The 446,745-nt window shown below is 66.7% G+C and carries 442 protein-coding genes, 4 tRNA genes and 1 pseudogene (1 of these 447 cut by a window edge); 208 read left to right on the top strand and 239 right to left on the bottom strand.

What is annotated here, in order from left to right; genetic code table 11:
- The first annotated feature begins 90 nt into the window (after positions 1-90).
- Positions 91-483 (top strand): VOC family protein, encoded by a 393-nt coding sequence (locus PS060_RS07430; RefSeq protein WP_273986566.1) that lies wholly within the window; start codon positions 91-93, stop codon positions 481-483.
- Positions 484-485: 2 nt separating this feature from the next.
- Here the strand turns inward: PS060_RS07430 and metW are convergent, their stop codons facing one another.
- Both metW and metX read right to left on the bottom strand, forming a co-directional pair.
- Positions 486-1,088: a methionine biosynthesis protein MetW gene (gene metW, locus PS060_RS07425; protein ID WP_273986565.1), complete on the bottom strand. Its 603-nt coding sequence runs from the start codon at positions 1,086-1,088 to the stop codon at positions 486-488.
- Positions 1,085-2,185 carry a homoserine O-acetyltransferase MetX gene (gene metX, locus PS060_RS07420; RefSeq protein WP_273986564.1) on the bottom strand — a complete coding sequence of 367 codons (1,101 nt, stop codon included), beginning with the start codon at positions 2,183-2,185 and terminating at the stop codon, positions 1,085-1,087. The genes metW and metX overlap by 4 nt, the downstream gene beginning before the upstream one ends.
- 120 nt (positions 2,186-2,305) lie before the next feature.
- Between metX and PS060_RS07415 the strand changes: the two genes are divergently transcribed.
- Both PS060_RS07415 and PS060_RS07410 read left to right on the top strand, forming a co-directional pair.
- Positions 2,306-3,403: a pyridoxal phosphate-dependent aminotransferase gene (locus PS060_RS07415; RefSeq protein WP_273986563.1), complete on the top strand. Its 1,098-nt coding sequence runs from the start codon at positions 2,306-2,308 to the stop codon at positions 3,401-3,403.
- A complete protein-coding gene (locus tag PS060_RS07410; protein WP_273986562.1) occupies positions 3,400-4,308 on the top strand; it encodes a prephenate/arogenate dehydrogenase family protein in 909 nt (302 codons plus the stop codon). Before PS060_RS07415 ends, PS060_RS07410 begins: the two co-directional genes overlap by 4 nt.
- Positions 4,309-4,364: 56 nt before the next feature.
- Here PS060_RS07410 and PS060_RS07405 read toward each other — a convergent pair whose 3' ends face one another.
- From PS060_RS07405 to ftsE, 4 genes are read right to left on the bottom strand one after another with little or no spacing between them, the layout of a single operon-like run.
- Entirely contained in the window at positions 4,365-5,036 is a 672-nt protein-coding gene (locus tag PS060_RS07405) for a lysophospholipid acyltransferase family protein (protein ID WP_273986561.1), read from the bottom strand.
- Between the two features lie 17 nt (positions 5,037-5,053).
- Positions 5,054-5,587, bottom strand: coding sequence for a YdcF family protein (locus PS060_RS07400; RefSeq protein WP_273986560.1), 534 nt, complete (start codon positions 5,585-5,587; stop codon positions 5,054-5,056).
- Positions 5,588-5,599: 12 nt separating this feature from the next.
- Complete coding sequence (locus PS060_RS07395) at positions 5,600-6,559, bottom strand: cell division protein FtsX (protein ID WP_273986559.1); 960 nt, start codon at positions 6,557-6,559, stop codon at positions 5,600-5,602.
- Entirely contained in the window at positions 6,556-7,296 is a 741-nt protein-coding gene (ftsE, locus tag PS060_RS07390) for a cell division ATP-binding protein FtsE (protein ID WP_273986558.1), read from the bottom strand. Before ftsE ends, PS060_RS07395 begins: the two co-directional genes overlap by 4 nt.
- Positions 7,297-7,463: 167 nt before the next feature.
- Here ftsE and PS060_RS07385 point away from each other — a divergent pair, with 167 nt between their 5' ends.
- Both PS060_RS07385 and PS060_RS07380 read left to right on the top strand, forming a co-directional pair.
- Positions 7,464-8,453, top strand: coding sequence for an MJ0042-type zinc finger domain-containing protein (locus PS060_RS07385; RefSeq protein ID WP_273986555.1), 990 nt, complete (start codon positions 7,464-7,466; stop codon positions 8,451-8,453).
- 109 nt (positions 8,454-8,562) lie between these two features.
- Positions 8,563-8,649, top strand: a tRNA-Leu gene (locus PS060_RS07380).
- Positions 8,650-8,703: 54 nt separating this feature from the next.
- Here PS060_RS07380 and PS060_RS07375 read toward each other — a convergent pair.
- A complete protein-coding gene (locus PS060_RS07375) occupies positions 8,704-9,702 on the bottom strand; it encodes a formylglycine-generating enzyme family protein (RefSeq protein ID WP_273986553.1) in 999 nt (332 codons plus the stop codon).
- 293 nt (positions 9,703-9,995) lie between these two features.
- Between PS060_RS07375 and PS060_RS07370 the strand changes: the two genes are divergently transcribed.
- From PS060_RS07370 to PS060_RS07355, 4 genes are all read left to right on the top strand, one after another.
- A complete protein-coding gene (locus PS060_RS07370) occupies positions 9,996-11,333 on the top strand; it encodes an MFS transporter (protein ID WP_273986552.1) in 1,338 nt (445 codons plus the stop codon).
- An 11-nt stretch (positions 11,334-11,344) separates the two neighbouring features.
- On the top strand, positions 11,345-12,163 hold the full coding sequence (locus PS060_RS07365; protein WP_273986551.1) for a class I mannose-6-phosphate isomerase: 819 nt from the start codon (positions 11,345-11,347) through the stop codon (positions 12,161-12,163).
- Between the two features lie 50 nt (positions 12,164-12,213).
- Positions 12,214-13,824, top strand: coding sequence for a sulfatase family protein (locus PS060_RS07360; protein ID WP_273986549.1), 1,611 nt, complete (start codon positions 12,214-12,216; stop codon positions 13,822-13,824).
- Between the two features lie 114 nt (positions 13,825-13,938).
- Complete coding sequence (locus tag PS060_RS07355) at positions 13,939-15,171, top strand: ROK family transcriptional regulator (protein WP_273986546.1); 1,233 nt, start codon at positions 13,939-13,941, stop codon at positions 15,169-15,171.
- A gap of 14 nt (positions 15,172-15,185) precedes the next feature.
- On the opposite strand, the gene PS060_RS07350 is transcribed toward PS060_RS07355, so the two are convergent.
- The 3 genes from PS060_RS07350 to PS060_RS07340 form a co-directional block, all read right to left on the bottom strand.
- The gene (locus PS060_RS07350; protein WP_273986544.1) at positions 15,186-16,112 is read right to left on the bottom strand and encodes an ROK family protein; all 927 of its coding nucleotides are present in this window, start codon (positions 16,110-16,112) and stop codon (positions 15,186-15,188) included.
- A gap of 25 nt (positions 16,113-16,137) precedes the next feature.
- Positions 16,138-19,569 carry a glycoside hydrolase family 2 protein gene (locus tag PS060_RS07345; RefSeq protein WP_273986542.1) on the bottom strand — a complete coding sequence of 1,144 codons (3,432 nt, stop codon included), beginning with the start codon at positions 19,567-19,569 and terminating at the stop codon, positions 16,138-16,140.
- Positions 19,570-19,641: 72 nt separating this feature from the next.
- Positions 19,642-19,812: a hypothetical protein gene (locus tag PS060_RS07340; protein WP_273986540.1), complete on the bottom strand. Its 171-nt coding sequence runs from the start codon at positions 19,810-19,812 to the stop codon at positions 19,642-19,644.
- A gap of 142 nt (positions 19,813-19,954) precedes the next feature.
- Here PS060_RS07340 and PS060_RS07335 point away from each other — a divergent pair, with 142 nt between their 5' ends.
- Both PS060_RS07335 and PS060_RS07330 read left to right on the top strand, forming a co-directional pair.
- Positions 19,955-23,086: a TonB-dependent receptor gene (locus tag PS060_RS07335; RefSeq protein WP_273986538.1), complete on the top strand. Its 3,132-nt coding sequence runs from the start codon at positions 19,955-19,957 to the stop codon at positions 23,084-23,086.
- Positions 23,086-24,381, top strand: coding sequence for a hypothetical protein (locus tag PS060_RS07330; protein WP_273986537.1), 1,296 nt, complete (start codon positions 23,086-23,088; stop codon positions 24,379-24,381). Before PS060_RS07335 ends, PS060_RS07330 begins: the two co-directional genes overlap by 1 nt.
- A 17-nt stretch (positions 24,382-24,398) precedes the next feature.
- Here PS060_RS07330 and PS060_RS07325 read toward each other — a convergent pair whose 3' ends face one another.
- The gene (locus PS060_RS07325) at positions 24,399-25,277 is read right to left on the bottom strand and encodes an alpha/beta hydrolase (protein ID WP_273986535.1); all 879 of its coding nucleotides are present in this window, start codon (positions 25,275-25,277) and stop codon (positions 24,399-24,401) included.
- 100 nt (positions 25,278-25,377) lie between these two features.
- Here PS060_RS07325 and PS060_RS07320 point away from each other — a divergent pair, with 100 nt between their 5' ends.
- The 7 genes from PS060_RS07320 (at position 25,378) to PS060_RS07290 (ending at position 35,430) form a co-directional block, all read left to right on the top strand.
- On the top strand, positions 25,378-26,946 hold the full coding sequence (locus tag PS060_RS07320; protein WP_273986533.1) for a sulfatase family protein: 1,569 nt from the start codon (positions 25,378-25,380) through the stop codon (positions 26,944-26,946).
- 82 nt (positions 26,947-27,028) lie between these two features.
- Complete coding sequence (locus tag PS060_RS07315; RefSeq protein ID WP_273986532.1) at positions 27,029-28,894, top strand: ABC-F family ATP-binding cassette domain-containing protein; 1,866 nt, start codon at positions 27,029-27,031, stop codon at positions 28,892-28,894.
- 96 nt (positions 28,895-28,990) lie between these two features.
- A complete protein-coding gene (locus tag PS060_RS07310; RefSeq protein ID WP_273986531.1) occupies positions 28,991-30,058 on the top strand; it encodes an MBL fold metallo-hydrolase in 1,068 nt (355 codons plus the stop codon).
- Positions 30,059-30,141: 83 nt separating this feature from the next.
- Positions 30,142-30,537, top strand: coding sequence for a hypothetical protein (locus PS060_RS07305; RefSeq protein ID WP_273986529.1), 396 nt, complete (start codon positions 30,142-30,144; stop codon positions 30,535-30,537).
- 3 nt (positions 30,538-30,540) lie between these two features.
- Positions 30,541-32,319 carry an arylsulfatase gene (locus tag PS060_RS07300; protein ID WP_273986527.1) on the top strand — a complete coding sequence of 593 codons (1,779 nt, stop codon included), beginning with the start codon at positions 30,541-30,543 and terminating at the stop codon, positions 32,317-32,319.
- Entirely contained in the window at positions 32,319-33,005 is a 687-nt protein-coding gene (locus PS060_RS07295; RefSeq protein WP_273986525.1) for a DsbA family protein, read from the top strand. Before PS060_RS07300 ends, PS060_RS07295 begins: the two co-directional genes overlap by 1 nt.
- A 229-nt stretch (positions 33,006-33,234) precedes the next feature.
- Positions 33,235-35,430, top strand: coding sequence for a TonB-dependent receptor (locus tag PS060_RS07290; protein WP_273986524.1), 2,196 nt, complete (start codon positions 33,235-33,237; stop codon positions 35,428-35,430).
- A gap of 68 nt (positions 35,431-35,498) precedes the next feature.
- Here the strand turns inward: PS060_RS07290 and PS060_RS07285 are convergent, their stop codons facing one another.
- On the bottom strand, positions 35,499-36,674 hold the full coding sequence (locus PS060_RS07285; protein ID WP_273986522.1) for a saccharopine dehydrogenase family protein: 1,176 nt from the start codon (positions 36,672-36,674) through the stop codon (positions 35,499-35,501).
- 261 nt (positions 36,675-36,935) lie between these two features.
- A complete protein-coding gene (gene dcd, locus PS060_RS07280) occupies positions 36,936-37,490 on the bottom strand; it encodes a dCTP deaminase (RefSeq protein WP_273986521.1) in 555 nt (184 codons plus the stop codon).
- Between the two features lie 323 nt (positions 37,491-37,813).
- Here dcd and PS060_RS07275 point away from each other — a divergent pair, with 323 nt between their 5' ends.
- Together PS060_RS07275 and PS060_RS07270 are read left to right on the top strand one after the other, a co-directional pair.
- Positions 37,814-38,296: an SRPBCC domain-containing protein gene (locus PS060_RS07275; RefSeq protein ID WP_273986520.1), complete on the top strand. Its 483-nt coding sequence runs from the start codon at positions 37,814-37,816 to the stop codon at positions 38,294-38,296.
- Positions 38,253-38,657, top strand: coding sequence for an ArsR/SmtB family transcription factor (locus PS060_RS07270; RefSeq protein ID WP_337960237.1), 405 nt, complete (start codon positions 38,253-38,255; stop codon positions 38,655-38,657). Before PS060_RS07275 ends, PS060_RS07270 begins: the two co-directional genes overlap by 44 nt.
- A gap of 122 nt (positions 38,658-38,779) precedes the next feature.
- Here the strand turns inward: PS060_RS07270 and PS060_RS07265 are convergent, their stop codons facing one another.
- Both PS060_RS07265 and putA read right to left on the bottom strand, forming a co-directional pair.
- Positions 38,780-39,157, bottom strand: coding sequence for a hypothetical protein (locus PS060_RS07265; protein WP_273986519.1), 378 nt, complete (start codon positions 39,155-39,157; stop codon positions 38,780-38,782).
- Positions 39,158-39,213: 56 nt separating this feature from the next.
- Complete coding sequence (gene putA / locus PS060_RS07260; RefSeq protein WP_273986517.1) at positions 39,214-42,348, bottom strand: bifunctional proline dehydrogenase/L-glutamate gamma-semialdehyde dehydrogenase PutA; 3,135 nt, start codon at positions 42,346-42,348, stop codon at positions 39,214-39,216.
- A gap of 159 nt (positions 42,349-42,507) precedes the next feature.
- Here putA and PS060_RS07255 point away from each other — a divergent pair, with 159 nt between their 5' ends.
- Positions 42,508-42,789 carry a YciI family protein gene (locus PS060_RS07255; protein WP_086739785.1) on the top strand — a complete coding sequence of 94 codons (282 nt, stop codon included), beginning with the start codon at positions 42,508-42,510 and terminating at the stop codon, positions 42,787-42,789.
- 12 nt (positions 42,790-42,801) lie between these two features.
- Here PS060_RS07255 and PS060_RS07250 read toward each other — a convergent pair whose 3' ends face one another.
- The 18 genes from PS060_RS07250 to argB all read right to left on the bottom strand — a co-directional run bounded on the left by PS060_RS07250 (position 42,802) and on the right by argB (position 57,772).
- Positions 42,802-43,275 carry a hypothetical protein gene (locus PS060_RS07250; RefSeq protein ID WP_273986515.1) on the bottom strand — a complete coding sequence of 158 codons (474 nt, stop codon included), beginning with the start codon at positions 43,273-43,275 and terminating at the stop codon, positions 42,802-42,804.
- 59 nt (positions 43,276-43,334) lie between these two features.
- Positions 43,335-44,285: a toxic anion resistance protein gene (locus PS060_RS07245; RefSeq protein WP_273986514.1), complete on the bottom strand. Its 951-nt coding sequence runs from the start codon at positions 44,283-44,285 to the stop codon at positions 43,335-43,337.
- 14 nt (positions 44,286-44,299) lie between these two features.
- Positions 44,300-45,214 carry an HpcH/HpaI aldolase/citrate lyase family protein gene (locus PS060_RS07240; protein WP_273986513.1) on the bottom strand — a complete coding sequence of 305 codons (915 nt, stop codon included), beginning with the start codon at positions 45,212-45,214 and terminating at the stop codon, positions 44,300-44,302.
- Between the two features lie 2 nt (positions 45,215-45,216).
- Positions 45,217-46,290, bottom strand: coding sequence for a cysteine protease StiP domain-containing protein (locus PS060_RS07235; RefSeq protein ID WP_273986512.1), 1,074 nt, complete (start codon positions 46,288-46,290; stop codon positions 45,217-45,219).
- A 4-nt stretch (positions 46,291-46,294) separates the two neighbouring features.
- Complete coding sequence (locus tag PS060_RS07230; protein WP_273986510.1) at positions 46,295-47,050, bottom strand: sucrose-6-phosphate hydrolase; 756 nt, start codon at positions 47,048-47,050, stop codon at positions 46,295-46,297.
- A complete protein-coding gene (locus PS060_RS07225) occupies positions 47,047-48,207 on the bottom strand; it encodes a phosphoribosyltransferase domain-containing protein (protein WP_273986509.1) in 1,161 nt (386 codons plus the stop codon). The genes PS060_RS07230 and PS060_RS07225 overlap by 4 nt, the downstream gene beginning before the upstream one ends.
- Positions 48,200-49,351 carry a S1C family serine protease gene (locus tag PS060_RS07220; protein ID WP_273986508.1) on the bottom strand — a complete coding sequence of 384 codons (1,152 nt, stop codon included), beginning with the start codon at positions 49,349-49,351 and terminating at the stop codon, positions 48,200-48,202. The genes PS060_RS07225 and PS060_RS07220 overlap by 8 nt, the downstream gene beginning before the upstream one ends.
- Positions 49,352-49,363: 12 nt before the next feature.
- Positions 49,364-49,945, bottom strand: a complete 582-nt coding sequence (locus PS060_RS07215) for a TerD family protein (RefSeq protein WP_273986506.1) — start codon at positions 49,943-49,945, stop codon at positions 49,364-49,366.
- Positions 49,946-50,012: 67 nt separating this feature from the next.
- The gene (locus PS060_RS07210) at positions 50,013-50,591 is read right to left on the bottom strand and encodes a TerD family protein (protein ID WP_273986504.1); all 579 of its coding nucleotides are present in this window, start codon (positions 50,589-50,591) and stop codon (positions 50,013-50,015) included.
- Between the two features lie 56 nt (positions 50,592-50,647).
- Positions 50,648-51,700 (bottom strand): DUF475 domain-containing protein, encoded by a 1,053-nt coding sequence (locus tag PS060_RS07205; protein ID WP_273986502.1) that lies wholly within the window; start codon positions 51,698-51,700, stop codon positions 50,648-50,650.
- A gap of 43 nt (positions 51,701-51,743) precedes the next feature.
- Entirely contained in the window at positions 51,744-52,931 is a 1,188-nt protein-coding gene (locus tag PS060_RS07200) for a TerD family protein (protein ID WP_273986500.1), read from the bottom strand.
- A 64-nt stretch (positions 52,932-52,995) separates the two neighbouring features.
- Positions 52,996-53,577, bottom strand: a complete 582-nt coding sequence (locus PS060_RS07195) for a TerD family protein (protein ID WP_273986499.1) — start codon at positions 53,575-53,577, stop codon at positions 52,996-52,998.
- A 146-nt stretch (positions 53,578-53,723) separates the two neighbouring features.
- Positions 53,724-53,918: a hypothetical protein gene (locus tag PS060_RS07190; protein WP_273986498.1), complete on the bottom strand. Its 195-nt coding sequence runs from the start codon at positions 53,916-53,918 to the stop codon at positions 53,724-53,726.
- A 71-nt stretch (positions 53,919-53,989) separates the two neighbouring features.
- The gene (locus tag PS060_RS07185; RefSeq protein ID WP_273986877.1) at positions 53,990-54,613 is read right to left on the bottom strand and encodes a MarC family protein; all 624 of its coding nucleotides are present in this window, start codon (positions 54,611-54,613) and stop codon (positions 53,990-53,992) included.
- Positions 54,614-54,655: 42 nt separating this feature from the next.
- Positions 54,656-55,393 (bottom strand): hypothetical protein, encoded by a 738-nt coding sequence (locus PS060_RS07180; protein WP_273986496.1) that lies wholly within the window; start codon positions 55,391-55,393, stop codon positions 54,656-54,658.
- Positions 55,394-55,560: 167 nt separating this feature from the next.
- Positions 55,561-56,457, bottom strand: a complete 897-nt coding sequence (gene folD, locus PS060_RS07175; protein ID WP_273986495.1) for a bifunctional methylenetetrahydrofolate dehydrogenase/methenyltetrahydrofolate cyclohydrolase FolD — start codon at positions 56,455-56,457, stop codon at positions 55,561-55,563.
- Positions 56,457-56,738: a YggT family protein gene (locus PS060_RS07170; protein WP_273986493.1), complete on the bottom strand. Its 282-nt coding sequence runs from the start codon at positions 56,736-56,738 to the stop codon at positions 56,457-56,459. Before PS060_RS07170 ends, folD begins: the two co-directional genes overlap by 1 nt.
- A gap of 122 nt (positions 56,739-56,860) precedes the next feature.
- On the bottom strand, positions 56,861-57,772 hold the full coding sequence (gene argB / locus PS060_RS07165) for an acetylglutamate kinase (protein WP_273986491.1): 912 nt from the start codon (positions 57,770-57,772) through the stop codon (positions 56,861-56,863).
- A gap of 212 nt (positions 57,773-57,984) precedes the next feature.
- Here argB and PS060_RS07160 point away from each other — a divergent pair, with 212 nt between their 5' ends.
- Positions 57,985-58,167, top strand: a complete 183-nt coding sequence (locus tag PS060_RS07160; protein ID WP_273986489.1) for a hypothetical protein — start codon at positions 57,985-57,987, stop codon at positions 58,165-58,167.
- A 74-nt stretch (positions 58,168-58,241) separates the two neighbouring features.
- Here the strand turns inward: PS060_RS07160 and PS060_RS07155 are convergent, their stop codons facing one another.
- Complete coding sequence (locus PS060_RS07155; protein ID WP_273986488.1) at positions 58,242-58,493, bottom strand: YdcH family protein; 252 nt, start codon at positions 58,491-58,493, stop codon at positions 58,242-58,244.
- Positions 58,494-58,648: 155 nt separating this feature from the next.
- On the opposite strand from PS060_RS07155, the gene PS060_RS07150 reads away from it, so the two are divergent.
- Complete coding sequence (locus PS060_RS07150) at positions 58,649-59,101, top strand: thermonuclease family protein (RefSeq protein WP_273986486.1); 453 nt, start codon at positions 58,649-58,651, stop codon at positions 59,099-59,101.
- Between the two features lie 235 nt (positions 59,102-59,336).
- Here PS060_RS07150 and PS060_RS07145 read toward each other — a convergent pair whose 3' ends face one another.
- A complete protein-coding gene (locus PS060_RS07145) occupies positions 59,337-59,669 on the bottom strand; it encodes a DUF1294 domain-containing protein (RefSeq protein ID WP_443112408.1) in 333 nt (110 codons plus the stop codon).
- An 89-nt stretch (positions 59,670-59,758) separates the two neighbouring features.
- On the opposite strand from PS060_RS07145, the gene PS060_RS07140 reads away from it, so the two are divergent.
- On the top strand, positions 59,759-60,118 hold the full coding sequence (locus tag PS060_RS07140; protein ID WP_273986484.1) for an endonuclease domain-containing protein: 360 nt from the start codon (positions 59,759-59,761) through the stop codon (positions 60,116-60,118).
- Positions 60,119-60,448: 330 nt separating this feature from the next.
- Here PS060_RS07140 and PS060_RS07135 read toward each other — a convergent pair whose 3' ends face one another.
- The 5 genes from PS060_RS07135 to PS060_RS07115 form a co-directional block, all read right to left on the bottom strand.
- Positions 60,449-61,330, bottom strand: a complete 882-nt coding sequence (locus tag PS060_RS07135) for a hypothetical protein (protein ID WP_273986483.1) — start codon at positions 61,328-61,330, stop codon at positions 60,449-60,451.
- Positions 61,314-62,135 carry a HipA family kinase gene (locus PS060_RS07130; protein WP_273986481.1) on the bottom strand — a complete coding sequence of 274 codons (822 nt, stop codon included), beginning with the start codon at positions 62,133-62,135 and terminating at the stop codon, positions 61,314-61,316. The genes PS060_RS07135 and PS060_RS07130 overlap by 17 nt, the downstream gene beginning before the upstream one ends.
- Positions 62,136-62,138: 3 nt before the next feature.
- Positions 62,139-63,188, bottom strand: coding sequence for a ribonucleotide-diphosphate reductase subunit beta (locus PS060_RS07125; protein ID WP_273986478.1), 1,050 nt, complete (start codon positions 63,186-63,188; stop codon positions 62,139-62,141).
- Between the two features lie 72 nt (positions 63,189-63,260).
- Positions 63,261-63,449, bottom strand: coding sequence for a hypothetical protein (locus tag PS060_RS07120; RefSeq protein WP_273986476.1), 189 nt, complete (start codon positions 63,447-63,449; stop codon positions 63,261-63,263).
- 73 nt (positions 63,450-63,522) lie between these two features.
- The gene (locus tag PS060_RS07115) at positions 63,523-65,556 is read right to left on the bottom strand and encodes a ribonucleoside-diphosphate reductase subunit alpha (protein ID WP_273986474.1); all 2,034 of its coding nucleotides are present in this window, start codon (positions 65,554-65,556) and stop codon (positions 63,523-63,525) included.
- Between the two features lie 636 nt (positions 65,557-66,192).
- On the opposite strand from PS060_RS07115, the gene PS060_RS07110 reads away from it, so the two are divergent.
- From PS060_RS07110 to PS060_RS07095, 4 genes are read left to right on the top strand one after another with little or no spacing between them, the layout of a single operon-like run.
- Positions 66,193-66,534 (top strand): ArsR/SmtB family transcription factor, encoded by a 342-nt coding sequence (locus PS060_RS07110; protein ID WP_273986472.1) that lies wholly within the window; start codon positions 66,193-66,195, stop codon positions 66,532-66,534.
- Positions 66,531-67,022, top strand: a complete 492-nt coding sequence (locus PS060_RS07105; RefSeq protein ID WP_273986470.1) for an ArsI/CadI family heavy metal resistance metalloenzyme — start codon at positions 66,531-66,533, stop codon at positions 67,020-67,022. Before PS060_RS07110 ends, PS060_RS07105 begins: the two co-directional genes overlap by 4 nt.
- A 21-nt stretch (positions 67,023-67,043) precedes the next feature.
- Complete coding sequence (locus tag PS060_RS07100) at positions 67,044-67,535, top strand: arsenate reductase ArsC (protein ID WP_273986469.1); 492 nt, start codon at positions 67,044-67,046, stop codon at positions 67,533-67,535.
- Positions 67,532-68,200, top strand: a complete 669-nt coding sequence (locus PS060_RS07095; RefSeq protein ID WP_273986467.1) for an aquaporin — start codon at positions 67,532-67,534, stop codon at positions 68,198-68,200. Before PS060_RS07100 ends, PS060_RS07095 begins: the two co-directional genes overlap by 4 nt.
- A 4-nt stretch (positions 68,201-68,204) precedes the next feature.
- On the opposite strand, the gene PS060_RS07090 is transcribed toward PS060_RS07095, so the two are convergent.
- Both PS060_RS07090 and PS060_RS07085 read right to left on the bottom strand, forming a co-directional pair.
- Positions 68,205-68,699: an MGMT family protein gene (locus tag PS060_RS07090; protein WP_273986465.1), complete on the bottom strand. Its 495-nt coding sequence runs from the start codon at positions 68,697-68,699 to the stop codon at positions 68,205-68,207.
- Positions 68,700-68,777: 78 nt separating this feature from the next.
- Positions 68,778-70,391 carry an AMP-binding protein gene (locus PS060_RS07085; RefSeq protein WP_273986464.1) on the bottom strand — a complete coding sequence of 538 codons (1,614 nt, stop codon included), beginning with the start codon at positions 70,389-70,391 and terminating at the stop codon, positions 68,778-68,780.
- A 142-nt stretch (positions 70,392-70,533) separates the two neighbouring features.
- Here PS060_RS07085 and PS060_RS07080 point away from each other — a divergent pair, with 142 nt between their 5' ends.
- Positions 70,534-71,343, top strand: a complete 810-nt coding sequence (locus PS060_RS07080) for a helix-turn-helix transcriptional regulator (protein ID WP_273986463.1) — start codon at positions 70,534-70,536, stop codon at positions 71,341-71,343.
- A 290-nt stretch (positions 71,344-71,633) separates the two neighbouring features.
- Here the strand turns inward: PS060_RS07080 and PS060_RS07075 are convergent, their stop codons facing one another.
- Positions 71,634-72,173, bottom strand: coding sequence for a VOC family protein (locus PS060_RS07075; RefSeq protein WP_337960236.1), 540 nt, complete (start codon positions 72,171-72,173; stop codon positions 71,634-71,636).
- Between the two features lie 126 nt (positions 72,174-72,299).
- Between PS060_RS07075 and PS060_RS07070 the strand changes: the two genes are divergently transcribed.
- From PS060_RS07070 to PS060_RS07060, 3 genes are all read left to right on the top strand, one after another.
- Positions 72,300-73,724 (top strand): aromatic ring-hydroxylating oxygenase subunit alpha, encoded by a 1,425-nt coding sequence (locus PS060_RS07070; RefSeq protein ID WP_273986462.1) that lies wholly within the window; start codon positions 72,300-72,302, stop codon positions 73,722-73,724.
- 125 nt (positions 73,725-73,849) lie between these two features.
- Positions 73,850-74,605 (top strand): SDR family NAD(P)-dependent oxidoreductase, encoded by a 756-nt coding sequence (locus tag PS060_RS07065; protein ID WP_273986461.1) that lies wholly within the window; start codon positions 73,850-73,852, stop codon positions 74,603-74,605.
- Positions 74,602-75,399 (top strand): sugar phosphate isomerase/epimerase family protein, encoded by a 798-nt coding sequence (locus PS060_RS07060; protein ID WP_273986459.1) that lies wholly within the window; start codon positions 74,602-74,604, stop codon positions 75,397-75,399. Before PS060_RS07065 ends, PS060_RS07060 begins: the two co-directional genes overlap by 4 nt.
- 21 nt (positions 75,400-75,420) lie before the next feature.
- Here the strand turns inward: PS060_RS07060 and PS060_RS07055 are convergent, their stop codons facing one another.
- The 6 genes from PS060_RS07055 to nadB all read right to left on the bottom strand — a co-directional run bounded on the left by PS060_RS07055 (position 75,421) and on the right by nadB (position 80,247).
- Positions 75,421-75,888, bottom strand: a complete 468-nt coding sequence (locus PS060_RS07055; RefSeq protein WP_273986457.1) for an SRPBCC family protein — start codon at positions 75,886-75,888, stop codon at positions 75,421-75,423.
- A gap of 4 nt (positions 75,889-75,892) precedes the next feature.
- Positions 75,893-76,216 carry an ArsR/SmtB family transcription factor gene (locus PS060_RS07050; RefSeq protein ID WP_273986456.1) on the bottom strand — a complete coding sequence of 108 codons (324 nt, stop codon included), beginning with the start codon at positions 76,214-76,216 and terminating at the stop codon, positions 75,893-75,895.
- 82 nt (positions 76,217-76,298) lie between these two features.
- Positions 76,299-77,198, bottom strand: a complete 900-nt coding sequence (locus tag PS060_RS07045; RefSeq protein WP_273986455.1) for an alpha/beta fold hydrolase — start codon at positions 77,196-77,198, stop codon at positions 76,299-76,301.
- 30 nt (positions 77,199-77,228) lie between these two features.
- Complete coding sequence (locus tag PS060_RS07040) at positions 77,229-78,035, bottom strand: TraB/GumN family protein (protein ID WP_273986872.1); 807 nt, start codon at positions 78,033-78,035, stop codon at positions 77,229-77,231.
- Between the two features lie 185 nt (positions 78,036-78,220).
- Positions 78,221-78,670: a GFA family protein gene (locus tag PS060_RS07035; protein ID WP_273986454.1), complete on the bottom strand. Its 450-nt coding sequence runs from the start codon at positions 78,668-78,670 to the stop codon at positions 78,221-78,223.
- A complete protein-coding gene (gene nadB / locus PS060_RS07030) occupies positions 78,667-80,247 on the bottom strand; it encodes an L-aspartate oxidase (RefSeq protein ID WP_273986871.1) in 1,581 nt (526 codons plus the stop codon). The genes PS060_RS07035 and nadB overlap by 4 nt, the downstream gene beginning before the upstream one ends.
- Positions 80,248-80,514: 267 nt before the next feature.
- On the opposite strand from nadB, the gene PS060_RS07025 reads away from it, so the two are divergent.
- On the top strand, positions 80,515-80,715 hold the full coding sequence (locus PS060_RS07025; protein ID WP_273986452.1) for a hypothetical protein: 201 nt from the start codon (positions 80,515-80,517) through the stop codon (positions 80,713-80,715).
- 16 nt (positions 80,716-80,731) lie between these two features.
- On the opposite strand, the gene PS060_RS07020 is transcribed toward PS060_RS07025, so the two are convergent.
- Positions 80,732-81,676, bottom strand: a complete 945-nt coding sequence (locus PS060_RS07020) for an ABC transporter ATP-binding protein (RefSeq protein ID WP_273986449.1) — start codon at positions 81,674-81,676, stop codon at positions 80,732-80,734.
- Positions 81,677-81,747: 71 nt separating this feature from the next.
- Between PS060_RS07020 and PS060_RS07015 the strand changes: the two genes are divergently transcribed.
- The 3 genes from PS060_RS07015 (at position 81,748) to PS060_RS07005 (ending at position 83,101) form a co-directional block, all read left to right on the top strand.
- Positions 81,748-82,008 carry a zinc-finger domain-containing protein gene (locus PS060_RS07015; protein WP_273986448.1) on the top strand — a complete coding sequence of 87 codons (261 nt, stop codon included), beginning with the start codon at positions 81,748-81,750 and terminating at the stop codon, positions 82,006-82,008.
- Positions 81,992-82,561, top strand: coding sequence for a hypothetical protein (locus PS060_RS07010; RefSeq protein ID WP_273986446.1), 570 nt, complete (start codon positions 81,992-81,994; stop codon positions 82,559-82,561). Before PS060_RS07015 ends, PS060_RS07010 begins: the two co-directional genes overlap by 17 nt.
- Positions 82,562-82,636: 75 nt before the next feature.
- A complete protein-coding gene (locus tag PS060_RS07005) occupies positions 82,637-83,101 on the top strand; it encodes a hypothetical protein (protein WP_273986445.1) in 465 nt (154 codons plus the stop codon).
- Here the strand turns inward: PS060_RS07005 and PS060_RS07000 are convergent.
- The 5 genes from PS060_RS07000 to guaA all read right to left on the bottom strand — a co-directional run bounded on the left by PS060_RS07000 (position 83,062) and on the right by guaA (position 87,883).
- Positions 83,062-83,577, bottom strand: a complete 516-nt coding sequence (locus PS060_RS07000; protein WP_273986444.1) for a hypothetical protein — start codon at positions 83,575-83,577, stop codon at positions 83,062-83,064. The genes PS060_RS07005 and PS060_RS07000 overlap by 40 nt on opposite strands.
- A 217-nt stretch (positions 83,578-83,794) precedes the next feature.
- Positions 83,795-84,769: an NAD(P)H-dependent flavin oxidoreductase gene (locus PS060_RS06995; RefSeq protein WP_273986443.1), complete on the bottom strand. Its 975-nt coding sequence runs from the start codon at positions 84,767-84,769 to the stop codon at positions 83,795-83,797.
- A gap of 251 nt (positions 84,770-85,020) precedes the next feature.
- Complete coding sequence (locus tag PS060_RS06990; protein WP_273986442.1) at positions 85,021-85,668, bottom strand: YceI family protein; 648 nt, start codon at positions 85,666-85,668, stop codon at positions 85,021-85,023.
- Between the two features lie 51 nt (positions 85,669-85,719).
- A complete protein-coding gene (locus tag PS060_RS06985; protein ID WP_273986441.1) occupies positions 85,720-86,253 on the bottom strand; it encodes a metal-dependent hydrolase in 534 nt (177 codons plus the stop codon).
- A gap of 28 nt (positions 86,254-86,281) precedes the next feature.
- Positions 86,282-87,883: a glutamine-hydrolyzing GMP synthase gene (guaA, locus tag PS060_RS06980; RefSeq protein ID WP_273986440.1), complete on the bottom strand. Its 1,602-nt coding sequence runs from the start codon at positions 87,881-87,883 to the stop codon at positions 86,282-86,284.
- Between the two features lie 271 nt (positions 87,884-88,154).
- On the opposite strand from guaA, the gene PS060_RS06975 reads away from it, so the two are divergent.
- Complete coding sequence (locus PS060_RS06975) at positions 88,155-88,478, top strand: UrcA family protein (protein WP_273986439.1); 324 nt, start codon at positions 88,155-88,157, stop codon at positions 88,476-88,478.
- Between the two features lie 740 nt (positions 88,479-89,218).
- Here the strand turns inward: PS060_RS06975 and PS060_RS06970 are convergent.
- On the bottom strand, positions 89,219-90,769 hold the full coding sequence (locus tag PS060_RS06970; protein WP_273986438.1) for a class I adenylate-forming enzyme family protein: 1,551 nt from the start codon (positions 90,767-90,769) through the stop codon (positions 89,219-89,221).
- 93 nt (positions 90,770-90,862) lie between these two features.
- On the opposite strand from PS060_RS06970, the gene PS060_RS06965 reads away from it, so the two are divergent.
- The 5 genes from PS060_RS06965 (at position 90,863) to PS060_RS06945 (ending at position 96,799) form a co-directional block, all read left to right on the top strand.
- On the top strand, positions 90,863-91,621 hold the full coding sequence (locus PS060_RS06965; protein WP_273986435.1) for a PIG-L deacetylase family protein: 759 nt from the start codon (positions 90,863-90,865) through the stop codon (positions 91,619-91,621).
- A 96-nt stretch (positions 91,622-91,717) separates the two neighbouring features.
- Complete coding sequence (gyrB, locus tag PS060_RS06960; protein WP_273986433.1) at positions 91,718-94,294, top strand: DNA topoisomerase (ATP-hydrolyzing) subunit B; 2,577 nt, start codon at positions 91,718-91,720, stop codon at positions 94,292-94,294.
- A 16-nt stretch (positions 94,295-94,310) separates the two neighbouring features.
- Complete coding sequence (locus tag PS060_RS06955; RefSeq protein WP_273986432.1) at positions 94,311-95,453, top strand: AI-2E family transporter; 1,143 nt, start codon at positions 94,311-94,313, stop codon at positions 95,451-95,453.
- Between the two features lie 3 nt (positions 95,454-95,456).
- The gene (locus PS060_RS06950) at positions 95,457-96,242 is read left to right on the top strand and encodes a M50 family metallopeptidase (RefSeq protein ID WP_273986431.1); all 786 of its coding nucleotides are present in this window, start codon (positions 95,457-95,459) and stop codon (positions 96,240-96,242) included.
- Positions 96,243-96,295: 53 nt separating this feature from the next.
- On the top strand, positions 96,296-96,799 hold the full coding sequence (locus PS060_RS06945) for a nuclear transport factor 2 family protein (protein WP_273986430.1): 504 nt from the start codon (positions 96,296-96,298) through the stop codon (positions 96,797-96,799).
- On the opposite strand, the gene PS060_RS06940 is transcribed toward PS060_RS06945, so the two are convergent.
- The 8 genes from PS060_RS06940 to PS060_RS06905 all read right to left on the bottom strand — a co-directional run bounded on the left by PS060_RS06940 (position 96,796) and on the right by PS060_RS06905 (position 102,924).
- A complete protein-coding gene (locus PS060_RS06940) occupies positions 96,796-97,434 on the bottom strand; it encodes a hypothetical protein (protein ID WP_273986429.1) in 639 nt (212 codons plus the stop codon). The two genes, PS060_RS06945 and PS060_RS06940, sit on opposite strands and share 4 nt — an antisense overlap.
- Positions 97,435-97,549: 115 nt before the next feature.
- Entirely contained in the window at positions 97,550-98,347 is a 798-nt protein-coding gene (locus PS060_RS06935) for a DUF1295 domain-containing protein (protein ID WP_273986428.1), read from the bottom strand.
- Positions 98,340-98,969 carry a 1-acyl-sn-glycerol-3-phosphate acyltransferase gene (locus tag PS060_RS06930; RefSeq protein ID WP_273986427.1) on the bottom strand — a complete coding sequence of 210 codons (630 nt, stop codon included), beginning with the start codon at positions 98,967-98,969 and terminating at the stop codon, positions 98,340-98,342. The genes PS060_RS06935 and PS060_RS06930 overlap by 8 nt, the downstream gene beginning before the upstream one ends.
- Before the next feature lie 75 nt (positions 98,970-99,044).
- On the bottom strand, positions 99,045-99,398 hold the full coding sequence (locus tag PS060_RS06925; protein ID WP_273986425.1) for a hypothetical protein: 354 nt from the start codon (positions 99,396-99,398) through the stop codon (positions 99,045-99,047).
- 2 nt (positions 99,399-99,400) lie between these two features.
- Positions 99,401-101,008, bottom strand: coding sequence for a carboxyl transferase domain-containing protein (locus PS060_RS06920; protein ID WP_273986424.1), 1,608 nt, complete (start codon positions 101,006-101,008; stop codon positions 99,401-99,403).
- A 10-nt stretch (positions 101,009-101,018) separates the two neighbouring features.
- Positions 101,019-101,327: an alkylphosphonate utilization protein gene (locus PS060_RS06915; protein WP_273986423.1), complete on the bottom strand. Its 309-nt coding sequence runs from the start codon at positions 101,325-101,327 to the stop codon at positions 101,019-101,021.
- On the bottom strand, positions 101,324-101,734 hold the full coding sequence (locus PS060_RS06910) for an ester cyclase (RefSeq protein ID WP_273986421.1): 411 nt from the start codon (positions 101,732-101,734) through the stop codon (positions 101,324-101,326). Before PS060_RS06910 ends, PS060_RS06915 begins: the two co-directional genes overlap by 4 nt.
- 23 nt (positions 101,735-101,757) lie before the next feature.
- The gene (locus PS060_RS06905) at positions 101,758-102,924 is read right to left on the bottom strand and encodes an isovaleryl-CoA dehydrogenase (protein WP_273986420.1); all 1,167 of its coding nucleotides are present in this window, start codon (positions 102,922-102,924) and stop codon (positions 101,758-101,760) included.
- 114 nt (positions 102,925-103,038) lie between these two features.
- On the opposite strand from PS060_RS06905, the gene PS060_RS06900 reads away from it, so the two are divergent.
- From PS060_RS06900 to PS060_RS06890, 3 genes are read left to right on the top strand one after another with little or no spacing between them, the layout of a single operon-like run.
- A complete protein-coding gene (locus PS060_RS06900; protein WP_273986418.1) occupies positions 103,039-103,821 on the top strand; it encodes an ATP-binding cassette domain-containing protein in 783 nt (260 codons plus the stop codon).
- Positions 103,821-105,395, top strand: a complete 1,575-nt coding sequence (locus PS060_RS06895; RefSeq protein ID WP_273986417.1) for an ABC transporter permease/substrate-binding protein — start codon at positions 103,821-103,823, stop codon at positions 105,393-105,395. The genes PS060_RS06900 and PS060_RS06895 overlap by 1 nt, the downstream gene beginning before the upstream one ends.
- Before the next feature lie 2 nt (positions 105,396-105,397).
- Positions 105,398-105,697, top strand: a complete 300-nt coding sequence (locus PS060_RS06890; protein WP_273986416.1) for a GIY-YIG nuclease family protein — start codon at positions 105,398-105,400, stop codon at positions 105,695-105,697.
- 10 nt (positions 105,698-105,707) lie between these two features.
- Here PS060_RS06890 and PS060_RS06885 read toward each other — a convergent pair whose 3' ends face one another.
- Genes PS060_RS06885 through lgt form a run of 3 tightly spaced genes read right to left on the bottom strand, consistent with a single transcriptional unit; the run spans position 105,708 to position 109,035 of the window.
- The gene (locus PS060_RS06885; RefSeq protein ID WP_273986414.1) at positions 105,708-106,127 is read right to left on the bottom strand and encodes a DUF2147 domain-containing protein; all 420 of its coding nucleotides are present in this window, start codon (positions 106,125-106,127) and stop codon (positions 105,708-105,710) included.
- Positions 106,127-108,250 carry a class I SAM-dependent methyltransferase gene (locus tag PS060_RS17010; protein ID WP_337960235.1) on the bottom strand — a complete coding sequence of 708 codons (2,124 nt, stop codon included), beginning with the start codon at positions 108,248-108,250 and terminating at the stop codon, positions 106,127-106,129. Before PS060_RS17010 ends, PS060_RS06885 begins: the two co-directional genes overlap by 1 nt.
- Positions 108,154-109,035 carry a prolipoprotein diacylglyceryl transferase gene (gene lgt / locus PS060_RS06875; protein WP_273986413.1) on the bottom strand — a complete coding sequence of 294 codons (882 nt, stop codon included), beginning with the start codon at positions 109,033-109,035 and terminating at the stop codon, positions 108,154-108,156. Before lgt ends, PS060_RS17010 begins: the two co-directional genes overlap by 97 nt.
- Positions 109,036-109,234: 199 nt before the next feature.
- Here lgt and PS060_RS06870 point away from each other — a divergent pair, with 199 nt between their 5' ends.
- From PS060_RS06870 to PS060_RS06860, 3 genes are all read left to right on the top strand, one after another.
- The gene (locus tag PS060_RS06870; protein WP_273986408.1) at positions 109,235-110,944 is read left to right on the top strand and encodes a class I adenylate-forming enzyme family protein; all 1,710 of its coding nucleotides are present in this window, start codon (positions 109,235-109,237) and stop codon (positions 110,942-110,944) included.
- A gap of 20 nt (positions 110,945-110,964) precedes the next feature.
- A complete protein-coding gene (locus tag PS060_RS06865) occupies positions 110,965-113,724 on the top strand; it encodes a [protein-PII] uridylyltransferase (protein WP_273986406.1) in 2,760 nt (919 codons plus the stop codon).
- 103 nt (positions 113,725-113,827) lie between these two features.
- Positions 113,828-116,191 carry a TonB-dependent receptor gene (locus tag PS060_RS06860; protein ID WP_273986405.1) on the top strand — a complete coding sequence of 788 codons (2,364 nt, stop codon included), beginning with the start codon at positions 113,828-113,830 and terminating at the stop codon, positions 116,189-116,191.
- A gap of 109 nt (positions 116,192-116,300) precedes the next feature.
- Here the strand turns inward: PS060_RS06860 and PS060_RS06855 are convergent, their stop codons facing one another.
- A complete protein-coding gene (locus tag PS060_RS06855) occupies positions 116,301-116,966 on the bottom strand; it encodes a YggS family pyridoxal phosphate-dependent enzyme (RefSeq protein WP_273986404.1) in 666 nt (221 codons plus the stop codon).
- On the opposite strand from PS060_RS06855, the gene PS060_RS06850 reads away from it, so the two are divergent.
- From PS060_RS06850 to PS060_RS06840, 3 genes are all read left to right on the top strand, one after another.
- Positions 116,965-117,528: a thiamine phosphate synthase gene (locus PS060_RS06850; protein ID WP_273986402.1), complete on the top strand. Its 564-nt coding sequence runs from the start codon at positions 116,965-116,967 to the stop codon at positions 117,526-117,528. The two genes, PS060_RS06855 and PS060_RS06850, sit on opposite strands and share 2 nt — an antisense overlap.
- Positions 117,529-117,620: 92 nt before the next feature.
- Complete coding sequence (locus PS060_RS06845; RefSeq protein ID WP_273986400.1) at positions 117,621-120,044, top strand: FtsK/SpoIIIE family DNA translocase; 2,424 nt, start codon at positions 117,621-117,623, stop codon at positions 120,042-120,044.
- A 268-nt stretch (positions 120,045-120,312) separates the two neighbouring features.
- The gene (locus PS060_RS06840; protein WP_273986399.1) at positions 120,313-122,676 is read left to right on the top strand and encodes a TonB-dependent receptor; all 2,364 of its coding nucleotides are present in this window, start codon (positions 120,313-120,315) and stop codon (positions 122,674-122,676) included.
- 7 nt (positions 122,677-122,683) lie between these two features.
- Here PS060_RS06840 and PS060_RS06835 read toward each other — a convergent pair whose 3' ends face one another.
- Genes PS060_RS06835 through PS060_RS06825 form a run of 3 tightly spaced genes read right to left on the bottom strand, consistent with a single transcriptional unit; the run spans position 122,684 to position 125,494 of the window.
- Positions 122,684-123,247: a GDYXXLXY domain-containing protein gene (locus PS060_RS06835; protein ID WP_273986398.1), complete on the bottom strand. Its 564-nt coding sequence runs from the start codon at positions 123,245-123,247 to the stop codon at positions 122,684-122,686.
- Complete coding sequence (locus tag PS060_RS06830; protein ID WP_273986397.1) at positions 123,244-124,392, bottom strand: DUF2157 domain-containing protein; 1,149 nt, start codon at positions 124,390-124,392, stop codon at positions 123,244-123,246. Before PS060_RS06830 ends, PS060_RS06835 begins: the two co-directional genes overlap by 4 nt.
- 40 nt (positions 124,393-124,432) lie before the next feature.
- Positions 124,433-125,494, bottom strand: a complete 1,062-nt coding sequence (locus PS060_RS06825) for a substrate-binding domain-containing protein (protein WP_273986396.1) — start codon at positions 125,492-125,494, stop codon at positions 124,433-124,435.
- A gap of 225 nt (positions 125,495-125,719) precedes the next feature.
- On the opposite strand from PS060_RS06825, the gene PS060_RS06820 reads away from it, so the two are divergent.
- Positions 125,720-127,462 (top strand): GGDEF domain-containing protein, encoded by a 1,743-nt coding sequence (locus tag PS060_RS06820; protein WP_273986395.1) that lies wholly within the window; start codon positions 125,720-125,722, stop codon positions 127,460-127,462.
- 48 nt (positions 127,463-127,510) lie between these two features.
- Here the strand turns inward: PS060_RS06820 and PS060_RS06815 are convergent, their stop codons facing one another.
- The gene (locus tag PS060_RS06815) at positions 127,511-127,903 is read right to left on the bottom strand and encodes an acyl-CoA thioesterase (RefSeq protein WP_273986394.1); all 393 of its coding nucleotides are present in this window, start codon (positions 127,901-127,903) and stop codon (positions 127,511-127,513) included.
- Between the two features lie 101 nt (positions 127,904-128,004).
- Between PS060_RS06815 and PS060_RS06810 the strand changes: the two genes are divergently transcribed.
- Positions 128,005-128,667, top strand: coding sequence for a hypothetical protein (locus tag PS060_RS06810; RefSeq protein ID WP_273986393.1), 663 nt, complete (start codon positions 128,005-128,007; stop codon positions 128,665-128,667).
- 9 nt (positions 128,668-128,676) lie between these two features.
- On the opposite strand, the gene PS060_RS06805 is transcribed toward PS060_RS06810, so the two are convergent.
- Together PS060_RS06805 and PS060_RS06800 are read right to left on the bottom strand one after the other, a co-directional pair.
- Complete coding sequence (locus PS060_RS06805; RefSeq protein ID WP_273986392.1) at positions 128,677-128,808, bottom strand: hypothetical protein; 132 nt, start codon at positions 128,806-128,808, stop codon at positions 128,677-128,679.
- Entirely contained in the window at positions 128,805-131,030 is a 2,226-nt protein-coding gene (locus PS060_RS06800; protein WP_273986391.1) for a S9 family peptidase, read from the bottom strand. Before PS060_RS06800 ends, PS060_RS06805 begins: the two co-directional genes overlap by 4 nt.
- A gap of 137 nt (positions 131,031-131,167) precedes the next feature.
- Between PS060_RS06800 and PS060_RS06795 the strand changes: the two genes are divergently transcribed.
- The 3 genes from PS060_RS06795 to PS060_RS06785 all read left to right on the top strand — a co-directional run bounded on the left by PS060_RS06795 (position 131,168) and on the right by PS060_RS06785 (position 134,000).
- Positions 131,168-132,976 (top strand): aminopeptidase P family protein, encoded by a 1,809-nt coding sequence (locus PS060_RS06795; protein ID WP_273986389.1) that lies wholly within the window; start codon positions 131,168-131,170, stop codon positions 132,974-132,976.
- A gap of 251 nt (positions 132,977-133,227) precedes the next feature.
- Positions 133,228-133,608: a VOC family protein gene (locus PS060_RS06790; RefSeq protein WP_273986387.1), complete on the top strand. Its 381-nt coding sequence runs from the start codon at positions 133,228-133,230 to the stop codon at positions 133,606-133,608.
- Entirely contained in the window at positions 133,605-134,000 is a 396-nt protein-coding gene (locus tag PS060_RS06785) for a cupin (RefSeq protein WP_273986385.1), read from the top strand. The genes PS060_RS06790 and PS060_RS06785 overlap by 4 nt, the downstream gene beginning before the upstream one ends.
- Before the next feature lie 107 nt (positions 134,001-134,107).
- On the opposite strand, the gene PS060_RS06780 is transcribed toward PS060_RS06785, so the two are convergent.
- Positions 134,108-135,694 carry a helicase HerA-like domain-containing protein gene (locus tag PS060_RS06780; protein WP_273986384.1) on the bottom strand — a complete coding sequence of 529 codons (1,587 nt, stop codon included), beginning with the start codon at positions 135,692-135,694 and terminating at the stop codon, positions 134,108-134,110.
- Positions 135,695-135,797: 103 nt separating this feature from the next.
- Here PS060_RS06780 and pabB point away from each other — a divergent pair, with 103 nt between their 5' ends.
- The 5 genes from pabB to PS060_RS06755 all read left to right on the top strand — a co-directional run bounded on the left by pabB (position 135,798) and on the right by PS060_RS06755 (position 139,814).
- Positions 135,798-137,612, top strand: coding sequence for an aminodeoxychorismate synthase component I (gene pabB / locus PS060_RS06775; protein WP_273986382.1), 1,815 nt, complete (start codon positions 135,798-135,800; stop codon positions 137,610-137,612).
- 38 nt (positions 137,613-137,650) lie between these two features.
- Positions 137,651-138,313 (top strand): RluA family pseudouridine synthase, encoded by a 663-nt coding sequence (locus tag PS060_RS06770; protein ID WP_273986380.1) that lies wholly within the window; start codon positions 137,651-137,653, stop codon positions 138,311-138,313.
- Positions 138,306-138,731: an alternative ribosome rescue aminoacyl-tRNA hydrolase ArfB gene (arfB, locus tag PS060_RS06765; protein ID WP_273986379.1), complete on the top strand. Its 426-nt coding sequence runs from the start codon at positions 138,306-138,308 to the stop codon at positions 138,729-138,731. Before PS060_RS06770 ends, arfB begins: the two co-directional genes overlap by 8 nt.
- Before the next feature lie 155 nt (positions 138,732-138,886).
- A complete protein-coding gene (gene rpmG / locus PS060_RS06760) occupies positions 138,887-139,054 on the top strand; it encodes a 50S ribosomal protein L33 (RefSeq protein ID WP_273986378.1) in 168 nt (55 codons plus the stop codon).
- 79 nt (positions 139,055-139,133) lie between these two features.
- Positions 139,134-139,814 carry a LolA family protein gene (locus PS060_RS06755; RefSeq protein ID WP_273986376.1) on the top strand — a complete coding sequence of 227 codons (681 nt, stop codon included), beginning with the start codon at positions 139,134-139,136 and terminating at the stop codon, positions 139,812-139,814.
- A 355-nt stretch (positions 139,815-140,169) separates the two neighbouring features.
- On the opposite strand, the gene PS060_RS06750 is transcribed toward PS060_RS06755, so the two are convergent.
- Positions 140,170-141,579 carry an alkaline phosphatase gene (locus PS060_RS06750; RefSeq protein WP_273986373.1) on the bottom strand — a complete coding sequence of 470 codons (1,410 nt, stop codon included), beginning with the start codon at positions 141,577-141,579 and terminating at the stop codon, positions 140,170-140,172.
- A 98-nt stretch (positions 141,580-141,677) separates the two neighbouring features.
- On the opposite strand from PS060_RS06750, the gene PS060_RS06745 reads away from it, so the two are divergent.
- Genes PS060_RS06745 through PS060_RS06735 form a run of 3 tightly spaced genes read left to right on the top strand, consistent with a single transcriptional unit; the run spans position 141,678 to position 144,036 of the window.
- The gene (locus PS060_RS06745; RefSeq protein ID WP_273986372.1) at positions 141,678-142,466 is read left to right on the top strand and encodes an exodeoxyribonuclease III; all 789 of its coding nucleotides are present in this window, start codon (positions 141,678-141,680) and stop codon (positions 142,464-142,466) included.
- Positions 142,463-143,533 carry a GTP cyclohydrolase II gene (gene ribA, locus PS060_RS06740; protein WP_273986869.1) on the top strand — a complete coding sequence of 357 codons (1,071 nt, stop codon included), beginning with the start codon at positions 142,463-142,465 and terminating at the stop codon, positions 143,531-143,533. The genes PS060_RS06745 and ribA overlap by 4 nt, the downstream gene beginning before the upstream one ends.
- Positions 143,530-144,036, top strand: coding sequence for a GNAT family N-acetyltransferase (locus PS060_RS06735; protein ID WP_273986371.1), 507 nt, complete (start codon positions 143,530-143,532; stop codon positions 144,034-144,036). Before ribA ends, PS060_RS06735 begins: the two co-directional genes overlap by 4 nt.
- Here PS060_RS06735 and PS060_RS06730 read toward each other — a convergent pair.
- Both PS060_RS06730 and PS060_RS06725 read right to left on the bottom strand, forming a co-directional pair.
- Positions 144,033-145,301 (bottom strand): hypothetical protein, encoded by a 1,269-nt coding sequence (locus PS060_RS06730; RefSeq protein WP_273986370.1) that lies wholly within the window; start codon positions 145,299-145,301, stop codon positions 144,033-144,035. The two genes, PS060_RS06735 and PS060_RS06730, sit on opposite strands and share 4 nt — an antisense overlap.
- Positions 145,302-145,338: 37 nt before the next feature.
- Positions 145,339-146,292, bottom strand: a complete 954-nt coding sequence (locus PS060_RS06725) for a right-handed parallel beta-helix repeat-containing protein (RefSeq protein ID WP_273986369.1) — start codon at positions 146,290-146,292, stop codon at positions 145,339-145,341.
- A 109-nt stretch (positions 146,293-146,401) separates the two neighbouring features.
- Here PS060_RS06725 and PS060_RS06720 point away from each other — a divergent pair, with 109 nt between their 5' ends.
- From PS060_RS06720 to PS060_RS06695, 6 genes are all read left to right on the top strand, one after another.
- Positions 146,402-146,698, top strand: a complete 297-nt coding sequence (locus PS060_RS06720) for a hypothetical protein (RefSeq protein WP_273986368.1) — start codon at positions 146,402-146,404, stop codon at positions 146,696-146,698.
- 11 nt (positions 146,699-146,709) lie between these two features.
- On the top strand, positions 146,710-146,943 hold the full coding sequence (locus PS060_RS06715; RefSeq protein WP_273986366.1) for a hypothetical protein: 234 nt from the start codon (positions 146,710-146,712) through the stop codon (positions 146,941-146,943).
- A 39-nt stretch (positions 146,944-146,982) separates the two neighbouring features.
- Positions 146,983-148,185, top strand: a complete 1,203-nt coding sequence (locus PS060_RS06710) for an acyl-CoA dehydrogenase family protein (protein WP_273986365.1) — start codon at positions 146,983-146,985, stop codon at positions 148,183-148,185.
- On the top strand, positions 148,178-149,407 hold the full coding sequence (locus PS060_RS06705; protein WP_273986363.1) for a CoA transferase: 1,230 nt from the start codon (positions 148,178-148,180) through the stop codon (positions 149,405-149,407). The genes PS060_RS06710 and PS060_RS06705 overlap by 8 nt, the downstream gene beginning before the upstream one ends.
- A 110-nt stretch (positions 149,408-149,517) precedes the next feature.
- On the top strand, positions 149,518-150,744 hold the full coding sequence (locus tag PS060_RS06700) for an acetyl-CoA C-acetyltransferase (protein WP_273986362.1): 1,227 nt from the start codon (positions 149,518-149,520) through the stop codon (positions 150,742-150,744).
- Positions 150,741-151,589, top strand: coding sequence for an FAS1-like dehydratase domain-containing protein (locus tag PS060_RS06695; protein ID WP_273986361.1), 849 nt, complete (start codon positions 150,741-150,743; stop codon positions 151,587-151,589). Before PS060_RS06700 ends, PS060_RS06695 begins: the two co-directional genes overlap by 4 nt.
- 102 nt (positions 151,590-151,691) lie before the next feature.
- Here the strand turns inward: PS060_RS06695 and ppk2 are convergent, their stop codons facing one another.
- Positions 151,692-152,465: a polyphosphate kinase 2 gene (gene ppk2, locus PS060_RS06690; protein WP_273986359.1), complete on the bottom strand. Its 774-nt coding sequence runs from the start codon at positions 152,463-152,465 to the stop codon at positions 151,692-151,694.
- Positions 152,466-152,520: 55 nt separating this feature from the next.
- On the opposite strand from ppk2, the gene phhA reads away from it, so the two are divergent.
- Positions 152,521-153,459, top strand: coding sequence for a phenylalanine 4-monooxygenase (phhA, locus tag PS060_RS06685; protein ID WP_273986357.1), 939 nt, complete (start codon positions 152,521-152,523; stop codon positions 153,457-153,459).
- Between the two features lie 8 nt (positions 153,460-153,467).
- Here the strand turns inward: phhA and PS060_RS06680 are convergent, their stop codons facing one another.
- From PS060_RS06680 to PS060_RS06665, 4 genes are all read right to left on the bottom strand, one after another.
- On the bottom strand, positions 153,468-153,725 hold the full coding sequence (locus PS060_RS06680) for a hypothetical protein (RefSeq protein WP_273986356.1): 258 nt from the start codon (positions 153,723-153,725) through the stop codon (positions 153,468-153,470).
- Positions 153,726-153,984: 259 nt separating this feature from the next.
- Positions 153,985-154,788 (bottom strand): undecaprenyl-diphosphate phosphatase, encoded by an 804-nt coding sequence (locus tag PS060_RS06675; protein ID WP_273986355.1) that lies wholly within the window; start codon positions 154,786-154,788, stop codon positions 153,985-153,987.
- Between the two features lie 80 nt (positions 154,789-154,868).
- Positions 154,869-157,052 (bottom strand): M13 family metallopeptidase, encoded by a 2,184-nt coding sequence (locus PS060_RS06670; protein WP_273986354.1) that lies wholly within the window; start codon positions 157,050-157,052, stop codon positions 154,869-154,871.
- 119 nt (positions 157,053-157,171) lie between these two features.
- The gene (locus tag PS060_RS06665; RefSeq protein ID WP_273986353.1) at positions 157,172-159,034 is read right to left on the bottom strand and encodes an ABC transporter transmembrane domain-containing protein; all 1,863 of its coding nucleotides are present in this window, start codon (positions 159,032-159,034) and stop codon (positions 157,172-157,174) included.
- A gap of 180 nt (positions 159,035-159,214) precedes the next feature.
- Between PS060_RS06665 and PS060_RS06660 the strand changes: the two genes are divergently transcribed.
- On the top strand, positions 159,215-160,453 hold the full coding sequence (locus PS060_RS06660) for a polyhydroxyalkanoate depolymerase (protein ID WP_273986351.1): 1,239 nt from the start codon (positions 159,215-159,217) through the stop codon (positions 160,451-160,453).
- 20 nt (positions 160,454-160,473) lie between these two features.
- Here PS060_RS06660 and PS060_RS06655 read toward each other — a convergent pair whose 3' ends face one another.
- Both PS060_RS06655 and ung read right to left on the bottom strand, forming a co-directional pair.
- Positions 160,474-161,271, bottom strand: a complete 798-nt coding sequence (locus PS060_RS06655) for an enoyl-CoA hydratase (RefSeq protein WP_273986349.1) — start codon at positions 161,269-161,271, stop codon at positions 160,474-160,476.
- Positions 161,271-161,954, bottom strand: a complete 684-nt coding sequence (gene ung, locus PS060_RS06650) for a uracil-DNA glycosylase (protein ID WP_273986348.1) — start codon at positions 161,952-161,954, stop codon at positions 161,271-161,273. Before ung ends, PS060_RS06655 begins: the two co-directional genes overlap by 1 nt.
- An 81-nt stretch (positions 161,955-162,035) precedes the next feature.
- Here ung and PS060_RS06645 point away from each other — a divergent pair, with 81 nt between their 5' ends.
- The 3 genes from PS060_RS06645 to PS060_RS06635 are packed head-to-tail and all read left to right on the top strand — an operon-like array spanning position 162,036 to position 163,920.
- Positions 162,036-162,656, top strand: a complete 621-nt coding sequence (locus tag PS060_RS06645) for a ribonuclease D (RefSeq protein WP_273986347.1) — start codon at positions 162,036-162,038, stop codon at positions 162,654-162,656.
- A gap of 26 nt (positions 162,657-162,682) precedes the next feature.
- Complete coding sequence (lptC, locus tag PS060_RS06640; RefSeq protein WP_273986345.1) at positions 162,683-163,351, top strand: LPS export ABC transporter periplasmic protein LptC; 669 nt, start codon at positions 162,683-162,685, stop codon at positions 163,349-163,351.
- Positions 163,348-163,920 carry an LptA/OstA family protein gene (locus PS060_RS06635; protein ID WP_273986344.1) on the top strand — a complete coding sequence of 191 codons (573 nt, stop codon included), beginning with the start codon at positions 163,348-163,350 and terminating at the stop codon, positions 163,918-163,920. The genes lptC and PS060_RS06635 overlap by 4 nt, the downstream gene beginning before the upstream one ends.
- Before the next feature lie 32 nt (positions 163,921-163,952).
- Here PS060_RS06635 and PS060_RS06630 read toward each other — a convergent pair whose 3' ends face one another.
- From PS060_RS06630 to PS060_RS06610, 5 genes are all read right to left on the bottom strand, one after another.
- A complete protein-coding gene (locus PS060_RS06630; RefSeq protein WP_273986343.1) occupies positions 163,953-165,356 on the bottom strand; it encodes a sugar transferase in 1,404 nt (467 codons plus the stop codon).
- Between the two features lie 104 nt (positions 165,357-165,460).
- Entirely contained in the window at positions 165,461-166,525 is a 1,065-nt protein-coding gene (holA, locus tag PS060_RS06625; RefSeq protein ID WP_273986342.1) for a DNA polymerase III subunit delta, read from the bottom strand.
- Entirely contained in the window at positions 166,522-167,025 is a 504-nt protein-coding gene (gene lptE, locus PS060_RS06620) for an LPS assembly lipoprotein LptE (RefSeq protein WP_273986341.1), read from the bottom strand. The genes holA and lptE overlap by 4 nt, the downstream gene beginning before the upstream one ends.
- Positions 167,025-169,562 carry a leucine--tRNA ligase gene (gene leuS, locus PS060_RS06615; protein WP_273986339.1) on the bottom strand — a complete coding sequence of 846 codons (2,538 nt, stop codon included), beginning with the start codon at positions 169,560-169,562 and terminating at the stop codon, positions 167,025-167,027. The genes lptE and leuS overlap by 1 nt, the downstream gene beginning before the upstream one ends.
- A gap of 44 nt (positions 169,563-169,606) precedes the next feature.
- A complete protein-coding gene (locus PS060_RS06610; protein ID WP_443112407.1) occupies positions 169,607-170,074 on the bottom strand; it encodes a DUF3576 domain-containing protein in 468 nt (155 codons plus the stop codon).
- Positions 170,075-170,420: 346 nt separating this feature from the next.
- Here PS060_RS06610 and PS060_RS06605 point away from each other — a divergent pair, with 346 nt between their 5' ends.
- Complete coding sequence (locus PS060_RS06605) at positions 170,421-171,194, top strand: hypothetical protein (protein ID WP_273986337.1); 774 nt, start codon at positions 170,421-170,423, stop codon at positions 171,192-171,194.
- A 192-nt stretch (positions 171,195-171,386) separates the two neighbouring features.
- Entirely contained in the window at positions 171,387-172,109 is a 723-nt protein-coding gene (gene phbB, locus PS060_RS06600) for an acetoacetyl-CoA reductase (protein ID WP_273986336.1), read from the top strand.
- 154 nt (positions 172,110-172,263) lie between these two features.
- On the opposite strand, the gene PS060_RS06595 is transcribed toward phbB, so the two are convergent.
- The gene (locus tag PS060_RS06595) at positions 172,264-172,920 is read right to left on the bottom strand and encodes an ABC transporter ATP-binding protein (protein ID WP_273986335.1); all 657 of its coding nucleotides are present in this window, start codon (positions 172,918-172,920) and stop codon (positions 172,264-172,266) included.
- The gene (locus tag PS060_RS06590) at positions 172,905-173,432 is read right to left on the bottom strand and encodes a hypothetical protein (RefSeq protein WP_273986334.1); all 528 of its coding nucleotides are present in this window, start codon (positions 173,430-173,432) and stop codon (positions 172,905-172,907) included. Before PS060_RS06590 ends, PS060_RS06595 begins: the two co-directional genes overlap by 16 nt.
- 148 nt (positions 173,433-173,580) lie before the next feature.
- Here PS060_RS06590 and PS060_RS06585 point away from each other — a divergent pair, with 148 nt between their 5' ends.
- Together PS060_RS06585 and PS060_RS06580 are read left to right on the top strand one after the other, a co-directional pair.
- Positions 173,581-174,276, top strand: a complete 696-nt coding sequence (locus PS060_RS06585; RefSeq protein WP_273986333.1) for a Crp/Fnr family transcriptional regulator — start codon at positions 173,581-173,583, stop codon at positions 174,274-174,276.
- Entirely contained in the window at positions 174,276-177,128 is a 2,853-nt protein-coding gene (locus PS060_RS06580) for an adenylate/guanylate cyclase domain-containing protein (RefSeq protein WP_273986331.1), read from the top strand. The genes PS060_RS06585 and PS060_RS06580 overlap by 1 nt, the downstream gene beginning before the upstream one ends.
- Here PS060_RS06580 and PS060_RS06575 read toward each other — a convergent pair.
- The 6 genes from PS060_RS06575 to PS060_RS06550 form a co-directional block, all read right to left on the bottom strand.
- Positions 177,125-181,249 (bottom strand): Dyp-type peroxidase, encoded by a 4,125-nt coding sequence (locus PS060_RS06575; protein WP_273986329.1) that lies wholly within the window; start codon positions 181,247-181,249, stop codon positions 177,125-177,127. The genes PS060_RS06580 and PS060_RS06575 overlap by 4 nt on opposite strands.
- Positions 181,250-181,391: 142 nt before the next feature.
- Complete coding sequence (locus tag PS060_RS06570; RefSeq protein WP_273986328.1) at positions 181,392-182,189, bottom strand: helix-turn-helix domain-containing protein; 798 nt, start codon at positions 182,187-182,189, stop codon at positions 181,392-181,394.
- A 96-nt stretch (positions 182,190-182,285) separates the two neighbouring features.
- Positions 182,286-182,771 carry a hypothetical protein gene (locus PS060_RS06565; protein WP_273986327.1) on the bottom strand — a complete coding sequence of 162 codons (486 nt, stop codon included), beginning with the start codon at positions 182,769-182,771 and terminating at the stop codon, positions 182,286-182,288.
- Entirely contained in the window at positions 182,768-184,567 is a 1,800-nt protein-coding gene (locus tag PS060_RS06560) for an AMP-dependent synthetase/ligase (RefSeq protein ID WP_273986867.1), read from the bottom strand. Before PS060_RS06560 ends, PS060_RS06565 begins: the two co-directional genes overlap by 4 nt.
- 188 nt (positions 184,568-184,755) lie before the next feature.
- A complete protein-coding gene (ggt, locus tag PS060_RS06555) occupies positions 184,756-186,468 on the bottom strand; it encodes a gamma-glutamyltransferase (protein WP_273986325.1) in 1,713 nt (570 codons plus the stop codon).
- Between the two features lie 11 nt (positions 186,469-186,479).
- The gene (locus PS060_RS06550) at positions 186,480-187,520 is read right to left on the bottom strand and encodes a quinone-dependent dihydroorotate dehydrogenase (RefSeq protein WP_273986324.1); all 1,041 of its coding nucleotides are present in this window, start codon (positions 187,518-187,520) and stop codon (positions 186,480-186,482) included.
- A gap of 321 nt (positions 187,521-187,841) precedes the next feature.
- On the opposite strand from PS060_RS06550, the gene PS060_RS06545 reads away from it, so the two are divergent.
- The 14 genes from PS060_RS06545 to PS060_RS06480 all read left to right on the top strand — a co-directional run bounded on the left by PS060_RS06545 (position 187,842) and on the right by PS060_RS06480 (position 197,716).
- Positions 187,842-188,762: a helix-turn-helix domain-containing protein gene (locus PS060_RS06545; RefSeq protein WP_273986323.1), complete on the top strand. Its 921-nt coding sequence runs from the start codon at positions 187,842-187,844 to the stop codon at positions 188,760-188,762.
- Between the two features lie 136 nt (positions 188,763-188,898).
- A complete protein-coding gene (locus tag PS060_RS06540; RefSeq protein ID WP_273986322.1) occupies positions 188,899-189,744 on the top strand; it encodes a helix-turn-helix transcriptional regulator in 846 nt (281 codons plus the stop codon).
- 93 nt (positions 189,745-189,837) lie between these two features.
- Positions 189,838-190,275 carry an SUF system Fe-S cluster assembly regulator gene (locus PS060_RS06535; protein ID WP_273986320.1) on the top strand — a complete coding sequence of 146 codons (438 nt, stop codon included), beginning with the start codon at positions 189,838-189,840 and terminating at the stop codon, positions 190,273-190,275.
- Entirely contained in the window at positions 190,272-191,753 is a 1,482-nt protein-coding gene (gene sufB / locus PS060_RS06530; protein WP_273986318.1) for a Fe-S cluster assembly protein SufB, read from the top strand. Before PS060_RS06535 ends, sufB begins: the two co-directional genes overlap by 4 nt.
- An 86-nt stretch (positions 191,754-191,839) precedes the next feature.
- The gene (locus PS060_RS06525; RefSeq protein ID WP_273986317.1) at positions 191,840-192,220 is read left to right on the top strand and encodes an endonuclease domain-containing protein; all 381 of its coding nucleotides are present in this window, start codon (positions 191,840-191,842) and stop codon (positions 192,218-192,220) included.
- Complete coding sequence (locus tag PS060_RS06520) at positions 192,217-192,831, top strand: DUF559 domain-containing protein (RefSeq protein ID WP_273986316.1); 615 nt, start codon at positions 192,217-192,219, stop codon at positions 192,829-192,831. The genes PS060_RS06525 and PS060_RS06520 overlap by 4 nt, the downstream gene beginning before the upstream one ends.
- Positions 192,828-193,349, top strand: a complete 522-nt coding sequence (locus PS060_RS06515) for a hypothetical protein (RefSeq protein ID WP_273986315.1) — start codon at positions 192,828-192,830, stop codon at positions 193,347-193,349. Before PS060_RS06520 ends, PS060_RS06515 begins: the two co-directional genes overlap by 4 nt.
- Positions 193,349-194,092: a Fe-S cluster assembly ATPase SufC gene (gene sufC / locus PS060_RS06510; protein ID WP_273986314.1), complete on the top strand. Its 744-nt coding sequence runs from the start codon at positions 193,349-193,351 to the stop codon at positions 194,090-194,092. Before PS060_RS06515 ends, sufC begins: the two co-directional genes overlap by 1 nt.
- Positions 194,089-194,844 carry a SufD family Fe-S cluster assembly protein gene (locus tag PS060_RS06505; protein ID WP_273986312.1) on the top strand — a complete coding sequence of 252 codons (756 nt, stop codon included), beginning with the start codon at positions 194,089-194,091 and terminating at the stop codon, positions 194,842-194,844. The genes sufC and PS060_RS06505 overlap by 4 nt, the downstream gene beginning before the upstream one ends.
- Positions 194,841-195,188: a hypothetical protein gene (locus PS060_RS06500; RefSeq protein ID WP_273986310.1), complete on the top strand. Its 348-nt coding sequence runs from the start codon at positions 194,841-194,843 to the stop codon at positions 195,186-195,188. Before PS060_RS06505 ends, PS060_RS06500 begins: the two co-directional genes overlap by 4 nt.
- Complete coding sequence (locus tag PS060_RS06495; RefSeq protein ID WP_273986309.1) at positions 195,185-196,411, top strand: aminotransferase class V-fold PLP-dependent enzyme; 1,227 nt, start codon at positions 195,185-195,187, stop codon at positions 196,409-196,411. Before PS060_RS06500 ends, PS060_RS06495 begins: the two co-directional genes overlap by 4 nt.
- Positions 196,412-196,416: 5 nt before the next feature.
- Positions 196,417-196,869: an SUF system Fe-S cluster assembly protein gene (locus PS060_RS06490; RefSeq protein ID WP_273986306.1), complete on the top strand. Its 453-nt coding sequence runs from the start codon at positions 196,417-196,419 to the stop codon at positions 196,867-196,869.
- A complete protein-coding gene (locus PS060_RS06485; protein ID WP_273986304.1) occupies positions 196,866-197,360 on the top strand; it encodes a GNAT family N-acetyltransferase in 495 nt (164 codons plus the stop codon). The genes PS060_RS06490 and PS060_RS06485 overlap by 4 nt, the downstream gene beginning before the upstream one ends.
- Positions 197,357-197,716, top strand: a complete 360-nt coding sequence (locus tag PS060_RS06480) for a HesB/IscA family protein (RefSeq protein WP_273986302.1) — start codon at positions 197,357-197,359, stop codon at positions 197,714-197,716. The genes PS060_RS06485 and PS060_RS06480 overlap by 4 nt, the downstream gene beginning before the upstream one ends.
- Positions 197,717-197,854: 138 nt before the next feature.
- Here the strand turns inward: PS060_RS06480 and PS060_RS06475 are convergent, their stop codons facing one another.
- The 3 genes from PS060_RS06475 to PS060_RS06465 are packed head-to-tail and all read right to left on the bottom strand — an operon-like array spanning position 197,855 to position 199,988.
- The gene (locus tag PS060_RS06475; RefSeq protein WP_273986301.1) at positions 197,855-198,799 is read right to left on the bottom strand and encodes a hypothetical protein; all 945 of its coding nucleotides are present in this window, start codon (positions 198,797-198,799) and stop codon (positions 197,855-197,857) included.
- Positions 198,800-198,858: 59 nt separating this feature from the next.
- On the bottom strand, positions 198,859-199,275 hold the full coding sequence (locus PS060_RS06470) for a hypothetical protein (RefSeq protein WP_273986300.1): 417 nt from the start codon (positions 199,273-199,275) through the stop codon (positions 198,859-198,861).
- On the bottom strand, positions 199,272-199,988 hold the full coding sequence (locus PS060_RS06465) for an EI24 domain-containing protein (protein ID WP_273986299.1): 717 nt from the start codon (positions 199,986-199,988) through the stop codon (positions 199,272-199,274). The genes PS060_RS06470 and PS060_RS06465 overlap by 4 nt, the downstream gene beginning before the upstream one ends.
- A 128-nt stretch (positions 199,989-200,116) precedes the next feature.
- Between PS060_RS06465 and PS060_RS06460 the strand changes: the two genes are divergently transcribed.
- On the top strand, positions 200,117-201,115 hold the full coding sequence (locus PS060_RS06460) for an adenosine kinase (protein ID WP_273986298.1): 999 nt from the start codon (positions 200,117-200,119) through the stop codon (positions 201,113-201,115).
- 161 nt (positions 201,116-201,276) lie between these two features.
- Here PS060_RS06460 and PS060_RS06455 read toward each other — a convergent pair whose 3' ends face one another.
- Positions 201,277-201,708 (bottom strand): hypothetical protein, encoded by a 432-nt coding sequence (locus PS060_RS06455; protein WP_273986297.1) that lies wholly within the window; start codon positions 201,706-201,708, stop codon positions 201,277-201,279.
- A 151-nt stretch (positions 201,709-201,859) separates the two neighbouring features.
- Entirely contained in the window at positions 201,860-203,134 is a 1,275-nt protein-coding gene (gene purD / locus PS060_RS06450) for a phosphoribosylamine--glycine ligase (RefSeq protein WP_273986296.1), read from the bottom strand.
- On the opposite strand from purD, the gene xseA reads away from it, so the two are divergent.
- From xseA to PS060_RS06435, 3 genes are all read left to right on the top strand, one after another.
- The gene (gene xseA / locus PS060_RS06445; RefSeq protein WP_273986295.1) at positions 203,133-204,620 is read left to right on the top strand and encodes an exodeoxyribonuclease VII large subunit; all 1,488 of its coding nucleotides are present in this window, start codon (positions 203,133-203,135) and stop codon (positions 204,618-204,620) included. The two genes, purD and xseA, sit on opposite strands and share 2 nt — an antisense overlap.
- Positions 204,621-204,644: 24 nt before the next feature.
- Positions 204,645-204,848 (top strand): DUF2093 domain-containing protein, encoded by a 204-nt coding sequence (locus tag PS060_RS06440; protein ID WP_273986294.1) that lies wholly within the window; start codon positions 204,645-204,647, stop codon positions 204,846-204,848.
- Between the two features lie 92 nt (positions 204,849-204,940).
- Complete coding sequence (locus PS060_RS06435; protein ID WP_273986293.1) at positions 204,941-205,909, top strand: esterase-like activity of phytase family protein; 969 nt, start codon at positions 204,941-204,943, stop codon at positions 205,907-205,909.
- A 223-nt stretch (positions 205,910-206,132) separates the two neighbouring features.
- Here the strand turns inward: PS060_RS06435 and rpmB are convergent, their stop codons facing one another.
- A complete protein-coding gene (gene rpmB, locus PS060_RS06430; protein ID WP_104941065.1) occupies positions 206,133-206,420 on the bottom strand; it encodes a 50S ribosomal protein L28 in 288 nt (95 codons plus the stop codon).
- Between the two features lie 130 nt (positions 206,421-206,550).
- Here rpmB and PS060_RS06425 point away from each other — a divergent pair, with 130 nt between their 5' ends.
- Entirely contained in the window at positions 206,551-207,006 is a 456-nt protein-coding gene (locus PS060_RS06425) for a nucleoside deaminase (RefSeq protein WP_273986292.1), read from the top strand.
- A 44-nt stretch (positions 207,007-207,050) separates the two neighbouring features.
- Positions 207,051-208,037: an alpha/beta hydrolase gene (locus tag PS060_RS06420; RefSeq protein ID WP_273986291.1), complete on the top strand. Its 987-nt coding sequence runs from the start codon at positions 207,051-207,053 to the stop codon at positions 208,035-208,037.
- Here the strand turns inward: PS060_RS06420 and PS060_RS06415 are convergent.
- The 15 genes from PS060_RS06415 to PS060_RS06345 form a co-directional block, all read right to left on the bottom strand.
- A complete protein-coding gene (locus tag PS060_RS06415) occupies positions 208,034-208,483 on the bottom strand; it encodes a hypothetical protein (RefSeq protein WP_273986290.1) in 450 nt (149 codons plus the stop codon). The two genes, PS060_RS06420 and PS060_RS06415, sit on opposite strands and share 4 nt — an antisense overlap.
- An 85-nt stretch (positions 208,484-208,568) precedes the next feature.
- The gene (locus PS060_RS06410) at positions 208,569-208,955 is read right to left on the bottom strand and encodes a VOC family protein (protein WP_273986289.1); all 387 of its coding nucleotides are present in this window, start codon (positions 208,953-208,955) and stop codon (positions 208,569-208,571) included.
- Between the two features lie 29 nt (positions 208,956-208,984).
- A complete protein-coding gene (locus PS060_RS06405) occupies positions 208,985-209,698 on the bottom strand; it encodes a ribonuclease T2 family protein (RefSeq protein WP_273986287.1) in 714 nt (237 codons plus the stop codon).
- Positions 209,676-210,095, bottom strand: a complete 420-nt coding sequence (locus PS060_RS06400; RefSeq protein WP_273986286.1) for a hypothetical protein — start codon at positions 210,093-210,095, stop codon at positions 209,676-209,678. The genes PS060_RS06405 and PS060_RS06400 overlap by 23 nt, the downstream gene beginning before the upstream one ends.
- Positions 210,092-210,967: a carboxylating nicotinate-nucleotide diphosphorylase gene (nadC, locus tag PS060_RS06395; protein ID WP_273986285.1), complete on the bottom strand. Its 876-nt coding sequence runs from the start codon at positions 210,965-210,967 to the stop codon at positions 210,092-210,094. Before nadC ends, PS060_RS06400 begins: the two co-directional genes overlap by 4 nt.
- A 125-nt stretch (positions 210,968-211,092) precedes the next feature.
- Positions 211,093-211,899 (bottom strand): LytR/AlgR family response regulator transcription factor, encoded by an 807-nt coding sequence (locus PS060_RS06390; protein WP_273986284.1) that lies wholly within the window; start codon positions 211,897-211,899, stop codon positions 211,093-211,095.
- Entirely contained in the window at positions 211,896-213,092 is a 1,197-nt protein-coding gene (locus tag PS060_RS06385) for a sensor histidine kinase (protein WP_273986283.1), read from the bottom strand. The genes PS060_RS06390 and PS060_RS06385 overlap by 4 nt, the downstream gene beginning before the upstream one ends.
- 132 nt (positions 213,093-213,224) lie before the next feature.
- Entirely contained in the window at positions 213,225-214,223 is a 999-nt protein-coding gene (locus PS060_RS06380; RefSeq protein WP_273986282.1) for a hypothetical protein, read from the bottom strand.
- Positions 214,223-214,927, bottom strand: a complete 705-nt coding sequence (locus tag PS060_RS06375) for a DsbA family protein (RefSeq protein WP_273986281.1) — start codon at positions 214,925-214,927, stop codon at positions 214,223-214,225. The genes PS060_RS06380 and PS060_RS06375 overlap by 1 nt, the downstream gene beginning before the upstream one ends.
- A gap of 46 nt (positions 214,928-214,973) precedes the next feature.
- On the bottom strand, positions 214,974-216,341 hold the full coding sequence (locus tag PS060_RS06370; RefSeq protein WP_273986280.1) for a M48 family metalloprotease: 1,368 nt from the start codon (positions 216,339-216,341) through the stop codon (positions 214,974-214,976).
- Positions 216,342-216,418: 77 nt separating this feature from the next.
- Positions 216,419-218,155: a PAS domain-containing protein gene (locus tag PS060_RS06365; protein ID WP_273986279.1), complete on the bottom strand. Its 1,737-nt coding sequence runs from the start codon at positions 218,153-218,155 to the stop codon at positions 216,419-216,421.
- A gap of 130 nt (positions 218,156-218,285) precedes the next feature.
- Positions 218,286-218,723: a DUF2141 domain-containing protein gene (locus tag PS060_RS06360; protein ID WP_273986278.1), complete on the bottom strand. Its 438-nt coding sequence runs from the start codon at positions 218,721-218,723 to the stop codon at positions 218,286-218,288.
- Positions 218,720-219,493, bottom strand: a complete 774-nt coding sequence (locus PS060_RS06355) for a sterol desaturase family protein (RefSeq protein ID WP_273986277.1) — start codon at positions 219,491-219,493, stop codon at positions 218,720-218,722. Before PS060_RS06355 ends, PS060_RS06360 begins: the two co-directional genes overlap by 4 nt.
- A gap of 58 nt (positions 219,494-219,551) precedes the next feature.
- Entirely contained in the window at positions 219,552-220,046 is a 495-nt protein-coding gene (locus tag PS060_RS06350) for an MmcB family DNA repair protein (RefSeq protein WP_273986276.1), read from the bottom strand.
- Between the two features lie 31 nt (positions 220,047-220,077).
- A complete protein-coding gene (locus tag PS060_RS06345) occupies positions 220,078-220,458 on the bottom strand; it encodes a hypothetical protein (protein ID WP_273986275.1) in 381 nt (126 codons plus the stop codon).
- Between the two features lie 154 nt (positions 220,459-220,612).
- Between PS060_RS06345 and PS060_RS06340 the strand changes: the two genes are divergently transcribed.
- Positions 220,613-220,689 (top strand) — tRNA-Arg (locus PS060_RS06340).
- A 136-nt stretch (positions 220,690-220,825) separates the two neighbouring features.
- Here the strand turns inward: PS060_RS06340 and trmB are convergent.
- Positions 220,826-221,527: a tRNA (guanine(46)-N(7))-methyltransferase TrmB gene (trmB, locus tag PS060_RS06335; RefSeq protein WP_273986274.1), complete on the bottom strand. Its 702-nt coding sequence runs from the start codon at positions 221,525-221,527 to the stop codon at positions 220,826-220,828.
- 129 nt (positions 221,528-221,656) lie between these two features.
- Between trmB and PS060_RS06330 the strand changes: the two genes are divergently transcribed.
- On the top strand, positions 221,657-223,114 hold the full coding sequence (locus PS060_RS06330; protein ID WP_273986273.1) for a S41 family peptidase: 1,458 nt from the start codon (positions 221,657-221,659) through the stop codon (positions 223,112-223,114).
- Between the two features lie 105 nt (positions 223,115-223,219).
- Here PS060_RS06330 and PS060_RS06325 read toward each other — a convergent pair whose 3' ends face one another.
- Positions 223,220-223,384, bottom strand: a complete 165-nt coding sequence (locus PS060_RS06325) for a hypothetical protein (RefSeq protein WP_273986272.1) — start codon at positions 223,382-223,384, stop codon at positions 223,220-223,222.
- Positions 223,385-223,601: 217 nt separating this feature from the next.
- Between PS060_RS06325 and PS060_RS06320 the strand changes: the two genes are divergently transcribed.
- Positions 223,602-224,435, top strand: a complete 834-nt coding sequence (locus PS060_RS06320) for a response regulator transcription factor (protein WP_273986270.1) — start codon at positions 223,602-223,604, stop codon at positions 224,433-224,435.
- A 162-nt stretch (positions 224,436-224,597) separates the two neighbouring features.
- Here PS060_RS06320 and ctrA read toward each other — a convergent pair whose 3' ends face one another.
- The 3 genes from ctrA to lptB all read right to left on the bottom strand — a co-directional run bounded on the left by ctrA (position 224,598) and on the right by lptB (position 227,778).
- The gene (gene ctrA / locus PS060_RS06315) at positions 224,598-225,293 is read right to left on the bottom strand and encodes a response regulator transcription factor CtrA (RefSeq protein WP_017665026.1); all 696 of its coding nucleotides are present in this window, start codon (positions 225,291-225,293) and stop codon (positions 224,598-224,600) included.
- A gap of 203 nt (positions 225,294-225,496) precedes the next feature.
- Positions 225,497-226,993 carry an RNA polymerase factor sigma-54 gene (rpoN, locus tag PS060_RS06310; RefSeq protein ID WP_273986269.1) on the bottom strand — a complete coding sequence of 499 codons (1,497 nt, stop codon included), beginning with the start codon at positions 226,991-226,993 and terminating at the stop codon, positions 225,497-225,499.
- Positions 226,994-227,004: 11 nt separating this feature from the next.
- Positions 227,005-227,778, bottom strand: a complete 774-nt coding sequence (gene lptB / locus PS060_RS06305) for an LPS export ABC transporter ATP-binding protein (RefSeq protein ID WP_273986268.1) — start codon at positions 227,776-227,778, stop codon at positions 227,005-227,007.
- 241 nt (positions 227,779-228,019) lie between these two features.
- Here lptB and PS060_RS06300 point away from each other — a divergent pair, with 241 nt between their 5' ends.
- Positions 228,020-228,409 (top strand): hypothetical protein, encoded by a 390-nt coding sequence (locus PS060_RS06300; RefSeq protein WP_273986267.1) that lies wholly within the window; start codon positions 228,020-228,022, stop codon positions 228,407-228,409.
- A gap of 179 nt (positions 228,410-228,588) precedes the next feature.
- On the opposite strand, the gene ppa is transcribed toward PS060_RS06300, so the two are convergent.
- Positions 228,589-229,122 carry an inorganic diphosphatase gene (gene ppa / locus PS060_RS06295; RefSeq protein ID WP_273986266.1) on the bottom strand — a complete coding sequence of 178 codons (534 nt, stop codon included), beginning with the start codon at positions 229,120-229,122 and terminating at the stop codon, positions 228,589-228,591.
- Positions 229,123-229,248: 126 nt separating this feature from the next.
- Between ppa and hisS the strand changes: the two genes are divergently transcribed.
- Positions 229,249-230,499 carry a histidine--tRNA ligase gene (gene hisS, locus PS060_RS06290; protein WP_273986264.1) on the top strand — a complete coding sequence of 417 codons (1,251 nt, stop codon included), beginning with the start codon at positions 229,249-229,251 and terminating at the stop codon, positions 230,497-230,499.
- A gap of 108 nt (positions 230,500-230,607) precedes the next feature.
- Here hisS and PS060_RS06285 read toward each other — a convergent pair whose 3' ends face one another.
- The 3 genes from PS060_RS06285 to PS060_RS06275 are packed head-to-tail and all read right to left on the bottom strand — an operon-like array spanning position 230,608 to position 233,515.
- A complete protein-coding gene (locus PS060_RS06285; RefSeq protein WP_273986263.1) occupies positions 230,608-231,375 on the bottom strand; it encodes an enoyl-CoA hydratase/isomerase family protein in 768 nt (255 codons plus the stop codon).
- Positions 231,376-231,377: 2 nt separating this feature from the next.
- Positions 231,378-232,649, bottom strand: coding sequence for an acetyl-CoA hydrolase/transferase family protein (locus PS060_RS06280; protein ID WP_443112417.1), 1,272 nt, complete (start codon positions 232,647-232,649; stop codon positions 231,378-231,380).
- The gene (locus PS060_RS06275) at positions 232,649-233,515 is read right to left on the bottom strand and encodes an HpcH/HpaI aldolase/citrate lyase family protein (protein WP_443112416.1); all 867 of its coding nucleotides are present in this window, start codon (positions 233,513-233,515) and stop codon (positions 232,649-232,651) included. The genes PS060_RS06280 and PS060_RS06275 overlap by 1 nt, the downstream gene beginning before the upstream one ends.
- A 231-nt stretch (positions 233,516-233,746) precedes the next feature.
- Here PS060_RS06275 and cysD point away from each other — a divergent pair, with 231 nt between their 5' ends.
- Entirely contained in the window at positions 233,747-234,676 is a 930-nt protein-coding gene (gene cysD / locus PS060_RS06270) for a sulfate adenylyltransferase subunit CysD (protein ID WP_273986260.1), read from the top strand.
- 114 nt (positions 234,677-234,790) lie between these two features.
- A complete protein-coding gene (gene cysN / locus PS060_RS06265; RefSeq protein WP_273986259.1) occupies positions 234,791-236,698 on the top strand; it encodes a sulfate adenylyltransferase subunit CysN in 1,908 nt (635 codons plus the stop codon).
- 87 nt (positions 236,699-236,785) lie between these two features.
- On the opposite strand, the gene PS060_RS06260 is transcribed toward cysN, so the two are convergent.
- Positions 236,786-237,640 (bottom strand): helix-turn-helix transcriptional regulator, encoded by an 855-nt coding sequence (locus tag PS060_RS06260; RefSeq protein WP_273986258.1) that lies wholly within the window; start codon positions 237,638-237,640, stop codon positions 236,786-236,788.
- Between the two features lie 183 nt (positions 237,641-237,823).
- On the opposite strand from PS060_RS06260, the gene PS060_RS06255 reads away from it, so the two are divergent.
- From PS060_RS06255 to PS060_RS06225, 7 genes are all read left to right on the top strand, one after another.
- A complete protein-coding gene (locus PS060_RS06255; protein WP_273986257.1) occupies positions 237,824-239,236 on the top strand; it encodes a helix-turn-helix domain-containing protein in 1,413 nt (470 codons plus the stop codon).
- A 72-nt stretch (positions 239,237-239,308) separates the two neighbouring features.
- Positions 239,309-240,376, top strand: a complete 1,068-nt coding sequence (gene prfA / locus PS060_RS06250; protein ID WP_273986866.1) for a peptide chain release factor 1 — start codon at positions 239,309-239,311, stop codon at positions 240,374-240,376.
- Positions 240,376-241,197, top strand: a complete 822-nt coding sequence (prmC, locus tag PS060_RS06245) for a peptide chain release factor N(5)-glutamine methyltransferase (protein ID WP_273986256.1) — start codon at positions 240,376-240,378, stop codon at positions 241,195-241,197. Before prfA ends, prmC begins: the two co-directional genes overlap by 1 nt.
- A gap of 259 nt (positions 241,198-241,456) precedes the next feature.
- A complete protein-coding gene (locus tag PS060_RS06240; protein ID WP_273986254.1) occupies positions 241,457-242,230 on the top strand; it encodes a DUF4167 domain-containing protein in 774 nt (257 codons plus the stop codon).
- A gap of 6 nt (positions 242,231-242,236) precedes the next feature.
- Positions 242,237-243,853, top strand: coding sequence for an apolipoprotein N-acyltransferase (lnt, locus tag PS060_RS06235; protein ID WP_273986252.1), 1,617 nt, complete (start codon positions 242,237-242,239; stop codon positions 243,851-243,853).
- 99 nt (positions 243,854-243,952) lie between these two features.
- Positions 243,953-245,164, top strand: coding sequence for a methionine adenosyltransferase (gene metK / locus PS060_RS06230; protein ID WP_273986250.1), 1,212 nt, complete (start codon positions 243,953-243,955; stop codon positions 245,162-245,164).
- A 22-nt stretch (positions 245,165-245,186) separates the two neighbouring features.
- Positions 245,187-246,377, top strand: coding sequence for a DUF418 domain-containing protein (locus tag PS060_RS06225; protein ID WP_273986249.1), 1,191 nt, complete (start codon positions 245,187-245,189; stop codon positions 246,375-246,377).
- On the opposite strand, the gene PS060_RS06220 is transcribed toward PS060_RS06225, so the two are convergent.
- Genes PS060_RS06220 through PS060_RS06195 form a run of 6 tightly spaced genes read right to left on the bottom strand, consistent with a single transcriptional unit; the run spans position 246,374 to position 251,543 of the window.
- Entirely contained in the window at positions 246,374-247,525 is a 1,152-nt protein-coding gene (locus PS060_RS06220) for a CaiB/BaiF CoA transferase family protein (RefSeq protein ID WP_273986247.1), read from the bottom strand. The genes PS060_RS06225 and PS060_RS06220 overlap by 4 nt on opposite strands.
- Positions 247,526-247,529: 4 nt before the next feature.
- The gene (locus tag PS060_RS06215; protein WP_273986245.1) at positions 247,530-248,414 is read right to left on the bottom strand and encodes an alpha/beta hydrolase; all 885 of its coding nucleotides are present in this window, start codon (positions 248,412-248,414) and stop codon (positions 247,530-247,532) included.
- Positions 248,414-249,070 carry a CoA transferase subunit B gene (locus PS060_RS06210; RefSeq protein WP_273986244.1) on the bottom strand — a complete coding sequence of 219 codons (657 nt, stop codon included), beginning with the start codon at positions 249,068-249,070 and terminating at the stop codon, positions 248,414-248,416. Before PS060_RS06210 ends, PS060_RS06215 begins: the two co-directional genes overlap by 1 nt.
- Positions 249,071-249,089: 19 nt before the next feature.
- The gene (locus PS060_RS06205; RefSeq protein WP_273986243.1) at positions 249,090-249,698 is read right to left on the bottom strand and encodes a hypothetical protein; all 609 of its coding nucleotides are present in this window, start codon (positions 249,696-249,698) and stop codon (positions 249,090-249,092) included.
- A 4-nt stretch (positions 249,699-249,702) separates the two neighbouring features.
- Positions 249,703-250,821: a hypothetical protein gene (locus PS060_RS06200; RefSeq protein ID WP_273986242.1), complete on the bottom strand. Its 1,119-nt coding sequence runs from the start codon at positions 250,819-250,821 to the stop codon at positions 249,703-249,705.
- A complete protein-coding gene (locus PS060_RS06195; protein WP_273986240.1) occupies positions 250,821-251,543 on the bottom strand; it encodes a CoA transferase subunit A in 723 nt (240 codons plus the stop codon). Before PS060_RS06195 ends, PS060_RS06200 begins: the two co-directional genes overlap by 1 nt.
- A 552-nt stretch (positions 251,544-252,095) precedes the next feature.
- Between PS060_RS06195 and PS060_RS06190 the strand changes: the two genes are divergently transcribed.
- A complete protein-coding gene (locus tag PS060_RS06190) occupies positions 252,096-254,402 on the top strand; it encodes a CDC48 family AAA ATPase (protein ID WP_273986239.1) in 2,307 nt (768 codons plus the stop codon).
- Between the two features lie 55 nt (positions 254,403-254,457).
- On the opposite strand, the gene polA is transcribed toward PS060_RS06190, so the two are convergent.
- On the bottom strand, positions 254,458-257,307 hold the full coding sequence (gene polA, locus PS060_RS06185; RefSeq protein ID WP_273986238.1) for a DNA polymerase I: 2,850 nt from the start codon (positions 257,305-257,307) through the stop codon (positions 254,458-254,460).
- A 219-nt stretch (positions 257,308-257,526) separates the two neighbouring features.
- On the opposite strand from polA, the gene PS060_RS06180 reads away from it, so the two are divergent.
- On the top strand, positions 257,527-257,817 hold the full coding sequence (locus PS060_RS06180; protein WP_273986237.1) for a hypothetical protein: 291 nt from the start codon (positions 257,527-257,529) through the stop codon (positions 257,815-257,817).
- A gap of 95 nt (positions 257,818-257,912) precedes the next feature.
- Here the strand turns inward: PS060_RS06180 and PS060_RS06175 are convergent, their stop codons facing one another.
- A complete protein-coding gene (locus tag PS060_RS06175; RefSeq protein ID WP_273986236.1) occupies positions 257,913-258,956 on the bottom strand; it encodes a serine hydrolase in 1,044 nt (347 codons plus the stop codon).
- Between the two features lie 262 nt (positions 258,957-259,218).
- Between PS060_RS06175 and PS060_RS06170 the strand changes: the two genes are divergently transcribed.
- The 7 genes from PS060_RS06170 (at position 259,219) to PS060_RS06140 (ending at position 267,764) form a co-directional block, all read left to right on the top strand.
- Positions 259,219-261,507, top strand: a complete 2,289-nt coding sequence (locus tag PS060_RS06170; RefSeq protein WP_273986235.1) for a DUF305 domain-containing protein — start codon at positions 259,219-259,221, stop codon at positions 261,505-261,507.
- A complete protein-coding gene (locus PS060_RS06165; protein WP_273986234.1) occupies positions 261,500-262,138 on the top strand; it encodes a hypothetical protein in 639 nt (212 codons plus the stop codon). The genes PS060_RS06170 and PS060_RS06165 overlap by 8 nt, the downstream gene beginning before the upstream one ends.
- Positions 262,139-262,190: 52 nt before the next feature.
- Positions 262,191-262,898, top strand: a complete 708-nt coding sequence (locus tag PS060_RS06160; protein ID WP_273986232.1) for a VIT1/CCC1 transporter family protein — start codon at positions 262,191-262,193, stop codon at positions 262,896-262,898.
- Positions 262,899-263,087: 189 nt separating this feature from the next.
- Positions 263,088-264,533 (top strand): efflux transporter outer membrane subunit, encoded by a 1,446-nt coding sequence (locus PS060_RS06155; RefSeq protein ID WP_273986231.1) that lies wholly within the window; start codon positions 263,088-263,090, stop codon positions 264,531-264,533.
- Complete coding sequence (locus PS060_RS06150) at positions 264,530-265,855, top strand: efflux RND transporter periplasmic adaptor subunit (protein WP_273986230.1); 1,326 nt, start codon at positions 264,530-264,532, stop codon at positions 265,853-265,855. The genes PS060_RS06155 and PS060_RS06150 overlap by 4 nt, the downstream gene beginning before the upstream one ends.
- Complete coding sequence (locus PS060_RS06145; protein WP_273986229.1) at positions 265,852-266,568, top strand: ABC transporter ATP-binding protein; 717 nt, start codon at positions 265,852-265,854, stop codon at positions 266,566-266,568. Before PS060_RS06150 ends, PS060_RS06145 begins: the two co-directional genes overlap by 4 nt.
- Complete coding sequence (locus PS060_RS06140) at positions 266,568-267,764, top strand: ABC transporter permease (RefSeq protein ID WP_273986228.1); 1,197 nt, start codon at positions 266,568-266,570, stop codon at positions 267,762-267,764. The genes PS060_RS06145 and PS060_RS06140 overlap by 1 nt, the downstream gene beginning before the upstream one ends.
- Positions 267,765-267,771: 7 nt before the next feature.
- Here PS060_RS06140 and PS060_RS06135 read toward each other — a convergent pair whose 3' ends face one another.
- The 8 genes from PS060_RS06135 to PS060_RS06100 all read right to left on the bottom strand — a co-directional run bounded on the left by PS060_RS06135 (position 267,772) and on the right by PS060_RS06100 (position 274,138).
- A complete protein-coding gene (locus PS060_RS06135; protein WP_273986227.1) occupies positions 267,772-268,635 on the bottom strand; it encodes a sterol desaturase family protein in 864 nt (287 codons plus the stop codon).
- A gap of 205 nt (positions 268,636-268,840) precedes the next feature.
- A complete protein-coding gene (locus tag PS060_RS06130) occupies positions 268,841-269,209 on the bottom strand; it encodes a nuclear transport factor 2 family protein (protein ID WP_273986226.1) in 369 nt (122 codons plus the stop codon).
- A gap of 50 nt (positions 269,210-269,259) precedes the next feature.
- Complete coding sequence (locus PS060_RS06125) at positions 269,260-269,493, bottom strand: biotin/lipoyl-containing protein (RefSeq protein ID WP_273986225.1); 234 nt, start codon at positions 269,491-269,493, stop codon at positions 269,260-269,262.
- The gene (locus PS060_RS06120; RefSeq protein WP_273986224.1) at positions 269,494-270,480 is read right to left on the bottom strand and encodes an alpha-ketoacid dehydrogenase subunit beta; all 987 of its coding nucleotides are present in this window, start codon (positions 270,478-270,480) and stop codon (positions 269,494-269,496) included. It lies immediately after the preceding gene.
- Positions 270,480-271,448, bottom strand: coding sequence for a thiamine pyrophosphate-dependent dehydrogenase E1 component subunit alpha (locus tag PS060_RS06115; protein ID WP_273986223.1), 969 nt, complete (start codon positions 271,446-271,448; stop codon positions 270,480-270,482). The genes PS060_RS06120 and PS060_RS06115 overlap by 1 nt, the downstream gene beginning before the upstream one ends.
- 27 nt (positions 271,449-271,475) lie before the next feature.
- Entirely contained in the window at positions 271,476-272,240 is a 765-nt protein-coding gene (locus PS060_RS06110; protein WP_273986222.1) for an SDR family NAD(P)-dependent oxidoreductase, read from the bottom strand.
- A gap of 110 nt (positions 272,241-272,350) precedes the next feature.
- Positions 272,351-273,883 carry a hypothetical protein gene (locus PS060_RS06105; protein WP_273986221.1) on the bottom strand — a complete coding sequence of 511 codons (1,533 nt, stop codon included), beginning with the start codon at positions 273,881-273,883 and terminating at the stop codon, positions 272,351-272,353.
- A 180-nt stretch (positions 273,884-274,063) separates the two neighbouring features.
- A tRNA-Thr gene (locus PS060_RS06100) sits at positions 274,064-274,138 on the bottom strand.
- A 122-nt stretch (positions 274,139-274,260) separates the two neighbouring features.
- On the opposite strand from PS060_RS06100, the gene PS060_RS06095 reads away from it, so the two are divergent.
- From PS060_RS06095 to PS060_RS06055, 9 genes are all read left to right on the top strand, one after another.
- Positions 274,261-274,422, top strand: coding sequence for a hypothetical protein (locus PS060_RS06095; protein ID WP_273986220.1), 162 nt, complete (start codon positions 274,261-274,263; stop codon positions 274,420-274,422).
- 124 nt (positions 274,423-274,546) lie between these two features.
- A complete protein-coding gene (gpmA, locus tag PS060_RS06090) occupies positions 274,547-275,233 on the top strand; it encodes a 2,3-diphosphoglycerate-dependent phosphoglycerate mutase (protein ID WP_273986219.1) in 687 nt (228 codons plus the stop codon).
- On the top strand, positions 275,233-275,724 hold the full coding sequence (gene purE, locus PS060_RS06085) for a 5-(carboxyamino)imidazole ribonucleotide mutase (RefSeq protein ID WP_273986218.1): 492 nt from the start codon (positions 275,233-275,235) through the stop codon (positions 275,722-275,724). Before gpmA ends, purE begins: the two co-directional genes overlap by 1 nt.
- A gap of 142 nt (positions 275,725-275,866) precedes the next feature.
- Positions 275,867-276,934 carry a 5-(carboxyamino)imidazole ribonucleotide synthase gene (locus PS060_RS06080; protein ID WP_273986217.1) on the top strand — a complete coding sequence of 356 codons (1,068 nt, stop codon included), beginning with the start codon at positions 275,867-275,869 and terminating at the stop codon, positions 276,932-276,934.
- An 8-nt stretch (positions 276,935-276,942) separates the two neighbouring features.
- On the top strand, positions 276,943-277,446 hold the full coding sequence (locus PS060_RS06075) for a dihydrofolate reductase (RefSeq protein WP_273986216.1): 504 nt from the start codon (positions 276,943-276,945) through the stop codon (positions 277,444-277,446).
- Positions 277,446-278,387, top strand: coding sequence for a bifunctional riboflavin kinase/FAD synthetase (locus PS060_RS06070; protein ID WP_273986215.1), 942 nt, complete (start codon positions 277,446-277,448; stop codon positions 278,385-278,387). The genes PS060_RS06075 and PS060_RS06070 overlap by 1 nt, the downstream gene beginning before the upstream one ends.
- Positions 278,388-278,539: 152 nt before the next feature.
- A complete protein-coding gene (gene ileS / locus PS060_RS06065; RefSeq protein ID WP_273986214.1) occupies positions 278,540-281,542 on the top strand; it encodes an isoleucine--tRNA ligase in 3,003 nt (1,000 codons plus the stop codon).
- Positions 281,539-282,087 (top strand): signal peptidase II, encoded by a 549-nt coding sequence (gene lspA / locus PS060_RS06060; RefSeq protein WP_273986212.1) that lies wholly within the window; start codon positions 281,539-281,541, stop codon positions 282,085-282,087. The genes ileS and lspA overlap by 4 nt, the downstream gene beginning before the upstream one ends.
- Complete coding sequence (locus PS060_RS06055) at positions 282,080-282,493, top strand: DUF3035 domain-containing protein (RefSeq protein ID WP_273986211.1); 414 nt, start codon at positions 282,080-282,082, stop codon at positions 282,491-282,493. The genes lspA and PS060_RS06055 overlap by 8 nt, the downstream gene beginning before the upstream one ends.
- A gap of 134 nt (positions 282,494-282,627) precedes the next feature.
- Here the strand turns inward: PS060_RS06055 and PS060_RS06050 are convergent, their stop codons facing one another.
- Complete coding sequence (locus PS060_RS06050; protein ID WP_273986210.1) at positions 282,628-283,932, bottom strand: hemolysin family protein; 1,305 nt, start codon at positions 283,930-283,932, stop codon at positions 282,628-282,630.
- A 175-nt stretch (positions 283,933-284,107) separates the two neighbouring features.
- On the opposite strand from PS060_RS06050, the gene PS060_RS06045 reads away from it, so the two are divergent.
- Positions 284,108-284,809 (top strand): OmpA family protein, encoded by a 702-nt coding sequence (locus PS060_RS06045; RefSeq protein WP_273986209.1) that lies wholly within the window; start codon positions 284,108-284,110, stop codon positions 284,807-284,809.
- Positions 284,810-284,863: 54 nt separating this feature from the next.
- Here PS060_RS06045 and PS060_RS06040 read toward each other — a convergent pair whose 3' ends face one another.
- The gene (locus tag PS060_RS06040; RefSeq protein ID WP_273986207.1) at positions 284,864-285,640 is read right to left on the bottom strand and encodes a 3'(2'),5'-bisphosphate nucleotidase CysQ; all 777 of its coding nucleotides are present in this window, start codon (positions 285,638-285,640) and stop codon (positions 284,864-284,866) included.
- Positions 285,641-285,755: 115 nt separating this feature from the next.
- Here PS060_RS06040 and sucC point away from each other — a divergent pair, with 115 nt between their 5' ends.
- Positions 285,756-286,955 carry an ADP-forming succinate--CoA ligase subunit beta gene (gene sucC / locus PS060_RS06035; protein ID WP_273986205.1) on the top strand — a complete coding sequence of 400 codons (1,200 nt, stop codon included), beginning with the start codon at positions 285,756-285,758 and terminating at the stop codon, positions 286,953-286,955.
- Positions 286,956-287,038: 83 nt separating this feature from the next.
- Here the strand turns inward: sucC and PS060_RS06030 are convergent, their stop codons facing one another.
- On the bottom strand, positions 287,039-287,563 hold the full coding sequence (locus PS060_RS06030; protein WP_273986204.1) for a DUF6265 family protein: 525 nt from the start codon (positions 287,561-287,563) through the stop codon (positions 287,039-287,041).
- Between the two features lie 216 nt (positions 287,564-287,779).
- Between PS060_RS06030 and PS060_RS06025 the strand changes: the two genes are divergently transcribed.
- The 4 genes from PS060_RS06025 to PS060_RS06010 all read left to right on the top strand — a co-directional run bounded on the left by PS060_RS06025 (position 287,780) and on the right by PS060_RS06010 (position 291,469).
- On the top strand, positions 287,780-288,526 hold the full coding sequence (locus tag PS060_RS06025; protein ID WP_273986203.1) for an electron transfer flavoprotein subunit beta/FixA family protein: 747 nt from the start codon (positions 287,780-287,782) through the stop codon (positions 288,524-288,526).
- 35 nt (positions 288,527-288,561) lie between these two features.
- On the top strand, positions 288,562-289,491 hold the full coding sequence (locus PS060_RS06020) for an electron transfer flavoprotein subunit alpha/FixB family protein (protein ID WP_273986202.1): 930 nt from the start codon (positions 288,562-288,564) through the stop codon (positions 289,489-289,491).
- Between the two features lie 73 nt (positions 289,492-289,564).
- The gene (locus PS060_RS06015; protein ID WP_273986201.1) at positions 289,565-290,482 is read left to right on the top strand and encodes an energy transducer TonB; all 918 of its coding nucleotides are present in this window, start codon (positions 289,565-289,567) and stop codon (positions 290,480-290,482) included.
- A gap of 93 nt (positions 290,483-290,575) precedes the next feature.
- Positions 290,576-291,469 (top strand): energy transducer TonB, encoded by an 894-nt coding sequence (locus PS060_RS06010; RefSeq protein ID WP_273986200.1) that lies wholly within the window; start codon positions 290,576-290,578, stop codon positions 291,467-291,469.
- Positions 291,470-291,475: 6 nt separating this feature from the next.
- Here the strand turns inward: PS060_RS06010 and PS060_RS06005 are convergent, their stop codons facing one another.
- The 6 genes from PS060_RS06005 to PS060_RS05980 form a co-directional block, all read right to left on the bottom strand.
- Positions 291,476-292,768 carry a DUF445 domain-containing protein gene (locus PS060_RS06005; protein WP_273986198.1) on the bottom strand — a complete coding sequence of 431 codons (1,293 nt, stop codon included), beginning with the start codon at positions 292,766-292,768 and terminating at the stop codon, positions 291,476-291,478.
- 46 nt (positions 292,769-292,814) lie between these two features.
- The gene (locus tag PS060_RS06000; protein WP_273986197.1) at positions 292,815-296,366 is read right to left on the bottom strand and encodes an efflux RND transporter permease subunit; all 3,552 of its coding nucleotides are present in this window, start codon (positions 296,364-296,366) and stop codon (positions 292,815-292,817) included.
- Between the two features lie 80 nt (positions 296,367-296,446).
- Positions 296,447-297,637 (bottom strand): efflux RND transporter periplasmic adaptor subunit, encoded by a 1,191-nt coding sequence (locus PS060_RS05995; RefSeq protein WP_273986196.1) that lies wholly within the window; start codon positions 297,635-297,637, stop codon positions 296,447-296,449.
- 225 nt (positions 297,638-297,862) lie between these two features.
- On the bottom strand, positions 297,863-298,129 hold the full coding sequence (locus PS060_RS05990; RefSeq protein WP_273986194.1) for a GlsB/YeaQ/YmgE family stress response membrane protein: 267 nt from the start codon (positions 298,127-298,129) through the stop codon (positions 297,863-297,865).
- A gap of 135 nt (positions 298,130-298,264) precedes the next feature.
- Positions 298,265-298,564 (bottom strand): CtrA inhibitor SciP, encoded by a 300-nt coding sequence (gene sciP, locus PS060_RS05985; RefSeq protein ID WP_068350083.1) that lies wholly within the window; start codon positions 298,562-298,564, stop codon positions 298,265-298,267.
- The gene (locus PS060_RS05980) at positions 298,557-299,015 is read right to left on the bottom strand and encodes a hypothetical protein (RefSeq protein ID WP_273986193.1); all 459 of its coding nucleotides are present in this window, start codon (positions 299,013-299,015) and stop codon (positions 298,557-298,559) included. Before PS060_RS05980 ends, sciP begins: the two co-directional genes overlap by 8 nt.
- Positions 299,016-299,113: 98 nt before the next feature.
- Here PS060_RS05980 and mnmA point away from each other — a divergent pair, with 98 nt between their 5' ends.
- Positions 299,114-300,283, top strand: coding sequence for a tRNA 2-thiouridine(34) synthase MnmA (gene mnmA / locus PS060_RS05975; RefSeq protein ID WP_273986192.1), 1,170 nt, complete (start codon positions 299,114-299,116; stop codon positions 300,281-300,283).
- Between the two features lie 63 nt (positions 300,284-300,346).
- Here the strand turns inward: mnmA and PS060_RS05970 are convergent, their stop codons facing one another.
- Positions 300,347-300,703 carry a hypothetical protein gene (locus PS060_RS05970; RefSeq protein ID WP_273986191.1) on the bottom strand — a complete coding sequence of 119 codons (357 nt, stop codon included), beginning with the start codon at positions 300,701-300,703 and terminating at the stop codon, positions 300,347-300,349.
- Between the two features lie 35 nt (positions 300,704-300,738).
- Here PS060_RS05970 and PS060_RS05965 point away from each other — a divergent pair, with 35 nt between their 5' ends.
- The gene (locus tag PS060_RS05965; protein WP_273986190.1) at positions 300,739-301,884 is read left to right on the top strand and encodes a serine hydrolase domain-containing protein; all 1,146 of its coding nucleotides are present in this window, start codon (positions 300,739-300,741) and stop codon (positions 301,882-301,884) included.
- Between the two features lie 114 nt (positions 301,885-301,998).
- Here the strand turns inward: PS060_RS05965 and PS060_RS05960 are convergent, their stop codons facing one another.
- Together PS060_RS05960 and pdxH are read right to left on the bottom strand one after the other, a co-directional pair.
- Entirely contained in the window at positions 301,999-302,802 is an 804-nt protein-coding gene (locus PS060_RS05960) for a PhzF family phenazine biosynthesis protein (protein WP_273986189.1), read from the bottom strand.
- An 8-nt stretch (positions 302,803-302,810) separates the two neighbouring features.
- Positions 302,811-303,467 (bottom strand): pyridoxamine 5'-phosphate oxidase, encoded by a 657-nt coding sequence (pdxH, locus tag PS060_RS05955; protein WP_273986188.1) that lies wholly within the window; start codon positions 303,465-303,467, stop codon positions 302,811-302,813.
- A 131-nt stretch (positions 303,468-303,598) separates the two neighbouring features.
- Here pdxH and PS060_RS05950 point away from each other — a divergent pair, with 131 nt between their 5' ends.
- The 5 genes from PS060_RS05950 (at position 303,599) to PS060_RS05930 (ending at position 307,746) form a co-directional block, all read left to right on the top strand.
- Positions 303,599-303,922, top strand: a complete 324-nt coding sequence (locus PS060_RS05950; protein WP_273986187.1) for a hypothetical protein — start codon at positions 303,599-303,601, stop codon at positions 303,920-303,922.
- A gap of 72 nt (positions 303,923-303,994) precedes the next feature.
- A complete protein-coding gene (locus PS060_RS05945; protein WP_273986186.1) occupies positions 303,995-304,984 on the top strand; it encodes a DnaJ C-terminal domain-containing protein in 990 nt (329 codons plus the stop codon).
- Between the two features lie 12 nt (positions 304,985-304,996).
- Positions 304,997-305,902: a YihY/virulence factor BrkB family protein gene (locus tag PS060_RS05940; RefSeq protein ID WP_273986185.1), complete on the top strand. Its 906-nt coding sequence runs from the start codon at positions 304,997-304,999 to the stop codon at positions 305,900-305,902.
- Positions 305,903-306,709 carry an enoyl-ACP reductase FabI gene (fabI, locus tag PS060_RS05935; protein WP_273986184.1) on the top strand — a complete coding sequence of 269 codons (807 nt, stop codon included), beginning with the start codon at positions 305,903-305,905 and terminating at the stop codon, positions 306,707-306,709.
- 23 nt (positions 306,710-306,732) lie between these two features.
- On the top strand, positions 306,733-307,746 hold the full coding sequence (locus PS060_RS05930) for an NAD-dependent epimerase/dehydratase family protein (protein ID WP_273986183.1): 1,014 nt from the start codon (positions 306,733-306,735) through the stop codon (positions 307,744-307,746).
- A gap of 9 nt (positions 307,747-307,755) precedes the next feature.
- On the opposite strand, the gene PS060_RS05925 is transcribed toward PS060_RS05930, so the two are convergent.
- Positions 307,756-308,307 (bottom strand): hypothetical protein, encoded by a 552-nt coding sequence (locus tag PS060_RS05925; protein ID WP_273986182.1) that lies wholly within the window; start codon positions 308,305-308,307, stop codon positions 307,756-307,758.
- 155 nt (positions 308,308-308,462) lie between these two features.
- Here PS060_RS05925 and PS060_RS05920 point away from each other — a divergent pair, with 155 nt between their 5' ends.
- Positions 308,463-309,743 carry a nucleotide sugar dehydrogenase gene (locus PS060_RS05920; RefSeq protein WP_273986181.1) on the top strand — a complete coding sequence of 427 codons (1,281 nt, stop codon included), beginning with the start codon at positions 308,463-308,465 and terminating at the stop codon, positions 309,741-309,743.
- A gap of 143 nt (positions 309,744-309,886) precedes the next feature.
- On the opposite strand, the gene PS060_RS05915 is transcribed toward PS060_RS05920, so the two are convergent.
- The 8 genes from PS060_RS05915 to PS060_RS05880 form a co-directional block, all read right to left on the bottom strand.
- Positions 309,887-310,408 carry a demethoxyubiquinone hydroxylase family protein gene (locus PS060_RS05915; protein ID WP_273986179.1) on the bottom strand — a complete coding sequence of 174 codons (522 nt, stop codon included), beginning with the start codon at positions 310,406-310,408 and terminating at the stop codon, positions 309,887-309,889.
- Positions 310,409-310,431: 23 nt separating this feature from the next.
- Positions 310,432-310,884: a disulfide bond formation protein B gene (locus tag PS060_RS05910; protein ID WP_273986177.1), complete on the bottom strand. Its 453-nt coding sequence runs from the start codon at positions 310,882-310,884 to the stop codon at positions 310,432-310,434.
- Positions 310,885-310,897: 13 nt separating this feature from the next.
- Positions 310,898-312,274 (bottom strand): S41 family peptidase, encoded by a 1,377-nt coding sequence (locus PS060_RS05905; protein ID WP_273986176.1) that lies wholly within the window; start codon positions 312,272-312,274, stop codon positions 310,898-310,900.
- A gap of 121 nt (positions 312,275-312,395) precedes the next feature.
- Positions 312,396-313,616, bottom strand: coding sequence for a murein hydrolase activator EnvC family protein (locus tag PS060_RS05900; protein ID WP_273986174.1), 1,221 nt, complete (start codon positions 313,614-313,616; stop codon positions 312,396-312,398).
- A 7-nt stretch (positions 313,617-313,623) separates the two neighbouring features.
- A complete protein-coding gene (locus PS060_RS05895) occupies positions 313,624-314,046 on the bottom strand; it encodes a 23S rRNA (pseudouridine(1915)-N(3))-methyltransferase RlmH (RefSeq protein WP_273986865.1) in 423 nt (140 codons plus the stop codon).
- A 174-nt stretch (positions 314,047-314,220) separates the two neighbouring features.
- Positions 314,221-314,574 carry a ribosome silencing factor gene (gene rsfS, locus PS060_RS05890; RefSeq protein ID WP_273986864.1) on the bottom strand — a complete coding sequence of 118 codons (354 nt, stop codon included), beginning with the start codon at positions 314,572-314,574 and terminating at the stop codon, positions 314,221-314,223.
- A gap of 174 nt (positions 314,575-314,748) precedes the next feature.
- Positions 314,749-315,411 (bottom strand): nicotinate-nucleotide adenylyltransferase, encoded by a 663-nt coding sequence (locus PS060_RS05885; protein WP_273986173.1) that lies wholly within the window; start codon positions 315,409-315,411, stop codon positions 314,749-314,751.
- 3 nt (positions 315,412-315,414) lie between these two features.
- The gene (locus PS060_RS05880) at positions 315,415-316,704 is read right to left on the bottom strand and encodes a glutamate-5-semialdehyde dehydrogenase (RefSeq protein WP_273986171.1); all 1,290 of its coding nucleotides are present in this window, start codon (positions 316,702-316,704) and stop codon (positions 315,415-315,417) included.
- Positions 316,705-317,031: 327 nt separating this feature from the next.
- Between PS060_RS05880 and PS060_RS05875 the strand changes: the two genes are divergently transcribed.
- Complete coding sequence (locus PS060_RS05875; RefSeq protein WP_273986861.1) at positions 317,032-318,132, top strand: M23 family metallopeptidase; 1,101 nt, start codon at positions 317,032-317,034, stop codon at positions 318,130-318,132.
- 13 nt (positions 318,133-318,145) lie between these two features.
- Positions 318,146-318,508, top strand: coding sequence for a bactofilin family protein (locus PS060_RS05870; RefSeq protein WP_273986170.1), 363 nt, complete (start codon positions 318,146-318,148; stop codon positions 318,506-318,508).
- A 37-nt stretch (positions 318,509-318,545) separates the two neighbouring features.
- Here PS060_RS05870 and PS060_RS05865 read toward each other — a convergent pair whose 3' ends face one another.
- The 6 genes from PS060_RS05865 to PS060_RS05840 form a co-directional block, all read right to left on the bottom strand.
- Complete coding sequence (locus PS060_RS05865) at positions 318,546-320,213, bottom strand: AMP-binding protein (RefSeq protein WP_273986168.1); 1,668 nt, start codon at positions 320,211-320,213, stop codon at positions 318,546-318,548.
- Between the two features lie 247 nt (positions 320,214-320,460).
- On the bottom strand, positions 320,461-321,198 hold the full coding sequence (locus tag PS060_RS05860) for a DUF1013 domain-containing protein (RefSeq protein WP_273986167.1): 738 nt from the start codon (positions 321,196-321,198) through the stop codon (positions 320,461-320,463).
- Between the two features lie 240 nt (positions 321,199-321,438).
- The gene (locus tag PS060_RS05855; RefSeq protein WP_273986859.1) at positions 321,439-322,536 is read right to left on the bottom strand and encodes a glycosyltransferase family 4 protein; all 1,098 of its coding nucleotides are present in this window, start codon (positions 322,534-322,536) and stop codon (positions 321,439-321,441) included.
- A gap of 5 nt (positions 322,537-322,541) precedes the next feature.
- Entirely contained in the window at positions 322,542-323,465 is a 924-nt protein-coding gene (locus tag PS060_RS05850; RefSeq protein ID WP_273986166.1) for a UDP-2,3-diacylglucosamine diphosphatase, read from the bottom strand.
- A 115-nt stretch (positions 323,466-323,580) separates the two neighbouring features.
- Positions 323,581-324,210: a glutathione S-transferase family protein gene (locus PS060_RS05845; RefSeq protein WP_273986165.1), complete on the bottom strand. Its 630-nt coding sequence runs from the start codon at positions 324,208-324,210 to the stop codon at positions 323,581-323,583.
- Positions 324,203-325,189 (bottom strand): NAD(P)H-quinone oxidoreductase, encoded by a 987-nt coding sequence (locus PS060_RS05840; protein ID WP_273986857.1) that lies wholly within the window; start codon positions 325,187-325,189, stop codon positions 324,203-324,205. Before PS060_RS05840 ends, PS060_RS05845 begins: the two co-directional genes overlap by 8 nt.
- Positions 325,190-325,326: 137 nt before the next feature.
- Between PS060_RS05840 and PS060_RS05835 the strand changes: the two genes are divergently transcribed.
- The 3 genes from PS060_RS05835 to PS060_RS05825 all read left to right on the top strand — a co-directional run bounded on the left by PS060_RS05835 (position 325,327) and on the right by PS060_RS05825 (position 329,101).
- Positions 325,327-325,533, top strand: a complete 207-nt coding sequence (locus PS060_RS05835; protein WP_273986164.1) for a DUF1192 domain-containing protein — start codon at positions 325,327-325,329, stop codon at positions 325,531-325,533.
- A gap of 132 nt (positions 325,534-325,665) precedes the next feature.
- A complete protein-coding gene (clpA, locus tag PS060_RS05830) occupies positions 325,666-328,026 on the top strand; it encodes an ATP-dependent Clp protease ATP-binding subunit ClpA (RefSeq protein ID WP_273986163.1) in 2,361 nt (786 codons plus the stop codon).
- A 67-nt stretch (positions 328,027-328,093) separates the two neighbouring features.
- The gene (locus PS060_RS05825; protein ID WP_273986162.1) at positions 328,094-329,101 is read left to right on the top strand and encodes a ligase-associated DNA damage response exonuclease; all 1,008 of its coding nucleotides are present in this window, start codon (positions 328,094-328,096) and stop codon (positions 329,099-329,101) included.
- Positions 329,102-329,126: 25 nt separating this feature from the next.
- On the opposite strand, the gene PS060_RS05820 is transcribed toward PS060_RS05825, so the two are convergent.
- Entirely contained in the window at positions 329,127-329,447 is a 321-nt protein-coding gene (locus PS060_RS05820) for a hypothetical protein (protein WP_273986161.1), read from the bottom strand.
- A gap of 104 nt (positions 329,448-329,551) precedes the next feature.
- Between PS060_RS05820 and PS060_RS05815 the strand changes: the two genes are divergently transcribed.
- From PS060_RS05815 to PS060_RS05805, 3 genes are all read left to right on the top strand, one after another.
- Positions 329,552-331,150 carry a cisplatin damage response ATP-dependent DNA ligase gene (locus PS060_RS05815; protein WP_273986159.1) on the top strand — a complete coding sequence of 533 codons (1,599 nt, stop codon included), beginning with the start codon at positions 329,552-329,554 and terminating at the stop codon, positions 331,148-331,150.
- Positions 331,151-331,346: 196 nt separating this feature from the next.
- Positions 331,347-331,865, top strand: a complete 519-nt coding sequence (locus PS060_RS05810) for a DUF1993 domain-containing protein (RefSeq protein WP_273986157.1) — start codon at positions 331,347-331,349, stop codon at positions 331,863-331,865.
- Positions 331,865-332,497: a YoaK family protein gene (locus tag PS060_RS05805; RefSeq protein ID WP_273986155.1), complete on the top strand. Its 633-nt coding sequence runs from the start codon at positions 331,865-331,867 to the stop codon at positions 332,495-332,497. Before PS060_RS05810 ends, PS060_RS05805 begins: the two co-directional genes overlap by 1 nt.
- Here PS060_RS05805 and PS060_RS05800 read toward each other — a convergent pair.
- Genes PS060_RS05800 through PS060_RS05770 form a run of 7 tightly spaced genes read right to left on the bottom strand, consistent with a single transcriptional unit; the run spans position 332,494 to position 337,824 of the window.
- Positions 332,494-332,775 (bottom strand): DUF167 domain-containing protein, encoded by a 282-nt coding sequence (locus PS060_RS05800; protein WP_273986153.1) that lies wholly within the window; start codon positions 332,773-332,775, stop codon positions 332,494-332,496. The genes PS060_RS05805 and PS060_RS05800 overlap by 4 nt on opposite strands.
- Positions 332,775-333,347, bottom strand: a complete 573-nt coding sequence (locus PS060_RS05795; RefSeq protein ID WP_273986152.1) for a gamma carbonic anhydrase family protein — start codon at positions 333,345-333,347, stop codon at positions 332,775-332,777. The genes PS060_RS05800 and PS060_RS05795 overlap by 1 nt, the downstream gene beginning before the upstream one ends.
- Positions 333,344-333,916, bottom strand: coding sequence for a GNAT family N-acetyltransferase (locus tag PS060_RS05790; protein WP_273986151.1), 573 nt, complete (start codon positions 333,914-333,916; stop codon positions 333,344-333,346). The genes PS060_RS05795 and PS060_RS05790 overlap by 4 nt, the downstream gene beginning before the upstream one ends.
- The gene (locus PS060_RS05785) at positions 333,913-334,464 is read right to left on the bottom strand and encodes a GNAT family N-acetyltransferase (protein ID WP_273986150.1); all 552 of its coding nucleotides are present in this window, start codon (positions 334,462-334,464) and stop codon (positions 333,913-333,915) included. The genes PS060_RS05790 and PS060_RS05785 overlap by 4 nt, the downstream gene beginning before the upstream one ends.
- A complete protein-coding gene (locus PS060_RS05780; protein ID WP_273986149.1) occupies positions 334,457-335,014 on the bottom strand; it encodes a GNAT family N-acetyltransferase in 558 nt (185 codons plus the stop codon). The genes PS060_RS05785 and PS060_RS05780 overlap by 8 nt, the downstream gene beginning before the upstream one ends.
- Positions 335,007-336,002: a porphobilinogen synthase gene (hemB, locus tag PS060_RS05775; protein WP_273986148.1), complete on the bottom strand. Its 996-nt coding sequence runs from the start codon at positions 336,000-336,002 to the stop codon at positions 335,007-335,009. Before hemB ends, PS060_RS05780 begins: the two co-directional genes overlap by 8 nt.
- Before the next feature lie 58 nt (positions 336,003-336,060).
- The gene (locus PS060_RS05770; protein WP_273986146.1) at positions 336,061-337,824 is read right to left on the bottom strand and encodes a M23 family metallopeptidase; all 1,764 of its coding nucleotides are present in this window, start codon (positions 337,822-337,824) and stop codon (positions 336,061-336,063) included.
- A 205-nt stretch (positions 337,825-338,029) separates the two neighbouring features.
- Between PS060_RS05770 and PS060_RS05765 the strand changes: the two genes are divergently transcribed.
- The 6 genes from PS060_RS05765 to PS060_RS05740 all read left to right on the top strand — a co-directional run bounded on the left by PS060_RS05765 (position 338,030) and on the right by PS060_RS05740 (position 343,647).
- Positions 338,030-340,789, top strand: coding sequence for a helicase-related protein (locus PS060_RS05765; protein ID WP_443112406.1), 2,760 nt, complete (start codon positions 338,030-338,032; stop codon positions 340,787-340,789).
- Positions 340,786-341,151 carry an RNA-binding S4 domain-containing protein gene (locus PS060_RS05760; protein ID WP_273986144.1) on the top strand — a complete coding sequence of 122 codons (366 nt, stop codon included), beginning with the start codon at positions 340,786-340,788 and terminating at the stop codon, positions 341,149-341,151. Before PS060_RS05765 ends, PS060_RS05760 begins: the two co-directional genes overlap by 4 nt.
- A 10-nt stretch (positions 341,152-341,161) precedes the next feature.
- Positions 341,162-341,500 (top strand): ferredoxin FdxA, encoded by a 339-nt coding sequence (gene fdxA, locus PS060_RS05755; protein ID WP_273986143.1) that lies wholly within the window; start codon positions 341,162-341,164, stop codon positions 341,498-341,500.
- A 277-nt stretch (positions 341,501-341,777) separates the two neighbouring features.
- Positions 341,778-342,311 carry a CarD family transcriptional regulator gene (locus PS060_RS05750; RefSeq protein WP_273986142.1) on the top strand — a complete coding sequence of 178 codons (534 nt, stop codon included), beginning with the start codon at positions 341,778-341,780 and terminating at the stop codon, positions 342,309-342,311.
- Positions 342,312-342,449: 138 nt separating this feature from the next.
- Entirely contained in the window at positions 342,450-343,274 is an 825-nt protein-coding gene (locus tag PS060_RS05745) for a head GIN domain-containing protein (protein WP_273986140.1), read from the top strand.
- A gap of 40 nt (positions 343,275-343,314) precedes the next feature.
- Positions 343,315-343,647 (top strand): hypothetical protein, encoded by a 333-nt coding sequence (locus PS060_RS05740; protein ID WP_273986139.1) that lies wholly within the window; start codon positions 343,315-343,317, stop codon positions 343,645-343,647.
- On the opposite strand, the gene PS060_RS05735 is transcribed toward PS060_RS05740, so the two are convergent.
- Positions 343,644-344,561: an L-threonylcarbamoyladenylate synthase gene (locus tag PS060_RS05735; RefSeq protein ID WP_273986136.1), complete on the bottom strand. Its 918-nt coding sequence runs from the start codon at positions 344,559-344,561 to the stop codon at positions 343,644-343,646. The genes PS060_RS05740 and PS060_RS05735 overlap by 4 nt on opposite strands.
- A gap of 73 nt (positions 344,562-344,634) precedes the next feature.
- Here PS060_RS05735 and PS060_RS05730 point away from each other — a divergent pair, with 73 nt between their 5' ends.
- Positions 344,635-346,377, top strand: a complete 1,743-nt coding sequence (locus tag PS060_RS05730) for an acyl-CoA dehydrogenase (RefSeq protein WP_273986134.1) — start codon at positions 344,635-344,637, stop codon at positions 346,375-346,377.
- A gap of 1 nt (position 346,378) precedes the next feature.
- Complete coding sequence (locus PS060_RS05725; protein ID WP_273986132.1) at positions 346,379-347,194, top strand: DUF815 domain-containing protein; 816 nt, start codon at positions 346,379-346,381, stop codon at positions 347,192-347,194.
- Here PS060_RS05725 and PS060_RS05720 read toward each other — a convergent pair.
- Complete coding sequence (locus PS060_RS05720; protein WP_273986130.1) at positions 347,191-348,669, bottom strand: PQQ-dependent sugar dehydrogenase; 1,479 nt, start codon at positions 348,667-348,669, stop codon at positions 347,191-347,193. The two genes, PS060_RS05725 and PS060_RS05720, sit on opposite strands and share 4 nt — an antisense overlap.
- Positions 348,670-348,733: 64 nt before the next feature.
- Between PS060_RS05720 and PS060_RS05715 the strand changes: the two genes are divergently transcribed.
- Positions 348,734-349,231 carry a GAF domain-containing protein gene (locus PS060_RS05715; protein ID WP_273986128.1) on the top strand — a complete coding sequence of 166 codons (498 nt, stop codon included), beginning with the start codon at positions 348,734-348,736 and terminating at the stop codon, positions 349,229-349,231.
- Between the two features lie 122 nt (positions 349,232-349,353).
- The gene (locus tag PS060_RS05710) at positions 349,354-350,226 is read left to right on the top strand and encodes a hypothetical protein (protein WP_273986126.1); all 873 of its coding nucleotides are present in this window, start codon (positions 349,354-349,356) and stop codon (positions 350,224-350,226) included.
- A 94-nt stretch (positions 350,227-350,320) separates the two neighbouring features.
- Here PS060_RS05710 and PS060_RS05705 read toward each other — a convergent pair whose 3' ends face one another.
- The 6 genes from PS060_RS05705 to PS060_RS05680 all read right to left on the bottom strand — a co-directional run bounded on the left by PS060_RS05705 (position 350,321) and on the right by PS060_RS05680 (position 356,305).
- Positions 350,321-351,283, bottom strand: a complete 963-nt coding sequence (locus tag PS060_RS05705; RefSeq protein WP_273986125.1) for a ParB/RepB/Spo0J family partition protein — start codon at positions 351,281-351,283, stop codon at positions 350,321-350,323.
- Positions 351,280-352,056: a ParA family protein gene (locus PS060_RS05700; protein ID WP_273986124.1), complete on the bottom strand. Its 777-nt coding sequence runs from the start codon at positions 352,054-352,056 to the stop codon at positions 351,280-351,282. Before PS060_RS05700 ends, PS060_RS05705 begins: the two co-directional genes overlap by 4 nt.
- A 58-nt stretch (positions 352,057-352,114) precedes the next feature.
- On the bottom strand, positions 352,115-352,741 hold the full coding sequence (rsmG, locus tag PS060_RS05695; protein ID WP_273986123.1) for a 16S rRNA (guanine(527)-N(7))-methyltransferase RsmG: 627 nt from the start codon (positions 352,739-352,741) through the stop codon (positions 352,115-352,117).
- On the bottom strand, positions 352,738-354,588 hold the full coding sequence (gene mnmG, locus PS060_RS05690) for a tRNA uridine-5-carboxymethylaminomethyl(34) synthesis enzyme MnmG (protein ID WP_273986122.1): 1,851 nt from the start codon (positions 354,586-354,588) through the stop codon (positions 352,738-352,740). The genes rsmG and mnmG overlap by 4 nt, the downstream gene beginning before the upstream one ends.
- 156 nt (positions 354,589-354,744) lie before the next feature.
- A complete protein-coding gene (gene mnmE, locus PS060_RS05685; RefSeq protein WP_273986121.1) occupies positions 354,745-356,031 on the bottom strand; it encodes a tRNA uridine-5-carboxymethylaminomethyl(34) synthesis GTPase MnmE in 1,287 nt (428 codons plus the stop codon).
- A 4-nt stretch (positions 356,032-356,035) separates the two neighbouring features.
- Positions 356,036-356,305 carry a DUF6489 family protein gene (locus PS060_RS05680; RefSeq protein ID WP_273986120.1) on the bottom strand — a complete coding sequence of 90 codons (270 nt, stop codon included), beginning with the start codon at positions 356,303-356,305 and terminating at the stop codon, positions 356,036-356,038.
- A gap of 102 nt (positions 356,306-356,407) precedes the next feature.
- On the opposite strand from PS060_RS05680, the gene PS060_RS05675 reads away from it, so the two are divergent.
- Positions 356,408-357,106: a dienelactone hydrolase family protein gene (locus tag PS060_RS05675; RefSeq protein ID WP_273986119.1), complete on the top strand. Its 699-nt coding sequence runs from the start codon at positions 356,408-356,410 to the stop codon at positions 357,104-357,106.
- Positions 357,103-357,498, top strand: a complete 396-nt coding sequence (locus PS060_RS05670; RefSeq protein ID WP_273986118.1) for a nuclear transport factor 2 family protein — start codon at positions 357,103-357,105, stop codon at positions 357,496-357,498. Before PS060_RS05675 ends, PS060_RS05670 begins: the two co-directional genes overlap by 4 nt.
- Here PS060_RS05670 and PS060_RS05665 read toward each other — a convergent pair.
- The 5 genes from PS060_RS05665 to hemE form a co-directional block, all read right to left on the bottom strand.
- Complete coding sequence (locus PS060_RS05665; RefSeq protein ID WP_273986117.1) at positions 357,446-357,904, bottom strand: BLUF domain-containing protein; 459 nt, start codon at positions 357,902-357,904, stop codon at positions 357,446-357,448. The genes PS060_RS05670 and PS060_RS05665 overlap by 53 nt on opposite strands.
- 88 nt (positions 357,905-357,992) lie before the next feature.
- Positions 357,993-358,385: a BLUF domain-containing protein gene (locus PS060_RS05660; protein WP_273986115.1), complete on the bottom strand. Its 393-nt coding sequence runs from the start codon at positions 358,383-358,385 to the stop codon at positions 357,993-357,995.
- A 63-nt stretch (positions 358,386-358,448) separates the two neighbouring features.
- A complete protein-coding gene (gene rho / locus PS060_RS05655) occupies positions 358,449-359,714 on the bottom strand; it encodes a transcription termination factor Rho (RefSeq protein WP_017663775.1) in 1,266 nt (421 codons plus the stop codon).
- Between the two features lie 200 nt (positions 359,715-359,914).
- Positions 359,915-360,358 carry a CopD family protein gene (locus PS060_RS05650; RefSeq protein ID WP_273986113.1) on the bottom strand — a complete coding sequence of 148 codons (444 nt, stop codon included), beginning with the start codon at positions 360,356-360,358 and terminating at the stop codon, positions 359,915-359,917.
- A 4-nt stretch (positions 360,359-360,362) separates the two neighbouring features.
- Positions 360,363-361,379 carry a uroporphyrinogen decarboxylase gene (gene hemE, locus PS060_RS05645; RefSeq protein ID WP_273986112.1) on the bottom strand — a complete coding sequence of 339 codons (1,017 nt, stop codon included), beginning with the start codon at positions 361,377-361,379 and terminating at the stop codon, positions 360,363-360,365.
- A gap of 317 nt (positions 361,380-361,696) precedes the next feature.
- Here hemE and PS060_RS05640 point away from each other — a divergent pair, with 317 nt between their 5' ends.
- The 10 genes from PS060_RS05640 (at position 361,697) to PS060_RS05595 (ending at position 368,284) form a co-directional block, all read left to right on the top strand.
- Positions 361,697-362,542 (top strand): pyruvate, water dikinase regulatory protein, encoded by an 846-nt coding sequence (locus PS060_RS05640; RefSeq protein WP_273986110.1) that lies wholly within the window; start codon positions 361,697-361,699, stop codon positions 362,540-362,542.
- Positions 362,539-363,126 carry a Maf family protein gene (locus PS060_RS05635; protein ID WP_273986109.1) on the top strand — a complete coding sequence of 196 codons (588 nt, stop codon included), beginning with the start codon at positions 362,539-362,541 and terminating at the stop codon, positions 363,124-363,126. The genes PS060_RS05640 and PS060_RS05635 overlap by 4 nt, the downstream gene beginning before the upstream one ends.
- Positions 363,123-363,977 carry a shikimate dehydrogenase family protein gene (locus PS060_RS05630; RefSeq protein WP_273986107.1) on the top strand — a complete coding sequence of 285 codons (855 nt, stop codon included), beginning with the start codon at positions 363,123-363,125 and terminating at the stop codon, positions 363,975-363,977. The genes PS060_RS05635 and PS060_RS05630 overlap by 4 nt, the downstream gene beginning before the upstream one ends.
- Positions 363,974-364,558, top strand: a complete 585-nt coding sequence (gene coaE, locus PS060_RS05625) for a dephospho-CoA kinase (protein WP_273986106.1) — start codon at positions 363,974-363,976, stop codon at positions 364,556-364,558. The genes PS060_RS05630 and coaE overlap by 4 nt, the downstream gene beginning before the upstream one ends.
- 49 nt (positions 364,559-364,607) lie before the next feature.
- Positions 364,608-365,327, top strand: a complete 720-nt coding sequence (gene dnaQ / locus PS060_RS05620) for a DNA polymerase III subunit epsilon (protein ID WP_273986103.1) — start codon at positions 364,608-364,610, stop codon at positions 365,325-365,327.
- A gap of 63 nt (positions 365,328-365,390) precedes the next feature.
- Complete coding sequence (hpf, locus tag PS060_RS05615) at positions 365,391-365,957, top strand: ribosome hibernation-promoting factor, HPF/YfiA family (protein ID WP_273986102.1); 567 nt, start codon at positions 365,391-365,393, stop codon at positions 365,955-365,957.
- 176 nt (positions 365,958-366,133) lie between these two features.
- Positions 366,134-366,595, top strand: coding sequence for a PTS sugar transporter subunit IIA (locus PS060_RS05610; RefSeq protein WP_273986100.1), 462 nt, complete (start codon positions 366,134-366,136; stop codon positions 366,593-366,595).
- 15 nt (positions 366,596-366,610) lie between these two features.
- Entirely contained in the window at positions 366,611-367,099 is a 489-nt protein-coding gene (locus PS060_RS05605) for a PaaI family thioesterase (RefSeq protein ID WP_273986099.1), read from the top strand.
- The gene (locus tag PS060_RS05600) at positions 367,096-367,437 is read left to right on the top strand and encodes a DUF1491 family protein (protein WP_273986097.1); all 342 of its coding nucleotides are present in this window, start codon (positions 367,096-367,098) and stop codon (positions 367,435-367,437) included. Before PS060_RS05605 ends, PS060_RS05600 begins: the two co-directional genes overlap by 4 nt.
- A gap of 193 nt (positions 367,438-367,630) precedes the next feature.
- Positions 367,631-368,284: a cell wall hydrolase gene (locus PS060_RS05595; protein ID WP_273986096.1), complete on the top strand. Its 654-nt coding sequence runs from the start codon at positions 367,631-367,633 to the stop codon at positions 368,282-368,284.
- 87 nt (positions 368,285-368,371) lie between these two features.
- Here the strand turns inward: PS060_RS05595 and xth are convergent, their stop codons facing one another.
- From xth to PS060_RS05580, 3 genes are read right to left on the bottom strand one after another with little or no spacing between them, the layout of a single operon-like run.
- On the bottom strand, positions 368,372-369,166 hold the full coding sequence (gene xth, locus PS060_RS05590; RefSeq protein ID WP_273986095.1) for an exodeoxyribonuclease III: 795 nt from the start codon (positions 369,164-369,166) through the stop codon (positions 368,372-368,374).
- 38 nt (positions 369,167-369,204) lie between these two features.
- Positions 369,205-369,537 (bottom strand): HesB/IscA family protein, encoded by a 333-nt coding sequence (locus tag PS060_RS05585; protein WP_273986094.1) that lies wholly within the window; start codon positions 369,535-369,537, stop codon positions 369,205-369,207.
- A gap of 39 nt (positions 369,538-369,576) precedes the next feature.
- Positions 369,577-370,008 (bottom strand): CBS domain-containing protein, encoded by a 432-nt coding sequence (locus PS060_RS05580; protein ID WP_273986093.1) that lies wholly within the window; start codon positions 370,006-370,008, stop codon positions 369,577-369,579.
- 137 nt (positions 370,009-370,145) lie between these two features.
- Between PS060_RS05580 and PS060_RS05575 the strand changes: the two genes are divergently transcribed.
- A complete protein-coding gene (locus tag PS060_RS05575) occupies positions 370,146-370,457 on the top strand; it encodes a hypothetical protein (RefSeq protein ID WP_273986092.1) in 312 nt (103 codons plus the stop codon).
- On the opposite strand, the gene PS060_RS05570 is transcribed toward PS060_RS05575, so the two are convergent.
- The 5 genes from PS060_RS05570 to PS060_RS05550 form a co-directional block, all read right to left on the bottom strand.
- Positions 370,454-370,852, bottom strand: coding sequence for a (2Fe-2S) ferredoxin domain-containing protein (locus PS060_RS05570; protein ID WP_273986855.1), 399 nt, complete (start codon positions 370,850-370,852; stop codon positions 370,454-370,456). The two genes, PS060_RS05575 and PS060_RS05570, sit on opposite strands and share 4 nt — an antisense overlap.
- 14 nt (positions 370,853-370,866) lie before the next feature.
- Positions 370,867-373,020: an alpha/beta hydrolase family protein gene (locus PS060_RS05565; RefSeq protein ID WP_273986091.1), complete on the bottom strand. Its 2,154-nt coding sequence runs from the start codon at positions 373,018-373,020 to the stop codon at positions 370,867-370,869.
- A gap of 41 nt (positions 373,021-373,061) precedes the next feature.
- Positions 373,062-373,556 carry a DUF2497 domain-containing protein gene (locus PS060_RS05560; protein ID WP_273986090.1) on the bottom strand — a complete coding sequence of 165 codons (495 nt, stop codon included), beginning with the start codon at positions 373,554-373,556 and terminating at the stop codon, positions 373,062-373,064.
- A 64-nt stretch (positions 373,557-373,620) separates the two neighbouring features.
- Complete coding sequence (locus PS060_RS05555) at positions 373,621-375,081, bottom strand: TolC family outer membrane protein (protein ID WP_273986854.1); 1,461 nt, start codon at positions 375,079-375,081, stop codon at positions 373,621-373,623.
- 2 nt (positions 375,082-375,083) lie between these two features.
- A complete protein-coding gene (locus PS060_RS05550; protein WP_273986088.1) occupies positions 375,084-375,686 on the bottom strand; it encodes a protein-L-isoaspartate O-methyltransferase family protein in 603 nt (200 codons plus the stop codon).
- 213 nt (positions 375,687-375,899) lie between these two features.
- Between PS060_RS05550 and fumC the strand changes: the two genes are divergently transcribed.
- The 3 genes from fumC to PS060_RS05535 all read left to right on the top strand — a co-directional run bounded on the left by fumC (position 375,900) and on the right by PS060_RS05535 (position 379,400).
- Positions 375,900-377,306: a class II fumarate hydratase gene (fumC, locus tag PS060_RS05545; protein ID WP_443112415.1), complete on the top strand. Its 1,407-nt coding sequence runs from the start codon at positions 375,900-375,902 to the stop codon at positions 377,304-377,306.
- Between the two features lie 119 nt (positions 377,307-377,425).
- Complete coding sequence (locus PS060_RS05540) at positions 377,426-378,652, top strand: sensor histidine kinase (protein WP_273986085.1); 1,227 nt, start codon at positions 377,426-377,428, stop codon at positions 378,650-378,652.
- Positions 378,645-379,400 (top strand): LytR/AlgR family response regulator transcription factor, encoded by a 756-nt coding sequence (locus PS060_RS05535; protein WP_273986083.1) that lies wholly within the window; start codon positions 378,645-378,647, stop codon positions 379,398-379,400. Before PS060_RS05540 ends, PS060_RS05535 begins: the two co-directional genes overlap by 8 nt.
- 288 nt (positions 379,401-379,688) lie before the next feature.
- On the opposite strand, the gene PS060_RS05530 is transcribed toward PS060_RS05535, so the two are convergent.
- Positions 379,689-379,994 carry a UrcA family protein gene (locus PS060_RS05530; RefSeq protein WP_273986081.1) on the bottom strand — a complete coding sequence of 102 codons (306 nt, stop codon included), beginning with the start codon at positions 379,992-379,994 and terminating at the stop codon, positions 379,689-379,691.
- 249 nt (positions 379,995-380,243) lie between these two features.
- Here PS060_RS05530 and PS060_RS05525 point away from each other — a divergent pair, with 249 nt between their 5' ends.
- From PS060_RS05525 to PS060_RS05515, 3 genes are all read left to right on the top strand, one after another.
- Entirely contained in the window at positions 380,244-380,516 is a 273-nt protein-coding gene (locus PS060_RS05525; protein WP_273986080.1) for a hypothetical protein, read from the top strand.
- Positions 380,517-380,528: 12 nt separating this feature from the next.
- A complete protein-coding gene (locus PS060_RS05520; RefSeq protein ID WP_273986078.1) occupies positions 380,529-381,287 on the top strand; it encodes a metallophosphoesterase family protein in 759 nt (252 codons plus the stop codon).
- Positions 381,288-381,448: 161 nt separating this feature from the next.
- Positions 381,449-381,646, top strand: a complete 198-nt coding sequence (locus tag PS060_RS05515; protein ID WP_273986076.1) for a hypothetical protein — start codon at positions 381,449-381,451, stop codon at positions 381,644-381,646.
- Positions 381,647-381,726: 80 nt separating this feature from the next.
- On the opposite strand, the gene rpsI is transcribed toward PS060_RS05515, so the two are convergent.
- The 4 genes from rpsI to PS060_RS05495 form a co-directional block, all read right to left on the bottom strand.
- Positions 381,727-382,242, bottom strand: a complete 516-nt coding sequence (gene rpsI, locus PS060_RS05510) for a 30S ribosomal protein S9 (protein WP_273986074.1) — start codon at positions 382,240-382,242, stop codon at positions 381,727-381,729.
- Positions 382,242-382,721, bottom strand: a complete 480-nt coding sequence (gene rplM / locus PS060_RS05505) for a 50S ribosomal protein L13 (protein ID WP_273986072.1) — start codon at positions 382,719-382,721, stop codon at positions 382,242-382,244. Before rplM ends, rpsI begins: the two co-directional genes overlap by 1 nt.
- A 161-nt stretch (positions 382,722-382,882) precedes the next feature.
- Positions 382,883-383,203 (bottom strand): divalent-cation tolerance protein CutA, encoded by a 321-nt coding sequence (gene cutA, locus PS060_RS05500; RefSeq protein WP_273986071.1) that lies wholly within the window; start codon positions 383,201-383,203, stop codon positions 382,883-382,885.
- A complete protein-coding gene (locus tag PS060_RS05495; RefSeq protein WP_273986069.1) occupies positions 383,200-384,279 on the bottom strand; it encodes a COX15/CtaA family protein in 1,080 nt (359 codons plus the stop codon). The genes cutA and PS060_RS05495 overlap by 4 nt, the downstream gene beginning before the upstream one ends.
- Before the next feature lie 157 nt (positions 384,280-384,436).
- Between PS060_RS05495 and PS060_RS05490 the strand changes: the two genes are divergently transcribed.
- The 4 genes from PS060_RS05490 (at position 384,437) to PS060_RS05475 (ending at position 386,805) form a co-directional block, all read left to right on the top strand.
- Positions 384,437-384,826 carry a MerC domain-containing protein gene (locus tag PS060_RS05490; protein WP_273986066.1) on the top strand — a complete coding sequence of 130 codons (390 nt, stop codon included), beginning with the start codon at positions 384,437-384,439 and terminating at the stop codon, positions 384,824-384,826.
- Positions 384,827-384,890: 64 nt separating this feature from the next.
- On the top strand, positions 384,891-385,868 hold the full coding sequence (thiS, locus tag PS060_RS05485; protein WP_273986064.1) for a sulfur carrier protein ThiS: 978 nt from the start codon (positions 384,891-384,893) through the stop codon (positions 385,866-385,868).
- A gap of 179 nt (positions 385,869-386,047) precedes the next feature.
- Positions 386,048-386,560: a hypothetical protein gene (locus PS060_RS05480; RefSeq protein WP_273986063.1), complete on the top strand. Its 513-nt coding sequence runs from the start codon at positions 386,048-386,050 to the stop codon at positions 386,558-386,560.
- Positions 386,561-386,577: 17 nt separating this feature from the next.
- The gene (locus tag PS060_RS05475; protein WP_273986060.1) at positions 386,578-386,805 is read left to right on the top strand and encodes a ribbon-helix-helix domain-containing protein; all 228 of its coding nucleotides are present in this window, start codon (positions 386,578-386,580) and stop codon (positions 386,803-386,805) included.
- A gap of 108 nt (positions 386,806-386,913) precedes the next feature.
- On the opposite strand, the gene murA is transcribed toward PS060_RS05475, so the two are convergent.
- A complete protein-coding gene (murA, locus tag PS060_RS05470) occupies positions 386,914-388,194 on the bottom strand; it encodes a UDP-N-acetylglucosamine 1-carboxyvinyltransferase (protein ID WP_273986058.1) in 1,281 nt (426 codons plus the stop codon).
- Positions 388,195-388,340: 146 nt separating this feature from the next.
- Here murA and PS060_RS05465 point away from each other — a divergent pair, with 146 nt between their 5' ends.
- On the top strand, positions 388,341-389,219 hold the full coding sequence (locus tag PS060_RS05465) for a UTP--glucose-1-phosphate uridylyltransferase (protein WP_273986057.1): 879 nt from the start codon (positions 388,341-388,343) through the stop codon (positions 389,217-389,219).
- Between the two features lie 38 nt (positions 389,220-389,257).
- Here PS060_RS05465 and PS060_RS05460 read toward each other — a convergent pair whose 3' ends face one another.
- From PS060_RS05460 to glnE, 8 genes are all read right to left on the bottom strand, one after another.
- Entirely contained in the window at positions 389,258-391,063 is a 1,806-nt protein-coding gene (locus tag PS060_RS05460) for a flotillin family protein (RefSeq protein ID WP_273986056.1), read from the bottom strand.
- A gap of 12 nt (positions 391,064-391,075) precedes the next feature.
- Positions 391,076-391,705 carry an OB-fold-containig protein gene (locus tag PS060_RS05455; RefSeq protein ID WP_273986055.1) on the bottom strand — a complete coding sequence of 210 codons (630 nt, stop codon included), beginning with the start codon at positions 391,703-391,705 and terminating at the stop codon, positions 391,076-391,078.
- Positions 391,706-391,810: 105 nt separating this feature from the next.
- Positions 391,811-393,100: a cytochrome P450 gene (locus tag PS060_RS05450; RefSeq protein WP_273986054.1), complete on the bottom strand. Its 1,290-nt coding sequence runs from the start codon at positions 393,098-393,100 to the stop codon at positions 391,811-391,813.
- A complete protein-coding gene (locus tag PS060_RS05445; RefSeq protein WP_273986853.1) occupies positions 393,097-394,638 on the bottom strand; it encodes an acyl-CoA synthetase in 1,542 nt (513 codons plus the stop codon). Before PS060_RS05445 ends, PS060_RS05450 begins: the two co-directional genes overlap by 4 nt.
- A gap of 286 nt (positions 394,639-394,924) precedes the next feature.
- Positions 394,925-395,650 (bottom strand): M23 family metallopeptidase, encoded by a 726-nt coding sequence (locus PS060_RS05440; protein ID WP_443112405.1) that lies wholly within the window; start codon positions 395,648-395,650, stop codon positions 394,925-394,927.
- A 133-nt stretch (positions 395,651-395,783) separates the two neighbouring features.
- Positions 395,784-396,575, bottom strand: a complete 792-nt coding sequence (locus PS060_RS05435; protein WP_273986052.1) for a ferritin-like domain-containing protein — start codon at positions 396,573-396,575, stop codon at positions 395,784-395,786.
- A 10-nt stretch (positions 396,576-396,585) separates the two neighbouring features.
- Complete coding sequence (locus PS060_RS05430; RefSeq protein WP_273986051.1) at positions 396,586-397,059, bottom strand: peroxiredoxin; 474 nt, start codon at positions 397,057-397,059, stop codon at positions 396,586-396,588.
- Positions 397,056-399,815, bottom strand: coding sequence for a bifunctional [glutamate--ammonia ligase]-adenylyl-L-tyrosine phosphorylase/[glutamate--ammonia-ligase] adenylyltransferase (glnE, locus tag PS060_RS05425; protein WP_273986049.1), 2,760 nt, complete (start codon positions 399,813-399,815; stop codon positions 397,056-397,058). Before glnE ends, PS060_RS05430 begins: the two co-directional genes overlap by 4 nt.
- A gap of 87 nt (positions 399,816-399,902) precedes the next feature.
- On the opposite strand from glnE, the gene PS060_RS05420 reads away from it, so the two are divergent.
- The 3 genes from PS060_RS05420 to PS060_RS05410 all read left to right on the top strand — a co-directional run bounded on the left by PS060_RS05420 (position 399,903) and on the right by PS060_RS05410 (position 401,900).
- A complete protein-coding gene (locus tag PS060_RS05420; protein WP_273986048.1) occupies positions 399,903-400,880 on the top strand; it encodes an agmatine deiminase family protein in 978 nt (325 codons plus the stop codon).
- 36 nt (positions 400,881-400,916) lie between these two features.
- Positions 400,917-401,051 carry a hypothetical protein gene (locus PS060_RS05415; protein ID WP_273986045.1) on the top strand — a complete coding sequence of 45 codons (135 nt, stop codon included), beginning with the start codon at positions 400,917-400,919 and terminating at the stop codon, positions 401,049-401,051.
- An 84-nt stretch (positions 401,052-401,135) separates the two neighbouring features.
- Positions 401,136-401,900, top strand: coding sequence for a DUF1223 domain-containing protein (locus tag PS060_RS05410; RefSeq protein WP_273986043.1), 765 nt, complete (start codon positions 401,136-401,138; stop codon positions 401,898-401,900).
- Here PS060_RS05410 and PS060_RS05405 read toward each other — a convergent pair.
- From PS060_RS05405 to thrS, 3 genes are read right to left on the bottom strand one after another with little or no spacing between them, the layout of a single operon-like run.
- Positions 401,897-402,640 carry a sulfite exporter TauE/SafE family protein gene (locus PS060_RS05405; protein ID WP_273986041.1) on the bottom strand — a complete coding sequence of 248 codons (744 nt, stop codon included), beginning with the start codon at positions 402,638-402,640 and terminating at the stop codon, positions 401,897-401,899. The genes PS060_RS05410 and PS060_RS05405 overlap by 4 nt on opposite strands.
- The gene (locus PS060_RS05400) at positions 402,641-402,991 is read right to left on the bottom strand and encodes a hypothetical protein (protein ID WP_273986038.1); all 351 of its coding nucleotides are present in this window, start codon (positions 402,989-402,991) and stop codon (positions 402,641-402,643) included.
- A gap of 16 nt (positions 402,992-403,007) precedes the next feature.
- Entirely contained in the window at positions 403,008-405,002 is a 1,995-nt protein-coding gene (thrS, locus tag PS060_RS05395; RefSeq protein ID WP_273986036.1) for a threonine--tRNA ligase, read from the bottom strand.
- A gap of 256 nt (positions 405,003-405,258) precedes the next feature.
- On the opposite strand from thrS, the pseudogene PS060_RS05390 reads away from it, so the two are divergent.
- Positions 405,259-405,375: pseudogene (locus PS060_RS05390) on the top strand (helix-turn-helix transcriptional regulator); the annotation flags it as partial.
- On the opposite strand, the gene PS060_RS05385 reads toward PS060_RS05390, so the two are convergent.
- On the bottom strand, positions 405,372-407,030 hold the full coding sequence (locus PS060_RS05385; RefSeq protein WP_273986035.1) for an alkaline phosphatase D family protein: 1,659 nt from the start codon (positions 407,028-407,030) through the stop codon (positions 405,372-405,374). The pseudogene PS060_RS05390 and the gene PS060_RS05385 overlap by 4 nt on opposite strands.
- Before the next feature lie 80 nt (positions 407,031-407,110).
- Here PS060_RS05385 and PS060_RS05380 point away from each other — a divergent pair, with 80 nt between their 5' ends.
- The 5 genes from PS060_RS05380 to PS060_RS05360 all read left to right on the top strand — a co-directional run bounded on the left by PS060_RS05380 (position 407,111) and on the right by PS060_RS05360 (position 415,920).
- A complete protein-coding gene (locus PS060_RS05380) occupies positions 407,111-407,845 on the top strand; it encodes an alpha/beta fold hydrolase (protein WP_273986033.1) in 735 nt (244 codons plus the stop codon).
- Between the two features lie 6 nt (positions 407,846-407,851).
- On the top strand, positions 407,852-408,730 hold the full coding sequence (locus tag PS060_RS05375; protein WP_273986032.1) for a hypothetical protein: 879 nt from the start codon (positions 407,852-407,854) through the stop codon (positions 408,728-408,730).
- Positions 408,727-409,722, top strand: coding sequence for an LLM class flavin-dependent oxidoreductase (locus PS060_RS05370; protein ID WP_273986031.1), 996 nt, complete (start codon positions 408,727-408,729; stop codon positions 409,720-409,722). Before PS060_RS05375 ends, PS060_RS05370 begins: the two co-directional genes overlap by 4 nt.
- 130 nt (positions 409,723-409,852) lie before the next feature.
- Entirely contained in the window at positions 409,853-414,553 is a 4,701-nt protein-coding gene (locus PS060_RS05365; RefSeq protein ID WP_273986030.1) for an NAD-glutamate dehydrogenase, read from the top strand.
- 122 nt (positions 414,554-414,675) lie between these two features.
- Positions 414,676-415,920 (top strand): NAD(P)/FAD-dependent oxidoreductase, encoded by a 1,245-nt coding sequence (locus PS060_RS05360; protein WP_273986029.1) that lies wholly within the window; start codon positions 414,676-414,678, stop codon positions 415,918-415,920.
- On the opposite strand, the gene queG is transcribed toward PS060_RS05360, so the two are convergent.
- Positions 415,904-416,959 carry a tRNA epoxyqueuosine(34) reductase QueG gene (queG, locus tag PS060_RS05355; RefSeq protein ID WP_273986028.1) on the bottom strand — a complete coding sequence of 352 codons (1,056 nt, stop codon included), beginning with the start codon at positions 416,957-416,959 and terminating at the stop codon, positions 415,904-415,906. The two genes, PS060_RS05360 and queG, sit on opposite strands and share 17 nt — an antisense overlap.
- A 46-nt stretch (positions 416,960-417,005) precedes the next feature.
- Here queG and PS060_RS05350 point away from each other — a divergent pair, with 46 nt between their 5' ends.
- The 4 genes from PS060_RS05350 (at position 417,006) to msrB (ending at position 421,310) form a co-directional block, all read left to right on the top strand.
- Positions 417,006-418,016: an ABC transporter ATP-binding protein gene (locus PS060_RS05350; RefSeq protein ID WP_273986025.1), complete on the top strand. Its 1,011-nt coding sequence runs from the start codon at positions 417,006-417,008 to the stop codon at positions 418,014-418,016.
- The gene (locus PS060_RS05345) at positions 418,013-419,266 is read left to right on the top strand and encodes an ABC transporter permease (protein ID WP_273986024.1); all 1,254 of its coding nucleotides are present in this window, start codon (positions 418,013-418,015) and stop codon (positions 419,264-419,266) included. Before PS060_RS05350 ends, PS060_RS05345 begins: the two co-directional genes overlap by 4 nt.
- Before the next feature lie 104 nt (positions 419,267-419,370).
- Entirely contained in the window at positions 419,371-420,720 is a 1,350-nt protein-coding gene (locus PS060_RS05340) for a cytochrome P450 (protein WP_273986022.1), read from the top strand.
- A gap of 89 nt (positions 420,721-420,809) precedes the next feature.
- The gene (msrB, locus tag PS060_RS05335; protein WP_273986852.1) at positions 420,810-421,310 is read left to right on the top strand and encodes a peptide-methionine (R)-S-oxide reductase MsrB; all 501 of its coding nucleotides are present in this window, start codon (positions 420,810-420,812) and stop codon (positions 421,308-421,310) included.
- Here msrB and PS060_RS05330 read toward each other — a convergent pair.
- Complete coding sequence (locus tag PS060_RS05330) at positions 421,307-421,957, bottom strand: PilZ domain-containing protein (RefSeq protein WP_273986020.1); 651 nt, start codon at positions 421,955-421,957, stop codon at positions 421,307-421,309. The genes msrB and PS060_RS05330 overlap by 4 nt on opposite strands.
- Positions 421,958-422,157: 200 nt before the next feature.
- Positions 422,158-422,242 (bottom strand) — tRNA-Leu (locus tag PS060_RS05325).
- A 105-nt stretch (positions 422,243-422,347) separates the two neighbouring features.
- Here PS060_RS05325 and PS060_RS05320 point away from each other — a divergent pair.
- Positions 422,348-424,030, top strand: a complete 1,683-nt coding sequence (locus PS060_RS05320; protein WP_273986019.1) for a cation:proton antiporter domain-containing protein — start codon at positions 422,348-422,350, stop codon at positions 424,028-424,030.
- Positions 424,031-424,235: 205 nt separating this feature from the next.
- Here the strand turns inward: PS060_RS05320 and PS060_RS05315 are convergent, their stop codons facing one another.
- Together PS060_RS05315 and PS060_RS05310 are read right to left on the bottom strand one after the other, a co-directional pair.
- On the bottom strand, positions 424,236-424,514 hold the full coding sequence (locus PS060_RS05315; RefSeq protein WP_017664490.1) for an integration host factor subunit beta: 279 nt from the start codon (positions 424,512-424,514) through the stop codon (positions 424,236-424,238).
- Between the two features lie 216 nt (positions 424,515-424,730).
- The gene (locus PS060_RS05310; protein ID WP_273986017.1) at positions 424,731-425,072 is read right to left on the bottom strand and encodes a GntR family transcriptional regulator; all 342 of its coding nucleotides are present in this window, start codon (positions 425,070-425,072) and stop codon (positions 424,731-424,733) included.
- A gap of 308 nt (positions 425,073-425,380) precedes the next feature.
- Between PS060_RS05310 and PS060_RS05305 the strand changes: the two genes are divergently transcribed.
- From PS060_RS05305 to PS060_RS05295, 3 genes are all read left to right on the top strand, one after another.
- Entirely contained in the window at positions 425,381-426,985 is a 1,605-nt protein-coding gene (locus tag PS060_RS05305) for a peptide MFS transporter (RefSeq protein WP_273986851.1), read from the top strand.
- A gap of 88 nt (positions 426,986-427,073) precedes the next feature.
- Positions 427,074-428,507, top strand: a complete 1,434-nt coding sequence (locus PS060_RS05300) for an amidohydrolase (RefSeq protein ID WP_273986016.1) — start codon at positions 427,074-427,076, stop codon at positions 428,505-428,507.
- Entirely contained in the window at positions 428,504-429,829 is a 1,326-nt protein-coding gene (locus PS060_RS05295) for an amidohydrolase family protein (RefSeq protein WP_273986014.1), read from the top strand. The genes PS060_RS05300 and PS060_RS05295 overlap by 4 nt, the downstream gene beginning before the upstream one ends.
- Before the next feature lie 23 nt (positions 429,830-429,852).
- Here PS060_RS05295 and PS060_RS05290 read toward each other — a convergent pair whose 3' ends face one another.
- Positions 429,853-430,203 (bottom strand): winged helix-turn-helix transcriptional regulator, encoded by a 351-nt coding sequence (locus PS060_RS05290; protein ID WP_273986012.1) that lies wholly within the window; start codon positions 430,201-430,203, stop codon positions 429,853-429,855.
- 78 nt (positions 430,204-430,281) lie between these two features.
- On the opposite strand from PS060_RS05290, the gene PS060_RS05285 reads away from it, so the two are divergent.
- Entirely contained in the window at positions 430,282-430,749 is a 468-nt protein-coding gene (locus PS060_RS05285; protein ID WP_273986010.1) for a PaaI family thioesterase, read from the top strand.
- A gap of 33 nt (positions 430,750-430,782) precedes the next feature.
- Entirely contained in the window at positions 430,783-431,460 is a 678-nt protein-coding gene (locus tag PS060_RS05280; protein WP_273986009.1) for an NnrU family protein, read from the top strand.
- Here the strand turns inward: PS060_RS05280 and PS060_RS05275 are convergent, their stop codons facing one another.
- Positions 431,461-432,258: a crotonase/enoyl-CoA hydratase family protein gene (locus PS060_RS05275; protein ID WP_273986008.1), complete on the bottom strand. Its 798-nt coding sequence runs from the start codon at positions 432,256-432,258 to the stop codon at positions 431,461-431,463.
- A 118-nt stretch (positions 432,259-432,376) separates the two neighbouring features.
- Here PS060_RS05275 and PS060_RS05270 point away from each other — a divergent pair, with 118 nt between their 5' ends.
- Positions 432,377-433,369, top strand: coding sequence for an MlaA family lipoprotein (locus tag PS060_RS05270; RefSeq protein WP_273986006.1), 993 nt, complete (start codon positions 432,377-432,379; stop codon positions 433,367-433,369).
- On the opposite strand, the gene PS060_RS05265 is transcribed toward PS060_RS05270, so the two are convergent.
- From PS060_RS05265 to rpe, 12 genes are all read right to left on the bottom strand, one after another.
- A complete protein-coding gene (locus PS060_RS05265) occupies positions 433,366-433,878 on the bottom strand; it encodes a hypothetical protein (protein ID WP_273986004.1) in 513 nt (170 codons plus the stop codon). The two genes, PS060_RS05270 and PS060_RS05265, sit on opposite strands and share 4 nt — an antisense overlap.
- A gap of 4 nt (positions 433,879-433,882) precedes the next feature.
- A complete protein-coding gene (gene dxs / locus PS060_RS05260; RefSeq protein ID WP_273986001.1) occupies positions 433,883-435,814 on the bottom strand; it encodes a 1-deoxy-D-xylulose-5-phosphate synthase in 1,932 nt (643 codons plus the stop codon).
- A 78-nt stretch (positions 435,815-435,892) separates the two neighbouring features.
- Positions 435,893-436,657 (bottom strand): hypothetical protein, encoded by a 765-nt coding sequence (locus PS060_RS05255; protein WP_273986000.1) that lies wholly within the window; start codon positions 436,655-436,657, stop codon positions 435,893-435,895.
- A 7-nt stretch (positions 436,658-436,664) separates the two neighbouring features.
- Positions 436,665-437,435 (bottom strand): hypothetical protein, encoded by a 771-nt coding sequence (locus tag PS060_RS05250; protein WP_273985998.1) that lies wholly within the window; start codon positions 437,433-437,435, stop codon positions 436,665-436,667.
- Positions 437,432-437,869, bottom strand: a complete 438-nt coding sequence (locus PS060_RS05245) for a hypothetical protein (RefSeq protein WP_273985997.1) — start codon at positions 437,867-437,869, stop codon at positions 437,432-437,434. The genes PS060_RS05250 and PS060_RS05245 overlap by 4 nt, the downstream gene beginning before the upstream one ends.
- Positions 437,850-439,859 carry an adenylate/guanylate cyclase domain-containing protein gene (locus tag PS060_RS05240; protein ID WP_273985996.1) on the bottom strand — a complete coding sequence of 670 codons (2,010 nt, stop codon included), beginning with the start codon at positions 439,857-439,859 and terminating at the stop codon, positions 437,850-437,852. Before PS060_RS05240 ends, PS060_RS05245 begins: the two co-directional genes overlap by 20 nt.
- Positions 439,860-439,892: 33 nt before the next feature.
- Positions 439,893-440,357: a Fur family transcriptional regulator gene (locus PS060_RS05235; protein WP_273985995.1), complete on the bottom strand. Its 465-nt coding sequence runs from the start codon at positions 440,355-440,357 to the stop codon at positions 439,893-439,895.
- A gap of 51 nt (positions 440,358-440,408) precedes the next feature.
- A complete protein-coding gene (msrA, locus tag PS060_RS05230) occupies positions 440,409-441,092 on the bottom strand; it encodes a peptide-methionine (S)-S-oxide reductase MsrA (protein WP_273985993.1) in 684 nt (227 codons plus the stop codon).
- A gap of 4 nt (positions 441,093-441,096) precedes the next feature.
- On the bottom strand, positions 441,097-441,282 hold the full coding sequence (locus PS060_RS05225; protein ID WP_273985990.1) for a hypothetical protein: 186 nt from the start codon (positions 441,280-441,282) through the stop codon (positions 441,097-441,099).
- A 327-nt stretch (positions 441,283-441,609) separates the two neighbouring features.
- Positions 441,610-443,211, bottom strand: a complete 1,602-nt coding sequence (gene purH / locus PS060_RS05220; RefSeq protein ID WP_273985989.1) for a bifunctional phosphoribosylaminoimidazolecarboxamide formyltransferase/IMP cyclohydrolase — start codon at positions 443,209-443,211, stop codon at positions 441,610-441,612.
- Positions 443,212-443,219: 8 nt separating this feature from the next.
- Positions 443,220-445,091 (bottom strand): heparinase II/III family protein, encoded by a 1,872-nt coding sequence (locus tag PS060_RS05215; RefSeq protein ID WP_273985986.1) that lies wholly within the window; start codon positions 445,089-445,091, stop codon positions 443,220-443,222.
- A complete protein-coding gene (gene rpe, locus PS060_RS05210) occupies positions 445,091-445,753 on the bottom strand; it encodes a ribulose-phosphate 3-epimerase (protein ID WP_273985984.1) in 663 nt (220 codons plus the stop codon). The genes PS060_RS05215 and rpe overlap by 1 nt, the downstream gene beginning before the upstream one ends.
- Positions 445,754-445,975: 222 nt before the next feature.
- On the opposite strand from rpe, the gene PS060_RS05205 reads away from it, so the two are divergent.
- Positions 445,976-446,512, top strand: a complete 537-nt coding sequence (locus PS060_RS05205) for a DUF2141 domain-containing protein (protein ID WP_273985982.1) — start codon at positions 445,976-445,978, stop codon at positions 446,510-446,512.
- 6 nt (positions 446,513-446,518) lie between these two features.
- On the opposite strand, the gene PS060_RS05200 is transcribed toward PS060_RS05205, so the two are convergent.
- Positions 446,519-446,745, bottom strand: the end of a protein-coding gene (locus tag PS060_RS05200; protein ID WP_273985979.1) for a hypothetical protein. 688 nt of this gene lie beyond the right edge of the window; the window shows 227 of its 915 coding nt (coding positions 689-915); the start codon falls outside the window, past its right edge; its stop codon occupies positions 446,519-446,521.

The following is a 446,745-nucleotide window of genomic DNA, read 5'->3' as shown; positions in this document are numbered from 1 at the left end:
GGCTACAGCTTTCTCGCCCCATTTGCTGATTGCCGGGGGCGAAAATCCGTCCTAATCCGCAACTCACCTTACCTGAGGAGAGGAACTTTCATGTTCAGTCACATCATGCTCGGCACGAGCGATTTCGACAAGGCGAAGGCGTTCTATGACGCCGTGCTCGCCACGCTCGGCGCGAAACCCGGCAACATCAACGTTGCCGCCACCGGCCACCGCCGCGCCTTCTGGATGCACAATGGCGGGATGTTCTCGATCAGCGAGCCGATCAACAACCAGCCCGCAACCGCCTCGAACGGATCGACCATCGGCTTTGCCTGCGACAGCCTTGAGCAGGTGCAGGCCTTCCATGACGCCGCTGTCGCCGCGGGCGGCAAGTCGATCGAAGACCCGCCGGGGCCGCGCGTCGGCGCGATGGGCACGCTGAACCTCGGCTATGTGCTCGATCTCGACGGCCACAAGCTGTGCATGCTGCACCGCGCGGGCTGATCTCACCTACTTAATTCAAACACCGCGAATTCGGCGCGCCAGTTAGCTGCTGGTGCGCCGATTTGCTTTTCATTCGAGAAAAACCACGCGCGTTCGACCTTCGCGCCCTTCATACGGGCGAGGTCGCGGAAGTCCTCGACCGTGACGTGGTGGATGTTCTGCGTCTCGTACCAGCTCACCGGCAGCGCGCGGGTCACCGGCATCCGCCCGCCGAACATCAGCGCCGCCCGCGTGCGCCAGTGAGCGAAGTTGGGGAAGGAGACGAAGGCCCGCCGCCCCACGCGCAGCAATTCATCGAGCATCAGGTCAGGCCGCGTCGCGGTCTGCAAGGTTTGGCTCAGGATCGCGTAATCGAACGCCTTGTCGGGGTAGTTGGCGAGGTCGAGATTGGCATCGCCCTGCACCACGCTGAGGCCGCGCGCCACGCAGCGCTCGACCAGTTCGCCGTCGAGTTCCATCCCGCGCGCATCGCAGCCGCTCGCGCTCTCCAGCTCGGCCATCAGCGCGCCGTCGCCGCAGCCGATGTCGAGCACCCGGCTGCCGGGTGAAACATGGGCGGCAATGGCCGCGAGGTCAGGGCGCAGGGAGGATTGGCGCGCGCTCATTCCACAAACCCCTTCACCACGCGGTCAAGCTGGTCGTGTTCCAGCAGGAAGCTGTCGTGCCCGTGCGGCGCGCTCAGTTCCACGAAGCTCACCTTCGCCCCGGCCGCGTTCAGCGCGTGGACGATATGGCGGCTTTCGGCGGTGGGATAGAGCCAGTCGGTATCGAAGCTGACGATGCAGAACCGCGCCTCGGTGCCCCGGAAGGCATTGGCGAGCTTGCCGCCGTGTTCCTCGGCAATATCGAAATAGTCCATCGCACGGGTGATGTAGAGGTAGGAGTTGGCGTCGAACCGCCGGGTGAAGCCGCTGCCCTGATAGCGCAGGTAGCTTTCCACCTGAAACTCGGCATCGAAGCCGAAGCCCTTGGCCTCACGATCCTGCAACCGCCGGCCGAATTTCTCGGTCAGCCCCGCTTCCGACAGGTAGGTGATGTGCGCCGCCATCCGCGCGACGGCGAGGCCGTTGTCGGGCTTGGCGTCGGCGTCGTAGTAGTCGCCCTCGGCCCACGCCGGATCGGCCATGATCGCCTGCCGCCCGACCTCGTGGAAGGCGATGTTCTGCGCCGAATGGCGCGCGGTGGAGGCGATCACCAGCACCCGCGCCGCGCGCTCGGGCCAGTTGGCGGCGAGGCTCAACGCCTGCATCCCGCCCATCGATCCGCCAACCACGGCGTGCAAGCGTTCGATCCCGAGGCCATCCAGCAGCGCCACCAGCCCCCGCACCATGTCGCGGATGGTGATGACGGGGAAGCGCATGGCATAGGGCTGGCCGTCGGGCGCAAGGCTTGCGGGGCCGCTCGATCCCATGCAGCTGCCGATCACGTTGGCGCAGATCACGAAGTGGCGGTCCGTATCGATCGGCTTGCCCGGCCCGACCATCCGTTCCCACCAGCCGGGCTTGCCGGTGATCGGGTGGGGGCTGGCGAGATATTGGTCGCCGGTCAGCGCGTGGCACACCAGCACCGCGTTCGACGCGTCGGGGGCGAGGGTGCCATAGGTCTCATAGGCGATCTCGCAGCCTTCCAGCACCTGCCCGCTGTCGAGCGGCAGGGGGTGGGGGACACGGTAGACCGGGGAGACGGGCGGGACGGCGTTCATGGTGGCCCGCGACTTGGGGTAGCCCCCCGCCCGTGTCAATCGGGGTATCAATCGCGCGCCCGCGCCTCACGCGTTTTCGCGCTGTATTCGCAGGGCCAAACTGGCTATCGCGCCACTCGCATGAGCAAGCCCGAACCCAAACCCTGGATCGCCCAGATCCACGCCTATGTCCCCGGCAAGTCGAAGTCCGCTTCGGGCAAGCCGCTGGTGAAGCTGTCGGCGAACGAGAACCCGCTGGGCTCCAGCCCTGCGGCTCTCGCTGCGCTGGCCGAGGGCCATGTCGCCGCTGACTACCCCGATCCCGACGCGCGGATGCTGCGGGAGGCGATCGCGCAAATCCACGGCCTTGATCCCGCGCTCATCGTGTGCGGCACGGGCTCTGGCGAGCTGCTGCACTGCGCGGTGCAGGCGCTGGCCGGGCCGGGGGACGAGGTGCTGGCATCGCGATACTCCTTCTCGCTCTATCCCCTGCTCGCGCAGAAAGTCGGCGCGAGCCCGGTGTTCGCCGAGCCCGAGGGTTACGGCGCGAGCGTCGACAACCTGCTGGCCGCGGTGACCGCGCGCACCCGCGTGGTGCTGCTCGACAACCCCAACAATCCCGTAGGCACCTTCCTGCCCCCGTCCGAAGTCGCCCGCCTGCACGCCGGCCTGCCGTCCGACGTGCTGCTGGTGATCGACGAGGCCTATGCCGAATACGTCGACCCTGCTTTCCAGACGCTGGCCTTCCAGATGGCCAAGACCCACGACAATGTGCTGGTCAGCCGCACCTTCTCCAAGGCCTATGGCCTTGCCTCCGAGCGGGTCGGCTGGGTCACTGGCTCGGCCCACCTTGTCGATCTCGTCAACCGCCTGCGCGGCGCCTTCAACGTCTCGGTGAGCGGGCAGAAGGCCGCGCTCGCCGCCTTGGGCGACCAGAGCTTCGTTGCCGCCAGCCGCGAGCACAACACCCGCGAACGCGCCCGGCTGGCCGAGGCCATCGCCGCCCTCGGCAACCACGGCATCTCGGCGTCTCCGAGCGAGGCGAACTTCCTGCTCGTCCACTTCGAGGGTGCGGTGAGCGCCGCACAGGCGCTCGAAGCCCTGTCGGATGCCGGGTATGCCGTGCGCCACCTGCCGTCGCAGGGTCTGCCCAATGCCTTGCGCATCACCATCGGCACCGCGCAAGCGACCACCGATGTCATCGCGACGCTGCGGCGGCTGTGCGGAGAGGCGGCATGACGATCCAGCGCCTCGCCATCATCGGTCTTGGTCTGCTCGGCGGGTCGATCGGCCTTGCCGTCAAGGCACGCGGGCTGGCCATTGCGACCACCGGCTGGGATCGTGACCCGGCTGTGCGCGCACGCGCAACCGAACGCGGACTGGTCGAGACCGTCCACGACACCCCCGAGGCTGCCGTGGCGGACGCCGACCTCGTGATCCTGTGCGTCCCCGTCGGCGCGATGGGCGATGCGGCACGGGCGATTGCGCCGGGCCTCAAGCCGCAAGCGATCATCAGCGACGTCGGCTCCTCCAAGGAAGCTGTCGCCCACGCGCTGGCCGAAGCGCTCCCCGGCGCCACCATCATCCCCGCTCACCCCGTTGCGGGCACCGAACAGAGCGGCCCGGACGCAGGCTTCGCCACGCTGTTCGCGGGCCGCTGGTGCATCATCACCCCGCCCGAGGGCGTTGATCCCGCCGCGCTCGAAGCCCTTTCCGACTTCTGGGCCGCCCTTGGCTCCAAGGTCGAACTGATGGACGCGGCCCACCACGACCTCGTGCTCGCGGTCACCAGCCACATCCCGCACCTCATCGCCTACACCATCGTCGGCACCGCGAGCGATCTGGAGGACGTGACCCAGAGCGAGGTGATCAAGTATTCGGCGGGGGGCTTCCGCGACTTCACCCGCATCGCCGCCTCCGATCCGGTGATGTGGCGCGACGTGTTCCTCAGCAACAAGGGCGCGGTGCTGGAGATGCTGGGGCGCTTTGTCGAGGACCTCACCGCGATGCAGCGCGCGATCCGATCAGCCGATGGCGACGCGCTGTTCGACCTCTTCACCCGCACCCGCGCCATCCGCCGCGCGGTGATCGAGCAGGGTCAGGACGACAGCCGACCGGACTTCGGGCGAGAGCACGGGGCGTAAGGGCAGGGCGGCTTTGGCCTTGTTCCGGCCGAAAGTTGACGCGGCCTCGGCGTTCCCTACCCGTTCAGCACATTGATCGCCGCATGCACCCGCGCTTCGACCTCCTCGCGCGGGAGGCCGGCGGGGATTGTTTCGCCGACCTTGTAGGTGATCCGGCCCGGGCGCTTGATGACGTGGTGGTACAGCCGCCCGCTATCCACCGCGATCGGCACCACCGGCAGCTTCAGGAGCTTGTAGAGCCCCGCAAACCCCGCCTGCAGGCGCGGGCGGGTGCCTACGCGCACGCGGGTGCCTTCGGGGAAGATCACCAGCGGGCGGCCTTCCTCGACCCGCTGCTTGGCCAGCGCCAGCATCTGGCGCAGGGTCTTGGCGCCTTCCTCGCGCGCGACGGGGATCAGGCCATAGACCAGCGCCGAATAGCCCCAGCCGGGGATGCGGAACAGCTCCTGCTTGGCGAAGACAGCGGGGTGGGCGAACAGGCGCGGGGTGTCGATCGCCTCGAAAAAGGCCTCGTGCTTGACCGCGATCAGCACCGGCCCCTGCGGCAGTTCACCATCCAGCACGACCTCGATCCCGAGCACCTTCTGCGTGCACCACAAGTGCCACGCACCCCAGCGCCGCACGATCTCTGCCAGCCATGCCGGCCGGGCCGTCACCGCAAGGGCCGAGGCACTCACCAGCAGCGTGCTGCCGCCATAGAACAGCACATAGAAGGCGAGCGAACGCAACGCGGCGACAAGCGTTTTCAAAGGTCGGCCAATCCCAGCGCGCGACTGGCGAGCAGCTTGTGATATTCGAGGAACAGCGTCTTGAAATCGGCCTGCGATGGCACCGCATCGCGGATCACCGTGACGTGATCGGGCAGGGTGCGGTCAAGCTCGCCCGCAGCGCGGCGCATATGCCAGTCAGTGGTAACCAGCCGGAGCGAGCGCACCTCGTTCTGCGCCACCCACTTGGCAGTTTCCGAGGCGTTGGAGCGGGTATCGACTGCGGCAAAACCGAGCGTCACGCAGCAGGCCATGCGGCGCGGCGAGACGCCGAACTGGGCGGCGAATTCCTGCGGGCGCACTTCGCGGTCGACCCCGCTGACCAGCATCTTCGCGGCCAGCCCCTTGTCGAGCACCTCTAGCCCGCGCGCGATCCGCCCCGGCCCGCCGGTGGGCACGATGACAGCGTCGGTCTTGACCGGCTCCTGCGCGGGACGCGGCAGGGCGACCACGAACCACAGAAAGCCGATCACCCAGACAAGCACAATCAGAGAGAGGAAACGCCGGATCATTGTTTGGCCAGCTTAGAGCATGTCGCGCAGGGCAAGCGCAATGGTGATCCGCGCCGTCGCCAGCGCCAGCAGCACGCCGGCCACCGGGATCGCGGCGATCACCAGCCAATCGGCCAGCGTCAGTCCCCCGCCGCTCACCATCCCGCTTTGAAGCGCGGCGAATTGCTGGCCGAGCAGCCACACCGCGCCCGCGCCGATCGCCCCGCCCAGCATGGCGCCGAGCGCCGCCTCGCGCAGGACATCGCGCAGGAACACCGCCGCGATCTGCGATGCGCTGGCACCGAGCAGGTGCATGATTTCGACCGTCTCGCGCGCGCTGGCAAAGGCATTGCGCGCCGCCAGCCACACCGCCGCCGCCGTCGCCAGCGCGACCAGCGCAATCAGGCCGACCGCCATCCATTGCAGCGCAGCCAGCGCCTCGGCCACGGGCTTCAGGAAATCGCCCTGCGCATCGACCCGCGCGCCCGGCACCTTGGCGGCCAGCGCGGCCTCGATCCGGGCGACCCCGGCGGCATCGACCGGGCCTGCCAGCTCGACATCGATCAGCGCCGGGATCGGAATATCGCCGGAGGTTGCCGCCTCGCCCAGCCACGGTTCGAGCATGGCGACCAGTTCGGCCTCGGGCACCAGCCGGGCGGCAGTGACGCCCTCCAGTCCGGTCAGCACGCCGAGCGCGTCCTGCCCCCTGGGGCCACGCAGATCGGGATTGGGCTCGATCACCTGAACGCTCACCCCGCGCGAAAGCCCGGCGCGGGCCGAGGTTGCAAGATTGCCGAAGGCAAGGCCTCCGGCTGCGGCAATCACCATCAGCGCGATCAGGATGGCGATGACATAGGGGATCGGACCGGTCAGCCGCGTCGGCGGGAGCAGCCGCGCAGCGGCGCGGCCGACGGGGCGTTGCGGCGTGGCGGCGGGTTGGCCCTCGGCCTCGTCGGCATCGGACCCAGCGGGAAGCGGCGGCAGCGTGCTCACGGCGCGCCCCCGGCACTCGGCCCGCTGGGGCGCGGGGGATAGCGCAGCGCGCCGGTGGGGTCGGAAAGCTGCCCCTTGTGCAGCCGCATGATCAGCGAATCCGGCACCTTCTTGAGCAGATGGACATCGTGGGTCGCCACCACCACCGTCGTGCCGACACGGTTGTTCAAGGCCTCGAACAGGCGCAGCAGCTTCAAGGCCATATCGGGATCGACGTTGCCGGTCGGCTCGTCGGCGATCAGCATTTTCGGGCGGCCGATGACCGCGCGGGCGATGGCGACGCGCTGCTGCTCGCCGCCCGACATGGTCGGCGGCACGGCATGGGCGCGGTGCGACAGGCCGACCCAGTCGAGCATATCGCCGACCGCCTTCACCACCTTCTTCTCCTCCGTCCCCGCCAATCGCAGCGGCAGGGCGACATTGTCGAACGCGGTGAGATAGGGGACGAGGCGGAAGTTCTGGAACACCACGCCCAGCCGGCGGCGCAGCTCCGGCAGACGCTCACGCGGCATGGTGACGAGATCCTGCCCGAACATCCGGATCGCCCCGCGCGAAGGGCGCTGGGCAAGGTAGAGCAGCTTCAACAGGCTGGTCTTGCCCGCCCCGCTCGCTCCGGTGAGAAAATAGAAGCTGCCGGGATAGAGCGTGAAGCTGAGATTGCTCAAAACCTCGGGATCGGTGCCGTAGCGCAGCCCGACATTGTCGAATTTCACGTGCCCGGCGAGGTTCTCACTCATGGGGGGCACGTAACAGGGGGGCGCGCGGCGGGAAAGTCGCCTGATGGCAAAGAGTGCCACCAATCGCCCGAAATGCGTGTCCCAATGTGGAAAACACGCGGGAAATGGGCAGGCAGGGGGTGCGGGCTCTTGTGCGCAGGGTCCGTGTGATTCATGCAAGTGTGGATATGATCATCGCTTGCCCAGCCTGCGGCACCCGCTACGCCGTGCCAGATGCTGCCATCGGCAGCGAAGGCCGCACCGTGCGCTGCGCCAAGTGCAAGCACAGCTGGTATCAGGAACCGCCCGAGCTGGCGCTTCCCGAGGCAGCCCCGCAAGAGGCAAGCCCGCCGCCGCCCGCTCCGCCGCCTCCGGTGGAAGAGCCGCGCGCCGCGCCGCCCCCACCTCCGCCACCGCCCCCACCTCCGCCACCGCCAGCGTCCCAACCGGTGCCCGAGCCGGCCAGCGATGGCCCTTCGGTCAGCCATTGGCGCACGCCCGAGCCGGCGCCTGAGCCCGCCTCGGCCGAGGCTGAAGCGATGATCGCCATGCGCGCGCTGCGCCGCGGCCTCAATGCCGCAGGCGAGCCGGCCACCCCGCCCTCACCGCCCCCCAGCCGGGAGCCGGACTATTCCGATTCTCCCGTCCCGGCTTTCTCCGACGACACGCCCGATCCGCCTTTCGCCGACGATAGCGATGACGGGGAGGATGGCGGATCGCAGTTCGATTATCGCGCGCCCTTCACACGGCGGCGCAACACGCTGCGGATGTGGACGCTGGCGGCCGCGCTGTTCGCGGCGGTGGCGACGGGGCTGGCAGTCGCGGTCAATTACTATGGCCTGCCCGAATGGGTGCCGATCAGTCGCCCGACCTTTGGCGTCAGCCGTCCGGGGCTGGAGTTCAACTTCCCCAGGACCGAGCAGCGCAAGGAAACGCTCGAAAACGGCGAGACCATTTTCCAGGTGCGCGGCACCATCACCAACAACGCCCGCGAAAGCCTCGCCGTGCCGCAGGTGCTGGTGGTGTTCAAGGACAAGCGTGATCGCAAGATCGGCGATTGGCCGGTGGTTCCGCCCAAGCGCCGCCTCGCCCCCGGCGAGACCGTGACCGTCACCGAAGCGATCCGCGACATCCCGGTCGGCGCCGCCGAAGTCGCGCTTGGCTGGGCACCCAACTGATCCCTTTCACAGGCATCGTGTCAAAGAGCTTGCGCGGCGCCAAACCCCTTGCTAGGGGCGCGCTCCTACCGCGGGGACAGCGCTTTGGCTGCCCCGACAAACCCCGAGTGCGGTCGTGGCGGAACTGGTAGACGCGCAACGTTGAGGTCGTTGTGGGCGAAAGCCCGTGGAAGTTCGAGTCTTCTCGACCGCACCAAATCTTCTCTCCCGAAAATCGGATCTCGCCTTCGGGCTCCCCCGGCCACCGGCGCTATTGTGGCGCCGCGTCGTACACCAAGCGGAAGCCGACGTTCGATGCGCCAAGACCCGGGTCGCGCCCCTGACGGCTTTCGGGGCGATAGCGCTGGCAGTAATTGGGCGCGCACAGGTAGCTGCCACCCTTCATCACGCGACTGACAAAGCCGGGATTGAGCGGATCATAGGCTGCGTTGCGGTCGGTTCTGCGCGGGTTGTCGCGCGCTGCGGGATCATGGCCGGGACTGTAGAGATCAGCGGTCACTTCCCAGACATTGCCGACCATGTCGTAAAGTCCGAAGGCATTGGGCGCAAAGCAGCCGACCGGGGCGATGCCCTTGAAGCCGTCCGTGCCTTCATTGACCAGCGGGAACACACCCTGCCAGCTGTTGGCCCGCGAAGGATCGGGCTGTTCGACATATTTGGATGCGCCCGCGCTGGCGGCATATTCCCATTCGGCCTCGGTCGGCAGCCGCCCGCCTCGCCAAGCGGCATAGGCCTGCATATCCTCATAGGCGAGATGAACGACCGGCTGATCGGGCACGGCATCTGGCCCCTGCGGGCCATAGGGCTTCTTCCAGCTCGCACCGGGCACATAATCCCACCAATCGGCATAGTTGCGCGAAGGGCGATCGGGCGGCGTGAACACCGCCGAACCGGGCTGGAGCATATAGGCCGGGATCTGCTGGACTGGGACGCCGAATTGCGCAGGGTCGACCGGCTTTTCCGCGACAGTGACATAAGCAGTGGCAGCGACGAAGGCGGCGAACTGGCGATTGGTGACTTCATGCGGATCGATCCGGAAGCCGTCGACGCGGGTCTCACGGGGCGGCCCTTCCTCGGCATAGACGGCATCGCTGCCCATGATGAAGGTGCCGCCCTTGATCGCCACGGGCGCAGACGGCGGGGTCTTGCAGGATGCAGCAGCGGCAAAATCGGTGGCCGATTGGGGCAAGGCAGGCGCGTCCGGCGCGGCGTTGCACCCCGCGGCCAGCAGGCAAAGCGCGAGTCCCATTGATCGTGAGTGCTGCAATTCTGCTCCTCCCTGCCGTGCATCGCGCAAGCCTGCGGAATTACGGATCACTTTTTCCTTAATCATGCCGGAGAACTCTCGGTGCTGCGCCGCCGCCCGCTTATGGTCCGCCCATATAATACCTAAAACAATTTTCTTTACACCCCCTGTTTCGGCGCTATCATCCCAGCCATAGACACGGTTGCCTCTGCGCCCGCCGCCACCCGATTGCCCGCGACAGGCAGGCACGGCGCGGCGATGCCCGGACGGACAACGGGACGGTGAGGGGAATTGGGATGGACGCAAAGGATGCAGCGGGCGTCGCGCGCGCCGCAAGCGAGGGGCGCAGTGCAGCGCCCTCCGCCACGACACAATTCGCCTTCGCTTCGGTTACCACGCTGTTCTTCGCATGGGGCTTCATCACTTCGCTTATCGACCCGCTGGTAGCGGCGGTCAAAGGGATCTTCAGCCTGTCCGACTTCGAAGCGCAACTCAGCGCCTCGGCCTTTTTCATCGCCTATGGAGTGATGAGCCTGCCGGCGGCCGCGCTGCTGGCCCGGCGGCGGTCGGTGACGACGGTTCTGATCGCGCTCGTCACCATGATCGCGGGCTGTATGCTGATGCTGGTGGCAGCCAACCTTGCGGTCTACGCCATGGTGCTGCTCGGCCTGTTCATTCTCGCGAGCGGCATCACCATCCTGCAAGTGGCGGCCAACCCCCTGGCAGCGGCGCTCGGCCGCCCCGAGGGCAGCCACCTGCGGCTGACGCTGAGTCAGGCCTTCAACAGTCTCGGCACGTTCATCGGCCCCTATCTGGGCGCGCTGCTGTTCCTCAAGGGCGTGGAAATCAAGGAGGGCGAAGCGCTCGACGCGGGCGTGCGGGAAGCGGCGCTGGTCGGGATCGATGCGGCATTCCTGTGGATTGCGGTACTGATTGGCGCCTTGGCGCTGTTCATCTGGTTTGCCCGCAGCCTCATCACGCGCGCCATGCCGGCGACGGCACAGACCGAGGCACAGCCTTCGATCATTGCGCTTCTGGCAGAAGCGGCATCGTCGCGCTGGGCCTTGCTCGGCGGGGCCGCGATCTTCCTTTATGTCGGCGCCGAAGTGGCGATCGGCACCCAGATGGCGCTGTTCCTGAGCAGCGAAGATGTGCTCGGCGTCTCGCTCGAACAGGCGGGCAAGATGGTGAGCCTATACTGGGGCGGGGCGATGATCGGGCGGCTGGCAGGCTCGGCGCTGCTGACCCGGGTGCCGGCGACGGCGCTGCTGATGATCTTCGCCGGGTCGGCCTGCGCGATCTGTCTGTTCGTGGCCGCCGTCGGCGGATTGGCGGCAGGCTATGCCGCGCTCGGGATCGGCCTGTTCAATTCGATCATGTTCCCCGTGATCTTCACACTCACCCTCGAACGATCGACCGCAAGCGAGGCGGCGACCTCGGGCTTTCTGTGCTTCTCGATTGTCGGGGGGGCCGCCGTGCCGCTGCTTGTCGGGCTGGTGTCGGGCGCGACGAGCTACGCGACCGCCTTCATCGTGCCGGCGGCGTGTTATGCGCTGCTGCTGGGCTTCGGCCTTGCCGCGCGCCGCGCGGCGGTGCTGCGCACCAGCGCTGCGGCGACAGCATCCGGGCATTGAGGAGGCGGGCTATGGCATTGCGTCAGCTTCACGGGCACGCGGTCGAGAAGGTCTGGGGCCAGCGCGCGATCCCGGCGATCTATGGCGCTCCGGCTGAAACCGATGATCCCATCGGCGAAATCTGGTTCGCCGACGAAAGCGCGCCGGGGCTGCTGGTGAAGCGCCTGTTCACCTCGGAAAAGCTCTCGATCCAGGTTCACCCGAACGACGATCAGGCCCACGCGAGCGGCCACCGTTGCGGCAAGGAGGAAGCATGGTACGTCCTCGCCGCCGAGCCCGGCGCCACCATCGGGGCAGGCTTTGCGCGGGAGCTTTCGGACGCGGAACTGCGGGCGGCGGCGCTTGATGGCAGCATCGAGGCGCTGATGGTGTGGCACCCGGTCGCGCCCGGCGATTTCTTCTATGTGCCCGCAGGCACCGTCCACGCGATCGGCGCGGGCCTTTCGGTGCTTGAGATCCAGCAGAACGTCGATCTCACCTACCGGCTCTACGACTACGGCAGACCGCGCCCCTTGCAGCTCGACGAGAGCATCGCGGCGGCGGTGGCCGCGCCGTTCAGGCACCAGCCTGCGCGCGCCCTTGGCCCGGCGCGCGAGGAGTTGGTTGCGGCGCCGAAGTTCATCATCGAACGCCTCGGCGGACCCGGTGAACATCGCGTTGCGGCGCGGGCGGCTGCGCCAGCGTGGCTGATGCCGGTCGCACCCGGATGCATGGCCGGCGCAACCGCGCTCGCAGCCGGCACCGTGTGGCTGACCGATGATGCGCTTGATGTCGCGATCGAGGATGGCGGGCAGATGCTGGTTGCCTGGGAAGCCAGCGCCGAATTGTAAGAAAACCGGGCCGCAGACGGCTCCGCGCAGAACCGAAGGTGAGAATTGCCATGATGCGTTTGCGTTCGCTCAGCAGGACAGGTTTCGTCGGCCTCGTGGTGGCCCTTGTGGCTGTCACCGCGATCACCATGCCCGATGAGGCCGAAGCGCAGGCCGAGGCCCGACGCGCGCCGCCCAACATCATCTTCATCCTCAACGACGATCAGCGCTACGATGCGATGGGCTTCCTCGATCCGGCCCTCAAGACCCCCAACATGGACCGCATCGCGCGTGAGGGCGTGTATTTCCCCAACGCCTTCGTCACGACAGCCCTGTGCAGCCCAAGCCGCGCCTCGATCCTGACCGGGCAATATATGCACAACCACGGGATCGCGGATAACAACATCAAGTTCCGCCCCGGCACCTTCTTCTTCCCGATGGCGCTGCAACAGGCCGGTTATCGCACGGCTTTCATCGGCAAGTGGCACATGGGAGGGCACGGCGACGACCCTCAGCCCGGCTTCGATCGCTGGATCAGCTTCAAGGGACAGGGCGATTATCTGCCCGACAATGGCAAGGGCGTGCGCCACACCCTCAACATTGATGGCCAGCGGGTCGAGCGGAAGGGCTATATCACCGACGAGCTCAACAGTTTCGCGCTCGACTGGCTGAAGCAGCAAAGCGGCAAGCAGCCGTTCTTCCTCTATCTCAGCCACAAGGCAGTGCACGCCGACTTCATCCCGGCCGAGCGGCATCAGGGCACGCTCAGCCGCGATGCGATCAAGCTCCCCGACAGCATGGCTGACACGCCCGAAAATTACGAAGGCAAGCCGCGCTGGACCAAGGACCAGCGCAATTCGTGGCATGGGGTCGAGTTCCCCTATCACTCGACGCTGGACGTGATCGACTTCAAGCTGCGCTATAACGAGACCCTCAGGGCGGTCGACGAAGGCATCGGCGACATCATCGCGACGCTTCAGAAGAAGGGAATGCTCGACAACACCATCGTCGTGATGATGGGCGACAACGGGTTCATGTTCGGCGAACACGGCATGATCGACAAGCGAAGCGCCTATGAGGAATCGATGCGTGTGCCCTTGATCGCCTTCGGGGGCGGAATGCCGCGCGGGCGGGTGGTCAACGAGATCGTCGCCAATATCGACATCGCGCCAACCTTCCTCGAACTCGCCGGCGCACAGCGTCCCGAAGGCGTCCGCTTCGACGGGATGAGCTATGCCGACCTGCTGATGGGGCGCGCCTTCAACCGGCCGTGGCGCACCTCGCTCAATTACGAATATTACTGGGAATACAATTACCCGCAGACCCCGACCACCTTTGCGCTGCGCGGGGATCGCTACAAGTACATCCAGTATCACGGCGTCTGGGACACCGAGGAGCTTTACGATCTCAAGGCCGACCCGATGGAGATGCGCAACCTTATCGCCGACCCCGCGCTGCGTCCGGTGGTCAAGAAGATGCGCGCGGATCTGTTCGCCGGTCTCGCCCCCGAGCAAGGTCGGTCGAGCGTGACCTTCACCGAGCGGCTCGACGAAGGGTCGGTGCTGCGCAACCGCAACGGAGCGGGCCCGGGCCAGTTTCCCGCCCGCTGGCTGCGCGACGGAACGGAAACCGATCTTAAGGCCGGTGAGAAGGCCGAAGGCGGAAAGCCCGGCGCACACTGAAGGGCGCCCGAGACGCCGGGGTACGACCCGCGCTCGAAAATTGCACTCGGGCCGCTTGGCGGGTAGACCGTGCCATTCTTGCAGGCTTGCGGCCAATCTGGAGACGAAGGTTCGATGGCGACAACTGAACGCAAGCCGTCAGGTGTCGGTGTCTCCACCCGCGACCGGGTCAACCTGCTCAGCAATGGGCTGTCCGGCACCAATCTGGAACGCGGCAGCTCGCACAACCTGCGTGTCACGCTTCAGGCGATCCGCCTCAATGCGCCGGTGACCAAGGTCGAACTGGCCGAGATTACCGGGCTTACCCCGCCGTCGATCACCAACATCGCCCGCAAGCTGTTCGCCGATGGCCTGATCATTGAAGCCGGGCGGCGGCGGGGCGAGCGCGGGCAACCCGCGCTCAAGCTGGCGATCAACCCGGACGGCGCCTTCTCGATCGGGGTCAATGTCGACCGCGATCACATGACGATGGTGGCGCTCGATTTCCTCGGCGACCTCAGGATGCGGGTGGTCGAGAACATCCGCTTCCCGATGCCCGATCAGGTCGCCGATTTCGTCGCCCGCAACCTCGAAGCCATGCGCGTGGCCGGCACCATCGACATGAGCCGGATTGCCGGGATCGGGCTTGCCATTCCCGACGATTTTGGCGGGGTCGATTTGCCCAATCGACCGGCCGCCTTCGGCATCTGGGAAACCACCGATCCCCGGCATCTCCTCGGCGCGCACGGGCTTGAGGTAATAACCGAAAACGATGCGACAGCCGCTGCCATCGGCGAGCTGCAATTCGGGCATGGCCGTGTGGCGCCGACCTTCTTCTACCTGCTGGTCAGCGCCGGGCTGGGCGGCGGGCTGGTGATCGATGGCCACTCGGTCACGGGGGCAACGGGGCGCAGCGGGGAAATCGGCTTCCTGCCAATTGGCCGGGCACGCCGCAATCCGGTGGTGTTGCAGGATATTGCCTCGCTGTCCGGGCTATACAGTCACCTGACGGCTGCGGGCTTTCCCGATCCCGGCCCGCTCGACCGCCTCGGGCCGGAGGCGAGCATGGCAGCCGCGCAGTGGGTCGAAACGGCCGCCGACCAGCTCACCGACCCGCTGATGGTCATCAATGCAGTGATCGATCCCGACGCGATCTTCATCGGCGGACGACTGCCGGCTGGCCTCGTCGATCAATTGTGCGACAGGCTGGCGCTCAACGTGCGCCACCGCGGCGTTTCGCTCCCGGTGCGGGCACCGATCCGCCGAGCCGAACTGGCCGAGGATGCCGCCGCCATCGGTGCGGCGATCCTGCCTTTTTCGAGCCGTTTCCTGCCCAACCGCACCGCGCTGATGAAGACCGACGCCTAGGCGTCACCGCCCGATCACGCAGCGGGAATGACCTGCCGCACCGCCTGCGGCGCCAGCGCCGCCGCCAGCGCAATCGGCCCCAGCGGCCCGGCGCGGGTGCCCAGACCGGGCGCGGTGACATAGTCATCGATCCGGTCAAGCTCGGGCGAGCTGACATAGCCGGCCAGGCTCGCCTGCAATTCGCGGCGGATGATCGGGAAGAGCTGCGGCTGCGCGGCCATCACGCCGCCACCAAGGAAGATGCGGCGGGGCGTGGCCGTCAGGACGATATTGTGCAGCATCTGGGCAATGGCATGGCCAACGAGATGCCAGATCGGATCATCGGCCGCGATCAGACTGGCCCGCATACCCGACCGCTGGACGATGGCAGGCCCGGCGGCCAGACCTTCGACACAATCGCCGTGATAGGGGCATGACCCTGGCCAGGTATCACCCGGCACACGCGCGATGCGCATGTGGCCAAGCTCCGAATGGCCGAAACCGGCAATCGGCTTGCCGCCGACAATCAGGCCGACACCCACCCCGGTGCCGATCGTGACATAGGCGAAATCCTCAAGCCCGGCCGCCGCGCCCCACCGCAGTTCCGCCAGCGCGGCGCCATTGACGTCGGTGTCGAGCGCGATGGGCACACCCAGCCCTTCACCAAGCTCCTGCGCCACCGCGATCCCGGCCCAGCCGGGCTTCGGCGTCTGACCGATGTGGCCCCAGCGCGGCGAGGCTCCGTCGATGTCCACCGGCCCGAAGGATGCAATGCCAAGGCCGCCAATCGGTCGTCCCGCGCCGAACCACCGCGCAAGCACCTGCTTGATCTGCGGCAGGGTGATCTCCGGAGCGAGCGTATCAACCCGCTCTTCGGCGAGGATCTCGCCGGCCCGCGTGGCCAGCACGCAAACGCATTTGGTTCCCCCGAGCTCGACGCCCGCCAGCATGGAATCCGTCATCACGACCCTCTCCATTGATCCGCCTTCATGGTTGCACCCGTGCCGTTCCCGCATCGACATTCCATCCGCGCACCCCAAGGCTTGCTGGCGCGGCTGCGGAACGCGGCAGCCGGATCGTCAGCACACGCGTTTCGCCGGGCAAAAGAGACACGTAGTTGTCGCTGTAATAGGCGGGCAGCAGGCGCTGGCCGGCCGCATCGCTCAGCGTCAGCTTCACCAGCAAGGCTGGCTGGCTGGTGCTGTTGGTCAGGGTCGCCTCGATCACCTGTTCCTTGGCATCGGCGATCGGGCGCGCCGTCACGGTGACCGCCGCACGCGGCATCGCGCTCATCGCGCGGTAGGCGGCAGGCTCACGCGCCAGCCAGTAGAGGTTCTCGCTCAGCACCCCGCCATCGCTGCCGAGCAGTTCAAGCTTGGTGATGACAACCGGCGCGCGGGCGAAGACCGCCTCGGGCACCGCCTCGCCCGCTTCGATCACGCCATAGGCTGGCGCTTCGACGGGCATGACGCGCTCGTCGAGAAGCGCGCCGTCCAGCGCGAAGTTGCGAACCCGCAGCCGCGCATCGGCGAGGGCTGCGCCGAGGCTGTTGACCACCGCGAGCTTGCGATCAGGCAGGTTGACCTGAACGTGCACCGGCTCCGCGCCCTTGCGGGTGCCGAAAAAGGCGGCGTGGGTGTCGTAATCGTGGCTGTAGATCTGCCATGTCGTGCTCGGCCAGGCGGGCTGAGTCATCCACAGCAATCGCCCGGAATTGCGCGTGAACAGCCCCGCGTTCATCCCCTCGAAGATCGCGCGGTGCGCTTCGTAGTTGAGCAATTGTGCCTTGTTCTCGAAGTCGGCGAGATCGGTGGCGGCCCCAAGCCGGTTGTCCATCGCCTTCATGAAACTGGCGACATCCCCGGCCTTGCCCTGGTGCCAGTCGTGATAGGCCCAGGCATCGCTGACCGGCCACTGGTCCTCCGGCGGCATCATCGCCTTGAACGTTTCCAGCGTCGGGAAGGAGGGCGTGCCGACCTCGGTTGAAAAGCCGCGCCCGATGCGGGTGAAGTAGGCCTCGGGCGGCTGATAGTTCCACGGGCCGCTGTTGGCCATGTTCACATCGCGCGAGTTGGGCAGGTAAGCGCGCGTTCCGTCGATCTCGCGCACCAGCTTTTCAAGACCGCTATTGAGCACCGGCGGCGGGACGCCCTCGTTGCGACCGATCCACAGCACGATCGAAGGGTGGTGCCGGAACCGGCTGACGGTGTCCGCCGCATTGGCGAGGAACAGCGCGGAATCACCCGGCTCAGCGTTGTGATCCTGCGTGGACAGCCAGAAATCGTTGAGGACGAGCAGGCCGTATTCGTCGGCGAGGTCGAAGAACACCTCCTCGGTGCTCTGCCCCATCCAGTTGCGGATGGTGTTGACGTTGGCCTCGCGGTGGAGGCGGAAATAGGGCTCCATCCGCGCGCGCGAGACGCGCTTCATCCAGTCGTCCATGCCCCAGTTGCCGCCGCGCACCGCGATCGGCACCCCGTTCACCCGGATCAGCAGATGCGGGGCGAGCGCACTATCGGCGACCGTAGCCAGCGCCGGGGTTCCGGCGATGTCGCGGGCGAGCGAGACCGCCCAGCCGCCCTCGACCTTGCGGATCGCCTGATGGCGCACATCGAGCAATTGTTCGCCGCTGCTGCGCGCCGGGGCGACCGCCACCCGGCGCAGTGCCTCGGCCGGGTCGACCAGCGAGAGTTCATAACTGACCTCGCGAATACCGAAGCGGATCGTCCGCCGGTCGCTGGGGCTGCCTGCAACGCTGGCGGTGATGGCAAGATCATGCAGCACGGGATCGCCATAGCCATTGGGCCACCACAGCTTCGGGTTGCTGATGCGCAGCTCCTGGAACCGGTCAGGCGCAAAGCGGACATCAGCGCTCGCACCAGCCGGAACGTCGACATTCTGGCGCAGGATCACATCCCCGAAGCGCGCCTCGACGGCCACCGACCGGCCTTGATCGCCATCGTTGATGACCGGCACGATGATGGTGAGTTCGGCGAGCGAATTGTCGGGCCGGGGCAAGACCGTGGCAACGTGCGGATCGCCGATCCTGACATCGCCCGATGCCTCGAGCACGACATCCTGCCAGATACCGGTGTTGCGATCACGCACGGTCGGCGTCCAGTCCCAGCCCTCGCTGGCCCCAAAGGTCGGGCCGTCGATCATCATGGCGCCCCCGTTCTGTCCCGGCCCGGCGGTGAGCGATTCCTCGTGAGGCAAGCCAGGGTGCGGCGGCGGCGTGACGCGAACGGCAAGGGCGATGCGCTCGCCCGCCTTGAACCGCCCCGGCAGATCGAAGCGCCCTCGCGTGAAGGCGCCTTCGGTCGTGCCCAGCTTCGCGCCATTCAGCCAGATTTCCGCGGCGTAGTTGATGCCCTTGAACGCGAGCGCGAGATTGCCGCGCGCCCCGCTGTGGGGCACCACGAACTCGGTGCGCAGCCAGTAATCCTGCCGGCTGAGATGCTCGGGGATCTGCAGGTTGTTGAGGCCAAAGGCAGGGTCGGGGTAAATCCCGTTGGCGACATAGGTTGCAAGGATCGTCCCGGGCACCATCGCGGGCAGCCACTTGTCCGCATCGAAGCCGGGCTGCGCGATCGCGGCAGGCGCCGCGCTCACGTCGGGCGCAGCGGCCAGTCGCCAGTCACCGAGCACCCAGCGGCTCTCTCCTGCAGGCGTCAGCGGTGCAGTCGGCACAGGCCGCACGGCCTTGGCGAGCGGCACTGCGGCGGCGCGGCTGACCGGCAGCGTGGCCGGATCCTGCGGTATGGTCTGCCCCATCATCTGCTTGACCTGCAACGGCCAGGACGGGCTCCCGCTTTCGAACTGAATGAGGCTTTCCTCAGGCCGCGCCCACACCATGCGCGACACGGCCGCAGGCGCGCCTCGCCACACCGCAAAGCTGGCGAGCGCGCCGCGGAACACGTCGCGCCCCGGCGCGCGCGGCGCGAGCACGACCGCCACAGCCTGAGACGGCTCAACAACCTTCAGGCGAACGGGCCGCTCCGCGCCGACCATCAGCGCAACGCCATCGGCGTCAGACGTGAGGGTGACGAGCAACCAGTCACCGGGCTTGCCATTGACGTTGGCAGCAGCACGTGCGCCGCCCGCTTCTGCCTGAATCCGGCCGTCCTGAAGCGCGAGCGAGACGAGCGCGCCGCCCTTGTCGTCGATCAGCGAGAAAATGGTGCGCGGGCCAGGGGTCTGCTCATCCAGCCGAACCCAGCCCTTGATCGTCCAGCTGTCCTGCACCGCAAGCGGCGCGGCCAGATCCTTGCGCAGAGCGGTTCCCGCAGCGGGAAAGCGGGCGTTGACCGGGCCGACAAGGACGGCAGGCTCCGCATTCCCTTGCGCCGGAGCGGCAGAGGAAAGTGCGCAGGCCACCACCATCAGCGCAACTGCAAGCGCCTTGCGCAACCAGACCATAAGTTTCCCCTCCCGACGAGTCGGCTCGCCTCAATTTTCGAAAACCATTTTATTTATACATTCTCGATCCGGTCAAGCTTCAATCGGCACCCACGCCCGATGACGCGCCGCGCTTGCCGCCGAATCAGTACCGATTGCCCAGAGAATCTCGCCAAGGCGGCCCGCAGCTATGTCGAGCGGATGCCCAAGCGCCTCCATTTTAAATGAAACAATTTTCTTTACTAAAGTCGAAATCCGGGTCATTTTGGGTTCGAAGGCTGAGGGAGAGCGGCCGTTTGCGAGTCCGGCACGCCAATCCGGTCACAGCGCAACGCGCCGCGCGGCTCGACAGTCTTCTGAAAAACAACAAGGTCGAGACAGAAGTCTTGGCCGGGGGAGTGAAATCATGAAGCAGCATCTCGTCGTGTCTGGCTCCAGACTGGCTCTGATCTCCGGCGTTCTGGCGTTCGGTTGTACGGCCGCCGTCGCGCAGGACAATGACCCTGCGACCGCCGAAGCGCAGGTCACGGACGACCAGCCGGAGAATGTCATCGTCGTCTCCGGCGTGCGCCAGTCGATCGAAAGTGCGATCGACGACAAGCGCAACGCGACCGAGATCAAGGACGTCATCAACGCCGAGGACATCGGCCAGCTCGCCAATGACAACATCTCCGAGGCGCTCCAGCGCATCACCGGGGTGCAGGTCAACCGCGGCAATGATGGCGAAGGCCGACAGGTGCAGGTGCGCGGCCTGTCCGAGAATAACGTCACCATCAACGGTGCGATTGCTTCCGGCACGGGCGATGTCGATCTCAGTCAGGGCAACGACCGCAGCGTCAATTTCCAGGATCTGCCCGCGGAACTCTTCGCCGGGGTCGAGATCCTCAAGGCGCTGACCGCCGACCAGATCGAAGGCTCGCTCGGCGGGACGATCAACCTCCAGACCCGCGCTCCGCTCAAGGGCAAGCGCGATCTGATCGTCAACATCACCGGCACCGCCAAATATGCCGAGGTCGGCGATCTCAGCCGCCAGGACGGCAACCTGTTCGTGCAGAAAAAATTCCTCGACACGCCGCTGGGCGATTTCGGGGTGATCATGAATGTCGGCTACAAGGAAATCGCCAGCTACGCCTATGTCTATGGCGGCAACGAGGTGATCGACGCGCCCGGCATCTGGACGCGCAAGATCGGCAACATCGATCCGCCCGCCAGCCAGGGCGCCAACCAGTCGGCGGCCAATTACAACTTCTTCCAGCTCGCCACCATTCCCAACGCGACCGGCGGCGGCACGCGGCCCAACCCCTATCGCTATGCCTTCGACGATCCCAATGGCGACGGCCTGAGCGATGCCAATGACGTCTATTATATCCCCGGCGCGTTCGGCGTGTCCGAGCGTGTGCGCGACGATACCCGCAAGTCGTTCAACGGCACGCTCCAGTGGAAGCCCGCGTCCAATCTCGACATCCGTTTCGATGCGGTGCTGACCGATCTCAACGAAAGCCTGACCGGCGCGAACATGAACATCGTCTCGAACATTCCGCGTTCGGGCATTCTGGTCGGCGGCCCGGGGGCGACCTTTGAACAGCTGGGCACCTCGGCCGGGTTCGGCGATGTCTATGTCCTGACCGGCGGGCGTCTGGCGTCCTTCACCACCCGCGTGGGCGCCGCGCCCTCGATCAACGAAGTCTCGCGCGAATCGCAGCAATATTCGGCCGAGGCGACCTGGGATGTGACCCCGAGCCTGACCTTCTATGCCAAGGGCACCACGTCGCGCGGGAAGGCGACCACGCTCAACTTCGGACAATTGAGCGCGAGCATCGAGCAGCAGGGCGGCACCGCCCCGGTGTTCAACACGCAGGACTTCTACAACATCGTCGACTTCCAGCTCGGCGACAACAAGATCCCCAACGTCACCTTCTACGAAAACCCCTTCCCCTCGACGGCCTATGGGGTGAATGGGGTCGTGCCGGAGGATCAGCTGGTGGTGCTCAATCCCGGCGATCTCAGCTACAACCGCTACCGTTACCGCCAATTCCAGCGCAACGCGGCCGATACCGAGAACACCGACGATTCGCTCCGCTTCGATGCCACCTGGGAAACGCCGGGCGGCTTCTTCCAGTCGTTCCAGGCGGGTCTGCGCTGGGCCGAGCGCGGGTTCCAGCGGGCGCGGTATGAAAACGCCAACGAAGGCGGCAGCATTGCCGCCATCGCTGGCCAGGAGGTGCGCGATCCGGTGCAGGCGGTGAACGTCTGGGCGGTGCCGCTCAACCCGGCCAACACCACCAATGCAGGCGCAGCGGCAACCGCCACCTTCCTCAGCTCGTGCCTGACCACGGCGGGCGATCCGGACATCCTCAAGCGTTTCGGCGGCAATCTGCCGATGACCTTCGGATCGACCGCCGGGTGCAACATCGCCAGCGTGGCGGAATACTTCAATCTGTTCGACATCCGCGCGGTCAACCCGGCCTCGGGCTCGGGCTTCTACGAGGTCGAGGACGAACGCTTCAGCGTTACGGAGGAGACCATCGCCGGCTATCTGCGGGCCAATTTCAGCACCGATATCGGATCTGTGTCGATGTTCGGGAATGTCGGCCTGCGCTATGTCGAGACGGACACCACCTCGTCGGGCTATCTGATCAATCCGGGCACCCCGGTCAGCTACAGCATCGTCACCTTCGACAACAGCTATGACGACTGGCTGCCGACCGCGAACCTCAATTTCGGCCTGTCGAAGGACATCATCGCCCGCTTCGCCTATTCGCGCACGATCGGGCGTCCGGCGCTGACGCAGATTTCGCCGGGGCTGGAACTGACGCGGTCGGATGTCGATCCGAACTTCGCCGGCTTCGGGGTGGCGGGCAATCCGTTCCTCGATCCGGTGCGGTCGGACAATTTCGATGCCTCGTTCGAATGGTACTACGACAAGGGCAGCTTCGTGTCGGTCGCGGCCTTCATGAAGAACATCGACACCACGATCTTCCGCGACCCCGTCCCCACCGCGCGCGACATCAACGGCGAGGTGTTCTCGGTCACCACCTTCGGCAATTTCGGCGGCACCAAGCTGAAGGGCGTCGAAGTGGGCGCGGCCCATGCCTTCACCTACCTGCCGGGCGTGCTGCGCCATCTGGGGGTGACGGGCAACTTCACCTATATCGACGAAAAGAGCGACCTGCGCGATCAGGAAGGTGATCCCATCAGCCGGCGCGGTCTGTCGAAATACACCTGGAACGCCAGCGCCTATTACGACGACAAGACGTTCAACCTGCGCCTTGCCTATAACTGGCGCTCGGCCTTCACCCGGCGCGAGGTGGTGCAGCTCGGTTTCGGTCGCCCCGAGGCCTTGCCCGAGGTCGAAGCCGCCCGCGGGCAGCTCGATCTCGCGGCACGCTTCATCATCAACCGCAACCTGCGCATCACCGCCGATGCGACCAACCTCACCAACACCGGCACCTTCCGCTATCTCAAGTACGAGGAGCTGGTGAACTACGTCTCGCTCGCGGGACGCCGCTTCAACCTCGGCGTGCAGGTGAGCTTCTGATGGCGCGCCAGCGTCAGCGCGGGGCGGCGCTCCGCCGGGGGGCGGCGGCGATGCTCGCGCTGGCGCTCTCCGCCCCTGTCGCCGCGCAATCGGGGGCCAGCTGCGCAGCCGATCCGGAAGCCGCCGCGCGCAGCTACAACTACATCCTCGGCACGCAGGCGATCGGTGGCCCTTACCAGCACACCAAGGGCAACCGCCTGATCGAGCAGGCCAACAATGTGCGGGGCATGGGCTCCAACCTGCTCAAGATCTCGCTGGCCGAGGGCGCCGCACCCGCTTACGATTCGGCCGAAGCGGCGCGCGGGGCCAAGACCACGCTCGACTATGTGAAGGCCGCGCCCGCAGTGCAGCAGGCGCTCGACATGGACTTCACCTATTATCAGGCGTGGGTCCATTCCTTCACCGACGCCACATGGCGCGACGGGGTCGATATGACCGAGGCGCGCCAGTATTATGACGAGATGTACGCCCTGACCGCGTGGCTGCTCGAACGCTATTCGGGCACGGGCAAGGTGTTCATGCTCGGCAACTGGGAGGGTGACTGGCTGTTGCTGGGCCGCCAGAACCGCGAGCTTGATCCCTCGCCCACGGCGGTCGAAGGGATGATCGCCTGGATGAAGATCCGCCAGCTCGCGGTCGACAATGCCCGCGCAGCGGTCGCGCACAAGGATGTGGCGGTCTATCACTACATCGAGGTCAACCTCGTGAAGAAAGCGATGGCGGGCCGCCCCAGCATCGGGTTGTCGGTGCTGCGCGAGGTCAATCCCGATCTGGTGTCCTATTCGGCCTATGAGGCGATCAAACAGTCGCCCACGCCTGATCTGATGTCGATCCGCCAGCCGCTGGAAGAGATCCTGGGCTTTCTCGAAGCCCAGTTGCCGCCCAAGGAAGGCCTGCCGTTCAAGCGCCGCGTGTTCATCGGCGAATTCGGCTATCATGCCGATCGCGCCAAGCCGCTGACCGTGAAGCAGCAATACATGAAGAGCCGCTTCGTGATGCAGAGCGCAGTGGCGCTCGATCTGCCCTTCGCGCTGATTTGGCAGATGTATAACAACGAATACACCGAAGACGGCCGGTCGAAGGAAATGTCGCTGATCGACGAGCGCGGGCGCAAGCGTGCGCTTTATATGCTGCACCGCAACTATCTGGCCGAAATGAAGAGCTTTGTGGCGCAATCCTGCCGCGATACGGGGGCGCTCCCCAGCCGTGATGCGTTCCGCGCGCGCGCGCTGGAGGTGCTCAAGGCGTCAGGCTTCGAGAAAATGCAGGCGCTGGAAGAAGGGTGGACTGGCTGACGTCCCGGCGCCCGCAGCTAGGGCGCGGCGGCCGCGATATAGCCAAGCAATGCCAAAAACCCGTCCATCGCCGCCAAAGTCTTGCCAAAATAGAACGGCGAGCGGTTACGGCCGAAGAAGGCATGGGGCTGGCCTTCGTAAAGCTCCAGCCGGCAGGGCGCCCCCGCAGCGCGCACCTTCGCGCAGTAAGCCTCTCCGGTCGCGACCGGCACCAGCGCGTCGCGGGTGCCGAGCATGATCAGCGTCGGCGGGTGGCCAGGCCTGATGTTGTGGAGCGGCGAGAACGCCTGCCAGTAATCCGACACGAGCGCATTTCCGAAGCCCTCTGGCCCGTTGTCGATAACGGGATTGAACAGCACCAGCGCCGCCGGGCGATGGGATATGCCCTCTGCCTCGCTCGGCTCGGCGAAGCCCTCGCTGGTGGCGAGAGCCGCCGCGAGCTGGCCTCCCGCCGATCCGCCGCCGGCCGCGATGCGATCGGGATCAAGGCCGAGAGTTGCGGCATGACTGCGCACATAGCGCATGGCCGAAATCGCGTCCGCCAGCGCGGCGCGCGGGTCGGTGCCGTCCGTCTGGCCAAGCCGGTAGTCGGCGGAGATCGCGACCATGCCCTTGCCGGCCAGATGGCGTGCCTGATCGTAGAAGCGCAGCGCATCGCCCTCGACCCAGCCACCGCCGTGGAAGAAGATGATCGCGGGCCGCGGGCCGGGGAAGGCTGCCGCATCAGGGGCAAAGACATGAAGGAACAGCGTACGCCGCGCTGTCGTCTTGTAGGCGACAAGCTGAGGCGCCGCGTTGCTGGCCGCCAAGGCCTGGTCAGGTGCTGGCGTGTCCGAATGAACGGGCTGCACCAGCAAGGCTGCCAGCATCACGGCTGCGCGCGTCCATGATCCCATTGCCTGTCCCACCGCCCTTTCGCCGCCTGCGCCAACCTATGCGGGCTCTGCGCAGGCGCGGCAACCTTGGGACACGCCAATCTGCCGGAAGGATCGCTGCATGATCACGCTCACCCGTCTGCTTGCCTGCTGGCTCGTTCTCCTCGGCGCCGCAAATGCGCGGGCCGAGGCTCCGGCAGAAACGCAGGTCAACATCCTCATCGTCACGGTCGATGACATGAATTGGAACTCGGTCGGCGCCTTCGGAGCACCGATCAGGGACATCACCCCGCATATCGACGCGCTCGCGCAGCAGGGCCGCCGGTTCGAGCGCGCCTATGTGACCGCGTCGAACTGCTCGCCATCGCGCGTGGCGCTCCAGACCGGGCGCTATCCGCAGCAGACTGGCGCAACCGGGTTCTTCTACGTCGATGACAGCGGCCTGCCCACGATCGCAACCGAATTGCGCCGCCGCGGCTATCTCACCGGCGTGATCAACAAGGTTGAAGACACCAATCCCGGGCCCGATCGGCAACGCTATTGGGACTTCGCGCGCAATCTCGGCAAGGCCGACAAATACGCGCCGCAGCAGATGGGCCAGACAACGGCGGCGTTCCTTGCCCGCGCGCGCGCCGAGAGGCGGCCATTCTATCTGACGGTCAACATCGCCGATCCGCACAAGCCCAATTTCAATGACCCCGAAGCCACCGCGTCAGGCGCCGATGCCCATGCCCCGAGCCGGATCATCGCGGCCAGCGAAGTGACCGTGCCGGGCTTTCTGCCCGATGTGCCGGAAATTCGCGCAGATTTGCGCAACTACCTCAACTCGGTGAAGCGCGCCGACGACGCGGTCGGCGCGATCATCGCCGCGCTTGAGGCAAGCGGGATGGCGCAGGACACGCTGGTCGTCTTTCTGTCCGACCACGGAATGCCCTTCCCCTTCGCCAAATCGTCCGTCTACGACAACAGCCTCAGGACGCCGCTGATCATGCGCTGGCCGGGCCGGATCGCGCCCGGCAGCCTGGAGACGGGTCTTGTCTCGACCGTCGATCTGCTGCCGACCATTCTTGATGCCACTGGCACTGCACTGCCAGCAGGGACGCCCTTTCCGGGCCGGGCCTTGCTGGCATCCGAACCCTCGCCTGCCCCCGATCACGTGTTCGGCAGCTTCGACGAGAACGCCCGCGGCTATCCCGTGCCGATGCGCGCGGCGATCGGGCAGGAGTGGATCTATGTCTTCAACGCGTGGTCGGATGGCGCATACACCATCAAGAATGACGACATGAACCATGCCACCTTCAAGCAGATGGTGCGCCATGCGCCGCACGATCCCGCAATCAGGGCACGCCTCGCATTCTACCTTGCACCGCCCGTCGAAGAGCTGTGCCACCTGACCGTCGATCCCGATTGCCTGATCAACCGGGCCGAGGATCCCACCCTTGCACCCCGCCTGGCAGACCTGCGCGCAGCCATGTGGGCGCAGATGCTCCGCACGGGTGATCCGCTGATCGCTGCCTTTGATTCCCGTGCAGACCGGACTGCGCTGCGCCGCTTCATGGACGGCGAGACCGCCGCCGCACAGGCGCGCGCGGACATCCTGCAATGGAAGCGGCCCGACAACATCGCCGGCCCGACACGGGCCAACCGCGGACTGTTTCGCAAGCCGCACTCGTCGCCCGCCGCCCCCTGAGACTCGCGCTGCAACCGGCCTGCGGCGATGCCTGTCGGGATTTCCTTTGGGGCGCTCCCGATAGCCTGTTAGGAGCGCCGCCATGCTTACCATCGACAACATCACCGTCCGGCTTGGCGGCCGGGCCATCCTCGAACGCGCTAGCGCCACCATTCCGGTGGGCGCGCGCGTCGGGCTGATCGGCCGCAACGGCGCGGGCAAATCGACGCTGATGAAGGCGCTGATCGGCGAGATCGAGCCCGACGACGGCGAAATTGCCAAGCCCGCCCGCGCGCGGATCGGCTACATCGCGCAGGAAGCCCCAAGCGGAAGCATGACCCCCGAGGACGTCGTGCTCGCCTCGGCCACCGAACGTGCGGCGCTGCTGGCCGAGCTGGAAACCTGCACCGACATGGACCGGATGGGCGACGTGCACGAGCGCCTGCTGGCGATCGACGCCTACAGCGCCCCGGCGCGCGCGGCGAAGATCCTCAATGGCCTCGGCTTTGACGAGGAGATGCAACAGCGCCCCGTCGACAGCTTTTCGGGCGGGTGGAAGATGCGCATTGCGCTCGGCGCATTGCTGTTCTCCGAGCCGGACATCCTGTTGCTGGACGAGCCTTCGAACCACCTCGACCTTGAAGCGACCTTGTGGCTGGAAAACTTCCTCAAGTCCTATCCCGCGACGCTGGTGGTGATCAGCCACGAGCGCGACCTCCTCAACAAGGTGGTCGATCACATCCTGCACCTGCAAGGCGGGCAGCTGACGCTCTATCCGGGCGGCTATGACGCCTTCGAGAAGCAGCGCGCCGAGCGCGCGGCGCAGCTGGCCGCCGCCAAGGCCTCGCAGGAGGCGCAGGCCGCGCGGCTCAGGGATTACGTCGCCCGCAACTCCGCCCGCGCCTCGACCGCCAAGCAAGCCCAGTCGCGCGCCAAGATGCTCGCCAAGATGCAGCCCATCGCCGCGCTGATGGAAGACCCGAGCCTGAGCTTCGATTTCCCCGATCCGGCCGAGATGAAATCGCCGATGATCACGCTGGAGCAGGCGGCGGTCGGATATGGCGTGGCGCCGCCGATCTTGAAGCGGCTGAACTTCCGGATCGAGGCCGATGATCGCATCGCCCTCTTGGGCCGCAACGGCAACGGCAAGACGACGCTCGCCCGCCTGCTCGCCGCGCAGCTCACCCCCGCCGAAGGGGCAGTGAACGCGCCGGGCAAATTGAAGGTCGGCTACTTCACCCAGTATCAAGTCGAGGAATTGACGGGGGAGGACACCCCGCTCGATCTGATGAACCGTGCGATGGAGGGCCAGTCCCCCGCTGCGGTGCGCGCGCAATTGGGGCGCTTCGGCTTTTCCGGCCCGCGCGCGACCCAGCGTGTCGACAAGCTTTCGGGCGGGGAACGGGCAAGGCTCGCGCTGGCGCTGATCACCCGCGAGGCGCCGCACCTCCTGATCCTCGACGAGCCGACCAACCACTTGGATGTCGACGCGCGCGAGGCGCTGGTGCAGGCCTTGAACGCCTATTCGGGCGCGGTGATCCTGATCAGCCACGATCGCCACATGGTCGAACTGACCGCCGACCGCCTGTTTCTCGTCGATGGCGGGACGGCGCGCGAATATGACGGCAGCATGGATGATTACATCGACTTCATCCTCGGCCGGAACCAGCCCAAGGGTGCGCGGGGGGCCGACAAGTCTTCCGCTTCCCGCAACTCGAAGGGCGCAACCGACAGGCGCAGCGCCAAATCGGCGCTGGAGAAAGCCGAGGCAACGATTGCGCGCCTGACCGACGAGCTCGCCCGCCTCGACAGCAGAATTCTCACGCTGAGCAGCAATGGCGGCGGCACGGGCGGTGCTGCGATGCAAGGCCTGCTGACCGAGCGATCGGCCACCGCCAAGGCGCTTGCCGATGCCGAAGAGGCATGGCTGGAGGCAGGCACCGTGCTCGAGGCCACAGCCGCATCCTGATGCGGAGCCCCGACCCCGATTGCGCTTGAGCAACCCCCCTGCTTAATGGCATTGTGAGTGCCGATATCTGTGCAAGGCGGCAGGGGGAGAGCGGGGATGAAGCGAATTGCCATCGGGATTCTGGTGATTGCCGTGCTGGGTCTGGGTGCGGCCTATGCCTTCCAGAAGCCAATCGGCATGGCCATCGTCCAGCGAGCGGCCGAGGCCGCACCGGGGCGCGATGCGCTTGCAGGCCTTGCAGACGGGCTCCACCTGGGCCTGTGCGGGACGGGATCGCCGATGCCCAATCCTCACCGGGCGGGGCCGTGCAATGTCGTGATCGCCGGGGATCAGGTGCTGGTGATCGACATGGGCGAAGGCGGCAACCGCAATCTCAATCTGATGGGGATCAGCGCCGCCAGGGTCGACGCCCTGCTGCTGACGCATTTCCATTCGGATCATATCGACGGCATTGGCCCGTTGATGCTGTATCATTGGACGCGCGGGGCGAGCGCCGCACCGCTGCCGGTCTATGGCCCGCAAGGGGTCGAGCAGGTCGTCGCGGGCTTCAATGCCGCCTACGCGCCCGACAAGACCTACCGCGTCGCCCATCACGGCGAAGCCGTGGTGCCAAGCAGCGGCGGCGGCGCGACAGCGCGGCCTTTCACGATGACCGGGACGCGCGCGGTTGTCCTGCAAGGCGGAGGCCTGACGGTCACGGCCTTCACCGTCGATCACGACCCCGTCGAACCCGCCGTCGGCTATCGCTTCGATTACAGGGGGCGCGCTGTCTGCATCAGCGGCGACACCGCCAAGTCGGCCAATCTGATCGCTGTCTGCAAAGGGGCCGACATCATCGTGCATGACGCGCTCCAGCCGCGCATGGTGGAGGACATCCGGGCCGCCTTCGCTGCCAAGGGCGATGCCAACACGGCCAAGATCTTCGCCGATATTCAGGATTACCACGCCTCTCCCGAACAGGCAGCCGAGAGCGCACAGGACGCCGGCGCGCGGTTGCTGGTGCTCTCGCACCTCGTGCCGCCGCTGCCGCGTGCCTACCTCTACCCCGCGTTCCTCGGCGAGGCGCCTGCGCGTTTCGGCGGCGACATCGTGGTGGGAGAGGACGGTATGCTGTTCTCGCTCCCCCCGGACAGCGACACCATCACGCGCCGCCAGTTGATGTAGCGTGCGCGGCGCGCGCAGCGAGGACATATTGACACTATAAGCGCCATAATTTAGCCCCGTTGCAGGGAGAGGGAACAATCGCAATGGATCTGCGCCGAACGGTTGTGCTGGGCCTTGTCGGCCTGATCGGGCTGCTGATGGCCGCCAACGCCGCGCTCTGGCTGCTGGCACCCGCGCGCGCCGCAGAGGCGCTCGCCATGCCCTTGCTGAGCGGCCCTGCCCTCAGCAGCCAGATGGATATCGGCGCGTTCTTTCTGGCAGGTGCCTGCTTCATCGTGATGGCGCTGGTGACGCGGGAACGGCCGTGGTTCCTTGCCGCAGCCGTGCCGCTGCTGGGCGCGGCCGCCTACCGCACGGCGGCCTTCCTCCTGCACGGCGCGCCTTTTCTGGCAGGCATGGTGGCGGTCGAGGTGGTCATGGGCGCGGCCCTGCTCCTTGCTGCCCGGCTGCTCGGGCGCAGGCCCGGAACCGGCAGCTAGACGATGCTGCGGCTGCGCGACCGGCTGCTGCTGCCCGTCCTTGCGCTTGGCGCGCTCGTCGGCGCAACCGGCCCGGCGCCCGCCGCGCACAAGCGGCCCAACCTCGTCATCATCCTTGCCGACGATGTCGCCCTGATGGACTTTGGCGCCTATGGCGGAGAGGCGCGAACACCCAATATTGATGCCCTCGCCGCGCGCGGCGCGCTGTTCACCCAATATCGCGCCTCGCCCCTGTGTTCGCCATCGCGGGCAATGCTGCTGACAGGGATGGACGCGCACCTGACCGGCGTTGCCACCATCCCCGAAGTTCTGCCCAAGGAGCAGAGGGGCAAGCCCGGCTACAGCATGGCGCTGGAGCCGGGGGTGCTGACGTTGGCGGACCGGCTCAGGGCCGCGGGCTACCGCACGGTCATGGCGGGCAAGTGGCACCTTGGCGAGGCGGCTGACGAAATGCCCCAGGCCCACGGGTTCGAACGCAGTTTTGCGCTGGCGGCATCGGGCGCGGACAATTGGGACGACCGCGCCTACATGCCCTATTACAAGGACGCGCCGTGGTTCGAGGACGGGGTCGAGGCGAGCCTGCCTGAGGATTTCTATTCCTCCCGCTTCATCGTCGACACAGCGATCCGGTATCTGGCGCAGACCGATCAGGACAAGCCGTTCTTCGCCTATATCCCGTTTCAGGCGATCCACATTCCGGTGCAGGCCCCCCAAGACTTCGTTGCGCGCTACAAGGGCCGCTATGACGCGGGATGGGATGCATTGCGGCGGGAACGGCACCACAGGGCACAGGCGCTAGGCCTGATCCCGCAAGGCGCGCCGCTGGCCGCCCCGCCGCCCGAATTCCGTTCATGGCAAAGCCTCTCGGACGAAGACCGCGCGCTCTATGCTGCGCGGATGGAGGTCAATGCGGCGATGCTGGAGGCGATGGACTTTCACATCGGCCGGCTGATCGCGCATCTCAAGGCCACCGGTCAGTATGACAACACGATCTTCGTCGTCTCCTCAGACAACGGCCCGGAGCCCTCGCGCGGGGACGACAGCCTCAGCCTTGCTGCCTATCACCGCCTGACCGGTTACGACATTGCCCCTGCGCAGATGGGCGGCCCCGGTGTCTGGGGCTTCATCGGCCCCGAATGGGCCGCGGCTGCCGCGACACCGGGGGCGTGGTTCAAATTCTACGCGACCGAGGGGGGTATCCGCGTGCCCCTGATCGTGGCTGGCCCCGGCGTCGCAGCGCAGCGCGTCACCAGCCCGGCCATGGTCAGCGATGTCGCGCCGACTGTGCTGGACTGGCTCAAGGTGCCCACCACCCCCGGCCAGGGCAAGCCGATGACCGGGCGCAGCCTGCTCCCGGTGCTGAACGGCGAGGTGGCCAGCGCCTATGGCCCTGACGAGGCCCGTGCAGTCGAGGTGTCGGGCAATTCGGCGCTCTATCTGGGCGACTACAAGATCACCCGCAGCGTGCCGCCGGTCGGCGACGGGCAATGGCGGCTCTACAACTTGGCCAAGGACCCGGGCGAGACGAGTGATCTCAGCGCGCGCGAGCCTGCAACCAAGGCCCGGCTGCTGGCCGAATGGGACGCCTATGCCAAGCGCGTCGGCGTGCTGCCCATGCCCGAGGGCTACAATTCGGAGACCCAGATCGCGCGCAATATCGCTGCCCGCCTGCTGAGCAACTACCCGCTGCTGTGGGGTGTTGTGGCGGGCGCTCTGCTTATGCTGGGAGCAGGGATATGGCTGGCCTTTCGGCAATTGCGCCGCCGCCTGAGGGCCGCCTGATGCCTGAAGCCACCCGGAGTGAGGACAAGACCATGAGCGACACCGTTGACGTATTCTGGTCGTTTCGCAGCCCCTATTCGCGGCTGGTAACGGCCGATCTTCTGCAATTGCGCGAGGATTACGCGGTCGAGGTGCAGCTGCGCGTCGTTCTGCCGCTGGCGGTGCGCAACCCGGAAGCGCTGTTCGATCCGGCCAATCGCAAGCCGCCGATGTATATCGCGCGCGACAGTATGCGCCGCGGCGAAATGCTGGGACGGCCCGTGGTGCTGCCAGCCGATCCCGACCCGATCGTCCAGGACTTCCGCACGATGGCCGTCGCCAAGGAGCAACCCTATATCTACCGCCTGTCCAAGCTGGGGGTCGAGGCCCACCGCCGTGGCCGCGGGGTGGAGTTTGCCGACCGGGTGGCCGCGCTGATCTTCGGCGGCACCCGCGGATGGGACAAGGGCGACCTGCTGAAGGATGCTGTCGCCGATGCCGGCCTCGATCTCGCCGCGCTCGAGGCTGCGATTGCCGAGGGCGATCACCTCGACGAAATCGAGCGCAATCAGCAAGCGCTCGACGCGGCGGGGCACTGGGGCGTGCCGACCATGGTGTTCCGGGGCGAACCCTTCTTCGGCCAGGACCGGATTGACACCCTGCGGTGGCGGCTGGACCGCGCCGGACTGGCGCGCACCCCAGTCTGATCGACCCAGCTTTCGCACCTGTGAAGGGCGGGACACGAAGGCGGCCGGCCACAAGGCGCCGCCGCCCGGCAACATCGTCAGGATGACCTGAGGCTCGCTGCGAGACTTGGCGCAGCGACCCGCGCATTTCGTCGGCCCGGAACTGGCTCTCGCCGGATTTTCGCTTGCATTCGATTGGGACGACGCTAGGCGCGCGATACGTTATCTCATTAAAGCAACGGGAAGCATAATGAACCGCACAACGACCCGTCAGGCGTCCTCTCGCCTCGCCCTCATTGCCGCCCTTGGGGCCGCCGCCTTTGCCACGCCGGCGCTCGCCGAAACGGGCGAAAGCCTCGCGGATGCGCCTCCGGCTGAAGGTGGCGCGCAGGTCGAGGACGACCTGCACAATCGTCAATCCGATCCGGCAGGCAACATCATCGTCAGCGCCGCGGGCCTCAAGGAGCTCGACCTGCTGGCCGGCACCAGCGTGGTCGAAATCCGCGACATCCAGCGCGATGCCGTGAACGGCCAGATCGGCGATCTGCTCGCCAAGATTCCGGGCGTCTCCTCGACAAGCTTTGCCCCCGGTTCCTCGCGCCCGGTGCTGCGCGGCCAGCAGGGCGAGCGCGTGCGCGTGCTGGTCGATGGGGTCGGCACGGCGGACGTCTCGAACACCTCTGTCGACCACGCCACCACGATCGAGCCGATCACGGTCGAGCGCATCGAAGTGCTGCGCGGCCCGGCCGTGCTGCTCTACGGCAGCCAGGCGATCGGCGGCGCGGTCAACGTGATCGACAAGCGCATCCCGACCCGGATGCCCGATCACGACATCCACCTCGATGCCTTCGCCGGTGTCGATAGCGCGGCTGATCTGCGCACCGGGGCGGCCAGCCTCGATGTCGCGGTCAGCTCCAACCTCGTGTTCCACGTCGACGGATCGTGGCGCCAGACCGACGATTTCGACATTGGCGGCTTCCAGGTGGGGCAAGCCCTGCGCGAAGACCTGCTCGCCGACGCCGACGAGGAGGAAGACGAGGGCGAGCTGGAGGAGGCTGCCGAACTGCGCGAGGCTGCCAATCAGCGCGGCACCGTGCCCAATTCGGCGATGGAAAGCTGGACGATCAACACCGGCCTCGGCCTGATCCTCGGCGAAAGCACCTTCGGCGCCTCGCTCGGCTGGTACGACACCACCTACGGCGTCCCCACCCGTCCGGGTGCTGGCCACCACCACGGTGAGGAAGGCGCGGAGGAAGAAGGCGGCGAGGAAGGCGAAGAGCTCGTCACCATCGGCCTCAAGCAGTTCCGCGCCGACCTCAAGGGCGATGTCTTCCTTGGCGATGGCACCTTCGAGCGGCTGAAGTTCCGGGTCGGCTATTCCGACTACACCCACACCGAATTCGAAGGCGCCGAAGTCGGCACCGTGTTCGACAGCACGAGCGTCGAAGCCCGCGCCGAACTGGTGCAGAACACCGGCGGCGCATGGCGCGGTTCCTCGGGCATCCAGTACCTCCACCGCGATTTCTTCGCCGTCGGGGCCGAAGCCTATATCCCGCCCAACCTGACCGACCAGTTCGCCGTCTTCACCCTGCAGGAGTTCGGCACCGGCCCGATCCAGATCGAAGCCGCCGGCCGCGCCGAATTCACCAAGGTCGAGGCCCAGACGCTGGGAATCGAGCGGGATTTCGACACCTTCTCGGGCGCGCTCGGCGTCGTCTACGAAGGCATCGAGGGCGTGCGCATCGGCATCAACGGCTCGCGCGCCGAACGTGCCCCCAGCGCCGAAGAGCTGTTCTCCGACGGGCCGCACATCGCCACGCAGGCCTTCGAGATCGGCGACGCCGACCTCAAGACCGAGAACGCCTGGGGCCTTGAAGCCTATGCCCGTGGCAGCATCGGCAAGGGCACCTTCAGCCTCACCGCCTACCGCCAGTGGTTCGGCAACTACATCTTCCTCGAGGAAACCGGCGCGGAGGAGGACGACCTCCCCGTGTTCCAGTATCTCCAGCAGGATGCCGACTTCTGGGGCGTCGAAGCGGAGTTCAACTACCCCGTGATCGACACCGACGGTTTCCGCCTGCTGGCCGATGCCCGCGCCTCCTATGTCGAGGCCGAACTCGCCGATGGCACCGCCGTCCCGCGCATCCCGCCGCTCTCCCTGCTCGGCGCGCTCGAAGCCCAGACCGGCGCTTTCGACGTCCGGGGCGAGGTGCAGTGGTTCGACAAGCAGGACCGCGTCACCACCTTTGAGACGCCGACCGACAGCTTCACCCTCGTCAACGCGCTGGTCGCCTGGCGTCCGCTGGCCGACAACCAGAACGTCACGCTGCAAATCGCGGCCGACAACCTGTTCGACGTCACCGGCCGCCGCCATGCGAGCTTCACCAAGGACTTCGTCCCCCTGATGGGCCGCAATTTCCGGGCGAGCGTGCGCCTCAGCTTCTAAGCTTCCGCCCCTTTCAGGGAGGGTCGCAATTGGGGCAGCCGGTCACAGCCGGCTGCCCCTTTTTCGTGTCAGTCTTCCACCGCAAAGGTCAGTTCGGCGTGCTCTTCGAGCCGCTTGACCAGATCCTCGCCAAGGAACGCCCCCGGCGTGCCGATCCCGCCCGGCTTGTCACAGGCGAGCAGCGCAATCCCCGTCTCGCTCAGCATCCGGCTGGTCGAGCCATAACCCGGATCGTAGCGGCCCTTGACCCCATATTGCAGCCGCTCGCCGCCGGGCATATCGGCGACGAAGACGACATCGTAGAAGCCGTTCTCGCGCTCTTCCTTGCTCGGCCCCTCGCCGGGCTTGGGGGGCTTGGCGCCGAACGGGTTCTTCATGAATTCGAGCGCGGCATTGGCCGCCGCCTTGCCCGCCTCGCCGGGGCTGGTCAGCATCATCTCGTCATACTGGAAGTCGGTGCCATAGGGGTGGCCGAGCAGGAAGTTGGTGCGGTGGACGTTCTTGGTGTTGATCGGCGCCATCACGAAAGGCGCAGACCACTTGCCGAGATCGTCCTCATACGAAGGGATCATGCCCGAGGGCTGATCCGGCCCCTCGAAGCCCGGGGTCAGCGCGAAGGGATTGCGCAGCGCGGCAATCACCGACAGGTCCTTCGCCGCCGCCTTCATCGTCGCGCCGAGGCTCGCCGCGGTGCCGCCCGAGAAGGTGCCCTGCATCGCGCGGACGCGGCCACGGATGCGCGGCGCAGGCTTGCCGAAGCGTTCGACGCAGGCCTTCTGGGTCATCATCACGCCGAGATCGAAGGGGATCGAATCGAACCCGGAGGAAAAGCAGATGCGCGCGCCGCTCGCTTCGGCAGCGGCCTGATGCTCGGCGATCTTGGCCGCCATCCATGCAGGCTCGCCGCACAGGTCGGCATAGTCGGTGCCGGTCTTCACGCAGGCCGCGACCAGCTTGTCACCATAGAGCTGGTAGGGGCCGACGGTGGTGAGAACGACCTTCGTCCGCGCGCACATGGCTTCGAGATCGGCATCGTCATCGGCATTGGCGACCACCAGCGGCGTGGTGGCCGGCGCGCCGATGAGGTCGCGGACTTCCTCGAGCTTGGCAAGGCTGCGGCCGGCCATCGCCCACTTCGGGCCATCTGCGCGGCTGCCGTAATGGTGGGCGAGATATTCCGCCACCAGCCGCCCAGTGTAACCCGTGGCGCCATAAACGATGATATCGAATTCGCGGGTGCTCATGCTTGGTCTCCCTTGGCTTTGTCACAGCCATGCAGTCGCGCTGCGCCCGTGTCAAAGGCCATCGTGGCACGCGCAATAAGCGTTACAAAGGTGACACCGTGTCACCTTTCCAACACGCGCATTTCTTACGCAAAGGCAGGTACTTACACTCAGATTTCCGAGCGGACGGACAAAATTTTTCGGGAGAGAAAGCATGGCCGCGGCTCCTCGGGTTACCGATCCGGCGAGCCTATCGCGATTGGCGTGCTGTAGGAAACCGCTCTAAAGCCGCGGCAGCGTCACCCCGCGCTGGCCCATGTATTTGCCTGCGCGGTCCTTGTAGCTCGTCTCGCAGCGTTCATTGCCCTGAAGGAACAGGAACTGGCACGCGCCTTCATTGGCGTAGATCTTGGCGGGCAGCGGCGTGGTGTTCGAAAATTCGAGCGTCACGTGCCCCTCCCAGCCCGGCTCGAGCGGGGTGACGTTCACGATGATCCCGCAGCGCGCATAGGTGCTCTTGCCAAGGCAGATCACCAGCACATCCTCCGGCACGCGGAAATATTCGACCGTGCGGGCGAGCGCGAAGGAATTGGGCGGGATGATGCAGACGTCCGTCTCGCGATCGACGAAGCTTTTGGGATCGAACTGCTTGGGATCGACCACCGAGGAATCGACGTTCGTGAAAATCTTGAACTCGGGCGCGACCCGCGCGTCATAGCCGTAGGACGAGAGGCCATAGGAGATCACCCCATCGCGCCGCTGCGCCTCGACGAAAGGCTCGATCATGCCATGTTCGAGCGCCTGCGCGCGGATCCATTTGTCGGAGAGAATCGCCATAGGGCTGTGATTCCCGATGGGGGAAAGGCCAGCAAGGGGCGCGGGCGAATTATCCGGATGAGTCTGCGCGCGAGCGGCGAGGGCGTGTCTGATTCAGGGGGGTCACGCGACAAAAGCTGCTGTTCGGCTATCGACCCCATTGCTGCCGCTCAGCCATGGCTGAGAAGCATGATCATTGCTCAATCAGACTAACTTTTCTCGAGCATGTTCAACCTCATTATCGCGATGACGCGGGCGCTAACACAAAGGCATTGACCTAAGTGTCGCGGTTAAGATACTAAGGCACTTACCTTGTCTTGACCTCAAACCTTGAGAGCCACCTGATGACCGAGAATACGTCCTACCTGAGCGGTGAGCTTGACCGTGAGATCGTGCTAAGCCGCGTGATCGAAGCTCCGGTCGAGCGCGTCTACCGCGCTTGGGTCGAACCTGAAAACATGTTCAAGTGGTTTGGCCCCGATGGATACAAGTGCGATGCACCGCCACAAGATGAAGCGCGTGTTGGTACGGTTCGACGGTTTGTCATGACCGGACCCGATGGTCAGCGGTGGGATAGCCGGATGACATTTATTGAAGTGGTGCCAAATCAACGTCTGGTTTTCGATCACGGGGCTGACACCGATGACGATCCGAAGCGTTTCCGGATGACGGTCACATTTGATCAGCAAGACGACGGCAAAACGGTGCTGACATTAAGGCAGCTCCATCCGAACAAGTCGCAACGCGACAGAGGTATCGGCTTTGGCGCGGTAGAGCGAGGGTATGAAACGCTCAAAAAGCTGTCTGAGTTCGTGGAGGATCATTGATATGATGTCGCTTGCAGACGGCTCGCGATATTCTGTGGGGAAACGTCCAAACGGCAAGATTTTCCACGCTTTGGCTGACCCTACGCGTTGCGCAGTCGTGGAGCGGCTTTGCCTTGGACCGGCATCGACTACCGAACTGGCGCAACCGTTCAAAATGGCGCTCCCATCGTTCACGCAGCACCTTAAAGTTCTGGAGGATGCAGGCCTGGTAGCGTCACAAAAGGAGGGCCGTACGCGACTATACAAACTGACGCCGGAGCCGATGTACGAGGCCGAGGACTGGATGGCGGCCCAACGGACACTTTGGGAGAAGCGGCTAGATCGACTTCAGGTTTACGTCGAAAGGCTCGAAAGCTCCTAAGGGAGCAGGACTCATTTCAGCTTTTGCGCCAACGAGGACCAAAAGCAGCCGTTCCGCAATCCACCCACTTGTGGTCATTGCGCGTATGCCGCCCACGTCCCAATAGCGGACGCGCCGCCCGCCTATTTGCACTTCAGCCGGATCACCTCCCACGCCAGCCGCGACGGGTTGCCGCCCGCGCGGCGCACTTCGTCGTCGATGCATTGCTGCTTGAAGCTGCGGTTGTCGGCGCCCTCGCCCCGGCTCATGCGATCAAGGTCGATCACGTCCTGCTGCTCTTGCGGGGTGAGATCGGCGACGGAGATGCGCCCTTGCCGCAGCGCCACCAGATTGTCGCGCGCGCGCGCGGCGCGCTCCTGCTGCAAGGTGTAGGCATCGGGCGGCGTGCCCGGTTGCGGGGCGGGCGCCGTGCTGAAGGTTCCGCGCGGCGAGGCATCCTGCGCCCCCACGGGCACAGCGCTCGTCAACGCAAGGCTTACGCCAATCAGCAAGGCTCTCATGTCCGGGCTCCTGTTGTCAGGCCCGGCAATCTGCGCCCGCCCGCCTGAACCCCGGCTTACCCTGCCGCCAGCAGGCTGGCATTGCCGCCCGCTGCGGTGGTGTCGATGCAGGTGACGCGCTCGGTCGCGAAGCGGGCGAGGTAATGCGGGCCGCCGGCCTTGGGCCCGGTGCCCGACAGGCCTTCGCCGCCAAAGGGCTGGCTTTCCACCACCGCGCCGATCTGGTTGCGGTTGACGTAGAAATTGCCGACCCTGGCGTGCGCCTGCACATAGCGCCGGGTCTCGGCGATGCGGCTGTGGAGGCCGAGGGTGAGGCCGAAACCGGTCGCGTTGATGTCCGCCACCACCTGCGGCAGCTCGCCCGCACGGAAGCGCGCAATGTGCAGGACGGGGCCGAAATGCTCGTCGGTGAGCGCGGCGATCGAGGGGACTTCGATCATCGTCGGCGCGACAAAGCAGCCGTGCTCGGCCTCGGCGGGGAGCGGCAGGCGGGTGACGGGGTAGCCCTTGGCGCGGCAATCGGCGATGTGCGCCTCCAGCCGTTCGCGCGCGGCCGCGTCGATCACCGGGCCGACGTCGGTCGCGAGCGATTGCGGATCACCGATGCGCAGCGCCTCGAACCCGCCGCGGATCATGGCGAGCATGGTATCGGCGACGTCCTCTTGCAGATAGAGCACCCGCAAGGCCGAACAGCGTTGCCCGGCGCTCTGGAAGGCGCTGCCGACGACATCGCGCACCACCTGTTCGGGCAGGGCCGAGCTGTCAACGATCATCGCGTTCTGCCCGCCGGTCTCGGCGATCAGGGTGGCGATCGGGCCGTCGCGCATCGCCAGCGCGCGGTTGATGGCGCGGGCGGTGGCGGTCGATCCGGTGAAGGCGACCCCGGCGCAGCGGGGATCGGCGGTCAGGCCTGCGCCCACCTCGCTGCCGCCGGGGATCAGCTGGAGCACTTCGGGCGGGATGCCGGCCTGATGGCACAGCGTCACCGCCAGCGCGGCGATCAGCGGGGTCTGCGGTGCGGGCTTGACGAGCACGGCGTTGCCCGCCGCGATCCCCGCCGCCGCCATGCCGATGAAGATCGCGAGCGGGAAGTTCCACGGCGCGATGGTGACGAACACCCCGCGTCCATGGAGCGAGAGGCTGTTCTCCTCCCCCGTCGGCCCCGGCAGCATCATCGGCGCGCTGAACTGCCGCCGCGCCTCGGCGGCGTAATAGCGCAGGAAATCGACCGCCTCGCGCAGTTCGAGCACCGAATCGAGCAGCGTCTTGCCCGCCTCGCGCTGGCACAGGCTGAGGAATTCGGCGGTGTGCGCTTCGAACAGGTCGGCGGCGTTTTCCAGCAGCAGCGCGCGCGCCTCGCCGCCCAGCGCGTCCCAGCCGGGCTGGATCGCGGCGGCAGCGCCAAAGGCGTGGTCGATCTCGGCCGGGCTCGCCGCGCGCGCCGTGCCGACCGTGTGGTTGCGGTCTTGCGGCGCGGTGATCGTGGTCACCGGGCCAGCATCGGCCAGCGCGAAGGTCGGCTGCGCGCTCCACGTGGTCTTGGCGAGCGCAGCCAGCCGCTCCATCAGCGGCCCGCGCACCAGCGGATCGGAAAGGTCGATCCCGGCGCTGTTCTGGCGCTTGCCGAAGATCGCCGCAGGCAGCGGGATCGCGGGATTGCGGCGCGGGTTCATCGCCGCAAGTTCCGCCACCGGATCGCCGACCAGCTCTGTGGCCGGAATATCGGCATCGCCCATGCGGTTCACAAAGCTGGTATTGGCCCCGTTTTCGAGCAGGCGGCGCACCAGATAGGCGAGCAGCTCCTTGTGCCCCCCCACCGGCGCGTAAATCCGCACCGGCGTGCGCTGGTTACCCTCGAGCGCGTGGAGCGCATCGTAGACTTCCTCGCCCATGCCGTGCAGGCGCTGGAACTCGAAGGGTTTCCCGGCGGCGAGATGCTTGATCGCACCAATGGTATAGGCGTTGTGGGTCGCGAAAGCCGGGCGGATCACGTCCGAATGCTCGAACAACCGCGCAGCACAGGCGAGGTAGCTGACATCGGTCGCGACCTTGCGGGTGAACACCGGGTAGTCGGTATAGCCGCCCACCTGCGCGAGCTTCACCTCGCTGTCCCAATAGGCGCCCTTGACCAGCCGCACGAACAGCTTGCGCCCATGCCGCCGCGCGAGCTTGCCTGCCCAGTCGCACACCCAGATCCCGCGCTTCTGGTAGGCCTGGATAGCAAGGCCGAAGCCCTCCCACCGCGAGCCATCCGCGCGGCGGAACAGATCGTCGTCGGCGACCAGTTCCTCAATGATGTCCATGCTGAGTTCGAGCCGCTCGGCTTCCTCGGCATCGATGGTGAAGTGGATGTCGGCATCGCGCGCCTTGATGGCGAGATCGCGGATCACCGGGACCATCGCCGCCTTGGCCGCATCGGCGTGGAAGAAATTGTATTTGGGATGGAGCGCCGAAAGCTTCACCGAAATCCCCGGCGATCCGGCCACACCCGCGCCCGCTTCACGCGCCAGCCGCGCCAGCGCGCTTTCATAGGCGAGGCGGTATTTCTCGGCATCATCGAAAGTCATCGCCGCCTCGCCCAGCATATCGAAGCTGTGCGTGATCCCGCGCGCCCGCTCGGGCGCCGCGCGCTTGAGCGCCTCGTCGATGGTGCGGCCAAAGACGAACTGGCCGCCCAAAATCTTCATCGCCTGGCCCGTCGCGGTGCGGATCACCGGCTCGCCCAGCCGGTTCATCGCGCGCTTGAAGGCGCTCCCCAGCCCCTTCTGCCGCGCATCTGGCGGATCGAGCACTTCGCCCGTCAGCATCAGCGAGAAGGTCGCCGCGTTGACGAAGGTGGAACTGCTCTCGCCCAGATGCTCGCCCCAGTCGATCTGGCCGATCTTGTCCTTGATGAGCGCATCCGCCGTCGCCGCATCGGGCACGCGCAGCAGCGCTTCGGCAAGGCACATCAGCGCGATGCCCTCTTCGGTATCGAGGCCATATTGCTGCAGGAACGCATCGATCCCGGAAGCCTTCTTGCCGCGCGCGCCTTCGATCAGTTGCACCGCCAGCGCCGCTGCCTGCGGGTGCACCTTCGCGGCAGGCGCCGCCTGCTCCAGCCGCTCGGCGATGCAGGCTTCCTCATCCTGACGATAGGCGCGGCTGAGGTCGGTGCGGTCAATTGCGGGAGCGGGCGAAAAGTCGGCCATCTGGTTTCACCTGAAACGATTCGAGAGCGGAAAGCGGCCCTCTGAACCTGCCGAGGCTGCGCTTCAAGCGCGCTGTTTGCAACCGCTGTCCTTGACCCGTGCGGCGGCGTGCGGTTAGCCTTGCCGGCGCGACCAACAGGGGCTCATCGGATCATGCGGATGTTCTGCTTTCACTGCCGCGACGGCGAAGACGGCGGCCGCCTGCGCGCGATCCACCGGCCCGCGCATCTCGAATTCGTCCACGCCAATGCCGAGCACTTCGTGATCGTCGGCCCTTTGAAACGCGCCGACGGGCTGATCATCGGATCACTGCTGATCGTGAAGGCCGAAGACGAGGCCGCCGCGCGGGCGATACTGGCGGACGATCCCTACCTCACCGGCGGGGTGTGGCAGCTGATCCGGGTGGACGAGTTTACCCCGCTGCTTGGCGACTGGGCCTAGCGCAACGGCCAATTACCGAAACGGATCGCTGTCGCTGTAACGGCGGCTGATGAAGGCGGCGTTGCTGGAGAAGGCATCGAGATCGTGCTGCGCCAGATTGCGGGCGATCTCGTCGATGCGGCTCTGCATCGTGTCGAGGCTTTCTTCGAGGATGAAGCTCGCCGACTTGCCGGCCTTGCGGAAGATTTCCGCACGGTGGGCGGGCGGGATGTCGATGTAGCTCTTTACCAGCTTGGGCAGGTGTTCATCGCGCATCAGCTCGATCTCGGTGCGGCTGACAGCCTGCACCTGTTCGCGGTCCATCATTGCCTCGACTTCGGTCAGGCTGGCGAGGATGCCGCGGATCTTGCCCTTGGCGCCATCGGGGATGCGGTCGTCGTTATAGTCGAAGGCAGGCCCACGCGCAGGCGACGGCGCGGCGGAGGCCGGGGGGCCTTCCGGATCGGGCGCGGCAAACATCTTCCTGAGCGAATCGAACAGACCCACGGCGCGTAACGGCTCCCCTGACCGGAAATCGGCCCGGCGCGGCTGTCTTAGACCGGGATTCAGCGCGGCGAAAGACCGCTGATCGCCGCGCGCTCGCCATCGAGCCGGTCGAGCGCATCGGTCAAGCGCACGAAGGCCTCCTGCAAGGCGGCGGCGCTGGCGTCGGTGGGGACGGGTGCATCCTCGGTGATGAGGTTGCTCGCCGCGCGGTTGAGGCTCGCGATCCGGTCAAGCACCAGCTCCTGCTGCGCCAAGGTGCGCGCGGCGGCGATGGCGGTGCGCAGCACCTGCACCATCATCGCGGTGGTCTGCTCGATGGCTTCGACGAGGCGCGCATTGGTTTCGGTCACGACCGCGCGCACCGCCACCGCCTGCTGCGCCAAGGCCTGCGCCTCGGCGATGTCGCGCTGGCGGGTGCGCACGACATGGAGCGCGTCCGATTGCAGCCGCCGCGCTGTCATCGGCTCGCGCGCCGCGAGCGCCTCGGCCCGCGCGGCGAGGGTGAGGGCGACCTCCTCGGCAAACAGCGCGTGTTCGGCCAGCGCCGCAAGCGGCGCGGCCAGGCCCGCCCGCTCGGTCGCCAGCGCGGTATTGGCGCGCAGCAGGGCGTCGCGTTCGCGGGTGAGGCTGGCGAGCGCCTCCTCGATCTGGCCCTGCGCGGCCAGGTAGCGGCGGAAATAGGCCGCCGGGTCAGGCTTGGCGGCGAACAGGCCGAAGCGCTTGCCCCCGCCGGACAGATTGCCCTCGCGCAAGGGCGCAAGGCTCTCGGCCAGCGCGCGCAGGGCGGCGATGGCGCGGGCGATGGCCTCGGTCTTGGGCGGAGCGACCGGGGCGAGGCTCGCTGCCTGCCGCGCGGCGAGGCTGGTGATCGCGTCGCGCCCGAGCGCCTCGATGCCTTCGAGCTTGTGATCGAAGGCGGGGCTCAAGGGCTCGATCAACAGCAGCTCGGCGACGAATTTCATCGCCTGCCCGGCCAGTTCGGCGTGGCGGCGTTTGGTGATCGCGGTCACGGCAAGCGGCGGCGTCAGGCAGCCCGGGTGGGCTTGCGTGGGCGGCCGGGCGCTGTCTCCGCAACGCCATGCACCGCAACCCGATCCAGCACGCCCGCCGCCCAGCGAGCATGGGTCGTCGGCTCGCACATACTGCCCGCGTGCCCGAACACCGCGCGGGCCTCGCGCGCAAGGATCGCGCGGGCTTCCTCGACCTCGCTCGCCAGTGGGCGCAGCGCTTCGTGGATGATCGCGACCTGCGAGGGGTGGATCGCGGTCTTGGTGAGCAGGCCATGCTCCAGATCGCGCGCGACTTCCTCGCGCAGCAGGTCGGTCTGGGCGTAGTGTTCGAACACCGGGGCCGAGAGCGCGAGCCCCTCGGGCAGGAAGACGCTGGCCATGGTCGCAATCGCGAGGCCCAGAGGCCCGTCATAGGCGGTGCGGTGGCGCGAGCGGCGCACGCCGAGCAGGTTGAGGATGTCGTTCCCGCCGATCCTGACCGCATGGACGCGCTCGCCCAGCGGGGCGAGGGTGCCAGCCATCTGCATCAGTGCCGCGCGGTCGAAGGCCTCGGCGCTTTCGATGGTGGGCATGATCCCGTGTTCGGGCCGCTCCAGCCGCGCCAGCCAACCGGCAATATTGGCGGTGGTGATCTTGGGCAGGACAAATCCCGCCAAGCGCTCGATCCCCGGATGCGTCTGCATCCAGCTGAGCATTGCGGGATTGCGCGGCCGGGCATAGGCGATCAGGCGCGGCGGCGCGGCCTCCAGCATCCGCAGGATCGCGCCAAACACCGCCTGCGCCGCACCGACGTCAGCCTCGTGGAGCGAATCCTCAAGGCAGATCACCACCGAGCGCAAATCAGGATTGGCCCCGGCCAGCACGTCCGCGAGGCGCGGGTGCTGCACCGGGATATAGAGCGTCGCGCCCAGTTCGACCGCTTTGGTCATGCTCAGTCTCCTGCTTTCGCAATCAGTGTTACGGCGCGGTAGTTACCAAGTTCCCGTTCGAGGACGCTGACGTCAACTTGTGCGGCAAGGTGCAACAAATGCGCCACTTCCGGGTCAGTCCGATCGGCCACGAACACCGCTTGCGGAACCCGGCGCAGCACCGCGCGGGTGGCCTCGGCGATGCCGGGCTTGATGCGGTTGAGATTGGTGACGGCAAATTCGGCCATCACCCCCTCGACCAGCGCGGTGCAGGCGGCGTTGTCGGCGGGAGCCTGCGCGGCGCTCCAGCCGGGATGGGCCGCACCGTCCGGCAGGCGCGCCGCCTCGACCGCATCGACAAAGGCGCGCGACTGGTCGGCGTCGGCGTGTTCGGCAAGGATGCGGCAGGCGTGGAACTCGCCCGCGCCCACCAGCGCATCGGACAGCACCGAGCGGCTGACCAGCCCCGAGACGATCCCGCCGAGGATGCCCGAGGGGATGAGATAGTCCTGCGCGGTGGCGGCAAGGCTGGCGCAGCCGGCCGGATCGGCGATGACCGCGAGGAAGGGGGCAAAGCCGGTCGCGCCATCGCCAAGGCTCGCGTGCAACTCCCCGGTGATCGCGCCCTTGCCCGTCCAGCCATCGACGAACACGGCATCAGCGGTGCCCCGCGCAGCGGCAATGTGGGCGAGCGCCACCCGGTCGATCCCCCGGCCCCGGATGATGCTGATCGAATAATGCGCGGTATCGATCCCGCGCCGCACCAGCGCGCGGCGCAGCAGCACGCCAATGGGCGTCCCCGCGCGGGCGAGCGAGATCAGGGTGCAGCTTCGCGCCGTAGCGGGGCGCGCAGCGATGGCATCGGCCAGCGTTTCGACATCCGCCCGCAGCCGCCCGCCATTGCGCGCCAGCGCGGCGCGGTAGAGTTCGAAATAGCGCGCATCAGGCAGGCGTTCCTCCGACAGCATTTCCGAATAATGCCGCGCGCCCGACTGGATCAGCGCCTCCTTCTGAGCCACGTCGGTCAGCGCGACCTCTGCGGGCTTGAGAAGGAAGGTCACATCCTCAGGCGCATAGGAGCCGGAAAAACCGCGCATCGCCTCAGTCGACCCAATCGTGCCCGGCGGCGATGTGGTGCTGCCACAGCTGCGCGGCGGTGGGGATCATCGCCATGTCGGCGAGGTCGAGAAAGCCGACATCCGACCAGCTGTCGCCGATCCCGATAACCAGCCGCTCCGGCGTGTCGCGGCGGACGCTTTGGAGGAAATACCGCACCGCCGCGCGCTTGCTCAGCCAGGGGGGCAGGAAGGCGAGGTTGTTGCCGTTGGCATGGATGCGCCAGCCTTGGGGCAGGCTCACGCGCAAGGTGTCGGTCAGCGCGGTCAGAGCGGGAACATCGCCGTGGTTCGATTTGATGACGATGTAGAGATCGAGCCCGTCCTCGCTCACCAGCCAGTAGCGGAAAGCGGCGGCGTCCAGTCCATCGGTCAGTGCCGGATAGAGCGCGGCAGGGGCTTCGCCGCTGCGGGCTTCGGCGGTGAGAAGGTCGTGCCACACGCGGTCAGGCTGCCCGTCGGCGGTGAGGATGCAGCCGCCATTGGCGCAGATCGCCGGAGCCTGCGCGATATCGACCCGCGCCAGCACCTCGCGGGCGCGGGCGGTGACGGGCACCAGCTCGCCCTCGCCCAGCCATGCCAGCAGCGCCTGCTGCGGCGGAGTGGCATAGCCGCTGGGGGTGCCATCGGCGAGACGGCTCATCAGCTTGAGGTCGCCTTCGGGCCAGTCCCCGCATTTGGGGCGGGTCTGGAACAGGCTGTCGTCGAGGTCGGCGAGAATGAGGGGGCGCGGCGCGGTCATGCGCCCTCGCCATAGCGGCACAGCAGTGTCTCGACCATGACAGCCGCGCCCGCTTCGGCGAGCCAGCGGCGCAGTTCGTCGGCCTGCGCGCCTGCGACTTCGGCGGCGATCACGATGCGATCCGGACGGTGGGCGAGGAGGTTGTAGACATGGCACGCCGCGCCCGATCCATAGGCGTCCGCCAGCGTGGTGACGCTTTGCATCGCGTGGCCGAGCATGGCGGGGGTGCGGGTGATCGATTGCACCGCCGCGATGCCCCCTTGCGCCGCGATCTCCTCGGCGATCCGCAAGGCTTCATAGGCGTGCTCGCCATCGCCGAGCACCAGCACCCGCTCCCCCGGCGCGGCGGTGACGGGGGCGCGGGTGGCGGCTTCGGGTTCGAGCAGCCCGGTGCGGCTGCGCATCCCCGATGCGGGCGCGGTGCCGTGACGGTTGGCGGTGGCGGCGAGGGTGGCGGCGGCCTGACCTGCGCCGGGCGTCCAGTGGAGTGTGCCCGCGATCAGCGAATGGGCGCTGGCAGGGCGCGGCATCCGCGGCAGGAACGCCCCGCCGCTCCAATCGGTAAGGCTGGCAACCGCGACAGTCTCAACGCCCGGCAGCGCGGCGACCAGCGCATCGGCGGCTTCGACAAAGGTGCTGCCGGTGCTGCATTCGTCGTCGATGATGACAAGGCTGCGCACGGCGGGCAGCAGTGCCTCGATTGCGCCCGCCACCTGCACCATGTGGCTGGCGGCGTGGCTGTGGCCTTCCTCGAAGCGGCACAACACCCGCGCGCCCTGCACCGTCTGGCGGCTCGACTGGACATAGGCGCTGGCGACAGCTGGAACCCGCGACCGCCATGCCGCCCACACCGTCTGCGCCAGACCTGTCGCGGTTTCGGCCATCCCGCAGAACAGGACGGGGGCGGGAAGATCGGCGGGAATCTGGGCGGCGAGCCCATCGGCAGCGGCCCGCAACGCGTGCGGCGCGGTCGGCAAATGGCGGCCGAGCACCTTCGAGACGATCAGGAACCCGCGCTTGGGATTGGCCCGCGCGGCGAAATCGCAAAGTTCACCAACCTGCTGCGGTGCGACTCCTGAGAGGGTCAGCCGCCCGGTCGGCAGATCGACTGCCATGCTGTGCTGCGGCGCCGCCGGAGCGGCTCGGGGTTCACGCATGGACGAGGATGCTGACCACCGCATTGCGCGCCCGGGCGACGACATTGCGGCGCAGATTGTCGGTCGCAATCGGCAGGGGCGGCAGATCGGCCCCGGCAGCGGCGGCCATTTCGAACACCAGCGCGGCGCGGATGCCGAAATTGACGTTCTCCGAAATCGACCCGCGTTCGCGCATATTCTGGTGCGCAAGGCTAGCCGAGGTGATGCCGACCAGATTGCCACATTCGTCGATGATCGCCCCGCCCGACGATCCTGAACCAATGGGCGCGCTGAACTGGAAGCGCGACACATCGCCGCCACCCCCCGTCAGCCCCGAGACATTGCCGGTGGTCACCTTGAGATCGGCCCCCAGCACGTCGATCAGCGGGAAGCCTGCCGCCATCACGTCTTCGCCAAGGAACAGCGGCGATCCGATCCGCAGCGGCAGCGGGCTGCCGTGGGTCGTGCAGCGCAGCAGCGCCAGATCATGCTGAACATCCACCGCCAGCGGCACGGCAACATCGCGCGCGCGGCCGATTTCGAAGCGCTGGCCGTCCTCGATCACATGGGCATTGGTGACGATGATGTCGGGCGCGATCAGCACCCCGCTGCCGCTGCCCAGCAATTGCCCCGGCACCGGCGCCGGACGACCCGACCCGCGCCCGTCAGGATGCGGAACGGGGCCGTTGCCGGGCAAGGGCACCCCCGGCGTGTTGCGGAACGGCACCTCCACCGGGCCAAGATTGCGCGCTCGGACATAGGCATCGATCCCGAAGGTGAAGCCCTCGTTCGACAGCTTCATCCGCCGCTCGCCATTGCGGGTATAGACTTCCGCGAGGATCACCGCGGCAAGCTGTTCGGTCGGCTCGGGCATCTGCCAGGTGGTGCCGTCGACCTCGACTGCGATCGGGTAGGCGTGATTGGTAAATCCGCCGTGGCGATCATCCATCACATAGGCGACGATCTCGAAATCGCCCTCCAGCTCGGCCATGCCATCCATGAACCAGTGCTGCGGGTCGATCTGTTCGAAGGCGAGCACGCGTCCGCCGCCAGCCTGACTGATCGCGGCAATCGCGATGCGCTGCCCTTCGCTCCCGCGCAAGGTGATGCGGCAATCGGCCTTGGGGCTGATTGGCACACGCTGTCCGGGCTGGGCGGGCTGCATCGCCTTGCCGCCTTAGCCGATGTTGACGCCCATCGCGCCCGCCAGACCCGCAAGCCCGCTGCGCCAGCCTTCACCGATCGCCTTGACCTTGATGTCGCCCTGAGGGCCGCGATAGAGCTCGACGAAGATCATCGCGACATTCATCGAAGCGTCTTCCGACAGGTCGTAACGCGCCAGTTCCTTGCCGTCGGCCTGATTGACCACGCGCGCAAAGGCGTTCTGCACCGAACCGAAGTTCTGGCCGTTGATCTCGCCTTCATGGATGGTGACAGCGATCACCACCTTCTTGGCCTGCGGGGTCAGCTTGCCGAAATCGATCAGGATCGTCTCGTCATCGCCCGCGCCTTCGCCGGTGCGGTTGTCGCCGCTATAGACCACCGCGCCATCGGGCGAGGTCTTGTTGTTGTAGAAGATGAAATGCGCGTCCGAGAGAACCTTGTCGTTCTCCCCCACCACAAACGCCGAGGCGTCGAGATCGAAGGCCGCGCCATCGGTGCGCCGCACGTCCCAGCCGAGGCCGACCGTGACCGCGTTGAGGCCCGGTGCTTCCTTCGAGAGCGAGACATTGCCGCCCTTGCTGAGCGAAACTGCCATTGTGTGTGCTTCCCTGTAGTTGGCGGCGCGCAGGGCCGGTGTTGCCGCCCCTGCGCGCCTTGCCCGATTAGCCGACGTTGACGCCGAAGTGCCCGGCGAGCGGGCCGAGACCGCCCTTGAAGCCTTGCCCGACCGCGCGGAACTTCCACTCGGCACCATGGCGATAGACTTCGCCGAGGATCATCGCGGTTTCGACCGAGGCATCTTCCGACAGGTCGAAGCGCACGACTTCGTTGTTGTTGCTGGCATCGACGAGACGGATGAAGGCGTTCGACACCTGGCCGAAGGTCTGGCCGTTCTGGTCGCCATTGTGGATCGTCACCACCACCGCGACCTTGTCGACATCGGCGGGCAGCCTCGAGAGGGTGATCTCGATCTGCTCGTCATCGCCGTCGCCTTCGCCGGTGCGGTTGTCGCCCTGGTGGACGACCGCGCCGTCGGCGACCTTCATGTTGTTGTAGAAGCAGAAGTCCATGTCGGAGCGGACCTTGCCGCCCGCACCGCAGACGAAGGCCGACGCGTCGAGGTCGAAATCCTGACCATCGGTGGCGCGCACGTCCCAGCCCATGCCGACCATGATCCGGTCAAGCCCGGGCGCTTCCTTCGAGAGGCTGACATTGCCCCCCTTCGACAGCGAGATAGCCATAATTCGTCTCCTTTACCCAAGTCTGACGGCGCGGGTGGCCGCCGGTTCTGAAAGCCTTACGCCAGCGCATCCTCCGGCTCGCCGTCCGGATTGGCCTTGTTCCAGCGAACCGAAGACCAGAAGGCGAGCCCGATCAGCACCGCCCCGATCAGGCCGGTGATGACTTCGGAAATGTGCATGAAGGTGTTGAGGTACATGATCACCGCGAGCGCGAGGATCGCATAGAATGCGCCGTGCTCGAGGTAGCGGTATTCGCTCATGGTGCCCTTCTTGACGAGGAAGATCGTCATCGAGCGCACGAACATCGCGCCGATGCCAAGGCCGATGGCGATGATGATGAGGTTGTTGGTGAGCGCGAAGGCCCCGATCACCCCGTCGAAGCTGAAGCTCGCATCGAGCACTTCGAGATAGAGGAACGCCCCAAAGCCCGCCTTGGCGACATCGCCGGTCGAGGGCGTGGGGGGTTCGAGCACGTGGTTGACCACTTCGACCGCGAGATAGGTCAGCAGCCCGGCGATGGCGGCGGTTAAGAAGGTCAGCGCCTCTTCACCCGGCAGCACGGTCGACACCGCCCAGGTGCCCGCGAGCACGAGGCCGATGGACACCGCCTCGATATCGGCGACCTTCGCCAGCGGGCGTTCGATGGCGGCGATCCAGTCCACTTCCTTGTCGCTGTCGAAGAAGTAGTTCAGGCCGACCATCCCGAGGAACGCCCCGCCAAAGCCCATCAGGCCGACATGCGCGCCTTCCACGATGGTCTGGTATTCCTTGGGCGAATTGAGCGCGAGGTTGAGCGCTTCGACCGGCCCGATCTTCGCCGCGACCATCACGATCACCAGCGGGAAGACGATCCGCATCCCGAACACCGCAATCGCGATCCCCCAGGTGAGGAATCGCTGCTGCCAGACCGGGTCCATGTCCTTCAGGACCGAGGCGTTGACCGCGGCGTTATCGAACGACAGCGAGACTTCCAGCACCGCCAGAACGGCGCAGATCCACACCATCGACAGCACGCCATCGACCGTGCCGGTCAGCGCCCAGCCATACCATCCGCCCAGCGCAAGGCCTACCGCGGTAAACAGCAGCGAGCCGCCAAAATGCTTGAACATTGAATCAGATCCCCTTGGCCGCGTGATACGGCCGTCTTGTTGCTTAGTCCTTACTGCCGCGCTGCCATTGCAGATAGACGCCAATATCCTCGGCGAACGGTTTCTGGCTCTGGTAGAAGCGCATCAACCGGCTCATCTTCAATTCGCCGCCGACATTGTCGATCACCGCGATCCCGCACAGGCGTTCGCGGCTGTTCACCTCGTCCATGCGGACTTCGATTTCGGGCTGGCCGGGAATGTTGAGGCGCACCACGCCATCGGTCTCGGCCCAGTTGGGCGCACCTTCATAGATCAGCGCGAACACGCCGATGCGGCGGATGTAATCGAAATACTGGCCGTTGACGCGGATCGTCTCACCCGCCGCGACCGCGCCGGTGCGGTCATCGCCCGACAGTTCGATGAAGGGCGGCTGGTGATACGAGCCGAAGCTGCGGCCCAGCGCCTGGATGCAGCCTGCGCCCATGCCGTCGGCCATCTCGAAGATCACGCCAAGATCGAGATCAAGCTGCTGCTTGCCGCCGAAGAAGCCCTTCTTCTGAGTGCGCGCCGTCCAGTTCAAGTTGAGCACGATCTCGCCGAAGGTGTTGCCCTGCTTCTTGAGGCTGACCGAGGAATTGCCCTTGTCGAGGCTGATCTTCTTGAGGCTCACCGGCGCGGCGGGCGGCGGCGGGGGTGGAGGAGGAGGCGGCGGAGGTGCCGGAGGGGGCGGCGGCGGAGCGGGGGCCGGGGCAGGTTCATCCACCTCGCCGCCGAAATGCCCGATCAGCGCGGCCAGACCGCCCGCGAACCCTGCGGCAATCGTCCCGATCTTCCAGCCCGAGGAATGGCGATAGACTTCCGCCAGCATCACCGCCTTTTCGTTGGTGAGCGCGGCGGCGGCATCGAAGCTCGCCTTGCCGCCATCGAGCGTCACCGTCAGCGGGCGGCTTTCACCCACGGCGCGGGTATCATGCGTCGCGGTGAAGACGATGCGGTCGATGCTCGCGGGCAGGCGGTCGAGATCGAGGGTGAAGCTCGCCGAATTGCCGCTCGTCGCCATGCGCACCTCGCCGCCCGGCGTGGCAGGGTTGGAGAACAGCACGACATAGCGGTCATCGCCGATCTTCTGCCCGGGTTCGAGCCCGAAGGCGGCAATGTCGATCCCGTCCATCCCGAAATCGACCTTGACCTCGCACTGCGGGCCAACGCCCAGATCGGCGAGAGAGCGCTTTTCTCCGCGTTGCAACTGCATGGGCTGTGCTCCAGCTGGTAGGAAATGAGACGGGGGCGTGCGCGGCGGTGCGCAGCCCGCCGGATTACAGGATCGCGCGCGCCGGGGCGGTCAGATCGTGGACGGTGCGGCCGCCGGTGCGCTCGCCAATCGCCTTGAAATCCCACTGCCCGCCATTGCGGGTGAGGCTGGCAAGGATGATCCCGGTGTGGGGGCCAGCGTCGGAAATGACGAACTTGGCCATTTCCTGCCCGCTGCGATTGTCGACCACCCGCGCAAAGGCATTGGCGACCTTGTCGAAGGTCTGCCCGCGAAAGCTGTTCACGGTAAGGACGATATATTCGACCTTGGGATCGAGCTTGTCGAGCTGGATCGCGATGCTCTCGTCATCGCCGTCGCCTTCGCCGGTCAGGTTGTCGCCGCTGTGGCGGATCGTGCCGGCGGCGTTGGTCAGCTTGCCGAACCACACCTGTTCGAGCACCGCCTTGTCGGCATCGAAGGTGATGCACGAGGCGTCGAGATCAATATCCCCGCCCCCGCCGAACAATCCGCCGAAAAAGCCGCCCTTGGCGACATCCCAGCCCACGCCGAGGGTGATCCTTTCCAGTCCGTGCTTGGCCTCCTTCGCGAGGCTGACCGACTGGCTCTTCTGAAGCGAAATTCCCACTGATCCCCCGCGTAAAAGCGCAATGTGTCCCGAAACGGGATATCCCCTAAGGCCGTGAGGGTGTCAACCCTGCGCCCGAGGGGGTTGCAAGTGACTTACGGCTGATTTCATTACGGTTTTATTAAGGTTGCCAGCGCCGAATGCGATCAGCCGATGCTCTTGATCTTGCGGCCGGAATGGCCGGTGATGCGGTCGAGCGCGTCGTTCATCGACCGCGATGTGCCGATCAATTCGCCAGAGCCCCACACCTCGTCCTTGTAGACCTTGAAGACGCCCCCGACCTCGTCGACGCGGTAAAGGTTCCTGCCCCCGCCTTCGACCACAACCCTGGTTTTCGTCATGTCTTTCTCCCCCGCCATCCGGCGCGGGCAAGATTATGGCGGGCGATTGGCGAGTCAATCGGCCGGCGCGATCAGAGCCCGAAGCTGCCCTTCAGCCCATCGATCACATATTGCGCCGCCAGCGCCGCCAGCAGCACGCCGAGCAGCCGCGTGATCACCGCCTCGACCTTGTCGCCCAGCAGCCGGATCAGCGGGCCTGCCGCCACCAGCGCCGCCGCCGTGATCGCCAGCACCGCACCCAGCGCGGCGAGGATCTGGCCCTTCTCGGCCCAATCATCCGCCTCGTTCATCAGCAGCATCACCGCCGCGATCGCGCCCGGCCCGGCCAGCATCGGCATTGCCATCGGGAAGACCGAGACATCCTCGATCTCGGGCGTGGCGGCGACCTTCTCGGCGCGCTGCTCGCGGCGCTCGGTGCGCTTTTCGAACACCATGTCGAAGGCAATGAAGAACAGCATCAGCCCGCCCGCGATGCGGAAGGAATTGAGCTCGATATGCAGCGCGCCCAGCAGTTCCTGCCCGAACAGCGCGAAGATGAGCAGGATGATGCTCGCGATCATCGTCGCGCGCAAAGCCATGCTGCGGGCCTGCGCCGCGCTCGCGCCCTTGGTCAGCCCGGCATAGATCGGCGCGCACCCCGGCGGGTCGATCACCACGAACAGGGTGACGAAGGCGGAAAGGAAGAGTTCTGTCAGCACCATGGTTTCGCTTCAGGCCGGGCGGGCAAGCCCCTCCCATCAATCGCCGGTTGGCACAAGGCTTTGTTCGATCCCGGTCAGCCAGCGGCCCTGATAGTAGTAATCCGCCGCAGTATAGCGCGTGCCGTCCGCCCGGTGTTCCCAGCGCCAGCGCAGCGTGCCATCCTTCGACAGCTTGGCGTCGGTCTTGCCGTCCTCGCCAATCGGGATCGCGGGCGGCGGCGGGATGCTGCCCGGCCCGCCGCGCGGACAGGTCGCGACCAGACCCTGCACCGCATCGATGGCGGTGACGACATAGTCGCCGTCCTCGACCACCTTCCTGGGGGCGGGCTGGGGCACATCATCGCCTCCGGCATCGTAGATATACTTGTAGCTGCCGTCGGCCTGACGTTCCCACACGGTCACGAAATTGCCGACCTTGCCTTGCGGATCGCGATAGCGCCCCTGGCTGACCGCAGTGGCGCCGTCGCAGCTCATCACCACGGTGCGCGCGTCCCATTGGACGGCCTCAGGCGGGTCTTTCTGGGTGGCGAGCCAGGGCTCGATCGCAAACGGCCCCTTGCCCCCGTGGAGCAGCGCGCCGGGAGCGGCGAACAGGCGGAAAGCGGTCCACTGCCCGCGCTCCTTCGCCGCGCGCGAGAAGGCGATTTCTGCCGCGACGATGGTGCTGGGCTGCGCAGCGCCCGGCGCGGTTTCGAGCGCACGGCCGATCTGCGCCATCTGCCGCTTGTTCGGCTTGGGCGGCCCGCCCTGCCCGGCACAGGCAGCGAGGGTCAAGGGGATTGCAAGGGCAAGAACCAAGGCCAAACGCCGCATATCAACCTCCGTTCGGGCTGAGCTTGTCGAAGCCCCGCTTTTCCTTTTCGCGTCCAACCTGAAGAAAAAGCAGCCGTTGGGCAACGCCCAGCTTCGCTTCCGACAAGCTCAGGACGAACGGACTTTGCTCAAAGCCCCTCGGGCGCTTCCAGCCCGGCATGGGCATGGGCGGCGACCAGCGTGTTCCTGAGCAGCACGGCAATCGTCATCGGCCCGACCCCGCCCGGCACCGGGGTGATCGCACCGGCGACGGCAGCGGCTTCGGTGAAGGCGACGTCGCCCACCAGACGGCCCTTGGGCTTGTCATCGGTGGGCGGCAGGCGATTGATGCCGACGTCGATCACCGTCGCGCCCGGCTTGATCCAGTCGCCGCGCACCATTTCCGGTCGGCCCACGGCGGCGACCACGATATCGGCGCGGCGCACCACATCGGGAAGGTTCTTCGTGCGGCTATGGGCAATGGTGACGGTGGCGTTGGCGTCAGTCAGCAACTGCGCCATCGGCTTGCCGACGATATTCGACCGCCCGATCACCACCGCATCCAGCCCGCTGAGGTCGCCCAGCCGGTCTTTCAGCAGCATCATGCAGCCCAAGGGCGTGCAGGGCACGAAGCCCTCCTGCCCGACACTCAGCCGCCCTGCGTTGATGACATGGAACCCATCGACATCCTTGCCCGGATCAATCGCGGCAATCACCGCCTGTTCGTCGAGCCCGTTCGGGAGCGGCATCTGCACCAGAATCCCGTCAACCTCGGGGTCGCGGTTGAGCCGTTCGACCAGCACCAGCAGTTCGGCCTCGCTGGTTTCGGCGGGAAGGCGGTGTTCGAAGCTGGCGATCCCCGCCTCGTGACAGGCGCGGGCCTTGGCTCCGACATAAACCTGGCTCGCCGGATCCTCGCCCACCAGCACGACGGCCAGCCCCGGCTTGCGCCCGGTCGCCTGGACAAATTCGCCCGCGTGCCCCGCAATCCGGGCGCGCAGGGCATCGGCAAAACCCTTGCCGTCGATCCGCGCCGCTTCTGCCATCACATCATCGCGCCTTGCAGGATGTATCCGACCGCGTTGAGCAGCATCAGGAACACCATCGGCGAAAAGTCGATCGCGCCGGTATCGGGCATGACCTTGCGGATCGGACGAAGCACCGGCTCGAACAGGCGGCTCAGCGCATCATGCACCGCAAAGGCGAACTGGTTGCGCGGGCTGACGACGTTGAAGGCGAAAAGGAGCCCGATGATGAACCAGATGATCAGCAGCATATTGGCGGTGTTCACCACCATCAGGAAGATCTCGAGAATGGCATTCGACATGGCGTTTCTATCCATAGCATCGGCGCTGGACCGCATCTGTGCGGGCGCCCGGTCAAGTCCCTTGGCAGGCGTATTAGCCTCTTAATACGCCTTGCGCCACACCTCAGTTCCCACGCAGGCTGTCAGGCCCGCACCAGCGTGCCCGCCCCGCGCGCGGTGAAGAATTCGAGCAGCATCGCGTGGCCCACCCGGCCATCGAGCACCACGGCCGCCTCGCAGCCCGATTGCACCGCGGTAACGCAGGTCTCAAGCTTGGGCACCATCCCGCCGCGGATCACGCCTTCTTCGCGCAGCTTGGCGATGTCGGCGGGGGTGAGGTCGGTCAGCAGCTCGCCGTCCGCGCCCAGCACGCCCGGAACATCGGTCAGCAGGAACAGCCGCGCCGCGCCCAGCGCCGCCGCGATCGCGCCCGCCATGGTGTCGGCGTTGATGTTGTAGGTCGCCCCGTCCGCGCCGGGCGCAATCGGTGCGATCACCGGGATCATCCCTGCGGCGACCATCGTGTCGATCACCGTGGTATCGACCGCCGCCGGCTCGCCGACGAAGCCGAGATCGACCGCCTGTTCGATATTGCTGTCAGGATCGCGGGTGGTGCGGGTGACCTTGCTCGCCGTGACGAGCCCGCCGTCCTTGCCGGAAATCCCGATCGCCTTGCCGCCAGCGGCCGCGATCCAGCCGACCAGTTCCTTGTTGATCGCGCCCGACAGCACCATCTCGGCCACCTGCGCGGTGGCGGCGTCGGTGACGCGAAGGCCATCTACAAAGGTGCTCTCCACCCCCAGCCGCTTGAGCATCTGGCCGATCTGCGGGCCGCCGCCATGCACCACCACCGGGTTGATGCCGACCGCCTTCAAGAGGACGATATCCTCGGCAAAGTCGCGCGCGGCTTCGGGATCGCCCATGGCGTGGCCGCCGTATTTCACCACGAAGGTGCGCCCGGCGTAGCGCTGGAAATAGGGCAGCGCCTCGATCAGCACTTCGGCCTTCGAAAGATCGGGCGTGTCCGCCTTGGGGTGGTTGGGCTTGTCGGTCACCGCATTCCTGTCCTGCCGTGCGCATCGCGCTTTCGGCGAGCGCCCTAGCGGCTTGGGCGCGCGGGGCCAAGCGCTTGGTGTCATGGTTGACAAGAGATTAGGCATTTCCGCAAGTTGGTGTTAGCTTTGCCCCACACGGTCGCACCATCCGTACGACAATATGGCGCGTGACACCGGCCAAAGCCGGGCGCTGCGCTCGGGAACGAACTGGCATGAGCGAGGATAGCACTGACAAGGCCGCCCCCTCCGGAGGCGCTGATCCGGCCGGTGGCGGTCGGCGACAGAGCGACCGGCGGCAGAGCAATGCACCCTATGACGGCCCCGACCGCCGCAAGGGTGATCGTCGCTCCGGCACCGACCGCCGCACGACCCCGCGCGAAGACGGCGACTGCTGACGGCAGGGTTGCGAGCGGGGCATCGCCTGGTACCCCGCCCGCACAAGCTTGCCGCAGCCCCGCCCCGTTGCGCGCTACCCGGTCGGCGCGGTTTCGAGCATCGCGGCGATCTCGTCGAGCAGGTGCAGCCGCTCGCGCTTGAGCGCTTCGAGCCGTTCGTCGCTTGCCGCTTCGGTCTCGGTCTCGATCCGGTGGATCGCCCGGTTGACCTCGTGGTGGCGCTCGGCCAGCCGCGCGAAATGGGCGTTTTCCTGCTTCAGCCGGTGGAGCGCGGCAGCATCGCCGGGAAAGGTATCGGCCAGTTCATTGGGGGTGTGTGCGGACATCATCGTCTCCCTTATGTGCAACACCCCCTGCCTAGACCGCGCTTTCGCTTAAGCGTTTGACCGAGGTCAAAATCGCTGGATCGCGGGCCATCCGCCGCTATTGTGGGCGGCGGGATATTTGCATGACACCACCGGGATCCTTCCTTCGCCGCGCGATGGCCGTCGCGCTCGTGCCGCTCGCCGCTGCCGGCGCGCTGGCGCTGTGGCCGGACGCGGGCGAGGCGCAGAGCGCGGGCGGCAGCGATCCGCATCGCGCGCTCTTCCCGATATGCGCCGGGCCGGTGCGCGTCACCTGCGTGGTCGATGGCGACACCCTGTGGTTCGAGGGCACCAAGATCCGCATCGCCGACATCGACACCCCCGAGGTCAGCCAGCCCGCCTGCCCGCGCGAACGCGAGCTGGGCGAGCGCGCCACCGCCCGCCTGCGCGAGCTGCTCAACGCCGGCAGCTTCGCGCTCGTCACCCCCGCCGACGGCCGCACCCGCGACCGCTATGGCCGCGAATTGCGCCTCGTCACCCGGCGCGGCCAGAGCCTCGGCAGCGTGCTGGTGCGCGAAGGGCTGGCGGCGCGCTGGGGCGGCCCGCGCATCGCGTGGTGCGGGGTGTAGGGAGCCGCTTAAGCGTTACAAAGGTGACACCGTGTCAACTTTACTACGCGACTAATTCTTTCGGATAATCAGTATATTGCACCGCTTATGCAAAAGCGGACGGACACAGGATGCGAACGCGCAAATCCCGATCAAGCGGCGATGGCCGCGCCTGTCACGATACCCAAAGAGCCGGAGCATGATGCCCCGCCCGAAGCCTAGCCGCGCGCGGCGCGTGTAGGAAAGCGGCGGCGGCTCACCACAGATAGACCGCCAGCCCCACCCCCGCGGCCAGCTGGAGCGCGGCGATGGTGTGGAGCTGGCTGCAAAACGGCTGCTTGCGCGTCTTGTGCCGAAACAGCGCGCGCCCGGCGTATGCGCCCGGCGTGCCGCCGAAGAAAGCGAGCCGCAGCAACGTCCCCTCCGAAATCCGCCACGCCCCCGCCTCGGCCCGCGCCTTGTCGATCCCGAAGGCGGCAAAGGCGAGAAAGTTCATCGCGACCAGCGCGGTGGCGATGTTGGCGGGCGTAGCGAGCGCCTTGGCGGCGGCGATGTTCTGCGGACTGGCGAGAGCAGCAAGGTTGTCCATGCGCGGCGATGTAGCGCGGGAGGGGTTGCGGAAGGGTTGAGGGGTGGGGCAGTCTTGTCCGATGACCCAGTTTCCGCTAACTTCCTGAAATGCATGAATGGAAACCCCGCGACACCCAACGCGCCCGCGCGTTGCGGCGCGAGGCGACGGGGCCGGAGCGGGGGCTCTGGGCGTTTCTTTCGAAAAGCCAGACGGGCGCGAAGTTCAGCCGCCAGATGCCGGTCGGCCCGTTCTTCGCCGACTTCCTGTGCCGCGAGCTGTCGCTGGTGGTCGAGCTCGACGGCTTCAGCCACGACTGCGCCCCCGAGCGCGATGAACGCCGCGATGCATGGATGGCCGCGCACGGCTTCACCGTGCTGCGTTTCACCAATGATGATGTGCGGGGGAATATCGAGGGCGTAGTGACCGCGATCCGGCTGGAGGTCGAGCGGCTGAAACGGGAGCGCTGATCCACCCTCCCGCCTGCGGGAGGGTCGCGAGACTTATTGAGCCGAAGGCGAAGTTAGTCGCAGCGGGGTGGGCCTACGCCGCGCTGTCGGAACAAGCTGCAAGACCAATGGCCCCGCGCCCACCCCTAACCCCTCCCGCAAGCGGGAGGGGGACTACCGGCGGCAAGCGATCGGGATCAGCTCTCTCTGACAACCCTTCCCGCCAACGAGCGACACCGCATCGCGCTGACGACCCTTCCCGCCCGCGGGAAGGGCGCGAGACTTGGCGGCTCCGCCGCCTAGTCGCAGCGGGTTGGGCCTACGCCGAGGTGCGAGGAAAACGGCTTACGATCAATTCAGCTTGATCCGGGGCAACAAACTTGAATTGAAAAGAGCACCTTGGTCCTGCGATTTGCCGGAGGGTTCTGCCAAAGAGGTCAATGTAGTCAGGAACTTATTCCGCTCATCGAAACTAGCCCAATTAACTAGCTCTGCACCTTGATTTCGTGCTGCAGCTAATGATGGCTCGACCGCCTTCTCAATCGCTGAAGAGACATTATACACCAATCGAGGTTTAACAGGGCTATTACAGAATCTCATTCTCGCATGTTCAAAGGTCAACGCAGAGAGCGCGATCTCTGTGATCGAACGGTGGACTGAAATCACGTCCGACGTCGCATCGACAGTCTCAACAACATGCATAGCGCCATTCTGTAATACAAAATCAGCAATCACGCCTTCTGACAAAGCATGCCGGTACAAAACACGGTGGCTGTCGAGACCCTCAGTGGGCTTTGCAAGGATTTTTTCGGCTCTAAGTGCCTCTCGCAACTCTTTACGAAGGCGAGAATTTCTCTTGCGGATTGCTTTTGGGGGCGCAGGTTCAGGATTGACGTACCTGTGAACAAGGTCATCAAGATAGTGGTCGAACAACTTGGCGTCACCCGGCTGGATAACGCCCTTGCAATCAGCATACAAAAAACTGTTGTCACGGACACATGAAGTCACAAGATCACTGGCGCAGGAAGCCAACAACTTGGGCAACTCATGCAATTCTGCGCGAATCTCGTCTGGCTCGATAGCGGCGGTTATCGCGCGTGTCTTTTCCACGTGCGACCCGGCGCGGACGATGTACTCTCCGTCACGTTCAGCCAAAATCCCAACGTTAAGAGCTTCTCCACGGATCGCGTGCGACCGGAGCTGCAACAACCAGAACCTAGAGGAGCCGGCCATTCATCAGCCCCTCGCGCAGAAGGTTGATTCTCATCTCTAGGCCCTCCCCAGCCCAAAGTTCAACGATCCTGCCCATTTCATGTGCGCTGATCCACTCCGTTGGCAGTTCTCTAAAGAAGCTCGCGATCACAGACGGCGGGATAGCCGCGATGCTGTCCAGCATCTGAAGTGCTGAGTCTTCGAAGAAGCCATGCACCTGCCGCAGTTGCCGGGCGACTGCAAGTGTCTCGGTGCGACCATCGGGAAAATCACTGATTGCGCAGGTGCCAAGTTCGATGCCTGAGAAATCGATCGGACGGATGCGCAGGAGGGGACCGTCACGAACCGCAATCAGGTTCGAAGCGCTTCGATCCCAATTGTGCAGGAACATGTCTAGGACATAAAGTTGGCTAAGCCACCTACCCGGGTAGTCCAAATGGCGTCCCAGTTCATCAGTCCGGGACGTCCTAAGGAACCGTTTGCGAGCCACCTCATCTGCGGTGCTCGGAGAGGCCCGCGACCCAAAAAAGGTTTCCCCGGTTTGCTCATCCTCAACGATCCGAAAGTCGGGAGGCGCAAGACCTACCTCAGCAGCAAAGAGGGTGCCGAATGCTTCTCTCATACGGCAAGGCAAACCAGATTGATCACCCTTGCAAAAATATAGACCACCGTCATCGCACCGAGCCAAAAGCGCGATATGCGCACCTTCTGGCGGAAACTCGCGGGTACGCAGCCGCACCGGGAACAGCACTCCTGAAGAGGCTTCCCGAACTGAAGGAGTAGAGAATCCTTCTTGCACTTGCTTATAATACAGCTGCGTTTTCACCCCCTACTCCGCCGCCTGCACCCCAAACAGCCCAGCCTCAGCCTCACCCGCAGCGCCCGGCTCGTTCGCAGCCTTCGCTTTTTGCCGCTTGTCAAACGACGACCACACGGTGTTCCAGTCACCCCGCGTCGCGCCCTTCGAATATTCCGTCGCGCGGGTTTCAAAGAAGTTGGCGTGTTCGACGCCGTTCAGCAGCGGCTGGAGCCAAGGCAGGGGGTGCTCTTCGATCATGTAGATCTCCTGCAGGCCCAGCTGCTTCAGGCGCCAGTCGGCGATGTAGCGGATGTAGCGCTTGATCTCCTTGGCGCTCATGCCGTTGACCGGGCCCATTTCGAAGGCGAGGTCGATGAAGGCGTCTTCGAGGCGCACGGTCTTCTGGCAGATGTCGATCAGGTCTTCCTTGACCGACTTGGTGAGGCACTGGCGTTCCTCGCAGAAGGTGTGGAACAGCTTGATGATGCCCTCGCAGTGCAGGCTCTCGTCGCGCACCGACCAGCTGACGATCTGGCCCATGCCCTTCATCTTGTTGAAGCGCGGGAAGTTCATCAGCATCGCGAAGGAGGCGAAGAGCTGGAGCCCCTCGGTGAAGCCGCCGAAGGCTGCCAGCGTGCGGGCGATGTCTTCATCGGTGTCGACGCCGAACTGGCCGAGGAAGTCGTGCTTGTCCTTCATTTCCTCATATTCGAGGAAGGCGCTGTATTCGGTCTCGGGCATCCCGATGGTGTCGAGCAGGTGTGAATAGGCGGCGATGTGCACCGTCTCCATGTTGGAGAAGGCGGCGAGCATCATCTTCACCTCGGTCGGCTTGAACACCCGGCCGTAGTTTTCGTGGTAGCAGTTCTGCACCTCGACATCGGCCTGGGTGAAGAAGCGGAAGATTTGGGTGAGCAGGTTGCGCTCGTGATCGGTGATCTTCTGCGCCCAGTCGCGGCAATCCTCGCCCAGCGGCACTTCTTCCGGCATCCAGTGGATCTGCTGCTGGCGCTTCCAGAAGTCATAGGCCCAGGGGTACTGGAAGGGCTTGTAGGTGTTGCGGGCTTCGAGCAGCGACATGGGCGGATACTCCTAAGGGTGTTCTTTGTAACAGATACGGTGCGCCGGGGCGCCCGGATTCAAACGGCGGATTCAGCGGTTCCAGTAGGTGACGATCACGATCAGGCAGAAGGGCACGAACAGGGTCACCATCGCGATGTGGATCATCGCGGCGTTGAAGGAGTGGCCGGGCGTATCGCGGCGCAACTCGCGCACCGCGGCGATGCCGAACCACAGACTGACCGCAAGGCCGAGCAGCGCGGCGGCGACGGGTATGTTCATAGCGGTCTCTCCCCCTTGACCCTTCGGTCGGCGAGCAGGCGCAAGGGTGCCCCGCGCCCGCCCGGCCCACGGCCTACTGGCAGCTCAGGCATTCCTCGTAATCGGTCTGCTCCCCGCTGGCGGAGAGTTCGATCCGGGGGGCTTCGGAGGTGTTGTCCGCCTCCACCCCGCCGACGAAGCCGGCGCGCTGCACGCTCTTGGAGCGCAGGTAATAGAGCGACTTGATGCCGCGTTCCCACGCCTGATAGTGCAGCATCATCAGGTCCCACTTGTCGACATCGGCCGGGATGAACAGGTTCAGCGACTGGGCCTGATCGATATAGGGCGTGCGGTCGGCGGCGAATTCGAGCAGCCAGCGCTGGTCGATCTCGAAGCTGGTCTTGTAGACCGCCTTCTCCTCCGGCGTCAGGAAGTCGAGGTGCTGGACCGATCCGCCGCGTTCGAGGATCGAGTTCCAGACATTGGTCGAGTTCTTCGCCTTCTTCTCGAGCAGCTTTTCAAGATAGGGGTTCTTGACGATGAAGCTGCCCGACAGGGTCTTGTGGGTGTAGATATTGGCCGGGATCGGCTCGATGCAGGCCGAGGTGCCGCCGCAGATGATCGAGATCGACGCGGTCGGCGCGATCGCCATCTTGCAGCTGAACCGCTCCATCGCGCCCATATCGGCCGCATCGGGGCACGGCCCGCGCTCCTGCGCCAGCAGCATCGAGGCTTCCGAGGCCTTGGCGTGGATGTGCTTGAACATCTGGAGGTTCAGCGCCTTGGCCATCGCGCTTTCGAAGGCGACGCCCTTCTGCTGGAGGTAGGAGTGGAAGCCCATCACCCCGAGGCCCACGCTGCGTTCGCGCGAGGCGGAATACTTGGCGCGGGCCATCTCGTCCGGCGCGCGGTCGATATAGTCCTGCAGCACGTTGTCGAGGAAGCGCATCACGTCCTCGATGAACTGCTTGTCGCCCTTCCACTCTTCCCAGGTTTCAAGGTTGAGCGAGGAGAGACAGCACACCGCCGTGCGGTCATTGCCGAGGTGGTCGATCCCGGTCGGCAGGGTGATTTCCGAGCACAGGTTCGAAGTCGAGACCTTGAGGCCGAGATCGCGGTGATGCTTGGGCATCATTCGGTTCACGGTGTCGTTGAAGACGATGTAGGGCTCGCCGGTCGCCAGCCGGGTTTCGACCAGCTTCTGGAACAGCGAACGCGCATCGACCTTGCCGCGCACGCTGCCGTCACGCGGGGACTTGAGTTCGAACTCGGCGCCTTCGCGCACGGCTTCCATGAACTCGTCGGTGACGAGCACGCCGTGGTGGAGGTTCAGCGCCTTGCGGTTGAAGTCGCCCGAAGGCTTGCGGATTTCGAGGAACTCCTCGATTTCCGGGTGGCTGATGTCGAGATAGCACGCGGCCGACCCGCGGCGCAGGCTGCCCTGCGAGATCGCCAGCGTCAGGCTGTCCATCACGCGCACGAAAGGAATGATGCCGCTGGTCTTGCCGTTGAGGCCGACCGGCTCGCCGATCCCGCGGACATTGCCCCAATAGGTGCCGATCCCGCCGCCCTTCGAGGCGAGCCACACGTTCTCGTTCCAGGTGCCGACGATGCCTTCGAGGCTGTCCTCGACCGAATTGAGATAGCAGGAGATCGGCAGGCCGCGGTTGGTGCCGCCGTTCGAGAGAACGGGGGTCGCGGGCATGAACCACAGGTTCGAAATGTAGTCATAGAGCCGCTGGGCGTGCTCCTGATCGTCGGCATAGGCATCGGCCACGCGGGCAAAGAGATCCTGATAGACCTCGCCGGGCAGCAGATAGCGGTCGGTCAGCGTGTCCTTGCCGAAATCGGTGAGGCGCGCGTCGCGGCTGGCGTCGGTCACGATCGTGAACCGGCGGTCGTTGACCTTCTTGCTGTCAGCCTTGGCGGCATCCTTCATCGCACTCGCCATCGCGCCCACGAGCGCTTCGCCCGCCTTGGCGGCGATCAGTGCGTCCGAACCGCTATCAGTGGTTTTCATTGTCACAGCCTTTTCATCCCCCGCCGCAGGCGCGCCCGCATCCAGTTCATTGGTCACACCGGTATTCACCGCGTCATTGGGCACGTTGTCGCTCGCCTTGAAATCCATTGTCAGCCCCACTTGTCCCCCGAATCGGGACTATGACGCAAGGGGCCATGTTCCGATTCTGTTCTATACCGGTTGGTCCACAGACTTGCCAACAGATCACCCCGAATTCGGGCGTGATGGCAGGTCGGTTGATCCCATTTGCGGCGCGCGGCGGCCCTGTCTGCCGGGGCTACTCCTCCCCCGTCTGCTCCGCTGAGGAGCGGCTGGGAGTCACCATGGCTTGGGGGTCCGATTTGCGCCGAACCACTAGATGATGAATCAGCCGGGGATTCCCGTCAACGGCAGATTAAGCCCCTAGTTACCATCCCGAGGCCTTCATCACCCTGTCACAAACCCGCGACGCGTGGAGCAAGCTTGAGTCGCGAGCTGTGCAAGCCCCAAACTGAATCTGTGAAGAAAAATATGGGGAGTGAATCATTCGAATCCACCCGTGAATCTTTTGCACGGGACGGGGTTCGATTGTTGCGCCGGAGGGGTCGGAAAGGCGTGCGGACGGCCAGGCGGAATTTGCCGACCACAGCACAGACAGCCCTCGCATAGATCTGCCCTCGATCCGAATCCGACCTGCGAATGATGATTGACGCATCTACCTGAGTTCGATATTTCCATTTTTATCGAATCGTTGGAGCATCGTCCATGCAAGCCGATCTTGTCATCCGCGCCCTTGGCGCTCTGGCGCAGGAACACCGCCTCGCCGCCTTCCGCTTGCTGGTGCAGGCCGGATCGCGAGGCATTGCCGCCGGCGCGCTTGCCGAGCAGCTTGGCGTTCCCGCGTCTTCGATGAGCTTCCACCTCGCTCAGCTCGCCCATGCCGGGCTGGTCACCCAGCGGCGCGAAAGCCGTTCGATCATCTATTCGGCCGACTACGGCGCGATGAACGCGCTGATGGGCTACCTCACCGAAAACTGCTGCGGCGGCCTGCCCTGCGAGGACAAGGCCGCCTGCACGCCCCAGCCCGAAAAGGAGACTGTCCTGTGAAGCGCTTCCACCTGCACGTCGGCGTGACCGACCTTGATGCCTCGATCGCCTTCTACACCCACCTGTTCGGCAGCGCGCCCGAAGTGGTGAAGGCGGACTATGCCAAGTGGATGCTCGAAGACCCGCGGATCAACTTCGCAATCTCGATGCGCGAGGGCGCCACGAAGGGGATCGAGCACGTCGGCCTTCAGGTCGAAAATGCCGAGGAACTGGCCGAAGTCTATGCCCGCCTCAAGGCCGCCGACCGCCCGGTTCTGGAAGAAGGCGCGACCACCTGCTGCTATGCCCAATCGGAAAAGAGCTGGATCGCCGATCCTGACGGCGTGGTGTGGGAAGCCTTCCTCACCACCGGCGGCAGCACCACCTATGGCGGCAGCCCCGATTTCGACCAGCTGGCGAATGCCGATGCGGCGGCAGGGGCCTGCTGCGTGCCGCAAGCGGCTTCCGCGCCTGCGCCCGTGCCGGCCAAGGCCTCGGGCTGCTGCTGATCTGAACCGCGGGGGCGACACATGAACATTCTGGTGCTGTGCACGGGCAATTCCGCCCGCTCGATCCTTGGCGAGGTGATCCTGAACCGGCTCGGCGCGGGGCGGGTGACGGCCTTCAGCGCGGGGAGCCAACCCAAGGGCGCGGTGCATCTTGGCGCGCTGCGGCTGCTGGCGGCGCGCGGGATTGACGCATCCGGGCTCCAGTCCAAGAGCTGGAATGTCTTCACCGGCCCCGATGCGCCTGTGATCGATCTCGTCATCACCGTTTGCGGCAGTGCGGCCGGCGAGGCCTGTCCGATTTTCCCCGGCACGCCCCTGCGGGCGCATTGGGGCCTGCCCGATCCGGCGGCGGTGACGGGTGACGATGCGGCGGTCGATGCGGCCTTCGCGCAGACCTGGGACTGGCTGACGCTGCGCGCCGAAGCCTTCCTCACCCTGCCGTTCGAGACGATGGAGCGCGCCGAATTGCAGACCCGCCTTGCTGCAATCGGCCAGATGGAGGGTGCAGCGTGAACCGTGCGCTGTTTGCGGAAGGCTTGGGAAGCTTCTTCCTGTTTGCCACCGTGGTCGGATCAGGGATCATGGCCGAGGGCCTTGCGGGCGGGAATGTCGCCATCGCACTGATCGGCAACACGCTGGCGACGGCGGCGATGCTGTTCGTGCTGATCACCATGCTGGGGCCGATTTCGGGCGCGCATTTCAATCCGGCGGTGACTCTGGTCTTCGCGCTGCGCCGCGAGATCGGGGCGGGCATGGCGCTCGCCTATGGCGCGGTGCAGCTGGCAGGCGGGGTGATCGGCGTATGGGCGGCGCACCTGATGTTCGACCTGCCGATTGCGCAGGTGAGCACCACCGCGCGCACCGGCATGGGCCAGTGGGCGGGCGAGGCAATTGCGACCTTCGGGCTGGTGCTGACGATCCTCGCCACGCTGGAAGCGCGCCGCGACTGGGTGCCGGTCAGCGTCGCGCTCTATATCGCGGCCGGGTACTGGTTCACCTCGTCAACCAGCTTCGCCAATCCCGCGATCACCATCGCGCGCAGCCTTTCGGACACCTTCGCAGGGATCGCGCCGGGGGATGTGCCGGGCTTCGTGGCGGCGCAGTTTGCCGGAGCGCTGGCAGCGATGGGAGCGGCGGCGCTGCTGTTCCCGCGCAGAGAGACCACCCCCGCCGCCTGAGCCCTCAACGCTCCTCTATCCGGTCAGCCGGGCGGCGTTCCGCGTAATCGAACACGGCAGGCTTGCGCCGCAGCGGCGAGACGCGCACGCCCTCGGCCGCGAGCAGCGCCTGCTGCGCGTCGGTGCCGCCGGGGTATTTGGGATTGAGGAAGCCGCCCTTCTTCAGAACCCGCCACCACGGGGTCAGCGCCGCATCGGGCAGGACGGGGCGCTGCTCCTCGGCGGCGCGGGCGGCCATGCCCAGGAAGATCGCGGTCGAGACCGGACACGCCACCGCAACGCCATGCCGCCGGGCGAGCGCCTGTCGCAGATCGTCGAGCGTGACGATCTCGCCCGGCCGCAGCGTGCGCACCAGCGCATTCACCTCAGCCGGGCTGGACACAACCATCGCGCCGCCTTCCGCCTCGCGATAGCCGGGGGCGCCGGGCGGGATCATGTGGACGATATGCGGCTCTCGCCCGCTGTTGAGGTGGTCGAGGGCGGTCTTGCGCTTGGCCATGGGGCTCTCCTCCGTCGCGATTCGCCCCGGTGTATCGCGACGGAGGGGATGGGAGAATAAGTGCGGTTTGTTCCCGCTTTACCCCGCAGATGCGTCGGCAATCCCTTGCGCGGTCTTGTAATCGGGCTTGCCGTTGTTGAGCCTGAGCGATTGCGCTGTGAACAGATAGAGCCGCGGGATCTTGTAGCCCGCAAGGCCAGCGCGGGCGTGGGCATCAAGCGCGGCCTCATCCACCTCGCCGTCCAGCTGCACCACCGCCACGACCTTGCGACCGAACCGCGCATCCGGAAGGCTGACGACGCGCACGTCCTTGACCCCCGGATGGCCCAGCAGCACCGCCTCGACCTCCTCGGGGAAGACCTTCTCGCCGCCGGTGTTGATGCACATATTGTCGCGGCCGATGAATTCGAGGCTGCCATCGGGGCTCCAGCGTGCGCGGTCGCCGGTCATCAGCCAGCGTTTGCCGCCGATCACGGGGAAGGTCTGGGCGTTTTTCTCGTCCTCGCCGAGATAGCCCAGCGGCAGCGGCCCGGTGCGCGCGACAATGCCGACGCCCTCGGTGCCGGGGGGAATCTCCTTGAACTGCTCGTCGAACAGCTTGGTCTCGCGCCCCGGCAAGGGCTGGAACTTGCCCCCGCCGCTCGATCCTTGTGCCGTGGTGATGACGATACCGGTGCCCGAGCTTTCGGAGGAACCCAGCGCATCAACGATCATCAGCGCGGGGTGATGGGCGATCAGCCGCTCTTTGAGGCTGGCCGAGAACACCGCGCCCGAGGAGGTGATGCTGCGCAAGCTCGCCAGCACCGCGGCCCCATCGCCCCGCGCATCGAGCCGGTCGGCGAGCGGCAGCGCGAAGGCATCGCCGACGATGAAGATGCCGCGCGCGCCGATCCGCGCGACCTCGTCCAGCGCCAGATCGGCATCGAATTTCGGCCCCGGCAGCAGCGCCAGCGTGCCGCCTTTCAGCAGGTGAATCACCGCCGTGAACTGTCCCGCGCCGTGCATCAGCGGCGAGAGCAGCAGCAGCGGGGATGTGCTCGCCGGATGATCGGGGCCGATCGCGGCGGCCCGCGCGACCTGTTCTTCGAGCGAAGCGGCGACGAATGGCGGCTGGCCCGGCCCCTGTTGCCACACCCCGATGCTGAACGCCTGCCACGCCTGATCCATCGGCCACATCACCGCCTTGGGCATCCCGGTGGTGCCGCCCGTGGCGGTCAGGAACAGCGCTTGCGCGTCGGCATGGATGGCAAAATTGTCGGGCAGCGGCGTATCGCACAGCCCGGCCCAGTCCGCGCTGCCGACATCCACCGTCAGCGTTCCGTCCGGCATTGCCTCACGCGCGATTTCGGCAAAGTCGGTCTCGGTGAACAGCGCCTTCAGCCCGAACCGGCTGAAAATGTCCGCCAGCTCGCGCTGCTTGTAGTGGTAGTTCACATTGACCGGCACCAGGCCCGCCTTCACGCATCCGAAATAGGCGAGCATATAGTCGGGCGTATTGCGGAGCATCTGCCCGGCAATGTCCCCCGGCCCCAGTCCCCGCCCGACAAGGCCCGCTGCAATGGCATCGGTGATCGCATCGAATTCGCCCCAGGTCACCACCCGGTCCCCGTGCACCAAGGCGGGTCGCCCGGAGGGAATTGCTCCTGCCAGAGCCTTCAGCACATACCCGAAATTCGCACCCGCAAACGCCATCGGCTCAATTCTCCCTGTCTCTTTCGCTAGCCTCGCCCCTCGCTTCGTTCCCCTACGTAAATGATGAGGACATTCTGCAAACTTGCGTTAGTTTCCCGACTCGGCGCAGACCGGACGGGGCTGGAGAGGAGCACCACAAAGCATGGCCACCAATGTTGTCGAATTGCGCACGCCGCAAGGGCGTGAGTCGCTTGAACAGCTGCTCGAATCCGTCACCATCACCTGTCCCGAGGACATCCACGATGCGGCGGTGAACCTCGCGCGAATCGCGCAGGAACGCGGGATGCAGATCGCGGTGTGCGACGACATTTCCTCCAAGGAACCGATGGTCGATGCCGATGGCACGATTCTCAACGCCGATATCTTCCGCTGGCTGGATGACGGCGCACGCTGGTGGGAGGATCACCGGCTCGCCCTGCACTCGCCGCTGCCGCGCGCCTGCCGCTATGAAAGCGAGCCGTTCTGGGTCAACGCGCATGGTTTCAACACCCGTTGGCGCAACCATTACCTCGCCGAGATCGACCTCAATGATTTCGAGCGCCGGGCGCTGTGCAAGGCGGCGATCGTGATTCCGGTGCACCTGCCCTTCGGCCAGATTTCGGCGTGCAGCTTCATCAGCGAAGACCGCGACAAGGAAGACCTCTCGGCCGAATTCGCCGAATATGGCGCGCTCTTCGCGATGGTGACGCGGTGCTTTGTGGCGGGCTATGTCCAGGCCAACCGCACCAAGCGGCGCATCCCGTCCGACTGCGTGCTCTCCAAGCGCGAAGTGGAATGCCTGCGCTGGGCCGCGATCGGCAAGACCGACAAGGAGATCAGCATGATCCTCAACCGGTCGCACGCCACGATCCGCTACCACATCCACCGCGCGGGCGAGAAGCTGGACAGCGTGAACCGCGCCCAGACGATCTTCAAGGCCGGGCAGCTGGGGTATTTGGGGGCCAGCGACTGATTGATTGCGGGGGTGCCTCCACGCGGGGGTCTTGATTTGCGACCCCGCCTCCGCGGGGTCGTCCTCGGTGCTATTCCTCCACTTCGCTTCGCTCCGTTCCGGGCACCTGCGGGCGGGCGGACGCCCTTGCGGTCGCTACCTGACCGAGATCAGCGCGCTGACACCCCCCTCCCGCTTGCGGGAGGGGGCGGGGGTGGGAAAGCGAACCGTCGCGAAGGCCCACCCCGCTGCGACTAGGCCGCTGCGCGACCAGGTCTCGCTCCCCTCCCGCAGGCAGGAGGGGCTCGATCTTACCCCAGCTTCCTCAGCGGCTCCGACCCATCCCAGCCCACGCCCGCGGCCTTGATCATGCCGAACAGGTCAGGGCCGTCCTTGGCCTGCTGCAAGATCTCCACCAGCGTCCCCGGCCCGCCGCCGGCATCGACATAGATCGCCTGACTGGTGCCGAAGGTGCCCTCGATCATCACCTCGGCGCCCTCCGCCTCGCACACGGCGCGCGCGTGGGCGATGTCGTCGACGAGGATACAGACATGGTGCAGCCCGTTGCCCGTCGCCCCATATTCGCCGGTATAGACCGAGGGGTGATTGTCGCGCGGGCGGATCAGTTCGATCTGCAAATCGCCCCAATAGGCCAGCGCCAGATCGAACACGGCATCGGTCGGCTGGCCGCGATACTTCATGCCCTCAAGGTGAATCCCCTCGATGAGAAAGAACGGCCCGACGCCCATCGTCTGGGTCCAATGCCTGACTGCCGCGTCGAAATCCTCCGGCACAAAGGCCAGCTGCATGATGTCGCCCAAGGCGGCGATTTTCCCGGCAAGACCCATCATTCCTCTCCAATCCGATAGTGTGCCCTGCTTGCGAAGCTGTGTGATATTCCGCGCCGGAGACACTGCACAAAGTGCGAGGACGAGAGGCGGGGCCGTGCCCCGGCGATGAGGATCGGACGAAGCGACATGAACGAGATCAAGGACATTGCCCGCGGCGACCGCTGCCCGGGGATCAGCTACACCGATATGCTCAACGGCGACACCCGCCGGGCGCCCGATTACCTCTTCGAGGAAACCACGATCGAGATGGGTGACGATCCCCTGCCGGTCGCACCCTATATTTCCGAGGAATTCGCCCGTCTCGAACGCGAGAAGATGTGGCCCAATGTCTGGCTGTTCGCCGCGCGCGAGGATGAAATGCCCGACGCGGGCGACACCGTGGTGTTCGACATCGCCGGCAAGAGCTTCCTCCTGATCCGCCAGAAGGACGGCAGCGTGAAGGCGTTCTACAACGCCTGCCTCCACCGCGGCCGCAAGCTTCGCACTGAGAGCGGCAATTCGGTGCAATTGCGCTGCCCGTTCCACGGCTTTACCTGGCGCAATGACGGGAGCCTGAAGGAAATCCCCTGTTCGTGGGACTTCAAGCACCTGGAAGGCAAGGACATGGATCTGCCGCAGGCGCGCGTCGAGCTGTGGCAGGGCTTTGTCATGCTGACCGAGAACCATGCCTTGCCCGATTTCAAGACCTGGCTCGGCCCGGCGGCCTCGCATTACGAGCGCTATGATTTCGGGAACCGCTACACCGGGATGTGGGTGCAGAAGAAGATCCCCGCCAACTGGAAGGCCACCGCCGAAGCCTTCATGGAAGCCTGGCACTCGATCACCACGCACCCGCAGCTGCTCGCCTTCCTCGGCGATGCCAACACCCGCTACGACCATATCGGCGACCACTTCAATCGCGCGATCACGCCCTCGGGCGTGCTGTCCCCGCACGTGAAGGGCAAGAATTCGGACTATGTGCTCGAGAAGATGAACGAGTTCTCGGGCGGCAGCGATGCCAGCACCAACCGGCGCTTCAATGCCAGCGGGACGACCGAGGATTATGTCGCCGACGATCCGCTCGGCGCGCGCAAGATCCTCGCCGAGGCGGGGCGCAAAGGCTTTGCCGAGCAATATGGCTATGACTACTCGGATGCGTCGGACACCGAGATCCTCGACAACTTCACCTACAACATCTTCCCCAATTTCTCGCCCTGGATCGGGTTTCTGCCGACGCTGGTGTACCGCTGGCTGCCGGGCGATACGCCCGACTGGTGCATCATGGAGATCCGCCTGCTGTTCCCCACCCCCAAGGGCCAGCCGCGCCCGCGCGCGGTGGCGCCGACCTATATCCCGGACGACGAGCCCTTCGCCTGGGCGACCGACATCATGGGCGCAGGCCTTGCCAATGTGTTCGATCAGGACATGGCCAACCTCCCCCACGTCCAGACCGGCATGAAGGCGATGAAGGACGGGCTGATGGAACTGGGCCACTATCAGGACAGCCGCGTGCGCCACTTCCAGACGACGCTGATGAAGTATGTGAACGGGGAACTGCCTGCGGTTAAGTGACGCCCTTCGTCATTGCGAGGAGCGCAGCGACGCGGCAATCCATGGATCACCCTCGCGCCAAGAGCGTCAGTCCGTGCATGGATTGCTTCGCCTGCGGCTCGCAATGACGAGACTTTGAAACAGGCATGACCTTCTCCTTCGACCTCTCAGGCCGCACGGCCCTGATCACCGGCGCATCTTCCGGACTCGGCACCCGCTTCGGCCGCATCCTTGCCGCGAGCGGCGCGCAGGTCGCCTTGGGCGCGCGGCGCAAGGACCGCCTCGAAGCCCTCGCCGCCGAGATCGGGCCCAAGGCCGCCGCCATTCAGATGGACGTCGCACGCGAGGCCGACATTATCGCCGGGTTCGACGAGGCCGACGCGATCTTCGGCAAGGCCATCGACACGGTGATCGCCAATGCCGGGGTCGACGGCGCGGGGATGGCGACGACCATCTCGGAAGAGGAAATCGAGCAGACCCTCGCGATCAACCTGAAGGGCGCAATCCTGACGGCGCGCGAGGGTGCGAAGCGGATGATGGCGCGCGGCGTCACCAATGGCCGCATCGTGCTGATTGCCTCGATCACGGCCTTCGAGCCCTCCCCCGGCCTCGTCGCCTATGCCGCGTCCAAGGCGGGTGTGGTGCAGGCGGGCCGCACGCTGGCGCGCGAATGGGCGCGGGCGGGGATCAACGTCAACACCGTCTCCCCCGGCTACATCCGCACCGCAATCAACGATGCGTGGTTCGATACCGAACCCGGCCAGAAGCAGATCGCGCGCTTCCCCAAGCGCCGCCTGATGGGCGAGGAGGGGCTGGACGCAATGATCCTGTTCCTGTGCTCGGACGCCAGCGAGTTCGTGACGGGCACGGACTTCGTTCTGGATGATGGTCAAACCCTGTGACCCGCCGCCTGATCTCGCTCGCCGCCGGGATCATGCCCGAGGCCACCCCCGCCCAGCTGATCGAATGCGCCGCGGCTGCCGACTTCGACTTCGGCGGGATGTGGGTCGAGAAGGACAGCTGGACCCCGGCCACCACCCGCGCCATCCGCAGCCAAGCGCGCGATGCGGGCGTCACATTGCTCGACTGCGAGGTCGCGTGGATCATGCCCGGCCCGCCCGATCCGTGGCTGACCGAGCTCGTCCACATCGCCGCCGAGCTGGGCGCAGCGAACCTCCTGTGCGTCTCTTCCGACCCCGACATGGCCGCCACCACCGCCAAGTTTCAGGCGTTGGTCGACGAAGCCAAGGGCACCGGGGTCAGGGTCAATCTCGAATTCGGCATCTTCACCGAGGTGAAGACCATCCACATGGCCCGCGCCGTGCTGGAGGCGGTCGAGGGCGAGGCCAAGGCGCTTCTGGTCGACACGCTCCACTGGGCACGCTCCGGCGGGACGGCGGAGGACTTGGCGGCAATCCCGCGCGCGTGGCTGTCCTACTGCCAGCCCTGTGATGCACCCGCCGAGGGGCCGGACGTGACCGACTTCGACGCGATCATCGACGATGCGATCAATCGCCGCTTGGCCTTGGGCAAGGGCGGACTTCCGCTGGCCGCTATGGTCGATGCTTTACCCGTTCACCTGCCGATGGCGGTCGAGGAACGCTCCGCCGCCCTGCGCGACGCCTTCCCCGACCTTGTGGAGCGCGCCCGCGAATGTGCGCGGACGTCGCGGGCGTGGCTGGAGGGACGAGACTAGCTGGATAGCGGGACCGTTCGTTCACAGCGAACCGGCGAAGGCTTCCAGCTGGTCGAGGCACGTGCCCCAACCTTGATGAAAGCCCATCTCCTCGTGCTTGCGCCGGTCATCGCCCGACTTGTGCCGCACCACCGTGCGGTAGCGGGTACCCTCCGGACAGGCCTCCATCGTGATCTCGACGCTCATGAAGCTTTCGTTGTTGGGCCGAAAGTCGGGGCCGACTGCGTCGGTCCACACCAGCCGCGCAGCAGGTTCTGCGATCAGCACGCAGCCTGGGGTCTCCTCCATTTCCTCGCCCTCGGGAGAAGCCATCACCACCGAGAAGATGCCGCCAGCGTGCGGCTCGATCCGGGCGCGGGCCACGGTCCACGGGCGGGGTGCGAACCACTGGGCGATCAGCGACGGATCGGTCCAGGCGCGCCAAAGCTGCGCGGGGCTGGCGGCGACGGTACGTTCAAGCACCAGATCAAGTTCGGGGTCGTACGGCACGGGATTATCCTTTTTTCTCGGGGTCAGTCAGAAAAGTGTCGAGGCGGTCAAGACGCGCGTTCCAGAGGTGCCTCTGCTGGCCAAGCCAGCCCTCGGCGAGCTGCACCGTCTCAGGCCGCAAACGGCATGTGCGGGTGCGACCGGCCTTTTCCGAGGCAATCCAGCCTCCGGTTTCGAGAACCTTGAGGTGTTTGAGAAAGCTCGGCAGCGCCATGTCGTGTGGCGCTGCGAGTTCGGACACGGGTGCCGGACCTCGCGCAAGTCGGGCAATCACCGCGCGCCGGGTGGGATCGGCGAGGCCGTGGAATATCGAATCTAAGTTAGCCATATGGCTATCTATTCGCCATCGCGCGGTGGCGTCAAGATATTTAGCTCATTGGCTAGGTTTCAAAGCGTAATCGACAACGCGCTCACACGCCGCGCGCGTGGGCGACGATCTCGCCCGCCAGACGCGGGATCAGCTTGATCGGCAGATCGTGCCCCCAGCCGGGGTAGGTCACCAGCCGGGCGCCGGGGATCGCCGCTGCGGTCGCCTCGCCGCCGGGCAGCTTGACCAGCGGATCGGCCTCGCCGTGGAGCACCAGTGTCGGGGTGCGCACGCGGGCAAGCCGTGCGGTGCGGTCGCCATCGTCGATGATCGCGGCGAGCTGGCGCGGGAGCCCGGCCGGGTAGACCGAACGGCGCATATTGGCGAGCACCCGCTCACGCTGGGCGGCCTCGTCGAACGGGAATTCGGCGCTGTCCGGGCTGCCGATATTGCGGATGATGTTGATACCGTGGGCGACGAGCGTCTCCTCGTCCATCGCCTTCAGCGGCGCGGTCAGAGCGCCGATCGCGTTCTTTTCGGCCTGGGGCAGCTTGCCATTGCCGGTGGTCGACATGATCGAGGTCATGGTCAGCAGCCGGTCGGCATGGTGGATCGCCATCAGCTGGACGATCATCCCGCCCATCGATGCGCCCACGACATGGGCCTTGTCGATGCCAAGTGCGGAGAGCAGCCCGATCCCGTCATCGGCCATGTCCTTCAGGGTATAGGGCACGCGGGCAGGGAAGCCGATCTTCTTGCGCAAGACCTGAATGGGGAGCGAGGGCGCGCGGTGGCCTTCGAACTTCTGCGAGAGGCCGATGTCGCGGTTGTCGTAGCGGATCACCCGGAAGCCCTCACCCACGAGTGCCCCGACCAGCTCGTCCGGCCACAATGTCATCTGCGCGCCGAGGCCCATCACCAGCAGCAGCGCCGGGGCATCGGGGCTGCCGTGCTCCTCGTAGAAAATCTCGATGCCGGTGTTGGGCGTGGTGATGGTGGGCATGGGCGGCTTGATCCTCTCAGGCCCGCATGGTCACTTCCACGGGGGTCCGGCGATATCGAAGCCGCGCGCGTCCAATTGGTCAAGCACCCCGCCGCTTTCCGCCAACACCCTTAGCGGCACGACCGCCAGCGTGGTGCCCTTTGCCGCGCTCGCCTCGGTGACGCGATCGACCCAGATCGTCCTCAATTCACTGCCCAAAGTCTCGTCCGCCCAGGGCCAGCACTGGCCCAATGCGGCTTCGAGCGGGTTGTTCATCACGGCGGGAATCTTGAAGCGCCGCCAGTTGGTGGCGCGCTCTTCGACGATCTGCGGGCCGGCCTCGACCGCGTCCATTGCCGCGGTGAGGCAGGGGATGTGGGCGGTGGGGGGCGCTTCGAAGAGATTGTCGATCACGTCCTCGCCCCGCAGCGTCGCAGCGCGGGTGATGGCGATGTCGGCCTTTTCGGCGGCGTCCTTCACCACGTCAGCAGGCTCGCGCGCGGTGTCCTTGTTGAAGCGCAACTCCTTGCGCAGCATCTCGAAGGAAGTGAGCAGGAAAGATTGGCGCGAATAATCCTCGTCATGCGCGGTGCCCAGCGCCGCAAGCCGCGCCCACTGATCGGGCGTCAGATATTCGCTCGCCACGGTCTTGTCCGGCAGCTTGGTGAGCTTGCCGCCCGAGAACATCAGCCGGAACACATCCCCCGGCGAAACCTTGGGCCGCGCGCCGAGGATCACGCGGTCAGCCGCGCGGGTGGCTTCTTCGAGGCGCGCAGGTTCCCACGGCGTGGTCTTCGGAATCGCCCGGATCTCGCCGACGAGGATCACGGTGCCGGTAGCAGTGGTCACGGTCCACATCGGCGCACCCGAACGCTGGGCGGTAACGACGATTGCGTTTTCGGATTCCGGGGGAGCGTCTTGGGCTGCGAGGGGCGTTGCTGCCGCCAACACGACCGGCAGGACAGAGATGAGGAATTTCGCGCGGTTCATCATGACAAGGCGGATATTTCGTCTCACCTGAACGTCGGGTGGACATACGGGCATCAACCGCGCCAGAGCCTTGCCAACCGTCGCCATGCCAGCTTCGGCCCCCATTCCAGCGCCATGCCCAGTGCGCCGCGCTTGCGCGAATTGGCGTCGAACCGATACCACAAAGGCTTGGCATCGTGGAAGATTTCACGCGTGATCGTGAATTGACCGTCCGGCAGCAGCCCCGCCGAAATGGCAAGCTCCGGGCCATCCTTGGGCCTGTGAAAGATATGGCTCCCGCAGCGTGAACAGAAGCCGCGCTCGGCAAATTGCGAGGAGCTGTAGATAACGAGGGTATCGCCGGTGATCGCGCTTCCCGGAGCCTGAACTGCCATCCACGGCCCGGAGGTCCAGCGGCGGCATATCGCGCAGTGGCAGACGCCGACGGTCTCGGGCAGGCTGGAAAGGCGAACCTCGACCCCGCCGCACAGGCAATGGAGGATCGGGCCACCGGTCTCCCTCACGGCACCAGCACCGTATCCTTCGCCTCGTCCGCCAGCTCGGGGTAATCGAGCGTGTAGTGCAGCCCCCGGCTCTCCTTGCGGCGGAGCGCCGATTGCACGATCAGCTCGGCGGACTGGAGCAGGTTGCGCAGTTCGATCAGGTCGGTCGTCACGCGGAAGGCGCCGTAGTAGTCCTCGACCTCGCGCTTGAGCAGCTCGATGCGGCTCGCCGCGCGTTCCAGGCGCTTGGTGGTGCGCACGATGCCGACGTAGTTCCACATGAAGCGGCGGATTTCGGTCCAGTTCTGCTTGATGACGACTTCCTCGTCGGAATCGGTCACGCGGCTTTCGTCCCACGGCAGGATCGCGGGGGGCGCTTCCAGAGTGTCCCAGCGCGCCAGAATGTCCTGCGCTGCCGCTTCACCGAAAACGAAACATTCGAGCAGGCTGTTCGACGCCAGCCGGTTCGCCCCGTGGAGGCCGCTTTCGGTGCACTCGCCCGCCGCCCACAGGCCCGGGATGTCGGTGCGCGCGTCGAGGCCGACGACCACCCCACCGCAGGTATAGTGCTGCGCGGGGACGACCGGGATCGGCTGTGTCGTCATGTCGATCCCGAGGCCGATCAGCTTGTCGTAGATGGTCGGGAAGTGGCCCTTCACGAACGCCGGGTCTTCGTGGCTGATGTCGAGGTGGACGTAATCGAGGCCGAAGCGCTTGATCTCGGCGTCGATCGCCCTTGCCACCACATCACGCGGCGCAAGCTCCATCCGCTCGGGGTCGTAATACTCCATGAAGCGCTTGCCGGTGCGCGGGTTGATGAGCCGCCCGCCCTCGCCGCGCACGGCCTCGGTGATGAGGAAGTTCTTGACGTCGAGGTGGTAGAGGCAGGTCGGGTGGAACTGCATCATCTCCATGTTGGAGACCCGCGCGCCTGCCCGCCACGCCATCGCGATCCCGTCCCCCGTCGCGCCGCGCGGGGCGGTGGAGAACTGGTAGACGCGCCCGGCGCCTCCCGTGGCGAGGATCGTCGCGCGGGCGGTGTGGCGCTCGACCCGCCCGCTCGCCTCGTCGAGCGCATAGACGCCCCACACGCGGCCCGCGGCAGAGAATTGCTCGCGGTGGCGGTCAGTGATGAAGTCGATGCAGGTGCGCCCGGGCAGGAGGGTGATGTTGGGATGCGCCTCGGCGGCTTTCAGCAAGGCCGATTGCACCGCCCAGCCGGTCGCGTCGTCGACATGGACGATGCGGCGGTGCGAATGGCCGCCCTCGCGGGTGAGATGCAAGTCGCCGCTCTCACGGTTGAACGGCACGCCCAATTCGCACAGCCGGTCGATCGAGGCGGGTGCGCGCTCGATCACGAATTCGACCGTGGCAAGGTCGTTGAGGCCTGCGCCTGCCACCATCGTGTCGCGCACGTGGTTGTCGAAAGTGTCGCCCGCATCGAGCACGGCGGCGATCCCGCCCTGCGCCCAGGCGGTTGACCCGCCGGTCAGCGAGCCCTTGGCCAGCACCAGCACCCGGCAATGCTCCGCCAGCGCCAGCGCCGCCGTGAGCCCCGCCGCGCCCGAGCCGATCACGAGGACATCCTGCGCCGGCATCTCGCCGGGTGCCTGTCCGGCAGTCTGGCCCGAAGGTTGGAATGCTGTGTCCATCGCCATATCTGCGCCATGGCGCGCAAATTTTCCGCCTGCAAGGGCGATGCCTGTCACACGCGCTTAAGGCAAATGACTTAGGGCCAATTCGTCGCGAAGGGCGCAGATGCCTGACCGCCTGTCACGTAACCGCGAATCGTCCGCAAGCGACGAGGCGGAAGGGTGGCGCGGGGCGCGATCAATCAATGTTCCTCTCTCGCGGGTCGGTATTCGATGTCATTGCTGTCTTCCATCGCTTGCGGGCTCAACCAGCACCAGCCGCTGCGCCGTGATGTCACGTGGAATGGCCGGGCCTATGTCGGCAATTGCCGTCATTGCGGTGTGCCGATCGAACGGCATGGCCATCGCAACTGGCGCAAGCGCGGCAGCGCTGCCGACGGTCAGCACGGCGCGCCGACCCCGACCCCGACCTGAGCGGCCGCAGGCGGCGCTAGGCCGTCAGCTGAACGAAGACATCTTCCAGATCGGCCTCGCGGGTGGTGACATCCTCCACGCTCACGCCCTGTTGCTGAAGGATCGCGAGCACCTGCCCGGCGCTGAGGCGGTCCTTGTCATAGGTGATCTCGACCCCCTGCGCCCCGTCCCATTCGACCTTGGCAAACGCTTCATGCGCGGGCGGGGCGGCGAGATCATCGGCGGTGGTGACAGCGACGATCTTCTCGCGCGCCATGTCCACCAGCTCGCGGGTCGGCTTGTTGGCGATCAGCTGGCCGTGGTTGATGATGGCGATGCGGTCGCACAGCTCCTCGGCCTCTTCGAGATAGTGGGTGGTGAGCACCACGGTCACGCCCTCGCGGTTCAGCTCGCTGACCAGCTCCCACAATTGGCGGCGCAGATCGACATCGACCCCGGCGGTGGGTTCATCCAGCACCAGAATGGGCGGGCTGTGCACCATCGCCTTGGCCACCAGCAGCCGCCGCTTCATGCCGCCTGACAGGGTGCGGGCATAGGCATTGCGCTTGTCGGCGAGGCGCACCGCCTCAAGCAGCGCCTCTGACCGGCGCAGCGCGGCGGGAATGCCGTAGAACCCTGCCTGATTCTCCAGCACCTCGAAGGGGGTGAAGAACGGGTCGAACACGATTTCCTGCGGCACGATCCCGATCGAGCGGCTGGCATTGCGCCGGTCGCGATCAATGTCGAAACCCCAGATCTCGGCCGAGCCGGAGGTCTTGTTGACCAGCCCGGCGAGAATATTGATCAGCGTCGATTTGCCCGCGCCATTGGGGCCGAGCAGCCCGAAGATCGAACCTTCAGGCACATCGAAGCTCACCCCGCCCAGCGCCAGCTTGCCCTCGGTCACGGTGCCCTTGGCACCCTTAGCTGGAGCATAGCGTTTGACGAGGTTGTCGATGCGGATCGCGGGTTCGGCAGGCATGGCGCCAGCCCTAGGGCGCTGGGGCGGGGAAGGCAATTGCGCTCGGGCTTGCAGGATTGTATCGGCGGGGCATGAGCATTCCTCCTCCTGAAGTCCTGCTGGTCGATACCCGCCGCGTCTCTTGCGACGGGGCCAGCGGCATCCGCGGCGGCAAGGGCTATCGCCCCGCCGCACTTGGCCATCCGCGCGTGTTCCTCGAGATCGACGAGCACGGCTATGTCGATTGCGGCTATTGCGACCGGCGCTTCGTGCTGCGCGGCGGGCCGGCGGACGGCGCGGTGCAGGCGGGCCTGCCCGATATCGCCGCCGGGGCCGATGCGGGCGCGCATTAAGGCGCTGGCGCTCGCTGCGCTGGTGCTGCTGCCCGGCGCGGTCGAGGCGGCCGGGCCATGCCCGGTGATCGGAGCGCTGCTTTCCGAAAATCCCAAGCGATTGAAGGGCATCGGCGCCACCCTCAACGGCGCGGGCACCTTCGATGTCACCATGAACGGCACCGCTGACGCGGTGCGCGGGGCGAAGGATTGCGATCTTTGGGGCCCCGCCGAAGAGATCAACATCAGCTGCGGCTGGAACTTCGAAGCCGACGCCGAAGCTGACGCCCGGCGCGCCTTCGATACCCTGAAGGGGCGGCTGGAGGCGTGCCTTCCCACCCCGCTCAAGCGCAACGAACCCAAGGTCTATACCGAACAGGAACTGACCGAAGCGGCCGAGCGGTCGGGCGCGTCCTATGCCGATTACCTGCGCAACCGCGAGGTGCTGGCCGATTACGATCAGTCCTATCCGCTCGACCGCGAGGAAGAGGTCGAGCTCGATGTTGCGATCACGCTGATCCGCGACCGTGAGGACGGATCGATACGCATGAATGTCGATCTGGAGCGCGACTGAGCCGAGTCAGCGCGGGTTAAGCCCGCCTGTGCCAGACCGCGCGGGCGGGGAGGCGTTGTGAAGGAGCAACCGGTGATGAAACGCGCAACAATCCTGACTTCGGCCCTGCTGGCGGCGGCTGCTACCGGCCTCGCCCTCCATCCGCTCGCCGCGCAAGAGGCGGGCGATGTCGAGGCCAAGGCGGAAGCAACCCCGCTGACCAAGGGCGAGGCGCGGCTTGCCAAGCTGCTCGAAGGCCGTGTCGCAGGTGAGCCGGTCCGCTGTATCCGCACCATTCCCAACCAGCGGATGCAGACCATCGACCGCACCGCCTATGTCTATGGCTCGGGCGAGACGATCTATGTCCAGCGCACCCGCAACCCGGAGAGCATCGACGATAACGACGCGCTGGTCGTCAACCGCTTCAACGCGAGCGAGCTGTGCCGGCTCGACATCACCACCACGGTCGACCGCAATCTCGGCGTGTTCACCGGCGCGGTGTTCTTCGAGGACTTCGTGCCCTACACCCGCGTCAAGGCAGACGCCGCGGGCGAGGGGTAAGCCTCGGGTCTGCGCGTTGCCGTGCAGCCGGTCGCACAGTTCTGGGCGGCAACCTCGGCCTCGGACATCGGACAGGTCGGCTGACCGATCAGGCCGAGATAGCGGCATTCATGCCGCGCCCGGGCGGGCAGGAGTTCAACCAGCAGCCCATCGCTGAGCGCAGCGGCAAGCACCCGTTCCTGACGCCGGTATGCGGCGATTTCCTCGTGCATTTCGCCCAGCGAACGCGCGGTAGCCGCCGCGATCCGGCGCTCGTCCCGCGCGGCCTGCTGGCACATCACGACCACGCCGCGCGCCGCTTCCGGAGCGGCGCTGTCGGGCGCCGGGACGGGCCGGGACGGCTCGACCTTCGGGGCGGGGCGCGCCGCCGCATCGCTGGCAGCCACGCCGCTATGCCAGCGGCCCAGCGTCCAGGCCAGCATTGCTACACCCACAATGATACCGCCCAGCATCGCCGGGCTCTCGAAAAGAACCATGCAAACCTCCCCGTCCAATCCATCCGGAAGGCCTCCCGTAGCCCGCCAAATCACACAGCCAATTGCGCCGCCGACCCCCTCCAGAATCGGCTCAACGCGGGCGCAATCGTGCCGTATGCGGCGGCTTGCAGTAATGCGGGCCGCTACCTAGGGAAAAGCCCTAGGTAGCGGTGCCGGATTTGTCACAATCGGGAAAGGTTTGGACGGCGCCAGCGCGTCAGGCGCGGGCCATCGCCTGCATCCGGGCGATGATTTCCTCGGCCTGGAGCATGATGCGGTCGATCAGTTCCTGGCAGGTCGGGATATCGTGGATCAGCCCGGCCACCATCCCGCAGCTCCACGCGCCCAGATCCATTTCGCCGTTCTGCATGATGCGCGGATAGACCCCCGCGACCTCCTCGACGATGTCCTGGAAGGTAATGGCATCACCCAGCGCCTTCTCCTTGGCGATGACCCGCTCGACCGCTGCATTGGTCAGCACGCGTTCGGTGTTGCGCAGCGGGCGCATGACGAGGCGGGTGTCGAGTTCGCTCGCGGCGAGGATCGCCTGCTTCACGTTCTCGTGCACCGGGGCTTCCTTGGTGGCGATGAAGCGGGTGCCCATGTTCATCCCCTGCGCGCCCATCGCGAGGCTGGCGACAAGGCTGCGCCCGTCGGCCATCCCGCCGCTGGAGACAAAGGGGATCTCCAGCTCGTCAGCCGCGCGCGGCAGGAGGATGAAGTTCGGCACGTCGTCCTCGCCCGGGTGCCCGCCGCATTCGAACCCGTCAACGCTCACCGCATCGCAGCCGATCTCCTGCGCCTTGAGGCTGTGGCGCACCGAGGTGCACTTGTGGATCACCTTGATCCCGGCGTCCTTCAGAGGCGGCAGCAGATCGACCGGGTTGCGTCCCGCGGTCTCGACCACCTTCACCCCGCCGTCGATGATCGCCTTGACCAGCCCCGGATAGTCGGGCGGAGTCAGGGTCGGGAGGATCGTGAGGTTCACGCCGAAGGGCTTGTCGGTCATGTCCTTGCAGCGCGCGATCTCGTTCGCCAGCTTTTCAGGCGTGCCCTGCGTCAGCCCGGTGATGATCCCGAGCCCGCCCGCGTTGGACACCGCCGCCGCCATCTCGGCAAAGCCGACCCAGTGCATTCCGCCCTGAATGATGGGATGTTCGATGCCGAACATTTCGGTGATCGCGGTCTTCATGGCGTGTCGTCTCCCGTCGAGCCCCCTCAACAGGGGCGTGTTGCGCGGGAAACAAGCCGAGTTGGCCGGTGCTTTCAAGCCCGCTTTTTGCGAGTCGGCGCGGCAGGCTCGCGCGCCGTAGCGTCAGGCTGATGGAATTCTCGGGGAGCCGGGCGGCGGGGAGCGGTGGGATCGGTGCGCTGGCCCATCCGCCCGGCACGCTCCTTGTGGCACCACCCGCGCCCTATCACATTGATTCAACGCAAAGTCCGTCAGCCGCGCCTGAAGACGAGGGTGAAGGTAACCGGCACCGCGGGCGTGATCGAGGTCAGCTGCGCCGCCGCGCGCAATTCGCCCAGTTCGTCGGTCAGGCCGAACATATCGGTCGAGATGATGACCGGAGCGGTCGGCACCACCAGCACCCGGTCGGCCGCGGTGCGGGTGACTTGCACCTCGGTCGCGACATCGCTGCTGGCGCCCTTGATCGTGACATTGGCCGTAAGCGGGCGGGTGAGCGACTGGCCCACTGCCAGCCCGGCAAAGGCCTTGGGATCGAGCTTGGCGGTGACAGTCGCCTTGGGGTTATCGGCTACGGCGAAAAAGATGTCGCGCATCCGCTCGTTACGGATTTCGACCCCGGTGCTCACCGAGGCAAGGTCGATATCGAGGCTGGCCGTGCCGTCGGCCGCGACGCTGCCGGTGAGCGTGTCGAAACGGTTGTTCTCGGCCACCTCGCCCGCCTTGATGCTGACATAGCCGAGGCGCGAGGCTGCCGGATCAAGCGTCCAGGCGCTCTCGGTCACCGGCGCAGGCGAAGCGGTGGCATCGGCAATGGGCGCTTCAGCCTCAGGCCCGGCACAGGCGGCGAGAGCGAGAGCGAGGACAGCGGCAGCGAGTGTGATCGGACGACACGAGGGCATGGGGCTGCGATATGCGATTTGGCAGCGGTGCGGAAGTGGGCGCGGCGGCAATCACCCGCCCAGCGCAGCCTTGTCCCGCCGCCGGATCAGCCAACCTGCTGCCGCCATAAGACAGCATGGCAGCCAGACCAGCTGCAATTCGGACAGCATCGTCGCAGCACCGCGGGCCGAAAAGAAACCAGCGCCGATCGGCGACACCAGGATCGGGGTCACCGGCGCGAAGATCCGGGCATCGCTGGCAGGCCACAGCAGCGCCGGGCCAAGACCGCCGCTGGTCAGCGCGTCGAGCAACCCATGGCTCGCCATGGCTAGGGCCAGAAAGGCGAACGCGGCCCACGAGCGTGCCTCACGCCAAACCAAGGCAACAGCCGCGGAAACGATGACAGCAAAGGCCAGCGCATGGGTTGCGCCGCGATGGCCCCATGTATCGGCATATTCGATCCCGAACCGGAAACCTATCACATCGGCGTCGGGGAACATCGCCAGCACGACCCCCGCGAAGGCGAGACGCGGACTGATCCGCTGCCGCCCTGCCGCCGCTGCAATCGCGAGCGGCACGATGGCGTGCGTCATAATCGTCGGCATCAGTAACTGCGCCGCACCGGCGTGGGGATCACTCCCACTCGATCGTCCCCGGCGGCTTGCTGGTGTAATCATAGACCACCCGGTTGATGCCCTTGACCTCGTTGACGATGCGGGTCGCCACGCGGGTCAGGAACCCGGCATCATAGGGGAAGACGTCCGCCGTCATCCCATCGGTCGAAGTCACGGCGCGCAGGGCGCAGACCGAATCGTAAGTGCGCCCGTCGCCCATCACGCCCACGGTCTTGACCGGTAGCAGCACCGCAAAGGCCTGCCAGATCGCGTCATAGAGGCCCGCGTTGCGGATTTCTTCGAGGTAGATCGCATCGGCCTTCCTCAGAATGTCGCAGCGTTCCTTGGTGACTTCGCCGGGAATGCGGATCGCAAGGCCGGGGCCGGGGAAGGGGTGGCGGCCGACGAAGGCGTCGGGCAGGCCCAGCTCGCGGCCCAGATCGCGCACCTCGTCCTTGAACAATTCGCGCAAGGGTTCGACCAGCGCCATGTTCATGCGCTCAGGCAGGCCGCCGACATTGTGGTGGCTCTTGATCGTGACGCTCGGCCCGCCGGTGAAGCTGACGCTCTCGATCACGTCGGGATAGAGCGTGCCCTGCGCGAGGAAATCGGCCCCGCCGATCTTCTTCGCCTCGGCCTCGAACACATCGATGAAGGTCTTGCCGATGAACTTGCGCTTGGCTTCCGGGTCGGTGAGGCCCGCAAGGCCGCCGAGGAACAGCTCCTCCGCGTTCACGTGCACCAGCGGGATGTTGTAGTGATCGCGGAACAGGGTGACGACCTGCTCGGCCTCGTTCATGCGCATGAGGCCGTGGTCGACGAAGACGCAGGTCAGCTGGTCGCCGATCGCTTCGTGGATCAGCACCGCCGCGACCGCCGAATCGACCCCGCCCGAAAGGCCGCAGATGACCCGTTTGTCGCCCACCTGTTGACGGATCTCGGCGATCTTGGTCTTGCGGAACTCGGCCATCGTCCAGTCGCCCGCCAGCCCGCAGACATGGCGCACGAAATTGGCGATCAGCTTGCCGCCATCAGGCGTGTGGACGACCTCGGGGTGGAACTGGGTGCCGTAAAACTTGCGCGCCTCATCCGCGATCACCGCGAAGGGCGCGCCGTCACTCGTGGCGACGATCTCGAAGCCGGGGGCGAACTGCGTGACCTTGTCGCCGTGGCTCATCCACACCTGATGCCGCTCGCCGACCTCCCACAGCCCGTTGAACAGCGCGCATTCGCCGGTGACGGTGAGGAAGGCGCGGCCGAATTCGCCGCCTTCGCCAGTTTCGTGGCCGGGCCGCACTTCGCCGCCGAGCTGATGCGTCATCACCTGCTGGCCATAACAGATGCCGAGGATCGGCAGCCCGGCCTCGAACAGGGCTTGCGGCGCGCGCGGGCTACCGTCCTCGGGGACACTGGCGGGCGAGCCGGAGAGGATGATGCCCTTGGGCTGCATCCGCCGGAACGCGGCCTCGGCCTGGGTGTAGGGGGCGATCTCGGAATAGACCCCCGCCTCGCGCACCCGGCGGGCGATCAACTGGGTTACCTGCGAGCCGAAGTCGACGATCAGAATCGAATCGGATGCGGCGGATTCGCCCGCAGGGGCGCTGGATGTGGGGCCATTCATGGCGGCGGATTACGGCAGCGCCCCTTGCGCTGTCCAGCACCGCAGCGCGCATCATCGGCATTTTTGCGATGCAGCATTTTTCTCGCGCAGGATTTTCAGCGGGTTCCCGGAAAAACACGAGAATCACGTTGCAATCTTTGGAACCATTTTAGCGCATTTCGCATTTGCACATCTCTCTTGTGCGCTGCACCAGAGTTTCAATACGAAACTGAATGTCGGCAAACGGCATCAGGCATCCCGAACCCCTCTCTCAAACTTCGGAGTCTCACCCATGCGTTTCACTCTCCCCTTGCTCGCCCTTGCTGCCCTCGCCGCTCCGGCGGTCGCCGCCCCCGCAGCTGATGAAACCGTCACCGTGCGCATCGGCTACGGCGATGTCGACGTGACCTCGGCGGAAGGCCGCGCGGCGCTCGAAGCGCGCATCGAAGCCAAGCTGCGCAAGGCCTGCACCGTCGAAAGCGGCGCGCGTTACGCCTATGGCCGCACCGTGGTCGACAGCCAGTGCGTCGCCGAAGCCCGCACCGCGGCTCTCGCCGAGGTCGAGCGCGTTGCCTCGCTCCAGAGCCGCAGCGGTCGCAGCGTCGCCGCCAACTGAGCGCACAAGCGTTTGAAATGAAACGGCCGCCGGAGCAATTCGGCGGCCGTTTTGCGTGCGATGCACGATTGAGTATTGCAAATTATGCAACTCAATTTGGCGTTTTCGCATTTGAATTCGATCCCATCGAACACCAATTCCCCACTTGAGCAATGCGGCACCGGGCCTCCTCTCCATCCCGGCGCTTTCCGCAAGGACGCATCGCCCGGCATGAGGGCACAACCAGCCCCTTGCCCGCCTGCGCGACAGGCAAGGATGTGGCCGGCTTTTCCCCCTCGCCAGCCCTTCCGCCCGTCGCCACCCGGCTCTGATGCCGGGCACGCAGCGAAAGAGACGCGGCCACCACCCTCCCCCCCCTGAACAGGTGGCCGCGTCTCGAGCTGCGGTCAGTGATTGCCTTTTTCGATTGCGGTGATGAATTATTTTCAGTCTCAAATGAGATTGAAAATTACGCGGAGCTTTCTATATGCTCCTCAGACCCGGGCGATCATCCCTCTCCCCCCCCTGATTGATCGTCCGGGTTCCCAAACCACAACAAAACAGGGAACAATGAACCATGCGTATGCTCAGCGAAAAGGCTGCTGCCTTGCTGCTCGCCGTGATCATCAGCGGCACCGCGTTCAACACCTTCATCGTCTAAGGCCCAAAGCCAGCGATATGGTGTAATGCCAGCAGGATAGCGACAGCTTCCGGCGGCCCGGCCCCTCACCCGAGGAGCCGGGCCGTGCCACATCCGGGGTCTAGGTGATCCCGCCGATCCGCTCTGCCTCGGCGCGCAGTTCGGTCTTGAGCAGCTTGCCGATATGGCTGCGCGGCATTTCGGCGACCGGGTGGAGCGCCGCCAGCCGTTGGGTCTTGCCGAGGCGCGCGTTGACGCTGGCGAGGATCGCCGCAAGGTCGCCGCCCTCCTTCAGCACCACGAAGCCCACCGGCGTCTCGCCCCAGGCGCGCGAGGGCACACCGACCACCGCTGCCTCGGTAACACCCGGCTCCTTCATCAATTCAGCCTCAAGATCGCTGGGGTAGATGTTGAACCCGCCGGAGATTATCATGTCCTTCGCGCGGCCCACCAGTTCGACAAAGCCGTCCGCATCGACCCGCCCGATATCGCCCATGCGCTGCCAGACGTCACCCGTCGCCGGGTCGATCCAGTAGCCCTCGCGCGTCTTCTCGGGCTGGTTCTGATAGCCGCTCATCATGGTCTGGCTGCGGCCGATCAGATTGCCGGCGGTGCCGGGAGGCACTTCGCGGTCTTCATCGTCGAGCACCTTCAGCTCGCTCCCCGGCGCCGGGCGGCCGACGGTGTGGAGCTTGTCGGGGAATTCATGCGCGGCAAGCAGGCACACCACGCCGCCCTCGGTCATCGAATAGATCTCGATCAGCCCGCCCGGCATCCGCTTGAGGACTTCACGCTTCAATTCGGCGGAGAAGGGTGCGGAGGTGCAGTATTTGAGCTTGAGGCTCGACAGGTCGAAGGTGTCGAACTCGGGAAAGTCCATCAGCCGCTGATATTGCACCGGCACCAGCATGGTGATGGTGGTGCGGTCGGATTGCGCATGGGCCAGCCACCTGGCGCAATCGAACTTCCCCATCACCCGCACGCATCCGCCCGCCAGCAGCACCGGCAGGAAGGCGACCATGGTGGTGTTCGAATAGAGCGGGGTCGAGGCGAGCGAGCGCACTTCCAGCCCCGCGCCGAGATAGCTCAGCGCCGTCGCCGCGAACTGCCGCCAGCGCATCTGGTGCGAATGGACGATCCCCTTGGGAATGCCGGTGGTGCCTGAGGAATAGATGATGTTGAACGGGTCTTTCGGCGAAGGCACGAAGTCCGGCGCGCGGGCACCGGGAGGGGCCATCCACTGGTCGATGCTCTCCAAGGGCACGCGGATCAGGTGGGCCATGAAGTCCGGCCCCAGCTCCGCCGCTTTGCCTGCGTCGATGAACAGGTGGATCGCGCCTGAATCCTTCGCCATCCCCTCAAGCTGATCTGCGCTTGCGCTGGTGGTGAGCGGCGCGGCCACGCCCCCGGCGCGCACCGCGGCGAGGAAAACCAGCGCATATTCGACGGTGGAGGTACCGAGGATCGCCACCGCCTGCCCGCGCTGGAGGCCGGTCTCCACCAGCCGCGCCGCCAGCCGTTCGACCAGCCCGACCAGTTCGGCCCAGTAAACCTCGCGGCTTTCATCACGCAGAGCGAGATCATCGCCCTTGATGCGGCTCCATTCCATCAGGATGTCGGAGTAATTGCCGAAAGGCTCGGCAAGGCGGCTCATCATCGCGTCGTGGCTCATGGCGGCTATGCATAATCACCGGCCCGCATGGCGCAAGGATTTGCAAGGCTGCTGCCAGAAGTGGCAGGGTGCACCTCACAGGAGAGGGACAACATGATCCGCACCATCGCGTTACTCGGCGCCCCGATCGCGCTGGCCGGGCTGGCGCTGCCGCAGGCCGCGGCCAAATCGGTCGGGCCTCTGACTTACCAGGTCGTCGTCATTGCCGCCCATCCGGATGACGAGCTGTTCATGGCCCCGGCGATCGCAGCGCTGGTGCGCGAGGGCAACGCGGTGACAATCGTCCATGCAACGCCGGGCGATGCAGGGCCGGGCGTCAGCGATCTGCCCAAGGGCGAGAGGCTCGCCAAAGTCCGCCGCGCCGAGGCGGATTGTGCCGGCAAGGCGCTCGGCACGGCCGAAGTGGTCAATCTCGGCTTTGGCGATGGCAGGCTGGCCGAACACGTGCGCGACGGTTCGCTGCGCAAGGCGCTCGGCGAGGCGATGGTGCGCGCCGACCTCGTGCTGACCTGGGGGCCAGACGGCGGATACGGCCATGCCGATCACCGGCTGGTCAGCGCGCTCGCGACCCAGATCGTGCAGGCCCGCCCCGCAGCTGCCCGCCCGAGGCTGCTCTATGTCGGCATCCCCGATGGCACGCTCCCCCCGCTCCCGCAAATGGCCGACTGGGCGACGAGCGACCCTGCGCTGCTCACCGAGACCATTGCCTACACCCCCGCCGATCTCGCCGCCGCGACGAAGGCTGCGCAGTGCCACGAAACCCAGTTCGATGCCTTCAGCCGCGACGGGATGATGGCGATGTTCGACGGCACGATCTGGCGCGGCAAGGTGCATTTCCGTCCGGCCTTCTGACGCCTTCGACCAAGCGCCCTGAACATTCGTGGAAAAGCAGGACTTGCGGCGCTCCCGCAGTTGGGTTTCCGCGCTCCATCGCCTATATGCTCTTGCATGGAAGACAACAATTCTAACACCTCCGGGCAGGCTCCGGCCAAGGTGCCCAACGCCAACGAATATGGCGCGGATTCGATCAAGGTTCTCAAGGGGCTGGACGCTGTCCGCAAGCGGCCCGGGATGTATATCGGCGACACCGATGACGGATCGGGCCTGCATCACATGGTCTTTGAAGTTTCGGACAATGCCATCGACGAGGCGCTGGCGGGGCATTGCGACCTCGTGCTGATCGAGTTGAACCCCGATGGCAGCGTCAGCGTGGAAGATAACGGGCGCGGCATCCCCACCGGAATGCACCCCGAAGAAGGCGTTTCGGCCGCCGAAGTCATCATGACCCAGCTCCACGCAGGCGGGAAGTTCGAGAACACCAGCGACGACAACGCCTACAAGGTCTCGGGCGGGCTTCACGGCGTGGGCGTGTCGGTGGTGAACGCGCTGTCCGAGTGGCTGGAGCTGACGATCTGGCGCGAAGGCCAGGAGCACTGGATGCGCTTCGAGCATGGCGATGCTGTCGGCCCGCTCAAGGTCGTCGGCGATGCGCCCAAGTCCGATCGCAACGCCGATCCCAATGGCTTCAAGAAGGGCACCCGCGTGACCTTCAAGGCGAGCCACGACACCTTCAAGAACGTCACCGAGTTCGATTTCGAGAAGCTCGAACACCGCTACCGCGAACTGGCGTTCCTCAACTCGGGCGTGCGCATCAAGCTGCGCGACCTCCGCCACGAGGAAAAGCTCGAACACGATCTCTATTACGAGGGCGGGATCGCGGCCTTCGTGAAGTATCTCGACCGCAACAAGCAGGCGCTGATCGCCGAGCCGATCGCGGTCTCCGCCGAAAAGGACGGGATCGGGATCGACGTCGCGCTCGAATGGAACGATTCCTATTACGAGAACGTCCTCGCCTTCACCAACAACATCCCCCAGCGCGACGGCGGCACGCACCTTGCCGCCTTCCGCGCCGCGCTGACCCGCACGCTCAACAACTATGCCGAGCGGTCGGGGATGCTCAAGAAGGAGAAGGTCAGCCTCTCGGGCGAGGATATGCGCGAAGGCCTGACCGCCATCGTCAGCGTCAAGCTGCCTGACCCCAAGTTCTCCAGCCAGACCAAGGACAAGCTGGTTTCCTCCGAAGTCCGCTCCCCGCTCGAAACCCTGATGAGCGAGAAGATGACCGAGTGGCTGGAGGAAAACCCCAATGATGCCCGCGCGATCATCCAGAAGGTGATCGACGCCGCCGCCGCCCGCGAAGCCGCCCGCCGCGCGCGCGAGATGAGCCGCAAGGGCGCGATGAGCGTCGCCAGCCTGCCCGGCAAGCTCGCCGATTGCCAGGAACGCGATCCCGCCAAGTCCGAACTGTTCCTGGTCGAAGGGGACTCCGCAGGCGGCTCGGCCAAGCAGGGGCGTGACCGCAAGACGCAGGCGATCCTGCCGCTCAAGGGCAAGATCCTCAATGTCGAGCGCGCGCGGTTTGACCGGATCATTTCCTCGAAGGAGGTCGGCACCCTCATTCAGGCGATGGGCACCGGCATCCGCGACGAGTTTACCATCGAAAAGCTGCGCTACCACAAGATCGTCATCATGACCGACGCAGACGTGGACGGCGCGCATATCCGCACGCTGCTGCTGACCTTCTTCCACCGCCAGATGCCCGAGATCATCAAGGCCGGGCACCTCTTCATCGCCCAGCCGCCGCTCTACAAGGTGTCGAAGGGCCGTTCGGAGGTCTACCTGAAGGATCAGGCCGCGCTTGATCGCTATCTGGTTGATGCGGGCCTGCAGGGCCGGGTGCTGGAAACGCAGGGCGGCACACGCGCCGGCGAGGATCTGCGCACGCTGGTCGACAGCGCGCTGCGGCTCAAGAACCTGCTCGCCTTCGTCCCCCGCCGCTATGACAGCGCGATCGTGGAGCAGATGGCGCTGGTCGGCGCGCTCGAACCCGGTCTTGCGGGCGAGGCGCTCACCGCAGCCCTGGGCCGCGCCGCCGGACGGCTCGGCGCAGGTGACAGCGAAGCCCGCTGGAGCGCATCGCAGCGCGACGACGGCACCGTCGTGTTCGAACGCCTGTGGCGCGGCGTGACCGACGTCCACGAGATCGACGGGCGGTTCCTCACCAGCACCGAGGCGCACAAGCTCCACGGCCTCGCCGCGGCGCAGGCCGATGCCTATGCCACGCCGGTCAGTCTGGTGCGCGCTGGCGGTGTAGTGGAAGAGCCTGAAGCCGAAACCGCACCGGCTGGCGCCGATCCGCTCGCGGGCGAGGCCGAGGAAGCAGCCGCGCCGCCGCCGGTCACCTTCGACGGCACGATCAGCCGCCCGACCCAGCTGCTCGACGCGATCTTCGCCGCCGGGCGCAAGGGACTGGCGATTGCCCGCTACAAGGGTCTTGGCGAAATGAACGCCGAGCAGCTGTGGGAGACCACGCTCGATCCCGAGGCCCGCGTGCTGTTGCAGGTCAAGGTCGAGGATGCCGATGTCACGGATGAAATCTTCACCCGCCTGATGGGCGACATCGTCGAGCCGCGGCGCGAGTTCATTCAGGACAACGCCCTGAATGTCGCCAACCTCGACGTCTAGGCCGAAAGACCCCGCCATGGCCGCCCAGCCCAACCGCACCCAAGACCTGCAGCAGGCGAGCTTCCTGCTGATCCTTGCGGTGGTCAGCCTGCTGATGGCCGTGGTGGTCTATCCCTTCGCGCAGCCGCTGCTGTGGGCGGCGCTGGCGGCGATCATGTTCCAGCCGCTCTATCGCCGGGTGCTGCGCCAGGTGCGCGGGCGGCGCAATCCGGCGGCGGGGCTGAGCCTGCTGATCATTTTCATCCTCGTCCTGATCCCGGCAGCGTGGATCGCCTCGATGGTGGTCAGCCAGGCGATCGTGCTGATCACCACGCTCCAGCAGAACCCGATCGATCTCGCGGCGCTGTTCGACACGGTCTATTCAAGCCTGCCCAAGGTCGCCCGCGAAGCGGTCGATCGCAGCGGCTGGGCCGATATCGGGATGGTGCAGACCCGCTTGCAGGAACTGCTCACCGAGAGCGCCGGGATGATCGCCAGCCAAGCGGTCTCGATCGGCAGCGGCGCGCTCGGCTTCTTCCTGTCCTTCGGCGTCGGCCTCTATGTGATGTTCTTCCTGCTGCGCGATGGCGAGCGGATCGGGCGCACGGTGCTGTGCGCGGTGCCGGTGGAGCGCAGCATCGCCGACCGGCTGGCCGAGCGCTTCCTCGGCATTGTCCGGGCCACGATCAAGGGCACCGGGGTGGTCGCACTGGTGCAAGGCGCGCTGGCGTGGATCGCGTTGATGATCGCAGGCGTGCCTTCGGCGCTGTTGTTCGGCGTGGTGACGGTGTTCTTCGCGCTGGTGCCGGTGATCGGCGCGGGCGCGGTGTGGCTGCCCGCAGGTCTCTACCTGCTGGTGACGGGGGACACCTGGCAGGGCATGTTCGTGCTGCTGGTGGGCTTCTTCGTCATCTCCTCGGCCGACAATGTCCTGCGCCCGATCCTGGTCGGCCGCGATACCGGCATCCCTGACTGGATCATCCTCGTCACCACGCTGGGCGGCATCAGTCTGGTCGGCTTTTCGGGTATCGTGCTCGGGCCGCTGGTGGCGGGGCTGTTCCTTGCGAGCTGGTCGATCCTGCGCGAACAGCGCGACGAAGACCGCGAGGCGGCCGAGCGGGCGGCGATCCGGGTTGATGTGCACGGCCACGTCCACGACGATCCGGCGACGGAAGACTAGGGCATGCAGCCACTCGTCACCCCCGGCTCGCAGGGCGAGGCCATCGGGCGGCTGGTGGTGGCCGGGCTGATCGTGACGATGCTGCCCGCGCTGCCCTTCGGCGCCTATCTGATCTACCCCTTCGCGATCCTGACGACGTGGTTCCATGAAATGGGCCACGGACTCACCGCGATGCTGATGGGCCAGCAGTTCGAACAGCTGGTGATCTTCCCCAACGGATCGGGCTATGCCCAGAGCTTTGTCGCAGGCGAGGCGTCGCGCTTCACCCATGCTGCCATCGCGGCAGGAGGCCCGCTTGCCCCGAGCGCGGTCGGCGCGCTGCTGATCATTGCAAGCGCGCACCCCAAGGCCTGGCGCCCGGTGCTGTGGCTGGCAGCGGCAGCGATCCTCGGCAGTCTGGTGATCTGGGTGCGCTCGGCGACAGGGTGGTGGACGCTTCCGCTGGTCGCCGGAATTCTCGGGCTGGTCGCATGGCGCGGATCGCCGGCCTGGGCGCGCTTCACGCTGCAATTCCTCGGCGTGATGGGGGCCATGTCGATGCTGCGCGATTTCAATTACCTGTTTACCGAGCAGGCAGTGATCGACGGGCAGGCGATCCTGTCCGACACCGGCCAGATCGAGGCCGCGCTTGGCCTGCCGCACTGGCTGTGGGCAGGCGTGATCCTGCTGATCTCGGCCTCAATGGTGGGCGCGGCGCTGCGCTATGCGCTGGCCGAAGACCGTCTGAGGCCGCCGCCGCGCAAGCTGCCAGCCAACGTGCTGCAATTCCGGCGCGACACGAAACGCTGACGCTTTGGGCAGTCCCTTGGCTGCATCCGGCGGCCTATTCTGCCGCAATGGACATGACCGAGATTGCCGACCGGCTGGCGATTGCCGAAACCCTCGCGCGCTGCTGCCGCGGGATCGACCGCTGTGATGCACAGCAGCTCGCCGCCGCTTTCACGCGCGATGCGATGATCGACTATGGCGATGGCGCGCGGCGGGTCGCCGATGTGATCCCCGGCCTGATGGCGGGGCTGGGCGCGATGCGGCTGACCCAGCACAATATCAGCAACACGGTGATACGCCTCGCCGGCGATACCGCCCGGGCAGAGACCAACTGCGTCGCGCTCCACATCATCCCCGCACCCGATGGCGAGGCCGAAGTGATCGTCGGAGGGCGCTATCTCGACCGGCTGGCCAAGCGCGAGGGCCGCTGGCTGATCGCCGAGCGGCTCTATGTGATGGACTGGAACCGCACCGCGCCATCGACCATGGCGCTGGAGGGCGGACTGTTCGATGGCTTGCAGCGCCGCGGGGCGCGCGGGGGCGACGATCCGGCCACAGCCTGGTGGGCCGAGGGTTAGGACGCCACCTTCAGCGTGTTCACCCCCGAGGCATCGGCCCCGGCCTCACCCGAAAGCCCGATGAACATGGTGTCGACAATCCGCGCGAGCTTCTGCTCGGTCAACCGGTCGCCGAGATAGATCAGGGCATCGGGGAGGGTGTAGTTGCTGATCATCTGGTTGATCAGCGACAGCGCCTCGTCAATCTCCAGCCCGGCAAAGAACCCTTCCGCCTGCGCCTCGGCGATCAGTTCGCACAGGTAGTGATCGGCAAGGTCGACATAGGAGCGCACCCGCTCGAAATTGGCCGCGCCCATTTCGCACAGGATGGTGAAGTGCTCGGGATCCTCGCGGAACCGCCCCTGCGAAATGACGAAGCGGCGACGGAAGAATTCGTACATCTTGCGCTGCGGCGGCAGGCCTGATGCGAGCACCTCCTCCATCACCGCCATGTGCGGGGCGAGCCAGGTCTGCGCGACGGCATCGAACAGGTCGTCGTAATCGTCGAACAGCGCCTCGAACCGCGCGCGGGTGAGGCCGCTTTCGGCCATCGCCACAGTCCAGGGGATCTCTGCCCCGCGCTCCTTGACGAGATCGAGGACGTGGCGCGCGATCCGCTCGCGTTCGGCATCCCGGATCGTCTGATTCAATGGCATGACCCTCGCGCCTCCTTGCGCAAGCGGCAACATAGGCCAAGCGCGCGCCGGATTGAAGGGCCGCTCGTCGATTTTTGTGCGACGCAGCAAGGGAAAGGTCATCGCTGGGGTCGGTTCAGGCCTTTGGCGGCATGGGCAGGAAGGCCGAGGTGCGCCGCTTGTAATCGGCGTATTTGTCGCCCTTGGACTTGTCCAAGCCCTTTTCGAGCAGAGTGACGCCCGACCATTTGGTGAGCGTGAAGCTGAGGAACAGCGGGCCGATGATGGTTGCCGCCGCATATTGCCACCCGGCCGCGGCGCAGGCGAGCCAGATGCCCCACCACGCGGCGAAATCGCCGAAATAGTTGGGGTGGCGGGTATACCGCCACAGCCCGGTGTCGAGCACCTTGCCGTGGTTCGCCGGATCGGCCTTGAAGCGGGTGAGCTGCCAGTCTCCCACCCATTCGAAGAACACGCCCACGCACCACAGCGCGAAGCCTGCCCATGCCAGCGGGGGGATCGGCGAAGGCTCGCCGCTGGCGAGAATGCCGACCTGCGCGGGGCTGGAGACGGCGAACAGCAGCACCGCCTGCATCAGCCACACCCGCGTCAGCGCGGCCTGCGCAAAGCGGCCTGCCTCGCGGTCTTTCTTGAGGATCAGCTTGTAGCGCTTGTCCTCCCCTTCCTTGCGCCAGCGCAGGAACAGATAGATGCCGAGGCGGAAGCCCCAGGCCGCCGTCATCACCATGATCAGCGTCGCCAGCTGCCCCGGCCCGCCGCCGACGTGCAGCCAGCTTGCCACAGCGAGAATGCCCATCCCCGCGCCCCAGAAGGCGTCGATGAAGGAGACATCGTCGATCTTAACGCTGATCGCCCACTGGATCAGCACCAGCACCAGCAGGATCGCGGCGTTGAGGGCGAGGAGTTCAAACATCGTTCTTGCCTGCAATGATGTCGCGCGCCTGTTGTTCCAGCACCTTGAAGCGCTCGTAATCGGGCAGCTTGGAGCGGAACCACTCGGCAATCTTGAGCAGGTCCTCGCCGTAATTGCCGGTCGGGATCATCGGCGGGCCGAAGCTGATGATCTTGCGGACATTGTCGGCGAAGGCGGGGACGATCGGCACATTGGCGGCGCGGGCGATGTGGTAGAAGCCCGACTTCCACTTGCCGTCGGTCTTGCGCGTGCCCTCGCAGGCGATCACCAGCGCCAGCGCATCACGCGCGGCGAATTCGGCGGCGACCTGCTCGGTGGCATTGGCGCTCTTGCGGCGGTCCACGGGGATGCCGCCCATGTCGAGCATGAAGTTCTTCATGATCCCCTGGAACAGCGTGTGCTTGCCCATGAAGTTGGGGCGGATGCCCTCTTCATGCGTGGCCCCGGTGAAGAACACGAAGTCCCAGTTGGTCGTGTGCGGCGCGCCCGCGATCACGAATTTCTTGAGATGCTTGGGCAGCGGGGAGTCGATCTTCCACCCGCGGATGTACCAGATCGCAAGGATGATCCGGCGCACGATGCGCGAAAGCAGCGTCGGCTTGCGAGTATGGTCATGCGGCAATGTGTGATCCCTCTCTCGCAGCTACGTTTGCCCGCAATCGGGGGAGTTACGCAAGAGGGGGCGTGGGGGTTTCAGTCAGGCGCCTTCGATCGGCTGGCTGAATGTCCTGCCTTCGAAGAACTCGCGGAAGACGGTCAGAACCTTGGCATCGCTCAAGGCACCGCGCGGCTCCCGGAAGGGTCGTGGCTTTCGCCCGGACAGATCGAGCGTATCCCCCGTGGTCAGCGTCTGGCGGAACCACCAGCCCGGACGCCGGGCGGTGACGATCCAGTAGGCATCGTCGCGTGTGGCCCGGATCGAGTGCTTCTCGCTGGCCTTGAGTTCGATCACTTCGCCCGGCGCGAAGGTCGCAAGCGCGGACAGGGCCAATGCGAGTTCGGCAGAGCTGCCGACCCTGACCACCTGTGCGCCGGGCAGATGCAACTCCATGCCTACATCCGGAACACGCCGAAGGCCGGGCGTTCGGCAATCGGCGCTTCGAGGCACGCCGCAAACGCCAGCCCCAGCACATCGCGGGTCTGCACCGGATCGACCACCCCGTCGTCCCACAGGCGGGCAGTGGCGTAGTAGGGGTTGCCTTCGTCCTCGTATTTCTGGCGAATGGGCTGCTTGAACGCCTCGGCCTGCTCGGGCGTCCAGCTGTCGGCCTCGCGGTGGACGGTGGCGAGGACGGATGCCGCCTGCTCCCCGCCCATCACCGAGATGCGCGCATTGGGCCAGGTGAACAGGAAGCGGGGCGAGTAGGCGCGGCCGCACATCCCGTAGTTCCCCGCGCCAAAACTCCCGCCGATCACCACGGTGACCTTGGGGACGGTCGCGGTGGCCACGGCGGTGACGAGCTTCGCGCCGTGCTTGGCGATGCCCTCCGCCTCGTATTTCCCGCCGACCATGAAGCCACTGATATTCTGGAGAAACAGCAGCGGGATGCGCCGCTGGCAGGCGAGCTCGATGAAATGCGCGCCCTTCTGCGCGCTCTCGGAGAACAGCACGCCATTGTTGGCAAGGATCGCGACCGGCATCCCCCAGATATGCGCGAAGCCGCAGACCAGCGTCGAACCGTAGTGCTGCTTGAACTCGTGAAACTCGCTGCCGTCGACCAGCCGCGCGATCACTTCCTTTACATCGTAAGGCGCGCGCACATCCTCGGGGATGAGGGCGTAGAGGTCTTCAGCGTCGAACTTCGGCGGGCGCGGGTCTTTCAGCGCGACGTCCTTGGCCGCCCCGGTGTTCGCGCCAAGGTGCGAGACGATATCGCGCACGATGGTGAGCGCGTGTTCGTCGTTCTCGGCCAAGTGATCGACCACGCCCGACTTCTTCGCGTGCAGATCGCCGCCGCCCAAGTCCTCGGCGGTGATTTCCTCGCCCGTCGCCGCCTTCACCAGCGGCGGGCCGGCGAGGAAGATGGTGCCCTGATTGCGCACAATCACCGTCTCGTCGGACATGGCGGGAACGTAAGCGCCGCCCGCGGTGCAGCTGCCCATCACGCAGGCGATCTGGGGGATGCCGAGCGCACTCATGTTCGCCTGATTGAAGAAGATCCGCCCAAAGTGGTCGCGGTCCGGGAAGACCTCGGCCTGATGCGGCAGGTTCGCCCCGCCGCTGTCGACCAGATAGATGCACGGCAGGCGGTTCTCCTGCGCGATCTCCTGCGCGCGCAGGTGCTTCTTGACCGTCATCGGGTAGTAGGTGCCGCCCTTCACGGTCGCATCGTTGCACACGATCATGCACTGGCGACCCGAGACCCGCCCCACGCCGGTGATGATCGAGGCACCGTTGACGTCGCCCTCATACATCCCGTTCGCGGCCAGCTGGCCGACTTCGAGGAAGGGCGAACCCGGATCGAGCAGCCGCTCGACCCGCTCACGGGGGAGGAGCTTGCCACGGCTGACGTGCCGCTCGCGATGCTTCTCCGGCCCGCCCAATGCGGCTGCTGCCACGGCAGCACGGAGTTCCTGCGCCAGCGCATGGTTGTGCGCGAAACGGGCCTTGGCCTCGGGGCTCTCGCGGTCGAGTTTGGTGGTGAGGGTGGGGGCGGTCATGGTATCGTCCTTAGCGCTTCCGCACGAATTCGGCCCGCAGCACCAGACCCTTGATGCCGGGGTATTTGCAGTCGATCTCTTGGGCATCGCCGGTCAGGCGGATCGACTTGATGAGGGTGCCCTGCTTCAGCGTCTGGCCCGCGCCCTTGACTTCGAGATCCTTGATCAGCGTCACCGCATCGCCATCGGCGAGCAGATTGCCGACCGCGTCGCGCACCTCGACAGCGTCCTCGGCGGCGCGCTTGGCCGCGAGTTCGGATGCGGGCAACCATTCGCCGCTCGCCTCGTCATAGACGTAGTCTTCGTCGGTGCTGCTCATTGCGAGGCTCCCTGCATCGACAGGCTTTCGGGCGCAGAGACCATTTCCCAGGTGTTCCATTCCTCTACGATCTGCCCGCCCCGGATCACCGCGAGATTGATGCCGATCATCGTCATCGGCTCGCCCGTTTCCTTGTTACGCACCTTGCAGGTCATGCGGGTCGCAACCTTCTCGCCATCGACAAACTGATCCTCGACGGTGAAGGAATCGGCGGCGTAATCGAACAGCTGGTGGAAGTTGAGGATCGACTGGCGGAACTCGGCCCAGTCGCGCGGGCCGGCCGAGGTGTGGCCGCGGTAATCGGGCGCGATCAGCGCCGCCATCGCATCGACATCGGCGCGCGCGTAGCAATCGATCAGCGCGCGGAAGACGGCCTTGCGGCCCTCGGGCGTATCCTCGTCCATCATCCTCTCCCCCGTCTTGCCAGCCCTTACCCCGCCGCCCCGATCAGCTCGCGCCCGATCAGCATCCGGCGGATCTCGTTCGTGCCCGCGCCGATGTCGAGCAGCTTCGCGTCCCTCATATACCGTTCCACCGGCCAGTCGGTGGTGTAGCCCGCGCCGCCCAGCGCCTGCACGCTCTCGGCGGCGACCTTGAAGGCGTTCTCGCTCGCCAGCAGGATCACGCCTGCCGCATCGAAGCGCGTCGTCTGCCCCGCGTCACAGGCCTTCGCCACCGCATAGGTGTAGGCGCGGGCCGATTGCAGGGCGACATACATATCGGCGACCTTGGCCTGCATCAGCTGGAAGCTGCCGATGGGTTTGCCGAACTGCTTGCGCTCGCGCAGGTAGGGGATCACTGTGTCGAGGCACGCCTGCATGATGCCGAGCTGCAATCCGGCGAGCACCACGCGCTCGTAATCGAGCCCGCTCATCAGCACCCCGACCCCGCCATTCACCGGCCCCATGATGCGGTCTTCGGGGATGAAGCAGTCGTTGAACACCAGCTCGGCGGTGGGCGAGCCCTTCATGCCGACCTTGCTGATCTTCTGGCCGATGGCGAACCCTTCGTCGCCCTTCTCGATCAGGAAGGCGGTGATGCCGCGGCTGCCCGCATGACCATCGGTCTTGGCATAGACCACCAGCGTGTCCGCCTCGGGCGCGTTGGTGATCCAGAACTTGGTGCCGTTCAGCACATAGCCGCCCTGCACTTCATCGGCCTTCAGCTTCATCGAGACCACGTCGCTGCCCGCGCCCGCTTCCGACATGGCGAGGCTGCCGACGTGTTCGCCGCTGATAAGCTTGGGCAGATACTTGGCCTTCTGCTCGTCATTTCCCCAGCGGCGGATTTGGTTCAGACACAGGTTGGAATGCGCGCCGTAGCTGAGGCCGATGCTGGCAGAGGCACGGCTGACTTCCTCGACCGCGATGACGTGTTCGAGATAGCCGAGACCGAGGCCGCCCCATTCCTCCTCGACCGTGATACCATGCAGCCCCAGCGCCCCCATCGGCTCCCACAGCTCGCGCGGGAAGCGGTCTTCGCGGTCGGTGCGGTCGGCGAGCGGCATGATCTGCTCGTCGGCAAAGCGGGCGGTGCTTTCGCGGATCATTTCCGCCGCTTCGCCAAGCTGGAAGTCGAAATCGGGGGTGGCGCGCATTTTATGTTCCTCGCCGGGTAATGATTGTTCTGGCGATCCGCATAGCAAGCGATCGGGCAAACGCCAATCGCTGCTGCTGGCGTCGGCGCGCCAACATCGCTAATCCGACAGGGAATGGAAACGCCCGCCCCCCTGCTCCGCTTTGACGGGGTGATCTGCCGCTTCGGCGAGGTCACGGCGGTGGGAGGCGTTTCCTGCGACATTGCGGCAGGCAGCTTTGTCGCACTGGTCGGTTCCTCGGGATCGGGGAAATCGACGCTGCTCAAGACAGTCAACACGCTGGTCACCCCGACCGAGGGGCGGGTGCTGTTCGCTGGCGAGGATGTCGCGGGCCTCAAACCCGCCAAGCTGCGCCGCCGGGTCGGCTATGTGTTCCAGAGCATCGGACTGTTCCCGCATTTCTCGGTGGCCGAGAACATCGCCATCGGCCCGCGCCTGACCGGCGAGAAACTGACGCCCGAACGCATTGCCGCGCTGCTGGCGCTGGTCGAGCTTGACCCGGCGCTGGCGGGCCGGATGCCGGACGAACTCAGCGGCGGGCAGCGCCAGCGGGTCGGCGTGGCGCGCGCGCTGGCGGGCGAGCCGGAACTGCTCATCATGGACGAACCCTTCGGCGCGCTCGACCCCGTCACGCGCGATGCCCTCGGCCACAAGGTGCGCGAGCTGCACGACACGCTCGGGCTGACCACGGTGATGGTGACGCATGACATGGCCGAAGCGCTGCTGCTGGCAGACCGGGTGCTGGTGATGGACAAGGGGCAGCTGGTCGCAGACGAAGCCCCGCGCGCGCTTCTGGCCGGCGCAGGGGGCGCCGTTGCCCAGCGGCTCGTCAGCGTGCCGCGCCAGCAGGCCGAAAGGCTCGCCGCGATGGAAGGCTCCGGGGAGCTGCCCGGCTGATGGAAACGATCTGGGACATCCTCCCCAGCCTCACTGAAAAGCTCGCCGCCCATGTGGTGCTGGCGGCAAGTGCGATTGGGCTTGCGATGCTGATTGCCCTGCCGATGGCCGTATGGGCCAGCCGATCGGCGATTGTGTCGCGCCTTGCGCTCAGCCTGGCGAGTCTTGTGCAGACCATCCCCGCGCTTGCCCTGCTGGCGCTGTTCTTTCCGCTGCTCTTGTCCCTGCGCACGGTATTCGGCGAAGGGCTGCCGACGCTTGGCTTCCTGCCCGCGCTGATGGCGCTGACACTCTATGCGCTGCTGCCGATCCTGAGGAACGCGGTGACCGCGCAGGCCAACCTCGACGAAGGCGTGCTCGAAGCCGCGGATGGCGTCGGCATGACCAAGTGGCAGAAGCTCTATCTTGTCGAGGCACCGCTTGCCGCCCCTTTCATCATGGCCGGAATCCGCACGGCAAGCGTGTGGACCATCGGCGCGGCGACGCTCGCCAGCACCATCGGCCAGCCGAGCCTTGGCGATCCGATCTTTGCGGGGCTGCAAACGCAGAACTGGGCGCTGGTGCTGGCCGGATGTCTCGCCAGTGCGGCATTGGCGCTGGCGGCCGACAATCTGCTCTGGGTGATCGAGGTGGGTCTGGCGAAGCGCGCGCGCTGGATGACATGGGGTGGTATCAGCGCGGTTTTGCTGGGTATTGCCTCAGCCCTGTGGGTGCAGGGCGCCGAGGCCGAGAACCGCCGCATCGTCATCGCCGCCAAGCAATTCTCCGAGCAATACATCCTCGCCGAACTGATCGGCGCACGGCTGGAAGCGGCAGGATACGAAGTCGAATTGCGCGAAAACCTCGGTTCTGCGGTGGTGCACTCGGCGGTCGCCTCGTCGAATGTCGACATTTCGGTCGACTACACAGGCACGATCTGGACCAATTACCTCAAGCGCACCGACAACCCCGGACGCGAGGCGATGTACACCACGATCCGCGACTGGGAGCGGGCGCAGAACGGCGTCACCGTGCTGGGGCGGCTGGGGTTCGAGAACGCCTATGCCTTCGCCATGCGCGCCGACCGGGCCGGGGAACTGGGCGTTGCCAGCCTCGCCGATCTGGTCGCGGTCGCGCCGCGCCTGACGGTGGGCGGCGATCCCGAATTCTTCGAGCGGCCCGAATGGATCGCGGTGCGGGATGCCTATGGCCTCACCTTCGGGAAAACGCGCAATTTCGCCCCCACCTTCATGTACAACGCACTGCAATCGGGCGAGGCGGATGTGATCAGCGCCTATACCTCGGACGGGCGGATCGCGGCGGACCGGCTGGTGGTACTCGCCGACCCCAAGGGCGCGCTGCCGAGCTATGATGCGCTGCTGATGCTCTCCCCCCGGATCGGCAATGATCCGGGCGTGCGCGCGGCGCTGGAACCGCTGCTGGGCGCGATCAGCGTCGAAGCCATGCGCGAGGCGAATCTGGCGGTCGACCGCGAGGATGCGGGGAAGCTGACGCCCAAGGCGGCGGCGGAGGGGCTGGCGCGCAATCTCCGTCGTCCCGGACTTGATCCGGGACCGCTCGCGTCCGGGCGCTGAGAATGCGCGGCGGCTGGGTCTACATCCTGACCAACAAGCCGCGCGGAGTGCTCTATATCGGGGTGACCGCCGATATCGGTCGTCGAATTTGGCAGCATCGCAACGGGCTTGGCTCAGCCTTCGTGCGCAAATACGGCCTCGATAAGCTGGTGCGGGCTGAACCCTACCCGACCATTGAGGAGGCGATCTGGCGGGAAAAGCAGCTCAAGAACTGGCACCGTCAATGGAAGATCGAACTGATCGAAAGCGACAATCCAGGCTGGACGCATATCGAACCCGATCCCGGATCAAGTCCGGGATGACGGCTTCGCCTTACCCCACCCTTTTCCACTCCTGCGTCTGGCAGAACGGCCCCACGCAGCCCTTCACCTCCAGCACGCCCGGCCCCTTGCGGCGCAGCACCGAGCGGTAGCTCTTGCCGCTTTTCGGATCGTAGATCTGGCCGCGCCAGACATCGCCGTCGGGCGTGAACGACCACAGGATCGCCGTGCCCAGCAACCGGCGCTGGCGCTTGGCGGGGTCGGGGTTGTTGACGTCGCGCTGGTCATTGCCCTGCGGCGGGGGAACGAGGAACTTCTCGATCCGGCCGCACAGCGTCTTGCCGCAAGGGGCGATGGCGACCACCGCGTCTTTCTCGGCGGTGTACCAGCGCCCGGCAATCGGCTCGGCGGCACTGGCAGGCACGGCGAGGGCCAGCGCGAGCGCGGCGGCGATCCGCATCCGCCCGGCCATCAATCGAACCCCGCCCCGAACGGCCAACGTCGCCCGCACAGGCCCATCACCTTGAACAATGTCCCCATCTCGCTCTCCTTGACCAGCCGGTCGCGCTGGCGCTGGAACTTGTCCCGCTCGTACGGAGCGCGGCGGATCAGCGCATCCATGCGGGCATCGATCCCCATCTGGATCAGCCATTCGCCCTGATATTGCAGCCCCATCAGATCGGCCCCGTGTTCGACCGCGACCTGCTGGAGCAGCTCGAAATCGACATGAGCGGTGAGATCGGCATCGCCCGGATGCGCGAAGACATCGACCTTCTGGTGCGACTTCAGCGCCTGCAAGGTCGATCCCGAGCGCAACTCTTCATGCCCGTAGTCGATGATCAGCGCCGCCCCGCCCTGCTCCTTCAGCCGCCGCGCGATCTCGGCCATCAGCGCGACCGCGGCGGGGCTCGTCTCGATCAGCGTTCCCTGCGAGGCTGTCACCCAGCTCGGCGGGACGAGATGGTCCATCCGCTCCCTGCCGGTGACGAAGGTGAACGCGTCGCCCTCGAGCCCCACGAGCCGCGGATACCATCCGTCGGTCGAGCGGATCAGGTGCTGCACCGGCAGAGCATCGAAGAACTCGTTGGCGACGATCAGCAGCGGCGCATCGTCGGGCAGGGTCGAGATATCGTGGTGGTGGATGCAATCGGGGAAGGCCTCGCGCTGGAGCTTGCGCAGCGTGGCCGAGGTCTCGACGAAGTGAACCTTGGGGGTCATCCCCTGCTTGGCGGCAGCGCGCAGCGCGTCCTGCGCCAGCGTGCCGCGCCCCGGCCCCAGCTCGACATAGTGGATGTGCTTGCGCCGGGTCATGCGCGACCAAAGATCAGCGAGCCACACCCCGATCAGCTCGCCGAACACCTGCGTGATTTCGGGCGCGGTGATGAAATCGCCCTGCTCGCCCAGCGGATCGCGGCTGGCGTAATAGCGCGCGTTACTCTCGCCCATATATTGCGCGAGGCTGACGGGGCCGGTCTCATGGATCAGGCGGCGCAGCAGCTTGGGCACGTCGACCTGCGCGCGGGCGAGCACTTCGGCTTCGAGCCGTGCCTGTTCGGCAGCGGCAGCCTCTTCCGCCTCGCGCCTGGCCTGTTCCTCGGCAGCGATGCGGGCGGCTTCTTCCTCGGCGGCCTTGCGGGCAGCTTCTTCAGCGGCGCGGCGGGCCGCTTCCTCGGCGGCGAGCCGCGCGGCTTCCTCGGCCTCGCGGCGGGCCTTGGCTTCGGCTTCCTTCTTTGCCTTGGCTTCGGCTTCACGGCGGGCCTTGGCTTCAGCGGCGAGCCTCGCCTTTTCTTCGGCTTCCGCCTTGGCCTTTGCCTCGGCCTCGGCCTTGGCGCGGGCCTTGGCTTCGGCCTTGGCGCGGGCTTCGGCTTCCTTTCTGAGACGCGCTTCTTCCTCGGCGCGGGCCTTGGCTTCGGCTTCGGCACGGGCGCGTTCCTCGGCCTCGCGGCGGGCGGCTTCCTCGGCGGCGGCCTTTGCGGCGGCGGCAGCGGCTTCGGCCTCGCGGCGGGCGCGTTCTTCGGCTTCCTTGCGGGCCTTGGCCTCGGCGATTTCGCGCGCCTTGGCGTCCTTCCTCGCCTGCGCTTCGGCAGCGGCACGCGCGCGGGCTTCGGCTTCGGCGCGGGCCCGCGCTTCGGCCTCGGCGAGCTTGCGCGCGCGGGCTTCGGCGGCTGCCTGCTCGCGCGCTTCGCGTTCGGCGCGGGCGCGGGCCTCGGCCTCGGCTTTCTCGCGGGCGCGGGTTTCCTTGAGCAGGCGCGAGCGTTCTTCCGCATCGGCCTTGACCCGCGCCAGAGCCTCGGCCTTTTCGCGTGCAGCCGCCTCGGCGCGGGCCTTGGCCTCGGCGCGGGCGGCTTCGCGGGCACGGGCTTCGGCCTCGGCCCGGGCGGCCGCCTCGGCGCGCGCCTGGGCTGCCGCATCGGCAGCGCTGCGTGCCTTGACCTCGGGTTCCGGCTGGGGGTCGATCAGCCGCAGCCGGCTGCGCCACACCCCCGGCCCGTCAAGCGTCAGGCCGGCGCTGTCGTCCCCGCCGCCAGCGGCTTGTTCCGCAGCGCGAAGAGCACGACAATCAATCCAGTCAGGATAAGCGGTATCGTCAGCCATTGTCCCATCGATAGCCCGGTCCGGGCCGCAAAGTCAGCCAGTTGTTGATCCGGCTCGCGGAAAAATTCGTTCACGAAGCGCGCCACGCCCATGCCGGTGGTGAAAACGCCTGCCAGAAGGCCCGGACGATAGCGCGCGCGGGTGAACCAGAACAGGCACAGCATGATCACCAGCATCGCCAGCCCTTCAAGCCCCGCCTGATACAGCTGGCTGGGGTGGCGCGGCAGTTCGGTCGGGTCTTCGGGGAACACCATCGCCCAGGGCACATCGGTCACCCGGCCCCACAGCTCGCCATTGACGAAATTCGCCAGCCGCCCGAGCAGCATCCCCATCGGCACGCCGACGCTGACATAGTCGACCACGCGGATGAAATTCAGCTTGTCGCGCCATGCCACGTAGGCCATCGCCGCCGTCACCCCGGCAAGACCGCCGTGGAAGCTCATGCCGCCGTCCCACAGGCGCAGCAGCCGCCAGGTGACAAAGCCCTCACCCGAAAAGCCGGTCCACAGGCTTTGGTCGTAGAACATCGCATAGCCCAGCCGCCCGCCGAGAATCACGCCCAGCGTGCAATAGAAGAACAGGTCGTCCGCGTGCCGCTGCGCCATCGGCGCGCCGGGCTGCTTGAGCATCTTGGAGGTGTGCCAATAGGCAAAGATCACCCCCAGCAGATAAGCGAGCGAGTAGAAGCGCAGCTGGAAAAAGCCCAGATCGATCCCCTTGGTCAGCCCGAGGCTGGTGAACTGGATCGGATCGGCAGCGCCGCTTGCGGCAAGTAGTGACAGCACAGGGCGAACCTCTTATTGACAATGATATGCCGTATCGGTGAGCCCGAGACGGCCCGGTCGCGCTGGCGCTTCTGGCACAGTGGACGGGGCAGGGGAAGGGGCGCGGGATCGCCGACGGCGCAAATGGGACAAGGCACTTCGGCGCACGGGTCGCACCCGGTTCGTCGGCCGCAACAACGAGAGAGAGGAACATCACCGCATGCCCACCCAGCTGGACAATGCGCTTGAAGCGATCATCACCGGCCTTACCGCTGAAGGCCAGCCGTTCGCCACCGTGCCCTTCACCCGCGATGGCGTGACCATGCCCGCCTTCGCCGCCGCGCCGCCGAGCCTTGCGCATTACTTCGCCCACTTCGCCAACCAGAACAAGGATCTGCCCTTTCTGGTCGATGGCGACATCCGCCTGACCTTCGGCGAGGCCTGGGCGGCGGCAGGCTGTGTCGCCGAGGGGCTCGCGACGATCCACGGCATCGAAAAGGGCGACCGCGTCGGGATCGCGGCGCGCAATTCGGCCAACTGGATGATCGCCTATATGGGCATCCTGATGGCGGGCGGCTGCGCGACCCTGCTCAACGGCTTTTCAAGCGGCGAGGAACTGGCCTACGGGCTGGAACTGGCCGAATGCAAGGTGCTGCTGGCCGATGAAGGCCGCGCCGCACGGCTAGAAGGCCACGCGCACCCCTCCAAGATCGTGCTATTCACCCACGGCAACCCGCCTGCTGAAGGGTTGGCGGCCACCTGGGCGGATGGCAATGGCGTTGCCATGGCCATGCTCGGGCAGCTCGGCCCGGATGACATCGCCACGATCCTCTACACCTCGGGTTCGACCGGCAAGTCCAAGGGCGCGTGGTCGGATCACCGCGGCGTGGTGTCGGGCGTGATGAACTACGTCGCCCAGTCCGCGATGGCCAAGGTGCATATCGAGAGCCAGGGCGAGGTCATCACCGATCAGCCCTGCGCGCTGGTCGCAGTGCCGCTGTTCCATGTCACCGGCGAGGTGCCGCTGTTCCTCCAGTCCTTCGCTATCGCGCGCAAGCTGGTGCTGATGCCCAAGTGGGACGCAGGGCTAGCGATCCGGCTGATGGCCGAGGAAAAGGTCAGCTACTTCGTCGGCGTGCCGCTGATGAGCTACGAAATCGCCAACCACCCCGACCGCGAGAAATACGACCTGTCGGCCTGCAAGAGCTTTGCCGCGGGCGGCGCGCCTCGTCCGGTTGAGCACGTCACCCGGATCAAGGAAGCCTTCCCCGGCGGGTTCCCGCTGCTGGGCTACGGCCTTACCGAAACCAACGCGGTCGGCTGCGGCAATTTCAACGAGAACTACCTCGCCAAGCCGGGTTCGACCGGACGGCCCAGCAAGCCGTTGGTCGATCTTGCGATCCTCGACGATGCCGGAAACCCCTTGCCGCAGGGCCAGGTGGGCGAGGTCTGCATCCGCTCGGTCGCCAATTTCCGCGGCTACTGGAAGAACCCCGAAGCCACCGCCGCCGCCTTCACCAAGGACGGCTATTTCCGCACCGGCGACCTGGGCTATCTCGACGAGGACGATTACCTGTTCATCGTCGACCGCAAGAAGGACATCATCATCCGCGGCGGCGAGAATATCTCGTGCATCGAGGTCGAGGATGCGATCTATGCGCATGACGACGTCGGCGAATGTTCGGTTTTCGGCCTCACCGACGAACGCTTCGGCGAAGTGCCGGCGGCGGTCTATGCCATGAAGGAAGGCCACCCGGCGATTACGCCTGCTGAACTGCGCGAATTCCTGCTCGCCCGGATCGCGCCGTTCAAGGTGCCGCTCGAACAGCACATCTGGTTCACCGAGGAAGCCCTGCCGCGCCTCGGCACCCAGAAGATCGACAAGCGCACGGTCAAGGCTCGCTACGCCAGCGAGGCCGTGGCCGCGTGATGCGTCGGTGAGCTGGCCTCATGTCTCCTAGGCGCGTCCCCGGTCAGCGCGCGATCATCGACCGGCGCGCGCTGGCCGAGGAAATCGCCGCGCTCCATGCCGATGGCGGGGAGCGTGCGCGCCCCGCCATCGTCGCCGCGCTGCGTGGCGCCTTCGAGGCTGGCCGCGCCGAGCTGGCACAGCGGCTGGCCGAAACCCCCTCGGCCGGGCACGATGTCACGGCTGGCTTCAGCTTCCTGATGGATCAGCTGCTGCGGGTGATCCACGATCACGTCACCACGCACCTCTACCCCGTCCCCAACCGCACCCACGCCGAGCGCCTCGCGATCCTGGCGGTGGGGGGCTATGGCCGGGCCGAAATGGCGCCCCATTCGGACGTCGATGTTGCCTTCATCACCCCGATGAAACGCGCGCCATGGTGCGAACAGGTGATCGAGGCGATGCTCTATCTCCTGTGGGATCTCGGCCTCAAGGTCGGCCATTCGAGCCGCACGATCTCCGATACCGTGCGCATGGCGAAGGAGGATCTGACGATCCGCACCGCGCTCCTCGAAAGCCGGCTCGTGTGGGGCGAGCAGTCGCTTTACGAGGAGCTGCGCGCGCGGTTCTGGAACGATGTCGCCAAGGGTTCGGAGCGCCAGTTCCTGACGCAGAAGCTCGCCGAACGCGATGCGCGCCACAAGCGGATGGGCGACAGCCGCTATGTCGTCGAGCCCAACATCAAGGAAGGCAAGGGCGGCCTGCGCGATCTCCAGACGCTCTACTGGATCGGCAAATATGTCCACCGGGTCGATAACGCGGCGCAGCTGGTCGATGTCGGCCTGCTCACGCCGGGCGAATACCGCAGCTTCCGCCGGGCCGAGGGGTTTCTGCTGGCGGCGCGCTGCCACATGCACCTTATCACCGGCCGCGCCGAGGATCGCCTGACCTTCGATCTCCAGCGTCAGGTGGCCGAGCGGATGCAGTTCGCCGACCGACCGGGCAAGAGCGCGGTCGAACGCTTCATGCAATACTACTTCCTGCAGGTGAAGCGGGTCGGCAGCCTGACCGGCGTGTTCCTCGCCCACCTCGACGAGGAGATGGCGAGGAAGCGCCCGCGCACCGGCTTCTTCGCCGGATGGACGCAGCGGCCCCGGCAGTTCAAGGGCTACACCGTCGAAGGCGGACGCCTGCGGGCGCCGGGCGAGGAATGGTTCCGCGCCGATCCCGTGCGCCTGATCGAAGTGTTCCAGCTGGCTGAGGCCGAGGGGCTGGAAATTCACCCGGAAACCATGCGGCAAGCGGGCCGCGATGCCAAGCTGATCGACGTCAAGGTGCGGCGCGACAAGCGCGCCAATGCGCTGTTCCTGGATCTTCTGGCAGGGCGCAAGGACCCCGAAACCGCACTGCGCTGGATGAACGAGGCGGGGGTGTTCGGCCGCTTCGTGCCCGATTTCGGCCGGGTCAACGCGCAGATGCAGTTCGATATGTATCACCACTACACGGTCGACGAGCACACCATCCGCGCGATCGGTCTGCTCTCGCAGATCGAGCGCGGGCTGCTGACCGCCGATCACCCGCGCGCCACCCGCGAATTTCCCAAGCTCGCCTCGCGCCGGGCGCTCTATGTCGCGGTGCTGCTGCACGATATCGCCAAGGGGCGCGGGGGCGACCATTCGGTGCTCGGCGCGGATGTCGCCTACCGCCTGTGCCCGCGCTTCGGGCTCGACGAGAAGGAGACCGATCTGGTCGCCTGGCTGGTGCTCCACCACCTGCTGATGAGCCGCACCGCGCAGAAGCGCGACCTGACCGATCCCAAGACCATCGAAACCTTCGTCGCCGAGGTGCAGAGCCTCGAACGCCTGCGCAATCTCGCGATCCTCACCGCGGTCGATATTCGCGCGGTCGGGCCGGGGACGTGGAACAGCTGGAAGGGCCAGCTCCTCGGCGAGCTCTACGATGCCGCGCAGGAACGCCTGCGCCTGGGGCACAAGGGCAATGGGCGCAAGGCGCGGGTCACGGCCAAGAAGGACGCGGTGCAGCGGTTGCTGGGTGATGCCGATCACCTCGTCGATTCGGTCGGCGCGCTGCTGGGGGATGCCTACTGGATCGCCGAGCCCGAGGACATCATCGCCAGCAACCTCACCCAGTATGATGCCGCCGAAGCCGCCGGCGAGGCGCTCTCGATCCGCTGCGAGGTTGACGAGGTGCGCGGTGCAACCCGTGTCAGCGTCATCGCGCAAGACCACCCCGGTCTGTTCTACCGCATGGCGGGCGGGATCCATCTGGCAGGCGCGAACATCATCGACGCGCGCATTCATACCGCCAAGAGCGGCTATGCGGTCGACAACTTTCTGGTGCAGGATCACAACGCCCAGCCCTTCCGCGAGCCTGCCCAGATGGAACGGATCGCCAAGGGCATCCGCGATGCGCTGATGGCGAAGGTCGAACTGGTGCCCAAGCTCGCCGCGCGCCCGCTGGCCCATTCGCGCGCCAAGGCCTTCGACGTCGCCCCGCGGGTCGGCTTCGACAATGATGCCTCGAACCACTTCACCGTGATCGAAGTGACCGCGCGCGACCGTCCGGCGCTGCTTAACCGGCTGGCGCACGCGCTCTACAAGGCCAATCTGATCGTCCATTCGGCGCATATCACCGCCTATGGCGAGGCGGCGGCGGACACCTTTTATGTGACCGATCTGACCGCCGCGAAGATCAAGGCGCCCGATCGTCTCGCCGAAATCGAGGCCGCGCTGCTCGCCGCAGCCAGCGATCTGCGCCAGGAACAGCTCGAAAAAGCCTGATATCTTAAAGATTTGGCAGGCTTCCGTCGCGAGTGCCAAGATAGGTTGCAATCCCGAAACGTATTGCTATGGGGGCGGGCCTCAACTCAGGGAGAGTTATAACATGAACATCGCACAATCCCTGCCGAGCCACCTCCGGCTCGGCAAGCTGGCGCTGCTGGTCTCGACCGCCGCGCTCATGCCTGTCGCTGCCTTCGCGCAGGACGCCGAAGAGCCCGCGCAGGAAGAAGAAAGCACCAGCGCGCTCGACAGCATCAACGAAATCCTCGTCACCGGCACCAAGACCAAGGATGCCGAAAACGTGCAGGACGTGCCGCTGGCCGTGACCGCGTTCAACGCCGGCACGCTGGAAGCCTTCAAGATCCGCGACATCTCGGGCCTGTCGTTCCAGGCGCCCAGCGTCAGCCTCGACCAGGTCGGCACCAGCCGCGGCACCGCCAACTTCTCGGTGCGCGGTCTGGGCATCAACTCCTCGATCCCCTCGATCGACCCGACCGTGGGCGTGTTCGTTGATGGCGTGTATCTCGGCATCAACGGCGGCGTCGTGTTCGACCTTTTCGACCTCGACAGCGTCGAAGTGCTGCGCGGCCCGCAGGGCGTGCTGTTCGGCCGTAACGTGACCGGCGGCGCGGTGGTGATCAACACCGGCAACCCGACCGAAGACTTCCGCGGCAAGTTCCGCGCGGCGGTCGATGGCCCGATCGACAGCGGTCGCGGCGGCGCCAACTACACCGTCAGCGGCGTGATCAGCGGCCCGATCGTCGAAGACGTGCTGCTGTTCAAGGTCGGCGCCTACTACAACAAGGACGAAGGCTACTTCCGCAACCTTGCGGCCGCCACCATCCCGACCCTGTCGGAAAACCACGGCAAGGCCGAAACCAAGATCCTGCGCGGTGCGCTTGAAGCGCGCCTCGGCGGTCTGACCCTGCTCGGCAAGCTCGACTATTTCGAGAGCGACGGCGATGGCCCCTCGGCCCAGAACCGCGGCTTCTTCGATCGCAACAGCTACGACCTGTCGATCGACAACCCCGGCTCCTACGCCAACGAGATCTGGACCGGCTCGCTCACCGCGACCATGGATATCGGCGCAGGCACGCTGACCAACGTGTTCGGCTGGCGCAAGTATGACGCCACCACCGATGGCGACATCGACGCAACCCCGCGCTTCCTGTTCCACTCGACCACCGAAACCGCGCAGGAGCAGTTCTCGAACGAGCTGCGCTACGCGATCTCGACCGAGGACGGGCTTGACCTGACCTTCGGCGGCTTCTGGTTCGACCAGAACCTCGCCTACACCGAACGGCGCCAGCTGCCGCTCGCCAGCCCGCTGCAGTTCTTCGGCGGCGGCCGTCAGGATCACGAAGTGCTCGGCGTTTTCGCCAATGCGCAATACGAAGTGCTCGACGGGCTTTCGGTGATCGCCGGGATCCGCTGGAACCAGGAAACCAAGGACGCTGGTGTGACCTATGTCCGTCCGCGCCCGGCCTGCTCGGTGGTTCAGGGCACCTGCCCGACTTCGGGCCGCAACCCGATCCTGCTCAACCCGGTGACGGGTGCGACCACCGAGAACAACGGTTTCACCGACCGCGTGCGGTTCCGCAACGTCTCGCCCAAGCTGGGTCTGCAGTACGAGTTCGGCGACAGCCAGATCTACGGTCACTGGAGCCGCGGCTTCCGTTCGGGCGGCTACAACTTCCGCATCACCAACGCCAACGCCTTCGAACAGATCGCGCTGGCACCGGGCGGTTCGCTGGCCTTCGACGAAGAAAAGGTCGACACCTATGAAGTGGGCGGCAAGTTCCAGACCGCCGACGGCGTGTTCACCTTCAACATCGCGGGTTACATCACCAAGATCGACAACATGCAGCGCGAGGTGAACCAGTCTTCGCCGACCGCCGGCGTGGCCCAGTCGATCTTCAACACCGCCAACGCCTCGATCAACGGGATCGAAGCCGAAGCCCGCCTGCGTGCGAGCGACAGCCTGATCCTCACCGCCAACATCGGCGTGATCGATGCCGAATACACCGAGATCCTGTTCGACATCTCGGGCGACGGTGCGATCAACGAGCGTGACCTGGCGCTCAGCCTGCCGCGCGTTCCCCCCGTCACGGTGGGTGCGGGCCTGATCCACGAGCTGGAGCTGGGCAATGGCGGCCTGCTGACCCGCGTGAACTACCAGTACCGCGACGTTGCGGCCTATACCGACGACAACTTCGGCTGGCTCAACGACGTTCACCAGCTGGAAGCGAACATCACCTGGACCACCCCGGTCGATGGTCTGTCGATCTCGCTCTACGGGCGCAACCTGCTCGATAGCGTGCAGGAAGGCGGCGACACCCAGGTTCCGTTCGGCGGCCCGCTGTCGACCGGCGTGCGCCTGCCCTTCGCCGATCGCCCGGCGGCCGGCACCTTCAGCCCGCTGCTGCGCGGCCGGAACGTCGGCGTGGAAGCGCTGTTCGAATTTTAATGAAGAGAGTCCCTCCCCGTCCCGAAGGGATGGGGAGGTGGCAGCCGCCGCAAGGCGGGTGACGGAGGGGTGGGGCGGCAACGCCCGCCCCTCTTTTGCTATGTGCGGGTCAGCCCCGCGTGCCGAACAGCGCCGTACCCACCCGCACATGGGTCGCGCCCAGCATCACTGCTGTCTCGTAGTCGCCGCTCATCCCCATGCTGAGGCCGCCGCTCACGCCATTATCCGCCGCCAACTTGGCGAGGAAGGCGAAGAACGGCGCGGCTTCGGTGTCGGCGGGGGGAATACACATCAACCCGGCGAGCGGAATCTCCGCCGCGCGCACCGCTGCGAGAAACGCGGGGACTTCGGCAATCGGGCAGCCGCCCTTCTGCGCCTCGTCGCCGATATTGACCTGCACGAAGCACGGCACCTGCCGCCCCGCCTTGTCCATCGCGCGGGCCAGTGCGGTGAGCAGGCTCGGGCGGTCGAGCGAGTGGATACAATCGAACAGCGCCACGGCCTCGTCCGCCTTGTTCGATTGCAGCTGGCCGATCAGGTGAAGCGCGATGTCGGGATGGGCTTCACGCAGCGCGGGCCACTTGCCCTGAGCTTCCTGCACCCGGTTCTCGCCGAACACCCGCTGGCCCGCGTCGATCAGTGGCTGGATCGTGGGCGCATCATGGGTCTTGCTGACTGCGATCAGCGTCACGTCTTCGGGCTTGCGGCGCGCAGGCTTGCAGACGCGGGCGATGTTGGCGTGCACTTCGGCAAGGCGGGTGGCTGCATTTGTCATGGGCCTGCCCTATAGCGGACAGGTGGCCCGCGCAAAGACCCTCCCCGCCCTGTGGCTTATCTCGGATGCGAGGAATGATGCCGTGCTGGAACGGGCGCTGGCGGCTCTGCCGCGCGGATCGGGACTGATCTACCGGCATTATCATCTGGACGGGCCAGAGCGGCTCGCGCGGTTCCGGCAGCTGCGGCGGGCGGCGCGGGCGCGGCGGCACTGTGTCGTGCTCGCCGATTCGGCGCTGACCGCGCGCGAATGGGGGGCGGACGGCATCTATGGCGCGCCGCGCAGCCTGTGGCCGCGCAGGGCGGGCCTCCTTCATCTCGCCACTGCGCACAGCATGGCAGAACTCGGGCTGGCGGCGCGACTGGGGGCGGATGCGGCGCTGCTTTCGCCGGTGTTCCCGACCCGCTCGCACCCCGGCGGCGGGGTGCTGGGGGCGGTGCGCTTCCGCCTGCTGGCGCGGCAGGCGGACGTGCCGGTGATCGCCTTGGGCGGCATGAGCGCTGCCCGCGCCCGCGCGCTGCAATGGCCGCGCTGGGCCGCGATCGACGGGCTTTCCTCTTAGCCGCAGCCCATCCGGGCCAATGTCGTTCGTCGCTCTTTCCTTGACCGGAGTCCGCGCAGGATTCATGGTGTGTTCCGCTCAGGAGACACCCCATGGCCAGCCGCGCGGTCACGCAAGCCAAACCCCCTCGCCAGACTGACGCCGAATGGCGCGCTGGCCTGCGCCGATCGCTGCGGCGCATCGCCCAGATGACCGGTGCGGGGCTGCTGCTTGCAGCGGCGGTCTTCCTCGCGCTGGCGCTGGCGAGCTACACCCAGACCGATCCCAGCCCCTCGACCGCAGCCGATCCGGCTGAAGTCGCCAACTGGATGGGGGCGAACGGCGCGTGGGTGGCAGACCGGGTGCTGCTGATCTTCGGCCTGCCCGGCGTGCTGCTGCTGCCGCTGCTCTATGTTTCGGCGCGCAAGCTGTGGCGCGATGTCGAGAACGGCGAGGAGCCCGAGACCACCGCCTGGTGGATGCCGACCGCGCTGCTGCTGATCGCCATGACGCTGATCGCGACGGTGCTGAGCCTTGCCTTTTCCGGCCCCGGCGGCACGCTGCCCGCGCAGTCCGGCGGGCTTGCGGGCCTGCTCGGCGCTGGGGCGGTTCAGGCCGTGGCCGCGCGTTTTGGCGAGGCGGCGGAAGGCTGGGTGATCCTTGGCCTTGCGCTGACGTGTCTTGCGGCCGGGATCGGCCTCTTGACCCGCATCTTCGCGATCGACTGGCGGGTGCTGATGAGCCTGCCCGATTTCCTGGGCGGCGGCAGCCTTGCGGGGCTGATGCGCCGCCTGCCATTGCCGGGGCGCAAGGCGCAAGACGCGCTGACCTTCGCGGGCGACTTTGACGATGAGGAGGATGCCGACGAAGCGCGCCCGCGCTCGCCCCGCCCGCGCCCCAAGCACGGCGCGCTGGGCGACGCTGCCGATCCGCCCCGCCGTCCGCCCGAAATCTCCGACCCGTCGGCCCCGCCCAAGCGCGCCCAGCCTGCCAAGACCGCGCAGGGCGATATGTTCGCCGCCTTCAAGCTGCCGAGCCTCGATCTGCTCGCCGAACCGCCGGCCGACAAGGCGCCCAAGCTCGACAAGCTGGCGCTCGAACGCAACGCCCGCCTTCTCGAAAACGTGCTCGACGATTTCAACGTGAAGGGCGAAATCACCGCCGTGCGCACCGGGCCGGTGGTGACGATGTACGAACTGGAGCCCGCCCCCGGCATCAAGGCCAGCCGCGTGGTGGGCCTCGCCGAAGACATCGCCCGCAACATGAGCGCGATTTCCGCCCGCGTCTCGCCCATCCCGGGGCGCACGGTCATGGGCATCGAACTGCCCAATCAGGACCGCCAGATGGTGGCGCTGAAGGAACTCGCGGCCTGCGCCGCCTTTGCCGACGCCAAGGGCAATCTGCCGATCATCCTCGGCAAGGATATCGCGGGTGAGCCGATCATCGCCGATCTTGCTGCCATGCCTCACCTGCTGGTCGCCGGGACGACCGGTTCGGGTAAGTCGGTCGGCCTCAACGTCATCCTGCTGAGCCTGCTCTATCGCTTCACCCCGGCCGAACTGCGGATGATCCTGATCGATCCCAAGGTGCTCGAACTCAAGACCTATGACGACATCCCGCACCTGCTCTCGCCGGTGGTGACCGAGCCTGCGAAGTCAGTGCGCGCGCTGAAGTGGGCGGTCGAGGAAATGGAGCGCCGCTACCGGATGATGAGCGCGATTTCCTCGCGCAACATCCACTCCTTCAACGAAAAGGTGAACGCCGCGATCGCCAAGGGCAAGCCGCTGGGCCGCCGGGTGCAGACCGGGTTCGACCCCGAAACCGGCGAGCAATTGTTCGAGGAAGAACAGCTCGATTACGCCCCGCTGCCGCAGATCGTGCTGATCGTCGACGAACTCGCTGACCTGATGGTGACGGTGGGCAAGGAAATCGAAGTCCTGATCCAGCGCCTCAGCCAGAAGAGCCGTGCGGCGGGGATCCACCTCATCATGGCGACCCAGCGTCCATCGGTCGACGTCATCACCGGGGTGATCAAGGCCAACCTGCCCACCCGCATCAGCTTCAAGGTGACGAGCCGGATCGACAGCCGCACGATCCTTGGCGAACAGGGGGCCGAACAGCTGCTGGGCAAGGGCGATATGCTCTACAAGCCCAACACCGGCGCGATGGTGCGCGTCCACGGGCCGTTCGTCAGCGACGAGGAGGTCGAGGCGGTCGCCGATCACTGGCGCGCGCAAGGCTCGCCCGAATATGTCGATGCCGTCACCGAGGAGCCGGAAGAGGGCTTCGGCGGGTTCGGCTTCGACGACGAACTCACCGCGTCGGACAACCCGGAAGAGCGCAAGTATCGTCAGGCCTGCCAGATCGTGTTCGAGAACCAGAAGGCCTCCGGTTCGTGGCTCCAGCGCCAGATGGGCGTGGGCTACAACACGGCGGCCAAGTGGATCGAGCGGATGGAGGAAGACGGCTTCGTGGGCCCGGCCAACCACGTCGGCCGCCGTGAAATCTACCGCGACAAGGACGGTAATCCGTTGTGAAATGATTTGAGCCACCGTCGGTGGCGCAGACCTCCCGCCCCGCCTCCCCACCCGGCCACCAAGAATACCATTATGGTATGGTGGCCGGGTGGGGAGGCGGGGCGGGAGGTCTGCGTCGTGCGTCAGCACGACCGGAAGCAAAGATGCATTTCGGCAACGTCCCTGAACTGTAAACGCAGCGTCATGCACGCTTCATCCCGCGGTAGCGGAGCCGTCACCATAGGGTGCCACGGCCAAGGCCTCTCTCACGCAACAGGGAAGCCAGAACATGACCCGCACCCCCTTCACCCGCACCTCGCTGATCGCGCTTGCCGCAACGCTTGCCGCCGCCCCCTACGCCGCCTTCGCGCAGGATGCCGAAGCCCCCGCGCCGGAAGACAGCAGTGGATCGGGCAACGAAATCATCGTCACCACCCAGAAGATCGAACAGCGCGCATTGGACGTGCCGATCACCATTTCCGCCGTCAGCGGCCAGCGCATCCGCGAACTCGGCGTCGCCGATCTTGACGAGCTGTCCTACTACACCCCCGGCCTGCTGATTCAGGAGCAGAGCGCCAACAACCCCGGCGTCGTGATCCGCGGGATCACCTCGGACAGCGGATCGGCGCAGGAAGGCCCGCGCGTCACGCTCTATTACAACGGCGTCGACATCTCGCGCTCGCGCGGCTCGTATCAGGCGATCTACGATCTGGAGCGCGTCGAGGTGGTCAAAGGCCCGCAGGCGACCCTGTTCGGCACCGCCAGCGCGGTGGGCGCGATCAGCCTCGTTTCGGCCAAGCCCCGCGCCGGGTTCGAGGCCGAGGTGCGCGGCGGATACGGCAATTTCAACCAGACCTTGCTCGGCGGCTATATCAATGCAGGGTCTGATGTGCTGGCGGTGCGCCTCGCCGGCGAATGGCGCACGCGCGATGGCTATGTCGAAAACCTCAATCCCTCGCAGCAGAAGGATCTCTACGCGCAGGATCAGCTCGGCCTGCGCGGATCGCTGCGTTACGCGCCAACCGATGCCTTCACGCTCGATCTGGTGGCGACCTATGACCAGCAGAGGAACGGCGGCACGCCCTTCATCTCGGCGCGCCTGCCTGCTTCGGCGGCCTCGCCCGGCGGGCCGGCCAATGCCTTTGTCCCCGCCAATCTCGGCGGCAACCCCACCGCCGCTGCCGCGCTGGGCGACAGCCAGCTGGGCCTGAACCGCGAGGTCTATGACCTCAACCTCACCGCCCAATATGATTTCTCCGACGAATGGAGCTTCACCACCGTCAACGGCTACCGCGAATTCGACAGCGCCGAGGTGTTCGACGCCGACGGTTCGGCCGCGCCCTTCCTCGAATTCGCCGAGATCGCCACCGGCTGGCAGGTCAGCCACGAAGGCCGCTTCAGCTATGCCGGGAGCAATCTGCGGGCGAGCGCGGGGTGGAACGTCTTCATCGAGGACGGCCGCCAGAACGTGCCCTTCGCGGCCGAGGAAGGCACCTTCCTCCAGTGCCTCACCACCCTGTTCGGCGCGCCGCTGATCCCCGGCATCCCCTGCGTCGCGCCAAATGGCAGCGTGCCGGCGAGCGGCGTGACCGCGATCGCCACCGGCGGCGCCTTCGCGGTCATCCCCTACACCTCCGTGTTCGAGAATCAGGGCAAGAACGAGGCCTATTCGGTCTTCGCCGATGTCACCTGGATCCCGTTCGACGCGCTCGAACTGACCGCGGGCGTGCGTTACCTCGACGAATCGCGCCGGTCGGGCTTCTTTGCCAACGTGCCGAACAGCCGCTTGAGCGGTGCGCCGCTGATCCCCGGGCAGATCGACACGCGCGGGCAGACCTTCGTGGCCGAGGATGATTTCACCGCCTGGCTGCCGCGCTTCAACGCGCTCTACCGGATCAGCGATGACTTCAACATCTTCGCCACCGTGTCCAAGGGCCGCCGCTCGCCGGTGGTGCAGGTCAACGCGCGGCGCGACGGGGCCAATGTGGTCGCCAACCGCACCGATGTCGCCGCCGAAATCGTCTGGAACTACGAGGCGGGCCTCAAGCTTGCGAGCGGGCCGGTGTCGGCTGCGGTCGGGGTCTATTACCAGGTCTATGACAACTTCCAGGTCTCGGTTCCGGTGCTCGACGCCAATGGCAACCCGACCGGCGCGTTCCAGACCCGCAGCGCGGGCGGAGCGAGCAACCTGGGGGTCGAGGCGGAACTGGCCGTGGATGTGGCCGACTGGCTCAATGTGTTCGGCAATGTCGGCTTCATCGATGGCGGGATCGACAATGATCCGTCGAACGGCACCTTCGCCGGATCGCGCTTCCGCCTTCAGCCGGAATGGCAGGCCTCGGGCGGGTTTACCATCGACCGCGACTTCGGCGGGGTGCGGTTCTTCGCCACGCCCAGCATCACCCACCGCAGCACGATCTTCTTCCAGGTGCCCAACACCGCGCTGATCAGCCAAGGCCCGGTGACGCTGGTGAACGCGCGCGCCGGGGTGAGTTTTGCTGACGAGGCGTTCGAGATCGCGGGCTTCATCCGCAACGCCTTTGACGAGGATTTCCTGCTCGATGCGGGCAACACCGGCGGCGCCTTCACCATCCCCACCTTCATCCCGGGCGAGCCGCGCTTCTACGGGGTGGAAGTGACCGCGCGGTTCTGAGCCACGCTTACTGCGACATGATCGGGGGCGGGGGGCGCAAGTCCTCCGCCCCTTCGTCTTGCGGGGCATCGCGCTCGGCGATTTCGGCAGGCGTGAGCGGACGGAAGCGGATGGAGACGGGCGTGAAGCTGCCGTCCTCGCGCTGGCGGATCGTCACGATCCCGCGCTGGTCGCGGTTGCGCAAGCTTTCCTCAAGCTGCGCGGCGCGTTCCTGCCCGATGTAGAGGCGGCCGGTGAACAGCCCGTCGCCCTGATAGACCCCGCCCGGATTCTTGCGCACCGGATGCTTGCAGGGCTCGCTCTCGGTTTGCAGCCACCGCACATTGGCAACCGTGGGCGCTTTGCCTTCAAGGCACAGGGCTTCGTAATAGATGTCGCCAAGAGCCTCGCCACCCGGCCAGTCATACTGGAACTCGACATAGTGCCCGCGCAGGTAATCGCGCGGGTCGTATCCCACGATCGGCACCTCCCATTCGGTGCCGGTGTGGTAGGTGCGGTCGCTCTGGAGCCAGAGGGCGGCAAGGCCGAGGACGGGGGCGATGACAGCGGCAAGGCGGGCGGCGCGGATCATGCCTCAGCCTCCGAGGGCGGGGCAAAGCGCTTCGACACCCGCACCGCGACCCATGCGACGGCGAGGATCATCACGCCCGACAGGATCAGCCCGAATCCGCTCGTCAGCAGATCGGCGGCGAGTTCGAAGCTGAGGATGATAAGCCGCAGCGCGATGGCCGCCACCGCCAGCTGGAACACCCCGCGCCACGACGCGACCAGCGCCGCCGCCGCGATGCCGGCCCACAGCACCATGAACAGCAGCGCGGCGGGCACATCGAGATCGTCGACGGTCGGGGCCAGCAGGATCGCCAGTCCGGCCCCGGCGATGATCGCTCCCGCCATCCGGCCCGAAGTGCCGGGCCGCGCCGCCATCAGCGCAAGGCCGGTCAGCACCGCCACCGCGCCGCTGGCGAGGGTTGCCATGCTGTCTTCCAGCACCCCTTCATTGCCGAACACGCCGAGACTGGCATAGGCGCAGGCCGCCGAGGCGAGCGGGACTGCATAGGCCAGCGCCAGCTGCTCCATCCGCCGCCAGAAATCGGGGCGCGGGCTGCGCGCGCGCATCCAGCCTCCGGCGAGCGCGAGGACCACCGGCAAAGTGGACACGCAGCCGAGCCACGCCGTCCACGCCGCCCCCGGATCACCGAAGGGATAGTCGGTCATGAAGGTCAGGTATTCCCACGCGGTCCACACCGCTCCGCCGACCACGGCGAGCGCGCTCGGCCAGCTTCGCCCCGTCAGCAGCAGCAGCGGCGCGAACAGCGCGAGCCACACGGCCAGCGGCTGCCACAGGGGCGAGGAGGTCTGGTAGACCTGCCCCAGATGCCCGAAGAAGGTGAGGCCCAGCGCAGCGGTGATGAACACCAGCGCCTCGACGGCCCAGGGAGACTTTGCCGCCAGCCGATCCTCGCGCGCGAAGACCAGCCCCAGCAGCCCCGCGATCAGCGCCAGATGAACGGCGAGGCGCACGAGGCCGGGAATATCCTCCCAGTTGGCCGCCACCACCGAGACAAAGCCAAGGCCGATCGCCAGCGCGCCGATGCCCCACACCGCCCACAAGAGCAGCGGGCGGGCGTGGGCGGCTTCGTAGGCGGTCAACCGGTCGCGCGTCGCGGCGTCGATCAGGCCGGCGTCATGCCACTCAGCGATCTTGCGCGCGCTCATGGCGGGAGCCTAACGGCCCCCGCCAATCGTAGCAATCACATTACTTCTTGGGCGCAAGCTCTGCGCGGGTCAGCACCGGAAGGTTCTGCACTTTCAGGGCGTTGGCGGCGGCCACGTCATCGGGCATCGCGACCATCCCGACCTTCACCAGCGGGCCATCCTTGCCCCAGCTCTTGGCCCATTCCTTCATGAAGTCCTGCAGGCCGGGGATGGCGCGCATATGGGCCTTCTTGACATAGACATAGAGCGGACGGGCGCCGGGATACTTGAAGCTGGCGATGTTCTCGTAGGTGGCAGGCACCCCGTTCATCGGTAGGTCCTGCACCTTGTCGAGATTTTCCTCGAGGTAGGAATAGCCGAAGATGCCGACGACCTTGGGGTTGTCCTTGATCTTCTGGACGACAAGGTTGTCCTGCTCGCCCTGATCGACATAGGCGCCGTCATCGCGCACTTCGGTGCAGATCTGCTTGTACTTGTCCTCGTCGCTCTCCTTGAGCGCCTTCATCGCCGGGTCTTTCTTGCACCCGGCTTCGAGGATCAGTTCCTTGAGCGCGTCGCGCGTGCCCGAGGTGCTGGGCGGGCCGTAGACGATGATCGGATCGGCGGGCAGCGCCGGGTCGACATCCTTCCAGGTCTTGGCGGTCTGCGGCTTGCCATAGGGCTGCGCGGCAAGCGCCTTGTACACCGTTTCGGGCGTCAGATTGAGCATGATCCCGCCCTTCGCCGAGGCGAAGGCGATCCCGTCGAGCCCGACCTGGATCTCGACGATTTCATCGACCTTGTTCGACGCGCAGGTGTCGAATTCGGATTCCTTCATCCGGCGCGAGGCGTTGACCATGTCCGGGGTGTTGGGGCCGAGGCCCGAGCAGAACAGCTGGATGCCGTTGCCCGTCCCGGTCGATTCGATCAGCGGCGAGCGCATATCGGTGTGCGAGCGGGTGAAGTTCTCGGCCACCAGCTTGGCGAAGGGCAGAACGGTCGACGATCCGACCGCGTGAACCGATTGCGCCGCGCTGCTGCCGTCATCGCAGGCGGTCAGCGTGGACGCCGCGAGCGCAAGCGCTGCGCCAGCCTTGGCGAAGGCGGTGATATTGTATGCCATGAAAAACCCCGTTGAACACGCGCACCGACCCCGGTGCGGTTGCCGCGCTAGGACAGTTTCGTGACACGAACATGACAACGCCCGATCCGAACAAGATTGCTCCAAAATGGATTGAACCAGTGCGGCGTTATCCAGACAAATCGTTGTTTTTCAGAATGATGAGATATGACGCGATCGTGACTCACTTAACAGCATCGTAAGGGCTTTCATGGTAGCCGCGACCGCATGGCGAAATTGTGCCTCCTTTTGCGTCTGTGGCTGGCCGGTGTGCTGCTGGGCCTGTGCGCCTCTGCGCCTGCGGCGGCGGACGATCAGGTCGCTGTCAGCTATGCGCCGGATTGCCATGCCGTCACGGATCGCGATCGTTCCGCCACAGCGATGCAGCCGCGCGCGCAATGGACGTGCAATGCCGGCAACTGGCGGTCGGATGTGCCGGTGGTGTGGCTGCGGTTCGAGGCGGAAAGCTGGAAGGGCGAGGAAATGCCCCGGCATTTCTTCACCCGCATCGCGCGCTTCAAGTCGATCACCTTCCACGCGCTCGACGCGGACGGCGGACGGCGCACCGCTCGGCTGACCGAGGCCGACGGCAATCCCCTCGCCGCAGGCCCGGTGTTCCGGCTGCCGCTGCCCGAGATCACCGCGGAGACCACGGTTCTGCTCGCCCGGATCGAGGAGCCCCATTCGGTGCCGATGCTGACCGAGGCCCGCATCACCCACGATTCGGCCAAGGCCGACTGGTCGCAGGCGGACATGATGCTGCTCGCCTTCGTGATGGGGATGCTGGTGCTGCCCTTCCTGTTCGACATCAGTTTCTATGTGGTGCTGCGCGAGCGCTTCGTGGTGCTGCACGCGGCCATGGTCGCCTCGATGATGGTCTATGTGATGACCGCAGGGGGTCTGGCATCGGCCTTTGTGGCGCTACCGGTGGCGGTGATGGCGGTGCTGGCGCCGCTGTCCTATGCGCTGGCCGCAGGACTGACCGGCCTGTTCCTGGCCGATTTCCTCGAACGCGGCGCGCAGTCGCGGCTGATGCGGCGTCTGACGGTGGCGACAGCGTGGTTCACCATGATCGCGCCGGGCTTCTTCGCGCTCCAGCTGGATCGCACCCAGCCGGTCGACGACCGGGGCTACTTCCTGACCTTCCTCCCCTTCATCTTCGTCGTCAGCGCGGCGGTGCTTGAGGCGGTGTGGCGCGGCAGCCGGTCAGCGCGCTATCTCGCGGTGGCATGGACGCCGATCATCATTGCCTCGATCGAGCGCCTGATGCGCGGGCTGGGCTGGCATGTCGGCCCCTCCAGCCTCGACCAGATGATCTATATCGCGGTCGGGATCGAGGTGGTGGTGATCAGCCTTGCCATCGCCGACCGCTTCCTCGCCCTGCGGCGCGAGCGCGATGCGGCGCTGACCGAGGCGCGGATGCTCGAACAGATTTCGACCCGCGATTCGCTCACCGGCCTGATGAACCGCCGCGCGATCGAGGCGCGGTTTGACGAGCTGCTGGCGCAGGGCTTCAACACCTTTGCGCTCGTCGATCTCGACCGCTTCAAGGCGATCAACGACCTGCACGGCCACCAGGTCGGCGATGCGGCGCTGATCGCCTGCGCCAGCGCGATCCGCGCCAGCGGGGATCGCGATGCCATTGCGGTGCGGCTGGGCGGCGAGGAATTCGTGGTGCTGCTGCGGGGCGAGCGCACGCTCGAACGCGCCGAGGCGCTGCGGCAGGCGGTGCCGATCCGGATTGCCAAGGAAGTGCCGGGGCTCGACCTGCCGGTCACCGCCAGCATGGGCGTGGTGGTGATGGCCGATGCGGCGCGCAAGACGATGGCCTTCGCCGAGTTCTACGCCCGCGCCGATGCGCTGATGTACGAAGCCAAGGCAAGCGGGCGCAACCGCATGGCCTATGAACGTCTGACCGTCTTCACCGCAGCGCCCGCAGCGCGCAACCCGGAGCGCGAACAGGCGGCGTGATTTGGTTTCGGCTGCCTGTTGGCGGCGCAGACCTCCCGCCCCGCATCCTCACAAAAACCCTTCCAGCACCTCGGGCCGCACGCGGGCCAGCCGTCCGGTCGCGCGGTCGAGCATCGCCCAGGTCGTCGCCGCGCTGACGAGGCGCTTGCCGCTCGCATCAGTGAACTCCACCCGGCGGAGCGATTTGGCTCCCTGCGCCGGGCCTTCGATCCATGTTTCGGCGCGGACTTCCGCTCCCTCGGACACATTGCCGCGATAGTCGATCTCGTGCCGCACCACGACCCAGAAGAACGCCGCGCGATCCTGTGCCCGCGCGACCGCGTCCCAGTGCGCGGTCGCCATGTCCTGAATCCACTGCACCCAGACCGTGTTGTTGACGTGGCCGAGTTCGTCGATGTGCTGCGGCTCGGCGATGAAGGTGCGGGAGAAGCGGTTGGCCATGGCCGCGGGTTACCCCCAGCCGTCCGCGCGGGCAAGGATGGCGCAACGATGGCACAAGGATGGGAACGCCTTGTTAGCGCGCAGCTGCTATCCTGACGCCCATGAGCGACGATCCGCCCGAAAAGCCCGATCGCGGTTTCCGCCCGCGGATCAAGTATACCCAGCCGGAAGGCAGCAAAGGCAGCAGTCTGGTGGTCACGCCCGAGGGGATATTCTCCTATGAGGCGGGCCGGATGGAAACGCTTGCCGATGCGGTCGATTATTTCTGGGCGAATGTGGCCGCCGATCCGCGCGAATGGAATGTCAGCCTCAAGGGCTATGACTGGCTGCTGAAACACGCCGCTGAGGCTAGCCGCGAGGATATGCGGCGCACGCTCGGGTGGCTGGAGGGGGCGATTGCCCTGCGCGACCGGGCGGCGGCGGTGGCGGCGTGCCGCTATCTCGCGGCCATGCCCTTGCCCCTGCTGGCGAGCGACCATGGACGGCTGACGGCGATCTTCAACAGCCGCAAGGTCGGGATGGTGTGGCAACTCACGCCTGATCTCGACAAGACGCCGCTCCCCAGCGGGCCGATCCCCAAATTCGGGCAGGAGGCCGGCTTAGGCCTGATCCGTGCGGTGCCCGAACTTTACGGCAAGCTGGCGATGCTCAGCCCCGAGATGGAGACCATCGTCACGCTGCTCGCGGCAGAAGCGATCCGTTACGGGGTCTCGCTTCCGCCGGAGCTGGCGGCAATGGCGAAGGCAGCGCCGCAGGGCGGATGAAGCCCGCGCCTACACGCAGTCCCTGCCGAACACGCAGGCAGCCCAGAGAAACAACCAGAACAACCCGAAAGGCGCGGCCAGCACGGTCAGCGTGATGGCCGAAACGATCAGGAGTCCGCGGTCGTAGTTGGGTGCCTTCACTCGCCCTCGCTCTTGGGGGCCATGCCCATCTGCCACAGGATGAAGGCGAATTCCTCCGCCGTCTCCTTGAGGCTGTTCCAGCGCCCGGACTGCCCGCCGTGGCCTGCGCCCATGTTGGTCTTCATCACCAGCAGGTTATCGTCGGTCTTCAGCTCACGCAGCTTGGCGACCCACTTGGCCGGCTCCCAATAGGTCACGCGCGGGTCGTTGAGGCCGGCGGTCACCATCAGCGGCGGATAGGCCTTGGCGGTCACCTGATCGTAGGGCGAATAGGACAGCATATAGGCAAACGCCGCCTTGTCGGTGATCGGGTTGCCCCATTCCTGCCACTCGCCGGGGGTGAGCGGCAGCTTCTCGTTGAGCATGGTGTTGACCACATCGACAAAGGGCACGTGGGCCACGACCGCGCCATATTGCGCAGGGTCGAGGTTGATCACCGCCCCCATCAGCTCGCCGCCGGCCGATCCGCCGCTGGCCGTCACCTTGCCTTCCGCGGTGTAGCCCTTGGCGATCAGCCCGCGGCCGACATCGACGAAGTCGTTGAAGGTGTTGGTGCGCTCGAACAGCTTGCCCTGCAGATACCAGCGCCGCCCGAGATCATCGCCGCCCCGGATGTGGGCGATGGCATAGGCAAAGCCGCGATCCACGAGGCTGAGGCGCGTGGTCGAGAAGCCCGGCGGCACGGCATAGCCATAGGCGCCATAGGCGTAGAGGTGGAGCGGCCCCGGCCCTTCGATGCCTGCCTTCTTCAGGATTTCGGCGCGATCCTTGCGCATCACGATGCTGACCGGCACCTGCGTCCCATCGCGCGCGGTGACGGTCAGGCGCTCGGAGACATAGAGCGTCGGATCATAGCCGCTCGGGATTTCCTGCGTCTTGAGGGTCGCCAGCGCGCCCGTGGCAACGTCGTAGTCATAGACCGTGCTCGGCGTCACCATCGACTGATAGGCGAGCCGCAGCTTCTTCATGTCATATTCGGGGTTGTTGGAAAGGCCCGCGGTGTAGCTCGGCTCGGGAAAGGTCACGGGCGTGATCTTGGCCGGATCGGCATAGGAACGCAGCTGGATCTGGTCGAGCCCGTTCAGCCGCCCTTCGGTGACGAAGAAGTCCTTGAACAGGTCGAACCCGGTCAGATAGAAATCATCCGACCCGGCGATCACCGTCTGCCAGTCCCCCGGCGTTTCCAGCTTCGCCTTGGCGAGGCGGAAGTTGATGTGATCGTCATTGGTCCACACCCACAGCTCGCCATCCCGGACATCGACCGAATATTCGACGCCCTTCTTGCGCGCCTTGACGAGGATCGGGGTGGCGGTGGGATCATTGGCGGGCACAAGCCGCACTTCGCTCGTCTCGTTGTCGCCGGTGGCGATGATCAGCCAGTCTTCCTGCGCGGTGAGGCCGGTGCCGACGCCGAAGCTCTGGTCTTCCTCCTTGTAGAGCGTCACATCCGCGCTCACCGGGGTGCCGATGACGTGCATCTTGGCTTCGAGCGTGCGCCACTCCTCGGTCGAGGGGCCATAGACCAGCGCGGTATCGCCCTTCACCCACACCAGATCGCCGCGGAGGTTCTCGATCACATCGGGCAGCAGCTTGCCGGTCTTCAGATCCTTGATCCGCGCGGTGTAACGCTCCGACCCGTTGGTGTCGGTGGCATAGGCGAGATAGCGCCCGTTCTGGCTGATCGAGGCCGCGCCGAGGCGGAAATATTCGAGCCCCTTGGCGAGCTCGTTCTCGTCGAGCAGCAGCTCGGCCTTCCCGCCCTTCACCGCCTTGCGGTAATGCTTGCGATATTGCGCGCCTTCCTCGAACTCGCTCCAGTAGAGGTAGTCGCCGTCCTTCTGGGGCACGGTCGAATCATCCTCCTTGATGCGCGCCCGCATCTCGGTGAACAGCGCCTCGGTCAGCGCGGTCTGGCCCGCCATCTTGGCTTCGAAATAGGCGTTCTCGGCCTTCACGTGAGCCAGCACATCGGGGTCGTCCACGGTGGGATAGGACTTGTCGTAGAGCCAGTCATAGGGGTCTTCGACGGTGATGCCGTGCACGGTGTAGGTGTGCGGGCGCTTTTCCGCGACGGGGGGCTTGATGTCGGACGCGGCGGCGGTCGTGGTCACAGGGGCGGAATCCTCGGATGATGCGGCCATCGCGGCCGGGGCAAAGGTGGTGGCGGCAAAGCCAAAAGCAAGCGACACGGCAAGAGCCTGGGTGCTGATCGAGCGAAGCATGGTCGGTGGTTTCCCTGTTACGATCCCGGCGCTGGGCCGCGCGGGTGGAAAGACGCGGGGCAAAGGCCTATGATGGTGCTTGTAATGAGACAATGTTGCGCGACAAGTGCCCGCGCATTCGCCCGAGGATCGACGAAATGCTGATGCAGACCCATGAAGCCCGCCTCAATGCCCTGCGCGAAGAGCTGAAGCGCCGCGGCCTCGACGGCTTCATCGTCCCCATCTCCGACGAGCACATGAGCGAATATGTCGGCGATTATGCCCAGCGGCTGGGCTGGCTGACGGGCTTCGGCGGATCGGCGGGGTTCGCCGCTGTCACCCTCACCCACGCGGCGATCTTCGTTGACGGGCGCTATACCGTGCAGGTGCGCGAGCAGGTCGACGGGAACCTGTTCGAATATCGCTCCGTCCCCAAGGATACGCTGGCTGACTGGCTGGCCGAAGTGTGCGAGAACGGAGCGCGGATCGCCTATGATCCCTGGCTCCACACCTGGGCCTGGGTCGAGGCGCTGGAGAAGCGTGTCGAGCCCAAGGGCATCACCATGGTGCCCGCCAGCGGCAACCCGATCGATGCCGTGTGGGCCGATCGCCCTGCGCCCTCCCCCGCTATCGCCCGCCCGCATGACGAGACGCACGCGGGTCGCTCCTCGGCGGACAAGCGCGCTGCGGTGGCCGACTGGCTGGCCAAGGAAGGCCACGATGCGGTGGTGATCCCGGCGCTCGATTCGGTCGCATGGCTGCTCAACATCCGCGGGAGCGACGTGCCGCACACCCCGGTCGCGCTCAGCTATGTGATCGCGCACAAGGATGGCAGCGCCGAGCTGTTCATCGCGCCCGAAAAGGTCACGCCCGAACTCACCCGGCATCTGGGCAATGCAGTGACGATCCGTGACCGTGCCGCCTTCGAAGGCGCGCTTGGCGCAGACTTTGCCGGCAAGACCGTCGCGCTCGATCCGGACTTTGCCGTGGTCGGCATCGCGCAAGCCCTGCGCGCAGGCGGCGCGAGCTTCGCCTTCAAGCAGGATCCGACGATCCTTGCCAAGGCGATCAAGAACCCCGCCGAACAGGCCGGCCAGCGCGATGCGCAGGCGCGCGACGGCGCGGCGGTGAGCCGCTTCCTGCGCTGGCTGGAGATCGAAGGGCCGAAGGGGGGCGTGGACGAACTTTCCGCCGCCGCCCGGTTGCAGGCGTTCCGTGCGGAAGACCCGGGCCTCAGCGATCTGAGCTTCGACACCATCTCGGCCGCCGCGGGCCATGCCGCCCTGCCGCATTACAAGGTGGACGCGGACAGCAATATCCCGATCCCGCCGTCCTCGATCTATCTCGTTGATTCAGGTGGGCAATATCCCGGCGGCACAACCGACATCACCCGCACCGTATGGGTCGGCCCCGGCGAGCCGACGCAGGAAATGCGCGATCGCAACACGCGCGTGCTGAAGGGCCACATCCAGCTCGCCCGCGCGGTGTTTCCGCAAGGCACGGCAGGCGGCCAGCTCGATGTGCTGGCGCGGCAATATCTGTGGGAGGCAGGGGTCGATTACGCCCACGGCACGGGCCACGGGGTCGGCAGCGTACTCGCCGTGCACGAAGGCCCGCAGCGCATCGCCAAGCCCTCGGGCGGGCAGGCGGGCACCGGGCAGGAGCTGTTCGCGGGCATGATCCTTTCGAACGAGCCGGGCTATTACAAGCCGGGCGCCTTCGGCATCCGCATCGAGAACCTCGTGCTGGTCGAAGAGCGGGCCATCGAAGGGATGGAAGGCAGGTATCTCGGCTTCGAGACGCTGACCTTCGTGCCGCTGGATCGCAAGCTGATCGACAAGGCGTTGCTGACGGCGGAGGAAGTGGCGTGGGTCGATGACTACCATGCCAAGGTGCGCGAAATCCTGTCGCCGCGCCTGTCGGGCGATGATCTGGCGTGGGTGGAGCGGGAAACCGCGCCGCTCTAACTCCCTTCCGTCACCCCGTGCTTGACACGGGGCTAGGCTTATTTGTGTGTGACCCCGCCTCCGCGGGGTCAGCCTCGGCGCTGTTCCTCCCCCCGGATCAAGTCCGGGGTCCGGGCGCCTGCGGGCGGGCGGTCGCCCTTGCGGCCCGTCCTTTGGTGGGCCGATGCACCGCGCCGCCTCAAAGCTTGCCGCCCCATCAATGTTCCTATAATGTTCTCACATCGCGAGTCGCGGTATGGGAGGAACACACAATGATCGGCTACGTCACCCTCGGCACCAATGATCTGCCCCGCGCAGCGGCTTTCTATGATGCGATTGCCGCGCATTTCGGGCTCGGGCGGATGATGGACTTCGAAACCTTCATCGCATGGGGTGAATTCGGCGGCGCGCCGGGGATCGCGGCGACGGTGCCGTTCGATGGCCAGCCCGCCACGGTCGGCAACGGGGTGATGGTCGCGCTCGAAGTCAAATCGCCCGAACAGGTGCACGCGGTCTATGACACCGCCATCGCCCACGGCGGATCGTGCGAAGGCGCGCCCGGCCCGCGCGGGGATGACGGGTTCTATGCGGGCTATTTCCGCGATCCCGATGGCAACAAGTTGAACGCCTTCTGCATGGTTCCGAAAGAATGAGCGCACCCCGGCTGGATGAGCGCTTCATCCACCTCGGTCTCGGCGCAAGGGCGGTCGAACAGCCGCCCTTCACCGGGATGGAATGGTATGCAGGCTACGGCGCGCGCCATGCCGGTGACGGGGCCGAAGGGCGGCTGGTGTCGCAATACACCTTCACCGAGGATTGGAGCGCCTGGGAAATGCACCCATCGGGCGACGAGGTGGTGATCTGCACCCACGGCGCAATGGTGCTGGTGCAGGAGAGTGCCGATGGCCGCGTGACGCGCACCCCGCTTGCTGCGGGCGAATATGCGATCAATCAGGCCGGCCAATGGCACACAGCCGATGTGGCCGAAGCCGCGACCGCAATCTTCATTACGGCCGGAGAAGGGACGCAGCATCGCCCGCGCTGAAGCGGGTTTTGCGCAAGGCTTGTGCGATCATTGCGCGCCATCGCGTGTTTCACGTGAAACAATCGCCGCTTGTCGCCCCCTCAGGCGCGCCCTTGCCAGCGGGCCGGTCAGCGCATCAGCCCGCCCAGCAGGCCTCTGACAAAGCGGCCTACGATCGGCCCGGCCAGATCGGTCGCGATCGATCCCACCGCCGACGTCACGCCCGAGGCGACCGGATTGGCGCGGCTTTTCTTGCCGGTGATCTTGCTCGCCGCGACCGCCGCCGCACCGCCCAGCGCGACCTTCGCTCCCCGGCCGATCGCCTTCTCCCACAGGCTCGGGCTCTTGCGCGCCTGAGAGCGCACCGCCTCCTCGCCCTCGGCCTCGACCTGCTCGGCAACAGCGGCGGCATCGGCGGCCTTGGCGGCGAGCACCTCGGCCGCGCTTTCGCGGTCGACGCGGGTGTCGTACTTGCCTTCGAGCGGGCTAATCGACTGAATAATGGCCCGTTCTTTCGGCGTCACCGGCCCGAGGCGCGAACGCGGCGGTACGATCAGCGTGCGCTCCACCACGGTGGGCGCGCCGTCATCATCAAGGGTCGAAACCAGCGCCTCGCCCACCTTCAATTCGGTGATGACCGTCTCGACATCGAGCTTGGGATTGACCCGGAAGGTCTCCGCCGCGGCCTTGATCGCGCGCTGGTCACGCGGGGTGAAGGCGCGCAGCGCGTGCTGCACCCGGTTGCCCAGCTGGCCTGCAACTTTCTCAGGAATATCAATCGGGTTCTGAGTGATGAAGAACACGCCGACGCCCTTCGACCGGATCAGCCGCACCACCTGCTCGATGGTGTCCATCAGCGCCTTGGGGGCATCGGTGAACAGGAGGTGCGCCTCGTCGAAGAAGAACACCAGCTTGGGCTTTTCCGGATCGCCGACTTCGGGAAGCGATTCAAACAGTTCCGCCAGCAGCCACAACAGGAAGGTGGCATAGAGCTTGGGGCTCTGCATCAGCTTGTCGGCGGCCAGCACGTTGACATAGCCCCGCCCCTGTTCGTCCACTTTCAGGAAATCGTCGATCTCCAGCGCGGGCTCGCCAAAGAAATGATCCGCCCCCTGCGCCTCGAACGAGAGCAATTGGCGCTGGATCGAGCCGACCGAAGGCTTGGTGACATTGCCATATTTGCCTGACAATTCAGCCGCATTCTCGTTCGCCCAGGCCAGCAGCGCGGCGAGATCGGCAAAGTCGAGCAGCAGCAGCCCGTTCTCGTCGGCATGGCGGAAGATGATCTGCAGCACGCCTTCCTGCGTCTCGTTGAGATCGAGCAGCCGCGCCAGCAGCAGCGGGCCCATTTCCGATACCGTGGTGCGGATCGGGTGGCCCTGTTCGCCATACAGGTCCCAGAAAATCACCGGGTTGTCGGAATAGGCATAGTCGGTGACGCCGACTTCCTTGGCGCGGGATTCCAGCTTGTCGGCGTGCTTGAAGGTGGGCGAGCCCGGCATGGCGATGCCCGACAGGTCGCCCTTCACGTCGGCCACGAACACCGGCACCCCGGCGGCCGAGAAACTTTCCGCAATGCCCTGCAATGTCACGGTTTTCCCCGTCCCGGTCGCGCCCGCGATCAACCCGTGGCGGTTCGAACGGCCGAGCAGCAGCGTCTGCCGCGATCCATCCGCGCCAAGGCCGAGATAGATGTCGCGCGCGGTATCGGTCATGCCTCGTATCCCCTGCCGGAAAGTCTGTTCCGATGATGTGACGGGGCAGCGCTTGGCGGTCAAGTTCTCGACAGGGCGCTGCGTTTGGGCCAAGGATCGGGCGATGGGTTCGCCAACGCCGTTTGTCCTGCTCGATGATGCCCGCGCCGGGGACGGGGCAGCTGACGCGCTGCTCTACGAAGCCCCGCGCAGGCTGTTCGTCGCGCATCGCCCCGACGAGGTCGAGGGCGTGCTGGCAGCGGCCGAGGCAGCGCGGCTGACCGAGGGCGGGTCGCTGGCGGGCTACATCGCCTATGAGGCGGGCCTCGCGCTCGAACCGCGGCTCGCGGCGCAGGCGGCCGGGCGGAGCGGGGCGGCGGGGCCGCTGGTGTGGCTCGGCCTGTTCGATGCCCCGCAGCGGATTGCCGCCGATAATCTCCCCGCATGGCTGGAGAGCCGCGCCGAGGGGCCGGGCACGATCGGCCCGATGGAGCCGCAGCTCTCCCCCGGCGGCTATGACGCAGCCTTCGCCGCGATGCAGGAGGCGATCCGCGCGGGCGACATCTATCAGGCGAACCTCACCTATCCGCTGGCAGGCAGCTTCCGCGGCGATCCGGTCGGGCTCTATGCCGCCCTGCGCGCAGCCGGGGCCGCAAGCTATGGCGGGCTGATCTTCGATGGATCGCACTGGCTCCTGAGCTTCTCGCCGGAGCTGTTCGTGGCGCTCGACGGGGCAAACGCCAAGGTCAAGCCGATGAAGGGCACCCGCCCCCGGATGGCCGATCCCGCCGCCGACACAGCGATGGCGGAAGACCTCGCTACCTCGGTGAAAGACCGGGCCGAAAACCTGATGATCGTCGACCTGATGCGCAATGACCTGTCGCGCGTGGCCGAACCCGGCAGCGTCCATGTCGATGCGCCTTTCGCGGTCGAAAGCTATCCGACGGTGCACCAGATGGTCAGCACGGTGCGCGCGCGGCTCAGCCCCGGCAAGGGGGCGATGGATCTGGTGCGGGCGCTGTTCCCCTGCGGCTCGATCACCGGCGCGCCCAAAATCCGGGCGATGGAATTGCTCACCACCGCCGAGCGCGATGCCCGCGGCCCCTATTGCGGCGCGATCGGGCGGATCGATGCAGATGGTCATGCCGCCTTCAATGTCGCGATCCGCACGCTCCGCCTCACCCCCATCGAGAACGGGCAGGGGACGGCGGTGCTCGGGATCGGCTCGGCGATTGTGGCGGATAGCGACGGACACGCGGAACGGCGCGAGTGCGAGGTCAAGGCCGGCTTCCTGCGCCGCGCCGCGCCGGGGCTGACCGCGCCGCAATGCGATCTGATTGAGACGATGCGCTTCGATCCCGAAAGCGGCATTGCGCTGCTGGAAGACCACCTCGCGCGGATGAAGGCGAGCGCGGCGGCGCTGGGCTTTGCCTTTGATCGCCACGCCTTGCGCAATCAGATCCAGGCGCTGTGCTTCGAACTCGACGCCCCGGCCAAGGTGCGCCTGCTGGTCGCGCGAAGCGGAGCGAGCGCGCTCGAAACCGCGCCCTTGCCCGCGCCGCTCTCAGAGCCGGTCAAGGTCGCTGCCTTTCCGCACCCGCTCGATCCCAGCGACTGGCGGCTGGCGCACAAGACCTCCGATCGGGGGTTCTACGAGGATGCGCTGGCCGCCGCGCGCAGCCTTGGCGCGGATGAGGCGCTGCTGGTGCGGGCCGATGGCCGCGTCACCGAGGGCAGCTGGACCAGCGTGTTTGCAGAAGGGCCGGACAGCGCTCTGATCACGCCCCCCACAGCGCTCGGCCTGCTGCCTGGCGTGCTGCGCGGGAGCCTGATCGCTGAAGGACGCGCGCGCGAAGGGGAATTGACTTTGGACGACCTGGCGGGCGGCTTCCTCATTGGCAATGCCCTGCGCGGACTGATGCGGGCGGTGCTGGTTTAGTCCTTCGACAAGCCCCGCCCGAACGGATAAGGGGCCGCATGGCTGACATCACAATCCTCTATGAAGACGGCGAAGCACTGGTGATCGACAAGCCCTCGGGCATGGCGGTCGACCGGCCGAGGAAGGGCGGGATCTGCCTTGAAGATCACCTTGATCGGCTGAAACTGGGCTTCCAGCGCGCCCCGGTGGCGGTGCACCGGCTGGATACCGACACCAGCGGCTGCCTGCTGCTCGCGCGCAATCCCAAGGCGCTGGCCCGCTTCAATCGGGCGTTCGAGGAACGGCTGGTGGGCAAGACCTATCTCGCCATTCTCGCAGGTCGTCCGCCGGGCACCGGGGGCACGATCGAGCTCGCGCTGTCGAAAATCAGCTCGGCCGAGAAGGGCTGGCGGATGATCCCGGCGAAGAAGGGCAAGCCCGCCGTCTCGCACTGGGAACTGGTCGAGGAACTGGGGCCGCACAGCCTCATCCGCTTCCGCCCCGAAACCGGCCGCACGCACCAGCTGCGGGTTCATGCGCTCAAAGGTCTGGGCGCGCCCCTGCTGGGTGATCCGGTCTATGGCGCGGGCCATGCGGGCGCAGCCAAGCGCACCATGCTCCACGCCGAAAGCCTGACGGTCGAGCGCCCCGGCAAAACCGCGATCGAAGCGCGCGCACCCCTGCCACGCGATTTCCTCGCCTTCGGGGTGAGCGATGGATGACGGCGCAGAGCCTCTGACCGCCCGCGCCTTGCGACTCGCCAGCGAGAGCTTTCTCGCAGGTTCCGGCCCCGGCGGGCAGAACGCCAACAAGGTCGCCACGGAAGTGGAGCTGCGCGTCAATATCTATGCGCTGCGCCTGCCGGTTCCGGTGTTCGCGCGGCTTCGTGCGCTGGCGGGGGGACGAATCGCGGGCAACGGCGATCTCATCATCACCTCCAAGGCGCACCGGACGCAGGAGGCCAACCGCCAGGACGCGCGCGAAAAGCTCGCCGCGCTGATCGCGCAGGCCGAAGTCGAACCCAAGCGCCGCGCCAAGACCCGCCTCAACCGCGTTGGCAAGACCGAGCGACTGAAGGTCAAGAAAGTGCGCGGCGCGGTCAAGGCCAATCGCGGGAAGCCCAAAGCCTCGGATTGGTAGCGCGCGGGCCTGCGAGGCTTATTGACTTTTCCCCGTGAATCGGCGAATGGCGCGCCCGTGTGGCGGTGTGCCGGGCCTTCCGGGCGCGCCGCTATTTGCTTTTCTAGCCCTGCGGACAGCAATCGCCGGGCCGACCCAGTTGACAGGATACCGCCATGGCGAAGCCCACCACCGTCAAGATCCGCCTCGTCTCCACCGAGGGCACCGGCTTCTTCTACGTGACCAAGAAGAACCCGCGCAACATCACCGAGAAGATGAGCTTCCGCAAGTATGACCCGGTGGCGCGCAAGCACGTCGAGTTCAAGGAAGCCAAGATCAAGTAAGATCTGGCCGCGCCAGCTGTATGGCAGGCGGCGCGATAATTCATCGACAGTTCAAGCCTGCGGCCCTAACCGGCTGGGCATGACGAAACCTGTTCTCACCTTTCGCACGCTCGCGTTCGGCCTTGGGGCCGGAGCGCTGGCTCTTGGCCTCATTCCCGGTGAGCGCGCCCCGCTGGCGCCCCCGGCGATGGCGCAATCCGCCTCGAAAAGCGCCGCCGATCTCGACAAGGTGGTCGGCGCGCTGCGGGCGATTTCGACCATGAAGGCCGACTTCACCCAGACCGACCGCCAAGGCCAGACCCTGCGCGGCACGATGACGCTGAAGCGCCCCGGCAAGATCCGCTTCGACTATGGCAAGGATGCCGACTTCCTCGTCGTCTCGAACGGCAAGTCGCTCTATGTGATCGACTACGAAGTCAGCCAGGTTGAACGCTGGCCGATCGGCAATTCGCCGCTGGGCGCGCTGTTCGATCCCGACAAGGACGTGAAGCGTTACGGCAAGATGGTGCCGACCGGGAACCCCGACGTGCTGAGCGTCGAAGTGCGCGATCCCAAGAAGCCCGAATTCGGGATGATCACGCTGATCTTCGTCAAGAACGCCGCGGCACCGGGCGGCTTGCAGCTGACCCACTGGGTCGCGCTCGATGCCCAGAACAACCGCACGCGGGTGAACCTGTCGAACCAGCGCTATGGCGTGGCGGTGGCCGATTCTGCCTTCACTTTCAAGGATCCGCGCCGCACGGCTCGTCGTCCGGGATAAACGGACGTCCGACGAACGGTTGTATGAAAGCGACAAAAAACTTGTCGCGTTCATGTGAGCGAAAGGCTCTTTTGGCTAATCATTCTCAACAAGGCGGGCCGAAGGGAGGTTTCCCCCCTGTTGCCCACCCTTCGAAATGGGCCTGCCTTGTACAAGCGTGACGAACGCTCCATGGAACCCCCGACCCATCGCCCCCGGGTCGGGGGTTTTTGGTTTTTTGGGGTTTTTGTTCTCCGCACGCCTCCGGCGCGCGAAATCCTCGCTCACGCGCCCTGCGGGCGCATCGCTGCGGGCGGCCGGTCGGCCTTGCGGCGTGGCTGCGCCCGCCGAAGCAGCGCGCTACCTCATCCTCCCCCTACTCCCCCCAGCCCAGCGCCTTGCGGATGATGCTGTAGATCAGGTTCTGCTCGATCACCCCCCGCGCGCGCGCAGCGCCGGGGCCGGTGGCGAACAGGGCGACATCCTCGCCGCCGTGGGTTTCCGCCGGGAGCGGCACGAGCGCCTGCTGGCGCGCGGACAGGCCGGTCTGGGGAACAGGGCGCAGATGCTCGCCGTCACCGTCCTCATCGGCATAGATCCCGCCGGGCCCATTGGCATAGCCAAGTGTCGTGTAGGGCTTGCCGTCCGCTGCGATCAGCGGCGAGGCGCCGTCGCCCCCGTCCTCGCCGCTGCCTTGCGGCGGCACCACCAGTCCGAGGATGTCGTTCCCGCGCTTGGGATAGCCCGAGATCGTGAAGACATGGCTGTGATCGGCGGTGACCATGATGAGGGTCTCGGCAGGGTCGGTGTGATCGAGCGCATATTGCACCGCCCGCGCCAGCTCGACCGCCTCCTCCAGCGCGAAACCGGCTTGCCCGGCGTGGTGCGCGTGGTCGATCCGCCCGCCTTCGACCATCAGGTAGAAGCCGTCGGGATCGGACTTGAGCCGGGCAAGGGCGGCGGCGGTCATGTCGGTGAGGGTCGGCTCGGGCGAATCGGGTTTGCGCTCGGCCATGAAGGTCATGTGGCTGGGGTTGAACAGCCCGAGCAGCGGCTTGTCCGTCGGTGCGGCGGCGAGGCTGGCAGCATCGCGCACAACAACGCCGCCCGTCCTTGCCGCCCAGGCCCCGGGGAGATCAGCCGCCGGATCGAGGCGGCGTCCGCCCTTGTCCTTGCCGTAGAACATCGCCGTGCCCCCGCCCATAGCCACATCGAACTGCGCCTCGGCGAGTTGGAGCGCGATGTCCTTGCAGCCCTCGGGGCGCTGGCCTTCGGGGATGGTGCTGTCGGCCTCCCAGTCGCGGTCGGCGCTGCGGGAATAGACGCTGGCCGGGGTGGCGTGGGTCAGGCGGGTGGTGGTGACGATCCCCAAGGCAAGGCCGCGCGCCTTCGCCTCCTCGCCCAACAACGGGAGCGGATGCGCCAGAGCGTCACGGCACACGCCCTTTTCGGCTTCAGGCCCGATCCCGAGCACGCCGATGCGGGTCTTCACGCCCGAATGCATCGCGGTGGCCGTACCCGCCGAATCAGGCACCTGCGCATTGGTGTTGTAGGTCTTGACCAGCGCCACATTGGGGAAGCGTTCGAAGCTGAGGCTGTTTTCCTCCCCGGTCTCCCCGCGCTTCTGCCCGTCATAGATGCGCGCGGCCGTGATGGTGGCAATGCCCATGCCATCGCCGATGAACAGGATGACGTTCTTGGCGCGCGGCTCCTTGGGCGCATCTTCGGCCAGAGCAGGGACGGCTGCGGTCGAGAGCAGCAGGGCGGCGAGGATGGTGCGGGTCATGGAACGTCTCCGGGATGGTCGCCCCGCCCTATCGCGCCGCTGTTTGACGATAAAGTGAAAGCTAGAAGTTTCGCGCGCGGCACCCTAAGTCCGCCCCCATGCTGACTGTCGCCACCTGGAACATCAACTCGGCCCGCCTGCGGGTCGGCCTCATCGAAAAGCTGCTGACCGAGGCCGCGCCCGACATCCTGTGCCTGCAGGAAATCAAGTGCGAGAGCCACCTGTTTCCGGCCGAGGCGCTGGCCGCACTCGGCTACACCCATCAGGCGGTGAGCGGGCAGAAGGGCTATCACGGGGTCGCGACCGTCAGCCGCGTCCCGATCCGCGAGGTGACCCGCCACGACTGGCAGGACAATGGCGAGGCGCGGCACATCGGAGTCGAGGTGGTGGGACGCGATCTCCTGGTCGAGAACGTCTATGTCCCGGCGGGCGGCGATGTGCCCGACCGCGCAGTGAACCCCAAGTTCGGCCAGAAGCTCGACTTCCTCGGGCGGATGACCCGCTGGGCCGACACGCTCGACCGCCCGACGCTGATCGTCGGCGATTTCAACATCGCCCCGCTGGAAAGCGACGTCTGGAGCCACAAGCAGCTCCTCAAGGTCGTCAGCCATACGCCGATCGAGGTCGAGACGCTGGGCAAGTTCCAGGACGCGCACGGCTGGGTCGATCTTGGCCGACAGCACATCCCCGCCCCGCAGCGCTATTATTCCTGGTGGAGCTACCGCAATCCCGGCTGGCAGGAGAACGACAAGGGCCGCCGCCTCGATCACATGTGGGCCTCGCCAGCGGTCGCTGGCCAAGCGCGCGCGCACCGCGTGATCGAAGCGGCGCGGGCGTGGGAGCAGCCGTCCGATCACGTGCCGCTGATCACGGAGTTCGACCTCTGAGCCTCCCGCCGTCTCCTGAGCGCCGCGCCGCGCAGGCGGTCGATGCGCTGCGCCATGGCTGGCCGCTGGCCTTCGACGGCGGGCCGGTTCTGCTGCCCGTCGAAACCGCCATCGCGCAAGGTGCCTCAGCGCCCCGGATGCTGATTTCCGCCGCGCGCGCCGCGACGCTGAAACTCGCCAACCAGAAAGAGGCCGCTGTCCCGCACGCGCCCGTCCTGATCGCAGGCGGCGAGCCCTTTGTCCTTCGCGATGCCCTGCCCATCGCCGACCCGGCGCTTGATCTGGGCAATCCCTTGAAAGGCCCGTTCAAGGCGGTGAGCCTCGACTGGGCCGAAACCGCCGCCGCCGCGCTGGAACTGGCGCGGATCGCCGGGATCCTGCCGGCCTTCATGGTCGACCCCGACGGCGCGGGCGAGGCGGTGCCGGTCGCCGTTGCCGATGTCGCCGCCTATGCTGACGCTGGCGCCTTGCGCATCGTCACCCGCGCGCGCCTTCCGGTGAGCGCCTGCGAGGACGCCGAGATCGTCGCCTTCCGCTCGGCTGCCGACCTGCGCGAACACGTCGCGCTGATCATCGGCAAGCAAAGCGGCGACAGCCAACCGCTGGTGCGGCTCCATTCGGAATGCCTCACCGGGGACATCCTCGGCAGCCTCAAGTGCGACTGCGGCCCGCAGCTCGACGCAGCGCTCCACGCGATGGCGCACGAAGCGCGGGACAGCGGTGGCTGGGGCGTGCTGCTCTATATGCGGCAGGAAGGGCGCGGGATCGGCCTCGTCAACAAGCTGCGCGCCTATCGCTTGCAGGATCAGGGGTTCGACACGGTCGAGGCCAACCAGCGCCTCGGCCTGCCCGACGAAGCGCGTGATTTCCCCGTGGCGGCGCGGATGCTGGAGCTGCTGGGGGCGACGACGATCCGGCTGCTGACCAACAATCCGGCCAAGGTCGCCGCGCTGGAAGCCGCCGGGATCACTGTCAGCGAGCGGGTGCCGCACCAGCTCCCCGAAAACCCCCACAACGCCCGCTATCTGGCGACCAAGCGCGATCGCTCGGGGCATCTGCTGACGTGAGTGCGATCACGATCCGCCCCGAACGCCCGGGCGACGAGGACACGATCCACCGCCTCACCGAAGCCGCCTTCCGCGATATGCCCTTCAGCGAAGGTGACGAACAGCACCTCGTCGACGCGCTACGCCGCGACGGCGATCTCGCCCTGTCGCTGGTCGCCGAGGATGGGACGCGGATCGTCGGCCACATCGCCTTCTCGCGGGTTTCGATCAGCGATGGCACGCCCGATTGGTATGATCTTGGCCCGGTGTCGGTGTGGCCCGAACTGCACAGGCAGGGGATCGGCAGCGCGCTGATCCTGCACGGCATTGCAACCTTGCGAACGCGCGGCGCGGCGGGGATCGTGCTGCTCGGCAGCCCGGCCTATTACAGCCGCTTTGGCTTTCGCCATGCGCCGCAACTGCGCTACCCCGGCCCGCCGCCCGAATATTTCCAGTGCCTTGTGCTGTCGGGCGATCTGCCCGCGGGCGAGGTCAGCTACCCGCCGGCGTTCCGGGCCGCCTAGTCCTCCGCCATTTCCTCTTCCGTTTCGGCCATTTCGGCATCCATCTTGTCGCGCCAAGCCTGCATCGCGGCCTCGTGCTCGGGCGAGCCGGGGATGCGGTCGGGGCGCTGGGGAATGGCGGTGGCGGGGTCGATCCACACGGTTTTCGCGCCCGTCGGCGCGGTCAGCTTGGCGATAGCGGCAAACTGCGGCTCGGGCGCGGCGATGTAGATGGTCGCCCCCTCGGCCGCGCCCGGTTTAACGCGCTTCACCGCCTTGGCGAAGGCCGCCACCAGCCCGTCGGGGTCGCATGGCGAGGCGAAGGCGTCATCGCCCTGGAACAACGCCGCATCCGCGACCTCCTCGCGCAGCCACTTCACCGATTCGCGGTGGCGGGGGTGATCGCGCGGGAACAGCACGGTGGTCGAGGCAAAGCTGTCGAACGGCGGCTCGGTGCTGAGCCGCGCGTGGGCCTCGCGTAGATATTCGTGCCAATCGCTGCCCTCGCACCCCTGCGGCGCCACCAGCGGCGCCTTGAGATAGGCGAGCCGCTCGGCCTCATACTGCTGCTGCAAGGCGATCACGCGGGCGCTCGATTCCAGCGCGGCACCCCATTGTTCGAGCGGCGGCATCGTCACCGCTCCATCGGCGAGCGCGATGGTGAAGAGGACGCTCTGCTCCTCCATATCGAGCCGCCCGTCATAGGGCACCGCGACCGGGATCGTGATGCTGGCCCCATCGGCGGAAAACTGGCCCACGTCCTGGCGCCACTGGATCGAACTGACAGTATGCGGCTGGGCCTCGATGAAGTCCTGCGGCAGCAGATCGGTCAGCGCCAGCGAACGCACCAGCGTGCCGTCCGGGCCATAGATCACGATCACATGGCTGCCATGGCCAAGGCTGTGCCAATTGTCGAAGGTGACGACATGGCGGCCATCATCGGCCACGATCACCTCGACCGGTGCGATCGAGTTCGCCAGCGGCCCGGCCCACACCGGCTGCCACTTGCCCTGCGGATCGCGGCGTTCGAGCAGCCCGAGCGGCGCGGGGCGTTCGACCGGGATGCCGCTTTCTTCGGCGGCGATTTCTTCGCGGAAATAGTCGAGCACGCTGCCGATGTCGGCCGGGGTGACAGTGAAGCGGAACTGGCCGTTTGCCGACGGCGTCGTCTCGATCGCGGGCTCGGCCCAGCTATCGGCGCGCGCCGGGCCGGCCAGCCACAGCGCCAAAGCCGCCACGCACAGCGCAGCAAGCGACAAGAGGTTGATCGGGCGCGATTTCGTCATGGGGCGAGGATATGCCACCCCGACGCCGATGCAAAGCCTATCGCTGTTCGTACTGCTTGATCCCGCCTGCGAGGCGATTGCCCTGCATCACGATGCGCGATCCGGTCCAGTCGGCGAAGAAGGCGCTCTGGCGGACGAGGCCGGGGACGAAGCGGGCTTCGTTGTTCTCGACCTTCAGCCCGTCGGAGGGGTGGAGGATGTCCTCGGCGCCCAGCGCGATGAAGGCCGAGTAATTCTCCTTGTCGCGGCCTTGCACGAACCAGTTGTCGGCGATCCGTCCGACGCTGCCGGCGGGCAGGTCGATCATGTAATTGGTGCCGCGCCCGTTGGCGTCGTCGAAACTGTTGCCCTCGATCACGACCCTGGCCGCGCGCGCCTTGAGGTAGTGGCCGCCCGCGCCGCGCTCGAACCGGCTTTCGCGCACGGTCAGCGATCCGATATCGCCGATATAGAGCGAATGGGCGCAGCCCGCGTCGTTCTCGCAGGTGCCAAGCCCGGTGAAGGTGGAGCGAGTGATGTAGATGTTGATCGACGGATCGGCGGCGGTGAGGATGCCCTGCTGGCTGTTCTGGAAGCGGCCATAGGCAACGTTCAGCGCGCCTGCCTCCAGCCGGATGCCTGCGCCATTGCCGTCGGCGACATTGATGTTGCTGAAGGTCAGCCCGCGGATTTCCGCCCCCGTGCCGCGCAGCACCAGCGATGCCTTGCCCTCGCAGGCGCGGCCCGCCAGCGTGACGGTGCCGGGCTGGGCGGCTTCGTAGACGATCACGCCCGCCTCCTGCACCGCGCACTGGCGGTATTCGCCCGGCGCAATGCGGATCGTGGCGCGGGTGTTGCCGACCGCGTCGACCGCGTCCTGCAGGCTGGCATAGCTGCGCCCGCTCTCGACCACGGTGAAAGCGCCGGGGGCAGGCTGGGCGACCAGCACGGCTGCAGGCAGCAGCAGCGCAGCGGCGAGCGCGTTGAGCGCGAAGGAAGGCTTGGCCGTCATGGACGTGATAATAGGCGCCAATGGTTAAGGCACCATTTGCCGCTTGGCGTTGGCCCTGCAGCTTGGCTAAACCGCTCGCAATCACGCAATCGACGAGAGGACACCCCCGATGCGCAAGCTTTCCGCCCTGACCGCTGCCACTGCCGCCAGCCTGCTGCTCGCCGCTTGCGGCAGCGCCGATGATGCCTCGACCGAGGCGACTGCGGATTCGGTCGAGATGCCCGCCGACAGCGCGCTTGAGCCGGTCGATGAAGCCCCGGTCGCCGATCCCTCGGCCACCGCCACCGACGCGCCCGAAGCGGTCGCCCCGGCAACTGCGGATCAGGCGAGCGAGGCGGCGGCCGATGTCGCCGACAAGGCGCTCGCGGCTGCGGCCGAGGGCGAGGAAGAGACCCCCGCCCAGTAAGGCCGCCCGCGATGCCGCAACGCCTGCCCGTTCTGGCCGCTCTGCTGCTTGCGCTCGCCGGCTGCGGCAACGAAAGCGCGAGTGCGCCCGGCGCGGTCAGCCCGGGTGAGGCCAAGGCGCTCGAGGATGCGGCAGAGATGCTCGACGAGCGCCGTCTGCCGCCCGAGACCCTTCCCACCGACATGCCGACCGCCGCCGCCTCTCCTGCCGAAATGACAGGCGACGCCGCGCCCACCCGCCCCTAGGGCGTGGGCGCGCTCCCCTTTCTCAAGGATGCCCCGACGATGAATGCCCCAACCAATCTCGCTGCTCCGGCCAATCCCGGCATGGACGAGGAAACCTTCGAACAGTTCGCCGAGCAGCTCGTCCGCTTTGTCCGCGAACGGCTGATCCCGGCCGAAGCGCAGGTGATCGCCGAGGATCGCATCCCCGAGCAAATCGTGAACGAGATGCGCGAGATGGGCCTGTTCGGCCTCTCGGTGCCGGAGGAATATGGCGGCGCGGGGCTCAACATGACGCAATATGCCCGCGTCGTGAACATCATGGCCTATGCCGCGCCCGCCTACCGGTCGATCTTCTCGATCAATGTCGGGATGTTCGCGAGCGCGCTGAAGAATGGCGCGACCGATGCCCAGAAGGCCGAATGGTATCCGAAGATCGCGGAAGGCAAGATCGCCTGTTTCGGCCTGACCGAACCGGGCTCGGGCAGCGATTCTGCCGCCATGGCGACCACCGCCACCCCTGATCCGGACGGTAACGGCTGGATTTTGAACGGCACGAAGCGCTACATCACCAACGCGCCTCACGCCGATGTCGCCCTCATCATGGCGCGCACCAGCAAGGAGCCGCTGCCCAAGAACGCCCATGTCAGCGCGTTCCTGGTGCCGATGAACAGCCCCGGCGTTTCAACCGGCAGCCCCGACAAGAAGATGGGCCAGTCCGGCTCGCACATCTCCGACATCATGCTCGACGATGTGCGCGTGCCGGGTGATGCGCTGCTGGGCGGGGAGACCGGCAAGGGCTTCGTCTTCGCGATGAAGAGCCTCGACAATGGCCGCATCAGCGTCGGCGCGGCGGCGACCGGCTATGCCCGGCGCGCGCTCGACAGCGCGCTGCGCTACGCCAACGAGCGCAAGGCCTTTGGCGAGCCGATCGCCAACTTCCAGCTGATCCAGCAGATGCTCGCCGACAGCGAGATCGAGATCTACGCCGCCGAAGCGATGATGAAGGACGTCACCGCCCGCGCCGACCGGGGCGAGAACATTCTCGTCAAGGCCGCCGCCTTCAAGGTCTTCGCCTCCGAGATGTGCGGGCGCGTGGTCGACCGGGTGGTGCAGATCTATGGCGGCGCCGGCTACCTCGCCGAATACGACGCCGAACGCTTCTTCCGCGATGCGCGCATCTATCGCATCTACGAAGGCACGACGCAGATCCTCCAGCTCCAGATCGCCAAGCACATGCTGCGCGAGTGGAGAGAGAATGTATAACCTCCTCAACGACCTCTCCATCGTCGAAGTCTCCAGCTTCGTCGCGTCGCCCACCGCGGGGCTTTACTGCGCGCAGCTGGGCGCGGAGGTGATCCGGGTCGACCACAAGGCGGGCGGGCTCGATTACAATCGCTATATGCTGACCCGCGAAGGGCGCTCGCTCTCGTGGGAGAACCTCAACCGCGCCAAGAAATCGGTCGCGCTCGATCTGCAATCGGGCGAAGGGCGCGAGCTGCTGGTGGAGCTGGCGGCCAAGGTCGGCCAGTGCATCACCAACCTGCCCGAACAAAGCTTCCTCAGCCACGCCGCGATGCAGGCGAAGCGCGCGGACATGATCTCCCTGCGCGTGATGGGCTGGCATGACGGGCGGCAGGCGATGGATTTCACCGTCAACGCCGCCGCCGGCTACCCGCTGATGTGCGGGCCGGAGGAGTGGGACCCCGCGACTGCCCCGCCGGTCAACCAGGTGCTCCCTGCGTGGGATTTCATCACCGGAGCCTACGGCGCCTTCGCCATGCTCGCCGCGCTGCGCCACCGCGACCGGACGGGCGAGGGCAGCGAAGTGCGCCTGCCCTTGGGCGACGTTGCCATCGGCACCATGGCCAATGCGGGTCTGATGGCGGAAGTGCTCTATCGCGGCGGTGACCGCGAGCGATTGGGCAATGCAATCTGGGGCGCGTTCGGGCGGGACTTCCGCGCGCGCGATGGCGTGCGCTTCATGGTCGCAGCGCTCACGCCCAAGCAGTGGAGCGGGCTGGTCAAGGCCTTCGGGGTCGAAGCAGGCATCGCGGCTTTGGAAGCACAGCATGGCGTGCGCTTCGCCGATGGCGACACCCCGCGCTTCCAGCACCGCGCCGATCTCTTCGCCCTGTTCCAGAGCGCGGCGGACGAAATGGACTATGCCACCCTCGAAGCGCGCATGGCTGCCGAAGCCTGCACCTTCGAACGCTACCGCACCGCCTACGAGGCCGCGAATGATCCGGTGCTGGTGGCAGGCAACCCCCTGTTCGGCCCCGCGCCCGCCAACCCCTCGGGCTTCGAATACCCCGCCACCCGCAGCTTCGCAAACCTGCCGGGACGCGAAGCAGGCGATCCTGCGCCCGCGCCTTTTCTGGGCGAGCATTCCGAAGAGGTGCTGGCCGAAAAGCTGGGCTTGTCGACAGGCGCCATCGGCAAGCTGGTCGATGCGGGGACCGTGGCGCTGAGCGACAAGGACAGATAATCCAGACCCGTTCGTGCTGAGCTTGTCGAAGCACAGTCCTTCTCTTCTGGACACGGGAACAAGAAAGTGCGGCCCTTCGACAAGCTCAGGGCGAACGGAGATTTGAAGACATGACCAGACGCGCCGCCATCTGCACCCCGCTCCGCACCCCCGTGGGCAAGTTCCTCGGCGGGCTTTCGAGCCTCAACGCGGGCCAATTGGGCGCGGTGATCCTCAAGGCGCTGATGGAGCGCAGCGGGATTGATCCGGCGCGGGTTGACGATGTCGTCTTCTCGCAGGGCTACGGCAATGGCGAGGCGCCCGCGATCGGCCACTGGAGCTGGCTCGCGGCGGGCCTGCCCATCGAAGTCCCCGGCTTCCAGCTTGACCGGCGCTGCGGCTCCGGCGTGCAGGCGGTGGCGACGGCGGCGATGATGGTCGAGACCGGGATGGCGGATGTGGTCGTCGCGGGCGGCGTCGAGAGTATGTCGAACGTCGAACACTACACCCTCGCCGCGCGCGGGGGTGTGCGGATGGGGGACATGGTGCTGCATGACCGCCTCAGCCGGGGCCGGGTGATGAGCCAGCCGGTCGAGCGTTTCGGGGTCATCACCGGCATGATCGAAACCGCCGAGAACCTCGCCAAGGATTACGGCATTTCGCGCGAGGAGGCCGATGCCTTCGCGGTCCGCTCGCACCAGAACGCGGCGCGCGCCTGGGCCGAGGGCAAGTTCGCCGAGCAGCTCGTCCCCGTCACCATTCCGAGCCGCAAGGGCGATCCGGTGATCTTCGACCATGACGAGGGCTACCGGACGGACGCCTCGATGGAGACCTTGGGCAAGCTCGCCCCCATCGACCTCAAGCGAGACCCCGCCGCCATCGTCACCGCCGGCAATGCCAGCCAGCAGAACGATGCGGCCGCGGCCTGTCTGGTGGTGGCCGAGGACAAGCTCGAGGAGCTCGGTCTCACCCCCATGCTGTGGTTCGGCGGCTGGGCGGCGGCGGGCTGCGATCCTTCGCGCATGGGGATCGGCCCGGTGCCTGCGGTCGAGCGCCTGTTCGAACGGCGTGGGCTTTCGTGGGACGACATCGGCATGGTCGAACTCAACGAGGCCTTCGCGCCGCAGGTGCTCGCCGTGCTCAAGGGCTGGGGCTGGAGCGCAGACGACTCGCGCCGCGAGATCCTCAACGTCAACGGATCGGGCATCAGCCTCGGCCACCCCATCGGCGCCACGGGAGGCCGCATCCTCGCCGACATGGCGCATGAAATGCACCGGCGCGGGGTGCGCTACGGGCTCGAGACCATGTGCATCGGCGGCGGTCAGGGCATCGCGGCGGTGTTCGAGCGCGCCGCATGAATTTCGAGGCGTGGATCGGGCGCGAGGCGCGGGCGAAAGACCGGCTCGACGAGGGGCTTGCGGCGCGCTGGCTTGCCACCTTCGATCTGCCGCGCCCGCATCCGCCGATCATGCCGCAGGGCATCCACTTTGCGCTGTGCACCCCCGAGGCTCCCACCGCGAGCCTCGGCGAGGATGGCCACCCGGCGCGTGACGACAGCCCCGACAGCTTCCTGCCCCCCTTCCCCATGCCGCGCCGGATGTGGGCCTCATCGAAGATCGCATTTCACGCCCCCATCCCCATCGGCGCGGTGATCGAGCGCACCAGCAAGGTGGCCTCGATCAGCGAGAAGGAAGGCGGATCGGGCCGCCTCGCCTTCGTCGATGTCGAGCACATGACCCGCGCCAATGGCACGGTTGCGGTGATCGAGACCCAGACACTGGTCTATCGCGAGGCCGCCGCGCCCGACGCCCCGCTCAGCCCGCCGCCGCCGGGGGAGAGCCAGTTCGACCCCACGGGCTGGGACGCGCACCGCACCCTCACCCCCGATGCGCGGCTACTGTTCCGCTACTCGGCGCTGACCTTCAACACCCACCGCATCCATTATGACGCGCCTTATGCGCAAGGAGTCGAGCGGTATCGCGGGCTGGTGGTGCATGGGCCGCTGACGGCGAGCCTGCTGCTGCAACTGGCGGCACGGGAGCTGGGCGAAAATCGCCTGCGGACATTCAGCTTCCGCGGCCTCTCCCCCGCCATCGCGGGCGAGCCGCTGCATCTGGTGATGCGCAAGGGTGAGGCGGGCTATGAGCTGGCGGCCTTCGCGGACGACGGGCGGCAGGTGACACAGGCGAGCGCGGCAGTCTGATTTCCCCTCCCGCTTGCGGGAGGGGTCAGGGGTGGGAGCGAGCGTAGCGAGCCCTTGCACGTGCCCACCCCCAGCCCCTCCCGCAAGCGGGAGGGGAGCAATTCACCCCTCCCAGTCCGCAATCGGCTTCAGCACCTTGTACTTCTCCTTGGAAGGCTTCCTGCCCAGATCGGGGAAGTCGATCGCCTCGGGCTCCTCGTGGGTATCGGGTATCCGCGAGAGCAGGTCGCGCACCAGCGTCAGCCGTCCGCGCCGCTGGTCGTTGAAATCGACCAGCGTCCATGGCGCGTGGTCCGTGTGCGTCGCCTTCAGCATCGCCTCACGCGCCTTGGTGTAATCGTCGTATTTCTCGCGCGCAGCGAGGTCGATGGGGGAGAGCTTCCAGCGTTTCAGGGGATCTTCCAGCCGCTCGCGCAGGCGCTCCTCTTGGCGTTCCTGATCGGCGGCGAGCCAGTATTTGAACAGCAGGATGCCGTCATCCACCAGCAGTTTCTCGAAGGCGGGGACGGCCTTGAGGAAAGCCTCGACCTGCTCGGAAGAAGCATAGCCCATGACCTTCTCGACCCCGGCGCGGTTGTACCATGAGCGGTCGAACAGCACGATCTCGCCCGCGGTCGGCAGGTGGGCGACATAGCGCTGGAAATACCACTGGCCCATCTCCGCCTCGGTCGGCTTGGCAAGCGCCACCGTGCGGCATTGGCGCGGGTTCAGCGCATCGCGCACCGCCGTGATCGCCCCGCCCTTTCCTGCGGTGTCGCGGCCCTCGAACAGCACCACCACCCGCGCGCCCGTCGCCTTGACCCAGCGCGCCATGCTGACCAGTTCGAGCGTCAGCGGTTCGAGCGCCGCCTCGTAATCCTTGCGCTTCATGCCCATTCGCCTGCCCCTTCCGATTTGTCCGCCTCGGGCAAAAGTAGTATCACCTGAAACCATGGCGACTCTTGCAGACCCCCGGCCCGATTTCACCACCCTGCCAGACATGGCAGCCGATGTCTTTACCGCCCCGCTCGCGCGGCCTGCGCACGTCGGTGAGGACTGGCTGGAGCCCGCGCAGACCGATTACACCGCCGCCGATCACAAGGTCTGGGACGATCTCTTCGCCCGCCAGATGGAGGTGCTTCCGGGGCGGGCGTGCAGCGCCTTCATGGCGGGCCTCGAAAAGCTCGATTTGGGGCGCGGGGGTGTTCCCGATTTCGGTCAGCTGACCGAAGAGCTCGGCGCGCTGACCGGGTGGAGCGTCGTGCCCGTCCCCATGCTGATCCCCGATCACGTGTTCTTCTGGCATCTCGCCAACCGCCGCTTCCCGGCGGGCAACTTCATCCGCACGCGCGACTGCATGGATTACATCGAGGAGCCGGACGTGTTCCACGACGTCTTCGGCCATGTCCCGATGCTGACCGACCCCACCTATGCCGACTATATGCAGGAGTATGGCCGCGCCGGGTGGAAGGCGATGCGGTATAACCGGCTGAAGGCCTTGGGCGCGCTCTACTGGTACACGGTCGAATTCGGCCTGATCGAGGAGGCGGGCGGGGTGCGGGCCTATGGCGCGGGCATTCTGTCCGGCCCGACCGAGGCGAAGTTCGCGGTCGAGGCCGAGAGCCCCAATCGCATCATGCTCAACGTCGACCGCGTGATGCGCACCGATTACGTGATCAGCGACCTGCAACCGACCTATTTCGTGATCGAGAGCTTTGCCGATCTCTACCGCCAGACGGTGGAGCGCGATTTCGACCGGCTCTATCGCAGCCTACCGGCCGGGTTCACCTATGCCAATGCGGCGGTGATCGATGTCGACAACGTGCTGCACCGGGGGACGCAGGAATATCACCTGCGCGGCGGGCGGGGGAGCGGGGCCGCTCCGGTCTAGCTTCAGCGTCAGGCGCGGGCCTTGCGTCGCACCAGCGCGTGATAGAGCACCAGCGCCACGCCGGAAGCCGCCAGCGCCACGCCGAGGCTGAGGAACGAGAGGCTGCCGATCATGGTGCCTTCATTGGCGATCTCGCCCGCGACCACGGAGACGATCAGCCCGAGGCAGACTTGGCGCAAAATGTCGCCGGGCGCTTCCGTGCGCGCGAGGATCGAGGCGAACCAGCCCAGACTTGCCCCCAACACGATCAGCACCAGCAACGCCATTTTTTCCGCCTGCTCCGTTTTACCCGGCACCATGCCGGTCCGACTCCCTAACCAGCGGGAGGCCGAGCGGTTCCGCAAAGATGTGGAGCATGTCCACCTTCGGTGGCGCAGACCTCCCACCCCGCCTCCCCACCGCTGTAGGCGGCCGGCGACGCCGGAAGCCACCAATAGTACCACTATGTTATGGTGGCCGGGTGGGGAGGCGGGGTGACCAAAGGAAAGGCTGTCTGCATCGCGCGCCAGCGCGATCGCGCTCAATTCAGCGCAAGCTCAACCAGGCCAGGCCGCCGAGGCCGAGCGCGATCCGGTACCAGGCGAAGGGGGAAAAGCCGATCTTCGTGACCACCGCGACGAAGAGCTTGACCACCACCAGCGCGGTGACAAATCCGACCGCCGATCCGATCGCGATCAGCTGGCCATCATCGGTGGTCAGGTTCGCGCCGTGCTTGGCGAGCTGATAGACCGTCGCGCCCGAAAGGGTCGGGACGGCGAGGAAGAAGCTGAACTCGGCTGCCGTCTTGCGGTCGACGCCAAAGGCCATCGCGCCGAGGATCGTCGCGCCCGAACGGCTGACGCCCGGAATCATCGCAAGGCATTGCACCAGACCGATCAGCACCGCCGTGCGCAGTGGCACGCCCGCGACGCCCGGCCCTTCGGCGGGGGGATTGGCCCAGCGCTCGACCGCAAGGATCGCCACCCCGCCGAGGATCAGCGACCAGCACACCAGCGTCACATTGCCGAGGAAGCCCTGGATGATGTCGCCGAAGGCCAGCCCCAGCAGCACCGCCGGGAAGAAGGCGACCAGCAGATTGCGCACGAAGGCAATCGCGCCTTTCTCGAACCCGAACAGCCCCTTGGCCACATCCCAGAAGGTGCGCCAGTACAGCACCACGATGGCCAGGATCGCGGCCGGCTGGATGGCGATGTTGAACACTTCCCAGTCGTCCTGATCGAAGCCGAGGATTTCGGTGGCAAGGATCAGGTGCCCGGTCGAGGACACGGGCAGAAACTCGGTCAGCCCTTCAAGGATGCCGAGCAGGATGGCGGCTAAGGTGTCGGTCATGGGGGCACCGCATCGACGAGTGGGGGCGGGGTGTCAAACCGAAAAGGCCCGCCCTTGTGATGGGGCGGGCCTTGTTCTTCCTACCAGATCCGCACGCGCTCTTCGGGCGGGATGTACATCTTGTCGCCGGGCTTCACGCCAAACGCCTCGTACCATTCGTCAAGGTTCCGCACGACGCCGTTGACGCGGTATTCTTCCGGCGAGTGGCTGTCGGTGACGAGGCGGTTGCGGTAATTCGCCTCGCGCTGGGTCGAACGCCACACCTGCGCCCAGGCGAGGAAGAAGCGCTGGTCGCCGGTCAGCCCGTCGATCACCGGCACCTCCTTGCCCTTGGTGGCGATCTTGTAGGCGCGGTAGGCCATGCTGAGGCCGCCGACATCGCCGATATTCTCGCCCAGCGTCAGGCGGCCGTTGACGCAGGTCTTGCCCTCGTCGAGCGGGCAGAAGGCGTTGTACTGCGCTACCAGCCGGTTGCCGAGCGCATCGAAGGCGGCGCGGTCTTCATCGGTCCACCAGTTGCGCAGCGCGCCGCTCGCGTCGGATTTGGAGCCCTGATCGTCGAACCCATGGCCGATCTCGTGCCCGATCACCCCGCCGATGGCGCCGTAATTGACCGCGATGTCGTTGGTCAGGGCAAAGAACGGCTGCTGGAGAATGCCGGCCGGGAAGACGATCTCGTTCTTCACCGAGTTGTAATAGGCGTTCACCGTCTGCGGCAGCATCCCCCATTCGGTGCGGTCGATGGGTTGGCCGAGCTTGGCGACATTGTCCGCGCGGCCCCACTTGGCCGCCGCCATCCGGTTGGCGATGGGCGCGCCCGCGGTGATGGCAAGGCCATCATAGGTTTCAAGGTTGGGGCGATAGCCGATCTTGGGATCGAAGCTGTCGAGCTTGGCCAGCGCCTGCGTCTTGGTCGCCTCGCCCATCCAGTCGATCTCGCCGATGGATTCGCGCAGCGCGAGCCGCAGGTTGGCGACCAATTCATCCATCGCCGCCTTGTTTTCGGGCGGGAAGTAACGCGCGACATATTCCTTGCCGATCAACTCGCCCAGCAGGCCTTCCGCCTCGCCGATCGCCCTTTTCCAGCGCGGACGCTGTTCGGGGGTGCCGCGCAGGGTCTTGCCGAAGAATTCGAAGCTGGCCGCGTCAAACCGCGCGGGCAGAACGGCGGCGTGATCCGACAGGAATTCCTTGATCATCCACGCCTGGAGCGTCTCGACCGGGGTTTCGCCGAGCAGCGTCATCATCCCCGGCAGGCCGGTGCCGATCTTGGCGAGGGTTTTCTCGTCGAGCTTGTATTGCGCGATTTCCTCAGGCGTCGGCGGCATCAGGCTGACGACGAAGCCGGGGCTGGCGGCAATCCCGATCTGCTCGATCATCGCGGCAACGGGCACCTTGCCGCTGATCGCGGCGAGCTCGTCGGCGGTGAGGAGGTTGTAGGTGAGATCGCGGTTGCGGCGCACGGCACGGTCCCATGCGACCGTGCGGGCGATGGTATCCTCGAAGGCATAGACCGTCTCGGCCATCGCGGCAGGATCGGCATAGCCCGCCTCGCCCAGCAGGAAGGCGAGGTATTGCTTGTACTTGGCCTGGATCGCGACGCCCTTCTCCGAGGTGTCGAGATAGTAGTCGCGATCCGGCATCCCCAGCCCGCCGAAGCCGACCGTGGCGATGTGACGATCGGGCTGCTTGGCATCAATCCCGACGCCTGCGCCGATCGGGCTGGCAAAGCCCGGCTCGGCCCACAGCTTGGCGAGATCATCGAGGCTCCTGGCGCCCTTGATCCGCGCCAGATAGGGCTCGGCCGGGGCAAGGCCCGCCGCTTCGATCGCGGCGGTATCGAGATAGGTGCGATAGGTATCGAGAATGCGCTTCTCGTCCGCCGAAAGGGTGGCCGGATCCTTGGCGGCAAATTCGTCCATCAGCGCCTTGACGTCATAGGTGCTCTTTTCGCCGAGCAGAGTGAAGGCACCGATGCGGCTGAATTCGGGCGGGAGCGGGTTGGCGTCGATCCAGGTCTTGTTGGCATAGGCGTTGAAATCGTCGCCCGGCTTGATGTCGGTGGCGATATAGGCGGGATCGAAGCCCCAGGTGCCGAAGCTGATCGTCGGCAGGCCGGAACCCTCGGTGGTCGTGGCGGCCTCGTCCTCGGCCAGCAGCACTTCGATGCCGTCTGCGTGGAGGTGGTCGTCACTATGCGCAAAAGCGGGCGCGGCGAGCACAAGCAGGCTGGCGCCGAGCAAGGCTGCGGTTCTGGTGATCATGTCTGGTGTCCCCGAAAAGCGGTTGCAGATGGTCTGCGGTGCGTCACCCTAACGCGGCACACGGCAAAGGGTTGCGGTTCGTCCGCCGTGCGAGGTCATTTGTCGAAAAACGAAGGGGGTTACGCCGCGTCGGCGAATTGCAGCCTTGCCAGCCGCGCATAGAGCCCGCCTGCCTTGGTCAGCGCATCATGCGTGCCCTGTTCGACGATCCGGCCTTCATCGAGCACCACGATCCGGTCCGCCGCGCGCACCGTGGCGAGGCGGTGGGCGATCACCAGCGTGGTGCGGTTCGCCATCAGCCCTTCCAATGCCTGCTGCACCAGCTGCTCGCTTTCGGCATCCAGCGCGCTGGTCGCTTCGTCGAGCAGCAGGATCGGCGCATCGCGCAGCAGCGCGCGGGCGATGGCGACGCGCTGCTGCTGCCCGCCCGAAAGCTGCGTCCCGCCCTCGCCCAGATGGGTGTCGAGCCCCTGCGGCAGCGCGCGCAGGAAGCTTTCGGCATTGGCAGCGCGGGCGGCCTGCCAGATCTCCTCGTCACTCGCGTCCCACTTGCCATAACGCAGGTTGTCGCGCGCATTGGCGCTGAACAGCACGCCGACCTGCGGCACCAGCGCGATGCGCGAACGAATCTCGGCGGGGTCGGCGCTGGTCAGCGGCACGCCATCGAGGCGGATCGTCCCGCCCTGCGGATCATAGAACCGCTCGACCAGCTGGAAAATCGTCGATTTCCCCGCGCCCGAAGGCCCGACGATGGCGACCGTCTCCCCCGGCTCGATTTCGAGCGTGAAGTCCTTGAGGGCCGCCGTCTCGGGCCGCGCGGGATAGCGGAAGGTGACATTGCGGAAGCTGAGGCTGCCGCGCGCAGGCTCGGGCAGGCGCTCAGGCCGGGCCGGGGGCGCAATTTCGGGGCGGGCCTCCAGCAGTTCGGCCAGGCGGCTCGCCGCGCCAGCCCCGCGCAGCAGATCGCCATAGACTTCCGTCAGCGATCCCAGCGCGCCCGCGACCAGCCCGCCAGTCAGCACGAAGGCCGCGATGGTGCCGCCGCTGATCTCGCCCGCTGCCACCGCCAGCGCGCCGCGCCACATCACCAGCACCACCCCGCCGAACACCAGCAGGATCACCACCGTCGTCATGCTCGCGCGCAGCAGAATGCGGCGGCGGGCGGTTTCGAAGGTATTCTCGACGACGCTCGCAAACCGCTCGCCCTCGCGCCGCTCCTGCCCGAAGCTCTGCACGATCTTCATCGCCGAAAGCACTTCGGTGACATAGGCCCCCACGTCGGCGATCCGGTCCTGGCTGCTGCGCGAGACCGAGCGGATCTTGCGCCCGAAGAACACGATCGGGGCGATCACCAGCGGAATGCCGATCAGCAGGCCCAGCGTCAGCGACGGCGCGAGGAACACCAGAAACCCGATTCCGCCAATCGCCGTCAGCGTGTTGCGCAGCGCGACGGAAACCGTGGTGCCGACGACATTCTCGATCACCGCAGTGTCGCTGGTCATGCGGCTGGAGATTTCCTTGGGGCTGTTGACCTCGTAGAAGCCGGGCGACAGGCGCAGCAGGTTCTCCTGCACGCGCAGGCGGATATCGGCGACCACCCGTTCCCCGATCCAGCTGACGAAATAGAACCGCAGCGCCGTGCCAAGGCCGAGGATCGCGACGATCATCAGCAGGTATTGGAAGGCATGGCCGATCTGTTCCGGGTCGGCATTGCCGGTGAAGGCCTCATCGACGATCACCTTGAACCGATAGGGGATCGCGAGCGTCGCCGCCGAGGTGATCACCAGCGCGATCAGGGCCAGCGCGATTTCGCGCGGGTATTGCAGCGCCGCGCCGAACACCATCCGCAAGGGCGCGAGCGAACGCGCCTTGGGCGCAGGCTCTGCCGTTTCGGAGGCAGCGACGGCGGCAGCGGCCTCCGGCCCGATGACGGACGCGTCGGAAGGGTCGGGAAGGTCGCGCGTGGGATGTTCGCCGTGCATGATCGCGGACGCTTAGCCGCGCGCTCGGCAGATTTCACGTGCAAAAAGCGCCCTGCCCCGGATCGCGCCGGATTGGCCCCCTACATTTGTGCATTGCACAATGGCAGGCAAAAGCGCATCTATCCGGCCAAGGTGCCACCGGGATAAGGCGCCAGACCGTTCGTCGCCTGAGGTAAATTGATGCTTTATCACGCTTATGAGCTCCAGCGCAGCTGGATGAACAGCGCCAGCGCGCTCGCTTCGATCAGCGCCAATGTGCTGTCGAATCCGGCCAATCCGCTGGCCGCTTTCGGCATGGGCCCGCTGGCCGCCAGCGCGCTCGACGTGTTTGCCCATGCGACCGCGCATTACGGCAAGCCCGCCTTCGGCATCGACAGCGTCACCATCGACGGCGCACCCCACGCCGTGACCCAGAGCGTGGTGATGAAGCGCCCCTTCGGCGATCTCCTGCGCTTCCGCGTCGAAGACACCCCCGCAGACCGCCCGCGCCTGCTGATCGTCGCCCCGATGAGCGGCCATTATGCCACGCTGCTGCGCGGCACGGTGGAACGGATGCTGGAATCGGCCGAGGTGTTCATCACCGACTGGGCCGATGCCAAGATGGTGCCGGCCAGCGCGGGCAAGTTCGACCTTGATGACTATATCGACTACCTGATGGATTTCGCCGAGCACGTTCACGGGGAAGCGGGCGGTCAGCGCATCCACATGATGGCGGTCTGCCAGCCGAGCGTTCCGGCCTTTGCCGCGACCGCGCTGCTCAACCTCCACAAGTCGCCCGCCACCCCCGCCACCCTCACCATGATGGGCGGACCGATCGACACCCGCGAATGCCCCACGGTCGTCAACAACATGGCGATGCAGCGCCCGATCGAATGGTTCCGCCAGTCGGTGATCGCGACCGTGCCGATGAAGTATCCGGGCGCGGGCCGCCGGGTCTATCCGGGGTTCATGCAGCTTTCGGCGTTCATGAGCATGAACCTGTCGAGCCACATGATGAGCCACTACGAGATGTTCAAGCACCTCACCGTGGGCGACGAGGAAAGCGCGCAGGCGACCAAGACCTTCTACGACGAATACCGCGCCGTGTGCGACATGACGGCGGAGTTCTATCTCCAGACCGTCGAGGAAGTGTTCCAGAAGCACTCGATCCCCAAGGGCGAGTTCCGCCACAAGGGCGAAGTGGTCGATCTCGGCGCGATCACCGCCACCGCGCTGCTGGCGATCGAAGGCGAGCGGGACGACATTTCGGGCCTCGGCCAGACCAAGGCCGCCTTGAGCCTGACCCCCAATCTCGATGCCGCCAAGAAGCGCTACTACATGGCCGAGGGCGCCGGGCATTACGGCATCTTCAACGGCTCGCGCTGGCGCACCAAGGTCGCCCCGGTGGTCGAAGAATGGATCGCCGCCAACGCCGGGTAAGGGTTGGCAAATAGCCGCTCTTACCCCTGCCCCCCGGCATTCTGGCGTCCCCGTTCCTGCACGGCGGCGCGGCGGGCTTCGACTTCCTGCGGTTCGACCGCGCTGTTGGCGGCGCTCGATCGTTCGGCCTCCAGCGCGAGCCCTTCGCCAAAACTGACCGCAAAGCCATCGTCGATCAGGCGCTTGTAACTGGCGAGGAAAGCCGGATCGATGCTCGCCATGTCGCCCGCCAGCTTGCGGGCGAGGGGGAGGAGGTCACTGGGCGCGGTCACGTGGTTGACCAGCCCCCAGCTATGCGCGGTCGCCGCATCGAGGAAATTGCCGGTGAAGGCGAGTTCCTTGGCCCGCGAAATCCCGATCATCCGCGACAATTTCTGCGACAGACCCCACCCCGGCACGATCCCGACCCGCGCGTGAGTGTCGGCAAAGCGGGCGTTGGTGCTGGCGATCAGCACGTCACAGGCAAGCGCGACTTCGAAGCCGCCGGTGATCGCCACGCCATTGATCGCGCCGATCACGGGCTTCCGGCACAGTTCGATCGCCTTGACCGGATTGTCGGCGGGGTCGGTGGCATTGGCGCTGCCCAGGGCGCCTTCTTCGCTGCCCAGTTCCTTGAGGTCGAGCCCGGCGGTGAAGGCGCGCTCGCCTGCGCCGGTGAGGATCACCGCGCGCACGCTCTCGTCGCTATCCACCGCGCGCATCACTTCGGCGAGGCGCTTCCTCAGCGCGCGGTTCAGCGCGTTCATCGCCTGCGGGCGGTTCAGCGTGACCGTGGCTACACCATCCGCCACTTCGAGCAGGATCACGTCGTCGCTCATCACAATCTCCAGTCTATGGCGCCGCGCCCGTTCGCCTCAAGAAACGCATTGGTCTGGCTGAAGGGGCGCGAGCCGAAGAAGCCGTTATGCGCCGATAGCGGGCTTGGGTGGGCCGAGGCGACTATCAGATGGTGGGAATTGCGCGCGAGGGCGGGCACGCGGCTCGCCTTCTTGCGGGCGTGGCTGCCCCACAGGATGAAGACCGTCGGCTCCGCGCGCTCCGCCACCGCAGCAACGCAGGCGTCGGTGATCGCGTCCCACCCGCGCCCGGCATGGCTGCCGGCCTGCCCGGCCTCGACCGTCAGGGTGTTGTTGAGCAGCAGCACGCCCTGTTTTGCCCACGGGGTCAGGTCGCCGGTCTGCGGGCGCGGCAGGCCGAGGTCGGTCTCCAGCTCCTTGTAGATGTTCACAAGGCTCGGCGGCGGCTTCACCCCGGCCTGCACCGAAAAGGCAAGGCCATGCGCCTGGCCCGGCCCGTGATAGGGATCCTGCCCGAGGATCACGCAGCGCACATCTTCGAGCGCCGTCAGATCGAGCGCCGCCAGCCGGCTCCCGCGCGGGGGATAGACCACCTTGCCCGCGCCTTCTTCCGCCTTCAGCCAGCCGCCCAGCTTGCGCGCCTCGGGCGTGGTCAGCACGGGCGCGAGCACGGGGTGCCAGCTGGGGGGGATGCTCTCGGCCATGCGCCAAGGGTTAGGCCGCTCCGCCCGCGCGCGCCACTGGCCCCTTCCCCTCTTTCCCCAATGCGCGTAGGGCGGAAGCCTATGGCTGTTCACTTTCACGAAGAAGATCTCCCCGCAGGCGTTCTCGCCGGCACATCCGCGCTCGCGGTCGACACCGAGACGATGGGCCTCATCACCCACCGCGACCGCCTGTGCGTGGTGCAGATTTCCGATGGCTCGGGCGATGAACATCTGGTGCGGTTCAATCCCGGCAGCGCCTATGACGCGCCCAACCTCAAGGCGATCCTCGCCGATCCGGCGCGGGTGAAGATCTACCACTTCGGCCGCTTCGATCTGGCTGCGATCCATCACTATCTCGGCGTGATGGCTGGGCCGGTGTTCTGCACCAAGATCGCGAGCAAGCTGGTGCGCACCTACACCGACCGCCACGGCCTCAAGAACCTCGTCGAGGAGCTGCTGGGCGAGAGCATTTCCAAGCAGCAGCAGTCCTCCGACTGGGGCGGGCCGGTGATCACCGATCCGCAGCGCGATTACGCCGCGAGCGACGTGCGCTACCTCCACCGCCTGCGGGCCGAGCTGACCACCCGGCTCGAACGCGAAGGGCGCATGGAGATCGCGCAGGCCTGCTTCGACTTCCTCCCCACCCGCGCGCTGCTCGATGTCGCCGGATGGGCCGAGAACGACATCTTCAGCCATATGTAAGCAAGCCTCAGGCACGACCCGCACCCATGGCCGCCGAACACGCCCTCGAAACCAGCGAAGCCCGCGCGCTGCGCAGCCGGCGGCAGACCTTTGCCGCGCCGGGTGGTTCGCATGACAGGCTGGTGCGGATCCTCGCCCGCGTCCTGCCGATGGGCGTGGGGGTGATCGCGGCGCTGATGGTGATTACCCCGCTGTCCCCGCGCGGCGAAGTCAGCTTCCTGCTCGATCGCAACAAGGTCGCCCTGATCGACGAGCGGCTGAGCGTGGACAACGCCATGTATCGCGGGCGCGACAACCAGAACCGCCCGTTCTCGCTGATGGCGGGCGAGGCGGTGCAGCGTTCCAGCGCCGAAGGGCTGGTGCGGATGGATGACCTCGTCGCGCAAATGCTGCTGGCCGATGGCCCCGCCCGCCTCAGCGCCGCGGGCGGCGCCTATGACATCAACGCCGAGACCGTCGCCATCGACGGCCCGGTGCGCTTCACGGCCTCGGACGGCTATGCCATGACCGCAAGCGGCGTGTCGGTCGATCTCAAGACCCGCACCATGCGCGGCGATGCGGGGGTGTCGGGCGAGATCCCGGCGGGCACCTTTGCCGCCAACACCCTGCGCGCTGACCTTGGCGCGCGCACGCTGACGCTCGAAGGCAAGGCGCGCTTCACCATGACGCCCGGCAAGATGAGGACGCCGCGATGACCAATACCCGCACCCCGATCGGCCGCCTTGCCCTTGTCTGGGGTCTCGGCGGCTTCGCGCTGACCGCGGCACTGGCAGGCGGCATGAACCTCGCCGCGCAGGGCATCGCCCGGCACGATTCAAACGCGCCGGTGACCTATGACGCGGGCAAGTTCGTGCTGAACGACAAGACCAACCAGGCCATCGCCACCGGCGGGGTGATCGTCACTCAGGCCGGGCTCCGGGTCCAATCCGACCGGATGCTGGTGAACTTCACCGATGCGGGCGGACAGCTCCAGATCCAGAGCATCACCGCCACCGGCGGCGTGGTCGTCACCCGCGGCAACGAACGCGCGAGCGGGGACAATGCGGTCTATGATTTTGGCCGCCGGATCATCACCATGGCAGGCAATGTCGCGCTGCGGCGCGGCACCGATACGCTGAACGGCGGGCGGTTGGTGATCGACCTCGAATCGGGCCTCTCGACCGTCGATGGTAATGCAACCGGCGGATCAAGCGCTGCGCCCGGCGCGCCGTCGGGCAAGGGCCGCGTGACCGGCACCTTCACTGTCCCGCAGAAGAAAAACTGAAACGCCGCCCCCAGCGGGGTGGCCATGCCGGCTCAGTAGGCGTTCTCGTGCTTGAGCACCATCACGGTGCGCATCACGATCTCGATATCGCGCCGCAGTGACCAGCCCGCGACATATTCGAGATCGGATTGCAGGCGGTCGGTCAGATCGCGCTCCTTCTCGGTCGCGCCGCGATAGCCGCGCACCTGCGCCAGCCCCGTCAGCCCCGGCTTGAGGCAGTGGCGCTGCCAGTACTTGCGGTCGATGTCCCAGAAATACTTGTTGTTCGCCTGGCTCCCCAGCGCGTGCGGGCGCGGGCCGACGATCGACATATCGCCCTTCAGGACGTTGATGATCTGCGGCAGTTCGTCGATGCTGGTGCGGCGGATGAAGGCGCCGATGCGGGTCACACGATCATCATCGCGCGAGGCCGAACGGTTGCCCGAGTGATCGAGCTTTTCCTCGCGCATCGAGCGGAACTTGAACATATCGAAGAACTGGTTGCCGCGGCCCATGCGACGCTGGATGAACAGCACCGGGCCGCCATCCTCAAGCTTGATCAGCAGCGCCACCACCAGCAACAGCGGCGAAAGCGCAAGCAGCGCGCTCCCCGCCACGGCGACATCGAAGGCGCGCTTCAGGATCCGCGCGCGCAGGCCAAGCGGGCCGGTCGATACCACCAGCGTCGTGCGGTCGAGCTCGTCATAGCGATGCACCCCCACCGCGCCGAGGCTGTGCGCCGGCTCGCTGACGATCTCGCCATAGACACCCGCCGACTTGAGCAGGAACGCCCAGTTCTCGCGCCGTTCACGCGGGCAACTGACCACCACCTGATCCTGATTGCGCAGCAGCTTGCCGAGCCGGTCGAGCATGAAAGGATCGTGGCTGCCCGGATCGAGATTGAATTCCGCCGCCGAGATCACCACCGCGCCATCGAAGGGGAAGTCCGATCCGCCGTCGTCGATCACCAGCCGGTTCATCACCCGCCCGCCCCAGCGCATCTCGACAAGGCCCACCGTGATCCGCCGGAAAATCACCAGCGCAAGTGCGGTAAAGGTCAGGCCGAGCGTCACCGAGGCGCGCGAAAAATCGTCGTTGGACTTGGTGTAAAAGGCGACAAAGTTGATGAGGCCCGCAGAAATGACAAGCGCAATCAAAGACTTGCGCGTTGCGTGCAACCAATCGTTGAGCGCCGCCACCCCGTAGGTGCCATTGTAGAGCGCGATCGTGAAAAAGGCCGGCAGCATCGCCTGCGCCGCGAGCATGGTGCGCGGCTCCCACCAGCGGCCTTCCCACAGGAGCGCCGCCAGCGCGAAGCTGATATTGAACAGCACGCCATCGGCCACCAGCATCAGCGCATAGGCGCGCAGGCGCCGCCGCTCGAGCGACGGGACAATCTTGTTTTCGACAGCTTGGTGCCGAACCGATTCCAGCAGTTTCGGCGTGACGCGATTCATCTAGGACCTTCCCCCAAAGGCGCGACCCCCGGTGGTTTACATAGGCTCTTTTACAGAGGAAAGCGGAATTTGTGCGACTGCGAAGTGCGGTCTGTCACATTTTGCTACCGCTTCGCAGCAAATCTGACAATTTCTGCCAATTCCTGCGCCAGCAGCAGCTCGGCCGCCTGACTATTGGCGAGAAGGCTGCGATGCAATGCGGCAAGCCGTGGGATCAGCCGGTCGAGTCGGGTTTCCTGGCTGCCGCGCGCGGCGGGCATCGTCCAGCGCTTGAACTGGTTGGCGATGTCGCGCTTTTCCTTGAAGAAGATGCCGAGCCGCATCTCCGCACCCTTGTCGATGCTGTCGAAATTGCCGCGCGGGCCAAGGTAGGCGGCGATCTGCGCCAGTTGCGCGGCGCGGCGTTCGAGCGCGAGCGCGACGCCGACGGGGTTCAATCCCAATTCGCGCATCCGCCGGATCTCGCTGGCGACCTTGCCAAGCTCGCCCCCCAGCACCGCGTTGACCAGCGGGGCAAAGCCGTCTTCCTCGGTCGCCGCGCCGATGGCGGCGTGGTCTTCGGGGGTGGCGGGTTTGGGCGCTTGCGGATCGGCCCCGACATAAAGCGCGAGCTTGGTCACTTCGGACTGGGCGAGGCGCACATCGAGCCCGGCGGCCCGCGCAATGCGTTCCGCCAGATCGCCGCCGAGCCGCAAGCCCGCCGCATCCGCCATCGCGCGCACGGCCTGCGCGACCGCCGACAGATCGGGCGGATGGAACATTGCCACCAGTGCATCCTTGCGCTTTTCCAGCAGCTTGGCGGTGCGCGACTTGTCGGTGGCGGAGGTGGCGACGACGAACACCGGGGCGGCCTCGCCCGCGCCGGCCTCGGCGGTTTCGATCAGGAATTGCAGCGCATCATGCGCATCATCGCCGCTGGCGCGCACCCAGATATGGCGCTTGTCGCCGAACAGCGAGGCCGAGCGCGCCTCGTCGCCCAGCAGCGCAGGATCGCGCTTGAGATCGGCTCCGGCGAGCTCGACCCGCTCGCCCGGATCGGGGAGCGCTGCGGCAAGGCGGCTGGCCGCCGCGCTGGCGCCTGCCTCATCCGGCCCGCAAAAGAAGAAGATGCGGCACCCCGCCGCGCCGGGGGGAGGGCCGCGCAGAAAGTCCTTCTGGGTCGCCTTCACGGCTGCGGGACGGCGGCCTGATCGCGCAGCGTCACCGCGACCTGCGTGGCGATCCGGTCAGCGACTTCGAGCGCGAGGTTTTCGAGCGCCTTCTGCTCGGCGGCGATCGTGGCATATTCGCTGCTGACCACGTCGATCCCCGCGTCCGACCCGGCGGTCGCATCGAGCAGCACCGTGCCGCTCGCCAGATCGATCAGCTGGTAGCGCGCGCGCAGGATGCGGCGTTCGCGGCTGATGGTGTCATCGTTGAGGACGCCAAGGGCTTCGAGCGAATCGTCGAGGCGCACATCGAGCCGGAAGCGCGGCGTGGCCTGCCCCGCAACCCCCAGTCGCGCCTCCAGCGCGTTCTTGACCAGCCAGCCGCCCTGCCCCTGGATCGCCGGGATCTCGACCGCAGCGAGATCGGCCGCGACCGCCTGCCCGATCCCGCCGGCATACATCGGCTGAAGACCGCAGGCGGAAAGGGCGAGCGTCGCCGCGAGGAGAAGCACAAGTCGCATCAGGTGACGATATTCACCAATCGGTCGGGCACGACAATGATCTTGCGCACCGCCGCGCCGTCAATCGAGCGTTGCAGGTTGGCCGAAGCCAGCGCGAGCGCCTCCAGCGCCTCCTTCGAGGCACCCTTGGGCGCGGTGACGGTGTCGCGCAGCTTGCCCATGTGCTGGATCGCGATGGTGACCTCGTCATCGACCAGCAGCGCCGGGTCGACGTCGGGCCAGGCGGATTCGGCGACGAGGCCGGTGCCAAGGCCATAGGTCGCACGCGCCTCTTCGGCGAGATGCGGCATCATCGGCGAGACCAGCACGGCGAGCTTGCGGATCGCGTCGGAACGGGTGGAGGACAGCGGCGCCTTCTCGACCGCGCCCACGAGTTCGTAGATGCGGGCGACCGCCTTGTTGAAACTCAGCGCCTCGATATCCTCGGCCACCGCGGCGATGGTCTGGTGGAGCTTGCGATCCAGGGCCTTGTCATATTCCGCATCGGCCCCCGCGCCGCCCGCGCCTGCCTGCCCGAACAGCCGCCACAGCCGCTGGACGAAGCGCGCGCAGCCCTCGATCCCCGCATCCGACCACGGCAGATCGCGCTCGGGCGGGCTATCCGAGAGCATGAACCACCGCACCGCATCCGCGCCGTGGCGGGCGATGATCGCGTCGGGGTCGACGACGTTCTTCTTAGACTTCGACATCTTGATGACGCGGCCGACGTCAACCGGCGCGCCATCGGCCAGCAGCGTCGCGCCGTCAGAGGTGCGGTTAACATCCTCCGGCCCGAAGAACACCGGCACGCCGCGCGCTTCATCGATGCGGCTATAGGTCTCGTGCGTCACCATGCCCTGCGTGAACAGTGCGGCGAACGGCTCCTTCACGTCGAGCTTGCCGATGTGAGCCAGCGCCCGCGTCCAGAAGCGGGCGTAGAGCAGGTGCAGGATCGCGTGCTCGATGCCGCCGATATAGTGCTGCACCGGCATCCACTTGGCGACCTCTTCGGGATCGAAGGGCTTGTCGGCGGGCTGGCTCGCAAAACGCAGGAAATACCACGAGCTGTCGACGAAGGTGTCGAGCGTATCGGTCTCGCGCCGCGCCGCTTTGCCGCACTTGGGGCAGTCCACGTGCTTCCACGTCGGGTGGCGTTCGAGCGGGTTGCCGGGGATGTCGAAGCTGACGTCCTCGGGCAGCGTCACCGGCAGCTGGTCCTTGGGCACCGGCACCACGCCGCAACTGTCGCAATGGATGAAGGGGATCGGGGTACCCCAATAGCGCTGGCGGCTGACACCCCAGTCGCGCAGGCGCCACACGGTGCGGCCCTCGCCCCAGCCGCCTTGTTCGGCGCGGGTGATGACGGCCTGCTTGGCCGCTTCGACGGTCATGCCGTTGAGGAAGTCCGAGTTGACGATCACCCCGTCCCCCGCCTCGGCCTCGCCCTTGAACGGCGCGTCGGCCTGCGCGGGATCGCTCGCGACAACGCGCAGGATCGGCAGTTCGTATTTCGTGGCGAACTCAAAGTCGCGCTGATCATGCCCCGGCACGCCCATCACCGCGCCCGTGCCGTATTCCATCAGCACGAAGTTGGCGATGAAGACCGGCAGATCCGCCCCGGTGAACGGGTGCTTGGCGGTTACGGCCGTGCGATACCCCAGCTTTTCCGCCGTCTCGAGCGCGGCCGCGGTGGTCGCGCCCTTCTTGCACTGGTCGATGAAGGCGGCGACTTCCGGGTCACCCGCCAGCCCTTGCGCAATCGGGTGATCGGCAGCGATCGCGCAGAAGCTCGCGCCGAAGATCGTGTCGGGCCGGGTCGAATAGACCGCCAGCTTGCCACCGTCGGAGAGGTCGAAGCTGAACTCCAGCCCCTGCGACTTCCCGATCCAGTTCTCCTGCATCAGGCGGACCTTCTCGGGCCAGTCCTTCAGCTCGCCCAGCCCCGCCAGCAGATCATCGGCAAAATCGGTGATCTTGAGGAACCACTGGTTCAGCTTGCGCTTCTCAACCTCCGCGCCCGAGCGCCAGCCCTTGCCGTCGATCACCTGCTCATTCGCCAGAACCGTCATGTCGACCGGGTCCCAGTTGACGGTCGATTCCTTGCGGTAGACCAGCCCCGCCTCATACAGATCGAGGAACAGCGCCTGTTCGTGGCCGTAATATTCGGGATCGCAGGTGGCGAATTCGCGCGTCCAGTCGAGCGCGAAGCCGATGCGCTGCAACTGGGCTTTCATCTGCGCGATGTTCTGGCGCGTCCAGCCGCCGGGGTGCACGCCCTTTTCCATCGCGGCGTTTTCGGCCGGCATCCCGAAGGCGTCCCAGCCCATCGGGTGCAGCACCTCGAACCCGCGCATCTTCTGGTAGCGCGCGAGCACGTCACCCATCGTGTAGTTGCGCACGTGGCCCATGTGGATGCGCCCCGAGGGATAGGGGAACATCTCGAGGATGAAGCTCTTGGGCTTCTCGCTGTCGGAATCGGCGGTGAAGGTGCCCGCTTCTTCCCATGCGCGCTGCCAGCGCCCGTCAGCGACGGACGGATCAAAACGGGTGTCGGTCATGTGAGCCTATCCGTGGAAGGGCGGTATCGGAATGGGAACGGTGATCAGGACTGGATCGCCTGGCGGCGCAGATCGCGGGCCTTGGTGAGGATGATGTCCTCAAGCTTCTGCACCGTTGCTGCCTGCACGGGAGCTTCGACCCAGTTGCCGCCTTCGTTCACCTGGCGGCTCGCCGCAACGCGCAGCGCATCGGCGCGCAGATCCTGATCGAGGATGGTGACGGTCAGCTTCACCCGTTCGCCCGGGTTGGCGGGGTTGGCGTACCAGTCGGTCACGATCACGCCCCCGGCGCTGTCGGCCTGGAGCAGCGGCGCGAAGCTCACCGTGTCGAGCGCGGCGCGCCACAGATAGGCGTTGACGCCGATGGTGTTGAGCTGTGCGGCCGACAATTCGGTGGTCGGGCGATCACGTCCGCCGCAGGCGCTGAGCCCGATCAGCGACGCACCCAGCAGGGCATAGCAGCCCGCGCGGCGGAGTGCGGGGCGGAAATTGGCGGAATTGGCGCGTGTCACTGCCGGATCATCCTCATCGTCACTAATCCGCTCGCTCTATAGCCCCATGCCCCCGTGCGGCAAGCATCATCCGCTCAGGTTTGCAGGCAAGCGTCGCAGGCAGGCTTGACGGCCTGCGGGCTTTACCGAGCCTGAATGCAGGGCGCAGGTGACGACTCGCCGCTATCTGTGTGCGCTATGCCACAGGTGGCAGGCGAATCCTTACAAGGTTGCAGCAAGACCGTTGCAAGAACACCGCCTCTGCCTATCACTATGTTTCAGCTGAGGCGCGACTCATCCGCGGTTCAGGTAGAGTCTGGTTGGGCAGATGTCCGGCTAGGCAGCAATCAGAGGGTCGAAAGGCAGCATGGCACGCATCGCGGACACGGCAGGAAAGACGCAGCGCACGCTGCCGTCCTTCGCCCTGTGCGCCGGGGTGTGCGGCGCGCTGGCGCTCGCCGTGCCGAGCGCCGGGCTGGCGCTGGCAGGCGACGCGATGGCCGCGCGCGCCGGCGGCTCGCTCGATGCGATGGGCCTTGGCCTGTTCACCCCCGCTTCGGTCGATCCTGACCTTGCCGCCCGCGTGGCCGGCAAGGCACGCGCCCGCGGCATCCACTTCACCCCCGCCAGCGCCCCCCCGATCAGCGGCAAGCGCACCGTGACGGTCGCAGTCCGGGTCGATGATGAAACCGCTCGGGCGATTTCGGTGCGCAAGGCGCTTGATGCGGTGCCCGGTCGCGGCACGGCCTTCGCCGGGCTCGACACCAGCCGCTTCCAGCTTGGCGCAGCGCGCGGCTATCGCAGCTTCACGCGCACTGTCGATCTGACCGACAGCGTGCAGAACCTCAGCCTGCCCGATCTCAAGCAGTTCGAACCCTCGCGCCCCGCGGCCGAGGGCAAGCCCAGCCGTCTGCAACCGCGGATCGAGCTGGAAGATCGCGCGATCGCCGGTCGCTCGCCCAATACGCTCGATTCGATCGGGCAGCAGACCGTGGACGTGGGCGGCAGCTTCCGCCTCTCGCGCAACCTGAACGTCACCGCCGGGGTGCGCTATTCGCAGGAGCGGGAGCGGCTCGATCCGCTGACCAATTCGGTGCAGGATAGCCAGGCGGTCTACGTGGGCACGCAGATCAAGTTCTGATCCGGCCGCAAGGCTGCGCCAATGCCGCATCCGGCAGCCGGTTTCTGCAACATTGTCGCACGGTTTTGACGCCGCTTGTCGCGCCTTGTCGCCCTTTGTCGCCCTTTGTCGCATAGCTATTCGCTGCTTTCCCTAAGGGAATCGGCTCGCTAGTCTGCCCGCATCACGCATCGTGCATGAGGGAGATTTGCCATGGGCCGGGTTGCCATCGTCACCGGAGGAACGCGCGGAATCGGGGAGGCGATCTGCAAGCGGTTGCAGCGCCAGGGTCACACCGTGATCGCCAACTACGCCGGGAACGAGGCCAAGGCGCAGGCCTTCACCGAGGCCACCGGAATCCCCGCAAGGCGTTGGGATGTGGGCGATTTCGAGGCGACCCAGGCCGGGTGCGCGGCCGTGGCGGAGGAGTTCGGGCCGGTCGACATCGTGGTCAACAACGCCGGGATCACCCGCGACGGCACGCTCCACAAGATGAGCTTCGACGACTGGAACGACGTCATGCGCATCAACCTCGGCGGGTGCTTCAACATGGCCAAGGCGACCTTCCCCGGAATGCGCGAGCGCGGGTGGGGGCGGATCGTCAACATCGGCTCGATCAATGGGCAGGCGGGGCAATACGGGCAGGTCAACTATGCCGCCGCCAAGAGCGGAATTCACGGCTTTACCAAGGCCTTGGCGCAGGAGGGCGCGAAATTCGGGGTGACGGTCAACGCGATCGCGCCGGGCTACATCGACACCGACATGGTCGCTGCGGTGCCTGCTCCGGTGCTGGAGAAGATCGTCGCCAAGATCCCGGTCGGCCGCCTCGGCATGGCCGAGGAAATCGCCCGCGGGGTGGCCTTCCTGACCAGCGAGAACGGCGGGTTCATGACCGGCTCCACCATGAGCATCAACGGCGGGCAGCATATGTACTAGCGCAGGCAGGCGGCCAGCCGCGCTGGCCGCCGGTGCCGCGCAGCGGCAGCCGAAGCGGCCGGCCAGCGGGTCGGCGGCGCAAGCCCGCCGATCCCGTCTGACGCAAGCCTGCGGCTTTGCCGCAGGCTCCAGCTCCGCCCCCCAGGCCAACCCCTCAGGCGGGCTCCAGCACCAGCAGATCGTCTGCGGCCGCCATCATCACCGGATCGTGGCTGACGCAGATCACCACCGCATCGCGCTCGGCCGCGTAGCGGTGGAGGGCGTCGGCCACGGCCTGCGCATTGGCGTGGTCGAGCGCGGCGGTGGGCTCATCCGCCAACAGGATCGGTGGCTGGGTGCACAGCGCCTGCGCAATCGCCACGCGCTGCTTTTCCCCGCCGGTCAATTCGGCCGGACACGCAGCGAGGCGGGTGCCGAGGCCGAGCATCCCGAGGATCGCGAGCCCTTCGGCCTCGGCCTCGGGCTGACCGCGCAGCGTGGCAGCGAGGCGGATATGCTCGCGCACGCTCATCACCTCGACCATCTGGCGGGTCTGGCTGACCAGCCCGAGATGATCGCGCCGCCAGGCTGCGGTCTGCGCGATCGAGTAATCCGAGACGCGCTCCTCACCCCACAGCACCGCGCCCGATGAAGGGCGCAGCGCGAGCGACAGGATCGCCAGCAAGGTGGTCTTGCCCACGCCGGGCGGCCCGTTGACCACATGGCAGCGGCCCGGTGCGAAGTGGCGCGAAATCGGAGCGAGCAGCAGCCGTTCGCACCCGTCGCCACCTATGCGGTGCTCGACCTCTTCAAGGATCAGCGCGCGCGGCACAGTTCGCTGTCGCCTGCCGGGGAGGATGTCCGGTCGGCCGGGTGCCACGCCGCGCCGGGCTGCGCCGTGCGCTCGGCGAGCACGAGATCCCAGGCATCATGGCCGTGGAGCCGGTGCGCCGGGAAGGCGTGCACCGCCGAACGCACGAAGCCATCGGCATCGGGCGGCACGGAAATGCCGCGCGGGCCATAGCAGGTCAGCGCCTTGCCTTCCTGCGCCAGCTTGACACCCCATTGCCACCGCCGAGTCGGCGTGCCGGGCTTGAACAGCGCGCGCATCGCCAGCAGCAGGTGGAGGCCCGATCCATCCGCCGGAGCGGCCATCAGCCGGGCGACATCGGCCTCGGGCACGATCGCGGTCAACACATCACCGCGGGCCGAAAAGGCAAAGTCCCTGTCTTCGCTGGCAGAAATCAGGCTGAGCCGGGGCTTGGCGATGAACGGGCGCAGCGGCTTGATCATCACGGCAAGATCGCCCGGCTGGGTCTTCCAACTACTTTGGGTAATCGTCATCAAGGCTCCCTTCGGCCATAGCGCCGCGGCATCGCACGCGCTGCACTCTGGCCGGGCCTCCCGCAGCGCGCGGCGGTAACGGTCACATCGGCCTTGTGCTGAATCGCACATTTGTGCATCGCTTGTGGCAAGGGTCGGGGGTCACCCAATGGAGCGTATCAGACAAGTCGCCATCGCCGGACTGGACGAGGAGGAAGCCCTCCCGCCAGCCCTTGCCGATGCCTTCATCGCGCGCGGTGCGCGGGTGCACGCTCGCAAGGGCCAGATGCTGATCGCACAAGGGTCGGAAGCGAGCGATGTCTATCTGATCCGCTCGGGCCGGGTGAACATCTCGGTCTTTTCCGCCAATGGCCGCGAGACGATCCTGCGCGACATGGGGCCGGGGCGGCTGTTCGGGGAGCTCGCCGCGATCGATGGGCGACCGCGTTCGGCCAATGTCACGGCGGTGGAGGATTCCGCGCTGGTGATGGTCACGGCCTCCGCGTTCCGCACATTTCTGGTCGAAGTGCCCGGCGCAGGGTTCTGGATGGCCGCACAGCTGGTGTCGCGGGTGCGCAACCTGTCGGAAAAGTCGGTCGAGCTCGCCTCGCAGCCGGTCGCGGCGCGGCTGGTGAGCGAGTTGATGCGGCTGGCGGCCGCCCACGCTGTCGACGACGAGCGTAGCGAGATCGCGCGGATGCCGACCCATGCCGATCTCGCCGCGCGGATCGGCACGCACCGCGAGGCGGTGACGCGCGAGATGCGGTTGCTCGCCAAGGACGGGCTCCTCGAACAAACCGGACGCAAGCTGGTGGTGACCTCGCGCAGCGGCCTTGCCGCGCTGCGCGAGCGACTCTCACGCTGATGCACTCCGTCACGCAGGAGCGGCGGCTGGTGACGCTGCTGTTTGCCGACCTCAGCGATTCCACGGCGCTGGCAGCAGGGCTGGAGCCGGAGCAATTTGCCGAAGTGATCGGCCAGATCCGCGCCATCGCCCAGCGGGTGATCCCGGCCCATGGCGGCGATATCGTGAGGGTCGATGGTGACGGGATGCTGTGCCTTTTCGGCTATCCCGATGTCCACGAGGACGCAGGCCGGCGCGCAACCGAAGCCGCGCTCGATATGCACGCCGCGATCGGCACGCTCGCGGCGGTGTTCGGCGCGCCCGATCTGACGCTGCGGCTGCATAGCGGGATTCATGCCGGCCTGGTCCTGATGCGCGAAGGCGATGTGGTGCGCGGCAAGTACGAGGTGCTGGGCGATGCCACCAATGTCGCCGCGCGCATCTGCGATGCCGCTGCGCCCGGCGAGATCCTCGTCAGCGCCGAGACATTGGGGGCCGAGCGGCACTTCTTCACCCATGGCGAGCCGCGCCGGATCACGCCCAAGGGCCATCGCACCCCGCTCGAATGTCTGAGCGTCACCGGGCGCAGCGGGATCGCGCGGCGTTATGAGGCGCGCGCGCAGGCCGGGCTGACCCCGTTCCAGGGCCGCACCGCCGAGTGGGAGCGTTTCACCCGCTGGCTGGCAACCCCGGCGGAAACCCCGGCTGTACTCGCCCTCCACGGCCCGGCAGGCATCGGCAAGAGCCGCTTCCTGACGCGCATCACCGCGCACGCGGCCGAACATGGCTGGCAGGTCGCGCTTGGCTATTGCGAGGCATATCTCAGCGCGCGGCCCTTGCAGGCCTTCAGTCAGGCGGCCGAGCATCTTGCCGGAAGCAGCGCGGGCGACACACCCGACACCTTGCGCGCCGCACTGCTGGGGGCGCGGGTGCTTCTGGTGATCGACGACTGGCAATGGGCCGATGATGCGAGCCGCGATTTCCTCGCCCAGCTGCTGCGCGAGGCCGATCCCGCGCGGCTGCGCTGCGTGCTCGCCTCGCGCGGGGCCAGCTTCGACCTGTCCGATGCCCATGCCGCCACCGTCCTCGCGCTGGCGCCGCTGGGGCGCGATGCGACGCTCGCGACGATCGAGGCGCTGCTGGCCTCGCCCGATCCCTTTGTGGTCGACCGGATCGAACGCGCCTCGGGCGGATCGCCGCTGCTGATCGAGGAGCTGTGCCACGCCTTTGCCAGCGGCGGCGCTGCGCCCGATCACGACCCGCGCGGGGTGTGGTTCGACCAGTCGGTGCAATCGCGCTTTGACCGGCTGGAACGGGCCGACCGTGACCTGCTCAAGCTGTCGGCGGTGATCGGCCATATCGCGCCCGGCTGGCTGATCGAACGGCTCCATGGGGCGGGGCTGGATGCCGACCAGCTAGACCGGTTGCAGACGGCCGACTTCCTGTTTCCGGGCGAGGCACCGGGCACCTATCGCTTCAAGCACGGGCTGACCCGCGACGCGCTCTATGCCGGGCTTGGCCGGGACGAGCGGCGACTGCTCCACGCCGAGGTTCTGGCAAGCCTTGAAGCCGCCATCCCCGAGCGTGGGCGCGAGGCGTTGCTCGATGCCCTCGCCTATCATGCCGTTGCCGCCGGGCGCGGGGGGACGGGGCTGGCCTATGCGATCGAAGCGGGCGATGCAGCGCTGGCGGCGGGCGCGCTTGACCGGGCGCAGGGGCATTACCTCGCCGCGCTCGACCTGATTGAGCGCCTGCCCACCCCGGCTGCACGGCGTGATGCGGCCTGGGCGCTGCTCAACAAGTTCGGCCTCGCCTGCATCGTCGATCCGGCCCCCGATCAGCTGGCCGTGCTCGAACGGCTGCGCGCCGAGCTCGCCCAGCATGGCGACGCGCGCGACTTGCAGCGCGCCGAATACTGGCTGGGGATGATCGCCTACGGCACGGGGCTGGGCAAGCGATCGGTTCGTCACCTTGAAGCGGCGCTCGAGCGGGCCAAGGGGGCGGGGCGACAAGGCGATGTGCCGCGGATCTGCATCAAGCTTGCCCATTCGCTGTTCGCCAGCGGACGGGTGGCCGAGGCCATCGCTGCCTTCGAGACCCACCTGCCCGCGCTCGCCGGGGCGCAGGCGCGCGGTGACCGCGAGATTGCGGCCTATGCCTATGCGGGCTTCGCCTTCCTGAACGCCCAGAGCGGCCATCACGCCCGCGCCGCCGGGCTGTTTGCCGAGGCCGACCGCATCCTCGCCGACCCCGCCAGCGCCATGAATGCGAGCATCCTGCTCTACCGTTCCGCCGCGCGGGTGACCGAGGGCGCGTGGGACGAGGCCATCGCCACCGCCGAGGCTGTGCTCGCTGTCAGTCACCGCAGCCGCGCCCGGATGCAGAGCCGCACCGCCCGCGCGCAGATCGCCTATGCCCGCTGGCGGCACAGCGGCGACCCGCGCGATGCGGCGGCGCTCGAAGCCGTGGCGCGCGAGTTTCTCGGCGGCGGGGCGAGCCTTCAGCACGTCTCGATGGTGTTCGGCTGGGTGGTCGAAGCGATGACCGCGACCGGCGATCATCCGCTCGCCCGGCAGTACATGGGACAGGTGATCGCACGGGCGCGCATCGCGGGCGACCGGTTGGGCGAGGCGATGGGCTGGCGGGCGATGGCACGGGCCGCGATGGTGCGCAGTGATGCCGCGCGCGCCGGACGCTATCTCGCCTTTGCCCGGCGCGCGGCAGCCTTGCGGGTCTCGCAGAGCGAGACCGCGCATAATGATGTCTGCGCGGCGGATCTGGCGGCAGCCTGCGGCAAGGCGGCGGAGGCAGCAGCGCTGCGCGGCCGTGCCGCTGCCGCCTTCACCGCGCTTGCCATGCCGTCCTTCGTCTAGGAGCCGACCGGTTCCCAGTCGCTGATTCGCAGGATCAGCGAGGCGGGCAGCGCCTCGATCCGTCCGGCTTCCAGCAAGGCTGCAAGGATGCCCTTCATCCCGCCCATCGCCATGGCCTGCGCCGGACAGGCGTGGACCGGGGTGTAGTCGCTGGCGGCCGGATCGGGACGAACCTTGCCGTCATCATAGATGTAGCCCTGCGCGCCCTTGGTGCGCTTGCCGCCGAAGATCACGTCGATCCCGGCCGCTCCGCTCGAATCCCGGATCAGCGCCCGCTGACTCGCCGAAACGAGGCTGGCGATGACCATGTCGCCTTCCTCAGCGACCGCATCGGGTTGCGGACTGGTGGAATAGCGCGGGATCGTCGCCTCGCGCTTGGCGGTGCGGAACAGCATATCGGGCGCGGGCCGCAGGCACATCGCCTGCGCGACCGGCACGGCGAGGACATCGAGCGCGGTCTCGGGCTGCTCACTGGGCGAGCCTCCGCCCAGCGCCTGCACCAGCGCCGCCTGATGCCGCCACAGCCGCCCGCTCTGGAGCCATTCGAGCAGCACGTTGCGCAGATTGGCTTCCATCGGCGGAATCGCGCCGATCATGGTGCCGATGATGTTGCGCGCCAGCACTTCATCATCCGGGGTGGTCTCGAACAGCTTCTGGATCAGCGGCGTGCGCTCGAGGTTCGGATCGGCGCGGTGGCGGGCGACGAAATTGCGACCGGCCTTGAGGATCGCGCTGCCGTGCATCTGAGCAAAGCCGCGGATTGCGGCATTGGGACGGGGGAACACCGACCCGCGCGAGGGCGCCATGAAATCGCCGGGGCACAAGGCTTCCTTGCGTTCGAGCGCCGCGTCCACCACCTCGTCGACGATCCGTTTCCATGACCAGCCGCCGATGTGGAGCGCCTTATCGTCAGGCAGGCCGTACCAGATCTTCCAGATCGCAGCGAGCGCAGGCTGGAAATACTCGCGCCGCATCTCGAGCTTGAAGAAGGTGCGGTTCAGCTCCTCGGCCGCCCGCTTGCGGGCCTTGAGCACCTCAAAACCTGCGGCATAGCCCGCGCGGAAGGCGGCGACTTCGGGGTAGGCGAGCAGCGCGGTATTGGTCGCTTCGGCCTCGGCATGATAGCACAGTTTCTGCTGGGCCATGGTGCCATCGGGCTTGGGGTAGGTGTAGGTACCCGACAGCGCCTTGTAGTCATCATCGGGCTGCTGGGTGACATAGATCGGCCCGGCATTGGGGATGATCCGGCGCAGCTGTTCTTCCGATGTGAAGTTGTCCCAATCGGCCAGCACCTTCATCACCTGGCGTTCCCCCGCGGCGATCAGCACGCGTTGTTCATCCCAGTTCGGATTGCTCCAGTCGATCGTCTCCGGGATCATGCCGACCGGGCCTTCGATATCGAGCACCCCGCCCGCCTCGTCACGGATCGCCGCCCAGACATGGGGGCTGATGTCGCGCTCGGCCGGATCCTTGGTCAGCACGTCTTCAAGCAGACGCTTCCATTCGCCCGCGCGAACCTGCGGGTCTTGAAGTTCGCGGATGCGGCGAATCTGGGCACCGCCAACCGCCTCCTCCAGCATCGGCTCGATCGGCTGATAGCCGCCGCGCCATTCCTCGGTCATCATCGCCAGCGCCGCGCGGCCCGGGGCAAAGAGGTACAGACCCCAATAGAGCGGCGTGAAGGGATGGCGCCCCTGCTCGCTCGGCGGGTCGCCGGGCAGGCCGAGCGGCTGGTCGGGCGGCGGCAGCGGCAGGCTGATGGCGACCGGCACCCTGGCACCCGACGGATCGGTGCGCTCGGCCAGAAAGCGGAACGCGCCCTCCCCGTCGCGCGGGCGCACGCCGGTGAGCGGGTCATTGTTGGCCGAGGCGACATCGGTGGGATTGCCGCCGTTGAGCCAGCGCTGGATCACCTCGTATTGCTCGGCAATGCTGGCGGCATAGGCCATGAACATCAGCCCGCGCGGGCCGGTGTCGCCTTCGCCTTCACCGAACAGCATCCCGCGGCGCAGCAGGCGCGGGGTCGGCCGGTCAAGCTCGCGCCGCACTTCGACCGGAGCCTGAAGCCCGCGCTCGGTGCGGCGCGGATTGGCTCTGCGGATATGCGCCGACAGCGGGCAGGCAAGCCCCTGACCGTCGCCGCGATAGTCGAAGTCGTTGAGATGGGCCGAGGCCGTCGGCACCAGCGGGCGGCCGGCATCGTCGCGCCCCATCACCGCCGCCTTGAGCCGCGCGCGCGCTTCGCCCTCGCACCAGCCCGTGGCAGAGGCGACGGCGGCCTTGTTGGCATCGAGCCAGGCCTCCAGCGCGTCGACATTCTCGCCGATCTTGCGGATCACCAGATAGCTGCCATTGGTCTGAAACTTCAGGGCGCGCTTGCGATAGGGGGTGCGCCAGGCGGTGTTGCCATCGCGCGGACGATCGGGCGAATCGAGATCGCGGAACACATCGGGCGGGCCATCGCCGCGGTCATTGGCAAAGCCTGCCAGCACCTCGCCCAGCGCCACCCGGTCGCGCGGCAACCCGTCATTGGGCAGATCAGGCTGACGCGGGCGCGGCTGGCTGATCCCGTCGACGAAGCCGAAATGGTCGCGGAAGCGGCCTTCCTCGTCATAGCGCGCATGGAGCCATTCGGCCGCCTCCAGCGAAACCGCACCGGCCCCGACCTTCACCAGCGCGAGGGCAGCGGCGCGGAAGGCCTCGCCCTCCATCCCGATGCCGCGCAGCTGGAGCGCGATGTCGACCTCCTCGAGCGCCACCGGCGGCAGGCGCACGCCGTCCGGCACCAACCCCATCAGCACCGGGCCGTTGCGTTCGGGAAGTGTCCAGTTGCGCGGGTAGTTTTCGCGCATATCGCCGACAATCCCGCTGCGCTGCGCCAGCCCTTCGCGGAACTCGGCCGGGAAGCGGTCGAGCGTGTCGCGATACATCCCCATTTCAAGCAGCCCGTGCGCGCTGAAGGCGATATTGCCCACCAGCGCTGCCGGATTGCCCGTCGGATCCCCCTCGAACCTCAGCACCCCGCGCGCGATCAGCTCACGGATGAAGTCGCGCGTCTTTTCGGCATTGCGCACGCTCAGCAGCATCAGCGCGCCGTGGTGAACCGGGGTATCGCGGCGGCCGTGGGGCTTGAGGATCCCGGCCTGCACCTCGGCCAGGATGAGCGGCGGATCGGGCAGCGGCCTCGCCGCAGCATCGAGCGCCTCGATATGGCGGCACCCCGTGCGATACCAGTCGAGCGGCACGGCATAGGCCTTCAGCAGCTTCGCCTGATCGCCGCCGGGATTGGCCGCCGCCAGCTTCTCCAGCCCCGCCAGCACCGGCTCGAAGCCCAGCAGGATGTCGCGCGTCGCGCGCAGCAAGCGGTGCCCTTCCTTGAGCGCATTCGGCCCGCCGACCGGGCCGGTCATCCATTCCGGCGGGTAGAGATCCGCCAGCTTGTGCAGCACATTGAGCGCCTCGAAGGCGAGCTCGACGGTCTTGCGCTGATGCACGGCGCGGGTGGCCAGCGCCTCGTCTTCCGGGTGCGGCATCGTCAGCCCGGTGCGCAGCGCATCATCCGCGCCGCTGCGGTCGGCCCGTTCGAGCGCCGAGAGATATTTGTGATCGCGCACCGAAAGCCCGGTGGTGCTGTAGAAGATCGCGCTGTCCATCTGATGGTCGCGCACCCACTGGATATATTCCTCGAACCCGTGCTCGGTGGCGGTGATGTAGCCCTCGCAATTGCAGAACAGCAGATCGAGGAACGGCCCCAGCGGGCGCCAGATCTGGCGCATATAGGGCTCGAACCCGCCTTCGAAGGTGGCGGTGAGATAGAGATAGCGGCGCGGGGTCAGTCTCAGGTGATCTTCCCCTTCGCGGTCGAAGGCGAAGGTGCCGCGATCCATCACTCCGACGCGGAAATCGAGCAGGTTGAGGATGCGCTCGGTCACATCGCTGAACGGCACCACCCGTTCGAACTCGCGCGCCGCAACCCGCAGCTTGTTGAGCGCGCCCGCCACCAGATCGAGCCGCGAGGCATAGGTGATGGTCTCGAAGGCGTCGATGAAGCCGTCCTTGATCGGCGCAATCACCACCAGATCGGTAATGCCGTCGATGGTCTTCGATGTGATGTGCTTCATGCGCGTCCCCCCTGATCGCCTATGGTTAACCCTTAGGCGATCATGCCGCGCGATGTCTTGCGCGCGTGTGGGAATTGCCACAGGCCGCCTGCACAAATGTATGAGGGCAGCCTGTGGCGGAATGCGAGACGGGCGACAGCGCTCAGCCGATGACGATGCCGACCACCCGCCACGCCCCATCCTCGAAGGCAAGGCTGACGCTTTCGACCTGGTTGGTGCCATCGGCATAGGTGCTGGCGAACTTCACCAGCCGGGTGCCGTCGGGCGGGGTGGGGACGAATTCGTTGGTGACGAGGTTACGGGTCAGCAGCGGCCCAAGCGGGGTGCGCACGCGGGTGGACACCTCGCTCCAGGTCGCAAGCGAGTTGAGCTTGCGGAACTGCGCGCCGGTGGCGGCATAGCTTTCGGCCCATTTGCTCTCATCGATCAGATTGAGGAAATCTTCAGCGGCGCGGGCGGCCGCTTCGGCCTCGCTCGAAGCTTTGCGTGGGGCTTCGGCGCCGGCGACGGTTTCGATCATGGCATCGGCAGGGGCGGCAATCGCCAGCGGGGAGGCGGGGAGGAACAGGGCGGCAAGAACAAGCGACATAAGCGCGGCTCCTATCAGGATGAGGGCAGGGCGTGGCCCAAAGCCGAACCACGCCCACCGCCGGGTGGCGGATGCCGCCATGCCTGCCTCCGGGTGGCGCTCGCCTGCATCCCCCAATGGCTTGTCCCCCAAGGTTTTGGGGGTGCCGCCGCGCTCCTCTGCCGCCAAACGCCGCGCCGCCTCGCGGCTGCTGGTGACGCCAAGCTTGCGCCGCGCCTCGCGCAGCCGTTCGTTGACCGTATGCACCGAAAGCCCAAGCTCGCGCGCCGAAGACTTGGCGTCATGCCCGCGCAAGAGCAGGCGCAGCGCGTCTTTCTCCTTGTCGGTCAGGGTGTCGCAGCCGGTCGCCATGGGCGCAGATTTAGGGGCCGGGAGGCAGGCGGGCCACCCCGAATTTTTTGGAAGGGCTGCGGCTTGCGACGGCATCTGCCGCCTGACTTCAACGCTTTACCCGTTGAACGCGCTGACCGAGATCGCGGATGCCCCGGCCTCGTCGCGGCTGTCATTACCCAGCTCGATCCAGTGGCCGTCCATCCGGGTGTCGCGCGATCCATCCGGGTTCTCGGTGACGACGCGGGTGAAGACGAAGGGCTCTTCGAACCGGTAGAGCGCCGCCGCCGATGCGAGCGAGCGGCAATCCGGCGCGAACCGGCCCGCGACCGCAACGCTGACGGCATAGCTGCCGAGCGGCACGCCGAGGATCGTCACCTCGTCGTCTGCGGCGATGTAATAGACGTGGTCTTGCCCGCTCTCTGTCGCTTCGAGCTTGACGAGAACGTGGCTGCTTTCGCGATTGCGGATCGTAAAATCAGGAAGCTGGGGCGAAGGCGCAAAGCCCCCGCGCACAACCGTGCCGCTTGGCAGTGTCACAGGGCAGGGGCTGGACTGTGCCAGCAGTGCCGCGGCGAGCATCAGCATCGCGCCGATGCTCACCCCCGATACAGTCCGTCGATCCGTTCCTGATACCGCTCGCGGATCTTGTGGCGGCGGATCTTCATGCTCGGGGTCATTTCCTCGTTCTCGATGGTGAAGGCCTCGTCCGCGAAGGCGAACTGGCGCACCTTTTCGATCACCGACAGGTCGGCATTGGTCCGGTCCACCGCCGCGCGCACTGCGTTCTTGAAGGCGGGAAGTTCCTGCAGCGCCTTCAGATCGAACTTCTCGCCATTGGCGCGCGCCCATTCGACCGCCCATTCGGCATCGGGCACGATCAGGCCGACGACATAGGGCCGCTTGTCGCCGCTCACCATCGCCTGCGCGATTTCGGGCTGGAGCGTCAGCATCCCCTCGACCTTCTGCGGGGCGATATTGTCGCCCTTGTCGTTGACGATCATGTCCTTCTTGCGGTCGGTGATCTTGATCCGGCCCTTGGCGTCAATATGCCCGATGTCGCCGGTGTGGAGCCAGCCGTCCTTGAGCGTGCGCGCCGTCTCGGCCTCGTTGCGCCAGTAGCCGTGCATCACCAGCTCGCCGCGCACGAGGATTTCGCCATCCTCCGCGATCTTGACCTCGACGCCCCTCAGCGGCGGGCCGACCGTGTCCATCTTCAGACCGACCGCGGGGCGGTTGCAGCTGATCACCGGCCCGGCTTCGGTCTGGCCATAGCCTTGCAGCATGGTCAGGCCCATCGCGTCGAAGAAATTGCCGACTTCGGGATTGAGCGGCGCGCCGCCCGACACCATCGCCTTCATCCGCCCGCCAAACTTGGCGCGGATCTTGGGGCGCAGGGTCTTTTCGACGAGGAAATCGAGCGGCCGGTCGCGCAGGCGCTTCTTGCCCTCCTTGGTGTGCTCGGCGATCTTGAGCGCCGTATCCATCATGAAATTGGCGACTTTGCCTTGCTTTTCGACCTGCTTCATGATGCGGGTGCGCAGCACTTCGAACAGGCGCGGGACGACGACCATGATGGTGGGGCGGGTTTCCTCGATATTGCTGGCGAGCTTCTCCAGCCCTTCCGAATAGAAAATCTCAGCGCCGACCCCGATGGGCAGATATTGCCCGCCGGTGTGTTCATAGGCGTGGGAGAGCGGGAGGAACGACAGGAAACGTTCGTCCTTCACCCCGAAATCATTGAGCAGCACTTCGGCAGCGCCCGCCGCGTTGCACAGGATCATTCCGTGGTGCTGCATCACGCCCCGGGGCGCGCCGCCGGTGCCGCTGGTGTAGATCAGGCAGGCGGTATCCGACCGCTCGATCCCTTCCACCCGCGCATCGACCGCAGCGCGCGCCGCGACGGGATCGCCGGTGATGAGGCTTGTCCAGCCGTGATACTCAAAGCTGCCCGATTGCTGGCGCTTCAAGTCGTCGATCCCGATCACGTGCTCGACCAGACCGGTCTGGGCAATCGCCCCCACCAGCGGGGCCAGCAGCTTCTCGGTCGAGACGAACACCGCGCGCGCCCCCGAATTGTCGAGTATATGCGCATGATCGCGGCGGGTGTTGGTGGTGTAGGTCGGCACGGTGATGCAGCCTGCCGCCATGATCGCAAGATCGGCGATGCACCATTCGGGGCGGTTTTCCGAAACCAGCGCCACGCGGTCGCCGTCCTTCAGGCCCATCGCCCGCAACGCCTCGGCAATGAGGCACACGTGCTCGGCGGCAGAACGCCAGGTCTGCGTCACCCACTGCCCGCCGGTCTTGTGGCCGAGGAACGGCGCATCGCCCTTCTCGTCCGCGCGCTTCAGAAACAGCGCGACCAGGTTCTGCGCGCCGTCGATGTCCTGCAACATCGGGTGATCCGCCGGATTCACGACCGCACGGGGGGCATGGACATGGCTGGGGGAATGCACTGGCAAAGGCTCCTGATCCCTTCGAAGTTATCGTTCGCGAGGCTCGGTGCGACCCGCGTGCGCTGCCCTGATTAGATTGTGTCAGCCGTAGCGGCAAGCCGCTAGAGCGCGCGTTCCCCGCCTCCGGCTCAGGGCGTGACCACGCTGACAAGGCGCGGTTCGGTCGCCGCTTCCCAGCTGCCGTCGGCGCGGCGGCCCAGCGCATTGGCCTTGATCGGCGCGGCCCCGGCGCGGATGCCCTTGTGGCCGAGCCGCTCAAGCTCCGCCTGCATCGCCACCAGCGGCGTGCCTTCCTCGATCAACAGGCTATCGCCGAACGACATCGCAAAGGGCAGCGCCAGCGCCTCTTGCGCGCTCAGGCGGAAGTCGAGCACGCCGATGATCGCGCGCGCCACGGTGACGGGGATAGTCGGGCCGCCGGCCGCCCCGATCACCAGCACGATCCGCCCTTGCGCATCATAGACGACGGTCGGTGCCATCGACGAGCGCGGGCGCTTGCCACCCTCGACCCGGTTGGCGACCGGCTTGCCATCGGCGGTGGGCGTCAGGGTGAAGTCGGTCAATTCGTTGTTGAGATAGAAGCCCTTGAAAAACAGCCCTGAACCGAAGGCGCCTTCGATGGTCGAGGTGTAGCTAACCGCATTGCCCTGCCCATCGACCACGGCAAAGTGGGTGGTGCCGTTCTCCGGCTCCTCTGGCCCATCCCCCCGCGCAAGCGGCGCGCCGGGGGGCACTCCGGCTTCAGGCTTCGCGATCCGCGCGTCGGGAGAAATCAGCGCCGAGCGCTGGGCAAGATAGCCGCGATCCACCATCCCGCTGACCGGCACGGCGACGAAATCGGCATCGCCCGAATAGAGCTCGCGGTCGGCATAGGCGAGACGCTGGCTCTCGATGAACAGGTGCCAGAACTGCGGACTGTCGGGGCCGAGCGCGGCAAGATCGAAGCGCTCAAGCTGGCCGAGCATCTGCACCACCGCGATCCCGCCGGAGGAGGGCGGGCCCATGCCGCAGACCTTGTAAACCCGGTAGCGCGCGCAGACCGGGGGGCGTTCCTTGGCGGCGTAGGCGGTGACGTCGGCGGGGGTCATGCGCCCGTCCTGCGGGGTCTCGCCCGCGACATAGGCGGCGAGCTGCGCGGCGGCCGTGCTGCCATACATCGCCTGCGGGCCTTCCTTGGCGAGCGTGCGGAAGGTGGCGGCGAGCTCGGGCACCCGGATCGTCGTGCCGACCGGCAGCGGGTTGCCGTCCGCGCCGAAGAACACCGCCTTGGCGGCCGGGCTCTTATCGGCGCGGCCCTTGTTGCCGTTCAGCGATTCGTAGAGCCGCTTGTTCATCACGAAGCCGTCTTCGGCGAGCGCGATGGCGGGTTCGAACAGCTTGGCCCAGGGTAGCGTGCCGTGTTCTGCGTGCGCCTTGGCGGCGAGAGCGATATTGCCTGGCACCCCGACGCTGAGGCCCGAGAAGACGCGCGGTTCGCGCGGGAGCACCTTGCCGCTGGCGTCGAGGAAGCGGGTCGGCGTGGCGGCGGCAGGCGCGGTCTCGCGGCCATCGTAAGTGACGAGCGCACCGCTCTTGGCATCGCTGCGCACCATGAACCCGCCGCCGCCAATGCCGGAGCTCTGCGGTTCGACCACGGTCAGTGCCAGCATCACGGCAATCGCGGCGTCGACCGCCGAGCCGCCCTGCGCGAGGATCGCCTCGCCCGCCGCGGTCGCGCGCGGATCGGCGCTGCTGACCGCGCCGGTGGTGACCGGAGCCGCGGCGGTGGCGGGGGGCGGCGTAGCGGCGCAGGCGGACAGGGCCAGCGCCAGCGGGGCGAACAGGGCAGGAAAGATGCGCATGGGCAGCGGTGCTATTCGCTTCCCACCGCTTCGGCAATGCTGCTGAACCCGTCGCGCCGCATCAGCGCCTCCAGCCCGCGCACGATCTGCCCGCCAAGGCCCGGGCCTTCATAGACCATCGCCGAATAGAGCTGCACCAGCGAAGCGCCTGCGCGGATGCGCTCCCAGGCGTGCTCGGCGGTGGCGATGCCGCCGACACCGACGAGGGGAATCGCAGCCCCGGTCGCCTTGCGGAAATCGCGCAGGCGCTGGGTGGCCAGCTTGCGCAAGGGCGCGCCCGAGAGGCCACCGGTCTCGCCTGCGTGATGCGAGCGCAGAGCGGGCCGCGAGATCGTGGTGTTCGACACCACCAGCGCGCCCAGCTGCTTGTCCAATGCGATGCGGGCGATGGCGTCGATATCGGCAGGCTCGAGATCGGGCGCGACCTTGAGGAAGATCGGCACCGCCGCGCAGCCCGCTTCATCCCGCGCCGCGATCACCGCATCGAGCAGGCCGGTCAGCGCGCTTTCGTCCTGAAGCGCGCGCAGGCCGGGCGTGTTGGGACTGGAGATATTGACGCACAGATAGTCCGCGACCGGCGCCATCATCCGCGCCATCACGGCATAATCGGCGATGCGATCCGCCGAATCCTTGTTCGCGCCAATGTTGACCCCGACGATGCCGGGCCGCCCGGCGCGCGCTTGCAAACGCGCCAGAGCCGCCGCGCCGCCCCCATTGTTGAACCCCATGCGGTTAATCACCGCGCTGTCCTCAACCAGCCGGAACAGCCTTGGCTTGGGGTTGCCCGCCTGCGGCAGCGGGGTGATCGAGCCGACCTCGGTGAACCCGAAACCGAGGCCCAGCAGCGCGTCGGGCACCTCGGCATCCTTGTCGAACCCCGCCGCCACGCCGACCGGATTGGGGAAGGCGAGGCCCGCCACCTGTATTGCCAGCGGGCCATGCGCCCCAGCCGCTGCGCGCAGCGGCAGCGCGGCGAGCGCGCGGAGGGCGAGCCGGTGTCCGGTTTCGGAATCAAGAGCGAAGAGCGCGGGCTTTATCAGACGGAAGAGCATCGCCGTCCGGCCTATGGCAGCAGACCCGCGATGTCGAGTGGATCACCCAAAACAAGCCTTGTGCAGAATTATTTCATTTAGATTACAGAAGGCTAATCTGCATTACCCCCGGTTCGGGGGGAATTGCTTGTCGCTTGCATACAATCCCGCGAACGAATCGCAGGCTATGTGCCTGCCTGCGACCCGAAGGGCTCGGAGCAGTGATGCAAAGAGTTCCTCAACTCAGATGGGCGGCGCCTCTCCTGGGGTGCCGCCCCTTTTTGTTGGTTTTGCCACTTTTGACTGGCAGGCCAAATCCGGCAATAGTGGCAAGTCCTTGCCATGGATGCCCCATCGACCTCCTCCGATCTGACCCGCGACCCGCCGGGCGATGACGCTGCGCTGACAGCGGCACGGCTGATTGCTGTCGACTACATCGCCCCGCCCGAGGCCATCGCGCCCTTCGTCACCACGCTCTACCATTTCCGCTGCGACGAGCTCCAGATCCGCGACATCCAGCCAGCCGCGATCGGCAATCTGTGCCTGTTTCCCTACGGCACGGGCGAGATGCACTTTGCCCAGGGGCATCGTGATCCGAACCATCCGATTGGCCTGCTGACCCCGCTCTCGCGCGCAACCCCGATTGTGGTGGCGGGGCCGTTCCATGCCTTTGGCGCTGCTCTCAGTCCGGTGGGCTGGGCGGCACTGACGGGCCTCCACGCCGGGCAGCACCGCGACCGGCTGCTGCCCGCCGCGCAGGTGCTCGGGCCGGAGATCGAGGAACTGGGCGCGCGCCTCATCGCCGCCTACCGGCAGAACACCATGTCCGGCCGCGAATGTGCCTTGGCGCTGGGCGACTTCATCGGTCGCAACGTCAAGCCGATCAACCCGCGCCATCTCGAACTGATGGCGGCCACCGCGCGCTGGCTCGGGGCATCGTTCAACCCCGAAGTGGGCGAGCTGGCAGGCGTCGCGGGCTATTCGGCGCGGCAGGTGCAGCGGCTGGTAGAGCGTTACTTCGGCCTCCCCCCGCGCGCGCTCGCCCGCAAATATCGCGCCCTGCGCGCCGCGGCCCTGCTTTCGGCCCCCGCACTTTCGCTTGAGGACGAGGCGGAAATCTCCGAGGCCTTCTTCGATCAGCCGCACATGATCCGCGAGATCACCCACTTCGTCGGCCGCACCCCGGCGCGGCTCGGCGATCCCTCGACGCCCTATCTTGCCGAGATGATCGACGCGCGCAATCTGCGCGAACTGGAGCCGTGACGGCGGCGGGGCCATGGCAAAGACCTGACTCGACAAGTTGCTGAGGTTGCGCAACAAGGTCGCAAACAGGGTCGCGCCGAACCAGAACAGGGGGTCTCCGCTTGCGGAGAGGGTTGGGTTGCAATTCCGATCAAGGGTGATCGCGCCGCCTGCTGAAGTGGCGGGGCTGATCAACACATTCTACGTCATCGAAACCGCCGAAGAACGGGTCGCGGAACCGGTGCCCGCCTACTCGGCGCAGCTGGTGATCATGGTGCGGGGGCAGACCCGCTTCACCTTTGCCCACGGTCAGACTGCGGCCTCGTCCACCATCACGATCAACGCGCCGCAGATGCGCGCAGCCCAGTGCGTGATCGAAGGCCCGGCCTTGCAGATCGGCGCTTCGCTCACCCATATCGGATGGCAGCGGCTGGCCGGACTGCCGGCCGATGCCGTCCACGATCAGCTGATCCCGGCCGAGGCGGTGCTGACCCCTGACCAGATTACCATGCTCGAAAACGCGGCTGCCGCCTGCCGCGCAGGGCGGATCGCCCCAGAGGAACTGTGCGCCCCGCTGGCCGCCGTGGTCGCCGCCGCACCCTTCACGCCGCGCGCCGAGCACAATGCCGTCGCCGAGGCGATCCTGCACTGGCTGGCGAGCAGCCTCGACCCCAAGGTCGCCGATCTCCATGCCAGCGTCGGCGTGTCGCCGCGCCAGTTGCAGCGCATCTGCCGCCGCTATTTCGGGGTCGCCCCGGCGCAGGTGCTCAAGCGCTTCCGGGCGCTGCGGGCAGCCATGGTGTTGGCGCAGCCGGGCCTCAGCCAGGAAGTGCACGACCGGCTGATGGAGACCTTTTTCGATCAGGCCCACCTGATCCGCGACATCCGCCGCTACACCGGGCGCACGCCGTCGCAGCTGCGGCAGGAGTCGCTCGGGCGCAGCCTGCTCGATCCCGCTGCGCATGGCGACGCGGGCGCGCCGCTCAAGTCGGCGGCGGAGTAACGCCGGCCAGCGCTTTGGCGGTTGTAATGCGAGCGAAACGCTCCTAATTGCCAATTCGGACTGATTCCGTCCGAATTGAGAACCGCTCGCAATATGCGCCTGTCCAACCTTGCCGATTATGCCGTCATCACGATGTGCCAGGCCGCCTTGCATTGCGGCAACGGCCGGGTGAGCGCGGCGGAGCTTGCGACCGAGACCGGGCTGCCGGTGCCGACGGTGCAGAAGCTGGTCTCGAAGCTGACCGCGGCGGGCCTGCTGCGGAGCGTGCGCGGCGCGCATGGCGGCCTTCAGCTCGGGCGCCCGGCGGCGGCGATCACGGTGGCGGACATCGTCGAGGCGATCGAGGGCCGCATCGCGCTCACCGCCTGCGTCGATCACACCGCCTGCGATTACGAGGCCGGGTGCAACATGAAGCCGCACTGGCCGATCATCAACAATGCGCTGCGCGGCGCGCTGGCGGGGATCACCCTTGCCCAGCTGCGCGGCCCTGTCGTCCATACGGCGACCACCCCCGAGGAACACCCGGCATGAGCGAAGAGATCGACATTCAAGACCGTGAGGCCCGCGAGGCCGCCGCCAAGGTCGCCGATTACGAGCATGGCTGGTCATCGGACATCGAAACCGAATTCGCGCCCAAAGGCCTCAGCGAAGACACCGTCCGCTTCATCAGCGCCAAGAAGAACGAGCCCGAATGGATGCTCGACTGGCGCCTTAAGGCCTTCCGCCTGTGGCAGACGATGGAAGAGCCTGACTGGGCCAAGATCGGCTATCCCCCGATCGACTATCAGGACGCCTATTACTACGCCGCGCCCAAGAAGAAGATCGAGCTCGACAGCCTCGACGACCTCGATCCCGAGATCAAGCGCGTCTACGACAAGCTCGGCATCCCGCTGGGCGAGCAGGAAGTGCTTGCCGGGGTGAAGGGCGCGAAGAAGGTCGCGGTGGATGCGGTGTTCGATAGCGTCAGCGTCGCCACCAGCTTCCGCGAGGAATTGCTGCGCGCGGGCGTGATCTTCCTCTCGATCTCCGAGGCGATCCGCGAATATCCCGGTCTGGTGAAGAAGTGGCTCGGCAAGGTCGTGCCGGTGCGCGACAACTACTTCGCGGCGCTCAATTGCGCGGTCTTCTCGGACGGCACCTTCGTCTATGTGCCCGAAGGCGTGCGCTGCCCGATGGAGCTTTCGACCTATTTCCGCATCAATGCCGAGAACACCGGCCAGTTCGAACGCACGCTGATCATCGCCGACAAGGGCGCCTATGTCAGCTACCTCGAAGGCTGCACCGCGCCGATGAGGGACGAAAACCAGCTCCACGCCGCAGTAGTGGAACTGGTCGCATTGGACGATGCCGAGATCAAATATTCGACCGTGCAGAACTGGTATCCCGGCAATGCCGAGGGCAAGGGCGGCATCTACAACTTCGTCACCAAGCGCGCGCTGTGCCAGGGGGACCGCTCGAAGGTCAGCTGGACTCAGGTCGAAACCGGTTCGGCGGTGACGTGGAAATACCCCTCCTGCGTCCTCAACGGCGAGGATAGCGTGGGCGAGTTCTACTCGGTCGCGGTCACCAACAATTACCAGCAGGCCGACACCGGCACCAAGATGATCCACAACGGCAAGAACAGCCGCTCGACGATCATCTCCAAGGGGATTTCGGCCGGAAGATCGAACAACACCTATCGCGGCCTCGTCCGCGTCGGGCCGACCGCGAGCGGCGTGCGCAACTTCACCCAGTGCGACAGCCTGCTGCTCGGCGACCAGTGCGGCGCGCACACCGTGCCCTATATCGAGGTGAAGAACCCCAGCGCCCAGATCGAGCACGAGGCGACCACCTCCAAGATCAGCGACGAACAGCTGTTCTACGCAATGCAGCGCGGCCTCGGCGAAGAGGAAGCCGTGGCGCTGATCGTCAACGGCTTTGCCAAGGACGTGCTGAAAGAGCTGCCGATGGAGTTTGCCGTCGAAGCGCAGAAGCTGCTGGCGATTTCGCTGGAAGGGAGCGTGGGGTGAACCTGACGCCTACCGATACGGCAAAGCGCACAAACTCCCCTCCCCTTCAGGGGAGGGGCCGGGGGTGGGGCCTATCCGCAAACGCCTTGGCGGAGTTGAAGCAGCGCGCTCGCGAAATGCGCGGCAACCCCACCGAACCCGAGAAGCGGCTGTGGCGCGAGGTGTCCGGAAGTCGGTTCGAGGGCTTCAAGTTCCGCCGTCAGGAAGTGATCGGTCGCTGCATCGTCGATTTCTGGTGCCCTTCTGCGCAGTTGGCCATCGAGGTGGACGGCGACACGCATTCCGACCCGGACAAGGATGCGCGGCGCGATGCCTATCTCAAGCAGTTTGGTGTGCGAGTGCTGCATGTGACCAATCCCGATGTCATGGGAAATATTGAAGGGGTGATGTTCGTGATCGGCGAGGCTTTGCGTGAGGCGGTTATCCCCCACCCCAACCCCTCCCCTGAAGGGGAGGGGCTAAAGTGACCACCCGCAAAACCCTCGCCCTCAACCCCGAGGCCGCCTCCTCCGCCGAAGCCCCTGCGCTCAAGAAGAAGGGCCGTGGGTGGGAGATTTCGGAGAAGCGGCTCGATGCCCTGCACGAACAGGCGCGCGAGCTGCGGCGGCACTCGTCCGAGGCGCACAAGGCGCTCGCCGCCAAGTTCGCCGCCGCCGACATGGGCCGCTACACCTTCAAGCGCCACGCGGTGGTCGGCTCGGCGATTGTCGATTTCAACTGCCACAACCTCGGCCTCGCGCTCGCGATCGACGAGGAGGGGCAGAACGACACCCTCGCCAAGCGCCGCGACAAGAGCCTCGAAAGCGTCGGGATCAAGGTGATGCGCATCGCCGCCAGCGATATCCTCACCGATATCGACGCGGTGCTGAGGCAGCTCACCCTCGTCATGCGCGAGCGGATCGAGGAGCGCAAAGCCGCCGCCCGCGCGCACAAGGCCGCCAACCCCAAGCAGACCTACGAGCGCCCCAAGCGCCGTTCGGACGACCGCAACGGCGAACGCGCCGACAAAGGGGGCACCGATCGCGGCGCGGATCGTTCCGCCAGCACCAGACCCTCAACCCGGAGCCGCAAGCCGTGATCGTCGCAACCGTTCTCGCCCCCCTGTTCATCCTGCAAGCCGCCGGCGAAGCTCTCCTCGCCGTCAAGAACGACAATCCGGAAACCTGGACGGTCGAATATCCGCGCCTGATCCAGCCCTATGTCGCCGATTATCGCCGCTGCCTCACCGTCGCCAACCGGCGCATCGCGGGCACGGCCGATTTCGAGGCCCAGCACGCGGCCGACGTGGCGCGCTGTGCCGAAGTGAAGGCCAAGGCGATTGCCGCCTCCAACACCGACCTCGCCGGGGCCAAGACGACGCTTACCCCGGAACAGGTGGACACCCTGTTCGACAATATCGGCAAGATCCACATCGCCCGCGGGCGCGATCTCGACCAGCAATTCCTCGCGCGCATGGCCGGCGCTGCCAATGCGAGCGACACCTATGAGGCCGAGCGGCCCAAGGGGCTGGTGATCGAACTGCGCGATGCCAGCGTGGTCAAGGCCCGCACCGATGCGAGCGCCGCCGCCGCCGAAGCCAGCAAGGACACACCCTAATGCTTACCATCACCGATCTCCACGCCAGCGTCGGGGACAAGCCGATCCTCAAGGGTCTCTCGCTCCATGTGCCTGCGGGGGAAATCCACGCGATCATGGGCCCCAACGGCGCGGGCAAATCGACCCTGACCAATGTGCTGGGCGGCAAGCCGGGGTACGAGGTGACCGCTGGCAGCGTGACCTTCCGGGGTGAGGATCTGCTGGCCTTGGAACCGCACGAGCGCGCGGCGAAAGGCCTGTTCCTCGGCTTCCAGTACCCGGTCGAGATCCCCGGCGTCTCCAACGTCCAGTTCCTGCGCGAGGCGCTGAACGCGCAGCGCAAGGCGCGTGGGGACGAACCGCTGTCGGGCGGCGAGTTCCTCAAGCTCGCCAAGGACAAGGCGGGCCTGCTCAAGATGGACATGGAAATGCTGAAAAGGCAGGTCAATGTCGGCTTCTCGGGCGGCGAGAAGAAGCGCGCCGAGATGGTGCAGATGGGCATTCTCGACCCGGCCTTTGCGGTGCTGGACGAGACGGACTCGGGCCTCGATATCGACGCGCTGCGGATCGTGGGCGCAGGGATCAATGCGATCATGCGCGCGCCCGACAAGGCGGTGCTGCTGATCACCCACTACCAGCGCCTGCTCGACGTCGTGAAGCCCGACAAGGTCAGCATCCTTGCGGGCGGCCGCATCGTCGAGACCGGCGGGCCGGAACTCGCCCTGAGGCTCGAGGCCGAGGGCTATGACGCGGTGATGGCGTGACGGTAGCGACCCTCCCTACCCGCCGCGAGGAAGCCTGGCGCTATGCCGACATGGACGGCGTGGCGCGGCTTGGCGTCGCGGCGCTTGACCAGTGGCAGGCGATCGACGTTCCCGCGGGCGAGAGCCTAACGCGCTGCCTCGTCGTCGGCTCCGACGCGCCCGAACTGCATCGCTTCCGCGTGACGCTGGGCGAAGGCGCGAGCGCCGCTTTCTTCGTTACCAATGCGGGCGGCGATTACACCCGGGTCGAGGTCGAAGTGCGCCTCGCCAAGGGGGCACATTTCGAATTCGGCGGGGTGACGATTGGCGGGGCTGGCGTCACGCGCGAGTTCATCACGCAGGTCATTCACGCAGAGCCCGAGGCGACCTCGAACCAGACCGTCCGCGCGGTTCACTGGGCTGGCGCGACCGGCAATTTCCTCGGCGAGATCAAGGTCGCGCGCCATGCGCAGAAGACCGATGCGGCGCAGGATTTCAAGGGCTTGCTGCTTGAGGCAGGCGCAAGCGCCAATGCCGTTCCGCAGCTCGAAATCTTCGCCGACGATGTGAAATGTGCCCACGGCGCGACAGTCGGCGCGCTCGACGAACAGGCGCGCTTCTACATGATGGCGCGCGGGCTCGATCCCGCCACGGCGCAGCGCCTGCTGGTGCAGGCCTTCATCGGCGACGCCTTCGTCGCGCTGGAGGACGAGAGCGAGCGCGAGCGGCTGCTCGATGCCGCGCTGGCGGCGCTGGAGGGGGCCAAGCTGTGAGCCTGATCCTCGTCCTGGCCTTGGCGCAGGCACCGGCTTTCACCGGCACCGTGCCGCAGCCCAATGCGCAGCTTGGCGCGGCGCATGATTGCCTGCGCGCGGGCGTGGCCGAACGGCTTGCCGCCAATGCCCCCGCCCCCAATGCGGACGAGCGCTGGGGCTGGGCGATGCAGATCGCGGACACCTGCGAGGCACAGATCAACGCCGCCGCCGATTCCGCCGATGCGGTCTATTGGACCAATAGCCACGCGCAAACCACCATCACCAAGCGGCAGATGCTGAAGGCCGAAGCCAGCTACTTCGCCGATCGCCTGATCCGCGAGCATTACGAGGCCAAGGCATGAACGCGCCTGCGACCATCGAGCGCGACCTCAGGGCCGATTTCCCCGGCATGGTCACCCATGACGGCACACCCTGGCACTACCTCGACACCGCCGCCACCGCGCAGAAGCCGCGCAGCGTTATCGACGCCATGGCGCGCGCGCTGGGGGAGGATTACGCGACCGTCCACCGCGGGGTCTACACCCGCTCGGCCGAGATGACGCTCGCTTACGAGGCGGCGCGGCGCACCGTCGCCCGCTTCATCGGCGGCACCGAGGACGAGCTGGTCTTCACCCGCGGCGCGACCGAAGCGATCAATCTCGTCGCGCAGACCTGGGGCCGCGCAAACCTCAAACCCGGCGACCGCATCCTGCTGTCGCAGGCCGAGCATCATTCGAACATCGTGCCGTGGCAGATGGTGGCCGAGGAAGTCGGCGCGCAGATCGACGTGTGCCCGCTGACCGACGACCACCGGATCGACCTCGATGCGGCAGAGGCGATGCTGACCGAGCGGCACAAGCTGGTCGCGCTGGGCCATGTCTCGAACGTCACCGGCGCGCTGCTCGATGCCCCGCGCGCTGCCGCATTGGCGCACAGGGTGGGCGCGAAGCTGCTGCTCGACGGGTGCCAGAGCGCGCCGCACATGGGGGTCGATGTCGCGGCACTGGCTTGCGACTTCTACGTCTTCTCCGCGCACAAGCTCTACGGCCCGACCGGGATCGGGGCGCTGTGGGCGCGGGCGGACATTCTCGCCGCAATGCCCCCCTATCAGGGCGGCGGGGCGATGATCGACCGGGTAACCTTCGCCAAGACCACCTATGCCAGCGGGCCGCAGCGGTTCGAGGCGGGCACCCCTGCGATCACCGAGGCGGTCGCCTTTGCGGCTGCCGTGGACTACGTCAGCGCCATCGGCCCCGCGCACATCCACGCCCACGAGCAACAGCTCGTCGCCAAGCTCCGCCGCGAACTGGGCGCAATGAACGATGTGCGCCTGTTCGGCCCCGCCGACAGTGCCGGAATCGTCAGTTTCGCGCTGGACGACATCCACCCGCACGATCTCGGCACGATCCTTGACGAAAGCAACGTCGCGATCCGCGCCGGGCACCACTGCGCCCAGCCCTTGATGGACTACCTCGGCGTCCCTGCCACCGCGCGCGCCAGCTTCGGGCTCTATTCGACCGAGGCCGATGTCGACGCGCTGCTCGCCGGGATCGCCCGCACCCGCAAGATTTTTGGAAGAGGATGAGAGCGATGGACAGCTCGACCGAAAAGCCCCCCCGCGCCCGCGTGGAAGATGCAATCGACGACGAGGCGGGCGCCACTCCCGCGCCGCGCCAGCGCGACTATCTCGACGGCTTTCTCGCCGCCAAGCCGCCTGAAGGCCCGATCGGTGGTGCGGGAAGCGACCTTCAGGCCGATGTGATCGAAGCCCTGCGGGAAATCTTCGACCCGGAAATCCCGGTGAACATCTACGACCTGGGCCTGATCTATGGCGTCGAAGTGGACGAGAACCGCGACGCCACCGTCACCATGACGCTGACGACCCCGCATTGCCCTGTGGCGGAATCGATGCCCGGCGAGGTCGAACTGCGCGTCTCCAGCGTGCCGGGGATCCGCGATGCCGAGGTCAATCTCGTGTGGGATCCGCCGTGGGGGCCGCACAAGATGAGCGACGAGGCGCGGCTCGAATTGGGGATGCTGTGAGCGACACCATCGCCCTTGCCATCGGCCTTGCCGACTATAACGACCCGCGCGATGCGGCTGACGTGGTGGCGCTGCTCGATGCCTATGCGCGCGATCCGATGGGGGGCGGCGCGCCCCTCGCCGAGACGACCAAGGCGCGCCTCGCGAGCGATCTGGCGGCCAATCCGCAGGCCTTCTCGTTGCTGGCACGCATCGGCGCGCGCGCCTTAGGCCTTGCCAATTGCTTCATGGGCTATTCGACCTTCGCCGCCGCGCCGCTGGTCAATATCCACGATCTTGCTGTCCTGCCCGGCCATCGCGGCGCAGGGATCGGCAAGGCGCTGCTCGCGGCAGTCGAGGCCGAGGCCTTGAAGCGCGGGGCGTGCAAGATCACATTGGAAGTGCTGAGCGGCAATCCGGCGCGGCATCTCTATGCCCGCGAAGGCTATGGCGACTACCAGCTCGATCCCGCCACCGGGCACGCGCTGTTCTGGCAGAAGAGGCTCAAATGACCGAAACCACCACCCGCGCCGCGCCGAAGGCCGCCGTCACCCTGACGCCCTCTGCCGAGGCGCGCATCGCCGATCTGATGAGCAAGGCTCCCGAAGACGCCATCGGCGTCAAGCTCTCCACCCCCCGGCGCGGCTGTTCGGGCCTTGCCTATTCGGTCGATTACGTCACCACCGAAGCGAAGTTCGACGAGAAGATCGTCACCCCGGGCGGCGTGTTCTACATCGACGGGGCAAGCGTGCTCTACCTCGTCGGCTCTGTCATGGACTGGCGCGAGGACGATTTCAGCGCGGGCTTCGTGTTCGAAAACCCCAACGCCAAGGGCGCCTGCGGCTGCGGCGAAAGCTTCATGGTCTGAGACGCCTGCCAGGGCGAACAGCGCGCGGACAATCACGCCGCCGTTGTCGCCTGCTGGCAGGTTCTTGCGCGGTTTTGCGCAGACCTTGGCGCGCGGCCACGTGTTTCACGTGAAACATTGCGCCGCCTGGACGGCTGCTCAGTCCTCGGCAGCGATCCGCGCGATCAGGCGGCTTTCCAGCTCGTCGGTCTCGCCATCGGCAGCGATCATCTTTTCGAGCCACTCGGCCTCGAAATCCGTCACCACCTCGCCCGCAGCGGCAAGCGCTTCGTAATCGGTGCCAGCAGGCTTCTTGCGCCCGAACACCTTGCCGAAGTGGTTGGCCGCCTGGGGTGCCTCACGCACCATGCGACCGAAGAAGCGCCCGACATTGGCCTGATTGTCAGCGACAAAGGCCTCCAGCTCACGGCGGCGCTCGTGGGTCAGCTGGGCGTTCTTGAGGGTGAAGCCCTTGAGATAATTGGCAACGCCATCGATGAACAGATCGTCCCACTCAGCCGCGTTCTCCTCGGCGAGGGTTTCGTCCTTGAGGCGGAACAGCAGTTCGGCATCGAAGCGCGTGACAGCCGCCGGGCCGTGGCCGCCGCTGGCAAAGATCACGCGGCGGATGATGCGACATTCGGCCGCCGTGATACGGGTCGCGGCGAGTTCGCCGCCGCAGCGGGTCGGCCCGGTGCCGGTCAGGACTTCGCGCTCGACCACATCCAGAACGTAGTTCTTGAGCCGGTCAGGGGTGTTCTCGGCGCGCTCGATGATCCGCACCAGGGTTTCGAGTTCGACCATGCTCTCGACCTTGCCGTCGGCCTCGATCTGGCCGATCAGCCACTCCGCCTCCTCGAGCGAGCATTGCAGGCGCGGCGGGGTGCCGTTGAGCACGAATTCGCCCACCGCCTCGACGAAGAAGTCGCACCATTCGGGGGTGCGCGTGGTCAGTGCGCGGTTGAGTTCGAACAGCGCTTCGGCCTCGGCGCGGGTGATGATGCCATCGCCCCAGCCTTCGCGGCGCAGCGCGAGCAGCTCTTCGGCGGTGATCCGGCCGTCGGCGGCGGCGGCCTTCGCCACGGCCATGAATTGGGTCGTCATGCTGGTGCTGTCCCCTGAGATTGCGCACGGGGCATGGCACAGACAGGCTTAAGACCGCGTTACCGCTTTTCGACCTCGCGGATGCAGCTGCCCGGATCGGTCGGCGCCCCGCCCTGCCGCAGCCGCGCCTCGACATGGGTCGCGGTCGGCTCGGGCGCGCTGGCGGTGACGGGGTAGAGGTAGATGTCGAGCACGCAGGCGGGCCCGGCAAACTGGAGCTTCCTCGCATCGCCCTCGGCAAGATCAATGCGGGGGTTGCCGAACCGGCGGGTGAGCGCGGCGGCGGGCGCGCCGATCACGCCGTCGAGCCCGGCGGGCGCCATGACCTCGGGCACGACCACGATGGAGCTGCGCGGGGCGCTGGACGGTTTGGCGGGCGCCGCCGAGGCGCGGGCCGGGCGCGGGCCGCTCCCGCCCGAGCCGCAGCCTCCGAGCACCAGCGCCGCAAGCGCAAGGAGGGCGAACGCGCGCCTCATGCCGCGCCCCCGTCTGCCGCGATCCGGCGCAGCACCAGATGCGTCCCCGCCGCCGCGCCGATCACTGGCGCGAGGAAATTGACCAGCGGCACCAGCATCAGCCCGGCCACGCCTGCGCCCAGCAGCACCCGCTCGCCCCACGGCACCGGATTGGCGCGCTCCCCGCCCGGCCCGCAATGCCGCACCCACGCCATATCGGTGAATTCGCGCCCCATCAGCACAGCATTCACGCCAAGGAATACCAGCCCCGGCCCAATCGCGGTGAACAGCAACAGCACCGCCAATGGCAGCGCCAGCAGGTTATAGCCCAGCACCCGCAGCAGCCCCCGCAGCGCCAGCGACACCTCGCGCGCCAGCGGCAGAGGCCGCGCCCGCTCGGCCAGCGCCGGGTAGTGCCGCGCCTCGACCGCCGCCACCACCTCGTCGGCGAAGAACTGGAGCACCATCAGCGCCACCACCCGGAACAGCAGCCAGAACGCCACAAGCGCGACCAGCACCATCGCAGCGATCAGCAACGGCCCGCCGATGACCGGGGGGATCAGCGCCGCGAACCACTCACTCTCCGCCATCAGCGGGATCGCGGCATAGAGCCCCGCGCCCGCCACGGCGAACAGCACCAGCGTCACCGCCACGCTCTTGACCAGCACCGCCACCACGGCACGGTCGCCCAGCTGGCCAATGGCTTTCATCATCGCGGCGAGGACGGCGGACATGGCCCACCCGATGCGGCGGCCCTCGCGTGAAGTCAACGCACCTGCCGTCCCCACGCACAGATGGCTTGGCGCACGCGACGAAGGCGGCTAGGCGGAGCGCGCTTTTTCTCAACCCAAGGAACCCCCAAGTGCCCGACACCGCCCCCCGTTACGACGTGATCGCCATCGGCAATGCCGTGGTCGACGTGATCGCCTCTTGCGAGGAGGAGCTGATCGAGGAGCTGCAACTGAACCGCGGCGGCATGACCCTGATCGACGAGGCGCGGGCCGAGGAACTCTACGAAGCCATGCCGCCCGCCCGCGAGCTTTCGGGCGGGTCGGCGGCGAACACGCTGGCGGGGCTCGCCACGCTCGGCCTGCAATGCGCCTTCATCGGGCAGGTCGCCGACGACCAGCTCGGCAAGGTGTTCCGCCACGATATGCGCGCCACCGGCATCGACTTCGACACGCCCGCCCGCAGCGGCGAACCGGCGACGGGCCGCGTGCTGATCTTCGTGACGCCCGATGGCGAGCGCACGATGAACACCTTCCTCGGCGCAGGCCAGTTCCTGCCTGCCGCAGCGCTCGATGAAGAGCTGATCGCCAGCGCCGCGATCCTCTATCTCGAAGGCTATCTGTGGGATCCCGAAGAGCCCCGCCGCGCCATGCGCCGCGCCATCGAAGTCGCGCGCGAAGCGGGCCGCAAGGTCGCCTTCACCGCCTCCGAAAGCTTCGTGATCGCCCGCCACGGCGACGATTTCCGCAGCATGATCGAGGACGGCATCATCGACATCCTGTTCGTCAACGAAACCGAGCTGGCGACGCTGACGGGCGAGGACGACTTCGAGGCGGGCCTCGCCGCTGTCGCCGGCAAGGTGCCGGTGCTGGTGGCGACCCGCAGCGAGAAGGGCGCCGTCGCGATCGCGCACGGCGAGCGCGCCGAAGTCGCCGCGGTGCCGGTGATCAAGGTGGTCGACACCACCGGCGCGGGCGATCAGTTCGCGGCAGGCTTCCTGTCGGGCTATGCCAAGGGCGAGCCGCTGACCCGCTGCCTCAAGCGCGGCGCGATCTGCGCCTCGGAAGTGATCGCGCATTACGGCCCGCGGCCCGAGGCCGATATGCTCAAGCTGATGGAAGAAAGGCTTTGATGCCTTGCGTGCCCGCCTCCGCGGGCACGTCCTCGGTGCTGTTTCAAGCCCTGCGGGCTTGAGCACCTGCGGCTCACGCGCGTGCGCTCGCGGCTGCTTCACAGCCGATCAACGCCACACGGTGGGTCTGCGCCTGGATCGCCGTGTGCGATGACGCGGCGCTATTCGTCGGGCACGTAGCCCGCGTCGCGCAGGGTCACCATGTAGCCCGCGATCTGGTCGATCTGAGGGCGGGTGAGGGTGAAGTCCATATCCTCCGGGTAATTGTGCGCGTCGGCCAGCCAATCCGCGAGCGACCGCTCCGACAGCCCCGGCCGGTTGGCAATCGCGGCAAAGCTGGGCGAGGCCGGATTGGGCGAGAGGAACGGTGGCTCGACCGCATGACACCCCCCGCAAGCCGCCTCGATAAAGGCCGGCGCACGGGTATCGGGCGAGGGCGCGGTCGCCTTGCCGAGCATGGGCGGCGGATTGTCGATGCCGGGCGCGGCGGCGCAGGCGGCGAGGGCCAAGGTCGCAGCGGCGATGAAGGTGAGGCGGTGGGTCATGCTGGCCTTGTGGGCCTGCCCAAGGCCAGCGTCTTTGATCGGGATCAAATTTGCTGATCGGCACACCTGGAGGGGTTGATCGCCAACTCGCCTCCCCGGACTTGATCCGGGGCCCCACTGCCTTGTCACGCTGGAAAGAAGGAGAAGCGGGGTCCCGGGTCAAGCCCGGGAAGGCGGAATAAGCCAGAGGAGTGGCTGGTTATACCGCCTGCTCCCGCGCCACTTCCCGCCAGCCGATGTCGCGGCGGCAGAAGCCTGAGGGGAAGCGGATCGCATTGACCGCGGCATAGGCCTTGGCCTGCGCTTCGGTGACGCTGGCGCCCATCGCGGTGACGGCGAGCACCCGGCCGCCATTCGCCACCAGCGCGCCGTCCGCAAGCGCGGTGCCGGCGTGGAATATCTTGACCGCGCCCGGCTCCACCCCCGCCAAGTCGATCGCGCCACCCTTCACGGGCGTGCCGGGGTAGCCCTTGGCCGCCATCACCACGGTCAGCGCGGTTGCATCGCTGAGGGCGACCTCGGTGCCTTCGAGCGTGCCCGTGGCACAGGCGAGCATCAGCGCCACCAGATCACTCTCAAGGCGCATCATCAGCACCTGACATTCGGGGTCGCCGAAGCGGGCGTTGTATTCAATCAGTTTGGGGCCGTCGGCGGTCAACATCAGCCCGGCAAAGAGCACGCCCTGATAGGGGTTCCCCTCTGCGCGCATGGTGCGCACCGTGGGTGCGATGATCTCGGCCATCACGCGGGCCTGCAATTCGCTCGTCAGCACCGGCGCGGGGGAATAGGCGCCCATCCCGCCGGTGTTGGGGCCGGTGTCGCCGTCGCCCACGCGCTTGTGGTCCTGCGCCGAGCCGAAGGGGACGATCGCGGTGCCGTCGGTGAGCGCGAAGAAGCTCGCTTCCTCGCCTTCCATGAATTCCTCGATCACCACCTGCGCGCCCGCCCCGCCGAAGGCGCCGCCGAACATATCGGCGAGGGTTTCCTCGGCCTCGGCGAGGGTCGCGGCGATCACCACGCCCTTGCCTGCCGCGAGGCCATCGGCCTTGAGCACGTAAGGCGGCTGGAAGCTGGCAAGGGCAGCGCGGGCTTCCTCAAGGCTGCTGGTGCGGACATAGCCTGCGGTGGGGATGCCGGCGCGGGCGCAGAGGTCCTTGGTAAAGCCCTTGGAGCCCTCGAGCTGCGCCGCCGCCTGCGAAGGGCCGAACACCGGCACGCCCGCCGCCCGCAGCGAATCCGACAGCCCGTCGACCAGCGGCGCCTCGGGGCCGACGACCACGAGGCCGATGGTGTGCTCGCGGCAAAAGGCGATCACCGCGCCATGATCGGTCGCGTCGAGCGCCACGCACTCGGCTTCCTCGGCGATACCGGGATTTCCGGGGGCAGCATAGAGCCGGTCGCAGGCAGGGGATTGCGCCAGCTTCCACGCCAGCGCATGTTCGCGGCCCCCAGACCCCAGAAGCAGGATATTCATGGCCCCTCCGCCCAACTCCGAAAGTGATGCCGGGCTGGTAGCGCGCGAACGGCAGGGCGACAACGCCCAGCCGCTGACCATCAGCGAGATTTCCGCGCTGCTGAAGCGCACGGTCGAGGACCGCTTCGGCTTCGTGCGGCTGCGCGGCGAATTGTCGGGGGTGAAGCGCGCGGCATCCGGCCACTTCTACTGCGCCCTGAAGGATGACGGCGCGGTGATCGACGGGGTGATGTGGAAGGGCAACGCGGCCCGCCTCAACTTCCGCGCCGAAGATGGCCTTGAGGTGATCGCCACCGGCAAGCTGACGACCTATCCCGGGCGCTCCAAATACCAGATCGTGATCGATTCCATGGAGCTGGCGGGCGAGGGCGCGCTGCTGGCGCTGCTGGAGAAGACCCGCGCTCGGCTGGCAGCTGAAGGGCTGTTCGACGCGGGCCGCAAGCGTCCCCTGCCCTTCCTGCCGCGTGTGATCGGGGTCGTCACCTCGCCGACCGGCGCGGTGATCCGCGACATTCTCCACCGCCTCGCCGACCGTTTCCCGAGCCACGTGCTGGTCTGGCCGGTGCTGGTGCAAGGACAAGGCGCGGCCGAGCAGGTGGCGGCGGCGGTGCGCGGGTTCTCGGCGCTGGAAGCGGGTGGCCCCATCCCCCGCCCCGACGTGGTGATCGTCGCACGCGGGGGCGGCTCGATCGAGGATCTGTGGAGCTTCAACGAGGAAGTGGTGGTGCGCGCCATCGCCGAATGCTCGATCCCCGTCATCAGCGCCGTAGGGCATGAGACCGACACCACGCTCGCCGATTTCGCCGCCGATCGCCGCGCGCCCACGCCCACCGCTGCCGCCGAAATGGCCGTGCCGGTGCGCGCCGACCTTGCCTTCACCCTCACCGATCTCGCCGCCCGCCAGCGCCGCGCGGTGTATCGTCCGGTCGAGCTGGGACGCGAGCGGCTCGAAGCGCGGGCCCGCTTGCTGCCGCGCCCGGAACATCTCCTCGCCCCGCAGGCCCAGCGGCTCGATGACCTGTCCGACCGCCTGCGCCGCGCGCTGGGTGACCGTTCGGCCAAGGGACGCGAGCGGCTCGCCGGGGTGGGCGCGCGGCTTTCGCCCAGCCTGCTGACCCGCTCGGCGAGCGAGGCGCAGCGGCGGCTTGACCGGGCGCGCCTCAGCGCGGCGTTGATCGAGCGGCCCTTGCGGCACGGGTCTGACCGGCTCGCCGCACTGACGCGGGTGATGAGCCAGCTCCATCCCGAAAAGCCGCTGGAGCGCGGCTACGCCATCATCCGCAATGCCGAGGGACGCGCGTTGACCACCCGCGCCGAGGCAGCAAGCGCGGCGCTGCTGACGGTGCAATTCCGCGACGGCACGCTTGCGGCACATCCGGCTGGCGCCGCGCCCGCCCCGGCCCCGGCCCCGGCCGCGCCGCCAGCTTCGCCTCCGCGCAAACGGCCCGTCGCCCCCTCGCCGCAACAAGATGATTTGTTCAGCTAGCCACTCGGTGCTATCCTTGTGCCCATGTTGATGTCCTCCGCCGACAAGACGGCCAAGCTTTACTACGGCCCCTCGAGCTTCCGCGTCCTGCGCCCGGGCAGCCATGTGCTGTGCGCGGTGACGGGCGAGGCGATCCCGCTTGCCGAGCTGCTCTACTGGAGCGCCGAGCGGCAAGAGGCCTATGCCTCGTGCGAGATCGCGACCCGGCGCCTGCTCGGCCTCGGCTGATCCTCTCTCGAAGCAACCGGTCGCCCGCGATGGCCGCCTAGACCGCCATCGCGGTTGACCATGCTCACGTGAAGCCTCAAGGCCTTGAAAGCATGGTCCGCTGGCTGCTTCTCGCTCTTGTCGTCATCGGGCTGGCCCCCGGCACGTTCCTGCGCACCCCCACGGGCCTTCGCCAGAATGGCGCCGTGGTCACGGTCACGCCGCTGGCGACACGCGAAGGGGTGGCAGGCGAGCTGGCGCTGACCGGGGTGTGGGAACTGACCGCAGCACATGGCTGGTTCGGGGGCTTTTCCGCACTCGTCGCCGCAGGGCGCACAAAGCTGATCGCGGGCAGCGACCGCGGCTGGCTGCTCGACATCGACCTCACCGGCCCTGCCCCGAAGGTCGCCCCCGACAGCTTCCGCTTCATCGCCCTGCGCGCCAGCACCCGCAGCGAGGTGGTCGATCTCGAAGCGCTCGCGCATGATCCGGCGAGCGGCACCTTGTGGGCGGCCTATGAGTATTACAACCGCATCGAACGCCTGTCGCCCGGCGGCGCGCGCGCGCATCGCGAGCCGCCCGAAATGGAGCGCTGGAGCGACAATAGCGGGCCCGAGACGATGGTGCGCCTTGCCGACGGGCGGTTCGTGGTGATCGCCGAGGGCTCCAAGCGCGGCGAGGCGTTGCTGCACCGGGCACTGCTGTTCCCCGGCGACCCGGTGAAACCCGGCGAGGCGGCCCGCTTCCAGTTCCAGTCCTGGCCCGATTACGACCCCGTCGACGCCACCGCGCTGCCCGACGGGCGGGTGCTGATCCTCCTGCGCCGGGTCGAATATGCCTTTCCGGTGCGCTTCGACACCGCCATCGCCATCGCCGATTCGCGCATGATCAAGCCCGGCAGCACATGGCGCGCGCGGATCATCCAACGGCTGCAGGGCGGCATCTTTGCCGACAATTTCGAAGGAATCGCCTTCATCCCCTCAGCCGATGATCCGGCCAAGGGCGCCGTCTGGCTGATCTCGGACGACAATCTCTCAGCCTTCCAGAAGAGCCTGCTGGTGCGGTTCGACTGGAAGGGGTGAGGGAGGCGTGCTTGGTTGGCGGCCACCTGCGGTGACGCAGACCTCCCGCCCCGCCTCCCCACCCGGCCACCATACCGTAATGGTATTCTTGGTGGCCGGGTGGGGAGGCGCGACGGGAAGTCTGCATCGCGCAAAGCGCGATCGGAAAACAAATACGAAAAAGCGCCCGGAAACCCGGACGCTTGTTCGATTCGCTACCAGCCCTCAAGGGGACAGGCGCGGCTTAAGCGGCGGCGTTGGCCTTCACCAGCTCGCGCTTCACCTTCTGCGCGTTGGCCGAAAGCTTGTCGTCGCTGGTCTTGAGCAGCCAGTTGTCGAGCCCACCATTGTGCTCGACCGAGCGCAGACCGTGGGTCGAGACGCGGAACTTGAAGCTGCGCTCCAGCTTTTCGCTCATCAGCGTCACGTTCTGCAGGTTGGGCAGAAACACGCGCTTGGTCTTGTTGTTGGCGTGGCTCACATTGTGGCCGACCTGGCGGCCCTTGCCGGTCAGTTCGCAGATGCGCGACATGATGTGTCTCTTCTCGATAAAGGTCAGGCCCGGGCACGAGGCTGGGCAAGGAAAGCGGCGCGCATAACGGGGCAGACCCGAATCGTCAAGCAAGTTGCGCGCCTGCGCTGACGGGGCTAGCCCGCGGGGGATGAACAGCTGGCCGCTTCCCCCGCCGATGCAAGCCGCGCTCGACGCTGCGCGCGCCGCCGCCGATGCGGGCGAAGTGCCGATTGGCGCGGTGATCGTCAAGGGTGGCGCGATCATCGCACAGGCGCATAACGCGCCCCGCACCGATCACGACCCCACCGCCCATGCCGAAATCATGGCGATTCGCGCCGCGGCCAAGGCGCTGGGGGATGAACGGCTGACCGGGTGCGAGCTTTGGGTGACGCTTGAACCCTGCGCGATGTGTGCAGGGGCCATCGCCCATGCCCGGATCGCGCGGCTCTATTACGCGGCGAGCGATCCCAAGGGCGGCGCGGTGGAACACGGCGCGCGGGTGTTCGACCAACCGCAGTGCCTGCATCGACCCGAGGTCTATTCCGGCATGGGCGAGTCTGAATCCGCCGCGCTTCTCAAAGGGTTTTTCAGCGCTCGGCGTTGAGTGTGCGATGGCGCGGCATGGGCGGCGCAGCACGAGGGTCTGGCATGGGACGCAAAGCGGCATGGGCAATCGGTACGGCACTGGCCGTCATGGTCGCAGGGTGCGGGGGTGAAGACACCAGCGCCCCGCCGCCCACCGGGGGCACGCCAACGCCCTCGCCTTCTCCCACTCCGACCCCCACCCCCACCCCCGCCCCGGTCGGTGTCGTCCAGACCCCCAACATCACCTATGGCAGCGGCGCGGTGGCGGGCGGCACACAGACGCTCCAGCTCGATATCTACCGTCCCGATACACCCTGCACCGCTCCGCGCCCGACGGTGATGTTCGTCCATGGGGGCGGCTTTGTCGGCGGCAGTCGGCGGGGCGGCAATGTCGATACGATCGCGCAGGCGCTGGCGAACCGGGGGATCAACCTCGTCTCGATCTCCTATCGCTTGCAGGGCGACAATCCGGTGATCGGCAGCGAATTCGCGCAGTTCGAACGCGACTTTCAGGCGCTCAACACCACCGAGCCGCCCGCGCGCGTCACCGCTTTCACCGCGGCGGTCGAGGATGCGACGCGCGCGCTGCGCTGGGCCGAGACCAATGCCGCCGCCTGGTGCATCGACCCGCAGCGCTTCGGCCTGTGGGGCAGTTCGGCCGGAGCCTTCACGGTGATGCATTTGGCCTATAGTCTCGACGAATATGCGATTGCCCGGCCCCCGGTGCGGGTCGCGGTCGATTACTGGGGTGGCCATTTCCGCGTCGGCGACATGGAAGCGGGCGAGCCGCCGCTGTTCGTGATGCACGGCACCGCTGACAGCACGGTGCCCTATCTGCGCGCAACCGAGCTGACCAATCAGGCGCAGCGCGCAGGCGTGCCCTTCACGCTCTATTCGATCATCGGCGGCGAGCACGATTTCAACGGCAGCGGATTCTTCGTGCTGACGGTCGACGGGCAATCGATCGCCGACAAGACCGCGAGCTTCATTGATGCCCATGTCCGCACAGGCGGCGTGCCGGTTTACGAGCGGCGCGATATTCCGCGTTAGCCGGCGATCGCGTGTTCGGGCGTGCAGGGCTCCGTTGGCTTCTCGCTGAAGGCCGAGAAGTCATGCGTCTGCCATGGCCGGAAGCGGTCGAGGTAGAACGACCACACCGCGCGCTCCGTGCCCAGCGGCGGCGACTGCGGCCCGCCCTGTGCCACTTCGAGCGCGAGATTGGCGGTATAGCCCGGGCAGGCATCGCTGAAGCGCCGATCCCATGCCAGCTGGCGGGTCGCCTCGACATCCCACGCCGCCATATCCTTGACCAGCGCCAGCCGAGCGCGGCCCTTGGCGCAGGTCGCGACGTAGAGGCAGACCTTCTGCCCCGGCGCCCGCTCGCGCACATACCACTGCGCCGCGGCAACGACGCCTGCCTTGTCGAGCCCCATCCACGAGGCATAGCGCGACCCGTAATCATAGGCGGTGCAGCTGCCGATCAAGAGCAGAAGCACGCTCAGGCAAGCGGCCCCGATGCGCTGTCCGAGGCTCGGCCTTGACGGTCTCGACCTGTCAGCGAAGGTCATCGGAAAGTCTCTCTCAATCGACTGGCGGGACGCCCGGCGGATAGTGGCTGATCTCCACCCTGAGGCCATCGGGATCGGGCACGAACAGCGCGGTGATGCCGGGTTCGAAACGCTGGAGCCTTGCTTCGATCCCCGCCTGGGCAAACTCCGCAGCAAGGGCCTCTACCGCCTCGGCGCTGGGCGCGGAAAATCCGAAATGGTTGAGGCCGGGGGCGTAGCGGCCATAATCGCCCGTCCCTTCCTTTGCCTTCGTGAACTGGATGTGGAGCCCCGACGCATTGGCCCAGATGCCACGCTTCTTTTGCGTGAAGCCGATCCGGGGGAGCAGGAAGCCATAAAAGGCTGCGGCCCTATCGGGATCGCGCGAGAGGATCGTGAGGTGATCGAGAGCGTAGGCCATCAATTGCCACATATTAAGCACAGCGCACGCTACAATCCCCGCCAGATCTGCGCCGGAGCCGTGTCTGCGGCCCCCCAGCGCGAGGGTGTGCAGCGCGCCGGGCGGAAGCGTTTGGAATAGCACAGGCGGATTTCCTCCAGCCAGCCCCGGCCATTCAGCTTCACCCCGATCGCGGCCTCGGGCCATTCCGGATTGGCATCGGCAAAGGCGGCGCGGATGCGGCCTGCCGTGAGGCCGTCTTCGCGGCTGATGCGGTCGTAATCGGGAAAGCGCAGGCCGGAGCGCAGGATGCGGATCACCTTGAGGTAATTCGCCGGGCGCTTGACCATGCAGCTACCATGCTTGGCCCACTGCCGCGCGATCAGCCAGTCAGACGGCATCAGGCACATATTCGCGCGCACATCGGCGGGGGTGAGGGCATTGGGCGCGGCGCACCATTGCGGCCAGCTCTGCCCGCCTTCGGGCCACAGCCCGTGGACGACAAGGCCAAAGCTGCCGCTGCGCCCGCCGCACTGGAAGGCGTGGCTGCGGTCGCTCTGGCGGGACTTGCAGAACTCCGGGCTCCAGCTGAGCGCGAGGGTATAGCCGGTGATCGGCACCACCCGGCGCGGGCCGTCGGGGCTGATCGCGGGCACGCGGGTGACCTGCGGAGCGCGGCACTGATAGGCCTGCGCATGGGCGACACCGGGCAGGGCCAGCGCGAGCGCGGCGAGCGCAAATTTACTCGAACACCGCAGGGCCATCTTCCTCTCCGGGCTGGGGGGTGCGGGCAAACCAGCGGGCGGCCTGCGGGGTCAGGAGGCTCGCCATCGCCACTGCCACCAGCAGCGCCCCTGCGAGCGCGGCAGGATCGAGGAAGGCCAGCCGCAGCGCCCCGAAGCCCAGTACCAGCCAGCGCGCGAAGGGCGCGGCGAAGAGGTATATCCATGCAAGCGGGATCAGCGCGATCGTGAACTCGGCTGACAGCGCCACAATCGTCCAGTCGCGGTTCCAGCCGTCCCACGGCAGATGCAGTGCATAGACCAGCTGGGCGAGCGGCAGATCGCCGAGGCCGCGCACCAGCCGCAGCAGTGCAGCCGAGAGGAAGGCGGCGGCAAACACCCGGATCGCCAGCGGCCTTGGCCCCCGGATCAGCTTCATAGCGGCTTGAAATCCAGCCCGATGTCAGCCGCAGGTGCGCTCTGGGTCAGTCGCCCGACCGAGATGTAATCGACCCCGCTCGCCGCCTTCGCTGCGATGGTCTGGAGGTTGACGCCCCCGCTCGCCTCGGTCGGCACGCGGCCTGCGACGATGCGGACGGCCTCGGCCAGCGTTGCGGGATCCATGTTGTCGAGCAGCAGGTGATGCGCGCCCGCCGCCAGCGCGGGTTCGATCTGGTCGAGGTTGTCGACCTCGCAGATGATCTTCTCGACCCCCGCCTCGCGCGCCCGGCGCACCGCCTCGCCGACGCTGCCTGCGACCGCGACGTGGTTGTCCTTGATCATCGCCGCATCCCACAGCCCCATGCGGTGGTTCTGCGCCCCGCCTTGCCGGGTGGCGTATTTTTCGAGAAACCTGAGGCCGGGGATGGTCTTGCGGGTGTCGAGCAGCGTGCAGGCCGGATTGCCGCCTTCCCCGCGCATGGCGGTGACATAGGCGTGGGTCAGGGTGGCGATGCCGGAGAGGTGCTGGACGATGTTCAAGGCGCTGCGCTCCGCTGTCAGCAGCGCGCGGGCGCGTCCTTCGATCCGCATCAGATCGGTGCCCGCAGGCACCTTGTCGCCATCATGGACGAGGGTTTCGAGGGTGCAATCGGGATCAAGATGGCGGAAGAAGGCTTCGGCCAGCGGCAGGCCTGCGACGACGATCGCATCACGGCTGTCCATCACGCCGGAAAACCGCGCGTCCGCCGGGATCACGCTCTCCGACGTGACATCGCGCCCGCCGCCGGGGAGGCCTTCGCCCAAGTCCTCCGCCAGCGTGGCGTGGATGAATGTGGCGAGGTCGAAGCCGGGGAGGGTGAAGTCAGGCACCAATACATCCTTCGTCATCGCGAGGGCCGGTAGGCCCGCGGCGATCCATGGCCCACGCCCTGTCTGGGAGCATCAGGCCATGGATTGCTTCGTCGCCATGCTCCTCGCAATGACGAGGGGATTGGTCAATGCACGAACCGCGCGACCACATCGCGGTAGCTGCGGCTCACCTTCACCTCGGCGCCGCTTTCCAGCACCAGGAAGCATTCGCCGTTGGTGTGGGGCTTCACTTGCCGCACCAGATCGAGGTTGACGATGGTCGAGCGGTGGACGCGCTGGAACTTGCGCGGATCAAGGCGGCGCTCCAGATCCTTCATCGTCTCGCGCAGCACCAGCGAATTGTCGCCGGTCGAGATGATCATGTAGTCGCCCGCCGCCTCGATATGCTCGATCGTGTCGACTTCGACGCGGAAGATCTGCCCGCGATCCTTGACGTTGATGAGTTTTTCGAAGCGGTCGGCGCTTTCGGTGGTCGGCGCAGCGGTCTCGACGAAGTCAGCCGCACGTTCAGGGGCGATTTCGTTGAGCACGTCGAGCAATTGCCCGGCATCCTCGGCCGATTTCTTCTCGGCGAGGCGCTGGCGCACGCGTTCGATGGTGTCGGCGAGCTTTTGCTCATCCACCGGCTTCATCAGGTAATTGACGGCATTCGCCTCGAAGGCGCGGATCGCGTGTTCTTCGTAAGCGGTGACGAAGACGAACAGCGGGGGTTCGATCTCCATCACGCCCTTGACGACGGAAAAGCCGTCAAAGCCGGGCATCTGGATGTCGAGGAAGACCAGATCGGGCTTCTCGGTCTTGATCTTGCGGATCGCCTCGCGCCCGTTGGCGCAGGTGTCGATGATCTCGACGTCCTCGAACGGCTGAAGCCGCAGTTGCAAGCCCTGAATGGCGAGCTTTTCGTCATCAACAAGGATCGTTCTGATGGTCATAGGGGAGTTCCGATTAGGCGTTGGGGGGGGTTGAGGGGCACGACATTGCCGGCCTGACTCGCCGCCGCGGGGAGGGCGGGCGGTTCAGGGGCGACGGCATCGGCCCGGTTGAACGGGATCTCGATCAGCACGGTAAAGCCGCCCCCAGCTTCCGAACGGGTTTCGAACAGGTGATTGTCGCCATAGGCCTGCGCCAGGCGATTGCGGATATTGGCAAGGCCCACGCCGGTCGACACCGGGCGGCCCGGCACCGGATCACGCGAGGCGAACAGATCATCCACGCCCGGCCCGGTATCCTCGACCGTCAGGCGCAGCCGATCGCCGATCACCCGCGCGGTGAGGGCGATCTGCGCGCCTTCCTCCTGCGGGCTGACGGCATATTTGATCGCGTTCTCGACCAGCGGTTGCAGCAGCATCGCGGGCAATTGCGCCTTGAGCGCCGCATCCTCAATCTCGAACTGGGTGCGCAGGCGTTCTTCGAAGCGCATCCGCTCAATGTCGAGATAGAGCTGCAGCGTCTCGATCTCCTGCTCGAGCGTCACCTGACTGCCCGGCTCGGCGACCAGCGTGTGGCGCAGGAAGCCCGACAGCCGCGTCAGCATCGCATTGGCAGGCTCGGTCTGCTTGAGCAGCACCAGCGTCGAGATCGAATTCAGCGTGTTGAACAGGAAGTGCGGGTTGAGCTGATAGCGCAGCATGGCGAGCTGCGCAGCGGTCGCCTGCGCTTCCAGCCGTTCGAGCCGGTCGGCCTGCTGTTCCACCGTCAGGAAGAAGTTGATCGCGTAATAAAGCGCGCTCCACCCGCCAAGCAGCGTCATGGGCAGATAGAGCAGGCCGATCAGGCGCTGGGCAAAATTGTCACGGCTGCCGCCGGTATAGACCCCCTGCACCCAGGCATCGATCGACGCGTGGAGCACCACCGCAAAGATCAGCACCACGGCTGTCAGCCCCCAGGTCACCAGCGGCTGCTGGCGGATCAGCTGGCGGTAGATCACCGACAGGATCAGGCTGATCGAAAAGCCGGTGATCGTGGTGACGAGGATCAGCGCCAGCACGTCGAGTTCCTGCTTGTTCGCCAGCGCAGAGACCGCGCGCAACAGGAAAGCCGCGCCCCAGCCTGCCAGCTGGAGGTTCCAGAACGCCCGGTTCTTGCTCGCGAAGAACGGCGCCGCCTGGATCTGGAGCACTGCCATAGTGGTCCCGGTCTAACTCATTTCGTCGCAATGGGCACCGTTAATCGGTCGCATTATCTTGGGGCAGGAACGGCTCGGCGCAAGATCGACCGGGCTGCGGGCCGGCACCGCGCCGCAAGGGGCAGCAGTGCCCTAGCGTCCCACGCTGATTTCGCGGCGGAATTGCCGGGCCCAGTCAGCCTGTCCCTCGCTCGTCATCCAGGCTTTGACCGCGGGCAGCTCGGCCGCCATCGCCTCGGCGCGTTCGTCCCACCCTTCGTGGGTGCGGCGCAGCTTGAGGCCGGCGTCATGGGTCGATCCCCAGCGGGTCATGAAGGTGACGGCGGCGGCCGGATCATAGCCCGCATTGGCGAGCAGCCACGGCACCAGCCGGTCAGCCTCACGCTCGATCCGGCGGACATTGCGCGCGCTGCGCCCATTGGCATCGAGCCAGGCATCGTGGCCGAGCACATTATGCGCCAGCTCGTGCGCGACCAGCGCGGCGAAGACCTGTTCTTCGGGGTATTCAAAGGCCGGAAAGCCGATCCCGATCACCACCCGGTTGCCATCGGCCACCGCCTTGCGGCCATCGCCCATCAGTTCGAAGCGGGTGGCGCAGACCTCGACCGGCTGCACCCGCACCGCCGCCCCATCGGCAAAGGTGATGGTGATGCCGCCGTGCTCGGTCAGCATCGCCTCGATATGGTCATGCGCGCGCACCAGCCGCTGCCATTCCATTGCCGCGCCTGCGGGCCATTGGTTGGGGTCGAAGCCTTGCAACTGCGCGATCTCGCGGTTGCGCCGGAACGCGCCCGACAGCGCAGCGGGCGATCCGCGCGCGGCGGTTTCAACCGCAAAGTCCCGCTCCAGACCAAGCGCTGCGCGGGCGATGCCGGGCGCGCCATAACTCGCCATGTCCTGCAATTGCAGACCGATGCTCGGCACGACGCGGGGGCAGAAGGGCGCATTGGCGCGCGCCAACTGCCAGCCCACATCCTGCAAGCGCTGGTCGGCGTCCTGATAGCGCCCGATCGCGGCGCGCTCGGCGGCGTAATCAATGCGCGGCGGGGCCGCAGCCTCCTGCGGGGCAGCCGGCACGGGTGCGGCCAACAGCGCCGCTGCCGCACAGACCAGCCCCCCAGCCCATCGCATCAGCGCGCCGCGCCTGTCTCCGCCAGCGCGGCCTTGAGTTTGTCGTAGCCGACCGCGCCGCCGAGCGGGGTCGTGCCCGCAATCCACGCCGGCGTGCCGGAAAAGCCCAGCTGGCGGGCGAAGTCGAGATTGCGCGCGATCTCGGTCGAGACCACCTCGGATGCCGCATCGCGCGCGGCCTGATCGAGATCGAGCCCCGCTGCCTTGGCCGCCGCATCGACATCGCCCGTGGCAAACATCGCGTCGTGGAAGGCGCGGTACTTGCCCTGCATCCCCGCGGCCAGCGCCATGCGCGAGACCGCGTCCGAACCTTCGAAGATCGGCCATTCGCGGATCACCACCTTGAGATCGGGGTCGTCTTCGATCAGGCGGTTCACGTCCTTGAGGCTCGCCTCGCAATAGGGGCAGTTATAATCGGTGAACTCGACCAGCACCTTGCTGCCTTGCGGGTTGCCGAGCACCACGCCGGGGAAGGGGTCGTAGACCGCCTTGTCGACCTTGGTCAGCCGCTCGGTCGCCTGCTGCTGTTCGTAGGCTTCGGCCATCTGCGGCAGCAGTTCGGGATTGCCGAGCAGGAAGCTGCGGGTGCGATTGTCAGCCAGGCCCGAATAGGACCACACCGCCGCGCCAAGAAAGCCGAACACCAGCGCCATCAGCGCAGTCAGCAGGGTCTGGCCAAAGGTGCGGGGCGGTTCGGTCGACATTGGCGGGTGCTTCTCGCAGAGGGTTGGCAGGATGACGGGCGTCAGCCTAGCGACGCTTTTGCACCCGTTCCAGTTCGGCACGCGCTTCAAGCGCGACATCCTGTGCGCGGATCCAGTCGGGCGAGCCGTAGGGCAGGTAGGCCTCCGCCGCCTGGGCATTGGCGAGCGCTGCCGGATATTGCCGGTTCATCACCTGCACCTCGGCGCTGGCGAGCCGCGCGCGCGGAATATCGCCGCGCGCTTCATAGACGACGCCGAGCTGATACCAGGCGAAGGGGTTGTACCGATCACGCTGCACCGAAGCGCGCAGCACCTGTTCGGCTTCGGGGAAATTGGCCTTGTCCTCGGTCGCGATCAGGGCGTGGCCGAGCATCCCGGCAATCAGCGGATGGGCGCGGGTGATCTCGGTCGCGCGGCGCAAGGGGGCGAGCGCTTCGAGAGGGCGACCGGATTCGAGCAGCACCTGGCCCTTCAGCTCCAGAAACCACGGATTGTCCGGTTCGGCGGCAAGCAAGGCATCGGCCTCGGCCAGCGCCAATTCGACGCGGGCGTCCTTGTGATAGGCATAGGCGCGGGCATAACGCGCCGGGATGCTGGTGTCGCGCGGGGGATAGACGTTGAGCGTGCGGCGCGGTTCGGAGAGGTATCCGAACAGCTTGGCCTTGGCGCGGATGAAGCGTTCCTGCAACGCCGGATCGGGCGGGGTCTCCCATGCGGGATCCTGTTCCAAGAGCACCCGCAGCGTCTGGATTCGGTCGCCGGTGAGCGGGTGGGTGCGGGCATAGGCGGCTTCATCGGCCTGACTGTAGCCCGCGCGGATTTCGTTGCCGCGCAGCCGCTCGAAGAACTTGATCATGCCCTTGCCGGTGATCCCCGCGCCCGACAGGTAACGCGCGCCGGCAAGGTCGGTCGAGGCTTCCTGATCGCGGTTGAAGGCGAGGAAGCTGCCCATCGCGGCCTGCTGCCCGGCAGCGATAATCCCCATCGCGCCCTCGCCCGCGCCAGCCAGCGCCGCGCCGACACCGAGCAGCAGCGAGAGGATCGAGATGCCGTTGGCAGCCTTGGTGCGTTCGTTGAAGCGCACCACGTGCCCGGCGGTGATGTGGCCAAGCTCGTGCGCCAGAACGCCCTGCACCTCGTTGGCGGTCTCGGCCGCGGCGATCAGGCCGGTGTGGACATAGATCGCCTGCCCGCCTGCGACAAAGGCATTGATCGAGCCGTCATTGATCAGCACCAGCTCGACATTGCCCGGCTGCAACTCGCTCGCCTCGATCAGCGGGGCGGCGAGGTCCTTGAGCAGTTCCTCGGTTTCGGCATCGCGCAGAATCGATTGCGCTGCGGCAGGGTGCGCAGCGAAGATCAGGCTCGCAAGCAGGGCGAGAAAAGCGGCAAGGGGGTGGGTGCGACCGCGCATTGCGCGCACCCTACCGCCATTGCGCCTGAACGCCAAGTGAAGCGGGTCTGCGCCGCCCTTTGGCGCGATCGGAGAACCTAACCTACCACCTTGCGGGCCGCGCGTTCGATCATCGCGACATCCTCGGGCAATTCGGCGAGGATTTCCGCGCAGCCGATTTCGTCGCGGCGGATCAGCACCAGCGCGAACTCCGCGCCTGCGCCATCGAGATGTTCGAGCGTGATCGCCTCCAGCGCTCGCAATTGCTGGGCCAGGGCTTCGCGCACGGCACCCGGTTCCTCGACCGGCTTGCCCTGCTCCTCGCGGCGCAGACGGCGTTCGGCCTTGACGATCGCCTTCACCCCGCCCTCGGTCTCGGCGAGGAAGGATGCAAGGCCGCCGTGGGGCAGCCTGAGGCGATGGGCGTGGCTCAGCACGGCGGCATATTCGGTCAGGCGGGTCTTGTCGTAATCATGCCCGAACACGAGCTTGACCACCGGGGTCATCGGCGCACGTTCCTGCACGGTCAGCCCGGCATCCTGGATCAGTTCGGCATAGTCTTCAGGCGCAGCTTCGGCCGCGAGCGAGAAGTCGTAAGCGCGGCTGACAGCGGCATAAAGCGCCGAACGGCTGCGATCTTCGGTGCTGTCTGCCGCGCGGGCCAGTTCGCGCGCCGCAGCGAGGCAATCATAGAGCCCTGCATCCTCAGGCAGATCGGCGACCGGCAGCGGCTCATCCTCACCATCGTCCGCGAGGAGCGGAGCGACCGGGGTCGCAGCTGCTGCGGCGAAGGCTTCGAGCGCGGCAATATCGTCGTCTTCGGCAGGCTCGTCATGCGCGCCTGCAATCTCGGCCAGAGCCTCGTCGGCCAAGGGTTCTTCCGGCAGGGGCTGAAGATCGAACTCGGCAAGGTCGATCGCCTTCTTGGTGGGCGCCTCGATATAGTCGGCAAGGCTGGCGAAGTTGTAGCCTGCGCTGTCGCCCTCGCCTTCGTCCTCGTCATAGTCCTCGTCGTCATCGGCGAGGCCATACTGGCTGAAATCGGGCAGGCCGTGCTCCTCTTCGGGCGCGCTGTCGAAGGGCGACAGCGTTCCGAAATCGGCGGCGAAGTCATTGTAATCGTGCTCGGGCTCGTCCGCGTCGGTTTCATGCGCGGGCGAATCGGCCCAGTCGGTGACCGGGTCGGCCGGACGCCGCACCGGCTCGTCTGCGACCTCCAGTTCGGCCCCCAGCTCCAGCGCCTGATCGATTTCGAGCAGCAGCTCGTCTGCAACCAGCTGGTCGGCCATTTCCTTCCAGTTGATCACGCCATAAATGAAGTCGATCCGCTCATCGTCGCTCGAAAAGGGCAGCAGGATGCCGCGATAGAGGATCGCGATTCCGGCGTGATTGACGAACTCCGCCTCGAATCCGATCGGCGCCTGATTGGCGAGGATCTGCATATAGTGGTCGGTGATGCGGCTCAGGAGCGAGCGCGGGGGGACGTCCGAAAGCCGGGTGATGACCCCGTTCGCGCCGCATTCCTGCGCAAGCTTGTCGCCGAGGAAACGCACCGCCGGATTGTCGATCCCCAGCGAGAAATCGAGCAGCACGCTGTGCGGGCCGAAATCGGGCAAGGCCACAGGATCGAGATCGTCGATGTGCGGGAAAACACGCTCGCCCAGCAGGCTGGCCCAATGGTTGTAGGCGCGCACCTGCATCCGGCGTTCGTCCTGCCCGATGGCCTCGGGCGGGAGCTCGCGTACGCGGGCCGTATCGGCACTGTCCTCTTCGGATGCATCCCAGTCCCGCGCCGCAGAAGCGTCGGGATCAAAGGTGCCGCGCAGAGTGTCCATGGCTGTAATCCGCCCCTTGGTGAACCTGTTTGGAGAGGTTCTGGCGCGGTGTGGTAAACATCACGTTAAACGGGGCTGCTTGTTGTTGGCGCGATCACTTGCACGAACCGCACAGCACCAAAGGTTGCCCTTACAGGAAATACCGCATCTTGATGGTAAGCCGGCTGAGGCTTTCGCCGATGGCCAGCACTGCGTCCTTGAACTTGGGCGGGGCCATGTTGACCGGCGCATCGCGCGAAAAGCCGTAGCCTTCCTTGGGCATCATCCCCATTGCGCGGTCGGCCTTGCCGTTGTCGTTCTCATCATGCAGCAGCGCGATGGCATATTGGCCCGGTTTCACCCCGGTGAAGCGGATTTCCACTTTCTTGGCCGCCGGAACCACCACGCGATAGGCGTTGGGGTCCTTATTGCACTTGGGAAAGACGTCGGCCCGCGCCGTCATGCAGGCGCGCACCACGCCTTTGGTCGAACGGATGTCGGTCACCGTAATCACCACATCCGCCGCCTGCGCCGGAGCCGCCGCCGCCAGCATCGCCGCAGCACCGCCCAGCGCAGCCGCCGCCCTCACGATTGCACCGCCGCGCCGTGCCCGGCCTCGGCCACGATCCGCTTCGAGAGCCCCTTGTCCGTCCCGCACCACCGGTCCCAGACCCGGAAATATAGCCCGAAATTGCATCTGTATTCCTCGTGATGGCGCTCGTGATGGCTGGCCGTTATCAGCCAATCCCCCAACGCCGAGTGAACAAGCCAGCGCGGGAACATCTCCCACCCCATGTGATTGGTGACCCCCATCACTGTCGCCACAGTCAGCACCACGCCCAGCATGGCAAGGTGGATCGGGACGATAAACGCCAGCACCGGCACGACGATGGCGCCCGTGATCGCTTCGATCGGGTGAAAGCTCATCGCCGTCCATGCCGTCGGCGGGCGGCTGTCGTGATGGACGGCATGGGCGAGGCGAAACCACTTCGGCCGATGCATCCAGCGGTGGCTCCAGTAGAAACAGGTATCCTGCACGAAGAGATAGATCAGCACGGAGAGCGGGTGATACCACAGCGGCAGCGCCCCCCAGTCGGCGGTCATCTGCGTCCAGCCGTGGTGCCTCCAGCCCCACAGCACGATCCCGGCGGGCGCACCATAGATCGCGGCCGAGAGCAGCGACCAGCGCACCTCGCGGCGGATCTGCGCGGATTTGCCGGCATAGAGCCCGGGGCGCAGCTTGGCGGTGGCATAGGCGAACAGCCCGCTCGTCAGCAGGTATCGCAGCGCCACGATTACCGTGACGACCAGGCTGACGATCAGCAGCGCAAGCGGGACAGGCGTGTCGGCAGGCAGCATCGCAAGCCTGCTATGCCGCAAATCGCGGGCAGGCGACAGGGCAAAGGCGCGTGCGCTTTCAGGGGTGCGAATCGAGCGCCGCGCACAGCGGGTCGATCAGCGCCGTATGCCGCCGCATCGCCACCCGCGCGAGATGCTCCACCTGCGTCTTGCGCCGCGCTGCCGCCAGCGGGGCAAGCGCGGCGGGGCGCAGGATTTCGGCATCATAGCCATCTGCCACGATCACTCCGCACGTGTCGGGCCGGTAGGCCGCACTCTCGAGCGGGCTACGATCGAGCGCAGGCGGCAGACCCCAGTAGAACCGGTCGCAATAGTCGAGATAATCGGGCCACTTGGCATCGCCCAGCAGATCGCTGCGCGCGACCTTGATCTCGACAATCACGATCAGCCCCTTGGCATCGATCCCCATCAGATCGGCGCGGCGGCCATTCCTCAGCGGCACTTCAGGCAGGCACCAGATGTCGTTGCGGGCAAACAAGCGCCCGATCCCACGCGCAACATCGGTCGCGGCCAGCGGCAGCGAATCAGGCAGGGCAAGCGGAGCGCCAGTCATGGCGCAGAGTTGGAACGAAAGTGGAACGCCGTCAAGCCGAAGCGGTTGATTCGAGCACGCTCACCATCGCCGCACGCGCCGCATGAAACTCGCGCCAGAGCACCAGCGCGGGTGCAGCGGTGTCCTGCCCGCGGCGGGCGAGCGTCCCCAGCGCGCCAAGTCCCGTGTCGAGCATCGCGGCACAATCAGCGACATTCTGCGCCACCAGCGCGCGCTGCCACGGCGCGGCCCGCGCGATCACCGTGCCCAGTTCGCCGCCAATCTCCACCGGTTCGGGCGCGATCCGGGCAAGCATGGCAAGCGCCGCTGCCTGCCCGTGCAGCGCGATCAGCGCCTCGGCCAGCACTTCGGGCGCAGCATCTGCGGCCTGCGCGGCGGGCGGGAGAATCGTCTCGGGCGGGAGCGTTGCCATGGCGTGGAGCCTATGGGCGCATCCTTGCCGAGAGGTTAAGCCCGTGCCCGCGAGGGCTGCGGTGCTCCGCCCCGGCACAAAAACTGTAGCGCCGCCCCGCCCCACTTGCTAAGCGCCGCCCGGCACGCAACAATGCCGCCCCACCGCGGCATCAGCACCCGTAGCTCAGCTGGATAGAGCGCTGCCCTCCGAAGGCAGAGGTCACAGGTTCGAATCCTGTCGGGTGCGCCACTTTTCCAACACAATAACAGTTGCTTATCAATTCGCTGCTACATGCGGATTGGTGTTGGAATGGCGCACGGAGGCCGGAGCCCAAGGTGAGCCTAAATCTTTGAGGAAAATGAACGTTTCTCTTTAGGCGATTGTATCATTTCCGCCGGAACCGGAAATACCACACCTCGTGCCCATAGACCGTGCGCGCCTTGTGTTCGTAGCGCGTCTCGGGCCAGCCGGAGGGGCGGACCTGCCAGTCGGACGGCTTCTCCACCACCCATTCGAACAGGTCGGTGTGGCGCTGCATCACCATCAGCGCGTGGCGCAGATAGACCGCATGATCGGTGCCGAAGCGGAATTCGCCGCCGGGCTTCATTTTCTGCGCGAACAATCGCACCGGGCCGTCGTTCATCATCCGCCGCTTGGCATGGCGGGCCTTGGGCCAGGGATCGGGGTGGAGCAGATAGAGCATCGTCAGCGCGCCATCGGGAATGCGCTGGAGCACCTCCAAGGCGTCACCATGATGCAGGCGGATATTGGCGAGCTTCTGGTCGGCCACATGGGTCAGCGCCTGCGCCACCCCATTGACGAAGGGCTCGGCCCCGATGAAACCGTGATCGGGCAGCAGATCGGCGCGGTAGGCGAGATGCTCTCCCCCGCCGAAGCCGATCTCGAAATGGAGCGGGCGCGCGTCTCCGAACAGCGCCTCGCTCGTCACCGCGCCCTCGGCAGGCACGCTGATCTGGGGCAGGAGGTTGTCGACCAACCCCTGCTGATAGGTGCGCAGCTTCTTGCCGACCGAGCGGCCATAGAGCCGCGCAATGGTGGTCGGATCGCCTTCCTTGAATGCCGTCATGGGGACGGCCCTTAGCAAAAGCCGCGCGCCGCTCCAGCACGGAAAAAATGGGTGCGGTTCGTCGATCTGCCTCTCGCGCAGACCAGGCAGCGTGATTAGGAATATCGCCAAACCCGCATGGAGTTCACCGTGAAGCACTTCGCCATCTGCGCCGCCGCGCTGCTTGCCGCCCCGCTTGCCGCCGAAACCCCCGATTGGGCCGCCCTCGCCGCGCAGGACATCGAGGCGCTCTATGCCGAGACCAAGGCCAATCATCCGGGAATGCACGATCCCGCCAACCCGGCCTTCCCCGCCCTGCTCGAACAGGCGCGCAGCGAGGCGCTGGCCTATGCCGGCAAGGCGACAAGCGCGGCAGGCTTCGAGGCGAGCCTCGATCGCTTCTCCGCGGTGCTCAACGATGTGCACGCGGGCGCCTATGCCACGTTGCCGGAAGGCTATGCCCCCACGATCCGCTGGCCGGGCTTTGTCGCGGCGTGGCGCGGGGATGCGATGTATGTCTACAAGTCGGCAGAGGGCGGTCCGCTGGCGGGAAGCCGGATCGAAAGCTGCGACGGCACGCCTGTCACCGATCTCGTCAAGACCCGGGTGTTCGGCTGGCGCAACGGGGCGAGCATCCCCGGCGCGTGGTGGGCCTCGGCGCGGCTGGCGCTGATCGACGACGGCAACCCCTTTGCCGCTCTGCCGCAGACCTGCCGTTTCGTGTTCGATGGCAAGGCCGAAGACCGCACCCTGAGCTGGAGCCCGGTGCCGGATTATTACCGCGAATGGCGCAACGGATCGATCAACGGCGATCTGCTCCCCATCGGAATCGAAGAATGCGCGCCCGGCATCCACTGGATCGCCATGCCCGATTTCCAGCCCGACGAAGCGGGCGTGGCGGCCTATGACGCGCTGTTCGAGACGCTCGCAGCCAAGGCCGATAGCCTGCGCAGCGCGCGGGCGGTGGTGCTGGATTTGCGCTACAACAACGGCGGATCATCGCTCTGGAGCCGCCGCGTGGCCGAGCACCTGTGGGGCAAGGACGCGGTCGGCCTGCGCGCCGCAGCCCGCTCCGCCAAGACACAGGTGTGGTGGCGGCCCACCCCCGGCAACCTTGCCGAGGTGCGCGGCTTTGTCGATCTGCTGAAGGAACAGGGTCAGGCGGAAACCGCCGCGATCGTCGCGCAATTCATCCCCCTGTTCGAGAAGGCGATTGCCAAGGGCGAGACGTGGTTTGTCGAACCTGACTTCGACCCTCCGGCCAAGACCGATGCGGCCCCGCCCGCACCGCAACTGACCGTGCCGGTCTATGTCGTCGTCCCCGGCCAGTGCGCGAGCGCGTGCCTTGATGCGATCGACACGTTCAAGCTGTTCCCGAACACGATCCTGATTGGCGCGCCCTCCAGCGCGGATTCGACCTATATGGAGGTGCGCAACCCGCCCCTGCCATCGGGCATGGCGCGCGGGATCATTCCGATGAAGATGTATGTCGACCGTCCACGCGGCAACGGGGTGTCCTACACGCCCGACATCGAAATGGCCGATTTCGACTGGTCGACGGCGAACTTCCTCAAGTGGATCGAGGACGATCTGGTGGCGCGGTTCTGAACCTCTTGGGACAAGCGCCGGAGTAAGGGAAGCAAGGTGGGCGGTTGCGAGGCCGCAAGAGCCGCCCTCCTTGCCATGCGTTGACCTGTTGGACAGCTTAACGCATCACGGGCGGGACTTGCTGCACACCACCTTGCCGGCGATCACGCGGCACTGCACGCCCTTGCCGATCGACCAGTGGCCTTCACCGGCCAGCACGGGGGCGGGAAGCGCAGCCGCGCCCAGGGCGATGGTAACGGCGGCAAGCACGGCGTTCTTGATGGTCTTCATGGTGGTGTTTCCTTTTATCAGGCGCCCGAATGGCCACAGCGGCTCAGGGCATCACCACAACGGGATGGGTGCGCGGCTTATTCCGCTTGTGTGCGGAAATCTTTTCCCTTGCCCCGATGGAGCGATTGCCACCGCCCCCGACCGGCCGGTGCGCAGGCGGCCGCGCACAAGAAAATCGTGCTGGACGCGGGCGCGCGGCTTGTGGTGATCTCGGGCCATGTCCACCCCGTCTGCCGACTGCCCCGATGCGCTGCGCACTGCCCTCAATGAAAAGGAGCTGGAAATCCTGCGCCTGCTGGCAGGTGGGCACACGGTAAAGTCGATTGCAACAGGGCTGGGCCGCTCCGAGGCCTCGATCAACGAGCGCCTGCGCGAAGCACGGCGCAAGACCGGCGTGGGCAGCAGCCGCGAGCTGGCCCGGCTTCTGGCAGAACAGAAAATCTGGGACAGGAAAACTGATCTGTCCGACGATCCGGCGTTCGAGGAGGCTCCATCCGTTCCCCGCAGGAAGGGGTTCGAATGGACGAAAGGACGAATTGCCATGGCCATCATGCTCCCCGCCGCCGCCCTCAGCCTCGCGCTGGCTGCCGGCTCAGCCGCCCTCCCGGACACCGCGCAGAACGCAGAACCCGCCCAGACCGCACAGGCCGCCTCGCCGCTCGCCGGGAAATGGTCGCTCGATGTCGCGCGGCTGCCCGAGAACGAGCGCCCGGAGTCGGTGACGATCACTTTCACGCCGCAGGCCGACGGGCGGATGCACACGCTGGTGTGGATCACCAACCGCGACGGCGGGACGATCAAGTCCGAATCCACTGCCGCCACCGATGGTGTGCCTGTGCCGGTGGGAGGGAACTTCGCGGAAATTGACTCGGTCGCCCTGCGCCAGCCCGCGCCCGACACGCTGGTGATGACGCTTGCCAAGGGCGGCGAGCGGTTCTCGACCCGGGTCTACACGGTCGCGAAGGACGGCCGGAGCATGACCGAGACGATCGTTTGGGCGAATGGCGAAATGCCCGAGCCCAAGGCGCTGGTGTTCAGGCGGGTGGGCTGAAACGCGAAGGCCCGGAGCGATCGCCCCGGGCCTACCCGTTAACAGTTGAGGCGCTGTTCCGGCCCGAAGGGCCGCAAGGCCGACCGGCCGCCCGCAGCTGCTCGATCCTGAAAGGATCGAAACGCAGCGAGGACGAGGGCGCGGAGGCGCCCTCGCAACCAGTTACGCCGCTTCGACCTCGGTCTCGCTGTCGCGCAGCACGTAGCCGCGGCCCCAGACCGTCTCGATGTAATTGTCCCCCCCGCAGGCCAGCGACAGCTTCTTGCGCAGCTTGCAGATGAACACGTCGATGATCTTGAGTTCGGGCTCGTCCATCCCGCCGTAGAGGTGGTTGAGGAACATTTCCTTGGTGAGCGTCGTGCCCTTGCGAAGCGAGAGCAGCTCGAGCATCGCATATTCCTTGCCGGTCAGGTGCACGCGGGCACCATCGACTTCGACCGTCTTGGCATCGAGGTTCACGGCGAGCTTGCCGGTGCGGATCACCGACTGCGAGTGGCCCTTCGAACGGCGCACCACGGCGTAGATGCGGGCGACCAGTTCTTCGCGGTGGAACGGCTTGGTGACGTAATCGTCGGCGCCGAAGCCGAAGCTGCGGATCTTCGAATCCATTTCGGAAATGCCCGACAGGATCAGCACCGGGGTCTGCACCTTGGCGACGCGCAGCTTCTTGAGCACGTCATAGCCATGCATATCAGGCAGGTTCAAATCGAGCAGGATGATGTCGTAATCATACAGCTTGCCGAGGTCCAAGCCCTCTTCGCCGAGGTCGGTCGAATAGACGTTGAAGCCTTCGGTGGTGAGCATCAGCTCAATCGCCTTGGCGGTGGTCGGTTCGTCTTCGATGAGCAGAACGCGCATTTTCGTCCCCTGTCTTACCCCTGGTAACCCCCGCTTAGGAGAGGTTGCTGCCTGTTAACCACGCCACTTCTCACCAAAAAAGGTTAATAAGAAGTTTAGAGCGTTAACGTTTTGAGGTGAGTCTTTCGAGTCACACCCCCGTGGAAGCGGAAAGTGCAGGCACGATAGGCGTTTACGATTGGCCCGCCCATTGCGGGCAAATGCTAGGATGCGCCCGCGAGCTTCTTCGCCCTGCGCCGCTCGGCGCTCGACCCCAGCCCGATTGCCTCGCGGTATTTGGCAACGGTGCGGCGGGCGAGGTCGAAGCCTTCCTTCTGCAGCATTTCGGCAAGTTGCTGGTCGGAGAGGATATTCTTCACCGTCTCGGCATCGATCAGCGCCTTGATCCTGGCCTTGATCGCGGCGCTCGATGCGCCCTCGCCATCGGCAGATGCGACCCCGCTGGTGAAGAAATATTTCAGCTCGAACGTCCCGCGCGCGCAGGCGAGGTACTTGTTGCTGGTGACGCGCGAGACGGTGCTTTCGTGCATCCCGATCTGCTCGGCCACCTCGCGCAAGGTGAGCGGGCGCAGTTCGGCAACGCCGCGGCGGAAGAAACCGTCCTGCTGCTTCACGATCTCGGCGGCAGTCTTGAGGATGGTTTTCTGGCGCTGGTCGAGCGCGCGGATCAGCCAGTGCGCATCGGCCAGCTTCTCCTTGAGCCAACCCTGCGATTCGCGGGTGGTCGCCCCGGCGTTGAGTTCGAGGAAATAGCCGCGATTGACGATCAGCTTGGGCAGCGTGTCCTCGTTCAGGGCAATGTCCCACCCGCCAGCCGCATTGCCGGTGACGAGGATGTCGGGCACGACCGTGCCTGCATCCGAGGTTGCGAAAGCAAGCCCGGGGCGCGGGTTGTAGCTGCGCAGCTCGCGCAGCATGTCGGCGAAATCCTCGTCATCCACCCGGCACAGGCGCTTCAATCGCTCCACCTCGCCGCGCGCCACCAGATCGAGGTTGTCGATCAGCGCCTTCATGCAAGGGTCGTAGCGATCCGCCTCGCGCGCCTGGATCGCGATGCACTCGGCAAGGTTGCGAGCGCCGACGCCCGAAGGGTCGAGCGACTGCACCAGGCGCAACCCCGCCTTTGCGTCAAAGAAATCGACCCCGAGATCTTCTGCCACTTCCTCCAGCGGGATCGTGAGATACCCCGCCTCGTCGAGCAGGCCGATGATGTGGCGCGCGATGAAGGCGGTTTGCGGATCGCTGGCGAGTGCGCCGATCTGGCCTTCGAGATGCTCGGCCAGCGTGACTTCGGCAGCGCGCAGCTGCTCCCAGTCGGGCATGTCGTCGAAGTCACCGCCCGAACCGGAGGCTGCGCCCCATTCGGCATCGCGCATTGATGGCCCCGCGCCGTCGCCGGTGTCGAAATCGCGGTCGACCGAGCCGAGGTCGAGCGGCGCATCCCCCTCGCCCCCGCCTGCCAGCATCAGCTGATCGGCGGTCGCCTCCTCCCCCGCAGACGCGGCAATCTCTATCCGCTCGGGCTCTCCGGGTTCAGCTGGGCCGCCGGTGTCGAGCAGCGGATTGGCTTCCAGCGCTTCGGATATGAAAGTCTCGATTTCGAGATTGGAGGCCGCCAGCAGCTTGATCGCCTGCTGCAATTGCGGCGTCATCACCAGCGATTGCGTCTGCCGGATATCGAGGCGGGGGCCGAGAGCCATGCCTGTTCCCGCTAGAGCGTGAAGCTTTCGCCAAGATAAAGGCGGCGCACATTCTCGTCGGCGACCAGTTCCTGCGGGCTTCCGGCAAACAGCACCTGTCCGCCATAGATGATGCAGGCGCGGTCGACGATGTCGAGCGTTTCGCGCACGTTGTGATCGGTGATCAGCACCCCGATGCCGCGCTGCTTGAGGTCTTTCACCAGATCGCGGATGTCGCTGATCGAGAGCGGGTCGATGCCCGCGAAAGGCTCGTCGAGCAGCATGATCGAAGGCTTGGCGGCGAGCGCACGGGCAATCTCGCAGCGGCGGCGCTCCCCGCCCGACAGCGCCATCGCGGGCGATTCGCGCAGGCGGGTAAGGCCGAATTCGTCGAGCAGGCGCTCCAACTCGCTGGCGCGGGTGGCCTTGTCGGGCTCGACCAGTTCGAGCACGCAGTTGATGTTCTGCTCCACCGTCATGCCGCGAAAGATGCTGGTTTCCTGCGGGAGATAGCCAAGACCCAGGATCGCGCGGCGATACATCGGCAGCTTGGTCACATCCTCGCCGTCCATCAGGATGCGGCCCGAATCCGGCTTCACCAGACCCATGATCGAATAGAAGCAAGTGGTCTTGCCCGCCCCGTTCGGCCCCAGCAGGCCGAGAACTTCGCCCTTGGCGACAGTCAGCGAGATATCCGTCAGCACCGAGCGCTTGTCATAGCTCTTGGCAATCGAGATCACTTCAAGCCCGCTGCCTGTGGGCTGAACCGTTGCGCCCGGGGCGTCTGGAAGAGTGGTGGTGCTCATGGCACGGCAACCTTTAGCAGCCTTCGAAGCGCAGGAAAGAGGCTGGGGGCATTTGGCAGGATTTTTGCTTAACCCGTCAGCGGCAGGGCGGCTCCGGGCAAAGGCGTAGGGATTCCCGCCAGTTGTTGCCCGTCTGATGCGCGTGACGCAACAAAGCGTCGGATTTCCGCGCCTTCTTGCAAGGCAGAGGCGTCTTTGCGATAGTGTCACGACGAAGACAGACCGTTGGGGAGCGGCACAGATGGTGAATTCCGACGTCAGCAGCAAGCGGCGCGCCAAGGGGCAGGTACTGGCCGCAAACAAGGTGCGCGACTGGCGCAAGGCGATGAGCGATCATGTCGCCTATGGCCTGCTGGCATACACGGCCCTGCAGATTTTCGTGACGGTCAAGGCGCTGGCGGAAGGCTCGTCGAGCCTGCTGCCCTATCTTGCGCTGATTGTGCTGGTGGCAGCGATCATTCCGGTGTGCCGGTGGTTCGAGAAACGCTGGGCCGGCCTCAGCGATGCGCAGGCGGCCGACCCCTGTTATGCCCCGGCCTTCAAGCGCGATATTGCCGCGCTGTGGGCGATGGCGATCGGCCTGCCCTTTGGCCTGACGCTGATCTTCAAGATGGTTTTGAGTTTGTTTTAGATTTCGCAGCCGCCGCCGCGGCTGCGTCCTCGGCGCTGTTCCTCCGCTACGCTCCGGGCGCCTGCGGGCGGCCGGTCGGCCTTGCGGTCGCTAGCGCGACCGATTGCAGCGTGTAACAGGCGGGACTGATGGAGATCAGTCCCTCCCGATCCTTTCAGGACGGGGAGGGACTTACGGCCTCACTTGCCCTCACCATACCTTTCGATCGCCTCGATGGTGATCTTGCGCGCTTCGGCAGCATCGCCCCACTTGCCCACACGCACCCACTTTTCGGCTTCCAGATCCTTGTAGTGGGTGAAGAAGTGCTCGATCTGCTGGAAGATGATGCTCGGCAGGTCGGTGGTTTCCTTGACCTCGGCATAGTACGGGAAGGTCTCGTTCACCGGCACGCAGACCAGCTTTTCATCGCCGCCCTGCTCGTCTTCGAGGTTCAGCACACCAATGGGGCGCGCGCGCACCACGCAGCCCGGGATGAAGGGCGAGCGCGAGATCACCAGCGCATCGAGCGGGTCGCCATCGGGCGAGAGGGTGTGCGGCACGAAGCCGTAGTTCGCGGGGTAGCGCATCGGCGTGTGCAGGATGCGGTCGACGAACAGCGCGCCCGATTCCTTGTCGAACTCATACTTCACCGGCTCGCCCCCAGTCGGCACTTCGATGATGACGTTGAGATCGTCGGGGGGATTCACGCCGGTCGGAATCTTGTCGATGCGCATGGATTTTCTCTTCTGCTTGGAGCCGCGCGTGTTCGCTTGCGGCGGAGAGGTTGAATGGCGACGCGCCCCCTTAATGCGTGGCGCAGGATTGCGAAAGGGGCTGTGTGGGCGTAATCGCGCGCCGCTATGAGCAAGAAAACACCGCAGGCCATTCGCGGCACCCAGGACATCTTCGGCGCCGATGCCGAGGCCTTCGCCTTCGTGGTCGAAACCTTCGAGCGCGTGCGGCGGCTCTATCGCTTCCGCCGGGTGGAAATGCCGGTGTTCGAAAAGACCGAGGTGTTCGCGCGCAGCCTCGGCGAGACGACCGATGTGGTGTCGAAGGAGATGTATTCCTTCGAGGATCGCGGCGGCGAATCGCTGACCCTGCGGCCCGAATTCACCGCCGGGATCGCGCGGGCCTTCCTCACCAACGGCTGGCAGCAATTTGCGCCGCTGAAGGTCGCGACCCACGGCCCGCTGTTCCGCTACGAGCGCCCGCAGAAGGGGCGCTACCGCCAGTTCCACCAGATCGACGCCGAAGTGATCGGCGCGGGCGAGCCGCAGGCCGATGTCGAGCTGCTGGCGATGGCGGATCAGATCTTGCGCGAGCTTGGCATCAACGATGTCACCCTGCACCTCAACACGCTGGGCGATGCGGCCAGCCGCGAGGCGTGGCGGGCGGCGCTGATCGACTATTTCCGGGCGGTGAAGGATCAGCTCTCCGAGGAATCGCAGGAGCGGCTGGAGAAGAACCCGCTGCGAATCCTCGATTCGAAAGACCCGCGCGACAAGCCGTTCGTCGCCGACGCGCCCAGGATCGACGCGTTTTTGTCGGAGGAGGCGAGCGCCTTCTTCGCCGCCGTCACCAGCGGGCTGGATGCAGCAGGGGTGAAGTGGGTTCGGGCCGAAAGCCTCGTGCGCGGCCTCGACTACTACCGCCACACGGCGTTCGAATTCATTCCCGACGAGGGCAGCGCCTCGGCAGCGGCGCTCGGCTCGCAGAGCACGGTGCTGGGCGGCGGGCGCTATGACGGGCTGATGGAAAGCCTCGGCGGCGCGCCCACGCCTGCCGTGGGCTGGGCCGCCGGGATCGAGCGGCTGGCGATGCTGGTGGGGGCGCGGGAGGAGGCGAAGGCCGATGCCGTTGTGGTGGTCGAAAATGAAGATCGTCTGACCGATGCCATTACGCTGATGGGGCGACTGAGGGCGGCCGGTTTCTCGGCAGAACTCGTTGCCTCAGGCTCGCCCCGCAAGCGGTTCGACAAGGCCAAGAAGCTGCCCTCGCACGCGCTGGTTTCCTTCGCTGTCGGCGATGTCGGGGCACCCATGCGGATCATGGGTGACGGCGGAGAACGCCACACCGCTGTCGAAAGCTTCATTCTCTCCGCGCAATAGCCTCATCGTCTCCCCGGGCTTGACCCGGGGCCAGGCTTTCTTCTCGCGGCGGAGCATCAGGAAGCGGGGTCCCGGGTCAAGCCCGGGATGGGGAGAGTAGTCCCCCCCCTACCGACCCTTCCACTCCGGCTTGCGCTTTTCGGCAAAGGCGCGCGGGCCCTCCTGCGCATCCTCGCTGTTGTAGGCGCGTTCGTGGACGGCGTAGGCCATGTCGAGCGCGGCGGAGCGGCCCATTTCGGTCGCCAGCATCACCGTCTCGCGCGCAGCCGCCACCGATAGCGGCGCGCCGGCCAGCACTTCGCGGGCCAGTTCCACCGCGCAGGCCAGCGCCTCGCCCGGTTCGCACATCCGGTTGACGAGGCCGATTTCATAAGCCCGCGCGGCGGTGATCGGCTTTCCGGTGAGCACGATCTCCATGTAAATGCGCTGCGGGATCATGTGGATCAGCGGGGCCGACCAGGGCGAGCCGCGGCCCACCTTGACCTCGGTGATCGCGAATTGCGCGTTGGTGCTGGCGACGCACAGATCGCAGCCCTGCGCGATCATCCACCCGCCCGCAAAGGCGACGCCATTGACGGCGGCGATGGTCGGCTTGGTCAGACGCAGGTTCTCGTAAGGCACGGGGAACATATCGCGCGACGGGGTCTTGAGGCCGGTTTCGACCATCTCCTTGAGGTCGCCGCCTGCACAGAAGGCTTTCTCGCCGCTGCCGGTGAGGATCGCGATGCGCGCTGCCGGATCGCTCTCGAACCGCGCCCAGGCGGCACGCAAGCCCTCGCGCACTTCGCGGCTCAGGCAATTGCGCTGATCGGGGCGGTTGATGGTGATGGTGGCGATGCCTTCATCGCTGCATTGGTAAAGCACGGCGTCAGTCATGGTCAGAACCCCCGGCGCGCGATGGCAAGGGCCTCGCGCTCTAGTGTTTCACGGAAAGCGGGATGAGCGATGGCGACCAGCGCCTGCGCCCGTTCGGCCAGCGAGCGGCCCTTCAATTGCGCCGCGCCATATTCGGTCACGATCACATCCACCTCGCTGCGCGCGGTGGTGACCGGGCCGGACAGGACTGGCACGATCTTGCTGACAGCGCCGCCCTTGGCCGTGGAGGCCAGCACGATCAGCGCATGGCCGCCGGGCGAGCGCGCGGCGGCCCGCACGAAATCGACCTGCCCGCCCGTGCCGCCCAGATAGGTGCTGCCCGAGGCTTCGGCATTGACCTGCCCGGTGAGGTCAACCTCGATCGCGGAATTGATCGAAACGAGGCGCGACAGCTGCCCCAGCACGGCGGCATCGTGGGTATAGCTGGTGGCGCACATCCGGATCGCCGGATTGCGGTGGCAGAAGGCAAACAGCCGCCGGGTGCCGATCAGCGCGCCGTTGATCGAGACGCCCGCGTCGATTTCCTTGCGGGCATTGGTGATGACGCCCGCCTCGACCAGATCGGCAAGGCCATCGCCCAGCATCCCCGAATGAACGCCGAGATCCTTCCGATCATTGAGCAGGCGCAGGATCGCGTCCGGCACTGCGCCAACGCCGGTCTGGATCACCGCGCCGTCGCCAATGAACGCCGCGCAATGGCGGGCGATGGCGGCATCGGTGTCGCTGACGGGAGCAGCGGGCACTTCCACCGGCGCGCGGTCGACATGGACGGCCACATCAATTTCCGAGGCGTGGATCGTCTCGCCAAAGGTAAAGGGCACGGCGGCGTTGACCTCGGCAATCACCACCCGCGCGCGCGCGACGGCTGCGCGGACGTAATCGGCAATCAGGCCGCAGCTGTGGTTGCCATGCTCGTCCGCCCGGCTGACCTGGATCATTGCCACGTCGCAGCCGATGATGCCCGCTTCGATCAGCGGGCCGATCTGGCTGACGTGACAGGGCACGATCCGGAGATGCCCGCCCGTTGCCATGCCGCGCAGCTGGCCAATCGCACCCATGCTGGAAAGCGCAAAGGCGCTGGCGGTGTCGGGCGTGAAGGCGCCCGAAAAGCTGGTAGCGATGAACAAAGACAGGCCAGGAATCGCTGAGCCTTGCGCAATCAGCGCGTCAACCAGCGAGGAAGGTTCGCCGCAAGCCTGCCCCATGACGATCCGGTCACCGGGTTTCAGCCAGGCGGCCAGATCGTGTATGTCCGGGGCGGCCGTGGCCGTCATCATTCGCCCGCTTGCGCCAGCAAGGCCTGTGCGCGGCTGAGATAGGGGCGGTCGAGCATCCCGCCCTTCCAGCCGATCGCGCCCACCCCCGGATTGGCGGCGAAGATCGCCACGATCTCGCGCGCTTCGGCAAGCTCGTCTGCAGAGGGCGTGAAGGCAGCGTTGATCACCTCGACCTGCGCCGGGTGGATCGCCAGCATCCCGCGAAACCCTTCGCGCCGCACGGACTCGGCGCGCAGGCGCAGGCCTTCGAGATCGCGGAAATCCCCCATGATCGTGTCGATGGCCGGCACCCCGGCGCTCGCCGCCCCGACCAGCGTGAGGCTGCGCGCGAGCTCGTAGGTGAAGCTGTAGCGGCCGTCGGGAAGGCGATTGCTGCTGGCCCCGAGCGCGTCGGCGAGATCTTCTGCCCCCCAGGTCAGCGCAGCAAGGCGCGGTGCGCCCTTGTAGCTGCCGGTGTGGAACATTCCTTCGGCGGTCTCGGTGACGAGCGGGATCACCCCGGTCGAGCCGCGCACCAACCCATGCACCGCCTCGAAGGCCGAAAGCGTGTGGTCGAGCCGTTCGACATCCTGCCGTCCATTGCACTTGGGCAGCATGAGGCCGCCGGGCTGACCGGGCATGATCGCGACCAGATCATCGAGCGTATGCGGCCCGTCGAGCGGGTTGATCCGCACCCAGATCCGCGCCCGATCCGCGGCGTTCGCTTCGAGGAACGCGCGCACCATCGCGCGGGCCTGCGGCTTGGCTTCGATTGCAACCGCATCTTCCAGATCGAGCAGCACGATATCGGCAGGCCCGGCCAGCGCCTTGGCCATCTTCTTCTCGCTGTCACCCGGCGCGAACAGCCAGGAACGCATTCTCATCGGGGTCATCGGTGCTTGGTCCCGGTCAGTGTGGGGTCAGTGGGTCAGGCGCGATTTCCTGCGCGGGATCGCCACCATGCGCAAGGGGTCGCCCCACGAAAAGGTCGGCTTGTGGGCTTGGTAGAAGAGCCATGCGTGTTTTGCCGTGATATGCGAGTATGGGGCAAGCCCCGCTGCGCCGCTGTGCCGATCTGGCCGAGCGGCAATCTGACCCTGATGGAATTGCCTGCCATGTCCGCCCGACCCAGCCCTGCCGCCCTTACCCACCTCGCCCGCCTTGAGGCCGAGGCGATCCACATCATGCGCGAAGTCGTCGCACAGGCGGAAAAGCCGGTGATGATGTATTCGGTGGGCAAGGACAGCGCAGTGATGCTGCACCTCGCCAAGAAGGCCTTCTACCCCTCGCCCCCGCCCTTCCCGCTGCTCCATGTCGACACGACCTGGAAGTTTCAGGATATGTACGCCCTGCGCGAAAAGGCTGCGGCCGATGCCGGGATGGAGCTGCTCGTCTGGCAGAACCCCGAGGCGGCCGAAAAGGGCATCAACCCCTTCGACCACGGCCCGCTGCACACCGATATGTGGAAGACCGAGGGGCTGAAGCAGGCGCTCGACCATTACGGCTTCGATGCAGCCTTCGGCGGCGCGCGGCGCGACGAGGAGAAGAGCCGCGCCAAGGAGCGCATCTTCAGCTTCCGCACCGCCAGCCACGGCTGGGACCCCAAGAACCAGCGCCCGGAACTGTGGAACCTCTACAACGCCAAGAAGGCCAAGGGCGAAAGCATCCGCGTCTTCCCGATCAGCAACTGGACCGAGCTCGACATCTGGCAGTATATCCAGCTCAACCGGATCGAGATCGTGCCGCTCTATTTCTCCGCCGTGCGCCCGACCTTCGAATGGGAAGGCCAGCTGTTCATGGCCGATGATATCCCCCGGCTTGAACGCGTGCTCGGCTACCGCCCGGAGATCACCGAAAGGTCGATCCGCTTCCGCACGCTGGGCTGCTTCCCGCTGACCGGCGCGGTCGAGAGCGCTGCCACCACGCTGTCGGAAGTCATTCAAGAAACCCTCCTCACCACCACCAGCGAGCGCCAGGGCCGCGTGATCGACAAGGATGCGGGCGGTGCCGGCATGGAGAAGAAGAAGCAGGAAGGTTACTTTTGACGCGCCACGGAATGCGAAGCGTTCCGAAGCGTCAACCCCGGACGTGATCCGGGGCCGTAGCCCCCACCGACACCCTATCTGGAGACCGGCCCGAAGCCGGACAGCCGAGGCAACATGACCGAGCCGACTTACCAAACCGAAGCCCTCATCGCCGAGGACATCGACGCCTATCTCGACACGCATCAGAAGAAGTCGATGCTGCGCTTCATCACCTGCGGCAGCGTGGACGATGGCAAGTCGACCCTGATCGGACGGCTGCTCTATGACAGCAAGATGATCTTCGAAGATCAGCTCGCCGCGCTCGAGACCGACAGCAAGAAGGTCGGCACGCAAGGCGGCGAGATCGATTTCGCGCTGCTGGTCGATGGCCTCGCCGCCGAGCGCGAGCAGGGCATCACGATCGATGTCGCCTATCGCTTCTTCAACACCGAAAAGCGCAAGTTCATCGTCGCCGATTGCCCGGGGCACGAGCAGTACACCCGCAACATGGTGACCGGCGCTTCGACCGCCGATCTGGCGGTGATCCTGATCGACGCGAGGAAGGGCGTGCTGGTGCAGACCCGCCGCCACTCCTACCTGTGCCACCTGATCGGCATCCGCAACGTGGTGCTGGCGGTCAACAAGATGGACCTGGTGGACTACAGCCAGCAGGTGTTCGACGACATCGTCGCCGACTACCGCGCCTTCGCGCAGAGCATCGGCATCGAGAGCTTCACCGCCATGCCGATCAGCGGCTTCAAGGGCGACAACATCACCGCGCTGTCAGCCAATACCCCGTGGTATGCCGGGCCGACCCTGATCGAGCATCTCGAAAGCGTCGAGGTGCTGTCCTCGGTCGATGCGGCCAAGCCGTTCCGCCTGCCGGTGCAGTGGGTCAACCGCCCCAATCTCGACTTCCGCGGCTTTTCCGGCCTCATCGCCAGCGGAGCCGTGCGCCCCGGCGATGCCATCCGCGTGCTGCCCTCGGGCAAGACCAGCACGGTGACGCGGATCGTGACGCTCGACGGCGACCTTGATGAAGCAGCTGCGGGCCAATCGGTGACTGTGTGCTTTGCCGACGAGATCGATTGCTCGAGCGGGGATGTGATCGCGGCGGCCGACCAGCCCCCCGAAGCCGCCGACCAGTTCGAGGCGACGCTGGTGTGGCTCAACGACGCGCCAATGGTGGTGGGGCGGGCCTATTGGTTGAAGCTGGGCACGCAGACCGTCTCGGTCGCCATCCAGCAGCCCAAATATGCCGTCAACGTCAACACGATGGATCATCTGGCGGTCAAGACGCTCGATTTGAATGCGATCGGGGTCGCGGAGATCATCACCGACAAGCCGATCGTGTTCGAGCCCTATGCCGACAACCGCACGCTGGGCGGGTTCATCCTGATCGACAAGCTGACCAACGCCACGGTCGCCGCCGGGATGCTCCACTTCAGCCTGCGCCGCGCGCAGAACGTGCACTGGCAGCCGACCGACATCACCCGCGCCGACCACGCGGCGATGAAGAACCAGACCCCGCGGGTGCTGTGGTTCACCGGGCTTTCGGGCGCGGGCAAATCGACCATCGCCAACGCGGTCGAAAAGCGGCTCGCGCTGATGAACCGCCACACCTTCCTGCTCGATGGCGACAACGTGCGCCACGGGCTGAACAAGGACCTGGGCTTCACCGAGGCCGACCGGATCGAGAATATCCGGCGCGTGGGCGAGGTTGCCAAGCTGATGGCCGATGCGGGGCTGATCGTGCTCACCGCCTTCATCAGCCCCTTCCGCGCCGAGCGCGAGATGGTGCGCGCGATGCTTCCCGAAGGCGAGTTCATCGAGATCTTCGTCGACACCCCGCTGGAGGTCGCCGAGAGCCGCGATGTGAAGGGGCTCTACAAGAAGGCCCGTTCGGGCAGCCTCAAGAACTTCACCGGGATCGACAGCCCCTATGAGGAGCCCTTGAGCCCCGAAATCCGCATCGACACGGGCGCGATGAGCGTGGACGAGGCGGCGGAGTACATCGTCCGCAAGCTGATGCCGCTCAAGTGAAAGACGCGATGATGGCGATGCGCGATGCAGAGCTGGCCGTGGACGGCGCGCCTGTGCTGGGCGCCGTCGCCCGGGTCTGACGCGTGGTCAGCCCGGCACGCCCTGGCTGCGCAGCGGCTTGGCGGCCACCGACCGGGATGGCACGCCAAGATAGCCCAGTTGGCACGCCATGAAGACGCATTGCGCCCGGTTCACCGCGCCCAGCTTCGCGCAGACGCGGGTGAGGTGATAGCGGACACCGGCGTGGCTGCATCCCAGAATGATGCTGATCTCGAAGTCGGTCTTGCCCTGCGCCACCCAGTTCAGGCACTCGATCTCGCGGGCTGTCAGCGGGCTGCTGGTGGGCAGATAGCGCTCATCGAAGGCGAGCTGGGCATATTCGCGCACGAAGCGATGCACTGGCACCGCAAGATAGCGGGTGAAGGCGGCGAATTCTTCGGCAAGATCGTCTGCCGCCGGATCGACGCTGGTCAGGATCGCCGCCCCGAGCGAACCGAAGGGCAAGCGCACCGGCAGGACGATCGCGGCCTTGGCGCCGGCAAGGGTCTCGAAGCCGGCGCAATCGATCCTCTCGACAAAGCGGTTGCGGCCCTGTGCGTGGACGCCTTGGCGGTTGATCCAGATCGGCTCGCTGGCCACGCGGCAGAGCTTGAGCAGCGGTGAGGTAATCGCCGCCTCGACACAGCGCCACGGCGCCACGGCCTGACTGTCCCAGCCAAACACGCCGAGGTTGAGCGGATCGCCCGCATCGTCGACCATCGGCTCCATTGTCGCAAGATTGTGCCAGGTCATCAGCCGCAACCCGAGGCGATCGGCTTCGCGCGCCAGGGCGCGGGCGACGCTGAGGATGTCGGCAGGCTCCTGGATCGCAAGGTCGTGCAGCGCGCTGCTGGCGGGCGAGGTGCTGCCGGGACGCCGTAATTCCAGAACATTGCTTGCCATGCTGATCCTCCGGGAAGGCGCCGCGAGCCGATTCGGACACGCAACCAGGTGTCCGGCAAGAGCGCCATCCCAGACTTGCGCAAGCGCTTGGCGTCGTCCAATGTTAATTTGCAAATTTGCAAAGCACCACTTAGCAATCTTTGGGCAATCTTTGGGCGATCCTCTGCGCCCCGAAGGCAGGACATGAGCAAGCGGCACCGGATCTTTGCAGGCGCACAGCTGCGCGAACTGCGCGAAAAGCGGCACTTGTTGCAGGCCGAACTGGCGAGCCAGCTTGGCATCAGCCCGGCCTATCTCAGCCAGCTCGAACATGACGACCGCCCGCTCACGCCGCGCCTGATCGAACGGGTGGCCAGCCTGTTCCCGCTCGATTGGCAGGAGTTTCCGGGCGAGGATACCGATCAGCTCGCCCTGATGCTGCGCGAGGCCGCCAGCGACCCCCTGTTCGCCGAGCCCATGCCGCTGGATACGGTCGCGCGGATGGCCGAGCAGCAACCGCTGTTTGCGCGCCGCTTCGTCGCGCTTCACGAAGCCTTGCGCCGCGCCAACCAGCGGCTCGAAATGATCGACGAGGCGCTGACGGTCGATGCCGAGGACGGCGCGCGGCTGCCGTGGGAGGAGGTGCGCGACTGGTTCCACCTCTCGAACAACTACGTCGACCCCATCGACCGCGCCGCCGAACAGCTCGCCATAGCCATCGCCGGAGAAGGGCAGGTGGCGACCACCGAAGCCTTGCGGCAGCACCTGCTCGACCAGCACGCCAGCACCGTCGAACTGACCCACGATGCCGCTCTGCGCAATTTCGATGCGAGCCAGCGGGTGCTGCGGATCGGCGCGAACCAGACCAGCACCAGCATTCGCTTCCAGATCGCCTATCACGTTGTCGCAATGACGCTCGGGCCGGCGATCCACGAAATTGCCGCCGCCGCAAACCTGCGCAGCGAAGTCGCCCGCGAGCTGCTGACCGTGGGGCTTGCCAATTATGCGGCCGGTGCGCTGCTGATGCCCTATGGCCACTTTCGCCGTCTCGCCCGCGACTTCCGCCACGATGTCGACCGGCTCGCGCTGTTCTTCAACACCAGTTTCGAACAGACCTGCCACCGCCTCTCGACCATGCAGCGCGAAGGCGAACGGGGTTTGCCGATCTTCTTCTGCCGGGTCGACATGGCCGGCAACATCACCAAGCGGCACAGCGCCACGCGTTTCCAGTTCGCCCGCTTCGGCGGCGCCTGCCCGCTGTGGGTGGTGCACGAAGCCGCCGCCATCCCCGACCGGATCCTTGTCCAGCTGGCCGAAACGCCGGACGGGCTGCGCTATGTCTCGATCGCCAAGGGGCTGGTGAAGGCCTCGGGCCGCTTTGACCGCACGCCGCGTCGCTATGCGGTCGCGCTCGGGTGCGAACTCGAACACGCCGAGGCGTTCATCTATGCCGACGGGCTCGACATTGCCTCGCCCAAGGCGATCACGCCGATCGGCGTGTCCTGCCGCATCTGCCCGCGCACGGACTGCGACCAGCGCGCCTATCCGCCCAGCGACCGGAGCATTTCGGTCGATCTGTTCCAGCGCGGCATTGTGCCGTTCAAGGTCGCTCCCTAAGGCGGCGTGATCCGCAATCCGGGCACCAGCCTTTCGGATCAGCCGGGACAGGACGAACAAGAGAAGCCGGACATGACCATCCCCCCCGAACGCCTCGATCAGATCGCGCACCGCTTTGCAGAGCTGGAAGCGCGCATGGCGTCGGGCACGCTCGAGGGCGAGGCCTTCGTGCGCGCCTCGCGCGATTATGCCGAGCTGGAACCCGTGGCGAAGATCGCCGCCGAGGTGAAAGCCGCGCGTGAGGAGATGACGGGGCTCACCGAGATGCTCGCCGATCCTGAAATGAAGGCGATGGCCGAGGAAGAGCTGGCTAGCCTCAAGGCCACCCTCCCCGAGCTCGAACGCCGCCTTGCCATCGCGCTGCTGCCGCGCGATTCGGCCGACGCCAAGCCTGCCATGCTCGAAATCCGCGCCGGCACCGGGGGCGATGAAGCCGCGCTGTTCGCGGCCGATCTCTACCGGATGTACGAACGCTACGCCGCCGAGCAGGGCTGGAAGGTCGAACCGGTCAGCGTCAACGCCTCGGACATCGGTGGCTACAAGGAAGTCATCGCCAACGTCACCGGCACCGGGGTTTTCGCCAAGCTGAAGTTCGAAAGCGGCGTCCACCGCGTCCAGCGCGTGCCCGTGACCGAGAGCGGCGGGCGCATCCACACCTCGGCGGCGACCGTCGCGGTGCTGGCGGAGCCCGACGAGGTCGATGTGCAGATCGAGGACAAGGACCTCAAGATCGACGTCTACCGCGCCTCCGGCGCAGGCGGCCAGCACGTCAACACCACCGATTCGGCGGTGCGCATCACCCACCTGCCCACCGGCACCGTCGTCACCTGTCAGGACGGGCGCAGCCAGCACAAGAACCGCGAAAAAGCGATGCAGGTGCTGCGCACGCGGCTCTACGATGCCCAGCGCGAGGCGACCCAGGGCGCCGAGGCCGAGGCGCGCAAGGCGATGGTCGGCAGCGGCGACCGCTCGGAACGCATCCGCACCTACAACTTCCCGCAAGGCCGCGTGACCGATCACCGCATCGGGCTGACCCTGCACAAGCTCGAGGAAGTGCTCGCCGGGCCGGGGCTTGCCGAACTGGTCGATGCCCTAATCGCCGAGGACGAGGGCAAGCGGCTGGCGGCGCTCGCCGAATAATGACCGTCGGCGAAGCGATCCGCGCCGCTGCCGAAGCCTTGGCCTCCGCCAGCGATACCGCGCGGCTCGATGCCGAATTGCTGATGGCGCACCTGTTCGGCGTGACCCGCTCCGAACTGCTGCTGCGCCATATGCGCGATCCCGCGCCGCCGGGATTTGCCGCGCTGGTCGAGCGGCGCGCCGCCCATGAACCCGTCGCCTACATCACCGGGCGCCAGGAGTTCTACGGCCTGCCCTTCATCGTCACGCCCGCCACCCTGATCCCGCGCGGCGACAGCGAGACGCTGGTCGAGGCCGCGCTGGCAGAGCGGCCCGATGCCGCGCGCGTGCTCGATCTCGGCACGGGTTCAGGCGCGCTGCTGCTGGCGGTGCTGGCCTATTGCCGCGCCGCGCAAGGGCTCGGCATCGACCGGTCTCCCGAAGCGCTGGAAGTGGCGATGCGCAACGCCGAACAGCTCGGCCTGCGCCCGCAAACCGCCTTCCGCGCCGCCGATTGGCACGCGGCAGGCTGGGCGAGGGATCTCGGCACCTTCGACCTCATCTTGTGCAATCCGCCCTATGTCGAGACGGGGGCGGCGCTTGACCGGCAAGTGGCTGCCTTCGAGCCGGCCACGGCGCTGTTCGCCGGACCTGAGGGACTTGACGATTACCGCGTGCTGATCCCGCAGCTGCGCGCCCTGATGAACGCAGGCGCGGCGGCGATCGTGGAAATCGGCGCGAATCAGGCTGATTCGGTCGGAGCGCTTGCCGAGGCTGCGGGCTTTGCGACCCGTCTGCGCCGCGATCTGGCCGGGCGCGCACGGGCGTTGGTGCTCACATGAGGAAAAGCGCAGCAGGGCTTGGCAAACCCATTCCGCATCGCTACGTCATCGGCAGGACAGACGGATTGCGAAGGGCGCAAACCGCTGGACCAAGCTCCTAAACTTGGCTGATACGGCCGTCAGGGCACGCCCCCGGCTGCGGCAGCGCGGAGCGCGCGGCATGGCCCGGGCACGAGCCGGCATGGCGCATGGGCAAGGGGTCTGTTGACCGCGCGTAATGTGTTTTTCCGCGCCAGGTCGCTGATAAGGAACAATTTCCTTGAATAACAACCGCAATAACCGGCGTCGCGGCCGCGGCAACCGCAACCAGGGTGGCAATGGCGCCCAATTGAACCGGATCGACAGCCGGGCGCGGGGCAATGCCCCGCAGATGCTCGACAAGTACAAGAAGCTCGCACAGGACGCCCAGCACAATGGCGACCGGGTGCAGATGGAGTACTACCTCCAGTTCGCCGACCACTACTTCCGCGTCATCGCCGACAACAAGGCCCGGCAGGACGAACAGCGCGGCGGTGGCAATGGCGGCAACAACAACCGCCGCAATGACGAGCGCGATTCGGCCGAGGATTTCGAGGACGATTTCGATTTCGGCCGCCGCAGCGACACGCCGACCCGCTCGCCCTATGAACAGCCCCAGCCCAATGGCGATGCCGAGGTCAGCGAAGGCGAGCCGGGGCAGGAGGGCGAAAGCTTCCTCGCCGAAGATCGTCAGGACGATCGCGGAAACCGGAGCGAAGGGCGTGAGCGCGGCCAGCGCCGCCAACCCCGCAAGGAGCGCGACGGCAATCGGAGTGACCGTCAGGAACGCGGCGAGCGTCAGGATCGTCCCGAACGGGCCGAACGCAGCGAGAAGCGTGCCGAGCGCGCCGAACGTGCGCCGGAAGCGCCCGCCGCCAAGCCCGCACGCGGGCGCAAGCCGCGCAAGGCTGCCGATGATGGGGCTCCGGCTGGTATCGATTCGTCGATCCTCCCGCCCTCGATCCGCGGCGATGACACCGGCGGCGACAGCGGCACGCTCGAAACCGTCGAGTAATCCGGCATGACCGAGCGGCTGGCTGCGGTTGCCGCGCTGGCGCAGCGCTTTCCGGCGCTGGCGGCCATCGCGCTCGGGCTGATTGCGGCCTGCGCCTATCCGCCGCTCCACCTGTGGCCGCTGGGCCTTGCGGGTATCGCGGGGTTCGTGTGGCTGGTCTTTACCGCCGGCAGCTGGAAGCAGGCGCTGTGGCGTGGATGGTGGTTCGGCTGGGCGCATCTGACGCTCGCCAACAACTGGATCGCGACGGCCTTTACCCATCAGGCCAAGATGCCCGAGTTTCTCGGGTGGCTGGCGGTGCCGCTGCTGTGCATCTACCTTGCGATCTATCCCGCCCTTGCCGCGCTGGCGGCGCATCTGCTGGCGAGGAAGCGCCCGCTGTGGGCCTTCGGGCTGGTGCTGGCCGGCGCGTGGATCGTCACCGAATGGCTGCGCGGCTGGGTGTTCACCGGCTATCCGTGGCCGCCGCTGGGGCTGATGCTGCTGGGCGGGTGGGACACGCCGGGGCTCGCGCGGGCGCTGCCGGTCACAGGCACCTATGCCTTGTCGGGATTGACCCTGTTCATCGCGGCATCGTTCCTTGCCGTTCTGGCCGAGCGGCGCTGGGTGAATGCCGCAGGATTGGCGCTGGTTGTAACCGGCACCATGCTGGCACCCTCGCTGCATATCGCGGTGACACGATCCGCAGACGCGGTCGAATACACCCTCGTCCAGCCCTATATCCCGCAGTCCGAGATCAACGATGGCTCCAAGTTCGAGGAGCAGTTCGCCCGCCTTGCGCGCCTGAGCGCCAAGGGCCGTGACCGCTCGCGCCTTGTGCTGTGGCCCGAAAGCGGCGTGCCCGACTATCTCGAGGACGGCTACCCCACGCGCTACTATCTCCAGATGACCGCAGGCGGCGATCCCAAGCTGGCCCGCGCGCGGATCGGCACGGTGATCGGGCCGCAATCGACGCTGCTGACGGGCGTGGTGAACCTCAACATCGGCACCAATGCCTCGGGCGTTCCGGCAGCGGTCAGCGCGCGCAATTCGGTGATGGCGCTGGATGGCAAGGGCGCGATCATCGGCGGCTACGACAAGGCGCATCTGGTGCCCTATGGCGAATATCTGCCGATGCGCACGATCCTTCAGCCGCTCGGCCTGTCGCGGCTGGTGGCAGGCTCCATCGACTACCTCCCCGGGCCGGGCGCGCGCACGCTCGATCTGGGGCCGCAGGGCAAGGCGGGGGTGATGATCTGCTACGAGATCGTCTTTTCCGGTCACGTCGCCGACAAGGCGAATCGGCCCGACTATATCTTCAACCCCAGCAATGACGGCTGGTTCGGCACCTGGGGTCCGCCGCAGCATCTGGCGCAGGCGCGGATGCGGGCGATCGAGGAAGGGCTGCCGGTGCTGCGCTCGACCACCACCGGGATCAGCGCGGTGATCGACGCGAACGGCGTGATCGAACAGTCCATCGGCATGGGCAAGGCGGCCGCGATCGAAGGCCTCATCCCTCCAGCCAAGCCGCCGACGCTGTTCAGCCAGTGGGGCCATGTCCTGACGCTCGCCTGGGCAGGGCTATTCCTGATCCTCGGCCTTGGTCTGCCGAGAGTGCTTGCGCTGGCCCGCTCGCGCGGCTAGGGCGGTCGGCAGAAAAGCGGGACATAAAGGTTTCCTTATATCTCTATAAGGTGCCCATCACCCGCTCCGCACCGCCCATTCCAGCCCCCGGGGGACATCATGCGCACCAATTACCTGTTCACCTCCGAAAGCGTGTCCGAAGGCCACCCCGACAAGGTTGCCGACCAGATTTCGGACGCGATCGTCGACCTGTTCCTGTCGAAAGACCCCGAAGCGCGCATCGCCTGCGAAACCCTGACCACCACCCAGCTCGTCGTGCTGGCGGGCGAAATCCGCTGCAAGGGCGTGTTCGAGAACGGCGAATGGGCCGAGGGCGCCAAGGAAGAGATCGAACAGGTCGTCCGCAACACAGTGAAGCGCATCGGCTATGAGCAGGACGGTTTCCATTGGAAGACCTTCCGCTTCGAGAACAACCTGCACGGCCAGTCCGCCCACATCGCGCAGGGCGTGGACGCGGGCGAGAACAAGGATGAAGGCGCGGGCGATCAGGGCATCATGTTCGGCTATGCCACCGACGAGACGCCGGGCTATATGCCGGCGACGCTCTATTACAGCCACAAGATCCTTGAGCGCATGGCCGCCGACCGCCATTCGGGCGCGGCTCCCTTCCTTGAACCTGACGCCAAGAGCCAGGTGACCCTACGCTATGAAGGTTCGCTGCCCGTCGCCGCGACCGCCGTGGTGGTCTCGACCCAGCACAAGAAGGGCTATGACGAGAACGACCCGGCCAAGCAGGCGGAACTGGAAGCCTACGTCAAGAAGGTCGTCGCCGACGTGATCCCGCCGGTGCTGCTGCGCGAGACCGAATATTTCATCAACCCCACCGGCAGCTTCGAAATCGGCGGCCCGGATGGCGATGCGGGTCTGACGGGCCGCAAGATCATCGTCGACACCTATGGCGGCGCGGCTCCGCATGGCGGCGGCGCGTTCAGCGGCAAGGACCCGACCAAGGTTGACCGTTCGGCGGCCTATATCACGCGCTATCTCGCCAAGAACGTGGTTGCGGCGGGCCTTGCCACGCGTTGCACCATCCAGATCGCCTATGCGATCGGCGTGTCGAAGCCTCTGAGCCTCTATGTCGACACGCACGAGACCGGCACCGTTGGCGACGACAAGATCGAGGAAGCGATCCTCGGCATCGCCAAGCTAGGCGGGCTGACCCCGCGCTCGATCCGCACGCATCTCGGCCTCAACAAGCCGATCTACCAGCCGACGGCGGCCTACGGCCACTTCGGCCGCACGCCGGAAGGCGATTTCTTCCCGTGGGAGCGCCTTGATCTGGTGGCTGATCTGAAGGCTGCGCTGGGCTGAATTTGCGGTAAGGGTGCTGTCCATGACGGCACCCTCTCCGCCCCCGCCCCGCATCCTCGCGCTTGACGCGCTGCGCGGGATTGCGGTGATCGGGATCGTCGGCATGAACGTCCATGCCTTCGCTCTTCCGGGGCCAGCCTATTACAACCCGAACGCCTATGGCGCGGTCGGCCCGGTCGATGCCTGGGTGTGGCTGGCCAGCTTTGTCTTCATCGAAGACAAGTTCCGCACGCTGTTCGCGATGCTGTTCGGCGCGGGATGCCTGATCCTGCTTGATCGTGGTGGCGCGCGGCCGTGGCGCGCGCATTCTGCCCGCATGATCGTGTTGTTCGCGATCGGGCTTGTCCATGCGACGCTTCTCGCCAGCAATGATGTGCTGCGCGCCTATGCGCTGGCAGGCCTCGCGCTGCCGTGGCTTGCCGGGCTTTCGGCCCGCGCGCTGGTGACGGTGGCGCTGGGGCTGCTGGGAGTGCACGTCGCGCTCGGCATGGTGGCGCTCGGCACGCCGCTGGTTCTGCATTACCTCGGCTACACCGGCACCGACGCGCTCTTGTGGGCCGAGCGGCAGTTCGGGCATGATTCGCCGACCATCGTGATGCTGCTGGAACAGGGGCGCGAGAGCCTGCCGGATCGCGTGGCGCGCCGCATCACCGGAATCCCGGCGCAATTCACCGCTCTGATGGCGGCGCTCCCGCTCAACCTGTCGGCGATGGCGCTGGGGATGGGGCTATGGCGGGCCGCCATGCTGAAGGGCGAGTGGCGCATCTTCCGGCTGCAACGCGCGGCGGGCCTCGCTGCGCTGGTGGCGCTGCCGGGGCTGCTGGGACTGGCCGTGTGGCTGGTGCGCAGCGGCTTTGCCGCGCCGGTGGTCGGCCCGGTGGCGCTGGTGCTGTCGGCCCCCTTCGATATGCTGCTGGCGGTGAGTTACGCCGCGCTCGCCATGGCCTTCCTCGGCAGCGGCGCAGGCGCTGAGCGGCTGGCGGCGGTGGGCCGGCTGTCGCTCACCAACTATCTGATGACGAGTGTTATTCTCGCGAGCATCTTCGCGTCATGGGGGCTGGGGCTGTTCGGGGAGGTCAGCCGGTGGCAGGCCTTCGCGCTCGGGCTGGTGCCGGTGGCGGGGATGCTGCTGTGGTCGCCGGCATGGGTCGCGCAGGCGGGCCAAGGCCCGTTCGAGCGGCTGTGGCGCAGCGCCGCGCGGGCGCTGTCCTAGCCGTCCACCCCGTGGATCGGCGAGGGGCGGTCCAAGGCCAGTTCGGCATCGGAGAAGGTGAAGGGGCTCCTCACCCCCGCCATCCCGCCCAGTTCCACCCGCATGCCCCTTGCGATCACCTGCGGATCGGCGAAGACCTCGTCCAGCCGGTTGATCGGGCCAGCAGGCACGCCTGCCGCATGGCAGGCATCGAGCAAGCCCTGCTTCGTCCACCCGGCTGTCGCCGCCGCGATCTCGGCGTCCAATGCCTTGGCGTTGGCGGTGCGATCACCATTGGCGATAAAGCGCGGATCAGTGGTCAGGTGATCGAGGCCCAGCACCGCCATCAGCTTGTGGAACAGCCCGTCATTGGCAGGCGCGAGGATCACATGGCCATCGCTCACCGCGAACACGCCATAGGGCGCGACCTGCGCGTGGGCATTGCCCATCCGAGGCGGGTTGTGGCCGGTGGTGAAGAGGTAGGTCGCCTGATTGGCGAGCAGGCCCACGCTGCAATCCATCAGGCTCATGTCGACCTGCTGGCCCCGGCCCGTCCGCGCCCGCATCAGCAGCGCGGCTTGCACGCCGTTCGCCGCCCAGACGCCGGTCGCCAGATCGCTGATCGAGATGCCCATCTTGACGGGGTGCGCCTCCGGCTCGCCGGTCAGCGACATGAAGCCGCTCATCCCCTGCACCACGAAATCATACCCCGCCTCATGCGCGCGCGGCCCGGTCTGGCCGAAGCCGGTGATCGAGCAATAGACGAGGCCCGGATTGGCGGCGGCGAGACTGGCGTAGTCGAGCCCGAACTTGGCGAGGCTGCCGGTCTTGAAGTTCTCGATCACCACATCCGCCCCGGCGCACAGCTCACGCACACGAGCAAGGTCGTCGGCATCGCCAAAGTCGGCGATGATCGAGCGCTTGCCGCGATTGCAGGCGTGGTAATAGGCGGCCTCGCGGTGAACCTTGCCCGAGGCGTCCTTGCGTTCCACCCAGGGCGGGCCCCACAGCCGGGTGCCGTCGCCTTCCGGGCTTTCGACCTTGATGACGTCCGCGCCCAGATCGGCAAGGATCTGCCCACAGAACGGCCCCGCCAGCACCCGCGCCAGCTCGACCACCTTGAGGCCTGCAAGCGGCGCGTTGGGGTTACGGGGTTCGGCGCGCCACATCGTCCTATTCCCCGAGATGCGATTTCAGGAAGGCGACCGAATCCGCCAGCACCGGGCCTTTGCTGCGGAACGGCACCGAAAGCGCCATCACGATCTCCTCGTGATCGAGCGGGCCGTAGTTTGTCACCTCCACCACAGCGCCAAGCTGGCGCAGCTTCGCGCCGAGGTTGTTGGCGTTCTTCGGGCGCACGGTCTCGTCGCCGTCGGACGTGACCAGCAGCATGGCAGGCGCATCGGCGCGGGCAAAGGTGATCGGCTGGGTTTCAGCGGGGTGCGGCCACTGGCTGAAGGCGGCAATCGCGCGGTCGGAGGTGAAGGGGTGGAAATCGTAAGGCCCGGACAATCCCACCACCGCCTTTACATTGGCAGGATCGGCACCCGCCGCGGTCAGCCGCTTGGAATCAAGCGCGAGCATCACGGCCTGATAGGCACCGGCAGAATGGCCCATGAACGCAAGCCGCGCGGGATCGCCGCCGTGCTTGGCGATGTTGTCCTGGGTCCAGGCGACCGCCTCGGCTCCGTCGTCGAGGAAGGCCGGAAACAGCACTTCGGGCACCTTGCGATAGTCGGGCACGACCACCAGGAACCCGGCGCGTGCCAGAGCGCGGCCCGCGAAAGCATAGGAGGCGCGGTCACCCTTGGCCCAGCCGCCGCCATACCAGAAGATCACGACCGGTGCCTTGCCCGCCGGAGCAGGATCAGGCGCCCAGATGTCGAGCGCCTGTCCGTGCGAGCCGAAAGCCACGCCCTCGGCCACCAGCGCAGCCCCTGCCGTGCCACCGGCGATCCGGTCATAATGCGACAGCAGCCGCGGCGGCGAGGTGAAGGCCAGAAAGCCGCCGATCGCCGCGACAACCGCGAGCCCGCCAAGCGCCAGTTTCCGCTTCATCAGACGATGTAATGCGCGGTGGTGGTCGCGGCGATATCGGCTTCGGTCACGCCGGGGGCCATCTCGATCAGGCGGAAAGGCTCACCCTTGGCCGGGCGCTGAAACACCGCGAGGTTGGTGATCACCATGTCGACCACGCCCGCCCCGGTCAGCGGCAGGGTGCATTCGGGGATGAACTTGGGCGTCCCGTCCTTCGACGTGTGGTCCATCACGACGATTATCTTCTTGACCCCTGCGACAAGGTCCATCGCCCCGCCCATGCCCTTGATCATCTTGCCCGGGATCATCCAGTTGGCGATGTCGCCGTTCTCGGCGACTTCCATCGCGCCCAGCACGGTAAGGTCGATATGCCCGCCGCGGATCATCGCGAAACTGGTCGCGCTGTCGAAATAGGCGCTGTGCGGCAGTTCGCTGATGGTCTGCTTGCCCGCATTGATAAGGTCAGGATCGACCTCATCGTCATAGGGGAACGGCCCGATGCCGAGCATCCCGTTCTCGCTCTGCAGGGTCACCAGCATCCCTTCGGGGATATGGTTCGCCACCAGCGTCGGGATGCCGATGCCGAGGTTGACGTAATAGCCGTCCTTCAGCTCGCGCGCGGCGCGGGCGGCCATCTGGTCGCGGGTCCAGCCGGTAAGGGTTGCGGCATCGGCCATGCGGGAAAACTCCTGAATACTAACGAAAATTGAGGACGAGAAATTCGAATTCGCCATGGCGCATGATGCCGTCGGCGTCTTCGTCGAACCATGCGACGAGATAGACCGGGCCTTTGGCGGCGCTGATCGGGGTTTCGCGCCAGTCGCCGTTGGCATCATGCGACCCGATTGCGGAAAAGCTGACGGCATGGCGATAGTAATCGGGGCCAAGCCGCAGTCCATAGAGGTGGTTGTGCCCCTCGGCGTTCAGCATCAGCACGCCAGACCCTGCAGCTGTATCGGCCATGCCCGTGCCCTCGCGAAAATAGGGCGGCAGCTCGGTGAGAGGTTCAGGGCCTGCGCGCGCGCTCGCTTTGGCAGCGGTAAAGATGCCCTCGTCCGTCCACCCGGCAATCATGTAGGTGTCATCCGCGCCGCGCACCGGCAGCACAATGGTGAAGGGCGCGCGCGCCAGCGTCACCTCGCTGCGGAGCAGATCGGTGTTGGCGAGCGGCACCTCGGCCCCGCCCTGCTCGAACCGCAGAGCCAGCCAGGGCGAATGACGCAGGGCCACCGCTTCGGCCGCGAGCGGCCCCGGCAAAGCCAGCGCCGCCGCCAGCACGGCGAGGGCGCGCAAGACGGGTCTCACCCCCTCACTCCCCCAGCAGCGGCTCGATCAGAAACCATCCGTCACCGATCACCGGCTCGATCCCGACTCCGGCCTCGGCGTTGCGCAGATATTTGAAGCGTTCGTCGAAATCCGGGCGCTCATCCCCGGCGATGGCGATGATGCAAGCGATCCCGGCGAGGTTCTGGCGGCGTTGCTGCTTGTTGTCAGCCTCGTCCCGGCGCAGCGAAATGATGTCCTGCCCGCGCGGATCGAGGCCGGACAGTTCGAGCGCGCTGCGCAGGCTGCCCGATTCGTTGACCGGCATATCCGAGAGCCAGGCGATCTCCACCCCGGCCTCGCGCAGCACGGCAAGACCGATGGCAAGCCCCGGTTGCTTGGCGGGATTGGCGGGCGGGCTGAACAGGCCGCCTGCCGGGTCGAGATCGATCACCACGACCTGCTGTTCGCCTGCCGAACAGCGCCGCCGCTTGCCGTCGAGCGCAAGCGGGTCGCTCAGGATCGCCGAAAGCGGATCGGCCCCGCCCTTGGCGCCCAGAGCCGCGGCCTGGGCGTGACGCACGAACCGCGCAAAGCTGAACCGGTCAGGGCTGATCGGGTTGGACGGATCGGGATAGGCTCGGGCTTCGCGCAGGCCGGACGGCGGCGGCACCATGTTGGGCACGACCGCAATCATCGCTGGCGGTGCCGGCGCGGGCGCGACAGTCGGAGCGGGCGCAGGTGCCGGAGCCGGGACACGGGCCGGCTGGGCCGGGGAATTGGGCGCAGCGATGATCTGCGGCGCCGGTGCCGGTGGGGGGACAACCGCAGGCTTGGGCGCAGGCTTGGGCGCAGGCTGGGCCGGGGGCGGCACCATGATCGCCGGCGCGGTCACCACCGCAATGCTCGGCGCGGGCACAGCTTGCGGCTTGACCGGAGCGGGGGCCGGGGCAGCAGCAACGGGCGTTGGCGCGTCAACGGTAGCAGGACGCGCGACCTCGACCGTGCCCTTGGCCGCTTCCTTGCCCTCGCCCGCGTCCTTGCCATCGACCCGCGTGCCGATCATCCCGGCCCCTGCGAGCGCGGGAATCGCGGCTGCCACACAGCCCGAAAGCGACGTTCCCGCCAGCAGCAGCAGCGGCAGCGCCAAAAGCCTTTTATCCATCACGCCGTCTCCCTCTCACGAACGGTGCGGAACTCGATCTTCTTGTCGTAAGGCGCGCCCAGCACAAGCCGGTTCACGAATACGCCTGCCAAATGGATCTGATCCGGGTCGAGCGCGCCCGCGGGCACGATTTCCTCGACCTCGGCGACGCACACCTTGCCGCAGGTCGCGGCCGGCAGGTTGAAATTGCGCGCGGTCTTGCGGAACACGAGGTTCCCGGTCTCATCCGCCTTCCACGCCTTGACGATCGCGAGGTCGGCGAAAATGCCGTGTTCGAGGATGTAGGTCTGCATCACCCCATCGCGGTCGGGGAAATCCTTGTGCTCCTTGCCCTTGGCGACTTCGGTGCCGACCCCGGTGCGGGTGTAGAAACCGGGGATGCCCGCGCCGCCTGCCCGCATCCGTTCGGCGAGCGTGCCCTGGGGGCAGAATTCGACCTCGAGCTCGCCGCTCAGATATTGCCGCTCGAACTCCTTGTTCTCGCCGACATAGGAGCTGATCATCTTCTTGACCTGCCGCGTGCGCAGCAGCTTGCCGATGCCCTCGTTGTCGATCCCGGCATTGTTGCTGGCGAAGGTGAGGCCCGTCACACCGCTGTCTCGGATCGCGTCCAGCAGCCGCTCGGGCAGGCCGCACAGGCCAAAACCGCCCGCAGCGATCATTATGTCATTACGCAGCACGCCCGCGAGCGCGCTGGCGGCGTCGGAGTAGATCTTGGTCATTGCGGCCTGCCTGCCCCCAATTGTGGTTTTGTATGGTCGCCCCAAGGTGACGCCCGGAGGCGCGCCGCGGGCGCGGGATCGAACCGATGATTAGTGCGTTCGGTGGGCGCTGTCACGCCTGCAGGCGCGCAAAGTCGAATCAACTTTCATGTTGCGACGCAAAACGGTCATAAAGCGATTTTCTGCCTCTTTTTTAAGCGACTGCCGCGCGTTTGGGCAGAACTTTGCAAGTTTGCGCACAAATCTGCACGTTTCGGGGGGTAGGTTGCATACTTTGCAACCTTATACGCATCTTTCGCACTTGCACAATCGGACCGCGTGGGGCAATTAGACAGTGCCTTTCAGGCATCCTCTCCCAAACTTTTCAAGCCCGGCACCCCGTGCCGGGCTTTTTTCTTGCCCGGCACAGATCCGCAGCAGGAACGCGCCGGGCTTTTTTCTTGCCCCTCCGCCACCATCCTCGCTGACGCGCGGCACGCCCTGCCGCCAATTGCATTCGCTGGCCCGCCTTCCTAGCTATCGGCATTGAAACCGCTGAACAGGAATGCCCCCATGGCCGATGCCGCAACCACCGCCCCGACCCGCACCGTGCGCTTGCAGGTCGCGCCTGCGCGGCAGGAGGAATCCGGGGCCGGGATCGCCCGCATCCCGCGCGCCGCCTTCCAGAAGCTCGGCATCACCGAGGGCGATGTGGTCGAAATCCGCGGCAAGCGCGTCACCGCCGCCGTCGCCATGGCCGCCTATCCCGAAGATGACGCGCTCGACGTGGTGCGCCTCGACGGGCTCCAGCGCGGCAATGCGCAAGGCGGATCGGGCGAGCACGTCGAGATCGCGCGCGGCGAATCGCGCCCTGCCACCCGCGTGGTCTTCGCCCCGGCCCAGCGCGAAATGCGCCTTCAGGGGCCGACCCAGGCGCTGAAGCGCAACTTCTTCCGCCGCCCGCTGGTGGCTGGCGATCTCGTCGCCACCACGGGGCAGCAGCCGGTGCAGAATATGCCCGCCGATGTGCGCCAGCTGCTGCGCGCGCCCGCCTATGCCCTGACGCAGATCCGCCTCACCGTCGCCTCGACCACGCCCAAGGGCATCGTCCATATCGACGAGAACACCGAGGTCGAGCTGCGCGCCGAGTTCGAGGAACCGCGCGATGGCCGTGCCGTCGTCAACTACGACGACGTCGGCGGGATGGAGGAGACCATCCGCGCCCTGCGCGAAATGGTGGAGCTGCCGCTTCGCTACCCCGAGCTCTTCATCCGCCTCGGCGTTGAACCGCCCAAGGGCGTGCTGCTCCACGGCCCGCCGGGCACGGGCAAGACCCGGCTGGCGCAGGCCGTGGCGAACGAATCGGACGCCGAGTTCTTCATAATCAACGGCCCGGAAATCATGGGCTCGGGCTATGGCGAATCCGAAAAGCGCCTGCGCGAAGTGTTCGAGGAAGCGACCCGCGCCTCCCCGGCGATCATCTTCATCGACGAGATCGATTCGATCGCGCCCAAGCGCACGCAGGTGCCGGGCGAGGCGGAAAAGCGCCTCGTCGCCCAGCTGCTCACGCTGATGGACGGGCTGGAAAAGCGCGCCAATCTCGTCGTGATCGCCGCTACCAACCGCCCCGACGCGATTGACGAGGCATTGCGCCGTCCCGGCCGCTTCGACCGCGAGATCGTGATCGGCGTTCCCGACCAGCGCGGGCGGCGCGAGATTCTCGGCATCCACACCCGCGGGATGCCGATGGGCGAAGGGCTCGACCTCGATGAACTCGCCCGCGTCACCCATGGCTTTGTCGGCGCCGACATCGCCGCGCTGGCCCGCGAGGCGGCGATCGAGGCGGTGCGGCGGATCATGCCGCGCCTCGACCTTGATGAACGCACCATCCCGCAGGACGTGCTCGACGATCTTTACGTGTGCCGCGAGGATTTCCTCGCCGCCCTCAAGCGCGTCCAGCCGAGCGCGATGCGCGAGGTGATGGTGCAGGTGCCCAATGTCGGCTGGGACGACATCGGCGGCGCGGGGGAGGCGACGGGCAAGCTCAAGGAGGGGATCGAACTCCCCTTGAAGAACCCCGATGCCTTCCGCCGCCTCGGCATCCGTCCGGCCAAGGGCTTCCTGCTCTATGGCCCCCCGGGAACGGGCAAGACCCTGCTCGCCAAGGCGGTCGCCAAGGAGGCCGAGGCGAACTTCATCTCGATGAAATCGAGCGACCTCCTCTCCAAATGGTATGGCGAGAGCGAGCAGCAGATCGCCAAGCTCTTCGCCCGCGCCCGCGCGGTGGCGCCCTGCGTCGTCTTCATCGATGAGATCGACTCCCTGGTCCCCGCGCGCGGCTCAGGCCAGGGCGAACCGCAGGTCACGGGCCGCGTGGTCAACACCATCCTCGCCGAGATGGACGGCCTCGAAGAGCTGCAATCGGTGGTCGTGATCGGCGCGACCAACCGCCCGACGCTGGTCGATCCGGCGCTTCTGCGTCCCGGCCGCTTCGACGAGCTGGTTTACGTGGGCACCCCCGACAAGGCGGGCCGCGAGCATATCCTCGGCATCCACACGGCGAAGATGCCGCTGGCCGATGACGTCGATCTTGCGGGCCTTGCCGCGGAGACCGAGCGCTTTACCGGGGCCGATCTCGAAGACCTCGTCCGCCGCGCCGGCCTTGCCGCGCTGCGCCGCGTGGGCGGAGAAGTCACCGCGGTTGAAGCGCAGGACTTCGCTGCCGCATTGAAGGACTCGCGCGCCACCGTGACGCCCGAGATGGAGGACGAATACCTCAAGATGCGCGGCGAACTGAAGAAGCGCGCCGCGGCGGTGCAGCCGATCGGGTTCTTCTCGCCCGAGATGCTCAAGCCCACGCGGGAGAAGAAGCACGACTGACGCCCGGTGTTCCGCAAATGTTTCACGTGAAACATTTGCGGCGCCCGCTCCTGCGTCAGTGCGCCGCGTCCCAGCTGAGCCCGGTGCCGATCTCGACGCCGAGCGGCACCGTCAGCTCCACCGCAGGCAGCGCCGCCTCGGCCATAACCTGCCGGATGATCGGGGTGGCAGCCTCCACCCGCCCCTCGGGCAGTTCGAACACCAATTCGTCGTGCACCTGAAGCAGCATCCGCACATCATGCAGCCCCGCCTCGGCCAGCGCGGGGAGCATCCGCGCCATCGCGCGCTTGATGATGTCGGCGCTGGTGCCCTGGATCGGCGCGTTGATCGCGGCGCGCTCTGACCCCTGCCTTTCGGCCTGGTTCTTCGAATTGATCCGGGGGAACCACGTCTTGCGGCCGAACAAGGTCTCGGAATAACCGCGCGCCCGGACGCTCTCGAGAGTCTCGTGAATATAGCGCTGGATGCCGGGGAAGCGCTGGAAATAGGTGTCGATCATCGCCTGCGCCTCGTCCGGCTCGACCTCCAGCCGACCGGCGAGACCCCAACGGCTGATGCCGTAGAGGATCGCGAAGTTGATCGTCTTGGCGCGCGCACGGGTGTCGCGGGTGACCTCGCCGAACATTTCCTGCGCGGTGCGGGCGTGGATGTCTTCGCCTTGCGCAAAAGCCTGCTTGAGCGTGTCAACGCCCGCCATATGCGCTGCAAGCCGCAACTCGATCTGCGAATAGTCCGCCGCGAGCAGCACATTGCCCGGTTCGGGCACGAAGGCCTCGCGGATCTGCCGGCCGATGGCAGTGCGGATCGGGATGTTCTGCAAATTGGGGTCGGTGGAAGACAGCCGCCCGGTCTGCGCGCCGACGAGGCTGTAGCTGGTGTGGACGCGGCCCGTATCGGGGTTGATCGCCTCTTGCAGCGCATCGGTATAGGTCGATTTCAGTTTCGACAGCTGCCGCCATTCGAGCACCTTGTCAGCGATGGGCTTGGCGGCCTCATCCTTGGCGAGGTTTTCGAGCACCGACTGGTCGGTCGAATATTGCCCACTCTTGCCCTTCTTGCCGCCTTTGAAGCCCATCTTGTCGAACAGGATGTCGCCCAGCTGCTTGGGGCTGCCGACGGTGAATTCCTGCCCAGCGATTGCGTGAATCTCGCCCTCGAGCCGGGCGATCTCCTTCGAGAATTCCTCCGACAGCTTGGCGAGCCTTGCGCGGTCGACCCGGATGCCCTCGCGCTCCATGGCGGCGACCACCGGGATCAGCGGGCGGTCAACCCGTTCATAGACCTTGCTCCCGCCTTCCACTGACAGGCGCGGTTTGAGCAGGGCGTGGAGCCGCCAAGTCACGTCGGCATCCTCGGCGGCATAGGCGGTGGCGCGGTCGAGGGGCACTTCGGCGAAAGAGATCGCCTTCTTGCCGCTGCCGCACAGCTCCTTGAACGGGATCGGGGTGTGGCCGAGATGGCGCTGCGAGAGTTCGTCCATCCCGTGGCCGCCGCCCATGCCATCCTCGCCGCGGCCCGCGTCGAGATCGAAGCTGATCACCATGGTATCGTCGATGGGGATGACCATGATCCCCTGCCGCGCCAGCACGTTGAGGTCATACTTGCCGTTCTGGAAGATCTTGAGGACGGCCTCATCCTCCAGCAGCGGCTTGAGCAGCGCGATGGCCTCGGTCATCGGCACCTGTTCGGGCTTCTGCGCGAACATATCCGTCCCGCCGTGGCCGAGGGGAATGTAGCAGGCATCATTGGGGCCAAGCGCGAGGCTCACCCCGACCAGATCGGCGCGGATCGCATCGAGCGAGCTGGTTTCGGTATCGACCGCCACCACCTGCGCGGCGCGGGCGCGGGTGACCCAGGCTTCGAGCCGCTCCCTCGTCTGCACCGTCTCATAGGCGGCGTGATCGATGGGCGGCATTTCGGGGAGCGGCTGACGGTTGCCCTCGGCGCCCCCGGTGGGCGCGGCAGCGCTGGCGGTGGTGGGCTTGGGCGGGTTCAAGTCGGTCGCACGCGATGGGCTGCCATGACCCGCATCCAGCCGCCGCAGCAGAGAGGTGAAGCCGTGGGTCTGAAGGAAGGCGGCGAGCGGTTCGGGCGGGACGGGGCCGAGCTTCATTTCATCGAGCGGCTGGGGGAGATCGCAATCTTCCTTGAGCGTCACCAGCACCTTGCTGAGTTCCGCATCCCCGCGCCCTTCGATCAGACGGTCGCGCAGCTTCCCGGCCTTCATCGCGGGCGCGGAATCCAGCGCGGCGGTGAGCGAGCCATGTTCGGCGATCAGCTTGCTCGCGGTCTTCGGGCCGATCCCGAAAATCCCCGGCACATTGTCGACCGAATCGCCCATCAGCGCCAGAACATCGCCGACGAGGTGCGGCGGGACGCCGAACTTCTCCTCGACCTCCTCCAGCCAGATGCGCTGGTTCTTCATGGTGTCGAGCATGTCGATGCGGCTACCATCGACCTCGCCGATCAGCTGCATCAGATCCTTGTCGGAGCTGACGATGGTGACATCCCACCCGCGTTCCTGCGCGCGGCGGGCATAGGTGGCGATCAGATCGTCAGCTTCCAGTCCCGGCACCTCGATGCACGGCAGGCTGAAGGCGCGGGTGGCATCGCGGATCAGAGGGAACTGGGGCTTCAGATCCTCGGGCGGCTCGGGGCGGTTGGCCTTGTAATGCTCGTAGATATCGTTGCGGAAGCTCTCGCCGCTGGCATCGAGGATCACGGCAAGGTGGGTCGGGCCGTCCGCCGCATCGAGATCGGCGGCGAGCTTCCACAGCATCGTGGTGTAACCATAGACCGCACCGACCGGCGTGCCTTCCGGGTTCGTCAGCGGGGGCAGGCGGTGATAGGCCCGGAAGATGTAGGAGGAGCCATCGACGAGATAGAGATGCTGCTTTTCGGCCATGCTGCCTGCTAGCAGGGGACGCAGGCGGCGGGTAGGGGTTTGGGATCGCGGCCTCAATTGTGGCAAAAATACGGCGAAATTGGGGCGCGGCGCCTCATTTGCCCTTGCCGCCCTGTCCTGCTGCCCCTATCTTCGCCAACGAACCGGTCGATTAAGAACCCGGTCTCGGCGTGACCTTGCAAGGGCGCGTCTCATTCGCAGACAGAAGGACTATCCATCATGCGCAAGATCATTCTCGCCGCCGCCATCGCTACCTCGGCTCTCGGCCTTGCCGCTTGCAGCGAAAAGACCGAAACCGAAACCGGTGAAGCCGTCGACGCCATGGCTGCCGACGCTGAAGCCGCCGGTGACGAAATGGGTGCCGCCGTCGAAGGCGCTGCGACCGACACCGCCGAGGGCGTCGAAGCCGCGGCTGAAGGCGCTGCCGACACCGCCGAAAAGACCGCCGACGAAATCGGTGACGCGGCTGCCAACGTCGCTGCCGAAGCCGAAGAAGAAGCCAAGCAGTAAGCTGCTGGCGCCCGCCCTTGTGGCGGGAGGCTGAAACGAAGAGGGCGGCTGCCGCAAGGCGCCGCCCTTTTTGCGTTCACCCTGAATGACCTGCCTCAGCCGCCGGTGGCGTAGGGCGCGCTCGTCCAGTTGCGGGTCGGGTCTTGCGCCAGGATGGTCTGCGCCTTGATTGCAAAGCCATCGTAAAGCGCGCGGGCGATGGCGGCGATCCGCTCTTCGCGCTGCGCCTTGCCGCCCTGCCCGGTGACATAGATCGCCACCGCGATCACCCGGCCATCGGGACATTCGATGATCCCGACATCGGAAGAGGTGTTGCTGAGCGACCCGGTCTTGTGGCTGACGCGCGCTTCCAGCGGCATATAGGCCGGGATGCGGCGCTTGCCGGTGACCGTGCGGCTCATCGCGCCGAGCAAGACCTGGCGGCTCTGATCCGACAGGAAATCGCCGCGATAAAGCCCGGCCAGCAGCCGCACCATGGCGCGCGGGGTGGCAGCATCGCGGGTGTCGATGGTGGTCGCGGGGTTATATTCGCCATCGTCGCGCACCAGCGTGGCGATGTCGCGGTTGATCGAGAAATTGGTGATGCCCTGCCGCCGCATCCAGTCATTGACCGGCCCCGGCCCGCCGACCGCCGCCAGCAGCGCATCGGTTGCCGGGTTGGAGGAACGGGTGATCATGATCTCGATCAGGTCGATCGCGCTCATGGTCTGCCCGGCGCGCACCGGCGCCTTGGCCGAGGAATATTTGGCCGAAGGGATCGGCAGCATCAGCGGAAACTCGCTGGTCAGCGAATAGCGCCCCTGCTCGACCATTTCGAGGAAGGTCGCCGCCACCGCGACCTTGCTGGTCGACGCCATCGGGAACAGCTGGTCGCCCAGCACCATGATTTCCTCGCCCGTCGCCAGATCGACCGCGGCCACCCCGATCCGTCCCTGGGCCGGGTCGGCAAGCTCGGCGATGCGTTGCTGGAAATTGTTGGCGTAGAGCGCTTCGAAGCTCGGCGGCTGGCGCACTTCGGTGCCGAAGGTCGCCGCGAAGGTCTCTTCAAGGTCGTCCGGGCTGGCCGCTGCCGGGCTGGCAACCGCCGCCAGCGAGGCCGCAAAGGCGGTAAAGGCAGCGAGAAAGCGGGGGCGTGTCATGCGGACAAGCTACTCCAACAGGGTTTCGGCAGGCTTAATGATGCACTTATCCACGCGCGATTTGGCGCGGCAAGCGGATGCTGCGGCGCTTGCGGTGAAAGGTGCGCCCCTTACGACAGAGCCGCGACAACGGCTGCCATGCGGCTGCTCGAGTGGGGTTGCGGGTTCGTCGAAAGGGGTCTTGCTGCGCCGTCCAACCCCTTGACTGCGCGCGGCTGCGCGTCAGTTTGGCGGCCACGCACTGATCCACAGGGGACTATCCATGACCAACCAAGCCGCCGCGCGCACTGCGCTTGCTGCCCTGCTGCTCTCCGCCTCGGGCCTCGCCTTTGCCCAGAGCGCCCAGATCGTCCAGCCGGGCGCGCCGGGGCAGGCCACGAAGACGCTGACCGCCGATCAGGCGGTGAAGCTGGCGCAGGCGAGCTACACCGCGTCGGACGTCGCCTTCATGCAGCACATGATCGTCCACCACCAGCAGGCGGTCGACATGGCGGTGCTGGTCAAGGAGCGCACCAACACCGAGGATCTGGTGGCGATCGCGGGCCGGATCGAATCGAGCCAGGCCGACGAGATCACCTTCATGCAGACCTGGCTCAAGGAGCGCGGCGAGCCGGTGGAAGACCCGAAGATGGCGGGCCACGGCGAGCATATGCACCACATGATGCGCGGCATGGCATCGCCCGAACAGATGAAGGCGCTGGCCGCTGCCAAGGGCACCGAGTTCGACCGCCAGTTCCTCACCCTGATGATCGCCCACCACGAAGGCGCGGTCGACATGGTCGAAAAGCTGCTCGATGAAGACGGCACGGCGGCAGATCCGGTGCTCTACCAGTTCGTCAGCGACATCGACAGCGAGCAGACCACCGAGATCGAGCGGATGGACAAGCTGCTCGCCGGTCTTTCGGGCGATCCGCGCACGGGGCTGGCGGCGGGCTTCGACAATGCGGGCGAGGCGATCCTCAATCTCACCAAGGTCGCAAGCCTGCCCAAGCCTGCGGGCTTCTTCAATCCCGAGAACCCGGCCGACCTGCGCCCGCCGGTGCCGCCTAAGAAGGACAAGGACAAGGACGGGGACGGCGAGGAGAAGAAGGAAGCCGCCGCCGCTGCTGAACCCGCGGTCGCCGCTGCCGAGGCCGCCGCAGACCCGGCCGCCCCGGCGCGCGAGGAGGAAGACCTCACCGAATTCGCCGAGCGCTCCCCGCTGCTCGATTTCGCCAACACCGATATCGCCTTCTTCGGCGATGTGATGGTCGCAGGCTCGTATCACGGGTTCAACATCTACCAGCTCGGCAAGGACGGCGTGCCTGCCCTAAAGAGCAGCGTCGTGTGCCCCGGCGGGCAGGGCGACGTGTCGGTGGTGGGCAACATCCTCGTGATGAGCGTCGAGCAGACCCGCGGGCGGATCGATTGCGGGCTGGAAGGCGCGCCGGGCAAGGTCAATGCCGAGCGTTTCCGCGGCTTGCGCATCTTCGACATCTCCGATCTCGCCGCCCCGCGTCAGGTCGGACAGGTGCAGACCTGCCGCGGCTCGCACACCCATTCGATCGTCAGCGCTGATGACACCCGGCTGATCGTCTACAACTCGGGCACCGCCGGGGTGCGCGAGGCCGAGGAACTGGCGGGCTGCGTCGGCGAGATTCCGGGCGATGCGCGCACCGCGCTGTTCTCGATCGACGTGATCGAGATCCCGCTGGCCGATCCGTCGAAGTCGCGCATCGTCAAATCCCCGCGCGTCTTTGCCGACGAGACGAGCGGCACCATCGCAGGTCTGTGGACCGGCGGCGATCACGGCGACGGCACCCAGCGCACCGCCCCGACCGATCAGTGCCACGACATCACCGTGTTCCCGTCGTTGAAGCTGGCCGCGGGCGCGTGTTCGGGCAACGGCATCCTGTTCGACATCGCCGACCCCTTGAACCCCAAGCGGATCGACGTGGTGACCGACACGACCTTCGCCTATTGGCACTCGGCGACCTTCAACAATGATGGCACCAAGGTGATCTTCACCGACGAATGGGGCGGCGGCGGGCGGCCGCGCTGCAAGGCGTCCGACCCCAAGACCTGGGGCGCCAACGCGATCTACGACATCGTCGATGGCAAGCTGGTGTTCCGCGCCCACTACAAGATGCCCGCGCCCCAGACCGACAAGGAAAACTGCGTCGCGCACAACGGCTCGATCATCCCGGTGCCGGGCCGCGATCTGTTCGCGCAGGCGTGGTATCAGGGCGGCCTTTCGGTGATGGACTTCACCGACAGCGCCAATCCCAAGGAGATCGCCTATTTCGACCGCGGGCCGATCGACTCCAAGCAGATGATCGTCGGCGGGTACTGGTCGGTCTACTGGTATGCGGGCCACATCTACGGCACCGAGATCACCCGCGGGATCGACGTTTTCGCCCTCAAGCCCAGCGAGTTCCTGACCAAGGCGGAAATCGCCGCTGCTAAGGCCGCGAAGTATGAAGACAACCGCTTCAACCCCCAGACCCAGACCCGCGTGACCTGGGACAAGAAGGTGATCGAAGCCGCCGAGGCCAGCCGCAAGGGTGGGTAATCGGATCCTGCCGATGGGGCGCGCTGCGGTGCGCCCCTCGCGCTACACCTGGCGCACCTTCAGCGGCGTCGCGCTGATCGGCACGGCGCTACTGTTCGAACTGTTCCAGCGCGGCAATCTGGTCGATCCGCTGCCCTGGCCATTCACGCTGGCAGCCGCGCTGCTGGGCGGAGGGCTGGGGTTTCTCGCCGCGGCCGAGATCATCGAACAGATGCCGGAAGACAAGCTGTTCAACCAGATCGCGACGATGGTCGCGCTGCCGGTGTGCGGGCTGCTGGCCGCGACCTTCCTCACGCGCTTTGTGACGCTGCAAGCCGCCTTCACCGGGGTCGAGACAACGCCGCAGCTCACCGCGCTGGTGATCGAAGACAGCCAGCGGAGCGGGCGGCGGCGCTCGTTCGGGCGGCGCTATTCCTTCACCGTTGCCCTGCCCGACCCGCGCGGCGACCGGGCCCGCCGCTTCCAGGTGCGGATCGACAAGCCCCTCTACAATCATGTCGGCACCCCGACCGAGGCGCGGCAGGATTGCATCGTCTTGCCGATGGATGAGGGGCGCTGGGGCGTGCGGCGGGTGATCGCGCCCAACTATTTCGACACGCCCATCACGCTGGAAAACTACCGCCGCTGCTAGGGTCAGGACCCTAGGCTTGCATTGCGGGCCAAAGCGGCAGACACCCTAGCCCATGAGCCCGCCCATCAGCGCCCATCCCGACGATCCGCATTATGTCCACCGCACCGGCTGGCTGCGCGCGGCGGTGCTGGGGGCCAATGACGGGATCATCTCGGTCGCCTCGCTGATCATCGGGGTCGCCGCCGCCTCGCCCGACAAGGGCGCGGTGATGGTTGCAGGGGTGGCGGCGCTGATTGCGGGCGCGATGTCGATGGCGGCGGGGGAATATATCTCGGTCTCCAGCCAGGCCGATTCCGAGCAGGCCGACATCGCGCGCGAGGCCGAGGCGCTCGCCCAGACCCCGCAGGACGAGGAGGCCGAGCTTGCCGCGATCTATGTCGCGCGCGGGCTCAGCCCGGCCACTGCCGCGCTGGTCGCACGCGAACTGAGCGCCGCCGACCCGCTGGCCGCCCATGTGCGCGACGAGTTGGGCCTCAGCGATCACCTCGCCGCTCGGCCCTTGCAGGCAGCGCTGGCCTCGGGCGCGACCTTCAGCGGGGCGGCGGCGGTGCCCTTGCTGGCCGCATGGCTCGCCCCGGCGGGCAGCGTCATGGCCATCGTGGTGGCGGTGTCGATCCTCGCGCTGGCGGGGCTCGGCGCGCTCGGCGCAAAAGCCGGAGCCGCGCCGCTGATCCCGGCGACTTTGCGCGTCGTCGGCTGGGGCGCCTTTGCGATGGCGAGCACCGCTGCGGTCGGCCGCCTGTTCGGCGTCAGCGTGTGATCGACGAGCGATACCGCCCGCCCGATGAAACGACGTTGCGCGAGTCCGGGGCGGCTGTTAGCAACTCATTGGATTAGAAGTGCCGAAAACGGACCGAATGTTGCGCGGGCAAGGGATCCCCGCTGCTTCATCACGATCTTGCGGCGACGGGGCGCAGAACATGAAACAGACACCGCAGCAGGCCGGTTCGTGACCGCCTCGCGTCTCCGGGGCGGCCGGGCGGGCGTCGTCCTCTCGCTTGCCGCGCTGGCGCTGGCCGGTTGCACCTCGCTCGCGCCTGAACCCCCTGCGATGGCCGATGTCCAGCCGCTGCCGACACGCTGGGTGCTGGCCGAGCCGGGGGCGGTCGACATTCCGCTCGATCGCTACTGGGTGATGCTGGACGATCCGCTGGTGACCGATCTCGTCGCCAAGGCGCGAGGCAGCAATCTCGACATTGCGCAAGCGCTTGCCCGTCTGCGTGCGGCGCGCGCAGGGCTGCGTCAGGCGCAGGCCGAACGCTTGCCGACGATCTCTGCCAGTGGCGGCGCGCGGCGCGATGTCGGCGACCTTGCGAGCAATGACGTCACCTTCTCGCTCGGCGCGGATGCCGCCTGGGAGGCCGACCTGTTCGGCCAGATCGACGGCAGCATCGATGCCGCCCGCGCCGATCTGGCGGCAGCGGGCTATTCGCTCGGCGATATCGAGCGGGTGATCGTCGGACAGGTCGCCGCGCAGACGATCAACGCACGCGCGCTCGCTGCGCAGCTCGCCCTCGCGCGGGAAACCCTCGCCATTCAGGACGACAATCTCCAGATCGCACGCTGGCGCAATCAGGCGGGGCTGGCCGACAGCCTCGATGTCGAACAGGCCCGCACCCAGCGCGCGCAGACCGCAGCGAGCATCCCGCAGCTCGAAAGCTCGCTGGTGGCGACCGCCAATGCCATCTCGACCCTGATCGGCGAGCCGCCAGGGCGGGTCTATCAGGCGCTGATCGAAACCCCGCGCACTGTCCCTGCGCCGCCTGCCACGATCGCGCTGGCCGTGCCCGCCGACACGCTGCGCCGCCGCCCCGATGTCGGCGCGGCCGAGGCGCGGCTTGCGGGCGATCTGGAACGTGTCGGCGTGGCGCGCACCCAGCTCTATCCGCTCGCGCGGCTTTCGGGCACGATCGGCACCAGCGCGACCGATGCCGGCAGCCTGTTCGACCTTGTCACCGGCAACATCTTTGCCAGCCTCAGCCAGCTGATCTTCGATGGCGGGCGGGCGCGCGGGCGGATTGCCGCTGCCGAAGCCACCGCCGACGGCTCGCTTGCCGCATGGCGTCAGGCGATCCTCACCGCGCTCGAAGAGGTCGAAAGCGCCGCCTTCGATCTCAAGGCCACCGCCACGCGGGTCGAGGCCTTGGCTGAGGCCCGTGACGGGGCGCAGAACGCCGCAATCCTTGCGCGCAGCCAGTATCAGGCGGGGCTGATCGACTTCCAGACCCTGCTGGTGACCGAAGGCCAGCTGCTCAGCACGCGCACGGCCGAAATCAACGCGCAAGGCGCGCGTGCGATTGCCTTTATCAATCTCGCCCGTGCGCTGGGCGGCGGCTGGTCGGTGCCCGAGGGCGCGGGCCTTGCACAATCTGCGGCGAGGGAGCCTGCCGAGTGACTGACCTGACCAAAGCGTCCGCCCCCGCCCCGACCGAGGAGGCTCCGAGCGTCGACGAATTCCTCGGCACCAAGCCGCGCCCGCGCTGGCGGCGGTGGATGAAGTACTGGCTGCCCGCGCTGGGGCTGGTGCTGCTGGTGCTGACCGTGATGCAATGCACCGCCGAAGCCCCGCCACCCGATTACATCACCGAAGCGGTGACGCAGGAATCGCTCTCGCTGTCGGTCACCGCGACCGGCAACCTGCGCCCGACCAATCAGGTCGAAGTCGGCGCGGAAGTCACCGGGCCGATCGATCAGGTGCTGGTCGACGTGAACGACCGCGTGACCAAGGGGCAGGTGATCGCGATCATCAACACCGAGATCATCGACCAGCAGATCGCCCAGTCGCGCGCCAACCTCGGCGCGGCCCGTGCGGCGCTGGGGCAGGCGCAGGCGACGCTCGATATCGACAAGGTGCAGCTCGCCCGGCTTGAGGAGGTGCGGCGTATTTCCGGCGGGCGCGTTCCCTCGCAGATCGAGGTCGAGCGCGCGCAGGCGGCGGTCGAGCGCGACATTGCTGCCGTCGCTTCCGCGCGCGCCAATATCGAGGCGGCGCAGGCCTCGCTCAACGGCAATCTCACCACCCGCACCCGCGCCGTCATCCGCGCGCCCGTTGACGGCGTGGTGCTGGCCCGCCGGGTCGAGCCTGGGCAGACGGTGGTGGCGAGCTTCAACACCGTCACCCTGTTCGTGATCGCCGAAGACCTGTCGCAGATGCAGCTGCGCGTCTCGATCGACGAGGCGGATGTGGGCCAGGTCAAGGGCGGGCAGGCGGCGACCTTCACCGTCGATGCCTATCCCGGCCGCCGCTTCCCGGCGCGGCTCCAGCGGGTCGATCTGGCGTCGAGCAACACGGTCGAAGCGCAAGCCGCCTCGACCGCCGCGGCCAGCGGATCGGTGGTCAGCTACGAAGCGCGGCTCGAGGTCGACAATCCCGAAGGCCTGCTCCGCCCCGGCATGACCGCGACGGCCACCATCGCGACGCAGGACACCGGCACCGCGCTGCTGGTGCCCAATGCCGCGCTGCGGTTCCGCCCGGATGCCAAGGAGGATAGCGGCGGCGGCGTGTTCCAGCCGCAGATCGGGCTTGAGGACGGCAAGCAGCAGGCCACCATCGGCGAAGGCAGCCGCCAGCAGGTGCAGGTGTTGCAGGCCGACGGCACGTTGAAGACCATCGAGGTCGTCACCGGCCGCAGCGACGGGCGTCGCACTGTCGTCCGCTCCAAGGAACTGAAACCGGGGATGAAGGTCGTCACCGGCATCAAGGCCGCCGCGCAATGACCGAGGCGCCGCTCATCCAGCTGGAAGGGATCACCAAGACCTTCGGCAGCGGGGCGGCGGCGTTTCAGGCGCTCAAGGGCGTCGACATGACGATCGAGCGCGGCGAGTTCGTCGCGGTGATGGGGCCATCGGGCTCGGGCAAGTCGACCACCATGAACATCCTCGGCTGTCTGGATGTGCCGACGGGCGGTGTGTTCCGGTTCCGCGGCGTGGAGGTGCAGAAGCTCGACCGCGACCAGAGGAGCCTGCTGCGGCGGCGCTATCTCGGCTTCGTGTTTCAGGGCTTCAACCTGCTCGCCCGCACCACCGCGCTCGAAAATGTCGAACTGCCCCTGCTCTATCGCGGCGAGAGCAAGTCGAAGCGGCGGGAGGCGGCGATGCACGCGCTCGATCAGGTGGGGCTGGTGCCGTGGGCCGACCATACCCCTGCCGAACTTTCCGGCGGCCAGCAGCAGCGCGTCGCCATCGCCCGGGCGCTGGTCACCCAGCCTGACGTGCTGCTCGCCGACGAGCCAACCGGCAACCTCGATTCCGAACGCTCGGTCGAGATCATGGAGCTGCTGCGGCGCCTCAACGCGGAAGGCATCACCATCCTGATGGTCACGCACGAGGAAGACATGGCCGCCTATGCCAAGACCATCGTGCGCTTCCGCGACGGGCTGGTCGAGCGGATTGATCGGGGTGCGCTCGCGGCGGAAGGACACCCCGCCTGATGCTCGGCACCACCATCCTCCTTTCCCTGCGCGAGATCCGGCGGCACATCCTGCGCTCGATCCTGACAACGCTCGGCATCATCATCGGCGTGGCGGCGGTGGTGACGATGGTGACGCTCGGCAACGGGGTCACGGCTTCGGTGCAGGAGGAGATTTCGTCACTGGGCGCGAGCAATTTCATCATCTTCCCGGTGCGCACCACCCGCGGCACGATCCGCCCCTTCGATGATGCCGATGTCCGCGCGGTGTCCCAGCAGATCGCCGGGGTGCAGCTCGCCGCTGGCAGCGTCAGCGCGCGCACCACCGCCTTCTACAACGGGCAGGACTGGGACACCTCGGTGGAAGGCGGCACCAACGACCTGCTCGAAGCCCAGTCGATCAAGATCGAGGAAGGCCGCGCCTTCACCGCCGACGAAGTGGAGGCCGGCAAGAACGTCTGCCTGCTTGGCCTCAAGGTGCGCGAGGCGATTTTCCCGGCCGGCTCCAGCCCCTTGGGCGCGCAGATGCGGCTCGGCGATGTGTCGTGCGAAGTCATCGGGGTGATGGAAGAACGCGGCCAGGGCGGCGGCGGATCGGATGACGACGATGCGGTGTTCATGCCGCTCAAGACCGTCCAGCGGCGGTTCCGCGGGAACGAGAACCTCGACTATTTCGTGGTCAAGTATGACGCGGCCTATTCCGCCTCGGTGATCCAGGATTCGCTCGTCGCCCTGCTGCGCGAGCGCCGCCTGTTGCAGGGCGAGGAACCGAATGATTTCAACGTGATCGACACCGCACAGGTCAATCAGGCGCTCGGCGCGGCGACCGGCGCGCTAACCGCGATGGTCGCGGTGATCGCTTCGATCAGCCTGCTGGTGGGCGGCATCGGGATCATGAACATCATGCTCGTCTCGGTCACCGAACGCACCCGCGAAATCGGCATCCGCCTCGCCATCGGCGCTCTGGCGCGCGAGGTGCGCTTGCAGTTCCTGACCGAAGCCGTGGTGCTGTGCGCGCTGGGCGGGCTCGTCGGGATCGCGCTGGGCTTTGTCGCCTCGTTCGGACTGGCAGCGGCGATCGACGTGCCCTTCGTGTTCGATCCGGTGATCAACCTCGTCAGCTTCCTGTTCGCCGCCGGCATGGGGATCGTGTTCGGCTATTACCCCGCCAGCCGCGCCTCGAAGCTCGATCCGATCGACGCGCTACGGCACGAGTAAGCTCGCGTCAGCCCTTGGCGGCGGCGCGTTTTTCCAGCCAGGGGCGTAGCGGGAAGGTCCACTGCTCCCAGATCGAGAGGCGGCGGCGGTCATCCTGCCCCACCACCTCGCTCTCGCCTTCCTTGAAGGTGCCGAACACCCGGTCCCAGAAGATCACGCTGTTGCCATAGTTGCAGCGCGTGTCCTCATAGCTGAGCGCGGTGTGGTGCAGCGAGTGGTGGCGGATCGTGGTGAAGAAAAACCCGAACCAGATCGGCGGATTGGCGCGCACATTGGCATGGGCATAGGTCGCAATCGCGCCGCTTGCGGTAATCGCGCCGAAAAGGGCGTTCAGATCGACATCGAGCAGAGCGGTGATCCCGAGGCTGATCAGGAACAGTTCGATCGGGTTGCCGATGAAACCCTTCATCGCATTCAGCTGCGTGATGTGGTGATGCGGTGCATGGGTCAGCCACAGCGGCGTCCAGTTGTGCATCGCGCGGTGCATCCAGTATTGCCCGAATTCGAAGCTGAACATCACCACCAGCACCTGCACCAGGAACGGGCTGTCGGCGAGCCAGGGGGTGGCGATGCCGAGCGACTGTTTCAGCTCCGCCAGCGGGCCGTTGACCAGCGTTTCGGTGAGGAACCCGATCACCCCGTAACCGAAGGCGACGTAGAACACATCGGTCGCCAGCTCGCGCCCGTTGATGCGCCAGCCTGCGTGGCGCTCGAACACCAGTTCGAGCAGCTGCACAAAGGCGAGCGTCGCCAGCCCCACCGCCATGATCGCCCAGCCGCCTTCGACCCACGCGGCCGGGGCAAAAGCCCAGAAGGCAAGGATCGCCGCGACGGTCGCAGGCGGCAGCAGGTTGATGAGCGACTGTTTCACCGGATTGGCCCCCTTGTTGTGCCCTCGCTCTATGGCGGCGCCCCGGACGGGGAGAATACGCCATTGTGCGTAAGCGGTCGAGGGGTGCAGAAGCTGGCCCCAGCGAGGCCCGCAGGCGGACGTTCGGAAAGCGACCCCGGTGCCGCCTCCCCAGCCAGTTCCCGCCGACAAACCGCGAATCTGATCGGCCCGAAAGCCGCCCGCCTCACGCCCGCGCGGCGACCTCGGCGGCGTCGAAGTAGTGGATGCGAAGCTCGCGCAAGAGGCCGTCCTCGAAGGTGCCTGCCTCGCAGATCGTCTGGGTGAAGGGCGCAGAGCCGTCCTTGGGGTGCATGGTCAGGCGGATCACCATCACCGCCCATGCCTCGCCGCCGGTGCAGTCGAGCATTTCGAGCTTCGTGTCGGCCCAGGTGCCATACATCGCGGCGGCGCAGCGCTGGAGCGCGTCCTTGCCCCGCCACTCGCCCGCGAAGGGCAGGCTGTTGGCCTCGTAGAGCACGAAATCGGGATGGATCAGCGCCTCGACCGCCGCCCAGTCGCGGGTGCCGGCGGTGGCGTAGACCTTCGCCAGCATCTCGCGCGGGGTGAGTCCTTGTAGTCCTACCGCTTCGCTACTTGAGGACGTCACTCCTCGATCGTCCCGATCAAGTCGCCCACCTTGTAGACCGCGCCTTCCTCGCCGGTGGGGTGGATGATCCCGCTGGCCTGCGCCTCGATCTCGGTGGTGCTCTTGTCGGTTTCGACCGTGTAGATGATGTCGCCCTTCTCCACGCGCTCGCCATCGCCGAACATCCATTCGACGAGGGTCATTTCGACAGCGCTCATGCCGAGCTTGGGGATACGGATTTCGGTGGCCATTTAGAGCTTGCCCATGCTTGCTTTGATCTGTTCGATGATCTGGCCCTTGTTCGGGATCCACGCCTGTTCGAGGTGGCTCGCAAAGGGCACGGCGGAGAAGGTGCCGCCGACGCGCCGGACGGGGCCCTTGAGGCTGTCCCAGCACTTTTCCTGAATGTTGGCGGCGATTTCCGCGCCGGTGCCGAAGGGGCGCACGGCTTCGTGCAGGGTCAGCGCGCGGCCGGTCTTGCGGACCGAAGCCAGCACGGTCGCCTCGTCATAGGGGGCGATGGTGCGCAGGTCGACGACCTCGACGCTAATCCCCTCCTTCGCCAGATCATCGGCCACCGCCAGCGCATCAAGCACGGTGCGGCCATAGGTGATGATCGAGATGTCGGTGCCTTCCCGCGCGATCGCCGCCTTGCCGAGCGGCACGCGGTAGCCCGGGCCGGGGTCTTCCGCCTTGAGGCCGTAGCACAGGATGTTCTCGATGAAGATCACCGGGTCATTGGCGTCGATCGAGGCGCGCATCAGCCCGCGCGCATCGGCCGGGTTCGACGGGGTGACGACATGAATGCCCGCAACGTGGGCGAACCACGCTTCGAGCATATCCGAGTGCTGTCCGCCAAAGCCCACGCCGACGCCGGTGGTGGTGCGGATCACCATCGGACACGGCGTCTGCCCGCCCGACATGAAGCGCAGCTTGGCCGCGTGGTTGACGATCTGGTCCATGCACACGCCGACGAAGTTCATCAGCATGATCTCGGCAATCGGACGCTGACCCGCCAGAGCGGCACCCACTGCCGCACCGATGATCGCGGTTTCGCTGATGGGCGTCGCGCGGATGCGGTGCTCGCCATACTTCTCGGTCAGGCCCGAGGTGACCTTGAACACCCCGCCGCCCTGCTTGGCGGAAACGTCTTCGCCGAGGCAGAACACGCCCGGATCTTCGGCCATCGCCTCGTCGATTGCGAGGTTCAGCGCCTGGGTCATGGTGATCTGGGCCATCAGGCGGTCTCCTCCAGCACGTCCTTGTAGATTTCGTCGGTATCCGGCAGCGGCGCGGCGAGCGCGTGTTCGACCGCCGCGTTGATCTGCGCGTCGATGTCGGCGACGATGGCGTCGAGCTCTTCCTCGGTGAACTGGTGCTCCAGCATCACCTTGCGCAGCTTGGGCAGCGGGTCTTCGGCCTTCATCTCGGCGATGTGTTCGGGCGGCATATAGCTGAAGTCCGAGCCGAAGAAGTGGCCCATCATGCGGTAGCACATGGCCTCGACCAGCGTCGGCCCCTCGCCCCGGCGGGCGCGGTCGACCGCTTCCTTCACCGCCGGGTAGATCTGGTGGACGTCATTGCCGTCAACCGTCACCCCCGGCATCCCGTAGCCCGCCGCGCGGCTGGCGATATTGGGGCTGTCGGTGTGGTCGGCGTAAGCCGTGTGCTCACCGTAGCGGTTGTTCTGGCACAGGAAGATCACCGGCAGCTTGTAGAGCTGGGCCATGTTCATCGCCTCGTGGAAGCCGCCGATATTGGCCGCGCCGTCGCCGAAGCTCACCAGCGTCACCCGGCCATCACCGTTGTTCTGGCTCGCCATGGCGAGGCCGTTGGCGATGGGGAGCCCACTGCCCACCACCCCGGTCGTCACCATGATCCCCGTCTCGGGATCGGTGATGTGCATGGTGCCGCCCTTGCCCTTGCAGGTGCCGGTCGCCTTGCCGAGGCATTCGCCCCACCACTTCTCCATCGGGATGCCCTTGGCGGTCTGTTCGCCCTGCCCGCGATAGGTGCAGACGACGTAATCGTCCTTCTCGAGCGCCGCCATCGCCGCGGCCGAGACCAGCTCCTGCCCGCGCACGCAGTAATACATCACCGCGACCTTGCCGCCCATCAGCAGCTCGCGGAACTTCTCGTCGGTGCGGTTCACCTTCATCGTGCGGGTGTAGATGTCGAGCAGCTTGTCGCGGTCGATCTGGGACATGATGTTTCGCCTTCTAGGGAGAGGGACTTAGAACTGGACGCGCTGGGTGAAGCCGCCGTCGACGACAATGTTCGCGCCGGTCATGTAGGGCACCGCCGGGCTCGCCACGAAGACGATCGCCTTGGCGACCTCGACCGGCTCACCGAAGCGCCCGGTCGGCATCTTGGCGAGGGTGGCATCGTAGAGCGGCTTCATGTGCTCCTCGATGATCTCCCAGTTGCCGCCCTTGTAGTAGATCGCGCCCGGCGAGACGGTGTTCACGCGGATGCCCTTGGCGGCATAGGCTTGGCTGAGCTGCGAGGCATAGGTGATCAGCGCCGCCTTGATCGCGTTGAAGGGGTTGGGGGCAATGAAGGTTTCGAGCGCCGCAGTGCTCGACAGCATCACGATCGACCCGGTGCCCGAGGCTTCGAGGTAGGGCGTGAGCGTCTCGACCGCGAAGGCCGCGCCCTTCAGATCCATGTCGAGACACGCCTGCCAGTCCCCGGCACCTCCCGTGCCCGAGGCAGACGCGGTGTGAACGAAAATATCGCACCCGCCGAGTTCAGCCACGGCCTTTTCGAGCCACGCCTGATAGGCTTCGGTGCCCGACGCCATGTCGAAAACTTCGGCAAAGACCTTGCCCGGCCCCGCGGCGTCGATCTCGGCAACGGCGGCGGCGATCTTGTCTTCCTTGCGGCTGAAGAAGGCGACATCAGCCCCCTCGGCCGCGAACAGCTTGAGGGATTGGAGGCCAAGGCCATGCGCCCCGCCGTTCATGATGACCTTCTTGCCCTTGAGTCCCAGATCCATAGCGCCTCTCCCCGGGTGGTTGTTGTGGGTTGAGGGGATAGCCGAGTGGGGGGGCGGGGCGGATTGGCACTTTTGGGGGGGTGGGGCAAACTCAGAGAACAATGCCCTGACTAACCAATGAGCGTTGTCACGAACACCGTCGACAGAAGAGCAACTAGCGATGAAGCTACCCCAAAGGCTGACACAACCTCAGCAAATAGCGCGTCATTCTGCCGTCCGTTGGGCGATCCGGATAGACCTGCTTTGCAAAAGCGCCAACGTCGAAGATCGAATAGCAGCATCGTCAGCAAAACATACCCCGACCAAAATGCAATTGCCTGCACCTCAGCCGTTTCCCAGCCGGCAAAGGCGATGTTCAACACATTAAACAGCGCTAGTGCGGTAAGGACTCCCGAAAAGCGCGACCAAATCTGTCGGACTCCCTCGCCTTGTATAGCTGCAAGCCCAGTTGACTGATCGGTCTCCAACCGATCGAGGGCGCGCGATGGCATGTAAAGGAATATAATGCTGCCGAATAAACCAAGCGTTGCAACAAACGCCGTTGATTCCACTAAGTGATTGTGTGAATTAGGACCCTCAACGGTTGAAAAAGAATAAATAATAATAGAGACAATAACGGCAAAAGAAACAAATAGCCACACAACAAGCGGAATTAATCTCCTGAGATCTGCCCAAATCATCGAGAATGAAATTTCAGGATTTGTTGCTTTTTCGTCGTAATTTACTTTTGAATATATCGCATTCAATTCTGACCAGCTCAAGCCAGTTGAAATAACGAGAGAAAAAACAATCGCTAAAGAAAATGCCGCGTCAAAAATATAGCCCCAGAACCCAGTGATCCCGGACGGTTGGCCGCTGTAAAATTCGAGCAAATATCGAAGCGCGCCGGATACAATTACAAAAACAGCGAAGGGCTCGAATAGGCGCAATGCGGCAATAAAATTGAATTGCGACAAAAATTCCCGAAGGTCTTGTCCCAAGGTTTGCGCAATGAACACAACTGCGCACACAACAAAAAATATTATGGACGCAAATATGAAAATGTCGATCAATAAAAAACCGGTCAAAGTCGATATAGGGAAATTATCACCATTTGGAAGAAGATATGTCTTCAAGAGGGCGCCAACAGCGAGCATGTCGACCGCCACTGCACCAGCTATGGAGATGCCTCGAGCGCCATCTGTTATGCCAAATTTTTGCGCGATGGCACGAACAAGATCGACAAGAAGTCGCATGTCCCGCCTATCCACTGCAGTCTCGTCGGATGCTTTATCTGAGTGATCCTCCTTAATCTTGTCGCGGTATGTCCACCAAACAAAGCACACGATAAGAAAATTCACCACCGATATTACGGCGACCCCCACCCCAACTGGGACATCAAACAAATCAATGGGTATGAAAATAAATTTTTGAAAAACGTAAATCACAGACATATAAAGGAAGAAGGAGGCAGAGTGAAATAGGGCATGCCAAAAAGCCATCCATAGCTTTCTGGAATTAAAAATTTCGCCTGGCTTCTTTTCGGGATACTGCCGAGTCAACTCAACCACTGAAACATCGACGGAAACGATGATTCCAATAACGAACGCAAATACGACAAATGGGCCATTTGCTAATTGCCCAATGAAACTGTCGAAATCCATTGCGTCTCCCTCGCTGGATGCGGGCCTCGAAGGGGCTCGATTCGATTGACCATAGGCTCGCACGAATCGCGATCCTGGTCCATCTGGCTCTAGTGAGGGATAGGTTCTTGCATGCAGCCAATTATGCCGATGGCTTCTGCGTCTTGGCAATCCCGCCATTCAGTGGCTTTCAGCCGGAAATGGTGCTGCTGGGGAGGATTGAACTCCCGACCTCACCCTTACCAAGGGTGCGCTCTACCACTGAGCTACAGCAGCGCCGGAAACAGGCGCGCCCTATTGTCGCGCGCCTTCGCAATGTCAAGCGGACTTGCGCAGTCCGTATCGTCCTGTCGCTTTGCCACTTGAGCGCCGCCCCCGATAAGGCCAATGCGTTTCGCATGAGTGAAGACCCGCGCAAGAATCTTTCCCGTGAGGAACGGCTCGCCGCCAAGCTGCGCGAGAACCTGCGGCGGCGCAAGGCCCAGAGCCGGGCGGCGGCGGGCATGGCTGGCGATTCGGATCGTGCGCAGCCCCTTCCCAATTCCGCACCGGAAAGCTAACGCCGCGCGGAGATTGATTGCGTGAACCAAGCCGCCTGCTCCCCCGCCCTTCCCCCCGGAGCCTATCGGGTTACCATCCGGGTGGAAGGCGGGGGAGCAGGCGGCGCGGAACAACGGAGAAACAATGCCCAAGCTGATCCTCGTCCGCCACGGCCAGAGCCAGTGGAACCTCGAAAACCGCTTCACCGGCTGGTGGGATGTCGACCTCACCGAAAAGGGCGTGGCCGAGGCGAGCGCTGCGGGCGTGCTGCTGCGCGAAAAGGGCGTGCTGCCGACCTATGCCTTCACCTCGCTTCAGACCCGCGCGATCAAGACGCTGCATCTGGCGCTGGAAGCGGCGGGGCGCTTGTGGATCCCCGAGGTCAAGGACTGGCGGCTGAACGAGCGGCACTATGGCGGCCTCACCGGGCTCGACAAGGCCGAGACGGCGGCGAAGCACGGGGACGATCAGGTCAAGATCTGGCGCCGCAGCTTCGACATTCCGCCCCCGGTGCTGGAAGCGGGGAGCGAATTCGATCTCGCCAGCGACCCGCGCTATGCCGGGATCGCCATCCCGAACACCGAAAGCCTCAAGCTCACCATTGAACGCGTGCTGCCCTATTGGGAAAGCGCGATCCTCCCCGTGCTGGCGGCGGGCGAGACGGTGATCATCGCGGCGCACGGCAACTCGCTTCGCGCACTGGTCAAGCACCTCTCGGGCATTTCGGATGCGGACATCACCGATCTGGAAATTCCGACCGGCCAGCCGATTGTCTATGAGTTCGAAGGCACCGCCCCCGTGGGCGAGCGGTATTATCTGAAGGACGCGTGATGGAAGCCACCGGGGGGAAGGTCGCAATCGTGATGGGCAGCCAGTCCGACTGGCCGACCATGAAATGCGCCGCCGAGGTGCTCGACGAACTGGAAGTGGCCTATGAGGCGCGCATCACCTCGGCCCACCGCACGCCCGACCGGATGGTGGCCTTCGCCAAGGGTGCCGAGGGCGAGGGGTTCAGCGTGATCATCGCAGGCGCAGGCGGCGCGGCGCATCTGCCCGGCATGATCGCGAGCATGACGCACCTTCCGGTGCTGGGCGTGCCGGTGCAGTCGAAGGCGCTTTCCGGCATGGATAGCCTGCTCTCGATCGTGCAGATGCCCGGCGGCATTCCGGTCGGCACGCTGGCGATTGGCGAGGCCGGGGCGAAGAACGCGGGGCTGCTGGCGGCCTCGATCCTCGCGCTGTCGGACGAGGCGCTGTCGGAACGTTTGCAGGACTGGCGCGCGGCCAAAAGCGCTGCCGTGGCCGAGGTGCCGGAGGGTTGAGGGCAAGAATCCGTTCGGCCTGAGCTTGTCGAAGGCCTGCATTTTCTTCTAGCGCGTCTCTTGATCAAGCAGAACGGCCCTTGGGAAGCGAAGCTGTTGCGCGGCAACACCAGCTCAGGGCGAACGGGGTAAGAAAGAAGATATGCTTCCACCCGGCTCCACCATCGGCATTCTCGGCGGCGGTCAGCTGGGCCGGATGATGGCGGTCGCCGCGCTCCAGCTCGGCTATCGCGTGATCGGCTTTGCGCCTGAGGGCGACAATGTCGCAGCCGATGCCTGTTCGGATTTCATCACCGCCGATTGGGACGATGCCGCCGCTCTGGCGCGGTTTGCGCAAGGCTGCGACGCGGTGACCTGGGAGTTCGAGAACGTCCCCGTCAGCACTGTCGCCGCGCTGCCCGAAGGCCTGCTTGCCTGCCCGGTCAAGGCGCTGGAGGTGGCGCAGGATCGCCTCAACGAAAAGGCCTTTGCGGCTGACCTCGGCGGGGTGCCTGCCCCCTATCGCGCCGTGGAGAGCGCCGCCGACCTTGCCGCTGCCATTGTCGCCATCGGCACGCCCGGCGTTCTCAAGACCGCGCGCGACGGCTATGACGGCAAGGGCCAGTGGCGCGTGCGATCCGTGCTGGAGGCTGGCGCGCTCGCCTTCCCCGGCGTGACCTGCATCTATGAAGGCTTTGTCACCTATGAGACCGAATTCTCGGTGATCCTGGTGCGTGGCAGGGACGGGACTGTGAAGTTCTGGGATTCGACCGCCAACCTCCACGAAGGCGGGATGCTGGCGCGATCGGTGTTGCCGGCGGGCGCGCTGGTCGAGGCGCAGGTTCCCGCCGCGCGCGAGCTGGCTCGCAAGGTCGCCGATGTTCTGGGCTATGTCGGGGTGCTGACGCTGGAGTTCTTCGCGACGCGCGAAGGCCCGGTGTTCAACGAGATGGCCCCGCGGGTGCACAACTCCGGACACTGGACGATCGAGGGCGCGGCCACGAGCCAGTTCGAAAACCACATCCGCGCGATCTGCGGGTTGCCGCTGGGCGTCACCAAGACCCGCTTCGAGGCGATCGAGATGCGCAACATCGTCGGCGAGGAAGCACTGACGGCGCACAAGATCCTTGCCGAGCCGGGCGAGCCGCATCTCCACCTCTACGGCAAGGCCGAAGCGCGTGAGGGACGCAAGATGGGCCATGTCACCCGCGTCGGGCACGCATTGAAGTGAGCGGCGCCATGACTCCCGAAATCGTCCTGATCTATGCCCGCGCCGCCAATGGCGCGATCGGCAATGAGGGCGATCTGCCCTGGCGCCTGCCTGCCGACTTGAAGCGGTTCAAGGCGCTGACCATGCACAAGCCGATGGTGATGGGCCGCAAGACCTTCGAAAGCCTGCCCGGCCTGCTGCCCGGCCGCCGACACATCGTCCTGTCCCGGCGCGATGGGTTCGCGCCAGACGGCGTGGAAATGGCCGGATCGGTCAAGGAGGCGCTCGCGCTGGCGGCACAGGGCAACGACAGCGGCGAGGTGGCCGTGATCGGCGGAGCGGCGATCTATGACGTGTTCATGCCGCTCGCCCACCGGATCGAACTCACCCAGATCCACGCGGACTACGCGGGCGACACCTTCATGGCGGAGCCGGGCAAGGGCTGGGTGCTGACCGCGCGCGAGGATCACGCGGCCGATGGCGCGCACCCGGCGTTCTCGTTCCTGACCTTCCGGCGCGGGGCACAGAGCTGATGCGCTGGCTCGATCACCGCGATCCCATGCCCGATGCCCTGCGCGGCGCGATCATCGCGCTCGGCAATTTCGACGGGTTTCACCGGGGCCATCAGGCCGTGGCGGGCGAGGCGATCGAATGGGCTAAGGCGGAAGGCCGCCCCTCGATCATCGCCACCTTCGATCCGCACCCGGTGCGCTTCTTCAAGCCTGATGCCCCGCCCTTCCGCCTGACGACGCTCGAACAGCGGCAGGAGCTTTACCTCGCCGCCGGGGCGACCGCGATGCTGGTGTTCCACTTCGATGCCGACCTTGCAGGCACCAGCGCCGAGGACTTCATCGCGAAAATCCTGATCGACCGCTTCGGCGCGCATGGGGTGGTGACGGGGGGCGATTTCACCTTCGGCAAGGGCGCGAAGGGCAATGTCGCGCTGCTGCGCGATCTGGGCGGCGAGTTGGGCCTGCAATCGCGGGTGGTCTCGGCTGTGGCAGAGGGCGGCGAGGTCGTCTCCTCCAGCCGCATCCGCCAAGCCCTGCGCGACGGCGACCCGCAGGAGGCCGCGCGCCTGCTCACCCGGCCCTTTGCCATCCGCGGCATCGTCGAACACGGCGACAAGCGCGGGCGGGTGATCGGCTATCCCACGGCCAACCTCGGGGTCGAGAATTACCTGCGCCCCAAATACGGCATCTACGCCGTCACGGGCCGCATCCTTGCCACGGGGCAGGTGCTGCAAGGCGCGGCCAACATCGGCATCCGCCCGCAGTTCGAACCGCCCAAGGAGCTGCTGGAGCCCTTCTTCTTCGATTTCTCCGGCGACCTCTACGGGCAGGAGATCGAAGTCGCCTTCCACCACTATCTGCGCGGCGAGGCGAAGTTCGATTCGCTCGATGCGCTGATCGCGCAGATGGACAAGGATTGCGCCGAGGCGCGGCGGTTGCTTTCTTCGTCATTGCGAGCGTAGCGCGGCAATCCATGGCCGGTCATTTCGCCATGACGCGAGTGCAGTCCATGGATTGCCAGGTGTTTCTGCGAATCAGCTTCGCTTCCGCCTTTGGCTCCTCGCAATGACGAGCCTTTGCAGTTGCGGGATGAAAGGCTAAGGCCGCGCCCACCATGACCGAAGAGACTTCGCAGCGCGATTACCGGGACACTGTCTTCCTGCCGAAGACCGATTTCCCCATGAAGGCCGGCCTCCCCCAGAAGGAGCCGGGCATTGCCGCGCGCTGGGAAGCGATCGGGCTCTATGATGCGTTGCGCAAAGCGCGCAAAGGCCGCGAGAAGTTCATCCTCCACGATGGCCCGCCTTACGCCAATGGCGACATGCATATCGGCCATGCGCTCAACCACATCCTCAAGGACATGGTCTGCCGCACCCAGAACCTCTTGGGCCGCGATGCGCCTTACGTGCCCGGCTGGGACTGCCACGGCCTCCCCATCGAATGGAAGGTCGAGGAGCAGTACCGCAAGGAGAAGAAGACCAAGCCCGTCCTCACCGGCGCGGGGCGTGACGAGGCGGCGGTCAAGGCCTTCCGCGACGAGTGCCGCGCCTATGCGCAGAAGTGGGTCGATGCGCAGCGCGGGCAGCTGAAGCGCCTCGGCATCATGGGCGATTGGAACCACCCCTACCTCACCATGCAGAAGGAGAGCGAGGCGGTGATCGTCGCCGAGCTGCTCAAGCTGGCCGAGGCGGGGAACCTCTATCGCGGCTCGAAGCCGGTGATGTGGTCGCCCGTCGAACAGACCGCGCTGGCCGAGGCGGAGGTCGAATACGACGAGATCACCTCGACCCAGATCGATGTGGCCTTCGAGATTGTTGATGCTCCGGTCGCCCCAGAAGTAACTGGCGCCCACGCAGTGATCTGGACGACCACGCCGTGGACGATCCCGGTCAATCAGGCTTTGGCCTATGGTGAGAGCGTCTCTTACGCCATCCTCGAAGCTCAAGGCGAGCGGAGCCCAGGCGCGGACGATGAGAACTTCGAGGGTTTCGCTTGGCACCATCAGGACTGGATCCTAAATCAGCGGTTCCTTGTCGCCTTCGATCTAATCGAGAGTTTTGTTAGCCGTGTGCGCTCTGGACTCGGTCCCGAGGGTCCAAAAGTTGATTTCGCCGTGATCGGCCGAGTGGATGGTTCTTCGTTGGCGGGTGCCACAGCCCGCCACCCGATGCACCACCTCGGCGGGTTCTACGCGTCCCCGCGCCCACTGCTCCCCGGCGACTTCGTCACCACCGACTCTGGCACCGGCCTCGTCCACATGGCGCCCGATCACGGCGAGGACGACTTTGACCTCTGCAAGGCGAACGGCATCAACCCCGTCTTCGCGGTGATGGACGACGGGCGCTACCGCGACGACTGGGGCTGGCTCGGCGCTGCGGATGAGCGGCGCATGAGCGTCATCAACCCCAAGTTCAACGCGCCCGATGGCCCGATCTGTTCGGACCTGCGCGAAGCGGGCGCGCTGCTCGCCGCGAGCGCGGACTACGCGCATTCCTACCCGCATTCGTGGCGCTCAAAGGCCAAGGTGATCTTCCGCTGCACCGCGCAGTGGTTCGTGCCGATGGACCAGCCGCTCGACACGGGCGATTTCGAGGTGATGCCCAGCGGCCCGCTCGGCGGGGCGGTCGCGCCTTTCGTGAGCTACGATCATTCGACCCTGCGCGAGAAGGCACTCGCCGAAATCGCCCGCGTCGAATTCATCCCCGAAAAGGGCCGCAACCGCATCGGTGCGATGGTGGAAGGCCGCCCCGACTGGGTGCTGAGCCGCCAGCGCGCTTGGGGCGTGCCGATAACGCTGTTCGTGCGGCCTGACGGCTCCTACCTGCAAGACGCGCAAGTCAACGCCCGCATCGTCGCGGCGGTGAACGCGGAGGGCATGGACGCGTGGAACAGCACCAACAAGGCAGCTTTCCTCGGCCCCGATTACGACCCCGCCGAGTTCGAGATGGTCACCGACATTCTCGACGTGTGGTTCGATTCGGGCTGCACCCACGCCTTCGTGCTGGAATCGGGGCGCTGGCCCGACCTGCAATGGCCCGCCAACCTCTACCTCGAAGGCTCGGACCAGCATCGCGGCTGGTTCCAATCCTCGCTGCTGCAATCGGCCGCCACGCGGGGCCGCGCGCCTTACGATCAAGTCCTGACCCACGGCTTCACCATGGATGCCAAGGGCAAGAAGATGTCCAAGAGCCTCGGCAACACGGTCGATCCGCTCAAGGTGATGGAAACCTACGGCGCGGACATCATCCGGCTGTGGGCGCTGTCGGTCGATTTCACCGAGGATCACCGCATCGGCGATGAAATCCTGAAAGGTGTTGGCGACCAGTATCGCAAGCTGCGCAACACCTTCCGCTACCTGCTCGGCGCGCTCGACGGGTTCGTGGGCGACATGAGCGATGCGGGCGAGCTGCCCGAGCTTGAGGTCTATATCCTCGCGCTGCTGAGCGAGCTGGACGGCAAGCTGAAAGCGGCGGCGGAGGCTTACGACTTCAACCTCTACACCCGCCTGCTGGTGGATTTCTGCAACGAGGACCTTTCGGCCTTCTTCTTCGATATCCGAAAGGATTCGCTCTATTGCGACGGGCCGGACAGCAACACGCGCAACGCCTATCGCACGGTGCTCGACCTGCTGTTCCACGCGCTGGTGCGTTATGCCGCGCCGGTGCTGGTGTTCACGGCGGAGGAAGTGTGGCTCTCCCGCTATCCCGAGGATGGCGAGGAGGATGACGCGGGCCAGCGCGGCTCTGTCCACCTGCTCGAATGGCCGAGCATCCCCGGTGTGGTTGCCGAACGCGCCAAGTGGGGGCAGCTGCGGGCATTGCGCGATGCGGTCAACGAAGCGATCGAGCCGCTGCGACGCGACAAGACCATCCGCTCCAGCCTCGAGGCCGAAGTGGTGGTGCCCGCCAGCGCCGTGCCCGAGGGCGTCAGCGACGAACAACTCGCCGAGCTGTTCATCACCGCGACAGTCACGCGCGGGCAGGGCGAGGCTGTGACCGTGACCAAGACCTCCCACCACAAGTGCGGCCGCTGCTGGCGGCACCTGCCCGATGTGGCGGAAGACGGGGCGCTGTGCGGTCGCTGCGACTCAGTGGTTGGGGCGGTGGTCGGCGCATGAGCGAGCTGTTCACCCGCAATCGCCTGGTCGGCCTCGCACTGGCGGCGCTGGTGGCGATCGTGGATCAGGCGGTGAAGTGGTATGTCGTCGGCCCGCTCAATCTGCGGCAGGTGCTGAAAATCGACCTGCTGCCGTTCTTCGATCTCACCTATACCGAGAACAAGGGCATCTCGCTCGGGATGTTCCAGGCGACCGACATGGAAACGCGCTGGATCCTCGTTGCGGTGACGGCGCTTATCGCTGCTGTCGTGCTGGTATGGATGATGCGCGAGCGGCTGATGGGCGAAATCCTTGGCCTGGCGCTGATTCTCGGCGGGGCGCTTGGCAATATCCGTGACCGGTTCGAACTGGGCTACGTGATCGACTATGCCGACTTTCACATCGGGGACTTCCGTCCCTTCCTGATCTTCAACATCGCCGACGCCGCAATCACCATCGGCGTCGTCATTATCCTTGCCCGCAGCCTGCTGGTGCGCGACAAGGACGACAGCAACACCGAAACCGGGACGGGGGATGCACCCCGCGGAGAGACACACAATGCGTAAGTTTGCGAGCCTGATCGTGCTGACCGCCGCCGGGGCGACGCTGGCCGGTTGCGGCGGCGATGGCGGGGTGTTCAACCGTGAACGTCCCGATGAATTCGCGGTGCAGCGTCAGGCGCCGCTGGTGGTGCCGCCCGATTTCACCCTGACCCCGCCCGCCCCCGGTGCCCCGCGCCCGGCCGAAGGCACGGCCTCGGAACAGGCGCTTGATGCGCTGTTCGGCGGCCCGGCGCCGCGCAGCAAGGTCGAAACCAGCGTGCTCGACCGCGCCGGTCGCGCCGATCCGAGCATCCGTTCGCAGGTCGGCGACACCGGCACCAACACCGTCGCCAAGGGCCGCGTCACCCGCGACATCGTCGCAGCGCCCGAAGGTGACGGCCAGTCGGCGAGCACGGTTATTCCTTCTTGATTTGCGCGGGCCCTCCGGCCCGCCATTTCCTCGCTCATGCGACCTGAAGGTCGCGTCGCTGCGGGCGGCCGGTCGGCCTTGCGGTCGCTACGCGACCGGTTCCAGCGCATACCTCGAACGATTTGGCGAGACCCTTAGCTGTTCTCCCCCTCGCGGCTCACCAGCAGCTTGTCGATCCGGCGGCCGTCCATGTCGACGACCTCGAAGCGCCAGCCCTGATCGGTGAAGTGCTCGCCCTCGTGCGGCAGCTTCTTCATGACCGACAGGGCATAGCCTGCTGCCGTGCCGAATTCGCGGTCCTCGCCATATTCCAGCCCCAGCCGGTCAGCCAGCGCATCGGCTGACAGCGAGCCCGAGACCAGCAGCGAGCCATCCTCGCGCTCGACCACGCTCGGCAGATCGCCATCGTCCGAATCGCTGGCGAAGTTGCCGACGATCGCGGTCAGCAGGTCGACCGGGGTGACGATGCCTTCGAAGTGGCCGTATTCGTCATGCACCACCGCCATCGCGACCTCGGCCGATTGCAGCACGCGCAGGGCGTCCATCGCGTCGAGCTGATCGGGCACCACCTCAACCTTGCGCATCATGGCGCGGATCGCGACCGCCTCGCCTGCGACCATCGCCGCCAGCACATCGCGCACCTTGACCACGCCGAGGATCGTATCGGGCGAGCCTTCGGCGACCGGCAGCAAGGAATGGGAACTGTCCTCGATCGTCTCGCGGATTTCGGCGAGATCGGCATCGGCCTCGATCCAGTCGACCTCGGTGCGCGGGGTCATCATTTCGCGCACGGGCCGTTCGGCGAGGCGGACGACGCCGGTGAGGATCTGGCGCTGCTCGGCCTCGATCACGCCCGACCGGGTGGCCTCGGCGAAGATCATCTGAAGCTCTTCGGCGGTGACGGTGTCCTCGTTTCCGCCGCGCAGGCCCATCAGCCGGATGATTGCCGCCGAGCTCGAATCGAGCAGCCACACCAGCGGGGCGGCAGCCTTGGCCATGAAGGCCATGGGGCGCGCCATCACCAGCGACACGGGCACCGCCGCGCGCAGGGCCAGCTGCTTGGGCACCAGTTCGCCGACGATCAGCGACAGATAGGTGGTAAAGGCGATCACCACCGCAAAGCCGGTCTCGTCGGCATATTGCGGCGGCAAGCCCAGCCATTCGAGCCGCTCGCCCACCGGCCCGCCGAGACTCGCGCCGGAATAGGCCCCGGCAATGATGCCGATCAGCGTGATGCCGATCTGCACGGTCGAGAGAAACTTGCCCGGATCGGCGGCCAGGCTGATGGCGATGCGCGCACTGGTCGATCCACCTTCCGCCTTGGCTTCGAGCGTGCTGGTCTTGGCCGAGACGATCGCAAGTTCGGACATGGCGAAAACGCCGTTGATGACGACAAGGGCGACGATGATCGCCAGATCGGTCCATGGAAAAGGTGTCACGCCCTTCGCGCTAGCACAAACCGAGGCGCTTGCCAGCCATGCCGGGTTATCGGGTCTGTTCAACGTGGGTCAATGAAGCGGCGGGCAAGGGCAGCACTGTCCCATCGGGCCGGGAACTTGCCGCCATGCGGGGGGCATGTCATGCTCGGCCCAAGAAAAGAGGGAGGAACACACGATGAAGATTTCGCGCATCCTTATGTCGGGCACCGCGGCGCTGGCGCTGCTGGGCACCACCACGGCCTGCGTCACCGACCCCAACACCGGCGAAAAGAAGATTTCGCGCACCGCAATCGGCACGGGTCTGGGCGGCACGCTCGGCTATCTGCTGGGCGGGGCTATCGGCGGCGACACCGGGCGCATCATCGGTGCGGGCATCGGCGGTTCGGCCGGCGCGGTGATCGGCAAGCAGTATGACGATCAGATCAAGGAACTGAAGGAACAGACCGCCGGAAGCGGCGTGGATGTCGAGGAAGTGGGCGATCAGGACGCGATCCTCGTCCGCCTGCCCGACGGCGTGACCTTCGCGACCGGCTCTGCCGCGATCAATCCGGGCTTCTTCGACACGCTCAACAGCGTGGCCGAGACGCTGATCAAGTATCCCAACAGCCTGATCGACGTTTACGGCTTCACCGACACCACCGGTGCGCCCGCGACCAATCAGCGCCTGTCCGAACAGCGCGCGCAGGCGGTGGCCGATTACCTCGCCGCGCGCGGCGTGGCACGCGCCCGGATGGCGACGCAGGGCTTCGGCGAGCAGTATGACTATCTGCGCGTGAAGACCGGCGACAACGTCAACGAACCGCTGAACCGCCGGGTCGAAATCAAGATCATCCCGGTCAGCCAGCAGGATGTGCAGTCGGCCCGTCAGGGGAATTGATAGACGCACACCCATGCAGGACGGGCTGCCCGCAAGGGCGGCCCGTTTTGCATTTCAGCGTAGCGCCGCCGCCCGCTCCGCCAGCCGTTCGACAGCGGCGGCATGGATCGCGGGCGAGCAGACCAGCACGCCGAAATCCCGCGGGTCGTGCTTGTTGTAGGCCAGCGGCTGCCCGAAGGCGTCCGTTACCTCCGCCCCCGCCTCGCGCGCGATCAGGGTGGCTGCGGCAATATCCCATTCGAAGCCCCAGCGCAGCGTCGCGACCAGATCGGCCTCGTCGGCGGCGACCATCGCGATCCGCAAGGCAATCGAATTGGGCTGTTCGACCGCGACCAGATCGCTGTCTTCCTTGGGCAAGGCGAAGGTCGGAACCCTCGCGCCGGTGAAGGTGGTGCGCTGGCTCGCCCGGATCACCTCGCCGTTGCGCGTGGCGCCCTGTCCGGCGACTGCGACCCATTCTTCCCCCCGCGCAGGCGCGGCGAGCATCCCGATCAGCGGCCGGCCTGCACTGACCAAGGCGACCGACACCGCCCAGCCCGGCCGTCCGCGCACGAAATCGCGAGTGCCGTCGATCGGATCGACCAGCCAGATCAGCCCGCTCTGGGTGCGGCCCTTGTCGTCCGCGGTCTCTTCGGAAAGCCACGCAGCCGAGGGCAAGAGCCGCGCCAGCTCGCGCTTGAGGAACCGGTCGACCTCAAGATCGGCCTCGCTCACCGGATTGCCCGGAGTCTTGTCCCAGCTGTGCAGATCGTGGCCCGCCCCGGGCCAACGCGAGTGCGCGATCCTGCCCGCCTCGCGGACGATGGCCAGAAGGTGCTGCCTGTCAATCATGAGAGGCTTCCGTGTTGGCCGTGCCGCAGGCACTTTTCAAGAGGGACGATCCGTGCTTAGGCCGCGCGCGGACACACCTCTCCCCAGGGAATTGAGACGAAGGGATCGATACGTCATGAACGTCCACGAATATCAAGCCAAGGAACTGCTTGCCAAGCACGGGATCGCCGTCCCCGCAGGCCATGCCGCGCTCAGCGTCGAAGAAGCGGTCGAAGCCGCCAAGAAGCTGCCCGGGCCGCTCTATGTCGTGAAGGCACAGATCCACGCCGGCGGCCGCGGCAAGGGCAAGTTCAAGGAACTCGGCCCCGACGCCAAGGGCGGCGTGCGCCTCGCCAAGAGCCTTGAGGAAGTGGAAGCCCACGCCAAGGAAATGCTCGGCAACACGCTGGTCACCATCCAGACGGGGGATGCGGGCAAGCAGGTGAACCGCCTCTATGTCACTGACGGCGTCGACATCGCCAAGGAATACTACCTCTCGCTGCTGGTCGACCGCGCGACAGGCCGCGTTGCCTTCGTCGTCTCGACCGAGGGTGGGATGGACATCGAGACCGTGGCGCATGACACGCCCGAGTTGATCACCACCTTCTCGATCGACCCCGCGCAGGGCTTCCAGCCGCACCACGGCCGCGCCGTGGCCTTCGCGCTGAAGCTTCAGGGCGATCTCAACAAGCAGGCGCAGAAGCTGGCGAAGCAGCTCTACGATGCCTTCCTCGCCACCGATTGCGAGATGCTGGAAATCAACCCGCTGGTCGAAAGCGAAGACGGCAAGCTGCTGGTGCTCGACGCCAAGATGAGCTTTGACGGCAACGCGCTCTACCGCCACCCCGATATCGAAGCCCTGCGCGACGAGACCGAGGAAGACCCGGCGGAAGTCGAGGCATCCGAATACGACCTCGCCTACATCAAGCTCGACGGCAACATCGGCTGCATGGTGAACGGCGCAGGCCTCGCGATGGCGACGATGGACATCATCAAGCTGAACGGCGCCTTCCCGGCGAACTTCCTCGACGTGGGCGGCGGCGCCACCACCGAGAAGGTGACCGCGGCCTTCAAGATCATCCTCAAGGACCCGGCGGTCGAGGGCATCCTCGTCAACATCTTCGGCGGGATCATGAAGTGCGATGTGATCGCCAACGGGATCGTGCAGGCCGCGAAGGACGTGAACCTCCAGGTTCCGCTGGTCGTGCGCCTCGAAGGCACCAACGTGGCCGAAGGCAAGGCGATCCTCGCCAATTCGGGCCTCGCGATCGTGCCCGCCGACAACCTCGGCGATGCGGCGCAGAAGATCGTCGCGGAAGTGAAGAAGGCGGCGTAAGCCTCTTTCACGCGCGAGTTTCGAAAACCCCCGCCGGTTCGCGCCGGCGGGGGTTTTTCTTTTTCGTCAGCGCGATCGGCGACTTATGGCGTTTGCTGTCGCTTGAAGCGGAACACAAGCTCCTGCGGCTCGGGCTTGGGGCTCTTCATCCGCACCGCCACCACCATGCCGCCCTCGCCGTCGCAGCGATAGGTGAGCGCGTTGAAATAGAGCGCGCAGGGCTCGGCGGCGATCAGGCGGAAGGTGATCATCCCGTCCTTGTCCTCCCAACCGGTCAGGTCGGGATTGAAGTGCTTGAGCTTCACGACGAGGCTGCCGTCCTGTTCCATCAGGTACATATGTTCGGAGAACATGATTCCGCCCGCGGCGGTCTCCTGCACGAACAGGCCGACCATCGTGTCGCCCGAGGGCACAAGCCAGCTTTCGTGCGCCTCGGCACCCTCGATGCCCTCGCCGCTCCATGCACCGACCAGCCACGCGGCATCGCCCAGCGTCGCCGTGCCGGTCGCTTCGCCGGGCACGGCCACCCGCGTTTCCTGCGCCGCTGCCGGCACCGCCGCGGCGAGCACCGCCAATGCCCCCAGCGCCCTTATCATCAGCATGATCATTGCATCTCTCCCCGCTGCCGAACGTATCGTGAAGCGATGCCTGCGGTAAAGGACTGGTGAATTGAATGCTTGACCTTGCACCGAGGCAAAGCGAGGGGAAGCCCACATTTCCGACGCTATGGCGCGCTCCAGACTGCTTGACGTTTACGTAAACGCAAGCTAGGCGGGCGGCCAAGGCCCAAGTGCCACGTGATTCTTTGAGAGGAAGGACAAGCCATGAAGATCCTCGTCCCCGTCAAGCGGGTGATCGATTACAACGTCAAGCCGCGGGTCAAGGCCGATGGCACGGGCGTTGACCTTGCCAACGTCAAGATGAGCATGAACCCGTTCGATGAGATCGCGGTCGAGGAAGCCATCCGCCTCAAGGAAAAGGGCGCGGCGACTGAAATCGTGGCCGTCAGCGTCGGCCCGGCCAAGGCGCAGGAAACCCTGCGCACCGCGCTCGCCATGGGTGCCGACCGCGCGATCCTCGTCGAGACCGAGGAAGAGGTCGAGCCGCTGGCGGTCGCCAAGATCCTCAAGGCCATCGCTGACGAAGAAGCCCCCGGCCTCGTGATTCTCGGCAAGCAGTCGATCAGCGACGACAGCAACCAGACCGGCCAGATGCTTGCCGCGCTGATGGGCCGTCCGCAGGGCACCTTCGCCAACACTGTTGCCGTTGAAGGCGATTCCGTGGTGGTGAAGCGCGAAGTCGATGGCGGTCTGCAGACCGTCAAGCTGACGATGCCCGCGATCGTCACCACCGACCTTCGCCTCAACGAGCCGCGCTATGCCTCGCTGCCCAACATCATGAAGGCCAAGCAGAAGCCGCTCGCGACCAAGACCCCGGCTGACTACGGCGTCGACATCGCCCCGCGTCTCAAGACCCTCAAGGTCGCCGAGCCGCCGGTGCGCCAGGCCGGCATCAAGGTCGCCGACGTCGCCGCGCTGGTCGAGAAGGTCAAGGCGCTCGGCATCGCGTAAGCGCGCCAGCCCTTCAGGTATAAGGACACATCAAGATGAAGACTCTGGTTCTCGTCGAACATGACAACACCAAGGTGAACGACGCGACGCTCGCGGTGGTCACTGCTGCGGGCAAGCTGGGCGAAGTGCACCTGCTGGTCGCCGGTCACAATTGCGGCGGCGTGGCTGAAGCCGCGGCGAAGATCGCGGGCGTGGGCAAGGTCCACGTCGCGGATGACGCGGCCTATGCCAATGGCCTCGCCGAAAACGTCGCGCCGCTCGCCGCCGCGCTGATGGCCGATCACGACGCCTTCCTCGCCGCTGCCACCACGCAGGGCAAGAACGTCGCCCCGCGCGTCGCTGCGCATCTCGACGTGATGCAGGTGAGCGAGATCCTGTCGGTCGAAGGCCCCAAGACCTTCACCCGCCCGATCTATGCCGGCAACGCCATCGCTACGGTCGAATCGACCGATGCCAAGCTGGTGATCACCGTGCGCGGCACCGCCTTCGAAAAGGCCGCGACCGAGGGCGGTTCGGGCACTGTCGAGGCCGTCAGCGGCCCCGGTGATGCCGGCACCTCGAGCTTCGTCAGCTCGGAAATCGCCAAGAGCGAGCGTCCGGAACTGACCAGCGCCAAGATCATCGTCTCGGGTGGCCGCGCGCTGAAGGACGCGGAAACCTTCGAAGCGACCATCACGCCGCTGGCTGACAAGCTCGGCGCGGCCATCGGCGCGAGCCGTGCGGCGGTCGATGCGGGCTATGTCCCCAACGACTACCAGGTCGGCCAGACCGGCAAGATCGTCGCCCCCGAAGTCTACTTCGCCATCGGCATCTCGGGCGCGATCCAGCACTTGGCCGGCATGAAGGACTCGAAGGTCATCATCGCCATCAACAAGGATGAAGACGCCCCGATCTTCCAGGTCGCGGACATTGGCCTCGTCGCCGATCTTTACGCCGCCGTGCCGGAGCTGACCGGGGCGCTGTAAGGTGCGCCTTCAGTCAAGGACTTGAAATTGCAAGAAACCCCCGGCAAGCTGCGCGCTTGTCGGGGGTTTTTCTATGGTCGCACGTTATTGCCTTGCTCTTGCCGCGCTCGGCTTTGCCAGTCCGGCACTCGCCGAGCCGCTGCGGCTCCAGCCCACTTCGCCGTGGGAACTGCGCGAGTATGACGACAAGTGCCGGATGATCCGCACCTTCGGCGAGGGCGAGGATGAACTCACCCTGTGGGTCGACAAGGGCGGCCCCGGCCCCGGGGTCAACATCACGCTGATCGGGCGCCCGGTGCGCAGCCCCTATGGCGCCTATGTCCGCGTCGCCTTCGCGCCGGGCGAGGCGGTGGAGCGCAATTTCATCACCGCCACCTCCAGCAAGGGCCGCCCGGTGCTGGGGCTGTTCGGGGTGCAGATGGTATCGCTGCTGGCCGATCGGCCCGAAGCGCCCGCCGCCGCCGATACCGCGGACGAAACGGTCGCACTGGCGGACTCCGAGCTCGCCGACTATGCGGACGAGGACACGATCAAGCGCCGCTATGGCCAGATCACCGCGCTCGAAATGTCGGGCGGGGTGATCAATCCGATCACGCTCGAGCTTGATCGCGTGCTGCCGATGGCGAACGAACTGATGGCCTGCACCAACGCCCTGACCAAGCGGCTCGCGCAGGACTTCAAGGCGGCGGGCGGGATGGCTAAAGGCCCGCAGCCAGTCGATGCGACGGTGTGGGCGGCCAAGATCCAGGAGAACTACCCCGCCCACCTCGCGCGGACCGAACAGCAGGGCTCGGTCGGGGTGCGGCTGACGATCGACAAGACGGGCAAGCCGACCTTCTGCGAGGTCATAGCTTACAGCGGCCCGGCTTCGTTCAACGAAACCGCCTGCCTGCAATTGCTGCGCCACGCGAAGTTCACCCCCGCCACCGACGGCGCGGGCAATCCGGTCGCCAGCTTCTATACGACCCGGATCACCTATCGCCTCAACTAGGAGACGGGATTGGCAAGGCGCTTCGGTTCATCGCAAAGTCCTTGTTTTGTAACGTGCTTCGGGCAGTTTGCCGGTCTCACAGGAGGTCGTCCCATGGTTCGCACGCTGCCCGCTTTCGCGCTTTCCCTGTCTGCCACACTGGTCGCCGCGCCGCTGGCTGCTGCTGATGCGCCGCCGCTCGAACTGGCTCCCAATAGCCAGTGGAACGTCGATTTCGCGCCTGACAAGTGCCAGCTGATGCGCACCTTCGGGGAAGGCGAGAACCAGCACTTCCTGCGCTTCCAGCAATATTCCCCCGGCCGCTGGGCGGGGCTGACGGTGGCCGGGCCGGGGTTCAAGAAGTTCCGCAGCCTTGCGGCGACCGAACTGCGCTTCTTCGAGAGCCAGACCCCGCACAAGACCAAGCCCTTTACCGGCACGGTCGAAGGGTTCGGCACGGGGGTGATCTATTCGGGCATGACCGTCGACCGCGGGACGGGTGAGGGGTGGGATGACGAGGATATGCCCGACAGCACCACCGTGCCCCTGCTCGACACGGCGCTGGGCAAGCAGGTCGAATTCGTCGAGCTGCGGCAGGGCGGGCGGACAGTGCGGCTCAAGACCGGGCCGCTCAACGCTGCCTTCGAGGTGCTCAACCAGTGCACGCTCGATCTGCTGCGCGATTGGGGGCTGGATGCCGACCGGCATCTCACCGCGCAAAGCGGGCCGGTGTGGACCAATCAGGATGTGATCGTCCGGCGCATCCAGTCCGACTATCCGAGCGATGCGGCGCGCGAGGGCGAACAGGCGATCCTGCGGATGCGGGTGATCGTGTCGGAACAGGGCAAGGTCGAAAGCTGCACCTTGATCGATGCGACCCAGACCAAGGAACTCGAATCGCCCGCCTGCCGCTTGATGAAGTCCGCCACTTTCGAGCCCGCGCGCGATGCGAGCGGGGCGGCGTTCAAGTCCTACTTCGCGACGTCGATCACCTATCGGCTCGGCTAGACCCGCTCAGAGCACGGTGGTGATTAAATGCAGCGTCATCCCGACAAGCCCGCCAACCAGCGTGCCGTTGATGCGGATGAACTGGAGGTCGCGGCCCACCGCGCCCTCGACGCGGGCGGTGATCGTGGTCGCGTCCCAGCGCTTGACCGTCTCTGACACCAGCCGGACGATCTGGTCGCCGTAGCGGGTGGCGACGCCAACCAGCGTGCGGCGGGCGAAGCGGTTGATCTGGTGTTGCAGCCGCGCATCGGCCTGCAACGCCGCGCCCAGCTCGGCGAGCATATTGCGCATTTCCTCGCCCATCCCGCTTTCGGGATCGCGCGCTCGGCTGATGAGCGAGCGGCGGATGCGTTCCCACACCCCCGTCCACCACACCGCCACCGCCGGGTTGGCGATCAGGTCGCGCTTGATGTCCTCGACCTTGGCGCGGGTTTCGGGATCGTGCTGCAAGTCCTGGCCGAGCTTCGCCAGCCCTTCCTCGACCTTGCCGCGCAGGGGGTGGTCGGGGTTCACCAGCACCTCGGCGAGGAGCTTGTAGAGGCCGTCGAGCACGCTTGAGGAGATCGTCTTGTCGATCCCCGCCCAACGCAGCACGCCCGAGACGCGCTGGTGGATGATCTCGCGGATGGTTTCCTCGTTGTCCTCCAGCGTCAGGCCCGCCCAGCGCACAAAGCCGTCGATCAGCGGCTGGTGGCGCTTGTCGGCCATGGTGGTCTCGATCATCCGGCCCGCGAGCGGCGCGATGTCGAGCTTGGCGAGCTGGCTGGCAAGGCCGCTCCGCACCTGATTGCCGAGCCGGTCGGGATCGAGCGATTCGAGCACCTCGGCGAGCAACTCCGCCGCGCCGCTCGTGATGCGCGAGCGTTCATCCACGCCCCCGCGCTCGGGCGAGGCGGCGAGGAACTCCCCCGCCGCCTTGGCGATGTTCATCCCCGCCATGCGCCGCGCGACCACGGCGGGGGTGAGGAAATTCTCGCGCAGGAAGGCCGCCATCGTGTCGGCGATGCGATCCTTGTTTTCGGGGATGATCGCGGTGTGCGGGATCGGCAGGCCGAGCGGATGGCGGAACAGCGCGGTGACCGCGAACCAGTCCGCCAGCCCGCCGACCATCGCTGCTTCGGCAAAGGCGTTGACGTATCCCCAGGCGGGGTGACCCGTCACAGCAAGGCCGTGGGTGGCGATGAAGATCGCCGCCATCGCCGCCAGCATCGCTGTTGCCGTCCAGCGCATCCGCCGGGCACGGTCGACGCTCAGCGGCTGGCCGCCGAATGTCAAAGGCACAGGAGAACGTTTCGCCATGGCAGCGGCCTTAGCCCGGCAAGGGCCAGTCCGTCACCCCTTCCCGTTACTCGGCCGGTTTCTGGCCCGGCGCGGGCTTGGCAAGGCCAGGAAATGGCAGACCCGGGGCGGCTTGCTGCGGGCCATGCTCGTCACCCGGCTTGTAGGTCAGCATCCGCGCCCGCAGCCACGGCCCGACGCGCTTTTCGAACCCGTCGGCAAGGCTGAAGCCCGCGGGCACGATCAGCAGCGTCAGCAGGGTCGAGAGGACCAGCCCGCCGATCACCACGATCCCCATCGGCTGACGCCACGCACCGTCACCCGACAGCGACAGCGCCACCGGCACCATCCCTGCCGTCATCGCCACCGTGGTCATGATGATCGGCTGTGCGCGCTTGTGCCCGGCATCAAGGATCGCATCGAGCTTGCCCACGCCCTTGTTCATCTCCTCGATCGCGAAGTCGATCAGCAGGATCGAGTTCTTCGAGACGATGCCCAGCAGCAGCAGGATGCCGATATAGACCGGCATGGATTGTGGCTGGCCCAGCAGCCAGATCAGCAGGATCCCGCCCAGCGGCGCGAGCAGCAGCGAGGTCATGTTGACCAGCGGGCTCATCAACCGCTTGTAGAGCAGCACCAGCACCGCGAACACCAGCAGGAACCCGGCGATGATTGCGATGATGAGGTTGGTGACGAGTTCGGCCTGCCATTCCTCTTCGCCCACCACATCACGGATCACGCCCACGGGGAGATCCTGCAGCACCGGCAGCGCATCGATCTGCGCCTGCGCCTCGCCCTTGAGCACGCCTGCAGCAAGATCGGCCCCCACCAGCACGCGGCGGTTCTGGTTGTAGCGCTGGATCGCGGTCGGGCCCGACCCGAAGCTGATGTCAGCCACCCGGCTCAGCGGCACCGAGCCGCCATTGGCAAGCGGCACGGGCAGGTTTTCGATCGTCCGGAAATCGGTACGGGCCGCTTCCGACAGGCGCACCACGATCGGGATCTGGCGATCCGACAGCGAGAAGCGTGCGGCGTTCTGCTCGATCTCGCCGAGGGTGGCGATGCGGATCGTTTGCGACAGGGCGGCCGTGGTGACGCCCAGTTCGGCGGCGATCTTGTCGCGCGGGGTGATGATGATCTCGGGCCGGTTGAGATCGGCGCTGATGCGCGGGGCAACCAGCGACTTCAGGCCTTTCATTTCTTCAACCAGCCGCGTTGCGGTCTGTTCAAGCTGCACCGGATCGCTGCCGGCCAGCATCACGGTCATGTCGCGGCCCGATCCGAACCCGCCCGATTGCGACTGGAACCGCACCCGCGCGTCAGGGAACTTGGCGAGCTGCGGCGCCAGCTGGCGCTCGAACTCGACCGACGTGCGCTGGCGGTCTTCGCGCAGCTTGACGAAGATTGACGAGCTTTCACCCAGCCGGATGCGTTCGAGCAGGCGTTCGACCTCAGGCTCCTTGCGCAGCTGATCGGCGATGGCGTTGACCACCCGCTTGGTCTCGGCAAGCGTGGTGCCGGGCACCATCTCGATTTCGACGCGGCTGTTCTCGTCATCGATGGTGGGCTGGAACTGGCCCGGGATCTGGCCGAACAGCACGATCGTGATGAGCAGCGAAAACCAGCCGATGCCGACCATCCAGATCCGGTGATCGTAGAACCGCGCCGTCATCCAGCGCAGGTTGCGGGCCATCGCACCGCTGCCGCTTGCCGGGGCATCGAAGGCGCGGAAGGTCGCAAAGGCCGCGAGGAACGACAGGAGCGAGATCAGCAAGACGATCACCACTTCAAACACCTTGGCGACCAGCTTGTGCAGCGTCGTATTGGTATCGGCCGATACTGCGGTGGCGATCTGCTTGTGTACGTCGAGCCCGATCAACCCCTTCCACGGCGGAGCGACACCCATGCCCTCGGCGAAGGAGGCTGACACCGATCCGCTTGCGAGCTCGAACATGGTGAGCGCGGGCACGATCAACAGCAGCAGCAGGAACAGCAGCAGGCCCGGGACATAGAGGACGCGGTGACGCGGGCCGCTGAGCCCGGCGCGGCGCGCGACCATCTTGCCGGTGTCCAGCGTCCAGGCCAGCACGCGCATATAGGCGTCGATCATCGGCCCCTCGCCGTGTTCGGCATGGCCCTTGGACTTGAGGAAATAGGCCGCCATCAGCGGGGTGAGCATCCGCGCGACCGCCAGCGACATCAGCACCGCGACCACCACGGTGATCCCAAAGTTCTGGAAGAACTGCCCCGACACGCCTGGCATCAGGCCCACGGGCAGGAACACCGCGACGATGCAGAAGCTGGTGGCGACCACCGGCAGGCCGATCTCGTCGGCCGCGTCGATCGAGGCCTGATAGGCGGTTTTGCCCATCCGCATATGTCTGACGATGTTCTCGATCTCCACGATCGCATCGTCGACCAGCACCCCTGCCACCAGCGCCAGCGCCAGCAGCGAGAGGAAGTTGAGGTTGAAGCCGAGCAGATCCATGAACCAGAAGGTCGGGATCGCCGACAGCGGAATCGCGACCGCCGAGATGAAGGTCGCGCGCCAATCGCGCAGGAAGATGAACACCACGACCACCGCGAGCACCGCGCCTTCAACCAGCGCCCACATCGAGGACTTGTACTGCCCGCGGGTATAGGTGGTGCTGGTCGACAGCTTGATGAATTCGATGCCGGGGTTCTCGGCCTCGATCTTGTCCATCTCGGCAAGCGCCGCGTCATAGACCGCAAGGTCCGAAGCTCCGCGGGCGCGGTTCATCAGGAAGTTCACCACTTCCTTGCCGTTCACTTCGCTGATCGAAGTGCGTTCGGAATAGCCGTCGCGCACCTGAGCGATGTCCGCCAGCCGCACGGTGCGTCCGCCGCCCAGCTGGAGCTGGGTCTGCGAGAGCTGGTAGGCCGTGTCGGAGTTGCCGAGCACGCGCAGCGATTGGCGGGTGCCGCCGATTTCGGCGAGACCGCCGGCGGCATCGAGGTTGCTCTGCCGCAGCGCGGCGTTGAGCTGCGAGGCGGTCACGCCGAAAGACTGCATCCGCGCCGGATCGAGGATCACCTCGATCTGGCGGTCGACCCCGCCAAAGCGCTGCACTTCGGCCATGCCGGGGATCTTCAGCAGCCGCTTGGCCACGGTATCGTCGATGAACCAGCTCAATTGTTCGAGCGTCATGTCATCGGCCTCGACCGCGACATAGCCGATCGGCTCGCCCACCACGTCGACCTTGGAGACCTGCGGTTCGAGGATGCCGTCGGGCAAGCTGCCGCGCACCGAATCGATCGCGGTTTCGACCTCGTTGACCGCTTCGATCAGGTTGGTGCCGATTTCGAATTCGACGAAGGTGTTGGAACTGCCTTCGCGCGCGGTCGACTGGATCGAATTCACCCCGCTGATCGAGCGAAGCGCACTTTCGACCCGCTGGGTGATCTGGTTTTCGATCTCGGTCGGGGATGCCCCTGGTTGGGCGATGTTGACAACCACCGCAGGGAAATCGACGTCCGGGTTATTGGTCACGTCCATCCGCATGAAGCTGACGATCCCGGCGAACAGCAAGCCGGTGAAGAACACCAGCGGAATCACCGGGTTGCGGATCGACCAGGCCGAGATGTCCTTGAGCGCCATGATGTTCCTGCCTGTTGTGCGCCGGTCTTGCGCTGGCCTCTTCCGTTACGCGGTGAAAGCCCGCGCGGACGGAAGCGACCTTACTTCTTCAAAGGTTGCGGATTGACGGTTTCGCCGGGGTTGAGGAAGCCGCCCGCGCGCAGCACCACACGTTCGGTGCCGTTCAGGCCTTCCGTGATGGCGATGCCGTTGGGGGTGACCGCGCCGGTCTTGACCGGGCGGCGCACGGCCTTGTTGTCCGAACCGACGACATAGACGAAGCTGCCCTGCGCGTCGGCCAGCACTGCACTTTCAGGAAGCACGGTGGCCGAGAAGCTGCCGGCGTTGATCCGCGCCGTGGCAAAGCCGCCGGGGCGCAGTTCGGGCGCAAAGCTCAGCGCGATCCGGGCGGTGCCCTGACGGGTGGTCGCATCGATCACCGGGGCAACCTGCCAGATCTGGCCGGAGAAGGACTGCTCCGACCCGGTCGGCGTGATGGTCGCCATCGTACCGACGGAAAGCTGGGCGAGCTGTTCTTCGGAGAGCTGGGCAAGCATCTCCATCTCGCCGCCGCTGGCGATGGTGAACAGCGCGGGCGAGCCCGCACCGACCGTCTGCCCCGGCTCGACCGCACGGCTCAGGACGTAACCGGTGGCAGGGGCATAGATGTTGAGGCGTTCGTTGCGCGCCCGCTGCTCGGCAAGCTGCGCCTGCGCGACCTTGACGCGCGCAAGCGCCGAATCGCGCACCGCTGTCAGCCGGTCGACATCGGCCTTGGAGACGAAACCACGCTCGACCAGCTTGAGCGCGCGGTCGAGATTGGCCTGTGCGAGGTTGGCATCGGCCTTGGCAACGTCGATCTGCGCGGACTGGGCGGCGGCCTGCTGCACCTGCACCGAACGGTCGATCACCGCCAGCACCTGCCCCTGCTGCACCCAGTCGCCCGCATCGACGGTGACGCGAACGACCTGTCCGCCTTCACCCACCACGCCAACCGGCATCGGACGCCGCGCGGCGAGGGTTCCCGGTGCCTCGATCACGCCGGCAACCGTGGTCTTGCCGGGGGTGACGACGGTAACCGCGGGCGCCTGCGAATTGTCATCGGCAACGACGGCCGGCTCGCCGCCGGCAAGCGCAAACCATGCGGCCACAGCGAGGAGCAGGCCGAACACGCCCAGCCCCCCAAGGATCAGCCAGCGCGGGATGGCAGGCGCGGCGAGGCCTTCGGCACCGCTCACTTCGGCGCTCACCCCTTCGGCCGCCTCGGCCCTGATGGTCGTTTCGTAATTCATCGCCGTTCCCTCACTCGAACCGGGCCCACAGGTCGCCCCCTGGCCGGTCGCGGAGTGTATTATTCACATAAGTCACCAAGTGCAACGTCTGATAGTATGTCGCACCTGCGCGAACAATGCGATCATCGACCGGTGGCTTTGCCGCCTAGACGAAGGGCGCTCGGGTTTGGTTCCGCTCGAGGCGCTTTATGAGGGAACGGCGATGCTTGTGTCAGGTGCCCGAGGTCAGCGCACCTTGCCGCGCTGGATCAGGTTGACGATCCCCAGCAGCACCGCAGCACCCAGAACGGCAACCAGCAGGCCACGGAGCGAAAACTCCTGCACGCTGCCGCTGACGCCAAGCAGCGGCCCGGCGAGCATATTGCCGATGACCGACCCGATGCAGCCGACCACAATGTTGAGGACGATCCCCATCGAGGCGTCGCGCTTCATCAGCAGGCTGGCAAGCCAACCGGCCACGCCGCCAACGATCAGAGCGATAATCCAACCCATGTGCTTTCTCCCACTTCGGGCAAGCCAAGCCGGAGATGGCGGCTTGCCCATAAGGTCGGGGTGCCGCGAAATGCCGACGACCCGCAACGCCTTACGGGCGAAGCGGGCCGGGGATGGGGTGAACCGAAAATCGCGTCAGTATTTGAGCTGGCGCTCGTAGAGGTCGCGGTAATGCTGGATCTTGGTGACGCGCAGCCCGTGCATTCCCGAACGGTCGACCGCGCGCTGCCACGAGGCGAACTCCTCAAGCGTCAGGCCATAGCGGGCCAGCGCCTCGTCGAGCGTCAGCAGGCCGCCATTCACGGCAGCCACCACCTCGGCCTTGCGCCGCACCACCCAGCGCTTGGTCTGGGGAGAAGGCAGGTCAGCAAGGGTCAGCGGCTCGCCAAGGGGGCCGATCACCTGTGCGGGGCGGATGTCCTGGTTCTCAATCATTGCATTTCTCTCGCATCGCCCCAGGCTGCGCGTCGGCGTGTGATCCTGTCGCAGCGCCCGGGCGGTTTGCATCGCATGACCCGGTTGTTGCATCCAAGGCTTTAGATTGCGCTAAAGCATCAGGGTTAACGCCGGGTTCGTCATCATCGAGAAGCGCAAAATAGCTGGCCGCAGCATCGCCAAAGCTGGCTGCCACCGCTTCGATCGGAGCCTGGCTTTCGGTGCGCAACAGCAACCGCAGATCGCGCGCAGCATTGAGCCGCGCGGTCAGCTCGCTCCACTCCAGCGCCCGCAAGGCATCGCCCCCGCGCCGGGCGGCAGGGCTTGCGAGTCGCTCCTGCACGGTCGGCGGCGCGGCGGATCGACCGTGCGAGGCATTGAAAGGCTTGGCTTTCTCGAACATCATTCGCCCTTGTAGCCCGAGTGCGTCAAAATCCGGTAAAACCGCCATTTACCTCAGCTTAGGAATAGTGCTGGCGCGGATCGCAAGGTGCCGGCGTGCGCGCCTCTGGCGCAGGGAGCGCGGCACGGCTATAGGCGCGCACGCTCATGGACACCCCCACGCTCCCCCATTCCGGCCTGATGGCCGCTGCTGACGCCGCCGCGCTGTTCGATCTGCCGCGCCCGGCGGCGGAGTGCCGCATCGTTGTCGCGATGAGCGGCGGGGTGGATTCCTCGGTGGTCGCCGCCCTCGCCCATGCCAGCGGGGCCGAGGTGATCGGAATCACGCTCCAGCTTTATGATTATGGTGCCGCCACAGGCCGCAAGGGTGCGTGCTGCGCGGGCGACGACATCCGCGACGCGCGCGCCGTGGCCGACCGGCTGGGGATCGCGCATTACGTCTTCGACCACGAAAGCGCCTTCCGCGAAGAGGTGGTCGAGCAGTTCGCCGACGAATATCTCGCCGGGCGCACCCCCGTCCCCTGCATCCGCTGCAACATGGGGCCGAAATTCACCGATCTGTTCCGCATGGCGCGCGAGCTGGGCGCGGATTGTTTGGCGACGGGCCACTATGTCCGCCGCGTGATGGGTGCCGACGGGGTCGAGCTCCACCGCGCCTACGATCCGGCGCGCGACCAGTCCTATTTTCTTTATGGCACCACCGAAGCGCAGCTCGAATACCTGCGCTTTCCGCTCGGCGGGATGCCCAAGCCGCAGGTGCGTGCGCTGGCCGAGGCGGCGGGCTTGAGGAACGCGGCCAAGCCGGATTCGCAGGACATCTGCTTCGTGCCCGACGGCAACTACGCCAAGATCGTGACCAAGGTGCGCCCCGAGGGCGCGGCCCCCGGCAAGATCGTCCACGCCGCGACGGGCGCGGTGCTCGGCGAGCACAAGGGCATCGTCCACTTCACCGTGGGCCAGCGCAAGGGTCTGGAAATCGGCGGCCAGCCCGAACCGCTCTATGTGATCGGCCTCGATGCGCCCTCACGCGAGGTGCGGGTCGGGCCGAAGCGGATGCTGGCGGTGAGCGCGGCGCATCTCACTGAAACCAACCGCATCGGCCCGCTGCCCGATGCCCCGCTGACGGCGAAAGTCCGCAGCCTCGCCAAGCCCGTGCCGGTGGTGCTGGAGGGCGCACTGGGTGATGGCGCATCGGTCACGATCCGCTTTGCCGAACCGGAATTCGGCGTTGCCCCCGGACAGGCAGCGGTGATCTACGCCGGTGATCGCGTGGTCGGCGGCGGGTGGATCGGCAGCACCGAAAAGGTTGGCAGCTAGGGCGCGTTCACCTGCACGTGAACAAAATGTTTCACGTGAAACATTTTCGCGCACGGCACGCTCTCACCCCTCCCACGGCTCCAGCACGCAGCCATAGCCCTTGCGGTAGGTCGCGGTCGCGCTGGCGACCAGGGGGAAGCGGGCGGTGACGCTTCTGGTTTCGTCATCCTCGACCAGCGTGACCAGCTCCATGCCCGCCAGCTTGTCCTTGGCGCAGTCATCCAGCGGACGCCCGGCAACATAGCGGCACGAACAGGCGACCCGCGCCGAATAGGCCGATGCGATGCTGCCATAGCCATTGATCGGTTCGCGGAAGGCAAAGACCACCGCCCCCACGCCCGCGGCGATGATCGCAAGCAGCCACAGTCCCCAGCGCGTGCGGGGACGCGCGGGTGCGCGCGATGCGGGTGATTTCGCCATTGCCAAGCCTTCATGCATCGGGGAATGAGGGCGCGATGACCCTCAACGCCGCCGTCCTTAACCGCGCAGCCTTGCTCGCGCCAGCCCTGCTGATGCTCGCCGCCTGCGGCTCGGCCACCCCTGCCGCCGCACCGCTTTCGCCCGAAGCGCTGGCGGCCGTCACCAAGGATGCAGGGGCACCGAAAGATCAGCTCGCGCGCGAAATCGACGATCTGTTCACCCAGAAGGGACTGGGGGAGACCCGCGCAGTGGTGGTGATGGCAGGCGGCAAGCTGGCCGCCGAGCGCTATGGCCCCGGCTATTCGAAGGACACGCGCTTCATCAGCTGGTCGATGGCCAAGACGGTGACGGGCGTATTGATCGGGATGCTGGTGTCAGACGGCCTGCTCGCGCTCGATGCGCCGGCCCCTGTCCCGCAGTGGCAACGCCCCGGCGATCCGCGCGCGGAAATCACCCTGCGCCACCTGCTCCAGATGCGGAGCGGGTTGAGACACACCGAGGCTGGTGATCCGCCTTACGAATCGGCCGAGGTGCGGATGCTGTTCCTCGACGGGCGCGACAACATGGCCAAGTGGGCCGAGGAGCAGCCGCTCGAGGCCGAGCCGGGCAAGCAGTTCGAATATTCGAGCAACACCAGCGTGATCCTCGCCGACATCGCGGCCCGCGCGCTGACGGCGAGCACCAAGCCCGAGGTGCGGCGCAAGGCGGTGGCGGATTATCTGCAACAGCGCCTGTTCGGCCCACTCGGCATGACAAGCATGGTGCCCGAATTCGATGCAAGCGGCACGCTGATCGGCGGCAGCCTGATGCACGCGACCGCGCGCGACTGGGCGAAGCTGGGCGAATTCCTGCGGCGCAAGGGCCGCGCGCCGGGCGGGGAGCAACTGGTGCCGCAGCGCTGGGTCGAGGCGATGGTGACCCCCTCACCCGCCAGTCCGCATTACGGCTTCCAGACCTGGCTCAACCGCCCGATCCCCGGCACGCCAGCGGGCGAGCACCCGCTGTTCCCCGACCGCGCACCCAAGAGCCTGTTCAGCCTGATCGGCCACATGGGACAATATGTGCTGGTCTCGCCCACCCAGCAGGTAACGCTGGTGCGTCTCGGCCATTCCGACAGCACCGAGCGCCCGCCGATGCTGCAACAGGCCGCCGATGTGCTGGAGCTCTATCCGGAATCTTAGGTTTCCGCACGCCATCCGGCGCGCGGTCCTCGCTAGACGCGCAGCAAGCCGCGCCCGCTGCGGGCGGGCGCCAGAAAGCCTTGGCGGCCTTGCGGACCCTGCGGGTCCGTTTCCTCAGAGGTAGAAGCTGCCCTCGACCACGGTGACGCATGGCCCGCCGAGCCAGGCCTTGCTGCCATCCAGCCGCAGCGTCAGATCGCCGCCACGTTGGCTGGCCTGATGCGCCGTGAAGCTGCTGCGTCCCAGCCGGTTCGCCCAATATGGGGTCAGCACCGCGTGGGCCGATCCGGTGACCGAATCCTCGTCCACCCCGCCGCCGGGCACGAAGACGCGGCTGACGATGTCGGTGGCATCGCCCGGAGCGGTGATAATGAACTGGTCTTGGCCCAGCGTCTCAAGGCCGCGAATATCCGGCGTCATCGCGCGGATCGCCGCTTCGTTTTCAAACAGATAGATGTTGTAGCCCAGCGGCGAGCGGGCGATCTCCAGCGGCTGGGCGCCCAGCAGGCGGATGGCTTCGGCCTGATTGGCGGCGCTATCCGCCTCGGTCGCAATCGCGGGCAGCGCGAGTTCGTAAGCTTCTCCCGCCTTCACCACTTCGAGAATGCCCGACTTGCGGGTGCGGAAGGTAACGCGCTCCCCGCCATCGCGCGTGAGCAGGATATGCCCGCTCGCCAGCGTGGCATGGCCGCACAAGGCGATTTCATACGTCGGCGTGCACCAGCGCAGCTCCCAATCGGCCTCGCCGCTCGCATCGCGCACCACAAAGGCGGTTTCGGCGAACAGGTTTTCGCCGCCGATCTGCACCAGCACATCGTCGGGCAGCCATTCCTCGAGCACCATCACCGCCGCCTGGTTGCCGCCAAAGGGACGCGCGGCGAAGGCATCGACGTGCCAATAGGGGATTGTCTGGGTCATGCTGGGCCTCAGGGGTAAAGAAGGGTGTCCGACCACGATCCATCCGCGGCCTCGCGGGTGAATTCGCGGCGATCATGCAGGCGGTTGTCGCGGTCGATCCAGAATTCGATCCGGCGGGGCGACAAAGTGAAGCCCGTCCAGTGCGCCGGGCGCGGCACCTTGCCTTCCGCCTCATGCGCGGCCCAGATTGCCTGCACGCGGTCGATATAGGTCTGGCGCTCGGGCAGGGGGCGCGACTGATCGCTGGCGGCGCTGCCGACCTGGCTCTTGTAGGGGCGCGAGTGGAAATAGGCGTCGGCGCGCTCCGGGCTGACTTCGGTCAGCGGCCCTTCGATGCGGATCTGGCGGCGCAGGCTCTTCCAGTGGAACAGCAGCGCGGCCTGCATATTGGCGCGGATCTGCCCGCCCTTGCGGCTTTCGGCATTGGTGAAGAAGGTGAAGCCGCCCCCGGCGATCTCGCCCTTGCCGTGGCCCTTCAGCAGCACCATCCGCACCGAGGGCGCCGCATCCGCCGTCGCGGTCGCAAGCGCCATGGCGTTGGGGTCATTGATCTCCCCCACCTGCGCGGCGGCGAACCACTCCTCGAACAGCACGAAGGGATCGGCGCCCGCGGGCAGCACGCTATCGGCCAGCTGGGCATCGTCGAGAGGGGTGGCGGTGGTCATGGATGAAGGTTCCTTGGTGACTGCAAGCGCCCATAGCTACGCCCGGGGCGCGGGGAAAGCCGCAAGACCGCCGCCGGGCGAGCGGAGTGGGCGCCTTGTCGATGGACACGCAACGGGTTAGATTTCCTTGCATGGAGAACTGGCTCACCGTCCTCGGACTTGTCCTCTTCCTGGCAGGCCTTGCCTATTGCGGGTGGAGGGTCTGGAAAATGGGCCAGCGCGGGTGGAAGGATCACTTGTGGATCTGGGACGATGCCAACCGCGCGGCGCGCTTCATCGTCATCATTCTGGGCGCACACGCGATGCTGCGGTGGGCATGGGAGGGGATGAGCGACTTCGTTGCGGTCTATCTGGTGGTGGGCGCGATCCTCGTTCCGATCCCCTATATCGCCTACACCATCGGCCGCCTGCTCGGCATACGTGATCGCGCGCGCAACGGCATCCGCCTGTCCTGAAACAGACCGCGGCGCACCTCAGCTCCCAGCGCAAGCTTGCGCAGCCGCGCTGTCTCACCTAGCTAACACGCTATGCGCGATCCCTACACCATTCTGGGCGTCCCCCGCACCGCATCGGAAGCGGACATCAAGAGCGCCTATCGCAAGCTCGCCAAGGAGCTGCACCCGGATCGCAACAAGGACAACCCCAAGGCCGCCGAGAAATTCTCGGAGGCGACCCGCGCCTATGATCTGCTGTCCGACAAGGCCAAGCGCGCGCAGTTCGACCGGGGCGAGATCGATGCCGATGGCAACCCGGCCAACCCGTTTGCGGGCATGGGCGCGCGGCCCGGTTATGGCCGGGGCGGCACCTATGGCGCCGGCCCCGGAGGTGCGCCCGGTGCGGGCGATTTCGGCGGGTTCGGCACCGACGATGTCGACCTCAGCGACCTGTTTGAAGGCCTGTTCGGCGGACGCAAAGGCCCGCAGCCCGGTGCCGCACGACGCGGTTTCGGCCGCCAACCCCCGCCGCCCCCGCCCAAGCGCGGCGCGGATATCCAATACCGGCTCGCCGTGCCTTTCGTCGAAGCCGCCGCCGGACGCGAGCAGCGCATCACGCTGGCCGATGGCAAGGCGATCAACCTCAAACTGCCCGCCGGTGTCGAGGACGGCACGATGATGCGCCTCAAGGACAAGGGCCACCCCGGGCCCGGCGGCAATGGCGACGGGATCGTCATGGTCGAGGTCGGATCGCACCCCTTCTTCCGCCGCGAGGGCGACAATATCCGGATGGACTTGCCGGTCACGCTCGAAGAGGCGGTTCGCGGCGCCAAGGTCAAGTGCCCGACGGTTGACGGCGCGGTCATGCTCACCATCCGGCCCGGCACATCGAGCGGGACGGTAATGCGGCTGGCGGGCAAGGGCTGGACGCGCAAGAATGGCAAGACCATCGACGGCAAGCCCGAACGCGGCGACCAGCTGGTCAATGTCGAAATCCAGCTTCCGGCCGATCTCGCCAGTCTCGAAGCACGGCTCGAAGGCTGGATCGACCCGGCCCGTCCGCGCGAGAAGTTCGGGCTGTAAGAGCCTGTATCGATGACCGACAGTTCCGCACCGCGCCCGCCGCAGCGCCGCAGCGGCCTCATCGCGCGAGGCTGGGCGGTGGCCTGCAAGGTGGTCGACGATACCTTTCGCGACGGGTTCATCCATGCCGGAAACCTCGCCTATCTGGCGATGCTGGCGATCTTCCCGTTCTTCATTCTCGGCGCGGCGCTGTTCGATCTGATCGGCGGGCGCGACAATGCCGAAACCATGATCTTCGCCATCGCTCAGGCCATGCCCTCTTCGGTGGCGCAGGTGATCGTGCCGGTGGCCGAGGATGTGATCTATGCGCGGTCGGGCTGGCTGCTGTGGCTGGGGGCGGGCGTGGGCCTGTGGACGGTGTCGAGCCTGATCGAAACCATCCGCCTGATCATGCGGCGCGCCTATGATACGCCGCCGGTGGGGGCATTCTGGCGCTATCGCCTTGGTTCGATCGGGCTGATTCTGGGGGCGGTGGTGTTGCTGATCCTGTCGCTGTTTGCGCAGGTGGCGATCGGCGCGGCGCAGGAGGTGATCCGCGCCGCCTTCCCGCAGCTGGCCGAGGCCGTCGCGACGCTCAGCCTGTCGCGCGTCGTGCCGGCGCTGGGTGTGACGGCCTCGCTGTTCGTGCTGTTCAAGACGCTGACCCCGCTCAAATATCGCAAGGCCGGGGCGCTGGTGTGGCCGGGTGCGCTGTTCACCGCGACCTGGTGGATCGTGGTCTCCGCCGCGCTGCCGGTGGTGCTGCGGCGCTTCTTCACCTATGATCTGACCTATGGCAGCCTTGCCGGAAGCATGGTGACGCTGCTGTTTTTCTGGCTCGTCGGGCTCGGGCTCGTTATCGGCGCGGAATTGAATGCAGCTCTGGCGCTGGAGGGGCAGGAACTCACCCCGGATGCGCCCGCTGAGGAGACGGTTTGAATGGACGGACTGATGAAGGGCAAGCGCGGGCTGATCATGGGCCTTGCCAATGACAAGTCGCTGGCCTGGGGCATCGCGAAGAAGCTGGCCGAGCACGGGGCGGAGCTGGCGTTTTCCTATCAGGGCGAGGCGCTGGCCAAGCGCGTGAAGCCGCTCGCCGCCGAGCTGGGCAGCGATTTCACCTTCGAATGTGACGTGTCGAGCATGGAATCGCTCGATGCCGCCTTCGATGCGCTGAAGGCGCGCTGGGACAGCCTCGATTTCGTGGTCCACGCGATCGGCTTTTCCGACAAGAACGAGTTGCGTGGGGCTTATGTCGATACCAGCCTCGACAACTTCCTGATGACCATGAACATTTCGGCCTATTCGCTGGTGGCGATCACCCAGCGCGCGGCGGCGATGATGCCCGAAAGCGGCGGCGCGATCCTGACGCTCTCCTATTACGGCGCCGAAAAGGTCGTGCCGCATTACAATGTCATGGGCGTGGCCAAGGCGGCGCTGGAAACCAGCGTGAAGTATCTCGCCAATGATCTCGGCCCCCGCAACATCCGCGTCAATGCGATCAGCGCCGGGCCGATCAAGACCTTGGCGGCGAGCGGGATCGGCGATTTCCGCTACATCCTCAAGTGGAACGAATACAACGCGCCACTGCGCCGCAATGTCACCATCGAAGACGTTGGCGGAGCGGGGCTTTACCTGCTGTCCGACCTCGCTTCGGGTGTGACGGGGGAGACCCATCATGTCGATGCGGGCTACCACATCGTCGGAATGAAGCAGGAAGACGCGCCCGACATCGCGCTTTCTTAACGCCGGGCGTGTAGGCGGCGGCGATGCGCACCGTTCTTGTCACCGGGTCTGCCGGGTTCATCGGCTATCACCTCTCGCAACTGCTGCTGGACGAGGGCTTCCGCGTCGTCGGCTTTGACGGGATGACCGATTACTACGACGTGCGCATCAAGCAGCGGCGGCACCAGATGCTGCTGCAACACCCGCACTTCTCCTGCACCGAAGGGATGCTGGAGGATTTCGAGGCGCTTCACAGCCTCGCGCTCGCGGAAAAGCCGGACGTCATCGTCCACCTCGCTGCGCAGGCGGGGGTGCGCTACAGCCTCGAAAATCCGCGGGCCTATATCGATGCCAATCTTGTCGGCACCTTCAACGTCATGGAATGCGCGCGCGAATTGCAGGTCGATCATCTGCTGATGGCCTCGACCTCGTCGGTCTATGGCGCGAATACCGAGATGCCTTTCCACGAAGCGCAGAAGGTCGATACCCCGCTGACGCTCTACGCCGCGACCAAGAAGGCGAACGAGGCGATGGGCCATTCCTACGCCCACCTCTGGAACTTGCCGACCACGATGTTCCGGTTCTTCACGGTCTACGGCCCGTGGGGACGGCCCGACATGGCGCTGTTCAAGTTCACCCGCGGGATCCTCGAAGGCACGCCGATCGACATCTACAACGATGGCGAGATGTACCGCGATTTCACCTACGTCACCGATCTGGTGCGCGGCATCCGCCTGCTGATCGACGCCGCACCGGTGCGGCCCGAGACACCCGAGGCGATCCCCGAGGGCGATAGCCTCTCTCCCGTCGCGCCCTTCCGGGTGGTCAACATCGGCAACGGTGACAAGGTGCGGCTGATGGATTTCATCACCGCCATCGAAGCCGAATGCGGCCGCGCGGCGGTGAAAAACTTCATGCCGATGCAGATGGGCGATGTCCCCGCGACCTGGGCCGATGCGGCGCTGCTCAAGACGCTCACCGGCTACGCCCCGCAAACCCCGTTTCGCGAGGGCGTGGCGCGGTTTGTCGCGTGGTATCGGGATTACTACGGGGTTTAGGCGCGTCGCTTACTTCGGCGGGGGCGGCGGGATGTTGCCTTCGCCCGGCACCTCGCCCGCGCGCTCACGCTCCAGCCGCTGCATATATTCGCGCTCGATCATCTCGACGCGCTCCTGCTCGGCGGCGGCATCCTCGTCGATGGTGGAGAGGCGCTCGCTGCGCGCCTTTTCGATCAGCTGGCCAAAGCGCACGGCTTCGGCCTCGGACTTGTCCTTGTAGGCGGCCTCGATGAACTTCTGGTTGCACCCCGTGAAGCCGCCTGCGCCCGCGGGTGAGCAGCTCATCGCGCCGAAATCGCCGACATACTTGATCTCCTCCACCTGCCGCGCGCGCGACTGGTTGGCGGGGTTGTCGGAGTAACGCAGGTTGGTGGGGATGCGATAGCGATCTTCCTCGACCAGAATCTCGCACACCACCAGCTCGCCCGGCTGCGCGACGGGACATTCGCTGGCGTTGTAGGCGATCACCATGTTGATCTTCTCGTCAGCGCTCTGCGCAGCAGCCGGACTGGCGGCGGCGGCGAGACCGATCAGGGCGAGCGGGGCAACGAGGTGCTTCATGGCAGATCAATCCTAAGGGGCGTGTGGCGCAGCAATGCCCGTTACCGGGTGCCCTTGTCTAGTGCGCGGGGGCTGAACCGAGGGTGAAGCCTGCCGCGGCTGCGCACTTAGCGAAATCTTGAAAGGTTTGCAGATAAGCGCGGCCGATGGACGGAATGATCGCAGTCGTGGGCTTGGGCTATGTCGGCCTGCCCGTTGCCGTGGCTCTGGCGGAGCGACTGGGCGGACAGGGCGTGCGCGTCGCGGGCTTCGACATCTCGGCGCAGCGCATTGCCGCCTTGCGGGCGGGCCATGATACGACGCAGGAAATCCCCGATGATCGGCTGGCGTCATGCGGGCTGGCCGTCAGCGATGATCCGGCAGTGCTGGAAGACGCGGATGTCATCATCGTCACCGTGCCCACCCCCATCACCGAAGAGCGCCGTCCCGACCTGACCCCGCTGGAGCGCGCCTGCTCGGCCATCGGCCCGCGCCTGAAACGCGGCGCTCTGGTGGTGTTCGAATCGACCGTCTTCCCCGGCGTGACCGAGGAGATCTGCGGCCCCTGGCTCGCCGCCGCCTCGGGGCTGGAGCAGGGCCGCGACTTCGCGCTCGGCTACAGCCCGGAACGCATCAACCCCGGCGACAGGGTTCACCGGCTCGAGACCATCACCAAGATCATAGCCGCCGACAGCCCCACAGCGCTCGCCCGGATGCGGCGCATCTATGGCGCGATTGTCGATGCCGGGCTGCACGAGGCGCCCTCGATCAAGGTCGCCGAAGCCGCCAAGGTGATCGAGAACACCCAGCGCGATCTCAACATCGCGCTGATGAACGAGATTGCGCTGATCTTCGACCGCATGGGGCTGGCGACGCGCGATGTGCTGGCGGCGGCGGGCACGAAGTGGAACTTCCTGCCCTTCACCCCCGGCCTTGTCGGCGGGCACTGCATCGGGGTCGATCCCTTTTATCTGACGGCAGCGGCAGAGAAGCTCGGCTACCGACCCGAGGTGATCCTTGCCGGGCGGCGGATCAATGACAGCATGGGACGTGAAATCGCGCAGAAGGTGGTCAAGCTGCTGATCGCGAACGGGGTTTCCCCGTGCCGCGCGCGGGTCGGCGTGATGGGCCTGACCTTCAAGCAGGACGTGCCCGATATCCGCAATTCCAAGGTGCCCGATATCCTTGCCGAACTGCGCGAATATGCGATTGACGCGCTGGTGAGCGACCCGTTGGCCGACCCGGCGGCGGCGAGCCACGAATATGGCATCACGCTCAGCCCCGCCGAAGACATGACCCAGCTCGACGCGCTGGTGCTGGCGGTGAACCACGCGGCCTATATCGCCAATCCTGCCGATCTGGTCGCAAGGGTGCGCGAAGGCGGCGTGCTGGTGGACGTGAAGAGCGCGCTAAGCCGCGAAGGACTGCCCGAGGAACTGGTTTACTGGAGTTTGTGAGGGGGCCTTTGTTTGCGTGCCCGCCTCCGCGGGCACGTCCTCGGCGCTGTTTCAAGCCCTTCGGGCTTGAGCGCCTGCGGCTCGGCCGCGTGGCCTCGCGGTCGCTGCGCGACCGAAATCGCGCACCCCTTTAACCTTCCGCCTTAGATCCTCTCGCTCACCTTGATGGCGATGCGGCACCCCAGCCGGATCGCGCCGGAGAGCAGCGGATAAGCGGGCGCGCGTTCGGCGCCGTTGGCAAGGGCTGCGTCGCGGTGGTCGCGCTCGTCCTCGCGGAAGGCTTCGATCATTTCGGCGAGCTCCGGGTCGGCCCCGCTTTCGGCAAGCTTGTCGAGTTGTTCGCTGTAATGCTTGTCGATCTCGGTCTCGACCGCAGCGGTGCAGGCCATCGCCGCCTCCGGCCCCAGCAGCGCCGTGCCAGCGCCCAGCGCATAGCCCGCCACCGACCAGAACGGGTGCAGCGCCGTCGGACGCACGCCGCGCTTCGCCAGCAGTGCATCGAACTTGGCGCGATGTTCGGCCTCCTGCGCGGCCATGTGGCGGATTTCGGCAGAATGCGGCCCGCGGTCGCCCATCACGGCCAACTGGCCTTCATAGATGCGGGTCGCGCCGAACTCCCCGGCCTGGTCGACCCGGATCATGCGGTGGAGGGTATCGCGGTCCATCATCGGCTCCTTCGAAAAAGGCTCTACTTCCGATACGCGCTGAGCGCCACAATGGCCGCACCGGCGAAGGTGGAAATCAGGAAGTTGAAGCCCGCGAGGCTGATCCCCCACAATTCCCACTGCACCACGCCGCACGAGACGATCGGCGCGGAGAAATCGAACGCCGCGCCCGGGGCGCCCGGCGCTGCCGCGCATTTGGTGATGCCTTCCCACCAGCCATATTCAACGCCCGCGTGAAACCCGCCGATCAGCCCGGAGGTGAGGATCGCCAGCCCCGCCAGCGCGCTCCACACCTGCGCGGGCTTCAGCGCATAGGCCGCCAGCCCCAGCGCCAAAGCGGCGAAGTGGGGGTAACGCTGCCACCAGCACATCTCGCACGGGTAGAGGCCGAAGCCATATTCGCCGATATAGGCCCCGCCGAGCAACGCGGCGGGCACCAGCACGGCCAGCGCCCGCGCCTTTGCCACATTATCCATCACTATCGCCCCGTTACGGCTTGGCCTGAACCTTGGCGCCCGCCTTGGGCGCAGGCCGGAGCGCGACCGTGCTCTTGGTGGTGCGGCGCAGGGTTTCCATCGCGTAGTTGAGCTGGAAGTCCTTGATCCCCTTCTCTTCCAACTGCGCAGACGTCAGTTGGAAGCGCGGATCGGCGATCTTGTCGGCCTCCATCTCCTCGTCCTTGATCGCAAGTTCGTTGATGAGATGGCCGCGCAGATCGCTCTCGCGGGTCTGGTACTTCTGCCGGAGCGCGTAATCGGGGTCGGAGATCTGCGGCACGGCGATATCCGGACGGATCCCGCCTTCCTGCACCGATTTGCCAGCCGGGGTGTAATAGCGCGCCGTCGTCAGCTTCAATGCCGCGTCGTTCCCGAGCGGCAGCAGCGACTGCACCGAGCCCTTGCCGAAGCTGCGCTCGCCCATGATCAGCGCGCGGCGGTGATCCTGCAAGGCGCCCGCGACAATCTCGGAGGCGGAGGCGGAACCGGCATTGATCAGCACGATCATCGGCACGCCTTCGGCCATGTCGCCGCGATAGACCGTTTCGGCATCATAGAGCATCGTCTCGCCGCGCGCGCGGCCGCGCTGGCTGACGATGCGGCCATCGGTCAGGAACAGGTCGGAGAGCGCCACGGATTCATCGAGGCTTCCGCCCGGATTGTTGCGCAGGTCGAGCACAAGGCCGCTCAACCGCCCGCCGGGCGCCTTCTTCTTGATGTCCTGCCACGCCTCATAGACATCCGCACCGACATTGGCCGAGAACTCGTTGACGGTGATGACGCCGATATTGCCCGCCGCCAGTTCGTGGGTGACAGGCTCAAGCTCGATCACCCCGCGCGTCACGCTCACCTCGAGCGGCTCTTCGCGCCCGGGGCGGAAGATCGTCAGCATGATCGAGGTGCCCTTGGGCCCGCGCATCTGCGCCACGGCATCATCGAGCTTGCTGTCGACGATCAGCTTGCCGTTGAGGTGGGTGATGAAGTCGCCCGCCTTGATCCCCGCCTGCTCGGCCGGGCTGCCGCGGAAGGGCGAGACGACCTTGACCGCGCCATCCTCCATCACCACCGACAGGCCGAGGCCCGAATATTGCCCGTCGATCATCGTCTCCAGCCGCTGGAGATCGCCGCCATCGAGATAGGCCGAATGCGGATCGAGCGCCGCCAGCATCCCGTCAATCGCGCCGCGGATCAGCACGTCGTCCTCGACCGGCTCGACATAGCTGGCCTTGACCCGCTGGAACACAGCGAACAGCTTGGCAAACTCCGGCCCGGCGCGGCCATCGACCTGCGCCATCGTGGCGGTGGTGGCGGGGATCAGGGCGACCGTGGTGACGAGGGCTGCGGTGCGCAGGAGAGCGGCAATCTTCATGAGGCGGGAGGCTCCTTTGTCCGCCGAATGTATAGGCTTGCCTCGCTTAACGCCAGATAGACACACGCGGGGGACGCATATCAGACGAGTGTGACCCTGTGCTCTCTTGGCATAAGGTCAATTATCTCATAAATTGCAAGGGGTTAACCGGCTTTCCATCGCGGCGCAGCTCGATCGTCACACCCTCTGCGCTGCCGCTGGCCCGGCCCAGCGGGCTGCCGCCGATCACCGTATCGCCCACCGCGACCGCCACTTCGCCAAGGCCGGTGACCAGGCTCGTCCAGCCGCCGTCATGCTCGATGATGACGATTCGCCCGAAGCCGCGATAGGCTCCGGCGAAGGCCACGCGCCCGCGCGCCGGGGCAACCACCTGCGCGTCCTTGGTCGGCGCGAGGGTCAGGCCGGTCGCCGCCAGCCCGCTGTCGCGCTTCGCGCCGAAGCCTGTCAGCGTGCGCCCCTGCACCGGCAATTGCCAGTCGCGCGGGGCATTGGTGGCCGCAACCGGAGCGGCTTGCGCGGGCAGAGCCGCTGCAAGATCGGCAGGCCGCAGCACCGGGCCGGGCAGCGCCGCCAGCTCGCGCCGCAGGGCCGCGACATCATCGAGCTTGCCCACCAGCCCATCGAGATCGCGCGCCTCTTCGGCCAGCGCCAGCGCCCGCTCCGCCTCGCGCTGCGCCGCGCCTTTCGCGGTGCGCGAGGCGATGCGCTGCTGCTGTTCGAGCGCTGCAAGCTCGCTGCGCCGTTGCCGCAGGGCCGCCTCGCCGGATTGCAACTGTTCGAGCGCGAGGCCGGCCTGCCGTTCAAGCGCCCGCCCCCGGTCGAGATCGGTCTTCAGCGCCACCGTGCGGGCGGTGATCTGCGGCACGGCGCTATCGAGCACCGCGCGGACATGGACGAGATCTGTGAGCGAACCCGGTTGCAGCGCCGAAAGCGCCAGCGGGCGGCGCGATGCGGTCTGGAGCGCAGCGGCAAGGCGTGCCGTCGGCGCGCGCTTTTCCGCGAGGCGCGCGGTCAGGGCCGCGCGCTGCTGGCGGGCGATGGTCAGGCGGGCGCGGGCAATTTCGATTTCGGCCTCGGCCTGCTGGATGCGGGCTGCGAGTGCTGCGGCCTCGGAGGCCGCGCGCTGGGCAGCCTCGGTCGCAGCCTCGGCCTCGGCGGTCAGCTTGGCGGCACGATTCTCCGCAAGGCGGCTTTCGCGCGTGGCCCGCGCCAACGCCGCCTCGGCGTCACCCACTTCGGTCAGCGCCGCCGAGGGCGCCGCACGCGATGGCGGCAAGGCAAGCATGGCCGCGCCCCCGACAAGGGCGGTGACAGCGAGGGTCAGGCTGACGCGGCGACGCATGACACGCTCATGCCCGATGATAGGGATGGCCTGCAAGGATTGTGGTGGCGCGGTAGAGCTGCTCGATCAGCATGGCGCGGGCCATCATGTGCGGCCAGGTGGCAGGCCCGAAGGCGAGGAGGAGGTCGGCGCTCGCGCGCTCGGCATCGGAATGGCCATCGGCCGCGCCCAGCATGAAGCGCGTCTCGCGCACGCCGTCATCGCGCCACTTGCCGAGTAGCTGCGCGAAAGCCTCCGAGGACATCGCCTTGCCGCGCTCGTCGAGCAGCACGGTGCGGCATGGCGTCAACGCATCAGCCACCTTGCCCGCACCGGTATCGGGCCATTCGGTGATCTTGCAGGGCCAGGTCATGCGCTTGGCATAACGATCCACCAGCTCGCCCTCCGGCGACCGGCCAATCTTCCCGCGCGCGATGATGTGGAGGAGGATGGCTCAGACCCCGATGAAATGCACTGGAACGGGCCGCAGGCCCGCAAGGCCGACCGGCCGCCCGCAGCGATGCGGCCTTCAGGCCGCGTGAGCGAGGATTTCGCAGCCCGGATGGGCTGCGGAACACAAGGACTCGCCGAGGACGGGGGCGCGGAGGCGCCCCCGCAAAGAAAACTAGTTGCGCCCCATCATCGACGTTTCGCTGCCCTCGAAGCTCCACATCCGTTCAAGGTTGTAGAAGCTGCGCACTTCGGGGCGGAACAGGTGGATCACCACGTCGCCTGCGTCGATCAGCACCCAGTCGGCAGCCGGCAGGCCTTCGACGCGGGCGTGGCCGTAGCCGGCCTGCTTGATCTTCTCCGCCAGCTTCTGCGCCATCGACGCCACCTGCCGGGTCGAACGCCCGCTCGCGATCACCATGTGATCGGCAATCGAGCTTTTGCCTTCGAGCGGGATCGAGACGATCTCCTGCGCCTGATCATCATCAAGCTGGGCGAGCACGAGGTCGTGCAAGGCAGCGGCGCTCATGTCAGCGCGCGCCAGCGATTGCGCCGTTGTGGCGGCGGCTTGCACGGCACCCTGCGGCAGGGCGGCGATCAAGGCTTCGGTCATCGGCAATCACATATCTCCAGAGTTCGGGGCAACACCGCTGGGCATGACGCAGACCGGCCAAACGGGCAGCCGAGGCGCGGCAGGCACGCCTCATGCTGGTTCCTCTGGCCGGATGATGCGGAATGTCAGCCGATCACGCACCGGTGGCGCTTGTCCTTCGCCGAGCAAAGCTGCGGCCCACCCGGCATGGGCACGGCGGATGGCCGTGGCCGAGCGGTGATCCGGATCGAAACGCAATAACACCAGGGCCGGTGCGCTCCATTGCCCCCGTTTCCGAAAGCTGGCGGCAGGCACACGATAGCGTCTGAGCCAGGCCATGGCGGGGCTCGTCATGGCGCCTGCATCATAGCCGGGGCGGGCGATCACCGCAATCGGCATTGTCCGGGCGATCCGCCGCCAGTCCTTCCAGCGGTGCAATTGGGCGAGATTGTCGCTCCCCATCAACCAGATAAACCGCCGCTTGGGGTAGCGCCGGGTGAGCCGGGCGAGGGTGTCGACGGTGTAGCGGGTGCCGAGGTGCTGCTCGATGGCGGTGGGCACGATCGCCGCGCGGCGCGCCTGCTGTCGGGCCGATAGCAGGCGCGCTACCAGCGGCGCCATGCCCGCCTGCTGCTTCAGCGGATTGCCGGGGGAGACCAGCCACCATGTCTCGTCCATCCCCAGCGCCTCGGCCGCGAACAGGGTGATGCGCCGGTGCCCGCCATGCGCGGGGTTGAAGCTGCCCCCGAGGAGCCCGGTGGTGGTTGCAGGCATGGCTTAAGGGCGCGTCTGCCCCTGCCCACGCACCTGCCACTTGTAGGTCGTCAGCCCTTCGAGCGCGACCGGCCCGCGCGCGTGCAGGCGGCCCGTGGCAATCCCGATCTCCGCGCCAAGGCCGAACTCGCCCCCGTCGGCGAATTGCGAGGAGGCGTTGTGCATCACGATGGCGCTGTCGACCTCGGTGAGGAAGCGCTCGGCAGCGGCCTCATCGGCGGTGACGATGGCATCGGTATGGGCCGAGGAATGGCGCGCGATATGGGCGAGCGCGTCGTCCAGCCCGTCGACGACCGCGACCGAGAGAATCGCGTCGAGATATTCGGTGTCCCAGTCATTCGCGCTCGCCGGGATGACGCGCGGGTCGAATGTGCGGGCGCGGGCATCGCCGCGCACCTCGCAGCCCATGTCGATCAGCGCCGCGACCAGCGCCGCCCCTTGCGGAAAGGCCGAATCGATCAGCAGCGTCTCCATCGCCCCGCAAATGCCGGTGCGGCGCAGCTTGGCGTTGAGTGCGAGCGATGTCGCCATCGCCGGGTCGGCAGCGTGGTGGACATAGGTGTGGCAGATACCGTCGAGATGCGCGAGCACGGGCACGCGCGCATCGGCCTGCACCCTTGCGACGAGGCTCTTGCCCCCGCGCGGCACGATCATGTCGATCAGCCCCGCCGCAGTCAGCATCGCGCCGACGCAGGCGCGATCCTGCGAGGGGATCAGCTGCACCGCCTCTGCGGGCACGCCGACTTGGGTCAGCCCCTCGACAAGCGCGGCATGGATCGCGCGGTTGGAATGCACCGCCTCGCTCCCGCCGCGCAGCAGCGCCGCATTGCCCGCCCGCACGCACAGCGCGGCGGCATCGGCGGTAACATTGGGGCGGCTTTCGTAGATGATCCCGATAGTGCCGATCGGCACGCGGATGCGCTGCATTTTCAACCCATTGGGCCGCTCGCTCGCGTCGATCACCTGCCCCACCGGATCGGGCAGATCGGCCACCGCCGCGACCGCATCGGCAATCCCGGCAAGCCGCGATTCGTCGAGCGCCAGCCGGTCGAGCATCGCCTTCGACAGCCCATTGGCCTCACCCGCCGCAAGATCCTTGGCATTCGCCGCCAGGACCGCAGGCGTCGCCGCGCGCAGCGCATCCGCTGCCAGATGGAGCGCAGCGGCGCGCGCTGCGCTCGGCATGGCGGCAAGCGCGCGCTGGGCGAGCCGGGCGGCGCGGGCAAGGTCATGCACCAGCGCTTCGGGCGCAGGCAGGTCGGGCGAGACGGCAGAGGCGGCGGACTGAGTCATGCCCCTGTCCTAGCACCCCTGCGCGCGCCTGTCAGGCCCGCGGCGCGGCGCGACTCGGAGCGGCGGTTTCAGGCGAGTCGAACCGCGATTCGCAGCCCGCCAGAACCGCGTATGACACCGCCAGACTTGGCAGCGTTCACTTCACCGCGATTCCCTTTCGATTCACCCCCGGCGCATCATTGCGGATTCGACCGCGCCGGGCCGCGCTGGTAGCGCGCCGCCCCGGGGCATTCAGAACATAAATCGGGGCCGCATTTGTCTGACAGCAATTCCGCACTCAGTTGGGGCGATCGGCTGCGCCGTTGGTTCCCCGACCGCGAGTTCTTCATGCGCGCCGATGGGCAGGTGCGCTTCGTCAAGATTTCCGCCAAGCTGCAGATGCGCGTCGCCGCCGGCGTGGTCGCGCTGGTGTTCCTGTGGCTCGTCGCGCTCGCGGTGATGGCCTGGGGCCAGTACCGGGCGGAGGCTGACCTTGCCTCCTTCGTCGAGGAAAAGGCCCGCGTCGCCACCACCAGCGAGCGTCTGAAGGCCTATGGCGGCGATCTCGACAAGGTCGTGAACGACCTCAAGCAGCGGCAGGATTTCCTCGACGAGATGGCCCGGATGCTGCCCGAGGACATGGTGCAGGAAGGCGCAGCGAGCGGCACTGTCACCGATTCGACTGCCATCACGAACGAAACCGTCAAGAAAGTCAGCGCGCTGTTCCCGCAGGCCAAGGGTCTGGCCGAGCTTGAAGCCCGCCAGCTCGCCTATGTCGAGCGCCTCACCCGCTTCGCCGATGCCCGCGCCCGCCGCGCCGAGGCCGCGATGCGCAAGCTGAACCTCGACCCCAAGTTCCTCAGCCGCGAAACCCAGGAAGCGATGGGCGGCCCGTTCGAGGCGATCACCGACGCCGATGACATCGACCCGCGCTTCGAACGCCTCGGCCTCAGCCTTGCGCGCATGGCCGTGCTGGAGCGCGCGCTGGACGGTATCCCGCAGGTCGTGCCCGCGAGCATCCAGTCGATCACTTCGGGCTTCGGCTATCGCCGCGACCCCTTCAACGGGCGCGGCGCGATGCACGCGGGGATCGACTTCAAAGGCCCGATCGGATCGCCGGTCTTTGCCGCCGCCGATGGCCGGGTGACCTTCGTCGGACAGAAGTCGGGCTATGGCAATGTCGTCGAGATCACCCATGGTAACGGGATGTTGACCCGTTACGCGCACTTGTCGCGCTTCGATGTGCGGGTCGGCCAGCAGGTCGCGGCCGGAACCACCATCGCCGGGCTCGGCAACACCGGGCGCTCGACCGGTCCGCACCTGCATTTCGAAATCCGCATCAATGACCGCGCGATCAACCCGCGCCCGTTTCTGGAGGCTGCCCCCGATGTTCTCAAGGAAGTCCGCGCAGCCGGATCAGCCCGCCCCGCCCCCCGCGCGGCCCGTTAACAGGAGTTCCGGCATGGCCTCTGGCTCAACCTTCTCGGTGATCGGCGCGGATGTGACGATCAAGGGCGACATCAGCGCCACCGCCGATCTGCACATCGACGGCAATATCGAAGGCGACATCAAGTGCGCCAGCCTCGTGCAGGGCGAGAAGAGCAGCATCAGCGGCGCCGTGGTGGCCGAAAGCGCCCGGATGGCCGGCAAGGTGACCGGATCGATCACCGCGCGCGAGCTGGTGATCCTCAAGACCGCCCGGATCGAAGGCGATGTCCACTATGACGCGCTGACCATCGAACAGGGCGCGGAAGTCGACGGCCGTTTCGCCCCCAACGCCCGCACCGTGGTCAAGCCCGTGCCGAGCGTCGAGGCGGCGGAGTAGAACCGCATCCTCCCTCCCGCTTGCGGGAGGAGAGAGGTCAGAGCACTTCGGCCCGCAGCGTCTTGCGATCCAGCTTGCCGATCATGGTCTTGGGCAGGCTTTCGCGCACCACCACCATGTCGACCCGCTCATGCTTGCCGATCCTGGCATTGAGCCACGCCGCCAGTTCGTCACCCGTGGCTGATGCGCCCTCGTTCAGCGTCACATAGGCGCGCGGCACCTCGCCGCGATATTCTTCCGGAACGCCGATCACCAGCGCTTCCTTCACCGCGGGGTGTTCGAGGATCACGTCCTCCACCACGCTGGGGAAGACCTTGAAGCCGCCCACCGCGATCATGTCCTTGATGCGGTCGACGATTTCAAGGAAGCCCTCGGCGTCGATCCGCGCGACATCGCCGGTGCGCAGGTAGCGCTTGCCGCCGATTGCCGCGAAGGTCTCGGCATCGCTCTCCGGCCGGTTCCAGTAGCCGCGCATCACCTGCGGGCCGTGCACCGCCAGCTCGCCCGGCTCACCCTCGGGCGCGAGGCGCGAGGGGTCTTCCTTGTCGAGCAGCACCACCTCGGTTCCCGGCACCAGCTGGCCGATGGTGCCGCGCTTGCGCGTGCCCTGATAGGGATTGGCCGAGACCACGCCCGCGCTTTCCGTAAGGCCATAGCCCTCGCACACCCGCACCCCGGTCACGGCCTCGAACTTCTCATGCACCGGCCCCGGCATCGGCGCGCCGCCCGAGATGCAGACCTTGAGGCTGGAAAGGTCGGTCTTGGGAAGGTCGGGGTGATCGAGGATCGCCTGGAACATCGTCGGCACACCGGGAAAGCCGGTGCAGCGGTAACGCTGGATGGTCTCCAGGACCTGCTTGGTCTCGAACCGCGGCACCATCGCGATCGAGGCCCCCGTCACCATCGCGTGATTGAGCAGCGCGGTGTTGGCGAAAACATGGAAGAACGGCAGCGCGCCCATGAACACCTCGCCCGTCGGATTGCCGAAGGGATTCAAGGCAGCGACCTGCTGCGCGTTCACCGACAGCTGGTCATGCCCCAGCATCGCCCCCTTGGGCCGCCCGGTGGTGCCGCCGGTATATTGCAGCAGAGCAAGGTCCTGCGGGCCGACATCGACCGGGGCGAGCGTACCGACGGGGATCATCTCGGCCCAGCTCTTGATCGTCGGGCCATGGGCCACATCGGCGATCTGCTTGCGCTTCAGCAATTGCAGCGCGAGCCCCTTGTACCACGGCAGCTGGTCGGCAAGGCTGCCCACCACCAGCGTTTCCAGTGCCGAGCCTTCAAGCACCTTCGCGGCCGTCTTGTAGAGCTCGGGCACGTCGAGCGTCACCAGCACCTTGGTGCCGCTGTCGCCCACCTGCCAGCTCAGCTCCTCGACCGAATAGAGCGGTGAGAAGTTCACCACCACCGCGCCCGCCATCATCGCGCCGTAATAGGCGGCGGCGTAGATCGGCACGTTGGGCAGGAACAGGCCGACCCGGTCGCCCTTGGCAATGCCGATCGCCTGAAGACCGAGCGCGAAGGCCTTGGCCTCCTTGTGGATCTGGGCGTAGCTATAGGTGCGCCCGAGGAAATGCAGGAACGGCGCCTGCGGGTTCATCGCCAGAGTGCGTTCGAGCAGCGCGGGCAAAGTGGCGGGCTCGAACCGCGTATCGAGCGGGACGGGATGGTGATAGGCGGTTGCGACACTACTGACAGTCATGTCAGTAATCTTGGCGCACAATCGCTTGGCGCACAAGCGAAAGTGGGGGGCGACTGCCGCAAATGGCAAATCCCCGTCACCCCGTGCCCGACACGGAGCCCAAATCAAACATCAGGGAGATAGAGCAACTTCGGCCCGCCAACGGACGGGCCGCGAGCGCACGCGCGCGAGCCGCAGGCGCTCAAGCCCGCAGGGCTTGAAACGGCGCCGAGGACGGGGGCGCGGAGGCGCCCCCGCAATCAGAACATCAAATAAACCCGCTCTCGGGGTCGATCTTCTCTTCGGCGGCTTCGGCTTCGCGCTTGCGGGCGAGCCAGGCTTCGGCTTCGGCTTCCTGCGCGGCTTCGCTGGCGGCCTTGGTCTGGGCGTCACGCTCGGCGCGCAGTTCCTCGATCAGCTTTTCGCGATCATTGCGCACCGGTGCCGCAGGCGCGTCCGCATCCTCGGTGATCCCGGCGCGCTTGGCGGCCTTGGCGACCATCGAGTCGAGTTCGCGCTGCGAACACAGGCCCAGCGTCACCGGATCCTTCGGCGTGATGTTCTGGATGTTCCAGTGCGAACGGTCACGGATCGCGCCGATGGTGTTGCGAGTCGTGCCGATCAGCTTGGAAATCTGCGCGTCCGACACCTCGGGGTGGTGGCGCAGGATCCAGGCGATGCCATCGGGCTTGTCCTGACGCTTCGAGACGGGGGTGTAACGCGGCCCCTTGGTGCGGGTCACCTCGACCGGCGCCTTGTGCATCTTGAGCACATAGGCCGGATCGGCCTGGCCCTTCTCGATCTCGGCCTGGGTGAGCTCGCCCGAGTGGACGGGATCGCGGCCGGTGTACTTGCTGCCGGCCAGATCATCGGCCATCGCCTGCACTTCGAGGATGTGGAGGCCGCAGAACTCGGCGATCTGTTCGAAGCTCAATGCGGTGTTGTCCACCAGCCAGGTCGCGGTGGCATGGGGCATCAGCGGCTTGGGCTGATCCTTGGTGGCCATGGGGAAATCTCCGTTGAAAATAGAAGGGCCGCCCCTTTCGGAGCGGCCGCCTTGCGGGGCCAGATAGGCGAATTGGGGCCAAACGGCAAGAAATGGATTCTTTTGTTTGCGTGCCGCCTTCGGTGGCGCAGACCACCCGCCCCGCCTCCCCACCCGGCCACCAATAGTACCACTATGTTATGGTGGCCGGGTGGTCAGGCGGGGCGGGGGGTCTGCGTCGCGCGCCAGCGCGACCGCGAATCAAAAAACGTCGGGAGTTTGGAGCGAAACCGCTTCCTCTTCTTCCAGCGCCACCAGCCCTGACAGGAACTGGCGGGTCGCCGCCTCCCAGCTGAAGCTCGCCCCATAGGCCGCGCAGGCCGCGCGGTCGCAGTAGCGCGCGGCGTCGATCGCGCGGGTGAGATCCTCGCTCATCGCGCCCACGCTATCCGTCAGGATGTCGAGCGGCCCCGGCACCGGGAAGGCGGCGACCGGCGTGCCGCAGGCGAGCGCCTCGATCATCACCAGGCCGAAGGTGTCGGTGCGCGAGGGAAAGACGAAGACATCGGCATGGGCATAGCAACCCGCCAGCGCCGCGCCGCTCTTCTTGCCAAGGAACAGCGCGTCCGGAAACTTCGCCTCCAGCGCCGCGCGGGCCGGGCCGTCGCCGACCACCACCTTGGTTCCGGGATAGGGGCAGGCGAGGAACGCCTCGATGTTCTTCTCGACCGCGACGCGCCCGACATAGAGCAGGATCGGCCCGGCAATGCCGGCATATTCGGGCGGCAGCGGCGCTTGCGGCGAGAAGCACGCGAGATCGACCCCGCGGCTCCAGTGGGTGAGATGGGTCAGACCCTCGTCGCGCAACTGCGCCCGGATCGTCTCGGTCGCGACCATGATGCGCTGCGCCGGACGGTGGAACCAGCGGATATAGGGCCAGAAGACGCGCGCGGGCAGCCCGGTGCGGCGCGCGACATAGTCCGGGAACTGGGTGTGGTAGGCGGTGGTGAAGGGCACGTTGCGCCGCAGACAATAGGCCCGCGCGGCAAGACCCAGCGGCCCCTCGGTGGCGATATGCACCGCCTCGGGTGCGATCGCCGCCAGCCGCCGCCCGACCGCGCCGGGGGCGGTCAGCGCCAGCCGGATCTCGGGATAGGACGGCGCGGGGATCGAGCGGTAGCCCTCGGGGCTGATGACCGTGACCTCATGCCCCCAGCCGCGCAGCACTGCGCAGGTGGTCGAAAGCGTGCGCACCACGCCATTGGTCTGCGGGTGCCAGGCATCGGTGACGATCGCGATGCTGGCCGGAACCGGCCGAAGCGAGGTGACGGCGGCACCCTCAAGCGGGATCGCGGCCAGGCGATTCACGCCGCCTCGCGCGCGCTCTGCATGGCACCGCCCGATTCGGCGGCGAGCGGTTCTGCGGCGCGGCGCTTGATCTCGTCGGGCCAGTGGAGGATTTCCATGCGGCCATCGTGATGTTCGACCAGCGCGTTGCAGCCCTCGACCCAGTCGCCGTCGTTCCAGTATTCGATGGGCTTGCCGTTGTGATCGAACATCCGGAACTCGGCGGTGTGGATGTGCCCGCACACCACCCCGTCAACCCCGCGCTCGCCAGCGGCGCGGGCGACGACTTCCTCATACTTGCCGATGAACTCAACCGCGTTCTTGACCTTGTGCTTGGCCGCCTTGCTGAGCGACCAGTAGGGCTTGCCCATCCAGCGCCGCACGGTGTTCACCGCGAGGTTGCACTTCATCATCAGGTGGTAGGCATGGTCGCCCACGAAGGCGAGCCAGCGGTGTGACAGCATGACGGCATCGAATTCATCGCCATGCAGCACCATAAGCCGCCGCCCATCTGCGGTGTCGTGGAAGGCGGCGCGGCGAATCTCGATCCCGCCGAAGTTCAATCCGGTGAACTGGCGGAACATCTCGTCATGGTTGCCCGGGATATAGACCACCCGCGTGCCGCGCCGGGCGCGCTTCATGATGCGCCAGACGATGTCGTTGTGGGCGGCGGGCCAGTAGAACTTCTTCTTCAGCCGCCAGCCATCGATGATGTCGCCGACGAGGTAGATCGTCTCGCTGTCGGTATGGTCGAGGAAGTCGATCAGCAGCGCGGCATTGCAGCCCCGGGTGCCGAGGTGGACGTCGCTGATCCAGATCGTGCGATAGGAACGCCGCTTGGCGTCGTGCTCCGGCCCTTCCGGCTCGGGCGTGCGCGGGGGGACAATCGGGAAGCTGGCGATATTGTCGGGGAGCAGATCGTCGAGGTCGGCGCCGGTCATGGGAGGTTCCTGAGTGGCTTGTCTCAGGGGCACCAATGCCAGCCAATTGTTACACGCGACTCTCAAGCCGGTGGCGGTTTCGCGTCATGTTTTCAGAACCATGACAGGCGCGCGGTCAGTCCATCGGGACAAAGCCGGGCAACGCTGCGATGCGCGCGATCCATGCCTGTATGTGCGGGTAATCTCCCAGGCCGAAACCGCCCTCTTCGGCCACATGGGTGTAGGGAAACAGCGCAATATCGGCGAGCGTCACGCCGTCGCCGCAGAAAAAGGTGTTATCTGCCAGATGCTTATCCATCAATTCCAGCGCCGCACAGCCTGCCATGCGCTTGGCGCCAATCTGCGCGCGCTGCTGCTCCGACAGATTGGCCTCGCCCACAAAGCGCAGCCAGAAGCGCAAGGTGGCGACGTTGGGTTCGTGGTTATACTGCTCGAAGAACATCCAGCGCAGGCAATCCGCCTCGCCGAAACGATCCGCCGGGATCAATGCCGAGCCGTGGGCGAGATACCAGCAGGCGGCGTTGCTCTCGGGCAGAAAGCGCGCGTCTGCCCCTTCCCCGATCTGAAGCACCGGAATGCGGCCATTGGCGTTCACCGTTGCCAGAAACTCGGGCGTCCGGGTCTCGCCCCGCATGATGTCATAGGCACGGGTCGCCAGCGGCAGGCCGAGCAGCGCGGCGGTAAGCTTGATCTTGAAGCAATTCCCGCTGCGTGGGTCTTCGTGGAGGGTCAGCGCCTCAGCCACCCGCCACCTCGAGCACGATCTTGCCGATATGCTCGCCCTTTTCCATCCGCGCATGGGCGGCGGCGGCTTCGGCCAGCGGGAAGGTCATGTCCATCACCGGCGACAGCTCCCCGTCGCAGAACAGCGGCCAGGCGTTGTCGGCGATCTCGTCGGCGAGCGCGGCCTTGAAGGCGTCGGAGCGCGGGCGCAGGGTCGATCCGGTGAGCGTCAGGCGGCGCATCATCACCACCGCCATGTTGATGTCGGCCTTGGCCCCGCCCAGCACCGCGATCGTGACATGGCGGCCATCCTCGGCAAGGCACTTGAGGTTCCTCGCGACATAATCGCCCGACACCATGTCGAGCACGATGTTGACACCCTTGCCCTCGGTGTGGGCCAGCACCGCTTCGACATAGTCCTGTTCGCGGTAATTGATCGCCACATCCGCGCCGATGCGGGTGGCGGCGGCGCATTTGGCGGTGTCGCCGCAGGTGACGATCACTGTGAGCCCGAAGGCCTTGGCGAGCATGATCGCCATAGTGCCGATGCCGCTGGTGCCGCCGTGGATCAGCACGCTTTCCCCGTCGCGCGCCAGGCCGCGCTCGAACAGGTTGTGCCAGACGGTGAAGAGCGTCTCGGGCAAGGCCGCCGCTTCGGACAGCATCATCCCCTCGGGCACCGGCAGGGTGTGCTGCCAATGCGCGGCGCAATATTCGGCATAGCCCCCGCCCGGCGTGAGGGCCGCGACATATTGCCCGATCATCTCGCGCGGGACTTCGGTGCCGACCGCGACGATCTCGCCCGCGACCTCCAGCCCCAGCAGGGGCGAAGCGCCCGGCGGCGGGGGATAGGCGCCCGCGCGCTGGAGGCAATCGGGGCGGTTGACCCCGGCATAGGCGACGCGGATCAGCACATCATCGGGGCGCAGGCGCGGCAGAGGCACGGATTGGAGCCGCAGCACCTCCGGCCCGCCGGGCGCATCGAAGCCGATGGCCTGCATCATTTCGGGCAAGGCGGCCGCCCCGCTTGTCATCACCACCGCGTTCCCCCTGATCCGTCGCAGTTAACTATGTCTCATGTGCGAATAACCGTCTCGCCGATTGACAGCAAGCCGCTTCCCCCTGATGCTGCATGGCAATGGAAGAACCCGATCGCCCACGCCCCAGCGGAGACGCGGCGAGTCGCCTCGCGGGCGAAGACCTCGGCCCTTACTCGCAGGCCGAGCTGGCAGAGCGGATCGCGCTGCTCGAGGCCGAGATTGCCCGGGTGACAGCCCACCGCGACAAGGCCGCCGCCCACCGCGCCGCCGCCGACGCGCTGTTCGGCGGGAAAGCGGGCGGATGATCCATTTGCGCATCGCCCGCGTATCGACATTAGCGGATTCGCAATTCTCGCGGTCCCACCCATATTGTTGGAAACCGGCTCCCTCCGCTCCTTCGCCACGAGCAACCTCTCTCAGCTGAAAAGGCCTCCCCCATGCCCAGCTTCGCCCAGAACCTCGAACGCACGCTGCACAATGCGCTCGGCAATGCATCCGAACGGCGGCACGAATATGCCACGCTCGAACACCTGCTGCTGGCGCTGATCGACGATGAGGACGCTGCTGCGGTAATGGCCGCCTGCGGGGTCGACCTTGCCGAACTGGGCGAGGTGGTGAAGCAGTATCTCGATCAGGAATATCAGAGCCTCAAGACCGAGGACGGCGCCGATCCGCAGCCCACCGCGGGCTTCCAGCGGGTGATCCAGCGCGCGATCCTCCACGTCCAGTCGAGCGGCAAGGACACCGTCACCGGCGCCAACGTGCTGGTCGCACTGTTTTCCGAGCGCGATTCCTACGCGGTCTATTTCCTCCAGCAGCAGGACATGAGCCGGCTGGATGCGGTGAGCTATATCAGCCACGGCATCGGCAAGGGCGGGCGCCAGATTGAGCCCAAGACCCCGCAGGGCACCGACAAGCAGGAAGAAGCGGCGCAGCAGAGCAAGGAGCAGGGCGGCAACAAGAAGGAAACCGCGCTCGACCAGTTCACCGTCAACCTCAACGCCAAGGCCGAAAGCGGCAAGATCGACCCGCTGATCGGGCGCGGGCCGGAGGTTGACCGGACGATCCAGATCCTGTGCCGCCGTTCGAAGAACAACCCGCTCTATGTGGGCGATCCCGGCGTCGGCAAGACCGCCATCGCCGAAGGCCTCGCGCGCAAGATCGTCGAGGGCGATGTGCCCGAGGTGCTGGCCGAAGCGGTGATCTACTCGCTCGACATGGGCGCGCTGCTCGCGGGCACCCGCTATCGCGGTGACTTTGAAGAGCGGCTGAAGCAGGTCGTCACCGAGCTTGAGGCGATGCCCCACGCGGTGCTGTTCATCGACGAAATCCACACCGTGATCGGTGCCGGCGCGACCAGCGGCGGGGCGATGGACGCCTCGAACCTGCTGAAGCCCGCGCTGTCCAGCGGCGCGATCCGTTGCATCGGCTCGACCACCTACAAGGAATTCCGCAACCACTTCGAAAAGGACCGCGCGCTGCTGCGCCGGTTCCAGAAGATCGACGTGAACGAGCCCACCATCGAGGACACGATCAAGATCCTCAAGGGTCTGCGCAGCGCGTTCGAGGATCACCACAAGGTCAAGTACACCCCCGACGCGATCAAGACCGCAGTCGAGCTGTCGGCGCGCTACATCAATGACCGCAAGCTGCCCGACAAGGCGATCGACGTGATCGACGAGGTCGGCGCGATGCAGATGCTGGTGCCGCCCAGCCGCCGCAAGAAGACCATCACCGCGCGCGAGATCGAGCAGGTGATCGCGACGATGGCGCGCATCCCCCCGAAGTCGGTCAGCAAGGACGACAAGAAGGCGCTCGAAAACCTCGAACGCGATCTGAAGCACGTCGTCTTCGGGCAGGACGAGGCGATCCAGCGTCTCGCCACCGCGATGAAGCTGTCGCGCGCCGGGCTTCGCGATCCCGATAAGCCGATCGGCTCCTTCCTGTTCTCCGGCCCCACCGGCGTCGGCAAGACCGAAGTCGCGCGCCAGCTCGCCACGATCATGGGGATCGAACTCAAGCGCTTCGACATGAGCGAATATATGGAGCGCCATTCGGTCAGCCGCTTGATCGGCGCGCCTCCGGGCTATGTCGGTTACGATCAGGGCGGGCTGCTGACCGATGCGGTCGACCAGAACCCGCACTGCATCCTGCTATTGGACGAGATCGAGAAGGCGCACCCTGACCTGTTCAACATCCTGCTCCAGGTGATGGATAATGGCCGCCTGACCGATCACCACGGCAAGACGGTCGATTTCCGCAATGTCGTGCTGATCATGACCACCAATGCCGGTGCGTCGGACATGGCGCGGCAGGGGATCGGCTTCGGCGATGTGTCAAAGGCCGACGCGGGCGACGAGGCGGTGAAGAAGATGTTCACCCCCGAATTCCGCAACCGCCTCGATGCGATCGTGCCCTTCGCCTATCTCGGCAAGAGCATCGTCGCGCGCGTGGTCGACAAGTTCATCCTCCAGCTCGAACTCCAGCTGGCCGAACAGAACGTCCACATCCAGTTCGACAGCGACGCGCGCAGCTGGCTCGCCGACAAGGGCTATGACAAGCTCTACGGCGCCCGCCCGATGGCCCGCCTGATCCAGGAAAAGATCAAGCAGCCGCTCGCCGAGGAACTGCTGTTCGGCAAGCTCGCCGACGGCGGCGAGGTTCATGTCAGCATCAAGGACGGCAAGCCCGCCTTCGAAATGACCCCGGCCCCGCCGAAGGTGAAGCCTGCCAAGAAGGTGTCGGTGAAGAAGAAACCTGCCGCCAAGAACCCCGCTCCGGAAACGGACGAGGGCTGACCGCGCGAAAAACGCCAAAGGGGCGCGGGAGAGGAACCTCTCCCGCGCCCCTTTTGTTTGGAACAGCATGACCGCCGCCCCCTTCTCCTGGATCCGGCCCGAACCGTGGGGCATCCACATCGTCCCCGCCGACGCCTGGGTCGATCCTTCGCGGCCCGTGCCCCGCGCGCTGGTGACCCATGGCCACGCCGACCACGCGCGCGGCGGGCACGGCATCACCATCGCCACCCCGGCGACGCTCGCGATCATGGAACTGCGCTACCAGACCCGCGAAGGCGCCTCGCCGGTGGAATATGGCGAGAGCATCGCCATCGGCGGGGGCGTGACGGCGACCTTCCTGCCTGCCGGGCACGTTCTCGGCAGCGCCCAGATCCTGCTCGAACACGCGGGCGAGCGCGTCATCATCACCGGCGATTACAAGCGCGCCCCCGATCCGACCTGCGCGCCTTTCGAAGTCACCCCCTGCGACATCTTCATCACCGAGGCGACCTTCGGCCTCCCGGTCTTCACCCACCCGCCCATCGGCGAGGAAATCGCCAAACTGCTCGAAGCCCGCGCGGCGAGCCCCGACAGCTGCATCCTCGTCGGCGCCTATGCGCTAGGCAAGGCGCAGCGGGTGATCGCGGAACTTCGCGCGGGCGGCCACCACGAGACGATCTGGCTCCACGGCGCGATGGAGGCGATGTGCCGGCTCTATGAGGAACACGGCGTGATGCTGGGTGATTTGCGGCTGGTGAGCGATGCGACCAAGGATGAAATGCGCGGCGGCATCGTCATCGCCCCGCCGTCTGCCCTCAACGACCGCTGGAGCCGCCGCCTGCCCGATCCGGTCACCGCGATGGCATCAGGCTGGATGCGGGTGCGCGGGCGCGCCCGGCAGCGCGGGGTCGAGCTGCCGCTGGTGATTTCCGACCATGCCGACTGGAACGAACTCACCCGCACGATCGCAGAGGTGAACCCGCAGGAAACCTGGATCACGCATGGCCGCGAGGAGGCCTTGCTGCGCTGGTGTGCGCTGGGCCAGCGCCGCGCGCGGGCGCTGGCGCTGGTTGGCTATGAGGACGAGGATGACTGAACCCCTCGTCCCCATGCCCGAAGGCTTACTTGATGGCGGCCAGATCGGCGGCGATCAGGGTCAGCTTTTCCTCGGTGATCATCCCCTGCGAATAGGGGGCGAGGAACTTGAGCGTCATCGTCTTGAACTGTTCGTAGGAGGGGTGCACGTCGATCCCCGGCAGGTGCTTCACCACCACCGCCTTGGCGCGCTCGTCGGCCATCAGCGCTTCGATCGGGGTGTCGAGCGAGAAGGCGGTCGCCGCAGCGGCAGGGGCGGGGGTTTCAGCCGTCGTCTGGGCCGCAAGACCGGCGGGAACGGCTGCAACAACAACAAGACCGAGGGCAGCGAGAGGCGAAAACTTCATTGGCGGGGCTCCTTGTTGGGGACTTTGCTTCAAACGCAGGCGGGGCATATCGGATCCAAATGGCGCTGCAATGAACGGATCGACGAGTTGAGGCACTGCGGCTGATGGATCGTTTTGCCGCCCTGCTCGATGCGCTGGTCTACACCACCAGCCGCAACCGCAAGCTCGCGCTGATCGCGGCCTATCTGCGTGCAAGTCCCGATCCCGACCGCGGCTGGGCGCTGGCCGCGCTGACCGACGGGCTGGATTTCCCGGCGGTGAAGTCCTCGACCATCCGCAACCTGATGATGGAGCGGGTCGATCCGGTGCTGTGGGCGCTGAGCCGCGACTTCGTCGGCGACACGGCGGAGACTGCGAGCCTCTTGTGGCCCGAGCCCACGGACGGCGCCCAGCGCTCCGATCTGCCACTTGCCGAGGTGGTCGAGCGCCTTTCGGGGCTGACCCGCGCCTCGGCTCCACGCGAGCTCGCGGCGCTGTTCGACCGGCTCGACGCCAGGGGCCGCTTTGCGCTGATCAAGCTGGCGACGGGCGGGATGCGGGTCGGCGTTTCGGCAAGGCTGGCGAAGACGGCGTTTGCGCAGGCGTTTGGCGTGTCTTTGGACGATGTTGAAGAGTTTTGGCACGCGCTTGCCCCGCCATACACTGCGCTGTTCGCATGGGCGGCGCACGGCGGCCCCGCGCCCGATCTCGCCGGCGTCCCCCGCTTCCGTCCCTTCATGCTCGCCCACCCGCTTGAGGATGGCACAGTCGATCTCGCCGATTATGCCGCCGAGTGGAAGTGGGACGGGATCCGGGTGCAGCTGGTGCGCGCCGGAGGCGAGACGCGGGTCTATTCGCGCTCGGGTGACGACATTTCGGCGACCTTCCCCGAACTGCTCGATGTGCTGCCTTTCGACGCGGTGCTCGATGGCGAATTGCTGGTGCGGGGCTCCGCGCAGGGCGGAGAGGTCGGGGGCGCGGCGAGCTTCAACGCGCTCCAGCAGCGGTTGGGGCGCAAGACCGTGTCCAAGGCGATGCTGCGCGATTACCCCGCCTTCGTGCGCCTCTACGATGTGCTGCTGCTCGACGGGCAGGACTGGCGCGAGGCACCGTGGAAGTCGCGCCGCGCGACTCTCGAAGCCCTGATACCGCGCCTGCCGGAAAGCCACTTCGACCTCTCCCAGCTGGTCGAGGCCGAGGATTTCGCGCAGCTTTCCGCGATCCGCGACACCGCGCGCGACGAGGCGATCGAAGGCCTGATGCTCAAGCACCGCGAGAGCCCCTATGTGGCGGGGCGCAAGGTTGCCCTCTGGTACAAGTGGAAGCGCGATCCGCTGCTGGTGGATTGCGTGGTGATGTATGCCCAGCGCGGCAGCGGCAAGCGCTCGAGCTTCCATTCCGATTTCACCTTCGGCTGCTGGGACGGCGACCCCGATGCCGGGGCCGAGCTGCTCCCCGTCGGCAAGGCCTATTCCGGCTTCACCGATGCCGAGCTGAAGCAGCTCGACAAGTTCGTGCGGCAGAACACGTTGAACAAGTTCGGCCCGGTACGCGAGGTGAAGCGCGAACTGGTGTTCGAGGTGGCGTTTGACAGCGTTCACGCCAGCAAGCGCCACAAGAGCGGCCTCGCCATGCGCTTCCCCCGCATCCACCGCATCCGCTGGGACAAGCCGGCGCACGAGGCGGATCGGTTGGAAACATTGCGGGGGCTGATCAAGGACTAGACCCCTCCCCTCGTCATTGCGAGGAGGCCCGAAGGGCCGACGCGGCAATCCATGGACGGCCCTTTCGGTTTGGTGCGCCGTCGGCCCATGGATTGCTTCGCTACGCTCGCAATGACGAAAGCTAGTGCTGATCAAGGATTGACGCGGGGCCGCCCACGGCGCAAATAGGTTGCAAATCGCAACGGAGAGAGATGCCATGTCCTACGCCACCGCCGCGCTTGCCACCTATGCCAATATGCTCGGCACGCTCGATCACCTCGTCACCAAGGCCGAAGCCCATGAGAGGGGCGAGGCGCTGCTTCAGGCGCGGCTGGCCGAGGATATGTTCCCGCTCCACACCCAGATCCGCTTCACGCTCGATCAGGTGGTGACCGCGCTGAAGCGGCTCGGGAACTTCGATCTGGCCGCTGATGACAGCGACATCACAAGCTTCGCCGAGGCCCACGCGCGCATCAAGGCAGCGCGCGAGCTGGTCGCGAACACCGATCCCGCCACCTGGCCCGCGAGCGGCGACATGGTCGAATTCACCCTCCCCAACGGCATGGCCTTCGCGATGCAGGCGCATGAATATTGCCGCGACTGGGCCACGGCGCAGTTCTATTTCCACCTGATGGCGACCTACACGATCCTGCGCGCCGAGGGCGTGCCCATCGGCAAGATCGATTATGTCGGCTATATGATGCGCTACATGAAACAGCCCACGCCCGCCGCCTGATGCACCGCTACGACCCCGCGCGCCAACGTCTCGCTTTGGGGCTGGCCGCGCTTGCGGGGCTGGTGGACGCGACCGGGTTTGTGGTGGCGGGGGGCTATTTCACCTCCTTCATGTCGGGCAACACCACGCGCATGGGGGTGGAGCTAGTCGAGCGTCCCGCGCTGGCGCTCGCCCCGCTGGGGCTGATCGCGGCGTTCCTTGCCGGGGTCATCGGCGGGGCGATGATCGCACGGCGCAACGAGGGGCGGCGCAAGCGGGTGCTGCTCGGGCTGGTCGCGGTGCTGCTCGGCAGCGGAGCAGGGCTGCTGGCGGGCGGGTTTGCCATCCCCTTCCTCGGGCTTTCCGCGATGGCGATGGGGCTGGCCAACAATGTCTTCGCGCGCGATGGCGAGGTGACTGTCGGCGTCACCTATATGACCGGCGCACTGGTGCGCTTCGGGCAGGGCATCGCCGCAAGGCTGGCAGGCGAGCCGCTCGAATCGACCCGAGGTTACGGCCTCTTGTGGAGCGCCCTGGCCGCCGGGGCGGCGACAGGCGGCGCGCTCTGCCTTGTCACGCCGCTCTCTGCGGCAGCGCTGGCCGCAGCCGCGGCGCTGGCACTGTGGCTCGCGGCGCTGCGGATCGAGCGCTAGAGCGTCACCTTCAGCATTTTCGTCCGCGAAGTTGCGCCGCGCAACATCGTCACGCGCGAGGGCGCCAGCCCGAGCGCGCGCGCTATCAGCTGAATGACCGCATCATTGGCCGCACCCTTGTCCGCCGGGGCTCGCACCTTCACCAGCACGGCCTCGGGGGTGAGCGTGACAGATTCCTCGCGCGCGCCGGGGGTGACCTTGACGGCGAGACGCCCCTCGGGATCGAGCCGTGCTCGCATCTCCCCGGTTTCCGGCAGCAGAGCCGGAGCGCGCGCCATCAGCCTTGGCCGAGCGCCGCCGCGACCGCCTCTGCGTGGTGCTTCGCGTTCTCGGCATAGTGCGCTGTCCCGATGCGCATTCCCATGATTGCAGCCTCATCGAGATCGCGCATCTTGCGCGCCGGACGGCCGCCCCACAGCTCGCGCGGCTCCATCACTTTGCCCTCGGTCAGCATCGCGCCCGCCGCCAGCATCGCGTCGGAGCCGATCACCGCCTTGTTCATCACGATCGCGCCGAGGCCGACAAAGCCGCGATCGTGAATCGTGCAGCCGTGCACCATCGCCATGTGGCCGATCAGCACATCATCGCCAATGATCAGCGGCGAGCCATCCGGATCGCCCGGGCGCGGCGGATCGCAGTGGAGCACACTGCCGTCCTGCACGTTGGAGCGCTTGCCGATCACGATGCGCGAGACATCGGCGCGCAGCACGCAATTGTACCAGATCGACGAGCCCTCGCCGATTTCGACATCGCCGATGATCGTGCAGCCGGGTGCGATGAAGGCGGTGTCGTGGATCTGCGGCGTCTTGCCGTGGATCGGGACGATGTTGACGCCGGGTCGTGAAGTCATGGCTGGCTCTCCCATTGGTCGCGGGTGATCGCATACTGGATCTGCGTCACGCCCGCTGCCGGATCGGCGAAATCGAGGTTCTCGCGGCGGGTCATGCCAAGCTTTTCCATCAGCCGCCAGCTACCGATATTGGTCGCGATGGTGATCGCCACGATCTGCGGCGCGTGATGGACGGCAAAGCCCCAGCCGATCACCGCGCGCATCGCCTCGTGGGCATAGCCCATCCGCCAGCGATCCGCCCGCACCACCCAGCCGATCTCGAAATCATCGGGGTTGGGCGCGAGCGGATGGGCGACATGGCGCAGCCCGCAATGGGCGACATGGCGCAGCCCGCAATGGGCGACGATTTCGCCGCTGGTGCGCTCCTCGGCGAACATGAAGCCGAAGCCATGCGCGGCAAAACTGGCGCGTGAGGCCGCATGCTTGGCGGCGATCACATCGCGCGGCTGCACCCCGCCGAGATGCGCCATCACCGCAGGCGTGTTGAACAGCGTCATGTGCGCGTCGAGGTCATCCGCCTCGATCTGGCGCAGGATCAGCCTTTCAGTCGTGAGCACGGTGGCGGTCACGCGGCCGTCCAGCCCTCGCGGGAGATGGCATAGGCGATGATGCGCGGGTTTTCAGGACCGAAATCGGGGCTGTCGAAGTCGAGATCGGCGCGCCGCACCATCCCCAGCCGGAGCATCAGACCCCAGCTGCCGGCATTGCCCTCCACAGTCAGCGCAATCACTTCGTCCGCGCCGAAACGGTCAAACGCCAGCGCCAGCGCCGCCGAGGCCGCTTCTTTGGCGTAACCCTGCCCCCAGGCATCCTCGCGCAGCCGCCAGCCGACCTCCATCATCCCCTGCGGCCCGCCCGGCTGGTTCGATCGCTTCAACCCGCAAAAGCCGAGGAACGCGCCATCCGCGCGGCGCTCCACCACCCAGAAGGTGTGGCCATGCGCGGCGCGATAGGCCTCGATCCGCGCGCGGCCCGCGGCAAAACCCGCCTCGTCCTGCACCCCGCCAAGCCAGCGCATCACCGCAGGCGTGTTGGTCACATCGCGGAACACCGGCCAATCCTCCTCGCGCCAGTCGCGCAAGGTCAGGCGGGCGGTGTCATGGCGGAATTCAGTCACGCGGCGCCTCCCGCAGCCAGACGGTGGTGGGGTTATCGGCGGGCGGATAGTCGGGATCGACATAATCCAGCGCCGCCCGCCGCGCGAAGCCGAGACGCTGCATCATCCGGGTCGAGGCGACATTGGAATCGCTCGTCTGGCCATAGACGCAGGGCAATCCCAACACCCCGAAGGCGTAGCCGAGGGCTCCCTCGGCTGCCTCGCTGGCATAGCCCTTGCCCCAATGGGCCTCGGCGAAGGTCCAGCCGATCTCGCGCTGACCGCGCAAGGCCTCAGGCGCGGCGGGGGAGCGCAGATGGAACAGGCCGACGCGGCCCACGCGCGTTTCGCTGCCGTCACGCAGCCACACCGTCCAGCGCTGATGCCCGCCTGTGTGGAACGCCGCGATATCGTCAGCCAGGCTCTCGGCCACTGCGTCCTCGGCGCGCACGCCGCCGAGATGCGCCATCACCGCTGGCGTGTTCATGTGTTCGAGCACCCACGGCAGATCCTCCGCCACCGGCGGGCGCAGGATCAGGCGTGTCGTCGAAAGCGTGCCGCCCTCAGCCATTCAGCAGGCGGGCAACGTGCGCCGCATGATAGGTCAGCACCCCGCTGCATCCGGCGCGCTTGAAGGCGATCAGCTTCTCCATCACCAGCGCGTCGCGGTCCCCGATCCCGGCGGCCTGCGCGGCCTCGATCATGGCGTATTCGCCGGACACCTGATAGGCGAAGACCGGCACGTCGAAGCGCTGTTTCACCCGGTAGATGATGTCGAGATAGGCGAGCCCCGGCTTCACCATCACCGAATCCGCACCCTCGGCAATGTCCATCGCCACTTCGCGCAGCGCCTCATCGGCGTTGGCGGGGTCCATCTGGTAGGCCTTCTTGTCGCCCTTGAGCAGCCCGCCGCTGCCCACCGCATCGCGGAACGGGCCGTAGAAGGCGCTGGCATATTTCGCGGCGTAGGACATGATCTGGACATTGGGATGCCCGTTCATCTCCAGCGCGCGGCGGATCGCGCCGATGCGGCCATCCATCATGTCGGAGGGGGCGATGATGTCCGCGCCCGCGTTCGCCTGATTGACCGCCTGATCGACCAGCATCGCGACAGTCTCGTCATTCACGACGTAACCGTCCGCGTCGATCAGCCCGTCCTGCCCGTGCGAGGTGTAGGGATCGAGCGCGACGTCGGTCAGCACGCCGATATCATTGCCGCAGGCCTGTTTGATCGCGCGGATCGCCTGGCACATCAGATTGTCGGGGTTGTGCGCCTCGGCCCCGTCGTCGCTGCGCAATTCGTGCGGCGTGTTGGGGAACAGCGCGATGACGGGGATGCCGAGCCCCACCGCTTCCTTCGCCCGCGCGACAATGCCATCGACCGACCAGCGCGACACGCCGGGCAGGGTCTTGATCGGTTCCTCCACGCCGGTGCCGGCCGTGACGAACAGCGGCCAGATCAGATCGGCCGGGGTGATGACTGTCTCGCGGTGCAGCGCGCGGCTCCAGCCGGTGGCACGGGTGCGGCGCAGGCGGGTGTTGGGGAAGTGTCCGGTCATGGCGGGAAGGCTTACGCCCATTGCCCGCTGGACGACAAGTGCTCGTTACAGCTGGCGGCTAAAGCGTCGTGCCCGTGCGGCGCAGGCCCGCCGTCTCGACTTTCTCGATCTCGCGCAGCGGCTCCTTGGTTTCGCCCGGGAGCGGGGCCAGATCCTTGAGCGCCGCGCCGACCTCGATCTCCTTGAGGCGGATCAGCTGGCGACGGAAATCGATCAGCTCGGTGCCCGACAATTCCGCGCGGCTGACGAAGGCGACGCTGGCCGGATTGATCGCCCGCCCGCCGCGATACATCTCGTAATGGAGGTGCGCACCGGTCGACAGGCCGGTCGATCCGACATAGCCGATCACCTGCCCGCGCCGCACCTGCTGCCCGGCCCGCACCGCCATCTGGCTCATGTGGCAATAGCGCGTCGACAGCCCGCCGCCATGCTCCAGCCGCACCGCGATGCCGCAGCCGCCCGCGCGTCCGGCGGCGCTGACCCGGCCATCGCTGACCGCGACGATCGGGGTGCCGTAACGTGCCTTGAAGTCGATCCCGGCGTGCATCCGGGTGTAGCCCAGGATCGGGTGGCGGCGCATCCCGAAGTTCGAGGTGACCGGCCCCGGCACCGGCGCCAGCAGCCCGCGCCGCTGTTCGCCCACGCCCGAGGCCTCGTAGAAGCGCCCCTCACTGCCCCAGCGCATCAGCTGGGTGCGCGGCTTGCCGCCGCGATCGATCCCGGCATAGAGCAGCTGGCCGGCCTGACGCTCGCCCGTGGCGGCGCGGCGATAGGCGATAATGATGTCGAACTCGTCGCTGGCGCTGACCTCGCGATCCATGTCGATCTGGGCGTCGAGCGCCTTCAGGTATTCCTGCACCGCGCTTGCCGGGACGCCGGCCTGCCGCATCGAGCGGTAGAGGCTGCTGCCGACCACGCCGCGTACGCGCAGCGGGGTTTCATCGACCCGGATGATGTTGCGCTTCAAGGCCAGCGGGCCGGAGGGCACCACCGGGGAACCATCGGCGCCGACCATGCCCACACCGGGCCGGGTCAGCTCCAGTTCGAGGTCGAACCGCGCGCGGAACGACAGGCTGTCGAGCGGGCGCGGCTGTCCGGGTGCGGTGCGACGGCCGAGCAGGACGTCCATCTGCGTGCCCGGCGCAATATCGCCGACCGCCACTGCCTGCCCGACCAGCGCGGCGGCGCGGTCGATATCCTCGCCGGCCACGCCTGCGCGGCGAAGCATCGTGGCAAAACTGTCCCCCGGCGCGAGGGTCACGACCATCGCGATCTGCGGGCGTTCGGGCGCGCTCTTCAAGGGGATCACCGCCGGGGTCGGCCCCATGCGGCGGCCGGAATCGGCACCCAGCGCCAGCGGCAGGATCATCTGGCTGCGCAACTCGCTCTGCACATCCTCGCCCTGCGGCATCGCGGCGCGCGCTTCGAGCGGGGTGAGATCGGGCCAGAACGCCAGAGCGAACGCACCCAGCCCCACCATCGTTCCCAGCCCGCGCAGCCAGCGGCGGCTGCCGATCTCTTCTGCCAGATCGGGGGCCAGATCGAGCCGGTCGAACCAGCGCGAGGCATCAAGACGCCAGACCTCGTAACGCGCGCCCAGCGCCTCGACCCGTTGCGCGAGGCGGCGCTTTGCCTTCTGCGTGCGGGTGGGCGGCGCGAATTTCTTGGAATTGCGCAGATAGGGAAGCAGTTCGCGCGCGGTTTCGGCATCGATCGGCTCGGGCGGCACACTGGCAAGCGCGCGCGCATCCGCCCCGGACGCATCCTCGGGCGTGTGCGGGGCGTCCGGCCCGTCGGTCAATTTGCCTGCCTGATCCAACATCACTGCCCCGAGAGTTGCACCCGATCCGCCCGGAAGCGTGCGTACGGGGGCAGCCTTGTCGCATTTCTCTGCCCGATCATAGTAAATGGGCGGTTAACCAGCGACCAGCCGCGCCGCTGATGCGATAAGGTGTTGTGCGTAGATCGCCATGAGGGCCGCACCCGGCCTTGCCCCCCGTCGGCAAGCCTGACAGAACCGCAGGCCCGTGACCCAGTCCCCCCCGCCCCGCCCTGCCGAAGCCGCGCGCGTGCGCGCCGTGCTCGGGCCGACCAACACCGGCAAGACGCATCTCGCGATCGAGCGGATGTGCGGCCATTCCAGCGGCATGATGGGCTTCCCGCTGCGCCTGCTGGCGCGCGAGGTCTATGATCGGGTGCGGGCGATCAAGGGGGACAAGCAGGTCGCGCTCATCACCGGCGAGGAGCGGATCGAGCCGCCGGACGCCCGCTATTTCCTCTGCACCGCCGAAGCCATGCCGCGCACCGCCGGTCAGCACGCCTTCGTGGCGCTGGACGAGGCCCAACTGGGCGCCGATCCCGAACGCGGGCACATCTTCACCGACCGTCTGATGCACGCGCGCGGGCGGGAGGAGACGATGATCCTCGGCTCTGCGACGCTCGAACCGATGGTCAAGGCGCTGATCCCGGGCGCGGAAGTGACCAGCCGCCCGCGTTTCTCGACCCTCAGCCATGCGGGCGTGTGCAAGCTCTCGCGCTTGCCCAAGCGCAGCGCCGTGGTCGCCTTCAGCGTGGAACAGGTCTACGCCATGGCCGAGGCCTTGCGGCGCTTCCGCGGCGGCGCGGCGGTCGTCATGGGCGCGCTCTCGCCCGAGACCCGCAACAAGCAGGTCGCGATGTTCCAGGCGGGCGAGGTCGACTACATCGTCGCCACCGACGCGATCGGGATGGGGCTGAACCTCGATCTCGATCACGTCGCCTTTGCCAGCCTCAGCAAGTTCGACGGGCGCAGGAAGCGCCGCCTCACCCCGTCCGAGATGGCCCAGATCGCGGGCCGCGCCGGGCGCCACCAGCGCGACGGCACCTTCGGGACGCTCTCGGGCACGGGCAAGGGCGATGGCGAACCGCTCCAGTTCACCGACGAGGAAGTCTACGCCATCGAGGAGCACAAGTTCGCGCCCCTCACCCACCTGTTCTGGCGCGATGCCGACCCGCGGTGCGATTCGCTCGAGCGGCTGATCGCCGCTCTCGAAGCCCGGCCCGACAAGCCGGTGCTTAGGCCTGCGCCCGAGGCGATCGACCTCGCCGTGCTCAAACGCCTCGCCGCCGACCCCATCGCCGACACCGTGCGCGGGGCGGGGAGCGTGCGGCGGTTCTGGGAGGCGTGCTCGCTCCCCGACTTCCGCAGCCTTGGCATCGAACAGCACGCGCGGTTCGTGGCCCGGCTGTGGGACGACCTCAGCGCCGGCTATCTCGGCGCGGATTTCGTCGCCGCGCGCATCGCCGAGCTTGACCGGATGCAAGGCGACATCGACACGCTGCAAGGCCGGATTGCGGCGATTCGCAGCTGGGCCTACATCTGCCAGCGCCCCGACTGGGTGCTGGCGCGCGACGAAATGGCTGCGCGGGCACGCGCGGTCGAGGCGAAGCTCTCGGATGCGCTGCACGCGCGGCTGACCGAGCGTTTCGTGAACCGAAGGACGACTCTCTTGATGAAATCGCTGGGACAGGATGCCTCTGCGCTGCCCGTCACCCTCGAACCCGACGGGCACCTCACCGTGGAGGGCGAGAGCATCGGCCGCCTCGAAGGATTCCGCTTCCATGTCGATCCCACCGCAGGGGTGGCAGATCGCCGGATGCTGCTCGCGGCGGGCGAAAAGGCGCTGCCCGCGCTGCTCGAAAGCCGCGCCGAGTGGCTGCTCTCGCAAGGCATTGCCGAGCTGGAAATCAGCGGCGGCGCGATCCGCTGGCAGGGCCGCGCGCTGGCGGAGATCGCCTTCCCCGGCCACCCCGGTTCAGGCAATTTCGGCACACCGAAGCTGACCCTCACCCGCGACGTGGCGCTGCTGCCCGATGCCGCCAAGACGAAGCTCGAAGCGGGGCTGGCCGCATGGCTCGACAAGCAGCTCGAACCGCTCGAACCCCTGCGCAAGCTGGCCGAGGCCGCGCGCGATCCCAACGCCGGATCGCAGGCGCGCGCGCTGGTCATCACGCTGATCGAGGCGCGCGGCGTCATCAGCCGCGAGGAAGCGGGGCTCGAAAACCTGCCCAAGGAAATGCGCCCCTATCTGCGCAAGCTCGGCGTGACCTTTGGCGCGCTCGACATCTTCGATGCGCCGCTGCTGAAGCCCGCCCCGCGCCGCTTGCTCCACGCGCTGGGGCTGGATACGCGCAGCGTTCAGGAGGCGATGCTCCCCGTGCTGGCCGAGGGCAGCTGGGCCAAGGGCCGGTTGCCCGCCGGATACCGCTATGCCGGTGCCCAGGCGATCCGCGTCGACCTCGCCGAGAAGATTTTCCGCGCCGCCTTCGATGCGCGGGCCAAGGTCGTCGAGGCCCATCCCAAGGAGCGCAATCGCCCGTTCCGGGTCGATCTGGCGTTGGCCGTGTCGGTCGGGCTGGAGGCCGAGAACGCCCGCCGCCTGCTCGGCAGCGCGGGCTTCCGCTGCGAGCGCGCCCGGCCGTTGCCCGAGGGCGCGCACGGCCCCGCCGCCCCTGACCGCTGGTACTGGCGCCCGCGCCGTCCCGAGGAACGCGAGGCGCGGCGGGACGCGCGGCGCGGGGCAGAACGCCCCCGGCACGGCAAGGCTGACCGCAAGGATTCGCGGCCCGGCGAAGGCAAACCCCGGCAGGACAGCAAGCCGCGCGGCGAGAAGCGCGACGATCGCCGCTCCGGCAAGCCGGGAGGCCGGCCGCAGCGCGACAGCCGCCCGCCGCTCCCCAAGCCCGACACCGGCCCGGCCCGCGCCGGGGGTGCCTTCGACAAGCTGGCGGATCTGCTCAAGGGATGACCGGTAGCGGCGCGGGCGAATCGCTCAGAGCAGACCGGCTGCTGGTCTATCTGCGCTTCGCCCGCACCCGCTCCGCTGCCGACGCCCTGATCGCTGGCCGCGGCCTGCGCCGCAACCGCCAGCACGTAGCGCGCGGGTCGGAAGCCGTGCGGATCGGTGATGTGCTGACCCTGATGGTCGGCGGCCAGGTGCGGGTGATCGAGCTGCTGGCTCTCCCTGCGCGCCGCGGCTCGCCCGCCGAAGCGCGTTCCCATTATCGCGAGGTTGACGCAGTGGCACTTGACCCTATGGGGCAATTGACCATAGCAGCGTCGCCTCTCGGGGCTGAAATCCGGCCCGCCGATCCCGAAGACCGCTTTTGAAAGAGCCGCAATGACTTACGTCGTCACCGAAGACTGCATCAAGTGCAAGTACACCGATTGCGTGGAAGTGTGCCCGGTGGACTGCTTCTACGAAGGCGAGAATATGCTGGTGATCAACCCCAGCGAATGCATCGATTGCGGCGTGTGCGAACCGGAATGCCCGGCTGAAGCGATTCTGCCCGATACCGAAGACGGCCTTGAAAAGTGGCTGGAGCTCAACACCCAGTATTCGGCGATCTGGCCCAACATCACGAGCCAGAAGGCGCCCCCCGAAGATGCCGACGCGCACAAGGGCGAAAAGGGCAAGTTCGAGAAGTATTTCAGCGACGCGCCGGGCGACGGCGACTGATTTTGCTGCAAACCTTTGCACCGGCACAGGTCGGGGCAGGGATCGGGGTTCGCTTGTAAATCGACGACTCGCAATTTTGTTGCAGGTGTGCTATATAATCCGTCGACCGCGCCGGGCCTCGCCCGCGCAGGCGCCCAGAAACCAGGAAGGCCGGACACCAGCAACCCCCTAAACGGACGATCCGCACCCGGCGCTCGCCCCGTGAGGGGTTGGGTCGCGCCGCCGGGATGGTCGTTCTCTCTCCCGTTGCCAGGTCGGCCGATTGAAAGGAATGTGCATGGCAAGCACCGCGAACGCATTCACCGTCGGCGATTATGTTGTCTACCCCAAGCACGGCGTGGGCCGGGTGATTGAACTCCAGAAGGAGGAAATCGCCGGGATGCAGCTCGAACTCTACGTGCTGCGCTTCGAGAAAGAGCGCATGACGCTGCGGGTGCCGACCAACAAGGTTGAAGCGATCGGGATGCGCAAGCTGTCTTCGGACAAGACCCTCAAGCAGGCGATGGAAACCTTGAAGGGCAAGCCCAAGGTGAAGCGCACCATGTGGTCGCGCCGCGCGCAGGAATATGAAGCGAAGATCAACTCGGGCGACCTCGTGTCGATCGCCGAAGTGACCCGCGACCTGTTCCGCCCCGAAGACCAGCCGGAGCAGTCCTATTCGGAACGCCAGATCTTCGAAGCGGCCTCCAGCCGCCTTGCCCGCGAACTGGCAGCGATGGAAGAGACCGACGAGCCCACCGCGCTCGGCAAGATCCTCGACGTGCTGCGCGAACACGCGCCGCAATACTACGAAAGCGCCGAGGAAGCGTAAGCCTCCCCGCTTTGACGCGACATCAAGGGCTGCCCTGCGGGGCAGCCCTTTTTTGTTGGACGGCCGAGCGAGACTTGCACCTCGCGGTTGGGTGTATTATATCAGCAATACGCCAAGAGTTTTCGGGAGAGACGTGCCATGATCCAGTCCACCAGCCGCCGCCTTGTCGCTGCTGCTGCCATGCTTGCCGGGACGGCAACGCTCGCCGGGTGCGAAGGCGCAGAGATGGAGATCAACGGCCAGAAGGGCGTGCCCCTTGCTGACGTCGAACTGGCAGGCGCGCCGCCCTCGGAAGTGGTGCTCGCTTCGGGCGATACGGTGATCGTGAGCGAAGGAGACACCTTCGCGATCACGGTCGAAGGCCAGAACACCGATACGCTGCGTTTCGTGCGCGATGAACGCACCATCGGCATCACCCGCGAAGAAGGCTGGAAGGGCGAGCCGAACGCCACCATCCGCATCACCATGCCCGCGCCGAGCGAGCTGGTGATCGCCGGCAGCGGCACGATCAAGGCGGCCAAGCTCGCCAGCACCTCCGAAGTGTCGATCGGCGGATCGGGCCTGGTCGAATTCGGCACGGTCGCCGCCGAAAAGCTCGATATCAACATCGGCGGGTCGGGCACGATCCGCGGGGCCGGGACGGTCAAGTCGCTCAACGTCAACATTGGCGGCAGCGGCGAAGTCGAGCTCGCCGGGCTCAAGGCCGACACCGCCGAGGTGTCGATCGGGGGCGCAGGCGACGTCGCTTTTGCCTCTGACGGCGAGGTAACCGCCAATATCGCCGGCGCGGGCGATGTGAACGTGACGGGAGCCGCCAAGTGCACGGTCAATGCCTTTGGCTCGGGCACGCTCAACTGCGCGCAGGCACCGACGGCAAAGACCCCGGCGACCGCCGAAGCGGCACTCCCGGCAGCGCCCGCCGCTCCGGCCGCACCCGCAGCTCCGGCAAAGCCCGCAGAATAATATTTGCCTTCTGGCAAGGCGCGCGCGACACTGTCGCCCCATGCGCGCGCCTCAGCTTCTCGCTCTCGCTCTTGTCACGCTCGCCTTGCCGGGCTGTGTCGCCAAGGCCGTCGTCGGCGTGGTGACGCTGCCGGTGCGCGCGGTCAGCGCGGGGGTGGATGCGGCCACCACCAGCCAGTCCGAAGCGGATGAAAAGCGCGGGCGCGAGATCCGCAAGCGCGAGGAACGCCTCGGCGAGTTGGGGCGCGAGCTCGACAAGCAGGCCGACCGTTGCGGCGATGGTGACGAGGAAGCCTGTGAAAAGGCCTCCGAAATCCGTGCCGAAATGCGGGCGCTGCTGCCGGAAGTCCCGGTGTCGCGGGACGAGCCCTAAGCCGCCGCCCGCCGCAACCGGTCATTGATCGCGCGGCCCACGCCCTGCTCGGGCACCGGGGCGACGGCGATGCGCGGCAGCGGGGCACGGGCGGCTTCGTGGAGGGCGGCGTAGAGGCGCGCGGCAGCTTCGATGCAGTCGCCGCTGGCTGACAGCGTGACATCACCTGCAACCGCGCCGAACCCGATCAGGAACTCGTCAGGCTCGGCATGTGTCGCCCCCAGCCGCACCGGCTTGCCGGGCGCGTAGTGGCTCGCGAGTTGGCCGGGGGCTTCGAGGGTCCTGCCTTCACCCCGCACACCGATCTGAAGCGGCCCGGGGCGCAGTTCCTCCACACGCCCGTCTGCGCGCACGGCGACGATGGTTGATTCCACCCCCGCTGTCGTCGCACCGCCGTCGAGCACCATCGCGATCCGCCCTTCGAGCGAGGCGAGAACATGGGCCGGGGTCGTGGGGCTGATAAACCCGCTGCGATTGGCCGAAGGCGCGGCGAGCGGAAAGTCCACCGCCGCCAGCAGCGCCTGCATCACCGGGTGCGCAGGTGCCCGCAGCGCCACAGTCGGCAGCCTTGCCGTCACCGCCTCGGCCAACCCGGCGTCAGTGCGGCGGGGCAGCACCAGCGTGAGCGGGCCGGGCCAATGCGCTCCCGCCAATGCCCGCGCCTCGGGCGAGAACTCCGCATAGCGTTCGGCCTGCGCGAGCCCCGCCACATGGACGATCAGCGGGTTGAAGTCCGGGCGGCCCTTCGCGGCATAGATTCTTGCGACGGCCTCGGCGGAGTCCGCCCGCGCCGCAAGGCCGTAGACCGTCTCGGTCGGCACCGCCACCAGCCCGCCCGATTCGAGACATCGCGCGGCTTGCGCGATCCCATCGGCGTCTGCCAGCCGCACTTCCGTAACGTTCTTGCCGCTCATGCCCCGGCGCTATATTCGATTCGCCGCCCTGCCAAGTGCAGCTGCAACTTCCATTCGCAAGGACGCCCCCGAAGTGACCCCCTTTACCCCGCCGACCGCCGACCAGCTGCTCGCCATCCGCGTCAATGCCGGGATCGACGAACTCGCCCAGACCGACCGTTTTGCCCATGCCGAAGCCGATCTGGTCGAAGCCATCGTCGCAGGCGTCGGGCAGTTTGCGGCAGGGGAATTCGCGCCGCTCAACCGCAAGGGCGACCTTGAGGGCGCGAAGTTGGAGAACGGCGTGGTGCGCCTGCCGGACGGGTTCGAAGCCGCCTATCACGCCTATGTCGAGCAAGGCTGGAACGCCATCGCCTCGCCGACAGCCCATGGCGGGCAAGGCCTGCCTTTCACGCTGGCCTGCAACGTGCTCGAGAACCTCGGCGCGGCGAACATGGCCTTCACCCTGCTGCCGATGTTGAGCGTCGGCGCGATCGAGGCGCTGGAGCATCACGGCTCCCCCGCCCAGCAGGCGATGTATCTTCCCAAGCTGGTGAGCGGCGAGTGGTCGGGGACGATGAATCTCACCGAGCCCGCCGCCGGCAGCGATGTCGGCGCGCTGCGTTCGACCGCCGAACCGATCGAGGACGGCGAACACGCGGGGAAATACAAGATCACCGGCCAGAAGATCTACATCACCTGGGGCGAGCATGATCTGGCGAAGAACATCATCCACCTCGTTCTGGCCCGCCTCCCCGGCGCGCCGGAGGGATCGCGCGGGATCAGTCTCTTCGTGGTGCCCAAGTATCATGTGAACGCGGACGGCTCGCTGGGGCCGAAGAACGACCTTCGCTGCGTGAGCCTCGAACACAAGCTCGGCATTAACGCCTCGCCCACCTGTGTGATGTCCTACGGCGACAATGGCGAATGCATCGGCGAGTTGGTCGGCGCCCCCAACAAGGGGCTCGCGGCGATGTTCACGATGATGAACAACGCGCGCATCAATGTCGGCAACCAGGGCGCGCAGATCGCCGAACGGGCGACCCAGCAGGCGCTCGCCTATGCGCGCGACCGGGTGCAGTCGGCCCGCGCCGGATCGCCCGACAAGACCCCGGTGGCGATCATCGAGCACCCCGACGTGCGCCGCATGATCCTGCGCATGAAGGCGCTCACCGAGGGCGTGCGCGCGCTGCTCTACTACTGCGCCGGTCAGGTCGATCGTGGGAACCTTGGCGACGAGGCGGCCAAGACCCGTTCGGAGATCCTTGTCCCGCTGCTCAAGGCGTGGGGCACCGATGTCGGCGTCGAGGTCTCGGGCCTCGGCATCCAGATCCACGGCGGGATGGGCTTCGTCGAGGAGACCGGCGCCGCGCAGCACTGGCGCGATTCGCGGATCGCGCCGATCTATGAAGGCACCAACGGCATTCAGGCTGCCGACCTCGTGACCCGCAAGCTCGGGCTGGAGGGCGGCGAGGCTCTGGTCGCGCTGTTCGAGGAAATCGCGCGCGAGGCAGCGGATGAATACGCCCTCGCCGCGCTCGCGATGGACTGCGCCAGCGTCGCCCGCTGGATGCGCGACGATGCGAGCCTCGATGACAGGCTGGCGGGCAGCGTGCCCTTCTGCACCATGGCCGCGGTGTGCGTGGCGGGCTGGCAGCTGACCAAACAGGCCGCGGCTGTCGCGGCGGGCGCGGCTCCGGAACTCGCAGCGACCAAGCCGGTGACGGTGCGCTTCTTCCTCGACCGGATCGTGCCCGAAGCCGCGGGCCTCAAGGCCGGCGCGGTGGCGGGAGCGGAGCTGCTCTACGCTCTGCCCGCCGAAGCGCTGGTTGCCTGATATGGACGGCGGGGACGCGCTGGAGCGGATCGCCGCCGCGCTCGAACGCCTCGCGCCCCCGCCTGCCGCTCCGACCGATTGGCTCGCCCACCCCGCCTATGTGTGGGAGGGTGAAAGCGCGCGGCCCGTTCCGGTGCTCGATGCCCTGGCGCTGGATGCGCTCCACGGGATCGAGGCGCAGAAAGTTGGCTTGCGCAACTTGTGCGCCCGTCTGGCGAGCGGCGCGGCGGCGCATGACGCGCTGCTGTGGGGCGCGCGGGGGATGGGCAAATCGGCGCTGGTGCGCGCCTGTGTCGCCGATGTGCAGAAGGAGACGCCGAAGCTCGCACTGGTGCAGCTCGCCCCCGGCACCCTGCCGACCTTCCCCGCGCTGATCGCTGCGCTGGCGGGCGTGGAGCGCGCCTTCCTCCTCTTCATCGACGATCTCGGCTTCGGCGCGGACGGGCGGGCGGAGATGCTCGCGCTGCGCAGCCTGCTCGAAGGCGGCATCGCGCCCCGTCCGGCGCATATCCGCTGCGTCGTCACCGCCAACCGGCGCGGGATTGTCGAGCGCGAGGATACCTCCGGTGCGATCCACGAGCGCGACGAGCGCGACGATGCGCTGGCGCTGGCCGACCGCTTCGGGCTGACGCTGGGCTTTCACCCGGCGGACAAGGACACCTACCTCGCCATTCTGGAGGGCTACACCGCCCCGCTCGGCCTCGCTTTCGATGCCGAGGAGGCGATGGCCTTCGCGATCCAGCGCGGCAACCGGTCTGGCCGCACCGCGCTGCAATTCGCTACCGAATTGGCGGGCCGGGCCGGAAAGCGGCTCTAGTTGACCTTCTGCCCCGCCTGCCGCCGCAGGTAATCGGCCTCGAACTCGGCGCGCGGATCGCGCAGCCTGGTCACTGGCTTGAGCGATTCGCCCCCCAGCTTCGAAATCGCCGGGGCGGGCGCGGCGTTCGGGGCGCGGACCCGCCAGATGATCCCGGCCGTGTCATCCGACACCAGCAGCGACCCATCACCTGCCCATTCCACCCAGGTCGGGCGGCCGCGGGTGGTGCCATCATCCTTGAGGAAGCCGGTCAGCACCGGCTTGGGCTTGCCCACCGGATTGCCGCGATCGTCGAAGTCGACGAACACCACGTCATAGCCCGAGGGCGGCTTGCGGTTCCACGATCCGTGCCGCGCGATAAAGGCGCCGCTGGCGAAGCCTTCGCCCATACGGTCGCCCTCCTTCGAGAACACCAGCCCGAGCGCCGCAACGTGCGGCCCCAGCGCATATTCGGGGTTGCGCACATATTCCATCAGGAAGCGCGGCATCGGCGCATCGACCCGGCGGTCGCGGTTGGTCTTGTAGTAGACCCACGGCCAGCCATATTGCGCGCCCACCGGCACGTTGGTGAGGTAATCCGGCACCAGATCGCTGCCGAGCATATCGCGCTCGTTCACGGTGGTCCAAAGCTCGCCGCTCCAGGGGCTGAAATCCATGCCGTTGGGATTGCGCAGCCCCACGCCGAACTGGCGCTGGCGCTTGGCGGCGAGATCATATTCCCAGATCATCGCCCGGCCCTCTTCGGCCTTCATCCCGGATTCGCCGATATTGCTGACCGATCCGACCGCGACATAGAGCCGCTGGCCATCGGGCGAGAGCTCCAGATTGCGCATCCAGTGCCCGCCGCCGCCGGGCAGATCCATCAGCTTGGCAGGCTTGCCCGATACCGCGTCGGCCCCCAGCGCATAGGGGAAGGCCAGCAGCGCGTTGTGGTTGGCGACGTAGAGCGTCCCGTCCTTCCACGCGAGGCCAGAGGGCGAATCGAGGCCTTCGGAGAGGATCACCTTGCGGGTCTCGGCCGCACCGTCGCCATCGGCATCGCGCAGCAGCACGATCTGGTTGGGCGATTCGCCGGTCGCGCCCGCCTTGCTCAGCAATTGATTGGCGATCCAGCCATAGATTGCGTCGAGCACGCCGCCGCCGCCCTCGCTCTTGGGGGCGCGGGTCAGGCTGACGAGGACATCGCCATTGGGGAGGGTGTGGATGGTGCGCGGGTGTTCCAGCCCTTCGGCAAAGCGCGCGACCTCCAGCCCTTCGGCCGCGACCGGCGCCTCACCCTTGGCCCAGCCCACCGGCTCGGCGATCTGGACGGTGGGGACGGTCTGCGCCTCGCCTTCCTTGAGCACCGGATCGGTGCCCGCGACCTCCTCGACCGACAGATCGGCGACATCGCCCTGACTGAGATACCAGAACCCGCCTGCGCCAATGACGACGAGGACACCGGAAGCGATTGCGATTTTGCGGAAGATTGCCATGTGGGACGGGATAGAGCCGCCCCGTCCCGGCGGCAACACACAAGCTGCGAAGGCCAGGCCTGCCATGTATGATTTCAAGCCCACTGCCGCCGATCCGGCAGAGCTCTACCGCGATCTCCTCGCCGCCGCCGATGCGCTGACCGATGGCGAACCCGATGGCGTCGCCAACATGGCCAATGTCGCGGCGCTCTTGTGGGAATTCCTGCCCGATCTCAACTGGGCCGGGTTCTACCGCGTCGGCCCGGCCAAGACGGGCGGCGGCGATGAACTGGTGCTGGGGCCGTTCGTGGGCCGCCCGGCGTGCATCCGCATCCCTTTCGGCAAGGGCGTATGCGGCACGGCAGCGGCGAGCGGCGCGACCCAGCTGGTCGCCGATGTCCACGCCTTTCCCGGCCACATCGCCTGCGACGCTGCCAGCGCGAGCGAGTTGGTGGTGCCGGTGGTGCGCGACGGGCGCGTGATCGCGGTGATCGATCTCGACAGCCCCTCGCTTGCGCGCTTCACCGAGGCCGACGCGGCGGGGATCGAAGCGCTTGCCGCGATGCTTGGCCCGCGGCTCTGACCCAGGCTCCGGGCTTCCCGAAACGGGACAGCACCGACAGCATCGCTTGGGGCATGAGGCTTGGCGGTGGTAAGCTTTCGCTAACCATCAGCTAACCGTGGCTGATTCAGGGGGATTTGCCCATGTCCAAGCTGTTTTCGATTCTTCCGCTCGCCGCGCTTGCCCTTCCGGCGGCGGCCGGGGCGCAGAATTATGCCGATCTGCCGCCACTCACGCCGATGGCGGAGACCGAGGTGCGCACACTGCCCGCCGATATGCGCGCAGCCCCTGCGCCCTCGGTTGCGACGATGCAGAACACCGAAACCGTGACCGTGATCAACGGGGTCGAGACCATCACCCGCACCCGCCGCATCGACGCGCCGCGCCCGCTGCCTGCTGCACCGCAGGCTGGCTACGCCCCGCACGGCTATGCTCCGGCGATGACCTATGCCGCCGCGCCCGCCGTGTTCGAGCGCGAGCAGTGGATCGAAGAATGTCGCCGCCGCACCAAGGGTCAGAACCGTGACGACACCGGCACGATCATCGGCGGGTTGCTCGGCGCGATTGCCGGCGGCTTTGCGGGCTATGAGATCGCCGGCGCAGGCGACCGCGTGCTCGGCACCGTGCTGGGTGTCGGGGGCGGCGGGCTGATCGGGGGTCTCCTCGGCAGCCTGTTCGATGGCGATGACGACGACCGCTACGACTGCGAGGCCGCGCTCGACGCCTACCTGTCGCAATATGGCGCGCCGGGCACCCGCATCGCCAGCCGCGAGATCGCCTACCCCTACCCGGCCGGCCCGGCCTATGGCTACGGCTATGGCTACCCGGCCTATTCCTACGGCTACACCTATGCCCCGCCGCCGCAGGTGGTGCTGGTGCCGGTGCGCACCGAGGTGCAGCAGCAGGTGGTGGTGCGCGAGACCGAGCGCTACGAGACCTACACCGTCCCCGGCGCGGCGCGCGTGATCCCCGATCCGGCCCCGCGCCCTTCGCCCAAGATGATCAAGCAGCGGTGATCACCCGACGCTTCCCCAAGGGGAGATAGGAAGAGCCCCGCAAGTTCAGGCGAGCTTGCGGGGCTTTTCTGTGTCCGGTGGGAGGGTTATCCCTCTAAAATTCCCCGCCGGTCAGCCGCTGGCACAGCAGATCGAGCTGATCGAGCGTGGTGTAACGGATCGTCACCGTCCCCTTGCGCGGATCGACCTCGGGCTTGATCCGGACATTGAGGCCAAGGAACTCCTCAAGGTGCTGCTGCACCGCGAGAATATCGGCGTTTTCAGCGGTTTGATAGGGCGGCTGCGCAGGCGCGTCCGGGGTCTTGCCGGGCTTGCGCGTCAGGTTTTCGATATCGCGCACCGAAAGCCCCTCGGCCACGGCGATTTCGGCCAGATGCAGCGCATCCTCGCGTCCGATCAGCGCGCGGGCGTGGCCCATGGTGAGCTTGCCCGCTTCGATCAGGTCGAGCACGCGGTCAGGCAGGGTCACCAGCCGCATCATGTTGGCGATGTGGCTGCGCGACTTTTCGACCATCTTGGCGATGTCGACCTGGATCATGCCTTCCTCTTCGGAGAGGCGATGATAGGCGCGCGCTTCCTCGACCGGGCTCAGGTCTTCGCGCTGCAGGTTCTCGATCAGGGCAAGCGCCATCACCTCGCGGTCAGACAGGTCGCGCACCAGCGCCGGGATCTCGTGCAGCCGCGCCTTCTGTGCCGCGCGCCAACGCCGCTCACCGGCAACCAGCTGATAGCCCTCACCATTCGGGTGCGGGCGGACGATCACCGGCTGGATCACGCCGCGGGTGGCGATCGAGGCCGCCAGCTCGCTCAGCGCGGCTTCATCGAAGTGCTTGCGCGGGTTGCCGGGGAGCGGCTTGATGGTGGCAAGCGCAAGGTTGCGCAGCGGCGATGTGCCGAGCGCAGCGGCTTCAGCAGGCGCATCCTCGCGGCGCACCAGCGGTTCCTCGCGCCGGGTTTCCCCAAGCAGCGCACCCAGCCCCCGCCCGAGCCGCCGGGGCTTATCGTCACCCCGCGAATTGGCAGTTATTTCAGCACTTTGGGCGGAATTATCACTCATGCGGCCTGTCTTTCTGCGGGAAATCGCCCGATCAGCTCGCGCGCCAGCGACATATAGGCGCGGCTGCCGGTGCAGTGCTGGTCATAGATCAGCGCCGGGAGCCCGTGGCTTGGCGCTTCGGAGAGGCGGACGTTGCGCGGGATCACCGTCTCGAACACCAGCTTGCCGAGGCAGTCGCGCACGTCATCCGACACCTGATCGGTCAGCCGGTTGCGCCGGTCATACATGGTCAGCGCCACGCCGATGATGCCGAGATCGGGGTTGAAGCGCTGCTGCACCTGATCGACCGTCTGGAGCAGCTGCGAGAGACCTTCGAGCGCGAAGAACTCGCATTGCAGCGGCACCAGCAGCGTATCGGCCGCGCACAGGGCATTCAGCGTCAGCAGGCCGAGCGACGGCGGGCAATCGATGAAGCAGATATCGTGCCCCGTGTGCCCCTTGAGCGCCTTGTCGAGCCGGTGGGTGCGGCCCTCGACCGCGACCAGCTCGACCTCGGCGCCTGACAGATCGACCGTGGCCGGCACCAGATCAAGGCGCGGGATGGTCGAGGGGACGATGGCCGAATCGAGCGACACCTCATCCACCAGCAGATCGTAGCTCGAAACCTCGCGCGCGGCCGAGTGCACACCCAGCCCGGTCGAGGCATTGCCCTGCGGGTCGAGGTCGATCAGCAGCGTGCGCCACCCGGTCGCCGCCATCGCGGTGGCGATGTTGATGGCGGTGGTGGTCTTGCCAACGCCACCCTTCTGATTGGCAATCGCGATGGTCAGCATGGGTCTCGTCCGTCCTTCCCCGGCGCGGATTCATGTGGAATCTGCGCCTGTTCGCGTGTCAGGCCTTCACGATGATCCCGGCCTCGGGATCGGTCAAGGAATGTTTCACGTGAAACATTGCCCGAATCGAAGGCTTCAAGCTCTCCAACTCCTGCGCCGCCGAGCGCCCCTTGGGCAACACATAGACTGTGCGCCTTGTGGAGAAGGGTGCGGATAGTTCGAGAAGTTTGGGGAGCGGCGCAAAGGCACGTGCCGAAATGGCGCGGGCTTCGAAGGGTGCAACGCGTTCGAGCCGCTGGCCTTCGACCCGGCACTTCTTCAGATCGAGCGCCGCGATGGCTTCTTCGAGAAACGCCACCCGCCGCGCGCGCGATTCGACCAGCACCACCGGCATATTCGGGCACAGCGCCGCGATCACAAGACCGGGAAAGCCTGGGCCGCTGCCCAGATCAAGCCACGGCCCGCGCGCATTCGGCCCCAATGTTTCACGTGAAACATTGTCCAGCAGCTGCGCTGAATCGGCGATATGGCGCTGCCACAGGTGCGGCTCGGTCGCCCTGGCGATGAGGTTCTGGCGCTGATTTTCCGCCAGCACCAGCGCAGCGAAGGTGTCGAGCCGCGCCATGCCCGCATCGTCGGTCAGCCCGGCGACATAAGCGCGGGCTTCGTCTTCCGTGGTAATCATGCCGCCAGCCTGCGACGGGCATGGACAAGCAGCGCCGAGAGCGCCGCCGGGGTCACACCCGGAACGCGGCCTGCGGCTGCCAGCGTCCCCGGTGCCGCCTTGGTGAGCCGCTCGACCATTTCGTTGGAAAGACCGGGCACCTCCCCATAGGGGAAATCCGAGGGCAGCGGCAGCGCCTCGCTCGCGCGCAGATCGCGCAGTTCGGCATCCTGCCGGGCGAGATAGGGCGCATAGGCCGCGTCCTCCGCCATCTCCTCGGCCAGCAGCGGATCAAGTGCGGTGATGTCCCCGAGCCAGGGCGCCAGCGCTTCGGGCGTCACGCCATCGAACCGCAGCCACTCGGCAAGAGTCTTCTCGCCATGATCGCGCCGCACGGGAAGCCCGAGGTCAGCAAGCTCGCGCGCGTGCACTGTCTGCGAATGTTTCACGTGAAACATTTCGCGCAAGCGCTCGCGGCGTTCCCACCATGCGCGGCGCTCGTCCCCGATGCAGCCCGCCGCGATGCCCAGCCCGGTCAGCCGGGTCGCGGCATTGTTGGCGCGCAGGCGCAGGCGGTATTCGGCCCGCGCGGTGAGCATCCGGTAGGGCTCTGACACGCCCTGCAAGGTCAGGTCATCGACCATCACCGCGATATAGGAATTGGCCCGGTCAAGCCGGGGCACCGCCTTGCCGAGCGCCGCGGCCGCGGCCTCCAGCCCCGCGACAAGCCCCTGCGCGGCGGCTTCCTCGTAGCCCGTGGTGCCGTTGATCTGCCCCGCGCAGTAAAGCCCCGGGATCGCGCGCACCTGCAAGTCCGGCGTCAGGGCGCGCGGGTCGATATGGTCATACTCAACCGCATAGCCCGGCTGCACGATCTGCGCCCGCGCGCAGCCCGGCATGGTGCGCACCACCTCTTCCTGCACATCGACGGGAAGCGAGGTGCTGATCCCGTTGGGATAGACAAGGTGCGTGTCCAGCCCTTCGGGTTCGAGGAACACCTGATGCCCCTCACGGTCGCCAAAGCGATGGATCTTGTCCTCGATCGAGGGGCAATAACGCGGCCCCGCCGCCGCAATCGCGCCGGAGAACAGCGGCGAGCGGTGGAGGTTGGCGCGGATCGCGTCATGCCCAGCCTGCGTGGTGCGGGTGATGGCGCAGAAGACCTGCGGATTGATCCGGCGCGGGGTGAGCGGCGACATGGTCCAGGCCTCCCCGTCCGAGGGCTGCTCTTCCAGCACCGCCCAGTCGATGGTGCGGCCGTCGAGCCGAGGCGGCGTGCCGGTCTTGAGCCGCGCCATCGGCAGCGCGGCCCCGCGCAACTGCTGCGCCAAGCGGTGCGCGGCATTCTCGCCAATGCGCCCACCTTCGAAGCGCTCTTCGCCCCGGAACAGGATCCCGCCGAGAAAGGTGCCGGTGCACAGCACCAAATGTTTCACGTGAAACATTGTGCCGTCGGCGAGCTCCAGCCCCGCGACCCGCCCACCTTCGAGCACCAGTGCAGCGGCCTCGCCCTGCACCCGCGTCAGATTCGGCTGCGCGCGCACACTTGCCTGCACCGCCGCCTTGAAGCGCACTCGATCAGCCTGAACGCGCGGCCCCCAGACGGCGCTGCCCTTGGAGCGGTTGAGCATCCGGTAATGGATCGCCCCCGCATCCGCCGCGCGGCCCAGCACGCCGTCGAGCGCATCGACCTCGCGCACCAGATGTCCCTTGCCGAGCCCGCCGATCGCCGGATTGCAGCTCATCGCGCCAATGGCGGAAAGGTCGAAACTCACCAGCGCCGTGCGCGCACCCATGCGCGCGGCCGCGCAGGCAGCCTCCACCCCGGCGTGACCGCCGCCGATGACAAGGACATCGAAGCTATGCATGGGCCGCAGATAGGGCGCAGGCGTCGGACAGTCAAAGCCGATTCATGGCCGGGCCATTCACGCCTTGTCCGGGTGCCGCTCAAAATGTTTCACGTGAAACATTCGCTCCACGTGGAAGAAATGTTTCACGTGAAACATTGCCCAGCCCTCGGAAAATCACTTCCCGATGCAGAACCGGCCGAACAGCGTATCGAGCATATCCTCGGTGGTCGCGCGACCGATCAGCCGGTCGAAAGCAAGGCGGGCGCGGCGCAGTTCCTCGGCGACCAGCAGGGGATCGGTCAGCACCTGTGCTGCGTGAAGCGCGTCCACAGCATCGCCCAGGCGCGCGTGCTGGCGGGCGTTGAGCGCGGCTTCTCCGGGCTTCGGCAAGGCCATGCGCGCCGCCTCGCACAGAGCCGCCTTGAGCGCCGCCACACCCGCGCCGGTCGCTGCCGACACGGTAAAGCGCGCGCTGGGCTTCGGGACGAAATCCTCGCGATCTGCCTGCGCGGCAATCTCCCATGCGCCGTCCGGCCCTTCGCCCTCCGGCCCGAGCCACAGCACCAGATCGGCCCGCACAAGCGCATTACGGGCGCGGTCAATGCCGATGGCCTCGATCGCGTCGGCACTCTCCGCATCCCTGAGGCCCGCCGTATCGGCAAAGGTGAACGGGACGCCGCCGATGGCCACAGAGCGTTCGATCACATCGCGGGTCGTCCCCGCAATCGGCGAGGTGATCGCGGCTTCGCTCTCCACCAGCGCGTTGAACAAGGTCGATTTGCCGGCATTGGGCGGCCCCGCGAGAACAACGCGGAAACCCTCCCCCAACCGCTCGGAGCGAGGGCGGGCGAGCCATTCGGCCAGTTCTCCGGCGAGCGCACCAATGTTCCACGTGAAACATTCGGGCAAATCGGCAGCGTCCTCTTCATCCGAGAAGTCGAGCACGCCCTCGACCTCGGCCGACAACGCCAGCACCCGCTCGCGCCAGGCCTCGACCTGCCGCGACAAGGCGCCCCCGACATTCGCGAGCGCGGCGGCGCGTTGCCATTCGGTTTCGGCGGCGAGCAGATCGGCCAGCCCCTCGGCCTCGGCCAGATCGATCCGGCCATTGGCAAAGGCGCGACGGGTGAACTCGCCCGGCTCGGCGCGTCTGACCCCGTCAAGCGCAGCGAGCGCGGCTTCGACAGCAGCAATGACCGCACGCCCGCCATGGCAGTGCAGCTCGGCCAGATCCTCGCCTGTTGCCGTGTTCGGCCCCGGAAACCACACCACCAGCGCTTCATCGAGCAGTGCCCCCGTGGCATCACGCAGCCTCGCCAGCGACGCCCGCCGCGCCTCGGGCACGCGCCCGGCCAGCGTGTCGAGGGCTGACCGCGCCGATGGCCCGGAGACGCGGATCACCCCCACGCCCGCCGGCGGCGCGCCGCTTGAGAGCGCGAAGATCGTGTCGCGGGCGCTCACAACGTCAGTCGGCGGACTTCTTCGACGATCCCCCGGCCCCGCCTGCCGCCATCTTCATCCCGCCCTCGACGAAGTTCTGGAACAGCTTGAGCCCGACCTGCCCCATCGGCGCCAGCGCGCTGGCATATTGCTGCAGCTGGCCCGGATCGGACACGCCGCGCATCGCCGCCGTCAGGTTCTCGACATAGACATTATTGGCCGCACTCACATCGGGCAGCCCCATGAAGCTGCGCGCCTCTTCCGGGGTGCAGTCGATTTCGATGGTGATCTTCATCGGGCAGGCTCCTCTCCCTGTGGTCCTATCTTCATTTGGGCTTGGCAGCCGAGCAAGGCAAGAGATAGACCTTGCCCGATACCCCAAACGCAAGAGAGTCCCATGAGCCTCAATACCACCATCCCCACCCTCGAAGGTGACGCGCAGTTCGGTGCCTATGTCGCCCGCCCCGAGGGAAGCCCGCGCGCCGCGATCATCGTCATTCAGGAGATTTTCGGGGTGAACCCGGGTATCCGCCAGAAGTGCGACAAGCTCGCCGCGGCAGGCTATCTCGCGGTCGCCCCCGATCTGTTCTGGCGCCTGGAGCCGGGGTTCGAAACCGACCCCGACGTGCCCGACCAGTTCGCCCGCGCGATCGCGATGATGGGTGAGTTCGATCAGGATGCGGGCATCCGCGATATCGAAGCGACCATCCACCATATCCGCCGCACGCTCGGCGTCGCGAAGGTCGGCTGTGTGGGATATTGCCTCGGCGGGCGGCTCGCTTTCATGACCGCCGCACGCACCGATATTGATGCGAGCGTCGGCTATTACGGGGTCGGGATCGACGGCCTGCTGGGCGAAAAGCACGCCATCGCGCACCCAGTGATGCTGCATATCCCCACCGCGGACGGCTTTGTTCCACGTGAAACACAGGCGGCAATGCACGCGGGGCTGGACGATCATCCCAAGGTGACATTGCACGATTACGAAGGCCTCGATCACGGCTTTGCCACCGAACACGGCCAGCGCCGCCATGAGGAGGCCGCACAGTTGGCAGACGCGCGGACGGCGGCCTTCTTTGCCGAGCACCTCGGATGAGCGGGGCCAATCTCGCCCGCTGGCACGCCTATATGGAGGGCGGGAGCGATCCCGCCCTGCTGTCCGATCTGCTCGCCGAAGACGCCGTGTTCCATTCCCCCGTGGTGCACACGCCCCAAAAGGGCAAACCCATCGTCATGGCCTATCTCGTTGCCGCCAGCCACGTCCTCGGCAATGACAGCTTCCACTACGTGCGTGAGCTGGTGGACGGGGACGAGATGATGCTCGAATTCGTCACCGAGCTCGACGGAATCGCGATCAACGGCGTCGACATCATCCGCTGGAATGACAGCGGCCAGATCACCGACTTCAAGGTGATGGTGCGGCCGCTGAAGGCGATCAACAAGGTCTGGGAGATGATGGCGACACAGCTGGCGGCGGCGAAGGGGTGAGGCTCTCGGGGCAGATATAGGCCTCGACGAAGAAATCACGCATGGCTTCGGCAATCGACCCGGGCAGTTCCCCGCCCGCGGCCGCTGTCATCACCCGCACCGCCTTGGCAATATCGCTGTTGTCGAAGTAGCGCATCGGCCAGTCCGGGAAGGTGGCTTGCGGGATCGAGCGTTCGTCGATCACCGCAACCCCGACATGGCGAAGATCGCGGCGGATCGTCTCGAAGGTGGCAATCACCTTCCAGGTCGGCCCTTCCAGCACCTGAAGCAGGCGCTGGTCGGCACGCAGCAGCACGCCCGTAAGCCCGCGCGCCTCATTGGCGGCGCGCGCGTGGAAGATCAGCCGGAACAGCTCGGCCCGGTCGAGATCCGGTGATGCAGTGCTGCGATAGATGATGCGGCGCATCGGGCTGTCCCTTCCAACAACCCATCCGCCCTAGCACCGCCGCCCCCTCAAACGCGCTTCCGGGCGCTTAGGGGATTTCCCGAGGGGGTCAGTTCAGCACCGCAAAGTTGACGATCATCTTGCGCACTTCAGGATCAAGACCCTGCGGCAGATCCCGCTCGAGCGCCTCGCGGCGGCTGTCGATGCTTTCGGCGATCATCACGCGGTTCATCGCCCAGTCGGGGCAGGCGCGCGTGGCAACGGAGCGGCGATCAAGCACCGAGACGCCGGAGTGGCGCGGATCGGCGGTGATGGTGTTCATCAACGCGGCGACCTCGCCCTCCTCGCCTTCGAGCAATTGCAGGAAGTTGCGACCGTTGAACAGCAGCAGCCCGGTGATCCCGCGGGCGGGATTGTTGCGCGCACTCGCGGCGAGGATAGCGTCCACTTCCTCGCGCGGCAGGGTCGGCGCGGTGCTGATGTAGAGATACTGGCTGAGCACGTATTCCCGTCCCTCTGACCTATCCTTGCGAGCCGACCCCATGGCCCGCAAGGACTGGGTAAGCTATTGATTCATCGTAGCGAAGAAATCTTCGTTGGTCTTGGAATCCTTCATCTTGTCGAGCAGGAATTCCATCGCGTCTACGGTGCCCATCTGCATCAGGATGCGGCGCAGCACCCACATCTTGCTGAGATTGTCCTTCTGGACGAGCAGTTCTTCCTTGCGGGTGCCGGACTTGCCGACATCGAGCGCGGGGAAGATGCGCTTGTCCGAGACCTTGCGGTCGAGCACGATTTCCGAGTTGCCGGTGCCCTTGAACTCTTCGAAGATGACTTCGTCCATGCGGCTGCCGGTATCGATCAGCGCGGTGGCGATGATCGAAAGCGAGCCGCCTTCCTCGATATTGCGCGCAGCACCGAAGAAGCGCTTGGGCCGCTGGAGCGCGTTCGCATCGACACCGCCGGTCAGCACCTTGCCGGAGCTCGGCACCACGGTGTTGTAGGCACGGCCGAGACGGGTGATCGAGTCGAGCAGGATCACCACGTCATGCTTGTGCTCGACCAGACGCTTGGCCTTTTCGATCACCATTTCAGCGACTTGCACATGGCGGTTGGCCGGCTCGTCGAAGGTCGAGGAGATCACCTCGCCCTTCACCGAGCGCTGCATATCGGTGACTTCCTCGGGGCGTTCGTCGACCAGCAACACGATCAGGAACACTTCCGGGTGGTTGTCGGTGATCGCCTTGGCGATGTTCTGGAGCAGCACGGTCTTACCAGTGCGCGGCGGCGCGACGATCAGCGCGCGCTGGCCCTTGCCCTGCGGCGCGATGATGTCGATCACCCGCGCGCTCTTGTCCTTCACCGTGGGATCGAGCGTGTCGAGCGTCAGCTTCTGATCCGGATAGAGCGGGGTGAGGTTGTCGAAATTGGTGCGCAGGCGCACCGCGTCGGGATCGTCGAAATTGACCTTGGCGAGGCTGGTCAGCGCGAAATAACGCTCGCCATCGCGCGGCGCGCGGATTTCGCCTTCGACGGTGTCACCCGTGCGCAGACCCCAGCGGCGCACCTGGTTGGGCGAGACGTAGATGTCGTCCGGCCCGGCAAGGTAGTTCGCTTCGGGCGAGCGCAGGAAGCCGAAGCCGTCCTGCAGCACCTCGATGGTGCCGATGCCCATGATCTTCTCTTCATATTCCTCGTCCTCGGCGAGTTCGCGCAGGATCGAGAACAGCAGATCCTGCCGGCGCATGGTCGAGGCGCCCTCGACGCCGAGTTCTTCCGCCATCGCGACCAGTTCGGCCGGGGTCTTTCGCTTCAAGTCTTTGAGATGCATTTGGTATTTCCGAAAGTTGGTAAGGTGGCCGGACGGTCAGTGCCTCTGGCTGGCAGAGGTGCCCCCCGAAAGTTGGTCCGTCGGCGGGGCTGGGCTTGGAGAAAGCAGACCTGTGGGAGCGCGCTCACGCTCCGAATGCCGGATAGGTGCGTAGGAAATAGGAGCGCGTGAGGGAGAGGTCAATCAGCGAATATGCGCGCTCAGAAGGGCTTCAGATAGACCAGCAGCACGATCACGATCAGCAGCAGGCCGGGCACCTCGCCGATCATCCGCAAGGTTGTCTCGCTCAGGGGGCGTTCCCCGCGCGCCATCTTCTTGGTCTGGCCGACCAGCCAGCCGTGATAGCCCGTCAGCGCCAGCACCAGCGTCAGCTTGGCGTGGAGCCAGCCCTGGCTGAAGAAGCCCATGGTGTAGGCCATCGACAGCCCCAGCACCCAGACGATGATCAGCGACGGGGTCAGGATGATCGCGCGCAGCTTGCCCATGCGCGTGGCCCACTTGGCCTCCCCCGCCGAGCCGGGTTCGTGATCGAGCATATAAATGCACTGGCGCGGCAGCATGAACAGCCCCGCGAGCCAGAACACCATGAAGATCACATGGCCCGACTTGAGGAACAGATAGATCGACAGCAGCGTGTCCTGCACAGGCTTAACCCCTTAGCGCGGCGAGCAATTCTTCGACGTGCGCAATCGGCGTGAACTGCCCGATCCCGTGGCCGAGGTTGAAGACATGGGGGCGATCCTCGAAGGCGGCGATGACCGTCTTGACCCGCGCCGCCAGCGCCGGGCCGCCGGCTTCGAGCAGCAGCGGATCGAAATTGCCCTGCACCGGCATCCCTTCAGGAAGGCTCTGATGCGCCCAGACCGGATCGAGCGTCTCGTCGAGGCCGACCGCGTCCACCCCGGTCTCACGCGCATAGGCCGGCAGCTTCGCGCCCGCGCCCTTGGGGAAGCCGATCACGGGGGTATCGGGGTGGCTTTCCTTGAGCTTGGCAGTGATCGCAGCGTTGGGGGCAATCACCCACTTTTCGAACTGGTCGGGGGCAAGGCTGCCCGCCCAGCTGTCGAACAGCTGCACCGCTTCCGCGCCCGCATCGATCTGGCCGCGCAGGTAGGTGACCGACACGTCCACGATGGCGTCGATGATCGCCTGCATCCGCACAGGATCGCGGTAAGCCAGCAATCGTGCCGTGTGGTGATCCTTGGAGCCTTCGCCCGCGATCATGTAGGTTGCGACCGTCCAGGGGCTTCCCGCAAAGCCGAGCATGGTCACTTCCGGGCCGATCATCGCGCGGGTGCGGCGCACGGTCTCGTACACCGGCTCGAACCGCTCGAAGGCAGGGGTGAACGAGTCGAGCTCCACCTCCAGCAGCGTCGGCGACAGGTGCGGGCCTTCGCCGGCCGCGAAGGTCAGTCCCTGCCCCATCGCGTGCGGCACGATCAGGATGTCGGAGAACAGGATCGCGCCATCAAACCCGAACCGCCGGATCGGCTGCACCGTGATCTCGGCTGCCGCCTCGCTGTCGTAAACCAGTTCGAGAAACCCGCCCTTTTCGGCCCGAAGTTCTCGATATTCAGGGAGATAGCGCCCCGCCTGTCGCATGAGCCACACGGGAGCGACGTCCTGACGGACACCTTTGAGCGTATCGAGAAGCGGACCGGGCATAGGGTTCCTTAGAGCAAAACAAATCAATTTTTAAAAGGATGGATGGAGTCTGTTGGCCCTGTGGAAAGCGGGAATTACCGGGCCTTGCCCGATTGCCCCCAGCCTGCCCCCCTGACTCACTCCCCCACCGAATCCGCACGGATTGGACGTCAAGCCAGCTTTATCCCCACTATTCCCAGCCTGTCGACAAAACTTGTCCCGTGTGGGCAAATAGCCCTGTGAAATGGCCGGAAGCGGGCATGAAAAGTGCCCCACAGCTTGTCCGGCACTCCCTCCCGTGGTTTATGCGGCGATCTGTCCACAGGCGCTTTGACGGCATGAACCGACTCAACCTCCACCTTGTATCGGATTCGACCGGCGAGACGCTGGAGATGATCGCCAAGGCGGCCCTCGCCCAGTTCGACAACCCGAGCGTGAACCGCCATTTCTGGCCGATGGTGCGGTCGTTGCAGCACCTCGACCGGATCGTGCCCGATCTCGCCGCGCATCCCGGCCTTGTGCTCTACACGCTGGTGAACCCCGAAACCCGCAAGCGGCTGGAGGAGCATTGCCGCCACCTCGGCCTGCCCGCCGTGCCGGTGCTCGATCAGGTGACGGCGGCGCTCGAAGCCCAGCTCGGGCAGGAGGCCCACGGCCGCCCGGGCCGCCAGCACATGATGGACGAGAGCTATTTCAAGCGGGTGGAGGCGATCCAGTACACCATCGCGCATGATGATGGCGTGGGCCACGAGGAATGGGAGCAGGCCGATATCGTGCTGGTCGGGGTCTCGCGTTCGTCCAAGACGCCGACCTCGATCTATCTGGCCAACCGCGGGTTCAAGACAGCGAATATCCCGCTGGTGGTGGAAAGCCCTCCGCCCGCCACGCTGTTCCGGCTGCGCAGCCCGCTGATCGTCGGGCTGACAACATCGCCCGAGCGGCTGATTCAGATCCGCCGCAACCGGCTGCTCACGCTCAACGAAGCCACCGAGACCGCCTATGTCGACAATGACCGGGTCAAGGCCGAGCTGCAATTTGCCCGGCGGATGTTCGCCGATAATGGCTGGCCGGTGATCGACGTCACCCGCCGCTCGATCGAGGAAACCGCCGCGGCGATCATCCGCCTGGCGCAGGAGCGTGACCGCCGGCCCGTGGGCGAAGGCGGGACAGGAAAGCCGATATGAAACTGATCCTCGCCAGCAAGAGCGCCTCGCGCCGGGCGATGCTCGATGCCGCAGGCGTCACCTATGACAGCATCCCTGCCGATATCGACGAACGCGCGGTCGAGGCAGGGCTGGCCGGTGCCTCGCCTGCCGACGTCGCCGAAGCCCTGGCGGTCGCCAAGGCGGCAGCCGTCGCAGCCCTTCATCCCGGTGCCCTCGTGCTGGGGTCGGATTCGCTGGTGGTGTGCGGCGCCCGCCGCTTCGACAAGCCCGCAAGCCGCGACGAGGCCGCCGAGCACCTCCGGTTCTTCTCCGGCAAGGTAATGGAATTGCACTCCGCAGCCGCGCTGCTGCGCGATGGCGGGTGCGAATGGAGCCACACCGCCCTCGCCCGGCTCCATGTCCGCGAATTGTCCGAGGATTTCATCGAACACTACCTCGCCTGCGAATGGCCCGCGATCGGACACACCGTCGGCGCATTCCGCATCGAAGGGCCGGGGGTGCAGCTGTTCGAGGCGATTGAAGGCGACCAGTTCACCGTCCTCGGGATGCCGCTGCTGCCGCTGCTCGGCGCGCTGCGCGAACAAGGGGTGCTGCTGGCGTGAAACCCTATGCGGACGTGATCGGCGACCCGATCGCGCAGTCCAAATCGCCGACAATCCACGGCTTCTGGCTCGGCAAGCTCGGGATCGATGCCGAGTATCGCGCCTGCCATGTGACCGCTGAGGGCTTGGCCGATTACCTCACCGCGCGCCGCGCCGACCCGCTGTGGCGGGGATGCAATGTCACCATGCCGCACAAGCAGGCGATCATGCCGCTGCTAGGTCGGATCAACCCGCCCGCCGATGCCATCGGTGCGGTCAACACCGTGCTGCCGGTTGCCGGCAGCCAGCTGAGCGGCACCAACACCGATGCAGCCGGGTTCCTCGAACCGCTCAGGGCCGAGCTGGCGCAGGCGCACTATTTCCGCATGGCGCGTATTCTGGGCACGGGCGGCGCGGCGCGGGCGATCATCGCGGCGCTGGCGGCAGAGGGCTTCACGCTCGTGGTGGCCGGGCGTGATCCGGGCAAGGCGCGCGCCTTGCTCGATGAACTGGCACCCGGCGGCGAGCATCACACGCCCCCTCTCGCCCACTTCGCCGATCCGACCGATTTCGCTTTCGACGACCGCGAGGGGTGCCTTGATCTCGTGATCAACGCCTCCAGCCTCGGGATGATCGGCCAGCCACCCTTGCCCTTCGACTGGAGCCATGCCCCGCCGCGCAGCATCGCCTACGACATCGTCACCGCCCCGCGCGACACGGCCTTCCTGCAAGCCGCCCGCGCCGCAGGGCACCGCACCATCGATGGCCTCGCCATGCTGATCGGACAGGCGGCCGTGGCCTTCGAACATTTCTTCGGCCACCCCGCCCCGCGCGAGCACGATGCCGAATTGCGAGCGATCCTCACCCAATGACACAGCCAAAAATCATCGGCCTCACCGGCTCCATCGGCATGGGCAAGTCGACCGTCGCGGCGATGTTTGCCGAGGCCGGCATCCCCGTGTTCGATGCCGATGCCGAGGTGCGCGCGATGCAGGGGCCGGGAGGCGAACTCCTCGCCCCGATCGAGGCGGCTTTCCCCGGATCGACCGGCCCCAACGGCGTCGACCGTGACAAGCTCGGCCATCAGGTTTTCGCCGACAAACCCGCCCTCGCCCGGCTGGAGGCCATCGTCCACCCGGCGGTCGCCGCGAAGCGTGCCGCTTTCCTCGAAGCCAACGCCGACAAGCCCGCGGTGGTGTTCGATATCCCGCTGCTGTTCGAGCGCGGGGGCCACGAGGCGGTCGATACCATCGTGGTCGTCTCGGCGCCCGAGGACGTGCAGCGCGCCCGCGTGCTCGCCCGTTCGGGCATGACGGTGGAGAAGTTCGAACACATCTACGGGCTGCAACTCCACGATGCCGAGAAACGCGCCCGCGCCGATCATGTCATCGACACCGGAACCACCCTTGCCGAGACCCGCGCCCAAGTGCTTGCCCTGATTGCGTCACTTTGATTGCAGCGACCGCTTGCAAGACTCGGATTGAGGGAGGATAGTCCTGCAAATGCGTGAGGTCATTTTCGACACCGAAACCACCGGGCTCGACCCCAAGACCGGGGATCGCATGGTGGAAATCGGCTGTGTCGAAATGGTCGGCCGGGTGGAAACGGGCCGCACCTTCCACGCCTATTTCAACCCCGACCGTGATATGCCGATCGAGGCCGAGCGGGTGCATGGTCTCTCCGCCGCCTTCCTCGCCACCAAGCCGCGCTTTGCCGAAACGGCGGACGAGCTGCTGGAATTTCTTGGCGATTCCAACCTTGTCGCCCACAATGCCGGGTTCGATTTCGGCTTCCTCAACAACGAGCTGGAGCTGGTCGGGCGCACCCCCATCAGCATGGAGCGGATGGTCGATACGGTCGCCATCGCGCGCAAGAAGCACCCCGGCGCGAAACTCAGCCTCGATGCGCTGTGCACCCGTTACGGGATCGACCGGAGCCACCGGGTCAAGCACGGCGCGCTGCTTGATGCCGAACTGCTGGCGCAGGTCTATGTCGAACTCACCGGCGGGCGGCAGATCGGGCTTGGCCTGGTCGATGATGCCGCTGCGCCCGGCCCGGCCGATACCGCCGGCGCTGCCCCTCAGCCGGGCAATATGCCCTGGCACCGCCCGCCGGTGGACAAGCCGCGGCGGGAACCTCGCCCTCATGTTGCCAGCCCGGAGGAGCTGGAACGTCATGCCGCTTTCATCGCGGGAATAACCGACGCAATCTGGACGCGCTGAGGCCTTTGGCGCCCCCGCTTGCTCACTTTGGGATCCTCAACCTGGACGGGAGGACTTTGCTACATGGACATTCGGATTTCGGGCCACCAGCTGGACACCGGCAGCGCACTTCAGGCTCACGCCTCGGATCGCCTCGGCGCGATCGTCGACAAGTATTTCGACCGCGCGCTGTCGAGCCACGTGACCTTCGGCAAGGCGCCTGCGGGAGCCTTCACCTGCGACATCGTCACCCATGTGATGCAAGGCCTGATCCTCAAGGCGCAAGGATCCGCGCATGATGTCCACGTTGCCTTTGACGATGCCGTGGCCAAGATCGAGAAGCAGCTCCGCCGCTACAAGCGCCGCCTGACCGACCGCCACGAACAGGCCGATCACGCGCGCGGCGAGGAAGAGGCGGCCTACACCATCTTCGCGGTCGAGGAGGACGAGGAAGAGGAAGTCGTCGCCGATGCCCCGCTGGTGATCGCGGAAACCCGTGTCGACATCCCCACCGCCACGGTTGCCGACGCGGTGATGATGCTCGATCTCAGGAACACCGGGGCGCTGTTTTTCAAAAATGCTGGCACCGGACGGCATAATATGGTTTATCGGCGTGCCGATGGCTCGATCGGTTGGGTTGAGCCGAAATAGGGTCGAGATGGCCCATGCCGTAGGGGAAGGTCTCCTTCGGCGCGGGCCATCAACCAGCGATCCAGGCGGCGGTAGCAGGAGGGGGCACCGCCCCGGCCCGGCGATGCTTCGAGTGGAAGCATGACCGGACCGGATCATCGCCAATACGGGCGCATTCGATCGGGATTCGAAGTTTCATGGACGTCAATCTGGCCCTTTCACCGCAGGCGATTGCCTTTGCCCGGCTCGATTCCAAGCCCAAGGTGCTCGCGCGCACGGCGCAGCTGCTGGCAGAGGCCTATGGGCTGGACGAGAGCGAGGTGCTCGAAAACCTCGAGGCACGCGAGGCGCTCGGCAGCACCGGGTTCGGGCGAGGGGTGGCGATCCCGCATTGCCGCAGCAAGGACATCCGCCGCCCCAGCCTCGCGCTGATCCGGCTCGAACAGCCGATCGACTTCGCCGCCGCCGATGCGCGGCCCGTGGTGCTGGTGTGCGGGCTGGTCTCGCCCGAGAATGCCGGGGCGACGCACCTCCACGCGCTCGCCGCGATCTCGCGCCTCACGCGCGACGAGGCGATGCTCCAGATGCTCGCCGATGCGCCGACGACCGAGGCGGCCTATGCGCTGCTGACCAACCAGTTCCTGCGCGACGCGGCCTGATCCGATCCACCTGCCATGGCTGCCAGTGACGTAATCCCCCCGGCGAGCGGCGCTGACCAGCATTACCGGGCGCTCGAACGGCTCTATGCCTCCGCGCCGGTCAACGCCAAGTTCGCGAGCCAGCTGCACATCCCCGCCGAGGGCCGATCGCGGCTGACCTTCACCGTCACCCCCGAGGATTACCACGCAGCCGGCGCGGCGCACGGGACGATCTATTTCAAGATGCTCGACGATGCGGCCTTCTATGCCGCCAATTCGCTGGTGACCGACCGTTTCCTGCTGACCACCAGCTTCAACCTGTTCTTTTCGAAGCCCGTGCGCGCGGGTCAGGTTACCGCCGAGGGCCACTGGGTCAGCGGTCGCCGCCGGGTGTTCGTCGCCGAGGCGCGGTTGGTGGATGAAGAAGGCGACGAGATCGGGCGCGGCACCGGCACCTTCATGAAAAGCCGCATCCCGCTCTCCAGCCTCCCCGGATATGCGGCGGGTGGCCCCTCGGTTCTATGACCGCGCGACTGCCCGCCCACCTTGAGGCGAGCGCGATTGTGCGGCTGGCCGAGGCGCAGGGCGGATTCGCGACCGTGCTGGCCAAGGGCGAGCATGATGCGGGCACGATCCTTCTGGTAACGCTGTGTCGCGGGCATGGCGGCGTGCTTTACGAAAGGATGCCGCAGCTGGACGGAACCCGCAAGTTTGTTGCTGCAAAGCGGGAAGACAATGAAAATCCGAAAGAATTTTCCGAATATCTGGCCCGCCGCCGCCGTCAGGACGCAGATTGCTGGCTGATCGAGGTGGATATCGCGGATCCCGAACGCTTCGTCGCACAGCTCGACGAATTGCGTTGACGTAAACGGCAATCCGGCTAACGGCCCCGCGACTTCGTAAGCGCAGGCTGGCAAGCCGCGGCAATTCGGCCGCATCACCAGCACGCAGACGGGGAGCGGCCGGCAGGCTTTTGCGAACCTCCCACATCCTCAGCGATGGGATCACGGTTCCCGCCTGCGCCAGCGCGCGCTCACCGCCCGATTTGTATGTTTCATGAGTCGCAAGACTGCCACGATTGCCGCGATTGCCGGTTTGGCCATCGCAACCACTCTGTTTCCCAGCGGCCGTGACACCGCCGCTCTGGCGCAAGCCGCCCCCGACCAGATCACCGCGCCCGCTCTGATGCCGGATGCCGAGCTGGTTCCTGAGGACATCGCCTACGTGTCCGAACCGGTCGTGCAGCCGCTGGCTGCCAGCACCGATGCCCCCACCCCCACCCTCACCGAAGCCGGATCGCTGACCGAGCTGGTCGGCATGGTCGACACCGACACGCCGATGAATGATGAACTGCGCTGCCTTGCGGGCGCGGTCTATTTCGAGGCTCGCGGCGAGGAACTCGCAGGCCAGCTGGCCGTGGCGCAGGTCATCATCAACCGCACCGAGGATGGCCGCTTCCCGCGCTCCTATTGCGGTGTGGTGGCGCAGCCGGGCCAGTTCTCCTTCATGCGTGGAACCCGGATGCCGGCTGTGCGCGAAGGCACCGCAGCCTGGGACCGCGCTGTCGCGATCGCGCAGATCGCGCATCAAGGCCTGTGGGAATCGCCTGCCGAAGACGCAGTGTTCTTCCACGCCACCCGCGTCCGCCCGAGCTGGAGCCGCACCAAGACGCGCCTCGCCCAGATCGACACGCATATTTTCTATAGGTGATCCTCGCTCACACGCCCTGCGGGCGCGTCGCTGCGGGCGGGCGGTCGCCCTCGCGGCGCTGCGCGCCGATCACCGCCTTTTGGCTGATTAGGCCCTGAGCCGCACCCAAACCGGCGTGTGATCGCTGGCCTTCTCGCGGCCGCGATAGGCCTTGTCGACGCCGCAGGCCTCCAACCGGTCGGCGCATTCGGGCGACAAGAGGATGTGGTCGATCCGGAACCCGTGATCGCGCTGCCAGGCGCCCGCCTGATAGTCCCAATAGGTCCACACGCCCCCGCGCGGGTTGTGGGTGCGGATCGCGTCGGTCCAGCCATCGGCGAGGAAGCGCGCATAGGCGGCGCGGCTCTCGGGCTGCATCAGCGCGTCGTCCTGCATCGCCTTGACTGACCACACATCGTCGTCATGCGGGATCACGTTGAAATCGCCGAGCACCACGGCGGGCACTTCCTCCGCCCAGATCTGCGCCATCCGCTCCCGCAGCTTCGCCATCCACGCCAGCTTGTAGGTGAACTTCGGCCCCGGATGCGGGTTGCCGTTGGGCAGGTAGAGGCAGGCGATGCGGATGCCCGAGACATCCGCCTCAAGGTAACGCGCCTGCTCCTCGTCACTCTCGTTCGGCCCCGGAATGCCCAGCCCGCGCTGCACTTCGGTGAGGGTATAGCCTGCGCGCGTATCGGCGAGGATCGCCACCCCGTTGAAGCTCTTCTGCCCATGCCAGATCGCGGAATAGCCGATCGCCTCGAAATCGGCGGCCGGAAAGCCCTCGTCCTGCGTCTTGATCTCCTGCAAGCAGGCGACCGCGGGGCGGGTTTCTTCGAGCCATTCGATCAGACGCGGGCCGCGCGCCTTGATGCCGTTGATGTTGAAGGTGGCGATTTTCATGCGCGCGCTTGTGCCGCAATCCGCAGCGCGGGTCTAACCTAAATCCCGAAACTCGCCCCGCAGCCGCATCCGGCGGCGGCCTGCGGATTTTCGACCTTGAAGGCCGCGCCGCCGAGCGATTCGACGAAATCGACCGTGCTGCCCGCAATCAGATCGAGGCTGACCGGATCGACCACCAGCTTGACGCCGTCGGTTTCGGAGACGGAATCATCCGCCTCGGCGCTGTCGGCCAGATCGAACTTGTACTGGAAGCCCGAACAGCCCCCCCCCTCGACCGCAAGGCGCAGGATCGCGGGGCGCGATTGCTTGCTGGCGATGAAGGCCACGCGCTTGGCGGCAGACGGGGTGAGGATCAGGGGCTCGGCGCTCATGGTAGCAATCTAGGGCGCGCGGGGGCGGTTCTCAACCCGTCACACCGCCTGAATGTAATTGCGCAGCGCTTCGGCCTCGTGCTGCACTTCGTCCATCTTGTGCTTCACCAGATCGCCGATCGAGATGAAGGCGACCAGCGCGCCGTCCTCGACCACCGGGAAGTGGCGGAAGCGGCGGCGGGTCATCATGCCCAGCGCTTCGTCCACCGTAGTGCCGGGTTCGACCGTGACGGCGGGCGAGGTCATGATATCCTCGACCGCGACATCGAGGCACTCCTTGCCCCGGTCGGCGAGGCGGTAGATCACGTCGCGTTCCGACACGATGCCGACCACCCGCCCATCCCGCAGCACCGGCAGCGCGCCGATGCGCCGGGTCGCGAGGGTCTGCACCACCTCGGACACGGGCGTGCTGACGTCGCAGGCGATGATGTCGGAAGGGCCGCGCTGGGCGATGATACGGGCAATGGTCATGGCATTCTCCCACTCTCTCAGGATGAGAAAATGACACGGATTCGGGCAAAAGGCGAATCGGTGACTTGCACCCTGCGAACCGCGACTTGCAGCTTTCGCGCGTTGCCAAGGGGCCGTTGGCGCGGCATGGCTGCGGTATGACCCGCAAGTCCCCGCTCGACGATCCCGTGAACGCCGCCCACGCCTGGGCGCGCTACCGCCAGATCATGCGCTGGCTGCTGGCGGCGACGGTGCTGGTGGTGGCTATCGCGATGGGCCTGCTGTTCGCCTTCAACGGCATGATTTCGGTGCATTTCTACATCGCGGTGGCGCTGGGGATCAGCCTGACGATGCTGCTGGGCGGCGGGCTGATGGGGCTGGTGTTCCTCTCCAACGGCACGGGGCACGACGAATCGGTCGATAACCAGCTGCCCGGCAAGGACGAGTTCTGGAGCCCGGGCGAGGATTAACCCGCCGGATGCAGCCGGAATTCCGCCACCGGCACGCCGCCGATCAGGTGCTCCTGAATGATCCGTTCGAGCACCGCGGGGCTGCACGAGTGGTACCATACCCCCTCCGGCCACACGACCGCGATCGGCCCTGCGGCGCAGAGTTGCAGGCAGTCCGCCTTGGTGCGCTGCACCCCGCCGCCTGCGCCGCGCGCGCTGTCATCGGAGCGCTGCGGGCCGACGAGACCCAGTTCTTTCAGGCGCGACTTGAGGAAGCCCCACGCCTCCTCCCCCGCCTCGCGCGAGCAGCATTTCTGCTTCTCCGACAGCGCGCAGAGCATGATGTGGCGGGTGATCGCCGTGCCCTTGGCCGGATCGCCGAAATGCCGGGCGAGGTTGGTCTGTGCGCAGAGCAGATCCTCGTCGCGGGTCACTCAGGCTGCTCCTGCTTCAGCCAGCGATCGAGCCACGCGAACACGGTGTTGTGCCATTGCAGCGAGTTCTTCGCGCCGAGCACCCAGTGGTTCTCGTCAGGGAAGACCAGCAATTGCGCCGGGATTCCGCGCTGGCGCAGGATGGTGAAGGCACCGAGGCCCTGGGTATAGGGCACGCGGAAGTCCTTCTCGCCCAGCACCACCAGCATCGGGGTTTTCCAGTTGCCGACGTGGTTGGCGGGGTTCCATTTCTCGTAGGTCTCGCGCGCTTCTTCATAGGAGCCGCCGAAATCCCAGTGCGGGAACCACAGTTCTTCCGTGGAATGGGCAAAGGCGCGGTTGTCGAACAACCCGTTGTGGTTGACGAGGCACTTGAAGCGCTCGGGCCATTTCCCGGCGATCCAGTTGATCATGTAGCCGCCATAGCTCGCGCCCATCGCGCAGGCGCGGGTGCCGTCGATCTGGGTGTCGAGCGCGATCGCGGCCTCGAAGCCCTTCTGCAAGTCCTCAAGCGGGCCGCCGCCCCAGTCCTTGTTGATCGCATCGGTGAAGGCCTGCCCGTATCCGGTCGAGCCGTGGAAATCGATCGAGATCACGGCGTAGCCCTGCGACGCGGTGACGCGCGGGTTCCAGCGGGTCGACCAGCTGTCGTTATAGCTGCCCTGCGGCCCGCCGTGGATATAGAGCAGCGCCGGGATCGGCCCGGTCTGGTCGGCAAGCCGCGTGATCTGGCCCCACACCGTCTCCCCGTTCGCGCCGGCAAAGCTGAAGCGGCGGGTGACGATGTTCGCCATCGCGCCCATGCGGGTGGTGGCGACATCGGTCAGCGGGCGTGCCTGCCCCATGCCGTCGGACAGGTAGAGTTCGGGCGGCAACCCCAGCGAATCGCGGGTGAAGAGCGCGCGGCCTCCCGGCAGCGGCACGAGATTGGCGATATGCGCCTCATTGCCCGCCATCAGGTTGAGTTCGGTCACCTTGCCGCTCGCCACATCGATGCGGAAGGCTGGCGTATCGAGCACCTTTTGCGCGGTGGCGATCAGGCTCTTGCCATCGGCGGCCCAGGCGAGGCTGGCGAAGGAGAGATCGACGCTCTCGGTCAGCTTCTTCACCGCGCCGGTCTTGAGGTCCATCAGCCGGACAGAAAGCCGATCCGCCTCGTAGGTCGGACGATCCATCGCCAGCCACGCGAGATAGCGGCCATCGGGCGAAGGCACCGGGGTGGTGTCGGTCGCTTCGTTGCCGATGCTGACCAATTGCGGCGCGTTGCCCGAGAGGTCCGCGGCGTAGATGTCGAGATTGGTCGAGGTCGGCTCGGCCGCGTTGGAGAGCCGCGCGGTGAAATAGAGCGTCTTGCCGTCGGGCGCGAAGGCGATTTCCTCGCCCCCGCCAAAGGGCAGGGTCGGGCTGTCGGCGGTGATGCCGGTGGCAGGGTCCTTGCCATCGACAGGCTGGCCCTCGCCTTGGGCCACGCCATTCACCAGCGGGAAGGTGAAGATGCGGTTGTGGATGCCGGGGGTGGCCCAGCGGTCCCAGTGACGCACGAAGCCGTCCTTGGCATCATAGAGCCTGCCGGTGCCGGGGCCGGGCAGGTGCGCGGGCTTGGCGTCGGCACAGCCGAAGGTCGGGCAATCGCGCGGGATTTCGCCCCAGATCGCAATGGCGCTGCCGTTGGGGGCGAGCTTGAACCCGGCGATGTTGGTGTCGAACCCGGCGACCACCTCGGGAATGCCGATCCGCCCATCGGGCCAAACCTTCATGCGCCACACCCGGCTGACTTCGAGCCCGCCCTCTTCCGGCGCGGCGTCGCTGAGGAAATAGAGATAGCCGTCCGGCCCGAAGGCAAGATCGGAGGCGATGAGGGCCTCCATCTCGACGGGCGCGGCCCCCGGCTTGGTGAGGTCGAGCAGATAATGCCTCGGCGAGCGCTTCAGCGTCTCCGGATCGGTCACGGTGACGCTGTAAACCGCCATCGTCCCCGCCGCGTTCACCGCAGGAGCACCAAGGCGGGGGAGCGTCACCAGATCCTGCGCGCTCATCGGCGGGTGGGCGAGGCCGGGGATCGCAGGCGAGGGGGCATCCTGCGCAGCCAGCGGCGTGGCGGACAGGGCGACAGCGGCGACAAGCGCGCCGAAAGCAAGAATGTTTCGCATGGCCAGCGGGATTAGCCCGCCCGCCCGCCTGACGCCAGAGCTTAGCGGCGCTTGCCGACGATCCGGGCGATTTCGGCCTGCACCAGTTGCTCGACCATTGCGGGCAGGTTCGCCTCCAGCCATTCGGCCAGCATCGGGCGGAGCAATTCGCGGGTCAGGCCTTCCAGTGAGGTTTCGCCCGAACGCACGATCTGCGGGCGCGCGGGCGGTTCGGCCAGCATGGCGAGCGCGGCGAGGTTTTCCTGCATCGCATCGCGCACGGTGTCGGCGATCAGCGGGGATTCGTCGGCTTCGGTCTCGGCCATCGGCATGGCCGGAGCTTCGGCCTCGACCTCCATCGCGCCGAGATCGAGCACGTCTTCCGCATCGCGCACCTGATGGGTGCGAGCGAGCGGGGCGGGGGCGGCTTCGGGTTCATCGGTCACCAGCATCCGGCGACGCCGCGCTTCAAGCGCGCCGACCCGATTGTCGCGTGCGATCACCTTCTTGATCGATTCGAGGATTTCCTCGACCGATGCCTCCCCAGACTGATTCATGGCGTCTTGGCCCATCATTCGCCCCGTTTCACTCTACCCGGCCTGTCCCGAATCGGGATCGGAATCACTCGCCGGGCAGCAATTGCGGGCCGATTGTTGCCTTGGCAGGGGGAATGTCAACGGTTCTGGTCGATTTCGGGGCGGGTTCGGGATCGCGGTCCCAGTCCCACATCTTGCTGCTGACCCGGTCGGCGTTGACCTGCGGATCATACAGCACGCCGCCCGCATCGAGGTTGAGATCGCGCGCCTCGGCCTTGCCCATCAGCGCCAGCAGCGCGAATCCGGCGACATAGGCGTTGCGCCGCGCGGTCACCAGCTGGGCGCGGGCGACCACCAGTTCCTGTTCGGCATTGAGCACTTCGATCACGGTGCGGTTGCCGATCGACTGTTCGGCGCGCACGCCTTCAAGGCTGAGCTCGGCGGCTTCGACCGCGGCCTGCGCGCTCTTGATGACGGCATTGGCGGCCTGCCAGTTGGCGTAGGTCGAGCGGGTTTCGGCGATGATCTCGCGCTCGGCCGCGATGACGTTTTCCAGCGCCACGCTCTCGCGCGCGCCGGCCTGACGCTGGCGGGCGGCGGGAAGGCCGCCCTGAAACAGCGGGATGGTGACGCGCACGCCCGCGTTGGCGGTCTTCTCGCTCTGGGCGAACTGCGCCGCCACCGGGCCGCCCAGCGTGCCGTAGAAATCGCTGTATTCGCCGTTCACGAACAGGCCGACAGTCGGCAGGCGGCCAGCGCCCGCGACCTTGGTGTCGAACCCGGCGGCTTCGGCAAGCTGCCGGGTCGCTTCGAGATTGGGGTTGTTTTCGAGCGCGCTGACAATCGCCTCGCCCACGGTGGCGGGAAGGCCCGGCAGCGGCGGCGGCGGTTCGAGCTCGCCCGGCGCGCGGCCGACACGGCGGATATAGTTTTCCCGCGCGGCGATCAGGTTGGCCTCGGCCGTCTGCAAGTCACCCTCGGCCACGGCAAGGCGGCTGCGCGACTGGGCGACATCGGTGATGGTGAGATCGCCGATCTGGAAGCGGTCGGAGGTCGCCTCGAGATTGGTGCGCAGCACGGCGACATTGTTGGTCGCCAGCGCCACCAGCGCCTCGGTGCGCAGCACGTCCATATAGGCCGCGACAACCTGGCTGAAGACCGCGCTTTCGGTGTTGCGCAGGTCGGCCTGCCCGGCCTCGACCCGTTCCTTGGCAGCGGCGATCGAATTGCGCACCGCCCCGCCCGAATAGACCGGCACCAGCACCTGTGCGGCAACGCTGAGGTTACGTTCGGGCGCGGTGAAGGCGTTGGCCGATTGCTGGACGAATTCGATATGGGTCGCGGTGATATTGGCCGAGGGGATGCCCTGTGCGCGGATAATCGGCACGCCCTCATCGGTCGCGCGCTGGTTGGCGCGCGCGGCTTCGAGCGTGGGGTTGGTGGCATAGGCTTCCGCCAGCGCCTCGCGCAGATTGTCGGCCTGAGCGGGCGATGCCAGCGCAAGCAGGCTTGCCGATGCGGCCAGAGCGACGGAGGCGCGGGTCAGGGTCACGCGAATGTCCAGCCCTTGGGCGCGTCGAAGGCGTGGAGCACCGGGATGCCGAGGTCTTCGATCGGTTGCAGGTTGACGGCGCCCGCGATCTTGCGGCCCGCGGCGAGCCGGGTGACCTGGCGCAGCACCAGCCCGGTGACGATCCGGCCGTTCTCGGCCAGCTGCGCGGCAAGCGTGTCGGGCAGCTGCTCGATCGCGCCGTCGATGACGATCAGATCGAAGCTGCCGGTGCCGGATGCCGTGGCGGCGTCAGCGGCGGTGATTTCGGTGAGGCTGGCGACCAGCGGGCGCAGCAGCGCGGCAAGGTAGCCGGTGCCGCCGCTCACGACCAGGACGCGCGTGTCGGGCGCAGGCGCGGCTTCGAGCAGCAGCTTGCCATAGAACAGCGGTGCGGCGAGATGGCCGCCCTCACCCAGCGCAATCGCCCGGTCGGTATAGGCCTGTGCGAGCTTGGCGGCGGGCAGGAACTCTTCGCGCGGGACGGCCAGCATCCGTGCCAGCACATATTCCTCGTTGACGCCGCTGGTGCGCAGCTGGCTGTCGATCATCGCGCGGCGGGCGATCTGGGTGTCGGGAAGGGTGGTTGTCATGGTGCTCATCGTTTCTCGGGTTACTGTATTAGTATCGCAATACAGCTGGTCAACCCTCTCCTTAAACGCGTGGAGGCTGCCTTCCAAGGCTTTTGCCCGCAATCGCCGCCATCATGGACTCGCGATTTTACGCCTTTGACCGCGCCCGCGCTGGGGCTTAGGGGAGCGCCAAAACCTGTGGCGTGCAATTCGACTTAGTGAGGGATGGCTTCGATGAGTGACATGACGGCAGCAAGCGGTGACGTGCGGATCGAGACCGATTCGCTGGGTGAAGTGGCGGTTCCGGCGAATATGCACTGGGGCGCGCAGACGCAGCGCTCGATCGTCAACTTCCCGATCGGCGGCGAAAAGATGCCCCCCGCGCTCGTCCGCGCGCTGGGCGTGCAGAAGCTCTCGGCAGCCAAGGCCAACATGAAGCTCGGCGTGCTCGATGCCGGAATCGGCGAGGCGATCGTCCAGGCCGCGCGCGAGGTGATCGACGGGACGCTCGCCGACCAGTTCCCGCTGGTGGTGTGGCAGACCGGCAGCGGCACCCAGTCGAACATGAACGCTAACGAGGTGATCGCGAGCCGCGCGAACGAGATCCTCACCGGCAAGAAGGGCGGAAAGACGCCCGTCCACCCCAATGACCACTGCAACATGGGCCAGTCGTCGAACGACACCTTCCCCACCGCCATGCACATTGCCGCGGCGGTCGAGGCGCTGGACCATCTGATTCCGGCCTTGAAGAAGCTCCACGGAGCGCTGGACGCCAAGGCGGCCGAGTTCGCCCCGCTGGTGAAGATCGGCCGCACCCACTTGCAGGATGCGACCCCGATGACGCTGGGGCAGGAGTTCTCTGGCTACGCAAAGCAGGTCGAATACGGGATTGCGCGTGTCGAAGCCGCGCTACCGCGCGTGCTGGAACTGGCACAGGGCGGCACGGCGGTCGGCACCGGGATCAACGCCAAGGTCGGATTCGATACCGCCTTCGCTGCCGAAGTCGCGGCCGAGACCGGCCACGCTTTCGTGACCGCGCCCAACAAGTTCGAAGCCCTCGCCGCGCATGATGCGATGGTCGAGATGTCGGGCGCATTGAATGTGCTCGCGGTCAGCCTGATGAAGATCGCCAACGACATCCGCCTGCTGGGCTCCGGCCCCCGCTCGGGCCTTGGCGAGCTGAGCCTGCCCGCGAACGAACCCGGCTCCTCGATCATGCCGGGCAAGGTCAACCCGACCCAGTGCGAGGCAATGACCATGGTCGCCGCGCAGGTAATGGGCAATCACGTCGCGGTGACGGTCGCCGGGTCGCACGGGCATCTGGAACTCAACGTGTTCAAGCCGGTGATCATCTACAACGTGCTCCAGTCGATGAAGCTGATCGGCGATGCCGCCCATGCCTTCACCGACAATTGCGTTGTCGGGATCGAGGCGAACACCACCCGCATCACCCAGCTGCTCAACGAAAGCCTGATGCTGGTGACGGCGCTGAACCCGCACATCGGCTACGACAACGCCGCCAAGATCGCCAAGAAGGCGCACGCGGAAGGCACGACGCTGAAGGAATCCGCACTGGCGCTCGGCCTGCTGACCGAAGAGCAGTTTGCGCAGTGGGTTGTGCCCTCCGACATGATCAAGCCGCGGGATTAAACAACGTTGGTCGATCCTGAACGGCTGTTCATCATTCGACCAAGGCTTGAGACGGCCCGACGATATGCGCCCCGCCCGGTTCCCATCACCGGGCGGGCGCGGTATCGGTGATCGGCATAATGTCGACACACAATTTCAGCGAACCTGTCGCGGCGGAAGCCCCGGCTACCGTGTCCTTCCGCACCGTGCTGGTCTCGATGGCGGTGCTGTGGGCGACCTATTTCGTCCTCACCACGGTGCGCAGCCTGGTGATGGATTTCGGCCTCCAGTTCGAGCTCGGCTGGCGGCGGCTGCTGGTCACCGCGATCGGCGTCGGCTTCACGCTGGTGCTCTGGTTGCTGCTGCGCCTGTTCGACAACCGCGCGCTGTGGCTCAAGATTTCCGCCGCGATCGTGCTGGCCCTGCCGGTGGCGCTGGCGATCGGGCAGGTCAATTACTGGGTGTTCAAGGACCTCTCCCCGGCGATGGAGCAGGCCTATGCCCAGAAGAACAACCTCAACCTGCGCCGCGACGAGAGCGGCAATCTGCTGGTCGAAGTGCCGGTGCAACAGGGCGATGCGGCCGGCGCGACGCAATCGGTGATCATCGAACCGGCCGAGACGGCGAGCGATTTCTGGCGCAAGCTGCTCGACGTGGCGCTGGGGCGCTACTTCCTGCTGCTGGCCTGGGCCTCGACCTATTTCGCGTTGCTGGCAGGCGTGCAGGCGCGCGCATCACAGCAGCGCGAGGAACAGTTCCGCTCTGCCGCCAAGGCTGCCGAATTGCGCAGCTTGCGCTATCAGGTGAACCCGCATTTCCTGTTCAACACCCTGAATTCGCTCTCGGCGCTGGTGATGACCGGCAAGACCGACAGCGCCGAGCGGATGATCCAGACGATCAGCCGTTTCTATCGCCACAGCCTCGCCAACGAGCCGACCGCCGATGTCGCCCTGCGCGACGAGTTCGATCTCCAGAAGATCTATCTCGATATCGAGGCGGTGCGCTTTCCCACCCGGCTGGTGACCGTGTTCGATCTGCCCGCCGACCTTGAAGAGGCCCGTGTGCCGGGCATGATCCTGCAACCGCTGGTCGAAAACTCGGTCAAATATGCTGTCTCCCCCGTCTCGCGCCCGGTGACGATCACCATGGCGGCGCGCGAGGAGTTCGACCGGCTGGTCATCACCGTCGGCGATGATGGCCCGGGCGTGCCGCAGGGCACGCGGCACGGCTTCGGCATCGGGCTCGCCAATGTGCGTGACCGGCTGGAGGCGCGCTTCGGCCCCGATATCGGCTTTGTCTCCGCCCCTGTGCCGGGCGGCTATTGCACCGAAATCCGTATCCCCCTGTCGAGACCCCGCCATGCCTGAGACCGACATCGAAACCACCGCCCTCAGAACCCTGATCGTCGATGACGAGCCGCTCGCGGTTGAGCGCGTGCAGGTGATCTGCGCCGAGATCCCGCAGGTGCGCGTGGTCGGCACCGCCAGCGATGGCGCCGCCGCCCTGCGCCTGGCTGAAAAGCTGACCCCCGATCTGGTGCTGCTCGACATGACCATGCCCGAACTCGACGGGCTGGGCGTGGCGCGGCACTTTGCCGAACAGCCGCAGTCGCCGGTGGTGATCTTCGTGACCGCGCATGATCATTTCGCGGTCGAAGCCTTCGATCTGGAGGCGGTCGATTATGTCCTGAAGCCCGTCTCTGCCGACCGGCTCGCCCGCGCGATCGAACGTGCCGTCGCCCGCCGCGGCCAGCGTCGCAACAAGGCGAGCCGCTATCTCGACGAGCTGTGGGTGCCGCACCGCTCCGAACTGCTGCGCATCGCGGTGAGCGAAGTCCACCAGATCGACGCCGAGCGCGACTATGTGCGCCTCCATGTCGGCGGTGCGGAAAGCGGGCGGTCCTATCTACTGCTCCAGACCATCGCGGGGCTGGAAGAGCGGCTCGATCCCGAACAGTTCATCCGCATCCACCGCTCGACGATCCTGCGCCGCGACCACATCCGGGGCTTGCGCCACGACGGGCTCGGCGTGTGGTCGGCAGAGCTGGTGAACGGCGAGGCGCTGCGCATCGGCCGCACCTATTTGGCGCGCGTCAAGGCGATGGCCGGGCGGTAGAGGTTTTTGTCTTCGGCCACCTTCGGTGGCGCAGACCTCCCGCCCCGCCTCCCCACCCGGCCACCATAACATAGTGGTACTATTGGTGGCCGGGTGGGGAGGCGGGGCGGGTGGTATGCATCGCGCGCTAGCGCGATCGCAAAACAAGGACTCCGGGAGGCCTGCACCACCAATAAGTCCCCCGAAATAAAAAAACGGCCCGAACCCCAGGGACTGGAAGGGTTCGGGCCGTATCAGCTGCGCCTGCCGGTGCTGCGGGGCGACCGGAGCGCAGGATCGCCGGGCGGTTCAGCCGCCGCGCCGTTCGTCGGAAAGCAGCACTGCGACCTGTTGCCGTGCGTCGGAGCGGGCCTTGGCGAGGCAGGCGCGCGCCTCCTGGCTCATCACCCGCGAACCGGTGGTCACGCTGGTGGTGCGGCACACGGAGCGCACCGCCTTCTCGACGCGGGCATCGAGGGTCTTCTGGCCCTTGACCGTGCCGAGATCGAGGTCGCCGGTGGTAACGCTGATGGTCGTTGTCTGGACGTTGCCCGCGAATGCGGGGCTGAGTGCGGCGCCGGCCAGACCGAGGGCGGCAACGCTGTGGGTGATCATTTTCGCAAGGGGCTTCATCTCTCTCATCCTCCGTTGGGCAGGGGCCTGAGATCGGGTTAGGGGGCCGATCCGGGGGGACTGTCAGACGTCCTGCTGAACCCTTGATACGCCGCAGCGCCGGGGGCTTCACGCGACCTTCGATCAACCCCGTCCGCTCATCCGACCGGCGGGGGGTCGCGATGACCAATGGCGCGAAAGCGGCGACAAATGGCGGTTTTCAATCGACCGGCGCAGCGCCATACTGGCCCCATGAACTGGGCGACGGTCGTCATCTTCGTGCTGGGAATCGCCAATTTCGCGATCAACCGGGCGGTGTTCGAAAGCGGACACCCGCTGTTCGCGCGTTTGCCGCAGATCAGCCAGACGCTTGGCCGCCGGGCTGCGCTGGCGAGCGAATTTGCCGTGCTGCTGGTGGCGCTGATGCTTTCGGTGAAGGGCTGGCCGGCTTCCGCTTTCGGCTATGCGATCTATACGGCGTGCAATGCCGGAGCCGCCTGGCTGATCCTGACGCGGCGCATCTGACGGACACGTGCCATGACCACCCGCCTGTTCCACATCAGCGACGTGCATTTCGGCACCGAGGATCGCGCCGCGCTCGATGCGCTCGCTGCCGCCGTCGCGGCCGAGCGGCCCGCGGCTGTGGTGTGCACCGGCGATCTCACCCAGCGCGCCAAGCGCCGCGAATATGCCGCCGCGCGTGAGTGGTTTGCCGGGCTGGGCGTGCCGGTGGTGCTCGAACCGGGCAATCACGATATGCCCTATTACAACCCTTGGGAGCGCTTCACCGATCCCTTCCGCCGGTTCGAGCGCCTGCGCGCGGCGGTGGCGGGCGGGTTTGAATCGCCCGACGTCGTGCTGGTGCCGCTGCGCACCACGGTGCGCGCGCAAACGCGGATTCCGTGGTCGGACGGGGTGGTGAAACCGGCCGCCTTGCGCGAAACGCTCGCCGCGCTCGAGGCGTTGAAGGGTGATCCGCGCACGATCATCGTGATCGCGCATCACCCGCTGCTTGGGCCTGCGGGCAAGCGCCGCAATCCGACGATCGGAGGCGATACAGCCTTCACCCGGATCGCCGAGGCGGGCGCCCATGCGATCATCTCCGGCCATGTCCACGTTCCGTTCGACGAGCAGCGCCGCAAGGGCGGGCAGGTGATGCGCACGATCGGCACCGGCACGCTCTCGACCCGGCTGCGCCACGATGCGCCTGCGTGCTGGCGGGTGATCGACTGCGCGCCCGGCGGGGTGATCGAGACGCACCTGCGGCTGATTGGGGTCGTACCCCCGGTAATCTGACGGGGGCGGCGTTTAACCCTTTCTCTATTTCTGCCGTTAAGGATTTGTTGGTGAAATGGCGGCCGCAGGCGGAGAAGGCTTGCGGTGTGCCGGCCCTCTCCTGCCCTGCCCTGTTGGCCCGCGACGCGCCGCTTCAGCGTCCGGTGAAGAGGGGAACGGCAATGGACATGATCAAGGCATTGACGCTCGGCGCGATCCTGTCGGCCACGCTGGCGATGGTGATTGGCTCGCAAGGGGTGAGCGCCGGGCCGCTGGCGATCCACATGGTGCACCTGGCACAGGCCAAGTTCTTCTGGTCATGGCCGATCTTTCTGTCCGGCAGCGGTCTCGCCTGGGGGATCTTGCTGTTGCAACGCTGATGTTCCCCTGCGGCGTTGCATGACAAAAGGGCGGCCCCCTCGCGGGAGCCGCCCTTTCTGTGTCCGGTAAGGAAACGCGATTAGCGCTTCGAGAACTGGAAGCTGCGGCGGGCCTTGGCCTTGCCGTACTTCTTGCGCTCGACCACGCGGCTGTCGCGGGTGAGGAAGCCTTCGGCCTTCACCGCGGCGCGCAGCTCGGGCTCATACTTGCTGAGCGCCTGCGCGATGCCGTGCTTCACGGCGCCTGCCTGACCCGACAGACCGCCGCCGCGCACGGTGGCGATGACATCGTACTGGCCGGTGCGGTCGGTGATGGTGAAGGGCTGGTTGATCACCAGACGCAGGGTCGGACGTGCGAAGTACACTTCCTGATCGCGGCCATTGACGGTGATCTTGCCGGTGCCGGGCTTGACCCACACGCGGGCAACCGCATCCTTGCGGCGGCCGGTGGCGTAGGAACGGCCCTGCGCGTCGATTTCACGGTCACGCAGCGGAGCGGCAACGCGGGCGATTTCGGCAGCGTCACCCTGCGGGACGCCAGCGGCGATGTCCTTGAGATCGGCGAGATCCGAGACGGTGGTGGTTTCGTCAGCCATTATGCGGCCACCTTGTTCTTGCGGTTCATGGAAGCGACGTCGAGCACCTGCGGCTTCTGGCCGTCATGCGGGTGTTCGGTGCCGGCATAAAGGTGCAGCGCCTTCATCTGCTTGCGGCCGAGGGGGCCGCGCGGAATCATGCGTTCCACCGCCTTTTCGAGCACGCGCTCGGGGAAACGGCCGCCCAGCACCTTGGCCGGGGTGGTTTCCTTGATGCCGCCCGGGTGGCCGGTGTGCTTGTAATAGACCTTGTCGCCCATCTTGTTGCCGGTGAACTTCACCTTGTCGACGTTGATGACGATCACATGATCGCCGCAATCGACGTGCGGGGTGTAGCTCGGCTTGGTCTTGCCGCGCAGGATGTTGGCGATGATCGAGGCAAGACGACCGACGACGAGACCGTCGGCGTCGATGATGTGCCAGTTCTTTTCGACCTCGGCCGGTTTGATCGACCGGGTCTGCTTGCTGAGCGCCTTCATGGCTGTGGTGTCCTTGGTTCGAAACTGCTCCTGGACGGAGATGATCCGCCAAGAATCACCCCTCCTGCGGCCGAGCCGGGAGGGAAGTGGCGCGCAAATGTCGGTCAGGGGCGCGAAAGTCAAGCAAAAGGGCGGTTTTTGGATGCGGTAAAATAATACCGCTAGCCCGAAACGCTCCCGAACAGCCATGCCAGCGTCGCCGGATGGGCCGCATCGGCCTGCCAGCCGATGATCGCCGGGGTATCATAGGGATGCAGCGCGCCAAGCCGTTCGATCACGTCCTCGAGCCGCCCGGCGGTGGTCTTGAACAGCACGCCGACCTCGCTCCCGGTGGCGCGGGCGCCGTCCCACACGAAGCGGCTTTCGATGCTGCCGAAGAGGTTGGCGCAGGCGATCAACCGGTCATCGAGCAGCGCATCGGCGGCGGCGCGGGCGCTGTCGGCGTCGGGGAAGGGGCACCAGACCAGCGCCGCACCGCTCATCGCTGCGCGCGTCCATAGCTGTGCATCGCCCACACGGTTGCGGCCACGGTCAGGGCACCGACCAGCTGGTGCGCAGCGGCGACCCACAGCGAAACCTCGCTCATCACTGTGGCGATGCCGAGCAATACCATCGTCCCGAAGGCGGAATGGACGGCGACCGATGCGAACCGATCGGTCTTGCGGATCGCCCGCGCCAGCCATACCAGCGCCGCGACGGCGACCCAGGCCCACCAGCGGTGGAGGAATTGCAGCAGGAAGGGATCATGGGTGACAGCCCACAAGGCGCCCTTCGACCAGTCGGCCTCAGGGAAAAAGTGCCCGTTCATCAGCGGCCAGTCATAGGCGGCATGGCCGGCATTGAGCCCGGCGACCCATGCACCCAGCAGCAGCTGGACAAACAGCACCGCCCCCACCAGCGCAGCCCCGGCTCGCAGCGGCGCCGGGCGCGAGGCCGGATCGCGGGCGAGGTTGCGCAGATCGCGCGCCGTCCACACCAGTCCTGCCAGCAGGAACAGCGCGGTCAGCAGATGGGCCGACAGGCGGAAGTGGCTGACATCGGTGAGATCGGTGTTCCCCACGCCCGAGGACACCATGTACCACCCCAGCGCGCCCTGCCCGCAGATCAGCGCGAACATCGCCGCCAGCCGCCAGCCATAACCTGTCGGGATCATCCGCCGCGCGGCGAAAATCACCAGCGGCAGCAGGAACGCCAGCCCGATCACCCGGCCAAGGATGCGGTGGAACCATTCCCAGAAGAAGATGAACTTGAACGCCGCCAGATCCATCCCCGCCGGGCCGGCTTCCATGCGGAACTCGGCCGTCTGGCGGTATTTGGCGAATTCAGCCGCCCAGGCACTTTCGGTGAGGGGCGGGAGGATACCGCTGACGACGTTCCATTCGGTGATCGAAAGCCCGCTCTCCGTCAGGCGGGTGATGCCGCCGACCACCACGATCAGCATCACCAGTGCGGCCACCGCCTCAAGCCAGCGCGCGACCGCCAGCGGGCGAGCGCGGGTGTGCGGCGGAGCGGCGAACAGGTTCGACACGCTGGACGACTTGGGGGCGGACGTGGCCATGACCAGCGCTCTTTGTCCCTGCTCGCGGCGCGGCGCAAGCCCGTTTGCCGCAAGCCCCGGTGCGACAGGCGCAAGCGCGCGCTGCCCGGACGCCGGGCGACAATTCCGCATCGCACCTTGCAGAATGTAACAACATCACATATTTGCCCCTGTGATCATGCCGCATGATGCCCTTCCCCCTGCGAGTCGCCCCTCGCGCCGGCGCCGACTCGACTATCTCGGGATCGGACTGGCGGGCCTGTGTGCGGTGCATTGCCTGCTGACGCTGGTGATCGTCTCGGCGCTCGGGCTGGGCGGACATTTCCTGCTCGAAGAGAACATCCACCGCATCGGCCTGGGGCTGGCGCTGGTGGTGGCGGCGGTTGCGATGGGCTGGGGTCTGGTGCGCCACCGCCGCGCGCTGCCGTTCGTCATCGCGCTCGGCGGTCTGGCGCTGATGGCGGCGGCGCTGATCGTGCCGCATGGCACCAACGAATTCGTGCTGACGCTGCTGGGCGTGGGGCTGGTTTCGGTCGCGCACTGGCTGAACCTGCGCGCCGCGCACTGAGCAAGTCCCGCACTGACCAAAACGCGCTGTTGCACCGCGTGGCCGAGCGCCTATGTCTCGCGCCATGAGCAAGAGCATTACCCTCAACGGCGCGCCGCACCGGACTGGCGCCACGACCATCGCCGACCTCGTGCGCGAACTGGACCTTGCGCCTGAGAAGGTCGCGGTCGAACGCAACGGCGAGATCGTCCCCCGCTCGACGCTGGGCGAGGCGATGCTGGCCGAGGGCGATGTGCTGGAGATCGTCCACTTCGTCGGCGGGGGGGATCATGCGGCGGACACCTGGTCGGTCGCGGGCCGCACTTTCCGCTCCCGCCTGATCGTCGGCACCGGCAAATACAAGAGCTTCGAGCAGAACGCCGCCGCGGTTGAGGCCAGCGGCGCAGAGATCGTCACCGTCGCGGTGCGGCGGGTGAATGTGTCCGATCCCAAGGCGCCGATGCTGACCGACTTCATCGACCCCAAAAAGATCACCTACCTCCCCAACACCGCGGGGTGCTTCACCGGTGACGAGGCCGTCCGCACCTTGCGGCTGGCGCGCGAGGCGGGGGGTTGGGATCTCGTCAAGCTCGAAGTGCTGGGCGAGGCGCGCACGCTCTATCCCGATATGCGCGAGACGCTGAAGGCGACCGAGGTGCTGGCCAAGGAGGGCTTCCTGCCGATGGTCTATTGCGCCGACGATCCGATTGCGGCGCGGCAGCTCGAAGATGCCGGCGCGGTCGCCATCATGCCCTTGGGCGCGCCGATCGGCTCAGGCCTCGGCATCCAGAATCAGGTGATGATCCGCCTGATCGTGGAAGGCGCGAAGGTGCCGGTGCTGGTCGACGCAGGCGTCGGCACGGCCTCGGATGCGGCAGTCGGCATGGAACTCGGCTGCGACGGCATCCTGATGAACACCGCCATCGCCGAAGCCAAAGACCCGATCCGCATGGCCCGCGCGATGAAGCTCGCAGTCGAAGCCGGGCGCGAGGCCTACCTCGCGGGCCGTATGGCGCGGCGGATGTATGCCGATCCGAGCTCGCCGCTGGCGGGTCTCATCTAACCAACCCAGCGTGTGACGGTGAAACGGCTGCGCAGCAGCCGCAAGGCCGACCGGCCGCCCGCAGCGCCCAAAGGGCGCGAGGATTTCGCAGCCCGGATGGGCTGCGGACAACAAAGACTCTACCTAACGCTTAATTAACCATGGCGTGCGACGTTCTCCCCGTCCGAAGGAGACGCGCCATGATGATGCCGATCGCCGAAATGCGGGAATTCGCCGGGTTCGCCCCTGCCGAGCAGCGTTACATCAAGCGCAGCCTCGACATCGGCCTTGCCCGCACCGACGCCTTCCGGCGCTGGGGCCGCTCCGAGCACGAGAATACCGCGATCCGCCAGCAATATGTTGCCTATCAGGATTTGAAAGCCTTGCGCGGGCTGATCCCCGAAGAGGGCACCCCCTTCGAGGTCGAACGCTTCCTCGGCAAGCTGGTGCGCCTTGCGGCTTTCGATCTGGAGCAGGAACGGCTGGCGAGCTTCTCGGCCTTCCGCTTCCTCTATGAACGCCTGCTTGGCGCGCGGGTGCGGCCGTACCTGCCCGCCGCCTTCTGCGCTGCCAGCGCCCTGCCGAGCATCGCCCCGCAGCGCCGCAAGCTGCTGCTGCAAAGCTTGAGCGAAGCCGCCGCCACCGCGCCCGGCTGGTCCGAGCGCGAGCCGGTGTTCCTCCCCGAATATGTGGACGACTTCGAAGCGGCTTAAGTGGTAATGGGGCACGGATGACGTCGCCTTATCACCCACCGGTCAAGCGCTCGCTGAGCATCGCAGGCCACCAGACCTCGATCAGCCTGGAACCGCTGTTCTGGGCAATGCTGAAGGCCGCCGCCGCACGCGAGGGGCTGGCGGTCGCCGCCCTCGTCGCCCGCATCGATGCCGAGCGGATCAAATCGCCCACGCCTCCCGGCCTCGCCAGCGCGATCCGGGTGTGGCTGGTGGTGAACGCCTGACCGTCGTCATTGCGAGGCCGAAGGCCGCGGCAACCCATGGACCGACCGTCTGCGGCAAGCTCAGGCCATGGATTGCTTCGCTGCGCTCGCAATGACGAGGTATGGGCCTCAGTCGTCCACTCGCTCGATATCGGCGCCCACCAGCTGAAGCTTCTCCTCCAGCCGCTCATAGCCGCGGTCGAGGTGGTAGAGGCGGCGCACCGTCGTCTCGCCTTCGGCGGCGAGGGCGGCGATCACGAGGCTCATCGAGGCGCGCAGGTCAGTCGCCATGACTTCCGCGCCGGTCAGGCGGTCGACACCCTTGACGATCGCGGTGCGGCCCTCGGTGGTGATGTCGGCGCCCATGCGCGCCAGTTCGGGCACGTGCATGAAGCGGTTTTCGAAGATCGTTTCCTTCAGCACGCTCGCGCCTTCGGCCTTGCACAGCAGCGCCATCAGCTGGGCCTGCATATCGGTGGCAAGCCCCGGATAGGGCGCGGTGGTGAGGTTGGTCGCCTTCAAGGGGCCGCTCGCGCCGACAGTGACGCTCTTGGCGTCCCACGACACGTCGCAGCCGATGGCTTGCAGGGCATGGATGGTCGCCATCATCTCGTCCGCGCGCGCGCCCTCAAGCCGCACTTCGCCCCCGGTGATCGCCGCAGCGCAGGCATAGGAGCCGGCCTCGATCCGGTCGGGCATCACGCGGTAGGTCGCGCCGTGGAGGCGCTTGACGCCGTGGATCGTGAGGTTGGAGGTGCCGATCCCCTCGATCTCCGCGCCCATCGCGACGAGCATATTGCACAGGTCGACGATCTCCGGCTCGCGCGCAGCGTTGAACAAGCGGCTGGTGCCGTTCGCCAGCACGGCGGCCATCAGCGCATTCTCGGTCGCGCCGACGCTCACCACCGGGAAGTCGAAATCGCCCCCCGGCATCCCGCCATCGGGCTGCATCGCCTTCACATAGCCGGCCGCCAGCTCGATCTTGGCCCCGAAGGCTTCCAGAGCCTTGAGGTGGAGGTCGATCGGACGGTTGCCGATCGCGCAGCCGCCGGGCATCGAGACGGTCGCCTCGCCGCTCCTCGCCAGCATCGGCCCCAGCACCAGGATCGAGGCGCGCATCTTGCGCACCAGATCATAGGGCGCGACGTTGGAGGTGATGCGGGTCGCCTCAAGGCTCATCACCCGGCCGAAATCTTCGGGCCGGGTCCCCTGTATCACGGTAGTGACACCGAACTGGTTCATCAGGTGCTGGAACCCGTCGATGTCAGCAAGGCGCGGCAGGTTGCGCAGCGTCAGCGGCTCTTCGGTCAGCAGCGCGCACGGAATGAGCGTGAGCGCGGCGTTTTTGGCGCCGGAAATGGGGATCGAGCCGGAAAGGCGGTTGCCGCCGCGGATGATGAGTTTGTCCATGGCTCCTGCCTTAGCGAAAAGCGCAATTCGTGCAAATCGCTCAGGCTGGGTGTGGATGGGTGATTGACCTTCCTCGCGCGGCGCGGCACGGCACAAAGAAAAACGCGGGCGGTCGATGTTCTGATTTGATCAAGCGAAGGCGTAAAATGTCCCCCAAGCCGATCCGTAAAGCCGTTTTTCCCGTTGCCGGCCTCGGCACTCGCTTCCTCCCCGCGACCAAGGTTGTGCCCAAGGAACTGCTGCCGGTGGTTGACCGTCCGCTGATCCAGTACGCCGTGGACGAAGCGCGCGAGGCGGGGATCGAGCAGATGATCTTCGTCACCGGGCGCGGCAAGACCGGCATCGTCGAGCATTTCGACATCGCCTTCGAGCTTGAAAAGACCATGTCCGAACGCGGCAAGGACCTGTCGGTGCTCGATTGCGCGCGCGCCACGCCCGGCGATGTGATCGCGGTGCGCCAGCAGGTGCCGCTCGGCCTCGGCCATGCGATCTGGTGCGCCCGTGCCATCGTGGGCGACGAGCCTTTCGCGATCTTCCTGCCGGACGAGCTGATGGTCGCCCGCGAAGGCGGCAGCGGCTGCATGAAGCAGATGGTCGAGGCCTATAATCAGGTCGGCGGAAACCTGATCTCGGTGCTCGAAGTGCCGATGGAGCAGGTCTCGTCCTATGGCGTGATCGACCCCGGCGCGTCCAACGGCGCGTTGACCGAGGTGAAGGGGCTGGTGGAAAAGCCCCCGGTCGCCGAAGCGCCTTCGAACAAGATCGTCTCGGGCCGCTACATCTTGCAGCCCGAGGTGATGCGGGTGCTGGAAAACCAGGGCAAGGGCGCAGGCGGCGAGATTCAGCTGACCGACGCGATGGCCAAGATGATCGGCCAGCAGCCGTTCCACGCGGTCACTTTCGATGGCGCACGCTATGACTGCGGCAGCAAGGTCGGCTTTGTCGAAGCGACGCTGGCGATCGCGCTGTCCCGCCCGGACATGGGCGCCGAAGTGCGCGCGATTGCGCTGGATTTGCTCAAGTAGCGGCTGAGGGGCGGCACCACCGCCCCCCGACCCTTGCGTTACTCCGCCGCTTCGCCGGTGGGCGCATCGCCTGCGTCATTGTCGCGCGCGATGGCCTTGGGCTTGGCGGGCTTGGCCGGGGCAGGCGGAGCCGGTTCTGCCTCAGCCTCCGCTGCACCCTTGACCAGCCCGGACAGCGACGATCCGTCGAGCCCCAGTTCCTTCATCAGCCCGTCGAGCACCGGTGCCTGCGCGCGGTAGGCGAGCGCTGCTGCGACCGCATCGCTGGCGAGGTTGCCCGAGCCTGACCCGCCGCCCAAACCGCCGCCCGCGCCGCCATCATTGGCCGCCCGCCCGCCATTGGTAAGGCCATCGACCTGCACGATTTTGATCGAATCGATCGCTTCCATCGGCTTGGCGCTCTCGCGGATGACCTCGGGCAGCACCTTGAGCAGCGCCAGCTTGGTCTGGAGGCTGATCTGGTCGCTTGAGAGGATGTTGGCCGCCTCGTTGATCGCGCGCTGGCCCGCGGCTTCGACTTCGAAGCGCACCGCGGCGGCTTCCGCCCGCAGCTTTTCGGCCTCCGCTTCGCCTGATGCTTCAAGCTTGAGCGCCTGCGCGCGGTTGGCGGCAGCGTCCTTTTCGGCCTCGGCCTGCACCTTGACCCCGATGGCGTCGCGTTCGGCCTGCTTGGCCGCTTCGATCAGCTCGATCTTCTTCTGGCGCTCGGCGATTTCGCTTTCGCGCGCGGTGGCGACGCGTTCCTCGGCCTCGACCGCCTTGGCGCGGGCTTCATCGGCCTGGGCCTTCGCCTGACTTTCCTCGCGGCTCTTGTTCTGCACCGCGATCTGCTGTTCCTGCCGGGCGATTTCGAGCGCGCGCTGCTGGATGATGCGCGCCTCCTCGACCAGCCGGTCGGCCTCGATCTGCTGGGCATCGACCTGCTTCTTCGCCTCGATCCGGGCGGCTTCGGCCTCGCGGTTGCGCTCGGCCTGCTCGCGCGCGATCTCCGCCGACTGGGCGGCGCGGCGCACTTCGACCTCGCGCTCCTGTTCGAGCCGCGCATATTCCTGGTCGCGGCTGATTTCGAAGCTGCGCTTGCTGGCTTCGAGGTTCTTGGTCTCGATCTGGACGCGGGTGTCCTGCTCGATGTCGTTGCGCAGCTTCTTGCGCGCCTCGATCTGTTCGGTCAGCTTGGTCAGACCCTCGGCGTCGAAGGCGTTGTTGGCGTTGAAGTGTTCGATGCTGGTCTGGTCGAGCCCGGTGAGCGAGACCGACTCCAGCTCCAGCCCGTTCATCGCGAGGTCGTTGGACGAGACCTGCTGCACCTTCTGCACGAAATCGGCGCGCTGTTCGTGCAGCTCGTTCATCGTCATGCCGGCCGCGACCGAACGCAGCGCGTCGACGAACTTGCCTTCGACCAGATCCTTGAGCAGATCGGGCTGCATCGTGCGCTGGCCCAAGGTCTGCGCCGCCATCGCGATGGCCGCCGCATCGGGACGCACGCGGACGTAGAATTCGGCCTTCACGTCGATCCGCAGCCGGTCGAGCGTGATCAGCGCCTCGGTATCGCGGCGCACCACCGGCAGCACCAGGGTGTTCATGTTGACCGGCATCGCCTCGTGGAACACCGGGAAGACCAGCGCGCCGCCGTTCATCACCACCTTCTCCCCGCCAAGGCCGGTGCGCACGAAGGCGGTTTCCTTGGTCGCGCGGCGGTAGAGCCGGACGAGGAAGGCGAAGAACACCACCACGAACAGCACGGCGCTGACGCCGACCACGCCATAGGTGATGAGGTCTCCGGTCGAGGTGGCCAGATCGCCGGTTGCGACGACGTCACCGGTGGTGGTGGTGGTCAAAGACATTTGCGTTCCCCTTTAACGGTCCAGCCCGAGCAACGGGCTTTCATAGAGCACGCCAAAGAAGGTCTGGCCTTCGCGGCGCACCAGCAGGACGGTGTCACCCGTCCGCAATTCGGTTGCAGCGTCATGGGGTTCGACCATGACGAAATGGGCCTGCCCGTGAATGTCGATCACCTTGGCGCGGGCCGGGGAGCCGGTGCGCGCCGTGCCGATCTGGATTTCGGCATCGCGCCGCACCAGATCGTCGAGATCGATCGCGGTGGTCTCGTCCTTGGGGATCACCGCGCCCAGCGGACGCATGGCAAGGCTGTTGAGCGGCAGCGCTGCGCCACCCGCCGCCAGCATCGCCCATCCGGCCGAAAGCGGCGCGCCGAGGAGGTCGGCAATCCAGGCCTGCCCGATCAGGCCGAGGCTGCCGAACATCAGCAGCAGGCTGGCGAGCCAGATCAGCAGCGGCACCCGGCCAAGCCCGAGCAAGGCGGTCAGCGCATCGCCCAGCCCGCCAAGTTCAAGCCCATCGGCGGCATCGGCATCGCCCGCGCCGTCCAGCAGATCGGCCGCGCCCGTGACCTGCACCAGCGCGATCACCGCCAGCATCGCGAGCGCGATCACGAACGGCAGGTTGTGCGGTTCAAGCAGGCTCATGCCGCTGCCCCCGCCCAGTCGAGGCGGACTTCGTATCCCATGGCGGTAAAACTAGGACAAACCGCGAGGGGGTAACAGGAAAATCGGACAGGCCGATGCCGATTTTCAGGCCGGCGTCACCTTCAGCGGCAGGGTCTTGAGGCCGCCCACAAAGGTGCTGCTGGCCCGCGCTGCGGCGCCTGCCGGTTCGACCGCCGCGACCCGATCGAGGATCGCCTCGAACAGGATCTTCATCTCCAGCCGCGCCAGATGCAGGCCGAGGCACTGGTGCGCGCCTGCGCCGAAGGCAAGATGCCGGTTGGGCGAACGGGCCGCATCGAACCGGCGCGGGTCGGGGAACTGCGCAGGATCGTGATTGGCCGCGACATAGTTGATCATCAGCCAGTCGCCCGCCTTGATCTGCTGCCCGCCCAGCTCGCAATCTTCGGCTGCGGTGCGCATGAAGTGCTGCACCGGGCTGGTCCAGCGGATCGCTTCCTCGACGATGCCGGGGAGCAGCGAGCGATCGGCGCGCACGCGCGCGTATTGTTCGGGATCGTTCGCCAGCGCCTGCATCGCGCCTGCGGTGCTGGCCGAGGTGGTGTCGTGCCCGGCGGTGGCGACGATGATGTAATAGCCCGCCATGTCGCGCGGCGGGAGCGGCTGGCCGTCGACCAGCGCATTGGCGATGACGCTTGCCACATCGTCGGTCGGGTTCTTCCTGCGATCTTCGGCGAGCGCGGCGAAGTAGTCCTCGAAGGTCTTCACGGCGCCTGCGACGATCTGGACGACCTGTTCGGGGGTCATCTGATCCATCCCGGTGCCCGACAAGTCCTTGTCCTGCCCGCCGAACAGCTGCTGGGTGAGCATCTGCATCCGGAATTCATCCTCGGGCGGCACGCCGAGGATCTGCATCACCACACGCAAGGGATAGGGGCCGGAGACGAGCTTGACGAAGTCCACCTCCGGGCCGGAAGCGATCATGTTCTCGACGGTGCGGGCCGCCAGCGCGCGCAGCTCGCCCTCAAGCTTGGCGAGGTTGCGCGGCATGAACCATTCCTGGGTCAGCTTGCGGTATTTGGGATGCACCGGCGCGTCGAACACCACCAGCGAATCGACCAGCATATTCGAACCCGTCGCCGCGCGGCTGAATTCGATCGCCTGGTTGAAGCTGAACACCACGGGCCTCGGGTTGTTGAGGAAAGCGGTGTTGTCCTTCGAAATGCGCATCACATCGTCATAGCGGGTGACGAGCCAGAAGGGATCGAACAGCCCCGGCGTGTCGGGCTGCACCTTTGCCACCGGGGTGGTCGCACGGATGTGGTCGAAGGTGTCGAGCAGCCCGTCCCATTGCGCATAGCCGTGCGGGTCGATCACCGCGCGGGCGAGGTCGCCCGAAAGGACAGCCTCACTCATGCCGCGGCTTCCTTGGCCTTGGCCGCATACTCATCGCGCAGCTCGCGCTTGTAGAGCTTGCCGTTGGCCTCGCGCGGCAAGTCGGCGCGGAAGTCGAACAGCTTGGGCATCTTGATCTTGGAGAGGCTGCCGCTCAGGAATTCGCGCAGCTCCGCCTCCAGCGCCGCCCCGGCCTGCGCCATGTCGCGCGGCTGCACCACCGCGACGACCTTTTCGCCAAGGTCAGGGCAGGGGGCGCCGATCACGGCGGCGTCCATCACCTTGGGGTGGGTGACGAGCAGGTTCTCGATTTCCTGCGGGTAGATGTTGACCCCGCCGCTGATGATCATGTGGCTCTTGCGGTCGGTCAGGAACAGGAAGCCGTCCTTGTCCAAATGGCCGATGTCGCCCAGCGTCATCCAGCCCTTGGGATGCATCGCCTCGCGGGTCTTGTCGGGATCATTGTGGTAGGTCGGCAGGTTGACGTTCTCGAAGAAGATCAGCCCGTCCTCATCCGGCCCCAGTTCTTCGCCGTCGGGCCCGCAGACATGAACCTTGCCATGCACCGCGACCCCGACCGTGCCGGGCTTCATCAGCCAGTGTTCCGACTTCACCAGCGTCATCCCGATCATCTCGGAGCCGGCGTAGTATTCGTTCACGATCGGCCCCCACCAGTCGATCATCTCGCGCTTGATCGGCACCGGGCAGGGCGCGGCGGCGTGGATCGCGCGCTGGTGGCTTGAGAGGTCGTATTTCGTGCGCACCGCGGGGTCGAGCCGCAGGAAGCGCACGAAGTGGGTCGGCACCCACTGGCTGTCGGTGACCTTGTAGGTCTCGATCGCCTTCAGCGCCTCTTCGGGATCGAACTTCTCCATCATCACCACCGTGCCGCCCAGCCGGTGCACGACCGAACACCAGCCGATCGGCGCGGCGTGGTAGAGCGGGGCGGGGGAGAGATAGACCATGCTGCCATCGGCCGGCATCCCCATGCCCATCGTCGCAAGGCCCAGCAGCGGGACGGGCGCAGCGGGATCGGGGTCTTCGGGCGGCGCGGGGCGGATACCCTTGGGCCGGCCGGTGGTGCCGGAGGAATAGAGCATCAGCAGACCGGCGCTCTGGTCGGGGATCGGCGTGGCAGGCTGGGCCGCCAGCGAAGCCGCGAAATCCTCTGCATCGCCCGAATCCATCACCAGCACGGCAAGGCCGGGGCACTCGGCGCGGATGTCGCCGAGAATGCCGCTGAAATAGCCGCTGGTGATCAGCAGCTTCGCCTGCGCGTCGCGGATGATGTAGGCCGCCTCGGGCGCGGTCAGGCGGCTTGAGATGGGCACCAGCATCGTGCCCGCGCGCTGCGAGCCCCAGATCAGGGTGAAGTATTCGATCCGGTTTTCCAGCAGCACCGCAAAGGCATCGCCCGCGCCGATCCCGTGCGCGCGCAGCAGGTGGGCAAAGCGGTTCGATTCCGCGTCCATTTCGCCATAGGTGATCTGCTTGCCCGATCCGGTCATGATGACGGCGGGGTGGTCGGGCCGGGTCGCGGCATAGGCGATCGGGTGCATCGACATATCTTCTCTCTCCCTTGCCGCGCGCGTCTGTGGACGGCTGTCGGCTTGGCCGGGAAAGTTACGCAAGCCGCGCGCCCCCGCAAGCAAAAACGGTACGGGAAATGCTACCCAATTTGTGTGCGGTGACCGCCAATTTGTCACGAGGCCGTCACGGCATCAGCCTAGGCCGCAGACGCAAAAAAAGGCGGCGGGATAACCCGCCGCCCATGTTCGGACACCCTCTCCAATGTCCGGCTCGCCTACAGCGAGCAATCTCGAATAGCCGTGCGGGGGAGGGGGCTTACTCGCCGCCCTGACCGGTCAGGCGTGCATCGCGGGCGTAGGCCAGCTGTGCTTCGCTCTCCACCATATACGGAATTGGATTGACTGCAACCCCATCCACGCGAACTTCATAATGCAGGTGCGGGCCGGTCGAACGGCCGGTCGACCCGACATAGCCGATCAGGTCGCCCTTCTTGACGTTGTCGCCCGCGGCAACCGCCAGACGCGACAAGTGGCCGAAGCGGGTCTGCATCGAAGCGCCATGTTCGATGCTGATGTAGAGGCCGTAGCTCGAAAACCAGTCGGCGCGGCTGACGACGCCGTCGGCGGTGGCATAGACCGGGGTGCCGGTCGGCGCGGCGAGATCGATCCCGGCGTGCTGGCGACGGCCGCCGAGCACCGGGTGGGTGCGCATCCCGAAACCGCTGGTCAGCTGCGCGCCTTCGAGCGGCATCCGCGACGGCACCGAAATGCTGCGGGTCGGGACGGGCGAGGAATAGGCGGTCACCACCTCTTCACCCGTGCCGAGCGTCGGGCTGGTGGCTTCCAGCTGCTTCCAGCTCGAGAACAGCGACTTGAAGCGCGCATCGCCGGTGTCGACCACCGGGGTCTCACCTTCCTTGAGCGGTGCGGTCACGTCGACAGCGGTGGTGGTGGTGGTCGTGGCGGTCGCGGTATTGGCGAGGGCCGGAGCAGCGGCGGAAACCAGAATTGCGGAGCAAGCTGTGAAAGCGAGCTTCAACACGTGGCGCACGGCAAAATTCATAATGGACCCGGATCCCGATTGCGGCCCGCCTTTTTCGGAAGGTGGAACCGAAGGTAAATTCCGGCACGTCTGATGCGCGCCTTGGCTGAGCCTTGGTTATCCGGGTGAGTCGTTAATGCGCAATCTCTGCATAGAATCCGCGCGACAAACCGGCTGCAAGACGCGCTGAGTCGTTGAACGGCGGCTTAACGTGCCCCCGAAAGTGCCGTTTTACGAGGCTCTGCCACAGGGATTCGGGCTGCGCGCGCGCCATTTCGGCACAGCGCAGAAAGTGCTTGGTGCCGGCCGCGACGTGGCGAATTTCGTCGTCAAGGATGCGGGCGAGAATTTTCGCGCCATGGGCATCGCCGCTGGCCGCGACCCGTTCGAGCGTCGCTGGCGTGACATCCAACCCGCGCGCCTCGAGCACCATCGGCACCACGGCGAGGCGTGCCGCGACATCCGCGCGGGTGGCGTGGGCGGCCTCCCACAGGCCGGCGTGTGCGGGCAGGGCGCCGTAATGGCTGCCCATCGACTCGAGCTTGCGGGCGAGCAGCGCGAAATGCATCGCCTCGTCCGCCGCAACGCTGAGAAAGTCATCGACGAATTCGCGGCCCATCCCGGCCCCGAATCGCCCGGCCATGTCGAGCGCCAGATCGATGGCGACGAATTCGATATGGGCAAGGCTGTGCCACAGCGCGATTCGCGCCCGCTCGCTGCCGCCCTTGCCGCGCTTGGGCATCCGATTCGGCGGGAGCAGTTCGGGCGCGTCGGGCCAGGCGGGCTGGTCCGGCATCGCGACGTCGAATTCCCACGCCAGCTTGCCCCGCCGCCAATCACGCGCGAGCTGGCGGGTGGCAAAGCACTTGGCGCGCGGCTCTGCGGTCAGAAGCGCGGCGCGGATGGCGCGGGCGATGGTTTGCATGGAAGCCGGCTTACAGCGCCTTGGCCGCTGCCAGCACTTCCTCGGCGTGCCCTGCGACTTTCACCTTGTCCCAGATGCGCGCGATCTTGCCGTCCGGCCCGATCAGATAGGTCGCCCGAACCATGCTCATGTAGGTCTTGCCGTACATCTGCTTTTCCGCCCACACGCCGAGCGCGTCCGACAGGCCGCCCTCTTCGGCATCGGTGGCGAGCGGCGCGGTGAGGCCGTGCTTGGCGATGAACTTGGCGTGCTTCTTGGCCGGGTCCTTGCTGACGCCGAGAAGCTTGGTGCCCGCTGCCTCGAACTGGTCTTTCAGCGCGGAGAAATCCTTGTTCTCGGTGGTGCAGCCCGGGGTGTCGTCCTTGGGGTAGAAGAAGATCACCAGCTTGGAACCGGCAAAGTCGGACGGTTTCACGCTGCCGCCCTCGGGGGTTTCCATGGCGATATCGGGGATGGCGTCACCGACGCCGGGGAAGTTGCTCATGCGGGGTTCTCCTGTTCGTGTGCGAGAATGTCTGTGCCCAGAATTTGTTTCCACACCTGCGCGACCCTTGCCCGCGCGGCGGCGAAAGCCTCCAGCAGCGCGGCGTAGGAATCGCACCCGCAGGCCCGCGCCAGCGCCCGCGCGCCCGACGGCGGGGGTTCGCGGCCATCGGGGGCGAGCAGGCGTCCGGCGACGAGCATCCGGCTCATCAGGCCATGCGGCTCGGCCAGATCGGCAGGGACGAGGCCTGCGGCCGCAAGGCCCGCCAGCGCCTGTTCGAGATCGGGCGACAGCGCTTCGGGGGCCGTTTCGGCCAGCGGAGAGCCATCGGCGGTTTCGCCCTTCAATTGCAGGTAGTGAACGAGAAACTCGATGTCGACGAGCCCGCCGCGCGCGAGCTTGGCATCGACCGGCCCGGCCTGCGGCTTGTGCTTCGCCATCTCGGCGCGCATCCCCAGCACTGCCTCACGCAAGGCGGCCCTGTCGCGCCGGGCGTGGAGCACCTCGGCCAGCACCGCCTCCAACTGCGCCCGTGCCGCCGCCGAACCATAGAGCACCCGCGCGCGGGCGAGCGCCATGTGCTCCCACGTCCAGGCCGCCTCGCGCTGGTACTTGCCGAAAGCCTCGCAGCTGACCGCCAGCGGGCCTTGATTGCCCTGCGGCCTCAGGCGCGTGTCGACTTCGTAGAGCGCGCCTTGCGCGGTCGGCACCGACAGCGCGGCGCTCACCCGGCTGGCGAGACGGTTGTAGTAGATCGTCCCGCCCAGCGGGCGCGGGCCGTCTGACTGCGCGGCGAAATCGCCGGTGAAGAGGTAGACCAGATCAAGATCGCTCGCATGGGTCAGCGCCCCGCCCCCCAGCCGCCCGAGGCCGAGAATCAGCAGCTCGCTTGCCCCAATGCGCCCGTGCTTGGCGGTGAATTCGGCCACCGTCGCGTCCGTCGCAAGCTGGAGCGCTGCCTCCGCGGTGCGGGACAGGGCGCGGGCAATCGCGAGCGGATCGGCCAGCCCTTCGATCAGCTGGATCCCGAGCGCGAAGCGGATCTCGCCGGTCACGATGCGGATTGCGTCGAGCAGCGCCTCGTAATCCTCGCGCACCGCCGCGCCGCGCATCCGGGCCATGATCGCAGGCACCTCGCCCGGCAGTTCGAGCGCGTCGCGGTCGATCAGGGTGTCGAGCAGTTCGGGCTTGCGCGCCAATTCGTCAGACAGGACGGGTGCAAGCGTAAGCGCCGCGACCAGCCGGCGCGTGAGATCGGGCCGCGCGTCGAGCAGGCGGAACGTCGTGATCGCGGAAGGCACGCTCTCGATGATGCGCTCCCAGCGGGTGATCGCGCGCATCGGATCATCGCTGTGCGCGATCGCTTCGAGGAGGGCGGGTGCGAGCCTGTCCCACGCCTCGATCGCCTGGGGTGAGCGGATCGCGGCATGACGCCCGTCGCGCCATGTCTCGATTCGCTCGGCCAACACCTCGGGTTCGGCAAGCCCCCAATCCCCGAGTTGCCGGGCAAGGCGGCTTGTGGGCATGGCGACCGCGACCGGGGCGGCGGCGCTGCGCCCGATCAGCTCTTCGTAGATGCGCCCGGTGCGCGTGGTGAGGTCGGTCAGTTCCGCCACCAGCGCCGCGCCATCCGCCAGCCCGTCAAGCCGGGCAACATTGTCGAGCGCCTCGCCCTCGGGCAAGGCATGGGTCTGGCGGTCGTGAACCATCTGCAGGCGGTGCTCAATGGCGCGCAGCCGGTCATAGCCTTCGCCGAGCACCCGCGCATTCTCGGCGTCGATCCAGCCTGCCGCTGCCAGTGCATCGAGGCCTGCGCGCGTGCCCCTGACCCGCAGCGAGACATCGCGCCCGCCGTGGATCAACTGGTGGGTCTGCGCATAGAACTCGATCTCGCGGATACCGCCGCGTCCGCGCTTCACATCGAAGCCGGGGCCGGGGAGGGGTGGGCCTGCGTGACTGTCGCGGATGCGCATGGTGAGCGCGCTGATCTCCTCGATCGCGCCAAAATCGAGCTGGCTGCGCCACACGAAGGGGCGGATCTGGGCGAGGAACGCCTCGCCTGCGGCAATGTCCCCCGCTGCTGCCCGCGCGCGGGTAAAGGCGGCGCGCTCCCACGCCAGCGCGGCGCCCTGATAATGCGTCAGCGCCGCGCCCACCGGCACGCACAGCGGGTTGATCTCGCTCGCCGGGCGCAGCCTGAGGTCGACCCGCAGGGCATAGCCATCGGCGGTGTTGGCCGCCAGCAGTGCCACCACCCGCCGGGCATAGCGCTGCGCAGCCTCGCCCGGATCATCGCTCGCCCGGCGCGGCAGGCGATCACGATCGAACAGCAGCACGGGGTCGATGTCGGAGGAATAGTTGAGTTCGCCCGCCCCCTGCTTGCCGAGCGCGAGCGCGATGAAGCCATCCGCGCTGTCCAGATCGGTGCGTTCGGTGATCGCGGTGCGGATCGCTGTGTCGAGCGCGCGGTCGGCGAAGGCGGTCAGTTCGTGCACCACTTGGGCGAGGGGGAAGGCGCCCGCCAAATCGCCCACCGCCAGTGCGGCGGCAAGGGCAAGGCGTTCACGCCGCAGCGCGATCTCTGCGTCGGGGTGCTGGCTCTGCGTGCGCGCCCATGCCAGCGCGGCCGCGCCTTCGCCTGCTTCCAGCAAAGCGGCCAGATCGGGCTGACGATCAAGCGCCCGTGCCAGAAACGGCGAATGGGCCCGCGCCCGGCGGAGCGCGCCCGCCCAGTCTGGTGTGAGTGTCTCTCCCATCGCCCGCCTCTCTGGCCCCGCGTACACGCTGCCGCAAGAGGTTGCGCGCGCTTGCGTGCGTGCGGTCGCTCTGCGATGGGCCGCTCCATGACCTACATCATGCCTCCCGAATGGGCTCCGCAGGACTGGCTGTGGATCGGTTTCCCGCATCTCGCCGAGGAATGGCCGGGCTGGCTCGAACCGGCGCAGGAGCAGATGGCGGCCTTTGCCAGCGCCGTTGCCGAGAGCGGCCAGCAGGTGCGCCTGCTGGTGCGCGACGCGGCCAACGAAGCCCGCGCGCGCGCGCTGGTGAGCAGCAAGGTGACGCTCGATCGCCGCGTCTATGGCGATGTCTGGTTGCGCGATACCGGGCCGCTGGTGGTGACTGATGGCCAGACCCGCATCGCCCGGCGCTTCGGCTTCAACGGCTGGGGCGGGAAGTACCTGATGCCCGGCGACATGGAGATCGGCGAGGCCATCGCGCGCGATGCGGGCCTCACCGTTACCCACACGCCGATGATTCTCGAAGGCGGCGCGGTCGATGGCGATGGCACCGGGCTGGTCGCGACGACCGAGCAATGCCTGCTCAACCCCAATCGCAATCCGCAGATGAATCGCGCCGCAATCGAGGCGGAACTGGCGACGCATCTCGGTTTCGATCGGGTGCTGTGGCTGGGCGACGGCCTGATCAATGATCACACCGACGGGCACGTCGACAATCTCGCGCGGTTTGTCGGCCCGAACCGGCTGGTGGTGCCTGACGCGACCGGCAAGGACGATCCCAACGCCGCGATCTACGCCGATGCGGCCGCCCGCGCCGAGGCTTTCGGGGTCGAAGTCGTGCGCATCCCCTCGCCCGGCCGGATCGAGCGCGAGGGCCGGGTCGAACCGGCGAGCTACGTCAATTTCGCGATTACCACACATCTGGTGGTCGTGCCGACCTTCGGCTCCCCCCACGATGCCGACGGGGTCGCCGCCATCGCCGCGCTGTTCCCCGACCGCGAGTGCGTCGGCCTGCCGGGTGAGGCGGTGCTGGCCGGCGGCGGCGGCTTCCACTGTGCCAGCCAGCAGATGCCGGCGCTTTAACGCTTCGTTAGGGATTTGGGGCGAGATTGCGCAGCCATGAACCGCGCACTCGCTCTGGCCCTGCCTTTCGTCCCTTCGGCCCGCTTCGATTCGGTCGAACTGGCGCGGCGCATGATCGTGCTTGGCTGCGGCGCGGCGCTGATCCTTGCCGGCAAGGCACTGCCGTTCTGATTTTTCTCCGCTGAACGCCTGCGCGTAACCGGCCGCGGCGAATCCGCGAAAGCAACCTCGACCCTGTTCGGCGAGGATGACCTGATGACCTTCAATCGCTCTGTGATTGCGCTGTTCGGCACGCTCGTCGTGCTGGGCGCGGCGACGCTTGGTGTCTCGCATGATGCGCCCGCTGCGCCCGCCACGCGCAATCCGGTTGCGGTGACCGGCGAGCCGGTGCTGCTTGAGCTGTTCACCAGTCAGGGCTGTTCGTCCTGCCCGCCGGCCGACAGGCTTGCCGAGACGCTGGCAACCGATCCCAACCTTGTCGTGATCGCGCGGCCTGTCACCTATTGGGATCGGCTCGGGTGGAAAGACACGCTGGCACGCGAGGATAACACCGCGCTCCAGCAGAACTACGCGCGCCGGGGTCTTGCAGGGCGCAACGGGGTCTATACCCCGCAGCTGGTGGTGAACGGCCAGTTTGGCGCCGTCGGTTCGAACGCCCGGAGCATCGCTGACGGGGTCGCGCGGTTCGGCCAGGCAGGGGGCGCGGCCATCCGGGTGGCACGGGACAGGACGGGTTATGCCATCGATCTGTCAGGCAGCACGCCGGGCAAGGCCGAACTGGTTCTGCTTGCCGTGACCCGCCGGGTGACGGTCGGCATCGGCAGCGGCGAGAATGGCGGGCGCCGGATCGGCTACACCAACGTGCTGCGCGCCGAGACCAAGATCGGCGAATGGGCGGGCGGCCAGGCGCGGCTTGCGCTGGACGCGGGCCAACTCAAGGTGCCGGGGGCAGATCGCTATGCGCTGGTGCTGCGCCAGCCGGGCGGCGGCACGGTGCTCGCCGCGCGCTGGGTCGCCTAGAGGACACGGACGAGCGCCGCCACGGCCGCGCCGCCCAGCACCAGTCCGACAAATCCCCGCCACACCGGATCACTCACCCGCCCGGACACCCTTGCGCCCAGCCGGTTGCCCGCGATGATCAGCGGCAGCATCACCAGTGCGAAGGCCAGCAGTTCCCACCGCAGGATGCCGAGCCAGGTTGCGCTCGCCAGGCCGGCGCTCGCCGCAATGGTGAAGATCAGCTGCATCGAGGCCTTGATGGTCGCGCGCGGCAGGGTGCGTCCGGCATAATAGGGCACCACCGGCGGCCCCGGCATCCCGGCATAGCCCGTCATCAGTCCGCTCAGCGCGCCCACCCCGCCGGTCGCCAGCGGCCCCGGCATGGCCTCGCCCCGGCGCGGGAGCAGGATCGCGACAAAGGCGCTGAGCGCGATCAGCGCGATCACCAGCCGCGCCACATCCTTGCCGGTGAGCGAGAGAGCGTAGAGGCCCAGCGGCGTGGTCACCACCACCAGCGCGCCGATCACCCACGCGCTCCGTTCCGCATCGCGCACCAGGCTGCGGATTTCGGTCGCGCCGATCATCAGTGACAGCGCGTTGGTCAGCACCACCGCCTCAACCGGGGGCAGGGCGAGGGCCAGCACCGGCACCAGCAGGATCGCCATGCCGAACCCGGTCAGCCCACGCACGAAGGCCGAGCCGAGCGCTGCCCCGAAGGCGACAGCGATCTGGATCGCGGTGAAGCCCCCGAAGACCTCCATCTAGGCGGTCGTGCCCCTGACGATCAGCGTCACCGTCACCGCGTGGAAGGCGGCAATGGCGAGGTTGCTCAGCACGACCGGATTGGCGAGCGTGCCGACGGTGAACGGCGTCAGCAGCTTGTAGGCGATCTGCACCAGCAGCAGCGCGGCGACCATCTGCGGCAGCGGCTTCCACAGCAGCGCCGCCGACCCTGCGAGGATCGCGAGATAGACCGCGAGCAGAATGCCGCGGGCGGGCGAGGGCGGGCCGTAGGCCGCCTCCACCCACCCTGCATTCGTAAGGATGCTCCCCGTCACCGGCAGCAATACCGCAATGTTCAGCAGCAGCGAGAGGGTGATCATCGTCGGCATGGCGGTCCGTGCCCCGTCAGGCGATGTCGGGCGGGGTGCCCTCGCTGCGCAGCATCGCGATCGCCTCGGCGAGCGGCATCACCTTCTGGTGCTCCGCGCCCAATGTGCGCACCGCGACAGTGCCTTCCTCGGCCTCGCGCTTGCCGACCACCAAGAGGTGCGGGACCTTGGCGAGCGAGTGTTCGCGCACCTTGTAGTTGATCTTCTCGTTGCGGGTGTCGGTCTCGACCCGGATGCCGGCCGCCTTGAGCTGCGCCTCGACGTCATGGGCATAGGCGTCCGCGTCCGAAACGATCGTCGCCACCACCGCCTGCACCGGGGCGAGCCAGGTCGGGAGCTTGCCCGCGAAATGCTCGATCAGGATGCCGATGAAGCGTTCATAGCTGCCGAAGATCGCGCGGTGGAGCATCACCGGGCGGTGCTTTTCGCCATCCTCGCCGATGTAGTTCGCGTCCAAACGCTCGGGCAAAACCCGGTCGGACTGGATCGTGCCGACCTGCCAGGTGCGCCCGATCGCGTCGGTGAGGTGCCATTCGAGCTTGGGGGCATAGAACGCGCCCTCGCCGGGGAGTTCCTCCCATTCGAGGCCGTTGGCGGTCAAAGCATCGCGCAGCTCCTGCTCGGCCTTGTCCCAGTCCGCCTCGCTGCCGAAGCGCTTTTCGGGGCGCAGGGCGAGCTTGATGTCGTAGGTGAAGCCGAAGTCGCGATACACGCTGTCAGCGAGCGCGATGAAAGCCTGCACTTCGCTGACGACCTGCCCCTCGGTACAGAAGATATGCGCATCGTCCTGCGTGAACTGGCGCACGCGCATCAGGCCGTGCAGCGCGCCGTGGGGCTCGTTGCGGTGGCAGCAGCCCATTTCGCCCAGACGAATGGGGAGGTCGCGGTAGGAGGTGATCCCCTGCTTGAAGACCATCACGTGCGCCGGGCAGTTCATCGGCTTGATCGCCATCCATGCCGCGTCATCCGCCACCTTGGGGGAGGCGACGCCGCTCTCCTCGTCGACATCGGGGACGATGTCGGGGACGGCGAACATATTCTGCGCGTACTTCCCCCAGTGGCCCGATTGCGTCCACTGGCGCACGTCCATCAGCTGCGGGGTCTTGATCTCGCGATAGCCGCCGCCGTCCATCTTGCGGCGCATATAGCTCTCGAGCTCGCGCCAGATGCGGTAGCCCTTGGGGTGCCAGAAGACGCTCCCGTGGGCCTCCTCCTGCAAGTGGAACAGGTCCATCTCGCGGCCCAGCTTGCGGTGGTCGCGCTTGGCGGCCTCTTCCAGACGCGTGAGGTGGGCTTGCAATTGCTTCTTGTTGAGCCAGCCGGTGCCGTAGATGCGGGTCAGCTGCGCATTGTTCTGGTCGCCGCGCCAATAGGCCCCGGCGACGCGCATCAGTTTGAAGGCATCGGGATCGAGCTTGCCGGTCGAGGGCAGGTGGGGCCCGCGGCACATATCGAGCCAGTCGTTGCCTGACCAATAGACCGTCAGCTCCTCGCCCTCGGGCAGTTCCTTGGCCCATTCGGCCTTGAAGGTCTCGCCCTCGCCCGCCCACTTGGCGATCAGCTGCTCGCGGCTCCACACCTCGCGGCGCAGCGGCTTGTCGGCGCGGATGATGCGGCGCATTTCTTCTTCGATGGCGGGCAGATCGTCCATGCCGAAGGGTTCGCGCGTGTCCGGCGCCTTCACGTCATAGTAGAAACCGTCGTCGGTCGCCGGGCCGAAGGTGATCTGCGTGCCGGGGAACAGCGACTGCACCGCCTCGGCCAGCACGTGAGCATAGTCGTGGCGGGCGAGTTCGAGCGCATCGGCCTCGTCGCGCGAGGTGACCAGCGCGAGGTTCGCGTCGCCATCGAAGGGGCGGGTCAGATCGCGCAACTCGCCATCGACGCGCGCAGCAATCGCTGCCTTGGCGAGGCCCGGGCCGATCGCCGCGGCAATGTCCGCCGGGGTTGAACCCCGCGGCACTTCGCGCACCGAGCCATCGGGCAGGCTGATCTTGAGCAGTTCGGTCATCGTTCAAATCCGTCTCGTTTGGCGCGCCTTAGGACAAAGGGCATCGCACCGGAAGAGCGGTGTTGGGCGAGGTACCGGATCAGGGAGAACACCGCGCCGCCCCGATCCGGGCGGCGGGCTGCAGGCTCTATGCCGCAGCACCCCGCCCCCGGATGGTAGTCCGGGTCGTGGTGGTGGTGCAGGTGGTGGCGAGCGTCTGTGCCATGCGGGCGTCCATAGGCTTATGGCGTTCGCCTGTCACCCCTTATGAACAGCCTCGCGCCAGAGCGTCAACGCGATCGAGAATGGCCGCTACGATCCCTCGCTCCCGCTTGCCTTCACCATCGCCGAGGTGTTCGGCCTGCCGATAGAGGCGATTTTCTGCCGGGATTAGACCACCAGCTTGCCCGAACCCTTGTCGGTCGCAATCCGCTTCGTCCCCGCCAGCTTGGCCGAGCGCTGCCTTACGCCGCTGGAGAAGCGGTACTCGGTCTCCGCTCGCGTCGGGGTCAGTTCGACCACCATGTAGCCGCGCTGCGATGTATCGGCCCATTGGAGCTGCGGGTTTTCGGCCACCATCGCGCTTGCCAGCGTGTCGGGCTTGATGAAGTTCAGGTAGCTTTCGAAGCCGGGCGAGCTGACCGAGCAGACGCCCAGTTCCACCCCCACGGCCGCGCCGTCCTGCGTCAGGTCGAAGGCCCAGCCATTGTGGGTGTCGCCCGCCAGCACCACGAGGTTCGCATCTGCGTTCAATGCCGCCTTGAACACGCGTTCGCGCGCGGCGGGGTAACCGTCCCAGGCGTCCATGTTCGAGGGCAGGCCCGCCTTGCTCGCCTGCGCGGCGGCGGCGAGGCGCTTGGCGACGAAATCGGGCACGCCGGCACCCAGCCCCTCGACCAGCGCGGTGGGGGTCTTGAGGTTGCCGATCAGCACTTGCTGCACCAGCACCTGCCATGACGTGCCAGCCTTGGTCGAAGCCTTGAGTGCATCGGCCAGCCACGCCTCCTGCGCGGCTCCGAGCAACTGGCGTTCGGTGTCCGACCATGCCCCGTCGCGGAAGGCATCGAGTGCGGCTGCGGCTGCGGCGGGATCGGTCTTGCCGTCGAGCAGCTTTTCAAGACTGAACTGCTGCTCGCGCCCCTCAAGCCGGGTGTCGAGCCGGAACAGGGTGGCAAGGTCGCCGACCTGATAGGCCTTGTAGGGATCGTCCGAGACCGGCATCCATTCGCGGTAGGCGCGCTTGGCGGCGGCCTTGCGCATGGCCCACTCGCCCTCGGTGTCGCTCTGGTGGTTCTGCGCGCCGTCCTTCCACGAATCATTGGCGCTTTCGTGATCGTCCCAGACGGCAATCATGGGGAGCACCTGATGAAGGCGCTGCAGGTCGGGATCGGCGCGGTAGGTGGCGTAGCGCAGGCGGTAATCGGTCAGCGCGACGATCTCTGTGGAAGGGGCCAGCACCCGGTCAGGGTGAGCCTGCCCGGCGGTGGGATAGGTGCCCGCGCCATATTCGTAGATGTAGTCGCCCAGATGCACCGCAAGGTCGGCATCGTTCGCCTCGGCGGCGTGGGCATAGGCGTTGAACCAGCCGAAGCCATAGTTCGAGCAGGAGAACACCGCGAGGCGGAAGCGCGCGCTTGGCCCTTGCGGCAGGGTGCGGGTGCGGCCCACGGGCGACTTGGTGCCATCGGGGGCGATGAACTGGTAGAAATACCACGTGTCAGGTTCGAGATCGCTCATCACCTCGGCCTTGACGCAGTAATCGCGCTCGGCCGAGACGGGCACCGATCCGCCGCCGACCGGGCGGCTCATGTCGGCGCTCTTGGAGACGATGTATTCGATCCGGCCTGCGTCCCCGACATAGCGGGTCCACAAAAGGAAGCTGTTCGCCGAGGGCTCGCCGCTCGCAACGCCGTGGGTGAAGCCGGTGCCGAAGCCCTGCGCTACGGCAGGCGCGGCGGCAGCGGCAGCCCCGGCTCCGGCGAGGGTGAACAAGCTGCGGCGGGTGAGCGCGGTGGCGGCGGGCAGGCCCGCAGATGTGGTGTTGGGCATGGCGGTGCGCGTAGTCCTCTCCCGTTGCGCTTGCGTGACAATGCTTGCGCTTGCGGCGCGGCGCAAGGCATGGGAGCGGCATGACCGACATTGTGCACCACACCCTTTACGATGGCCGCCGCATCGCGTTTCGCTACACCCATGGGTCAGGGCCGTGCCTGGTGTTCCTGCCCGGCTATATGTCCGACATGAGCGGCAGCAAGGCGAGCGCCCTGTTCGCCGAGGCTGAATTGGCCGGACGCGCCTGCCTGCTGCTCGACTATTCGGGCTGCGGGCTGAGTGACGGCGAGTTCGCCGATGGCACCCTGTCGAAGTGGCGGGACGAGGTGCTGGCGCTGGTGGCGTCCTATGTCAGTGGGCCGGTGCTGCTGGTCGGCTCCTCGATGGGCGGATGGCTGATGCTGCTGGTGGCCGAGCATCTGAAACACCGCCTCGCCGGGCTGATCGGCATTGCCCCCGCGCCCGATTTCACCCGTTGGGGCTACACCGCGGCACAGCGCGCAGCGCTGGCGGCGGGCGAGACGATTCTCGAGCCGAACCCCTATGGCCCCGAGCCGACGCCCACCCATCCCGGCTTCTTCGCCGATGCCGAATGTCACCTGCGGCTGGAGCGCGGGCTCGATCTCGCCTGTCCGGTGCATCTGATCCACGGCAAGGCCGATGCCGATGTGCCGTGGGAGATCAGCCTCAGGCTGAAAGCGGCGCTCGGGTCGGCTGAGGTTCAGGTGACGCTGGTAGAGGACGGCGATCACCGCCTGTCGCGTGACAGCGACATTGCCGCATTGAAGGCCATCGTGGCCGGTTTTTACGGATAGCGCCCCATGTCCCTGATCCTCGCCGTGTTGCTGCAAGTCGGCCCCAATCCGCTCGGCGGGGGGATGCAGGGCGATGATCTTGTGCGCGATCGGCCCGCACGGGCCGAGGCGGCAAAGACCGAGCTGAACGCGACCAGCGCCTGGCTCGAAACCTGTCTCGATCAGCTCGCCGAAGACCCGGCGCGCGCCCATGCCACGGCGCAAATCCGCCGCAGCGAGACGCAAGGGGCCGACCGGGTGCTCGCCAACCACTGTCTTGGCCTTGCCGCGAGCGAGCTGGGCCTGTGGGACGATGCCCGCGCCGCCTTTGCCGCCGCCCGTGCCGAAACCCCCGAGGACGAGACCCGCACCCGCGCCCGCTATGCCGCGCTGGCGGGCAACGCCGCGCTGGGCGGAGGCGATGCGGCGGGCGCGGAAGGGCTGCTGGCGCTGGCCGAGGGCGAGGCACGCGCTGCCGGTTCCGCCCCGCTCGAAGCCATCGCCGCCACCGACCGCGCCCGCGCGCTGGTGACGCTGGGGCGGGGGGAGGAGGCGCTCGCCGCGCTCGACATCGCCACCACCGCCGCGCCTGACCGGGCCGAGGGCTGGCTCCTGAAGGCGACGCTGCTGCGCCGGCTCGACCGGCTTGGCGAGGCGCAGGCCGCGATCGAGCGCGCCTCGGCCATCGCCCCGGGCAGCGCCGGTCTCGGCCCCGAGATCGGGCTTGAGGCCGGGGTGATCGCAGTGCTGGCCGGGCGTGACGAGGCCGCGCGGGCGAGCTGGCAATCGGTGATCAGCCTCGCCCCCGAACATCCCGCCGCTGCCACCGCCAAGGGCTATCTTGCGCAATTGGGCGGGGCAGGCGAGACTGCCGCTGCGCCCGCCCAGGAGGCTCTGCAACAATGACCCGCTTTTCCGTGCTCGACCTCGTGCCCGTCCGCGAGGGCGGCACCCTCACCGAAGCCTTCGCCGCCACCACGCAGCTGGCGCGCGCCGCCGAGGCGGTGGGATGCGACCGCTTCTGGGTGGCCGAGCATCACGCGATGGACGGGATTGCGGGCGGCGCGACCTCGGTGGTGCTCGCGCATATCGGCAATGCCACCAGCCGCATCCGCATCGGATCGGGCGGGATCATGCTGCCCAACCACACCCCGTTCCAGATCGCCGAGCAGTTCGGCACGCTGGACGCGCTGTTCCCCGGGCGGGTCGACCTCGGGCTGGGCCGCGCGCCGGGGGCCGGGCCGGAATTGCAGCGCGCCTTGCGCAAGAACCTCCACCAGGCCGCCGAATACTTCCCGCAGGACGTGGTCGAACTGCGCGCGCTGCTGACCGGCGATCTCGAGATGCCGATCGCCGCCACCCCCGGCCTCGGCGCCAAGGTCGAGCTGTGGATGCTGGGATCGAGCCTGTTCGGCGCGCAGCTCGCGGCGAAACTTGGTCTCCCCTATGCCTTTGCGGCGCATTTCGCGCCCGATCATCTGGACGCCGCGCTCGCGGTCTATCGCCGCGACTTCCAGCCGTCAGACGCGCTGGATCGCCCCCATGTGATGGTCGCGATGAATGTCTTTGCCGCCGAGACTGAGGCCGAGGCGCGCCTGCTCGCCTCTTCGCAGCAGCAGAGCTTCGTGCGGTTGCGCTCGGGCCAGCCCGGCAGGCTGCCGCCACCGATCAGGGATTACACCGCAACCCTGCCCGCCCCCGCGCAGGCGATGCTCGCGCATATCGGGCAGGCCGCTGCCGTTGGCACACCCGCACAGGTGCGCGACGGGATTGCCGCCTTCGTGCAGCGCACCGGGGCGGACGAAATCATGCTCTGCGGCGCGACCTACGACCCGGACGCGCGCATCCGCAGCCTCGAACTGACGCTCGACGCCTGCCAGACCGTGCCCGCCGCCTGACGCTACGTCATCATCCCGCTTGGCACGGCGCAGATGAAAGTGTATCGCCACATCATACGATAACAACAATCCGGCATAATAATGTTGCGCACGAAGCGCAGGCCGGACGCAGGACGAGCAGGAGCCTTTCATGGTGCCCCAAACCACCGTCGCCGCGCCTTCCAAGGCGCTGATCAAGGCTCTGCGGGTGGCTCTGGAAGCCTCGATGCTGCCCGGCGATCCGCCGCTCGGCAAGGCGGCGCTCGACGAGGCGGCGGGCTGGCTGCTCACCGCCGCCGCCACCCGCGCCCCCGGCCAGTCGCTGGTCGCGCTCGAATCCGCCGGTGGCGACCGCCGTCACCTGCGCATCGGCCTCATCAATGACGATATGCCGTTTCTGGTCGATTCTGTCGCGGCGACGATTGCCGCGCAGGGCGTGGGAATCGACCTGCTGCTCCACCCCGTGACCCCGGTCGAGCGTGACGCGGCCGGTGCCATCGCTGGGCTGGGCAAGACAGGCGCGCGCGAATCGCTGATCTACATCGAAACCCCGCGCGTCGACGCCCGCAAGCGGCGCGAACTGCTGGCCGCGCTCGAGACGACGCTGGCCGATGTCCAGGCAGCGGTCGGCGACTGGCCGACCATGCAGGCCGCGATCACCGCCGATGCCGCGCTGGCGGGCGCGGTCGATCCCGAGGCAGGCGCGCTGCTGTCGTGGCTGGGGGCGGGGATGCTGACCCAGCTCGGCCATGTCACCCGCCACCGTGACGGCACCAGTGCCGCGCGGCTCGGCATCTGCCGGGCCTCGGCGCACGACCTGCTGGCCGATACCTCCTATGCCCGCGCCTTCGAATGGTTCGACCGGCACGACGCGGCGGGCCGCCCGCAGGCACTGCTGGCGATCAAGTCCAACGTCCAGGCCCGCGTCCACCGCGCCAGCCCGCTCGACCTGTTCATCGTGCCCGTGCGCGAAGGCAAGACGATCACCGCGCTTTCGATCCATGCCGGGCTGTGGACCAGTGCGGCGCTGAACGAGCGGCCGTCCGAAGTGCCGGTGCTGCGCCGCATGGTCGCCGACATGACCGCGCGGCTCGGCTTCGATCCGGCCGGGCACAATGGCAAGGCGCTGGTGCACGCCTTCACCTCGCTGCCCAACGACCTGCTGACCGCCTTCGATCCGGCGCGCGTTGCTGATCTGGTTGCCACCAAGATGGCGCTGATCGACCGGCCGCGCCCGCGCCTCATCATGGTGCGATCGATGCTGGAGCGCCATGTCTTCGCCTTCGTCTGGCTGCCGCGCGATCAGCTGTCGACCGAGGTGCGCTTGCAGATTCAGGCGATGCTGCTTCAGGCGCCGGGAGCGCGGCTGCTCGACTGGAGCCTTGAGGTCGAAGGTTCGACGCTCGCCCTGCTGCGCTTCCTGATCGATGTGCGCGCCTGCGCCGATCTGCCTGACGATACCGCGATCGAGGCGCAGCTGGCGCAATTGCTGCGCGGGTGGAACGAGGCGGTCGAGGGCCATCTGGCCGCCACCGGCGAGGAGGCGGGCCGTGCCGCCGCGCTTGCTGGCCGCTATGCCCCGGCCTTCCCGACCGGTTACCGCCTTGCCTATGGCCCCGAAGAAGCCGCGCGCGATATCGCCAAGCTGCGCACTCTGGCGCTGGGAGAGGGCGGAGCGCAGCGCGCGGGGCATCGGGCTGTGCGGCTCTATCGCTGGCCCGCCGACGGGGCCGAGACGCTGCGGCTCAAGGTCTATGTCCCCCATGGCGTGCTCGCGCTGTCGGACGCAGTGCCCGCGCTCGAGAATTTCGGGTTCCGGGTGCTGGCCGAAGTGCCGACGATCCTGACCGATCCGACCCTCGGGTCGATCCACGAATTCGTGCTCACCCTGCCCGCCGGTCGCGAAGCCGGGGCACTGCTGGACCGCGCAGGCCTGATCGAGGGAGCGCTGGCCGACGTGCTGAGCGGCGGCGCAGAAGACGATCCCTTCAACCGCCTGATCCCCGCCGCCGGCCTGTCGCTGCGCGAGGCGAACTGGATGCGCGCGATCTATCGCTATCTGCGCCAGACCGGGGTGAGCTACACGATCTACACTGTCGTCGATGCACTGGTCGCCGCGCCGCAAGTGACAGCGGCGATGATCGCGCTGTTCCAGGCGCGGCACGATCCGGCCTTCAAGGGCGACCGCGACGAAGCGGTGGCCGCTGCGGGGGCCGCCTTCACCCGCGGGCTGGCAAAGGTTACCGCGATCAACGATGACCGCCTGCTGCGGCTCTACCGCGCGGTGCTGGATGCGGTGCTGCGCACCAACGCCTTTGCTCCGGCCGCGGCCGAGGCGCTTGCCTTCAAGCTCGAATCCGCGAAGGTTCCGGGCCTGCCCAAGCCGCTGCCCTGGCGCGAGATCTTCGTCTATTCGACGCGGGTTGAGGGCATTCACCTGCGTTCGGGCGCGGTGGCGCGCGGCGGCCTCAGGTGGTCTGACCGGCGCGACGACTTCCGCACCGAAATCCTCGGTCTGATGAAGGCGCAGCGGGTCAAGAACGCGGTGATCGTGCCCACCGGCGCGAAGGGCGGGTTCTATCCCAAGCAGCTCCCCAGCCCCGCGATCGACCGGGATAGCTGGGCAGCGGAAGGCCGTGCCTCCTACGAGGTGTTCATCCGCACGCTGCTGTCGGTCACCGACAACATCGTCGATGGCAAGGTCGTCCACCCCAAGGCCGTCGAAGTGCTCGATGGGGAAGACCCCTATTTCGTGGTCGCCGCCGACAAGGGCACCGCGACTTTCTCCGACATCGCCAACGGGATCGCGCAGAGCCGCGACTTCTGGCTCGATGACGCCTTCGCCAGCGGCGGGTCGAACGGGTACGACCACAAGGCGATGGGCATTACCGCGCGCGGGGCGTGGGTCAGCGTTCAGCGCCACTTCCGCGAGATGGGCATAGACGTCCAGACCGACAGCGTCACCGTTGCGGGCTGCGGCGATATGTCGGGCGATGTGTTCGGCAACGGGATGCTCTTGTCGAAGGCCTTGAAGCTGGTCGCCGCCTTCGATCACCGCCATATCTTCATCGACCCCACCCCCGATCCTGCCGCCAGCTGGAAGGAACGCGCGCGGATGTTCGCCCTGCCCCGCTCGAGCTGGGACGATTACGACACAGCGCTGATTTCCAAGGGCGGGGGCGTGTTCCCGCGCTCGGCCAAGGTCATCAAGCTCTCCAAGCGGGCGCGCGAGGTGCTGGGGATCGACGTCAAGGAAATCGAACCCGAGGCGCTGATTACCGCGATCCTCAAGGCGCCGGTCGACCTGCTGTGGTTCGGCGGGATCGGCACCTATGTGAAGGCGCCGCAGGAGAACAATATCCAGGTCGGCGACCCGGCCAATGATGCCCTGCGCGTCGATGCCACGGACGTGCGCGCCAAGGTGATCGGCGAAGGCGCGAACCTCGGCGTGACGCAGGCGGGGCGCATCGCCTTTTCGCTGGCGGAGGGCCGGATCAACACCGACTTCATCGACAATTCCGCCGGGGTCGATTGCTCCGACAACGAGGTCAACATCAAGATCGCGCTGGCTGCGGCGACAGCCAGCGGCAGGCTCAGCCCGAAGAAGCGCAACACCCTGCTCGCGACGATGACCGACGAGGTCGCCGATATCGTGCTGGAGGACAACCGCCTGCAAGCGCTCGCGCTGTCGGTGGCCGAGACCGGCGGGGCGGCGGCCACATCGGCCTATGTCCGCCTGATCGAGCGGCTGGAGGAAGCCGGCGATCTCGACCGTCGCACCGAGGGGCTGGCCGATGCCGAAACTTTCACCCGCCGCGCGGGCGAGGGCCACGGGCTGACCCGGCCCGAGCTGGCGGTGCTGCTGTCATCGGCCAAGCTGGCGCTGCAATCGGCGATCGAAGCGAGCAGCCTGCCCGATGATCCGGTGCTCGAACCGCTGCTGATCGCGCGCTTCCCTTCGGCGATGCGCAAGGCCTATGCGGCGGAAATCAAGGGCCACCGGCTGCGGCGCGAGATGATCGCGACGAGCCTGTCGAACCGCATCGTCAACCGGCTCGGCATGGTGCACCCCTTCGAACTCGCCGAGGAGGAAGGCGTGGGCCTGGCCGAAGTGGCGGGCGCTTTCGTGGTCGCCGAAAACCTGTTCAACCTCGCCCCGCTGTGGCGCGATCTTGATGCTGCCGACATTCCCGAAGCGGCGCGGCTGGCGCTGTTTGACCGGCTTGCGGCTGCGGTCGGCAACCTGATGAGCGACGTGCTGCGCACCGCTGCGGGCAAGGTCGCGGCGGGCGCGATGATCGGCGCGCTGGCCGATGGCGTCGCCGCGCTGGTCGCCGGACGCGAGGAATTGCTGACCGACGAGCCGCGCGCCCGCTCGCTGGCGCTGAAGGCGGGCTTTACCGCCGCCGGTGCGCCTGACGGGCTGGCAGCGCGGGTCGCCAATCTGTTCGACTTCGACGGCGCGGTGGGCCTCGCGCAAGCCTCGCTCGCCAGCGGGATCGAGGCCAAGCGGCTCACCCATGCCTTCACCGACATCGGCACCCGGCTCGGCCTCGACTGGGCGCAGGGGACGGCGGCGCATATGTCGCCTTCGGACGTGTGGGAGCGGCTGTTGGTGTCGGGCCTCGCGCGGGATTTCCAGCAGATGCGGATCGAGTTCCTGCGCCGTCTGATGCAGGACAAGACCGCGGCCAGCGACCCGCGCGGCGCGGTGGCGGACTGGGCGGCGCGCAATGCTGCAGGCGTCGCGCAGTTCCGCCAGCTGATCGCCCGCGCGCAGGCCCGCCCCCCGGTGGGCGCGGCGATGCTCGCCCAGATCGCCAGTCAGGCGCGCAACCTCCTGGAGCGCTGACGCGCTCGCAGATCGCCCGCCCCGCCGCTTCGCTCCAGCGAACAGCCAATCCGCTAACTTGACCCTTCGGCAATTTGCGCCACATCAAGGCCCGCACATTGCCGGAGGGGCACAGACAGACCATGGAATCCACGCACCAGCACGCCGACATCGTCATCGTCGGCACCGGCCACGGCGGCGCGCAGGCGGCGATTGCGCTGCGCCAGCACGGCTTTGACGGCTCGATCCTGATGATCGGCCGCGACGATGCCCCGCCCTACGAACGGCCGCCGCTCTCGAAGGAATATCTCGCGGGCGAAAAGGGCTTCGAGCGGATCATGATCCGGCCCGAGCGGTTCTGGGCGGAGAAGGACATTGCCCTGCATCTGGGCGCGGCGGTGACGGCGATCGATCCCCATGCGCATCGCGTGACCCTGTCGGATGGGGGCGAGGTCACCTATGGCAAGCTGATCTGGTCGGGCGGCGGCGATCCGCGCCGCCTGCCCGTGCCGGGCGCGGTGCTGCCCCAGGTGTTCTACGTCCGCGACAAGTCCGATTCGGACGCGATGATGCAGGCACTGGCCGACGGGGCAAAACGCGCGCTGGTGATCGGCGGCGGCTATATCGGGCTGGAGGCGGCTGCCGTCCTGCGCAAGCTCGGTTGCGAGGTCACGCTGGTCGAGATGCTCCCGCGCCTGCTCGCGCGGGTCGCGGGCGAGGAATTGTCGGCCTTCTATGCCGAGGAGCACCGCCGTCAGGGGGTCGATGTGCGGCTCGAAACCGGGGTGCACGCGGTGCTGGGCGAGGAGGCGGGTAAGGTCACCGGCGTCAGGCTCGACAATGGCGACGAGGTCGCCTGCGACATGGTGGTGGTCGGCATCGGCATCGTGCCCGCTGTCGCGCCGCTGATTGCGGCAGGCGCGGCGGGATCGAACGGGGTCGACGTTGATGAGTACTGCCGCACGACGCTCGACGATGTCTTTGCGATCGGCGACTGTGCGGCGCACGCCAACGACTTTGCCGATGGCGCCGTGATCCGGCTGGAATCGGTGCAGAATGCCAACGACATGGCAAACACGGTGGCCCGCGCGATCATGGGCGACAAGCAGCCCTATCATGCGCTGCCGTGGTTCTGGTCGAACCAGTATGATCTCAAGCTCCAGACTGCCGGCCTCAGCCTCGGATTCGATGCGACCGTGCTGCGCGGCGATCCGGCGACGCGCAAGTTCACCGTGGTCTACATGAAACACGGCAAGCCGATTGCCTTCGACTGTGTGGGCACGATGAAGGACTATGTGCAGGCAAGAAAGCTGCTCGAGAGCGGCTGCGGCAAGATTGATCCGGCGGTGCTGGCCGACCCTGAGGTGGCGCTCAAGGACCTCCTGTAAGCTTGCCCAAGGCCCACTCCGCCGCCTCGGCAACGACCGGATCGGGATCGTCGGTTAACGCCGTCACCTGTGCGGTAAGCGCCGCATTGCCGCTATTGCCCGCCGCATAGAGGCAGTTGCGCACAAACCGGTCGCGCCCGATGCGCTTGATCGGGGAGCCGGAGAACAGCGCCCGGAACCCCGCATCGTCCAGCGCCAGCAATTCCCCCAGCCGCGGTGCGACCAGTTCGGCGCGGGGGAGGAATTCCCGCATCGCCTGTGCGGCCGAGGCAAACTTGTTCCACGGGCACACCGCCAGACAATCGTCGCAGCCGTAGATGCGGTTTCCCAGTCCCGCACGCAGTTCCTCGGGCACCGGCCCCTTGTGCTCGATGTTGAGGTAGGAAATGCACCGCCGCGCATCGAGCCGATAGGGCGCGGGGAAGGCATCGGTGGGGCACGCATCAAGACAGGCGCGGCAGCTTCCGCATTGGTCGCGGTGCGGCTCTGCCGGGGTCAGATCGAGCGTGGTGTAGATTGCTCCAAGAAACAGCCAGCTACCGTGGGTGGGGCTGACCATATTGGTGTGCTTGCCCTGCCAGCCGATCCCCGCCGCCTCGCCCAAGGGCTTTTCCATCACCGGGGCGGTGTCGACGAACACTTTCACCTGCGCGCCCGGCACCGCCTCCACCAGCCAGCGGGCCAGCGCCTTCAGGCGCTTCTTGACGACATCGTGATAGTCCTTGCCTTGCGCATAGACCGAGATGCGGGCGTGGGTATCCGACCCCTCCAGCGCCAGCGGATCATGCGCAGGCGCGTAACTCATGCCGAGCGCGATCACGCTTTTCGCCTCGGGCCATAGCCCTTGTGGGGAGCGGCGGTGATCGAGGCGGGTTGCCATCCATTCCATGCTGCCATGGTGCCCATCGCCCAGCCATTGCTCCAGCCGCGCAGCGCGCAGCGGGTCTTCCCCCGCGCTGGCAAAGCCGCATACCGCAAAGCCCTCGGCCAGCGCCCGTTCGGCGATCCTGTCAGGAAGGGTTGCGGGCGCGTTAACCATGTCTGGAGAGGCTCCCGTTTAATCCTGCCCGCTAACCGCGTATGCCATGGATATGGCGGTAAGCAATCATGCGGCGACGGGCAATCACGGGGACGGCTCCATCGCCGTTCCCGCCGATGCGCGTCCGCTGGCGATCGAGGCGCGCGGGCTGGTCAAGAGCTTTGACGGCACGCGCGCGGTGGACGGGGTGGACATTTCCGTCCCCGAGGGCGCGATCTACGGCATTCTCGGCCCCAACGGTGCGGGGAAGACCACGACGCTGCGGATGTTGCTCGGCATCATCGACCCGGATGAAGGCGTGCGCCGCGTGTTCGGGCATGACCGCCCGCATGATATTGGCCGGCTGATCGGCTACCTGCCCGAAGAGCGCGGGCTCTACCCGGCGATGAAGTGCATCGAGGCGATTGCCTTCATGGGTGCGCTGCGGGGTTTGCCCTTGAAAGAGGGCCGCGCTCGGGCGGTGGAGCTGCTCGAACGCCATGGCCTTGGCCATGCGGCAGACCGCCAGATCCGCCAGCTGTCCAAAGGCATGGCCCAGACCGTCCAGCTGCTCGGCACGCTGGTGCACAAGCCCCGGCTGGTGGTGCTGGACGAGCCGTTCTCCGGCCTCGATGCGATCAATCAGGGCAAGCTGGAACTGATGATCCGCGCGCTTGCCGATGATGGCGTGACCGTGATCTTCTCCACCCACGTGATCCACCATGCCGAACGCCTGTGCGAAGGCGTGGCGATCATCGCCGGGGGCAAGGTGCCCTATGCGGGGTCTGTCGAGGCCGCCCGTGACCGCATCCCGGCGCAGGTGCGGCTGGAAACGCGGGCGCGCGAAGGCGCATGGCTCAGCTTCCTGCCGCCTGAAACCCGCCGCAACGGCGACTTCTTCCAATTCCCCCTGCCCGCCACCGGGATCGAGCCGTTGCTCAAGGGCCTGATCGAAGGCGAGGCGGGCATCCTCTCGCTCTCGATCGAGCGCGCAGGCCTCCACGATGCCTTCGTCGCCATCGCGGGCGAGGCCGCCGCGCGCCAGCTGCAAGCCGATAACGAGGGAACCGCCCGATGAGCGAGAATCTCCGCCCGCGCCTCTCCGCGCTCGAAGCCGCATGGGTCATCGCCCGGCGCGATTTCGTCGCCGTGCTGTTCTCCCGCGCCTTCCTGTTCTTCCTTCTGGGGCCGCTGTTCCCGGTGATCGTCGGCGGCCTTGCCGGAAGCATCGGCGGCGAGGTGCAGCGCGAGGCGGTCAGCCTTGAGGTTGGCCTTGCCATGACCCCGCAGGAAAACGCCGCGATGATCGCTGCGGGCGAGCGGTTGTCGGGCCAGCTCGGCGGCGCGCTGCCCGATCTGCGCGCCGTGCCCGAAGCGGCGAGCGACCCCGCTTTCAACGCCCGCGCCTTCATGGAAGCGCGCCGGGGCAATTATGCCGCGATCATGACCGGCACCCTCGCCGAGCCCACGCTGGTCGGCACGCAGGGGCAATTGCGCCGCTGGAAGGGGCCGATCGGCCTCGTCGCCGCTGAAGCCACCAGCGCCGAACCGGCCAGCTTCCCGCCGGTCAGCACCGAAGTTGTCACCACCAGCGCCGCTTCCGAGCGCACGACCCGCATCCAGACCGCGCAGATCGCGCAGATGCTATTGTTCCTGCTGACGATGCTGCTGGCGGGCATGGTGCTGTCGAACCTGGTCGAGGAAAAGGCGAACAAGATCATCGAGATCCTCGCCGCCGCTATTCCGATGGACGCTGTATTCATGGGCAAGCTGTTTGCGATGCTCGCGGTCTCCTTCGTCGGGATCGCGGTGTGGGGCACGGTTGCCTGGGGGCTGTTTGCACTGGGCGGCGATGCGATCACGCAGGTCACCGGCTTCAACATCGCCAACCTGCCCGCGCCTGCGGTCGGCTGGCCGCTGTTCGTGGCGCTGGGGGTGGTCTATTTCGCGATGGCTTACCTGCTGCTCGGCGCCCTGTTCCTCACCATCGGTTCGATGGCGAGTTCGGTGCGCGAGGTGCAGACCCTGTCGATGCCCGTCACCATGATGCAGCTGATGGTGTTTTTCCTCGCCGCCTATACCATCAAGCAGCCCGGTTCCGCGCTGGAACTCGCCGCGATTGCCTTCCCGCTGTCCTCGCCCTTCGCGATGCTGGCGCGGGCGGCGATGGAGCCCGAGGTGTGGACGCACGTTGTTGCCCTCGCCTGGCAGGCGGTTGCTGTGGTGGCGCTGGTCAAGGGCGGCTCGCTGCTGTTCCGCAAGCGGGTGATGAAATCGGGTGGGGCGGGACGCGACAAGTCCCGCAAAAACGCTCGCCTCGCCGCCTGATCGGTTCCGATTCGCAACCTACTATTGACAAGGCTGTAAGTTAAGGCAGACTGCGACTCGGATCAGGGTGGCCCATCCACGAGGCCGCCCGACGGGAGACAGATATGGCCACGATTGCCCCGCCCACCCCGGTGCAGCGCCCGCAAGTGCGCCGCGAACCTTCGTCCTATGATGCGCTCAAGGCCCACTTCGAGAACCATCCCGAAGAGCGCCTCAGCCACCCCCATCCGTGGGATGTGAGCCGTTCGGACATCTATTTCGAGGACCGCTGGCAGCCGATCTTTGCCGAGATGCGCGCGGCAGGCCAATTGCACTGGATTCCCGAAAGCCCGTTCGGCCCCTATTGGGCAGTGGTTGGCCACAAGGCGATCCAGCATATCGAGGCGCTGCCAGAAACCTTCTCGTCGAGCTGGGAGCATGGCGGGATCACTATCCTGAACCGTCTGTCGGAAGAAGAGGCTGCCGCCAGCGGGGTCGAAAGCCGCGAATTGCCGATGTTCATCGCGATGGACCGCCCGCAGCACACCGGCCAGCGCCGCACCGTTGCCCCCAAGTTCACGCCCACGGCGATTCAGGACATGGAGGCCGAGATCCGCCAGCGCACCGGCGAGCTGCTCGACAGCCTGCCGCGCGGCAAAGTGTTCGACTGGGTCGATACCGTCTCGATCGAGCTGACCACCGGGATGCTCGCGATCCTTTTCGGCTTCCCCTGGGAAGACCGCCGCCTGCTGACCTTCTGGTCGGACTGGTCGGGCGATACCGAGCTCGCCACGGTGCGCGAACTCGACGAGATGCGCTGGGGCATCCTTCAGGAAATGGCGGCCTATTTCCAGTCGCTGTGGATCGAGCGCACGATGGACAGCGAGCCGGGCAATGATCTCATTTCGATGATGATCCATTCGCAGGCGATGAACCAGATGCGGCCCGAGGAATTCATGGGCAATCTGATCCTGCTGATCGTCGGCGGCAACGATACCACCCGCAACACGATGAGCGGGATCATCCACGCGCTCGACAAGTTCCCCGACCAGCGCAAGCTCTACGAGGAAAACCCCGACCTGATCCCCAACGCGGTGCAGGAGATCCTGCGGATGCAGGTGCCACTGGCCCATATGCGCCGCACCTGCACGGAGGATACCGAGGTCTTCGGCCAGCAGATCAAGGCCGGCGACAAGGTCGTGCTGTGGTACATCAGCGCGAACCGCGATGCAGAGGTGTTCGACAATCCCGACAAGCTCGACATCACCCGCGAGAATGCCCGCCGCCATTTGTCCTTCGGCTACGGCATCCACCGCTGCGTGGGCGCGCGGCTGGCAGAGCTTCAGCTGCGGGTGCTGCTCGAGGAAATGCACAAGCGCCGGATCCGCGTGCACGTCGCGGGCGATGTCGAGCGGGTGCGGGCGAACTTCGTCCACGGATTCCGCAAGCTCGAAGTGGAAATCACCACCTTCTGATGCCGCGACGGCAGGCGGGTGTGAAACTTCGGGCGGGTTTTCGGCGTATAAGGGGAGCGGGCGCGATGTCCGCTGCCACGGAGACACCGATGCACGTGCCTGTCCTCACCCGCCGCCGCCTGATCGCTGCCAGTGCCAGCCTTGCCGCGACGCTGCCCTTCGTGAGCGCCTGCGGGGCGGCCCCTGCCGAGGCGAAGTCCTATCCCAAGGGCAAGTCGAACGCCGAATGGAAGAAACTGCTGACCCGCGACCAGTATCACGTGCTGCGCGAAGCGGGGACGGAGCGCGCCTTCACCTCGCCGCTCAACAAGGAAAAGCGCAAAGGAACCTTCGTGTGCGCGGCTTGCGCCAACCCGCTCTATGCCTCGGCGCACAAGTATGACAGCGGCACCGGCTGGCCGAGCTTCTGGCAGGCGGTGGACAAGGGCGCGGTCGGTACCAGCACCGATTACCTCATCGGCTACGCCCGCACCGAAGTGCACTGCGCCGATTGCGGCGGGCATCTGGGCCACATTTTCGATGATGGCCCGCGCCCGACCGGCAAGCGGCACTGCATCAACGGGGTCGCGCTGAAGTTCGTCCCTGCCTAGGCGGCGTTGTCGTCCAGCAGCGCCGGCGCCTGAAGCTGCGCTGCCAGCCGCGCGAACTCGCCGAGCGTGAAGGTGTCGTCGAACACCACGCCATACTGACGATCACGCCGCCAGCGCACCTTGGCGCGGACATCGCGGGTTTCCCCGGCAAGACCGGGCGCAGCGATTCGCACCGTCTGGTCGATCGCCAGCAGCCGATCGCAGGTCAGCCGCGCGCCTTGCTGCGAGAGGTTTTCGACCACCGCCTCGAACTGGCCCGACAGGGTGGTCACCACCACCGGGAAACACAGCCCCAGCCGCAGGCCGCGCTTGGGATAGTCGCTCGATTCGTTGACCAGCTGCTCGACTGCGACAGGTTCGAGGAACGCGAAGCCGGCCTCGTTGTCGCGCTGCCACTTGCGGGTGATCTCATAGACCGCGCCCGCGGGCATATGCAGGGCGAAATCCTGGCACACCGGCAGGGCATGGAACAGGCGCACGCTCACTCCGGTTTCCGAGACATCGCGGATCACGCACACGAATTCGCCCTGGGCCGAGACCAGTTTGGCGGCGCGGATCAGCAGGGTGAAGCGCGGCGCGGCGCGCAGTTCGCTGCCGCCGACGTCGGGGCTCGGTTCGAGCGATGCGGGAGAGGTCGCTGGTTCCATGTCCTGTTGTCCCAATCCGACAGCCCCTGGTCCTGGCACTGGCGAGACACGCAGAAGACGCCTTTGTCTCCTGCTTCCAATCATGGATTACGTACAAGGCGTTAAGAGGGTGATAATGAGACAGAACCGCTGTCGCGCTTGTGCCCTGTCAAATGACGTAGGGGCGGCGGGGCGTTTCCCGCCTTCCTTCGGGCCGGGACTGGTACGGGCGGCGGGACTCGAACCCGCACGAGCAAAGCTCAGGGGATTTTAAGTCCCCGGCGTCTACCATTCCGCCACGCCCGCTTGACGCCAGCCTTTGGCACAGAATGACAGGATAAGGCCAGAGCTTGCCAGCAGCGCACCAAGCCGCCATTTCGGGCGCTTGGCAATCGACAAGGGGCGCGTGGCATGGCGGGCGAAGCATCAGACGCGCATTCGGTGGTGGCGACGATCCAGCCGGCGATCACGCTGCTGGGTCTCGGCATTGCCGCCGCGCTGGGTTCGCGCGCGTTGCGGCTCAATCCGATCGTTGGCTATCTCGGGCTCGGGCTGGGGCTGGCGAGCCTCGGCACGGCGGCCGATTTCAGCGGCCCGGTGGTTGCCGCGATGGCCGAAGCGGGGGTGATGTTCCTGCTGTTCAACCTTGGCCTGCACTTCTCCCTGGGGCGGATCCGGGCCGAGGCGGGCAATATCTTCGGCTTTGGCAGCCTGCAGATGCTGGTGGCGGGCGGCGGATTTGCCGCGCTGTTCTGGCTGATGGGCCTGCCCCCGGTGTTCGCGGTGATCGCGGGCTTCGGCATGGGCCTCTCCTCAACCGCGGTCGTCATCGGGCTGGTGCGCGAGCGGGGGCAGGAGGATTGCCCGGTGGGCCGCGCGGCGCAATCGATCCTGATCTTTCAGGACATCGCCGCGATCGCCTTGCTGGTCACGGCCGGGGCGATTGCCGAGGGCGGGGCGCTCGGCCCGGCACTGGGGATGGCCGCGGCCAAGGCGCTCGCCGCCTTCGGGATCGCGGTGCTGTTTTCCCGGTTCCTGACCGAGCCGCTGTTCGGCCTGATCGCCCGCGCGGGCACCACCGAGGTCTATACCGCGACCGCGCTGTTCATCGCGCTCGCCGCCGGATGGGCGACGGGGCAGGCGGGGCTCTCGCTGACGCTGGGTGCGTTCCTCGGCGGCATGGCGGTGGCGGATTCGCGCTATCGCATTCTGGTGCAGACCGAGATCGACGCCTTCCGCGGGCTGTTCCTGAGCTTCTTTTTCATCTCGGTCGGTCTCAGCATCGACCCGGCGCTGCTGGTGGCCGACTGGGTGCTGGTGGTGGGCCTGACGCTGGGAATGGTGGTGCTGAAATGTGCCTTCAACATGGGCGCAGCGCTGCTCAACCGCTGGTCGGTGCCCGGGTCGATCCAGCTCGGCTTCCTGCTGGGGCAGGGGAGCGAGTTCACGCTGGTGCTGCTGGCGCTGCCCGCGGTCGCCGGGCTGGCCGAACCGCGGCTGGTGTCCGCCATGGTCACCGCCATCGCGATCAGCCTCGCGGTGACGCCGCTGGTCTCGAACATCGGCCGCAAGCTGGCCGGGCGCCTGCGGCAAGGGCCGCCTGATGCCAAGCTGGCAGGCGATGATGCGCCGGTGCTGATCATCGGCCTCACCCCCGCAGGCCGGGCGGTGGCCGATGCGCTGGCGTTCAACGACATCGCCTACCTCGCAGTCGATGCCGATCACGACCGCTTCCAGATGGCACTGGCCGATGGCTACCACGCCCACAGCGCCAACCCCGCCGACCCGCGCAGCTGGGATGCCATCGGGATCGACCGGCGGCAGGTGCTGGTGATCGCGACCGGCGACACCGCGGTCTCGCGCGAAGTCACCCCGCTCGCACAGCAACGGATGCCGGGGGTGTCGCGGATCATCGCCGTGCCGGGGGCGGACGAGGCGGGCGAGATGGCCGAACTGGGGCTGGTGCCGGTCGACATGAGCATGAGCGGCGGGGCCGAGCGGCTGACCGATCTGGTCTTCGCCGCCCTCGGCCGTGAACGTGCGCTACCGGTGCCCGGCCTTGCCAGGGACGACCCGATGCCGCGCGCGGCGTGATGCCTTTGCCTCCAATGTTTCACGTGAAACATTCGGGCCAAACGCCTCCGGCCGCGCAGCGACCGCGATCATAGCACCATATTGAGAATCGCGCCGATTCGGCCCGCCAGCATACGGGCCGCAAGGCCGACCGGCCGCCCGCAGGCGCCCGTGGCGAAGCGGAGGAATAGCGCCGAGGACAAGGGCGCGAACGCGCCCTCGGGGCTCACTTATTCAGGCGCTCGCGGATTTCCTTGCCGGCCTTGAAATAGGGCACGCGCTTTTCCGGCACATCGACTGTCTCGCCGGTGCGCGGGTTGCGCCCGCTTCTTGCTTCGCGCTCACGCGTCGAAAAGGCACCGAAGCCGCGCAGTTCGACCCGGCCCCCTTCGGCCAGCCGCTGGGCAATCTCGTCGAAGAAGATATCCACCACCTGCTCGATCTCGTCAGCGCGCAGGTCGGGGTTGTCCTTGTGCAGTTCTTGCAGCAATTCGGATCTGATCATGGCGATCTCCACGACGCCCATGGACGGTCGAGCCGCCAAATCACGCCGTCAATGCGGGTTACCCCGTCGTTTCCTCAACTCGCCTCCGACCCGTGAGGCGCCCCCATTAATCCCACCCTTGCGGGTTATGCAACCCGCGAGTTTGGAATATGAACAGACTGTCAGAATTCGGGAAACTTCGCAACCTGCATAAGTGTCAGTAAGCGCGAATTATCCCTAAGTAAGAGCGAGTTCCGCCAGATCGAGGCCGAGCCGCTGCATCCGGCTGCGGATTTCGGGCCATTCCTCGCGCAGGAAGGCCTCGCGCTCGGCAGCGCGCAGGCGTTCGGCCGCACCGCGCACGACATACATCCCCACCCCGCGCTGCACTTCGACAAGGCCATCGTTCTGGAACTGTTGATAGGCCTTCGCCACCGTCAGCGGGTTCGCGCCCTGCTCGGCCGCCAGCGCCCGCACCGAAGGCAGCATCGCGCCCTCCGGATAGACCCCGTCGATAATCGCCGCGGCAATCTGGTCGCGCAGCTTGAGATAGACGGGGCGGTTGGTGTTGGGGTTCATGGTGCATCAGTGCCATAATACAGCCATGCGGTCAATTTTATTTGCGTGCCCGCCTCCGCGGGCACGTCCTCGGCGAGTTTCCGTCGCTTCGCGCCGGATCGCCTGCGGCTCGCGCGCGTGCGCTCGCGGTCGCTAGCGCGACCGACCTCGCGCTGTCGCAGTTTGTGTTTCCGCCTTGCGCTTTGGGCATTCCATTACGCTTGCACGCAACAAAAGCTTCACACGCGCGCATCAGGCGCTAGGGTGCGCTCCCATTGCGGTGGTGTGGTGAGGCACCTCCCCCTAACCATTCGATGGGGATCGAATACATGATGGATATTTCGCTGTGGGCGGAGGCCGAATGGATTGCGGCCATCGCCGTGCTGGTGCTGATCGTGTTTCTGGCGATCGGGGCCAAGATCGCGGTGCAGAGCGAGCCTGAGTTCGCCGGCCACCCCAAAGGCCTCTATATGCTGTTCTTCGCCGAGATGTGGGAGCGCTTCTCCTACTACGGTATGCGCGCGATTCTGATTTTCTACCTCACCCAGCACTGGCTGTTTTCCGACGGCAAATCGAACCTGATCTACGGCGCCTACACCTCGCTGGTGTACATCACCCCGGTGCTCGGCGGCTATTTGGCTGACCGTTATCTGGGCCAGCGCAAGGCGGTGCTGTTTGGCGGGTTGCTGCTGGCGATCGGTCACACGCTGATGGCGGTCGAGGGCACCGGCGGGCAGAACGATCCCACGATCAACGTGTTTTGGGCTGCGCTCGCCTTCATCATCGTCGGCTCGGGCTTCCTGAAGGCCAACATCTCGGTGATGGTCGGTCAGCTCTACAACCTCACCGACGTGCGCCGCGACGGTGCCTATACGATCTTCTACATGGGCATCAACGTGGGTGCGGCGCTGGGCACGATTCTGGTCGCCTACCTGGGCCAGCACCCCTCCTTCGGCTGGGGCTTCGGCTTTGGTCTGGCGGGCATCGGGATGCTGCTGGGCCTGATCGTCTTCGTGCTCGGCAAGGCCAGCCTGCGCGGCGCGGGCGAGGCGCCCAAGCTGCTGACCAAGGGCACGGAATACGGGCTCTATGGCATCGGCTTTGCCGCCGTCGCGGTGATCTGGGCGCTGGTGCAGTATCAGGACGTGATCCAGACGCTGCTGGCGATCTCGGGCGTGGCGCTGCTGGGCTACGTGCTGTTCGAGAGCTTCAAGCTGCCCAAGGAACCGCGTGAACGGATGTTCGCGATCCTGTTCCTGATCAGCCTCAACCCGCTGTTCTGGGGTCTGTTCGAGCAGGCGGGCGGATCGATGAACCTGTTCACCGATCGCTTTGTCGACCGCGCCGGGGTGCCGGCGGGGATCTTCCAGTCGATCAACCCGATCTACATTATCCTGATGGCGCCGGTCTTTGCCGGGCTGTGGCAGTGGCTCGGCAGCAAGGGGCGCGAGCCCTCGGCCCCGGCCAAGTTCGGTCTGGCGCTGGCGCAAATGGGCCTCGCCAACCTCGTGCTGGTGTGGGGCGCGGAAGCCTATGGCATCGCCGCGATGACCCCGGTGATCCTCGTGTTCGCCTACTACTTCTTCGCCACCACTGCCGAGCTGTGCCTCTCGCCTGTCGGTCTGTCGGCGATGAACCGGCTGGCGCCCAAGCACCTTGCGTCGCTGATCATGGGCGCATGGTTCTACATGACCGCGGTCGGCAACTTCGTGGCCGGCAAGATCGGCGAAGCGACCGGCGGGCATGGCGGCGAAATGACCAAGCAGGGTCTGCTCGACATCTACGAACTGTTCGGCTGGATCGCGATCGGGGCCGCCGTGGCGGTGCTGCTGGTCAGCCCGGTTGTGAAGAAGTGGATGCACCTCGACACGCTCAAGGACACCGCCCCCGTATCGGACGGCCCTTCACTCGCCAAGGCCGAGCCTGCCGAGTAACGAAAAGCGGACGCTCCAATCGTCCAACAGCATGGACAAACCTCGCGTTTTCGGTTCCAACAAGAACTTCGAATAACGCGAGGTTTGAATGTTTGCAGATACCAAGCGGCGCAGCAGGGGCGCCGGCGTAATTCTCACCCTCGCCAGTGCCCTGGCGCTGGCAGCGTGCTCGACTTCGGGCGGCGGGGCAAAGCCCGCCAATGCTTCGGACGCTCCGGAAAAGTCGGACAAGACCTTCGCCGCGACCAAGGCGGGCGATCCGGTGTTCGCCTCGACCTACAAGCCCTTCCCCAATGTCGCGACCGCCATCCGCGGCGCGACAATCTATGACGGCAAGGGCGGAAAGATCGAGAACGGCGTGGTGTTCATGTCGGGCGGCACAATCACCTCGGTCGGCGGGCCGGACACCCCGATCCCGGCCGACATCGCGGTGTTCGACGGCACGGGCAAGTTCGTCACCCCCGGCATCATCGACATTCACTCGCACCTTGGCGACTACCCCTCGCCCGGGGTCGAGGCCCATTCCGACGGCAACGAAGCCACCGCGCCGACCACGCCTGAAGTGTGGGCCGAACATTCGGTCTGGCCGCAAGACCCCGGCTTCAGCCGCGCGATGGCCAATGGCGGGATCACCGCGCTGCAAATCCTGCCCGGCTCGGCCAACCTGATGGGCGGGCGTTCGGTGACGCTCAAGAACGTGCCCGCGCGCACGGTGCAGGGGATGAAGTTCCCCGGCGCGCCCTATGGCCTCAAGATGGCCTGCGGCGAGAACCCCAAGCGCGTCTATGGCGGGCGTGGGCGGATGCCTTCGACCCGGATGGGCAACTTCGCGGTCAACCGCGAAACCTGGCTCGCCGCGATCGACTACGCCAACGAGAAAGACCCCAAGCGCGACCTCGCCAAGGAGACGCTGGTGGGCGTGCTAAAGGGCGAAATCCTCGTCCACAACCACTGCTACCGCGCCGACGAGATGGCGCTGGTGCTCGATATGGCCAAGGAGATGGGCTACAAGGTGTCGACCTTCCATCACGCGGTCGAAGCCTACAAGATCGGCGATCTGCTGAAAGAGAACGAGGTCTGCTCGGCGATCTGGGCCGACTGGTATGGCTTCAAGATGGAAAGCTACGACGGCATCCTTGAAAATGCCGCCTTCCTCCAGCGGGAGGGCGCCTGCGTGGTGATCCACTCGGACGACCAGAATGATATCCAGCGCCTCAATCAGGAGGCCGCCAAGGCGCAGGCCGCGGGCAAGCGCGTGGGGATCGACATTTCCGATGCCACCGTGATCGGCTGGATCACGCTTAACCCGGCCAAGGCGATGGGCATTGCCGACAAGACCGGCAGCCTTGAGGTCGGCAAGATGGCCGACGTGGTGCTGTGGAACGGCGATCCGCTGTCGGTCTATTCACGCCCCGAAAAGGTCTGGATCGACGGCGCACTGATGTTCGACGCGATGAACCCCAAGACAAGGCCCGTCAGCGATTTCGAGCTCGGCCAGCCCGGTGAAGGAGATGTGAAGTGAAGGCTCTCTCCCACCTTGGCCTCACCCTGGCCGCCAGCGCGCTGGCGCTTTCCGCCCCTGCCATGGCGCAGGATCTGGTCGTCACCAACGCCAAGCTGGTGATCGGCGATGGCTCCGCGCCGATCGAGGGCGGTGTCGTGATCGTGGATGACGGCAAGGTCGTGTTTGCAGGCAAGCCGACCCCCGGACAGACCTTCTCCACCGATGTGCTCGTCGATGCGGGCGGCGCGTGGGTCACCCCCGGCATCTTCGCCACGGTGACGACACTCGGCCTCGCGGATGTGTCGGCGGTGGATGAGAGCAACGACATCACCGCGGGCGAAACCCCGTTCAGCGCGGCGCTCGATGCGGCGACGGCGATCAACCCGACTTCGCAGCACATCCTTGTCCACAAGGCCGCCGGGATCACGCGGGCGACCACCTCGATGCTGCCGGCGGGCTCGATCTTCGCAGGGCAGGGCGCAATCATTGATCTGGATGGCGATGCCAGGCCGGTGATGCAGGCGCGCGCCTTCCAGATGATCAACCTCGGCGAAGGCGGGGCAGACCGGGCAGGCGGCAGCCGCTCGGCCGCGCACGCGCTGCTGCGCGCGGCGCTGCGTGAGGCGCAGGCACTGGCCGGCAAGCCCGGCATCCCCGAGACGACCGAGATCGGCAAGGATGACGAAGTGCTCCTCAGCCGCTTCGACGCCGAGGCGCTGGTGCCGGTGGTGACGGGCAAGCAGAAGCTCTATGTCGCGGCTGACCGGATGGCCGATATCCGCGCCGTGCTGGCGCTGAAGGCGGAATATCCCAAGCTCGATCTGGTGCTGGTTGGCGCGACCGAGGGCTGGCTGGTCGCCGACGAGATCGCGGCTGCCGGGGTGCCAGTGATCGCCAATGGCCTCATCGACCTGCCCGAAACCTTCGAGCAGCTGGGCGCGACCCAGTCCAATGTCGGACGGCTCGCCAAGGCGGGGGTAAAGGTCGCGGTCAACGCCGCGACCATGCAGGACCCGCGCCGCTTGCAGCAGGTGGCGGGCAATCTGGTGGCGCTGACCAAAATGCCCGGCGCGACCGGCCTGAGCTGGGATCAGGCCTTCGCCGCGATCAGTTCCGTCCCTGCCGAGATCAGCGGCATGGGCGGCAAGGCGGGGGTGCTCAAGCCCGGCGCGCTGGGCGATGTGGTGATCTGGACCGACGATCCGCTGGAGGTGGGCAGCGTGCCAAGCACGGTGTTCATCGGCGGGGTGAAGCAGGATCTCACCAACCACCAGACCCGCCTGCGCGACCGCTATCTCGACCTTGACGAGAGCAACCGGCCCAAGGCCTACGACTGGTAGGCGCGGGTCAGCGCAATCATGGCTCAGCCCTGCTGCGGCCAGCGCGCCGGGTTCTCGTCTGCGTCGAACAGATGCTCCGCGCCCCACGCGCCGAGCTGTTCATAGAGCGGCACCAGCGCGCGCGCCTTGTCCGTCAGGACATAGCGCGCGCGCTTGCCCTCGGGCGGGTCGCGCCGCATCAGCCCGGCCTCCTGCAGAATTGCCAGGCGTGAGGTCAGCGCGGCGCGGTTGATGCCGAGCCGCTCGACGAATTCCTCGAACCGCTCTGCCCCCAGAAACGCATCGCGCAGGATCAGCAGCGCCCAGCGATCCCCCAGCACGCGCGCGGCACGAGCGATGGGGCAGGGCGCGCGCGAGGGGCGATAGGTCTTCATCGGTCTGATTATCAGACTTGCGCGGCCTGATGGCAAGCGGCATAACATCTGCATTGCAGACTTTAAGGACCCCGCACCATGGCCACTCCCCTCCCCAACCGCTTCGCCTCGCCTGAGGAATCCATCGCCTACATGAAGAAGGTGGCGGTCGCCCGGTCGGGCTTTTCGAGCTGGCTCGCGGTCGAACCGGTTAAGGTCTGGGAGGGGGAGAGCGAATTGACGCTCGACCTGCGGCCCGAAATGACCCAGCACCATGGCTATGCCCATGGCGCGATTGTGGGCCTGATGGCGGACAATGCCTGCGCCTGGGCGGGTGCCTCGGTCGCGGGGGACGTGGTGACCGGGGGCTACACCATCGACTTCCTGCGCCCGGCCAAGGGGGAGCGGCTGCGCGCCCGCGGAACGGTGATCCGCGCGGGCAAGCGGCAGGTGGTGGTGCGCGCCGATGTCTGGGCGGAAAGCGAGGGCGAGGCTCCGGTCCATGTTGCCGCCGCGCAGGCGACGATTGTCCCCACCGGGATTGTTCCCACCGCTGCGGCCGCCTAGCCCGGCCCGCCGACCCGTGTTAGCCTGTGGCTTATGGATGGGGATCTGATCACGCTCGCCGCGGCCAATGCCGCTTTCGTCGGTTCGCACTTTGCCATGTCGCACCCGCTGAGGGCGCCGATGGTGCGGGCGCTTGGGGAGAAGGGCTTCACTCTCGCCTATACGGTGGTGAGTTTCGCGACGCTGGGCTGGGTCGCCCATGCCTTTGGCGTGGCACCGGGGGGCGACTTGCCCGGATCGGGCACAGCGGGCTGGATCGCCGCAAGCGTATTGACATGGCTGGCGATGGTGCTGCTGGCAGGCTCTTTCATCGGCAACCCGGCCCTGCCGACCCCGATGGCGGAGGCGCAGGCGCGCAGCGAGCCCAAGGGCGTGTTCCGCGTCACCCGGCATCCGATGATGTGGGCCATCGGCCTGTGGGCGGCCTCGCACCTGATCCTGTTCTGGAGCACCCGCACGATGATCACCGCCTTCGCGATGGGCGTGCTGGCACTGGCCGGGTCGAAACTGCAGGACGGCAAGAAGGCGAGGCTGATGGGCGCGGCCTGGGGTGAATGGTCGGCGAAGACCTCCTACTGGCCGCGGCTCGGCCAGCTGTTCAGCGTGGGTGCGGTGCCGCTGGTGGCGGGCACCGCACTGTGGCTTGCGGGCAGCTGGGTGCACCTGTGGCACGCCGGGATCCCGGCGGGCGTGTGGCGCTGGGTGGGCTGACTATTCGCCGGTGAACACGCCGCTGCGCTTTTCCAGCAGCGCGGCGATCCCTTCGGCATGGTCAGCGGTGGTGTGCATCATCGCCTGGGTGTTGGCGGCGAGTTCCAGCGCGGTGTCGTAGCTGGTCTGCTGGCCCTGTCGCAGCAGGTTCTTGGTGTGGCGCAGCGAGTGAGGGGGGAGAGCGGCGATCTTGCCCGCCAGCGCGCGCGCCTCGTCCATCAGCGCTTCCGGAGCCACGACCCGGCTGACCAAGCCCCAATCCTTCGCCGTCGCGGCGTCGATCACATCGCCGGTGTAGAACAGCTCAGCAGCGCGGCTCATGCCGATCACGCGCGGGAGGATCCAGGTGCCGCCATCGCCGGGGATGATGCCGAGCTTGAGGAACGTCACCCCGAACTTCGCGGTTTCGCTCGCGATGCGGATGTCGGCGAGGCAGGCGACGTCGCAGCCGAGCCCAATCGCCGGGCCGTTGACCGCCGCGATCACCGGCACGCGCAACCCATACAGCGCGCGCAGCATCTGGTGGATGTTGTCGCGGTAGCCATCGGAAATCGCCGGGGTCGAGCCGCCGAAGGTGCCGGTCTTGTCACGCATCGCCTTGACATCGCCGCCCGCGCTGAAGGCCCGGCCCGCGCCGGTCAGGATCACCACCCGGCATTCCATGTCGCGGTTGATCGCATTGGCGACGCGGACAAACTCGTCCCCATCCCCCGGCGCGCCCAGCGGGTTCATGGTCTCGGCCCGGTCAAGGGTGAGGATGGTGACGGAGCCTTCCTTGGCAATCTGGATCAACGACATAAGCAACCTTGCACGTTTGCGACATATAATTCACCTTGCGTATAGGCGGGGCATGGCAAGGGCAAGACAGGCAACCTGTCGTCATTGCTAATGATAGGGGGCGAAGCGGAGAACCTGATTGCCCACCCTTGCCCTGCTTGCCGTGTCGCCCGGAATGCTCGCCGCAGCACTGCCTGCCGCGCCTGCACCGCTGCCGGTGGAATGGAGCCTCGCCGCCGCCGAACAGGCCAACCCGCCCGCAGAAGCGCCTCCCGCCGCGCCCCCGCCCACTGACGAATCCGCTCCGGCACCCGAGGGCGACGAGCCGGTCAGCGAAATCGTGGTCGAGGGTGAATATGGCCCGCCCAAGTCCGATCCGATGGAGCGCGTCAACGAGGAAACCTACCGCATTACCCAGGCGGTCGATTCCGCCGTGATCGAGCCGGTCGCCTATGCCTATCGCGATGGCCTGCCCGAACCGGTGCGCGATGGCCTCGGCAACGTGGTGCGCAATCTGGGCGAGCCGAGCAATGCGCTCAATTTCCTGCTGCAAGGCAAGGTCGGCAAGGCGTTCGGCAGCCTCGGGCGCTTCGCGATCAACTCGACCATCGGCGTGGGCGGGTTGTTCGATGTGGCGGGCAAGGGCGCGAAGATCCCCTATCGTCGCAATGGCTTTGCCAACACGCTGGGCTTCTACGGGGTGGGGCCGGGGCCATACCTCTATCTGCCGGTGACAGGCGCAACCACGGTGCGCGATCTGGTCGGCAGCACGCTCGATCAGGCGCTGCTGCCCTTTGTCGTGGGCAAGCCTTTCAACCGGCCCGAATATGCGGTGACCTATTTCGTGGTGAACGGCCTCGATCAGCGGCTCGATTTTGACGAGGAGCTGGCGCGCATCCAGTCCTCCGACGATCCCTACCTGATGCGGCGCGAAACCTACCTCGCCAAACGCCGCGCCGATATCGCCCAGCTGAAGGGCGAGCCGATTTCGGAAATGGATCAGATGCGGCTTGATGAACTGAAGGGCGAGCCCGAGGCAGATGCGCCCGCCGAAGCGGAGCCGCCCGCCGATGCCACCCCGCCCGAACCCCCGGCCAACCCCGAGGCGATTGCGATTACCCAGCCGCGTTAGCGGGTGCCTGCAATCCGTTCCTCAAGTTGCCGTTCAAACTCGGTCTGCGGACGATGGGCGCGGATCGCCTCGACGATGGCGGTCTGCGGCTGATCGAGGAACATCGTGAAAATCCAGGCATCGCCAAAGAAGCCACGCGCCGCGCTGCCGTTGACGCGGTAGATCATGCGGCGATGGAAACGCTCGATCGGATACATCGCAGGCTTGTGCACCGTTACCGACAGGCGGCCCCAGTCGGCATGCAGGCTCTTGATCGAGCGCAGAGCGATCCGCTTTTCGCCATGTGAGCGGATATACAGCCCTCCGCCGTCGATGATGACCTGCGGACGCCGGTCGAAGAGGCGGATGGCGTGCGCGGCGGCGATCCCCCCAAAGAACACCAGCGCGGGACTGCCGAGCACCGGGCCTACGGTCTTCAGGGCCAGCAAGGCCATTGCCGCCGACAAGGCCAACCAAAAAAACAACAAGAGCGGTGAAAAACGCGCGACGAAAGGCTCGCCCGCAGCCACCTTGTCAGGCCCGCACTTCCTCGCCCGTCTCGATCCCGGCGCTGTTGTGCTTGAGCGCCTTGAGCACGGTATCCACGATCTGCGGCGCGTTCAGCCCGGCCTCGTCATATTGCTTCATCGGATCGTCGTGATCGATGAAGGTATCGGGCAGGCGCAGCGTGCGGACCTTCAACCCGTTGTCGGTGAGGCCGGTGTCGCTCGCGAAGGTCAGCACGTGCGCGCCGAGGCCGCCGATGGCGCCTTCCTCGACCGTCACGATCACCTCGTGGCTGCGCATCAGCTTGGCGATCAGTTCCTCGTCCAGCGGCTTGGCAAAGCGCAGGTCGGCGACCGTGGTGGAGAGCCCCTTGGCCTCGAGCGTGTCGGCGGCCTTGAGCGCCTCGGTCAGCCGCGCGCCCAGCGAGAGGATCGCGACCTTGGTGCCTTCGCGCACCAAGCGGCCCTTGCCGATTTCGAGCTTCACCGGAACCTCGGGAAGCGGCACCCCGGTGCCGTTGCCGCGCGGGTAGCGGAAGGCGATCGGGCCTTCGTCATACTCGGCGGCGGTGTAGGTCATGTGGACCAGCTCGGCCTCGTCGGCGGCGGCCATGACGACCATGTTGGGCAGGGTGGCGAGATAGGTGATGTCGAAGCTCCCCGCATGGGTCGCCCCGTCCGCGCCGACCAGCCCCGCACGGTCGATGGCGAAGCGCACCGGCAGGTTCTGGATGCACACATCGTGCACCACCTGGTCATAGGCGCGCTGGAGGAAGGTCGAATAGATTGCCGCGAAGGGCCGCATCCCCTCGGCAGCGAGGCCCGCCGCGAAGGTCACCGCGTGCTGCTCGGCAATGCCGACATCGAAGGTGCGGGAGGGGTGCGCCTTGGCGAACTTGTCGACGCCGGTGCCGCTCGGCATGGCGGCGGTGATCGCGCAGATCTTGTCGTCGGTCTCGGCAAGCTTGGCGAGCGTCAGGCCGAACACATCCTGATAGGCGGGCGCAGACGGCGCGCTCTTGGCCTTTTCGCCGGTGACGACGTTAAACTTGGGCACGCCGTGATACTTGTCAGCCGAGTTTTCGGCCGGGGCATAGCCCTTGCCCTTTTCGGTCACGACATGGATCAGCACCGGGCCTTCGCTGGTGTCGCGCACATTCTCAAGCACGGGGAGCAGGTGATCGAGGTTGTGCCCGTCAATCGGGCCGACATAGTAGAAGCCCAGTTCCTCGAACAACGTGCCGCCGGTCACCATGCCGCGCGTGAATTCCTCGGCCTTGCCGATGGTGTCGTGGAGGCGGCGGCTCATCTTCTTGACGGCGCGGCTGGCAAGGCTGCGGATGCCGAGATATTCGCTCGAGGACACCATCCGCGCGAGATAGGCCGACAGCCCGCCGACGGGCGGCGCGATCGACATATCATTGTCGTTGAGGATCACGATCAGCCGGTTGCCCGCCTGCGCGGCGTTGTTCATCGCCTCATAGGCCATGCCGGCGCTCATCGAGCCGTCACCGATCACCGCGATCCCGCGGCCCGGCTTGTTCTGGAGCTTGTTGGCGATGGCAAAGCCCAGCGCCGCGCTGATCGAGGTGGACGAGTGCGCCGCGCCGAAGGGGTCGTATTCGCTCTCGCTGCGCTTGGTGAAGCCGCTCAGACCCCCGCCTTGGCGCAGGGTGCGGATGCGGTCGCGCCGCCCGGTGATGATCTTGTGCGGGTAGCACTGGTGGCCCACGTCCCAGACCAGCTTGTCGTCGGGCGTGTTGAAGACATAGTGGATCGCCACGGTCAGCTCGACCACGCCCAGCCCTGATCCGAGGTGGCCGCCGGAGACGCTCACCGCGTCGATCATTTCGGCGCGCAGCTCATCGGCGAGCTGGCGGAGCTGTTCGGGCTTGAGGCGGCGCAGGTCGTCAGGCGTGTTGACGAGGTCGAGAAGCGGCGTGTGCGGCGGTTGATTCATAACTTTCAGCCTTACACACGGAAATTGCGCCTGTCGATGTAAGGCTTGATTGATGTCAATGCACAGGCCGCGTCTGGCTTACCCGAATACGAAAGCCCCGATATTCTCGCGCGTCGGCTTGCCCTGTCGCTTGAGACAACCGGGGCCGGTGTAGGTCGCGCTCTGGCCGATGCTGCTGCTGATGGTCAGCTGCTCGCCCCCGGTCAGGCACAAGGCGGTCGAGGGCTGGACGATCATCCCGCGCGGAAAGCGCGCCAGCACCGAGGGCGAGCCGCTTGCGAGGCGGAAGATGATCGGGCGCGGCCCGAGCGGCGTGCTCGAGGTAGGCCAGCTGGGGACGGGCCCGGCAGCAGGCGGCATGTTCTTGATCTTCTCGGCATAGTCGCGTGCGGCGCGCTGTTCCTCGACCGACCGTGCGATCTCGTCCTCCCAGCGCGTTTCGCCTGCGGCTTCCGAGGCTTCCCGGTATTCCTCGAAGGCCCGATCCTGAGCACCTTCGTCGCCGCTGTCGAGGGCAGCGCTGTAGCGCTCGCCCGCCTCCTCGGCCGCCTGGCTCCTGAGCGCCCACCCCTGGTTGGCGAAGGCCTCGGCCTCGGCTTCGGCGAGCGTGACGCAGGCCTCGCCCGCGATCTGGAAGGTGACCCGGTCACTGGCGAACAGCGCGACCTGATCCTTGGCGAGACAGAGCCGGGTGGCGGGATCGAGCGGGGCGTCTCCCGGTGGCACGCCCGGCGCGCCGCCCGCGTCTATCGCGATGATCGAACCGACAGGCGTGTCCTGTGCGGCGAGCGGAGCCGCTTGCGCCAGCGCCGCAGCCAGCACGGCCGCCCGCAGAAAGGGCACGGCGCGCCTAGCCAAAGGTGAACCCGCCGACATTCTCGCGGGTCGGGCGCGTGGTGCGGCCCAGACAGCCGGGGCCGGAATAGGTGGTGCTCTGGCCGTTGCTCCCGGCGACGGTCACCTGTTCTCCCCCCTTGAGGCACAGCGCCGTGCCGCGCTGCACCAGCGTGCCGCGCGGAAAGCGGGTGAGGACGGCGGGCGATCCGCTGGCGATGCGGAAGATTACCGGGCGCGGCGGGGGCGGGTCGCCGCGCAATGCGCCGGTGCGGACGCGCCTGCGCGGGCGGGGCTCATCCTCGGCGCTGCCGACCACCACTTCCTCGACCTCCGGGAGTTCGATCATCCCGTCGGTCTCCACGCCCATCACCTCGCGCATCACCCGGACATATTCCGCCCGTGCGGCCGCGAGCGCCTCCGGCTCTTCGTCATACATGGCGTGGATCAGAGCGGTGCGGGCTTCCTCGACGATGGCGGCGCGATAGGCGTCCCAGGTCGCCTGTTCGGCGGCCGCGGGGATGACGCAGGCCTTGCCGGTGAGCGTGAAGGTGACGCGGTCACTCGCCAGAACGGCTTCCTCGCGGCTGTCGAGGCAAAGCTCGGCGGCGGGATCGAGCGGCGTGTCGCCGAGCCGGGCGGTGAGTGCCTTGGGGCCGCTCACCAGCACAATCGGGCCGGGTTCCGGCGGAGGGGCCGGGGCGACGGGCGCAGGCGCGCTCTCCTGTGCGGCAAGCGGCAGCGCGCAGGACATCAGTATTGCCGCTGCCAGCAGCGCCGCCCTCACTTCGCGGCCCCCCGCTCCGTCTCGCCGCTGATGGGCGCGCGCCAGCCGAAGGTGAAGCCGCCGAGGTTCTGCGGGGTCGCTGGCGCGCTGCGCTTGAGGCAGCCGGGGCCGCTATAGGTCACGCTCTGCCCGTTCGATCCGGAGACAGTGATCTGCTCGCCCGCCTTGAGGCAGATCGCGGTCTCGCGCGTGACAAGCGTGCCGCGCGGAAGGCGGGCGAGCACGCTCGGCGATCCGCTGGCGACGCGGTAGACGGCGGGCGCGGGGGATGGCGGCGGGGGCGGAGGCGGAGGCGGCGGCGGGGCGGCAGCGCGGCCCGGGACGGATCCGGTCATCGGCGCTCCGCCCGAGCCGAGGCTGTCCTTCGCGCAGCCCGCCAGCATCAGCGAAAGCGCGGCCGCCAGCAGCACGCCGCTATTTCGATTGCAGAGCATAGACCTCCCCCCTCATCACCTCCGCGATCCGTGCATCCATCGCGGCGGCGGCGGCATCCTGCGGGTGCGCCGCGACCAGCGCGCGCCAAGCCGCGATCTCCCCCCCGGATTGCAGTGCGGCGATAGCATCATTCCAGCCTTGCGCATATCCGGAGGCGTCCGCAGGCAGCGGCTCGTAAAGCGCAAGGCCCGAGGACACACCCGACACCGCCACCAACCCGAGCGCACGATAGGCGTGTTCCGGCGCGGCGGCGCGCACCGTCTCGCTCACCAGGATCGTCGTGCCGAGATACTTGTTCGCCCCCTCCAGCCGCGCGGCGATGTTCATCGCGTCGCCCATCGCAGTGTATTGCATCCGGTTGGTTCCGCCGAAATTGCCGACCACCACCTCGCCGCGGTGGATGCCGATGCGGGTGCGCCCGAGGCTGGTGCCGAACTCGGCCTCGGTGCGCGCGGCGACCTCGGCGGCAGCGGCCTGCATGGCGAGCGCGCAGGCGACCGCGCGGGCGGTGTCGTCCTCTCGCGCAATCGGTGCGCCCCAGAAGGCGACGATCGCATCGCCGACATATTTGTCGAGCGTGCCCCCATGCGCCAGCACCACCGCGCTCATCGCATCGAGATAGGCGTTGAGGATCGCCGCGGTCTGGCGCGGGTCGCGGCCGTGGCAGAAGCGGGTGAAGCCTTCGAGATCGGTGAACATCAGCGTCAGCTCGCGCGCCTCGCCCTTCAGTTCGAGCCGCGAGGGATCGGCGAGGATCTCGCGCGCCACACTTTCGGGCACATAACGGCCCAGCGCGCCGCGGGCGAAGGCGCGCTCCTCGCTGCTGCGCGCGCGGGCGGCGGCAGCGGCGGCGAGGTAGGCGGTGAGCCAGCCCAGCGCGAGGCCGAGCACCGGCAGGCCGAGATAGTCATAGCCTGCCGTCTCGAACACCACGGGCAGGCCTGCGATCACCGCCAGCTGCGCGGCTCCGCATGCGATCAGCAGCCCGATCCGCCGGTCGATCCGCGCCGTAGCCACGCCCGCCACGACCGCCGCCAGCGCCAGCGCCGCGATCCATCCCCAACCCAGCGGTGCGGGAAAATCGCGGTCGAGCGCCTGCCGCAGCATCTGCGCGTGAACGGTGACGCCCGCGACCCGTTCATGTCCGCCAAACCGCGTGATCGGGGTCGCGATCTGGTCTGCGCCAAAGGTATCCGAGCCCACCAGCACGATCCGCCCGGTGAGATTGGGGAGATAATCGGCGGCGAACAGATCGTCGGCCATATCGTTCAGCGCATAGGCCGGGAACATCCCGGTCGCCGCGTCGATATCGGTGCCCGCTGCGGCCAGCACTTCGGGATCGAGCAGAGTGTAACGGATCGCCCCGCGATAGCTGCGCAAGCTTGCGGGCGTGTCGGCCAGCGCATGGGCCAGCAGCGGCGCGGCGGTGGGCGCGGTGTCGGGCCAGTGACGGGCAATGCGCGCGCTATCGACCCCGATCGCGGGCGAAGCGCGGCGCGCGGTGCTCCCGGCGAGCGCCGCCCAGAAGGCCTCCTGATCGGCGCGGGCTTCGCTGTCGATGGTGCGCTCCCAATAGGTCGCGCGGTCACCTTCCGGGTCGGCATAGACGATATGAACGGGCACCGGGATCGCCCGGATCGCTGCGATCAGCGCGTCCTGATCGGCGGTGGCCTGCACGAAAGCGAGGTCAATCCCGATCGCGCGCGGGTTTGCCGAAGCGATCTGCGTCAGCGCACGGGCGAGCATGGCGCGGTCGATCGGACTGGTCTTGCCCGCCGCACGCGCGACCTGATCATTGTAGAGCACCAGCGCGATATCGCGGTCATAATCCGTGCGCGCTGCAAGCGTGTGGCGCCAGGCATCCTCGATCCCGCGCTCAAGATCGGCGGTGACCGGCAACAGCGGGGTAAGGAACGGCAGCGCCAGTGCCAGTGCGAGCAGCAACGCCTGCCGCAGTCTCACCCAGTGCTGCTTTCCCCCCTGATCCATCCGGCCCCCCGCGCCGTCAGACGCGCCGACCGATCATGTACAGGCCTTGCACAGCCCGCGGATTTCCAGAACGGGCCGTTCGGCCTTGAAGGCGCGGGCGGCGGCGATGGCGCGCACCGCACGGCTCACCTCCTCGTCGTCGACGTGCGCCGCCTCGCCACATTCGTCGCACACGAGGAAGATGCAGTCATGCGCGCAGCCCGGATGGGTGTTGGCGAGATAGGCATTGGCGCTCTCGACCCGCATCGCGAGGTTGTTGGTCACGAACACATCGAGGATGCGATAGACCGAGTTGGGCGCGACCCGCTTGCCGCGCGCGGCGGAAAGGTTGTCGGCGATGTCATAGGCCGAGACGGGGCGTTCATGGCGTGCCAGCTCGGCGAACACGGCCTCGCGCATGGCAGTCCATTGCTCTCCGCAAGCGACCAGCGCGCGGGCCGCCTCGGCGACGAGGCTTTCGCCGGAATGTTCGTGATGCGTATGCGCGTGCTGTCCCATGGGCGGGGATATAATGGAGCAGGCGGGCGAACGCCAGTGGGGTGCCCCGCCTTACCCCGCGTCCTTCAGGAAAGTCGCCCGGTAGAGCTTGGGGAACATCGCCTTCAGCGCCGCCACCTTGGGCGCGTCCCAGCGCAGGATGTAGCCGTGCTTGGGATTGTTGAGCATGAAGTCCTGATGATAGTCTTCCGCCGCATAGAACGCCTTGTAGGGTTCGATCTTGGTGACGATCGGCTTGGACCACAGCTTGGCCTTGCCGAGCTGCGCGATATAGGCGGCGGCAACCGCGCTCTGTTCGGCGTTCATCGGGACGATTGCGGTGCGGTAATGCGCGCCGACGTCCGGGCCTTGGCGGTTCTTGAGGGTCGGATCGGCGATCACCGCAAAGTAGATCCGCAACAGCTGGTCATACCGCACCACCGCCGGGTCATAGGTCACCTTGACGCTTTCTGCGTGGGTGGTGACGCCGCTGGTGATGATGTCGTACTTGGCGGTCTTGGCCGTGCCGCCGTGATAGCCCGACACCGCGCCGGTCACGCCCTTCACATGGCTGAACACGCCCTCGACCCCCCAGAAGCATCCGCCGGCGAAGATTGCGGTCTTGAGGCCGGGCTTCTCCTTGGCGACGCGGGTGGCGGCGGGGGTGTTGACCGGCTCTTCGGCGGCAGCAACGGGGCCGGCGCACGCGCTCAGCGCCAGCGAACCGGCGGCGAGAAGAACGGCGAATTTGTGCATGGGATCAGCCTTCGGAAGGCGCGATCACGAACTCAGGCGCGGGAGCGGGGGCGGTGGGCTGCACCTCGGCTGCCTGCGCAGGCGCCCCGGTCGCGTCCCAATCTTCCGCGTTCGCGCCGACGACCAGCACTGCCCCAAGGACAAAGCCGATGCCGAAATTGCGAAACAGGTCGGAGGAGAGGAAGCGCATGAGAGGCTCGTGATTCGCGTGGGTTCCGCCGTGGCCTCTGCCCGACGCCGAATTGCGGCGGGATGAACATGGCGGTCAGGCCCGATTAGGTTGCGGCCCTAGAGTGGTTACGAAAGCCCTGTGAAAAAGTTGCGCCGGGTCTAGGGGCGGGGCGAGAGGTGTCCGGCCTGCGACGAACTGCGTGTAAGTGCGTAAAGGCGGCGGCGTTCACGCACCCATTCCGGCGCGCAGCGCCGCGAGCGCACGCGCGCGAGCCGCAGGTGCTCCGTAGCGAAGCGAAGGAAGCAGCACCGAGGACGGGGGCGCGGAGGCGCCCCCGCACACAAATCAATGCCGGAAATGCCGCATCCCGGTGAAGACCATCGCCAGCCCCGCTGCGTCGGCGGCGGCGATCACCTCGTCGTCGCGGATCGAGCCGCCCGGCTGGATCACGGCGGTCGCGCCCGCTTCGGCGGCCGAGATCAACCCGTCGGCGAAGGGGAAGAAGGCGTCTGAGGCGACCGCGCTGCCTTGGGTGCGCGGGGCGGGCCAGCCATAGGTCTCGGCGGCTTCCTTGGCCTTGATCGCGGCGATGCGCGCCGAATCGCGGCGGTTCATCTGGCCCGCGCCGATCCCGGCAGTCGCGCCGTCCTTGGCATAGACGATGGCGTTGGACTTGACGTGGCGCGCGACGGTCCAGGCGAAGAGGCAGTCCTTGAGTTCCTGCTCGGTGGGCGCGCGCTTGGTTACGACCTTGAGGTCATCCGCCGAAATCGCCCCGTTGTCGCGCGACTGGATCAGCACGCCCCCGGCAATGGTCTTGAGCGCCAGCCCGCCCCGGCGCGGGTTGGGCAGCGCGCCGCATTCGAGCAGGCGCAGGTTCTTCTTCTTCGCGAAGATCTCGCGCGCCTCGGCGGACACGCTGGGGGCGATCACGACTTCGGTGAAGATGGCGCTGATGGCCTCAGCCGTGGCAGCGTCGAGTTCGGTGTTCACGGCAACAATGCCGCCGAAGGCCGACACGGAATCGCAGGCCAGCGCCGCTTCCCACGCCGACAGCAGCGATCCGCCCTGCGCCACGCCGCAAGGGTTGGCGTGCTTGACGATCACCACCGCCGGTTCCTGCCCGGCAAACTCGGCGGCGAGTTCCAGCGCGGCGTCCGCGTCGTTCAAGTTGTTGTAGGACAGCTCCTTGCCCTGCAACTGCGTCGCCTGCGGCACGCCTGCGGTGCCCGACACCTGCGGGACATAGATCGCCGCCATCTGGTGCGGGTTCTCGCCGTAGCGCAGCGTATCGGCGCGCTTTAGCGCCATGGGGAGCGTTTCGGGGAAGAGTGTCGGCTCGTCCGAGGCGGCGGGGGAGAAGGCGAACCAGCTGGCAATCGCGCTGTCATAGGCAGCGGTGCGGGCATAGGCCTTGCCCGCCATGCGGGTGCGGAACGCCTGCGTCGTCGCGCCGCCATTGGCGTCCATTTCAGCGACCAGCGTGGCGTAGTCGGCGGGATCGGTCAGGATCGTCACGAAACCGTGGTTCTTCGCCGCCGAACGCACCATCGAAGGTCCGCCGATGTCGATGTTCTCGATCACTTCCGCGCGGTCGGCACCCTTCGCCACGGTCGCCTCGAAGGGGTAAAGGTTGACCACCACCAGATCGATCGCGCCGATCCCGTGGGCCTCCATCGCGGCGACGTGCTCGGGGTTGTCGCGCAGGGCCAGCAGCCCGCCGTGGACCGTGGGGTGGAGGGTCTTGACCCGCCCGTCCATCATCTCGGGAAAGCCGGTGAGATCGGAGACGTCCTTCACCGCAAGCCCCGCATCGCGCAAGGCCTTGGCGGTGCCGCCGGTGCTGACCAGTTCCACACCCCGCTCGGCAAGGGCCGCGCCCAGTTCCGCCAAACCGCTCTTGTCGGACACTGACAGCAGCGCCCGCCGGATCGCACCTTCACTCATGCTGAAATCTACCCTGTTTTCCTGAACAGCCAGGAGAATTGCCCCCCGCTGCGCAATGCCAGTCCCTCGATCACCAGCTGCTCTGTGGCGTGCGGGCGGCCCTCGCCGTCGACCCACAGGCTGTCCTCGGCGGACAGGGTGATTGCGTCGGCCTCGCCCCTATCCCCGCCGAGCCGGAATTGCCAGAGCCGACCGTCGGGCAACAGCAGGCTCGCCCCGCGCTTGTCGGGGGCAAGCTGCACTTCGACCCCGCGCCCGAGGTGGAAGCGCAGCGCAAAGGCGATCTTGCCGCGCTTGCCCGACTTGCCGACGGGGACAAGGATGTCCTCGCCCGCCAGTTCGGTGCCGTCGCCACTCAAGGTGAGGATGCGGCGGTGGGAGAGACCGAAGCGGCCCGCATAGCCATCATGCGCGGCCTCGATCCGGGTCGCCTCGCGCCCGCGGCGGCTGGCGATCTGGCGGCGCTCCAGCTCGACCGTCTCGACCCCCTTGCCAAGCTGGCCGTTGAGCTGGACGGCGGTGGAATTGGCATTGTCGAGCACCAGCGTCGAAAAGGCCGCCGTGGCGCGCAAGCCCTGCCCGATGCGCGCCGGCACCAACCCCCCGGCGAGCGCCGCACCCCCGCAATTGACGATGATCCGCTGCGGCCCGTCGCTGAGTTCGAAGGCGAGGGTCGAAGCGCAGCCGACCCGCGCGTGCTTCGCGCGTGGGGGCGGAGCGGTGTCGAATTGCAGCAGCGTGTCGCCCGCCTTGATCCGGCTGTAACCCCACCCGGCCGCCAGCGCGAGCGGACGGGTGCGCACGCCCGAGGCTTCAATCGCGGCGCTGACCCGCTCGGCACTGATTGCGCCCTGCCCCTGCCAATTGCCCAGCGCGCCGTCGCCGTGCCGCAAGGCCAGCAGCGGCGGCACCAGCAGCTCGCGCATGACGGCGAGCGCGGGAGGCGGGGTGATGTCCACGGCATCGTAACACGCCAGCAGATCGGTCAGCAGGCGGATCGCGTCGAGCTGCGCCGCAGGGCAGCGCGACAGCACGCCGCCATCCTCGCCCACCATGTCGCCCAGCGCCTTGACGAGGCCCGCCTCGCCGAACAGCCGCCGGGGCTTGCCGTGAGGGAGCAGCAGCCCCGCCGCCACGACCCCGGCAAAAGCGGCGACCTGCCCGAACCCGGCGGGCTCCTTCGGTGCGCGCTTGTCGAGCCAGCCGGCGGTCTCGGCGATGGCGGCGAGCATCCGCGATTTCAGCGTCTTGTCGGTGCCGCCCAAGACCAAGGGAGCGTGGACCAGCCAGGCCATCAGGCGCAGGCCGGTATATTCCGCCTCCCACGCTGGCCCCTTGCCGATGTCGCGGTGGCTGTGGAGCCACAGCGTCGCGATCCGCTCGGCCACCGACGAGGCCTCGGCGCGCGCGGCGCTGGCGGCGAGATCGGCGAGCCAGCCGAAGGAATGCACGACCCGCTCCACGCCGGGTGCATGGCGCGCGGGGGCGGAAAAATCGAAGCTGGCGATCGGCAGGCGCACGCCGTGGATCAGGAAGTGCCCGGCGCGCAGCGCCGTGCCTGCCGCGCGGTCGCCGCGATTGGGGCTGGTAACAGTCGCCAGCACCCGCACCGCTTGGGGGCGGCGGAAGGGGGCTGCGAGCGCGTGGCCGGGCACGCCCAGACGATAGGCCCAGCGGATCAGCGCCTCGCCGGGGCCGGACTTGACCGCGATCACATCCGACAGCGCCAGCGCCCGCCCCGGTTCTGCGGGTGGGGGCGCATCGGCCTGTTCGGCGGTCGGCTCAGGCGTGTCTGACAGCATCAGCAGCGGCGCATCCGCGGCCCGTTCCACCAGCGCCTCGGCGCGCGCGGCGGCCGGAGAGCGCAGCAGCGTCGCCATTATCCCCTGCCCTTCAACGCCGCGATATTGGCAGCGTAGGCATCCGGCCCGCCCTTGAACGTCGCCGAGCCTGCGACCAGCACATCAGCCCCGGCCTCGACGCACATCCGCGCGGTCTCGGCATTGACGCCGCCATCGACCTCGAGGTGGATCGCCCGGCCCGAGCGGGTGATCATCGAGCGGATGCGGGCGATCTTGTCCAATTGCGAGGGGATGAAGCTCTGCCCGCCGAAGCCGGGGTTCACGCTCATCACCAGAATGAGATCGGCCATGTCCATCAGGTTGTCGAGCACCTCGACCGGCGTGCCCGGATTGATCACCACCCCGGCCTTCTTGCCCAGCCCCTTGATCGCCTGCAGCGTGCGGTGGATGTGCGGGCCCGCTTCGGGGTGGACGGTGATGATATCCGCCCCTGCCTCGGCAAAGGCCTGAAGGTAGGGATCGACCGGCGCGATCATCAGGTGGACGTCGAACGGCTTGCGGGTGTGCGGGCGCAATGCCTTCACGACATCGGGGCCGATGGTGATATTGGGCACGAAATGCCCGTCCATCACGTCGATATGGATCCAGTCCGCCCCGGCCGCATCCACCGCGCGCACCTCCTCGCCCAGCCGGGCAAAGTCGGCAGACAGGATCGAAGGGGAAATAAGCGGTGATGGCATGGCGCGGCAGCGGGCCTCTTTATGACGCTCTACCAGCCATACGGGAGCCGTGAATCAGGGGACAAGGCGCAAGGGCAGGCTTTTCCACGGTCTGGGACGGGTGTGCGTTCAATTAAGCCGCAATTCAGACGGGATGGTGCACAAGGCGGATCAATCACCCTCTGGCCCTGACGCGCAGCCCGCTTGCGCCCTGCCGCCCTCACCCTTACGCAAGAGACGCCCATGACCGCCCGACTGCTTTCCTTCCGCCTGCCCGACTGGCCTGCCCTTGCGGCGGGTGTGGTGCTGGCTGGCGCCGCGGTTGCCGCGCCGCTCGCCGCGCAGACCTATACCTATGCGCGCAGCATGAATAACGATCTCAACCTGTGCGCCCCCGGCGCCAAGGGGCCGGCGGTGCGGGTCACGATCAACGGGTTGAAGTCTGGCGACGGCAACCTGTTCGTGCGTGCCTACCCCGCCCGCGCCAGCGACTGGCTGGAGAGCAAGCGCTACGTCATGCGCGTCGATGCGCGCCCGCAGAAGGGCAGCATGACGGTGTGTGTGCCGCTGCCGGCCACCGGCGATTTCGCCATCGCGGTCCAGCATGACGCCAACGGCAACCGCAAGACCGACGTGTCGACCGACGGCGCGGGGATGTCGAACAACCCCGGGATCAAGAAGATCCTCGGCCTCGTCCCGCGCCCGCCTTCGGTCGACAAGGTGCGCTTCCGTGCGGGTGAGGGCATCACCCGCATGACGATCAACATGCAATATCTCTGAGGCGCATCAGCCGTCGCGCTGGCGGCGGCGGTGCTGGCTCAAGTCCCACAAGACCTGCGGCGCGGCCAGCAAGGGCCAGCGTTCGCGAAATGGCGTGAGCTTGACCGGCATCCCGGTGTGCCGCTCGATCTTCCACGCCGCATAGCGCGCCGCGCCCTCGAAGGTGGTGCTCGCCTTGACGAGCCGCAGCAGGTTGAGCGGCTTGCCCATGCGGCGGCGCTGTTTCCACCAGC

It is taken from the genome of Erythrobacter sp. BLCC-B19 (assembly GCF_028621955.1).
Classification (GTDB): Bacteria; Pseudomonadota; Alphaproteobacteria; order Sphingomonadales; family Sphingomonadaceae; genus Erythrobacter.
The sequence above is the reverse complement of the archived record's forward strand: the minus strand, read 5'-3'. Positions and strand labels throughout refer to the sequence as shown.

What these genes read in the sequence shown, in the direction of transcription:
- PS060_RS07415 (WP_273986563.1), top strand. Translation starts at nt 2,306, where the DNA reads ATGAGCAAGCCCGAACCCAAACCCTGGATCGCCCAGATCCACGCCTAT.
- PS060_RS05310 (WP_273986017.1), bottom strand. Translation starts at nt 425,072, where the DNA reads ATGAACCCCAACACCAACCGCCCCGTCTATCTCAAGCTGCGCGACCAG.
- rpe (WP_273985984.1), bottom strand. Translation starts at nt 445,753, where the DNA reads ATGCCATCACCGCTTATTTCCCCTTCGATCCTGTCTGCCGACTTTGCC.
- PS060_RS05735 (WP_273986136.1), bottom strand. Translation starts at nt 344,561, where the DNA reads ATGAGCGGCAAGAACGTTACGGAAGTGCGGCTGGCAGACGCCGATGGG.
- ileS (WP_273986214.1), top strand. Translation starts at nt 278,540, where the DNA reads ATGACCGAAGAGACTTCGCAGCGCGATTACCGGGACACTGTCTTCCTG.
- PS060_RS06945 (WP_273986430.1), top strand. Translation starts at nt 96,296, where the DNA reads ATGACCGAGATTGCCGACCGGCTGGCGATTGCCGAAACCCTCGCGCGC.
- PS060_RS06700 (WP_273986362.1), top strand. Translation starts at nt 149,518, where the DNA reads ATGACCAGACGCGCCGCCATCTGCACCCCGCTCCGCACCCCCGTGGGC.
- PS060_RS06190 (WP_273986239.1), top strand. Translation starts at nt 252,096, where the DNA reads ATGGCCGATGCCGCAACCACCGCCCCGACCCGCACCGTGCGCTTGCAG.
- sciP (WP_068350083.1), bottom strand. Translation starts at nt 298,564, where the DNA reads ATGATTGAGAACCAGGACATCCGCCCCGCACAGGTGATCGGCCCCCTT.
- PS060_RS05405 (WP_273986041.1), bottom strand. Translation starts at nt 402,640, where the DNA reads ATGGAGGTCTTCGGGGGCTTCACCGCGATCCAGATCGCTGTCGCCTTC.
- PS060_RS06630 (WP_273986343.1), bottom strand. Translation starts at nt 165,356, where the DNA reads ATGAATCGCGTCACGCCGAAACTGCTGGAATCGGTTCGGCACCAAGCT.
- PS060_RS06545 (WP_273986323.1), top strand. Translation starts at nt 187,842, where the DNA reads ATGGATGCCCCATCGACCTCCTCCGATCTGACCCGCGACCCGCCGGGC.
- PS060_RS07150 (WP_273986486.1), top strand. Translation starts at nt 58,649, where the DNA reads ATGGCCGTCGCGCTCGTGCCGCTCGCCGCTGCCGGCGCGCTGGCGCTG.
- PS060_RS05375 (WP_273986032.1), top strand. Translation starts at nt 407,852, where the DNA reads ATGTCCCTGATCCTCGCCGTGTTGCTGCAAGTCGGCCCCAATCCGCTC.
- PS060_RS06975 (WP_273986439.1), top strand. Translation starts at nt 88,155, where the DNA reads ATGCGTTTCACTCTCCCCTTGCTCGCCCTTGCTGCCCTCGCCGCTCCG.
- PS060_RS05710 (WP_273986126.1), top strand. Translation starts at nt 349,354, where the DNA reads ATGTCCAAGCTGTTTTCGATTCTTCCGCTCGCCGCGCTTGCCCTTCCG.
- phhA (WP_273986357.1), top strand. Translation starts at nt 152,521, where the DNA reads ATGGCGACTCTTGCAGACCCCCGGCCCGATTTCACCACCCTGCCAGAC.
- PS060_RS06110 (WP_273986222.1), bottom strand. Translation starts at nt 272,240, where the DNA reads ATGGATCTGGGACTCAAGGGCAAGAAGGTCATCATGAACGGCGGGGCG.
- PS060_RS05380 (WP_273986033.1), top strand. Translation starts at nt 407,111, where the DNA reads ATGACCGACATTGTGCACCACACCCTTTACGATGGCCGCCGCATCGCG.
- PS060_RS06895 (WP_273986417.1), top strand. Translation starts at nt 103,821, where the DNA reads ATGGAAACGATCTGGGACATCCTCCCCAGCCTCACTGAAAAGCTCGCC.
- PS060_RS07410 (WP_273986562.1), top strand. Translation starts at nt 3,400, where the DNA reads ATGACGATCCAGCGCCTCGCCATCATCGGTCTTGGTCTGCTCGGCGGG.
- PS060_RS06730 (WP_273986370.1), bottom strand. Translation starts at nt 145,301, where the DNA reads ATGACGAAATCGCGCCCGATCAACCTCTTGTCGCTTGCTGCGCTGTGC.
- PS060_RS05430 (WP_273986051.1), bottom strand. Translation starts at nt 397,059, where the DNA reads ATGAGCAACTTCCCCGGCGTCGGTGACGCCATCCCCGATATCGCCATG.
- PS060_RS07135 (WP_273986483.1), bottom strand. Translation starts at nt 61,330, where the DNA reads ATGGCCGGCTCCTCTAGGTTCTGGTTGTTGCAGCTCCGGTCGCACGCG.
- PS060_RS06900 (WP_273986418.1), top strand. Translation starts at nt 103,039, where the DNA reads ATGGAAACGCCCGCCCCCCTGCTCCGCTTTGACGGGGTGATCTGCCGC.
- ung (WP_273986348.1), bottom strand. Translation starts at nt 161,954, where the DNA reads ATGGCCGAGAGCATCCCCCCCAGCTGGCACCCCGTGCTCGCGCCCGTG.
- lnt (WP_273986252.1), top strand. Translation starts at nt 242,237, where the DNA reads ATGACCGAGCGGCTGGCTGCGGTTGCCGCGCTGGCGCAGCGCTTTCCG.
- PS060_RS05825 (WP_273986162.1), top strand. Translation starts at nt 328,094, where the DNA reads ATGACCGCCGCCCCCTTCTCCTGGATCCGGCCCGAACCGTGGGGCATC.
- PS060_RS07000 (WP_273986444.1), bottom strand. Translation starts at nt 83,577, where the DNA reads ATGGTTCTTTTCGAGAGCCCGGCGATGCTGGGCGGTATCATTGTGGGT.
- clpA (WP_273986163.1), top strand. Translation starts at nt 325,666, where the DNA reads ATGCCCAGCTTCGCCCAGAACCTCGAACGCACGCTGCACAATGCGCTC.
- PS060_RS06970 (WP_273986438.1), bottom strand. Translation starts at nt 90,769, where the DNA reads ATGAGCCACGACGCGATGATGAGCCGCCTTGCCGAGCCTTTCGGCAAT.
- PS060_RS06835 (WP_273986398.1), bottom strand. Translation starts at nt 123,247, where the DNA reads ATGATCCGCGCCGCCCGCCTTGCCGCTGTCATCGCCCCCGTCCTCGGC.
- PS060_RS06810 (WP_273986393.1), top strand. Translation starts at nt 128,005, where the DNA reads ATGAGCGACGATCCGCCCGAAAAGCCCGATCGCGGTTTCCGCCCGCGG.
- PS060_RS06905 (WP_273986420.1), bottom strand. Translation starts at nt 102,924, where the DNA reads ATGCGCGCCACCCCCGATTTCGACTTCCAGCTTGGCGAAGCGGCGGAA.
- PS060_RS05205 (WP_273985982.1), top strand. Translation starts at nt 445,976, where the DNA reads ATGACCGCCCGACTGCTTTCCTTCCGCCTGCCCGACTGGCCTGCCCTT.
- PS060_RS06115 (WP_273986223.1), bottom strand. Translation starts at nt 271,448, where the DNA reads ATGTCCCAGATCGACCGCGACAAGCTGCTCGACATCTACACCCGCACG.
- PS060_RS07120 (WP_273986476.1), bottom strand. Translation starts at nt 63,449, where the DNA reads ATGAACATACCCGTCGCCGCCGCGCTGCTCGGCCTTGCGGTCAGTCTG.
- PS060_RS05370 (WP_273986031.1), top strand. Translation starts at nt 408,727, where the DNA reads ATGACCCGCTTTTCCGTGCTCGACCTCGTGCCCGTCCGCGAGGGCGGC.
- PS060_RS07310 (WP_273986531.1), top strand. Translation starts at nt 28,991, where the DNA reads ATGAAGCGAATTGCCATCGGGATTCTGGTGATTGCCGTGCTGGGTCTG.
- PS060_RS07430 (WP_273986566.1), top strand. Translation starts at nt 91, where the DNA reads ATGTTCAGTCACATCATGCTCGGCACGAGCGATTTCGACAAGGCGAAG.
- PS060_RS05990 (WP_273986194.1), bottom strand. Translation starts at nt 298,129, where the DNA reads ATGGGTTGGATTATCGCTCTGATCGTTGGCGGCGTGGCCGGTTGGCTT.
- fdxA (WP_273986143.1), top strand. Translation starts at nt 341,162, where the DNA reads ATGACTTACGTCGTCACCGAAGACTGCATCAAGTGCAAGTACACCGAT.
- PS060_RS06470 (WP_273986300.1), bottom strand. Translation starts at nt 199,275, where the DNA reads ATGAGGCGCGCGTTCGCCCTCCTTGCGCTTGCGGCGCTGGTGCTCGGA.
- cutA (WP_273986071.1), bottom strand. Translation starts at nt 383,203, where the DNA reads ATGAGCGGTGCGGCGCTGGTCTGGTGCCCCTTCCCCGACGCCGACAGC.
- PS060_RS05875 (WP_273986861.1), top strand. Translation starts at nt 317,032, where the DNA reads ATGCGCGCCGATGGGCAGGTGCGCTTCGTCAAGATTTCCGCCAAGCTG.
- PS060_RS07240 (WP_273986513.1), bottom strand. Translation starts at nt 45,214, where the DNA reads ATGACCAAAGCGGTCGAACTGGGCGCGACGCTCTATATCCCGGTGCAG.
- PS060_RS07040 (WP_273986872.1), bottom strand. Translation starts at nt 78,035, where the DNA reads ATGTGGACCGTGACCACTGCTACCGGCACCGTGATCCTCGTCGGCGAG.
- PS060_RS05490 (WP_273986066.1), top strand. Translation starts at nt 384,437, where the DNA reads ATGCCGCATGATGCCCTTCCCCCTGCGAGTCGCCCCTCGCGCCGGCGC.
- PS060_RS05525 (WP_273986080.1), top strand. Translation starts at nt 380,244, where the DNA reads ATGAACTGGGCGACGGTCGTCATCTTCGTGCTGGGAATCGCCAATTTC.
- PS060_RS06795 (WP_273986389.1), top strand. Translation starts at nt 131,168, where the DNA reads ATGCTGATGCAGACCCATGAAGCCCGCCTCAATGCCCTGCGCGAAGAG.
- PS060_RS05870 (WP_273986170.1), top strand. Translation starts at nt 318,146, where the DNA reads ATGGCCTCTGGCTCAACCTTCTCGGTGATCGGCGCGGATGTGACGATC.
- PS060_RS06225 (WP_273986249.1), top strand. Translation starts at nt 245,187, where the DNA reads ATGACGGCACCCTCTCCGCCCCCGCCCCGCATCCTCGCGCTTGACGCG.
- PS060_RS06715 (WP_273986366.1), top strand. Translation starts at nt 146,710, where the DNA reads ATGCCGCAACGCCTGCCCGTTCTGGCCGCTCTGCTGCTTGCGCTCGCC.
- PS060_RS07145 (WP_443112408.1), bottom strand. Translation starts at nt 59,669, where the DNA reads ATGGACAACCTTGCTGCTCTCGCCAGTCCGCAGAACATCGCCGCCGCC.
- PS060_RS05840 (WP_273986857.1), bottom strand. Translation starts at nt 325,189, where the DNA reads ATGCAGGCCATCGGCTTCGATGCGCCCGGCGGGCCGGAGGTGCTGCGG.
- PS060_RS07370 (WP_273986552.1), top strand. Translation starts at nt 9,996, where the DNA reads ATGGACGCAAAGGATGCAGCGGGCGTCGCGCGCGCCGCAAGCGAGGGG.
- msrA (WP_273985993.1), bottom strand. Translation starts at nt 441,092, where the DNA reads ATGCACAAATTCGCCGTTCTTCTCGCCGCCGGTTCGCTGGCGCTGAGC.
- PS060_RS05850 (WP_273986166.1), bottom strand. Translation starts at nt 323,465, where the DNA reads ATGACCGGCGCCGACCTCGACGATCTGCTCCCCGACAATATCGCCAGC.
- PS060_RS06215 (WP_273986245.1), bottom strand. Translation starts at nt 248,414, where the DNA reads ATGAAGCGGAAACTGGCGCTTGGCGGGCTCGCGGTTGTCGCGGCGATC.
- PS060_RS06125 (WP_273986225.1), bottom strand. Translation starts at nt 269,493, where the DNA reads ATGGCCACCGAAATCCGTATCCCCAAGCTCGGCATGAGCGCTGTCGAA.
- PS060_RS05795 (WP_273986152.1), bottom strand. Translation starts at nt 333,347, where the DNA reads ATGACTTCACGACCCGGCGTCAACATCGTCCCGATCCACGGCAAGACG.
- PS060_RS07285 (WP_273986522.1), bottom strand. Translation starts at nt 36,674, where the DNA reads ATGAGCACCCGCGAATTCGATATCATCGTTTATGGCGCCACGGGTTAC.
- PS060_RS05605 (WP_273986099.1), top strand. Translation starts at nt 366,611, where the DNA reads ATGGCTGCCAGTGACGTAATCCCCCCGGCGAGCGGCGCTGACCAGCAT.
- metW (WP_273986565.1), bottom strand. Translation starts at nt 1,088, where the DNA reads ATGAGCGCGCGCCAATCCTCCCTGCGCCCTGACCTCGCGGCCATTGCC.
- PS060_RS07270 (WP_337960237.1), top strand. Translation starts at nt 38,253, where the DNA reads ATGAAACGCTCAAAAAGCTGTCTGAGTTCGTGGAGGATCATTGATATG.
- PS060_RS07170 (WP_273986493.1), bottom strand. Translation starts at nt 56,738, where the DNA reads ATGTCGAATGCCATTCTCGAGATCTTCCTGATGGTGGTGAACACCGCC.
- ppa (WP_273986266.1), bottom strand. Translation starts at nt 229,122, where the DNA reads ATGCGCATCGACAAGATTCCGACCGGCGTGAATCCCCCCGACGATCTC.
- rpmB (WP_104941065.1), bottom strand. Translation starts at nt 206,420, where the DNA reads ATGTCGCGCATCTGCGAACTGACCGGCAAGGGCCGCCAGGTCGGCCAC.
- PS060_RS07305 (WP_273986529.1), top strand. Translation starts at nt 30,142, where the DNA reads ATGGATCTGCGCCGAACGGTTGTGCTGGGCCTTGTCGGCCTGATCGGG.
- PS060_RS05595 (WP_273986096.1), top strand. Translation starts at nt 367,631, where the DNA reads ATGAGTCGCAAGACTGCCACGATTGCCGCGATTGCCGGTTTGGCCATC.
- PS060_RS06670 (WP_273986354.1), bottom strand. Translation starts at nt 157,052, where the DNA reads ATGATCACCAGAACCGCAGCCTTGCTCGGCGCCAGCCTGCTTGTGCTC.
- PS060_RS06210 (WP_273986244.1), bottom strand. Translation starts at nt 249,070, where the DNA reads ATGGCCGATGCCGCAACCCTTACCGGCTGGACCCGCGACCAGATGGCC.
- PS060_RS05560 (WP_273986090.1), bottom strand. Translation starts at nt 373,556, where the DNA reads ATGAATCAGTCTGGGGAGGCATCGGTCGAGGAAATCCTCGAATCGATC.
- PS060_RS07155 (WP_273986488.1), bottom strand. Translation starts at nt 58,493, where the DNA reads ATGTCCGCACACACCCCCAATGAACTGGCCGATACCTTTCCCGGCGAT.
- lptB (WP_273986268.1), bottom strand. Translation starts at nt 227,778, where the DNA reads ATGAGCACCACCACTCTTCCAGACGCCCCGGGCGCAACGGTTCAGCCC.
- PS060_RS17010 (WP_337960235.1), bottom strand. Translation starts at nt 108,250, where the DNA reads ATGGCTGACGATACCGCTTATCCTGACTGGATTGATTGTCGTGCTCTT.
- PS060_RS06935 (WP_273986428.1), bottom strand. Translation starts at nt 98,347, where the DNA reads ATGTTTGAACTCCTCGCCCTCAACGCCGCGATCCTGCTGGTGCTGGTG.
- sucC (WP_273986205.1), top strand. Translation starts at nt 285,756, where the DNA reads ATGAACGTCCACGAATATCAAGCCAAGGAACTGCTTGCCAAGCACGGG.
- PS060_RS07330 (WP_273986537.1), top strand. Translation starts at nt 23,086, where the DNA reads ATGGCGCGCCAGCGTCAGCGCGGGGCGGCGCTCCGCCGGGGGGCGGCG.
- PS060_RS05835 (WP_273986164.1), top strand. Translation starts at nt 325,327, where the DNA reads ATGGAAGAACCCGATCGCCCACGCCCCAGCGGAGACGCGGCGAGTCGC.
- PS060_RS06845 (WP_273986400.1), top strand. Translation starts at nt 117,621, where the DNA reads ATGGCCAGCCGCGCGGTCACGCAAGCCAAACCCCCTCGCCAGACTGAC.
- PS060_RS06580 (WP_273986331.1), top strand. Translation starts at nt 174,276, where the DNA reads ATGCACTCCGTCACGCAGGAGCGGCGGCTGGTGACGCTGCTGTTTGCC.
- PS060_RS05635 (WP_273986109.1), top strand. Translation starts at nt 362,539, where the DNA reads ATGAAACTGATCCTCGCCAGCAAGAGCGCCTCGCGCCGGGCGATGCTC.
- PS060_RS05580 (WP_273986093.1), bottom strand. Translation starts at nt 370,008, where the DNA reads ATGACCATTGCCCGTATCATCGCCCAGCGCGGCCCTTCCGACATCATC.
- PS060_RS05965 (WP_273986190.1), top strand. Translation starts at nt 300,739, where the DNA reads ATGACCCTCAACGCCGCCGTCCTTAACCGCGCAGCCTTGCTCGCGCCA.
- PS060_RS06770 (WP_273986380.1), top strand. Translation starts at nt 137,651, where the DNA reads ATGGCTGACATCACAATCCTCTATGAAGACGGCGAAGCACTGGTGATC.
- PS060_RS07320 (WP_273986533.1), top strand. Translation starts at nt 25,378, where the DNA reads ATGATCACGCTCACCCGTCTGCTTGCCTGCTGGCTCGTTCTCCTCGGC.
- PS060_RS05585 (WP_273986094.1), bottom strand. Translation starts at nt 369,537, where the DNA reads ATGAGCGCCGAGCCCCTGATCCTCACCCCGTCTGCCGCCAAGCGCGTG.
- PS060_RS06710 (WP_273986365.1), top strand. Translation starts at nt 146,983, where the DNA reads ATGAATGCCCCAACCAATCTCGCTGCTCCGGCCAATCCCGGCATGGAC.
- PS060_RS05515 (WP_273986076.1), top strand. Translation starts at nt 381,449, where the DNA reads ATGGACATGATCAAGGCATTGACGCTCGGCGCGATCCTGTCGGCCACG.
- PS060_RS05350 (WP_273986025.1), top strand. Translation starts at nt 417,006, where the DNA reads ATGGATATGGCGGTAAGCAATCATGCGGCGACGGGCAATCACGGGGAC.
- PS060_RS07045 (WP_273986455.1), bottom strand. Translation starts at nt 77,198, where the DNA reads ATGCCCACCATCACCACGCCCAACACCGGCATCGAGATTTTCTACGAG.
- PS060_RS05705 (WP_273986125.1), bottom strand. Translation starts at nt 351,283, where the DNA reads ATGAGTGATAATTCCGCCCAAAGTGCTGAAATAACTGCCAATTCGCGG.
- dxs (WP_273986001.1), bottom strand. Translation starts at nt 435,814, where the DNA reads ATGAATCAACCGCCGCACACGCCGCTTCTCGACCTCGTCAACACGCCT.
- PS060_RS07290 (WP_273986524.1), top strand. Translation starts at nt 33,235, where the DNA reads ATGAACCGCACAACGACCCGTCAGGCGTCCTCTCGCCTCGCCCTCATT.
- rpmG (WP_273986378.1), top strand. Translation starts at nt 138,887, where the DNA reads ATGGCGAAGCCCACCACCGTCAAGATCCGCCTCGTCTCCACCGAGGGC.
- PS060_RS07075 (WP_337960236.1), bottom strand. Translation starts at nt 72,173, where the DNA reads ATGATGGGTCTTGCCGGGAAAATCGCCGCCTTGGGCGACATCATGCAG.
- PS060_RS05330 (WP_273986020.1), bottom strand. Translation starts at nt 421,957, where the DNA reads ATGGAACCAGCGACCTCTCCCGCATCGCTCGAACCGAGCCCCGACGTC.
- xseA (WP_273986295.1), top strand. Translation starts at nt 203,133, where the DNA reads ATGGCCCCTCCGCCCAACTCCGAAAGTGATGCCGGGCTGGTAGCGCGC.
- ftsE (WP_273986558.1), bottom strand. Translation starts at nt 7,296, where the DNA reads ATGAGTGAGAACCTCGCCGGGCACGTGAAATTCGACAATGTCGGGCTG.
- PS060_RS07335 (WP_273986538.1), top strand. Translation starts at nt 19,955, where the DNA reads ATGAAGCAGCATCTCGTCGTGTCTGGCTCCAGACTGGCTCTGATCTCC.
- PS060_RS07365 (WP_273986551.1), top strand. Translation starts at nt 11,345, where the DNA reads ATGGCATTGCGTCAGCTTCACGGGCACGCGGTCGAGAAGGTCTGGGGC.
- PS060_RS06645 (WP_273986347.1), top strand. Translation starts at nt 162,036, where the DNA reads ATGGCTGTTCACTTTCACGAAGAAGATCTCCCCGCAGGCGTTCTCGCC.
- PS060_RS06175 (WP_273986236.1), bottom strand. Translation starts at nt 258,956, where the DNA reads ATGACACGCCCCCGCTTTCTCGCTGCCTTTACCGCCTTTGCGGCCTCG.
- PS060_RS05915 (WP_273986179.1), bottom strand. Translation starts at nt 310,408, where the DNA reads ATGGACCGCGATACCCTCCACCGCATGATCCGGGTCGACCAGGCCGGG.
- PS060_RS07110 (WP_273986472.1), top strand. Translation starts at nt 66,193, where the DNA reads ATGCAAGCCGATCTTGTCATCCGCGCCCTTGGCGCTCTGGCGCAGGAA.
- PS060_RS05745 (WP_273986140.1), top strand. Translation starts at nt 342,450, where the DNA reads ATGATCCAGTCCACCAGCCGCCGCCTTGTCGCTGCTGCTGCCATGCTT.
- PS060_RS05805 (WP_273986155.1), top strand. Translation starts at nt 331,865, where the DNA reads ATGCACCGCTACGACCCCGCGCGCCAACGTCTCGCTTTGGGGCTGGCC.
- PS060_RS07225 (WP_273986509.1), bottom strand. Translation starts at nt 48,207, where the DNA reads ATGCGTGAACCCCGAGCCGCTCCGGCGGCGCCGCAGCACAGCATGGCA.
- PS060_RS05520 (WP_273986078.1), top strand. Translation starts at nt 380,529, where the DNA reads ATGACCACCCGCCTGTTCCACATCAGCGACGTGCATTTCGGCACCGAG.
- PS060_RS05950 (WP_273986187.1), top strand. Translation starts at nt 303,599, where the DNA reads ATGGAGAACTGGCTCACCGTCCTCGGACTTGTCCTCTTCCTGGCAGGC.
- rpoN (WP_273986269.1), bottom strand. Translation starts at nt 226,993, where the DNA reads ATGGCTCTCGGCCCCCGCCTCGATATCCGGCAGACGCAATCGCTGGTG.
- fumC (WP_443112415.1), top strand. Translation starts at nt 375,900, where the DNA reads ATGACGGCAGCAAGCGGTGACGTGCGGATCGAGACCGATTCGCTGGGT.
- PS060_RS06495 (WP_273986309.1), top strand. Translation starts at nt 195,185, where the DNA reads ATGAACGCGCCTGCGACCATCGAGCGCGACCTCAGGGCCGATTTCCCC.
- PS060_RS06030 (WP_273986204.1), bottom strand. Translation starts at nt 287,563, where the DNA reads ATGATCATGCTGATGATAAGGGCGCTGGGGGCATTGGCGGTGCTCGCC.
- PS060_RS06010 (WP_273986200.1), top strand. Translation starts at nt 290,576, where the DNA reads ATGGTTCGCACGCTGCCCGCTTTCGCGCTTTCCCTGTCTGCCACACTG.
- PS060_RS05680 (WP_273986120.1), bottom strand. Translation starts at nt 356,305, where the DNA reads ATGAAGATCACCATCGAAATCGACTGCACCCCGGAAGAGGCGCGCAGC.
- PS060_RS06320 (WP_273986270.1), top strand. Translation starts at nt 223,602, where the DNA reads ATGTCCACCCCGTCTGCCGACTGCCCCGATGCGCTGCGCACTGCCCTC.
- PS060_RS05800 (WP_273986153.1), bottom strand. Translation starts at nt 332,775, where the DNA reads ATGGCGCGCGCTCCGGCTCTGCTGCCGGAAACCGGGGAGATGCGAGCA.
- PS060_RS05940 (WP_273986185.1), top strand. Translation starts at nt 304,997, where the DNA reads ATGACCGACAGTTCCGCACCGCGCCCGCCGCAGCGCCGCAGCGGCCTC.
- PS060_RS05980 (WP_273986193.1), bottom strand. Translation starts at nt 299,015, where the DNA reads ATGGCGGTTTTACCGGATTTTGACGCACTCGGGCTACAAGGGCGAATG.
- PS060_RS06425 (WP_273986292.1), top strand. Translation starts at nt 206,551, where the DNA reads ATGAACAGCTGGCCGCTTCCCCCGCCGATGCAAGCCGCGCTCGACGCT.
- rpsI (WP_273986074.1), bottom strand. Translation starts at nt 382,242, where the DNA reads ATGGCTGACGAAACCACCACCGTCTCGGATCTCGCCGATCTCAAGGAC.
- mnmG (WP_273986122.1), bottom strand. Translation starts at nt 354,588, where the DNA reads ATGCATAGCTTCGATGTCCTTGTCATCGGCGGCGGTCACGCCGGGGTG.
- PS060_RS07345 (WP_273986542.1), bottom strand. Translation starts at nt 19,569, where the DNA reads ATGGTCTGGTTGCGCAAGGCGCTTGCAGTTGCGCTGATGGTGGTGGCC.
- PS060_RS06695 (WP_273986361.1), top strand. Translation starts at nt 150,741, where the DNA reads ATGAATTTCGAGGCGTGGATCGGGCGCGAGGCGCGGGCGAAAGACCGG.
- PS060_RS06080 (WP_273986217.1), top strand. Translation starts at nt 275,867, where the DNA reads ATGCTTCCACCCGGCTCCACCATCGGCATTCTCGGCGGCGGTCAGCTG.
- PS060_RS06590 (WP_273986334.1), bottom strand. Translation starts at nt 173,432, where the DNA reads ATGACGATTACCCAAAGTAGTTGGAAGACCCAGCCGGGCGATCTTGCC.
- PS060_RS05970 (WP_273986191.1), bottom strand. Translation starts at nt 300,703, where the DNA reads ATGGCGAAATCACCCGCATCGCGCGCACCCGCGCGTCCCCGCACGCGC.
- PS060_RS05715 (WP_273986128.1), top strand. Translation starts at nt 348,734, where the DNA reads ATGTATGATTTCAAGCCCACTGCCGCCGATCCGGCAGAGCTCTACCGC.
- PS060_RS05810 (WP_273986157.1), top strand. Translation starts at nt 331,347, where the DNA reads ATGTCCTACGCCACCGCCGCGCTTGCCACCTATGCCAATATGCTCGGC.
- PS060_RS05995 (WP_273986196.1), bottom strand. Translation starts at nt 297,637, where the DNA reads ATGAATTACGAAACGACCATCAGGGCCGAGGCGGCCGAAGGGGTGAGC.
- PS060_RS05600 (WP_273986097.1), top strand. Translation starts at nt 367,096, where the DNA reads ATGACCGCGCGACTGCCCGCCCACCTTGAGGCGAGCGCGATTGTGCGG.
- PS060_RS05665 (WP_273986117.1), bottom strand. Translation starts at nt 357,904, where the DNA reads ATGCGCCGCATCATCTATCGCAGCACTGCATCACCGGATCTCGACCGG.
- PS060_RS07215 (WP_273986506.1), bottom strand. Translation starts at nt 49,945, where the DNA reads ATGGCAGTTTCGCTCAGCAAGGGCGGCAATGTCTCGCTCTCGAAGGAA.
- PS060_RS05720 (WP_273986130.1), bottom strand. Translation starts at nt 348,669, where the DNA reads ATGGCAATCTTCCGCAAAATCGCAATCGCTTCCGGTGTCCTCGTCGTC.
- PS060_RS07200 (WP_273986500.1), bottom strand. Translation starts at nt 52,931, where the DNA reads ATGCAGTTGCAACGCGGAGAAAAGCGCTCTCTCGCCGATCTGGGCGTT.
- purH (WP_273985989.1), bottom strand. Translation starts at nt 443,211, where the DNA reads ATGAGTGAAGGTGCGATCCGGCGGGCGCTGCTGTCAGTGTCCGACAAG.
- PS060_RS07360 (WP_273986549.1), top strand. Translation starts at nt 12,214, where the DNA reads ATGATGCGTTTGCGTTCGCTCAGCAGGACAGGTTTCGTCGGCCTCGTG.
- lptE (WP_273986341.1), bottom strand. Translation starts at nt 167,025, where the DNA reads ATGCGACTTGTGCTTCTCCTCGCGGCGACGCTCGCCCTTTCCGCCTGC.
- PS060_RS06655 (WP_273986349.1), bottom strand. Translation starts at nt 161,271, where the DNA reads ATGAGCGACGACGTGATCCTGCTCGAAGTGGCGGATGGTGTAGCCACG.
- PS060_RS05670 (WP_273986118.1), top strand. Translation starts at nt 357,103, where the DNA reads ATGAGCGGGGCCAATCTCGCCCGCTGGCACGCCTATATGGAGGGCGGG.
- PS060_RS07115 (WP_273986474.1), bottom strand. Translation starts at nt 65,556, where the DNA reads ATGGATTTCAAGGCGAGCGACAACGTGCCCAATGACGCGGTGAATACC.
- PS060_RS07230 (WP_273986510.1), bottom strand. Translation starts at nt 47,050, where the DNA reads ATGACCGCGCCGCGCCCCCTCATTCTCGCCGACCTCGACGACAGCCTG.
- PS060_RS05305 (WP_273986851.1), top strand. Translation starts at nt 425,381, where the DNA reads ATGATGGATATTTCGCTGTGGGCGGAGGCCGAATGGATTGCGGCCATC.
- PS060_RS06955 (WP_273986432.1), top strand. Translation starts at nt 94,311, where the DNA reads ATGGCCGCCCAGCCCAACCGCACCCAAGACCTGCAGCAGGCGAGCTTC.
- pdxH (WP_273986188.1), bottom strand. Translation starts at nt 303,467, where the DNA reads ATGACCACCGCCACCCCTCTCGACGATGCCCAGCTGGCCGATAGCGTG.
- PS060_RS06260 (WP_273986258.1), bottom strand. Translation starts at nt 237,640, where the DNA reads ATGGCAAGCAATGTTCTGGAATTACGGCGTCCCGGCAGCACCTCGCCC.
- PS060_RS07340 (WP_273986540.1), bottom strand. Translation starts at nt 19,812, where the DNA reads ATGACCCGGATTTCGACTTTAGTAAAGAAAATTGTTTCATTTAAAATG.
- PS060_RS05550 (WP_273986088.1), bottom strand. Translation starts at nt 375,686, where the DNA reads ATGAGCACCATGACAACCACCCTTCCCGACACCCAGATCGCCCGCCGC.
- PS060_RS06345 (WP_273986275.1), bottom strand. Translation starts at nt 220,458, where the DNA reads ATGGCAACGCTCCCGCCCGAGACGATTCTCCCGCCCGCCGCGCAGGCC.
- PS060_RS05910 (WP_273986177.1), bottom strand. Translation starts at nt 310,884, where the DNA reads ATGGATAATGTGGCAAAGGCGCGGGCGCTGGCCGTGCTGGTGCCCGCC.
- PS060_RS05275 (WP_273986008.1), bottom strand. Translation starts at nt 432,258, where the DNA reads ATGTCGTTGATCCAGATTGCCAAGGAAGGCTCCGTCACCATCCTCACC.
- ggt (WP_273986325.1), bottom strand. Translation starts at nt 186,468, where the DNA reads ATGCGCATCTTTCCTGCCCTGTTCGCCCCGCTGGCGCTGGCCCTGTCC.
- PS060_RS05925 (WP_273986182.1), bottom strand. Translation starts at nt 308,307, where the DNA reads ATGAAGCACCTCGTTGCCCCGCTCGCCCTGATCGGTCTCGCCGCCGCC.
- PS060_RS06275 (WP_443112416.1), bottom strand. Translation starts at nt 233,515, where the DNA reads ATGAGAATGCGTTCCTGGCTGTTCGCGCCGGGTGACAGCGAGAAGAAG.
- PS060_RS07355 (WP_273986546.1), top strand. Translation starts at nt 13,939, where the DNA reads ATGGCGACAACTGAACGCAAGCCGTCAGGTGTCGGTGTCTCCACCCGC.
- PS060_RS07325 (WP_273986535.1), bottom strand. Translation starts at nt 25,277, where the DNA reads ATGGGATCATGGACGCGCGCAGCCGTGATGCTGGCAGCCTTGCTGGTG.
- PS060_RS06830 (WP_273986397.1), bottom strand. Translation starts at nt 124,392, where the DNA reads ATGAGCGCGCGCAAGATCGCTGAGTGGCATGACGCCGGCCTGATCGAC.
- PS060_RS06910 (WP_273986421.1), bottom strand. Translation starts at nt 101,734, where the DNA reads ATGATGGACGAGGATACGCCCGAGGGCCGCAAGGCCGTCTTCCGCGCG.
- folD (WP_273986495.1), bottom strand. Translation starts at nt 56,457, where the DNA reads ATGGCAGAAGCGGCGCGGATCGACGGCAAGGGTTTTGCCGATGCCCTG.
- PS060_RS06635 (WP_273986344.1), top strand. Translation starts at nt 163,348, where the DNA reads ATGACCAATACCCGCACCCCGATCGGCCGCCTTGCCCTTGTCTGGGGT.
- PS060_RS06350 (WP_273986276.1), bottom strand. Translation starts at nt 220,046, where the DNA reads ATGACTGGCGCTCCGCTTGCCCTGCCTGATTCGCTGCCGCTGGCCGCG.
- arfB (WP_273986379.1), top strand. Translation starts at nt 138,306, where the DNA reads ATGGATGACGGCGCAGAGCCTCTGACCGCCCGCGCCTTGCGACTCGCC.
- PS060_RS05450 (WP_273986054.1), bottom strand. Translation starts at nt 393,100, where the DNA reads ATGAGTGAGGCTGTCCTTTCGGGCGACCTCGCCCGCGCGGTGATCGAC.
- PS060_RS05725 (WP_273986132.1), top strand. Translation starts at nt 346,379, where the DNA reads ATGGACGGCGGGGACGCGCTGGAGCGGATCGCCGCCGCGCTCGAACGC.
- rho (WP_017663775.1), bottom strand. Translation starts at nt 359,714, where the DNA reads ATGCATCTCAAAGACTTGAAGCGAAAGACCCCGGCCGAACTGGTCGCG.
- PS060_RS06885 (WP_273986414.1), bottom strand. Translation starts at nt 106,127, where the DNA reads ATGGCCGGGCGGATGCGGATCGCCGCCGCGCTCGCGCTGGCCCTCGCC.
- PS060_RS07025 (WP_273986452.1), top strand. Translation starts at nt 80,515, where the DNA reads ATGTCATTGCTGTCTTCCATCGCTTGCGGGCTCAACCAGCACCAGCCG.
- gyrB (WP_273986433.1), top strand. Translation starts at nt 91,718, where the DNA reads ATGGAAGACAACAATTCTAACACCTCCGGGCAGGCTCCGGCCAAGGTG.
- PS060_RS06025 (WP_273986203.1), top strand. Translation starts at nt 287,780, where the DNA reads ATGAAGATCCTCGTCCCCGTCAAGCGGGTGATCGATTACAACGTCAAG.
- putA (WP_273986517.1), bottom strand. Translation starts at nt 42,348, where the DNA reads ATGGCCGACTTTTCGCCCGCTCCCGCAATTGACCGCACCGACCTCAGC.
- PS060_RS07050 (WP_273986456.1), bottom strand. Translation starts at nt 76,216, where the DNA reads ATGGCTAACTTAGATTCGATATTCCACGGCCTCGCCGATCCCACCCGG.
- PS060_RS06160 (WP_273986232.1), top strand. Translation starts at nt 262,191, where the DNA reads ATGAGCCCGCCCATCAGCGCCCATCCCGACGATCCGCATTATGTCCAC.
- PS060_RS06365 (WP_273986279.1), bottom strand. Translation starts at nt 218,155, where the DNA reads ATGGACACTCTGCGCGGCACCTTTGATCCCGACGCTTCTGCGGCGCGG.
- PS060_RS06890 (WP_273986416.1), top strand. Translation starts at nt 105,398, where the DNA reads ATGCGCGGCGGCTGGGTCTACATCCTGACCAACAAGCCGCGCGGAGTG.
- PS060_RS06410 (WP_273986289.1), bottom strand. Translation starts at nt 208,955, where the DNA reads ATGGCCTACGCTCTCGATCACCTCACGATCCTCTCGCGCGATCCCGAT.
- PS060_RS07070 (WP_273986462.1), top strand. Translation starts at nt 72,300, where the DNA reads ATGAACGAGATCAAGGACATTGCCCGCGGCGACCGCTGCCCGGGGATC.
- PS060_RS05290 (WP_273986012.1), bottom strand. Translation starts at nt 430,203, where the DNA reads ATGAAGACCTATCGCCCCTCGCGCGCGCCCTGCCCCATCGCTCGTGCC.
- PS060_RS05300 (WP_273986016.1), top strand. Translation starts at nt 427,074, where the DNA reads ATGTTTGCAGATACCAAGCGGCGCAGCAGGGGCGCCGGCGTAATTCTC.
- PS060_RS07140 (WP_273986484.1), top strand. Translation starts at nt 59,759, where the DNA reads ATGCATGAATGGAAACCCCGCGACACCCAACGCGCCCGCGCGTTGCGG.
- queG (WP_273986028.1), bottom strand. Translation starts at nt 416,959, where the DNA reads ATGGTTAACGCGCCCGCAACCCTTCCTGACAGGATCGCCGAACGGGCG.
- PS060_RS06465 (WP_273986299.1), bottom strand. Translation starts at nt 199,988, where the DNA reads ATGTCCGCCGTCCTCGCCGCGATGATGAAAGCCATTGGCCAGCTGGGC.
- PS060_RS06705 (WP_273986363.1), top strand. Translation starts at nt 148,178, where the DNA reads ATGTATAACCTCCTCAACGACCTCTCCATCGTCGAAGTCTCCAGCTTC.
- PS060_RS07220 (WP_273986508.1), bottom strand. Translation starts at nt 49,351, where the DNA reads ATGCAGCCCGCCCAGCCCGGACAGCGTGTGCCAATCAGCCCCAAGGCC.
- PS060_RS05780 (WP_273986149.1), bottom strand. Translation starts at nt 335,014, where the DNA reads ATGGCTGAGGGCGGCACGCTTTCGACGACACGCCTGATCCTGCGCCCG.
- PS060_RS05905 (WP_273986176.1), bottom strand. Translation starts at nt 312,274, where the DNA reads ATGAAGATTGCCGCTCTCCTGCGCACCGCAGCCCTCGTCACCACGGTC.
- PS060_RS07400 (WP_273986560.1), bottom strand. Translation starts at nt 5,587, where the DNA reads ATGATCCGGCGTTTCCTCTCTCTGATTGTGCTTGTCTGGGTGATCGGC.
- PS060_RS06825 (WP_273986396.1), bottom strand. Translation starts at nt 125,494, where the DNA reads ATGGCATACAATATCACCGCCTTCGCCAAGGCTGGCGCAGCGCTTGCG.
- purD (WP_273986296.1), bottom strand. Translation starts at nt 203,134, where the DNA reads ATGAATATCCTGCTTCTGGGGTCTGGGGGCCGCGAACATGCGCTGGCG.
- PS060_RS06300 (WP_273986267.1), top strand. Translation starts at nt 228,020, where the DNA reads ATGGTGAATTCCGACGTCAGCAGCAAGCGGCGCGCCAAGGGGCAGGTA.
- PS060_RS05900 (WP_273986174.1), bottom strand. Translation starts at nt 313,616, where the DNA reads ATGCGTCGCCGCGTCAGCCTGACCCTCGCTGTCACCGCCCTTGTCGGG.
- PS060_RS06480 (WP_273986302.1), top strand. Translation starts at nt 197,357, where the DNA reads ATGACCGAAACCACCACCCGCGCCGCGCCGAAGGCCGCCGTCACCCTG.
- PS060_RS06800 (WP_273986391.1), bottom strand. Translation starts at nt 131,030, where the DNA reads ATGCTTCGCTCGATCAGCACCCAGGCTCTTGCCGTGTCGCTTGCTTTT.
- PS060_RS06755 (WP_273986376.1), top strand. Translation starts at nt 139,134, where the DNA reads ATGACGAAACCTGTTCTCACCTTTCGCACGCTCGCGTTCGGCCTTGGG.
- PS060_RS06140 (WP_273986228.1), top strand. Translation starts at nt 266,568, where the DNA reads ATGCTCGGCACCACCATCCTCCTTTCCCTGCGCGAGATCCGGCGGCAC.
- PS060_RS05535 (WP_273986083.1), top strand. Translation starts at nt 378,645, where the DNA reads ATGCCTGAGACCGACATCGAAACCACCGCCCTCAGAACCCTGATCGTC.
- PS060_RS07255 (WP_086739785.1), top strand. Translation starts at nt 42,508, where the DNA reads ATGTTCTGCTTTCACTGCCGCGACGGCGAAGACGGCGGCCGCCTGCGC.
- lptC (WP_273986345.1), top strand. Translation starts at nt 162,683, where the DNA reads ATGGCCGCCGAACACGCCCTCGAAACCAGCGAAGCCCGCGCGCTGCGC.
- PS060_RS05920 (WP_273986181.1), top strand. Translation starts at nt 308,463, where the DNA reads ATGATCGCAGTCGTGGGCTTGGGCTATGTCGGCCTGCCCGTTGCCGTG.
- prmC (WP_273986256.1), top strand. Translation starts at nt 240,376, where the DNA reads ATGACCGTCGGCGAAGCGATCCGCGCCGCTGCCGAAGCCTTGGCCTCC.
- PS060_RS06575 (WP_273986329.1), bottom strand. Translation starts at nt 181,249, where the DNA reads ATGAAGCACATCACATCGAAGACCATCGACGGCATTACCGATCTGGTG.
- PS060_RS05960 (WP_273986189.1), bottom strand. Translation starts at nt 302,802, where the DNA reads ATGACCCAGACAATCCCCTATTGGCACGTCGATGCCTTCGCCGCGCGT.
- hemE (WP_273986112.1), bottom strand. Translation starts at nt 361,379, where the DNA reads ATGCCCGGTCCGCTTCTCGATACGCTCAAAGGTGTCCGTCAGGACGTC.
- PS060_RS06070 (WP_273986215.1), top strand. Translation starts at nt 277,446, where the DNA reads ATGCGCTGGCTCGATCACCGCGATCCCATGCCCGATGCCCTGCGCGGC.
- PS060_RS06585 (WP_273986333.1), top strand. Translation starts at nt 173,581, where the DNA reads ATGGAGCGTATCAGACAAGTCGCCATCGCCGGACTGGACGAGGAGGAA.
- PS060_RS06400 (WP_273986286.1), bottom strand. Translation starts at nt 210,095, where the DNA reads ATGAAGCTGATCCGGGGGCCAAGGCCGCTGGCGATCCGGGTGTTTGCC.
- thiS (WP_273986064.1), top strand. Translation starts at nt 384,891, where the DNA reads ATGAGCAAGAGCATTACCCTCAACGGCGCGCCGCACCGGACTGGCGCC.
- PS060_RS06355 (WP_273986277.1), bottom strand. Translation starts at nt 219,493, where the DNA reads ATGCTGCCTGCCGACACGCCTGTCCCGCTTGCGCTGCTGATCGTCAGC.
- PS060_RS07350 (WP_273986544.1), bottom strand. Translation starts at nt 16,112, where the DNA reads ATGACGGATTCCATGCTGGCGGGCGTCGAGCTCGGGGGAACCAAATGC.
- PS060_RS07125 (WP_273986478.1), bottom strand. Translation starts at nt 63,188, where the DNA reads ATGTCGCTGCTCGAAGCCCGCAACACCTACAAGCCCTTCCAGTACCCC.
- metK (WP_273986250.1), top strand. Translation starts at nt 243,953, where the DNA reads ATGCGCACCAATTACCTGTTCACCTCCGAAAGCGTGTCCGAAGGCCAC.
- PS060_RS07315 (WP_273986532.1), top strand. Translation starts at nt 27,029, where the DNA reads ATGCTTACCATCGACAACATCACCGTCCGGCTTGGCGGCCGGGCCATC.
- PS060_RS05530 (WP_273986081.1), bottom strand. Translation starts at nt 379,994, where the DNA reads ATGATCACCCACAGCGTTGCCGCCCTCGGTCTGGCCGGCGCCGCACTC.
- PS060_RS06950 (WP_273986431.1), top strand. Translation starts at nt 95,457, where the DNA reads ATGCAGCCACTCGTCACCCCCGGCTCGCAGGGCGAGGCCATCGGGCGG.
- PS060_RS05675 (WP_273986119.1), top strand. Translation starts at nt 356,408, where the DNA reads ATGAGCCTCAATACCACCATCCCCACCCTCGAAGGTGACGCGCAGTTC.
- PS060_RS06120 (WP_273986224.1), bottom strand. Translation starts at nt 270,480, where the DNA reads ATGGCCCAGATCACCATGACCCAGGCGCTGAACCTCGCAATCGACGAG.
- PS060_RS05215 (WP_273985986.1), bottom strand. Translation starts at nt 445,091, where the DNA reads ATGGCGACGCTGCTGCGCTCTCCGGCCGCCGCGCGCGCCGAGGCGCTG.
- PS060_RS06965 (WP_273986435.1), top strand. Translation starts at nt 90,863, where the DNA reads ATGATCCGCACCATCGCGTTACTCGGCGCCCCGATCGCGCTGGCCGGG.
- PS060_RS06380 (WP_273986282.1), bottom strand. Translation starts at nt 214,223, where the DNA reads ATGCGATGGGCTGGGGGGCTGGTCTGTGCGGCAGCGGCGCTGTTGGCC.
- PS060_RS05740 (WP_273986139.1), top strand. Translation starts at nt 343,315, where the DNA reads ATGCGCGCGCCTCAGCTTCTCGCTCTCGCTCTTGTCACGCTCGCCTTG.
- PS060_RS05315 (WP_017664490.1), bottom strand. Translation starts at nt 424,514, where the DNA reads ATGATCAGATCCGAATTGCTGCAAGAACTGCACAAGGACAACCCCGAC.
- PS060_RS07015 (WP_273986448.1), top strand. Translation starts at nt 81,748, where the DNA reads ATGAGCATTCCTCCTCCTGAAGTCCTGCTGGTCGATACCCGCCGCGTC.
- PS060_RS06720 (WP_273986368.1), top strand. Translation starts at nt 146,402, where the DNA reads ATGCGCAAGCTTTCCGCCCTGACCGCTGCCACTGCCGCCAGCCTGCTG.
- metX (WP_273986564.1), bottom strand. Translation starts at nt 2,185, where the DNA reads ATGAACGCCGTCCCGCCCGTCTCCCCGGTCTACCGTGTCCCCCACCCC.
- PS060_RS05400 (WP_273986038.1), bottom strand. Translation starts at nt 402,991, where the DNA reads ATGCCGACGATGATCACCCTCTCGCTGCTGCTGAACATTGCGGTATTG.
- trmB (WP_273986274.1), bottom strand. Translation starts at nt 221,527, where the DNA reads ATGACGGCATTCAAGGAAGGCGATCCGACCACCATTGCGCGGCTCTAT.
- PS060_RS05360 (WP_273986029.1), top strand. Translation starts at nt 414,676, where the DNA reads ATGGAATCCACGCACCAGCACGCCGACATCGTCATCGTCGGCACCGGC.
- PS060_RS07090 (WP_273986465.1), bottom strand. Translation starts at nt 68,699, where the DNA reads ATGGCCAAGCGCAAGACCGCCCTCGACCACCTCAACAGCGGGCGAGAG.
- PS060_RS06920 (WP_273986424.1), bottom strand. Translation starts at nt 101,008, where the DNA reads ATGACCGCCCCCACCCTCACCACCAAACTCGACCGCGAGAGCCCCGAG.
- PS060_RS07160 (WP_273986489.1), top strand. Translation starts at nt 57,985, where the DNA reads ATGAGCGAGGATAGCACTGACAAGGCCGCCCCCTCCGGAGGCGCTGAT.
- PS060_RS05475 (WP_273986060.1), top strand. Translation starts at nt 386,578, where the DNA reads ATGACGTCGCCTTATCACCCACCGGTCAAGCGCTCGCTGAGCATCGCA.
- PS060_RS05285 (WP_273986010.1), top strand. Translation starts at nt 430,282, where the DNA reads ATGGCCACTCCCCTCCCCAACCGCTTCGCCTCGCCTGAGGAATCCATC.
- PS060_RS07080 (WP_273986463.1), top strand. Translation starts at nt 70,534, where the DNA reads ATGGCCACCAATGTTGTCGAATTGCGCACGCCGCAAGGGCGTGAGTCG.
- PS060_RS06475 (WP_273986301.1), bottom strand. Translation starts at nt 198,799, where the DNA reads ATGACGACCCAATTCATGGCCGTGGCGAAGGCCGCCGCCGCCGACGGC.
- dnaQ (WP_273986103.1), top strand. Translation starts at nt 364,608, where the DNA reads ATGCGTGAGGTCATTTTCGACACCGAAACCACCGGGCTCGACCCCAAG.
- PS060_RS05865 (WP_273986168.1), bottom strand. Translation starts at nt 320,213, where the DNA reads ATGACTGTCAGTAGTGTCGCAACCGCCTATCACCATCCCGTCCCGCTC.
- PS060_RS06660 (WP_273986351.1), top strand. Translation starts at nt 159,215, where the DNA reads ATGCTTTATCACGCTTATGAGCTCCAGCGCAGCTGGATGAACAGCGCC.
- PS060_RS05770 (WP_273986146.1), bottom strand. Translation starts at nt 337,824, where the DNA reads ATGTTGGATCAGGCAGGCAAATTGACCGACGGGCCGGACGCCCCGCAC.
- PS060_RS05860 (WP_273986167.1), bottom strand. Translation starts at nt 321,198, where the DNA reads ATGGCCACCAAGGATCAGCCCAAGCCGCTGATGCCCCATGCCACCGCG.
- PS060_RS06040 (WP_273986207.1), bottom strand. Translation starts at nt 285,640, where the DNA reads ATGATTGACAGGCAGCACCTTCTGGCCATCGTCCGCGAGGCGGGCAGG.
- PS060_RS06840 (WP_273986399.1), top strand. Translation starts at nt 120,313, where the DNA reads ATGACCCGCACCCCCTTCACCCGCACCTCGCTGATCGCGCTTGCCGCA.
- PS060_RS05225 (WP_273985990.1), bottom strand. Translation starts at nt 441,282, where the DNA reads ATGCGCTTCCTCTCCTCCGACCTGTTTCGCAATTTCGGCATCGGCTTT.
- rsmG (WP_273986123.1), bottom strand. Translation starts at nt 352,741, where the DNA reads ATGATTACCACGGAAGACGAAGCCCGCGCTTATGTCGCCGGGCTGACC.
- PS060_RS06750 (WP_273986373.1), bottom strand. Translation starts at nt 141,579, where the DNA reads ATGACCCGCACCATCCTCGCCGCCCTGCTGCTCTCGACCGCAGCCGTC.
- PS060_RS06855 (WP_273986404.1), bottom strand. Translation starts at nt 116,966, where the DNA reads ATGACAAATGCAGCCACCCGCCTTGCCGAAGTGCACGCCAACATCGCC.
- PS060_RS05880 (WP_273986171.1), bottom strand. Translation starts at nt 316,704, where the DNA reads ATGACTCAGTCCGCCGCCTCTGCCGTCTCGCCCGACCTGCCTGCGCCC.
- PS060_RS07375 (WP_273986553.1), bottom strand. Translation starts at nt 9,702, where the DNA reads ATGGGACTCGCGCTTTGCCTGCTGGCCGCGGGGTGCAACGCCGCGCCG.
- PS060_RS05945 (WP_273986186.1), top strand. Translation starts at nt 303,995, where the DNA reads ATGCGCGATCCCTACACCATTCTGGGCGTCCCCCGCACCGCATCGGAA.
- PS060_RS06200 (WP_273986242.1), bottom strand. Translation starts at nt 250,821, where the DNA reads ATGGATAAAAGGCTTTTGGCGCTGCCGCTGCTGCTGCTGGCGGGAACG.
- PS060_RS06020 (WP_273986202.1), top strand. Translation starts at nt 288,562, where the DNA reads ATGAAGACTCTGGTTCTCGTCGAACATGACAACACCAAGGTGAACGAC.
- PS060_RS06105 (WP_273986221.1), bottom strand. Translation starts at nt 273,883, where the DNA reads ATGGATTTCGACAGTTTCATTGGGCAATTAGCAAATGGCCCATTTGTC.
- PS060_RS07275 (WP_273986520.1), top strand. Translation starts at nt 37,814, where the DNA reads ATGACCGAGAATACGTCCTACCTGAGCGGTGAGCTTGACCGTGAGATC.
- PS060_RS05460 (WP_273986056.1), bottom strand. Translation starts at nt 391,063, where the DNA reads ATGTCTTTGACCACCACCACCACCGGTGACGTCGTCGCAACCGGCGAT.
- nadB (WP_273986871.1), bottom strand. Translation starts at nt 80,247, where the DNA reads ATGCCGGCGCAGGATGTCCTCGTGATCGGCTCGGGCGCGGCGGGGCTC.
- PS060_RS06195 (WP_273986240.1), bottom strand. Translation starts at nt 251,543, where the DNA reads ATGACCAAGATCTACTCCGACGCCGCCAGCGCGCTCGCGGGCGTGCTG.
- sufB (WP_273986318.1), top strand. Translation starts at nt 190,272, where the DNA reads ATGAGCGAAGAGATCGACATTCAAGACCGTGAGGCCCGCGAGGCCGCC.
- PS060_RS06220 (WP_273986247.1), bottom strand. Translation starts at nt 247,525, where the DNA reads ATGTGGCGCGCCGAACCCCGTAACCCCAACGCGCCGCTTGCAGGCCTC.
- PS060_RS06605 (WP_273986337.1), top strand. Translation starts at nt 170,421, where the DNA reads ATGGCACGCATCGCGGACACGGCAGGAAAGACGCAGCGCACGCTGCCG.
- PS060_RS05565 (WP_273986091.1), bottom strand. Translation starts at nt 373,020, where the DNA reads ATGCGAAACATTCTTGCTTTCGGCGCGCTTGTCGCCGCTGTCGCCCTG.
- PS060_RS07300 (WP_273986527.1), top strand. Translation starts at nt 30,541, where the DNA reads ATGCTGCGGCTGCGCGACCGGCTGCTGCTGCCCGTCCTTGCGCTTGGC.
- PS060_RS05435 (WP_273986052.1), bottom strand. Translation starts at nt 396,575, where the DNA reads ATGCAAACCATCGCCCGCGCCATCCGCGCCGCGCTTCTGACCGCAGAG.
- PS060_RS06560 (WP_273986867.1), bottom strand. Translation starts at nt 184,567, where the DNA reads ATGTTGCAGGACATCGACGGCGCGCAGAACCTGGTCGCGCTGTTTCTG.
- PS060_RS05280 (WP_273986009.1), top strand. Translation starts at nt 430,783, where the DNA reads ATGGATGGGGATCTGATCACGCTCGCCGCGGCCAATGCCGCTTTCGTC.
- PS060_RS05465 (WP_273986057.1), top strand. Translation starts at nt 388,341, where the DNA reads ATGTCCCCCAAGCCGATCCGTAAAGCCGTTTTTCCCGTTGCCGGCCTC.
- PS060_RS06535 (WP_273986320.1), top strand. Translation starts at nt 189,838, where the DNA reads ATGCGCCTGTCCAACCTTGCCGATTATGCCGTCATCACGATGTGCCAG.
- PS060_RS06420 (WP_273986291.1), top strand. Translation starts at nt 207,051, where the DNA reads ATGGGACGCAAAGCGGCATGGGCAATCGGTACGGCACTGGCCGTCATG.
- pabB (WP_273986382.1), top strand. Translation starts at nt 135,798, where the DNA reads ATGGGTTCGCCAACGCCGTTTGTCCTGCTCGATGATGCCCGCGCCGGG.
- PS060_RS06180 (WP_273986237.1), top strand. Translation starts at nt 257,527, where the DNA reads ATGCGCAAGATCATTCTCGCCGCCGCCATCGCTACCTCGGCTCTCGGC.
- PS060_RS05700 (WP_273986124.1), bottom strand. Translation starts at nt 352,056, where the DNA reads ATGCTGACCATCGCGATTGCCAATCAGAAGGGTGGCGTTGGCAAGACC.
- PS060_RS07210 (WP_273986504.1), bottom strand. Translation starts at nt 50,591, where the DNA reads ATGGCTATCTCGCTGTCGAAGGGGGGCAATGTCAGCCTCTCGAAGGAA.
- PS060_RS05930 (WP_273986183.1), top strand. Translation starts at nt 306,733, where the DNA reads ATGCGCACCGTTCTTGTCACCGGGTCTGCCGGGTTCATCGGCTATCAC.
- rsfS (WP_273986864.1), bottom strand. Translation starts at nt 314,574, where the DNA reads ATGAGCGCCGCTGCCTTGCACGACCTCGTGCTCGCCCAGCTTGATGAT.
- PS060_RS05415 (WP_273986045.1), top strand. Translation starts at nt 400,917, where the DNA reads ATGAACCGCGCACTCGCTCTGGCCCTGCCTTTCGTCCCTTCGGCCCGC.
- PS060_RS06925 (WP_273986425.1), bottom strand. Translation starts at nt 99,398, where the DNA reads ATGGAGTTGCATCTGCCCGGCGCACAGGTGGTCAGGGTCGGCAGCTCT.
- PS060_RS06865 (WP_273986406.1), top strand. Translation starts at nt 110,965, where the DNA reads ATGTCTCCTAGGCGCGTCCCCGGTCAGCGCGCGATCATCGACCGGCGC.
- PS060_RS07020 (WP_273986449.1), bottom strand. Translation starts at nt 81,676, where the DNA reads ATGCCTGCCGAACCCGCGATCCGCATCGACAACCTCGTCAAACGCTAT.
- PS060_RS06370 (WP_273986280.1), bottom strand. Translation starts at nt 216,341, where the DNA reads ATGCGCGGTCGCACCCACCCCCTTGCCGCTTTTCTCGCCCTGCTTGCG.
- PS060_RS05410 (WP_273986043.1), top strand. Translation starts at nt 401,136, where the DNA reads ATGACCTTCAATCGCTCTGTGATTGCGCTGTTCGGCACGCTCGTCGTG.
- ppk2 (WP_273986359.1), bottom strand. Translation starts at nt 152,465, where the DNA reads ATGGGCATGAAGCGCAAGGATTACGAGGCGGCGCTCGAACCGCTGACG.
- PS060_RS05540 (WP_273986085.1), top strand. Translation starts at nt 377,426, where the DNA reads ATGTCGACACACAATTTCAGCGAACCTGTCGCGGCGGAAGCCCCGGCT.
- PS060_RS06045 (WP_273986209.1), top strand. Translation starts at nt 284,108, where the DNA reads ATGAAGATTTCGCGCATCCTTATGTCGGGCACCGCGGCGCTGGCGCTG.
- PS060_RS06940 (WP_273986429.1), bottom strand. Translation starts at nt 97,434, where the DNA reads ATGCCATTGAATCAGACGATCCGGGATGCCGAACGCGAGCGGATCGCG.
- PS060_RS06725 (WP_273986369.1), bottom strand. Translation starts at nt 146,292, where the DNA reads ATGACGGCCAAGCCTTCCTTCGCGCTCAACGCGCTCGCCGCTGCGCTG.
- rplM (WP_273986072.1), bottom strand. Translation starts at nt 382,721, where the DNA reads ATGAAGGCGCTCAGCAAGCAGACCCGGTCGATCAAACCGGCCGAGGTC.
- PS060_RS06490 (WP_273986306.1), top strand. Translation starts at nt 196,417, where the DNA reads ATGGACAGCTCGACCGAAAAGCCCCCCCGCGCCCGCGTGGAAGATGCA.
- PS060_RS06985 (WP_273986441.1), bottom strand. Translation starts at nt 86,253, where the DNA reads ATGCCGACGATTATGACGCACGCCATCGTGCCGCTCGCGATTGCAGCG.
- PS060_RS06170 (WP_273986235.1), top strand. Translation starts at nt 259,219, where the DNA reads ATGACCAACCAAGCCGCCGCGCGCACTGCGCTTGCTGCCCTGCTGCTC.
- PS060_RS05320 (WP_273986019.1), top strand. Translation starts at nt 422,348, where the DNA reads ATGGCGGGCGAAGCATCAGACGCGCATTCGGTGGTGGCGACGATCCAG.
- fabI (WP_273986184.1), top strand. Translation starts at nt 305,903, where the DNA reads ATGGACGGACTGATGAAGGGCAAGCGCGGGCTGATCATGGGCCTTGCC.
- PS060_RS05820 (WP_273986161.1), bottom strand. Translation starts at nt 329,447, where the DNA reads ATGAAGTTTTCGCCTCTCGCTGCCCTCGGTCTTGTTGTTGTTGCAGCC.
- PS060_RS06850 (WP_273986402.1), top strand. Translation starts at nt 116,965, where the DNA reads ATGGGCCTGCCCTATAGCGGACAGGTGGCCCGCGCAAAGACCCTCCCC.
- PS060_RS06255 (WP_273986257.1), top strand. Translation starts at nt 237,824, where the DNA reads ATGAGCAAGCGGCACCGGATCTTTGCAGGCGCACAGCTGCGCGAACTG.
- PS060_RS05750 (WP_273986142.1), top strand. Translation starts at nt 341,778, where the DNA reads ATGGCAAGCACCGCGAACGCATTCACCGTCGGCGATTATGTTGTCTAC.
- PS060_RS06440 (WP_273986294.1), top strand. Translation starts at nt 204,645, where the DNA reads ATGTTGATGTCCTCCGCCGACAAGACGGCCAAGCTTTACTACGGCCCC.
- PS060_RS07265 (WP_273986519.1), bottom strand. Translation starts at nt 39,157, where the DNA reads ATGAGAGCCTTGCTGATTGGCGTAAGCCTTGCGTTGACGAGCGCTGTG.
- PS060_RS06915 (WP_273986423.1), bottom strand. Translation starts at nt 101,327, where the DNA reads ATGAGCAGCACCGACGAAGACTACGTCTATGACGAGGCGAGCGGCGAA.
- PS060_RS06000 (WP_273986197.1), bottom strand. Translation starts at nt 296,366, where the DNA reads ATGGCGCTCAAGGACATCTCGGCCTGGTCGATCCGCAACCCGGTGATT.
- ctrA (WP_017665026.1), bottom strand. Translation starts at nt 225,293, where the DNA reads ATGCGCGTTCTGCTCATCGAAGACGAACCGACCACCGCCAAGGCGATT.
- dcd (WP_273986521.1), bottom strand. Translation starts at nt 37,490, where the DNA reads ATGGCGATTCTCTCCGACAAATGGATCCGCGCGCAGGCGCTCGAACAT.
- PS060_RS07085 (WP_273986464.1), bottom strand. Translation starts at nt 70,391, where the DNA reads ATGGCGTTTGCGGGTGCGAATTTCGGGTATGTGCTGAAGGCTCTGGCA.
- guaA (WP_273986440.1), bottom strand. Translation starts at nt 87,883, where the DNA reads ATGAATGGCCCCACATCCAGCGCCCCTGCGGGCGAATCCGCCGCATCC.
- PS060_RS06145 (WP_273986229.1), top strand. Translation starts at nt 265,852, where the DNA reads ATGACCGAGGCGCCGCTCATCCAGCTGGAAGGGATCACCAAGACCTTC.
- PS060_RS05235 (WP_273985995.1), bottom strand. Translation starts at nt 440,357, where the DNA reads ATGGGACAGCACGCGCATACGCATCACGAACATTCCGGCGAAAGCCTC.
- coaE (WP_273986106.1), top strand. Translation starts at nt 363,974, where the DNA reads ATGACACAGCCAAAAATCATCGGCCTCACCGGCTCCATCGGCATGGGC.
- PS060_RS06665 (WP_273986353.1), bottom strand. Translation starts at nt 159,034, where the DNA reads ATGCACGGCGAACATCCCACGCGCGACCTTCCCGACCCTTCCGACGCG.
- PS060_RS06130 (WP_273986226.1), bottom strand. Translation starts at nt 269,209, where the DNA reads ATGCTGGCGAAGGTCTACGCCACCGCCGGCACCCGCGACTGGGCGGCG.
- PS060_RS06680 (WP_273986356.1), bottom strand. Translation starts at nt 153,725, where the DNA reads ATGGCGTTGCTGGTGCTGATCGTGTTGGGGGCAAGTCTGGGCTGGTTC.
- PS060_RS06675 (WP_273986355.1), bottom strand. Translation starts at nt 154,788, where the DNA reads ATGACCGACACCTTAGCCGCCATCCTGCTCGGCATCCTTGAAGGGCTG.
- PS060_RS06570 (WP_273986328.1), bottom strand. Translation starts at nt 182,189, where the DNA reads ATGGCGACCGGCTGCGACACCCTGACCGACAAGGAGAAAGACGCGCTG.
- PS060_RS06550 (WP_273986324.1), bottom strand. Translation starts at nt 187,520, where the DNA reads ATGCTCTTCCGTCTGATAAAGCCCGCGCTCTTCGCTCTTGATTCCGAA.
- PS060_RS06095 (WP_273986220.1), top strand. Translation starts at nt 274,261, where the DNA reads ATGAGTGAAGACCCGCGCAAGAATCTTTCCCGTGAGGAACGGCTCGCC.
- msrB (WP_273986852.1), top strand. Translation starts at nt 420,810, where the DNA reads ATGCACGTGCCTGTCCTCACCCGCCGCCGCCTGATCGCTGCCAGTGCC.
- PS060_RS06990 (WP_273986442.1), bottom strand. Translation starts at nt 85,668, where the DNA reads ATGCCCTCGTGTCGTCCGATCACACTCGCTGCCGCTGTCCTCGCTCTC.
- PS060_RS05495 (WP_273986069.1), bottom strand. Translation starts at nt 384,279, where the DNA reads ATGGCCACGTCCGCCCCCAAGTCGTCCAGCGTGTCGAACCTGTTCGCC.
- xth (WP_273986095.1), bottom strand. Translation starts at nt 369,166, where the DNA reads ATGAAAATCGCCACCTTCAACATCAACGGCATCAAGGCGCGCGGCCCG.
- lspA (WP_273986212.1), top strand. Translation starts at nt 281,539, where the DNA reads ATGAGCGAGCTGTTCACCCGCAATCGCCTGGTCGGCCTCGCACTGGCG.
- PS060_RS06780 (WP_273986384.1), bottom strand. Translation starts at nt 135,694, where the DNA reads ATGACCGATACCGCGCGCGACATCTATCTCGGCCTTGGCGCGGATGGA.
- PS060_RS05445 (WP_273986853.1), bottom strand. Translation starts at nt 394,638, where the DNA reads ATGCACCCGATCGCCTATGCCGCGACCCGGCCCGACCACCCCGCCGTC.
- PS060_RS06815 (WP_273986394.1), bottom strand. Translation starts at nt 127,903, where the DNA reads ATGGCCAACCGCTTCTCCCGCACCTTCATCGCCGAGCCGCAGCACATC.
- PS060_RS06285 (WP_273986263.1), bottom strand. Translation starts at nt 231,375, where the DNA reads ATGACTGACGCCGTGCTTTACCAATGCAGCGATGAAGGCATCGCCACC.
- mnmA (WP_273986192.1), top strand. Translation starts at nt 299,114, where the DNA reads ATGGACACCCCCACGCTCCCCCATTCCGGCCTGATGGCCGCTGCTGAC.
- PS060_RS05240 (WP_273985996.1), bottom strand. Translation starts at nt 439,859, where the DNA reads ATGGATCAGGGGGGAAAGCAGCACTGGGTGAGACTGCGGCAGGCGTTG.
- gpmA (WP_273986219.1), top strand. Translation starts at nt 274,547, where the DNA reads ATGCCCAAGCTGATCCTCGTCCGCCACGGCCAGAGCCAGTGGAACCTC.
- PS060_RS06385 (WP_273986283.1), bottom strand. Translation starts at nt 213,092, where the DNA reads ATGGCAGTGCTCCAGATCCAGGCGGCGCCGTTCTTCGCGAGCAAGAAC.
- glnE (WP_273986049.1), bottom strand. Translation starts at nt 399,815, where the DNA reads ATGGGAGAGACACTCACACCAGACTGGGCGGGCGCGCTCCGCCGGGCG.
- PS060_RS07100 (WP_273986469.1), top strand. Translation starts at nt 67,044, where the DNA reads ATGAACATTCTGGTGCTGTGCACGGGCAATTCCGCCCGCTCGATCCTT.
- PS060_RS07205 (WP_273986502.1), bottom strand. Translation starts at nt 51,700, where the DNA reads ATGTTCAAGCATTTTGGCGGCTCGCTGCTGTTTACCGCGGTAGGCCTT.
- PS060_RS06405 (WP_273986287.1), bottom strand. Translation starts at nt 209,698, where the DNA reads ATGGCCCTGCGGTGTTCGAGTAAATTTGCGCTCGCCGCGCTCGCGCTG.
- PS060_RS06390 (WP_273986284.1), bottom strand. Translation starts at nt 211,899, where the DNA reads ATGACCATCAGAACGATCCTTGTTGATGACGAAAAGCTCGCCATTCAG.
- hemB (WP_273986148.1), bottom strand. Translation starts at nt 336,002, where the DNA reads ATGACCGGACACTTCCCCAACACCCGCCTGCGCCGCACCCGTGCCACC.
- PS060_RS07065 (WP_273986461.1), top strand. Translation starts at nt 73,850, where the DNA reads ATGACCTTCTCCTTCGACCTCTCAGGCCGCACGGCCCTGATCACCGGC.
- PS060_RS06075 (WP_273986216.1), top strand. Translation starts at nt 276,943, where the DNA reads ATGACTCCCGAAATCGTCCTGATCTATGCCCGCGCCGCCAATGGCGCG.
- PS060_RS06745 (WP_273986372.1), top strand. Translation starts at nt 141,678, where the DNA reads ATGCTGACTGTCGCCACCTGGAACATCAACTCGGCCCGCCTGCGGGTC.
- cysN (WP_273986259.1), top strand. Translation starts at nt 234,791, where the DNA reads ATGACCGAGCCGACTTACCAAACCGAAGCCCTCATCGCCGAGGACATC.
- PS060_RS05610 (WP_273986100.1), top strand. Translation starts at nt 366,134, where the DNA reads ATGGACGTCAATCTGGCCCTTTCACCGCAGGCGATTGCCTTTGCCCGG.
- PS060_RS06325 (WP_273986272.1), bottom strand. Translation starts at nt 223,384, where the DNA reads ATGAAGACCATCAAGAACGCCGTGCTTGCCGCCGTTACCATCGCCCTG.
- purE (WP_273986218.1), top strand. Translation starts at nt 275,233, where the DNA reads ATGGAAGCCACCGGGGGGAAGGTCGCAATCGTGATGGGCAGCCAGTCC.
- PS060_RS05455 (WP_273986055.1), bottom strand. Translation starts at nt 391,705, where the DNA reads ATGAGCCTGCTTGAACCGCACAACCTGCCGTTCGTGATCGCGCTCGCG.
- PS060_RS05345 (WP_273986024.1), top strand. Translation starts at nt 418,013, where the DNA reads ATGAGCGAGAATCTCCGCCCGCGCCTCTCCGCGCTCGAAGCCGCATGG.
- PS060_RS05340 (WP_273986022.1), top strand. Translation starts at nt 419,371, where the DNA reads ATGGCCACGATTGCCCCGCCCACCCCGGTGCAGCGCCCGCAAGTGCGC.
- PS060_RS05480 (WP_273986063.1), top strand. Translation starts at nt 386,048, where the DNA reads ATGATGATGCCGATCGCCGAAATGCGGGAATTCGCCGGGTTCGCCCCT.
- PS060_RS07005 (WP_273986445.1), top strand. Translation starts at nt 82,637, where the DNA reads ATGAAACGCGCAACAATCCTGACTTCGGCCCTGCTGGCGGCGGCTGCT.
- murA (WP_273986058.1), bottom strand. Translation starts at nt 388,194, where the DNA reads ATGGACAAACTCATCATCCGCGGCGGCAACCGCCTTTCCGGCTCGATC.
- PS060_RS05760 (WP_273986144.1), top strand. Translation starts at nt 340,786, where the DNA reads ATGACCGGTAGCGGCGCGGGCGAATCGCTCAGAGCAGACCGGCTGCTG.
- cysD (WP_273986260.1), top strand. Translation starts at nt 233,747, where the DNA reads ATGTCCGCCCGACCCAGCCCTGCCGCCCTTACCCACCTCGCCCGCCTT.
- thrS (WP_273986036.1), bottom strand. Translation starts at nt 405,002, where the DNA reads ATGACCGAACTGCTCAAGATCAGCCTGCCCGATGGCTCGGTGCGCGAA.
- PS060_RS06785 (WP_273986385.1), top strand. Translation starts at nt 133,605, where the DNA reads ATGAGCGCACCCCGGCTGGATGAGCGCTTCATCCACCTCGGTCTCGGC.
- PS060_RS05885 (WP_273986173.1), bottom strand. Translation starts at nt 315,411, where the DNA reads ATGCCTGCAACCACCACCGGGCTCCTCGGGGGCAGCTTCAACCCCGCG.
- PS060_RS06375 (WP_273986281.1), bottom strand. Translation starts at nt 214,927, where the DNA reads ATGTCGACCGAACCGCCCCGCACCTTTGGCCAGACCCTGCTGACTGCG.
- PS060_RS07385 (WP_273986555.1), top strand. Translation starts at nt 7,464, where the DNA reads ATGATCATCGCTTGCCCAGCCTGCGGCACCCGCTACGCCGTGCCAGAT.
- PS060_RS05640 (WP_273986110.1), top strand. Translation starts at nt 361,697, where the DNA reads ATGAACCGACTCAACCTCCACCTTGTATCGGATTCGACCGGCGAGACG.
- PS060_RS05385 (WP_273986035.1), bottom strand. Translation starts at nt 407,030, where the DNA reads ATGCCCAACACCACATCTGCGGGCCTGCCCGCCGCCACCGCGCTCACC.
- PS060_RS05420 (WP_273986048.1), top strand. Translation starts at nt 399,903, where the DNA reads ATGACCTACATCATGCCTCCCGAATGGGCTCCGCAGGACTGGCTGTGG.
- PS060_RS06820 (WP_273986395.1), top strand. Translation starts at nt 125,720, where the DNA reads ATGGCGAAATTGTGCCTCCTTTTGCGTCTGTGGCTGGCCGGTGTGCTG.
- PS060_RS05365 (WP_273986030.1), top strand. Translation starts at nt 409,853, where the DNA reads ATGGTGCCCCAAACCACCGTCGCCGCGCCTTCCAAGGCGCTGATCAAG.
- PS060_RS06015 (WP_273986201.1), top strand. Translation starts at nt 289,565, where the DNA reads ATGGTCGCACGTTATTGCCTTGCTCTTGCCGCGCTCGGCTTTGCCAGT.
- PS060_RS07190 (WP_273986498.1), bottom strand. Translation starts at nt 53,918, where the DNA reads ATGACGAAAACCAGGGTTGTGGTCGAAGGCGGGGGCAGGAACCTTTAC.
- PS060_RS07235 (WP_273986512.1), bottom strand. Translation starts at nt 46,290, where the DNA reads ATGCGCGGTTTTTCCGGCTCCTATGCGCCTGAGGATGTGACCTTCCTT.
- hpf (WP_273986102.1), top strand. Translation starts at nt 365,391, where the DNA reads ATGGACATTCGGATTTCGGGCCACCAGCTGGACACCGGCAGCGCACTT.
- polA (WP_273986238.1), bottom strand. Translation starts at nt 257,307, where the DNA reads ATGGCCGAAAAGCAGCATCTCTATCTCGTCGATGGCTCCTCCTACATC.
- phbB (WP_273986336.1), top strand. Translation starts at nt 171,387, where the DNA reads ATGGGCCGGGTTGCCATCGTCACCGGAGGAACGCGCGGAATCGGGGAG.
- PS060_RS05815 (WP_273986159.1), top strand. Translation starts at nt 329,552, where the DNA reads ATGGATCGTTTTGCCGCCCTGCTCGATGCGCTGGTCTACACCACCAGC.
- PS060_RS05575 (WP_273986092.1), top strand. Translation starts at nt 370,146, where the DNA reads ATGACCCGCAAGTCCCCGCTCGACGATCCCGTGAACGCCGCCCACGCC.
- PS060_RS06860 (WP_273986405.1), top strand. Translation starts at nt 113,828, where the DNA reads ATGAACATCGCACAATCCCTGCCGAGCCACCTCCGGCTCGGCAAGCTG.
- PS060_RS06435 (WP_273986293.1), top strand. Translation starts at nt 204,941, where the DNA reads ATGGTCCGCTGGCTGCTTCTCGCTCTTGTCGTCATCGGGCTGGCCCCC.
- PS060_RS07295 (WP_273986525.1), top strand. Translation starts at nt 32,319, where the DNA reads ATGCCTGAAGCCACCCGGAGTGAGGACAAGACCATGAGCGACACCGTT.
- PS060_RS06870 (WP_273986408.1), top strand. Translation starts at nt 109,235, where the DNA reads ATGCCCACCCAGCTGGACAATGCGCTTGAAGCGATCATCACCGGCCTT.
- PS060_RS05245 (WP_273985997.1), bottom strand. Translation starts at nt 437,869, where the DNA reads ATGCTCTGCAATCGAAATAGCGGCGTGCTGCTGGCGGCCGCGCTTTCG.
- prfA (WP_273986866.1), top strand. Translation starts at nt 239,309, where the DNA reads ATGACCATCCCCCCCGAACGCCTCGATCAGATCGCGCACCGCTTTGCA.
- PS060_RS06280 (WP_443112417.1), bottom strand. Translation starts at nt 232,649, where the DNA reads ATGACGGCCACGGCCGCCCCGGACATACACGATCTGGCCGCCTGGCTG.
- sufC (WP_273986314.1), top strand. Translation starts at nt 193,349, where the DNA reads ATGCTTACCATCACCGATCTCCACGCCAGCGTCGGGGACAAGCCGATC.
- PS060_RS07010 (WP_273986446.1), top strand. Translation starts at nt 81,992, where the DNA reads ATGCGGGCGCGCATTAAGGCGCTGGCGCTCGCTGCGCTGGTGCTGCTG.
- PS060_RS06005 (WP_273986198.1), bottom strand. Translation starts at nt 292,768, where the DNA reads ATGGCGAAACGTTCTCCTGTGCCTTTGACATTCGGCGGCCAGCCGCTG.
- PS060_RS06995 (WP_273986443.1), bottom strand. Translation starts at nt 84,769, where the DNA reads ATGAAGACCGCGATCACCGAAATGTTCGGCATCGAACATCCCATCATT.
- hisS (WP_273986264.1), top strand. Translation starts at nt 229,249, where the DNA reads ATGAGCAAGAAAACACCGCAGGCCATTCGCGGCACCCAGGACATCTTC.
- leuS (WP_273986339.1), bottom strand. Translation starts at nt 169,562, where the DNA reads ATGACCGACACCCGTTTTGATCCGTCCGTCGCTGACGGGCGCTGGCAG.
- PS060_RS06790 (WP_273986387.1), top strand. Translation starts at nt 133,228, where the DNA reads ATGATCGGCTACGTCACCCTCGGCACCAATGATCTGCCCCGCGCAGCG.
- PS060_RS06055 (WP_273986211.1), top strand. Translation starts at nt 282,080, where the DNA reads ATGCGTAAGTTTGCGAGCCTGATCGTGCTGACCGCCGCCGGGGCGACG.